Here is a 415,000-nt window from a genome sequence, read left to right on the forward strand (position 1 = left end):
GATGCCCCCGGTCTCTCCCGAGCGTCTCAACCGTCTTTCCGATCCGTCAGCACCGTCCATCCGATGCAAACCCAGCGCCTCAGCAGCGCCGGTGAAGGGGGTTCTAAGTATAACCAACACTAGCCGCAAGTGGAAAATTCAGGAAACTTGCAAAAAACCAAACAACTTCAAAAAACTTATAATTTCAAAGCCTTAAAAGACAGAAGGGAGTGAAGAGGCCGAACGCGCCGGCTTGGATGCATGCGAATCCCGGGTTTTGCACAGGCTTACTCACAGACTCAGTCGCGAGTCAGGCGGAATCGGCCTGACGCAGCCGAGTCAGCAGGCTCGGGAACGGAACCCGCAGCAGAAGCAGGCCGATGATCAGCGACAGGTAGATCAGAGGTTCGAGCTGAAACCCCTTGGCCAGCATGACATAGTGCAACCCGCCGAGAACTGCCGCCGGATAAGCCAGGTGCTGCAGCCTGCGCCAGAATGGGCCCAACCGCCGGACCGACAGGTTGTTCGATGTCACAGCCAGCGGCAGCAACAGGACAAACGCCGCCATGCCTACAGTAATATAGGGACGTTTGACGATATCGGCCCAGATCTGCCCCGGTACCTGCACGTCCAGAACCAGCCAGACCAGCAGATGCAGGCTGACATAGGTAAAGGTGAGCACCCCAAGGGCGCGGCGGAACTTCATCAGGTTCAGACCCAGAAACCGCCGCAGGGGCGAGATGGCCAGCACGAAGATCAAAAGCTGCAACGCCAGCTCTCCGTACCGGTGCTCCAAGGCTTCGATCGGGTCGACGCCCAGACCGCCGGTCAGGCCCTGATAGAACAACCACGGGGCCGGCAGCGCGCCCAGCACATACACGGCCCAAACCGGAATGCGGCGCAATATCTGATTCAGCGACTGCATGGGGTCAGTAGTCTTTCGACAGGTCCATGCCTTCGTAAAGGCCCGCGACCTCGGCTTCATAGCCGTTATACATCAGGGTCGGGATACGCTTGGCAAACAGACCACCGCCGATCTGACGTTCTGATGCCTGAGACCAGCGGGGATGATCCACATTCGGGTTCACATTACTATAGAACCCGTATTCACGCGGGTTCGCCATGTTCCAGCTGGTCGGAGGTTCGACATCCGTCAGGGTGATACGGACGATCGACTTGATGGATTTGAATCCGTATTTCCATGGCACCACCAGTCGCAGCGGCGCACCGTTCTGATTTGGGATCGGGCGACCGTATATTCCCGTCGCCATGATCGTCAGCGGATGCATCGCCTCATCCAGCCGCAGCCCTTCGCGATAGGGCCAGTCCAGCACCGGAAACTGAACACCGGGCATTTCATCCGGACGATAGGCCGTCTCAAAGGCCACATATCTGGCCCCATCCTGCACTCCGGCCATGTTCAGAAGATCTGCCAGTTCGAACCCGTTCCACGGGATCACCATCGACCAGGCCTCGACACAGCGGAAACGATATATGCGCTCTTCCACCGTCATCTCGGACATGATGTCCCTGAAGTCATACGCGCCGGGCCTGTCGACCATGCCGTCGATGCTGACACTCCAGGGTTCGGTTACCAGCCGATGGGCGTATTTCGCCGGATCGTCCTTTCGCGTGCCGAACTCGTAATAGTTGTTGTATGAGGTGATCGCCTCCCAACTGTTCGGCTCCAGAGCCTGCTGGGCCGAAGCCCCCGGCGCCATTCCCGCCAGCCCGACACCTGCCAGCCCGGCCATAACCTGCCGCCGGTTTAAAAACGCCGCCCTAGGGGTGACGTCGGCATGTGTAAGTGTGTTGGTCCAGCGATGCGCCATTTAGAACTCCGTATTTCGCACTTCAGTCTCAGTTAGTCCGCTCTTAGCACAGGTCCAAGGCAACATGCGTCACGATTGGGCGACCGGATTGTAATGTATGCAGCCCGTTGCCCGCCCCGGACCGGACATGCCGGGGCATCCGATCTTTACAACTGCATGTTCCAAAATGCAGTCTTTCCTGGGCGGTCCGGGGCACAGACCCCGGTCTTTCCGCCCGCCCGATTGCCGGGACAGCCAGAAGGGAGAAGACGAATGTGTGACATCTGTGTGATGAACGCGGTCAAGGACCGTATGCTGTCGAGACGAGGGTTTTTCAAAGCTGCAGCCGCCTCGGGCGTGGCAGTAGCGGCATCCGGTGCCAGTGCCCCGGCAGCCCTTGCGGCGGGCCACGGTCAGGTCGAGGATATGACCCACACGCTGAGCGCCGATTTCCCGACCTGGGGCGGCGAACCCGGCTTTGCCGCGGAACAGGCGTTCCGCTTTGCCGATCACGGCTTCAACCTGTTCAACCTGTCGATCAATGAACATACCGGCACACATATCGACGCGCCGCTGCACTTTTCCGCGGATGGTGCATCGGTCGACGAAATCCCGGTCGGGGACCTTGTCGCCCCCCTGTGCGTCGTGGATATCGCCGCACGTGCTGCCGAAGACGCCGACACCCGGGTCACACCCGACGATCTGAAGGCATGGATCGCCGCCAACGGCGACATCCTGGACGGTGCCTGCGTGGCGATGCATTCCGGCTGGGCGGGTAAAACCGCCACGGATGAGTTCCGCAATTTCGACGGCGAGGCCCAGCACTATCCCGGTTTCCATGTCGAGGCCGCGCAGATGCTGATGGAGGAGACCGGCGCGCGGTCGATCGGGGTGGATACGCTGTCGCTGGATCACGGCATGTCGGCCGATTTCGCCACCCATTACGCCTGGCTGCCAACCGGCCGGTTCGGGATCGAATGTCTGGCCGGTTTGGACCGGGTGCCCGCCGCAGGCGCGACGCTGGTCATCGGGGCCCCGAAACATGCGGGCGGCACCGGCGGACCAGCACGGATTTTCGCTCTGGTATAGGGGGCATCAGGTGGCAGGCGCGTTCCGGCCTGCCGGGACGCTGCCGCAACTGCGCAGAACATGGCCAAATCGACCGCTGATATCACGTTTCGCTATGACACGGTCGCCCCCCGGTGGCGGGACAAGATGCGCGTGCTTGGCTATTACGATGGCTATTTGGGTTTTCTCTCGGCCGACAGGCGGGACGCCGATGCCGAACGGGTGCTGGATATCGGGGCCGGTACGGCCTCATTCGCCGAAGCCTGGGTGGCCATCCACGGACCACCGCAAGAGCTGACCTTGCTGGAGCCCAGCGGCGATATGCTCAAACAGGGTCAGGCGGCGTTGCGCGCTAGGCAGGTCGAACCGAACCTCTCGCAAGGTCTGCTGGGGGAAGTTCAGCTTGCGCCGGTTGACGTGGCGCTTGCGGCCCATGTGATCGAGCATTGCCCGGATCCCGTACAGGCGCTTCGGGACATTCACGACCTGATGCGCCCCGGCGGTCGTCTGTACCTTGTGGTGTCCAAGCCGCATTGGTGCAACGCGATCATCTGGTTCCAATGGCGTCACCGCACGTTTCGGCGGAACGAGATACTGGAACTGCTGGACGCCGCAGGGTTCGTCAGCGAAAGCGTCTATGCGTTTCCCTCCGGTCCACCATCCCGCACAAGCCGGGGCATCGTGGCGGTTCGAAAGCCCTGAGCGTTCTGCGAAAGGTCAGATGTGAACAAAAAAGACCCGCCCGTGGGGCGGGTCTTTCCATCTGCGATCAATGCACCACCGCATCATCGGGGCGCGGCCGGTCTGACGTGCCCAGCCGGTCACCGATGATCAGCCCGTCAGACCCGGCGGTCACCGGAACGGTTTCGCCATCCTTGATCTCACCGGCCAGCAGTGCCTCGGCCAGCGGGTTCTGCAAGGCACGTTGGATCACGCGTTTCAGCGGACGCGCGCCAAAGACCGGGTCATAGCCTTCGTTGGCCAGCCATTCCTTGGCACCATCGTCGAGGACCAGCTCGATCTTGCGGGCAGCCAGACGTTTCTGCAGACGCGCCATCTGAATATCGACGATGCCATCCATATCGGCCCGCTTGAGGCGGTCAAAGATGATGGTCTCGTCCAGACGGTTCAGGAATTCCGGCCGGAAATGCGCCCGGACCGCATCCATCACATCACGCCGCGCCTGCGCACTGTCGGCGCCTTCGGGCAACTGGCTGAGCGCTTGCGAGCCGAGGTTCGACGTCAGGATGATCAGCGTCTGCTTGAAATCCACGGTGCGGCCCTGACCATCGGTCAGCACGCCGTCATCGAGAACCTGTAACAGCACGTTGAACACATCCGGGTGCGCCTTTTCGACCTCGTCAAACAGCACGACCTGATAGGGCCTGCGCCGCACGGCTTCGGTCAGCACACCGCCTTCGTCATAGCCGACGTAACCCGGAGGGGCACCAATCAGACGGGCAACCGCGTGTTTCTCCATGAACTCGGACATGTCGATGCGCACCATCGCGTTGTCGTCATCGAACAGGAAGTTCGCCACGGCCTTGGTCAGCTCGGTCTTACCCACACCGGTTGGCCCGAGGAACAGGAACGAGCCCAGCGGGCGGCCTTCGTCGTTCAGGCCCGCACGCGCACGGCGCACCGCGTTGGCGACGGCGGTCACCGCCGCGTCCTGCCCGATCACGCGGGAATGCAGATCGTCCTCCATCCGCAGCAGCTTCTCGCGCTCGCCCTCCAGCATCTTGGCGGTCGGGATACCGGTCCAGCGTTCGACCACCGACGCGATCTGTTCCGGGCGCACGGTTTCCTCGGCCATCATGGCGTTGCTTTCGGCGTTTTCGGCCTCGGTTAGCTGTTTCTCAAGCTCGGGGATGATGCCGTAGGACAGTTCCCCCGCCTTGGCCAGATTGCCTTCGCGCTTTGCAATCTCCAGATCAGCGCGCGCCTTGTCGAGCTGTTCTTTCAGATCTCGCGCACCCGCGAGTTTGTCGCGTTCAGCCTGCCACTGTGCGGTCATCTCGGCCGATTTCTCCTGCAGATCGGCCAGGTCCTTTTGCAAGGTTTCCAGACGATCCTTGGAGGCCGCGTCGTCCTCAAGCTTCAGTGCCTCTTCCTCGATCTGCATCTGCAGGATCTGGCGATCCAACTGATCGAGTTCCTCGGGCTTGGAATCCACCTCCATCCGCAGGCGCGACGCCGCCTCATCGACAAGGTCGATGGCTTTGTCAGGCAGGAACCGGTCGGTGATATAGCGATGCGACAGGGTCGCCGCCGAGACCAGCGCCGAGTCCGAGATGCGCACGCCATGGTGCAACTCGTATTTTTCCTTGATGCCACGCAGGATGCTGATCGTGTCCTCGACCGTCGGTTCGGTGACCATCACGGGTTGGAACCGGCGCGCAAGGGCCGCGTCTTTTTCGACGTATTTGCGATACTCATCCAGTGTGGTCGCACCGATACAGTGCAGCTCACCCCGGGCAAGCGCAGGCTTGATCAGGTTGGCCGCATCCATCGCGCCGTCAGATTTGCCCGCGCCGACCAGCGTGTGCATCTCGTCAATGAACAGAATGATCTCACCAGCGGCCTCGGTGACCTCGGTCAGAACGGCCTTGAGGCGCTCTTCAAACTCACCACGGTATTTCGCGCCGGCGATCAGCGCACCCATGTCGAGCGCCAGCAGCTTCTTGTCTTTCAGCGATTCCGGCACGTCTCCGTTGATGATGCGCAGGGCCATACCCTCGGCAATCGCGGTTTTACCAACGCCGGGTTCGCCGATCAGAACCGGGTTGTTCTTGGTGCGGCGCGACAGAACCTGCATCGAGCGGCGGATTTCCTCATCCCGCCCGATGATCGGGTCAATCTTGCCCTCAGCCGCGGCCTCGGTCAGATCGCGCGCGTATTTCTTAAGCGCGTCATAGCCCTCTTCTGCCGACGCAGTGTCAGCGGTGCGGCCTTTACGGATATCGTTGATCGCTTCGTTCAGTTTCTGCGCGGAAACGGCTCCGGCCTCCAACGCGTCTTTGGCTTTGGATTTCACCATGCACAGCGCCATCAACACGCGTTCGACCGGCACAAAGCTGTCGCCCGCCTTGGTGGCGATCTTTTCGGCCTCGTCCAGAACTTTGGCGGTCTGGCCATCCATATAGATTTGGCTCGCGTCGCCGCTGACCTTCGGGATCTTGCCCATCGCGGCGTCCAATGCCTCAACCACGCGGTTGGGCGCCCCGCCTGCGCGTGTGATCAGATTGCTTGCCAGCCCCTGATCGTCATCCATCAATGCTTTCAGAATATGTGTGGGCTCCAGCCTCTGGTGCCCTTCGCGCAGCGCAATGGTCTGCGCCGCCTGCACGAAACCCCGTGCCCGCTCGGTGAACTTGTTCAAGTCCATATTATTCTCCTTTCATAAGCGCCCTAATTTCGCTGCGCCCGCTTGGCGGCACGCTTCGGTCTGGGCCTCACATTCAATCTGGGAAATATCTTTACCTGTTCAAGAGGCTACACCGCAGATTCCCGACCTATCGTCGGGGCACGGAATAGACTGCGTAACCTCCGGTTTCCGCCATCTGCCGCGCGTCATACATGTCGACCAGAGATTGCGCCGCGCCACTGCCTGTCGGACAGGACACAAGATCAGCCGCGTCATCCAGAAACTCGATCGTAAAAGCCGTCTCACCGGTCAGCTGGCAATCGTCATCGGTCGACCGATACCCGCCCACCAGCCTCAGATCGTCATTTGTCGGCGATGTTATGACGGTATCGGCCGCTTCCGTCTCAAGCGGCATGTCCTGACATCCGGCAAGCGTCAGCGCCAGCCCCGCGATAACCCATTTGTTCATGGTTTCCCCTTTCAAATTCCGAAGGCAATGGCCGGCACCTTAGCACAGACCTGCTTTGGCTGCGTGAATTCGACAACCCGAAGCTGCCGCATGGACACACGCGTCCGAAACCGCTAGGACGCAGACGTTTGCCAAGCAGGAGCACCCCCCATGTCCGATGACCGCCTGATCGTTGCCCTCGATGTCCCGAACGCCCTGCAAGGTCTGGCCATGGCCGAGCGGCTGGGGGATGCCGTGTCGTTCTACAAGATCGGTCTGGGCATGCTGACCGGCGGCGGGCTGGCGCTGGCCAATGAGCTGAAACAGGATCATGGCAAGCGCATCTTTCTGGATATGAAGCTGTTCGATATCGGCAACACGGTGGAAAACGCGGTGCGCGGACTGGCGCAGTTCGATCTGGATTTCCTGACCGTTCATGGCGACCCGCATGTGGTGCGCGCCGCCAAGGAAGGGGCGTCCGGCAAGGACCTCAGGATTCTGGCCGTGACCATCCTGACCTCGCTGAACCGCGACGATCTGGATGCCAGCCTGCTAAAGGAAGGCGACGTGCAGGAACTGGTCGTCGAACGCGCGGCCAGGGCGCTGGAGGCCGGGGCCGATGGTGTTATCGCCAGCCCGCAAGAGGCAGCCCTGATCCGCGCCCTGCCCCAGGCCGAGGGCCGCCTGATCGTGACCCCTGGCGTGCGTCCCGCAGGTGCGGCACTGGGCGATCAGAAACGGGTTGCGACGCCGGCAAGTGCCATTGGCGACGGCGCCGACCACATCGTGGTGGGTCGCCCGATCTATCAGGCCGACAACCCGAAGGCGGCTGCCGAGGCGGTTCTGGCCGAGTTAAATTCCTTGACACATCACTAGACGAACCCGCGAAACCCGCTGAAACCGGTTCGGAAAACCCGCCAACCAGTTGACCTAGCGTCACTTTTCACCGGGTCCGCGCCAAATCGTCTCTGTGCCCCAAAACACACATGAAAAACACGAGTTTTGGCTATGTGGCCAAGGTCCTATCGAATTATCGGAATTTGAGCGATTCTAGACCCGTGATACTCCCCGCGGACCATATCTTCCTGAGGTCCGTCACCTCCCCCCGCCCAATTGCGGGGGGTCTTCTTCCGGAACAGATCAGTCGTTCACCCCTTCTCGGGGCTTTGCCCGGCAGCAGGGACTGATATAAGTAGGCCGCTGAACGGATCGCATTTAGGACGGAAAGATTTGGATGCCCGGTCTTTGCCGAGACTGCCTGACCACATTGAAGGACGAACCCCGGTGCCCGTCCTGCGGCAGCCCGCGGGTCACGGCGCATCCGGAATTGTTCGAGCTGTCCATCGCACATATGGATTGCGATGCGTTCTATGCGTCGGTCGAAAAGCGCGACAATCCGGAACTGGCCGATAAGGCGGTTATCATCGGCGGCGGTAAGCGCGGCGTTGTGTCGACCGCTTGTTATGTGGCGCGCATTCGCGGCGTGCGGTCGGCCATGCCGATGTTCAAGGCATTGCAGCTTTGCCCCGATGCGGTGGTGATCAAGCCGCGCATGTCTGTCTATGCCGAGGTGTCGCGTGAGATCCGCAAGATGATGGACGAACTGACGCCGGTGGTCGAACCGCTGTCGCTGGACGAGGCCTTCATGGACCTGTCCGGAACGCAGCGCCTGCACGGGGCGCCCCCTGCTGTCATGCTGGCGCGGCTGGTGAAGCGGATGAAGGACGAGCTGGGCGTGACCGGCTCGATCGGTCTGTCGCATAACAAGTTTCTGGCCAAGGTCGCATCGGATCTGGACAAGCCGCGCGGGTTTTCGGTGATCGGAAAAGCTGAAACCGCCGAATTCCTGCATGACAAGCCGGTGCGCCTGATCTGGGGCATTGGTCCGGCGGCGCAGGAATCACTGGACCGGGCGGGCATCCGCAGTTTTTCAGACCTGCTGCGCTGGGATCAGGAGGCGCTGACGGCGCGCTTTGGCTCGATGGGCTACCGGCTCTGGCATCTGGCGCGGGGGCAGGACAAGCGGCGCGTATCGGCGCATGAACCGATGAAGTCCATCAGCAACGAGACGACCTTTTTTGAGGACACGGCCAATCCGGACATCCTGGACGGGCATTTATGGCGCATGGCCGAAAAGGTCGCCGACCGCGCCAAGGCCAAACGGCTGGCCGGTCGGGTCGTCACGCTGAAGCTGAAAAAGGCCAACCACAAGACCATCACGCGCCGTGTGTCCCTGCGGGATGCCACCCAGATTGCGGACCGGATTTATCGCACCGCGCGGGGTCTGTTCGATCAGGTCGGGGATCAGGGACCCTACCGGCTGCTGGGATGCGGCCTGTCTGATCTGTGCCCCGAGGCGCAGGCCGATATCTCTGGCGATCTGCTGGACCCCGGTGCCACCCGGCGGTCACAGGCGGAACGGGCCACCGACGAGATTCGGCGCCGGTTCGGGACCGATGCGATCGTGAAGGGCCGCGCTTTGCGGTGACGCTATTCCGCTGCCAGACGCAGCGGCTCATCCCCGATGCCGGCAATATCGCGGATGACCTCGCGCAGAATCTCCTGAAACGCGGCGAAATTGTCATTCGGCAGAATGGTCGTCTCGTCCATATAAAGCGACCGGTCGATCTCGATTTGAACGGCGTGCTGATGGCGGCCCGGGCGGCCATAGGTCTGGGTCACATAAGCACCGGCAAAGGGTGCGTTTCGGGCCACGTTCAGGCCGGCCGACGCGAAGGCCGATTCGATCCGGTCCACGATCTCGGCCGAGGCCGATGCGCCGAACCGGTCACCCAGAACCACCTCGGGCCGTCTGGAATTTGTTCCGCTGGCCATGGCAACGGCCTCATGCGGCATCGAATGGCAGTCGATCAGGATCGCCTGTCCGAACGCGTCGTGCGATTCGGTCAGCAGAGACTTGATACGCGCGTGATAGGGGCGCCAACAGGTGTCGATACGCAGGCGCGCCTCGTCCATCGTCAGTTTGCCGCGATAGATCGCCCGCCCGTTGGCCACGACCCGGGGAATCACCCCAAGGCCCGAGGCGACCCGCGGGTTGTGCCCGTGGCGGCGCGCGCCCTGAATCAGCGCCGGGTCCAGTTCATCGGCACTGCGGTTGAGGTCCAGATAGGCCCGGGGCTTTGTCGCGGAAATCATCGGCGCGCCATAGTCGGCCGCCGCTGAAAACAGCTGATCGACAAAGGCATCTTCCGAGGATCGAATCACATTCTGGCTGAGAACTGTCCGCTTCAGCATGGCGTCGGGATAGTCCCGACCGCTATGCGGAGAAGAAAATACCACGCAAGACGTGCGCTTGGCGGGCATATCCAATACATAAGCAGCGTTCTGCATGGTGACTCCTTGTTCGGTTCGAACATAGACCGGAAAATAGTTCTGCCAAACCCCTTGAACCCCTTTGCGACTCCTTTTATAGACCCCGCTACCGGCGCGGGGATCCGCGCCCCATTTCGTTATGGGGCAGGGCACGCAAAGGTTCGTGGGCGGTTAGCTCAGCGGTAGAGCACTTCGTTGACATCGAAGGGGTCACAAGTTCGATCCTTGTACCGCCCACCATCGTTTCACTGTTTCGGGTCTGACCCGGGGCACCCGCTAACCCAGGCGCTGGCCACGTCCTTGATGAAGGCGCCGCAGATTGGAGACAGACCATGAAGGTCAAGAACTCGCTCCGCTCGCTCAAGAACCGGCACCGTGACTGCCGTGTTGTGCGTCGCAAAGGCCGCGTCTACGTGATCAACAAGACGCAGCGCAAGTTCAAAGCTCGCCAGGGCTGAGAACGGCATATAGCAATTCGAAAGAACCGCGCCCTTGAGCGCGGTTTTTTTTGTTTTCTGCGCCCCGGGACGTAACGTGTTACTCTGGCCTCCAAATTACGGAGCGCGGATTCCATGCAAGAACACGGCGTCGACGTACTGGTCGGAACAACCAAGGGCACCTTCATCATCTCTGGCGGCCAAGACAGGTCGGGCTGGCACGTGTCGGGCCCGCATTGCGACGGCTGGCCGATCAACCACGTCATCGGCGACGCGGAAACCGGTACGCTTTGGGCCGGTGGCGGCAGCGACTGGCACGGCGCCGGTGTCTGGCGATCCGATGACGGCGGCGAAACATGGGACGTGACAAAGCTCACCGCTGGTCAGGTGGACGAATGGGCCGCTAATGACGCGGATTTCGCGCAGATGATCGGATGGACGGATGAGCCTGCGCCTTTTTCCGATGCGTTTTCGCAAATCTGGTCGCTGAACTACCGGCACGGAACGCTCTATGCCGGCACCAAGCCGGCGCGCTTGCTGGCCAGCACGGACAGCGGGCGCACATGGGAGACGGTCGAGGGCCTGACCAACCACCCATCCGCGCCGGACTGGAATCCGGGCGGCGCAGGTCTGGTCCTGCACACCATTCTGAGCGATCCGGATGACGCGCAAAAGCTGTGGGTCGGCATCTCGGCCGCAGGTGTTTTTGCGTCCGAAGACGGTGGCGCAAGCTGGCAACGGCGGAACAGATTGTCCAATGCAGAAAGCTGTGGACATCATGATCACCCCGCAGCGCCAAAAGACGGCGAGACCGGCCATTGTGTTCACAACATGGTTCAGGCCCCCGGAACCACCGACCTGCTGTATCAGCAAAACCATCACGGGGTCTGGCGTTCGCCCGATGGTGGGCGCAGCTGGGAGGATATCACCCAGGGGCTGCCGTCGACCTTCGGGTTTCCGATCCACGTTCACCCGCGCGACCCGGCCACGATCTGGACCCTGCCCCTGAATGGCGACAGCATCGGGCGTTATCCCCCGGACGCGGCGGCCGCGGTGTGGAAATCCACCAACAGCGGCGCATCCTGGAAGGATCAGCGCCGCGGGTTGCCGCAGGAAGGCTGTTTTTTCACCGTGTTGCGCCAGGCGATGGCCGGAGACCGCCGCGACCCCGCCGGGATCTATTTCGGAACCAACAGCGGGTCTGTTTTTGCCAGCGTCGACGAAGGGGACAGCTGGACCGAAGTCGCCCGCCACCTGCCGACAATTCTTGCGGTTGAGGTTCTGGATCGCGGATAGCTCCGCTCCCGCCGGCGCCACGATAATCCTTGTTCCGCGCCGCTAAAGGCGCTGGCCGCGTCCATTTGACCAAGTAATTTTGTCGGATTTCCTTGCATCCCTCCCAGAATCGTATAATTGACCAAATCAGTCGGATAACGACCCGCTACAATTTTCATCGTTGGGAAACATGATGCTGAAATCCTCTACCTGCGTTGCCGCCGCCCTGACGGCCCTGATTGCAACCTCCGCCGCTGCCGAAGGCGAGCTGAACCTCTATTCCTCGCGCCATTATGACACCGACGAGCGCCTCTATTCCGATTTCGAAGAGGCCACCGGCATCACCATCAACCGCATCGAAGGCAAGGCTGATGAACTGATCGCCCGGATGGAAGCCGAAGGCGCGAACTCGCCCGCCGATATCCTGCTGACCGTCGACACGTCGCGCCTGGCCCGCGCCAAGAATGCCGGCATCCTGCAGCCCATCGAAAGCGCCGTTCTGGAAGAGCGCATCCCGGCCAACCTGCAGGACGAAGACAACCAGTGGTACGGGTTCTCGCAACGCGCCCGGATCATCTTTTTCGACAAGGCTGACGTAGCCAACCCGCCGGCAACCTATCTGGATCTGGCCAAGCCGGAATACAAAGGTCTGGTCTGCATCCGCTCCTCCAGCAACACCTACAACCAGACCCTGCTGGCCTCGATCATCACCAACCACGGCGCAGAGGCCGCAAAGACCTGGGCCGAGGGCGTGGTTGCCAATATGGCGCGCGAACCGCAGGGCGGCGATACTGACCAGTTGCGCGGGATCGCCTCGGGTGAGTGTGAGATTGCCGTATCGAACTCTTACTATTTTGCCCGCGCGCTGCGCAAAGACGTCAAGGGCCTGAGCGCCGATATCGACATGATCGGCGTGCAGTTTCCGGCGCAGGACGCCGAAGGCGCGCATATGAACCTGTCGGGTGCCGGTGTTGCCGCGAACGCGCCCAACAAGGAAAACGCCATCAAGTTCCTGGAGTATCTGGCGGGCGATCAGGCGCAGGTCTATTTCTCGAACGGCAATGATGAATTCCCGGCCGTAACCGGTGTGGCGCTGGCCGAGAATGTCGCCTCTCTGGGTGAATTCAAGGCGGATGAGGTCAACCTGTCCGAGGTTGCCAAGAACATCCCCGAGGCACAGAAGATCTTTAACGAGGTTGGTTGGAAGTAACCCGCGACAGAGCCAGAGATTCCAAAGGGCGCAGCGTTTTCTGCGCCCTTTCCTGTTGCATTATATTATTTTCTATTTAATACTCTCATATACGGAAATGATTCTCATATCAGAACGATGCTGGAAAACCTCTCAGACCGCCTTGCCACCCGCCTGAACGAATTGCGTCTGGGGCGTGGATGGTCGCTGGACCAGTTGGCGGAGTTCAGCGGTGTCAGCCGGGCAACCCTGTCCCGGATGGAAAAGGGGGATGTCAGCCCGACCGCCGAAACGCTGGGCCGTTTATGCGCCGCCTACGGGCTGCCCATGTCGCGCCTTCTGATGATGGTCGAAGACAGCTTTGATCCGCGGGTGCCATTTGAACGGCAGCCGGAATGGCGCGATCCGGAAACCGGATTTACCCGCCGGTCGGTCTCGCCACCGGCGACAGGGCTGAACGGCGAAGTGATGGAAGGGCATCTGCCGCCCGGAACGGTCATCGCCTATGACACACCGCCGAAACCCGGGCAGGAACATCACCTGATTGTGCTGGACGGGGCATTGACCCTGACCGTGGATGGGGTTGCGCATCAACTGAACGGCGGGGATTGCCTGCGCTATCACCTGTCGGGGCCCACCCGTTTTGAAACAGCTGCCACGCGCGGCGCGCGCTACTTGTTGGTGCTGATATGATCTCACGCCTGACCGAGACCGATTTTGACAGGGTGGCAGAGGATCTGGCCGGTATTTTGCACGCCTGCGTCCACGCCGGGGCCAGCGTCGGGTTCATTCTGCCTTTTTCCATGGATCAGGCCCGCGCCTATTGGCGCGACCACGTATTCGCCAACCTGCGGTCCGGCGCGCTGGACTTGTTTGTTTCCGGTGACGGCGCGCGCGTATTGGGAACGGTTCAGCTGATCCCCGCCGCCATGCCGAACCAGCCGCACCGCGCAGATGTGGCAAAACTGCTGGTCCATCCAGACGCCCGACGTCAGGGGCTGGGCCGGGCCTTGATGAAGGCGCTGGAGCAACGCGCCGCTGGGCTGAACCGGACGATGTTGGTGCTGGATACGCGGAGCTCTGATCCGTCCCGCATTCTGTATCAGAGCCTTGGGTATCAGGTTGCCGGAGAGATCCCCGACTATTGCCGCAACCCGTTCGAGGACCGGCTTGAACCTACGACCTATATGTTCAAGAGCCTGAACTGACACTGCCGACATCCGACCAGACCGGCGACAGCACGCCTCTGGCAAAGGATTGACCCTGTCCGAAGCAAAAGTGCGAGACCCGGCAGAAACCGGTGGGTCTCGCAGCAGCCGGGGCCTATTCAGACCGGCAGAGCATCGGTAGCGTATTGGTCAGCAAAGTCGCCGACAGGCGGAATGGGTTTGATCACGTCTATCAACACTCCATTCGGGTCGCGGGTGATAAAGTGCCGCTGGCCAAAGGCTTCGTCTGTCAATGTCTTGAGGATGGGCAGACCGGCCCCCTGCATGCGCTGAAACTCGGCATCCACATCCTCGACCTCGAAATTCAGGATCAGGCCGCCGACGGTTCCCTGCCCTTCTGCCGGGATGGTTTCATGGTCACCCTTCAGGATCGCCAGGTTGACCTTCGGGTCTTCGCTCGATTGCAGATGACAGTACCAGTCCGCGTCAAAGCTCACGTTGAAACGGAAGTGATCGACATAGAAGGCTTTTGTCGCCACGACGTCGCTGGTCTGGATCACCGGGTAATATTGCGTGCATTTCATATTGTGTCTCCCTTCAAAAATACATACAGTATGTATGTGAATATCTATAAACATACAGGCTGTATGTATGCAACAGAAAAACGAACCCCGATCGAATAAATCCCGCACCGAAGCCACCCGTGCTGCGCTTGTGACCGCAGCGCGGCGTCTGTTTGCCGAGAAGGGTTATGCCGAAACCTCGACCCCCGAAATTGCGAAAGCGGCAGAGGTGACGCGCGGCGCGCTGTATCATCATTTCGAAGACAAAGAGGCCCTTTTCCGCGCGGTCATCCTGGCGGAATACAATGCCGTCGCCGAAGACATAACCACCGCGGCAAAAACCGCACCGGGATCGGCCATCGATGCCCTTAAACAGGGCAGTCGCGGCTATCTGAGTGCGATGCAGGACAAGGGGCGCGTGCGGATTATGCTTCTGGACGGGCCTGCGGTTTTGGGGCAAGGCGAGCTCGACCGGATTGATCGCGAGACCTCGGCGGACGCCCTGCGCCTGGGTCTGACCGAAGCCATGCAATCCAGTCAGATCAGGGACCTTCCGGTGGATGCCCTGACCACACAGCTATCGGCCCTGTTTGATCGCGCCGCACTGGCGGTATCAGAAGGGGATGACCCCGAAGATCACCTGAAGGTACTGGACACGCTGTTTACAACGCTGGCGCGCTGAGGCACCGGCCTGCGTACCTGACGCGCATCCCTTTGGTGTGGTTTGCGCTGCGTAGGCATAAGCAGACATCGCGCTGGGCCTTGCGCGGTCCGCCCACAGGTTGCGCGGCAACAGCTAAACCTCTCTCGCGGCTCGCTACTGGAAACCCCGGAATTTTCGAATGACCGTGCCCCTTCGGCCTGACCGTCAACCAATCCTAGCTCATATCCGGCATTTGAGGCGATTGCACGTGCCATCCCGAACTCACATCGACATGGCGAATGGAGCAACTGACGATGAATTCCTCGTAACCTTCTGGCAGGTATGACGCCTGCCAGCTTTCTCCGAACCGCGACTTCACGGCATTCAGATCGTCCCAGACGGATACAAACATCACCACGTTTTCACCGCCCTGAACACACCGACCAAAGAAATACCCCCGGTTGCCATGATGCCCCTTCACTACCTGAGCGGAGGTGGTCGCGAAATTTTGCAGAAGCTCCTCGGCACGGCCTTCTTTGACCGTGACTTCGAAAATCCTAAGAACCGGTCCTTCGGAAGTCATTGCTGTCTCCTGTATCGAGTGAACGCCCATCCAGGTGCCACTGGTGATCATTGGCCAGATTGGCGGATTTGGAAAGCTGGTTCCGTATCTCGATTGGTCGGTGCAGGCCATGCACCAGGCCGGGGAATTCGTCACCGTGCGCAGCCGGGCAACCGGCAAACCGGCCGGACCCATGTTCGGTGTCGATGGGCAGGGCTGCGGCTTCGACATCAGGACAATCGACATCCACGCATTGGAGGGCGCTAAAATCGTCCGCTCCTACCACGTCGAAGATTGGGCAGGCGCGCTGCAACAGCTTGCGGGTCGGTAAACTGTCAAGAACATCGGCGGGTATTCATTCGCGTTTCGTGTAAGGGTACAGGATGATCTGGTTGTCCTGTGGCATTGGCTCCGAAACAATTATGCGGCTTACCGGGCCCATATTGGGTAGAGTCCGGCAAAGGGAGATCAGGAGATGAAGGCAACCCAACCTCTGCGCACGGCATCGCTGGTTTGCGTCTTCGTGGCGTCCGGCGCTTTGGCTGACATCGCCAATCTGCCGATGCGTGAAACGCCAATTCCGCGCACGACAAATGGCGTGCCGCATGTGCAGATTGACGTGGAACCCGTCCCGGAAATCTCAGAGGCTCTGCTGAAACGCGTTTCTGAGCTGCCCGGCGTCGAGATCAGGCAAACCGTTGTGTCCCTGCCCGGTGCCCTTGGCTTCTGGATCAGCGAAGATACCGCGCTGACCCGGCCGGAGGTAATTGTGGGTGGCCGGGAATTCGCCCACATTCACCCCGACGGCAGCCTGCACGCATCGCTTTCGCCGGAATTGGCCATGATCGCGGCGGAAAAAGGCTGGGCCGTCAGTCACCCGTGGGCGGATCAAAGACCTGGCTGGGGCGGATTCGTGATGATCTTCACGCCGGTTAACACCGACGAGCTGGACGTTGTTTTCGATCTGGTCGAGGCATCATACAAGTTTGTGACAGGTGTGGGTTCTTCACCAAACTGAATCACCCTCACACTTCTCATTCAGAGCTGAATTAAGACCGTGAAGTTTTGACGGAACGGTGTTGCTGGCAAGTTCCAAAAGAAGCTGACCCCTCCGACAACGAAGATCTCGGCAAACCTACTCCCGCTCAGAAGTCCAGATTCTCAACACTCAGCGCGTTCTGCTGGATGAATTCGCGGCGCGGTTCGACCACGTCGCCCATCAGCTTGGTGAACAGATCATCCGCCTCGACCATGTCGTCGACGCGCACCTGCAAGAGCGTTCGGGCGTCCGGGTCCAGTGTGGTTTCCCATAGCTGATCGGGGTTCATTTCACCCAGGCCCTTATAGCGTTGCAGGGACAGGCCCTTTTCGCCCTCTTCCAGAATGGCGCGCAACAGGTCGAGCGGGCCGTGGATCACCTGGCTGCGGTCCCGTCGGATCAGGGTTGCAGGTGAGTTGTACACTTCCTGCAGGCTTTGGGTGAAGCTGCCGGTCTTGCGCGCCTCGCCCGAGCGCAGCATGGGGCCGTCCAGCGTGCGGACTTCTTCGACGCCCCGCAGGATGCGGGCCAGGCGAATGCCGTGGTCCTGTGTGATGCGTCCTTGCCAGCCACGCTCGTATTCCAGCGCGATCAGGTCCAGACGGGCCGCCACCTTGTCGGCCACGCCCTGTAGGTCGGCATCGACCGCGCCCGGGACAAAGGCGCCTGCGACGGCGGCCTGTTCCAGAATGTGGCGCGGGTAATGCGTCGGGAAGGCGTCCAGCACGCGTTTCAGCTGCCGGGCTTCATCGACCACGCGGGTCAGGTCCTGACCGATTATCTCTTCACCCGAGCCAAGTCTCAGCACCGCGCCTTCAACGCCCTGGTTGATCAGGTAATCGTCCAGCGCCGCCTGATCCTTCAGATAAACCTCGGATTTACCACGCGAAACCTTATAGAGCGGCGGCTGCGCGATATAGAGGTATCCGCCTTCGATCAATTCCGGCATTTGCCGATAGAAGAAGGTCAGAAGCAGCGTGCGGATATGCGCACCGTCCACGTCCGCATCGGTCATGATGACGATCTTGTGGTAGCGCAGCTTTTCGATATTGAACTCGTCCCGGCCAATGCCGGTGCCCAGCGCCATCACTAGGTTGCCGATTTCCTGAGACGACAGCATCCGGTCGAATCGCGCCCGTTCCACGTTCAGGATTTTACCACGCAGGGGCAGCACGGCCTGAGTCAGCCGGTCCCGGCCCGTCTGCGCTGATCCACCGGCCGAGTCCCCCTCGACCAGAAACACTTCGGTCTTGGACGGGTCTTTCTCGGAACAGTCTTTCAGTTTGCCGGCCAGATAGTTCACATCCATCGCCGTCTTGCGGCGGGTCAGTTCGCGCGCCTTACGGGCGGCCTCGCGCGCCAGAGCGGCTTCGATGATCTTGCCAACGATGGTCTTGGCCTCGTTGGGGTTCTCTTCGAACCACTCGGCCAGCTTTTCGTTCATCAGGCCTTCGACCGCCGGGCGAACTTCCGACGACACCAGTTTGTCCTTGGTCTGGGACGAGAATTTCGGGTCGGGCACTTTCACCGACAACACACAGGTCAGCCCTTCGCGCGCGTCGTCACCGGTAAAGCTGACCTTTTCTTTCTTCGCGATGCCGCTGGACTGCGCATAGTTGTTGATCGTCCGGGTCAAGGCCCCCCGGAAGCCCGCCACATGGGTGCCGCCATCGCGCTGCGGGATGTTGTTGGTGAAGGGCAGAACCGTCTCGTGATAGCTGTCATTCCACCACATGGCGATTTCAACGCCGATATCGTCGCGTTCGCCCTTGATATAGATCGGCTCCGGCATGGCCGCGGTCTTGGACCGGTCCAGGTATTTGACAAATTCCTTGACGCCGCCTTCATAGAACAGCTCGGTTTCCAGCCGCTCTGCCGGGCGCTCGTCAATCAGGATGATCCGCACGCCCGAGTTCAGGAATGCCAGTTCACGCAGGCGTTTTTCCAGAGTCTCGAAGGAGTATTCCAGGTTGGAAAATGTATTGGTCGAGGCCAGAAACCGCACCTCGGTTCCGGTCCGGTCGCCGCATTCACTGACCACTTTCAGATGTTCGGATGTCTCGCCGCCTTCGAACCGGGCCACATGCTCTTTCCCGTCGCGCCAGACGCGCAGTTCCAGCCAGTCCGACAGGGCGTTCACTACCGAAACGCCAACACCATGCAGACCGCCCGACACTTTGTACGAGTTGCTGTCGAACTTCCCGCCCGCGTGAAGCTGGGTCATGATGACCTCGGCGGCCGAGACGCCCTCTTCAGGGTGGATATCTACCGGAATTCCGCGGCCGTTGTCGCTGACGGAAACGCTGGAATCGGCGTGGATTTTTACCGTGACATGGTCGGCATGACCGGCCAGAGCCTCGTCAATTCCGTTGTCGACAACCTCATAGACCATATGGTGCAGGCCCGAGCCGTCGTCTGTGTCACCGATATACATACCGGGACGCTTGCGAACGGCCTCTAACCCTTTGAGAACTTTGATGGAATCTGCGCCGTATTCCTGCGGTGCCTGTGCGTCTTCGGACATGCCGTTAGTACCTATATTATTTTGGTAACTTATACGTTTTCTGGTGGGGATTGTCACGCGCTCCCCCAATATTTTGTGGTTGGGATCGGCTTTCCCTGCAGGTCAAAGCCGATCGAGGTCCGCCGCGATATCCGCGGCGATTTCTGCCGCGTTCACGTCACTGCGGTCGGCGGACAACCGTAGCCCCAAAAGGTCGGATTGATACCGCGCCGCAAGGCGGTCCGGATCGTGACCGGGCGCGATTTCCCCGGCCTCCTGCGCGCGCCGGAACAGGTCGGCAAAGCAGCGCTTCATCTCGACCATATGCCCGCTTGCCCTGTCGGCCAGATCGTGCCCCTTTGCCTGCAACTCGGCATAGGTTTTCGCCAGCATGCAGGCCCGCACGGGCATCTGAGTTGAATCGATCACCACCTGCGGCTGCGCCTTGAGGGCATTGAGCGGCCCCAGTTCCTGCGCCAGTTTCATCAGACGCGCGACCCCGTCTTTTGCATAACGCTCCAGCGTCAGCGCATACAGCGCATCCTTGGACCCGAAAGCGGCATAGAAACTGCCCGGCTTCAGCTTCAGTTCACGCTCCAGATCCTTCAGCGAAGTGCCCGCCCAGCCCTGCCGCCAGAAGATATCGCGGGCTTTTGCGATCAACGCGTCTCGGTCATAGGCAGGTTTGCGGGGCATTGTCTTCACCAATTCTTGAACGTTCGCTCAAATATATACTTGAGCGATCACTCAATAAAGACTATTTCCGACTCAGCCGCCAGAAAAGGAGTTCCGACATGGCCAATTTCCCGTCCCACGACCTCGATTCCGCCCCCGAAGCATCAAAACCTTTGCTGGAGAAATCCCAGGCCGCCTTTGGCCGCCTGCCCGGCCTGCACAAGGTGATGGCCGAAAGCCCGCAGCATCTGGAAGGCTATCAGGTCTTGCACCAGCTGTTTCTGCAGACCGACTTCGACAATGATGAGAAAACCGTCGTCTGGCAGACCATCAACGTGGAAAACGAATGCCATTACTGCGTGCCCGCCCATACCGGCATCGCCAAGATGATGAAGGTGTCCGACGACATCACCGAGGCACTTCGCAACGAAACGCCGCTGCCTTCGGCCCGGCTTGAGGCGCTGCGCACCTTCACTCTGCAAGTGATGCAAAGCCGTGGCAACCCAACCGAAGACCAGCTGAAAGCCTTCTTTGATGCGGGCTATTCGCATCGCGCGGTGCTGGATGTGGTCTTGGGTCTGGCGCAGAAAACCATGTCGAACTACGTCAACCACATGGCGCAAACGCCGGTGGACGAAGTGTTCCACCCGCTGCTCTGGAAACGCAAAGTCGCCGAACCGGCCTAGGACGACACGACCGAGCCCCCGCCGCTGTCGTTGACAACCAGCGTCTGGGCCCGGTCACCCAGTTCCGCAAACAGTTCAGGCCCGGTGCCCGTCATCCAGGCCTGAGCCCCCAGCGCGCAGATCTCATCATAGAGCGCGGCCCGTCGCCCTGCATCCAGATGCGCGGCGACCTCATCCAACAGTACAATCGGCGGTGCACCCACCATCCCGGCCAGCGCCCGCGCGTTCGACAGGATCAGCGACACCAGCAGCGCTTTCTGCTCTCCGGTCGAACAATCCCTGGCCGGTACGCCCTTGGCCGCGAATACGCCATACAGGTCCGACCGATGCGGACCCACCAGCGTTCGCCCGGCCGCCAGATCGCGGAACCGGCTTTCGCTCAGCGCCTCGCGCAGGTCATCTTCCGTACCCGGCATCGCGCCTTCGGTTTGGATCAGGTCCAGATCCGCCGCAGGAAAGGCGGTTTCGGCCGCGTCCTGCGCCTTTCGCAGATGATCTAGCGCCGACAGGCGTGCCAGATGAATCCGATGCCCCATCTCGGCCATCTGCCCCTCCAGCGCGGCATACCAATGGGCGTCCCGCACCTGCTCTTTCAACAGGCGGTTGCGTTCGCGCATGGATTTTTCATAGGTCAGCGAAGCCTCGGCGTGGGTTGGGTCAAAGCTCAGCGCGATCCGATCCAGAAACCGCCGCCGCCCCTCGGCCCCTTCGATCCACAACCGGTCCATCGACGGGATCAGCCAGACCACCCGCGCCAGCTTGCCCAGATCAATCTGGCTGGAGGTCTTGTCGTCAATCCGGACCTGCCGCGCCGCGCCGCCTTCGGACCATGTCTCGACCTCATAGCGCCGCCCCTGCGCCTGCAACAGCCCGGACAGCTTCCAGCCCAGCGCTTCGGGCCGTCTTGTCATCTCGGCCGCGCTGGCCCGCCGCATGCCGCGACCGGGTGAAAACAAGGACACCGCTTCAAGGATATTGGTCTTACCGGCCCCGTTCGGCCCGTGGATGGCCACCGGCCGCCCGTCCAGCGACAGACGCGCCAGCTTGTGAGACCGGAAATGCGAGACCGTAAGATCGGTCAGGGCCAAACTCATGACCCCTCCGTTTCGTTGGTGACCACCCTGCGGGGCGGTCAGACGCGCATCGGCATGACCACATAGACCGCGCTCTGGTCAGAACCTTCGCGCATCAGGGTCGGGTCGCCGGCCGAGTTGAACAGAAAGACCGCGTTTTCGCGATCGACCTGCGAGGCAATCTCCAGCAGGTATTTAGCGTTGAAACCGATCTCCAGCCGCTCGTCGCCATAGGCGACGGCCAGTTCTTCCTCGGCCGCGCCGCTGTCCGGCGCATTGACCGACAAAACCAGCTTGTCGGCATCCAGTTGCAGCTTCACCGCGCGGGACCGTTCCGACGAAACCGTCGCCACGCGGTCCACGGCCTGCGCGAATTCAGCGGCATCCACTTCCAACTGACGCGTATTGCCCTGCGGAATTACGCGGGTGTAATCGGGGAAGGTGCCGTCGATCACTTTTGAGGTCAGCGTGATATCGGGCGTCGCAAAACGCACTTTGGTCTCACTGACGGATACCGCGATGTCCATCTCATCATCGTCCAGCAGCTTGCGCAGCTCACCCACGGTTTTGCGCGGTACGATCACGCCCGGCATGTCGGCTGCGCCATCCGGCAAATCGGCGTCAATGCGGGCCAAACGGTGGCCATCGGTGGCCACGCAGCGCAGCACCTTGCCGCCTTCGGACCCGTCTGCCACATGCATGTAGACGCCGTTCAGGTAATACCGGGTCTCTTCCGTCGAGATGGCAAATTTCGATTTGTCGAACAACCGCCGCAGCAGCGCCGCCGAAGCGGTGAAGTTCGACTGGTATTCCGAGGATGCCATCACCGGGAAATCCTCTTTCGGCAGTGTCGCCAGCGAGAAATTCGACCGGCCGGCCTCAACCGTCAGACGGCCCGCTGCGCTGTCAGCTGTCAGGGTCACCAGCGCTCCGTCCGGCAGTTTGCGCACGATCTCATGCAGCGTCGTTGCGGCCACGGTCGTCGCGCCCGCTTTTTCGACCTGCGCCGGGGCCTTGTCGACCACTTCGATATCCAGATCGGTGGCACGGAACATCGCCTGGTCGCCTTCGGCCTCGATCAGCACGTTGGCAAGTATGGGAATAGTGTTGCGACGTTCGACAACAGATTGGGCCTGCGAAACGGCCTTGAGAAGGGTGCCGCGTTCGATGCTGATCTTCATACCCTCAATTCCTCTGACTTGCGTGCCGAAATGGGCGGGACTGGCACGTTAGCGGTTCCGCCCTGAGGCACAAGGATTTTTTATGGTTTTCTGGGTCGGAATGCCCAACGCGTCAAGGGGCGCGTGGCCCCGTGGGCACAGTTCCTGCCCGACAGTGGAGAATTGCGCACAAGAAAACGCCCCGGGCACAAGGCACCGGGGCGTTTCCTGAGCGGTAGGGGATAAAACTCAGGCTTCCAGCGCGCGGCGCAGCATTTCCACGTCTTCCGCGATCTGACCGTCCGTGGTTTTCAGCTCTTCGATGCGCTTGACGCCATGCATGACAGTGGTGTGGTCGCGCCCACCAAAACGGCGGCCAATCTCGGGCAGCGAGCGGCTGGTGAGCTGTTTGCACAGATACATCGCCACCTGACGCGGACGGGCATAGGACCGCAGGCGCTTGGGGCCGATAATGTCGGACAAGCGGATGTTGTAGTATTCGGATACCTTGCGCTGAATCTCTTCGACAGTGATCTTGCGCTCGGATGCGCGCAGCACGTCGGCCAGACAATCCTGCGTCAGTTCCATGTCGATCTCGCGGCCCACCAGCGAGGCAAAGGCGAACAGGCGGGTCAGCGCGCCTTCCAGCACACGGACATTGGTCGAGATACGATGGGCCAGAAACTCCAGCACGCCATCGGCAATGGTCAGATCGGGATAGGTGCTGCTGTATTGCTGAACCTTGTTCTGCAGAATACCAAGACGCAGTTCGTAATCGGTCGGGTGCAGGTCCACGACCAGCCCGCATTGCAGGCGCGATTTCACGCGGTCCTCAAGATCCTTGATCTCTCCCGGTGCACGATCTGCCGAGATGATGATCTGCTTGTTCTGATCCACCAGCGCGTTGAATGTGTGGAAGAATTCTTCCTGTGTCGAATCCTTGCCGGCGATGAATTGCACGTCATCGACCATCAGCACGTCGACCGACCGGAACAGATGTTTGAAATCCATCATCCGGCGCTCGCGCAGGGCCTGAACAAAGCGATACATGAACTGTTCCGCCGACAGGTAAAGCACGTTCAGATCGGGGCGCTTGGTTTTCAGCTCCCACGCGATGGCGTGCATCAGGTGCGTTTTACCAAGACCCACCCCACCGTACAGAACCAGCGGGTTAAAGGTGACGGGACCGCCTTCGGACACGCGGCGCGCTGCGGCATGGGCCAGTTCGTTGGGCTTGCCGACCACGAAACTATCAAAGGTGAAACGGGCATCCAGGGGCGCGGCTTGCAGGGCCTCAAGCGGATCATTCCCCGATTCCGCCTGCCGTGACAGGGGCGCATCCTGCGTTACAGCGGAACGCTGCGTGGCGTCGGTGGTGGCTTCGGCCTCGCCGGACGGGCGGACCGGAGAATTCGCCGCGACGCGAAACGCCAGACGTTGCACGGATTCACCGGCCGTATTCATCTCATACAGGATGAGATCCGCAAAGTTCTGGCTAACATAATTGCCCATGAAGTTGGTCGGAACCGAGAACACCGCCACGCCGTCCTGCAGCTCTTGGAATTCAAGAGGCTCGATCCAGGTGGTGTAGTTGTTCTTGCCGATCGCCTTGAGCAGTTTGTTACGCAGTTGTCCCCATTTCTCTTGTGTCATTAAGCGCCTCACGCATCCCATTCTTTATTGGCCTGTCGGCCTTATTACTAAGTTCCGGTCACCCGGTTTAAGCCGCCACCCGCAAAGGGATACCCATGCGCCGAACCACGTGGATCCGGCGGGACCGTCCCTGAAAGTCAGCACAAACCGGCAAGTCGACATCCAAAAAAAGGACATCCCAGAAACCGGGTTGCGCTTCGCAATCAATATTTTTCGACAGGGCTCGGATCTTCGGTTTCCCCAAGATCCACAGCAGATCAGCAAATCGGCTTGCGCCTCATGCCGACATTCGTTTCCCGATCATCCTGATGCCCGTCAGTCAGATCAATGAAACAGCCTGTCCCCCCAAGCGAGTGAATCGCTGAATCAGTGGTAACAAGAGGCCAGCGCTCACGGCAACGAAACTCTGATATTGACTCGGGTTCTTGGCCGAAAGAATCTCTCGGTTTCGTGAAGGCGCGGTATTCTGGCAACATAAGAAAAGGCGCCGCAGGGTGCGACGCCTTCAAAATAGTTCAGCCTTACTTACATGACCATAGGTCAAGTAAAAGCTTAGCCCAGCGCCTTCACGCGGGACGACAGGCGCGACATCTTACGCGCTGCTGTGTTCTTGTGGAAAACACCTTTGGTGACACCGCGCATCAGCTCGGGCTGAGCGGCGCGCAGGGCTGCGGTTGCGGCCTCTTTGTCACCGGATGCGATCGCTTCTTCGACTTTGCGCAGGTAGGTGCGGATGCGCGAACGGCGCGCTTTGTTGATTGCAAAACGCTTGTCGTTCTGACGAGCGCGTTTCTTTGCCTGGGGCGAATTTGCCATGTGTGTCTCTGACCTTTGTTCGGTACGGTTATCTAAGGTTGCGCGCCACGGACTATCCGCACCGGATCAGAAATCACGAGTGTGAGTCGGGCCAGGCGGGCCGCACGCGCATGTATAGCGGCGCTAGTTATCCAAGTTTGTGGGGTTTGCCAAGCCAATTCTTCCGCCACGCATGGCTGATATGAAAAAGGCGGGCCGCTGCCCGCCTGTCCCCCTGCTTAAAGTCCAACCGGACTATTTGTCCCGGAATTGCGCGGCACGCTTTTCAAGGAAGGCTGCCATGCCTTCTTTCTGATCTTCGGTGGCAAACATCGAATGGAACACGCGCCGTTCGAACAGCATCCCTTCGCTCAGCGGCAATTCATAGCTGCGGTTCACTGCCTCTTTTGCGGAAATCGTGCTCAGCTGCGATTTCTCGGCGATTTTCTGAGCGGCCCCGACGGCCTCTTCCATCAGCTTCTTGGCGGGAACAACGCGGCTGACCAGCCCGGCGCGCTCGGCCTCTTCCGCATCCATGAAACGGCCCGTCAGGTTCATGTCCATAGATTTGGACTTGCCGACAAAACGGGTCAGGCGCTGCGTGCCTCCCAGCCCCGCGATAACGCCCAGATTGATCTCGGGCTGTCCGAACTTGGCCGTGTCCGCCGCAATGATGAAATCGCACATCATCGCCAACTCGCAGCCGCCACCAAGAGCATACCCGGCCACCGCCGCGACCACCGGCTTGCGGATGGCCGTGAAGCGATCGTTGACGTCCCCAAAGAAGTTCCGACCGAACACATCCACAAAGCTGAGTTCCGACATCTCCTTGATGTCGGCACCGGCGGCAAAGGCCTTGTCCGATCCGGTGATGACGATGCAACGCACCTTGTCATTCGCGTCCGCGTCTTCCAGCGCCGTGCACAGTTCCGAGATCAGTTGCGAGTTCAGCGCATTCAGCGCGTCCGGCCTGTCGAGCCTGATAAGGGCGACGTGGTCTTCGATGTCGACGATGATCGTCTCAAATGCCATGAGGTGCGAACTTTCGTTTATTCCGTTCAGGTATGATTCCTTATCACGCGAAAACGCTGGATCAAGCTATCTTTGGCATTGCGCGCAATAGAAGGATGAGCGACCGGACTGGGTGATTCTTTTGACGGTCCCATCGCAACCGTCGGTCCGGCAGGGGTCGCCTTCGCGGCCGTAGACGTCAAAGCTGTGCTGAAAATATCCAAGTTCTCCATCAGCTTGCCGGAAATCGCGCAGTGACGAGCCCCCCGCCTCGATGGCGTCCGCCAGGACCTGCCGTATTATCGGAACCAGCGCCGCGACGCGCGCGGCAGAAATTTGTCCGGCCTTGCGACGTGGCGACACTCCGGCGCGATAAAGCGCCTCGCAAACGTAGATATTGCCCAATCCGGCAACGATTCCCTGATCCAGCAGGGCAGACTTGACCGGGGTGTTCCTGCCCCGGAACGCGTCGATCAGATGCTGCTCGTGAAAGTCATTGCCCAGCGGTTCGGGTCCCAAAACCGCAAGCAGCTTGTGTTCCTCTGCGGTGGCTGTCCGGAACAGATCCATCGCCCCGAACCGACGCGGATCGTTGAAGGTCACGCGCGCGCCATTGGCCATGTGGAAGACGACGTGGTCGTGTTTTTCCGGCATCGGGTGATCGCGAAGGAATTGTCCCAGCGGATCACCCGAAACCGTCATGCGCCCTGACATGCCCAGATGGATCAGCAATGTCTCACCACCGCTGAGATCGGCAAGGATGTATTTCGACCGCCGCCGCAACCGTTCTACCCGCTGACCGGTCAGCCGTTCGGACATCCGGTCGGGAAACGGCCAGCGCAAATCCGGGCGTTTCACATCCGCGCGCGCAATCACCACGCCTTCCATCGCGGGGCACAGGCCGCGTCTTACGGTTTCGACCTCGGGCAATTCCGGCATTTCAGTCCGCCTTTTCCGTCTTGGGCACCATGCGCAGCAGCAACGCCAGCTTCGGGTCGTTCCGCGCCAGCTTCTCCAACAATTGCCCATAGCCGGACATCCGCGGGATCACACGCATCCGCTCGCCGTTCTGGAACTCAAGATAAACACCGCCGGCGATCGTTTTGTTGATCGGACGAACCCTGCTCAGTTGGGCCAAAGGCACCGAGACGGGTTTTCGAAACAGGGCAAAGCGTTCGATGGTCTGGCCATCATAGACAATGCGCGTAAAGGAAAATGCGATCAGCCAGAGACTCATGAGGCTGAAGCCCGCGCCTGCGATCACCGTAAACCACGCTCTTGGACTCTGAGAGCCGCCAGATGCCACAAAAGCCGCGCCGCCTCCGAAAAAAACAAGACAGAACAGCGCGATCGGCAGAACCTTGATCGGGCGCATGACCAGAACGTCGCTGTGCCCGATACCGGTCGGATGCGCCCTCTTTGCGTGTTTTGCCCCGACGTTCCAGCCGGCATAGTTCTGCTTTTTCGACCGGATCGCGGCCTGCCGGATCAGCCGGTACTTGAGCCAGACAAGGAACAGTCCAACGGACATAATGCCCAGAAACACCCCCGGATTGGATTGAAAGGCGTCTGAAATGGCTGTGACATTTTGCTGGATGGCTTCAAACATGGACCCGCGATGATTTGTGCGTTTGTGTATCGGGATTGGACGCTATATCTCGGGCATACGTGAATCAAGGTGCCCGATATGACAGAAGACAAGACCACCCATTTCGGGTTTGAAACCGTCCGTGAGGCCGACAAGGCCGGACGTGTGCAGGGCGTGTTCAACTCGGTCGCTTCGAAATACGACGTGATGAACGATGTCATGTCGATGGGCATTCACCGGGTCTGGAAAGACGCGATGATGGACTGGCTGGCGCCGCGCCCCGGTCAGCGGCTGCTGGACGTGGCCGGTGGCACGGGCGATATCTCATTCCGCTTTCTCAGGCGCGCGGGCCACGGCCACGCCACGGTTCTGGACCTGACCGAGCCGATGCTGGTCGAAGGCCGACAGCGCGCCGAAGCCGGTCAGATGTCGGACAGCCTGAACTGGGTGGTGGGCGACGCCATGGCCCTGCCGTTCGAGGACAACACCTTCGACGTCTACACCATCTCTTTCGGCATCCGGAACGTGACCCGCCCGCAAGAGGCGTTGAACGAGGCGTTCCGGGTGCTGAAACCCGGTGGCCGCCTGATGGTGCTGGAATTCAGCCAATTGCCCAATGACGGGCTGCAAAAGCTCTACGACCTGTACAGTTTCAATGTCATCCCCCGGATGGGCAAGCTGATCGCAAATGACTATGACAGCTATCAGTATCTGGTGGAATCGATCCGCAAATTCCCGGATCAGGAGACCTTCCTGAACATGGTCCGCGCGGCTGGGTTCGAAATCGCGAAATACCGCAACCTCAGCCTGGGTATCGCCGCGCTGCATTCCGGCTGGAAGATCTGATATATGCGTGGACCCCACAACATCATCCGCCTGATCCGCACAGGCGCCACGCTAGAACGTACGGGCGCCATGAATGTGGTCCTGGACGCTTTCGAAGCCCCTCGTGCCTTGCGGATCGTGGCCCATACGCTGGGCAAACCCTTCCAATGGCTGGGCTACAAGGGCGACCCTGACATGCCGCCCGCGACCAGGGCGCTGACCGCGCTGGGTCCGGCCTATATCAAATTCGGTCAGGTGCTTTCGACCCGCCCGGATGTCGTTGGCGAGGAACTGGCCGAGCAGCTGCGCGTATTGCAGGACAAGCTTCCCCCGTTTCCGCGTAGCGAAGCGCTGGCCGAGGTCGAAAAGGAACTGGGGCAGCCGGTGGCCCAGATGTTTTCGGATTTCAGCGAACCGATAGCCGCCGCCTCGATCGCGCAGGTTCACAAGGCCAAGCTGACAAGCACCGGCGAAGACGTCGCCGTCAAGGTCCTGCGTCCCGGAATCGAGCGCGCCTTTCGCAAGGATGTGGATGCGTTCTACTTCGCCGCCCGGATCGTCCAGCTCTGCGCCCCGGGCGCCCGCCGTCTGCGCCCGATGGAGGTGATTGAACATTTCGACGGTGTCGTGCGGGGCGAGCTGGATCTGCGCCTCGAAAGCGCGGCCGCGTCCGAATATGCCGCGAATACCAAAGACGACGCCGGATTCTGGCTGCCGCCGGTGGTCTGGTCACTGTCGGCGCGTCGGGTGATGACGCTCAGCTGGGCCGACGGGATCGCGCTGGGTGAAAACCAGGCGCTGGACGCCGCTGGCCATAACCGCCACGATCTGGCCGAACGCGTCCTGCGGATGTTTCTGCTGCATGCGCTGCGTGACGGCTATTTCCACGCCGACATGCATCAGGGCAATCTGAAGGTCGCGGCCAACGGCGATATCATCGCCTATGATTTCGGCATCATGGGCCATATCGACGAATACACCCGCCGGGTCTATGCCGAAATCCTCTTTGGCTTCATTCGCCGCGACTACAAGCGCGTGGCCGAAGTTCACTTCGAGGCCGGGTATGTGCCCGCCGACCGGGATGTCGACGAATTCGCCCGCGCCCTGCGCGCGGTCGGCGAACCGATCTTTGGCATGGATGCCACCTATATCTCGATGGGGCGCCTCCTGAATTACCTGTTCGAGGTCACGGAACGGTTCGGCATGGAAACCCGGACCGAGCTGATCCTGCTGCAACGGACCATGGTGGTGGTCGAAGGCGTCGCGCGGTCACTGGACCCGCGCATCAATATCTGGGAAGTCGCCCGCCCGGTGGTCGAGGATTACATCAAGCAATCCATCGGTCCCCGCGCCGCGCTCCGGGATTTCGGCAAAACCGCAATGGTGCTGGCGCGTTTTGGACCCCGTCTGCCCGCGCTGGTGGAAAACGCGCTGATCGCGCAAACCCATAAGGATGAACCTTCCCCTTCGGGCCTGTGGGCTGCGCTCCTGCCCGCGGCAATCGGGGCCGCCGCAGGCGCTGCCGTCGTTCTTCTGCTGACCGCGTTCGGCTAAAAATCCGCCCGCTTCATCTGGCCAAAAATACCTTCGGGGGGAATCGCGCCAAAGGCGCGATGGGGGGCAGACAGCCCCCCTGCCCGGCCCGGGATCAGAGCCGCTCGAAGGCTATGGCGATCCCCTGACCGCCACCGATGCACATGGTCACCAGCCCCTTGGACCCGCCAACGCGTTCCAGCTCGTACAGCGCCTTCAGCGTGATGATTGCCCCGGTTGCGCCCACCGGATGGCCCAGTGCAATCGCGCCACCGTTGGGGTTTACCCTGGCCGCATCCAGACCCAGTTCCTTGTTCACGGCAAGCGCCTGTGCGGCGAATGCCTCGTTGCTTTCGATCACGTCGAAATCATCGACCGACAACCCGGTGCGGGCCATCAGGTTCTGCACCGCCGGAACCGGACCAATGCCCATGACCTCGGGGCGAACACCGGCGTGACCATATCCCAGAATGCGCGCTTTCGGCTTCAGCCCGGCATTCTCAGCCGCCTCTGCCGTCGCCAGAACCATTGCTGCCGCACCGTCATTGATGCCCGAGGCGTTCCCCGCCGTCACCCGCCCGTCTTTCCGGAAGGCCGGGCGCAACCCCGCCAATGCCTCGGCGGACGTTGTCTTGGGGTGCTCGTCGACCATGAAATCGACCATGTCGCGCTTGACCCTGACCTGAACCGGCGCGATCTGGCTCTGGAAATACCCTGCCTCCAGCGCCGTCGCCGCGCGGGTCTGGCTGGTCAGCGCAAACTCATCCATCTGCTCGCGGGTGATCTGGTGTTCATCGGCCACGTTTTCCGCCGTGATGCCCATATGACCCGTCCCAAAGGGGCAGTTCAGCGCGCCCAGCATCATGTCCAGCGAGGTTACATCGCCCATCTTTGCGCCCCAGCGGGCCTGCGGCACGATATACGGGCTGCGGGACATGCTTTCCGCGCCGCCGGCCACCGCAAAGTCCGCGTCGCCCAGCATCAGAGACTGCACCGCCGACACGATCGCCTGCGCCCCGGATCCGCACAGACGGTTCACGTTCATTGCCGGCGTCTCAACTGGGATGCCGGCCTGTTTGGCGGCGGCCCGCGACAGGTACATGTCGCGCGGCTCGGTATTGATGACATGACCAAAGACCACATTGCCGATCTGCGCCGCCTCGACACCGGATTTCTCCAGCGCCGCTTCGGTCACCACCGTTGCCAGATCAATGGGCGCGGTCGAGGCCAGCGCCCCGCCAAAAGTGCCGATTGCCGTGCGGGCCCCATCAAGAATGACGATATCTTTCATGTCTCTTCTCCTCCTGGATTTGGCGGCACTATGCATCCGTCGTATCAGGCTGTCCCATGGGACGTTCCGTCACAAGCGGAATTGACATCGGCCGGGCAAAGGCGCATGAGATTCCGTCATGACGGAAAATTCAGACGATATCCTGACACGCCTGCCCGCCCGCCTGAAAGAAGCCCGCCGGGCCAAGGGGCTGTCGCTTGAGGCGGTGGCCAACCTCAGCGGGGTGTCCCGCTCGATGGTCAGCCAAATCGAACGGGGCGAAAGCAGCCCGACCATTTCGACCCTTTGGAACCTGACCCGCGCCTTGCAGGTGGATTTCGCGGGCCTGCTTGAGGATGCAAAGACCACTGACCAGATCGAAGTGCTCAGATCCTCCGAAGTGCCCAGCATCGACAACATGGGTACGCATTGCCGGATACGCATCCTGTCCCCCCCGGAAGAGGCCGGCGGGCACGAGGTCTATGACATCCGGTTCGACAAGGGCGGAGCCCTGAACAGCCAGCCTCATGCCAGGGGCGCGCGTGAACAACTGACCGTATTGGAAGGCGCGGTGCGCGTCACATCGGGCACGGCGGTTTCCGAACTGCGGGAAGGTGACACCGCCCGGTATGCTGCCGATATCGCGCATTCCATTACCGCTAATGGCGCGGCCCGGGTGTTCCTGATCGTCAAGAACGCCTGATTGCCGGCCGATTTCCGCCTTCACGGAATATTTTCCTTCATACTGTAATTCTCCTATTTGGGAATTTCATCCGCTATGTTAGACACGCGACTCAGAGCAAGGAGATCGCCATGGCAGATGCATTCCTGTCCCACATCACGGACACCCTCGCGCAGATCGAATCGGAAGGTCTGTACAAACGCGAACGAATGATCACCTCGCCTCAGGGCGGCGAGATTACCGTGGGCGGCAAACAGGTCATCAACCTGTGCGCCAACAACTATCTGGGTCTGGCGGATCACCCGGCGTTGATTGACGCGGCCAAATCCGCGATGGAGCCAAAAGGGTTTGGCATGGCCTCGGTCCGGTTCATCTGCGGCACGCAGGATATTCACCGCGAGCTGGAGCAGAAGCTGGCCCAATTCCTGAACAAGGACGACGCAATCCTGTTCGCCGCCTGTTTCGATGCCAATGGCGGGCTGTTCGAGCCGCTTCTGGGCCCCGAGGATGCCATCATCTCGGACAGTCTGAACCACGCCTCGATCATTGACGGCGTGCGGCTGTGCAAGGCCAAGCGCTATCGCTACATGAACAACGACATGAACGACCTCGAAGCCTGGCTGAAACAGGCGCGCGAGGATGGGGCGCGGCATATCATGATCGCGACCGATGGCGTGTTCTCGATGGATGGCTATCTGGCCAACCTGCCGAAAATCCGCGAGCTGGCCGACACATACGACGCCATCGTCATGGTCGATGACTGCCATGCCACTGGCTTCATGGGGCCGAACGGGGCGGGAACGCCGGATCATTTCGGCGTCGACGTAGATATTCTGACGGGAACCTTGGGCAAGGCACTTGGGGGGGCAATTGGCGGCTATATCGCCGGGCCGCAGCCAGTGATCGACCTGCTGCGGCAGCGGGCGCGGCCCTATCTGTTCTCAAACTCGCTGCCGCCTTCCATTGTCGCCGCCGGGCTTGAGGCGATCCGTCTGGTCGAAGACGGTGAGATGTTGCGCGCCCAACTGTTCGGCAATGCCAAATATTGGCGCGCCGGGTTGGAAAAGCTGGGATTCGACCTGCTGCCCGGTGAACATCCGATCATCCCGGTCATGCTGGGCGAGGCGACGCTGGCGCAAGACATGGCCTCGCGGTTGTTTGACGAAGGTGTCTATGTCTCGGGCTTTTTCTTTCCGGTCGTTCCACGCGGTCAGGCGCGGATCAGGACGCAGATGAATGCGGCTCTGACCAGGGACGAACTGGATCGCGCGCTGACCGCCTTTGGCAAGGTCGGCAAGGACTTGGGAGTGATCTGATGCGACCCAACACAATGAAGGCACTGGAAAAATCCAGACCGGAAGAGGGTCTTTGGATGGTTCAGGCCCCGGTGCCTGAGATCGGCCCGGACGAGGTTCTGATCCGCGTCAACAAGACCGGTATCTGTGGCACGGATATCCATATCTGGAACTGGGATGACTGGGCCTCGGCCACCGTGCCGGTGCCGATGATCACCGGCCATGAATTTGCCGGTGAGATCGTCGAGACGGGGCGCAACGTGACCGGGCTGGAGGTCGGCCAGCGCTGTTCCGGCGAAGGGCACCTGATCACGACCGACAGCCGGCAGAGCCGGGCAGGCAAATTCCACCTCGACCCCGGCACGCGCGGGATCGGCGTGAATGAACAGGGGGCCTTTGCGCAATACCTGAAACTGCCCGCCTTCAACGTTGTCCCCCTGCCGGATGACGTGCCCGATGAGATCGGCGCCATCCTCGACCCGCTGGGCAACGCCGTGCACACGGCGCTGAGTTTCGACCTGCTGGGCGAAGATGTTCTGATCACCGGTGCGGGTCCCATCGGGATCATGGCCGCCGCCGTCGCCCGCCATGCCGGCGCACGGCATGTTGTGATCACCGATATCAACCCCGACCGCCTGAAACTGGCCGAACATGTGGTGCCAACCGTGCGCACCGTCGACGTGTCCAAGGCGGAGTTGCAGGACGTCATCGCAGAGCTGGGCATGAAGGAAGGCTTCGATGTGGGGCTTGAGATGTCCGGCTCGCAAATCGCACTGGACCAGATGGTCGAGGCGCTGGTGATGGGTGGCAAGATCGCCCTGCTGGGCATTCCGCCCGGAAAATCCCCGGTCGACTGGTCCCGCATCGTGTTCAAGGCCATCACCATCAAGGGCGTCTACGGGCGCGAGATGTTCGAAACCTGGTACAAGATGATTGCCATGTTGCAGAACGGTCTGGATGTGAGCCGCGTCATCACGCACCGGTTCGGCGTCGACGACTTTGCGGACGGCTTTGCCGCGATGAAGTCCGGCCGGTCGGGCAAAGTTGTGCTGGACTGGACCTAACGCTCTGGAACTGCGCGGGTTTAGCCCCTAAACAGGGGCGAACTCAGGCGTTGGAGGAGCAAATGGGTGACAACAAGGACGACAGGTTTCTGGAACGCGGGATCGAGGACACGCTGGTCACCGATTTCGCCGAAACCCATCGCAAGAGCTATGGAGATTTCCTGCAGCTCAAGACCCTGCTGAACCTGCAAAAGACCTTTCAGGACCCCGCGCAACCCGATGAGATGCTGTTCATCATCATCCATCAGGTCAGCGAGTTGTGGCTGAAACTGATGCACCACCAGTTGGTCGAAGTGCGCCATTTTCTGCAACAGGATGATTTCGGCCCGGCAATGAAGAATCTCGACCGGGTCAAGGCGATCCAGCGGCAGCTGATTTCGGCCTGGGAAACCTTGCTGACCATGACGCCTGCGGATTACATGACGTTTCGTCATGCTTTAGGCAATTCCTCGGGCTTTCAAAGCTATGGCTATCGCCAGATCGAGTTCATTCTGGGCAACAAGGACGCCTCGACCCTGAAGGTGCACGAACATGACGCCGAGGTCATGGACATACTGAACGCCGCGCTGAGTAAGCCGTCGCTTTACGACGAGGTGCTGTTTATGCTGGCCCGCCAGGGGTTTGACGTGCCGCGCGACCTGCTGGACCGGGATTATGCGTTGCCCTATTCCGGCGATCCGCGCGTGGTGAAAATCTGGGTGCAGGTGTTCCGCGATACGGACAAGTATTGGGACCTCTACGCGCTCGCCGAGAAACTGATGGACGTGGAATCCCTGTTTCAGCGCTGGCGCTTTGACCATGTTACCGCAGTCGAACGTGTCATCGGAATGCAACCGGGAACCGGCGGGTCCAGTGGCGTCGCCTTCCTGCGCAAAGCGCTGGATTTACGGTTCTTTCACGACCTTTACGACATGCGCACCGAACTGATGTATACCGAGCAGGAGTAAGCGATGCTGTATCGCGGATTCACTCAGGACGAACTGGATCAGCAATATTCGCCCCGATCCATGATCGGCGGCGATCTGACGCCCTATATCGACAGCTACGCCGCGCTGAGCGCACATCACAGGGCACAAATGCAGGTGAAAGAGAACCTCGCCTATGGAGACAGCCCGGCGCAGGTTCTGGATTTCTTTCCCGCCAAAGGCACGGGCGCACCGCTGCACATCTTTGTTCACGGCGGGTATTGGCAGGCGCTCAGCCAGCGCGATTCGGCAATGATGGCCCCGGCACTTGTCGAAGCCGAACAGTCATTTGCGACGCTGAACTATACGATCGCCCCGGACGCGCGCATCGGAGACATGATTGACGAGTGCCGCAGCGCCCTGCTCTGGCTTGCGGCCAACGCACCTGAACTGGGGTTCGATCCGTCGCGGATCACCCTGTCCGGCCACAGCGCCGGGGCGCAGTTGGCCAGTATGGTGATGGCGACCTCGGCCGATGCGCTGGCCCGCGCGGGGTTGCGGGTCAGGGATGTGATTTTGATCAGCGGCGTATACGATCTTGAACCGATCAGCCTGACACCGGTGAACGATCCGCTGCAACTGTCCCCGGTCGAAATACATGACCTGTCCCCCATCCTGCACCTGCCCGCCCCCGGCCCGCGCTATCGGGTAACGGTGGCAGAACGCGACACGCCAGAATTCATCCGTCAGAGCCGGGATTATGCCGAATTGCTGCGCAAGGGCGGGCATTCGGTCAGTTTCGATCTGAAAAAGGGGATGCAGCACTTCGACATCATCATGCATCCCGGGACGTTCCTGCCAAAAGCCTAGACTGCGGTCGGCTTTTACCCCACAAACCTCGTGCCTTCAGATCAAAAAATTAGTTGGCATTTCAGAGAACCAAGATCTTCACGAAACCATTTTTTGCGAGCAAGCCGTGACACATAAGAAAGTTTGGGAATCCCTTTTATTGTACAGTACTCGCAACATGCAGCCAGTCGGTGTGCACTTGGACGCTCCGCGTCCTGAAGGCTATGTAGCTTTTCAGGACCGATACGAGGATGCTCAGGAGATAGCGCCAACAGAATATCCCGAATACGTTTATTTTAAGTACTACGATTGGCCGAAGAAAAAGAAGGAAAGTCTGCCGGATATTTTTACCGGTGAACTTGCTTTGATTTTTGTCTCAGAAGCTATGCATGACTTGTTGATCCAGTTTAATCTGGGTCGAACACGATTTCATGAAGTTGAATTGCGCGAATACGACCAGAAGACAACCTATCCCGGCAAGCGCTGGTTCTTAATGCACATACTGGAAGATCGAAAGACACTGGTCCCAGAACAATCGACTGGACTTACCCCAGTAGGGACAGCTGGAAAGGCGTGGAGATCAATTCCAGAAGGGAAAAACAAGCTGGCGGTCGATCCGGAATTGAGCGCTGATCTTGACTTCTGGATGGATCGAAGTATCCGCAGCCGCGTGTTTTTCTCGGACAGGCTAAAAACCGCGATAAAGGATTCCGGCCTGAACGCACGATGGCTTGGATTCCGCCCCTGCAAAGTCATTTCAATGTGAAACCAGATCAGGTTCTCACCAAGCCTGTTTCTTATAAGTGTGCGCCACTCCCGAATGAGCATTGTGCCAAAAGGCTGACCAAAATGGAAAACGGCGACCAAAAAGGCCGCCGTTTTCAATTTTCATTGCAATTCCAAATCAGTCGAGCGTCCGGGTGACTTCTTCGCGCTCAAAAATCTCGATCACATCATCCGTACGGATATCGTCGTAGTTCTCGAATGCCATACCGCATTCCTGACCCGACTGAACCTCGGATACTTCGTCCTTGAAGCGTTTCAGCGTCTTCAGCGTGCCTTCGTGGATCACCACGTTGTCGCGCAGCAGGCGGACGCCTGCGGAACGACGCGCCACGCCTTCGGTGACCAGACAGCCGGCAACTTTGCCAACGCCAGTGACCTTGAAGACTTCGCGGATCTCGGCATACCCGATGAACTTTTCGCGAATCTCGGCGCTCAGCAGGCCGGATGCGGCCGCTTTCACGTCATCCACGAGGTCATAGATCACTGAGTAATAGCGGATTTCCACGCCCTTCTGGTTCGCGGTGTTCCGCGCCGAGGCGTTGGCACGGACGTTGAAGCCAAAGACCGGTGCGCCCGAGGCTTCGGCCAGACCGATATCCGTCTCAGTAATCGCACCCACGCCCGAATGCAGTACGCGCACGCGGACCTCATCGTTGCCGATCTTCTCCATCGCCTGAACGATGGCTTCGGCCGAGCCCTGCACGTCGGCTTTGACGAGGATCGGCAACTCGGCCACGTTCTCGTCTTCTTTGGCCTTCTGCATCAGCTGCTCAAGGGTGGTCGCGGCACCGGCGGCGGCGCGTTTGTCCTTGGCGGCCTGTTCGCGGTATTCGGCAATCTCACGGGCCTGCGCTTCGGTCTCGGTCACGTTCAGCACGTCACCAGCCTCGGGCGTGCCGTTGAGACCCAGAACCTCGACCGGAACCGAGGGACCGGCTTCCTGAACACGCTCGCCCTTGTCGTTGATCAGCGCACGGACCTTACCGTATTGCTCACCCACAACGAAGATATCGCCCTGACGCAGCGTGCCGTTCTGAACCAGAACAGTCGCAACGGGACCGCGGCCCACATCCAGCTGCGCCTCGATCACGGCACCCTGGGCGGCGCGGTCGGGGTTGGCCTTCAGTTCCAGAATCTCGGCCTGTAGCGCAATGGCTTCCAGCAGTTCATCAAGACCCTGACCGGTGATGGCGGACACTTCGACGTCCTGAACCTCACCCGACATTTTCTCAACGATCACTTCGTGTTGCAGCAGATCGGTGCGGACCTTGTCCGGGTTTGCGTCCGGCTTGTCGACCTTGTTGATCGCCACGATCATCGGCACTTCGGCCGCTTTCGCGTGGTTGATCGCCTCGATCGTCTGCGGCATCACCGCGTCATCAGCGGCCACAACCAGAACCACGATATCCGTGACCTGAGCCCCGCGCGAGCGCATCGAGGTAAAGGCGGCGTGGCCCGGCGTATCCAGGAAGGTCAGCGTGGTGCCGCCATCGGTTTTCACCTGATAGGCGCCGATATGCTGGGTGATCCCCCCGGCCTCACCGGCCACAACCCGCGCGTCGCGGATCGCATCCAGCAACGAGGTTTTGCCGTGGTCGACGTGACCCATGATGGTGATGACTGGCGGACGCGCCTGCAGATCGTCTTCGCTGTCTTCGACCTCTTTGATGACGTCCTCGACATCCGAATCGGATACGCGGGTGACCTTGTGACCGAATTCCTCAATGATCAGTTCAGCCGTATCAGCGTCGATGGTCTGGTTCTGCGTGACCATCATGCCCATCTGCATCAGCGATTTGACCACATCTGCCACACGCTCGGCCATACGGTTGGCCAGTTCCGAGACCATGATCGCCTCGGGCAGCTGCACGTCGCGGATCACCTTTTCCCGCTCGACCGTGCCGCCCATGGCTTTCTGGCGCGCCCGCTCCTGCTTGCGCTTCATGGCGGCCATCGAACGCTGGCGGTTGCCTTCGCCACCGGTGGCCTGACCCAGTGTCAGCTTGCCCGAACGGCGGTTGTCATCGCGACCTTTGCCGCGACCGCGCTGTTCGCGCTCGCGTTCCTGCTTGCGCGGGGTCGCAGCGGGTGCCGGTTTGCTGGCCGGGGCGCGGGCGGCTTTGGGTTCTTCGGGGGCCGGGGCGGCGGCGGCGCGTTTGGCGGCTTCTTCTGCCTCCTTGCGCTTTTGCTCTTCCTCTTCGGCCTTCTGGCGGGCGCGTTCCTCGGCCTCACGCTGTTCGCGTTCCTTGGCCTCTTGCTCGGCACGCCGGCGGGCGCGCTCTTCTTCGCGCGCCTTTTCGGCGGCCTCACGCTGGGCGGCCTCTTCGGCCTCGCGTGCCTTGGCCGCCTGCAACGCCTTCATGCGGCGCGCCATTTCGGCGTCGGAAATTCCCGCAGGACGACGCGAAGGATCACCCGAGGGCGTCGCTCCGCCACCCGGCTTGCTGGCACCCGGCTTGGGGACCACCACGCGTTTGCGTTTGGTTTCCACCACGACATTCTTGGTGCGTCCGTGGCTGAAACTCTGTTTCACATTTCCGGGGCGTGCCCCGCCACGAAGACCCAATGTCTTTTTGCCGTCACTATCGCTCATAAAGCTTCTTACCCTTCCGCGCGGCCCTTGCCGCCGTCATCCGTTTCGCGCAAGCCACGCAGGCGCTGCGCTTCCTCTACAACACGTTTGGCGAGTCCGCCAGAGGCCAGCGCCGCATGAATCACGGTTTGGCGCCCAAATGCCTGTCCCAGCTCGTCCGCGGTCAGCCAGCCGATGTATTTGCCGAAATGCGGCGTGCTGAGTTTCGACTTGCCGCGCCCCGATCCGTCGATGGCCTGAATCAGCACACTCGCCTCTTCCCGGTCCAGCCACGTCTTGACCTTTTCATAGCCCGCGACCGCATCGCCGGACTTGCGCGCCAGGCTCAGCAGTTCGATCACGCGGCGCGCGACCTGCTTTTCGACCTCGGCCGTCAGATCCCCGGGCACGCTCACCTGTGCCTTGAACCCGCGTGCGAACAGTTTCTTGCCAACGGCCTTGTCCAGCGCGGCGCGATCCGCCGCCACATAGACACCACGCCCCGGCAATTTTGCCGCAACATCCGGGAAGACCTGACCGTCCGGCCCCGTCACAAAGCGTATCAACCCATATTTAGGCTGAATTTCGCCCGTGGCGATGCACTTGCGTTCAGGTCCTTCGGACCGATCCTTATGGACGCCACCGCGACCCATGTCAGCCACCCGAGGCCTGAGATCAGGCCTCGGCCTCCTCTTCAACGGCTTCGCCGTCTTCTTCCGCTTGTTCCAGCTCAGCCGGATCAACCCAGCCCAGCATGATACGCGCGGTCATGACCAGATCCTGTGCTTCTTCCAGCGTGACGCCGAAAGGCTCCAGAACACCGTCATCCTTGATGCGCTCACCATCGACCGTGGTCCAGCCACCGGCCAGTTCCCAGTCGGCACAGGTGGCGAAGTCTTCCAGAGTCTTCACGTCATCCTTGGCCAGCGCTTCTACCATCTGGGGGGTCAGGCCTTCGAATTCAATAAGGCTGTCCTCCGCGCCCAAGCTGCGGGCGCTGTCCAGCGCCGCCTTGGCCTGCGCTTCCAGGAATTCCCGGGCGCGGGTCTGCAGCTCCTGCGCGGTGCCTTCGTCGACGCCGTCGATCACCAGCAATTCCTCGATCTCGACATAAGCGACTTCTTCGAGGTTGGTGAAGCCTTCCGACACCAGCAGCTGAGCAAAGAATTCGTCCAGATCGAGGCTTTCCATGAACAGCTGCGTGCGGGCTTCGAATTCCTTCTGACGGCGGGCCGATTCTTCGGCTTCGGTCATGATGTCGATGTCCAGATTGGTCAGCTGGCTGGCGAGGCGCACGTTCTGACCACGGCGACCGATGGCAAGGCTCAGTTGCTCCTCAGGCACCACAACTTCGATCTTGCCGGCTTCTTCGTCCAGAACCACCTTGGAGACCTCAGCAGGCTGCAACGCGTTCACCAGGAAGGTCGGCTGATCTTCGTTCCACGGGATGATGTCGATCTTCTCACCCTGCAACTCGTTCACAACGGCCTGCACGCGGCTGCCGCGCATACCAACGCAGGCACCAACCGGGTCAATCGAGCCGTCATAGGAAATCACGGCAATCTTGGCGCGCGAACCGGGGTCACGAGCCACGGCCTTGACCTCGATGATGCCGTCATAGATTTCGGGCACTTCCATCTTGAAGAGTTCTGCCATGAATTCCGGCGCGGTGCGCGACAGGAAGATCTGGTGGCCACGAACCTCGCGGCGGACTTCCTTGATGTAGGCACGCACACGGTCATTCGGGCGATAGCTTTCGCGGCCGATCTTGTCGTTGCGGCGCAGAACGGCCTCGGCCCCGCCCAGATCGACGATGACATTGCCAAACTCTTCGCGCTTGACGGCACCGTTGATGATGGTGCCCGCACGATCCTTAAATTCTTCGTACTGACGATCCCGCTCGGCTTCGCGCACTTTCTGCAGAATGACCTGCTTGGCGGATTGCGCAGCAATACGGCCCATTTCGACCGGCGGAACTTCTTCGACGAAAACGTCACCGACCTCGGGCGCTTCCATGTACTGGCGCGCCTGCTCGACGGTCATCTCGGCCTGATAGTTCTCAAGCTCCTCATCCTCGACCACAGTGCGGACGCGGGTGAAGGTCGCCTTGCCAGTCTTGCGGTCGATGGAGACACGAATGTCCATCTCAGCGCCGTAGCGGCTCTTGGCGGCACGGGCGAGCGATTCTTCCATCGCTTCGACAACCAGACCGGGGTCGATCATCTTTTCGCGGGCCACGGCCTCGGCGGTCTGCAGCAGCTCCAGCTGGTTGGCTGAGGTGATTGCCATCAGTTCGTCTCCTCTTCGGACCCTTCGGTCTCAATCTCGTCGAAAGCGTTTTCGTTCAGGGCACCGGCGTCCTTGCGCTGGCGCAGCATTTCCTTGATCAGGTCATCGGTCAGGACCAGCTTGGCGTCGCTCAACCAGTCGAATTGCAGACCGATAGTGATCGTCTCTGAGCCTTCGGGGATGTTGATCAGAACTTCATCCCCTTCGATCCCGGCCAGTTCGCCCTTGAAACGGCGGCGGCCGTCGATCAGTTCGGCGGTCTCGATCTTGGCCTCATACCCTTCAAACATCTCAAAATCCTTGAGACGGGTCAGGGGACGGTCGATGCCGGGGCTGGACACTTCCAGCGTATAGGCGTCGAGGATCGGATCCTCGACGTCCAGCGTGGCGCTGACCGCGTTGGATATCTCGGCGCAGTCATCCACTTCGATCCCGCCATCGGGCTTGTCGGCCATGATCTGCAGCGTGGTCTGCTTGCCGCTCATCAGGCGGATGCGGACCAGTTCATACCCCAGATCCTCGATCACGGGGGTGATAATTTCGGCCAGTCGCCGGTCAATCGCCGCTTTGGCTATCAGGTCGTTCGTCATAAGGTTCTCTACCCTGTCATCCGGGCACAAAAAAACGGGCGCGCGGCCCGTCGAAATTCCCGGTGGAGCCCCGGACCAGAAGTCCAACGCGCCGCTGTTGAAACTGCATATACGCAGGAGTTGTTGAGTCTGCAACCCCCGGCGGGATTCGTGATCGGATTTAAGCCAGCCACCACCGTTCGGCGATCCGGCCGTCATCCAGCGCGCGACCCGCGCCGATCTGGCGCGGCATGCCCACATGGGCGGCTGCGGCCAGCGCCATATCGGTTTCGCCGGGGTAAAAACGCAGACCGCGCTGCGCGCCCAGATCCTCCATCGCGGGTTGCACCGCGACATCCACGAACCCATCCCGCAGCGCCTCGGCCCGCACATGGGCGTCGGGGATGACGATGATTTCCACAGCATCGGCCCAGCCCGCCAGACCGTCCTTATAATGGCCGGTCACTTTACGGCCAAGGAAATGGCGGCCATCCTCAGCCCGCTCGACGCGATAGCATCCGGTGCCGTTTGCCGCCCGCAATGGCGTGACGCCCTGCCCGTTCCGGGTGATGACAAAACGGCTGTCGGCCAACAGAAACGGCAGACCGGGATTGGCGTCCGGCAATTCGATTTGCACGCGATGCGCGGCCAGCGCCTCAACACGGCCCATGCCGTCCAGCGTCCCGACAATATCCTCGACGGTCAGGGGTGCGGCGTCGTGAAACAGAACATCCTCGCGCAGGTCGAAACTCCAGACGCGGGCGTCGGCATCGGTCTGCCATCCGGTCGCCAGTTCAGGCCGCAGCGTGCCGTCGGGCGCGATCTCGGTCAGATTGTCGAACACGGCACCCCGCGCCACCTGTTCCAGGCTGTCATCGCGCGGCACTGCAAGGCGAAGTGTTCCGCCCGTTTTGGGCGCATCCGCCAGCGAGGCCCCCGTGGCCGCCAGCAACGCGGCGGCGGCACCCGAGGCAAACAATGCGCGGCGGTCGATCCGGGTCATGCCACACCCTCCGCCAGACGATCCATGATGCGCACCAGTTCGGCGCTGATGCCCGGTTCGGACAGGGCGTGACCTGCCTGACGCACCATCTTCAACTCGACCCCCGGCCAGCGTTCGGCCAGATTCCACGCGGCCTGAGGCGGGCAGATCATGTCATAGCGCCCCTGCACGATGTGGCCGGGAATATGTGCGATCCGGTCCATGTGATCCAGAATCTGCCCGTCGGTTTCAAGAAACGCGCCATTGATGAAATAGTGGTTTTCCAGCCGCGCAAAGGCCCGGGCGTATTCGCCGGGGCTTTCTCCAACCGCGCCCTGCGAATGGATCGAGGCCAGCGCATTTTCCCAGGCCGACCAGGCCCGGGCATAGAGAATCTCTGTCGCGCGGTCGCCTGAAAACAGGCGTTTGTTATAGGCACCGATCGTGTCCGACAGTTCGGCCTCGGTCAGAAGGGCCGTGAACTTGGCCCATTGTTCCGGCCAGAATCTGCCGGCGCCGCCGCCGTAGAACCACTGCAACTCGGCCTGCGTCGCCAGAAACACGCCGCGCAGCACCAGCCGGTTCACCCGGTCGGGGTGGGTTTGCGCGTAGATCAACGCCAGGGTCGCACCCCAGCTGCCGCCGAACACGGTCCAGTCGTCGATATCCAGCAAGGTCCGCAGCCGTTCGATATCGGCAACCAGATGCCAAGTGGTGTTGTCGGTGACGGAGGCATGAGGCCGCGACCGCCCGCAACCGCGCTGATCGAACAGAATCACCCGATAAACATCGGGATCGAAATAGCGCCGCATCGCCGGGCTGCATCCGCCGCCGGGCCCGCCATGCAGCACCACAATCGGTATCCCATTGGGATTGCCGCATTGTTCCATGTATATTCGATGGCCCTCGCCCACATCCACCATGCGCTGATCGAAGGGATCGATCGGCGGGTACAGATATTGAACTGCGCGCTTTTGGTCCGGGTACTTGTCCATTATGGCCCTATATAGTCCTTAAACGTAAAAGAGCATACGGAGACAGGAATGCAAGCGCATCCGAACACGGTGGACCCGTCCGAGATCGCAAAATTCGAGGCGATGGCCGCCGAATGGTGGGACCCGCATGGGAAATTCAAGCCCCTGCACATGCTGAACCCCTGCCGTCTGGATTACATCACCGGGCAGATCGCCGGTGAGTTTGACCGTGACCTGAAAGCGGCGAAGCCCTTCGACGGCCTGCGCCTGCTGGATATCGGCTGCGGCGGTGGATTGCTGAGCGAACCGATGGCCCGTCTGGGGGCCGAGGTCGTCGGCGCAGATGCCGCCGAAGGCAACCTGCCCGTCGCCCGCATTCACGCGGAACAATCGGGGCTGCAGATCGACTATCGCCACAGCACGGCCGAGGCGATGGCCGCCGCAGGCGAGCAGTTTGACGTGGTGCTGAACATGGAAGTGGTTGAGCATGTGGCCGACCCGCTCAGCTTTCTGACCGCCACGCAAGCCCTGCTGAAACCCGGCGGGCTGGAGATCTGTTCGACCATCAACCGCAACCCGAAATCTTATGCGATGGCCATCTTCGGAGCAGAAGTCGTCATGCGGTGGCTGCCGCGCGGCACGCATGAATGGAACAATTTCATCACACCGGATGAACTGTTCGACCTGCTGCGCCAGTCCGGGCTGGACCCGGTGGACCGCAAAGGGTTCGTGTTCAACCCGATCCTGTGGAGCTGGTCGATCTCGGACCGGGATCTGAGCGTGAATTATGTGACGGCGAGTGTGAAACCGGGATGAGTCATTCTTCTTCCAGCCGAATTCTCAGATCCCGCAGCACTGGCAGTGTGCTCCGCACCCGCTCCAGCCCCAGCTCTCCGACCACGCGGTTGATCAGCGGGGCAATCGAGGAAATCGCCTGATCGCGCGCGCGGCGACCGGCGGGGCTGATCGCGACCATCTTGCGGCGGGCGTCGTCCCAGTCGGGGCGGATGTGGATGTATCCGGCCCATTCCAGCTTGGCCAAGGTGTTGGTCATCGCCCCACGCGTGACGTGGAATGTGTTGGCCAGCTGCGCCGGGCTGCGTTCGTCGCCCACAAAGACCAGATGATTCAAAACCGAGAAATGCGAGATTTCCATGCCCTTGGGTAGCACCCGGCTCAGCCGGTTGCGCAGCAGTTGATCTGCGGTCAGGATCTCGCTGAACAGCGTGACCGCTAGGGCGTTGTGTTCGTCAGCCATGGTCCGGTTCTGGGTCAGGGCCCGTCAAAGGGACGGGTATGCGTCAGTGAAGGCACACGGCGGCGCGCCTCTGCCACAGAACTATCATCCAAATCGAAAAAGTGAATGCCCGGATCAATTCCTGCGTCGATGACGACCTCTCCCCACGGGGCCACAACCATGCTGTGACCATGCGTGTATCGCGTCTTTCCTCGGGATTTCGGGTGTTCTCCGGTCTGCGCCGGGGCGAGCACCCAACAGGTGTTCTCAATCGCCCGCGCGCGCAGCAGCGATTCCCAATGCGCGGCACCCGTGACCGGTGAAAAGGCCGCCGGCACTGTGAGAATGCACGCACCCGCCTGCGCCAGTGCTGCATACAGCGCCGGAAACCGGACGTCATAGCAGATGGTCATCCCGACCGTGCCGAAACCGGTCTCGGCAATCACCGCGCGGTCGCCGGGGCGGTAGTTTCTGGATTCCCGGAAAGTCTCCAATTCGGTGACCTGCACGTCAAACATGTGAATCTTGTCATATCGCGCGACAATCTGCCCCTTTGGTCCGATCATGAAGGACCGGTTGGCAAACCGTCCGTCCGCATCATGGGTTTTGATCGCCAGCGACCCGATCAGCAGCCAGATACCCAGCGCGGCGGCCTGCTCGCGCAGGCCCGCCAGTGTCTGGTCGTCTTCCTCGTGCTGCAGAACTTCGCGCTGCCGCGTCGTACTGGTCGAGACGCAGTTGGTCACTTCGGGCGTCAGGACGAACCGCGCGCCCTGATCCGCCGCCTCAGCCAGCATGGTCCGCACCGCGTCCAGATTTTCGGCCGGATCATCCGACGCGGTGATCTGCAGCAGCGCGGTTTTCATCAGGCCGCCAGCAGGCGATCCAGCTTGCCCTGACGCTCAAGCTCATAGAGATCGTCACAACCGCCGACATGCTGCGCGCCGATGAATATCTGCGGCACGGTGCGTTTGCCGCCCGCGCGCTGGATCATCTCGGGCTTGCGTTTGGGGTGCAAAAACACGTCCACCTCTTTGAATTCGACGCCTTTCTGTTTCAACAGGCGTTTGGCCGCGTGGCAAAAGCCGCACAGCGGCGAGGTGTAGATTTCAACCGGTTTCATATTCCGCCCCTTTGGGTTTCGCGTGATCTTGGGCGAATTAGGCATCCTTGGCAACGCGCGCCAGTGCCAACACGAAAATATGATTTGCGCCGGATGCAAGGCAGACACGCGCACAGGCCGCCAGGGTCGCGCCCGACGTCATGACGTCATCGACCAACAGCACATCGCGCCCCTGCATCCTGTTGCGCCTGTTGGGGTGAGCGGCGATGGCGTCGGTCAGGGTTTCGGCCCGCTCCGCCGCGGTTTTCCCGTCCAATACCGGGGTCCGCACGGGTCGAACCAGAAGGTCCGGACAGACCTCCAGCCCGGTCAGCCGCCCCAGATGTTGCGCCAGCAGCGCTGACTGGTTGTACCGGCGCCGCAGCAACCGGGACCAGTGCAGCGGGACAGGCGCGATCAACATGGTGTCGCGAAACAGCTCTTGTCCCGCCTGCGCCATCCAGCGGGCCGCCGGACGCGCCAGTTCCGGCCTGTCCCCGTGTTTCAGAGCCAGGATCAACGACCGTGCCTTGCCCTGATACACCAGCGCCGCGCGCCCGTCCTGCCAGGGGCGCGGCGCACGCATGCAATCGTCACATTCGATCCGGTGACCATCCGCCTGACCCGGCAAAGGCACACCGCAGCATTCGCATACGACGCCACCGATAAAGGGCGTGTCCCGCCAACAGGGGCCGCACAGACCGAAATCGGACTCGGTCAGGTCACCGCAGCCCAGACAGCGCGGCGGGTAGATCAGTTCGACAGCGGTTTGAATCCGCTGCCACATGCGATAGTTGCGCCTTATGAAACTGCCCGAGTCCAACGCACCCTCACTGTTTGACCGCCCGGCCCTGGCCCGGCATCGCACCCGCGCCCGCGACGAAGCCCTGTTCCTGCACCACGCCGCCGTGGATGAGGTTCAGGATCGGCTTTCCATGGTTAACAAAGCCTTTACGGCGCCGGCGATTGTGACGCCGTTTGCGCATATCTGGCAGGAGGTGCTGCCGGGGGCTGAAATCGTCGCGGATGACGAAATGCTGGCGCTGACGTCCGGCGCGCATGATCTGGTGATCCATGCCATGGCGCTGCACTGGGCCAACGATCCGGTAGGGCAGCTGATCCAATGCCATCGCGCCCTGAAACCCGACGGGTTGCTGCTGGTCGTGTGTCTGGGCGGCGAAACCCTGCACGAACTGCGCGCGGCCCTCGGGCAGGCCGAGGTTGAGGCGACCGGCGGCCTCAGCCCCCGCGTCGCGCCCATGGCCGAGCTGCGCGATCTGGGCGGATTGCTGCAACGGGCGGGTCTGGCCCTGCCGGTGGCTGACTCCGCGCGCCTGACGGCGGAATACCGCGACCTGACTCACCTGATGCATGATCTGCGCGCGATGGGAGAGGTCAACTGCCTTTCCGGCCGTGTGAAACACCCGACCCGGCGGCAGGTCTTCGCCCGCGCCCAGCAAATCTATGCGGACCACTTCGCCACGCCCCGGGGGCGTCTGGCCGCCACCTTCGAACTGATCTGCCTGACCGGCTGGTCGCCGGATGACAGCCAGCAGAAACCGCTGCGTCCGGGATCGGCGCAGACGCGCCTTGCCGATGCGCTGGGCACCAAGGAAGGCAAACTGTCCAATTGACGACCGGACAATTCCGGTTATCTCAGCCCGGAACAGAGAACTCTCAGGAAACGAACCATGTTTGACGCCACCCGCCCATCAAATGCGCCCGCCGACCACCCCAAGGTCAAAATGGGTCGCGTCGGCATCCTGCTGGCCAATCTGGGCACGCCGGACGATTACAGCTATTGGCCGATGCGCCGGTATCTGAACGAGTTTCTGTCGGACCAGCGCGTGATCGACTATCCCAAGTGGAAATGGCAACCGATCCTGCAGGGCATCATCCTGACCAAGCGCCCGTTCAGCTCGGGCGCGGCGTACAAGTCGATCTGGAACCACGACAAGGGCGAAAGCCCGCTGATGACAATCACCAAGGATCAGACCGCCAAGCTGCGCGATGCGATGCAGGACCGGTTTGGCGATCAGGTGATGGTCGATTTCTGTATGCGCTATGGCAACCCGTCCACCAAATCCAAAGTGCGTGAGATGGTGGCTGCGGGCTGCGACCGTATCCTGTTTTTCCCGCTCTATCCGCAATATGCGGGCGCCACGACCGCCACGGCAAATGATCAGTTCTTCCGCGCGCTGATGGCGGAACCCTGGCAGCCGGCCACACGCACAGTACCGGCGTATTTCGATCAACCTGCCTATATCGACGCCTTGGCGGGATCGGTGGAAAACGCCTATTCGGCGCTGGAGACCAAGCCGGACATTCTGGTCTGTTCGTATCACGGTATGCCTGAGCGCTATTTGCAGCAGGGGGACCCCTATCACTGCCAATGCGCAAAAACGTCCCGCTTGCTGAAGGAACGGCTGGGCTGGTCGGGCGATCAGCTGGTGTCGACCTTCCAGTCGCGATTCGGACCCGAGGAATGGCTAAAGCCCTACACGGTAGAACACGTGGCCGAATTGGCGCGGCAGGGCAAAAAGAACATCGCCGTCATCGCACCGGCATTTTCCGCCGATTGCATCGAAACGCTGGAAGAGATCAACGAAGAGATCAAGGAAAGCTTCGAAGAAGCGGGCGGTGAGACCTTCACCTATATCCCCTGCCTCAACGCCGATGATTCGCACATCGCGGCTTTGGGCAAGGTGATCGAAGACAATCTGAAAGGCTGGCTGGATTAACCAGCCCTACCCGTCAGGCATGAAAAAAGGCGGTGGATCGCTCCACCGCCTTTTCTCTAAACAATGCTCGTCGACTTAGCTTGCTGCAACAGCTGCGGCAACAACGACCAGCAGGATCAGCGGCAGGATGATGCCCTGCGACGAACCCTGGGTTTCTTCAACAACAACCGGTGCTTCAACAACCGGCTCTTCCAGGTTGCCGGCATATGCGGTCGAAGCAGCAGCGGTCAGTGCAGCGGCGAGAACGAGTTTCTTCATATTAACCTCCAGAATTTGCACGGTTCCAAATAGTGAAACCATACACCCAAGACTTACCTCGTGTTTTTTTCTAATCAGCTATCCGACTGGAATGCAATTGGAACTTACGGCGCAAGCGGGTTCGTGCGCGAAAATGTCGTCAAATAAGCAACACTTGCGTGCCAACCTGCGCCATTGAAAACAATTCCTGAATGTCTTCGTTGAACAGGCCGATGCAGCCATTCGACGACCGGCGGCCGATTTTGCGTGTGTCATGGGTTCCGTGGATGCGGTAATATTTCCAACTCAAATATAAAGCGTGTGTTCCCAATGGGTTATCGGGACCCGGAGGGATATAATCCGGCCATTCGGGGTTTCGCTTTTTCATTGATGGGGTCGGCGACCAGCTGGGCCCTTCGACCTTGCGGATCACGCTGGTGCGGCCGCGGCGCGTCAGCTCCTCGGTCAGCGGCACCGAGGACGGGTACAGCCTGTACACCCGCTGATCTTCGGACCAGTAGTGCAATGCCCGCGAAACCGTATCGACCAGAATGGCTCCGTTATTGGTGTTTGAGAAGTAGGGCTGCCAGTCCAGCGCACGGAACCCCGATATGTTGCGGCGCACCTGTGGTTCCGCCTCGGGTGCCGGGCGCAACGGATCACCGGGGATGTACTGGGCGATTGCCGGCGAAGCCACAAGGGCCGAAGCACCTGCCAGGAATCCACGGCGGGTGGATGAGTGAATGCGTTTCTTGACCATGACGGGCGGTCCTTTGCTAAGGCCATCTGAAATTCTGGCACATTTTATTGCCAGAATGCTTCAGTCGCAAATCAAACCGGCAGAATCACGCGAAACAGCGTCAAAGCAGGTTTGCTCAGGGCGGTCTGTCGCGTTATGCCGTAGGACAACACAATTATCAGGTCGATCATGACGCGTATCTTATCCTTACTGTCCGTTTGCCTTTTCGCACTGGCCGCATGTACCACCGGCAGCACGCCGACCTACGGGACCGATGGCCGTCCTTTGCCGACGGTCTACAAGATTCGGGGCAACCCGGAAAAACTGCAGTTCCGCATGCTTGATTCGGTCAATGCGCTGCGCCAGGCGCAGGGGTTGCAGTCGGTTCAGCTGAACGCGCAGCTGAATGCCGCGGCGGCCACGCATTCCAAGGATATGGCGCGGCAGAACCGCCCCTGGCACTTTGGCTCTGACGGATCGTCGCCGCTGGATCGTGCCCAGCGCGTGGGTTACTACGGCACCTTCCTGGGCGAAGCCATTTCCGAAACCTACGAGACAGAGACCGAAACGCTGGCCGCCTGGATGCAGGAGCCCGGACCGCGCGCGGTGATCATGGACCCCAAAGCCTCGCAGATGGGCTTTGCCTGGCATCAGGAAGGCGGCGGCAAAATCTGGTGGACGCTGGAAATGGGAACCGGCGGCTGACCCAGACCGCAGCCCCGGAATCAAAAAGCCCCCGCAAATCCGGGGGCTTTTTTGTATCTTCCGAAAGTCAGGCTGCCTGCATCGACTGGGCTTCGGTCAGGATGGCGTAAAGCTTGACCGGGTCCGGGTTCGCCCTGAGCTTTGCGCAAACAGATGTGTCGCGCAGGGTCCGGGACACCAGCGCCAGTGCCTTCAGGTGATCCACACCGGCCTCTTCAGGTGCAAAAAGGGCAAAAGCGATATCGACCGGCTGCCGATCAACCGATCCGAAATCAATCGGCTTTTCCAGCATCACGAACACCCCGGAAACGACCTCAAGCTCGGACATGCGCGCATGCGGCAACGCCACGCCATGGCCCACGCCGGTCGGCCCCAAGCTTTCCCGTTCCAGCAACCCGTCGACAACAATCTGGGCCTCAAGACCCAGCGCCGCCTCTGCAACATCGGCGACTTCCTGAAACAGCCGCTTCTTGCTGGAAGCGGCGGACAATACACGTACTGCTTCGGGCTTCAGTATGCTCGAAAGCTCCATGATCACGCTCCGTGGCGGGGCCCCCGCTTGCGCAGGGGCTTACCTTGCTATTCTTGCCTGTTACGGATCGATCCAGCCGATATTACCGTCATCCCGACGATACACGACATTCAATCCATCCTTGTTTTCATTCCGGAACACCAGCACCGGAGCGCCAGCCAGTTCCATCTGCATAACGGCTTCACCAACACTCAGCGATGGGATTTTGGTTTCCATCTCAGCCACAATCATCGGCTGCAGAGAGTCAGGCTCGTCAGCCGTCTCCGATTCGTCAGAGGCGAGGATATAAGAGGAAGCACCAAAGAGTTCAACCGGCTCAGCCCGATCCTTGTGGTGGTCCTTGAGACGGCGCTTGTAGCGGCGCAACTGGGTTTCCATCTTGTCGCAGCATGCCTCAAATGCCGCGTAGATTTCAGTTGCATGCGCTTTGGCCTGCGCCGTCAGGCCGGTGGAAAGATGCACAGTGGTTTCGCACACATATTCATGCGCGGAACGGGAAAAGACGACATTGGCGTCAGTCGGCCGCTGGGCATATTTGCCCACGACATCGCCCAGTTCGGTCTGCACATGAGTTTGAAGTGCTACACCGATGTCGATCTGTTTTCCGCTGATTTGGTAACGCATGTGATCTCCTTCACAATTCACACCCATTTTGACGTCACGTTACGGGACGCACTTGTTTTTATCGGGTGGGGGATATCGGCGTTTCCTGCGGTAGCCGAACCGCTCGCCCTTCGACGAAGGGGCATCGTGATCCAGACGGGAACCGAAGAAATGCCATAACCCAATTGAGGCAAGAGACGGGGGAAGAGTCAATCAAAACAGGCGTGTATATACGTGATTTCCGCCATGCGCTTGGCGCATTACCGCGCAACCTCATGAAATGCGGAAGTTTTCGCCCAGATAGACCCGCCGCACGTTTTCGTTTTCGACGACTTCGTCCGGGGTGCCGGACATCAGAACCTGACCGTCATGCAGGATATAGGCGCGGTCCACGATTTCGAGCGTTTCACGCACGTTGTGGTCGGTGATCAGCACGCCGATCCCGCGTTTTTTCAGATCGGCGACAAGATGGCGGATATCGCCGACGCTGATCGGATCGACGCCGGCAAAGGGTTCATCCAGCAACAGATATTTCGGATCGGCCGCCAGACAACGGGCGATCTCGACCCGGCGGCGCTCGCCCCCCGACAAGGCCAGCGCAGGGGCGCGGCGCAGGTGTTCGATCGAGAAATCCGACAACAGTTCTTCCAGCCGCTCCTTGCGGCGATGCGCGTGACTGACCGTGATATCCAGAACCGACGCGATGTTGTCCTCGACGCTCATGCCGCGAAAGATCGACATCTCCTGCGGCAGATAACCGATACCCAGACGGGCGCGGCGATACATCGGCAGGGTCGTGACAGTCTGGCCGTCAATCGTGACCGTTCCGGCCTCGGGGAAAACCAGCCCGGCCACGGAATAAAACGTCGTGGTCTTGCCCGACCCGTTCGGGCCCAGCAGCGCCACCACTTCGGACCGGTCCAACGTCATCGAGACATCCCGGATCACGGTCTTTTTGCGGTAGGATTTCCGCAGCTTTTCGATCCTGAGGCCGGAATTTCCCTCGGCGACGGACAGATGTGGTCGCGCCATTACTCTTTACCCGATTGCAAAATGGTTTTGACGTTGCCCGTGACAGTCGCCTTGCCGGTGGTCAGATTGGCATTCATCTGATCGCCGCTGATCGTGCTGGGCCCCTGCGTCAGCAGCACATTGCCCTTCATCACGATCTCACCCGAGTCGATGGTGTATTCTGCCCAGTCGCCTTCGGCCGCGTCAGGCGGGCTGACCAGAACCACATCCTCTGTCGCCTCCATGCGTTCGATGCCCGAGCGTTCCTGATTGTAGATGACAAGAACGCGTTCGGCCGTCAGGCGCATTTCCCCCTGGATGACGATCACATTTCCCAGAAATTCCGCCGATCCGTCCTCCTGATTGACGTTCAGCGTTTCCGACGTGACCTCGACCGGCAGAGTCGGGTCGTTGTTCACCGCTCCGAACCCGACCTGGGTCTCTTGCGCTGTCGCGGGGAAGGCACCGGTTACCAGGGCACTGCAAACTAGGGCTACACGAAAATGAAACACAGGTTATCTTTCTGCTTTTTGAGGCTCATATATCAACTTCACCCCGTCTGTAAAAATAATATGGACCGGACCGTCCTCTTTTTTTGTTCCGAAGGTCATCCGACCGGCTGAAAAATCTCCAATAATCCCAGTGCCATTGACCTGCCCGGGCGTATCTCCGCGGATTTCGTCCAGGGCGGTGTTCAGCAAATCCGTGGTAACTTCGATACCGTCCGTTGTGGTGATGACCACGTCGCCGACGAAGGTGGCGGTATTCTTGTCGGGCCTGATCATCCCGGAATTTGAATCTAGAGTGATGACCCCGCCGTTCAACAAGCCCAGACGGCCGCGGAACTCGGCTGCGGTCGGGGTCGCATTCTCGGTGCCCTGAGTCGCCCTGTTCGCCTCGATCTGGACCTGTTCGCCCTTGCGGGTGGTGCCGCGATAGTTTGGCTGCGTCACGACCTGATCGGCCAGCCGCTGATCAATGTCGTTCTGCGCAAAAGGCACGGTCACGTTGGTTTCGATGCTCCGAGACAGCAGAAAAACGGTCGACAGAATCACGATGGCGGCCAGCGGCAGCACCACCTTGAAGAACTGCACCATACGGGAATGACCATCCACGGCTGTGCCCTCCGCCTAGCCCAGACCGACCCGCAGGCAGTCATGGATGTGCAAAAGACCTTCGGCCGGGGCATTCTGTTCCGGCGCCACGACGAACAGCGAAGTGATCTTGCGGTCATTCATGATCGCCACAGCCTCTTCCGCCAAAGCGTCCGGGCCGATTGTGGTCGGATTTTCCGTCATCACCTGCCGGGTTGTCTTATCCAGCAGACCGTCCATATGGCGGCGCAGGTCGCCGTCGGTGATGATCCCGGCCAGCTGCCCCTGCGCATCCGTCACACCGGCGACGCCAAAGCCTTTCTGGCTGATTTCGATCAGCGCATCGCTCATTGGGGTATCGGCATTTACCAGGGGCAGCGCTGCGCCGGTATGCATCAGGTCGCGCACTGTGCTGAGCCGCGCCCCCAGCTTGCCGCCGGGGTGATAGGCGCGGAAATCCTCGGGCTTGAAATCGCGGTACTTCATCAGCGCGATCGCCAGCGCATCGCCCATCGCCAGCGTCAGCGTGGTCGAGATCGAGGGCACCATGCCGAAACCGCAGGCCTCGCCCATCGACGGGATCAGCAGATGCACATCCGCCTGTTTCATCAACGTGCTTTCGGGCTTGCTGGACAAGCCGATCAGCGGAATGCCAAAGCGGCGGGTGAAGGCCAGCAAATTGGCCAGTTCCGGCGCTTCGCCCGAGTTTGAGATCGCCAGCACCACATCGCCTTTGGATACCATGCCCAGATCGCCATGGCTGGCCTCGGCCGGGTGCACGAAATAGGCGGGCGTACCGGTACTGGCCAGCGTCGCCGCAATCTTGTGGCCGATATGACCTGACTTGCCGATGCCGCTGACGATGATGCGGCCGGTGGCCTGCAGGATCAGTTGCACCGCTTCGGCGAAATGTTCGTCCAGCGCTCCGGCCAGCACGTCCAGCGCGCGGGCTTCGTCGGTGACAACCTGTCGGGCGGTTCTGAGGAAGGCTTCGGTGTCGGTCATGAGTGCGCAAAAATATCCGTTTCGGGCCAACCGGCGAGGTCCAGCTTCGCACGCATCGGCAGGAAGTCAAAACAGGCCTGCGCCATCTCGGTCCGGCCTTCGCGCGCCAGACGCGCGTCCAGCGCATCGCGCAGCTGGTGCAGGTACAGAACGTCCGAGGCGGCATAGTCCAGCTGCGCTTCGGTCAGTGTTTCGGCGCCCCAGTCGCTCATTTGCTGCTGTTTCGAGATATCGACGCCGATCAGTTCCTGACACAGGTTCTTCAGCCCGTGCCGGTCGGTATAGGTGCGGACCAGTCGGCTGGCGATCTTGGTGCAATAGACCGGCGCGGCCAGCGCGCCAAAACTGTGGTACATCGCGGCAATATCGAACCGGCCGAAATGGAACAGTTTCAGCACATCCGGGTTTTCCAACATGGCGCAAAGGTTCGGTGCCTCGGTCTGGTCTTTCCCGACCTGAACGATATGGCTGTTGCCGTCACCGCCCGACATCTGGATCACACAGAGCCGGTCACGGTGCGGGTTCAACCCCATGGTTTCACAATCTATGGCCACAACAGGGCCCAGATTCAGCCCGTCCGGCAGGTCGTTTTTGTAAAGATGGTTCGCCACGGGGTCTTCCTTTATGCGCTGTCGCCCCCGAGATAGGGGGTTTGACCTATAAACTCAACGCCATAGGCATGATCCCACTGTTCGGGTGGTCCGAGTTTGACTTTATCCCTATGGGGGGGATAAGGATAATCCATGACTCAGCACATCCACGACTCGCACCCTCAGATCAAGGCGCGCCTGAAACGGGCGCATGGTCATCTGGCGAAAGTGATCGAAATGATGGACGATCAGGCCCCCTGTACGGACATAGCCCAGCAGCTTTTTGCAGTGGAAAAGGCGATCACCAATGCCAAACGCGTTCTGATACACGATCACATCGATCATTGCCTATCTCCCGGGGCTCAGGGCGACCGGAACGATGTCGAGGATTTCAAAGCCATCACCAAGTATCTGTAGGCCATGCTGCGGGTCCTGCAAAACCGGGTGTATCGCCATTTGCTGGCCGCTCAGGTCGTGGCGCTGACCGGCACCGGGCTGGCGACCGTTGCACTGGGCTTGCTGGCCTATGATCTGGCCGGGGACGCTGCGGGGCTGGTTCTGGGAACCGCGCTGACGATCAAGATGGTCGCCTATGTGGTCATCGCCCCTGTTGCCGCCGCGTTTGCCGAGCGCATGGACCGACGGCGCATGCTGGTGGTGCTGGATCTGGTTCGGGCGCTTGTGGCCGTGTGCCTGCCCTTCGTGACCGAGGTCTGGCAGGTTTACGTTCTGATCTTCCTGCTCCAATCGGCCTCAGCCGGATTCACTCCGGCCTTTCAGGCCACCATTCCGGACGTTTTGACGGACGAACAGGATTACACGCGGGCCCTGTCCCTGTCGCGGCTGGCCTATGACATGGAAAGCCTGGTCAGCCCGATGCTGGCTGCCGCGTTGCTGCTGGTTGTGAGTTTCGACAGCCTGTTCTGGGGTACTGGTCTGGGCTTTGTCGCCTCGGCCCTGCTGGTGATTTCGGTTGCCCTGCCCTCGCCCAGACCCACTCGGCGTCGCGGAATTTACGATCGGACGACGCGCGGTCTTCGGATGTATCTGAACACCCCCCGCCTGCGTGGCCTGCTCGCGCTGACATGGGCGGCCGCAGCGCTGAGCGCGACGGTCATCGTCAACACCGTTGTCATCGTACGCGCCGATCTGGGGCTGTCCGAAAGCGCCGTTGCCGTTGCGCTGGCCGGGTATGGCGGCGGCTCCATGCTGGCGGCCGTGGTGCTTCCGGGCCTGCTGGACAGGCACAAGGACCGCACCGTCATGCGAGCCGGTGCGGTGTTCGGCACCCTCTCGCTCGGCCTGTCCGCGGGTCTGTTTGCGGTTGTGCCGATGTCACTGGCCGGTCTTGCAGCTTTGTGGGCCTGTGTTGGCTTCGGATACTCGGCAACGCTGACGCCATCGGGTCGCCTGCTGACCCGTTCCGCCCGCCCCGAGGATCGCCCGGCGGTTTTTGCGGCCCAGTTCACCCTGTCGCATGCCTGCTGGCTGGTGCTGTATCCGCTGGCGGGCTGGCTCATGACGACCCAAAGCACGGCCGAAGCGCTTGCATGGATGACGCTGGCCGCGGTCCCCGGGCTGATTGCGGCCACACTCATCCGGCCGGATGCCGATCAGAAAGCCGTTTCAAAAGAACACCCTGACATGTCTTGAGCATCCCTGCCACTCTGCACTACACCTTGGCTACCATGGATCAGCTTGACCGCCGCATAATCTCAGCCCTGCAACACAATGCCCGCGAGTCCACCACCAAGATCGCCGCGAAACTGGGCGTGGCCCGGACAACCGTGATCGAGCGCATCAAACGGATGGAGGAACGCGGCGTGATCGCCGGGTATTCGGTGGTCCTGAACAGCCCCGACGACGCCCCGCGCGTGCAGGTCGTCGTGCTGCTGGAAGTGCAGCAAAAGGAAACCACGCGCATCATCAAGCGGCTCGAAGCTTATCCCGAGGTAAAGCTTTGCCTGTCGATCAATGGTGAGTTCGACCTGCTATTGTCGGCCGAGGCCCCGAGGATCGAGGACCTGGACATTCTGGTCGACGATCTGGCCAAAATCCCCGGTGTTCTGCGCACCAATACCAGCGTCGTGTTCGGCCGGCGGATCGATCGAATCTGAGCGGCTGATAACCCTCTGTAAACCCTGGCGCGACTAGCCTGAACCGGACTGATCAGAATCCCGGACCGGCAGAATGCCAAATCGCACGATATTCCTGGCGGCAATTGTCGCCCTGCTGGTGGCACAACAGGGTCTGGCCCTGCCCGCCACCCGCATCGCAGGCATCTGCGACACTGCCGCACACCGCGCCGCCCTGTCCGAAGGGGTACCGCCGGACGTTATGCGCGCAATCGCCCGGGTGGAAACCGGACGCGTCCGGGACGGACGTCTGGAACCCTGGCCCTGGACCATCAACGTCGAAGGTCAGGGATATTGGTTCACCTCCGAATTTGAGGCGAAAACCTATGTTTTCAATATCTTCAAAGCGGGCAAGCGCAGCTTTGACATCGGCTGCTTTCAGATCAACTACCGCTGGCACGGCAAGGCATTCCGGTCCATCGATGCCATGTTCGATCCGGATGAAAACGCGGCCTATGCGGCAAGATTCCTGAAAGACCTTCATGCCGAACTTGGGTCCTGGCCTGCTGCCGTCGGCGCTTTCCATTCCCGCACCCCATCGCTGGCCAATGCATATTCTGACCGGTTTCAGACCGTTCTGGCCCGGCTGGATCGGGACCTGCCCGCGCCAGGGCCGGCAGCGCGCGATCCGTTCGCCACCGCCGCCGCGCCCCTGATCCCGGATCAGGCACCGCCTTCTGGTGCAGGTACACTTGGGTCGCTGGTCCCGTCCGCGACCGCGACTGCCGCCTTTATCCCCTTCAACTAGGAGCCCTGCGTGCCCAATATCGACGCCCGTTCCCTGTTTTCCCCGACCGTGTTGCTGGCGCTGGCGCTGATGACGGTCATCGTGATGATGATCCTGCCGATGCCCGCCTGGGTGCTGGATGTGGGACTGGCGGCGTCCTTTGCACTGGCGATCCTGATCTTCACCCTGACGCTGTTTATCGAACGGCCGCTGGATTTCTCGTCCTTCCCGACGATCCTGCTGGCGTCACTGATGCTGCGGCTGTCGCTGAACGTATCCTCGACCAAGCTGATCATCGGTCAGGGGCACACCGGGCCCGGCGCCGCCGGGGACGTGATCGAGGGCTTTGCCAATTTCGTCATGGGCGGCAGCATTTTCCTGGGTCTGGTGGTGTTCGGGGTTCTGCTGATCGTGAATTTCATGGTCATCACCAAAGGCGCCGCCCGCATGGCCGAGGTCGGTGCCCGTTTCGCGCTGGATGGGATGCCGGGCAAGCAGCTTGCCATCGACAGCGACATGTCCGCCGGGGCCATCGACCATCAGCAGGCCAAGGAACGGCGCGAGCGCGAACAGCAGGAGACGACCTTTTTCGGTTCGCTCGACGGTGCCTCGAAATTCGTCAAGGGCGACGCGATTGCCGGGCTGTTGATCACGCTGCTGAACCTTGTGATGGGTCTGATCATGGGCGTGATCGTGCACGGGATGCCTGTATCCTCGGCGTTTGAGACCTATGCCATCCTGACCGTCGGCGACGGGCTGGTGTCGCAGATTCCCGCGGTGATCATTTCGATCGCCTCCGCGCTGCTGCTGGCGCGGGGCGGGACGCAGGGTGCGACCGACAGCGCGATATTCTCGCAGTTGGGGCGGCACCCCGCCGCGTTGGCGACGGTTGCGGTTCTGATGGTCCTGTTCGCGCTGGTGCCCGGCCTGCCGTTTCTGCCCTTTATTCTGGGTGCGGGCGTGCTGGGTTACGCGGCTTATAACGTGCAGCGCAAGCAAAAGGCCGAGGCGGCCGAGGCCCTGACCACAGCGCCGCAGGATGAGGCCCCGATCTCTCAGGCCATCGGAGACATTCTGGATCTGGACGATGTACATCTGGAGTTCGCCCCCGATCTGGTCAGCATGGTGCTGAACCCCGGCACCGGTCTGGACGCACGGATCGCCAATATGCGGACCTATGTCGCCTCCAGCTTTGGGTTGATCCTGCCGGATATCCGGCTGACCGACCGGGCTGACCTGCCCATGGGCACCTATGTCGTCAAGGTACAGGGGGTCGAGCAGGCCCGCGGCGTTCTGAACCCCGATCTGGTTCTGGCGCTGGTGCAGGACGGCCATGACCTGCTGCCCGAGGGCAATGATGTGACGGAACCGGTCTACGGCGCCCCCGCCCGCTGGATCCTGCCCAAGGATCAGGAAGCCGCAGCGATGAGCGGCGCGACGATTGTCTCGCCGCCCGAAATCCTGGCCACTCATCTGCTGGAAATCATCAAACAGAATTTCTCGCGCCTGCTGACCCTGAAATCCCTGCGCCGCCTGCTGTCCGAGATGGCGCGGCTCAGCGATCCGGTTCGGGCCGAAGCAAACCGCAAGCTGCTGGATGAGTTGATCCCCGACAAAGTACCGATCGACACGCTGCACGCGGTGCTGCGGCTGCTGCTGGATGAAAGGGTGTCGATCCGAAATATGGCCCTGATCCTGGAAAGCGTGGCCGAGGCCCGTCTGACCACCACCCAGCCTGAAGGTATATGCGAACTGGTCCGGCAGCGGCTGGGGTTCCAGCTGGTCGCTGACATGAAGCGCGAGGATGGCTCGATCCCCCTGATCCAGCTGGCCCCGGAATGGGAAGACACATTCGCCACCTATCAGATCGACGCGCCCAATGCCGGGCTGGACGTTGCGTTGCCGCCGAACCTGTTCAACAAGCTGGCGGATGGGGTGGTCGATAGTGTCGCGCAATCGGCTGACAGCGGGCTGTTTCCCGCCTTGGTGACCTCGACCCGCCGCCGCAGGTTGCTGCGCACCATCCTGCACGCGCGTGGCGTGTCCAATCCGGTCCTGTCCTTCGAGGAAATCGGGCTTGAGGCGCGGCCCGCGCTGGTCGGAACGGTGCCCGCGTGATCGCGCTGCCACCGGACCTGCTGTCCCATCTGGGCGACGGGATCTGGCACCTCTTTGCGGTGTTCTTGCGGGTCGCGGCTCTGGTATCCCTGCTGCCCGCCTTTGGCGAACGCAGCGTTCCGGCTCGTGTCAAGCTCGGGGTCGCTGTGGCCTTCACGCTGATCGTCACCCCTGCGGTGCCGACGCCCGCCGCCGGGTCGGGCTTGCTGCCGGTGACGCGCCTGGTCCTGACCGAGGTCCTGATCGGAATGGCTTTGGGGATGGCCCTGCGGCTGTTCGTTCTGGCCCTGCAAACGGCCGGGTCGATCGCGGCGCAGGCCACCTCTCTGTCGCAGATTCTGGGCGGAGCGGCAGCTGACCCGGTTCCCGCCATGGGGTATCTGCTGACGCTTGCAGGTCTGGCTTTGGCGGTGTTGCTGGGTCTGCATATCCGGGCGGCCCAGTTTCTGATCCACAGCTATACCCTGTTTCCCACGGGCGCGGCCCCGCTTGCGCCGGACTTGTCGCAATGGGGGGTGCAGCAGATCGCGCGCAGCTTTGGCCTTGCCTTTGCTCTGGCCATGCCCTTTGTCATTGCGTCGCTGATCTACAACCTGGCGCTTGGGGTCATCAACCGGGCCATGCCGCAACTGATGGTGGCCTTTGTCGGTGCCCCGGCCATCACATTTGCCGGGTTGTTTCTGCTGTTTGCAGGTGCCCCCATGATCCTGTCCGTCTGGTCCGACGCGCTGTTTGCTTTCATGGTCAACCCGCTTGAGGGCGCACGATGAGCGGAGCGGAGGATGACAGCGACAAGTCGTATGAACCGACACCGCAAAAACTCCGGAAGGCGCGGGAAAAGGGAGAGGTCGCCAAATCCAACGACCTGTCCGTTGTTGCGGCGTATTCCGGTTTTCTTATCGCCTTGCTGGCCGCCGGGCAGATGGGTGTTCAACACATCGGATCGCTGTTTGTTGTCCTGATCGAGCAGTCCGGCGAAATCGGGCCTTTGCTGACGGAGGGCCCGGCCGTCAACCCGATCGGCGGGATGCTGAAAGCGGCGCTGTATTCCGTTTCCATTCTGTTCGCTCTGCCTGCCACCGCCGTATTGCTGAGCCTGATTGCCCAGCGCGCACTGGTATTTGCGCCCGGCAAGCTGAAGCCAAAGCTGTCGCGCATCTCGATCCCGTCAAACGCGAAAAACAAGTTCGGGCGGGGCGGCCTGTTCGAATTCGCCAAAAGCTTCGTGAAGCTTGCGATCTACTGTACCTGCCTGACGCTTTTCCTGCGCGCCAACCTCAGCGACATCCTGTCAGCCAGCGCCGCGCCGGCGCGGTCGTCGGTGACGCTGATGATGAACCTGTTGTTTCGCTTCCTGTTCATCGTCATCGCCGTGGCGCTGGTGATCGGCGCGGTCGATTATGTGTGGCAGTACTCGGAACACATGCGCAAGAACCGGATGTCCCGCAAGGAAATTCAGGACGAGACCAAGGATGCCGAAGGCGACCCGCATGTCAAACAGCAACGCCGGCAGCGCGCGCAGGACATCGCAACGAACCAGATGATGTCGGATGTGCCGAAGGCCGATGTCGTGATCGTCAATCCGACCCATTTCGCGGTGGCGTTGAAATGGTCCCGGGCCGCGGGCTCTGCCCCGGTCTGTGTGGCCAAGGGTGTCGATGAGGTCGCCGCCGCCATCCGCACGGCTGCCGCGCAGGCAGGGGTCCCGATCCACTCGGACCCGCCGACCGCACGCGCCCTGCATGCCACCCTCGAGATCGGACAGGAAATCGCGGAAGACTATTACCGCCCGGTTGCGGCGGCGATCAGATTTGCCGAGGCGATGCGCAAACGAGCGAAGGGACAAATCAGATGACACCTGCAGAATTGTCCGATCTGGAACACGTGACCGAGGCAGGGTTCCAAAAGGAATACAACATATTGCGCCCCCTGATCGAGGCGGAGGCCCGGGTTCAGACCCAATTGGCCCGGCTGGATGCACAGGCCCGGCAATGTCGCCGGGAAAGCGCGTTGACGGATGGGTACCGCATCACCGGCACGGATGTTCTGTGGCAGGGATGGGAATCGTCCACCCGCCGACAGCTGAACACCGAACTGACCCGGCTGCGGGCGCAAAAGCTCACGGCTTTGGACGCGCTGCGCGCGGCCTTTGGCCGGAAACAGGCGGTCGCAAACCTGGCGGCGGCCAGAGAGGCGGACCGCCGTCGTGCGCAAAGCAAGAAATCTTGGTGATCCGGGGCGCAATGCGCGCCGATGCGGTCAGGCGTCTTGGCGACTGACGCTCAGAATCAAGACCTGTGATACGTCGTCGCCCAGATCCTTGCGCGCCGTTTCCAGCAGTGCCTTGCGCAACACTTTCAGATTGTCGGACTCGGTAAAGGCGCCGTCGAAACCGCCCGTGTTTGCGTGATCAAACATCACCTGCAGAAACCCGTCGCGCAGTTTGGGTTCGATCGCATAAAATGCCTCGGTCATGCCGGGCTTGATCTCAAGACTCAGCGACATGGTGACCAGAGCCGCAATACGATCCGAGTCGACCACCGGAACGACGAATTGTTTGGTCAGCTTCAGGTATTCAAACTCACCCTTGCTGTTCTCCTTGCCCGACTTCCCCGTCTTGGATTTGACCGGTTTGTCCTTCGTCGATTTGGGTTCCGAGCCAGCCTTCGCTTCTTTCGAGTCCGTCGCCGCCTGCCCGGACGGGGTCAGAAAGACGCCGGCACCTATGCCACTGCCCAGCCCGGCCAGCAGGAATAATACGGGTACAAGTTTCTTCATCATATCCAAACCTCAATAGGGCAGCACGGCATCCAGAATCTGCTGACCGATACGCGGCTGCTGCACATCGGTGATCTGCCCACGCCCGCCATAGGACACGCGGGCAGAGGCGATCTTGTCATAGGTGATCTCGTTCTTGCGAGAGATATCCTGCGGTCGCACATAGCCGGCCACCAACAGCTCGCGCAGTTCGAAATTGACCCGCAGCTCTTGCGAGCCCGAGATCGACAGGACACCGTTTGGCAATACGTCGATCACTGTGGCGGCAACCCGGAGGGTCAGTTTTTCCTTGCGTTTCACCGATCCTTCGCCGCTGCTTTTCGAGGACGAGTCGATCGAAACCGCTTCTTCCAGCGTGGCTCCGTCCGGCAAATGCTCGGCCGCGCGCTGGGGCAACCCGAACAGGCCGACGATCCCAAGGGCTTCGGACCCCGAACGGGACCGTTCCGTGTCATTCGAGAATTCGGCCTTCTCGTCCAGCTCGATCACCACTGTCAGGATGTCGCCTTTCTTGATCGCCCGCTGATCGCCCAGCAGCGACTGCTGACCGCCACTCCAGAGCGAGGATCTGTCGACATTGCGCTGCGGCTGTGTGTGCAGGGGCAGACCGGGCCACAACATCGCGACATGTTCCGGCAAATCTTCATTGGGTGTGAAACTGGGAGGCTTTCCCAGATGATCCACGCGCCCGCAGGCCGACACCGCAATCACGGCTATCCACAGCGCTTTCGATAATCCTGACATCATTTCACCTCGATTAGGCCGTCCGGCCGGATAACGCCTGTGACGGTCGACCGCGACGACAGGTTCATGACCCGGATCCGGTCACCCGCCGCGCCGCGGCCCAGCGCGCGGCCTTCGGCCGTGATCGACAGGGGGCGGCGGTCGAACACCAGGACCACCAGATCGTTGCGGTCGACAAGCGCTGGCGGTCCGAAATCGCTGTCGTGAATGGGGCGCCCGGGATACAGGGCCTTGCGGGCCTCTTGCCCGATCAGCGTTTCGGGCTCGGTCACTGCACCCGGCACCTGCCGGGCGCTGACTTCCAGATCGCCTGCCGTTATGATTTCCTTTGCACGAATGGTGCGCGTCGGAACGACAATGTCGGCGCAGAGAAGAGCCGGCCAAACAAGCGACACAAACAGGGCCAGAACCCGCATCACCGCACCTGCGTGGTTGCGCCCATCATCTGATCGACCGCGGAAATGACCTTGGCGTTCATTTCATATCCCCGCTGAGCCTCAATCAACTCGGTCACCTCGCGCACCGCATCAACCGAGCTGTCTTCGAGATATCCCTGACGCAAGGTGCCCAGACCGTCTTCACCCGGGGTGCCGACCACCGGCGCACCCGAGGCTTCGGTCTCCTTGAACAGGTTGCTGCCGATCGCTTCGAGCCCCTTGGCGTTCGAGAAGCTGGCCAAGGTGAACTCGCCCAATAGCTGCCCCTCCGGCGCATCATCGAAATAGGCATAGACCTCGCCCGAAGCATTGATCGAGATCGACCGGGCGTCGTCGGGTACGGTGATTTCCGGAGCCACGGCATAGCCGTCCGACGTGACGATCAGCCCCTCGGCCGAGCGTTTCAGACTGCCATCCCGTGTATAACCAGATTGCCCGTTGGCCAGTGTCACCTCCAGGTAACCGCGCCCCTCGATGGCGACATCCAGATCGCTGCCGGTTGCAGACAGCGCGCCCTGCGCCAGATGCACCGTCACCGCCGCGGGGCGCACCCCCAGCCCCAGCTGAACACCGGTTGGCAGGACCGTCCCGTCATTGGCGTTCACCGTCCCGGCCCGCGCCATCTGCTGGTAATGCAGATCCGCAAATTCCGCCCGCCGCGCGTTGTAGCCGGTGGTGTTCATGTTCGCCAAATTGTTCGAGATCGTTTCGACCCGCATCTGCTGCGCGGTCATGCCTGTTGCCGCGATCTTCAATGCCCGCATGTCGTGCCCTCCTGTTTACAAATCACCGCATCATCGCCTTGAGCGCGCCGCGAACTCGTTCGTCCTCGGTTTCCAGAAAACTCTGCCCCAGTTCATAGGCGCGCTGGATTTCCACCAGACGGGTCACCTGTTCGATGGCATTAACGTTGGAGCCTTCAAGGAAGCGGTGCAGCACCACCGGCGCGTCGACGGGATCTATGTCACCCTCTGCCCGGAATTGCGTGCTGCCCTCGCGCACCAGCGTTGTTGGATCGGCCACGCGGTAGACACCGATCTGCCCCAGCAACTGGCCCTCGACGCTCAGCGTGCCGTCGCTGCCTACATCGACCGAGGCCGCGTCGGGCGGAATGAACACGGGGGCGCCGTTCGCGTCCAGCACCCGGTGCCCGTCCATCGTGACCAGATCACCCTCGGCGCTTGGTGAAAACGCCCCCGCACGCGTCAGCCGGTTTCCAGCAGGTGTTTCGACCATAAAGAACCCATCGCCTTCGATGGCAAAGTCGAATTGACCGCCGGTTTCGGTCAGCAAGCCCTGCTGCAATGAGGTGTTGCGCACTTCGGCCCGGCTCATCGACAGCGACGGGTTCCCCGGCATGTCGCGCACAAACTCCGAGAACACGAGCCCCTGTGCGCGGTAACCGGTGGTGTTGGCATTGGCGATGTTGTTCGCCACCAGCCGCATTTCATTCATCAATCCGCTTTGACGGGACAGGGTGACATAGGCGGTATCCATCAGCGACCTCCGGCGATTAGTGGGATGAGTGTTCCTGTGAAAAACGTCACCAGCGTCTGGGTCATGAATCCCATGGAAATCCAGAACACGACGACGATGGCGATCAGCTTGGGGACGAAGGTCAGCGTCATCTCCTGCACCGAGGTCAGCGCCTGGAACAGGCCCACGACAAGGCCCGAGATCAGCGCCACCGCCAGGATCGGAACCGAGGTGATCACCGCGACCCACAGCGCCTGACGCACGATGTCATAGAAAAGACCTTCGCTAAGCATCAGGTCAGACCGGCATCCGCAGGATTTCCTGATAAGCCTCAACCACCTTGTTGCGGACTATGACGGCGGTTTCCACGGCCAGCTCGGTCTGCGCCAGTGCCTGAACCAGCGCGTGCGGATCGGCTTCACCCATCATGGACGATTGCGCCATCTGTTCACTGTGTTTCAGCGTCGCGGCAAAGTCCTGAAAACCGGACCGCACCCCCTGAGACAGGCTGGCGTGATCGGGGTCGGCCTGCGTGGCCGGGCGGGCAACGGCATAGTTCTGCGCCGCGGTCAGGGATCGGATATCCATTCTGGCGTCCTTTATTTTCTGAGGAGTTCCATCAGGCTCGACGACATCTGGCGTGTCTGGTCGAACATCTTGAGATTGGCTTCGTAGCTGCGCTGCGCTTCACGCGCATCGGCGATCTCGATCATCAGATCGACATTCGAGCCGTGGTAGTGGCCGGTGTCATCCGCCATCGGGTGGCCGGGGTCATAAATGCGCGCGCCGTCGCGGCGGTCCAGCGTCACCCGCCCGGCCTGCACAATCTCCTGGCCGCCCTTTTCGGCGGCCTCAAACGGAACCGTCTTGCGCCGGTAGCCCGGCGTATCGGCGTTCGAGATATTCTCGGACACATGGCGCAGCCGCGCTGCCTGCGCGCGCAGGGCGCTGGCAGAAGCGGTCAGGGAGTGGGAAAAGTCGCTCATCTCTCTGCCCCTTACGCCCGGCCAAGACTGCTGCGCAGGATGTTCAGGGATGACTTGTAGATGGTCAGCGCCCGGTCGTGCTGGCGCCGGACCTCCACCGCCTTCAGCATTTCTTCCTCGATGGAAACACCGTTTCCGTTGGGATCGCCCGCGGGCGCGGCCACGAATTCGGGCCAGGTCCGCGCGGCCGTGCCGCCATGCAGGTGACCCTGCCGCGTGGCGGTCATGGCATCCGCGCCACCTGTGTTTTCGAATGTTTTCTGAAAAGCCTCGATATCGCGGGGCTGGTAGCCCGGCGTATCCGCGTTGGCCATGTTGCGCGCGATGACGGCCTGCCGTTGCCCGGCATGGGTTGCCATTGCGTACGCGGTCTTAAAGACGTTCAGGTCATAGAACATCGGGGCTTCTCCCTCGATCAATTTCAATCAAGGCTTAACCCCGATTCCTTTAGAAAGCGTTTTCAGAAACCCGTTGGAGACCCCATGATGTCCGATCTCGACCCGATGCTTCTGAAATGCGAATTCGACCGGCTGTCTGCCGTGCGCCATATGGGCCGCGTTGCAGGCGTGGCGCGCGGCGTCATTGAAATACAGGGGTTGGAGGCACAGGCGCGGGTTGGTGATCACCTAACCCTGCAGCGGCGCAGCGGACCGGATTTGCCGGGTGAGGTGCTGCATGTCGAACCGGACCGGATCCATATGATACCCGCTGCCGCGCCCGATGGGGTCAGCCTAGGGGATCGTGTGATTCTCGATCAGACACCGGCCTTCGCGCCCGGGATGCACTGGCTGGGGCGGGTGGTTGATCCTTTTGGCAAGCCGCTTGACGGCAAACCTCTGCTGGCGGGCGCACAGGAGCGGGACATAATGCAATCCCCGCCCCCGGCCGTTGCGCGCAAACCGCTGGGGGTCCGGATGGAAACAGGGCTGGCCATGCTGAATACCCTGCTGCCTGTGGTGCAGGGGCAGCGGATCGGCCTGTTCGCCGGGTCCGGGGTCGGGAAATCCACCCTGCTGGCGACCCTGGCGCGATCCATGCAGGCGGATGCCGTGGTCGTGGCGCTGGTGGGCGAGCGCGGGCGCGAAGTGAATGAGTTTGTCGGTCACGCGCTGGGGGCCGAGGGGATGAAGCGCTCGGTCGTGGTGGCGGCAACATCCGACCAGTCGGCCCTGGCGCGCAGGCGGTGCGCGTGGTCGGCCATGTCAGTGGCGGAATATCTGCGCGATCAGGGGCTGAACGTCCTGTTTCTGGCCGATTCCGTCGCGCGGTTTGCCGAGGCGCACCGGGAAATCGCCGTCGCGATGGGCGAGCAAGCGTCGCTGCGGGGGTTTCCGCCATCCGTCACCCCTCTGATCGCAGGGCTGTGCGAACGGGCGGGGCCAGGTACGGCGGATCAGGGCGATATCACCGCTGTGTTCAGCGTTCTGGTTGCCGGGTCGGATATGGACGAACCGGTGGCCGATATCCTGCGCGGTGTACTGGACGGGCATATCGTGCTGAGCCGCGAGATAGCGGAGCGCGGGCGCTTTCCCGCCATCGACCTCAGCCGTTCGGTCTCGCGCAGCCTGCCGGGCGCCGCGACGGAAGAGGAAAACCGGATGATCGCGGACACCCGCAGGCTGGTCGGCAGCTACGAACAATCCGAGGTGATGATCAAGGCCGGCCTTTATGCCGAAGGCGCGGACCCGCTGCTGGATCAGGCGGTGCGTGTCCATGATGATCTGGATGCGTTCTTCGGCAAACCCGAAACGGATGGGATCCAAAACAGTTTCAACCATTTGCAACTGATCCTGCGCCGCGCCAACACCGGATTTCCACGCTAGAGAATCAAGACAATTTTAAGTGTTAAGCCCGCCTTAAGACCTGCGCTGCTACCCCGGTAGCCGGGTGATAATAAGGTGGTGGAGATGGGTGCGCACACAAACGCGGCGCCGATCATCATCAAGAAGAAACGTGTGTCAGGTGGCGATGGTCACCACGGCGGTGCGTGGAAAGTCGCGTATGCAGACTTTGTCACGGCCATGATGGCGTTCTTCATGTTGATGTGGCTGCTGAACGCAACGACCGAAAAGCAACGCAAGGGGCTGGCAGATTACTTCTCGCCGACGATTCCGGTCAACCCGGTGTCGGGCGGCGGCGACGGGGCCTTTGGCGGCAACAATATGTTTTCTGAACAGACTATGGTGATGGATGGATCCGGCGCCGCAAAACGCCACCCCACCGTGGCCAGACAGGCGCGCGGGTCAATCGGCGTGACCCCGGAGGGCGGTCAGGAGATGTCCGAGGATTTTTCCACGCTTGAGGCCCAGCTTCTGGGCCGGACCGGGGAAAGCATGGTGTCGGACAAGGTGTTCAAACACATCATCACGCGTGTCACCGACGAGGGGCTGGTGGTCGAACTGTTCGACACCGACGATCAGCCGCTGTTCGAATCGGGAACCGACAAGCCCACGGCGATGATGCGTGCACTGGCACTGCTGGTGGCGCGGTCCTCGGATCTGGTGACCAATGATGTGGCCGTCGAAGGGCATGTCAGTGCCTCGCCGGTGGTTCTGGCCTACGACCCGTCCTGGGATACATCGACCGCGCGCGCGCAGGCGGTGCGCCGGATGCTGCAGGACAAGGGCGTTGCACCGCCAAGGCTGGATCGCGTCACCGGGCATGCTGACCGGGAGTTGTCGGACGAAAACCCGATGGCCGCCCGCAACAACAGGATCGAGATCATCTTCCTGCGCAATTCCTGAGTGCAAAAGGATAGGCGGCATTTTACCTGTTAGCCCGCTGTTAAGGCGCAACGCGTTACCTGTTGCATCAAGGATTGACGCAACAGAAGGGCGTGCAAATGACAATTTCCTCTTCGCTGAATGCCGGTGTGGCCGCGTTGAAGGCCAATGCCAACCGACTGGCCACTATTTCGGACAATATCGCGAACTCCTCGACATTTGGATACAAGCGGGTTGAAACGGATTTTCATTCGATGGTGACGTCCGGCCAGGGCGGAAGCTATTCGGCGGGCGGTGTCAGAACCACCAGCCAGCGCCTGATCGACCAACGCGGGCCGCTGGTCACGACCAACAACTCGACCGATCTGGCGGTACGCGGGCGTGGCATGCTGCCGGTGCGCCCCAGCTCGCAGATCGCCGGCGGGTCCAACGAAATGCTGCTGACCACGACCGGATCGTTCCGCACCAATGAGGAAGGGTATCTGGTGACGGAATCTGGCCTTGTCCTGCTGGGCTGGCGGGCAAATGCCGATGGCACGATTCCCTCGGTCCCGCGCGATACGCCGGCGGCGCTGGAACCCGTCCAGCTGAGCGTCAATCAACTGTCCGGCTCACCGACCACCCAGATGAACCTGCGCATGAACCTGCCGGCAACAGCCACTGATGCCGGGGCCGCAGGGGACACTCAGCCCTTGTCGGTCGAATATTTTGACAATCTGGGCAAATCCGAAAGCGTGGATATCGAGCTTGTGCCGACTGTGCCCGCAGCGGGAACCAGCAATGAATGGACCATGATCCTGCGCGATTCGGCCTCGGGCGGTGCGGTCATCGGCGAATACACCCTGACCTTTACCGACAGCCGGACGGCAGGCGGCACCCTGGCCAGTGTCGCGGCGGTATCGGGTGGTGCCTACGACCCGGCAACCGGCAGCGTTCTGGTCAACGTCGCGGGCGGCCCGATGGAGATCAATATCGGTCAGATCGGGGATGCGGATGGGATCACACAGCTATCCGATACATTTGCACCGGTTTCGATTACGCGCGACGGTTCGGCCGTGGGAACGATGACCAGCGTGCAGGTCGACGAAAACGGCTATGTCTACGCGTTCTACGATACCGGTGTCAGCCGCCGGATGTATCAGATTCCGCTGGCGGATGTGCCCAATCCGAACGGATTGACCGCGCTGGACAGTCAGACATACGCGCCGTCGCGGGAAAGCGGGACATTCTTTCTGTGGAACGCGGGCGAGGGTCCGACCGGCGATCTTGTTTCCTTCGCGCGCGAGGAATCCACCACCGACGTCGCGACCGAGCTGACCTCGATGATCCAGACCCAGCGCGCCTATTCCTCCAGCGCCAAGGTTATTCAGACGGTGGATGAGATGCTGCAGGAAACCACAAACATCAAACGCTGATCTGAGTTTTGACCCGGAAAGGGGGCCTGCCTCATGAACATGTCGACAGCACTCAGCAACGCTTTGGGCGGGCTGACGGCCGCCAGCCGCGGTGCCTCGGTCGTATCGGGAAATATCGCAAACGCTCTGACGCCCGGCTACGCCCGCAGGTCGCTGGAGCTGGCAACAAACACGATTTCGGGCCATGGGGTGCGCACGGTCGGAGTGGTTCGGCATCAGGACCCGGTCCTGACCGCCAATCGCCGCGCAACCGATGCGGATCTGGCGCAGCAGACCGCCCTGGCCGATTTTCACAGCCGGTTGGAAAGCCTGGTGGGGTCCGCGGATGACGCAACATCGCTTGCGGCACGGCTGGCGGAATTCGACAGCAGCCTGATCACCGCGGCCAGCCTGCCCGACTCGGCCGAGCGGCTGGATCAGGTCGCCCGCACCGGGCGCGACCTGGCCACAAGCCTCAACGCCGCGTCCGAAGGGGTGCGGCAGATGCGATCCGACGCCGATCGCATGATTGGCAAGCAGGTCGACAGGCTGAACCAGACGCTCAGCGACATCGAGGAGCTGAACGCCAAGATCCCGGCAATCAAATACGCGGGCGGTGACATCGGTGCCCTTCTGGATCAACGGCAGGTACTGATTGATCAGGTCAACGAACTGGTGGCTGTGAATGTGGTGCCCCGGGCCAACGATCAGGTCTCGCTATATTCGGATGGCGGTTTGATCCTGCTGGAATCCACGGCGGCGGAGTTCTCATTTGCGACGACCGGTGACACCAAACCCCACATGACGATGGCCAACGGCCTGCTGTCCGGGTTGGAGATGAACGGAAACCCCGTGCGCGTCAGCGGAGAGTCAGCGCAAATTCGCGGCGGGGCACTGATGGCGCAGTTTCAGGTGCGCGACGAGCTGGCCGTCGAAGCACAGGGTCATCTGGACATTCTTGCCCGCGACCTGATCGAGCGGTTCGAAACCCCCGGTCTGGACCCGACAGCGATGCCCACGGATCCGGGTCTGTTCACCGATGATGGCAACCGGTTCGACGTGACTGCCCCGGCCGGGCTGGCGGGGCGTATCAGCCTGAACGCGATCGTCGATCCTGACAGCGGCGGCGACAGCTGGCGATTGCGTGCCGGGCTGGGTTCGGCGGTTCCCGGCAACCCGGGTGATGCCACGCAATTGCGGGCCTTCAGTGCCATTCTGGGCGATGCAAGGCCGGTGGCTGGGTCGGTTTTTGGCACCGGTGACATGCGCGCCGGCGATGTTGCCGAAGCGCTGCTGTCCCGAACCGGCGCGGCGGCCCATACCGCCCGCCAACGTCTGACTTTTGCCAACAGCGCCCAGCTGGAAATGGCTCAGATCGAAGCCGAACGGGGTGTGGACACGGATCAGGAATTGCAGCGCCTGATGCAGATCGAACAGACCTATGCCGCAAATGCTCGGATCATCTCGGTGGTGGATGAGCTGATGGATACATTGTTGAGGTTGTGATGATAAACATGACGTCTATCGGTGACCTTGCCAGGGGCATGACCCTGCGAACCCGATCAACGGAAATCAAAACTCAGATCGAAACCCTGTCCTACGAACTGTCTTCGGGGAAGGTGCAGGATGTGTCTGGCCGTCTGGATGGCGACTATTCGCACCTTCTGGATCTGGAACGCAGCTTGTCCAGGCTGGACGCCTTCAAGGTCTCGACGGCCGAGGCTGGCCGGTTCACCGACGCCATGCAGCTGAGCCTGACCACCGTGAACGACTCGGTAACCGAGTTCGCCGCTTCGTTGTTGTCTTTTGGAACATCGAATCAGGCTGTTTCGCATGAAAACGCGTCTGTGCAGGCCCGGAATGAGCTGGATACGATCATGTCCGCGCTGAACACGCGCTCGGGCGGGCGCAGCCTGTTTTCGGGTGTGGCCACGGACGTGTCGCCGCTGCCATCGGCAGGCACGCTAATGACTGCATTAGAGGCTGAGCTGACCGGTCTGACGACAGCGTCTGATATCCGCCAGACCGCCGAGGACTGGTTCAACGACCCGGCGGGTTTTGATGCGGTGATCTATCAGGGTTCGGGCACATCGCTGGCACCGATGCAGATTTCCGAACATGAATCGGTCTCTCTGCCTCTCACCGCAACCGATCCCGCGATCAAGGACGTTCTGCGGGACATTGCCGTCGCCGCCGTGGTATCTGACAACGCCCTTGCGTTACCGCCGGACCAGCGCACCGCCCTGTTCACACAGCTGGGCGTCGATCTGGCCAATACCCAGAACGAGGTCGTGAACCTGCGCGCGCAGGTCGGCGCGGCTGAGGCAAGGATCGAGCAGGCCGCCTCGCGCAACAGCGCGGCCCGAACAAGCCTGGAATACAGCCGGAACGAACTGATCGCCGCCGATCCGTATGACACGGCTGCGCAGCTTCAGACTGTCCAGTTTCAGTTAGAGAGCCTGTATTCCGTCACCGTTCGCAACGCGAACCTGTCGCTGGTGAATTTCCTGAGATGAGGGTTCTGGTTTTCCTTTTGGTGCTACTGCCATCCATGCTGTCCGCCGGCACGATCCGGCTAAAGGATCTTGTGGATTTCGACGGGGTGCGGGGCAATGATCTGGTGGGATACGGTCTGGTTGTCGGGCTGAACGGTACCGGCGACGGGCTGAGAAACGCGCCTTTTACCGAAGAGATCATGTCGAACATCCTTGAACGGCTGGGCGTGAATGTCACGGGGGAGGATTTTCGCCCCAAGAATGTCGCCGCCGTTCTGGTGACGGCCAGCCTGCCGCCCTTTGCGCGCGTTGGCGGGCAGATCGACGTGACCGTCTCTGCCATCGGGGATTCCAAAAGCCTGCTGGGCGGGACCCTGATCATGACGCCACTCAATGCGGCGGACGGCCAGATCTACGCGGTTGCGCAGGGCACGGTTCTGGCCGGTGGCGCGGTCGCCGGAGGTGAGGCCGCCTCGGTCGTGCGGGGCGTGCCCACATCGGGGGTGATCCCGTCCGGCGCGCGGGTCGAGCGCGAAATCGATTTTGACCTGTCTGCCCTGACGCAGATGCGGCTGGCCCTGCGGGAGCCGGATTTTACCACCGCAAGCCGTATCGAGGCCGCGATCAACACCGAGTTCAACCGGGCCGTCGCCATCATGCGGGATTCCGGCACTGTCGAGCTGAACATCGCAGCAACTCAGTCGATTTCCACGGCCCATGCGCTAGGGCGGATCGAGAATATTCTGGTCGAACCCGAAACCAAGGCCCGGGTTGTTGTCGATCAGCGCTCGGGCACGATCGTCATGGGGCAGGAGGTGCGCATCTCACGCGTGGCCGTGTCACAGGGCAACCTGACCCTGACGGTGGAAGAAGCGCCCATTGCCGTGCAGCCCAATCCGTTTGCACGCGGCGAAACCGTCATTGTCCCCCGCACCATCGCCGGGATCGAGGAAGAGGAAGGCACTGGTCTGGCCGAGATACCCGAAGCCACCACATTGTCCGAGGTCGTGGCCGGGTTGAACGCGCTAGGCGTGTCCCCCCGCGATATGATCGACATTCTGAAAACCATCAAGGCCGCGGGTGCCCTGCATGCCGAGTTCGTCGTGCGATAGCCCGCCTGACACCAAGGGAATCTCGGGATCAGATAACCTGTGCCGTCACTTGGCCTTCCAACTGTCCAGCCAGCGCCTGAACCTGCTGCCCCGTTCCTCGATCGCGTCACCGGCGGCGTACAGCCCGTCTTCGACGCTTTCCAGCATCGGGTCGATGCGACGTTGCCGAAACCGGCGCCAACGCACCCAGATCGCCCAGACAATGGCAAAGAACACGGTCAGGAAAATGATGTTGAACCACGGGATCAGCCGCACATCCGGCCCCTCCACATGTTTGATCGAGACCGCGTTGGGAAAGATCGACATGAACTCATTTCGCCACCCGTAATGTGTGACAACCACCCAGTCCGGGTCATCCTTGTCCGAGATCGCGTCATTGGCTTCGGTATACAGGTTCGCGGTGTCGAATTTGAAATAGGGCGGCCACCCCCAGCTTGTGTCCTCATTCCGGTAGACGATCGGCTTGCCGTTTGCGCGCACGGCCTGAATGAATTGCACGTCGCGGTTTGACAGGCTGGTGGATTGATCATCAGGCTCGGACCAGAAGATCCGGGTCCAGTCATTCAGGTCCTGCCGTTCCTCATAGGTGTTCACGATCCGCACGACATCGCGCTGCGGCAGCGAATATTGCAGGATCACGGCGATCGTGCCCCAGAAAACGATGATGAACGCCCATTTCAGAAAGGCCATGCCGTAACCCTCACATGTAATTCACAATATAGATCAGCGCGCCAATCGCCACCCAAGGCACAATATAGACGCCCAGGATCAGTTTGCGCCGAAACGAATTGTCATAAACGTGCAGACCACGTTCGACAAATGCCTGTTTATTGCCCTGTTTGCCTTTCTCGTCCCACCAGGTCTCCAGCTTGCGGCGGCGCACGTTGCGCGAATAGAGAGACAGCGCAAAATATGCAATCGTCTGGATCACCAGCAGGATCAGAAACAGGCGTAACGCTCCGAACATCTTACCCTTTCCTCACCGCGCCCCAGGGCCCGACACGGGCAATCACCGCATCGCTGACCCGGTCTTCACCGCTCATGTCCGGCTCATGGCCGAATAAAGCCGCGCGGGCGCCAGCCTTGTCCACCTGATACTCGCGCGCGAGGAAGTCGGCAACATAGGCTTTCTTCGCCTCCGTCCAGGTCGCATAGGTCCGATAGAACAATTCCTTATGGCAGATGAACATCTGGCGCGGGTCCAGCGGGGCGAGCTCGGCCAGCAGCATGTTCACCAGATCGCGATGCGGCGTATCGGCGGCGCGCAGCGTGTAGAAATAAGCCGGATGATCCGAGGTGATACGCGGCCACGGACCGCCATCCCTGGCCCAGCGCAGCAATTGAGCCAGCCCGTGATAGGCTTCGGGCAGTCGATCTGCATGATTGCGGGCTAGCCGCCGCATGTCGCCCCGGTCCAGCCCGGTCAAGTCGACGCCCGCATCCGCCGCGGCGTCGACGGTCAGGAAATCCATCTTCTGTTGCAGGATCGCGGCGGCATCCACACCACGCGCTTCAATGATCGTTTCGACCAGATCATTGTAACCTAGGAACTTGGCGATCTGGTTCCGCTGCGACGGGTCGAATGTGTATTTTATCGGCAGATCGTCGGGCTTGTCGCCCATGCAGATCGCCGCCGGATGGTCGAGATCGGGAAACAGATACAGCCCGCCGTAATGCGCCGTCCAGAAATTGCGCTGCTCAAACGCGGTATGGTGCAGGCGAACGGGGTTGCGGGTGACGTCGCCGGTTTCCTTGGCCGTCTCGATCATTTTTGCGATCAGCACATCGTCGAACCAGGCATCCTCTTCGGTTTTGAACTGCTCGACCATGCCCGCCAATTGCTGGGCCTTGCGCAGCGTTCCGCCGGCAGTGTCGGCCTCGATCTCGATCTTGCGCAGGTTCAGCAGGTCGCGCGGGGTGGTGAGTTTGATGACCGAGTTCACCAGCTCTCCGGCCACCGCATCGGTGGCGGTCAGGGCGAACAGCTGCGCCTCGTTCATGTCGATGAATTCGCGCAGGATATCGCGCGAGGTCGAGAATTTTACGTTCAGCAAAGGCGCGCGTTTCTGCTCGGTCGTCAGCAGAATGAACTGCCGGTTGACCCCGTTGGGGTTGAGGTAGAGCTCTTCCTCCAGCTCAATCCCCACCTCGGGCGAATAGCCCGAAATATCGACATGAAAATCCGTCAGCGCTGTGGTCTTGCCCGCCAGTTGCTGCAACGCGCGGTTATACCGCTCGACCAGAGCCGGGCTGGAGATGTGGACGAGGTTGCCGAACATCAGGCCTTTTTTGATGAGGCGGATCACTAAGCGGATCTTCCTTCTTTTGGTTTAATACTAAACGCTGGCAAAGAACTTCTCATCGATTGTGACCGCCTCAATCATTTCTGTCGCAACACCGAGTTCATTTTCTTTGAGCAAATCACACAGTCGATCTCCGTCAATTAGGTCAATCGCGGTAGCCCCATCTCTCGTGGCTTCATCAGATGCTTGCGCGGTGAAAGTTCCAGTCGTTATGAAAAGTCCTTTGTCTGCTCGTCCCATCATCGCGCCTCTAAAGTCGCGAATTTCCGATGATCCAACGCTTCCTTTGTAACGTTTGCACTGAAAGAACACCTGAAATGAAACGAGGTTCACGCGAAGTACGCCAACACCATCGATACCACCATCACCGGATTTTCCTCGAACCTCGACTTTGGTAAAACCTGCTTCCCGAAGCAAACGCTGTGCTAAACGCTCAAAGGCGTAAGGATCCATTTGCTTCAAAGTAGAGAGCAACCTGGATTTCCAGGTCTCTGTGTCGGGCGTCTCTTCGGTTTTTCCAGTATGATCAGTAGGTGAAAACAATTCGGGCTCGTCACCGTTTTGTTGTTTTTTCTTCCGTCGCTCGCGAGCTCTAGCTTTTTCTTCCTCGTTCACTTGGTCGATTATTTTCTGAGTATCGCCAATCGTTTCAATCGTACTTCCGAACTCAGTTAACGCCCAAATACCACGAGCGGAATTCTCGAGGGCACCACCCTTCTTCAAAAAGGTTCGAGCCCAAGCCAGATAATAGTTCAATCTTGGCTGACCCTGATTGGTTCCAGTCATCATAAAGGATTGTTCTTCCTCAGAAACACCTTCGATTTCGGCGACCTTCTCGTCCAGTTCATAAATACTCGCTGAGCCACCTATCTGCTTCATAGCTTCGACGGTTACCAACATCATCCCGGACATTTCCGGGTAACCTTCGGCCTCAATAACAAATTTTCTATCCAATGTTCTTTCCTTCAATATACCGCCGCTTTGCCTCTTCCATCCGGCCCATCTCGCGGACGGCGTTCTCGATGGCGACTTCGTCGCTCTTGTCGGCATAGCGGAACTCGCTGTCGGCGTAGCGGTTGATCTCCTGGATCACCATCTCGACCGTGATCGGCCGGCGCAGGTCCTCGATCATGGTCTTCTTGGTGTCGTAGTCTCGGAATAGGAACAGGTCGGGGTTCTCCATCCACTCGTCGGGCAGTTCGAAATCCATCGCGCGGACCTTGACCGCGTCGGTGATGTTCTTGATTGCGCGGCCGGTGAAGCGCTCATCCGCCTGCTGGATCGCCTTGAGGTAGGTGCCTAACTTGGCGATCGTGTCCATCTGGCCGATATCGCCGGACACCCGGTCATAGACCTGCAACAAGGCGTCCTCATGCGGGCGGGAATGGCTTTCGAAACTGGCGGCGACGGCCTTTTTGATTTCCTGCGCGGCATAAGCTTCGTGTTCGCCCAGCGGGATGTCGTGGTTGCGACCCATCAGCAGGTGCAGGATGTCGATATAATCCTCGCGCGTCTGCGGGCCGTCCACCAGGAACCGCGCGCCCGCCCGCTGGCGCAGGGCGTCGTCCACATTCTCGGGGTAGTTCGAGAACATGCCAAAGGTGCAGTTGCCACGCACGACGGTGTTGGCGCCCGCAAAGCTCTCCATCAGCACGGCGGTGATTTCCAACTGCCCGGCGGACGATTGCCGGTCGCCGCGTTTGCCCGCCAGCTGGTCGATATCGTCGATGGTGCCAAAGCCGATGACCGAGGGGTCGATGATCGTGTTGATAAACGCCTTGGCGTTCTGGCCGGATTTGCCCTGATAGCTGTCGATATTGTCGGTGCTCAGGTTCTGATAGCGGAACGGATAGCCCGCATTCTGGCAATAGTCGTTGATCAGCCCGGCCATCATCTGGATCAGGGTGGTCTTGCCGGTGCCTGGCTTGCCGTCACCCATGAAGGTAAAGATGAACCCGCCAAGCTCGGCGAACGGGTTCAGGCGGCGGTCGAAATCATAAGCCATCACCATCTTGGCCAGCTTCATCGCCTGATATTTCGCGATATGGTTGCCGACCACCTCGTTCGGCTTCTTGAACGTCATGGTCAGGGTGGTGGATTTGGCTTTTGAGGCCGGCTCAAAACCCCGGATGGTCAGATCGTCGGCCTCGATATGCCAGGCGGCGTTCTGGAACGGGGCCAGTTGGCCTGCGGACTGGGCGCGCAGGGAGGCTTTTTCCATCAGTTGCTCGGCATAGGCGCTGGTGGTCGCGATCAGATGGGCGTCATCTGGGGCGTGTTTGGCAAGGGTTTGGTCCAACTCCCACAGCGCGCCGTGCAGGGCAAGCTGGCCATTGTCGGTCAGGACCTCTTCGATCTCACCGATATCAACGGTGGTTTCGCCCAGATGCGAGGACATCAGATAGGCCAGCGCATTGCCAAACACATGCGTAGTGATCAGAGCTTCAGCCGTCAGAAGTTCCGAGAACTCGGTCTTGCGGGCGGCGGGCAAATCCCCGGCCAGATTCGCCCGCTTCAGATCCGCCAGAGGGGTCTGTTCCGCATAGGCCTCGGCCACGGCCAGAGCAATGGCGATGGCACGGCGGATGGCCTGCTGCGTGGTGGCCTGAGGCGGCGAGACCAGCGTATCGCCATCATCCGAGGCCTCGATCCGTTCGACCAGATGCACCCCGTCAGCACGCACGGTTCGGCGCGTCACCAACCCCGGCGTCGTGGAACGGAAACGCCGGCCGGTGGACACACCCGGGGATCGTTCGACCGCCGCCTCAACCGCCTTGGCAATGCGCGGCGCGTGCTCGAACCCGTTCAGCAAGGCGGTCGCTGCGGGATAATGCTTGCGAATGTCGGCTTCGCGCAATTCCATCAGATCTGACGTCAAACTCATCTCAAAATCGCCTTTGCTGTCTTCAATATCTCAACACCTGCCCGGACTTGCTGACCACGAACTTGCGCACATCACCAAAGCCTGGCGGGTTGCGTTCGGCCAAAACCTGAAACGGACGTTGCGGCAGGATGATAGACCGTTGGGTGCGGGTGGCCCCGGTTTCGGCCCCTTGCCCGCCAAACGGGTCGAGCGTAAAGACCTCGCGCTCAACGGTCGAGAACCACCCGGCGCGCTCTTCGATGACCTCTTCGCTTTCCAGTTCCTCGGTGGTCCAGGCCAGCGCCCAGTCCTGCCCCTCGGGCGACTGCGCGTCCTCCAGCACCTGCCGCAGCGGGCCAGATTGTTCGGTATAGGCCGAGGAATACATCGGCCCCACATGGATGCGCCGCAGGTGTTTGGGATGCAGGTCGTCGAAATCCTGATCGAACCCTTTGGCGATGGTCACCAGTTTCAACCCGCCCAGAGACTGCGCCATCAGATGCGCCTGCACTTCGGGCCAGCGGCGTTGGTCCTTGGGCAGGGCGGTTTTGCCGCTGTCCTCAAGTTGCATCAGGTAGATGACCGGCAGGTTGATCTGGCTATCATAGACGGCCCAGTGGATCAAAAACTTGCGCCGTTCGCCCTCATTCCCGATCCAGTGGCATTCGGGATCGTTACGGGCCCAGAACAGCTGACCTTTCAGCAATTCCTCGTAGTAGAGCCTTTGGGACAGCGCGAATTGCAGCTTGGTGGGGATTTCCCGGTCGCCGATGATGGTGCGGACCATGTCGGTTTTCAGGTCGTCTTCCGTGGGCATATTCGCCAGATGCACCTGCGCCTGCTGCGCGTCATTGGCCATGGTCAGCAGCTCGGCGGCCACCGGAAATCCGCTGTCGCGCTTATCCATGGCGAGGCTGCCAAAGAACCGCCCCGTATCACGCCCGACCAGCAGGTACTTCATGCTAAGCGCACGGAAGGTGTAGAGCAGACCCGAGAGGTAGCGCGACACGATCCGCACCTCTTGTTTCGAGATCGCGCCCTCCGCCTCCATCGTTGCGGCCACGCGCAGGAGGTGGACGGTGATCACCTCGAATTTGCGGAAATAGCGGCGCGAGGCGAAGGTGTCGGTTAGTCCCACATGGTCTTTTGTGGGGTCAGTCATGCATCACCGCCACCAATATCGGTCAGGTTTAGATTGGGAGGCTGAACGTAATCGCCGTCGGCACTTGTGGGTACGCTGTTGATGCCTTGCGACCTACGGAACATTTCCAATCGATAGGCCGACCACAAAGCGCCGATAACGCCAACGCCGCACAACAGATAAAACCCATTCACCATCATCGTCAGAAAGAATGCGAGGAATACGAGACCAATTGCGCCCCAAACAAGCTCACCGTTTCGCTCAACCCAAGTCTTGTTGCTATCTTGCTCTAAGAAAAATGGCATTCGTTGTGATCACTCTCGAGTTCATCCGCCATACAAGTTCTTATCATGCTTCTCGACGATCGAGGCGAACCGGCGGGCAAAGCGTTCATCCGCCTTGGCCTTTTTCTCCAGCACGTCGCGGGCAAAGACCATGTGGTCCTCATGCGCCTCAAGCATGTCGGCCATTTTCTGGTTGGTCGCGGTGCCGATGGCGGCCATCGCCGTCTGCGCCTCTTGGTCGGTCTGCACACCGATCTCGTTGATGCGGTGGGCCACGTCCTGCTGCTGCGCCGTTTTCAGCGATTTGGTCAGGGCGTCATACAGCACCACGCGCTGTTGCGTGTCTGTCTGCAGCTTGTTGATCAGCACCATCTGCGTCGCCGCCTGATTTTGCAATGAATCGACCCAGGTTTTGCCCTTTTCGATATAGCGCTCCAGCGTTTGGGACTTGGCCAGTTTGACCTGCTCTTCCTGAACCTTGGCGTTGTATTGCTTGTTCAACTCGGCCAGTTCGGTTTCCAACTGGGTCCGTGCAGCGGCGTCCTGTTCGACGCTGATCTTGTTTTCCAGCGTGATAATGGCCGGGTCCATGCCCTGAATTTCAGCGCGCAGCGCCTCAAGCTCGGCCACGGTCGCCTCCCGGTCGTCCAGCGTGCCGGTCAGGTTGTCCTCTACCTTCACGCGCTGTTCTTCCAGCACGGACAGCTGCCCTTCCAGCAGCTTCACGATCACGTCGGACTTGGCGATCAGGTCCTGTAGCTTGTCGTCGATATTGGCGGTGCGCATCCGCTCCTGCCGCATCGACTCGGATTTGGCCTTGGCGAAGATGCCGACAAAGCTCTCCCACCCGGTTTTTGAGCGCATTTCGTCGAAATCCTTGGAGAACGCGTTGGTGACGTCGTCCAGACCCATGATCAGCTCGGCGATATTGGCGTTCATCACCTCGGTATGGGCGTGAACGTCCTCAAGCGTGGCATTTTCGATGTCGATATCCGCCTCAGTGGTGCCGATCTTGGCCCGCGCGGCCTCGATCCGCGAGGTCAGCCCCTCGATCTGCGACTGGCTTTCACGCACTTTCGCCTGAGTCTCTTCGATCAAGGCTTCAAATTGCTGGTTCGACATCTCTGCTATCCCCTTTTTCCTTAATTACCCAATTAGATAGGGAATGTTACGGCCATTTACATCCCCTCGGGCCCGAAAATCATTCAGACTTTGGCAAACTCGCACTGAAAAAGATAGGCGCGATGCGGGACCTGATCCGGGAAGTGTTGACGGATTGCACAAAGGCCATCCGCCTCAGGTCTGGCTTGATCTGCCGCCGATAGTGGACATAGACAATTCCAGCGCCACCTGCTTGTGTGCGCGGGACACAATTCCTGCCGGAGGCCGACCCATGCTGGACGCAACAACCGACCTGAAATCCATCCTGAAGAATCCCGGCTTGCTGGTGACCAGGGCCTATATCGGCGGCCAGTGGGTGGATGGGGATAACGGCACTTTTGCCGTCACCAATCCGGCACGCGGCGATGTGGTGGCCGAGGTGGCGGATGTCAGCCGCGCGCAGGTCGCCGGGGCGATCGCACAGGCGGAGGCTGCACAAAAGGAATGGGCCAAGCTGACCGGCAAGGAACGCGCGGCAATCTTGCGGCGCTGGTACGATCTGATGATGGAAAACGCCGAGGATCTGGGCAAGATCCTGACCGCCGAACAGGGCAAGCCACTGGCCGAAGCCGTGGGTGAGATCGGTTATGGCGCATCCTTCATCGAATTCTTCGGAGAAGAGGCCAAGCGGGTCTATGGCGAGACGATCCCCGGCCACCAGCGCGACAAACGGATCATGGTAATGAAGCAGCCCATTGGCGTTGCGGCCTCGATCACGCCCTGGAACTTTCCCAACGCGATGATCACCCGTAAGGCCGGGCCGGCGCTGGCCGCAGGTTGTGCCTTTGTTGCGCGCCCGGCGACGGAAACCCCGCTGTCGGCGCTGGTGCTGGCCGCGCTGGCGGAACAGGCTGGCATTCCTGCTGGCGTGTTCAACGTGGTGCCTTCGTCCCGGGCCAGCGAGATCGGCAAGGAGTTCTGCGAGAACCCGGGCGTGCGCAAGCTGACCTTTACCGGCTCGACCGAAGTGGGGCGCATTCTGCTGCGCCAGGCGGCGGATCAGGTTATGAAATGCTCGATGGAGCTGGGCGGCAACGCACCGTTCATCGTGTTCGACGATGCCGATCTGGATGCCGCCGTCGAAGGCGCGATGCTGTGCAAGTTCCGCAACAACGGTCAGACCTGCGTCTGCGCCAACCGTATCTATGTGCAGGCCGGGGTATACGACGCATTCGCCGCCAAACTGAAAGCTGCGGTCGAGGCGCTGAAAGTGGGCGATGGTCTGAGCGACGGCACCACGACCGGTCCGCTGATCAACGATGACGCGGTCGCCAAGGTCGAAGAACACATCAAGGACGTGACCGACAAGGGCGGCGCGGTTCTGACCGGCGGCCTGCCCCACGATCTGGGCGGCACCTTCTTTCAGCCCACCATCGTCACCGGGGTCACGCAGGACATGCTGGTGGCGCAGGACGAGACCTTCGGGCCGCTGGCCCCGCTGTTCCGGTTCGAAGACGAAGACAACGTGATCGCCATGGCCAATGACACGATCTTTGGTCTGGCGTCGTATTTCTATGCCAATGACCTCAGCCGCGTCTACAAAGTGGCCGAGGCGCTGGAATACGGCATCGTCGGCGTGAATACCGGCATCATCTCGACCGAGCTGGGCCCGTTCGGCGGCGTCAAGCAATCCGGTCTGGGCCGCGAAGGCAGCCACCACGGCATGGCAGACTATCTGGAAATGAAATACGTCTGCCTGTCGGTCTGATCTGATCCGGCCATCGCCTTTAGGCGGTGGCCATTCTTTTTGCGCTTGTCATCAAACTGAATCGCAACCGTCACAAAACCGCAATGAACGGCGGCCATCCCTCTTGCGTCCAACCCAGAGAGGATAAACACCGATGTCATTGCGCTTTGTCTGCCTGACATCTGCCCTTGCCCTGACCGCCGGTCAGGCTGTGGCAGAGATGAATTTCAACCGGATTGCGTCTTTCCCCGTCGTCAAGAACATGGCTGAGGGGGCCGATACCAACCGCGAAACCTCGCCTGAGATCATCGCGGCCACCGCCGATGGCATGACGCTGGTCTATACCGACAGCCCGCTGGGTGTGATCGGCATGGTCGATATCACCGACCCTGCGAACCCCGCGCCGCTGGGTGCGATGGATGTGGGGGGTGAGCCGACTTCGGTTGGGATCATTGGTGAGACGGCCTATGTCGGCATCAACACGTCGGAAAGCTACACCGCGCCATCTGGCAAGCTGATTTCTGTCGACATCGCGAGCAAGGCGGAAACCGCCGCCTGCGATCTGGGCGGTCAGCCCGACAGCGTTGCCATCGCCCCCGATGGCAGCTTTGTTGCCGTCGCGATCGAGAATGAGCGTGACGAAGACCTGAACGATGGTGTTATCCCGCAGCTGCCCGCCGGTTCGCTAGCACTGGTGCCGCTGAAAGCTGGCACGTTGAATTGCGCGGGCATGAAGATGGCCTCGCTGACCGGTCTGGCCGAGGTTGCGCCGACCGACCCCGAGCCGGAGTTCGTGGATATCAACGGCCTTGGTGAAACCGTCGTCACCCTGCAGGAAAACAACCACATCGCGGTTGTCGACAAGGACGGCAATGTGGTCAGCCATTTCTCGGCCGGTAGCGTCGATCTGGAAGGCATCGACGCCACCGATGAACGCGGCGCGCTGATCTTCACCGAAAGCCAGCCGGGCCGCCTGCGCGAACCGGACGCGGTGAAATGGATCGACGACACCCACTTCGCCACCGCCAATGAAGGCGACTATGAAGGCGGCTCGCGCGGCTGGACGATCTTCCACAAGGACGGCACGGTTGTTTACGAAAACGGCACCGAGTTCGAAAAGGCGATCATTCAGATCGGCCACTACCCCGACAAACGCTCGGACAGCAAAGGGGTCGAGCCCGAAAGCGTGACCGCAGCGACCTTTGGCGGTACGCCGATGATCTTTGTAGGGGCCGAGCGCGCATCGGTCGTGGGTGTCTATGATGCCACCGATCCAGCAAACCCGGTTCTGAAACAGCTGCTGCCTTCTGGCGTCGGTCCCGAAGGCTATGTGGCGATCCCAGAGCGCAACCTGCTGATCTCGGCCAACGAAAAGGACCTGATTGAAGATGGCGGCCCCCGCGCGCATGTGTCGATCTTTGAATATCAGGATGCGCCCGCTGCTTACCCGCATCTGACCTCGGAAGGCGCGGACGAACTGATCGGTTGGGGCGCCCTCTCTGGTCTGGTCGCGGATGAGGACGGCATGATCTATGCGGTCAATGACAGCTTCTACGGTTTCCAGCCGTCGATCTTCAAGATCGACCCCAGCCAGACCCCGGCCCGCATCGTAGACGTGATCCGCATCCACCGGCAGGATGGCAACCCGGCGCAGAAGCTGGATCTGGAAGGTATCACGCTGGACGGCAAGGGTGGCTTCTACGTCGCCTCCGAGGGCCGTACCGACCGCGTCATCCCGCATGCGATCTATCATGTGTCTGCCGATGGTCTGATCAAGGACCGCAAGGGCGAGATCGGCCTGCCAGCGGAACTGATGGCGGTCGAGAAACGCTTTGGCTTTGAGGGTATCACCAAGGTTGGCGACACCCTGTGGTTGGCCGTTCAGCGTGAGTGGAAGGACGATCCCGAGAATCACGTAAAACTGGTTGCCTACAATCTGGACACCAAAGAATGGGGCGCTGTGCACTATCCCAAGGCGGACCCGGAAACAGGCTGGGTTGGCCTGTCGGAAATCGTGGCCTTCGGCGACCATGTCTACGTGATCGAACGCGACAATCAGCATGACCACCGCGCCGTGACCAAAAAGATTTACCGCATCCCTCTGTCCGAGATGACCCCGGCCCCGCTGGGTGGCCCTCTGCCCGTGGTCAGCAAGGAAGAGGTCCGCGATCTGCTGCCCGACCTGACCTCGACCGGCGGTTACGTTCTGGACAAGATCGAAGGTCTGGCCATTCTGCCCTCGGGCGAGGCGTTTGTAATGACCGACAATGACGGCGTCGACGATGCCTCGGGCGAGACGATGTTCTGGTCGATCGGGTCGGTAACGGCCGGGAATTGATCTTCATCCCACCTTGCTGATGGGCTCCGCGCGAACCGCGCGGGGCATTTTCTTTTGTTGGCGGGTTTGCGCCCTTTTCAGCATTTGCCGAGTGAGGGGTCACATGTATTGTCTTTTTAGGCTTAATGGGAGTTGAGATGAATGCGACTAAAGTTGCTCCTGAGCATTTCGCTTGTTCTCTGCCCTGTGCACTTGCAGGCAGCCGGATTTGAGCGAAAGTCGATCCCAACCACACCGCCAATCGACATCGGAATCTGGTATCCGTCCTCCTCTCCTATTCCGCAGTCACCAAACACGCCTTTCCGTCAGGCGTTGGCGCTTGGTGGCCAAGTCGAGGGGAATGGCCTACCCTTGGTTCTGCTGTCGCACGGGAATAACGGCTGGATGGGAGGGCACGCGGACACCGCTCTTGCGTTGGCCGAAGCCGGGTATATCGCAGTTGCTCCGACGCATCGTGGTGACAATAGCAAGTCTGGCAATGCGTCTCCTGCTGAATGGCTGGTATCTCGTCCGGCGGATATCTCGGACGCAATCAAATACATGCTGTCCGACTGGACACATGCGGATCGCATCAATCCAGACAGGATCGGCGTTTTCGGCTTTTCGGCGGGCGGTTACACTGCGCTCGTCGCCGCCGGCGCCATTCCCGATTTTTCTTTGGCGGCCAAACATTGCGCCTATGTACCAAACGAATACACGTGCCGAATGGGATTTCTGAATGAAGTCAATCCCTCAGAAATCGGACCGCAAATACGTGCTGTCGCCGGCAATGTACGAATTTCTGCGGTGAGTATTTCGGCACCGGGGTTCGGCTACAGCTTTGACAAAGCAGCTTTGTCCAACGTCACTATGCCTGTCCAGATTTGGTCCGGCGCTATTGATGACAGCGTTCCCCATGATACAAACGGGGCGAACATTGCTGCTAATCTACCGAATGCACCGGAAGTTCATATTGTCGAAAACGCCGGGCACTTTGCCTTTCTAGTCGAATGCGATTCACGTCTTAGGGACATTAAGCCCAAACTGTGGAACAGACTGTGTGTGGACGCCGATGGCTTTGATCGGGGTGCCTTTCACAAGATTTTCAATAAAAAAATCATCGCGTTCTTTGACACGGCACTAGCCCTTCAGGCCAATTAATAAGCGCTTGCTTTGCCCTGCAAATTGGGCATTCCACGCCCCAATCCACGCCCAAAACACAACGCCCCGCGTCTGGAGGAACGCGGGGCGCATGGTGCGATGACCCAGAGAGGAGAAGATCATCGCGGCGTGGTGATCGACCGCCTTAGTTCACGGCCTTGGCGTCGACCACATCCTTTTCGATGGCATTGGCCGAAGAAATCTCGATCCGGCGCGGTTTCAGCGCTTCGGGCACTTCGCGCTTGAGGTCGATGTTCAGCATGCCGTTTTCATGGCTCGCGCCGGTGACGCGCACGTGGTCAGCCAGAGCAAAGCGGCGCTCGAACGCGCGGGTGGCGATGCCACGGTGCAGATAGCTGCGCTCTTTATCCTCGGCGGCCTTCTTGCCGGCGACGATCAGCGCGTTTTCCTTCACTTCAACCGACAGATCGGCTTCGGCGAAACCGGCGACAGCAACCGAGATACGATAGGTGTCGGCATCGGTTTTTTCGATGTTGTAGGGCGGATAGCTGGGCTGGGCCACGTCGTTGGTCAGAACGCGGTCCATCATGTCGGCGATCTGGTCAAAGCCAATGGTGGCGCGGTGCAGCGGTGCAAAATCAAATGTACGCATGTGTCATATCCTCATGTCAGAGCGATCTACGTTTGCCCTCCGATCGGACGGGCGGTGAAGTATCCCGGGCCCCGTTTGCGGCAACCCGATACAGTTCACATGGGTAGCGGTTTGACCGAGTTCAACCCCCGCCGGAGCTGATGAATTTGGCGCCTGAATCCGATTTGCCCGACCCGACCTGCAGACGACGGATCGCGGCCTTGGGCTGCGGCGCATCCCGACGCAGGATCGCCTTGAGTTCGGCAACGATGCCAGACAGTTCCATGCCGAATCCCACCTTCTGACGGCCATCGGATCCGACGGCAGACACAACCGACAGAATCTGCCAGCGCGGGCCGTTTCGCGCCAGCAGGGCAGAACCGGACGAGCCAAAGGTAATGTCGCAGTTGAACGTGATCAGACCCTGCCGCCGTTGCAGAATACGGCAGGACCGTTCGCGGGTGATCGCCTCGGACCGGCCGCGCCCGTATGAGGCGATGCTGACCTCATTTCCCGCGACATTCCCGCTGTGCAGGGCAAAGGGGTCGGCGACGGAATAGGGGATCGGCTGTTCCAGCCGCATCAGGGCGACATCCGATCTGACGGTGTCTGCCGACAGCACCGGGCCGTTCACATAACCCGGATGTATCGCGATCTGCACCACCTTGCGGTCGGCCAGGGCCTTGCCGTCGCTGAGCCCGGCGCGAAAGGTCACCTTGCCGGGGGCATAGGGCGTACCGGTGCTCCGTTCGATTGCGCAATGGGCTGCGGTCAGGACCAGATCGCGCGCGATCAATGTCCCCGTGCAAAACCCCTGACTGCCGATATCCAGACGTCCGACAGCCTCCCACCCGTATAGGTCGTCACGGTCGGTCAGCTTACGCTTGCCGCTTTGCGCCTGCGCCATCGTCGATGCGATCGCAAGGCTGAACAGAAGGCTGATCAGGAGCCGCGTCATGGCTTGATGAACCGGGCACCGATATTGCGGTTTGCCCCGCCCTGCGACGAAGAGGCAGCGTAACCCCGCCCCGCGGTAAGTTCGGCCTGCAACAGTTGAACAGAGCCTTCGACCGCGGTGGCAACAGAGACGCGCTGCCCGTTGAACTCGGCCTTGGCGGCCACCACGGACACCACGCGCGGGCGGTCGCCGTCAAAGGAAAAGACCGGCGCGCCCGAGGACCCGAATTCCACATCGCAGGACATCACCAGAACTTCGGACCGGCGGGTCATCACGGAACACACCTCTTGCAGCGCCGGGGCTTCGGCCCGGTTCTGGGCGTAAGAGACCACGCCCACCTCGGCCCCCCGGCGCGGCCGGTCGCCGGTTTCAAACGGGATGACGGTGGTGTTCCGAATGGGTTGCCAAAGCTCGATCAGCGCGATGTCACTGCCCAGCCGCGCCGCAGAGCCCTGGTCGCTGTACCGGTAATCGGGGTGAATGACTGCCTGACGCGCTGCCCGATAAGCCGAAGCCCGGCCCAGACGCCACGCGGCCAGAAACTCGACCTGAGACAGATCGATCCGTTGCCCGGTCGCCTTGTCATACAGGCAATGCGCAGCGGTCAGAACCAGCGTCGGAGAGATCAGCGTGCCGGTACAGAAACCCGCGCCATTGATGTTCAGACGGCCAACGGCCATCCACGCCCGCCCGGAATCGGTGGTTTCCAGGCTTTTGAGCCCGCTGTCCTGCGCCATGGCGGCCATTGGCATCATTGCCAGCGCAATAGCCCTGATCCAGTTTCGCAATCGGTTCTCCGGCGTTGCTGTCAGGTAATCTTCCTATGCGCCGTGTGAGGCGAAAATAGGGCGGATACGCAACGCCGGGTTTCACCCGACACCTGATGCACCCCTGCATCAGCCGCGCCTATCTGAGAACCGGAACCGCCGGTCTGGTCGCTTGGCCAGGCTGCAACGCAGGGGGCATGGGACCGCCTGTGGCCCAATCCAGCAATTCGACCGTGTGCAAAACGGGGATGTCGGTGCCGGAACCAATCTGCATCATGCAACCGATATTGCCTGCCGCAATGACATCGGGTTTTTTCGCCTCGATCGTTTTGATCTTGCGTTGCTTCAGCTTGCCCGAGATTTCGGGCTGCATCAGATTATACGTGCCGGCGCTGCCACAGCACAGATGGCTGTCAGCAGGCTCTAACACAGGAAATCCGGCCGTTTTCAGCAGGTTCTTGGGATGCGATTTGATCCCCTGACCGTGTTGCAGGGAACAGGCCGCGTGATAGGCCACGGTCAGGCTCTTGGGTTCCCCTTCGGGCAGGTCCAGTTGCACCAGCAACTCGCTGACATCCATTGCGATTGCCGATACCCGCGCCGCATCTGCCGCCAACGGATCGTTGCGGAACATATGCCCGTAATCCTTGACCGTCGTGCCGCAGCCTGACGTGTTGATGACGATGGCGTCCAGCCCCTTGTCGTCCATTTCCGCGGTCCAGGCCCTGATATTGGCCTCGGCGGCTTTGTGGCTGTCGCGGGTTTTGCCCATGTGATGGGTCAGCGCGCCGCAACAACCGGCGCCCCGGGCCACCACGACCTCGCAGCCCAGCCGTGTCAGCAGGCGGATCGTGGCGTCGTTGATATCGGTGTTCAGCGCCTTTTGCGCACAGCCCGTCATCAGCGCCACCCGTTTCAGACGCGGGCCTTCGGCGGCAAAACTCTGCGGGTCGTCGTTGCGGCTGACCGGAGGGATTTGTTTCGGCGCCATATCCAGCATCGCCCGCAGGCGCGCATCGGGCATCAGGAAGCGGAACGGACGGCCCAGCTTGGCCCCGATCAGCGCCCAGCGAAACCGCGTCGGATAGGGCAGGATCTGCGCCAGCACCCAGCGCAGCGCGCGATCCGTGAAAGGCCGTTTGTAATTCCGTTCGATATAGTCCCGCGCGTGGTCGACCAGATGCATGTAATGCACGCCTGACGGGCAGGTGGTCATGCAGGCCAGACAGGACAGGCAGCGGTCGATATGTTTGACCGTCTTCTCGTCCGGCACCCGGTCATTTTCCAGCATGTCCTTGATCAGGTAGATGCGCCCGCGCGGGCTGTCCAGTTCATCGCCCAACACCTGATACGTCGGGCAGGTGGCGGTGCAGAACCCGCAATGGACGCAACTGCGCAGGATGTCATTCGAGCGCCGGATCGCCGGGTCCTGCAGTTGTGTCTCGGTGAAGGTCGTCTGCATCGGATTATCCCATCAGTCCCGGGTTGAACACGCCGCGCGGGTCGAATTTCTGCCGAATTCCCTTTGTCAGAGCCGCAATTTGGGCCGGTTCGGGCTGAAAACGGCCCAGCGCCTCGGCGGTCGCGGCGTTGGCCCGCACCAGCGTCGCGTGGCCATCGAACGCACCCAAACGGGCGCGCAGATCGGTATCAGCGGGCATCAGCGCCCAGATCAGGCCGCCGCCCCAGTCGAACAAAGTCCGCTCCGCATCGAGACGTGCGGCCACGGCAGGCGCATCCGTCGGTTTGACCGAGATGCGCCAGACATCGCCGCCCTGCCCATGAAAAGCGCTGACGTCGCGCGCCGCACGCCACGGATCAGGTTGGTCGTCCGTCCGGGCCGTATCGCCGAAGCCGGACAGGGCGACCTGCAACTGCCCGGCCCGGTAGGTGACCGAATCTGCAAACCCCTCAACCCGCAGCAGGGCGCATCCCTGGTCGGGATCATAGGCCACACCGCTGACCTCGTACGGCGACTTCAGCGCGGCGGACAGGGCCTGAACGGCAGTCTCGGCGTTTGGAACCTGAACAGCAAGAGTGGCGGTTGCCTCGGGCTTCGGCAGCACTTTCAGCGACACTTCGGTCAGCACACCCAGCGTGCCCCAGGACCCGGCCATCAGCTTGACCAGATCATAGCCGGTCACGTTTTTCATCACCCGGCCGCCGTTCTTGACCACCTGCCCTGTGCCGTCGACAAAGCGCACACCCAGCAGAAAGTCGCGGCAGGCCCCGGCCTGAATGCGGCGCGGGCCCGAGACATTGGCGGCTACCACACCACCGATGGTCGGCTCCCCGTTGGTGCCCAGCAGGTCACGGTGATCCATCGGCTCAAACGCCAGTTGCTGGCCTTCGGCCTCCAACGCGGCTTCGATCTCGGCCACGGGCGTTCCGGCCTGCGCCACAAGAGTCAGCGCACCGGGTTCATAAAGAGTGATGCCGCTCAGACCAGCGGTTTCAAGGCACGGTCCCGGCCCGGCAATGCCGCGGGTGCCGCCACCCGTGATGCGCACCGGATCTGTCAGCCCGGCCACGATATCGGCCAGTTCGGCCTCTGTCTCTGGTCTCATCGCGTTTCTTCTGTGTTAGAGCCTGTTATTCGGCCGCAATCCGGGCCGCACGACGTGCATCGGATGCCTCCAGCGGGAATACTTTGGCGGGGTTCAGCAGCCAATTCGGGTCGAACACGTCCTTGATTGCCATTTGCGCCTCAAGATCGGCGGGCGCGTATTGATGCGTCATCAGATCCCGCTTTTCGATGCCCACCCCATGTTCACCGGTCAGACAGCCGCCCACATCCACGCAGAGTTTCAGGATGTCGGCGCCAAACGCCTCGCATTTCTCAAGATCCCCGGGTTTGTTGGCGTCGAACAGGATCAGCGGGTGCATGTTGCCGTCGCCCGCATGAAACACGTTGCCCACCGGCAGACCGTACTCGGCGCTCAACTCGCCGATCCGGCGCAGCACTTCGGGCAGCGACGAGACCGGGATCGTGCCGTCCAGACACATATAGTCGTTCAACTGGCCCATCGCCCCAAACGCTGACTTGCGCCCCAGCCAGATTTTCGCGCTTTCCTCATCTGACTGGCTTTCGCGCAGCTCGACCGGGTTATGGCGTTTGGCAATCTCGATGATCTTCGACAGTTGATAATCGATCTCGGCCTCGGACCCCTCCACCTCGACAATCAGCAGCGCGGCGCAGTCGGGATAGCCCGCATGGGCGAAGTTTTCACAGGCTTTGATGCACAGCGTATCCATGAATTCGATGGCCACCGGCAGGATGCCCGATTTGATGATATCCGACACGCATCGCCCGGCGACCTCATTGTCATCAAAGCCCATCAGAACGGGCCGCGCCCCTTCGGGCTTGCGCAGGATGCGCAACGTCGCCTCGGTCACGACGCCCAGCTGCCCTTCGGACCCGCAGATGACGCCCAGCAGATCCAGCCCGCCGGCATCCAGATGCGCGCCGCCGATTTCGACCACGCTGCCATCCATCATCACCATGGTCACGCCCAGCAGGTTGTTGGTGGTCACGCCGTATTTCAGGCAATGCGCCCCGCCCGAGTTCATCGCAATATTGCCGGCAATCGCACAGGCCAGCTGCGACGAGGGATCGGGTGCGTAAAAGAAATCTTCTTCCTCGACCGCGCCGGTCACGCTCAGGTTGGTGCGGCCGGCCTGCACGCGGATGACGCGGTTGTCGTAATCTGTTTCAAGCACGTCGTTCATCCGTGCAATACCCAGAATGACGCAATCTGCGGTCGGCAGCGCCCCGCCCGCCAGCGACGTGCCCGAGCCGCGCGGCACCACTGGCACGCCTTCCTCGTTACAGATGCGCAGCACGTCAGACACCTCTTGCGTCGTGGACGGCAGCACCGCCAGCATCGGCGGGCATCTGTAGGCGGTCAGCGCATCACATTCATAGGCGCGCGTTTCCGACGGATCGTGGATCACCGCATCTTCGGGCAGCACCGTCAGCAGCCGTTGCAAAACCGTGGTTTTGCGGCGCAGCACGTCGGGGTTTGGCGGTGGCATTTCCATGGCGGCTCCTCGCGTTTGGTAAAATAATATTACCAATTTTCTGTTCTGGCAAGTTGAGATGCGCCGCCGTAGTGTCGCGCCCATGTCCTGGATCGACCGAACTCTTCTGTTTTCTCCGCTGGATTACGGCGGCACCGCTCTGTTGATCACCGCCTGGCTGTGGATCGGCTGGCGGATCGAAAACCCGTCGCCGCGCAAGCCCTCGGTCGGGATGATCATGGATGCCTATCGGCGTGACTGGATGAAGGAAATGGTGACCCGCCAGCCGCGCATGTTCGACGCGCAGGTGGTCGGCACGATGCGGCAGGGCAGCACGTTTTTCGCCTCGACCACCATGATCGCCATCGGCGGCGGGCTGGCATTGCTGGGCAATACCGAGCGTCTGGCGGGCGTTGCCAAGGACCTTGCCCTGGGCAGCGCGCCCGCGTTGGTGTGGGAGGTCAAGATCCTGATCATCCTGCTGTTTTTGTCCAACGCGTTTCTGAAATACGTTTGGGCGCATCGTCTGTTCGGCTATTGCGCGGTCCTGATGGCTGCGGTTCCGAACGACCCCGACGACCCCAGCGCCTATCCCCGCGCGGCACAGGCTGCGGAAATCTGCGTCACCGCGGCGCGCAGCTTCAATCGCGGTTTGCGGGCAACTTATTTCGCGCTGGCCGCAGTGGCGTGGATATTGGGCCCGGTTGCCCTGATCCTGGGCACGCTGATCACCCTTGCGATGCTGTACCGCCGGGAATTTGCATCCCATTCGCGCACGGTATTGCTCAACACCGGATCGTGATCGCCATTCGTCCGGTCGCGCGCTAGGGTGCGTGCATGAGGTTCCTTGTCCTGTCCGCCCTGATCGCGTCACCGGCCCTTGCTGACGATCCGGTGATTGAAAATGCAACCGCCCAGCGCAGCGGCGACAGCTGGCGATTCGACGTGACCGTCTCGCATCCCGACACAGGCTGGGACCATTACGCCGATGGCTGGCGGGTTCTGGACATGGACGGTGCGGAACTGGGCATGCGCGTGCTGCACCACCCGCATGAACAGGAACAGCCCTTCACTCGGTCGCTAAGTGGCGTGGTGATCCCGGACGGAACCCAAAAGGTGCAGATACAGGCGCGGTGCAATGTGGATGGCTGGGCCGATCAGACCTTTGTCATCACCCTGCCCTGAAGTCAGAACAGACCCATTTCCAACCCGGCAGCCAGGGCCAGGCCAATCTCGCGGCATTTCTCAAGCTGGTCCCCGGGAATGGTCTTCTCGGCCAGAATGGCCTCGGGCGTTTGCGCATGGGTGCAGATGATCAGCGGCGGCTGCACCTGTTTCAGCCGCCAGCCGGTGGCGATCCGCGCGGTCTGCCGGGCCGCGTTTTCACCGTCAGACCCGGCGCAGATCATCTGGGCATAGGGGCGCCCTTCGATGCGGCCCAGAACCGGATAGTAGCAGCGGTCAAAGAATTCCTTCATCTGACCCGAAATCGCCGCCAGATTCTCGGGCGCACAGAAGATATAGCCATCAGCGCGCAGCAAATCCCCGGGTCCGGCCTGTTCGGCGGGTTTCAGGAAGACGACCGCCTCATCCCGCCCGGCGTCAGCCGCCGCTTCGGCCATCTGCCGGCTGCCACCGGTGCGCGAATGGTAAACGATCAACAGATGCGCCATGTCAGACCCGGTGATAAGGACCGCCCGACAGGATGGTTGCGGCCCGATAGATTTGCTCGGCCAGCATCACACGGACCAGCATATGGGGCCAGACCATCGAGCCGAAGGAAATGGAAAAATCGGTCTCGGCCCGCAGATCAGGGTCTATACCGTCGGCTCCGCCGATGATCAGCGCCAGATCCTGCCGCCCGGCATCTCGCCAGCCGCCCAGTTTCTGCGCGAAATCGGGTGAGGATAACACCCGCCCCCGTTCGTCCAGCGTGCAGATCACCGCGCCCCTGGGCAGCGCCTTGCGCAGCAGCACGGCCTCGGCGCCCATACCGGCGTTTTTCTTGTCCTCGACCTCGATCACGCGTGCGGGGCCAAGGCCCAGGCTGCGGCCGGTCCGGTCAAATCGGGTCAGATAGTCATCAAGCAGGGTCTTTTCCGGTCCGGCACGCAATCGCCCGACCGCAACTATGCTGATACGCATGTCTCTCTCGCCTCCGGCCCCTCAATACAGGCCGGGATGGCGCCTCAGTTGGCCGAGGCGCTGCCGCCCTGAGGCAGCCACATCTTTTCCAGCTGGTAGAATTCACGCACTTCGGGGCGGAAGATATGAACGACCACGTCGCCCGTATCGATCAGCACCCAGTCGCCGGCATCCTTGCCTTCAACCTTCGAGGTGAAGCCGAATTCCTGCTTGATGCGATCCGTCAGCTTTTCCGCCATGGCCGAGACCTGTCGGGTCGACCGACCCGAAGCAATCACCATGTGATCCGCGACAGAAGACTTACCTTGCAGGTTGATCTGCACGACGTCTTCGGCCTTGTCATCGGAAAGTGAGGAAAGGATGCGTTCAAGCAGCTTGTCGCTGATTGACTGAGAGTGGGCCATTACACTGGCACCGTCATCGGCGGGCAAACCCGCCTGAGTATGTAGAGACAGGACATAGTCCTCCTTTGCTGCGCGCCGCTCATCCCCGGCGCCGGGGTACTAATAAGGTAACAAGCGGATTGCAACATTTCAATGAAGGGCCGCCCGGATGCGCGCACGGCGGGTCACTCTTTGGCGACCTGTTGCGGGTCCGCGCCGCCTGACAGCAGCCGAACCTCGCGCTGGGGGAAAGGGATCGAGATGCCTTCTTCGGCAAAGGCGTCCCACAACGCCAGATAGACATTGCCGCGGATATTCGTCAGCCCCTTGGTCGGGTCGCTGATCCAGAAGCGCAGCACATAATCCACGCTGCTGTCGCCGAAGCCGGTGATATGGCAGACGGGTTCGTGCGAACCGCCGCTCAGCACCCGCGGAACCGTTTTCACCGACCGGATCGCCGTTGCCCGTACCTTGTGCGGATCATCCGCATAGCTGGTGCCGAATTCCAGATCCAGCCGCACGAACCGGTCCGAATGCGACCAGTTCACCACCTGATTGGTGATCAGGTCCTCGTTCGGGATCAGATATTCGCGGCCATCCCGGGTGACGACCGAGACATAACGCGCGCCCAGCGCGTTGATCCAGCCAAACGTATCACCCAGCGAGATCACGTCGCCCGGCTTGATCGAACGGTCCATCAGGATGATGATGCCCGAGATCAGGTTCGACACCACCTTCTGCAGCCCGAATCCGATGCCGACGCCGATTGCGCCGGACAGCAACGCGATGCCGGTCAGGTCAAACCCGAGGGTTCGGATCGCGGCCAGAAACACCGCCCCGTAGAGCAGAACCTGAATTCCCTTGGCCAGCAGAACCTGCATCGAGGGCGTGATGTCGTCATTGCCTTTCAGCCCCCGCTCGGCCGCGCGGGTGCCGATACGGGCCAGCGTCAGCAGAATACCGATCAGCAGAACCGCCTTGAGGATCCCCAGCGCCGAGATGTGCAGGTCGCCGATGGAAATCGCCACCCCGTCCAGAAACCCGGCCACGTCATCGGTCAGGTTCAGGGCAATCAGCGTTGCATAGATCCACATGGCCCATTTGAAGATCCGCCGCAGGGTCCGGTTGCGCACCAGCCGCGCCACCAGCGCAATGGCCAGCCAGGCGGCCGCCAGCGTGGCGATCACACCGATGATATAGCTGCGCGAGGGCCAGGTGACATGCTGCATCACCAGATACAGCCCCCAGGACATCAGCACGAAATAGACCAGCGTCAGGCGCTGCATCACTTGCACCAGCATGCGCAGCCGCCATTTCGGCCAGCCGGTGCGGGCACGGGCCCAGGCTTCCCAGCGGGATTGCGTCATGAACCGCAGGCAAAAGGACAACGCCCAGAGCAACAGGATGATGACCAGTTGGTATTGCCGCCAGCCCGGCGTCACGATCAGATCAATCAGATTCTCGAACTGAGAGGAGAAAGCCGCCGTCATGTTGGCATAAAGCTCGGACAGCGTTTCCGGTAACAGGTCCTGGTTCATGACCGCCAGATTGACCATCCGCGTTGGGTGATGCAAGCCCGCACCCGGATTGAACCTTGATTGCCGTCCATACGCGATATATCTCAGGCGCATGAGACTCACCATGGCCCCTGCCCCCACGTTGCAAGACCGCACGCGCCTGCGTGAACGGTTCTTTGGGGCCGCCCGCACGGTTCTGGCCCGCCTATAAGCGGCGTCCAGCCACTCGCCAGCATATCTCAATACATACGGGAGAGGACCGATGTCCCCCAAAACACTCTATGACAAGATCTGGGATGCCCATGTCGCCCACGAGGCCGATGATGGCACCTGCCTGCTCTATATCGATCGCCATCTGGTGCACGAAGTGACCAGCCCGCAGGCGTTCGAAGGCCTGCGCATGGCGGGCCGCAAGGTGCGCGCGCCGGAAAAGACCATCGCCGTGCCGGATCACAATGTACCGACTACACCCGACCGCGTGAACGGGATCGAAAACCCCGAATCGCGCATTCAGGTCGAGGCACTGGACAAGAACGCCAAAGATTTCGGCATTCACTACTATCCGGTGAATGACGTGCGTCAGGGCATCGTGCATATTGTCGGCCCGGAACAGGGCTGGACCCTGCCCGGCATGACCGTTGTCTGCGGCGACAGCCACACCGCCACCCACGGCGCGTTTGGCGCTCTGGCCCACGGCATAGGCACGTCCGAGGTCGAACACGTTCTGGCCACGCAGACTCTGATCCAGAAGAAATCCAAGAACATGAAGGTCGAGATCACCGGCAAATTGCAGCCGGGCGTGACCGCCAAGGACATCACTCTGGCCGTAATCGGTGAGACCGGCACCGCCGGCGGCACCGGCTATGTCATCGAATATTGCGGCGAGGCGATCCGTGACCTGTCGATGGAAGGCCGCATGACCGTCTGCAACATGGCTATCGAAGGTGGTGCCCGCGCCGGTCTGATCGCGCCGGACGAGACCACGTTCGAATATGTCAAAGGCCGCCCGCACGCGCCGAAAGGCGCGCAGTGGGAAGCCGCGATGGACTGGTGGAAGACGCTCTACACCGACGAAGGCGCGCATTTCGACAAGGTCGTCACTATCCGTGGTGAGGACATCGCTCCGGTCGTGACCTGGGGCACCAGCCCCGAAGACGTGCTGCCGATCACAGCATCGGTTCCTCACCCCGAGGATTTCGAAGGCGGCAAGGTCGACGCGGCCCGCAGGTCCATCGAGTACATGGGGCTGGAAGCCGGTCAGAAGCTGAGCGATGTTGAAATCGACACCGTTTTCATCGGGTCCTGCACCAACGGCCGGATCGAAGACCTGCGCGCTGCGGCGGAAATCCTGAAAGGCAAAAAGATCAAGGATGGCATGCGCGCCATGGTCGTGCCCGGTTCGGGACTGGTCCGTGCGCAGGCCGAGGAGGAAGGTCTGGCCGACATCTTCAAAGAGGCCGGGTTCGAATGGCGTCTGGCGGGATGTTCGATGTGTCTGGCGATGAATCCCGACCAGTTGCAACCGGGCGAGCGCTGTGCCGCCACCTCGAACCGCAACTTCGAAGGCCGTCAGGGTCGCGGCGGGCGTACCCACCTGCTGAGCCCCGCCATGGCTGCCGCAGCGGCAATCACGGGACGGCTGACAGACGTTCGTGAGCTGATGTAAGCTGCCCTCATATCTAGATATTTGAGGGAGAGACGGAAATGAGTGATTGGATCAAATGGTTCCTGCTGGGGCTGCTGTCCATCGTGTTCGGCATCTTTGTGCTGGGCGCGCCGGGGGTGGCATCCATAGCCGTGACAGTGGTGACCGGCGTGTTGCTGCTGATCTCGGGCGCATTGCAGGTGGTCGGCGGCTTTACGGTCGAAGGCACCGGTAACAAGGTCCTGTCGCTCGTCATGGGTGTTGTGATGCTGTTTCTGGGCTGGTCCTTTCTGGGCCACCCGCTACAGGGAACGGTCACACTGGCGACGGTCTGCCTGATCCTGTTCATGGCCGGCGGCATCGCCCGGGTGATCCTGTCGATCCAGATGCGCGGCACGCAGTATTTCTGGGCCACGCTGATCTCGGGCATCATGTCGATCGTTCTGGCAATCATCATCTGGCGCTTTGCCGCGGCCGATCCGACCGTGCTGCTGCAATTGCTGGGGATCCTGCTGGGCATCGAGATGCTGTTCAACGGGCTCGGACTGGTCTTCATGGCGTTCTACGTCCGGGACGCACCCAAAACCGAAACGACACAAGCGAAAGAAGCTTAAACGCGGGGCACGGGCGCGGCCCTCTCCCGCAGGAGTGTAGACATGGAAAAGTTTGACAAAGTCCACGGGGTGGCCGCCCCGATGCCGCTGATCAATATCGACACCGATATGATCATCCCGAAAGTGCATCTGAAGACCATCAAGCGGTCCGGCCTTGGCGTCGTGCTGTTCGACGAGATGCGCTATCACGATGACGGCAGCGAAAACGACGAATTCGTTCTCAACAAGCCGGCCTATCGCGAGGCCGAGATTCTGGTTGCGGGCGACAATTTCGGCTGCGGCTCATCGCGGGAACACGCGCCCTGGGCGATCAAGGATTTCGGTATCAAGGTTGTGATCTCGACCAGCTTTGCCGACATCTTCTTCAACAACTGCTTCAAGAACGGCATCCTACCCATCGTGGTCGAGGAAGAGCATCACGCGATCCTGATGGAAGACGCGCATAAAGGTGAAAACGCCCGCATGACCGTGCATCTGGAAGATCAGCAGATCACCACATCGGATGGCGTCGTCATCGCGTTCGAGATCGACGCGCACCGCAAGCATTGCCTGCTGAACGGTCTGGACGATATCGGCCAGACGATGGAGAAAGACCACCATATCGACAAATTCGAGGACCACGCCAGCCAGGCCCGTCCCTGGGTGTGATTCTGGGGGCGAATCTGTGGACACTCAACTTAATGGGGTCGCTGTGGCGGCCCCATTCGCATTCTTGGGGTTGAAATTTTTTTAACCACAACATCTAGGTATCATTTCGATACACACGTCGGATTTGCGTCGAAAATGATGCAATCGCGCACCAGTTGCGCCATCATTTTGCCCAAAACTGCGTGTTAGCTGCGCCTTGGCTTGAGCGAAAAGCCGCTTATCGGCAATGTTGACGTGAACAGGCACCCGTCAACGAAAACGTCGGTGAGAAATGGCTTCTGTCGCAGTGAAATGCGATAGGCACAAGTTGGAACGAAGTCGGCGAAGAATCGACTAATCCAGTTTGAAAGGGTTCGGATAGTGATTGCGCGCACAACAGGGGCGGCAATTCGGGGAATATTGGTCGCATTAATGGTGCTGACGCCCGCATTGTATTTGCCCGTATCGTCAACGAATGGCACCGAGATTGTCGTCTTTCTCGCCATTCTCGCATTCTTTCTGACCTTTGCCGAATACAACTCGGCCTTTCCCAGCTTTATCGAATTCCGCGACGCGCCGCCGGTGAACCGCCTGCGCTTTGTCGGGCTGGTGACGATGGTCACTTTCCTGACGCTGATCTGCAAAAACGCCTATTCGCCCACCGATCTGACCGCCACCTTCTATGCGATCGGTCTGGGCGTCGCCAATGTGGTCGACTTCCCCTATTCGCCGGTGCGCCTGATCGTTCTGATGCTGCCCGCTGATGCCAGCCCGCCGCTGATCGAACTGGTCCGCATCTCTGCCAGCGTGGCTTATGTGGCGGCGTTGGTCACCATCGGCAGCTTTGCCTATGCCGTGAAAATGCGCGGCTGGCCGACGGGCAATGGTGCATTCAACGTCTGGACCAACCTGCCGCTGTTCGACCCCACCAAGGGCGGCGATGTCGTCACCCGCCTGCAGCGCGACGGTCGGCTGAACATCTCGATCGGGGTGCTGCTGCCATTCCTGATCCCAGCGCTGATCAAAATGCTGACCGATTACGCCAACCCGATTTCGCTGAGCAATCCTCAGACCCTGATCTGGACGATGAGCGCCTGGGCCTTCCTGCCGGCCAGCATGATCATGCGCGGCATGGCCACCTTGCGCATCGCGAACCTGATCGTCGAAAAGCGCCGCGCCTATTCCACTGCCGAGTCCACGCAGGCTGCATGATCCGCATTCTGCTTCTGCTGCTGTTGCCGGTACTGGCGCAGGCAGAGACGGTGCGCGTTGCAACCTTCAACACCGAACTCAGCCGCGACGGGCCGGGCCTGCTGCTGCGCGATATCCGGCGCGGTGAGGCGCAGGTGCAGGCCGTGGTCGAGGTTCTGGCCGCGGTCCGGCCCGATATCGTCGCCCTGCAGGGGCTGGACTGGGATCTTGAAGACCAGGCTGTGACAGCGCTGATCGGACGGTTGCGCGATGTCGGTCTTGATTACCCCCATTACTACGCGGCCCAGCCGAATTCGGGGCTTGAGACGGCGCTGGATCTGAACGGTGACGGGCGCACGCATGGCCCGGCGGATGCACAGGGCTGGGGCCGGTTCACCGGTCAGGGCGGGCTTGCCGTCCTGTCGCGCTATGCGATCCGGGGGGATGCCGCACAGAACTTCTCGGACCTGTTGTGGCGGGACCTGCCGGGTGCAACGCTGCCGGTCACCGAACAGGGCCCGTTTCCGTCCGAGGATGCCCAGCGTGTGCAGCGGTTGTCATCCGTGGCGCATTGGGTCCTGCCGGTCGAAACCCCAATCGGGCCGCTGGACCTGATGACCTTTCACGCCGCCCCGCCCGTCTTTGACGGACCCGAGGACCGCAACGGGCTGCGCAACCGCGATGAAATCCGCCTCTGGTCCCTGTATCTGGACGGGCAGCTGGGGCGGGGACCAACAACCCCGTTTGTGATTGCAGGGGACGCCAATCTCGACCCTGCGCACGGCGACGGGCGCAAACAGGCGATCCGGGATCTTTTAGCCGATCCGCGCATCCAGGACCCGCAGCCCGGCGATCCGTCGGGCGTGCCGACCACCGTGGTCTGGAAGGCCGTGGGCGAGATGCGGGTGGATTACGTGCTGCCTTCTGCCGATTTGCAGGTTACGGATTCGGGCGTGTTCTGGCCCAAACCTGGCACACCGCTGCGCGGCGCGGCGGAACGCGCCAGTCGGCACCGCCTGATCTGGGTGGACCTGACGCTGCCCTAGCGGTCCTCAGACGCGCGCGGGATCGACCGAAGGCTGGTGAACTCCCACCTGCGTTCGGATAGCGGCGGCCAGCGCATCCTGAATCTCGGTTTGCCGGAAATCACCAACCAGCTCGTTGAACAGGGTGCAGTCCAGGCGGTGCGGCAGGTCCCACAGATACCGCATTTCGATCAGATGCGGGGCCAGACGCCAGAAGGGCCGGGCAAGCTGCAGGGGCCACCAGCGCATCTGCCTGAGCCGCAGCGCTTCCCCCGTCACCTGCGACAGGGCATGCGTCAGTTCCGCACCTGTCAGCGTGTATCCCGCATAGGGCACCTGACAAAACCGGGGCAGACGGTCGCGCATTTCCGCCAGCGCAACCGCCGCGCGAGCCAGATCAGGCAGGTAAGCCCAGGCATGCGGCGCGTCCGACCGCCCGGGATAGGTCACCTGCCCCTGCGCGAGCCGGTTGGTAATGATCTGATCAAACCAGTTGCCCGAAGCCCGTGTGTCGATGAAATCACCTGCCCGCAGGATGATCGTCCTGACCGGGGCATCGCGGTATGCCGCTTCCATCTCCACCCTGATCCGCCCCAACGGGTTTTGCGCCCTGTGTAGTGTCGAGGCTGACCACGGGCCAGGCGTATCCGCCCCGTAGACATAAACGTTGCCCGGTATGATCACCGTCGCCCCGGCGTCCGACGCCGCCGCAATCACCTGTTGGTTCAGTTTCGGCACAAGGCGCGCCCAGTCGGGATATAGCGGGTTCCAGCCGTTCACGATCACATCGGCGCCCTGCGCGGATTCGTTCAGATCCTGCGTTTTGCGATCGAAAGCCCGCACCGTCCACCCGGCGTTCCAAAACGCCATCGCTGCATTGCGGCCAAACCGGCCCGTTGCACCCAGTATGAGAACCGTTTGCGTCATCGCCACCTCCTGTTTCTGCAAGAATGAGCTATTCAGCGAAAACTTGGAATTGCCGGCAGGCGCAGAACGTGTATTCATTTTTGAATGGACAAATCACTCTCAAGTTCTGACTGGTCCCTGATCCAAAGCTTTCTGGCGGTGGCCGAAACCGGGTCGCTATCCGCGGCGGCACGCCGGCTGGATCGCAGCCAGCCGACTCTGGGCCGCCAGATTCACGCGCTGGAAGATGAACTGGGCGTGTCCCTGTTCGACCGGCATGCGCGCGGGCTCAGGCTCAGCGATGTGGGGGCGCAGTTGCTGCCGATGGCGCAGCAGATGCATTCGGCCATGAACACTTTCCGCCTGACGGCGGCGGGTCAGTCTCAGCAACTGGAGGGATCGGTGCGCATCACCGCGTCGGTCTTTGCCGCGCACCATTTGCTGCCGCCCATCCTGGCGCAGATCCGCGCGCAGGAACCGGCGATTCAGCTTGAGCTTGTGGCGACGGACGCGACCGAAAACCTGCTCTACCGCGAGGCCGATATCGCCGTGCGCATGTACCGTCCGGAACAGATGGACATCATCTCGCGCTATCTGGGGGACGTGCCGCTGTGCTTTTGCGCCGCTACGTCCTACCTGAACCGCGCCGGGCGGCCGGTCAGGCCAGAGGATCTGTTTGATCACGATCTGGTCGGGTTTGACGCCAATGAACAGATCATCACCAAGATGCGGGAAAAGGGCTGGCCGGCCAGCAAGGACAGTTTCGCCACCCGCTGCGATCTGCAAAGCGCCTATTGGGAGCTGATACGGGCCGGCTGTGGAATCGGGTTCAGTCAAGTGCAGGTGGCCGAGGCCGACCCAAATGTCGAAGTGCTGCCGCTGGACGTGGACATTCCGGTTCTTCCGGTGTGGCTGGCCGCGCCGCAGGCGATGCGCCAGACACCGCGAATCCGCCGTGTCTGGGACCTGCTGGCTGAGGGGCTGAAGACCCGGCTTTAGGCGATACCCGGGCACCAGATGCCTGTTTCTGCGGGGAAACCGGAATTCACGCCATGAACCAGCGATTTGGGTGGTTCGTCTCATTGACCCGATGCGGTACAGGCGCTAGGGCCATTGCGACGAAACGCAAGGAGATCCTTCATGTCCAACCCCTCGCTCCTCATCCTGCCCGGAGATGGAATTGGCCCCGAAGTCATGGCCGAAGTGCGCCGCGTAATCGACTGGTTCGGCGCGAACCGCGGTCTGAAATTCGACGTGAGCGAGGATCTGGTGGGCGGTGCGGCCTATGACGCCCATGGCAAGCCTTTGTCGGATGAGACCATGGCCAAGGCGCAAGAGGTGGACGCGGTTCTGCTGGGTGCCGTGGGTGGCCCGAAATACGACGATCTGGATTTCAGCCTCAAGCCCGAGCGCGGCCTGCTACGCCTGCGCAAGGAAATGGATCTCTATTCCAACCTGCGCCCGGCCCAGTGCTTTGACGCGCTGGCCGATTTCTCGTCGCTGAAAAAGGACATCGTGGCCGGTCTGGACATCATGATCGTGCGCGAGCTGACCTCGGGCGTCTATTTCGGCGAGCCGCGCGGCATTTTCGAAGAAGGCAACGAACGCGTCGGCGTCAACACCCAGCGCTATTCCGAATCCGAAATCGAACGCGCCGCGCGTTCGGCCTTTGAACTGGCGATGCGCCGGAACAAGAAGGTCTGTTCGATGGAAAAGGCCAACGTGATGGAATCAGGCATCCTGTGGCGCGAGGTCATGGACCGCGTGGCGCAGGATTATCCCGAGGTCGAGCTGATCCACATGTATGCCGACAACGGCGCGATGCAGCTGGTTCGCGCGCCCAAGCAGTTCGACGTGATCGTCACCGACAACCTGTTCGGCGATATCCTGTCCGACTGCGCCGCGATGCTGACCGGCTCGCTGGGCATGCTGCCGTCGGCCAGCCTGGGCGCGCCGATGGCCAATGGCCGCCCCAAGGCGATGTATGAACCGGTCCACGGCTCGGCACCCGACATCGCCGGTCAGGGCAAAGCCAACCCGATCGCCTGTATCCTCAGCTTTGCCATGGCGCTGCGTTACAGCTTCGATCAGGGGGCCGAGGCCGACCGCCTGGAGGCCGCCATTGAAAAGGTTCTGGCCGATGGCGTCCGAACCGGCGACCTGCTGGCAGATGAAGGGGTTCAGCCGGTTTCGACCACGGAAATGGGCGACGCCATTCTGGCGGCGCTGGACGAAAGCCTCTGATCAGGCGTCACGTCTGGTCAGGAAAGGCGGTGCCCGGTGCACCGCCTTTTTCTTTGGCGCATCAGTTGCCGAAGATATTGTTCAGCAGGTTGTTGATGGCCCTGTCCAGACCAGTCTGTTGTTTGCGGCGCTGTTGCCGGGGCTGCGCCGTCTGCACCGGCGGTTCCGGCGCGATCATCGGCAGCGGTGTCGGTGTCATCCCGTCGGTCACGCGAAGCATGGTTTCTTTCCAGATCTCTGCCGGCAGACCACCGCCGGTCACGCCGGACAGCGGTGTGTTGTCGTCATAGCCCATCCAGACACCGGCCACGTAATCCGCCGTAAAGCCGATGAACCACGCATCCCGTGCGGCCTGGGTCGTGCCGGTCTTGCCCGCCACCTGCCAGCCAGGCAGTTTGGCCCGCCCGCCTGTGCCTTCGGAGACCACGCGCTGCATCATCCAGGTGAGCTGCTTGGCAGCGGCATCGTTGATCACCCGCTCACCAATGCCCGAGCTGGTCACCATCATTGGCGTGTCATCGCCCAGCAGTTTCAGTTCGGACAGGCCATAAGGTTCCACGGATGATCCGCCGTTCAGGATTCCGGCGTATGCCCCCGTCATCTCGATCAGCGTGCTTTCAGACGCGCCCAGTGCCAGCGCCGGCCCTTCGGCCAGATCGCTTTCGATACCGAATTCGCTGGCCACCGTACGCACATTGTCCAGACCGGCCACCTCGGCCACTTTGACCGCGGGGATATTCAGCGAGTTCTTCAGCGCATCCGCCAGCGTCACCCGGCCATAGAACTTGTTGGTATAGTTCTTGGGGCACCACTGGCCCGATCCGGGGATGTTGACGCAATAGGGTTCATCCACAACGATATCCAGCGGGGAATAGCCCAGCTCCAGCGCGGTGGCATAGACGAAGGGCTTGAACGAGGACCCGGTCTGCCGCAGCGCCTGCGTGGCGCGGTTGAACGCGCCCGATACGCGGGTCTTGCGCCCGCCGACCATCGCCCGCACCGCGCCGTCCGCTGACATCACCACAATCGCCGCCTGCGCTTTGGAGCCTTCGCGCACCTTTTCTTCAAAGATATACCGCAGCGCGTCTTCGGCGGATTTTTGGATGCGCTGATCCAGCGTCGTGCGGATCACCACGTCATCCGTGGTGTCCGTCCCAAAGAAACTGGGCAGTTCGGTTATGACCCAATCGGCGAAATACCCCCCAGCCCGCGCCGCCGCGGCCTCGGACAGCTGCGCCGGGTTGCTGCGGGCGCTGCTGGCCTGCGAGGCGGTCAGGTAATCCTGCGCCTCCATCAAACCGATCACCAGCCGCGCGCGGTCCTGCGAGCGTTGCAGGTTGTTCGTGGGCGCATACCGTGTGGGCGCCACCAGCAGACCGGCCAGCATCGCGGCCTGCGCCGGGTTCACCTCGGCGGCCGAAATTCCAAAGTAACGCTGGCTTGCGGCTTCGAACCCGCGCGCACCCGCGCCCAGGAACGCGCGGTTCAGATAGATGGTCAGGATCTCGTCCTTGGAGTATTTGACCTCCATCGCCATCGCATAGACCGCCTCGCGGGCCTTGCGCCACAGCGACCCCTGCCGGCAATCAGCCTCATAGGCGGCCTCGGACTCCCACTCACCGGGCACGTATGGCACGCCAAGGCACAACAGCTTGGCTGTCTGCTGGGTAATGGTTGACCCGCCATGGCCTGACAGGGGGCCGCGCCCCTCGCTCAGGTTGATGCGCACAGCGCTGGCGACCCCCCGGGGACTGACGCCGAAATGGCGGTAGAACCGCTTGTCCTCGGTGGCGACCACGGCGTTTTTCAGATGCGGTGAGACGGTATCGGCGGTGATCACGCCGCCAAACTGATCGCCGCGCCAGGCAAAGACCTTGCCATCCCGGTCCAGCAACGTGACCGACCCGCGCGCGCGCCCATCCAGCAGGGCATCGACATCGGGCAGCGTGGTATAGACAACCCCCACCGCCAGCGCGAGCAACATGGCAACCACAGCGCCCACGCGCCAGGTCACACCCCAGACCAATCGCCAGACCCAGCGGAACAGCCGACGGAAAAACCCGCCGCCACCGCCAGAGGATTTGCGCCGTGTCTTGCGTGTGGTTTTGCGCGTCGTCGTTTTGCGCGCCGCGGCCTTTTTGCCGGCGGGTTTTGCCGAACGCTTGTTCGCCGTGGGTTTGCGCCCCTTCGACGGGTATCTTTTGTCCGCGACAAGCGGTGTCTTGCGGCGCCTGGACTCAGTCATGCTCAAACTCTGCCCGGTTGTCATTTTCAGGCACCATACCCTGCCACACCAGTGAAGTAGAGGTATGAAATTCCGGAAACCCACCTCTTCAAAGCGCCCAAAATTTAATCAACTGCTGCAATCTGTGCAAAAATTGTGCACCCGACCCCGGATTTCCCCAAAGTTTCCCTGCGACAGCCGTTCCTTACTACGGTCAGGCGCGCTCTTTTTCTGCAAGTGCAAACAAGCCGGGCAGACCGGAGTAGCAGAGGGGACCAACGTGAAACTGATCATTGCGACAATCAAGCCGTACAAGCTCGAGGAGGTGCGCCAGGCACTGACCGAAGCGGGCGTGCGCGGCATGATGGTGACCGAAATCAAGGGCTTCGGCTCGCAATCGGGTCACACGGAAATCTATCGCGGCGCCGAATATGCCGTGAATTTCGTGCCCAAGATCAAACTGGAAATCGTGGTGCCTGCCGCGATGGCCGACCAGATCGTCGAGACCATCACCAAAACAGCCAAAACCGGCAAGATCGGCGACGGCAAGATTTTCGTCCTCGATGTCGAGCAGGCTCTGCGCGTGCGGACCGGGGAAACGAACGAAGAGGCGCTGTAAGCGCCGTCACTCACAATCATTCGAGGAAGTCACATGAACCTGATGAAATCTCTCATCCCTGCCGCCGCGATCGTCGCGCTGCCGCAGATGGGCCTGGCGCAAGAGGCCGCTGCCGGCGAAACCGCGCAGCACACGCAATATATCCTGACCTCGCTGCTGTTTCTGGTCGGCGGTTTTCTGGTGTTCTGGATGGCCGCCGGCTTTGCCATGCTCGAAGCCGGGCTGGTGCGGTCGAAGAACGTGGCCATGCAGCTGATCAAGAATATGGGCCTGTTTTCCTTTGCCGCCATTATGTACTGGCTGGTCGGCTTTAACCTGATGTATCCCGGCGATGGCTGGACCATCACCGGCATCCTTGGCGCCTTCTCGCCCACGTCGCTGGAACCGGTCGGTCTGGACGGGGTCGAAACTGATCTGTCCTACGCCTCTGTCGGGTCGGACTTTTTCTTTCAGCTGATGTTCTGCGCCACCACCGCCTCGATCGTGTCGGGCACCGTTGCCGAGCGGATCAAACTGTGGCCCTTCTTCATCTTCGTGATCGTCCTGACCGGCGTCATCTATCCGATTGAAGCGTCCTGGCAGTGGGGCGGCGGTTGGCTGTCCGAGATGGGCTTCAGCGATTTCGCAGGCTCGACCCTGGTGCATGCCGCAGGCGGCTTCGCAGCGCTGGCAGGTGCCATCGTGCTGGGTCCGCGGATCGGCAAGTACAACAAGGACGGCAAGGTTGTTCCGATCCCCGGTTCGAACCTGGCGCTGGCCACTCTGGGTACATTCATCCTGTGGCTGGGCTGGTTCGGTTTCAACGGCGGCTCGCAGCTGGCTATGGGCACCATCGGCGATGTGGCCGATATCAGCCGCATCTTCGCCAACACCAACATGGCCGCAGCCGCCGGTGCCGTCGCCGCCCTGATCCTGACGCAGGTGATGTTCGGCAAGGTGGACCTGACCATGGTTCTGAACGGCGCGCTGGCCGGTCTGGTGTCAATCACCGCAGAACCGCTGGCCCCGTCGCTGTTTCAGGCGCTGATCATTGGTGCCATCGGCGGCGTGATCGTGGTGCTGACCGTGCCGATGCTGGACCGGATGAAGATCGACGACGTGGTCGGTGCCATCCCGGTTCACCTGATTGCGGGGTTCTGGGGCACCTTCATCGTCGCCTGGACCAATGGCGATGCGTCCTTCGTGACCCAGATCATCGGCTTCGCGGCCATCGGTATCTTCGTCTTCGTGGTCAGCTTCATCCTCTTCTCGATCCTCAAGGCCACCGTTGGCCTGCGGGTTGGCGAGGAAGAAGAGATCAACGGCCTGGATATGGGTGAGTTGGGGATGGAAGCCTATCCCGAGTTCTCGAAGGGCTGATCCGAGACCCTTGAAAATGAAAACCCGGGCAAAACTGCCCGGGTTTTTTTGTTGTCAAGTGGATCACACGCCGACGTCGATTATCGCCTTCGCCAGAATCGGTACTGTGGCCGCATTCAAACCGGCGATGTTCAGGCGGCTGTCGCCGACCATGTAGATACCGTGATCGGCGCGCAGCTTCTCAACCAGTTCCGGTGCCGCTCCCAGACGCGAGAACATGCCGCGGTGTTGCGCGATGAAACCAAATCGGTCCGATCCGCTCAGGCGCTGCAACTCGTCGGCCAGTTGCTGACGCAGGCCCAGCATGGACAGGCGGACCTCTTCCAGTTCGGCGGCCCAGTCAGCGCGCAGCGCGTCGTCATTCAGGATTGTGGTCACAACCCGTGCGCCGTGATCGGGCGGGAAGGAATAGTTCTGGCGGTTCAGGAAAGCCAGCGTCGCCTGATTCAGCGCCGTTTGCGCGGCGTCGTCGCTGACCGCCATCAACAGGCCCGTGCGTTCGCGATACACCCCGAAATTCTTCGAACACGATGCCGCGATCAGGCAACGCTTGACGGACGAGGCGACCAGACGGACCGCCTGCGCGTCTTCTTCCAGACCGTCGCCAAAGCCCTGATAGGCGATGTCGATCATCGCCACGAGGCCACGGCTGTTGATCAGATTCACGACCTCCTGCCATTGCACCATGTTCAGGTTGGCGCCGGTCGGGTTGTGACAGCAACCATGCAGCAGAACCACGTCGCCCGGATTGGCGGTCTTGAGGTCCTCGACCATGCCGTCGAAATCGACGCCACGGGTTTCGCCGTCGAAATAACGGTACTGGACCGTCTCCATCCCCAGATAGTTCAGGATCGACAGGTGGTTCGGCCAGGTCGGGTTCGATACGAAAACACGCGCCGAAGGGTTGGCCATGCGGATCATCTCGAACGCCTGACGGCAGGCACCGGTGCCGCCCGGCGTGGCCACGGCGGCGATGTTGCCGCGCGGCACAGCATTGCCAAGGATCAGCCCGATCATCGCGTCGGCATAGGCCGGATCACCGGCCAGGCCGGTATACGCCTTGCTGTCCTGTTCTTCCCAGATACGCTGTTCGGCGGCCTTGACGGCGCGCATCACCGGGGTGATGCCCTCGGCGTTCTTATAGACGCCCACGCCCAGATCGATCTTCTGATCGCGCGGGTCTTCGCGGTACATCTGCATCAGCGCCAGTATCTTGTCGGCGGGCTGCGGTTTGAGATTTTCGAACATCAGGTCTCTCCGGTTGCGACGGGCAGGGTCGGGAAGGCACCCCATTCGGCCCAGGAGCCGTCATAAAGCGAGTGGTCTTTCTTGCCCATGCGTTCAAGCGCAAGGCTGAGGATCGCGGCGGTCACGCCCGACCCACAGGATGTGATCGCGGGTTTCGACAGGTCGACACCGGCAGCCTCAAACACGGCGCGGCATTCGTCGGGGGATTTCATCGTCCCGTTCTTGTTCAGCAGAGTCCCGAAGGGCACATTGCGCGAGCCCGGAATGCGGCCGGAACGCAACCCTTCGCGTGGTTCGGCCTCGGTTCCAGCGAACCGGGCGGCGGACCGCGCATCGATGATTTCGTGATCGGCCAGCTTGGCGGCGGCCGAGACCTGCGTGACATCGCGAACCAGATGGTTCTGGACCCGCACGGTCATGTGGCGATCGCGGATAACCGGGGGCAGATCCTCGGTCTCGCGCCCTTCGGCCTGCCATTTCGGCAAGCCGCCATCCAGAACGGCGATGTTGTCCTGCCCCATCAGCCGGAACAGCCACCAGACGCGCGCCGCCGACATCAGCCCGGCACCGTCATAGACCACCACCTGATGGCCGTCCCCCACGCCCATCGCCCGCAGCCGCGACATAAATTTCTCGACCGGGGGTGCCATGTGCGGCAGGTCCGAACGGTGATCCGAGATCTCGTCGATATCAAAGAACCGCGCGCCGGGGATATGGCCCGCGTCATACTCGGCCCTGGCGTCGCGCCGCTGTTGCGGCAGGTACCAGGACCCGTCCAGTATCCGCAGGTCCGGGTCATTGAGATGGGCCGCAAGCCATTCGGTTGAAACGAGGGTTTTCGGATCGTCCTGCATCAAAGCCTCCCCAAAGCGAGCTTGGTTTGTCCCTATACGCGCGTGCATTGGGGTTCAAGGCTGGATGGGGCGTTGCCCGCCTAACGCGCGCGCCTGAGCCGGAAAAACTGAACAATCCCGATCACACTGATCAATATCCAGAAGGATTCGATCAGCATCGACGCCAGATTGAAGTTCTGAAGCAGCGAATAGACGATCAGCACCGACCCGGCCAGATTCAGCACCGGAAAGGCCAGATCCTCGGAATTCATCATCCGCATCTGCGTCGCGAAATAGGCGGCCACGACGACCATGGCCCCAAAGGACCCGATGCCATCCGCCAGAGTCAGGCTACCCAGAAAAGCGGTCATGGCGTGTCCCTTTCGTTCAAATTCCGGCCTCAGCCAATCGCGGCCAGCGCATCAAGCTGTGCGTAATGATGCATGTTCAGGAACGCCGCGCCCTGATCGCCTGCGCGGTAGCCATGCGGCAGGTCCGCCGCAAACCGCAGCCCCTGCCCGGCCTGCAACGGCACCCATTCCCCATCCCGTAAGATCTCAAGCGATCCGTGCAGGACAAAGACCTCTTCCGTCACGCCAGCGGCATGTGCGGCGGATTCGTGGCTCTGGTTCGGGGCAAGATCGACGTGAAAGGTTTCGGCCCGCAATGCCGGGTCGAAGGGAAAGACGATCTTGACCTCGATACTGCCAGGAAAAGTCACCGTTCGGAACACGTCGGGCGTGGCAGCATCGCGCAGCGAGGCAGGCCCGATCAGAGCGCTCAGCGGCAGTTGGAATCCCTTGGCGATCTTCCACAGGGTCGCGATGGTCGGACTGGATTCACCACGTTCGATCTGGCCCAGCATGGCTTTGCTGACGCCGGTCATTTCGGCCACTTTGGACAGGCTCAGCCCCGCGGCCGCCCGCACATCCCGTAGTTTCAGCGTAATTTCATCCGGTGCCATCGTATTGCCCTGCGAATCCTCTTGTGCGTTATAGCGCACATGTGATACGTGCGCTATAACGTACGCAACCCGCATATCGCAACCGCGGCAATAGGGAAACAGCATCATGCCAATGTACCGATCCAGAACCTCCACCCATGGCCGCAACATGGCCGGTGCCCGCGGCCTGTGGCGCGCCACCGGCATGACCGAGAGCGATTTCGGCAAGCCGATCATCGCCATCGTCAACTCGTTCACCCAGTTCGTGCCCGGGCACGTGCACCTGAAGGATCTGGGCCAGATGGTCGCGCGCGAGGTCGAGGCTGCGGGCGGCGTTGCGAAAGAGTTCAACACCATCGCGGTGGATGACGGCATCGCCATGGGGCATGACGGGATGCTGTATTCGCTGCCGTCGCGCGAGGTGATCGCGGATTCGGTGGAATATATGGTTAACGCCCATTGCGCCGATGCGATGGTCTGTATCTCGAACTGCGACAAGATCACCCCCGGGATGCTGATGGCGGCGATGCGCCTGAACATCCCGGCGATCTTTGTCTCGGGCGGTCCGATGGAAGCGGGCAAGATCGACATTGCCGATCTGGACGTCAAGAAAATCGACCTGGTCGACGCGATGGTCGCTGCCGCCGATGATCACTATACCGATGAGCAGGTGAAACACATCGAGGAAAACGCCTGTCCCACCTGCGGGTCGTGTTCGGGCATGTTCACCGCCAACTCGATGAACTGTCTGGCCGAGGCGCTGGGCCTGGCGCTGCCGGGCAATGGGTCTACGCTGGCAACACATGCGGACCGCAAAGAACTGTTCCTTGAAGCCGGTCGTCGGATCGTCGAAATCACCAAACGCCATTACGATTTGAACGAAAAAGGATTTCTGCCGCGCGAGATCGCGACGTTCGAAGCCTTTGAAAACGCCATGAGTCTGGATATCGCGATGGGCGGGTCGACCAATACGGTTCTGCACCTGCTGGCCATCGCGCATGAGGGCGAGGTGCATTTCACCATGACCGACATGGATCGCCTCAGCCGCAAGGTTCCGTGCCTGTGTAAGGTCGCGCCCAACACCGAAAACGTGCATATGGAGGACGTCCACCGCGCCGGAGGCATTTTCTCGATTCTGGGTGAACTCAGCCGCGCCGGGCTTCTGCACGATGATTGCAGCACCGTGCACTCGGCCACCATGGGCGAGGCGATTGCCAACTGGGACATCAAGGTGGCCAACAATCCAAAGGCGCAGGACCTCTTCAAGGCCGCCCCCGGCGGCGTGCGCACGACACAGGCGTTCAGCCAGTCGAACCGGTACAAGGAACTGGATATCGACCGGGAAGGCGGCGTGATCCGGTCGAAAGAGCATGCCTTCAGCCAGGATGGCGGTCTGGCGGTGCTGTTCGGCAACATCGCGCGCGACGGTTGCATCGTGAAAACGGCCGGTGTGGATGAGAACATCCTGACATTCACCGGGACGGCCTATGTCTGCGAAAGCCAGGATCAGGCGGTCAACGACATCCTGACCGGCAAGGTTGCTGCGGGTGACGTGGTGGTGATCCGTTACGAAGGTCCGCGCGGCGGGCCGGGCATGCAGGAGATGCTGTATCCGACCTCGTATCTGAAATCGAAAGGTCTGGGCAAAGCCTGTGCGCTGCTGACCGATGGGCGTTTCTCGGGCGGCACCTCTGGCCTGTCAATCGGCCACGTATCGCCAGAGGCCGCCGAAGGCGGTGAGATTGGTCTGGTGCGTCAGGGCGACAGGATCGAGATCGATATTCCCAACCGCTCCATCCATCTGGCCGTCTCCGACGAGGAACTGGCGGCGCGGCGCGAGGAGCAGGACGAAAAGGGCTGGGAACCGGTCCTGCCGCGCAAGCGCAAAGTGTCTACCGCGCTCAGGGCCTATGCCAAGCTGACCACAAGCGCGGCGAAAGGGGCCGTGCGTCAGGTCTGAGCCAACAGGTAAGGCGCGCCCGGATGTAAGGCGGCTTTGTCCGGCACCGGAACGCTCCCGCGCCCGAAACGCACCATCGGCTGCGCCGATGCCACGTTCGGTCTTGGGCCCGGCGCCGCGCGCAGCGCGGCGCCGGGCCCAACCAGAGGAGATGTCTCGTCAGAGACATTGACGATGGGCGGGAGGATCCGGCTTGTGCCTCAGTCGCCCAGTTTGGCGTGAACCTCGTCCAGATCAATTTCACCAACCGGCATCTTGTTGGCCGGGTTCTCGAAATCATATCTGAACAGTTCGAAATCCTGTTTGTAGATCTCGTAGATCAGGTGCATCGACAGGTCGTCGAAATAATCCTCGACCGGATGCGCACGTTTGGGGCCGTGACCCTCGGATTCGTTGAACCTGGGTATCCCGGTCAGGTCCACGGCATGCGGCGGGTTCAGATTGTCCAGAACGCCCTGCATCCCGTCATTGAACTTCTCTGTCCAGAAAATCCGGTCATAGCGACCGCCATTAACGATGAAAGTGGACACATGCCCTGACATGGCCGACCAGTGAATATCGGGGTCCATCGGTCTGCGCCAGCGGATCGTGTCGCGCGCAAACAGCAGGAACCGGCGGAAACTGGCGATCTGGTCGAACTCGCCCTTGCCGTCCTCGCCGCCCACTTCGATCCCGTAATTGTAAATCAGCGTTGGCACCAGGTTGCCGCGATATCGCTTGCCGTTGCGCTGAATGCCGCAGATCTTGTCAAAGAACGAGCTGAGCACCCGGGTGTAGGGGTTGCGCACGCAGGTAAAGGAATAGGATGCGTGATTGCGCACGTTGGCGGAAATCCGCGACTGGCTGGCGTCAAACGCCCATTTGTGCATCCCGTCCGTGGCGTCGTGAATGTCACCGTCAAAAAATCGGCCGTGATCCGAGAAATACATGATCTGACCGATGGTCGAGCAGGCGCATTTCGGCACGACACGGTAAACCATGCTTTCACTTTCGGTCATCCAAGTCCCTGGAAAACCCATCTGCTGTGCCTCCTCAACAGGTCAGAACCTGCCACGCTCGCCCGCTTTTGTTGCTAAAGAACCAAAAATATTCTGTTTATTCAATCGCTCATCCTCAGTATCACGGAAGGAAGCAGGCAGAAACGGGTATCATAACGACACTATGGCAAGGATTGCCTACATTCTTCTGTGCCATAAGGACCCTGACGCGATCATCGCGCAGGCCGAGCAGCTGACCGCCGCCGGGGACTGCATGGCCATCCATTTCGACGCACGCGCCAGCGCGGTGGCCTTTGATCGTATCCGGTCCGCCCTGAAGGACAATCCGAACGTGACCTTTGCCGCGCAGCGCATCAAATGCGGCTGGGGCGAATGGTCACTGGTTCAGGCGACCCTCTATGCCCTGCAGGCGGCTGTCGACGCGTTTCCCCGCGCCACGCATTTCTACATGCTGTCGGGCGATTGCATGGCCATCAAAACCGCCGAATACGCCCATTGGTTTCTGGACGAGAACGACAAGGATTTTGTCGAAAGCCACGACTTTTTCGCCAGCAACTGGATCAAGACCGGCATGAAGGAAGACCGGCTGATCTATCGCCACTATTTCAACGAACGCACGCAGGGCAGGCTGTTCTATGCCTCCTATGAGATGCAGAAGCGCTTTGGCCTGAAACGCGACATCCCGGCGGATCTTCAGATTATGATCGGCAGCCAGTGGTGGTGTCTGCGCCGCCGCACGGTTGAGATGATCCTGGAGCTTTTGCAGCAACGCCCGGATGTGATCCGGTTCTTCTCGACCACCTGGATCCCGGATGAGACCTTCTTTCAGACGCTCGTGCGCCACCTGATCCCGAAACAAGAGATCGAAAACCGGACCCCCACTTTCCTGATGTTCTCGGATTACGGGATGCCGGTGACGTTCTACAACGACCATTACGACATGCTTCTGGGTCAGGATTACCTGTTTGCCCGCAAGATCAGCCCCGAGGCGCATGAGCTGAAGGACCGGCTGGGCAGGCTTTACGCCAGCGAGGGGGTCGAGTTTCAGATCTCGGACGAAGGGCGGAACCTTTATAGTTTTCTGGCCGGGCGCGGGCGTGTCGGGCGCCGCTTTGGGCAAAGGTTTTGGGAGGCCGGCAACACCCTGGGCCCCGAGCGCGAGATTTTCCTGATCGCCTGCAAAAAATGGCACGTTGCCAAACGTCTGGTCGATCAGATCGTATCCGAGACCGACATTCCCTGCGTCGAATACCTGTTCAACGAAGAGGAAACCGCCCTGCCCGATCTCGGCGGGATCGAGACGACGCTGATCAAGCGCTCGCGTCACCGGCGCGCCGTGGTGCGCATGTTGTTCGACAGTTTCGAAACCGACCAGCTGGTGATCTGCGTTGACCCGGCCAATCTGGATATCATTCAGGATTTCTGTGCCGATCAGGCCAGGACCCATGTTCTGGAAATCGAATGCGAATATTCCGACGATTACCTGATCGGACACGCGCGCCGGGTCGGTCTGGCGGGTGAGCACAGCCCGACGGAAACCGTGGCACGTCTGGTGCCGACGCTGCGCAATTCGCTGGCGCATGAATCCGAGCTGATCCGGGGGGCCGGTTTTGACGGGTATCTGCGAATTCGGGAATCCAACCCGCGCGCGGAAAACGAAGCGGCGGTGGCCGCGTTTCTGGGCGTTTCGCAAGACAAGGCTCAGGCCGTCATGCGGCTGGACTACCTGTTCGCGGACTGACCCGGCGACCCCGTTCAGGGCCGCCGGATCACATGATCAGATGTCGAATTTGACGCCCTGCGCCAAAGGCAGTTCGGCCGAGTAATTCACCGTGTTCGTCTGACGGCGCATATAAGCCTTCCACGCGTCCGAGCCGCTTTCGCGCCCGCCGCCGGTTTCCTTCTCACCGCCGAACGCACCGCCGATCTCGGCCCCCGAGGGTCCGATATTGACGTTGGCGATACCGCAATCCGACCCGGCTGCGGTCAGGAACTGTTCGGCCTCGCGCATGTTCAGGGTGAACACGCAGGAGGACAGACCCTGCGGCACGTCGTTCTGGATATCCAGCGCATCGTCGAAATCGTCGTACCCCATGACATAGAGGATCGGCGCAAAGGTTTCGGTTTTCACCACGGCGGTCTGACCGGGCATTTCGACAATGGCAGGCTCCATATAGACGCCGGCGGGCACGTTTTCGGTTACACGATTGCCGCCATGCACGGTGCCGCCTTCGGCCTTGGCGGCCGCCAGCGCGGCCGTCATCGCCGCGCCCGAGGCTTCGTCCACCAGCGGGCCGACCAATGTGCCATCGGCCAGCGGGTTGCCGATGGGCAGACCGGCATAGGCTTTCCTGAGGCGGCCCACCAGTTCCTCGCGGATCGAATTGTGCACGATCAGGCGGCGCAGCGTGGTGCAGCGCTGACCGGCGGTGCCGACCGCGGAAAACACGATGGCGCGCACCGCCATTTCCAGGTCCGCCGAGGGACCGACGATCATCGCGTTATTGCCGCCCAGTTCCAGAATGCACTTGCCGAACCGCTGCGCCACGATGGGGGCAACGGCGCGCCCCATGCGGGTGGACCCGGTGGCGGAAATCACCGGGACATCCTCGCTCGCGACCAGCGCCTGACCCAGCGCCGCGTCCCCGATCAGGGTCTGCAACAGCCCGTCGGGCGCGTCACCGAACCGCGCCAGCGCACGTTCAAAGATTTTCTGGCAGGCCATCGCCGTCAGCGGCGTCTTTTCGGACGGTTTCCAGATCACCGGATCGCCGCAGACCAACGCCAGCGCCGCATTCCACGACCAGACAGCGACGGGGAAGTTGAAGGCCGAGATCACGCCGACCGGACCTGCCGGATGCCAGGTTTCCATCATCCGGTGACCGGGACGTTCAGACGCGATGGTCAGGCCATAAAGCTGGCGCGACAGGCCCACGGCAAAGTCGCAGATGTCGATCATCTCCTGCACTTCGCCTAGACCTTCGGAGGTGATCTTGCCAGCCTCCCAACTGACCAGAGCGCCCAGATCGTCCTTGGCGGCGCGCAGTTCCTCGCCCAGCAGGCGGATCAACTCGCCCCGGCGCGGCGCCGGCACCACGCGCCACGCCTTGAACGCGGCCCTGGCGCGGGCAAAGACGGCGTCCATTTCTGCCAGCGGCGTTTCATGCACCTCGGCCAGCAGGCTGCCGTCGATCGGAGAGGTCACCCTGAGCGTGCCGCCGGTCAGATCGGCAGCCTCAAGATCCAGATTTGCCAGGGTTGTTTGCGCAGTCATAACGATGTCTTTCATATCTCAGGCCGCCTTGTTCTGTTCGGTTACGTCACCGGCGCGATAGAGCCGGCCAAATTCGGTGTTGAGGAAATCGGCAAGCTTCACCTGCTCCTGCCGCACGAACCCTGTGGTGGGCAGCGCCCCCGTCCGCATCAGGTCCACCACGCCCAGAACGCCCGCAGCGGTGGTGACCTGAATGGCGCTCCAGACCTGTCCGTTGAGGGTGCGGGCAAAGCTCTTGTTGATCAGGGATTTCTCGCGCAGTGTGCCGTCGATCATGCCCTTGGCGGTGCAATAGACCAGCACAACGTCCTGATCGGTGCGCGGCAGCGCGGTTTCAAAGATGTCCTTCAACAGATCGCGGCGATGTTCCAGCCCCAGGTCCTTGAGCAGCAGTTTCAGGATATCGCAATGGCCGGGATAGCGGATCGAGCGATAAGACACCGCCCGCGCCTTGCCGTCCAGCGTTTCAGGCAAGGTGCCCAACCCGCCCGAGGTGTTGAAACATTCATATTCCACCCCGTCATGGCCCAGCAGCTCGTAATCCTCCAGCGGCGCGGTCTTGACGCGCTCGCCGTTCACGATGGCGTCGCAGGGGTTGCAGTATTCGTTGATCAGCCCGTCGGTGGACCAGGTCAGGTTGTATTTCAGCGCGTTGGTCGGATAGAGCGGCAGCGCCCCCACCCGCATATGCAGGCTGTCCAGCTCATCAAACTCCGCCGCCAGCGACGCGCCGGCGATGCCGACAAAACCCGGTGCCAGACCGCATTGCGGCATGAATGCCGTTCCGCTGTCCTGCGCCAGATCGCGTACGGCGTTGGTGGCCGCGACATCTTCGGTCAGATCGAAATAATGGGCACCTGCCGTCTTGGCGGCTCTGGCAATCTTCGGCGTCAGAAAGAACGGTGCCGCCGAGATGACCGCATCGAATCCAGTCAGCGCCTGGGTCAGATCCGCCGCGTCATCCACATCAATTTGCCGGGTTGCAATTCCCTGCCGGTTCAGCACCGACAGCGCCGCCAGATCCCGATCGGCCACAGTGACCGAATAGTTGGACGATGATTGCAGCAGGGTGGCGATCATCTGACCGATCTTGCCTGCTCCGATAACACATATATTCCAGCTCAAAACGCGCCTCCTCTTTCGTTTCACGCGTCTCGGGGCCTTGCTGAGTCGGGTTTTCCACCGAAGCCGCCGACGTATTGTTGGGGATCGACGGCCAGAATGCTCCTGAAACGCTTTCCTGAAAGTATGAAGCCGCGGCTGTACAAATCGCAGGGGCTTTCTTGACGAAAACGCCGAAACTTACGTCATTTTGACGTCAGTTTCGGCGATATGTCTTCAGCGCAACTGTTTCCGTATCAGGCGATCTGGGCCATGCGCGACGCAAGGGCTTCGAACGGCGGCGCGGCGTTGGTGACCTGCATCTCGTCCAGCGCGTGTTTCGCGGCGTCGACCACCGCCTGCATGACCTTGGTATCCATGTGGCCGATGCAGCCGATGCGAAAGCTTTCCACCTCGGTCAGTTTGCCCGGATAGATGATAAACCCTTGATCCTTCATGACATCGTAGAACCGGCCAAAGTTGAAATTGGGGTCTGCCGGGCAGAAAAAGGTAACGATGATCGGCGACAGCCACTCATCCGACAGCAGGGTTTCGAAACCCAGCGCGCGCATGCCGGCGACCATGACATCCCGGTTTCCGGCGTAGCGAGCCCCACGACCGGCGACACCGCCTTCGGCCTCATGTTCGCGAAGCGCCTGCAGGAAGGCGGCCACGACATGGGTGGGCGGGGTGAAACGCCACTGACCGGTTTTCTCCATCGTGTCCCATTGGGCATGCAGATCCAGGCTGAGCGAGTTGCAGTTGCCCCTGGCCGCGATCAGGGCCGTTTTGCGCGCCAGCACGAAACCAAACCCCGGTACGCCTTCGATGCATTTATTGGCCGATGAGACCATCGCCTCGAACGTATACTCACTGGGTTGCAACGGGATCGCGCCAAAGGCCGACATGCTGTCGATCAGCAGTTTCCGCCCGGCCGCGGCGGTGGCGTCGGATATCTCGGCCAGCGGGTTCAGTATGCCCGAGCTTGTTTCACAGTGAATGGCGACGACATGGGTGATCGCCGGGTCCTCGGCCAAAATCTGCGCCACTTCGGACCCGCGCGGCGGCAGATAGTCGCCCTTGTCCAGAACCACATGCGCGCGCCCGGCATATTCCAGCGTCTGCGCCGCGCGTTTGCCATAGGCGCCATTGGCCAGCACCAGCGCCTTGCCCGATGGCGGGATCATCGACGTCAGCATTGCCTCGACCGCAAAGCTGCCCGACCCCTGCATGGGAACGCAGTCATAAGCCTGTTTTCCCTCACCCAGCAGGTCCAGCAACCGGGTGCGCAATTCGGCGGTCATGGCGCGAAAATCACCGTCCCAACTGCCCCAGTCGCGCAGCATGGCCTGTTTTACGGTGTGCGAAGTCGTCAGCGGCCCCGGCGTCAGCAGATAAGGTTCGCCGAGGTTCGGGCGGGGAAAGGATGGCATGGTGCGTTGCCCTTTTTGATGCTTCCTTTCCCTTCTATTCAGGCACCGTCACATCCTCCATCCGTCATAGCTTTTTTCTATGACTATTGGTCTGTCAGAAAACCGACATCAAATCCGACCCTGCCCCAAGGTGGGTCGATCATAACGGCGGGTGGCGCTGAGCCGCGGTTCAGACCTCTGCGCTCAACCCTTCGGTCGAAAGATCGTCGAGCTTGGGCATCAGCCGCAGCAGTTCCCGGGCATAATCCGTGTGGGGGTTGGCAAACAGCTCGTTGGTTTCCTGCAGCTCGACCACCTTGCCCTGTTTCATCACCGCCACCCGGTCGCACATCTGGCGCACCACGGGCAGGTCATGGCTGATGAACAGAAGGGTCAGGCCCAGATGTTCCTGCAGGTCCTTCAGGATGTTCAGAATCTGCGCCTGGATCGAGACGTCCAACGCGCTTGTCGGCTCATCACAGATCAGAAAGCGCGGCTGGGTGGCCAGCGCCCGTGCAATCGAAATCCGCTGCCGTTGCCCGCCCGAAAATTCATGCGGGTATTTCATCCCGGCCTCATGGCCCAGACCGACCTGATCCAGCAGCTCATCGACGCGGCGCTTGACATCGGCACCGTCCATCAGCCGGTGGTGGCGGATCGGTTCGGCAACGATATCATCCACGCGCATACGCGGGTTGAGCGACGAATAGGGATCCTGAAAGATCATCTGGATGTTCTTGCGGTACGCGTCCAGAGCCGCCTTGTTGGTCAGATCGCTGACCACCTGCCCCTCGAACGTGATCGTGCCGCCATCGACGGGGTAAAGCCCCGCGATCATCCGCGCGACGGTGGATTTGCCCGACCCGGATTCCCCCACAACGCCGAACACCTCGCCCGCGCGGATATCGAAACTGACCTCGTCCACAGCGGTGAAATAGGTCCGATCCCACGGCAGCAGGCCCCTGCGCTGAAGGAATTTCTTGGTCAGGTCGCGGATTTCGAACACCGGTTTGGTGGTGTCATTGTCGACCTTGGGCCAGTGGCGGGCCATGTCCTCGATCGCAAAGCGGGTTTCGCGCCCGCCATAGCTGATCTGCGGAAAGCGGTGCAGCTTGAGTGTCGGGCGCGGCACGGCGGCAATCAGCGACTTGGTATATTCGTGGCTGGGCTGGCCCATAACTTGCGCGGTGGGGCCGGTTTCAACCACCTTGCCCGCATACATCACCGTCACCTTGTCGGTGGTGTCGGCAATCACGCCCATATCATGGGTGATCAGGATAACACCGACCTGACGCTCCTGCGCCAGCTCCTTGATTAGGTCCAGAATCTGCGCCTGCACCGACACGTCCAGCGCCGTGGTCGGCTCATCCGCGATGATCACGTCCGGCTCGGTGCACAAGGCCAGCGCGATGACCACGCGCTGCCGCATCCCGCCCGAGAACTGGTGCGGATACTGGTCCAGCCGCGTGTCGGGATCGGGGATACCGACCCGGTCGATCAGATCGCGGGCGCGTTTATTGGCTTCGGCGTCCGAGCCGCCCAGATGGGCCTGAATCGTCTCTACCAACTGCTCGCGCACTGTGAACAGCGGGTTCAGCGAAGTCAGCGGGTCCTGAAAGATCATCGAAATTTTCTTGCCGCGCAGCCCGCGCATCGCCTCGGCGTCCAGACCGCTGATCTGGTCGCCGCTCAGCCGGATGATGCCGCTGGCAATCCGGCCGGGACGGTCCAGCAGACCCATGATCGCCGCGCCGATGGTGGATTTTCCGGCACCGGATTCCCCCACCAGACCGTGGATTTCACCAGGCTCGACCGACAGGTCCACATGGTCCACCGCAGTGAATAGTTGGCGGCGCGTCGGGAATTCGACCGTCAGGTCGTTGATCGTCAGTAGGCTCATGAAATCACCGCAGCTTGGGGTTCAGCGCATCGCGCAGCCAGTCGCCCAGCAGGTTGACCGAAAGGGCCAGCGCCAGAAGGGTGCAGGCCGGGAAGAACAGGATCCACCACTCACCCGAGAACAGGAAGCCCTGCCCGATGCGGATCAGTGTGCCCAGCGACGGCTGGGTCGGCGGTGCACCCACGCCAAGGAAACTCAGCGTCGCCTCGGCAATGATCGCCAGCGCCAGCGAGATCGTGGCAATGACCAGAACCGGGCTGAGCACGTTGGGCAGAATATGGCGGAACATGATCGGCACCGAACCGCGCCCGATCAGGCGCGCGGCCTGCACATATTCCTTGTTCTTTTCCACCAGCGCCGCGCCGCGCACGACGCGGGCGAACTGCACCCAGTCGGACAGGGCGATGGCGATGATCAGCACGTAGATCGCCATTTCATCGCGGTACTCCGGCGGGGTTACGCCCTTGGCGATGCCAAAGATCAGCATGGCCACCAGAATGGCCGGGAAGGTCAGCTGCACATCCGCGATCCGCATGATCAGGGTCTCGACCCAGCCGCCGAAATAGGCGGCCACCAGCCCCAGGATCACGCCGATGATCATCGCCAGCAGCACCGCCGCCGCGCCCACGAAAAGCGAAATGCGCATGCCATAAAGGATGGTCGAGAACACATCGCGGCCCTGATCGTCGGTGCCCAGCAGGAATGTATCCTGAGTGAAGGCATTGGGCGTGCCCGGCGGAGTAAATCCGTTCATCAGGTTCAGCGAGGCCGGGTCGAACGGGTTATACGGTGCGATCAGCGGCGCAAATACCGCCGCCAGCACCAGGATCACCACCACGATCGAGGCGACGATGGCCACGGGCGAATGGCGGAACGACCACGCAAAATCACTGTCCCAGAACTTGGCAAAGCGCGTTTTGGCGGGGACTTTCGAGGTTTCGATGGTATCGGTCATGTGGCCCTCGCGTCGACACGCAGGCGCGGGTCAATGGCATAGTAAAGAAGATCGACGATCAGGTTGATCGAAACGAACATGACCGAGATCAGCATCAGATAAGCGGCCATGACGGGGATATCGACGAACTGGATCGCGTTGATGAACAGCAGGCCGACGCCCGGCCACTGAAACACCGTCTCGGTGATGATGGCGAAAGCGATGATCGAGCCGAGTTGCAGGCCCGTGATGGTGATCACCGGCACCAGCGTGTTCTTCAGCGCGTGGCGGAAGTTGATCACCCGGTCCGACAGGCCGCGCGCCCGGGCAAAGCGGACATAGTCGGCGCGCATCACCTCAAGCATTTCCGACCGGACCAGCCGCATGATCAGCGTCATCTGATAGAGACCCAGCGTGATCGCCGGCAGGATCAGCGCCTTGAGCCCCGAAGCGGTCAGGAACCCCGTGGACCAGTTGCCGATCATCACGGTTTCCCCCCTGCCAAAGCTTGGTAACAGGTCCAGTTCCACCGAGAATATATAGATCAGCAAGATCCCGATCAGGAAGGTCGGCAGAGAGACCCCGATCAGGGACACGGTCATGATGATATTCGCGGCGACCCCTTGTCGTCGGATGGCGGTGAATACGCCCAGCGCGATGCCCATGGTGATCGCCAGAAAGCCCGACACAAAGGCCAGTTCCAGCGTTGCGGGCGCGCGTTCGGCGATGATGGTCGAAACCGGACGCCCCTGCCGGTACGAGACACCGAAGTTGCCCTGTACAGCGCCCTGCAGGAACTTGAAATATTGGACCGGAAAGGGCTGATCCAGCCCAAGCTCGGTGCGCAGCCGGTCGATATCGGCTTGCGTACGCTCCTGCCCCAGCATGTTGTCGATCGGATCGCCGACAAAGCGGAACATCGAAAACGCGACCAGACCCACGACCAGCAAAACGATCACGGATTGGAACATCCTTCGGACGATATATGCGAACATTCATTTTCCCCGTTGATCTGTCTCTCTATGCCGCCCGTGACCGGATGGTCAAGCCGGTGCCGGTGGCGGAACGTCGCGTTCCGGTCCGGATCAGGGTCCGGCCCGTCAATTCACCGTCACCCAGCGCAACAGAAAGAAGTTGTCCGGACGCTGGGTCAGCGCGACATTGCTGCGCGTGCCCCAGACCAGCGGCTGCACATACATCGGCACATAGACCTGTTCATCCTGAATGATCCCGGTCACCTCGTCCAGCATGGCCTGCCGTTTGACCGCGTCCAGCTCCGACTGGATCATCGGCAGCAATTCATCCACCCGCGCGTTCGAGAAGCCGCCGAAATTCCAGCTGCCCAGCTTCTTTTCCTCGTTCGGGGTGGCAACAAGGAACCGGACCGGATGTTCGGCATCAAAGGTGCCGGGGCTCCAGCCCAGCAGATACATGTCGTAATTGTCCTCGCGCAGCTCGGGCCAGTAGTTGCGCACGGGCATTGCGTCCAGCTCTGCGGTAATCCCGATCTGGGCCAGCATGGACACTACAGCCTGACACACGGCCTCATCGTTCAGATAGCGGTCATTTGGGCATTTCAGCCCGAACGAAAAGCCATCCGCGAACCCCGCCTCGGCCAGCAGCGCCCTGGCGGCTTCGACGTCAAAGGCCGGGCGGCCGGCATTGGCTTCGGAAAAGCCGCTCATGGCCGGGCTAACCAGTTGCGAGGCGGCCTCGGCATTGCCGCGCATGATGGTGGCCAGAATGGCATCGACATTCACCGCCTGCGCCACCGCTTTGCGGACCCGCGGATCGCGGAACGGGTTCGGCTTGCCCGCATCGTCGGTGTATTTCAGCGTTTCGGCTTCATGCCCGAATCCCAGCATGATGACCCGCGCCTCGATACCCTGAATAACCTCGACATCGCCGCTTTCCTTCAGCCGCGCCACATCCTGAATGGGCACCGGGTTGATCATATCCACATCGCCCGCCAACAGCGCCGCCACGGCGGTGGCCGGGTTCTGAATCGGAGTGAACTCGGCACGGGTGATATTGTGCTCCGCCTCGCCCCACCAGCCATCGAAGGGTTCCAGCACGGTGCGCAGACCCGGCTCGCGCGTGGTGACCTCGAACGCGCCGGTGCCGTTGGCGTTCAGGGTGGCGTAATTGCCGGTTTCCTTGTCCGGAACGACGGCGTCATTGGCCTCGGTCCAGCCCTGATCCATGATCATCCAGTTGGCGATCGACGAGGGGAACAGAGGGTTCGGCGCGGTCGTCATGAAATCGATCGTGTAGTCGTCGACAACCTTCACCTCGCTGATCGGCGCGAACCAGCTGCGGGTATCCGCCGCCTCGCCCGAGGCGCGCTGATAGCTGAACAGCACGTCCTGCGCGTCAAAGCTGCTGCCGTCATGAAAGGTCACGCCCTCACGCAGTTTGAACCGCCAGCCTGCACCGTCGCCGATGGGCTCCCAGCTGACCGCCAGCGCGGGCTCGACGCTCATGTCCTTGTCGCGGCGGACGAGACCTTCGTAGACGTTGTTCAGAAAGCCCAGAACCGGTGCCGAATTGACCGCATGCGGGTCCATCGTCTGGGGGTCGGTGGTCGAGGCCCATTTGAAATCGGCGGCCTGAACGCTGGTTGCGGCCAGCAAGGCCAGACCGATGGCGCTGTTCCTGAGGATCATGACGAAATCTCCCTGTTTGTCCCGCGACGGGGCGTTGCATTGAAGACTAACGCAAAAAACAGCAGGGCGCGACATTCGCGCCCTGCCAGATCACAGACGTGATCGCCTTAGTTCAGCGTGAAATACTTGAACTTGGCTGTGTCATCCGGTGCAACGCCGGTGCCGACATTCGACTTCATGCCCCAGTTCAGCACCTGGTGGTGGATCGGGATATAAAGCTGTTCGTCCTGCACCACCTGCCAGATTTCGGCGATCTGCTTGTCACGCTCGGGCAGGTTGGTTTCCGAAGCCAGCGCCACGATCTTGGCGTCCAGATCCGGGTTGGAATAGCGCGTGCCGTTCCAGGAACCGTACTTTTCACCTTTGGTGTGGGCGAGGAAGTTGAAGATGTATTCCGAATCATAGGTCGGAACACCCCAGCCCAGCATGTAGAAGTCGGTTTCCAGGTTGTTGATCAGCGGGAAGTGCTGCGCCTTGGGTTTGGCATCCAGGTTTACCGTCACGCCGATCTGCGCCAGCATGCCGACGGCCGCCTGACAGATCGCCTCATCATTGATGTAGCGGTCGTTCGGGCAGTTCAGCGTCAGCGAGAACCCATCCGGATACCCGGCTTCGGCCATCAGCGCCTTGGCCTTTTCCACATCGGTCGAGGACGAGCTGTCCATGGCTTCGTTCCAGCCGTTCACGAAGGGCGGGGCAATCATGCCCGCGGGGGCCGACTGGCCGCGCATCACCACCTGCTTGATCGCATCGCGGTTGATCGCCATCGACATGGCCTTACGGACACGCACATCGGACAGCGGGTTCTTGCCGTCGACATTGTCCGAGGTCAGATCCGCGTCACCCATGTTCATGCCGAAAAAGATGACCCGGTTCTGCGGCGCGGTGCGCACGTCCAGACCATCGGTGCCGGACACGCGTTCGAGGTCTTGCACAGGCACATCCTGGATAAAGTCCACCTCACCCGACAGCAGCGCGGCAACCCGGGTCGCAGCGTTCTGGATCGGGGTATAGACGATCTCGGTCACCTGCATCGGGAACTCGCCTTGGCCCCAGTAGTTCTCGTTGGCGGTCAGAACCGTTTTGACGTCGGGCTCGCGGCTGACCAGCTTGTAGGGGCCGGTGCCGTTGGCGTTCTTGGCGGCATAGGTATCTTCGCCACCTTCATAGTCCTGAACCTTGACGGCGTTGTTCGCCTCGGCCCAGGTCTTGTCCATCATGAACATGTTGGTCAGGTTGTTGGGCATGATCGGGTTCGGACCATCGGTTTCGATTTCAACCGTGTACTTGTCCGGCGCGCGCACCTCTTTGACCGAGGCCAGCAGTTCCTTGTAATCGGAATCCGGTGTCATCGCGCGGTTCAGCGAGAACACGACGTCTTCGCTGTCGAACTCGGCGCCGTCATGGAAGGTGACGCCTTCACGCAGCTTGAATACCCAGATATTCGGGTTGTCTTCGGACGGGCCCCATTCGGTGGCCAGCGCCGGAACCATCGCACCGGTCATGTCGCGCATCACCAGCGGCTCCATGATCTGGTGCGCCAGCGCCGAGGTCGGGCCCTCGTTCTGAGCATGCGGGTCCAGCGTCAGGGCATCGCCCGCACGCGCCCAGCGCAGGGTTTCGGCCGAAGCACCGGCCGCCATCAGCGCGGTGGCGCTGGCGGCAATCATCAGGTTTCTTAGGATCATTATAGTCTCCCCGGTTTTTGTTCGCGCCGTTTCAGCAAACGACGGGCCGCTTTCCGCGGCCATGGTGACCCTGATCATCCAGATCATTCTGGCAGTTGCAACAATTGATTGTGAATAACCGCGACGACCCTGGGGAAAGTCCGGCCAAACCGCCACAATTTCGACGGCCTTCACCGCAACCCGAACGGAAATCGCGGCGGTTTCAGCCCGGTCTGACCGAATTGAACCGCGATCTGGCGGGCGCCCGGGGAACAACCCGCATCAGATCCGTCAGCCGTCAGCGGGTGAAAGGCACGCGCGCCTCATCCAGCGGTGCTTGCCCGGTGGGCAGGCTCATCTCATGAATCACCGGGTTTGACCGCGCCACGACCCTGCCTTTGCGGATCACGGCCAGACGGTGGGCGCGCAGCCGGATCGCCTCGATCGGGTCGGTGGCCTGCAACAGGACGAAATTCGCGGCGCAGCCCTTGGCGACGCCGTAGCCCTGCAGCCCCATGATCCGGGCCGAGTTCTCGGTGACCGCATCGAAACACCACGCCATGTCCGCGCGGCTGGATAGCTGACCCACATGCAGGCCCATGAAGGCCACGTCCAGCATGTCGGCCTTACCCAGCGAATACCACGGGTCCATCATGCAGTCCGAACCAAAGCCCACGGTGACCCCGGCATCGCGCAGTTCGCGCACGCGAGTCTGGCCCCGGCGTTTCGGATAGGTGTCGTGCCTGCCCTGCAACATGATGTTGATCAACGGGTTCGGGATGGCGTGGACCCCGGCTTCGACCATCAGCGGGATCAGTTTCGAGACATAATAGTTGTCCATCGAATGCATCGAGGTCAGATGCGAGCCCGTCACCCGGCCATTCAGACCCAAACGTTGGGTTTCAAAGGCCAGTGTTTCGATATGGCGGCTCTGCGGGTCGTCGCTTTCGTCGCAATGCATATCGACCATCAAACCGCGCTCGGCCGCGATTTCACACAGCAGGCGGACAGATTCAGCCCCGTCCGCCATGCTGCGTTCGAAATGAGGGATGCCCCCCACCACATCGACGCCCATGTCCAGCGCCCGGATCGTGTTCTGCATCGCCGTCTGGTCGCGCAGGACACCGTCCTGCGGGAAAGCCACCAGTTGCAGGTCAAGGTAATCCTTCACCTGTTCGCGCACCTGCAACAGGGCCTGCACACCTTTGAGTTCGTCATCGCACGTGTCCACATGACTGCGGATTGCGCCAATGCCCTTGGCCACGGCCAGTTCGCAATAGCGCAGGGCGCGGGCAACGATATCCTCAACCGACTGGATCGGCTTCAACTCACCCCAAAGCGCAATCCCTTCCAGCAACGTGCCCGAGACGTTCAACCGCGGCGTGCCCAGCGACAGGGTCGCATCCATATGGAAATGCGGGTCGACAAAAGGTGGTGAGACCAGTTGCCCGTCGGCGTCGATCACCTCGCCCGCTTCGGCGGTGATCCCGGGTTCGATGGCGGCGATCCTGCCGTCCGCACAGGCGATATCCACCCCGGTCCGGCCATCGGTCAGGGTGGCATTCTTGACGATCAGATCGAACATGGCGGCTCCTATCGTTGGCCCTTGAACCAGGGGGTAAGCAATGCACGCGGATAATCCGCTGACCGCGCCGCAACCACAAGCGCGATGATCGACAGGATATAGGGCGCCATCAGAAACACCTGTCCGGGCACCAGCGCGCCGATCTCGGTCTGCAACCGGACCTGCAACGCGTCGAAGGCACCGAACAGAAGCGCACCCAGCAGCGCCTTGCCGGGCCGCCAGCTGGCAAAGATCACCAGCGCAATGCAGACCCAGCCGCGCCCGTTGACCATACCGAAGAAGAAAGCGTCAAAGGCGCTCATGGTCAGGAATGCCCCGCCCAGCGCCATCAGGGCCGAGCCCGCGACAATCGCTCCGATCCGCAATCCGTAGACCGACAGGCCCTGCGCGTCGACGCTGTCCGGATTGTCACCCACAGCCTGTATCGCCACGCCCAGCGCGGTGCGATTCATCACGTACCAGACAACCGCCACCATCAGCAGTGCCAGCCAGGTCAGCGCCGTCTGCTGAAACAAAACAGAGCCTAAAAAGGGTAAATCGGACAGAACCGGCAGATCCAGCGGCTGAAACGGTTCGATCCGGGGCGGCGATGAGACGTTCGGCAGCGCCGTGCGATAGGTGTAATAGCTGACCGAGGTGGCAAACAACGTGATCCCCAGCCCCGAGACATGCTGTGACAGGCCCAGAGGCACCGTCAGGATTGCGTGCAGCAGGCCGAACAAAGCTCCGGCCAGCGCCGCGACCAGCACGCCGCCCCACAGCCCGGCCCCCAGCCAGACGGCCATCCAGCCGCACATGGCGCCAACGACGAAGATCCCTTCGATCCCGAGATTCAGCACCCCGGCGCGCTCGCAGATCAGCGCACCCAGCACGCCGAAGATCAGCGGCGTCGCGATGCGCAGCGATGCGGCCCAGAAGCTTTCGGACAGCAGGATGGTGAGGATATCCATCACGGGGCCGCTCCTGCTGTGCCGACCCGCACGATCCGGTATCTGGCAAAGAACCCGCCAACCAGCACGCAGAGCAGCGAGACCGACACCACCAGGTCGGCCAGAAAGGACGACACGCCCATAGCGCGGCTCATGCTGTCGGCCCCCACAAAGACCGAGGCGATGAAGAGTGCCGCAATCACCACGCCCAGCGGGGAAAGACCCGCCAGCATGGCGACCACGATGCCGGTATAGCCGAAACCGGGCGAGAGGTCGGCGGTCAGGTAGCCCTTAAGCCCCGCCACCTCGCTGACACCCGCCAAACCGGCCAGACCACCCGACATTATGGCGACGCCGAACAGTGAACGTTTCACGTTGATCCCGGCATGGCGCGCGGCGGCCGCATTCTCTCCGACCGCGCGCAGACGGAAACCCAAGACCGACCGTGCCAGCATGAATTGCGCCAATCCCGCCAGTATCAGAGCCACAATCAGTCCCGAATGCACCCGCATCCGGTCCATCAGCGGTGGCAGCATGCCCTGATCCAGCACCGGGGCCGATTGCGGCCAGCCCAGACCCATCGGGTCCTGCAATGGCCCCTCCAGCATCATCTGCACGAAGATCAGGATGATGAAGTTCAGCAGCAGCGTGGTCACCACCTCATCCGCTCCGAACCGGGTTTTCAGATAGGTGGGGGCGACCATCCCCGCCGCCCCCGCCGCCGCGCCCAGCAGGACGATCAGCGGCAATAGCAGGACGCCCGATACCTCCAGCACCCCGGACCCGATGGCCACAGCGGCCATCGCCCCCAGATACAGCTGCCCTTCGGCTCCGATGTTCCAAAGCCTGGCCCGAAAGGCCAGAGCCGCGGCCAGCCCGGTAAAGATCAGCGGCGTGGCGCGGGTCAGCACCTCGGAAAAGGCAAAAACAGAGCCAAACACGCCGCGAAACATCTCAGCATAAGCGGCCATGGGGTCGGCGCCCGCGGCCAGCAGGGGAATGGCCGCAAATCCCAGCGCGATGACGGCGGACAGGACGGGGACACCCAGCGTTACGGTGCGCGGCTGGCTTTCGCGGGGTTCGATACGGATCATGCCGGCTCTCCTGCCATCATCAGCCCGATCCTTTCGCGATCCCGGCCGGGGGCCTCGTGCAATTCACCGTCCCGGATCACCATGATCCGGTCGGCAAGGCCCAGAATCTCGTCCAGATCTTCCGAGATCAGCACCACACCCGCCCCGCGTGCACGGGCCTCCAGCAGGCGTTGCCCGACCTCGGCCGCAGCCCCCATATCCAGACCGCGCGTGGGCTGGTTGGCCAGGATCAGACGCGGCGCGCGCTCGAAAACACGCGCCAGGATGAGTTTCTGGATATTTCCCCCCGACAGCAGCCGTGCCGGGGCCTGGACACCCGGCCCGCGCACATCATAGGCCGCAGCCAGACGTTCGGCATTTGCCTGAATGGCTTCGCGCCGCAACAGGCCGCGGGATTGCACGTCGGGATCATCCAGCCGTTCGATAATCATGTTCTCGGCCACGCTCATCGCGCCGACGATGCCCTCATGGTGGCGGTCTTCGGGGATGCGACCGACGCCCGCACGCACCATCGCCGAGGGGCTGGGGGCGTCGATGTCGGCCCCGTCAACGCGGACCAGGCCCTGTTCCGGCGGCAAAAGGCCCGAGATCACGTTTGCCAGCCCGTTTTGCCCGTTGCCCGAGACCCCGGCGATGCCCAGAATTTCATGCGCATGTACGGTCAGGTCTATACCCCGGAGCGTATCGCGCTGGGACCGGCCCGGCACGGCCACGCCCGACAGCGTCAGAACCGGCGCGCCGGGTGCCATATGTGATCCCACCAGTTCGGGTGTCTCGGCCCCGACCATCATTCGCGCAATGGATGTCTCATCCGCCTCAGAGGTCGCCATCTCACCCACCTTGCGTCCGTGGCGCAGCACCGCGATCCGATCGGAAAAAGCCAGAACTTCGCGCAGCTTGTGGCTGATGAAGATCACCGACAGCCCCTCATTCGTCATCATGCGGATGTTTTCGAACAGCGCGTCGGCCTCTTGCGGGGTCAGCACCGCGGTGGGTTCGTCCAGCACCAGAATCCGCGCCTGCCGGTACAGCGCCTTCAGAATCTCGACCCGCTGCCTTTCCCCAACCGACAAACGCCCGACCGGCGTATCCAGCGGCGCGGTCAGCCCGCTTTGGGCGATGATCGCCTCGATCCTGCGCCGCGCTGCACGTCGGTTGCGGCGCAGCGCGAACAGCGGCTCGGACCCGAGCATGATATTGTCCAGGGCCGAGATGTTCTCGGCCAGCGTGAAATGCTGATGCACCATACCCACGCCGGCCGCCAGCGCCAGCTGCGGATGGCCCAGCGGCAAAGGCCGCAGGACCCCCGCCGCATCCGCCACCTCGATCGAACCCGCATCGGGCAGGTAATGCCCGAACAGCATGTTCATCAGCGTGGTCTTGCCCGCGCCGTTTTCGCCCAGCAGCGCCAGCACCTCGCCCCGGTTCAGGGTCAGGCTGACATCGTCATTGGCGACAACCGGGCCGAACCGCTTGCTCAGCCCGTTGAGCTTGAGAACCGTGGAATCTGTCATCGGAAACACGGGCCGGTGCCCAGACCGGCCCGCCTGCGATCAATTGTCGGAAACCGGGCGGTCATCGTTCACATTGACGCGGAACAACCCGTCCAGAATCTCGCCCTGCCGGGCATTGACCGCCTCGACCACATCCGCCGGAACCAGTGCCTCGTCCAGAACCATCGAACCGCCGCCATAACCCATAAAGCTGTACTGGCCGTAATCCGCGGCCTCGAACGACCCGTTGGCGACATTGGCGATGGCCTTGTTGATGGTCGGCTCCATATGCCAGAGCGCCGAGGCCATGATCGTGCCCGGATAATCGCCCGAGGTGTCGATCACGTTGCCCACCGCCTTCACGCCACGTTCCACGGCCGCATCCGATACACCAAAGCGTTCCGCATACATGATGTCCGCGCCCGCATCCATCATCGCAATGGCGCTTTCCTTGGCCTTGGGCGGGTCATACCAGCTATCGATGAAGGTCACGAGGAACGTGACGTCGGGGTTCACCTCACGCGCACCGTCCATGAAGGCGTTCATCAGCCGGTTGACCTCGGGGATGGCATAGCCGCCGACCATACCGATCACGTTCGATTCCGTCGCCGCGCCGGCCACCATGCCGGTCAGGTAAGAGGGTTCGTGAATCCAGTTGTCGAAGACCGAGAAATTGGGTCCGACCGGACCAAAGGACGACCCCATCAGAAAGGCGGTATCCGGGTAATCCTTGGCCACCTTACGCGCCGCGCGCTCCAGGCCGAAAACCTCGCCCACAATCAGTTGCGAGCCCTGCTCGGCATATTCGCGCATCACCCGTTCGTAATCGGTGTTGGCGACATTCTCGGAAAAGACATATTCGATGTCTCCGCGCTCGGCTGCGGCATTCAGCGCCTTGTGGATGCGGCTGATCCATTGCTGTTCGACCGGCAGCGTGTAAATCGCCGCGACCTTGACGGTCTCTGCCGCCGCCACGCTGACGGAATACAGGGTCGACGCCGCCGCAACCGCGGCCAGCAAAACTCTGCGGGTCATATTGTGTTTGGCCATCACTCTCTCCTGTTTTCCGGGATGCGAGCATCTTTTTACTGTTCAGTCAATTTTTTCGACAACGGTGCCGGTTGATCCGCCGCGACGGTGACCGAGTATCAGGACGAAACTTGCGGGCCCGGCTCACGTCTCAAAAAGAAACATAACTCTACTTTAGAATGTAAAATGACTTAAGGTTAGTTTCGTATTTCGCGATCGTTTCACAGCGTTTGCCCAGAAATTCAGCGGCGCAGAAAATAAATTGTGGAAAATTGATTTTCGATCTTAATTTTTTATTCGCTTAAGTTTAACACCCAAAAAAACAATCAGCTTAACGCTGTAATAACAATTGCACTTGGGTATCGGAAGTTCGGGCTATGCTGGATTTTGTTTCGTCAACACATTCTCACAGCACGGCACAAGGGCACCCCGCACCGCACAGCGCGCCGTCCGGACTTTACGCCGGTCCGGGCAAACGTGTTTTCGATGTTCTGTTCGCTTTGCTGCTGTTGCCTGCCGTAACGCCGGTCATTCTTGTCCTGTGGTGTCTTGTCCGCCTTGATGGCGGGCCGGGTTTTTTCGGTCATACCCGCATCGGTCAGAATGGTAAACCCTTCAAATGCTGGAAAATTCGCAGCATGGTCGTTGACGCAGAGGCACGGCTTCAGGCGCATCTGGACGCTGATTCCGCAGCCGCGGCCGAATGGGAACGCGACCACAAACTGACCGATGATCCCCGGATCAACCAGCTTGGGCACCTGCTGAGGAAGACCAGTCTGGACGAGCTTCCACAAATCTGGAACGTGCTGAAAGGCGAGATGAGCTTTGTCGGACCGCGCCCCGTGGTGGCCATCGAACTGGTGAAATACGGCAGTTCGGCCTCGGCCTATCTGGCCCAGAAACCCGGCATTACCGGGCTGTGGCAGGTGTCGGGCCGCAACGATATCAGCTATGGCGAGCGGGTTGAGATGGATGTCACCTACCTGACCCGGCGCAGCTTTCTTTGGGACATCAAGATCATAACTCAGACGGCATCCGCCGTGTTCCTGCGCACAGGCCGTTAATACGCCTGAGGGCCTTTATTATTGGTTCAGAGCCATGTAATGAGCGGCTGCGCACGCGTTCTGCGTGCGTTTTGCAATCAGGAATCCGGGCTGAAAATGAAGCAATCCCCCATACAGCAGGCGCAGCTTGCGCCGGGCCGGCCATCAATGATGGACACGTCCGAAGAGGCCGTCCTTGACCTGAGCGCCCTGATGGGAACGCTGTGGCGCGGCAAGTGGATCGTGGCGCTGACCACGGTTCTGGCCCTGTTGCTGGGCGGCTATTACGCCTTTGTTGCCGCAACCCCGCAGTTCCGTTCAAGCGCCGTGGTCATGCTGGAGACCAATCAGGAAAGCGTGGTCGATCTGCAAAGCGTGGTCGGCGGGCTTGCCGGCGATACGGCTGAGATCAATTCAGAGCTGGAGGTGCTCAGGTCCCGCGGGCTGATGGGCAAGGTGGTGGACAAGCTGGATCTGGTGTCGGACCCGGAGTTTAACACCAAGCTGGCTGCGCCGTCGCTGCTCGGCTCGGCCAGGACCGGGTTGAAATCCCTTCTGGGCCTGTCGCCGGATGCCACAGCCCTGCCCGATGACATCCATGACCAGATCACCCGCGATGGGGTGATCACCGCGCTGCTGGAAAAAGTCTCGGTCCGGAATGTTCCGCAGAGCTTTGTTTTCCGGGTCACCGCCGAAACCGAAACCGCGCGCAAATCGGCACTGATCGCGGATACTATCGTCGATCTGTATATTCTCGACCAGATCGAGGTCAAATTCGCCGCGACCGAACAGGCCACCATCTGGCTTTCGGATCGTGTGGCCGAGTTGCAGCTGGAGCTTGAAACCGCCGAGAGCAAGCTGAGCGAATTCAACGCCTCGACAGCGTTGATCTCGCCCGAGGCGCTACAGCTGCAGGAAGTTCAGCTGAAGGATCTGCGAGAGCGCAGCGCCACCGCCAGCGCAACGCAGGAGGCAGCGCAGGCCCGTTTCGAGCGCCTGCAGGCGGCCGATGGCCCCGCGGCGCAGGCCGAGGCCAGCGAGGACCCGCAGATTCAGCGCCTCTATGCGCAGATCGCCGGATCCGAATCCAACCGGCAGGCTTTCGAAACCGCGTTTCAGCGGTTGCTGGCGCGCACCGCCCTGGAAGCGCGCCGCGCCACTCAGCAGGTTCAGGCGTTGACCCGATCCGCCGAAGATCTGGGACAGCAGATCGCGCGGCAGAACGCCGACCTCATTACATTGCAACAGCTGACCCGCGAGGCAGAAGCCATCCGGTTGCTGTATGAATATTTCCTGACCCGCCTCAAGGAAACCTCGGCCCAGGAGGGGATTCAGAAAGCCGACAGCCGGCAGATTTCCCGCGCGGTGATCCCGACAGACCCGTCGGAACCCCGGAAGTCGCTGATCATGGTCGCATCCGCCCTGCTGGGTCTTGTGCTGGGCATGGCCGTGGTGTTCCTGCTGGAAGCCCGGCGCAAGGGCTACCGGTCCGCGCAGGAGCTGGAGCGCAAGACCGGATACAGCGTTCTGGGTCAGGTCCCGATGTTCCCCGCGCGCGGGCGGCGCAAGGTTCTGGAATACCTCGCCTTGAAACCGTCTTCGGCCGCGGCCGAGGCGGTGCGCAACCTGCGCACCTCACTGATGCTGTCCAATGTGGACCATCCGCCCCAGGTCGTGGTGATGACATCCTCGCTGCCAGGTGAGGGCAAGACGACGAACTCGCTGGCGCTGGCGCAGAACTTTGTCGGGATCGGCAAAAAGGTCCTGCTGGTCGAAGGTGATATCCGGCGGAGGACGATGACGGCGCAGTTGAACGACGTTCCGAATATGGGAATCGTCTCGGTCCTGTCCGGCGATGCGACACCGCAAGCGGCGATTTTCCAGGATCCGCTTTTGGGCTGTGACATTCTGGCGGGCGAAGAAACCTCGGCCAACGCCGCCGACTTGCTGGCTTCGGAACGGTTCAAGCAGTTCCTGGACGACATGCGCAAGATTTACGACGTCATTCTGATTGACACGCCGCCGACGCTGCTGGTGTCGGACGCGCGCCTGATCGCCCGCAACGCGGATGCGGTTCTGCTGACGGTGAAATGGAATGACACAACTGAACAGGACGTTACCGAAGCGCTGCGCCTGTTCCACATCGACAACCAGCGTCTGACCGGAATTGTGCTGGGCCAGATCAACGTCCGCAGCGCCAGACACTATGGTTATTCCTACGGCAGCTACGCGACGAAATACTACAGCAACTGAGATCGCGAACTCCGGAACGCTACATGAAAACAGCGCGCCGCAAGGACGCGCTGTTTTGCATTGATCCCGGTTCTGATCAGTTGGTGCTTACGGTGCTGGTCGTGTTGGTGGTCGAACCGCCACCACCGGCCGCCGCCAGCCCGACCGCGGCTGCCACAGCGCCCAGCGCCGGTGCAACCAGCGGTACGAAACCGGTAACGCCCTGCTGCGCCGCGGCCACGGCCGCCTCACCTGCCGGCGCGGCGGTTCCGGGCACGTTCTGGCCCGTTGCCGCATCGGCGGGCACGTCCTGCGCATAAACGCCTGTGGTTGAGAGGGCAAAAACCAGAACAGCGTTTCTGATCATCGTATGTCTCCTGAAACAAGTCTTGGCCGGACGCTAGCACACCCGTTCAGGGCAGAAAATGCCAGTTTGAGCAAAATAAAAGATTACCTTGGGAAAGTGATGTTTTTCAGCGACTTGTTGATGAAACACCCGACGACGACGCGGTTTGACAGACATCTGACGCAATGTGCCTTCTTTAAAGCGCCCGAAATCTGCGCTAACGGGCCACGTAATCATGCGGATTCGCCAAAAAGATGAATGAAACCGTCGGGCGTTGACGTGAAGGAAGACCCCGTTCGGAAAAGCGGCTAAGCAGGCGCCAAGAAAAAAAGCGACGACAAAAGTGAAGATTCGAGCGGTATCAAAAGGGCGATTCAGCCTGCTGGCGGCGCTGTGCGCCATGGTTTCCGGCATGGCCTCCGCGCAGTCCGTTTCGACATATGGCACCCCCGGCCTGCTGGAGCTTCCGAGCGCGGAAATGTTTGATGACGGAACCCTGGCCTTCACCGCCGCCGGCCTGCGGGACACCGGGCGCGCGACGATGACCTTCCAGATGCTGCCCTGGGTGCATGGCAGTTTCCGCTATGCGTATATCAAGGATTTCGACGGCGATGTCGGCGACCGGTATGACCGCAGTTTCGACATTCACTTTCGGCTGCGCGAAGAAAGCCGGAACGCACCAGCCGTGGTGCTTGGGCTGCGCGATTTCGGCGGCACCGGGCTGTATGCCGCCGAATATATCGTCGCGACAAAGACGTTTCGCGACCGGTTCAAGCTGACCGGCGGTATCGGCTGGGGGCGTCTGGCCGGAAGGGGGGCGTTTTCCAATCCGCTGGGCCTGATCAGCAGCCGGTTCGACGTCCGAGAAGACGAGAACGCAGGCGACATTTCCGAAACCGGGCAGCTTGATTTCGGCAACTGGTTCCAGGGCGATGCGGCGCTGTTTGGCGGTGCAAGCTGGAAGTATAGTGACCGGCTGACCTTTCTGGCCGAATATTCGCCGGACCTGTACACGGCAGAGCGTGAGAATATCGGCTTCGATGTCCGGTCGCCGATCAATGTCGGGGTCCAGTACCGGTTCCGGAACGGGTCGCAACTGACGACCTCTTTCCTGTATGGCACCACGCTGGGAATGACCTACAGCTATTTCATTGATCCGCGCAAAACCGTCGCCCCGGGGGGACAGGGAGCAGCGCCGCCGCCTTTGTTGCCGCCGGAGCGGGTCGCCGCGCACGCGCTGGGCCAAACTGCCGATCCCCGCGACCGGTTGCAAAAGGCGCTGAAACAGGAGGGGCTGCGGCTGGTCTATCTGTCCCGTGACGAAGACACGGTTCGGGTCGGGGTCGAGAACAACACCTTTGGCCAGGCCGCGCAGGCGCTTGGGCGCACGGCGCGGGTGCTGGCCAACGAACAGCCGCCGCAGTCTGAACATTTCGACATCGCGCTGATGTCCAACGGCGTGCCGCTCAGCGCGGTTCGGGTCAACCGGAACGACCTGTACGAGCTGGAGCATGATCCCGACAACGCCTGGCGCAGTTTTGCCCGGGCGCGGATTTCCGACACGATCCCGGTGCTTCAGGGCGGGTATCTCAGCGATGCCTACCCGCATTTCTCGTACCGGTTCGGGCCTTATCTAAATTTTTCGTTCTTCGATCCCGACGACCCGTTGCGGTACGAAATCGGGGCCGCACTTGGGCTGGATTATACCCTGTCGCCCGGGCTGACCCTGTCGACGGGGCTGCGCCAGCCGATCCTCAGCACGCTGGACGACAGCACCCGGGTGTCGGATTCGCCGCTGCCGCATGTGCGGTCCGACTGGGCGATCTATGCGCGGGAATCCAACCTGCGTATCGAGCATCTGACCGCCGAATACATGTGGCGGCCGGCGGAAAACCTGTATGCCCGCACCACGCTGGGCTATCTGGAAACCATGTTCGGCGGGCTCTCGACCGAGCTGCTCTGGTATCCGACGGACAGCCGCCTCGCGCTTGGGGTCGAGGTCAATTATGTCGCCCAGCGCGATTTTGACGTGTTGTTCGGCTTTCAGGACTATTCCGTCGCCACCGGCCATGTCTCGGCCTATTACGACCTGCCCGGCGATTACCACGCACAGATAGATGCGGGCCGCTATCTGGCGGGCGATTATGGGGCAACGTTTTCGCTGGATCGTGAATTCAACAACGGCTTCACGGTTGGTGCCTTCTTTACCCTGACCGATGTCAGCTTTGAGGATTTCGGCGAGGGATCGTTCGACAAGGGCATCCGGCTGGAAATCCCCGTCTCCTGGCTGACCGGGCGGCCGTCCCGCAACAAGGTGCGGCAGACGATCCGCCCGGTTCTGCGCGATGGCGGCGCGCGCCTGAACGTGCGCAACCGCCTGTATGAAGTGACGCGCGAGGCCCGCGCGCCGCAACTGTCCCGCGGCTGGGGGAGGTTCTGGCGATGAAGACCCTGCGATCTGCCATTCTCGCCCTGATGCTGGTTTCCTGTGGTGAGGCGCGGCAGGATTTCGATCTGCTGAAGGGCGCGCTGCAACCCGACGCCCCCCGGTTCCACCCGCGCGCCGAAACACTTGCTGCGCGCCGCCCGATCCCGCCCCGGCTTGAGGTCGGCTTTCCGTCGCGCGGTCTGGGCGGTGTGATGCTGCTGGAGGTGGAACGCAACGGCGTTCAGACCTGGCTGACGGCGGACGGTGCCACAATTACGCTGGACCAGGGGATGCTGACCTCGACCAAGGGGTTCGGCGGCGGCATGGCCGGGTCGGATGTCAGCCAGAGCACGCACCTGATTCTGTCCGGCGGCGACGGTCAGGCCGAACGGTTCCACACTTTCCTCAACGGCAATGATGAGATCGAGCTGCATGCCTACAGATGCCGGATCACGACCGTCGGAACCGAGACTGTTTTGTTGCGCGGCAATCCTGTCGCGACGGAAAAACGGCAGGAACGCTGCTATGGGCTGGCCGAAAGCTTTATCAACATTTACTGGGTGCAGAACAGCACCGGCCGGATCGTCCAGTCCTCGCAATGGACCGGCGATTTCCTTGGCAACATGACCATGAAGGTTGTGCCGGATGAAACTTGAGATTGTGACCAGCGGAGGATCCCTCGTGCGCCAAATTCCACTCTTGCTCAGTGTGATGATCCTGGGCGGATTGATCACCGGATGCTCGACCATTTATCGCAGCCCGTCGGTGACCGCGGGCGTGTCGGACAGCGGCAAGGTACGCGTGGTGCCGGTGACGCCGGAAACCGTGCTTGTGGCCAATCGCTCGACTTACGCGCCGAAAACCCTGCCATCGGTCTTTCAGCTTTCGGCCGGATCGGGATCCGGCACCAGCCAGCGCGGCCTTGGCCCCCTGCCCGACGCGCCGTCGACGCAGGACGGATCGCGCGCGGGGCTGCAACTGGACCCGCCGCCCAACGTGGACCCCGGGCCCTACACCATCGGCATCGGCGATGTTGTGGTGCTGTCCACTCCGTCCACCCAGGGCACGGCCGGCGAATTGTCGGGCCTGCTGGCGGCCCAGAACAGCCGCAACGGGTATACTGTGCAGGATGACGGATCGATCAACATCCCCGATGTGGGCCGGGTCCGGCTGGCGGGGCTGACGGTGGACGAGGCCGAGGCCCTGCTGTTCCAGCGGCTGGTGGAAAACCAGATCGACCCGACCTTCAGCCTTGAGATCGCCGAGTTCAACTCCCGCCGCGTCTCGGTCGGCGGCGCCGTTGGTCAACCCGGCGTTCAGCCGATCACCCTGACCCAACTGACACTGGGCGAGGCTCTGTCGGCCGCCGGGTCGGTTTCGGTCCGCGATATCGACAACAGCTCGGTGCGGATTTACCGCAACGGGCAGATGTACCAGATCCCGCTCGAAGACCTTTACGCGCGGTCCGATCTGCAAAACCTGAATCTGGCCGCCGACGACTCGGTCTTTGTCGATACCGATTACGATCTGGATCGCGCCGAACGCTTTTTCGCGCAGCAGATCCAGTTGCGCGAAACCGTTCTGCAGGGCCGCCAGACCGCCTTGCAGGAATTGTCGACTGCTGTCGACCTGCGCCGTGATGACCTGAATGAACGCCGTGACACCTTTGTTCAGGCGGTGGAACTGGATGCAGTCGACCGGGATTTCGTTTACCTCAGCGGCGAGGTCCGCACCCAGGGCCGCTATGCGTTGCCCTTTGGCCGCCGCGCCTCGCTGGCGGATGCGCTGTTCGACACCGGTGGCGGCATCGCCAAGGAAACCGGCGACGCCTCAGAGGTCTATGTTCTGCGCGCCTCGCAGGATGCCCGTGAGTTTGGTGCGGTCACGGCCTGGCACCTGGATACCCGCAACGCGGCGCATCTGACGCTGGCGGCGCAGTTCGAACTGCGCAGCAACGACATCATTTTCATTGCCGAAAACCCGGTCACGCGCTGGGGCCGCACGATCAGCCAGATCACTCCGTCGCTGATCACCACACCCATCGTCGCGGCGGTGAACTGACACCCCGTGCCCTTCGGGCGGGTCGTGCGAAGGACAGTCGCAGGGCCCAACATGCCCCTAATTCTGCCAAGTCCCTTGGGAAGTTTCTTTTGAGCGCACCACGCCTGCATATCCCAAACCACGTCCTTTTCGGCCGGAGCGCCTGATGGTCAAAGCTGCGCTCACAGCGGTGATGTTGCGCATTTGCGGCACGGTTCTGTGGCTGGGCTTCACAATGCTTTGCGCGCGGGTTCTGACGGTCGAGGATTTCGGGCTGGTGTTTTTCACCGTGAACGTGATCATCACCGGCGGCGTCATCGCGGCGCTGGGATATGACGTCGCGGTTCTGCGCTACGGGTCCCAATATGCGAAGGCCGGGCAGGGTGCGGCGATGCGCAAATTGCTGAGCGAAGCCCGGCTGGTGGTATTTGCCGGCGGGCTGGTGGTTCTGGGTGGGTTCGTGATGGCCGCGATTTTTCGGGTCGACACGCCGGTGACAAGCGACACGGATATCGCCATCGTGGCCGGGCTGGCGATTGCCGCCACCGCCCTGATGGCGGTGCATCGCGACATGCTGCGTGCAGGCGGCAAGCTGTCACAGGCGCTGTTGGGCCAGTCCGTGCTGCGGACAAGCGTGCCGCTGATCCTGACCACAGGCGCGCTTTTGGTGGCGCAGGTCACGCCGATGGCGGTTTTGCTGTTTTATCTGGCCGGATTGCTGGTCTCGCTGGTCTGGGAACAGGCCTGCATCACCCGCCTTGAGCTTGGAACCGACGGTGGCGCCGGGCTGAAACACCATGCCAACACGGCCTTTTCCGTCTGGCCGGGCGAAGCTGCGCTGATCGTATTTCACCGGGCCTGCGGCATCGTCATCGGGTTGACCGCGGGGCTGGAGGCGGCGGCACTTTTCATCGCGGCCGAGCGCGTATCGCAGCTTGGCGTCTTTCTGACCGATGCGGCGCGCACGGCCATCGCGCCGATGATCGCACAGGCGCGCAACACGGCCGAGATTCAGGCCGCCGTCACCCGCGCCAGCGTCCTGATGCTGATCAGCGGCGGTATCGGCTGCGCGCTGCTGCTGGCGGGCGGCTGGGTGCTGCTATGGGGTTTCGGGTCCGAATACCTGCACGCTTTCCCCATCCTCTGCGCCCTGCTGGCGGGTCAGCTCAGCTGGACCATCCTGGGTCCGACCGCGCTGATCATGAACATGCAGGGTCAGGAACGCGCGCGCAGCCTGGTCACTATGCTGGCCACAGGCGCACTGCTGATCTGTCTGGTCTTCACCCGCTCACCCCTGTTTGCCACGCTGGTATTCGCGCTGGTGTCCTGGGTCATGAACGGGGTGCTTTGGGCTATTATTCGGTCGCGGCTGGGTGCCAAATCGGGCGTTTTCGGCATCACCCGCCACGATGTCCGGGCCTTGTTCCATGACGAGGGCGACATCGCCGCAAGCCTGCGCAAGCGCCTGAATTTCATCAAGTTGCGATCCTGAACGACCATGAATTTTGTAACGCCCCGCACCGCCCTACCCAACCTGTTTCTGATCGGCGCCCCCAAAAGCGCGACCACGTTTCTTTATGATGTTCTGCGCCGCACCCCCGGCGTTTACACCGCAGAAAACAAGGAACCCGCCTTCTTTCATTTCGACGGGCAGGTTCCCCGGCACCGGGATGCGCCGCTCAGGCCGCTTTATGCCTGCCTGACGCCCGAGGAATACGGGGCACTGTATGCCGGGGCAAAGGACGCCCGTTACATCGTGGATGCCAGCACGCATTACCTGTCGACCCCGCAATGCGCGGCAAGGATCAGGGATATGCAGCCCGATGCCCGCGTCATCGCCGTGCTGCGGGAACCGGTCGCGCGGGCCTATTCCCATTACCTGATGGGGGTGCGCGACGGCTTTGTTACCGAAGACCTGATGGCGGCGCTGGATCGGGAAGAACGTGAGATGAAACAGCCTGCGGTGTTGTGGGGGGAACATTACCGCATGATCCGCCGCTCTCAGTATCTGGCGGGGGTCAGGGCGTTCCATGCCGCATTTGGCGATCGGTTTCGCCTGTATCTGTTCGAGGACATCCAACAGAGCCCGCAGGCCGTTTTCGCGGATCTGCAACGGTTTCTCGATCTCGAAATCCCGGACCCTGCCGAAGACGAAAACCAGACCGCGCGCAATGCCTATGCCGTGGATCGGCTGCGGATGATCACGCGGTTGCTGAATGCCTACCGGGCATCCCGGTTGCGGCAGCTGGTGAACCGTCTGACCCCCGCCGGGCTGCGCAGGAAGCTGCGCGAAAGCTACGAGAACATGCGCCTGACCGAGGCCCAAAAGCCCGAGATTCCGCCAGCAGCCCGGCAGCGCCTGAGCGCCTGGCTGGACGAAGATTTTGCGGAAACCCTGCGCTATGCCGACCAGCACGGGTTGCTGGCCCGCCCGGACCGAAAGGACACCACGCATGGCTGAGCCGGATATCAGGTCGTCAGGCGCGGCACGTCTGACAGTTTCCGCGGTAATCGCCACCCTTGGCCGGTCCGACGAGCTGATCAGGCTGTTCGAGACCTTCCGTCAGCAAAGCCGCCAACTGGACGAAATCGTGGTCGTGGACCAGAACGCCGATGATCGCCTGACCCCCGTTCTCGCCAAGTTCCGGGACCTGCCGGTCATGCATATCCGGGACGACGGGCTGCGCGGCGTCAACCGCAGCCGAAACCACGGGTGGCGGCAATCCGGCGGCGATGTGGTGTTCTTCCCGGATGACGATTGCTGGTATCCCCGGGATTTCGTCGAAAAAGCGCTGTCGGCGCTGGAACGCAGCGGGGCGGATATCGTCTCGGGCCGGGCCGCGGCCGAGGACGGGCGCTCGATCAACGGAAAATTCCTGAACCACGCGGTTTGGGTCGATCGCCGCTCGGCGTGGTTCACGCAGATCGAATGGGTCATGTTTCTGCGCCGTGATGTCCTTGAGGCCACCGGCGGATTCGACGAAGGGATCGGCCCCGGATCGGGCACCCGCTGGGGCGCGAACGAAGTGCAGGACCTGTCCCTGACCGCGCTGTCCGGGAATTACCGGCAGTTTTACGACCCTGCCCTGTTTGGCCATCACGCTGAAATGCAAATAGACACCGCCGACGAAAACAGCCTTGCCAAAGGACGGACCTATGCCCTTGGCTTTGGCTATGTGCTGGCGAAACACGGGTACGGCTGGGGTGCGCTGGCCTATTGGGTGGCCCGTTCGGCGGCCGGAGCGCTGATTTCGGCACTCAGGGGCAATCCGGGTCTGGCCAGATACCGAATGAATGTTGCGCAGGGCCGCCTGACCGGCTATCGCGAGCGCCGCGCCCTCGACCTGCACAAGAAGAAGCACACCGATAGATGAAAACCGTTTACTGGATGAACCCTCTGGTGATCATGCTGGCCTGGGCTTGCATCGCGGTTTTCTCCTATGCCATGTCGGCTGACCTGTATTACCTGTTCATGCGCACGACCAAAACGATCGAGCCGTACCATGTCGGGATCGCGTTGGCCGGGATCGGAGTTTTCAGTGCCGCGGCGGTTCTGGGCATGTATTCCGTGTCCGCGCGCAAACCGTCGCGCGATCAGGTGATCGACGATCTGACCTTTGTTCTGCAATCGGTGCGGTTCCGGCGCGTCTGCCTGATCTATGCCACGCTGATGGCGGCGGCCTATGTGATCTGGCTGGGACCCACGCTGAACCCGTCGGTCATCATCGCGTTTGTCACCGGCAAGGGTTTTGTTGGCCGCGAGGCGGGAAACCAGATCGGTGGGCTGACCACGATGACGCAGTTCGGCGTCGCGCTGGCCGTGGTCTGCGGCTATGGCGTCGCGCTGAGCACCAGGAAACACTGCCGGGCGTTTTACAAACGCCTGCTGATCATCATTCTGTTTCTGGCGCTGTACCGGTCGTTTATCTGGAGCGAGCGCCTGGCCCTGGTCGAATGCGTGATCCCGGCGGCAACCGCCTGGGTCATCGCCCGCAATACGGGCCAGTCTTCCTTTCGCATCCTGCCAGTGCTGGCGGTGTTTTTCGTCGTCTTCTTCTTTGGCGTGACCGAATATTTCCGCTCGTGGAATTTCTACAGCCAGTTCGACATCAACATCGCGTATTTCTCAGCCTCGCGGTTCTTGTCCTACTATGTTTCGTCGTTCAACAACCTTGCGGTTTCGATCGAGTATTTCGAACCCAGCGGGTTGCCACTGAACTCTCTGAACTTCCTGTTCAAACTGCCCTTGCCGGGGTTTGAAGCCCTGAACCAGGTTCAGGCCAATCTATGGGAGCAGACCTTCATGGGCGGGCTTGAGCGGTTCGGAAACCCCGAGTTCAACCTGTTCACCGGCGTTGGCATGATGATCAGCGATTTCGGCCTGTTCTGGGGCGTCGCCCTGTTGTCGGTGCCCGGCTTCATCTCGGGCCGCCTGTATCGGCTGGTGCAGATCGGCCGGTTTTCCGGGCTGTTCCTGTTTCCCGTCTGGATGATCGGTCTGCTGGAGTTTGGCCGTTTTCTGTATTGGGGCACGTCGCGCACCCTGTTGATCTGGGTTCTGGCCTTCGTGCTGTTGTGGATCGCGAACGCGATAATCAATGCGGTGCGTGCATCCCGGGCGCACCCGACTCCGGTGCAGGTCTAGGCGGCGGCGTCCAACGCGGCCAAAAGCTGCTCTGCGGCCCGTTTCCAGGTGAACATCGCCGCCCGTTCGCGCCCTTTGGCGGCCAGTTCTGCACGCAGGGCGGGCTCAGCCTCGATCCGCAGCATCGCGGCGGTCCAGTCCTGCTGACGGCGCGGATCCGCATACAGGGCTGCGTCACCGCATATTTCCGGCACCGCGCCCCCGGTTGTCGCCACCACCGGACAGCCGCAAAACATCGCCTCAAGCGGGGGCAGCCCGAACCCTTCGGTCAGGGATGGAAACACCAGTGCAGAGGCGTTGGCGTACAGGGCCTTAAGCTCGGCATCCGACACCCGGCCCAGGAACCGCAGGCCGTCATCTTCGGACAACCCTTCATCCCGGAACACCGCGCTGTTGCCGCCGCCAGCCACGATCAGCGGCAACGCCCCTGCGCCGCGCGCTTTCGCTGCTGCCGCCAGAAGCTTTAGGTTCTTGTGCGGTGCAAGCGAGCCGATTGCCAGGAAATACCCGCCCCGCTCCAGCCGGTGACGGGTAAGAGTCTGGTCATCCGGTGGTATCGCCGAAAGGTGATCCACCCCATTATGGATGACGCGCGCTTTTCCTTTCGGGAAGACACCGAACCTCTCAAGCTCTTGGCGGGAAAAATCTGAAACTGTCAGCAACACGCGGGCCCGCCGTGCGAGGATCGGCAAATACAGTCGATACAGGTTGCGAAACGCCCGCGAGTAAGAGTCGGGCTGGGTAAAGACCTGTGCATCGTGGATCATCACCGCCTGCCGCGACCGGATCAGCGGCCCGGTATTGCACAGGCTCAGCAACCAGTCCTGATGCTGCAACAGACCGGGCAGTTCGGTTTGCTCCCACATATGGCCGGATCGGCGGGAATGCCCCAGGCGGGCGAGGTTCAGAACAGACGCGGGGCGGGTCTCCGGGTTCTGTACCGGCGCACCGGGCACGGCCAGCTGCATGTTTGCCCCTGCGGGCAGGGTCGCCAGCGCACCCGCTAGTTCGCTGGCGACCCGGTCAACGCCGGTCAGCGACCGGGTCAGAAAGCGACCGTTCAACACGAGGGATTTCGGGGGGGTCATGATGCGGTTCCGCCTGTCGTTTCCGGCCCTGCCTTTGGGCCTGTCAGGCGTTTTCCAGCGACGCGGATACAAAGGCGGATATCTTGTCCTTGAACACAGAGGTGTCAAAGCCCCGCGCCAGCGCCTGAATCTGCTGCGGTGCGGCCACCAGATCCGGCTGGCTTTCGAACCGATCGATGGCGGCGTTCAGGGCATCAACCGTCTGTTCATGGAACAACAACCCGCTGACCCCTTCGACGACCGTGTCCAGCGCCCCGCCGCGCCCATAGGCAATCACCGGACGGCCGCTGGCCATGACCTCGACCGGGACGATGCCAAAATCCTCTTCGCCCGGAAAGATCAGAGCCCGGCAGGCGGCGAATTGTTGCTTCAGCTCGGCAAACGGCACCCGTCCAAGAAAGGTGATATTGGGTCCGGACTTGCGTTCGAGCGTTTCACGCATCTCGCCATCCCCGACGACGACCAGTTTGCGCCCGGACGCGTTGAACGCGTCAACCGCAAGGTCCGCCCGTTTATAAGACACCATCTCACCCGCCAGCAGGTAGTGATCGCCGATCGTGTCGGAGATCCGGAATTCCCCTGTATCGACCGGCGGGAAAATCACCTCGGCGTCGCGGCGGTAGAACTTTTGAATGCGTTGTTTGATGAACGAGGAATTGGCGATGAACCGGTCAACGCGGGCCGACGTCGTGACATCCCATTTCCGCAACCTGTGCGCCATGAAGGGCATGCCCAGACGGGCAACCCCACCCGCCTGCGCGCGGTATACATGGTAATGATCCCAGATATACCGCATCGGCGAATGGCAATAGCTGATATGGGTCGCGTCGGGGCGCGGAATGATCCCCTTGGCCGGTCCGGACTCGCTGGACAGGATCAGATCGAATTCCTGCATGTCCATTTGTTCCAGCGCCAGCGGCATCAGCGGCAGGTATTTCTGGTAATGCCGCTTCGCGCCGGGAAGACGGCCGATAAAGGTTTGCCGAACCTCGTGCCGCCGAATCTTCTCGCTGACGTTTTCGGGGTCATAGACATGGGTGATGATCACGGCATTGGGATACAGGTCGAGGAACGCTTCCAGCACCTTTTCCCCGCCGCGCATCCCGACAAGCCAATAGTGAACGATGGCAACTTTCACGGGGTTCAGCCCTTGGCCCCCTGACCACGTGCGTAGATATCTTCGTATCGGACGATATCGTCCTCACCCAGATAGGTGCCGGTCTGCACTTCGATCAGAACCATCGGCACCTTGCCCGGATTTTCCATCCGGTGAACCGCGCCCAGCGGGATATAGACGGACTGGTTTTCGGTCACCAGCTGCTGATGGTCGTCAATGGTCACGCGGGCGGTGCCCTCAACCACGATCCAATGTTCCGAACGGTGGAAGTGGCTTTGCAGGCTGAGCGAAGCGCCGGGGTGAACGTGGATGCGTTTCACCTGGAACCGGTCGCCGACCACAAGGCTTTCGAACCATCCCCAGGGGCGATGATCCTTGGGAAAGGCGGTGGCCTGCGGCGCGCCTTTCTTCTTCAGTTCGGAAACGGCTTTCTTGACGTCCTGCGCGCGGGAGGTATCGGCCACCAGAACCGCATCGTTCATCGCCACAGCGATGATGTTTTCCAGACCGATGCCGACGATTTCCAGCTGATCGCTGTCCGAACGCAACAGCGTGTCCTGACAGTCGATCGCCGTGGCACCGCCGCTGGTCACAACGCCCTGCGCATCCGGACCGCTTTCGCGCCAGACCGCATCCCAACCACCCAGATCGGACCAGGACGCGTCAAACGGAACGACGGACAGGTTCGTCGCCTTCTCCATCACCGCATAGTCGATCGAGATGTCCTCGACCTGGCCCCAGTGTTCGGGATCGAGGCGCAAGAACCCAAGATCCGCCGCCGCCGCTTTGACCGCAGCTTCGACCGGTGCCATCAGCGCCGGAGCGTGGGCGCGGAATGCCGCAAGGATGTCGGCCGCGCGGAACAGGAAAATACCGGCGTTCCATTTGAAATTGCCGGCAGCCAGCATCTCGGTCGCGCGGGCCAGATCCGGTTTCTCGACAAATTGCTTCAACGGAACCGGCGCGCCGTCGCTGTCCGGCGTGGCCGCCAGTTCAAGGTAACCATAGGCGGTTTCCGCATGCGTCGGCGTGATCCCGAAAGTGACAAGCTGCCCCTGTGCCACGGCCTGCAATCCGCGCGCGACGGCGGCCCGGAAGGCGGCAGCGTCAGGCACGACATGGTCGGACGGGGCGACCAGCAGCACCGCGTTTTCATCCTCGGCATGGGCACGCAGCGCGGCGGCCAGAACGGCGGGCGCGGTATTGCGGCCCTCGGGTTCGATCAGAATGGCGCCCGGGTCGATCCCGACCGCCTGCAACTGTTCCGCCACGATGAAACGGAAATCCGAGTTTGTCAGAACCACGGGTGCCGCAAAGTCCAGATCCGGTCCCATTCCGGACAGCCGGCGCGCAGAGGCCTGAAAAAGCGTTTCCTCACCGACAAGCGGAACGAATTGCTTGGGGTAACTTTTTCGGGACAACGGCCAAAGGCGCGTTCCGGAGCCTCCGCACAGAAGGACTGGTGTAATCAACATGAAAAACTCTGGCTCTGATCTACTTTGGCACGGTCCTATTAAATGTGATTTGCCGTGACAAGGCCAAGCTGGGATTGCGCCCGAAAAGATAACGCGGGGTCCTGTTTCGCGGCCACACCGGTTTTTGCGCTCAACCCCTATACGCCCGCGTAGATAAAACGCGGCTCGGTCCCGTCAAGGCACACAGCGGTCAGGATCCCTGTCGCAAAGGCGCCGGTGTCGATGGATATGCGTCCGCGATGCACCATGGGCGCGTCGACGATCGTGTGACCATGCACAACCCAAATGCCGTCCTGCCGGTCCGTGGTCAGAAATCCCGGATGCCCCCATAGCAGCGTCTTTTCCGCTTGCTGACCGGGCGGTGCGCCGGGATCAGCCCCGGCATGGGTGATCAGGACATTGCCCGACATCACCCAGGTCCTCAGCCCCGACAGCCAATTGCACAGGCGCTCGCCCATCGCATCTTTCAGCTTGTCGCGGCAGGTCTGCAACTCCTCGGCGTTCATCTCTGAGCGGACCCCGCTCACCCCAAATGACGCCAGAGTCTGCAACCCGCCATTGCGCAACCAGAGATGCCCGTGACCCGCCGGGTTCTTCAGAAACCGCAGCAGCATATCCTCGTGATTGCCCTTCAGGCAGGTGAAATCATCACGCTCACTGATCAGACGCAGCACATCGGCACTGCGCTCGCCCCGGTCAACGTAATCCCCGACCAGAATGATCCTGTAGCCCTGCGGCACCTCTGACAGAAGATTTTCAAGCCGGGTGAAACACCCATGAACATCGCCAATGACACAAAGGGGTTCTTCTGGTGCGGGCATGGAAAACTCCCCGCGCCGTCCGAACCTTTGAATGAGCGATGACAAAACGATGGGCGGGTCTCCTGCCTGGTTTCAGGCGAATGATTGCGGCTTTGGACGCTGTTGCGACGTTCAGGGCATGTCTGTGATAGCCCCCAGCCCGATCCGGGGCAAGCCTCGGGTCAGGCGGTTCGGCAGGCCGGAACGCCCATTTTGATGATCTCGGTACCCTTGATCCTGTGGACCCCGGCAATGCGGTTGCGCCCCTCGCTCATGAACCATGATCTCAGGGGTTCGGGGTAATAATCTGCCATCACCCGGCTGAAGTAATCGAAATCCTCTTTCGGCAACCGCCGGCCACTGCGCGAGGGGCCGTGAAACCCAAAGGTCGTATCCGGGTCAACACAGGTTCCGGGCAGCCCCAGGAACATAGTGCAAGTGGAAAAACAGACCCGTCCCCGAATTTCGACCCGAACGCCGTTTCGCCGCAAATTCTCAAGCTCGATCAGCCGGTCATGCAAGTATCCGCCGCGATCACTGCCCACCACATGCGGTTGCTGAGAATTTGCGGGCACGGGCAAGAAAACGGCGAACATCAAAAGCCCCAGAACCGAAACGACAAACGGTTCCCGCGATCTGCCCGACGTGACCAGAAAACCGGCAATCCGTTGCAGCAATCCCGAAAGCGCAGGTGAAATTCGCATTGTCCAATCTCCAAAACCGGTGGTGGTCGGGATCAGGACTAATGCTGCGCCTTGCCGTCTCTGCGTGCTTCACATGTCAAAAACATGTTTTAAAACAACAGTTTGTATCAATGTTTATTCAAACATCACGCATTTGGACCGGTCCGTTCATGTGGGCAAACCAAAGTTCCTGCCCCAATGGGATGCCAATCCATCCCCGGACCCGGCCCCGGCATTTCAGACGACGCTCTGCGCCCGACCGGAATAATCCGCTCGCTCTGGGCTCCGCGCTGCTGACCTGACTCAATGCGATTTCGACCAAGTTTACATAATCACACAGCTTGCCGTCAAAAACGCCCTGCGATCTCGTGCTATTCCAGGTTGGAATGGCCGGATGTTCAGAGCCCGCAGACCACCTTGACCCGACCGACACGGCCCGCCACGCAATTAACGTGTCAGGACGGTTGTGTGCCCCGAAGCCATGTTTCACATTTCCGAAGCCCGTCCGGGTCAACGGAACGCAGAACGATCATCCCATAGAACCTCAGATGCGCCGCATCCGAGATCAGCGACCCGTGCCCGAACAGGGCGGCCTGCTGGGCGTTGTTCACCGGCAGAAATGCCCCGTTTGCCGACGAAGACACCGCGATTTGTGTGCCGTCCAGACGCAGGGCGCTGTCTGCATAGGTACTGCTTTCGGGGCGCGTCCACGTCGCGACGATATCCTGCCCAACCTGAGCGGAGACATATTTGGTATTCCCGTTGTTGAACCTCCAGGAATACCCGTCTCCGCCTAGGGCACAGCCCAGTGATCCGGCCTCGTTATCGCCACCCAGATGAAAAACGCGCTGAACCGGCGCGCTCAGCGACAAGGGTTGAATTGCGGCGATCACCGAAATTCCGGGATTGGCGGACAACCCCATGCGGGACGGCAGCTGATAACTGTCATCGGTGCCATCCGTTTCCAGCCAGCAAACACCGTTTTCCTCGCGAAATACCGCCCGGCGTGTCCCGTCCGGCTGGATCATATGATGACCGAGCCCTGACTTGTCGCGGATCTGAGCGACAGGATCAAAATCGGATGTCACCGGTACCGTTCCGTCGACATCCTGAAACAGGGTCGACCGATCCGAGGGATCGTACCACGCCAGCGGCCGCAGACTGATCGGACTGAACCCGCGCGCCCGGTTCACGGACAGTTCGGAAATCCCGAAACCCAGCATCGTTCAGGACACCACGAATGCATGAATACCGTCGGCATCTGTGCCCGTCGCGTAAACGCGGACGACCCCGACCGGAAGGATCGCGTTATCCGCAACCTGAACGCTGCGCTGTTTGCCCGCGACGGTCTGAATGGACAGCGTGCCGCCGGTGGTCACATAAAGCGCAACCGCAATTTGCGGCAGATCCTGGTTGTCGTTCGGGGTGACCGGGCAAATATCCGGTGTCGGTCCGTTCAGGGACATCGTTCGGCCAGCGAAAGGGTTCTTCATTTCTGATCTCCAGAGCATGAGTGGCGGGTTCTCCCTGATCATCTCAGGGTACATGCGAGGAGTTCTACGTTCGCAGCAAAAACGTTCCGTTATTTGGCCGTGCGGGCGCGCATCCGAATCCGCAACGGCCCGCGGCATTTATCAACCGTCGGCACGTATACTGATTGCGCGCTGCCTTCGCCTGAAAGCGCCGCGACATCGCAAAAAACCCATAGGTCGGCGTCAATTGATTGAGCGCTTCGAAAAGGGAGACCTGAACCGAAAGAACGCAGGTCACCCAAACATATTGATCCACCGGATCAGCATAGGCGCCAGGCAAATCAGCAACAGAACAGGCATCATGCACATGGCCATCACGGCCGACATCTGCACGGGCAGGCGGTTGGCTTTTTCCTGAGCCCGAAGCTCACGATCCAGTCTCATGTCAGTCGCGAACCTGCGCAGTGACGCGGAAATGCTGGTCCCGTATTGATTGGACTGCAAAAACGCATTCGCGAAGGAGTTCACTTCGTCAATGCCGACCCGCTCTGCCATATCCAAAAAGGCGGCCTGGCGTTCCTTGCCGGCCTGCAACTCCAGTTGGAGGATTGAAAACTCCTGCGAAATCTCCGGGGCGGCATGGGCCATTTCATGCGACACACGGATCATCGCCGCATCAAAGCCCAGCCCGGCCTCAATCGCGACTTGCAGCAGGTCCAGCGCGTTCGGCAGGCTGTGTTCGATTGCCCGGCGGCGTTTCTTTATCCGGTAACGCAACCACAGCGCAGGGCCATAAAACCCGGCAACCATCAATGCCGTCACAATCTGCAGCGCGTTCAGCCATGTGATGCTCTGCGTGATACCGGCGATGCCAATCTGAACCTGCATTTCTATGGGCAACGCAATTGCAATCACGAAAACCGCCGGCAGGACAAAACCCATGACCACCCGGAAGATATAAAACGTCCGGATGGCGTGCCTGCGCTGTATTCCCGCCTGTTTCAGAAGCTTGCCGATCTTCGAGCGTTCTCGTTTCGATGACGGAACAAAGGCTTTCAGCAACCCGTGCGGATCGCTGTTGTCACCCTGGATGAGGTCAAAGTCCTCTCCATGCGCGTGCGAAAGCGATCCCACGTGCATACGGCGCGCAGCAACGTTGTCGCCGGCGGTCAGGCCGGACAGGCCCAGGACAACAAAGAAAATGCTGACAGCCATGCCAGCCAGCAAAAGAAACTGAGGCGGCAGGTTCTGGTCGTTCAGAAAATCTTAAATCATCTCCATTTCCACGCTCCCGATTAAAACTTGAACTTGACGAGACGATGCAGGATCAGACCCTGGGCAACCGTCAGGCCAATGATCACGTAGGCAAAGAACGGAAACCACGGGTCGCTGCGAACGTCGCCATAGAAGGATGGTGTGGACAGTTAGATCGACAGGTAGATCACGATCGGCAGGATCGTAAGAATAAGGCCGCTCAGCCGACCCTCGGCAGAGATGGCCTTGATTTTCTTCTGCATCGTGTGACGGTCCCGGATGACCTGAGACAGAATGCCCAGAATGCGGGCAAGATTGCCGCCGGTGCCGTGCTAAATCCCGATGCTGACCGCAAGATAGTTCGCATCCTCGGTACCGACACGTTTGGCAAAGTCATGAAACGCTGTTGCAACATCATCGCCATAGTTGATCTGATCCTGAATAAGACCGAATTCCGAGCCAATCGGATCCGGCAGATCGGTGGCCACATTCCCAACTGTGACCGCCACGGGATGACCAACCTTCAGACCGCGCGCCATCAGATCCAGAGCGTCCGGCAGTTGTTTCGTCAGCTTTTTCGACCGAGCTTCTTTCATGGCGACCAACACCATCAAGGGCAAAACCACAGCGAAAACCGCGCTCAGAGCGATGGCAAGTTCCGACACCAGGAACCGGGACCCGACGGCAAAGATCACCGCTGCCAGCAGAAGCGCAATGAAAACCACCCAACCCGGATGGATCGTCAGCCCAGCCTGAACGATCAGACGGCGTAACCGGGAAACCGGTCCGAGTTTCTCGCCGGATTCCATCATCGCAGGATCGCGCAGCAGCTGCAAAACCTCGTCAGTTGACGCGCCCTCCTGAATCATTTTCATCCGGCGGTTTCGCGCTTCGCCGAAGGTCTCCTTGCGTTGCAGAAGCTGGTTCAACCCCTCATACGCCAGCAAAACGCCCAGGAAAATCATAATATAAATCAATATGTTCAATGTGTTTGGCTGAAGGTCGATCATGATGACATAGCCCCGCGAACAAACATGTTGGTGTCGACATCAATTCCAGACGCGACCAGTTGGTCGAAACATTTCGGCCGGATGCCCGTTGGCAGGAACTCTCCCAGAACGTCCCCGTTTTCGGACTTGCCGCGGCGCTTGAAGACAAAGATGTCCTGCATGGTGATGGTGTCGTCTTCCATGCCGGTAATTTCCGAAATGCTGACGACTTTTCGGGTACCGTCGCTGAGACGGCTGAGCTGAAGCACGATGTGGATGGCCGAGGCGATCTGGGACCGGATGGTTCTGATCGGCAGGTCCGCACCCAGCATTGTCACCATCTGTTCCACACGGCTCAGCGCGTCACGGGCCGAGTTTGCGTGAACGGTGGTCATCGATCCGTCATGCCCCGTGTTCATTGCCTGAAGCATGTCAAAGCATTCCGAGCCCCGAACCTCGCCGACGATGATGCGGTCCGGCCGCATCCGCAGCGCGTTGCGGACCAGAACGCGCTGAGTGATCACGCCCTGCCCTTCCGAATTGGGCGGCCGGGTTTCAAGCCGGACCACATGGCTTTGCTGAAGCTGCAGTTCGGCGGCATCCTCGATTGTCACGATACGCTGCTTGCCGTCGATATAGGACGACACCGCGTTCAGCATGGTTGTCTTACCGGTGCCGGTGCTCCCCGAAATAAGGATATTGAGCCTTGCTTCGACCAGCGCCTCAAGAAGCATCGCAGCCTGTTCGTTCATGCTGTCCTGCTGCACGAGCTTTTCGATGGTCAACGGATTGCGCGAAAACTTCCGGATCGACAGGGCCGGTCCGTCGACCGAACATGGCCGAATGATCGCATTGACGCGGCTGCCGTCTTCCAGACGCGCATCGACCCAGGGCTGCGATTCATCGATGCGCCGGCCCACCTTGCTGACGATCTTGTCAATTATCCGCAGCAGATGCCGCTCGTCGCGAAACCGCACGGTTGACTGCTCCAGCAGGCCGAAGCGTTCGACATAGACCTTGTCGTATGAGTTGACGAGGATGTCGTTGATGGTCGGATCTTCCAGTAACGGCTCCAGCGGCCCAAGACCCATGACTTCGTGGATAAGCTCGTCGACCAGAGCGGTGAAAGCCTCGGACCGCATATGCAGGCGTTCCGCCTCGATCATGCCGGTCACCAGTGACGCGATCTGGCGTTTCAGTTCCGACCGTTCCACCTTGTCGATAACGGACAGGTTCAGCCTGTCCAGAAGTTCGCTGTGCAGGCGGCTCTTGAGTTCCAGATGAGCCTGCAGATCGGCGTCCACGGGATCAGGGGTCACCTTGGATTTGGGCGGTACTTCAATCGGCCGGTCCAGCATCAGCACATTCGATTTCGACGCTGCCCTGCGTGATCTATATTCATTGAACACGGTGATCTCCCTTTATTTATTCAAAGATGCCGCGGGCTGAATGTCAGCAGACACAGCAGCAGCCAGTTTTGCCAAAGCCTTGCCCAGATCCGATTGCGGCTTCATCTCCACGACTGGGCATCCAAGATCCACTGCGTTGCGGGCCACTTTCGGGTTGTCCGGCAACCAGTGTTTCAGCTTTGTTTCCAGAACCTTCTCGGCCTCGCGGACATGCGCCGGCCGGATCAGAGAATTACGTTCCCGGTTGACGATGACCTCGACAGGCAGGCCGACATTTGCCTCGCGGTACAGGTCGATCAGGCGCCGCGCCTGGCGAACGCAGGGCACCGTGGTGTCGGTGACAAGCGCTAGCTGGGTCGCGCGTTTGAAAATGGGTTCGACCCCCTCCACGACAGCGCAGGGAAGATCGATCACGATATAGTCGTAGCGGCGCTGAAGCAGGTCCAGCATCCCTTCGATCAGATCGGCGCGCAGCGACTGAAGCGGCACCATCGGAACAGGTGCGCACAACACATCGACGCCCAGGGTATGGTTCTGAAGGATCGACGACAGAAAGTGGTCGTCGGGTTCTTCGGCGTTTTCTATGAATTGCAGGCAGCCGCCGTTGTCTTCGAGGTCCAGGAACACATTTGCGTTCCCGAATTGCAGATCGAAATCCAAAAGGGCGACGCGGCTTTTCGCGGTTTTGCGGAAGAACGACCCTTTGCCGCCAACCAATGCGCAGGCAAGGTTCACCGCCACGGTCGATGCACCCGCTCCGCCGCGGGACTTTGCCACCGGGATCACTTTGCCCAGCGCAGTGGACCCATCCAGCACCAAAGGCTGCGGAACGGGCCTTGCTGTGAATTTCTCGCTGACAACCGCCCTCAACTCATCACCGTCAACCGACATGGGAAGGACTTCGTCGATGCCGATCTTCCGCAGCTCGCGCGCCTTGGTGATCGACAGATCATTCTGCGTCAGGGCGACAAACAGGGTGTCGTCATCGCGATGCGCCAACAGATCCCTGACCGCCTGAACTTCGCCCGCGTCATCGGGATCGATCTCGAAGACCACCAGATCGTGCTTGAACGCCAGTTTCAGGGCTGTCCCGTTTAGAGCCTGAAACGAGCCTGCATTCCGAGTGACCTTGTTGTCCTCGTTCGCAGGAAAGACGTCGGCGACGACCTGTGCGATGGCCTCTTTTTCGGACACAAGCATGACCGAGTGCGACTTCAGATTGGAAACATTGTGATCCATTATCCTGACTCTCCTAGTGCTAGGTCTTCAGCAGGCAGCGAAACGCTGAAATTCGAGTAACCGGCTGTCGAAGACAGGGTGCTGTTTGTTGCGCCAGCGGCGTTTGCCAGCGCCGCCAGCGGTGACACGAACTGAAAATCGTTCAGGTTCAATTCGACGGTGACCATGGGTGTATACGGGCCACCCAGGAAGCCCAGATTCTGGTCAAAGGCATACGAAAACTGCATCATGTCGATTGTGCTGCCGGGCGGCAAAAGGGGGCTGATGCGACCCCAGATTTCCGACGCCGTCGGATTGGTGGCCACGCCGGCACAAGACAGCGTACCGACATCGGCGCACACCCCGGCCGAGGCGCTGCAGGACGTGCCGTAACGCGGTGCAAGGGCCGATGGGCCGCGCTGATGGGTCTGCGGAACCCCGGCGCAAACCGCCGTTCGAACCACAGCAATGCGGGTGGCCAGCTGCGCGGCTTTCTGCGCATTCACGCCGCTGTAAGACAGCCGGCCGAAATCCAGCAACGCCAGAAACAGGAAGAAGAACAGCGAAACGACCAGCGCGAACTCGACCAGAACCCCGCCATGCTGATCGCGCAGGAACGCTTGGCCGGCCTGACGCAACAACGCGCGGATATGCAGCAGGGTCTTCATTGGCCAAAGATCCGCGACGTGTCGGCGACGTCCGTCGTGACCGACGATGCGCCGCTGCCGAACAGCGACAGAACACTGCCCATCGGGAACTGAATGGTGATATTGGCACTCACCTGTCCTACTGGGGCCGGATTCATACGATAGGTTCCGGAAACACAGGACAGGCTGGGTGTGACCGAGTTAACGGAAATTCCGGCCGGGAAAAGCGAATTGCCGTTGATGTCCTCTTCCACGATGGTTTTCAACGTTGTGGCAAGACCCGCGACAGACCCGCCAGAGGTACAGATATCCGCAGGTGTGACCCTGGACAGATAGCGGCTGGCGTCCCGGACACCCGCGATGACCGACTGGTAGGACCACATCAGACGCGCGGATTCCAGGGTCACCACCAACAGCAACAGCATCACCGGCATGACAAGGCCGAATTCCACGATGATCGCGCCTTCGTCGGCTTTGGCAAAGCGTTTGATGCGGGCGGCAAGGCGCTTTTTCATGACTCTGCCCCTTACCGATACAGCTGAACGACGTCGCGAAAGATGCCGCTGAACCCGTTGCCGCCGCTTCCGGTGCCCACCACATCCGGAAAGCCCACGATCTCGCCATGGATATCGAAGCTGGGCGGCGAGTCGCCGTCATCGCCCACCGGTTCGGTCAGGAACACGGCGACGAATTTCGTGACGGGAACGCCGGTCGTCGAACCGGACACGGGGTTTTGCGCGCAATCAATGCCAGCGGCTGTCACAACACGCCGCGCCGGGTTGGTTGACATATGGCTCGAACACATCGGGCGGCCGGTTTCGGCCAGCAAGGGATCCAGAATGGCATTTGCGTTCGGCGCTGTGTACGGGCTTGAGTCTCCGTACGCGATTTCCCTCAGATACATCCCGTAACGCGTGCCCCCGAACACGGTATCCGCTCCGGTCAGCGCCGGCAGATGCGCATCGCTGCCGATCCCATCGGCGACACCATCTGCCAGGTCGTGGTTCTGGTTCAGGTAACCCGCGCGATCCCAGTTTCCGTCGCCGAAGCGGTTGTTGCCGCCGCAGGTGCCCGCGGTCATGCAAAGGTCGCGACCCAGAGCCGTGGTATCAGGCGTCTGTTGTTCGCTGCCCTGGATGCAGGCACCGCCGCCGTTCTTTTCAATGCCCTTGATGACGTTTGGCGCCGGGGCGAAATCGACATTGTTCTTCTCGCCGTTGAGAACGGCGCGATAGATGTCAAAGCGGACGTTGAATGCGGCATTGGTGATGCCGACCTTCTGGCCCGGTTCAGTGTTCAGACCATTGGTCAGAACGCATTGGGTGATCTGGTCCTGCGCCGCGATGAGGCAGGCCAGTTTGTTGCCACCCTCATCCGCGCACACACCTGACGTGTCCTGGAAACTCGCCAGATCAATAAAGCCGAAGTTACCCGGCCCCCAAGCAGAACCATTGCCACCACTGCGCAGCAGGATCTGATCGCCCACGGTCAGCGTGGATTCCCAGTTGGGCGGCAGGCAAAACATCAGCGGCGAGATATCGCACGCGGCCTTCGAATACCCGGCCACCGCCTCGGCCGACACGCTGGCCGCCGAAAAGCCGCCCCCGCCAAGCATCTTGTCCAGCGCCGAGGCAAGGCTCATGCTCAGCGATTTTGGTGTCAGGACGACCTGCGCGAATTTGGCTTTCCGCGGGTCCGTGGTGAGGTCCGCGCCGAGCGGCGTCAGATCCGATGCAGGAAGGGCGGAGTGAAAGGAAAGCGTGTAGTCCGACGACCCCGAAAGCGCGGTGGCCCCGGTTGCAAATGTCTGGCTGTCACTGATCAGATTGGCCGCAGCATTCGTGGCGCGGGTGATCGCGTCAGGCTGGCCGTCCAGCTCACCAGCCGCAGCCAGTGCAACGTTATCCGCGAAAGACTGAAGTTCCGCATGGGTCGAGTTCAGCCGGCCGACATCCAGAGTGATTGCAAAAAAGCCCAGGAACGCGACCAGCGCAGTGCCCCAAAGGATCGCAACCGTTCCATGCTCGTCCCCGGCGAAATGGGATATGTTCGCTTTCAGTTGCATGGCTCAGGCTTACTGTCCGGAGTTCTGGCTGATTGCGATCGGGCGAATCTGAGGCCGGGCATCGGGCGTCGCGACCGCCGGAGCAAGCTGCGCATCCGTCTGGGTGTTCACTTCGGATTCAGTGCCCGGCTCGGTTTCTGTCGCGCGACGCTTTCGCTGGATCGGCACAACCTCGGATTCCGTGCCTCGGTTCAGCCTGACGGTCGGCTGGACTTCGGCGTTTTCCACCGGACCTTCCTCCTGAAGCAGGTCGCGCAGGCGGACCATCTCCATCGGCTCGTCCACGACGCCGTCCAGGGTTCTCAGGGTCAGGCTCAGGGTGCCGGCCTTTTGCGCCAGAGCAAGGCGCTGACCTTCCTGAGGGGTGACTTCAACTGTAATCGTCCGGGCCACCTCGGGCTGATCGCTCAGCTCTTCGGATTGCTGATCCACGCCGATCACGCGGATGTCCTGCAGGATCGTGACTGCGCGCAATTCCAGTTTTGCGCCCTGCGTCAGAACGATGTCCACCCGGTCGCCCGGTGTCACAAACCCGCCCACGGCGGTTGCGGCATCGACCTCAATGGCCATGGCGCGCGTGTTTTCACCCAGTTTCTGGACCAGAGTTACCTTTTCACCAAAGTTCGAAACTTTGGATAGGATCATCACTTCGCCCGGGTAAAAGCGACCCTTGGCGCGGCGCAGCTGCCGGCGGTTATCGGGCACAAGAACGTCGATCTGGGTGAACACACCTGCCGGCAGCGCCTCGCGCGGCCAGGGATGCGTGGTAACGTGGTGCTTTTCGATCATCTGACCGAAAGCAATTTCGGATCTGGCGACATAGATTTCCACCAGATCGGCACCGGACGACGCAGTTGCGGCGCTGGTCCGGAGCTGAATATGATCTTTCGCCAGGTAAACGGAACCGGACGCGATCGCAATTCCAAAGAGTGTGGTAATAATTGGTCTGATACGCATCTCTGTCTCCAAAAGTTACGCTTTCAAAATTCGAAACTTCGGTATTCCCGGTGTCGCGAAAATCCCGGCGGTAATTTCTGCGCCGCTACAATGTTGCGACGGCGCAGAATGATGTCGTGGTAAGTAATACTTTGCGCGAACCTGAATCAGCAGGTTGCGCTGCCCAGAGCCGCGCAGGCACCGGTCACGTTGGTGTTGGTGGTGGTGCCAAGATACGAGAACGCACCCACCGCAATCGACGCGACGACCAACAAGGCCAGGCCGTATTCCACAATGGCCGCACCACTTTCGTTCTGAACAAACTTTTTGATGAATTTCGTCATTTTTCCCCCGAAAAGGTTAGATTGATATCGACGCTGCAAAGTGCTGCAGCGCAAGCCAGGCAAAATCTGCGGAAGCTCACCAATCAGGTTAAATGTCTGGAAAAAACTTGCCTTCCGACTTTCGTGGAGAAAATACACGCTATAGGTGATTTTTTGGAGAGGATTGCATTTTAACGACGAGTTTTGTTAACCGCGCATTAACGGGTCATTAACGTTCAGACGAATCACTTTCCTGGGAAACAATGAAGTGAAATAGCGTCAAATTGTGGCGTAAATGAGGGCGCTTTATCGGATGATCCCACCAAGACGGAAATCATGACAGCGCGGTGCCCGAATATCATTGGTTTAAAATTTTTTTGTTATTAAACAGAATTTTACAAGTAATTCGCAATAAGCATTTTGAATCTCAACCTTCGACTCTGGCCACATAACCGGTTGCTGGCCCGACATAATCCGAACAAGTTTGAAAGAGAGATGAGGACCTAATGGTTTCGACCGCGTTGTTTTGGTTGGGATGGTTAAAGAGTAATGAGTGTACGTTTTTCAAAACGCGTTCCGACGCAGGACAGCCTGAGCTTCGTTTTGGACTGGGCACAGGCATTGAATGGAAATAAACCCCTTTCAGATGTCCTTTTGCAATTAATGAAATTGTCAAATGCAGACGCTGCATTAATTGCGCGGACTTCAATGGCGAACGGCAGAATCCGACATATTGCCCGGTGCAATTCCCAAGAAGGGAAAGTCTGGCCTTCGCAACCGCAAACCCAGGCCGAACTGGTTATGGGCGACTGCATTTCATCTGCAAAAGCCGGGTCAGTCTGGAAACAGTCCGAGATGATGACTTCTGAGGCCGTGGCAGTGTCCCGTTACAAGGACCGGAAGCCCGGCGGGCTGCTGGAGGTGATAGTCGTGCCGCTTGAGGCAAATAAGGGGCACGTCGATCATCTGGAACTGCATTACAATCGGCACCCGAACGATCACGACTTGGACCTGCTGGTCGTATTGGCGCCGACGCTTGCGTCCGGCTGGGGCAAACGCACGCCCGGCTCGATCTCTGCGCGCTTTGAACAGGCCGGAAGACACCTTCTCAGAGAGGTGCGGGAGGAACGTCGCATTCCGATCTTGGACCCGAAAAACCCCGCGAACCTCAGCCGGTGCGAATTCAGGGTTTGCGCAATGATGAAGGAAGGCATGACCGTCAAACTGATCTCGGATACTTTGTCCGTCTGCCCGGCAACGATCCGGTCTCATCTCAGCTCGATTTTCTCCAAGACGGGGGCTTCAAATCAGGTTGAGTTGCTGCACCTGCTTAACCGCAAGACAGAACCCGCCTGCGAAATCCCTGCAAGGGCGAGGGCCTAGCCAAAATTTACCTGCGATATAGATCGGTGCCTGGCACAAACGTTTTGCAGAAGCCCGACATCGACGAACGCCCGCTGCTTAATCCAGCAACAGAACTGAGTGCCTGAACGGCCAACCTTTCGGTTTCCTCAACGATGCGTCACGCAGCAAGTCGCCCGGTGGCGAATTGCGGCAGGGCCTGCACCTGTTAACAAAAACTGGGCTTAAGAGGGAAAATTCAGTATCGTCCAGAGCCAACCATCGGCCGAGTGATCATTTGGCTCAGCATCGCCGTGAACGGGTATCAGTTCTTGATGGATGACGAGGAAACGAATTTGGGACCGCAAGCCGATCCTGCAAGTCAGGCCCGGGCGCTTGCGCAGGAACTGGCAAAGGAAAAGGCGCGGTTTGCTGCCACGTCCGAGATACTCAAGGTCATTGGACGGTCAAAAAACGACGTACAGCCGGTTTTCGATACCATCGTAACCAGCGCGACAGAACTCTGCGGCGCACGGTTTTCCATGCTGTGGCGATACGAAAACGGGATGGTCCACTATTGTGCCAGCCATGGGTTCCCGTCCTCGTACATGGCGGAATACCTCACAAATTTTCCGGCACCGCCGCATGAAAGTTCGGTCACCGTCCCGGCGATCCGCGATCGCCGGACGTTTCGCATGACGAATGCCCAATCCACCGATTATTGGGATCACCAGACAGCGCGCCGGTTCGGCTATGACGAATTGGTCGCGGTTCCGATTTTCAGCAATGATGAGGTCTGGGGCGTTCTGGCTCTGGGCTGGGCAAAAGGAAGCACAGCGCATCAAAGCGACATTGACCTGCTGGAGGCATTTGCCGATCAGGCGCGCATAGCGATTGAAAACGCCCGCCTGTTCGCAGACACGCAGGAGGCGTTGCAACACCAGACGGCGACGTCCGAAGTGCTTGGTGTCATCTCGCGCTCTCCCGACGAACTGACGCCGGTTCTGAAATCAATCCTCGAAGTCGCGTCGGACATCTGCCAGCCGCAAACCGCATATGCGACACTTTTGGACCCCACGGACAACACGTTCCGCGTTGCGGCAACGCATGGCATGACGGCAGAGTTTCGGACCTTCCTGTCGGACATCGCTTTTGAGGCGGAGGTCGGCAGTTGCACCGGCCGCACTGCGCTGTTGAAGAAGACGGTCTATATCGAAGACACCGAACTCGACGCGGAATTCGAATGGAGAGAGGCGGCCAAGCAAGGGAATTTCCGCTCGGCGCTTGGCGTGCCGCTGATAAACAAGGGAGTCGTCGTTGGTGTTATCACGCTGGGGCATACGAAGCCTGCGGCCTTTACCGAAAAACAGATTGCGCTGCTGGAAACCTTCGCGTCGCAAGCTGTCATAGCGATCAACAACACGCAGCTTTTCGAAGACGTGCAGACACGCACGGCAGAACTGGCCGAGGCGCTGGAATACCAGACCGCGACATCCGACGTGCTGAGCGTGATTTCCCGGTCGCCAAACGAAGTGCAGCCGGTGCTTGAGGAAATACTGAAGGTCTCGGTCCGGATCTGCCAACCCGAAGTTGCCTATGTTGCACTGCTGAACGAACAGACCGGCGTCTATGACATCGTGGCCACGCATAACGTCAACGAGATGTTCGAAGAGATACTGGCGCAGCAGGTGTTTTCCCCGGGACGCGAAACCGTGACCGGGCGTGTGGGTCTGACGGGGAAAACCACATATATCCCTGATATCGAGGCAGATCCCGATTACGGCTGGCACGAACAGGCCCGCAAAGGCGGGTTCCTTTCGGGTTTGGGGGTGCCGCTGAACAAGGACGGCAAAACCGTCGGTGTCATCACGCTGGCGCATGTCAAAAAGAATGCATTCAACGCAAAACAGATTGCTCTGTTCGAAACCTTTGCCGCGCAGGCGATGATCGCGCTCAGCAATGCGCGGCTGTTCACCGCGCTGCAGGATCGAACCGCAGAAGTGACGCAGGCGTTGGAATACCAAACCGCCACATCCGAAGTGCTGGGCGTAATCTCAAGCTCTCCCAATGAGGTGCATCCGGTTCTGCGGATCATCCTTGAAGTGGCCGAACAGCTCTGTTCGCCGCAATACGGCTATATCGCCCTGTTGGATCGCGATATCGGCGCTTACCGGGTTGTCGAGTTTGTTGGCGTCGAAAGCGAATTCCGTACTTTCATGACCGACCATCCGGTGCGGCCGGTCAGCGGCAGCAGCACGGGGCGCGCCGCGCTGCTCAAGCAGACGGTCTACATTGAAGACACCGAAACAGACGACACCTATACGTGGAAAGAGGCCTCGCGGCGCGGCGGGTACCGTTCAACGCTGGCCGTTCCGCTGATCAAGGATGATGAGGCGGTCGGCGTCATCGCACTCGCGGACGAAAAGGTTTCGGCGTTCTCGCCCAGACAGGTTTCACTGCTTGAGACATTTGCCTCGCAGGCGGTGATCGCGTTGAACAATGCGCAGCTGTTTTCAGACCTGCAGACCTCGCTCGTGCGACAGACCGCCAGCGCAGATATATTGCGGGTCATCAGCAGCGCGCAGGAGGATGCGAAACCGGTTTTCATGGCCATTGCCGGGGCGGGCATGAACCTTCTCGATTGCGATGGGGCCGCGGTTCTGATCCGCGACGGCGAGTATTTTTCGCCCGCCGCGGGAATGACGAAAGACGGCCCGATGGACACCCTGGATGCCCGGGCAGTACGTATCGACCCCACCCTGAACTATCCCAGTCAGGTCTTTGAAAGTGGCGAACTGGTTCACATCAAGGACTTTTCCAAAGAAGACCTGCCTTTGCACGAGGTTGAAACGGTCAGAAAATTCGGCGTCAATGAATGCCTCTACCTGCCGCTGATGCGGGAAAGATCGTGCATCGGCGTTTTGATTTTTGCGCGTAAGACCTCCCGGCGGGCCTTTGGTCCGGCGCAGATTGAACTGGGCGAAAGTTTTGCCGATCAGGCTGTCATCGCCATCCTGAACACCCGCATGTTCAATGACACGCAGGCGGCGCTGGCCCGACAGACCGCAAGCGCCAGCGTTCTTCGGGTCATCAGTGAATCCCCGACCGATACCAAACCCGTTTTCGACGAAATCGTGCGCCTCGCCACCTCTCTCATCTCATGTGATCTGTCGGTTATCATTGAAAGTGACGGAGATTGTTTCTGGCAGGTCGCCGTTGCAACGCCGGATGGGGTAGAAAAGGAAATCACGCAAACCCGGTATCCGATTGACCCGGACATGAACCTTCCGTCCCGTTCTTTCGTCGAAAAGTCTATTCTGCACATCCCGGACTGGTCGGCGGCCGACCTGCCGCCGCGAGACAGCGAAATACACACACGCCAGGGATTTCAGTCGTCGCTGATGGTGCCGTTATTGCGTGGCGATGAAGCCATCGGCGGTCTGGCCTTCATCCGAAAGGTTCAGCGTGCGTTTTCAGATGACGAAATCGCGGTGGCCGAGTCCTTTGCCGATCAGGCCGTGATCGCCATCGAAAACGTGCGCCTGTTTCAGGAAGCACAGGACGCCCGTGCCGCGGCAGAAAAAGCCAACGAAGCCAAAAGCGCCTTTCTGGCAACGATGAGCCACGAGATCCGCACCCCGATGAACGCGGTGATCGGGATGAGCGGTCTGTTGATGGACACCGAACTGGACGCTGAACAAGCCGATTACACCCGCACCATACGGGACAGCGGCGATGCGCTGTTGGCGATCATCAACGAAATCCTCGATTTCTCGAAAATCGAAGCGGGTCAGATGGATATCGAAGAACATCCCTTCGACCTGCGTGAATGTGTTGAATCCGCGCTGGAACTGATCAGCGCGCGTGCCGCGGAAAAGCAGTTGGATATCGCCTATGTCATGGAAGATGACGTACCGCCTGCAATCAGCGCCGATCTGACGCGGCTGCGTCAGATTCTGCTGAACCTGCTTTCAAACGCCGTCAAGTTCACGGATACCGGCGAGGTGGTCTTGTCAGTTGCGGCCACCCAGGCGCCGGAAGGCGAAACCGATCTTCGGTTTGATGTGCGCGACACCGGGATCGGCCTGACGGATCAAGGCATGAGCCGCCTGTTTCAATCCTTCAGCCAGGCCGATTCCTCGACCACGCGGAAATATGGCGGCACCGGGCTGGGGCTGGCGATTTCGAAACGGCTGGCCGAGTTGATGGGCGGAACGATGTGGGCCACCAGCGCGGGCACCGGACAGGGGTCGGTCTTTCATTTCACTATCCGCACCAAAGCCGCCGAGATACCCAAATCCGACGCGCGCAGTCTGCTGGGCGAACAATCGGAGCTGTCGGGCAAGCGCATTCTGATGGTGGACGACAACGACACCAACCGGAAAATTCTGTCGCTGCAAACGGAAAAATGGGGGACCCGAACGACTGCGGTCGCCTCGGCCGCCGAAGCGCTGAAAGTGCTGACGCCAGATGCGCCCTTCGACCTTGCCATTCTGGACATGCACATGCCCGAAATGGATGGCATCGCGCTGGCCGGCAAAATCAGAAAATCGCATCCAAAGCTGCCGCTGGTCCTGTTCAGCAGTCTCGGCGTTCGGGATATCGCGGCCGAGCGCGGGATGTTTGACGCCTTCCTCGCCAAACCGTTGCGCCAATCGAACCTGTTTGACACGCTGGTTTCGCTTCTTGCGCCCCAGGTTGAGCCTGAGCCGGGGATAAAGGAGGCGGCCAAACCGCAATCCGATCCCGAACTGGCCAGGCGGCATCCGCTGCGGATATTGCTGGCCGAGGACAATCTGGTGAATCAGAAACTGGCCATACGCCTGCTGGAGCAAATGGGGTATCGCGCCGATCTGGCAAGCAACGGCATCGAGGCGTTGGAAAGCGTGGCGCGACAGACTTATGACGTGGTATTGATGGACGTTCAGATGCCCGAAATGGACGGGCTGGAGGCGTCGCGGCGGATCAACAGCGATTACCCGGAAGGCGACCGGCCACAGATCGTAGCAATGACCGCCAACGCCATGCAGGGCGACCGCGAGATGTGCCTTGAGGCTGGCATGGACGACTATATCGCCAAGCCGATCCGGGTTGCGGAACTGGTGGCGGCGCTGACTCGGGTCACACAACGCGGCAGGGAAATCTCATGAGCGACAGTGCAATCGACCGTCAGGTACTTGACGAGTTGCGGGAAACGACGGGCGCCGAATTCACCACGGAACTGGTCAATACGTTTCTCGACGAAGCGCCCGGTATGATCGCCTCTCTCAAACAGGCCGCGGCGGCGGTGGATGCCGACGGGTTTCGCCGCGCGGCGCATTCGATCAAATCCAACGCGAATATCTTTGGCGCAACCGGTCTGGCCAGCCTGTCCCGGCAGATGGAACTGATGGATATCGGCCGTACCGAACCGGATTTCACCACGCTGGACGCGGAATTTGCGCGGGCGGCAACGGCTTTGCGGGACGCTCTGGATGGCTGACCAGCAGGGGCATTTGCTGATTGTGGACGACAACAAGGTCAACCGCCTGTTGCTGGCCCGCAATATCGAGCTGTTGGGCCACAGGGCATCCGCGGCCGAGAATGGCCGCATCGCGATGGACATGCTGACCGCCGACAGCTTTGATCTGGTCCTTCTGGATATCGAGATGCCCGAAATGGACGGGTTCGAAGTGCTGGAGGCGATCAAGGCCAATTCCGATCTGCGCGACGTGCCGGTCATCGTCACCTCGTCCGTAGAAGGTCTGGACAACGTTGTGCGCTGTATCGAACTGGGCGCCGAGGACTATCTGCCCAAGCCGGTCAACAAAGTGCTGCTGGGCGCGCGCCTGTCGTCGAGCCTTGAAAAAAAGCGATTACGGGACGAACAAAAGCGCCTGCTGGAAAGGTTTGCGACCAACGAGGTTGCGCAGGACCTGCAGGAATCCGGTTTCGCGATCGGCGGGCGGCGGGTTTCAGCGTCGGTTTTGTTCTGCGATATCCGCGACTTCACGGCCCTGTCCGAAGACCTGCCGCCCGAAGCAACCATCGAGTTGCTGAACACCTATTACGCCCTGATGTTCGAGGCTGTCACCAGCAATGGCGGGATTGTCAGCCTGATGATCGGCGATGGGCTGATGGCATTGTTCGGTGCGCCGCAACCTCTTGAGAATTCGGCGAAATCTGCGGTTTCTGCGGCGCAGGAGATGCTGAGCATGATGGATGTTCTGAACGCGGACCGGGCGGCCGAGGGCGCACCAGAGATACGGCTGGGCATCGGTATCGCCACCGGGGATGTTGTCGCCGGATATGCCGGAACGGATGAACGCGCAACCTATACCTGCATCGGCAACACAGTGAACCTGGCCGCCCGGCTTGAGGCGCACACTCGTGTTTCGGCGCGGCAAATTCTGTTCGACGACCGGACCAGAGCCTGTCTGGGCGATGTTTCCAATGTGGAACGGATACCGCAGGTGGAATTCAAGGGGTTCTCCGAGGCGCTGGATATCTATGCTTTGTGAGCGATCCGCCGGAGCCTGCAGGTCTGACCTGACCGATCGCACGGTACAGCCTGCGTGCGGTCCGGATTGCTGGTTTGAAGTGGCGAGGACTACGCCGCGTCAGATGCAGCCCCTGCCAGACACCGCCGCGCGTCCGCCATCAGGCGATCCAGGATTACGCCCGCAGGCGGTATCGAATTGATCAGCCCGATGCCTTCGCCGGCAAATGCGGTTGCAATTTCCGGGTCGCCCCTGTCCTGAGCCGCCATCCATTTCGCGGCTTCCGCATTCGCCGTCAGCTTCAAAGCCTCTTCCGATCCGTGCCATTTCCGAACAAACGGATTGCGCAAAACGCGGCCGTTGTACCGGTCTGGCCAGTCAAATCCCCGAACCACATCCACCACCCGCGTGCGGACCGTGTCGTCCCCCGTCGCTGCCAGCGCGCGATCAAGCATGCGCGGATGCACCAGCGCCTCGCGGGATGCCCAGAACCGCGTACCGATCACCGCACCATCGGCCCCAAGCATCAGGGCCGCCGCCAGACCGCGCCCGTCGGTGATGCCACCGGCGGCACAAAGCAAGGCGGCGCTGTTCTGGCGCGCGATCTCGTCCGCGGTCTCGGGCACCAGTGCAAAGGTGCCCCGCGCCTCGCCATGGCCGCCGGCGTCCGCGCCCTGGGCGACAATGATATCGGCACCGCAGTCCAGCGCATGCCGCGAATCGCGCAGGGTCTGGATCTGGCAGATCAGCAACACACCGGCCTTGCGGATCGCCGGCGCAAATGGCGCTGGGTCGCCAAAGGACAGGAACACCGCCACGGGATCGCGGGCCAGTACCTGATCAAGAAGATGCGGCTGTTCGGCCAGTTTCCAGGTGATCAGCCCACAGCCCACGCGCGCGCCACCCGCAATCCGGAACTGCCGATCAATCCACGGAGCATCGCCATAAGCCCCTCCGATCATGCCCAGCCCGCCAGCACCCGAGACGGCGCTGGCAAGCGCGCCGCCCGCGGCAAAGGCCATCGGTGCCTGGATCACCGGACAGGTGATCCCCAGCGCCTCGGTCAGCCGGGTCTTCATCGGACCTGCTTCCGGTACTCCTGCACCGGCAGCCCGCCAACACCCCAGTCCTCAAGCGCGACCTCGTTGATCACCACAAAGGTCGTCGCCGGATTCTTGCCCAGCACGTCTTGCAACAGCTCGGTGACCCCGGTGATCAGCTGTGCCTTCTGATCCGCGCTCGGGCCGGTGCCATCGGGACCGCCTTCGCGGGTTACTTTGATATTCACATACGGCATCGGTCAGTCCTTTCGCGGAACATAGGAAAACACTTTCGCAACGATGCGCCATTCGGCACCGTGTCGGACAAGGGTCAGCAGGTCATGGAAGTCGCGCCCCATCATGGTCATCCGGGCACTGACCCGGGCCAGCCGGTCGCTGACAAAGGCAATCTCCAGAACCTCTTCCTCGCGCGGGTCACCACGTCTGGCCGGGGGCTCTCGCCTGTCCACGCGGCCCATATAGGTTTCAAGGTCCAGGTACAGTTCATCGCCTTCAGTGGCGCAGACATAGGCCAGATTCGGGTGAAAGACGCGGCGCAGCATGGCGCTGTCGGCCTGATGGAGGCCCTCGAAATAGGCCTCCATCAGTTCACCGACCTTTTTGTGGTCGGCGGGCGTCATTGGATCAGCCCCTCGGCGCGCATCGCGGCCTGTGCAGACGGACGGCCGGCGCAGCGGCTTACAAATGCCGCCAGACGGGGCCAGCGGGTCAGGTCGATGCCGGTGAAATTCGCCCAGTTCGAAACCACGAACAGATAGGCATCCGCCACCGAAAACCGGTCGGCAACCAGCCATTCGCGGCCGTCTTCAAGCTGCGCCTCGATCAGGTCGAACTTGCCGGCAACCGCCGTCCGCGCATCCTGTTTCCCGGTCTCGGTCGTGCCCTCGCGGAACAGCGGGCCAAAAGCTTTGTGCAACTCGGTTCCGATCCAGTTGAGCTGTTCCTGCATCCGGGCCCGGGCCAAGGTACCGGTGGCGGGGGCAAGCCCCGCTTCGGGATGGCTGTCGGCAATAAACTGAAGAACGGCGGCCCCTTCGGTCAGAACGCCCCCGTCGTCCAACTGCAGGGCCGGGACATACCCTTTGGGGTTGATCGCGCGGAAGTCCGCGCCGCTTTCGGTCCGGCCGGCGGCGGTGTCAACCGCTTCGATTTCAAACGGATAGCCGGTTTCCTGCAGGGCAATATGGCTGGCCAACGGGCAGGCGCCGGGTTTGTAGTAGAGTTTCATGACAGTCTCCTGTGTTGAGCTACACCCCCTGACTAGCCGTAGATTTGATTGATTGATAATATTGAGTTGTCACGATTATGATTAGAAAAACTAATCATGTGGTGAATCATGAAACACGATCAGCTTGTTGCCCTTGAGGCGATCGTTTCAACCGGAACCTTCCGCGGTGCGGCGGAACGGCTGCATAAATCCCAATCGGCCATCAGCCACACGATCCGCCAGTTGGAAGAAGAGCTGGACCTGGAACTGCTCAGCCGCGAGGCATACCGCCCCGCGCTCACCCCGGCTGGTGAAATCTTCTATCGCGAGGCCTCGCGGGTGCTGCGGCAAATGCAGGGGCTGCGCACCACCGCGGCCCGCCTGCGCGCCCGGGAAGAGCCCGAGTTGAACATTGCCGTCAGCGCAACGCTGGATCTGGACAATCTGCTGCCTGCGCTGGCTGAGACCGGCCGCCGCCACCCGGCCACCCATCTTCGGCTGCGGATGGAAATGATGGGCGGCCCGATTGCCCGGCTGATGGAGGGTAAGGCCGATATCGCGCTGGCCTCGCTGGACGGGGTGCCCCTGGACGAGGTCGAGGCCGAACCGGTTGCCGAGGTGACGATCCGGCCCGTGGCCAGCCCCGACCTGAACCTGCCATCCGGTGCCCGGGCGCTGTCGGCAACCGAAATGCAAAGCCATGTGCAGGTGGTGACCGCTGGCACCGGCGGGTCTGCCCACGAACAGAGCCGCGACCTGTTGCCCGGTGGCCTGAAATGGACCGTCTCCGACTTCTCGGCCAAGAAAAAGGTGATCCTGGCCGGTCTCGGCTGGGGCGGCCTGCCCGACCACATGACAGCCGAGGAGCGGCAGGTTGGTGACCTGCTTTCACTGAACCTGGAAAGATTCCCGATCCGCCGAACGGTGATCTTCAAAATAAGGCGCAGAGACCAGCCGGCCGGCGTGGTTGCCAGCGAGTTGTGGGACAGGATCGGCACCACCGAACTGGCTTAACGCCGGGCAATTCCCGCTGGGCTTACTTGGTGGTTCGGTCCCCGCTGAACCCCTGCGGGTCGATGACAATAACGATGCTGAAGTTGCTTGGTCTCAGCCCAAGCGAGGCGCACAGCCTGTCCGATGGTATGTTTCCCTTGCGAATACCCGTGGAAAACACGCGCGTGCCCAGCGCGTCAGCGGCATGAACGATCGAATGCGCCGCCATCATTCGGGCTATGCCCTGCCCTTTCCGGTCATCGCGTGTCGCAAGCTGCCCCCATTGCGCCATGGCATGGTCCGGATGATCCCTGTGACGGGCCAGCGCTGCGCAGGCCGAGGCTGCCGGGCGGCCATCGCGATCCAGCGCGACCATGCCAAATCCCGGACGGCTGATCCCGCGTAGAACCGGCCCCGCCGACGGCAACACCCCTTGCGACAACGCGACCTCGGCCAACGCATCAACCCAGCCCTTCGGCGCATCTTCGTCAATGACGCAGAGTTCCAGATCGTCCGGCAGTCGCCGCGCCGCCAGCAGCGCACGCGCGCCTTCGATCACCGCCTCATCACCCATGTAATTCGCATAAAGATCGGTTTTGAACCCGAGGGCCTCAACCGCATCGACAAACTCCTGCACATTGTCATTGGGGATCATTTCGCACCCGCTTGCGCCAATGATGCGGGCAATTGCCGTCGTCAATTCGACCATTTCCGATCCGGCCCTGTAGTCGGCAAGCTGAACCCCGCGACCATGAGAGCAAAACCGAGGGTCGTCGCCCAGCAAGGACATCAGCGCTTCGCCCCGCATCTGCATGGATTTCTGATCGGGAGTGCCAAAAACCTCGATCGTCATAAGTTATCACCTCAAAAAAACACGGCGATACACTACCAATTCTCAGCAAATTGTCAGCATCGGCCTTGTGCGCCCGGCCGGGGTCCCTTGGCGGCTGGATCAGGCTGTGGCTGATCTTTGGTGCAGAAGAAACGACCGGAAATTTCGCTGTTCGGTCTTCACGGGTCAAACCGAAATCTTCGCTGCGGAAATTCAACCTGAGCATGTGATCCCAGTGGTTGTCTTTTGAAGAGGTATAAGCCAATTCCAACAGCCCGATTAAATATTCGAAAAATTGAAAGTGAAATAAATACTGTCCAAACAAATTCGACAAAACGCCTCATGCGCCCTATTTAACAAATTTAAGAAACAATTAACTGGGTTTGGCTTGGGATGTTTTACACTCTTTCAGGGATTCGCATACTCGTTGCTTTGACTATGCGGGCAATAAACGCCCGGATTTAAAGAAGAAGATTTTCATTGATGAATCGATAATCTGTATGGAAAAAACCGAAATCAGCCGGACAGAGATCTTTGTCGTTGTCAGCGCCATGCTTGCAATGGTCGCGGCCCGGTTGATCATGGTCGCAACGGGCTTTGATCCCGCATACGATCAATCGATGCTCTTGTCGAATTTTCCGTTGGATCACCCGTCTGAAATACTCCAACCGCTGCCCTATTTCGAACAGGCGACAACGCTCGGGCACGGCCTCATTATGGACTTGCTGTCTCGGCATTTTGGGCCTCATGGAATGGAGCGTATCTACGCAATTCGAACCGTCTCGGCCCTTGTTTTCAGCGCTTCGCTCTTTTGGCTGTATTTTCTGCTGCGCACCCGGTTTTCATCGTCAGAGGCCCTGCTTTCGGTTGCATTGATCGGCTGCTCGCCCACAGCGCTGACATTTGCCGTGAATTCCAAGCATTATTCGTTTGAGTTTGCTGCAACCGTTTTGCTGCTTGGCGCAACGCTGCACTATCTCAACCACCCCGGTTTTTGGCGGGCTGTTCTGGTCGTGATCGCGGGCGCGATTGCCGCGCTGTTTGCCTTTGTCGCGCCGGTCATTTTTGCCACTGTTGGAATTGCAACCCTGATCGCCCAGGTCGTCGAAGCACGGCAGCGGCAAGTTCCAACGGCGCATTTCCGGCGCGGTATTGCGGTGACGATTGCCATGGGTGTGGCGCTGGTTCTGATCGCGTCAGGGTTTTATTTCGGTTACTCGAATATCGTTGCCACTTTTGACAGAACAGCATTTGCCTATCGAGATGCCGAGAAGTTCATTGAAATTAATGACCTGCTGTCGCATCAATCGCTTCGAAACGCATTAAACTATTCTACCTATTTCTATAAACTGACCGAAGTTGGATTCCAGGAATACGAAACGAAGCTGCGCCTGTCCCGTATGTTAATGGGCGCCAGCGCGCTGCTGTTCTTCCTGATCGGAGCGGTTTCTCTCTGGCAACGATCGCCCTTTTGGGTAAGCGCAGCATTGGCGGTGCCCGTCATTACAATCGCACTTAATCTTGCGCAAATTTTTCCGTTTTCCGGCGTCCGCCAGCACTTGTTTGCGGCACCATTGATTGTTCCTTTGATTGCCGTTGGAATTGTCCGTTCCGCCCGAATGATCGCGGGCTGGCTCGGGACCCCGCGTTTTGCAAGCGGCGTTGCTTACCTGCTTGTCGCAGCGACCATCACGCTGTCCGGCGTTGGCGCGTTACGGTCAAACAACACCATCTCGGGTCTTATGGGTGACATGGAGGCCTCCGGCGCCCCCGTTTGGGCCTATTACGGCGCTCAGCCAATACTTCGCACCCTCCAAAGCGGATGGATGGAAGACGAGGGACCGCAAGTCGAGGGCTTGCTGTCCCATCATTCCAGTAACAATCGGTGGGTGTCCCAGGCCCGTCTTGGTGATGATACGAGCATTTTGATGGACTACTACATCGAATCCGCAAAAAGCATCTCGCGCCAGGACAGCTTATGGCTTGTGTTCGCGGGCTGGTTTTTTGACGTTGTCGAAACCGAGGGGCTTGAGATGTTTTTGCATCATGCCCGCGGTTCGGATCGCGATTGCGCCATATGGCGAAACCGAAGACCGATGCTCGTCGCGTTTTGCGGACCGGTTGACAAGGTGGATTCTGCACGTGACAGAATTCCCGGCGATCTAAGCGCCGAATGGGCGGTGTCGATAGAGTCAGGTGAGTGGCTTGAATACGTGAAAGGCGAAACCGGCAAGGCGTTGCGCGACGGCGGCCAGACACCAAGAATTGCCACCGATTTCCTCTTGGAACACTGAAACCATTTCCGCTTTTCCAACTCTTCGGCTCCGGGGAATTGCGATCACCGATGCGCCCTGTTGTTCATAGTATGCCGGAAGGTTTCGGCAGGCCGGTTGATTTTCCTTGCCGGGCTATTTTACCTTGTTGCGGCAGACGGCCGTTCCCGCGCCGTGTTCCTGATCCAGATTGCGAAGAAGGTTGTGGAACCCACGTTCGCCACCACGATTATTGCCGATATTTCGGACAGCACTCCGTTCTATGAGGAAATGGGGGACGATCAGGCACAAAAGCTGGTGCAGTTTGAAATCGACCGGTTGAGGGAAGTTCTGCTCAGGTTCGGCGGTATCCCCGTGGGGCAAAAGGGCGACGACGTCCTGAGCTATTTCAACGATCAGGAAGCCGCAATTCAAGCGGCACTGGAAATGGTCAGCAAACCTCCGGGTACGTTGTTGTCGGTTCATGCCGGGGTGCATCATGGGCCGATTGTCGTGGCCGATACTGGCATCTTCGGCGAAACGGTCAATCTGACTGCCCGGTTGGCCGCTGCCGCCAACCCGGGCGAGGCCTGCATCAGTGACAGTGTCGCGACACGGCTGAGCAGCGCGACCAGACAGTTGCTGACACCGATTGGACCGCTGCGCCTGAAAGGGGTCAGCGACCCTGTGATGGTGCATTCGCTTGTGGCCCCCTCGGACGGTCTGAGCACCGTGATGCATGTGCCCGTCTACCCAGTCGGCGGTGACGGTCAGGCGCCGCAGAACGAGTGTTTTGCGCTTATCCTCTACCACGACGACCGGTCCTGGCGGTGTCGCGAAGGTGACGAATTAAAGATCGGCCGGTCCAGCCAGTGCGACGTGGTTCTGCCACAGCCTTGGGTCTCGCGCCTGCACGCGGTTCTCAGCCTGAAGAACGGAAAACTCATGCTGGCTGACCGAAGTTCATCCGGGACCTACGTACAGTTTGAAAATGCACGGGAAATTCAGTTGAAACGCGAAGCGGTCATGTTGGCGGACAGCGGTCTGATTTCCCTGGCGCTTCCGGTTCTGCACGCCGATGCCCGCCCGTTGGAATTCGAAGTCGTCCGGCGATAACCTCTTTCCGGCGTGAATTTCGGCGATCTGTGGCGAAAGTCTCAGAACGGCACCTGCAATTCGTGCTAGAATCAGCCCGACATGCGGTTTTCAACTACCTTCAGGAGGGAAAGATGTCATCGAATTCTTCTGGAAACCCGGTGCGCCGGGGCGGTTTCGTCCTTGCCGTCGCGGCCTTGCTGGGCGGGGCGCAGGCTGCGGCCCAGTCAACCATGCCCAACGCCTGCCCGGTGGATGGATGCGAGGTGCGCATCGCGTCGGTCGAAAAAAACGGCGATGAGCTGACCATCACCTACGAAGCGAACTTCACGCCCGATGTGTCAAAGAACCATTTTCATGCCTGGTGGGGCGAAAGCTATTCGGTCGAACAGGTCGGCAGGAATGCCCAGAGCGAGTTCAACGTCGAGCAGGGCCGCTGGCACCGGCACGACGAATTCCCCACCTATGTCACGAAAGAGGCCGCTTCGACCTCGGCACGGGATGGCGCGACGACGATGTGCGTCACGGCCGCAGACCGGGATCACAACATTCTGGATGCAACCAAGTACCATTGCGTGGACGTGCAGGAGCTTTTTTAAAGTAGCGGATGCGTCATGAGTTTCCCCGCTTTTATAGGCCGGTACGCCGTAGAAAGGGAAATCGCGAGTGGCGGCTTTGCCGCCGTGGTCCTTGCGCGGGATGAAGAACTGGACGTACCCGTAACGCTCAAGATCCTGCACGCCAATCTGGCCGCCAACGATAAGGTCATCACGCATTTCCTTGACGAAGCGCGCCTGCTGCGGCGCATCCGGTCGCCGCGGGTGGTGTCCGTGCATGATGTGGGACGTCTGGAAGACGGGCGGCCCTATTTCGTGATGGATTATGCCGACCGGGGCACGCTGGCCGAACGCCTCAAACTTCTTGAACCGGCAGCGCTGGCGCGCCGCGACGGCGTGGGCACTCTGATCGACGCGCTGTCGGACGGGCTGGCTGCGGTGCATGAGGCAAATGTCGTCCATCGCGACGTCAAGCCCGCAAATGTTCTGTTGCAACGTATCAAGCGCAAGGGCAGCGGGGAATCCTCGGCGCCCTTTGGCGCGCTGATCGAAGCGGATGAACGGGTCTTTCTGGCGGATCTGGGGATCGCCAAGGATCTGGCGATTGGTGTGACCGGAGCGACCATGATGGCGGGAACACCGCTGTATCAGGCACCGGAACAGGTCGAAAACGGCCACCCGGTCACCCCGACGACCGACATCTACTCGGCTACCGCGTTGATGTGGCACGTATTGACCGGCAAGGCACCGCCGCCGTTTCACCGCGTGTCCGAATTTCTGCCCGGCCTGCCCGAGATGTGGCGAGACTGTATCGAGCACGGCATGGCGATGGACCCCGACGCCCGGTTTCCGGATATGGTGTCCTGGCGCGGCGCGATGAACGAAGCGCTGGACCGCGACCAGCGCGAAGCCGCGTCCGAAGCCGCAACGCAGATTTCCGAAGGCCGTGTGGAATGCCCCTACAAGGGGCTGGCCGCCTTTCAGTCCGAAGACGCAAGCTATTTCTTCGGTCGTGAAGACCTGATCGAAGAGCTTGTCCACCGGCTTCATCAAAGCCGCATTCTGGTTCTGGGCGGCTCCTCGGGCAGCGGAAAATCGTCCGTTCTGCGCGCCGGATTGCTGCCCGCGGTGGCGGCAAACGCAATTGCCGGCAGCGAAAACTGGCGGGCCTGTGTTTTCACACCCGGCCGCGATCCGATGACGGATCTGTATTTCCAGCTGATCGGGGACAATTCAAACCTTACGGCTCAGATTTCGCTTGATGACTTCATCGCGTATCCAAGTGCGGCGCGCCGGCTTGCCGCCGCCAATGAAGGCGAGCTGCTGATTTGCATCGACCAGTTTGAAGAGCTGTTCACCCTTGTCACGCAAGAACGCCGGACCAAGTTCATCGAGGCCCTGTCGTCGATGACCGACCCTGCGGATAGCCGCGTTCGGATCGTCCTGACGATCCGGGCCGATTTCTACGCATCCTGCGCCGAGATCCCGTGGCTGGCGGACCGGATTTCCGAAAACCAGTTGCTGGTCGGGCCGATGACGCGCCCCGAACTTCGCCGCGCAATCAGCGAACCTGCGCGGGCCGCAGGGCTGCATATGGACAGGTCGCTGATCGACGCCATCGTCGACGAAGCCGGAAAAGAGGCGGGTTCGCTGCCTTTGGTCGCGCATTCGCTGTACGAAACCTGGATCCGGCGCAAGGGCGCCGTGATGTCGCTGGACGGATACCGGCAGGCCGGCGGCGTGGCCGGGGCTATAAGCCAGACGGCGGAAACGCTGTTTTCGAACAGTTTTGATGACAAGCAGCAGGAGGCAACCCGGCGCCTTTTTCTGCGGCTGGTCACTCCCGGTGAGGGCACGCCGGATACCCGCCGGTTGCTACCCATTGATGAGGTTGAACAGGACGCCGACCCGGACACCACACGGCGCGTTGTCGAGGCGCTGACGGATGCGCGGCTTTTGACCCTGGACGAGAAAACCGTGCAGATCGCACATGAGGCCCTGCTGCGCACCTGGCCAAGGCTGAATTCCTGGATCGAAGACAGCCGCGACGATCTGCGCATGCGTCAGCGAATTCAGCATGACGCCGCCGAATGGGAAAGCGACAACCGCGAAAACGACCTGCTGTATCGCGGCACACGGTTGCTGACCGCTCAGGAATGGGCGGCGAAACACCAAAATGTATTGGGTCGGCTGGAACGGGAGTTTCTGGAAACGGCGCGCGAGGCGCGCGAACGGGCGCTGAAGGCATCTGTTTTGCGCAAGCGGCGGCTGCGGCGCTATTATCAGGTTGCCGCCGGGGCGCTGGCCGCTCTGGCCATTGGGGCGACAGTGGCCTCAGTTCTGGCGATCCGGGCCTTTAACCTGGCCGAGAGCAATCGCAGGATCGCCGATGCCGCCACCGCCGAAGCGAATGAGAGGTTCGCCCGCGCGCTCGGGGCCGCGGCAAATGGCCTGTCCCAGTCTGACCCCCTGCTTGCCTTGTCGCTAAGCGCCGAGGCGATCACCCGCGCCACTTCGGCCGGTTCCACATCCGAGGCGCGCTCCGCAATGCTCATGGCGCGTCAGCAACTCAACAAGCCTGGACTGATCCCGCTGGGCAGTCCGCTGACGGTCGGAGACGCGCAGGCGATGGCAATCGACGCGCCGGGGCTGCGGGTCGCCACCGGGCTGCGCGACGGCCGGATTGTGATCCACAGCACCAAACCGGATGAGGGCGTGCTGGCCGAACTGGTCGGACATTCCGGCGGGATACGGGACCTTGCATTCTCGCCCGACGGTGACCTGCTGGCCTCGGCCGCAACGGATGGCGACGTCCGGTTGTGGGATGTTGGCCCCGCGCGAACCGGTCCGATCACCACGTTGTTTTCCGGCGATGACGTGGCGTTTGGCGTCGCGTTCGATTCCACCGGCCAACGTGTCGCATCGGCCACCGGGGACGGGACGGTGCGCCTCTGGGATGTGTCAAACGGACGGCAGATCGGCGATGCGCTGGCGGAAATGCCACTTGGCTTCAAGCGGGTGGCGTTTTCCCCAATTCTGGAAGGTCTGGTGGCCGGAAATGTCGACGGCACCATCTTTGGCTGGCTGGACAGCAACGCGAAACCGGCATTCCCGGCAATTCCCGGCGGACCCCTGGGTCCGGACCCGGACCACCTGTCGTTCAGCAGCGACGGCAGTTCCTTTGCGGTGTCTCATACCAATGGCAAGGTCACGACCATTGGATTTCCGGAAGGCACCCCGATCGTAGACCGCTTTGCCAGTTCCGGCGCCGTTCTGGCCGCCACGTTTGCCGGGCCCGACAACGTGCTTGTCGGGGCAACGGCCGACGGAACCCTTGTTCTGGAAGACGCCAACCTGTCGCCGGTCGGTACGGTGGTGCAGGCCCACAGTCAAAGCATCCTGGATATCGGCGCTGCCAGCGAAGTACCCGTATTGGCGACGCTTGGCCGCGATCAGCAAGTCCGTCTCTGGCAACTCGCGACCGCCACCCGCCCCGGTGAATCGCTGAACCTTGAGGACGGCGTAAAGGCGTTGGGGGTCGCCTACAGCCCGGACGGAGAGACAATTGCCATTGGCGACAGCGACGGCAATGTCTGGATCTGGGATGTGGATTCGGCCATGAAACCGATGTTGTTGCGCGGGCACCAAAGTCAGGTCTGGGCTGTCGCGTTTTCGCAGGACGGTCGCCTTCTTGTGACCGGTGACCGGGAAGGCAACGTCCGGATCTGGGACGCGTCTTCGATGCAGGTGAAAGACCAGTTGAGCGTGGGTCAGACACCGGTCTGGCATGTTGTGCCCACAACCTCATCCGTGTTTTTCGTGGCCACCGGGAACGGGGTCCACCGGATCGATTCCGATGATACCGCCGTCGTTCAGACCTTTGAGCCGAACGGCGCGGCCATGAACCGCGCGGCGGTTTCTCCGGACGGAACAAGGCTTGCGGCGGCCTCGGCCGATGGGAAGGTCTATGTCTGGACCATCGCGGAAGGCCAGCTTGAGACGGTAATCGAAGCTGACGACAATACCCTGTGGAGCGTGGCGTTTTCCACCGACAATATGCGCCTTGCATCCGCGTCGAGCGATGAGGTGGTGAAGATCTGGAACCTGGAAAACGGCGAGGAACTGGCCTCCTATGGCGGTCACAGGGGCGGTGCCACCGATCTTGCCTTTCTGGCGGATGAGGCGACGCTGATCGCCATCGACCGGCTGGGGGAACTGCATTGGTGGGACATCGCTGCAAACCGCAGGCTCATGCCGGTTCAAAGGGTGCATACGGCCCCAAGCTGGCGCATTGCGCTTGCCCCGGACGGTCAGTCTTTTGCGACGACAAGCGAAGAGGGTGTCACGCGGATTTGGAACGGTCTCAGCCTGGACATCGCATGTTCTTTGGGCGGTCCAACTTTTGATGAAGGTCGCAGGATTCAGTATCTGGGCAGCGAAGAAGCCACAACCAGCTGCAGCGTGATGGGAAACTGAGGAATCTGGCCCGATACCAGTTTCAAATGGGCTGGCCGGGCCCAAACCCGGAATCGTTCGTTTGCCATCCAGGACCGCCCTTTCAGCCCGTGGCTTATGCTATGATACGCAGGCGGAGTTGATCGCCCAGTAAGGAATGCGTTCTATGCGACACCCAAATGCCATTGTCTCTGTGATGACGTTTTGCGCTCTGTTCCACACCGCATCAAACGCCGGAGAAGTGTCCGACGCTGCGCGCGCCGGAGATATCGAGACACTGGTCGCGCTGCTGGACAACGGCGCCCCCGTTGACGAACCCGGTGTCGCCCATCCGCTTCACTTTGCAATCATGTCAAGGGCACACGGATGCCGCGGGTCTGCTGCTTGACCGCGGCGCGGATCCAAACGCGGATTCTGCGCTTGGTACACCCATGATGGTGGCGGCAAGTCGAAATCGGGCAGAGTTGATAACGATGCTGCTTGCGCATGGCGCAGACCCAAACCTTCCGGGCGGGCGCGAAAAACGCACCCCGCTGCATTCGGCGGCATTTTCCGGAGCGGTGGATGCGATCCGGATCCTTCTTGATAGTGGCGCAGATCCGCTGGCCCGCACGAAATTCAACGATCCGCCCCTGCATCTGGCCCTTCAAAAGAACCAAAACGAAGCCGCAGACGTGTTGAAGCCCGTTACTGTCTGGACACCGCCGCAACCGCCAACCGATGCTGACATTTCCGCGGCGGATATAGAAGCTGGACGGGCCGCCGCCGAAATTTGCACCATCTGCCATCCCGTCACGGTCGGCGAGACGGCCAAGGGGCCTTCGTTATGGCAGATCGTGGGAAGACCCGTGGCGGCAATCGAAGGATTTCCCTACTCCATAGCAATGCGCGCGGAAGGCGGCAATTGGGATATCCCCAGGCTGGATGCGTTTCTTGCAGACCCAAAGATGGCAATGCCAGGCAATATGATGGCGGCCACGAATGATCGGATTGATGTGGCGGATCGGGATACACGCTGGGCCCTGATTTCCTACCTGACGACGCTCAGGTGACGGCTGGCTGGCTCCTGTCCAGCCGGAAACGAGATCCCCATCAGCTCGTCGCGCTGGACGGTCAGGTACGGGCGCGAGCAACCGCCTCTTGAACCTCTGAAGTACCTTTGAGCGTTTCGGCCAGACACGGCAGACGTGTGTGAGAAGAGATCCGGGGGATCAACTGTTGGGATATGGATGCAGGTCGTGGCGTCATAGGCCCTAGCTGGGCGCTGCAAAGCTGCTATATTTCCTCAATCCAAAAGGGAAAGCTGCTATACAATCCAAAAAACCAAAAAGGGGAGGCAGCTAAAAAATCCCCCGAAGCAACAGGGACAGAACCACATGAATAATCGTTTGCGCCAAATCACCATCGTCGGCGGCGGCACGGCGGGTTGGATGACCGCGCTGATCCTGGACACCGTGTTTTCCCGCACGTCAGCGCCCAAGGATAGCCCCCGCATCTGCCTGATCGAAAGTCCCAATATCGCCACTGTGGGCGTGGGCGAGGCCACGGTGCCGCGCATGCCAAGCACGATCCGTCAGGCGGGCATTTCTGAACGGGATTTTTTTCGCGAAACCAACGCGTCTTTCAAGCTGGGTGTTAAGTTCTGCAACTGGAACAAGGACGCCAAGGGTAATCGCATCGACTATGTGAACCCCTTTGCGCATGGTCAGATGATCTATGGGTTGGAGGCTGCCGAGTATTTCCTGCGCTTTGGCAATGGGGATCGGGATTTTACGCAATCCATCTCGCCGCATGATGATCTGGGCCGCCTGTGCAAAGGCGCGCGACAGCTGGGTCAGCCCGAATTCGAGCAGCGGTTTGGCTATGCCTATCATCTGGACGCCGTGAAGTTCGCAGGCATGCTCACCAAGGTCTGCACCAAGCGCGGAGTGGAGCATATCCAGGATGAGGTGCAAGCGGTTGAGCTGGATGAACAGGGCAACGTCAGCCATCTGATGCTGGAGCGCAAGGGTCGTCATGACGTCGAAATGGTCGTCGATTGCACCGGGTTTCGAGGATTGATCATCAATCAGGCCCTTGGCGAGCCGTTTATGGATTATTCGGACTATCTGCCCAACGACCGCGCCATGGCCTTGCAGATCGAACATCCTAACCCGGAAAAGATCGAAAGCCTCACACGGTCGACCGCGCTTGGTGCCGGTTGGACATGGCGGGTGCCGCTCTACAACCGTGTTGGCACGGGCTATGTGTATTCGTCGGCGCATCGTACGGATGATCAGGCGGCGGATGAATATCTCGAATGGCTGGGTGACAGCGGCAAAGGCGCGACGCCGCGCGTAATCCCGATGCGCATCGGGCGCGTCCGAAATGCCTGGGTCAAGAATTGCTTGGCGATCGGCCTGTCGGGCGGGTTCATTGAACCATTGGAGAGCACCGCGATCCATATGGTCGATCACGCGGTGCGGTGGTTCGCGGAACATTTGCCGACGCGGGACATCGAGCCGGCGCTGCGGACAAGATATAACCGGCAGATGAACAAACTCTATGACGAGGTGCTGGAATTCATCTGCCTGCACTATCGGTTGGGCAACCGAACCGATGACCAGTATTGGATCGACGCGCGCACCGAGATGAAGTTGCCGGACAGGCTGGCCGAGAACCTGGAATTGTGGCAGCACCGCCTGCCGATGGACCACGATGTCGAGTTTGCCACGCTATTTGACAGCCGGGTTTACCAGACGGTGCTTTTGGGCAAACAGGTCTATGATACGGGCTACGGCACAGGCATCCGCGATCGCCTGCGACCGCTGAAGAAACCGATCTGGTTCCAGGGTATGAAACGCGCCAAGGCAGACCTTGCGCAAATAATCAAAACGATGCCGGACCACAAAACCCTGCTGCGCGATATCCGGGGTGAACTGGAGAAACCGGCCTTTGGCATGGCAGCGGCGATGAAGCCGACAGTGTCCATGCCGGGCGAGGCTCCGGCACCGGTTGCAATCCAAAACATGCCAAACTTCGCCGAAATCCAAAGCGGCGCGAAAGATTTGCAGCTGTTCTAGAAGTTCTTTGCACCCGGCGCGGAGTGTCCTTCCCTGACAGGATAAGGCGCAGAACGCAACATCTCTGCGTTCTGCGCCACTGTCAGGGTGCCGAGGTGGGTTCGGCAATTAAAGATGATCTCAAAAAGAGAGTGGCTTGCCGTGCCAAGCACAGCTTCGCCGCATTTGCAGCACCAGACACTATAAATGGCAGCTGCGCGCAGAAAGCTGACTATTAATAAGAGATGCAGTGGTTTGGAGCCTTGAACAGCAGCTATGCGGGACGAAGCTGCCGTTGAGGGCAATAGAATTTGCCCAATGCCCTACGACATGGTGGTTCGACCAAGCATTCAATTTGCCAATGCCGCAATTGACAGCATATCGGATTGCAGGGGCAGCAAATGAAAACCCTTCTAAATATCCGTAGTGGGCCGTGGCAGTCTAGATAGTCGCTGAAGGTTTGCAACTTGGCAACGTCTGCTTCCTGCGCCTTGCTGCCGTTCGTCCTGCTCCGTGCTGCAAGCGCAGCGAACGGCAGCTCGGTGGCCCTTTGATTTGTCCCGGATTTTATGTCCCCGCGTCCTAAGGGTCGCGTCAACTGCCGATTACCGTGCCGGTGTCTGTCAATAGCCGCTCTGCGCGATAGTGATCCAATGGGCACACTTCAATCTTTGTCATAGTGCTTCCGTATTGCTTCCGGCAAGCTGCGCGTCATGAAGCGCGTCCTACACGGCTGCGCGTAACTTTTTGTTATTATTGAAAAAAGTGGTGAGCCGTGCAGGATTCGAACCTGCGACCCACTGATTAAAAGTCAGTTGCTCTACCAACTGAGCTAACGGCCCACTCTTTTGTTGGATCTGGTCGATCCGTGGCGCTCTCTAAGGTATTTTCCCGACCGGGTTCAAGCCCTTATTTTGCACCTCGTTTCGCCGGTTTTCCTTCAGGTTCCGGCGTCCCGATAGGCGGCCTACTTAGGCAGGTGGCGCGGGGGGGTCAACCCCTTTTTTCAGGAATCTGCGCCGCAGGGTGGATTCCTCTGCAACGCGGCGCTATATGCCCGCCATGCAACGAATACTGACCACCGGTTTGCCCTTCATGAAGATGCACGGGCTGGGCAATGACTTTGTCATTGTGGATGCGCGCGCGCAGCCTGTCCCGGTTACGCCCGCCCTGGCGCGGGGAATCGGTCACCGGCAGTTCGGTGTCGGGTTTGACCAGTTGGCGGTGATCGAAAACGGCGATTCGGATGCGCATCTGGTGTTTTACAATGCGGACGGGTCGACCTCGGCCGCTTGTGGCAATGCAACGCGCTGCATCGCCCGGTTTCTGATGACCGAAACGGGTAATTCCGATCTGACGCTCACCACCGAACGCGGCACGCTGTTTGCGCGCGACGCCGGGGGCGGCCTGACCTCGGTGAACATGGGGCCGCCACAACTGGACTGGCACGAGATTCCGCTGGCCGAAGAGGTGGACACGCTGGAATTGCCGATCGAGGGCGCACCGACCGCGACGGGCATGGGCAACCCGCACTGCACCTTTTTCGTCGACAATGCCGAGGCGATCCCGCTGGAGGAATTCGGCGCGCGGTATGAATATCACCCGCTGTATCCCGAGCGCACGAATGTGCAGGTGGCGCAGATCCTTGGCCCCGACCATATCCGCATGCGCGTCTGGGAGCGCGGTGTGGGCATCACGCTGGCTTCGGGGTCTTCATCCTGCGCGACGGCGGTTGCGGCCGCTCGGCGCGGCCTGACCGGGCGCGAGGTGCAGATTGACCTGGATGGCGGCACCATCCGGATCGACTGGCGCGAGGACGGTGTGTGGATGACCGGGCCGACATGCCATGTCTTCTCGGGTACCCTGACCCCGGAATTCCTGGAGACGCTGACATGAGCGCCCCCAAATTCACCACGCTGGGCTGCCGCCTGAACGCCTATGAAACCGAGGCGATGAAAGAGCTGTCGCAGCAGGCGGGTCTGACCGATGCCGTCGTGGTCAATACCTGCGCAGTGACGGCCGAGGCGGTGCGCAAGGCCCGGCAGGAGATCCGCAAGCTGCGCCGGGAAAACCCGGACGCGCGCCTGATCGTGACCGGATGCGCCGCGCAGACTGAACCCCAGACCTTTGCCGCCATGGATGAGGTCGATGCCGTCATCGGCAACACTGAAAAGATGCAGCCCGACACCTGGAAAGGCATGGCGGCGGATTTCATCGGCCAGACCGAGGCGGTGCAGGTCGACGACATCATGTCGGTCACGGAAACCGCGGGTCACCTGATCGACGGGTTCGGAACGCGATCCCGCGCCTATGTGCAGGTCCAGAACGGCTGTGACCATCGTTGCACTTTCTGCATCATCCCCTATGGCCGTGGCAACTCGCGCAGCGTCCCTGCGGGTGTGGTGGTGGATCAGATCAAGCGGCTGGTGGACCGGGGTTATAACGAGGTGGTGCTGACCGGGGTCGACCTGACCTCATGGGGGGCCGATCTGCCGGCGCAGCCCAGGCTGGGCGATCTGGTGATGCGCATCCTCAAATTGGTGCCCGACCTGCCGCGCCTGCGGATCAGCTCGATTGATTCAATCGAGGTGGATGAGAACCTGATGCAGGCCATCGCCTCTGAACCCCGCCTGATGCCGCATCTGCATTTGTCGCTGCAACACGGGGATGACCTGATCCTGAAACGGATGAAACGTCGCCACCTGCGCGACGACGCCATCCGTTTTACCGAAGAGGCCCGCAAGCTGCGCCCTGAAATGACTTTTGGGGCCGACATCATCGCAGGTTTCCCGACCGAGACCGAGGCGCATTTCGAGAACTCGCTGAAGCTGGTCACCGATTGCGACCTGACCTGGTTGCACGTCTTCCCCTATTCCAAGCGCGAAGGAACGCCTGCGGCCCGTATCCCGCAGCAGATCAACGGCAACATCATCAAGGACCGCGCCGCCCGTCTGCGCGCCGCGGGCGAGGCGCAGGTCACCAGACATCTGGCCGCCCAGATCGGCAAAACCCATCACATCCTGATGGAAAACCCGCATATGGGCCGAACCGAACAATTCACCGAGGTCGCGTTCAATTCTGCGCAGGCCGAAGGTCAGATCGTGACGGCCAGAATATCCGGTCGCACCGATACCCAGCTGACGGCCTGAGACGGGCTGCGGTCAACTGGTAACGGCCGACACAGCGGCGGTATCGTAGAATTCTTCATACTCGCAGACCAGCCCGTCCCGGAACCGGCAGACGATGACGACCGGTGTCTCTACGGTTTTACCGGTGGCCTTATGGGTCCAGGCCGTCACGCCGAGGCCGACAACGCGGTCTCCTTCGGCGATGGTGTCCTGCAGGGTCCAGTGCTGCATGTCGAAGGCACCGGTAAGGTCTTCCAGATAGGCGCGCATTTCCGCGCGGCCATTGCGCGAACAGCTGAAATCCAGCCCGTATTGGCCGCGACCCAGCGAACGCAGGCACAGATCCTCGGTCGTGTATTTCTCCCACATGGCGATGTCCGACGCCTTGCTGTCATTCCATTCCGCATATGCCGTCCGAAGCGTTTCCACATTGGCCCGGGTGTCCATAATCAATGCTCCCAAATGACTTCACAAAAATCGCGCACTTCAGAATCCCGAAGTGACCGGCGGAGTATATCAGCAATGAGCGACCCAACAAAAAAGGCCCGGTGACACGCACCGGGCCTTTTGGATTTCAGCGGATAAGCCGTCGGGCTCAGTCTTTCTTCTTGCCCTTCACACCGGCCCAAAGGCGCTTGTTCACAAGGTACAGCAGAACCGACAGCAGGGTCAGGAAGATCACCCCGACAAAGCCGGAGTACTTACGCTCCATCATCTTCGGCTCGGCCGTCCACATCAGGAAGGCCGCGACATCCTCGGACATGGCCTCAACCGTAGCCGGGTGGCCATCGGCAAATTCCACCTGATCTTCGGACAGCGGCGGCGCCATCGAGATCCAGCCGCCCGGGAAGGCTTTGTTCTCATACAGGATGGTGCCGGCCTCTTCCTTTTCCTCGCCAGTATAACCATCCAGCAGCGAAGCGATGTATTCCGCACCGCCCATGCCTTTGAACAGCTGGTTGATCCCCAGACCATAGGGGCCGTGGAACCCGGCGCGGGCCTTGGCCATCAGGCTCAGGTCCGGTGCGCCGACTCCGTCATTGACGGGGAAGTGGTCGGTCGGGATCGCCGGGCGGAAATCGTCCAGCTCGGGGTCGAACACTTCGAAATTGGCCGCCGAATAGGCAATCACTTCTTCTTCGGAATAGCCCAGCGCTTCGAGATCGCGCAGCGGCACATATCTCAGGCCGTGGCAAGCCGCGCAGACCTCGGTGTAGATTTGAAGGCCACGTTGAAGCTGGTTTTGGTCCCAGGTGCCAAACGGCCCCTCGAAGGAAAAGTGGAAGTCCTCGATATGCTGCTCGCCGCCGCCTGCTGCGAAAGACGCAGCAGGAGTCAGAGCCAGAGCAAACGCGGCACCGATTGCAAGTTTCTTGAACATGATTCCGGTCCCTCTTCTTACTCGGCCGGCGTGGCGTCAGCGTCAGCCTTGCCATAATGCGCGTTGAAGTCTTCTTCGATGGTTTCCGGCTGGGCATCGGGCTTTTCGATGACACCCAGGATCGGCAGGATCACGAAGAAATAGGCGAACCAGTAGGCCGACGCGATCAGCGAGAAGGTCGCATAGGGTTCTTCCGCGGGCATCGCACCCAGCCACATCAGGGCGAAGAAGTCGATGACCAGCAGGTAGAACCACCATTTGAACATTGGACGGTACTTGCCCGAACGCACGGTCGAGGTGTCCAGCCAGGGTGCCAGCGCCATCGCCAGGATCGCACCGAACATCGCCAGAACCCCAAAGAACTTGGCGTCGATGATGCCGCCGGTGATGAAGCTGGCGAACTGCACAACCCAGACCTCACCGGTGAAGGCCCGCAGGATCGCGTAGAACGGCAGGAAGTACCATTCAGGAACGATGTGTGCAGGCGTGACCAGCGGGTTGGCCTCGATGTAGTTGTCCGGGTGGCCCAGATAGTTCGGCATGAAGCCGACAATCGCCCAGAACACGACCAGAATGACCGCCAGCGCGAACACGTCCTTGATCACGAAATAGGGCCAGAAGGGCAGCGTGTCTTTCTCGGCCTCGGCCTTCGAACCGCGACGCACCTCAACACCCGTGGGGTTGTTGTTGCCGGTGGTGTGGAAGGCCCAGATATGCACGATGACCAGCGCCGCGATCACGAACGGCAGCAGGTAGTGCAGCGAGAAGAAGCGGTTCAGCGTGGCGTTGTCCACCGCCGGTCCGCCCAGTAGCCAGGTCTGGATCGCGTCGCCCACGAAGGGGATCGCGCCGAACAGGCCGGTGATCACGGTTGCACCCCAGAAGGACATCTGGCCCCAGGGCAGAACGTAACCCATGAAGGCGGTGCCCATCATGCAGAGATAGATCAGCATGCCGATGATCCACGTGATTTCGCGCGGGGCCTTGTACGAGCCGTAGAACAGGCCGCGGAAGATGTGGATATAGACCGCCACAAAGAACAGCGATGCACCGTTCATGTGCAGGTAGCGCAGCATATAGCCGCCATTCACGTTGCGCATGATGTGTTCGATGCTGGCAAAGGCCAGATCGACATGCGGGGTGTAATGCATCACCAGAACGATACCGGTGACGATTTGCAGCGCCAGGCAGAACGCCAGGACGATGCCCCAGATCCACCACCAGTTCAGGTTCTTGGGGGTGGGAATCATCAGGGTGTCATACAGCAGGCCGACGATGGGCAGGCGGCTGTTCAGCCACTTCTCGCCGTTTGTCTTCGGCTCGTAATGATCGTGGGGAATTCCGGACATCTGGGTCTCCCTTAGCCGAGTTTGATGGTGGTGGCGTCCACCCATTCGACAGGCGGAATGGGCAGGTTCTCAGGCGCGGGGCCTTTGCGGATACGGCCGGCAAGGTCGTAATGCGAGCCGTGGCAGGGGCAGAACCAGCCGCCAAAATCGCCGGCATCACCCAGCGGCACGCAACCCAGATGGGTGCAGACGCCCATCTGGACGATCCACGCGCCGGGCGCTTCGCCTTCGGGCGACGGCATCACACGGTTTGCATCGGTGGCCGGAGCGTCGGCGTTCAGGTTCGCGTTGCGCGCCAGCGGATCGGGCAGCTCCGCCAGACCTTCTTCGTCCTGCTGCTGCGCTTCGGCGATCTCGGCACCGGTGCGGTGGCGGATGAATACGGGCTTACCCAACCATTTCACGGTCAGCTGCGTGCCCGGCTCAACCCCGCTGACATCCTGACGGATCGAGGACAGCGCCTGAACGTCTGCCGAGGGATTCATTTGGTTGATCAGGGGCCATACGGCTGCACCCGTCGCAACGACACCTGCGCCGCCAGCGACGTAGTAGAGGAAATCTCTGCGGGTGCCTTCGTGGTCTTCTGCGTGGGACACGAGGTTTTCTCCGATTCCGGCGCCCGGGGGTGACCCGAGCAAACATGCATCAGCACCGCATCAAAGCGGCGTCTCATCGCGGCTATCTAGCCGGGAGAAATCGGTTCGTCCAGCGGTCATAGGCGCGCACTACGCCGCATCTGGGCATTCATGTCACAACGAAAGGCTGATTTTTCAAGATATGGACCGGGTTAGGCGGTGAAATCCGCCGATCGCCACGCGTCAGGACGGATGTGATTCGGATGGCCGGGTCAGGGCGAAAAACCAGCCCCGATTTTGGTGCCGACCCCAACCACCGGGCGCCAATCTGCAAAATCCTGACCAGATTTTGCCACGCTAATTTCTACTTTCACGGGAATCGGCGGCGGATAAATATTGAGGTGAAAATAGATATTTTTCAAGGGCCTGGCCATGTCTGATTTCGATTGCACTTTCTACGGGAATGTCTGATGGGCCGGGGAAAACCCACCCTCAGCAGGACGTTCCCCATGTCAAAGCTAATTGCCCCCGTACTGACCTTCTCGCTGGCCTTTGCGTCGCAGGCCGTGGCCGCCGGCGATCCGGCGAAAGGCGAAAAACTCTATAACCGCTGTTCCTCGTGCCACGCGATCATCAAGGATGGCGAAGTTCTGGTCAAAGGCGGCATCACCGGGCCGAATCTCTATGGGGTAGTCGGGCGCCCGGCCGGGTCCGAGACCGATTACCTGAACGGAAGCGAGCGTTTGCCGGTCGGAATGTTCACCGACGACATGATCCGCGCCGGTCAGGAAGGTCTGGTCTGGACGCAGGACAACATCGCCGCCTATTCGCAGGACCCGATTGGTTTCATTCAGGACTATCTGGATGACGACACCGCCCGCCCGAACATGAGCGTCAAGCTGAAGAAGGGCGCCGAGGATATCGCCGCTTATCTGGCGACCTTCAGCGACTAACCGGGTTGCGGGTCACGTTGTCCGCATCAACGCGGCCAATTGCCCGATCTCACTGCCAAAGCCGTTTTCGTCAACGTGATCCGCCGCGGCCAGACGCACCTCGTCCGGTTTGTTCTGATTCAGCTTCCAGGTGCCCTGAATATCCTCCACCTGCAATCTGCAGGGAACGATCATGCGCATCATCCGGCTCAGCGCGTCGCCGGTCATCTTGGCCGCGCTCCAGGGCGGTTTGGGCCGCAGCCTGTCTTCGTAGAACGCGGATTGGCGATCCAGCAGATCCCGCAATTCACCCTGCGGGCGCAGTTCAAGCCGGCCAGTCAGGTGCACCGCCACATAATTCCACGTCGGCACCTGATCCGCGATCCCGTACCAGTCGGGCGAGACATAGCCGTCCGCCCCGGTCACCGCGATCCGTGCAGCGCGCGGTTCCTTCAGCGCCCGCACAATGGGATTGGAGCGCACCAGATGCAGCTCGGCCACATCGCCGTCCATGTGCAGCAGAAAGGGAACATGGCTGAGCAACGGCGCAGCATCTGTCGACAGCGCCAGCATCCCAAATGCGCGGTCCCGCGCAAAAGCGATGTGGCGCGCGATGTCTTCGGCGCGAAAGGCGGGGTTGGGATGCATCTCGGTCCTCCTGCCAAATCTCTTGCAGAACCGCGCCGTCCTTGGCAAGGTCCGCCCTGTTCTCAGGGCGGGGCGAAATTCCCCACCGGTGGTATGCGGGCACGGACCCGCCAGCCCACGAGCGGCCCCGTTGACCGGGGTGTCAGCAGATCTGGTGAGAGGCCAGAGCCGACGGTTAAAGTCCGGATGAAAGAGAACGTGCAAGCCACGCCGTGATGCGGCGTGTCTGCTCGTGATCGCCTTGGGTGACGTGTCTGTTTTACGAAGGAGGTCATGATGACACACACCCGCTATGCTTTCATAAAGGCCAACTGGCATTCCTATATCGTTGACCGCGCGCTTGAGGGGTTTCTAGAGCTGATCCCCGCCGAACAGGTTGATGTGTTCGACGTGCCGGGCGCGTTCGAGATGCCCCTGCTGGCCCGCGATCTGGCCCAAACCGGGCGCTATGCCGCCGTGGCCTGCGCCGCTTTTGTCGTCGATGGCGGCATCTATCGGCACGATTTCGTGGCACAGGCCGTTGTCGACGGGCTGATGCGCGCCGGGATGGATACCGGCGTTCCGGTCCTGTCGGTCTCGCTGACCCCGCATCAGTATCAGGAGACCGAACACCACAACGCCATCTACCGCGCGCATTTCGTGGAAAAAGGGCGCGAAGCCGCGCAGGCAGCCCTGAAAATCACCGCGACCCGGGCGCAACTGGCCCCGGCGGCGTGACAAACACGGGTTGGGGCGCCCTTGCCCCAACCGCAAATCCGCTTGAGGCCAGGGCCCTTGCCCGCTAATCACGACGCGCAAAGGAGCACGCCCCATGTCGATGAACAGCTTTGGACACCTCTTCCGCGTCACCACCTGGGGCGAAAGCCACGGGCCCGCCTTGGGTGCCACCGTCGATGGCTGCCCGCCGGGCGTGGCGATTGACGAGGGCATGATCCAGCACTGGCTGGACAGACGCAAACCGGGGCAGAGCAAGTTCACCACCCAGCGGCGCGAAGCGGATCAGGTGAAAATCCTGTCGGGCGTGTTCGAGGGCCAGACCACCGGAACGCCCGTGCAGTTGATGATCGAAAACACCGATCAGCGCTCGAAAGACTATGGTGACATCAAGGACAAGTTCCGCCCCGGCCATGCCGATATCACCTATTGGCAGAAATACGGCATCCGCGATTATCGCGGGGGCGGGCGCAGTTCGGCCCGGGAAACCGCGTCGCGGGTGGCCGCAGGCGGGCTGGCGCGCGAGGCGATCAGGCAGATTGCGCCGAATGTTCAGATCACCGGTTACATGACCCAGATCGGCCCGCATAAGATTGACCGGGCCAATTTCGACTGGTCGCAGATCGAACAGAACCCGTTCTGGACCCCCGATGCGCAAGCCGCCGAGGACTGGGCCGCCTATCTCGACGGTCTGCGCAAGTCCGGCAACTCGGTCGGTGCTGTGGTCGAGGTTGTGGCGCGCGGCGTTCCCGCCGGGATCGGAGCGCCCGTTTATGCCAAGTTAGACACGGATCTGGCCGCGGCGATGATGTCGATCAACGCTGTCAAGGGCGTTGAAATCGGCGAGGGCATGGCCGCCGCAGAACTGACCGGCGAGGCCAATGCGGATGAGATCTTCATGGGCCAGAACGGCCCGCAATACAGTTCCAACCATTCGGGCGGCATTCTGGGCGGTATTTCGACCGGGCAGGATGTCGTGGTGCGCTTTGCGGTCAAGCCGACCTCGTCGATCCTGACCACCCGCCGGACCATCACCAAATCCGGTGAGGAAACCGAAATCATCACCAAGGGCCGTCACGACCCCTGCGTCGGCATCCGTGCCGTACCGGTGGGCGAGGCGATGATGGCCTGCGTAATCCTCGACCACCTGCTGCTGCACCGTGGCCAGATCGGAGAGAACCGTGGACGGATCGGCTGATCTGCGTAGCCAACTGCGCGGCATCGTCGCGCAGCGGATGGAAACCGATCCGGCCCATGACCTGGCCCATCTGGACCGGGTCTGGGTGAACGCGCAGGCCATTGCCGACGAACGAACCGACATGCCCGTGCTGCTGGCGGCCTGTTATCTGCACGATCTTGTGAACCTGCCGAAAGACGCCCCCGACCGGCATCTTGCGTCGCGCCGGTCCGCCGCGGAATCAGAGCCTGTTCTGCGGGAACTGGGCTATTTGCCGGATCAGATCAAAGCCATCCGGCACGCGATCGAGGCGCATAGTTTCTCGGCCAACATCCCGCCGGAAACCGATGAGGCCCGCATCCTGCGCGATGCCGACCGGCTGGACGCGCTGGGAGCCATTGGCGTGGCGCGCAATTTCTCGGTGTCCGGCGCGCTGGGGCGCGCGCTGTATGACCCGGCGGACCCGTTCTCGGAAAGCCGGCCGCTGGACGACCTGCATTTCTCGCTGGATCACTGGAAGGTCAAACTGCTCAGCCTGCCGGATGACATGCTGACCGGGACCGGACAGAAGCTGGCCCGGCAGCGAACCGCCCGCATGATCCGGTTTCTTGAGGAATTTGCCGAAGAGATCGGCAGCCCGCTGCCGCAAAGCTGGGTGGCCCGGTGACACGGGAGCGTTGATCTTTTTGCCGCAAAGGCGCAGGTTCGCGCCGATGGCAAAACCCTTAACATCGCATCGACCTGTATTGGCCGTCGTGTTGAAACTCAGCGCGCTGGTTCTTTTCACGTCGATGTCGGCGCTGGTCAAAGCCCTCTCGGAGGATTTCCCACCCGGCGAGATGGTGTTTTTCCGCTCGCTCTTTGCCATCCCGGTGATCATTGTCTGGCTGATCTCGCGCGGAGAGCTGGCGCAGGGATTTGTCGTCAGAAAACCCATGGGCCATTTCTGGCGCGGGGTTTTGGGCACCAGCGCCATGGGTCTGACCTTCACCGGGCTCAGCCTGCTGCCGCTGCCCGAGGTTACGGCGATCGGCTATGCCACCCCGATCTTTACGCTGATTCTGGCGGCCATCATGCTGGGCGAACGGATCCGCATGATCCGCATCGGTGCCGTCGCCATCGGCCTGCTGGGGGTTCTGATCATGATCTGGCCGCGCCTGGGCGGCAACAACATGGATACCGCGGCCACCATCGGCGCATTCTGCGTGCTGGCCGCCACGATTGCGCGGGGGTTTGTGCAGATACATATCCGGCAACTGGTGCAGGTCGACCATCCCGCTGCCATCGTGTTCTATTTCTCGATGACGGCCACGTTGCTGTCCGCCCTCACCGCGTTCTGGGGCTGGACCATGCCGACCTGGGAGCAGGCCGCGATTCTGATCGGCATGGGGCTGATCGGCGGGGTGGCGCAGATTCTCGTGACCTCGTCCTATCGCTATGGGCAGGCCTCGATGCTGGCGCCCTATGACTATACGACGATGCTGTTCGCTATTGTCATCGGCTATGTCTGGTTTGACGAATTGCCGACGCTGGTGATGCTGGGCGGGGCGGCCCTGGTCATCGCGGGCAACGTGCTGGTGATCCTGCGCGAACGGCAACTGGGGCTGGAACGCGGCAAGGCGCGGGCGGTTACTGACCCGAAAGCCTGACCTTTACCTTTGCCGAACTTCGCTTAGGTTGACCCCGGTATCAGAAAAGGTTTCCAAGATGAGCGACGCACAAGACCACAAGGAAAAGATGCAGAAGGTGCAGGCCCGGCACCGCAAGAAAGTGTCCGAGGCCGTCGATCCCGAACGCGGGCTGGTGCTGATCAATACCGGTAAGGGCAAAGGCAAATCCTCGGCCGCCTTCGGTGTGGTTATCCGTGCGCTGGGCTGGGGCCAGAAAGTTGCCGTGGTGCAGTTCATCAAGGGCAAATGGAAGACGGGCGAGCGGCGGTTTTTCGAAGACCGCGATCTGGTCACCTGGCACACGATGGGCGAGGGCTTTACCTGGGACACGCAGGACCGCGAGCGTGACATAGCCGCCGCAAATGCCGCCTTCGACAAGGCGCGCGCCCTGATGTCCAGCGGCGAGTATGATCTGGTGGTACTGGATGAGATCAATATCGCCCTGCGCTATGAATACCTGTCGGTCGATCAGGTGATCGAAGGGCTGAACGCGAGGTCAAAGAAGACCAGTGTGTTTCTGACGGGCCGTGACGCGCCGCAAGCGCTGCGTGATTATGCCGATCTGGTCACGGAAATGACCGAAGAAAAGCACCCGTTTCAGACCGGGATCAAGGCCCAGCGCGGCGTGGATTTCTGAAGTCAGGGTCTAAACCGCCCTTTTTTCCGGGGCGGTTACGCCTGTGGATTTTCGTAGAGGTACCGAACCGATCCGCGTTGGCTGGCGGCGCTGGTCGGCAGCGGGTTTGCGGCGGCGCCTTGGTCTTTCTTCTTGTCGACATAGGCGCAAAAGTCATCGTCGCAGCAACACCCGCAGGCGGTGGCTGCCTCGTGCCGTGCCAGAATTTCGTCAAGCGAGTCGCCCATCTTCAACCCCTGTCGCCGGCGTCGTTTCCGAGGCGGTGGCGCGCCCTCACCCTATTATGCGCTAGGCCCGCAGACCGCCTCGAAATCTCATGCTGCACGCTATCGCATCTGGCCTTGCCTGTAATCTGACTATTTTTGTCGAATTAATCAAGGGCAAAACGCGCTCCAAACCGTCATCGGGACGCGCAGGAGGATCGGCAATCAGATCGCCTGCGGCTGCGGGTCCAGTGTGACGGACCACAGCTCGGTATCCGCCCGGTCCATCAGGCGCACGGTCATTTGCTGGCTGGCCCCGTCGATATCGACCAGACCAAAGAACTGCAGCCCCGCGCTGGGAGGCAGATTGACGCCCTGCCCCTCAGCCGGGGCTTTGACGAATTTCACCTCGGGTCCAAACGTGCCATCCAGCGCGTTCGGACCAAAGGTGCCTGCATGCAGCGGACCCGAAACAAACTCCCAGAACGGCTCAAAATCCTGAAATTGCGCTTTGTCAGGGTCATAGTAGTGCGCGGCGGTATAGTGGACGTCGGCGGTGAACCAGACCGTGTTTTTGATGCCCGCCGTCTGGATGAACCGCAACAGATCAGCGATCTCAAGCTCACGCCCTTTGGCAGGGCCACCGTCGCCATTGGATATCGCCTCGGCTCCGGCTTTTTCCCGCCAGTTGTCCCAGACGATCAGGCCGATCGGCATATCCGAAGCGATCACTTTCCAGGTCGCCCGCGACGCGGCCAGTTGCTGTTTCAGCCAGGCCAGCTGTGCGGCCCCCAGAATGCGGGACTGGTCGGTGATCTCATCCTCCATCGACGGGCCGTTCGGCCCGCGATAGCTGCGCAGGTCCAGGAAAAAGACATCCAGCATCGGACCGTAGGAAATCTTGCGATAGACACGCCCCAGCTCGGCAGGTGTCATCCGCAGCGGCGTCATTTCATGAAAAGCGCGCGCGGCGCGGGATTGCAGCACATTCACAGATTTCTCGGTATAGCGATCATCCGAGATCAGGTCCTTGGCATCCGACCAGTTATTGACCACCTCATGGTCGTCCCACTGGAAAAAGGTCGGACAAACAGCATTCATCGCGCGCACATGCGCGTCCATCATGTTGTATTTCCACTGGGCGCGAAACTCGTCCAGCGTTTCGGCCACCTTGCGCTTTTCGTCGATCAGGGTGGTGTTCTTCCAGATCACCTGCCCGTCTTTTTCCACCGCGTCCTGCATCGGACCATCGGCATAGACCGTGTCGCCTGAATGGATGAAGAAATCCGGCCGGTGCTGCGCCATGGTGGCGTAGGTGCGCATGCCCACGTCGTCGATACCCCAGCCCTGACCGGCTGTATCGCCCGACCAGGCGAAACGGATATCGCGGCGCGCGGTCGGGGCGGTGCGGAATTGGCCCACAACAGGCTCTGATGTGATGTTGATGTCGCTCAGATCGGCGGCCACGAAACGATAAAAGATCTCCTGATCCGAAGGCAGATTTTCGACCAGCCGCTTGACCGCGAAATCGCTGTTTGGGATCGCGTCCATCGGGGTCAGCTTGCGGGCGTCGGCAAAGCTCTCGGTGGTCGAAACTTCCATCATCACCCGCGCCGGACGGTCTGTGCGGGTCCAGATCATGCCCGAACCGGTGTCGACATCACCGGACTGGACGCCATGCGTGAACACTGGGCGCGACCCGGCGCGGCTGAGTGCGGGCAGGGACAGCGATGCGGCAAATGCGGTGCTGCCAGCCAGAAAGGCGCGGCGGTTTGGGCGAAGGATCTTGGTCATCGGGGCTCTCCTGTCTGGTGGCCCGCGGAACGGCCACGCGATTGGTGAGCGGCAGTGAGCCGCCGGTTTGTAAAACAGGCGGCTCAGATTCTTGAAAGTATCACGATGATATTGTGACACCTGTGGATATGTCGCTCAGGCGGCCATCCCGTGTTCCGGCGCGCTGAGCGAGATGACGGCGACCACCGCCGCGCCGTTCAGCCAGTAATATATCGCATCCAGGCCCGAGAACCCAAACAGGCTGGGCGCGGCCAGAAAGGCAATCCCGACCAGCAAGTCAACTGTCAGGTGGAACTTGTAAGGCAGCACCCGCCAGATCCCCAGATGGTGGTCGGTCAGAACGGTCAGCACAAAGGCCGCCACCCCGGTAGCAACCGAAAGCCACAAAGCCATCGGGTTAGACTGGCCCAGCCCCAGAACAAATGGCAACACCATCAGCGCCAGCGCGACCGGGTAATCGAGATAGGCGTGAACGGTGCGGGTAACGAAACGAACAGACATTGGAATCTCCTTTCCTTGCTTGGCATGGCCTCAAGCTAGGTCAGGCGGTTCGAACGTATTAGCCCGGATCGTTCGCGAAACATTGCAGATCGTCCGAAAATCCGTCGGATCAATGCATGGCGCGATAGGCGGCCGGGGACAGGCCGATCTGTTTCTTGAACACGCGGGAAAAGGCCGCCTCGGACGCGTAGCCCACTTCGGCCGCGGCATCCGCGACGTTCCAGCGGCTTTCCGTAAGACCGTGGCAGGCAATCTGCATCCGCCAGTCGGTCAGGTACTGCATCGGCGTCGTTCCCATCTTTTCCGTGAACAGCTGCGCGAATGCGGTGCGTGACATCCCTGCCTCTCGCGCCAGGGACTCGACGCTCCATTCCCGCGCCGGGGCCTGATGAAAAGCGGTCAGCGCACGCGAGACGCGCGGATCGGCAAACCCGGCAAGGGCGGTGTCGCTGGGGCTTTGATGTTCCAGATGGGCTCGGACAGCCTGTGCAAACAGCACCTCGGACAGTTTCATGGCGATCAGATCGCCGCCGATGCGGGCGCCGTTGATCTCGGACCCGATCATGCGCAGGGTGGCTTCGATCCAGGCGCCGGCCTCTTCCCCGTAATTCTCGATCAGGATGTAGGGCGGCAAACGGTCGATCAGCATATGGCCGGTGCCCTGCCGCCCCGGTGGGCCGGTAAACGAGAAATGGCCGCAGATCAACTGCGTATCGCGGCTTTGGTCCTCACCACCATAGATCAGGACGCCGTCACCTTGATACCCAGCCTCCTCCAGCACCTGTTCCAGCGGTAGGGCGTCCGGCGGCCGGACCTCATTGCACAGCAGCGCATGGGCGGCCCCGTGCGGGATCAGGATCAGATCGCCCTGCTTCAGACGCAGGGTTTCGCCCGTGTTAGAGACAAAAACCTTCAACTCGCCCCGCTGAACAAAATGAAACCGGGCGACGTTCTGAAAGGCCGGGACCTGAACGCCAAAAGGCGGTGTAAAAGAGGTGCGGAAATAGAATGTCCCGCGCAGGGACAGGCGGGTGAGGATATCGCTGAGCAGGTCCAACATGCAGGTAACCTATACCCGTTTGCGCGCCCGTCCAGCCTTCTGAACGATCTGCACAAAAGCTTGAACGGCCGGCAAAGAGAAACCCCCGCCAGACGCGGGGGTTTTCGAAACCGGTATCCATGCAGATCAGGCGCGGACCAGCGCCTCGTAATCCGATGCAATCTCGCGGGTGATGTCGCCGACCTCAAAGGTGTAGTCGCCGATCTGACCCACCGGTGTGACCTCGGCCGCCGTGCCGGTCAGCCAGCACTGTTCAAAACCGGCCATTTCCTCGGGCAGGATGTGGCGTTCGATCACATTGATGCCCTTGTCCTTCAGCATCCGGATCACGGTCTGGCGGGTGATGCCGTTCAGGAAGCAATCGGCCAGAGGGGTGTGCACCTCGCCGTCTTTCACGAAGAACACGTTGGCCCCGGTCGCCTCGGCCACGTAGCCGCGGTAATCCATGAACAGCGCGTCCGAGCAGCCTTTGGCCTCGGCCTTGTGCTTCGAGATGGTGCAGATCATGTAGAGCCCTGCCGCCTTGGCGTGAACCGGGATGGTTTCCGGGCTGGGGCGTTTCCATTCGGCGATGTCCAGCTTGGCGCCCTGCATCTTGGCGTCGCCGTAATAGGCACCCCAGGGCCAGACCGCGACGGCCATGCGCACCGGGTTACGCGCCGACGCCACACCCATATCCTCGCCCGACCCGCGCCAGACCAGCGCGCGGATATAGGCATCCTGCAACCCGCTGGCTTTCAGCGCCTCATGCTTGGCGGCCTCGATCTGATCGACCGTGAAGGGCATCGGGATATCCAGCGCCTCGGCCGAGGCGATCAGGCGTTCGGAATGTTCGCGGCTTTTGAAGATCTTGCCGTTATAGGCGCGCTCGCCCTCAAAGACCGAGGACGCGTAGTGCATCGCGTGGGACAGGATGTGCACATTGGCTTCGCGCCAGGGCACCAGTTCTCCATCCATCCAGATCACACCGTCACGATCATCATACCCCGCCATGCGAAACCTCCTGACCTGGGTTGAAATTTCCGATTGTTGCGCCAATTAAGTCCGAACCGGACATAAAGTTGCGCAAAAACTGCGACTCGATACCTGTCCACTCTTGGAATGTCAATAACGCTGACATAAAGTCGGCCCGGTGTAACGAATGAGGCATGATATGTCGGATACCCGCCCCGCCCAGGTCTTTGGCGGTGAGAGCCTGTTGTTTTTGACCGATGAGCAGTTGCGGCAGGGGATCGAAGCGATGTTTTTCGCCTATCGCGGCTTTACCGCCGACCCCGACCGCATCCTGGCCCAGATGGCCTATGGGCGGGCGCATCATCGGGCCATCCACTTCATCAATCGCGCGCCGGGCACCACCGTCAACAATCTGCTGGCCATTCTCGGGGTGACGAAACAGTCGCTGAACCGGGTCCTGCGGACGCTGATCGACGACGGGCTGGTCGAAAGCCGGGTCGGCACCGTGGACAAGCGCGAACGGCACCTGTTTCTGACCGAACAGGGCCGGGCGCTGGAGGCCAGGCTGTCCGAAGCCCAGCGCGTGCGCATGCGGGCGGCTTATAAAGAGGCCGGCCCCGAGGCGGTGTCAGGGTTTCGTAAAGTGCTTGAAGCGATGATGGATGCTGATATGCGTCATGCCTACACGAAACTGCGGGATACCACCTCATGAGCGAAATGGACGCCCATCTGCTGATCGTCGACGATGACGAGCGCATTCGTGATCTGCTGAAGAAGTTTCTGATGCGGAACGGGTTTCTGGTCACCGCCGCCCGCGATGCCGCACACGCGCGGCGGGTGTTGTCAGGGCTGGATTTCGACATGATCGTTCTGGACGTGATGATGCCCGGCGAGGATGGTGTCAGCCTGACCCGGGCGCTGCGGGACACGCATACCACGCCGATCCTGCTGTTGACGGCCCGGGGGGAAACCGAACATCGCATCGCCGGGCTTGAGGCAGGCGCGGATGATTACCTTGCCAAACCGTTCGAGCCGAAAGAGCTGTTGCTGCGGATCAATGCCATTTTGCGCCGCATGCCGGAAACACCGGCGCAGGACACGGCGACCAAGATTCTGAACCTCGGCCCGATCCGCTATGACGTCGAACGTGGTGAGATGTGGCACGGCGAAGACCCGGTGCGCCTGACCGCGACGGAAAGCCAGCTGATGAAAATCTTCTCGGCCCAGCCCGGCGAGCCGATCAGCCGCGCCAAACTGGTCGAGGATCTGGGCCGCGACAAGGGTCAGGCCCAGGAGCGCGCGGTGGATGTCCAGATCACCCGCCTGCGCCGGAAAATCGAACAGGATCCGAAGCAACCCCGCTATCTGCAGACGGTGCGCGGGGCCGGGTATATGCTGGCACCGGATTGATTTTGCCGCTGCGCGGCGGTTTTATGCCTTCGGCGAAGGTATTTTTAGCCAGATGAACAGGGGATCCCGATGAAGACCGCCCTTTTGACCCATGCGGATTGTCTTGGCCATGTGACGCCGGACGGGCACCCCGAACGGGTGGCCCGGCTGGAGCATATTCTGCATGCGCTGGAGGCGTTGGACGTGAACCGGGTGACGGCCCCTCTGGCGGCGGATGACGATTTGTTGCGGGTACACCCCGAGAGCTACATCCGGGATATTCGCAAGATGCGTCCGGCGGACGGGTTTGCCCAGATCGACGGCGATACCTTCATGTCTCCGGGGTCGGTTGATGCGGCCTATCGCGCCGCCGGGACCGTGGTGCGCGCGGTGGATATGGTGCTGGGTGGCGAGGCGCCGAATGCGTTTTGTGCGATCCGTCCGCCGGGGCATCACGCGGAAACAGAAACGGCAATGGGGTTCTGCCTGTTCGGCAACGCAGCGCTGGCCGCGAAACACGCGCTGGATCATCACGGGTTGAGCCGCGTCGCAGTGGTGGATTTCGATGTGCATCACGGCAACGGCACGCAGGACCTGCTGTGGGACGAGAAGCGCGCGCTGGTGATCACCAGCCAGCAGATGCCGCTTTGGCCCGGATCGGGGCGACCCGATGAGACCGGCGCGTATGAGACCATCCTGAACATCCCCCTGGCCCCCGGCACCGGCGGGGCCGAGATGCGCGCGGCGTATGAGGCGCAGGCATTCCCCAGCCTGCGTGCCTTCAGGCCCGAACTGATCATCATCTCGGCCGGGTTTGACGCCCATCAGGATGATCCGCTGGCCAATCTGAACTGGTCGACCGGCGATTTCGCCTGGGTCACCGCCGGGTTGTGCGGGATTGCGCGGGATCTGTGCGATGGCCGTATCGTCTCGACTCTGGAAGGCGGGTATGATCTGAACGCACTGGCCGAGGCCACACGCGCCCATGTGGAAGAACTGATAAAGGCAGCCCGATGACCGATATTCCTGTAGACCAGATGACCTTCGAACAGGCGATGAAAGAGCTTGAGGCCGTGGTTGGCCAGCTGGAGCGCGGCGATGTCGCGCTGGACCAGTCCATCGCGCTGTATGAGCGCGGCGCGGCACTTAAGAAGCGCTGCGAGGATGAACTGAAGCGGGCCGAGGAAAAAGTCGCCGCGATCACGCTGGACGCCGAAGGCCAGCCAACCGGGACGACCCCTGTCGAAGGTCAGTAAATGTTTCGGGACATACTGGCGCAGGATGCCGCCCGGATTCAGCAGCACTTTGATCTGGTGCTGGGGGTGCTGGACAAACTGGATGTAACCCGGGCGATGGCCTATGCCACCGAAGGCGGCAAACGGTTGCGGGGATTTCTGGTGTTGGAAAGCGCACGCCTGCACGGCATCGGGCCCGCGCAGGCGATCTGGCCCGCCACTGCGATCGAAGCGTTACATGCCTATTCTCTGGTACATGATGACCTGCCCAGCATGGATGATGACGATCTGCGGCGCGGACGCCCGACGGCCCACGTGAAATGGGACGAGGGCACCGCCGTTCTGGCCGGAGATGCGCTGCAAGCACTGGCATTCGAACTCTGCACCCGGCCCGAAGCCGGAAATGCCGAGATTCGTGCGGAACTGGCACTGACGCTGGCGCAATCCAGCGGCGCGCAGGGCATGGTTCTGGGGCAGGCACTGGACATCGCCGCGGAAACCGCGGCCACACCGCTGACACTGGCCGAAATCACGCGCCTTCAGGCGGGCAAGACCGGTGCGTTGATTGAATGGTCAGCCTGCGCAGGCGCGCGCTTGGCGCAGACCGATCCGGAACCGTTGCGCCAATATGCCCAAGCCCTTGGGCTTGCTTTTCAAATTGCCGATGACATCTTGGATGTCGAGGGCGATACCGAAAAGGCCGGGAAACGGCTGCAGAAGGACGCGAAGGCCGGCAAGGCGACCTTTGTGTCATTGCTGGGGCCGGATGCGGCCCGGACCCAGGCGTCGGAACTGGTGGATCAGGCCTGTGCCGCGCTGGATGGCTATGGCGCGTCGGCAGAAACCTTGAAGGACGCCGCCCGCTTCGTTATTGCCCGGGACAGCTAAGCCAGGAACGCCAAATGTCTGACCGCCCGAATACGCCCCTGTTGGATCATGTGAACCGCCCTGCGGATCTCAGGCAGTTTTCGGATGCGCAGCTGCGGCAGGTCGCTCAGGAATTGCGGGCCGAGACGATCTCGGCCGTGTCCGTCACCGGCGGCCATCTGGGCGCGGGGCTGGGTGTGGTCGAGCTGACCACGGCGCTGCACGCCGTGTTCGAAACACCGCGCGACAAGATCATCTGGGATGTGGGGCATCAATGCTATCCGCACAAGATTCTGACGGAACGGCGCGACCGGATCCGCACCCTGCGGATGAAGGACGGGCTGAGCGGATTTACCAAACGCAGTGAAAGCCCCTATGACCCGTTTGGCGCGGCGCACAGTTCAACCTCGATCAGTGCGGCCCTTGGATTCGCGGTCGCCCGCGATCTGGGCGGTGTGACGCCCGAGGGGCTGGGTGACGCAATCGCTGTGATCGGCGACGGGTCGATGTCGGCCGGCATGGCCTTTGAGGCGATGAACAATGCAGGCCATCTGAAGAAACGCCTGATCGTGATCCTCAACGACAATGAGATGAGCATCGCACCCCCGGTCGGCGCCCTGTCCAGCTACCTGTCGCGGATCTATACCGAGGCTCCGTTCCACGATCTGAAAGCCGCCGCCAAGGGCGCGGTATCGCTGCTGCCCGAACCTTTCCGCGAAGGGGCCAAGCGGGCAAAGGAAATGCTGAAAGGCATGGCCATGGGCGGCACTTTTTTCGAAGAGCTCGGGTTTTCCTATATCGGCCCCATAGACGGCCATGACATGGACCAGCTGCTGCCGGTCTTGCGCACCGTCAAGGCGCGGGCGACCGGACCGATCCTGATCCATGTGCTGACCAAAAAGGGCAAGGGATATGCCCCGGCCGAGCAGGCCCGCGACAAAGGCCATGCTACTGCGAAATTCGACGTGGTGACCGGAGAACAGAAGAAAGCGCCTTCAAACGCGCCCTCCTATACGTCGGTATTTGGCAAAACGCTGGTGGACGAAGCCGCACGGGACGACAAGATCGTCGCGGTGACCGCCGCGATGCCCGACGGCACCGGTCTGAACCTGTTTGCGGAACGCTACCCGTCGCGCTGCTTCGACGTGGCGATTGCCGAACAGCACGGCGTGACCTTTTCCGCCGCTCTGGCCGCCGGCGGGATGAAGCCGTTCTGTGCGATGTATTCCACCTTCCTGCAGCGGGGTTACGATCAGGTCGTGCATGACGTGGCGATTCAGCGCCTGCCGGTGCGTTTTGCCATCGACCGCGCCGGTCTGGTGGGCGCGGATGGCGCGACCCATGCGGGGTCCTTCGATATTGCCTATCTGTCCAACCTGCCCGGCATGACCGTCATGGCCGCTGCGGACGAGGCGGAACTGATGCATATGGTGGCCACCGCGGCGGCCCACAATGACGGCCCCATTGCCTTCCGCTATCCGCGCGGTGAAGGCGCGGGAGTCGACCTGCCCGAACGCGGCGAAGTGCTGGAGATCGGCAAGGGCCGTATGATCCAGAACGGTGCGCGTGTGGCGCTGCTGTCCTTTGGCACCCGGCTGGCCGAAGTGCAAAAGGCGTCCGAGGCGCTGTCGGCCCGCGGCATCACCCCTACTATAGCCGACGCCCGTTTTGCCAAGCCACTGGATCGCGAGCTGATTCTGGATCTGGCCGCCAACCACGAGGCGCTGATCACCATCGAGGAAGGCGCGGTGGGCGGCTTCGGCAGCCACGTGGCCCATCTTCTGGCGGAAGAAGGCGTGTTTGATCAGGGGCTGAAGTACCGCTCGATGGTGCTGCCGGATATCTTTATCGATCAGGCCAGCCCGGCGGATATGTATGCCGTCGCCGGTATGAACGCCGAACAGATCGAGGCCAGAGTGCTATCTGTTCTGGGCGTCACCACCATCGGCGAAAAACGCGCCTAGTTTACGAGCGGCATCAAAATTTTCGGATATTGCGTGGTGCCTCAAGAGGGACTCGAACCCCCGACCTTGTCCTTACGAATTTTGGCGTCGTATCGTTGCATGGAGCTGGACCGTATCGCCTCCAGCCGCATAACCCCCTACGATTGCTTGACTATCTCAGGGCAAAGCTTTGGACGCGACCGTATGCCGTTTTCGATTGTTTGATGCAGGCACCCTACTAATCCACTACTAGAGTCCAAATCAGTGCCCTACTAGTGGCCCGACGACATCGACGGGTCTCCGAGCAGTCCTCCCTTCAAATATCCGGTCAAACGGAAGTCGTAGTGCTTCGATGGTGGTTCAGAACCAAGCCATCGAATACCGGTTGATGCACGTGGCGTCGGTAGAAGCTTAGGTTCGTTGCTTCTAAGTCCAACGCCGCAGATGCTTTCCAACCAGATATTTACGCCTAGAATGAAGTTCTCTTACATTGCACGATGGGCTCCATTCCTATTAACCGCGAAAAATCTAACAGTTACCAATTCTTCCCAATCTCATTCCAAAGAAAATTCCAATGCACAGGCTAGATGATGAACGATAACGCAAGCAACAGACCATTTTGGAAACGATGGTTCAGCAATGATCATTCAGCTATCAAGGATGCAAGTGCCATTAAGACAACAGTCTCCATGAAGGCGCGGAGCCAGTTCGACGACAAACCGATCGAAAATCCAGAGGAAGACAAATTCGGCTTCGACACTTTTGCTTCCGCGATTGCCACATCCATCGCTGGAAATACGCAACCAGAAGGCACTGTTGTCGCGATCCACGGACCCTGGGGAACTGGCAAAAGCAGTATCGTCAATTTAGTCAAACATCACCTTGCAGACCAAGTTGAAGCAAAAGATATCGAGATACTCGATTTCAATTGTTGGTGGTTCAAAGGCGAAGAGGCGCTAGCGCTCGAATTCTTTCGCCAACTATACGGCGTTATGGACCAAACTGACGTGGAAAGGGCGAAGGAGGCAGTTTCAAAACTCGGCTCACGCGTCCTTAGCGGCTCAAGTTCTTTCGTTGGAGCCGCTCTGAACTTCGCCGCTCCCGGTGCAGGTGGAGCAGCATCCAGCGGCATGAATTTGGTGGCAGACCTAATCAAGCAAGATAAGACAGTGGAGTCGTTCCATTCTGAGGTATCTGAAGCACTCGCAGAATGTGACAAGCGTTATTTGATTGTCATAGACGACATTGACCGACTTTCGCCCGAAGAAGCTCTGCTTATCTTCCGGCTCGTCAAGTCCGTCGGACGCCTGCCGAAAGTGATGTATCTTCTGGCGTACGACCGCGAGATAGCTGACAATATCGTTTCCCAAAGATACCCTTCTGAGGGGCCTCAGTATCTGGAAAAAATTGTTCAGGCAGGATTTGATATCCCGCTTCCACCACACTCCAGCTTAACCAATAGTCTTTTGGAGTTTCTGAATGACCTTTGGAAGGATGAGGAAACGCCTGAGACCACGCATTTCTGGAACTTGTTCCACGACGCAGTTTCACCCCAAATCAAGTCTCCTAGAGATCTTATTCGTATCACCAATACTCTAAGGATCTCGTGGCAGGCTGTGGCGGGAGAAGTCGATCCAGTCGATTTCCTTGTTTTGGAGGCGCTTAGAGTACAACAGCCAAAGGTCTACACGGCGTTGAAGTCTAACAAACACAGGCTGACGAATGGTGGGCAAGACCACCAGTACCAACAACATGAAGCAGTGGCGTCATCTTATGACGATTTGTTTGTTGCAGAGTTTGATGGGGAAGAACGTGAGGAAATGAAGCGAGCCCTTCGCCGATTGTTCCCCGCGCTCGACGGCGTATGGGGCAATATGAGCTATGATTCGTCTTTCTTCCAGGATTGGGAAAGGCAACGGCGGGCGTGTTCTCGGAAGCACTTTGATACCTACTTCCGTTTTTCTCTTTCGGATGAAACCATAAGCGCCGCGGAAGTGCGTGCAGTCGTTCAAAACAGCGGCGACGCAGAGTACATTTCATCAGTGCTAGTCGAAGCCAGCAAAACACCGAAACCTAGCGGTCAAGGAACACGTGCCAGCGTTTTACTTGATGAGATTAGTGCTCACGCCAAAGGCATCCCGCTTGAAAATGCAGAGGCTTTTTTGTCCGGCTTGTTTGCGGTGCACGACGAGATTGACACCGAGATTGATCAAGATCGCGGCGGATTTGCGATTGCCAACAATAACCTGCGGACGCACTGGATTTTGAGGGCTTTGCTTTGGAGCCGGACATCACTTACCGAAAGATCGACCATCATACTCAAAGCTGCTGAGTCGAGCAGCGTTGGTTGGTTAGTCGACCTTTGTGAGTCAGCGTATCGCGATCACCATCCACGTGAGGGAAAGTCGCCCGAACCCGAAGATAGATGCCTCACAACCGAAGCTGACGCCAATAGTTTACGCCAAATGGCATTGGAAAAAATAGCTATTGCAGCCGCTGATGGATCTCTGCTCAGCTATGAATATTTCCCAAGAGCGCTAATTAGATGGGACGAACTGGCGGGTAATGATGATCACAAGCGTGCAAAAGCTTGGTGCATGGAGCGGTTGGCAGAGGATGAAGCTGTTGAGGCCTTTTGTAAGGCATTCTTGTCTGAGAGTTGGGTAACTGGCATGGGTGGTTTTGGCGGAGGCCTCGGAGATACTGTTAGCGTGAGGCGTGACCGAGTTTCTGTTGAGTCGCTCCAGCGCTTCTTTGACGTTGATGCGCTCCGGGTACGCGTTGATGCTTTGCTGGTCGCGAGCGCAGAGGGGAGCCCACGAAAGGCAATTTTGCAACGTTTTGTGGACGCATGGGATGCCGTGGAAGAGGACTAGACGAACTGGCTCGAATTGCGTTTGCGGCAAATTGGTCCCGTTACCTAGGGTGTCTAAGTATCGCCTCTAGAATAGTAACAAACGAGATTTAAACGGTCCTGTTTCAAGGCGTTAGGTCTTACGAAGTGGAAACGTCTGTACTCCTCACCGGCCATCATCGCGCCGCCAACTCGACGATTTTTAGATACATTTCAGATAGTTATGCTATTTCATGAGTGACATCTACACGAGGACACCCATGAGAAAACGCGCTTGGCTTGTTGCAGACACCGTAAGAACGGACCGAAAAGACATTTTTTGCTTTGTGGAAGGCAACCAACATCACATCGGTACGATTATCTCAGGAAGCAGAAAATATCTTGAGCGGTTTGAAACAGAAGTCTCACTGATCCGCAGGAGCCCAGAAATGAAAAGCATCCTCCAGTCTTTGGTTGATGAAGGACGCTCCAATAGTATTTGTCCCCATAGGGTTCAGAGGCTTGCTCAAACGGCCAGTGTAATTTTGGACGAGATAGGACAACCTTACGAGGAAGGCTAATTGGTCATTCTTGCCTTATTTCACCAAATTTCTCTGAACGCGACTTTAGTTCTTCAGAAACGTGAATGGGTTCAAAGCTTGCAAGCTCACTCAACACCCGCTCATTTTTTAACCGAGGTAGTAACCAACGACTCGCCCAGCCTTTGGCTATCGCTGAAACTGAATTTGATTTTGTGTCGTTGAGCCCGGCATCTTCGAAGCCAAGCAATTGATCTTTCGCGCCCGGATACAACTCGCAGCCATAGACTTTCTTTTTGTTGGGTTGTTCGAGAAGTTCGCTGTTATTGATACCTAACAGATTTAATCCCTCGCGGATTTGGCGTGTTCTAGGACTGCTACCCTCTCCAAAGACGCTGTTTATTCTTCGGCGGCCGTACTCGCGGATCCCTAGTTTGCGCATAAGCTGCACTGTTTCGTCACTGATGTGCGTGACGGTGAAACCGGTGCTACTATCAATCTTCTTCCAAACTAAATCGCTTGCCAGCTCTGAATGCTTAGCTGCCCGCAAGGTTAGGCTGCTGTATTGGTTGCTGCCTACCCCATACAAGGCTGTTGTCGTCAACAGTTTCAGGTCCGATGATCGTTGGACCCGCTGACCTTTGATCTGAGAGGAAATTTCGCTGACCTGTTTTCCGTAACGCTGCTTATAGATTTCACGCACTTCTTCCGAGGCCATCACAGCAGTAACCAGCTTTCCACCAATAAGCATGTTGTATGGTGCGACAGCGCCACAAACAGAAAGATCGGCGACTTCCGAGGCCAGATGCACTTTCTTAATTTCGTTCAAAGCAGTTTGTACGGCTTGCTTTCCGTCTTTTTCTACAAGGGCTTCGTACAACGCGGTGCCAGGATGCTTATCGAACCCATACCCTTTCATGGTTCCAAGAGCTTTCAAGAGCGGAATAAGCTGCTCAGCTCGTTTCTTTTTGAACAACGAAGTCTCGGAAAGCTCCTTCCACTGTTTGTTTGTGATTTTCGATTTGTCGAGCCCACGGATGTCAACGAGGTAGTCGGTGGATTCGGACTCCAAGTCTCGGGCGCGGTCCTGCAATGCCTTATGAACTGCTTGATCAAGCGCAAAGAAATGCTCGGGCTTTGGATGGTTTAGGGCGCTCCGAGGAACCAAATCATCTGTTCGTATCTGTTTGATCGCAGTTTTGATGGCCTCATAGAGCTTGCGCCCGACATCGTCGGCACTCCACTTCCGTGCCAGAAGGCCGGATACAATTTCTTCAAATGTCCACCCAATCCACTTGTCCCGGCTTTGGAGGTTCGCAGTTGGGCTTGCTATTAGCACAATGCCGATGATCGGCTTGTTTGGGCGTGCAGCATTACGAACCAGCAGCCGCATCGTTCTGCCCGGCAACAGCTTGTATTCGAGGGACCAAGTATGTCGGAAGTACCTCCAAATGTCCTGTAGTCGATAACCAGTGTATGGGCATTTCTCATCCCCCCGACACTCAACCAACTCGGGACATATTACCGCCGGGATTTCTTCCAGTGCCTTGTACGAAGGTTCGGTAGCGAGCAGCTTTAGTTCCTTAGCAAGTTCTGCTCCGTCATCGACAACATCAAGCACCGATACCATCTTGCCTTCGAAATCTCTTGGAGTTTCCATCCGGCGGATAAATTCTCTGTTGGTGGGGTCGGTCAATTGGCGGTTGCTGACCGCTTCAAATCCTTTACGAATTCGTTGTTTGATTTGTGCCTCCGTTTCGTCTTCCATCCAGTCGATGGAAGGTTGTTCGACGACAATGTCATGGCCCTGAACAGCGATTCCCCACCCCTGTTCGGTGAAGTCAGCCAACATCGAATAGCAAACGGCAAGGCGAATTTTATCAGAGTCCGCGTCGTTGTCGGTCCCGTCAGTAGCGTATTTACGCGCTAGGTTACGGTAACAGACTGCTACATCGTATGAGTCTTCTTGAGCTTGAGATTTGATCGTTTTTTCGAGTGCATCATGTAACTGTGTAGGCAACCTATTGGGGGCGAACGCTTTCTTATGATTTTTGTTTTTCATAGTTCATAATAGCAGAAAGAGCCCACCGCAGTGGGCTCCTTTGCATTCCCTTTGTCCGCTTAGGCTGCTTCGTCGTCCACGACTTCTGCGTATTCACTCAGCACGCCAAGCATGACGTTTAGCTTCTTGGACCATTCGAGTTTTTCGACGTGGTAAAAGCTTTCCTTGCTGACGTTGCCAATCGCATCCAACTCGCCCTCCCCGATTGAAATCAGGAGAACCTCCAAAGCATGGCGTACAAATGCTCCAGCGGAGCTGCTGGCATATATGTCCTTATAGAACCTATGCGCCATGTTGATTTTCAGAACCTTCATCGCCCCCCGCTGCTCCATTCGATAGAATGGCGCATCCTGTAGACTTTCGAACTCTACCTTGTAGGGACGTTCCTCGATCTCTTTTTCAAGCTGCTCCTTTGCGGATGTTTCGGGGATTTTCCGCTCTTTGGCGTCCTTTTTGAAGAACTCTTCAAAGTTCTTCTTTGCCTGTTCCTCCCGCTCTTCTGACATCGGGTGAACACGTCCTGGACGAGCTTGTTCCGCACCCTCTTTGGCCGCCACCTCGGATGGGCGAGGTTTGTCCTCTCCGGTTTCTGGCTCAGCCACCTTTGCGGCCTTGCCGTCTGCGTACATCTTTTTAAGAGACTTAAGGCCGGTCAGCACGCCGCCTTCCTTGAGAAGCTGCCAGATACGGTCAGACATGACGACATCTTGTTTGGAGTTGGAGATCGTAAACTCCTCATCCAAATCGGCTGGGAAGTCGATTTCCAATCCCCAGTAACGATCATCGTTGTTAGAAAGGCGACCAACCCCGGCCCAACCCTGTGCACCGTCATGGGCGGTGATTTTGTCCACGACGTGAATTTGTCGACCCATACGACAGACTACAATGCCAAGGTTATCGTTTTTCACGCGAAAACGAGCGTTGCTGTTCTTCCCGCCCGCGACTTTATTCTTATCGATCGCATAAAAACCCACAGGCATCGAAGCGTAGCGAACTTTGATTTTGCACGGCTTTCCCGTCCGTTCAGATCGAACGGTGATTTCGCCTGGCTCCAATGCTACCGCGCGCTGCGAGTCTTCGTCAAAGAAGCGCGCACCGGGCGTGATAAAAAGCGGATCAACGGCTCCAATAACTGTATTGTCAAAAACGATTTGGGTCTGGGAAAGGTAGTTCCGGTAGATCGTACCGAAGTGCGAAAGCAAGTTGTTCCGCAACCCATTTACGGTGGACCACGTCAGCCGATCCAACTTTTCCCAAACGACAACCGTGCCGTGCTTTAGCTCCTTTTCCGGCAAGTTTTTCTTAACGTTTTCCAGCACCCAGTCAGGCGGAGACGCCTTCTGATAACCGGGTACCTCCACCTTGCCGGGAACAGACGAATATTTCAGGTCGGCGACATCGTCCAGATCGACGGTAACCGCGCACCAGTCTTTGCCGCTCAGCTTAGAATAAATCGTAAACCGCTTACCTTGATTGACAGACGCACTGGGAAGTCCAAACCCAAAACGCCCCATACCTTCACGGGTTTCATTTTGGTGGCGGTGTGTCCCGCCCCAAGAAGCAGCTCGGCGAACCATGTTGGGCGGCATACCGTGCCCATTGTCGATAATCGCGATCGCGCTGGGTTTTTTATCGCCTTTCTTCTTAAAGCCGAGCGCAACACTTACAGTATTGGCTCCGGCCTCAATAGAGTTGTCGATCAACTCATCAATGGCGGTGCCAGTGTGCTTGTAGTGCGTAGACCGCATGCTTTCGACAAATGCTTCGCCAATTGCAAAGGTGTAGTCGACGTTGTTTTCGTCGAGGGCGTTCGCATATTCGATTTGGAGTTCAAGTTGAGTAGCCATGATACTTTCCTTCTTAATGCAGCCATTTTCGACCGCGTAGACTGAGGGGGTGGCCCCGGAGGGCCACCGCATTGATTTACTGGGCGAGCACAGGCGCCAAATCACGCTTGCCCAAGCGCACCACACGCGCCAGTGCGTCGTAGATCGCGGGGCGGCGGCGACCGAGGTCATCAGCGATTTTCTGGGGGGAATAATTCATCCAAAAACGGCGGATGACAACACATTGAAGATACGGGGTTAGACCCTCGACGAACGTACGGACATCTCCGCGCATGTCTTCGAGTATCATTTGCTCTTCGACTGTCGGCTTTGGGTCTGCGATAGTATCGCCTACCTCGACGATAGAACCGTCTTCGAATTGAACGATCTCATTGGTCGAACCAACGTTCGCGAGACTGTGCAGGCTTTCAAGGCCTGCATTACACATAGGGTAGAAATGGGGATCCATAACGGGAACCTCCTTGCTTGGTAGACAGCATTTTGGAGGTTCACAAAATCAGTGTACTCAGTTCTTTTTCATACATGCAGCCATTTTCGACCGCGTCGATCCGAAGAACCTCCGACGTATTCTTAATATAACAGCAATCCCGGCAGATTCGAGCTGTTGTTTCAGATTTTTTGTTCCTTGGTTGGCTTGCCGGACTTAGACGCGCTTTCATTCTCTCGCAACACACCCGACAAACCCTCATAACTCGATGAAAAGTCGAGCTTTTCCTCTGGATGTGCATATAATGATTTGTGGCCGGAAGGAGGGTCACAATGCCAAGTCTACGTCTTACGCGCCGCGCGGTCGATGAAGTTCCGTATCCCAAAAGCGGTCAGGTTTTCTACCGCGACACCATGCTCTCCGGCTTTGGTTTGCGGGTCGGTGCCAACTCCAAAGTGTTCTTTGCCGAAGGGCAAGTGAACCGGCGGACGCGGCGGGTTACAATAGGCCGGGCCGACGTGTTCGCCCCGGAGATTGCTCGCAAGAAGGCGCTTGTCATTCTGGGCGAGATGGCGGAAGGGCGTGACCCCAATGCCGAAAAACGCAAAGAGAAGCAGCAACGTGTCACCGTGGAAATGGCTTTCAACCGTTTCTTCGAAGCCCGTAAGACGCTGTCCACCAACACGGTCAGCAACTACCGCCGGTCGGAGCAACTCTACCTCAAGGCGTGGCGCAAGAAGGAGGTGAAGGAAATCACCCGCCAGATGATTCTTAAGAAGCATCAGGAAATTGGCAAGAAACACGGCGAAACTACTGCCAACAACGTGATGCGTCACTTCCGGTCGGTGTTCAATTTCATCTCCGCCACGCAGGACAATTACCCGCCCAATCCGGTGCAAATCCTGACCCAAGCGCGTGCGTGGTTCAAAGAGCGCCGCCGCCAGACCGTTGTGACCGCTGTCGATCTGCCCGCATGGTGGAAAGCGGTTATGGCGGAGCCAGATTATTCCCGGGATTTCCTGCTGACCGTGCTGTTCACAGGCATGCGCCGCAGCGAGGTGATGCAACTGCGCTGGGAGAATGTGGACCTCGCCGCCAAGACCCTTCACCTGCCGACCACCAAGAACGGTGACCCGCTGTCCCTCCCTCTGTCCGAGTTTCTCACCGACCTACTGGCCCAACGTCGCGAGGCGAACCAAGGCTCTCCTTGGGTGTTCCCCGGGCCGGGGCGCACCGGCCATCTGGTCGAAACCAAAAAATTCCTCATGCGCGTATCGGCTGGTTCTGGCGTCAGCTTCACCTTGCACGACCTGCGGCGCACCTTCATCACCATCGCCGAAAGCCTCGACGTACCTTACTACGCGCTCAAGCGCCTGCTGAACCACCGAACAAATGGCGACGTGACCGGCGGCTATATCGTAGTGAACGTTGAGCGTCTGCGTGAGCCGGTCGAACTGGTAGCCAAGCGCATTCTGGAACTGAAAGAGCCGCGCGACTGATTCATAGGTGACCCCACCCCATCGACGGCACTCAGAGCCATGGGTGCGTTAGCCAATCCCGCTCCGAAGGAATCCGGGAACATCCCTGAACATAGAAAAGACGAGATTCATGTGTTTAACAGGCGATCATCCGGTTGCGCCTTCGCGCAGGCGCGCGCGAGATTTCAAGAATTTGGTCAACAGTTCATAGATTGAGTGGGAGAATTACGATGTCCGACGAAAGTACCGAACAGACCGAAGACAACTACGAAGATTATGCGGTTGGCACATTGTTTGGGCGTACCTACTTGGAAAAACTGCTTCTAACCATTATCGAGGCGCACCCACATGGACACGATACCCCAGAATCCCGCCTTAGCGTTGCTGTCCGCGCATTGACTGGCGAAAACTCAAGAGCGGAGACTGTGAAGCAGGACGGCGATTTGCCCGCGCTTCGACATATGGCCAGCGAGCATCATCGCGACAAAGGGAACAGATTCCTACTTTATATGAAGCATCGCAAAGACAAGACTCCGCAAGAGCTTCCAAAGGTCCGCTCGGACTTGGCTCTCGCCAAAGAGGCCACTGACATGTTCTTTGACCCTTCCAACGAACAAGCTCGAAAATCTATATACGACCGTCTACGCGAGAAATTCAGCGGTGCTTATTACCGAAAACAAGGCAAAGGCCACGGAGTCAATTTTCGAGAGTACTTCGTATACATGGCCGTCGAGCATGATGATGTCGCAGAAACACTTGAGGCTCAGAGCCTTGATATTATTCGCGAAGAGCTTCGCAAAAACGGTGTAAAAACTGCACGCTAATCGAATCCCCCATGTTGCGAAATAGTTCGTATTTGTTTCGCAACATGGATCGTTGTGTCGTTGGCAAGGTCCTCGTCATCACAAGATGACAAAGGAGGGCACAATGTCCGCGCAATCAGAATTCCTAACCACAAAAGAGCTGCCGGCGATCACCGGTTTCAGCGCAAGTTACTTCGAGAAAGGTCGCCATCTTGGTTATGGCCCACGCTTTCTCCGCTCCAAGTCCGGTAGCCGCACTGGCAAGATTCTATATCGACGGATCGACGTCGAAAACTGGATGGCCAACTTGGTCTGTGACCCAAAAGGGGGTGCTAATGCCCTCTAAGCTTGCACCAGACGCCAAAAGGGCAATCGAATTCCTGGCGTGGCTGACTCAAGGTCAGCCACTCTACCTCGAACACATGAACAGTGAAGGAGCCAAAAAACCGCAGTCAAAAGTATACGCTGCAAATGAAGCTGCGTCGGCCATTCGGTTTGTTGCTGGAAACAACAATGACACATACAGGCGTAACTTGTATTTTCTTGCAAATGCCGAATTCCTTGAAGGCAAGCGGAGCAAGGCCAACCTGATAGCTGTGCGGTTTCTGCATGTCGATCTCGACAACAAAGACTATGCAGGTACCGAGCGGCAACAAGAAGAACGCATAATGTCGCTTCTGCTTGACGAAAAAAGTCGCCCAAAGGGTGTACCCCATCCGTCAGCGATATGGTTCACCGGTGGTGGGTTTCAGGCGATGTGGCGTCTAGCCGAGCCGATCAGTGTTGAAGAAGCCGGCGAACTGAATCACGCGTTGTTGAAGGCACTACAAGGCGAAGGTGGGACGCACGACGCCAGTCGTCTTACACGCTTGCCGTGGACGATGAACTGGTTGGACAATGTAAAGCGCGAGGCTGGTCGGGAACCTAAACTGGCGTTTCATATACACCCAATGGACTTCAACGCACCGCCGGTGTCATTCACTGTGGATGAATTCCAGATGCGCCGTCCGAAACCTGAGCCAAAGCTTCCGGTGGTTGGCGCGGCGACGGCAATAGAGTTCGAAGCTCTGCCGTTGCCGGATGATCTGAGCGCCATCATTCCGCTTGATCAGAAGTGGGCCGAGGTGATTATGACCGGGCAGAATCCACCTGACAAAACCTATGGCTCACGCTCTGAACTGGTGTTCGCGGCGACGCTATGGATGTTGGGAAAGGGAATGGAGCCGGGTCACGTTCTGTCCATCATAACCGACCCTGATCTTGGTATCAGCGCGCATGTCCGCGATAACCCAAACCCTTTGAAGTACGGGCGTCGACAAGTCGTGCGGGCTCACGAGTTATTGGAAATGAAACAAGGCGGGTGGCCCGTCGTCACCGACGAGGGAAAACCGGTGCCTCGTGTGCCGGAGAATATCCGTTACGCCGTCGCGCTATTGGGTGTGGACGCGCGACGCAATTTGTTTACCCAAACAAACGAAGTGACCGGGCACCAACTGGACGGGCGCGATCTGAACGATATAGGTGATATCCTATGGAGCGTGTTCAGTCGCAAATTCAGTTTCAGCGCGAGTTCGGACACTATCAAACGCGAGTTGATCGCTATCGCTCATGAAAACCCGTACCACCCGGTCATCGACTACCTCGATGGGTTGGAGTGGGATGGCGTTCCGCGTATCGAGCAGTGGTTGACCACCTACTGTGGGGCTGAGCAATCGGAACTGAACGGCGAGTTCGGGAGCAAGTTCCTTGTGGCAGCAGTGCGCAGGATCAAACAACCGGGCATCAAATTCGACACGATGTTGGTGTTGGAAGGGGATCAAGGCGTCGGAAAGTCCCAATTGGCGGCGAAGTTGGCGGTAAGGGATGAATGGTTCTGCGGTAGCTTAAACTTGAAGAGTGACGACAAAGCCAAAGCGGAGCTTCTGTCACGCGCGTGGATTGTCGAGTGCCAGGAACTAGAAGGTATCAAACTCTCAACTGATCAGCGCTTGAAGAAGTTTCTTAGCACGGCTGTGGATCTGTTTCGGCCTGCCTATGGGCGGAACGTGCTGTCGTTCAAACGGCATTGCGTAATTCTCGGAACCACTAACGAGGACCAGTATCTCGGAGACCTGACCGGCAATCGCCGGATATGGCCCGTTGCTGTTGGAAGCATCGATATTGATGCGTTGGCAAAAGACGTTGATCAGATATGGGCGGAGGCAGTTGTACGTGAACGCGAAGGCGGCTCTATCGTGCTATCCAAACATCTGTGGTCCGTAGCTAAACGGATACAGGGAAATCGGATGATCGAAGACGATTTCGCGAATGTCTTGGAAGATAATATTGCAGGTCGCACCGGTAAGATATCCATGGACAGCGTAAAGCTTCTTTTGAGCCTTGAGACGTCGCGTATGTCGACAACCGACTCGCGTCGGATCAAGGCCGCGATGTCCAATCTGGGATGGGAATACGGAACCTACCGCTTGCATGATCTTGCGGGTACCGAAAGGCGACCAAGAAAAGGGTTTGCCAGAGGTTCTGAGGCTGAGCGCGGTCATGAAATTTTCGCCATCAGAGGAGAAAACGGCGCTGTCGGGTTAGGCAACTACAGAGAGGTCGCCGACTCACCTTTCTAAGCCCCAAGGTGCGGGTGGCGTAACCTGTTACCCGTACCTTGCGCCCTAAACTTTTGGCGCAGCCAAGGGGGGTGGTGCACTACCCCCTGTTGCCAATTTTTGTTGTTCGACCAAAGTTACAGTTACAAGTTACACACCAGCACATCGGCCAGCAGATGTAGGCTGAGCGCTGGGCCTCCTTTGGGTTTGGCTAGGCCGCTAACCAGCAAACGCAGCTACGAGCTTCGACGGACGCCTACGGACGTGTGCTGGCCGTTAGCTGGGTACGGCTACCCTTTTCCGGGCTTCCATGCGTGGCCGCAGCGCAGGCAGGTTACTTTGATTTTGCCGCTTCCGACAAAACCGGCCAATAGGCCAACCCCGCCCGCTGCGACGCCACCCGCAACAGCTTTACCCAGACCAAATCCTTGCTTCTGAGCAGTCACTTGATCGGACGTGCATTTTGGGCAAAGGACCTTTCTGGGCTTCGGTTGGTGCCGGGACATATCCAGAATACACTTGCTACCATAGGTCAGAACGTATTCCTCGGATGTGCCGCAATGAACGCACTTCCCCTCGGTGAAATTATGCTGTTTGCGTGGCTCAGGGTCAGCTTCGGTGGAAAGGTTGTTTCCGCAAAATCGGCAAATGACAGCTTCGGCTTTAATATCTTCCGCGCAATGCGGGCAAAGCTTTGTCGCGCGGTTGGAAATCTCACTGTTCATAACGGCTCCTCTACTAACGAAATCGGCCACCAGAGTTTCCTCTGGCAGCCGGGGAGTTAGTAAGCCGCCGTCAGACGACCGCGCTGGCCTTTAGGCCGGAGCCCTGGACATACGCCAGTGCCTCCCCGACCATAGGGTTCGAGGAGGTATCGTTGCGGTCGATACCGACCGCTGACGGCGGGGTTACTACGCCCCAAGACTGGCCGTTTTCGCCAATCCTGCGGCCAGCCTAGCCCGGATGTCTGAAAATCGAAAGCGCAAACGTCACCTTGCGGACTTGCCGAAGATGTTGATTCCAGTGCTTAATTTGGAGGGTTATCGGAGAAGGGTGGTGCCGCTGATAGGACTCGAACCTACGACCCCATCATTACGAATGACGTGCTCTACCAGCTGAGCTACAGCGGCATCCTTCTCTTTCCGTGGCCCTACTATGGCCCTACTAGTTACTGCATGCCTTCTCTAACTCATTGGCATCAAACGTCAATCACGAGCGGACCCGCTACTTACGAAGGACCTGCTCTACCAGCTGAGCTATTGAGGCAAGCGAGGGTCCGTTTAAACGGTCATGTTGCGGCGTGCAAGCCTCGAAATTGCGGTGGATGCCCGGCAAGCCCGGCGGTGATTCCCCCGCGTTCTGGGGGTGCAAGGCGTCTTTGGTTTGGGGCTCTGCGACCGGAAATCAAACTGATTCAGCGATTTACATGGGCGCGACGGGCGCGATGGAATCAAATTGACTGCTGTTCCATATTTCGATAATTCATGAAATATGATAGAACAGATTACGGATCAGCTGGCCATCCTGGGCCATCCACAGCGCATCTCGGTGTTTCGCATTCTTATGCGACGGTTTCCTGACAGGGTTCCCGCCGGAGAGCTGGCGGCAGAGCTTGGCATCAAGGCAAGCACGCTTTCGAACTACCTGAACGCGCTGCAACGGTCGGGGCTGGTCAGACAGGAACGGTCCGGCACCTCTCTGCTCTATTCGATTGAAATGAAGAACGTGCAGCGGATGTTCGACTATCTGATTGTCGATTGCTGCCGTGGTCGCCCTGAAATCTGCATGCCCTTTACACAAGGAACAGGCACAATGACTGACCGGAAGTTCAACGTATTGTTCATTTGCGTGGGCAACTCAGCCCGTTCAATCTTTGCGGAATCCCTGCTGCGCGAAATCGCCGGAGAGAAATTCAACGCATTTTCCGCCGGCACCAAACCGTTTTCCGAACTGAACCCGTTTGCGCTGCAGGTGCTGAAGGACAAGGGGCATGACACATCGGTCCTGCGGTCCAAGAACCTGTCCGAATTCATCGGCCAGGACGCACCGGAGTTGGATTTTGTCTTTACTGTCTGCAATCAGGCCGCGAACGAAGAATGCCCGCCCTGGGACGGGCAGTCGATCAGCGGCCATTGGGGCATGATCGACCCGGTCAAGGCTGAAGGCACGGATGCCGAAAAAAGCCTTGCCTTTCAGAATGCCTATGGTGCGCTCAAGCGCCGGATCGAAGCCTTCACCTCGCTCCCGGTCGAAAGCCTCGACCGGATCGCACTGCAATCGGCCGTCGATGAAATTGGCCGCAGCGCGTCAGAGGATGTACAATGACAACCTTTGCTGTGAACGGGCTGGGCCGGATCGGAAAACTGGCCCTGAAACCGTTGCTGGACAAGAGTGCCGATATCGCCTGGATCAACGATGCGGTCGGAGATCCCGCGATGCACGCGCATCTGCTGGAGTTCGACACGGTGCATGGGCGCTGGGACGCCCGATTTGAACATGACGCCGACAGTGTCACCATCGACGGCACCCGCCTGCCCTTTATCGGCACCGGGGATCTGAACGCCCTGCCGCTGGACGGTGTCGATGTGGTGATCGATTGTACCGGCGTGTTCAAGACCGAGGCGAAGCTGGCCCCTTATTTCGCGGCTGGTGTGAAGAAGGTCGTGGTCTCGGCCCCGGTCAAGGACGGCCCAACCGCCAATATCGTGTTCGGCGTCAATGAAGGCACCTATGATCCTGCGCAGCACCGGATCATCACGGCGGCGTCCTGCACCACCAATTGTCTGGCCCCTGTGGTCAAGGTTATCCACGAAAATCTTGGAATCCGGCACGGCTCGATGACCACCATCCACGACGTGACCAACACCCAGACCATCGTTGACCGCCCTGCCAAGGACCTGCGCCGCGCGCGCTCGGCGCTGAATTCGCTGATCCCGACCACTACGGGCTCGGCCACGGCGATCACGCTGATCTATCCCGAACTGAAAGGCCGGCTGAACGGCCACGCGGTACGGGTTCCCCTGCTGAACGCTTCGCTGACCGATTGCGTGTTCGAGGTTGAACGCGAAACCACCGCCGAAGAGGTCAATGAATACTTCAAAGCCGCAGCCGAGGGCGAGTTGAAAGGCATCCTTGGCTATGAAACGCGGCCTCTGGTCTCGACCGACTATACCAATGACGAACGGTCCTCGATCGTCGATGCGCCCTCGACCATGGTGGTGAACGGGACACAGGTGAAAATCTATGCGTGGTACGATAATGAAATGGGCTATGCGCACCGTCTGGTCGACGTGGCGCTGATGGTTGGACAGTCGCTGTGACTGACCGGCCCGAGGGACTGTCGGCTTATATCGCGGTCACGGCGGCCTATTGGGCATTCATGCTGACCGACGGGGCCCTGCGGATGCTGGTGCTGCTGCACTTTCACACGATGGGGTTCTCGCCGGTTCAGTTGGCCTATCTGTTCGTTCTCTATGAAATCGCGGGCATGGGCACCAATCTGGCCGCGGGCTGGATTGCGGCCCGGTTCGGGCTGACCTCGACGCTTTATGCCGGGCTCGGGCTGCAGGTTATGGCATTGCTTGTCCTCACTCAACTGGACCCTAACTGGGCGATTCCGGCAAAAGTGGCCTTTGTGATGATCGTTCAGGGGGCAAGCGGCGTGGCCAAGGATCTGGCCAAGATGTCTTCGAAATCCGCTGTCAAAATTCTGGCGCCCAGTGCGGGTGGCGGGCTGTTCCGCTGGGTCGCCATCCTGACCGGTTCGAAAAACGCGGTGAAGGGGTTGGGCTTTCTTCTGGGCGCTGCCCTGCTGGCCACGCTGGGCTTCATGTGGGCGACACTGGCCATGGCGATTGTGCTGGCGGTTATTCTGGTCGCGGTCTTTGCACTCATGCCTCCCGGCCTGCCCAAAGGCCGCAAGGGCGCAAAGTTTTCAGAGGTGTTCTCGAAATCCGCTAATGTGAACTGGCTGTCCGCGGCGCGGGTCTTTCTGTTCGGCGCGCGGGATGTGTGGTTCGTGGTGGGCATCCCGATCTATTTCTACGCCGTGCTGTCCGACGGCACCGAAGACGGCAACCGCGCCGCGTTCTTCATGATCGGCACCTTCATGGCCGTCTGGGTGATCCTATACGGTGCCGTTCAGGCCAGCGCGCCTAAAATTCTGCGTGCCGCAAGTCGCCCCGAGGGCGATCTGATCCGCGCGGCGCGCAGCTGGGCGGCGGCGCTGTTCTGCGTGCCGGCCGCGCTGACTGTCGCGGTGCTGATCTCCGCAGGGCCTCAGACATGGCTGACCGTCACCCTTGTCCTTGGCCTGCTGGCCTTTGGGGCGATCTTCGCGGTCAACTCCTCACTGCATTCCTATCTGATCCTGGCCTTTACCAGATCGGAGCGGGTGACGATGGATGTGGGCTTTTACTACATGGCCAACGCAACCGGGCGGCTTGTGGGCACGGTCCTGTCCGGCCTCACATATCAGGTCGGCGGGCTGGCACTGGTTCTGGGCACCGCTGCCGTGATGGTGGCGCTGGCGGCGCTGACCTCGGGCAAACTGACCGATCAGACGCATGAGGCATATACATGAGCATCTTCGAACGCTACCTGACCGTCTGGATCGCCCTTGCGATGATCGGCGGCGTGCTGATCGGACAGGCCATTCCCGGGCTGGTGCAGCTGATCGCCTCGGCCGAACTGGCCAGTGTCAACCTGGTGGTGGCCCTGCTGATCTGGGCGATGGTCTATCCGATGATGGTCAGTGTCGATTTCGGCGCGGTCGCCGGCGTTGCCCGTCAGCCGCGAGGGCTGATCGTGACGCTGGTGGTCAACTGGCTGATCAAGCCCTTCACCATGGCCTTTCTGGCCGTGCTGTTCTTTGACCATGTCTTTGCCCCCTGGATTCAGCCCGAAGACGCCGCGCAATACACCGCCGGTCTGATCCTGCTGGGTGCGGCCCCTTGTACCGCTATGGTCTTTGTCTGGTCGCAACTGACCCGGGGCGACGCGACTTATACGCTGGTGCAGGTTTCGGTGAATGACCTGATCATGGTGGTCGCCTTCGCGCCGATCGTGGCGTTTCTGCTGGGTGTCACAGATATTTCGGTGCCGTGGCAGACACTGGTGCTGGCCACGGTTCTCTATGTAGTTCTGCCCTTGATCGCGGGGTTGGTCACCCGCCGGAGGCTGGGATCGCAATCGGCTATCGACGCCTTTTCAGCCCGCGTCAAACCGTGGTCGATCATGGGGCTGATCGCCACGGTGGTCATCCTGTTCGGCCTTCAGGGGCAAACCATTCTGTCCAAACCGATGGTGATCGTACTGATCGCAGTGCCGATCCTGATCCAGAGCTACGGAATTTTTGCCCTGGCTTACGGAGCGGCCTACGCGCTGAAAGTGCCCCACCGCATCGCCGCCCCCTGTGCGATGATCGGCACCTCTAACTTCTTCGAACTGGCCGTCGCCGTGGCCATAAGCCTGTTCGGCCTGAACTCGGGCGCTGCCCTGGCCACCGTGGTCGGAGTGCTGGTCGAGGTGCCGGTGATGCTGTCGCTGGTGGCCTTCGCCAACCGCACCCGCGCCCGGTTTGCGGAACCTGCACTGCACCCAGAGCTTCATAGTGGCAATTAGGAAAATCCAGAGCGTTCGTGCTATGATGGGTCGATTTTGAACCCACTTATGAAATTATCCTACCCCGGAGGACATAACCACCGTGGACTATAGCGTCGCTCTGCTCATTTTTGGTATTCTGCTCCTTCTGGTAGGCCTTGCTGGCAAGGTTAAGGCGAAGGAGCTTGAAGTCGGTACTAGCAGCCCCTTTGTGCGTGTAATTGTCGGGTCCATAGGCGTACTGTTCGTGGGCCTTTCGTTGTTCATTTCTCCGGCAAAAGATTATTTGCCCGATCTTTCCAACATGCTTGCCGTAGACAAATCCACACCTGTCCCTTTGGACACTGAGCAAGACAGTCAGACAGCGGATAATGAACCAGCCCCACCTGTTCCGGTACAGCCGACTCCGGTAGCAGACACGCCTTGGTTTGTCTTCCTCGGGGCCTTCCCACACGCGGACTATGCCAGCGTACAGGATCTCAAATCAAAACTGGACTCCAGCTTGAGCCAAGAGATGGTTATTTTGAACACCGATGACTATTCGAATCTCAAAGACGGGCTCTACGCCCTTGCCATTTCTTCGGGAACGCGGGCGGAGGCCGAAGCAATAAGGGAAAGTGTCCTGCAGCTGGTCCCTGAAGCCTACGTAAAATCCGGTGGAGATGTTAAGACAAACTAACCAGGCATCTTTGCTTTCAAAACATGGCAATGAGGTGAAACGCGAGTGGCGTCCAAACTGCAACGGCGATGGCTCTTGGCCATTATCTCCATTTTTGCCCTGATGGGAAAAAAGCTGTGGGCTTTTGATTTTGTGAACAGGGAAAGTTGGGGGGCTAGAAATCCCAGCCGCCCAATGCTTCGTCATTCCCCTTCACGCATAACCATTCACCACACTGCAACTGCCGCCCGTCCAGCGGTTTCAATTGGCGAAAAGATGAAATCGCTTCAGAGGTTTTCTCAGAGCGCAACGATTTTGGCTGACGGCAGGTCAAAGATTGCCTGGGGCGACGTTCCGTATCACTTCTACATAGACACGAATGGCACCATCGCAGAGGGACGCCCTGTGGAATATGCCGGCGACACAAACACGAACTACGACCCTATGGGTCACATTGGTATCGCGCTAGAGGGGAATTTTGACAACGAGATGCCTTCACAATCCCAATTGATGTCTCTTGTCGACCTGCTGAAAAACCTGACGCTCCAATACAGCATTTCGCCCGATAACATTGATCATCACGGAGCTTTCGCCGCCACCCAATGCCCCGGGCGGCATCTGAAAGCGGAACTAGAGAACATCGTCGCGAACCTGGCAAAAACCGGCGTCGAGACCCCCAAAAATTAGACATTGAAACGACACGCAACTTTGCCGCTTCGCCTCTCAGCCTGGTAGTCATACTGGCGACCCCGGCAGGATTCGAACCTGCAACCTGCCCCTTAGGAGGGGGCTGCTCTATCCAGTTGAGCCACGGGGCCGCGCAAGGCTCTCTGTACCTGTGTTTTTTCGGCTTGTCATGACCTTTGCGTAACAGTTGTAAATCGCGCCCTGTTCACGCTACCATCCGGCAAAACAACAACGCAGGTGCCTTCCGTGACCACAGAAACAAAACGCCCGCTTACCCTTCGTGATGTCTCGGAAGCGTCCGGAGTGTCGGAAATGACGGTCAGCCGGGTTCTGAGGAACAGGGGCGATGTTTCGGACGCCACTCGCACCCGCGTTCTGGCTGCCGCGAAAGAGCTGGGATATGTGCCCAACAAGATCGCGGGCGCGCTGGCCTCAAGCCGGGTGAACCTGGTGGCCGTGATCATCCCCTCGCTGTCGAACATGGTGTTTCCCGAGGTGCTGACCGGTGTCAATCAGGTGCTGGAAGACACCGAATTGCAGCCGGTGGTTGGCGTCACCGATTATATGCCGGAAAAAGAGGAAAAAGTGCTGTACGAGATGCTCTCGTGGCGACCCTCGGGCGTGATCATCGCGGGGCTGGAGCATACGGATGCGGCGCGGGCGATGCTGGATTCGGCCGGCATACCGGTGGTCGAGATCATGGATACCGACGGCAAGCCGGTGGACGCGATGGTCGGGATTTCGCACCGCCGCGCCGGGCGCGAGATGGCGCAGGCGATCCTTAAGGCGGGGTATGAACATATCGGCTTTATGGGCACCAAGATGCCGCTGGATCACCGCGCCCGCAAACGGTTCGAAGGCTTCACCGAAGTTCTGGGCAAACACGGGGTCGAGATCGAAGACCGAGAATTCTATTCCGGCGGTTCCGCTCTGGCCAAGGGGCGCGAGATGACGCAAACCATGCTGGAGCGCTCTCCCGAACTGGATTTCCTGTATTATTCCAACGATATGATCGGTGCCGGCGGGTTGCTGTACCTGTTGGATCAGGGGATCGAGGTTCCGGGCCAGATCGGCCTGGCCGGGTTCAACAATGTCGAACTGCTGCAGGGCCTGCCCCGCAAGCTGGCCACGATGGATGCTTGCCGGCTTGAGATCGGGCGCAAGGCGGCCGAGATTATCGCAACACAGCTGGCCGACCCCAATGCCGAGGTCGACACCCGCGTGACCCTGACCCCCAAGATCAGCTATGGCGACACGCTGAAACGGCGCTGATCCGGTGGCTTTACAGCGACTGGACAACAAGACCGCGCGCGCCATTTTCATGGAGCGCCATGCGCTGGCGGAACCGCCTGCGGGCGGGGCGAAAGGCGCGGACCTGCTGGATCTGATCCGGCGTCTGGGTTTTGTTCAGCTCGACAGCATCAACACCGTCGCCCGCGCCCATGACATGATCCTGTTTTCGCGCCGGCCTTCATACCGTTCCGGCAACCTTAAACGCCTCTACGAGCGCGACCGGGCTCTGTTTGAACACTGGACCCATGACGCCGCGGTCATTCCGATGGACTTCTACCCCCACTGGCATCTGCGGTTTCAGCGCGATGCGGCCCTGCTGAAATCGCGCTGGAAGAACTGGCGCCGCGACGGGTTCGACCAGCAATTTGCAACCGTTCTGCGCCATATTCGCGATCACGGTCCGGTGTCGTCATCGGATGTCGGCAAGGATGAAAAGAAAGGCTCGGGCGGCTGGTGGGACTGGCACCCGTCCAAAACCGCCTTGGAGTTTCTGTGGCGGTCCGGCGCGCTGACGGTCATTGGTCGCAGCGGGTTTCAGAAACGCTATGACCTGACCGAGCGGGTGATCGACACGCATCTGTGCCCGGGCAACATGCCGTGTGATGCGGATCAAACCATTGATTGGCTGTGTAACGCGGCGCTTGACCGGCTGGGCTTTGCCACGCCCGGAGAGCTGGCCGCGTTCTGGGATACCGTCAGCGTCGCCGAGGCCAAAAGCTGGTGCGAGCAGGGCCTGACACACGAGACTCTGGAAGAGATCGAGATTACCTGCGCGGATGGGCGTGTCCGCAAACTGCTGGCCCGTCCGGGGCTGGCCGCAGAGGTTGATGCCCTGCCATCACAGTCCGGCCGCATCCGGGTCCTCAGCCCGTTTGACCCCATGCTGCGCGACCGCAACCGTGCCGAGCGCCTGTTCGGGTTCCATTATCGGATCGAGGTGTTTGTTCCCGCTGCCAAGCGGACCTATGGGTATTATGTGTTTCCGTTGTTGGAAGGTGACCGGTTGATCGGCCGCATCGACATGAAGGCGCATCGGGACCGGGGGGGTCTTCAGGTCCGCGCAATGTGGCCCGAACGCAACCTGCGCTGGTCCGACGCGCGCACCCGGCGGCTGCGGTCAGAGCTGGACCGGGTTCGCAGATTTGCTGGGCTTGACGATGTGGAGTTTGCCGGGGATTGGCTGAAAGCCCCTAAATAGGGTCTATTTCGCCGCCGACAGAGTCAGGCGAACCGGGGCCAGCCCGTCAATTCCACCCTCTATCACGTCGCCGGCCTGCACCGGCCCGACCCCGGCCGGGGTTCCGGTCAGGATCAGATCACCGGGCCGCAGGTGGTAATACCCGGACAGGTGGCTGAGGATCTCGTCGATCTTCCAGATCAGTTCCTCCAGAGTCGCGTCCTGACGCAGTTGCCCGTTGACGCTGAGGTGGATGCGGGTGCTGTCCATGGGCGACCAGTCGCTGGCGGGGGTCAGGGGCGCAAACACCGCGCCATTCTCGACATCCTTGCCCAGATCCCAGGGGCGCTGCTTGTTGCGTTCGCGGATTTGCAGATCGCGGCGGGTCATGTCCAGCGCACAGCCATAGGCAAAAACGGCATCCCGGGCCTCGGCCCGTGCGGCCTGGAACAGCGGTCGCCCGACCGCAACGGCCAGTTCCATTTCGTGATGGTAGTTTTCCGTGCCCGGCGGATAGGGCACCGTTGCCCCGGACAGAACCGCGTTGGGCGCGGATTTCGTGAAGTAGAACGGCGCCTCGCGATCGACCTCATGGCCCATTTCGGCCGCATGGGCCGCATAATTGCGGCCAACGCAAAAGATCCGTCCCACCGGGTAAGCCGATTGCTGCCCCTGCACCGGAATCGCAAGCGGATCGGGAAGAGTAAACAAGCTGTCCGGCATCCGGGCTCCCTTTCGCGTCAAACGAGGCGCATCTTAGTGAAGATCATTGCCCGGGCAAGCCTTCTCAACCGCTTCCCGCTTGACCGGGCCGGTGCAGGCCCTTAGCGCGGCGCGCAAGCCCGCCATCCGTACCTGCGAGGACGTGATCAGGACGTGTTCACAATTGGATGGCCGTGTCTTGAAAAACCCCCATCTGCTCTAGCTTCTTGTGGTACGGGACGGTTTGCCCCGCGTAAACCGGGGCCTGGCGCGCCTCGGACACCACTCACTTGTTCGGTGGGCACACCATGTCCGCCGTAACCTGAAGACACTCACCACCGCTGAATTGTGGCGGAAACGGGTGCAAATGTTTCGGAGAACTAAGGCCAAAGATGCTGCCCCCAATAAGTCTTTGTGCCAATAGCGGGCCTAATTTTCAGGCTGGCACGTTCTCTGAACACAGGTCGGATCGCCGACAACATCCGGCGTAACCGGCCTCTGGCCAGGCGAATAATCCAGTGCAGGTCTGGCCGCCCCGCCGGGGAATGCCTGTTGTCTCTCCGGCGGGGTTTGATCCTGCACTCAGGGCTTCAAGTCACGCAAATCGTTCAGCAGGTCCAGCAGCGCCTCATGGCGGTCCGGTCCCAGCTGAGAGCGAATGTCCTCGGCCAGACGGATCGTTACCTGGATATTGTCGCGGATGATCTGTTCACCTTTTGCGGTGATATCGACAATCTGGCGGCGCTTGTCGCAGGGGTGCACGCGCCGCTGGATCAGTCCCTTGATCTCAAGCTTTTGCAGGATACGGGTCAGGCTGGGCAGCAAAAGACAGGCCCGGTCGGCAAGGTGTGTCGGCTCTTGCGGGCCTTCTTCGTTGAGAACACGCAAAACGCGCCATTGCTGTTCGGTCACCCCCGCATCTGCAAGCATCCTGCGGATGGGACCCATGACCCGTTCCCGTGCCCGCAACAACGCTATGGGCAACGAGCGTGACGTCATCGGTAAATCACTGGTCATATTAAATATTGTACGAAATCCGGCGGTTGTGCAACTGGCCAATCCTTTTCCGCCCTTCAAATCGCCCGTTTTCCCTTTGTTAGTGTCTATGTCATCAATCAGACGTGATGCGACCGGTCCGGCCTGAACATGGCTGCCTGCAAATGTCGTTGACCTTCACCGGCGAATGCCCATCACTGGCAGAAGCAGATTATCTGCGCCGGGCGCAGTCCCGGCCAAAATACCGAGGGTCATGATGAAGTGGGACGAATTCGCCGACTGGGGCAAGATGGTTGCCGAGTGGACGCAGGATTATCACCTGACCGTTGGGGACAGACCGGTGCGCGCCCGGTCGCAGCCGGGGGATATTCTGAACGCCCTGCCCGCTGAACCGCCCGAGCAGGCGCAGGCGATCGAGGATATCTTTCGCGATTTCGAACAGATCGTGATGCCCGGGATCACCCATTGGCAACACCCCCGTTTCTTCGCCTATTTCAACTCGAACGCATCCGCGCCCTCGGTGCTGGCCGAGTTTCTGGCCAGCGCCATCGCACCGCAATGCATGCTGTGGCAGACCTCACCCGCCGCGACCGAGATGGAAACGCGGATGATGGACTGGTTGCGCCATGCGCTGGACCTGCCGCCGGGGTTTTCCGGCGTCATTCAGGATTCGGCCTCGTCTGCCACTCTGGCCGCCGTGCTGACCATGCGGGAAAAGGCGCTTGCATGGCAGGGCAATCAGCAGGGGTTGTTCGGCCGGAAACCGCTGCGCATCTATTGCTCGGCCGAGGTTCACACCTCGGTGGACCGCGCCATCTGGATTGCTGGGATCGGGCAGGACAACCTGGTGCGCATCCCATCGAAAGGACCCTGGCGCGGGATGGACCCCGCAGCGCTGGAAGCGGCGATTCAATCTGATTTAGAGTCTGGTTTTCAGCCAGCGGGCATCATTCCCTGCGTCGGCGGAACCAGTATCGGCGCAACGGATCCGGTGGCCGAGTGCCTGCAGATCGCGGCCCAGTACGGGCTGTATTCCCATGTTGACGCGGCCTGGGCCGGATCGGCGATGATCTGCCCCGAGTACCGGCATTACTGGGCCGGGATCGAGCAGGCGGACAGCATCGTCTTCAACCCGCATAAATGGCTGGGCGTGCAGTTCGATTGCTGCGCTCATTTCCTGAAAGACCCCGATGATCTGGTACGGACACTGGCAATCAGCCCGGAATTCCTGAAAACCCATGGCAAGGACGGGATCATCAACTATTCAGAATGGTCCGTCCCGCTGGGCCGCAGGTTCCGGGCACTGAAACTGTGGTTCGTGATACGGGCCTACGGGCTGGAAGACTTGCGCGCGCGCCTGCGCAATCACGTGAACTGGTCGGTTGACCTGCATGACCGGCTGGGCGCCGAGCCGGATTTCGAAATCATCACCCCGCCCATGTGGTCCCTGTGGACCTTCCGTTACGCCCCTGCCGGGGTCCCCGATCTGGACGATCTGAACCTGCGGCTGGTAAACGCCATCAATGACGATGGCCGCATCTACCTGACCCAGACCCGCGTTGACGGCAACCTTGTGATCCGTTTTCAGGCCGGTCAGTTCGAAACGACCGAGGATGACGTCCGGATGGCCTATGATGTAATCACAGACATCGCCCGCTCATTACCCCAGAGGTCCTGACATGCCTGCACCCATCAATGAATTCAAACGCTCTTTGCTGAACGGCGACCGGCTGATCGGCTGCTGGTCCAGCTTTGCCGAGGCGGTCACCGCCGAGATCATGGGCACCGCCGGGTTCGACTGGCTGGTGATTGATGGCGAGCACGCGCCGAACGATATCCGCTCGGTCCGCGATCAGCTGATGGCGCTGTCGCACAGCCCGTCCCATCCGGTGGTGCGGGTGCCGGTGGGGGACACGGCCCTGATCAAGATGGTGCTGGATGCGGGTGCGCAAACGATCCTGGTGCCGATGGTGGACAGTGCCGAACAGGCACGCGGGCTGGTACGCGCCTGCCGCTATCCGCCCGACGGCGTGCGCGGGGTGGGCGCGATGGCTTCGCGCGCGACGCAGTACGGAACCACTGCGGAATATATTCAGACCGCGGACGCGCAGATCTGCCTGCTGGTGCAGGTGGAAAACCGTGCCGGCATGGCCGCGCTGGACGATATTCTGAAGGTCGAGGGCGTCGACGGGGTGTTCATCGGTCCGGCGGACCTGTCCACCGATATGGGCTTTCAGGGCAACAGCGCCGCGCCCGAAGTCCGCGCCGCCATTGCCGACGCGATGGTGCGGATCAGGGCCGCAGGCAAGGCACCCGGCATTCTGGGCACCAATGATGAGGCGATCCAGGCCCATCTGGGCATGGGCGCGCAGTTTCTGGCAGTGGGGATCGACGTGATGCTGCTGGCCCAGGCGGCGCGGGCGCTGGCCGCAAAGTGGAAGGCGAAATAGCGGGTCAGCCCTGCATGGCGGCAGCGGCCTGCGCGTAACCGCCCGAGGCCCCGTCGACGAAATGCACATGATCGTCGCGTGTGGCCGATGGCACAAAACAGGTCATCATCGCCTCATCCTGCGCATGCAGGCCGTACCGGATCTTGCCCTGCCCACGGGCCCGTTCCAGCACCATCCGGATCTGCGCCAGCGTCTCCGGGTCGCAGTCCAGCGTCATTTTCAGCCCGTCATCGAATTTGCGGAAGTCGGCATTGCGGCTGACCATGCGCTTGTAATGCTCGGGCTCGAAACTGCCCAGCCGTTTGCCCGTCTGGAACAGCAACGCAATCAGCAGGTTCTGGCCCAGCAGCAAGAGCTTCTGCAACAGCAGATTGCGACTGCCGCGCGAGACGTGGGCGTCGATGTCGATGCCCGGCGGCGGCCAGCCCATTGGCGGACCGTTTTCCGCAACCGGGTGTCCGGCGCGCTCCAGCCCTTCGGAAGCAGCCAGAACCAGATGCGCCAGGTCGGCAAAATCTGCCTCGGTCGCCTGCGGCGTCGGCTGCACCACGACCGAAACGATCCGGCCATGCCGTGCCGGGCTGTTCGACCAGCGGCAGGACAGGCCGGTCAGGTCCGGCAACGCGCCCGGTTCGGCCGCCGGCACCATGAAGTCTCCGGCCTTCATCCGCGCCTCGGCCCAGGCCAGCCCCCCGCCCGAGAACATGGCGTAATCCACCCCGTTCGAGGGCGCGTACCGGGCCACGCGCAGGTCCTTGCCGGCCAGGCGCAGTTCAGCCACGGGCACAATCGCCCCGCGCAGCGCGATGGCAAACTCCTCTTCGGCCCAGCGCCGCAGGTCGGCCAGAACGGTGCGCGCGGCGTCGGCGGCGCCTGCGGGCACCGCAAAGGCCGCGCCGTCGCCGCCAAAGACGTAAGGAAATTCTTTGCCCTCCAGCGCGTTGATCATGGCCGATATCACCGCAGCTCCGACCGTGTTCACCGTCTTGTATCGACCCTTGGCAATTTCACCGGTGGAATCGACGATATCAGCGACGCCCAGCACCCAGTCGTCAGGCACCGCCGTAAACCGCGCAGGTTCCGCAAGACGGGTGAAATCCCGCTGCAACGGAAGGCTGTCGTAAAAATCGGCCTGGGCGTCTTTCATCGGCACCTCGGGTTGATGGTTAAGATCAAAGATAGCCCGAATGTGATGGCTGTCTGTGGAAATCATCACAGCACACGCGCTTGTGCGAAACTCTGCCACGTGCCAAGCATTGCCCGCAGGTCGCGGAAGAGGGACGGTTCATGAAGGCAGGTTTGGTGGTCTTGTGTCTGGGCTATGTGCTCAGCCAGTTTTTCCGCGCCTTTCTGGCGGTGCTGAGCGTTGATCTGGGTCGGGACATCGGCGCCACGCCCGAGGATCTGGCCTTTGCCTCGGGCCTCTGGTTTCTGGTCTTTGCGGCGATGCAACTGCCGGTGGGCTGGGCGCTGGACCGGGTCGGGCCACGCCTGACGGCGTCGGTTCTGCTGCTGGTCGGCGGCGCAGGTGGCGCGGCGCTGTTTGCCGTGGCGGGCACACCGTTTCACATCGCCATCGCTATGGGGCTGATCGGGGTCGGGTGCTCTCCGGTTTTGATGGCGTCCTATTACATCTTCGCGCGCGAATACCCGCCTGCGCGCTTTGCCACGCTGGCGGCGGTGATGCTGGGCGTCGGATCGGTCGGCAATCTGGTGGCCTCATACCCCACGGCACTGGCGGTTGAGCTGATGGGCTGGCGGGCCACGATGGGAACGCTGGCAGTGGTCTCGGCGGCGATTGCGCTGGGCATCTGGATCACCGTGCACGATCCCGAAAAGGTCAAGACCGAATACAGGGGATCCGTGCTGGACCTGCTGAGGGAACCCGCCCTGTGGGCGATCCTGCCGCTGATGCTGGTCGCCTATGCCCCATCGGCCGCCACACGCGGGCTGTGGGCCGGGCCCTATCTGAGCGATATCTTCGCGCTCAGCACCACCCAGATCGGAACCGCAACGCTGATCATGGGGGCGGCGATGATTGCCGGGACGTTTGCGTATGGGCCGCTGGACCGCCTGATGGGTACGCGGAAATGGGTGATCTTCGGCGGCAACGCGCTGGGCACGGCGGCATTGGTTCTGTTGTGTCTGTGGATCGACAGCGCGGTCTGGCTGGCGGTGCTGCTGATGGCGGTGATCGGGTTCATGGGGGCCAGCTTTCCAGTCATCATGGCACATGGCCGCGCCTTCGTGCCGCCGCATCTGGTCGGGCGCGGCATGACCCTGCTGAACCTCTTTGGCATCGGCGGCGTGGGCCTTGCCCAGTTTGTCACCGGTCGCATCCATGCCGCCACGGTGGACATCAGCCCGACCGCGCCCTACACAGCGATATTCGGCTTTTTCGCGGTCACGCTTGCCATCGGCTGCGTAATCTACCTTTTCAGCCGCGACAGCGTCGACTGACGCTGCAACCGTCAGGAGCGTCCATGTCCGACCCGCGCGTCATTGCCCCCAATCTCAAACGCAGGCTTTCGGGCGTGACGGCGACGATTGCGCGGCTGGTGCCGCTGCAGGTGCGATGGATCGATATCGCCGCCACCGGGCCGGGCTTGCCTGCGGACATCCCGCATATCCCGCTGGGCCGCCTGCCGTTCCTGTCGCGCAAAACCCTGCGCGTCTGGCACGCACGGCGAAACACCGAGATGCTGCTGGGTCTGATCCTGCGCAACATCTTCCGATTGCGGCTGAAACTGCTGTTCACCAGCGCCTCGCAACGGGCCCATACCGGTTATACCAAATGGCTGATCGACAGGATGGATGCGGTGGTGGCGACCTCGCGCAAGACCGCCGGCTATCTTGAGCGCGATGCGCAGGTGATCATGCACGGCATCAACCTGCAGGATTTCACGCCACCCGAGGACAAAGCCGCCGTTCGCGCCCGTCTGGGGCTGCCTGACGGTCTGCTGCTGGGCTGCTATGGCCGCATCCGCCACCAAAAAGGCACCGACGCTTTTGTCGACGCGATGATCGACCTGTGCGGGCGCTTCGATGACGTCCACGGTATCGTGATGGGCCGCGCGACCGAGAAACACACAGCCTTTCTGGCCGAGCTGAAAGACAAGGTCGCCAGGGCGGGTCTGTCCGACCGCATCCTGTTCATGCCCGAGGTCACCGTGGATCAGATCGCCGAATGGTATCAGGTGCTGGATCTCTTCATCGCCCCGCAACGCTGGGAAGGCTTCGGCCTGACCCCGTTGGAAGCGATGGCCTGCGGTGTGCCGGTCGTGGCCACCGATGTTGGTGCGTTTTCCGAGATCGTCACCGACCCGTCGCTGGGCCGCGTGGTGGAACCTGGCGATATCCCTGCGCTGGCTGACGCCGCTGCCGACATGCTGTCCGACCGCGATTCCCTGTCGCACTCGGGCACCGCCGCCCGCAGCCATGTCGAGCAGAATTTCGATATCAACGGCGAGGCCAAGACCCTGGTCGCCCTGTATGAATGGCTTCTGGCGGATTGATCCGCTTCAATTCGCCGTCAATCGCGGAATTCGGTGCCGAAAACCCTTTTTTCTTCGCTGCAACGCGGCTATGAACGCGCGTCCTTAACTTTGGAGACATGAAATGGGCTATCGCGTCGTCGTCGTCGGCGCCACGGGTAACGTGGGCCGCGAAATGCTGAACATCCTGGCGGAACGCCAGTTCCCGGTCGATGAACTTGCCGCTCTGGCAAGCCGTCGTTCGCTGGGCACCGAGGTAAGCTTTGGCGACAAGACACTCACGACCAAGGACCTGGACACGTTCGATTTCACCGGCTGGGACATGGCGCTGTTTGCCGTGGGGTCCGAGGCGACCAAGGTTTACGCCCCCAAGGCGGCCGCGGCCGGATGTGTGGTGATCGACAACTCGTCGCTCTATCGCTATGACCCGGACATTCCGCTGATCGTGCCGGAATGTAACCCGCAGGCGATTCACGACTACAAGAACAAGAACATCATCGCCAACCCCAACTGCTCGACCGCGCAGATGGTTGTCGCGCTGAAGCCGTTGCACGACCGCGCCAGGATCAAGCGCGTTGTCGTATCGACCTACCAGTCGGTTTCGGGCGCGGGCAAAGAGGGCATGGATGAGCTTTGGGATCAGACCAAAGCCATCTACAACCCGACCACTGAGGTTGAGCCGAAGAAGTTCCAGAAACAGATCGCCTTCAACGTCATTCCGCAGATCGACGTCTTCATGGAAGACGGCTCGACCAAGGAAGAATGGAAGATGGTTGTCGAGACCAAGAAGATCGTCGATCCGTCGATCAAGGTTACGGCCACCTGCGTCCGCGTGCCGGTCTTCGTCGGCCATTCCGAGGCCGTGAATATCGAGTTCGAGGAATTCCTGGACGAAGACGAAGCCCGCGACATCCTGCGCGAGGCACCGGGCATCATGGTGATCGACAAGCGCGAAGAGGGTGGCTACGTCTCACCAATCGAATGCGCGGGTGATTTCGCCACCTTCATCAGCCGTATCCGTCAGGATTCGACCGTCGAAAATGGTATCAACCTGTGGTGCGTCTCGGACAACCTGCGCAAGGGCGCGGCCCTGAACGCCGTGCAGATCGCCGAGCTGCTGGGCCGTGAGGTTCTGAAAAAGGGCTGAGACAAATCCCCGAAGACCAACGAAACCCCGCCAGACCAATAGCGGGGTTTTTTTGTTTTGTGGCCGCGCCGGCCGTTCGGTTCGCTCGCCTTCGTCCATAGCCATAGTGCCGGATCGCCACATCCCGGAACTATTTTGAACGTCGCTTAACTGTCTGTCCTTTCCGGATTCTACACTCAGCTCAATTACTTAGGTCGGGTGACTTTCAGGAAGTGATGTCATGAGCGTTTCTGCGCGTGTATTTTCAACATGTCTTTGCCTGGTCGCGGGCATTGCAAACGCCCAAAGCAATGACGAGGCCGCTGAGATCGCCAAGGACCTTGCCAACCCGTTTGCCGATCTGATTGCCCTGCCTCTGGTCGTGGAACATACGCGCAATATCGGGTCCGCTGACGGGCACAACACCTCGCTCAGCTTTCAGCCGATCTATCCGTTTACCCTGAATGCCAACTATACGCTAACGACCCGAACGATCATTCCGCTGGAATGGCAAAATGACATCGCCGGGAATTCCGGCTCTCAATTCGGGCTGGGGGATATCGAACAAGGGTTCTTCATCGCCCCCAATGCACGGGAAACACGGCTTGGCGATTACTCGGTTGGCGCGGGTCTGCAGGTGACCTGGCCGACCAGTACGGATCGCCTGCTCGGGTTGGGAACGCTGGCCGTGGGCCCGACCGCAGCGGCGCTGATCCAGAAAAACGGCTGGACCTATGGCGGGCTGGTCACCCAGCAATGGGGCGTGCTGGAAACCCGGAACAACGTGCCGGAGGTGAATACGACGTTTCTGGAACCGTTTCTGTCTTACACCAACGCCAGCCAGTGGACGTTTTCCACGTTTTCGGAAAGCGAATATGACTGGACGGCAAGCGAATGGTGGGTTCCGGTCACCGTCGAAGCCGGCAAGCTGGTGCAGTTCGGACAGGTCCCGATCCAGATCCTTGGCGGAGTGACCTATTGGGCCGACAGCCCGCCGGGCGGCCCGGACGGTGTCGCGTTTCGTCTGGAAACGACGCTTGTTATGCCAAAGGACTGGCGCAAGTTCAGCGGGAAGAATTAAGGCGCCTATCCTGCACAATTTTTGCGGTGACTGACAAGGCCAGTTGGGTGTGGTGCAGGCAGATCCGGCACCACCCCGAACCGCTTTACAACGCCTGCCCTTCTGCATCGAAGAATTGCAGTTTCTCCGGCGCGAAATGCAGGCCGATTTTGGTGCCGGGCTTCAGGTCGGTGTCGCCGCCAAGGCGGACGGTGACCATTTCCCCGGTGCCACAATCGACGATAACGAACATATCGGCGCCCAGATATTCGACCACCTCGACCATACCGTCGCTGTGTCCCGCGCCGGGTTCGACGACACTGATATGTTCCGGGCGAATGCCCAGTTTAGTGGCCGCGCCCGCCCGGTCAAATGGACCGCTGCCGCCGTTTTCCAGCTGGAACCGGTCCCCGGACACGGTACAGGGCAGGACGTTCATCTTCGGGCTGCCGATGAACTGCGCCACGAACAGATTGGCCGGGCGTTCATACAGTTCGCGCGGGGTGCCAACCTGGGCGATCTTGCCGAATTCCAGTACCACGATGCGGTCGGCCAGTGTCATCGCCTCGACCTGATCGTGGGTCACGTAGATCATCGTGCGGTTCAGGCTCTGGTGCAGCTTGGCGATCTCATAGCGCATTTCGACCCGCAGGGCGGCGTCGAGATTCGACAGCGGCTCGTCGAACAGGAACGCGGTGGGGTCGCGCACGATAGACCGGCCGATCGCCACCCGCTGCCGCTGACCGCCGGACAGATCCTTGGGGCGGCGTTCCAGATAGGGGTCGAGTTTCAGGACCTCGGCCGCCTTGCCCACACGTTCGGCGATCTCGGTTTTGGCGACGCCCGCCACCTTCAGCGAAAAGCCCATATTCTCGGCCACGGTCAGGTGGGGATAAAGCGCGTAGGACTGGAACACCATGGTCAGACCGCGTTTTGACGGCGGGTGATCGGTGACATCCTGACCGTTGATCAGAAGCGACCCGCGCGAGATATCCTCAAGCCCGCCGATCATCCGCAGCAGGGTGGATTTGCCACAGCCCGACGGGCCCACAAAGACGACAAACTCGCCTTCTTCGATCTGCAGGTCGATGCCTTTGATCACCTGCGCGACGCCGAACCATTTTTCGACGGCTTTGAGTTCGATACTGCCCATCAGTTCCTCCCTGCCCAGTGGAGCCACACTGCGGCCGTCCACGTAAACGAATTGCCACCGGCGGGGCCGCCGGTCATCGGGTCGTAATATTCGGCGAAACCGTTGCCCGCGATCAGGCGCGCGGTTTTCAGGCGCAGGGCTTCGGCTTCGACACCGTGGCCCATTTCATCCAGGCCTATGCCGGCCATCATGTTCATGAACGCCCAGGTCGGCCCGCGCCAATACCGGCGCGCGTCAAATTTGGGCATGTCCGGATCATAGCTGGGGATCGGATGCGGAACCGTGGTCAGAATCGTCTTGAGACGTTCCAGCATCCGTTCGGATTCCAGCCCCGCGTACCAGCACAGGTAGCTTGCGTTAGAGACGCTTTCGGCCCATGCCCCGGTATGTGCATCGCGCGCGTCAAAGGCGCCCAGCGCGTCGTTCCACAGCGACCCGGCCCCGGCTTCGAGCCGGGCAATGTCGCGGCGCAGATCAGCGGCCTCAAGCCCAAGTTCCGTGCTGATGACCAACAGGTCGCGGGCGGCGCGCAGGGTGGTGAAACTCATCGTCGGGTCAGCGACGCGAAACGGGTTGAGGTCCAGCAATTTCTGCTGATCCCAGCCGGCCCGCTGCCCGATCTGAACCAGTTTGATATAGCGGTCATAGTCATATTTGGTCGGCCGGTCGGCACTGTTGACATGGCCGGTGTCGCGGCGCTGATATTCGCCCACATCCGAGGCGTCGATGCCCGCCATTGCCCCGTCCCAATCGGGGGCATTGTCGCGCCCGGCCTCCCACGGATGGGTGGTGCAGACCGCGCCCTGATCATCCAGACGCCATTTCATGATCCAGCGGTGCCAGGCCAGCATGGCGGGAAACAGCGCCCGCAAACGCGCGGTGCCGGCGTCCCGATCCGTGTCCCAGATCCGCCGCGCCATGGTGGCGGCGATCGGCGGCTGGGTCACGCCAGAGGACGGAATCGGCCCGGTGCCGCCCCAGACATCGGGGCCGGGAAAGTACCCCGGATCGGGCTTGTGGAACAGGATGTGAGGGACCATGCCGTCCTCCCACTGGCCCGAGAACAGTGTCTCAAGCTCGGTCCAGGCACGGTCGATGTCGAATTCGGCAAAGCCCAGCGCCGCGACCGCGCTGTCCCAGTTCCACTGATAGGGGTACAGGCCGCTGGTCGGGATCGTATAGCCGCCCCGATCATTGGCAATCAGGATGTTGCGGGCCGATTCACTCGGCGTTGTATGGTGGTTCATATCAGTCATCCTTTGACCGACCCTGCCGTCAGGCCTTTGGTCATGAAACGTTCAAGCCCCAGGAACAGGGCCATGATCGGCACGGTGGCGATCACTGCCCCGGCCATCAGGTGCTGGCGGGGAATTTCCGAGGAGTTCAGCATCGTGACCCCACGGGTCAGGGTGAATTTCGACGGGTCGTCCAGCAGCATGAACGCCAGCAGGAATTCATTCCAGGCGATCATGAAGACATAGAGCGACACCGACGCCAGCGCCGGCAGGCTGAGTGGCAGCGTGATCTTCCAGATCACCGAGATACGCGAGAGGCCATCCATCAGACCAGCCTCTTCCACCTCGGTCGGCAGACCGCGGAAATAGCCCTGCAGCATATAAAGCGCGACCGGGATCGTCGTGACCGGGTAGATCATCACGATCCCCAGGATCGAGTTGCGCAGCCCGGTCAGCGAGAAGGCGATATAGATCGGCAGCGCCAGCACGATCATCGGCACCATGTAGATCAGCAGGATCGAGCGCGAGAACACCTTTTGCCCCTGAAACCGGAACCGGGCCACCGCGTAGGCGCCGGGCACGCTGAAGGCCAGCGTGATGAACACGGTCAGGCACGAGACATAGAACGACGTCCACAGATAGGTGCCGAAATTGAAATCCCGGAACAGTTCCGTGTAGCTGCGGAACAGCGCCCAGCCCTGGGTCAAGTCGACCGAGAAATCCAGCGGGTTCTGCAACAGCGCCTGCTGCGATTTCAGGCTGGTCATCACCATCACGTAGAACGGAATGATGACGATGGCGGTGAAGAAGATATAGCCGAATCCGGTGCAGAACCGGATCACCGCGTCCTCGTATTCGTGGCGGGTGAGCTCGCCAAAAGGCAGTTCCTTCAGGATCTCGGCCATGGACACATGCATCACGGCCACCACTGCGACCACAGTGATCAGCGTCGCCTGCAGCGTGGTGTCCGACCCGATCAGGACCGGGCCAAAGCCGGTCAGGCAGGACAGGCCCAGCAGGGCCGACACCCCCAGACGGGCCGGGGCGTGGCGGGCCGGAAAGCGGACATAGACCAGACCGGCGACCGCCCCCCAGATCAGGCTCAGCAGCACTTGCGGACGAAACGCCGCGCCGGTGGCGAAGGACATGGTGACCGCGACGGTGGTGGCGATGACCACCAGCCAGAGCGCGCCCAGAACCGGGCCGGTTATAAACCCTTTGCGCATCACAATCCCTCCTCTCGGCTGATGAAGCGGAAAAAGAAGAAGCTGAAGGCAATCAGGCACATCAGGATCACCACGGCCACAGCCGCGCCCGCCCCGATGTTCGAGATCGCAAAGGCCTGTTCATAGACATTCACGGTCAGCGTGCGGGTGCCTGCATTGCCGCCGGTCAGCAGGAAAATGTCGTCGAACTTGTTGAAGGTCCAGATGAACCGCAACAGGAACAGCACCGACAGGATGCCCAGCAATTGGGGGATGCTCAGCAGCCAGAACTTCTGGAACGGCGATGCGCCATCCATATCCGCTGCTTCGTACATGCTGGAGTCGATGGACTGCATCCGCGCCAGAATGAACAGGAACGACAGTGGGAAATAGCGCCAGATCTCGAACACCGTGACCATGATCAGGGCCAGCGGGCGTTCGCCAAAGAAATTGATCGGGTCATTGCTCAGCCCCATCTGCACCAGCAGCGCGTTGGCGGATCCCGAAAACGGGTCGAACAGGGTGACCCAGGTAAAGGCCACGGCGATCACCGGCGCCACATAGGGAAACAGATACAGGCCCCGGATGATGCCCTGCCCGCGGAAGCTTTTGTTCAGCAGCAGGGCGGCAAACAGCCCCATGACCAGTGCACCGATCGTGCCGAACACGGTGTAAAACAGCGTCACCCAGAGAACGCCCCAGAACTCTGACCCGTCAAAGACGCGGGCAAAGTTTTCAAAGCTGAACTCAAAATTGGTCAGCACGTTCGGCCCGCTGCCGGTCACGTTGGGCTCGGAATCCTCGACCAGTTCCTCGATCACGTCCGGATCACCGTCGAGCGTGACCGGAATGCGGATGCGTTCGCGCTGACCGCCTTCCAGCGTGCCGAAGTCGCAAAACAGGTTCCGGCCGTCCAGAACACAGGGTGCAACGACGTCGCCCGTGGCCGTCACCTCATCGGGCAGCACATCGCTGAGGGTGACGCCGCCGATGGCGATTTCCTGGCTGGAGTTGCGCAGCCGGTACTCGATCCGAAGATCGTCGCCCGATCCACGCAGGCTTTCACGGACAACCGGCGCAGGCGGGCGCAGGTCGGACAGGGTAAAGGGCTTGAAGCTGATCCAGATGATCGCCAGCAGGGGCAGGATCACCACAAGCGAGACGCTGATCACGGTCGGAGCCAGCAGCGCCCAGGCCAGACGCGCCTCGCGTTTGGCTAGCGCCCCGGTTCCTGTCGGTGGGGTGGCCGAAGACATGGGGTACCTCAAAGGGTTGAGTGCAGCGGCGCAAACGCCGCTGCGAGTGCCGGTCGAGCGGGATTACTGGACCTTGGCGAGCTCTTCGTTCATGGCCGCAACGGCGGCGGCAGCATCGACTTCCTCGTCGATATACTGGCGGACGATCCGGTTGATGGCCTGGCTGTTGATCATTTTAGAAGCCAGCGACAGCTGTCCTTCAGACACGCCCCAGCGTTGCGCCACGTCCAGGCCGCCGACGATCTCGTCGATCATCGCCTGATCGTAAAGCTCGCCCAGCGGGGCCTTGCGGTCGACGCCGACGGGCAATTCGGCCCAGGCTTCGGCAAAGGCGGTGGGATTGTCAGCCGTACCGCGCCGGACCGGGAACTTGCCTTCCGGCGCAATTGCCAGCGTCTGGGTATAGCCGTCATCCATCGCGAATTTCACGAACTCCATGGCGGCGTCTGTATCGGCGTCACTGGTGATCCCGAAATACCGTACGTCACCCCAGGCCGCGCCATCCGGATTGGACGGGCCGGAAAAGTTGGTCACGATACCGGTCATCGAGGCCAGATCGCGCGATGTGGGATCGTCGTTGATGGTTGGCGGGGCACTGTCACGCAGGCCGGCCAGTTCGTCCAGAATGAAAGGCGACCAGATGATCATCGCCGCCTTGCCGTCAAAATACAGCTCGCGCGACTGTTTCCAGTACAGTTCTCCCGGAGGCGAAGCCTTGGCGATCGCCTTGTAGAAATCCAGAACTTCGGTGGTTTTGGCCTCGTCCAGCGGCTGGAAGCCGTCGGCGCTTACCGGGCTGACCCCGTTGGCCAGGAACACATGTTCCAGAACCTGGCTCATGAAGTTCTCGTCAACCTTGGTGGCGGCGACAAAGCCGTACATCTCGGGCGGGTTGTGCAGCGATTCCAGCGCCGCCAGAACGTTGCCAAAGGAATTGGGCGCCTCAAGCCCGGCGGCATCGAACAGGTCCTTGCGGTAGACCACCAACTGGGTCCAGCCATCGACTGGAACCGAGGCGGTTTCGCCGTTGAAGGCCGCCATCGCCAGCGCGCCGGGGGCAAATGTGTCCGTGCCCAGTTCCTCGATCACTTCGGTTGCGGCTTCGGTATCCAGAATGCCCGCCTCGGCCCAGGGCAGGGCGTATTGCAGCGTGTGATAGACCACATCCGGCAGGTCGCCGGCCGCAAAAGCCGCCGTGGCGCGGGTGCCCAGATCGCTTTCGGTGACGGGTATCACTTCGACCGTGGTGCCGGATTCCTCTTTGAACCTGTCCGCCATCTCCTGTTGCTTGGCCAGACGCTCGGGCTGTTCCTCGGTCGTCCAGAAGCGGATCGTATCCGCCTGAGCCGACAGCGCAGTCAGCGCCAGTGCCAGCGATGAACCCAGCATCAGCCGGGACGCTTTGGGTGTCAGTTTCATGGTCGGTCTCCTCCCCGATTATGATCGTTGACGTGTTGTATCTTTTGCGCCAGTTCCGCTGACGCGAGGCCGGGCGGCCCGTCCGAATCCCCTTCGATCAGGGTGGCTTCGGTCAGCTCGCGCAGGCTTGCGGGGTCCTCGCCCCGGATCTGCCGGATCAGCAAGGTCGCCAGCCGCTGCCCGGCCATGCGGGAATCAACGGCAAAGGTGGTCAGCGCCGGGCGCGCATAGCGACATTCCGGAATGCCGTCATAGCCGATGACCGACACATCGCGGCCGATCACCAGCCCCTGATCCCCGGCCGCGGAAAAGAAACCCAGCGCCGCCAGGTCCGTGGCAAAGACGATGGCCGTGGGCGGCTGTTCCAACTGCATAAGGGCCGTGGCCTGCGCGGCACCCTCGTCCCGCGTTCTGGCGCCATCCCGGATCAGATCCGGGTCGAATGGCAGGCCCGCCGCGCTCAGTCCGTCGGTATATCCGTCGCGGCGCAGGTGGCTGTAGTTGAACTTCAGATCGCTGCCGACATAGCCGATCCGTGTATGCCCGAACCCGGCCAGCCGCAGAACCGCCTTGCGCATCGCCAGCTCGCCCAAGATATCGAACCAAGATGTACCCTCATAGCTGTTCGGCTGCCCGTACCCCGTCCGCCCGTACAGGATATGCGGCACGTCCAGGTTGCGCAAAAGATCCGCGCGGGAATCCTTGACCAGCGTCCGTGGCAGGATGAAGCCGTCCGCCTTGCGTTCCTGATACAGCCGGCTGAGGACTTTCAGCGTATCGCGCTCAGATGTTGCCGTGGAAATCGTCATGGTCCAGTCTAACCCGCTGGCCGCCTCGCACGCGCCGGCCAGAAAGTCCTGCAGGAAGGGATTGTGCTGATCCGGCTCGTCGCTGTTCAGCACCATCGCAATTGCACGTACCTGTCCGGTTCGGATCGCCTGCGCGTGGCTCAACGGCCGATATCCCAGCTTGCGCGCTGCCGCCTTGACCCGGTTTCGCGTGACCTCGGAAATGTCCGGATAATCGTTCAGGGCGCGCGATACGGTGCTTTTTGAAAGGCCCAGATGCGCGGCCAATTCGTCCAGTTTGACCCGTCCGGATGCCCCCGGACGATTCGCCGAAGCGCGTGGCTGATATGAGAGATTCGCGGTCATTTGTTCCAATTGTTGTTGCCGAAACCGGTTTCGGCAACGAATAAGTTTAAAAAAGAGCAAGGGAGCCTCTATTTCGCTCTTTCAGGGTCCGTGGCAGCCCGCCCGCCTGCGCGGGTACGGCGGCCGTGCGGGACGGTGGGCAGGCGCGGTGGCTAGCCCTGTCTTTCGACCAGTGTTTTCAGATTGGACAGGCCGCGTTCATAGTCGCCGCCAACCCAGTTATCCATCATCAGGCCCATCCAGCGAGACATCGGGTTCATGCCCAATTGGGTCTCAAACCCCCATGTCACCTGCGTCTGGTCGCCCTGTTGCGCCAGATCGAAGGACGCCTCTGCGGTGCCCATCTGCCCGAAATCCAGCGCGGTCCTGACCACTTGATCGGGGATGCTTTCGATGATTTCCTGCGTGCCCGAGCCAACCTGCGGGTGATCCGAAGTCCAGTTCAGGGTATTGCCCACTCCGGTCTCGGGGCCGCTGTAGGACAGTTTCGTTTCCGGGTCGCGCGACAACCAGGGAGACCACTCCTCGGTCGCCTGCATGGAATTCACATAGGGAAAGACCGCGCTGGCGGGCGCGTCGATGGTAATACTGCGCGAGACTTCGGCCTTGCCGGGCAAAAGGTAGGACACCCCGACCAGAACCAGAATAAGGACAACAAGGGTGACAAAAACACGTTTGATGAATCGCATGGCGCGCTCCTGATCCAAAAGGAATGACGCCATATTAGCAAAAAATGGCGCGAAATCAGAGACCTGATCCGCGCCACATGTTCGAACCGGAAACCGCGTGGCTCAGACGACCACGAATTTCTTTTCGGACGGGTCGTAGCATTGCAGCCCGCCTTCGCCGATATCGGTCCACAACCCATGCAGGCTGAGCGATCCATCCTCGACTGCCGAAGACACAAACGGGAAAGTCATCAGGTTTTCGAGCGAGGCGACCACCGCCTGCCGCTCGAACTGACGCGCCTGTTCGACGCTGTCCTCGATATCCGCGACCAGATCGTATTTGGGCTTGAGAATATCCATCCAGCGGCCGACAAAGCTGTCTTTCGCTTCCAGTTGCGGGGCCTGGCCCTTGCACATGTCGATACAGCCCTGGACGCCGCCGCATTGCGAATGGCCCAGAATGATCAGATGCGCGACCTTCAGCGCGGTGACCGCATATTCGATGGCGGCGCTGGTGCCGTGGTGGTCGCCATCGGGCGCAAAGGGGGGCACAAGGTTGGCAATGTTGCGGTGGATGAAGAAGTCGCCCTGATCCGCACCGAACATCGATGTCACATGCACCCGGCTGTCGCAGCAGGAAATCACCATCGCGCGCGGGCGCTGACCCTCGGTCGCAAGGCGGCGGTACCAGACCTGATTTTCGGAATAGGTGGTGGCTTTCCAGCCGTGATACCGTTTGACCAGATAACCCGGCAGAGGTTTCGCTAAGTCCATACTTGTGTCCATTCTCGTGTTTCCGAGGTCGCTGTAACCCGAATTCAAGGAAAATTCGAGCAATTATCCGAAACCATCGCAAGGTTTTGCAAAGGAATTCACCGTCAGTGTCGGCAACGCTGTGGGGGCGATTAGAACTGGGGTGAATGTGGTGGATAAGATTGTCTCGCTTGAACACAAGGAATCCGTGCGGCTGGATCAGGACCGGCTGAACGGGTTGTACCGTCAACTGGGCGACAAGAACGCGCTGGACGTGCTGTGCCGAACGGTCGAGGAACTGGCCGTGCGACTGTCGAACTGCGAACGGTTCTGGCGTCAGCGCGACGGGGCGGGTTTGCGCAAATGCGCCCGCTCGCTGGTGGCCATATCCGAGCAGATCGGGATGGTGGCGCTGGCGCGGGTGGCCGGGGACGTGGCGCAGTGTGTCGATGCCGGTGACGCGGTGGCGACCGGCGCCACCCTGTCGCGCCTGATCCGCGTCGGTGAAAAATCGCTGACCGTGATCTGGGATCAGCAGGATCTTTCGGTCTGACGGGGCTTGCGGACGGATCGTGGACGGCTAGGCTGGTCGCACGTCTAACCAACCGAGAATTCCATGCCCCTGTCATTTGCTTCCCCGTCCGAGACGTCGCTGTCGCTGCATGTCATCGCGCAACCTGATCTGGACGATTGGCTGAACGATCAGTCGGATGCCGTGGCCGCCTGGGTGCGCGCCAGCGGGTTTACCGGTGCCCTGGGTCAGACCGTGCTGATCCCCGGTCCGGACGGCATGCCGGAACATGCGCTTGCGGGCTATGGCAAAAGCAGCGGCCGCGCGCGCAAGCGGTTTCCGCTGGCCGCAGCGGCTCAGGCCCTGCCCGAAGGCACCTATCACATCGCCTCGGGCCTGCCCCGGGATGCTCTGGAGACCGAATGCCTGGGCTGGTTGCTGACCGGGTATTCCTTTGATCGCTATGCCTCGCAGACGCCGGCCAAGGCCCGCCTGGTGGCGCCCGACGGTGTCGATGCGACCCGGATCGAGGTTCTGGCCAATGCCGAGGCCCTGACCCGTGATCTGGTCAACACCCCCGCATCGGATATGGGGCCGGATCAGTTGCAGGCCGCAGCCGAGGCGCTGGCGCAGGAATTCGGCGCATCCTGCGACGTGATCCGAGGGCAGGCTCTGCTGGATCAGAATTTCCCGCTGATCCATAACGTGGGCCGTGCCGCCGCGCAGGAACCGCGGCTGATACAGATGAGCTGGGGCCATTCCGGTCCGCGGCTGACGCTGGTTGGCAAGGGTGTGTGTTTCGACACTGGCGGGCTGAACCTGAAGCCCGGCAATTCGATGTCCCTGATGAAAAAGGACATGGGCGGTGCAGCCAATGTGCTGGGTCTGGCGCGGATGATCATGGCGCTGAAGCTGCCGGTGCAGCTGAGCGTGCTGATCCCGGCGGTCGAGAATTCGGTGTCCGGCAACGCGTTCCGGCCCGGCGACATCTTGACCTCGCGCAAGGGCCTGACGGTCGAGATCAACAACACCGACGCCGAAGGGCGGCTGGTGCTGGCCGATGCGCTGGCACTGGCGGATGAGGGAAATCCGGATCTGGTGATCTCGATGGCGACGCTGACCGGCGCGGCGCGGGTGGCGCTGGGCCCCGATCTGGCCCCGTTCTATACCGATGATGACGGCGCGGCTGCGGCCTTGGCGCAGGCCGGCGAACAGGCCGCCGATCCGGTCTGGCGGATGCCCTTCCACGAGCCGTACGAGGCGATGATCGAACCCGGCATCGCCGATCTGGACAACGCGCCGTCGGGCGGGTTTGCCGGATCCATCACCGCAGCGCTGTTCCTGCGCCGCTTTGTCGGCGACAGCGCCTATATGCATTTCGATATCTATTCCTGGCAGCCCGGCAAGGCCCCCGGGCGCAGCAATGGCGGTCTGGGTCAGGGGCCGCGCGCCCTTTTGACCGCCCTGCCCGGGATACTGGGCCTGTGACCCGCCAGCGCATCATAAAGCCGGTCGTTGACCTGCTGCGCAGCCCGGATGGCCCGCGCGAGCGGCAACTGCTGTTCGGCGACACGGTTCGCGTCGACGACACGCAGAACGGCTGGGCCCATGTCACCGCGGACAAGGATGGCTATAGCGGCTGGGTCGCGTCCGTCCTGCTGGGGCCGGACAAGCCGGAAACCCATTGGATCGCCGCGCCGGCCACCCATGCCTATGCGCAACCGGATATGAAAAGCCCCGATCTGCTGTCGCTGAGTTTCGGAAGCCGGATACAGGTGCTGTCGGAACAGAACGGGTTTCTGGAAACGGAGCTGGGTTTCATTCCTGCCGTGCACGCCAAGCTCAGCGCCACCCGGCTGACCGATCCGGTAGCCGTGGCCGAGCTGTTTCTGGGCACGCCCTACCTGTGGGGCGGCAACACCCGGTTCGGTCTGGACTGTTCAGGGCTGGTTCAGGCCGGGCTGCTGGCCTGCGGTCTGCCCTGCCCCGGGGACAGCGGCGATCAGGAGCGTGAGCTGGGTCAGGCCCTGCCTGCGGACACAGCGCCGAAACGCGGCGATCTGCTGTTCTGGAATGGCCATGTGGCCTGGGTCTACGGCGACAACATGCTGCTGCACGCCAATGCCTATCACATGGATGTGACCTTCGAGCCTATGGATCAGGCGATTTCACGGATATTGCGTCAGGGCGACGGGCCGGTGACGGCGCATAAACGGCTCTAATCCGGGTTGACGGCCCGGATCAGCTTGCGTTCCAGCACCCGCAGCACGATGCGCAGATCATGCCCCCGTTTCAGAATGCGCCCATCCATGCCGACCACCGAATACATCCCCTGCTTCTGCCGCAGGCGCGGGTGTTTTTCGACCCGATAGATCGGGTGTTCCGCAGTTCGTCGAAAAATGGAAAACACCGCCACGTCGCGCAGATTGGAAATTCCGTAATCGCGCCATTCTCCGGTGGCGACCATCCGGCCATAGACGGACAGGATATGGGACATCTCGCGCCGGTTGAACGCGACGGGCATCTGGGCCGAGTTTGCAGTAAACCGGCTGGGAGGCTGCATGTTCATGGAACAAACCTTGCCGGAAAATGCGTTTGAATCAAGCCCGCTGCAAACGGGTGTGGCATTTTTGAATCGCCGCGCGCTAGCGCCGACCGACCTGACGGCAGATCAGAATCACCGGCAACAGCCCGACGGCAAGGATCACCAGCGATGGAACCGCGGCCCCTTCCAGCCGCTCGTCCGAGGCCAGGCGATAGGCCTGAATCGCCAGCGTATCAAAGTTGAACGGGCGCATGATCAGGGTGGCGGGCAGCTCTTTCATCACGTCGACAAAAACGATCAGCAACGCGGTCAGCAGCGACGGCGTCAGAATCGGCAGATGCACCCGGCGCAGGGTGCCCAGCGGCGTCTGGCCCAAGGATCGCGACGCCGCGTCCATATTGGCGTGCACCGTGCTCTGTCCGCCTTCATAAGCGCTGAGCGCGGCGGCCAGAAAGCGCACCATATAGGCCGCCACCAGCAGCCAGATCGAACCTGTGACCAGCAAACCGGTCGAGATATCGAACGTGTCCCGCATCCAGGCGTCCAGCGCGTTGTCAAAGCTGGCAAAGGGCACCATCAGACCCACGGCAATCACCCCGCCCGGCACTGCATAGCCCAGCCGCGCCAGATATCCCGTGGCCGCCGATCCGCGCCCCGGGCGGAGGCGCTGAAAGAACCCGACGCAGATCGCGGCGCAAACGGTCACAACCGCGGCCACTCCCGCCAGTGTCAGCGAGTTTCGGATGAACCCGATATAGCGCCGCGAAAGCAGGTTCTGTTCTGATTCCATGCCCATCTGAACCAGAATGAAGACCGGCAACAAAAACCCCAGCAGCACCGGCACCGCGCAAAGCGTAAAGGCCATCACCGATTGCCAGCCGGTCAGTTGCGCGGCTGGCAGGGACGCATGGCTTTTCCCCGACTGGTAATATTTCGCCTTGCCCCGCCGCATCCGCTCGGCCACCGCCATGAGCAGCGCAAAGCCCAGCAGGCACAGGGCCAGCTGCGCAGCGGCCGCGCGGTCTCCGATCGAAAACCAGCTGGTGTAGATGCCGGTGGCAAATGTCTGCACGCCGAAATAGGCCACGGTGCCGAAATCGGCGATGGTTTCCATGATCGCCAGCAGAACACCGCCCGCAATGGCCGGACGCGCCATCGGCAGCGAAACGTGCCAGAAGGCCAGCCACGGGCTTTTGCCCAGCGCGCGCGCAGCCAGAAAAGCGGTGGCGCTTTGCTGAAGAAACGCGGCGCGGGCCAGCAGGTAGACATAAGGGTAAAGGACCAGGATCAACATCACCGCCGCCCCCTCGGTCGAGCGGATTTCGGGGAACCAGTAATCGCGCGGGCCCCAGCCGGTCACCTCGCGCAGGGTGGTCTGAACGATGCCGGGGTGATCCAGGATGAACGTGTAGGCATAGGCCAGCACATAGGCGGGAAAGGCCAGCGGCAGCACCAGCGCAATCTCAAGAAAGCGCACGCCGGGGAACCGGGTCATCGTCACCAGCCATGCGGCGCCAACACCGATGGAAAACGTGCCGGCCGCCACCAGCACCACCAGGATCACGGTCGTCACCGCATAGCCGGGCAAAACCGTTTGCAGCAGATGCGTGATCGTATCCGTCCCGCCGGTCACCGCCGCAAGAACAACCGCGACCATCGGCAACAGGCAGGCGGCCGCCACCAGATAGGCCACCGTGCCCACCAGCCGGGTTCCCAACACGCCCCGATTGCGCGTTCCGTGTTCTGAAAATTCGATGTCGGCCATGTTTCCGGTTTGTGGCTGGCAAAGGCACAGGGTTCGCCTTTAATCGACCAAAACGCTAAGAAACACCAGTGGGCAGGGGTACAAATCTGCGGCACATACTGCCGCAGATTTGGTTCAGGATCATTCGTAGACGCGCTGATCCTCGATCACCAGCCCGTCCTTGGGCAGCGATCCGGGGGCGACAACTTCGATCGCGCCTTTCAGTTTCAGCACTTCGACCACGGATCTGGCATAAGCCATGTCATCGCCACCCGGGCTTTCGATCTGAACGGTCATGGTGTCCATTTCGCCCTGCCGGGCGGCAATGACACGAGCTTTGACGATCTCGTCATGTTTGTCGACCAGCGCCGCCACCTGTTCGGGGCGCACGAACATGCCCTTGATCTTGGTGGTCTGGTCGGCCCGGCCCATCCAGCCCTTGATGCGCGCATTGGTGCGGCCACAGGGAGATTGGCCCGGCAGGATGGCCGACAGATCGCCGGTGGCGAACCGGATCAGCGGGTAATCGGGGTTGAGCGTGGTCACCACGACCTCGCCCACTTCGCCGGCGGCAACCGGGGTGCCGGTTCCGGGGGTGACGATCTCGACGATTACATGCTCGTCGATAATCATCCCTTCCATTGCCGGGCTTTCATAAGCGATATTGCCCAGATCCGCAGTGGCATAGCATTGCAGACAGGAAATGCCCCGGTCCGCGTAATCCTGGCGCAGCGACGGGAACAGGGCGCCGCCGCCGACAACCGCGGTTGAGAAATTCAGGGCCACGCCCATCTCGTCGGCCTTGTCCAGGATCACCTTCAGATAATCCGGCGTCCCGGCGTATGAGGTACAGCCCACATCGCGTGCTGCGGTGACCTGCAATTCGGTCTGGCCGGTTCCGGCGGGAAGGACCGCAGCCCCGACGGCGCGCGCGCCACTTTCAAAGATCATGCCCGCCGGGGTCAGGTGATAGCCGAAACAATTGTGCACGATATCGCCCGCTCCGACGCCTGCGGCATGCAGAAACCGCCCCATGCGCCACCAGTCGTGATCGGTGCTGCCGGGTTCGTAAATCGGGCCCGGCGACTGGAACACGTGATGGAACTGGTGCGCCGGTTTGACCGTGAAGCCACCAAACGGCGCACTGGCCGCCTGCGCCTTGGCCAGATCGGACTTGCGCAGAACCGGCAGTTTCGCAAGGTCCGCGGCCGAGGCAATGGTCGCGGTGTCGACATCCGCCAAGTGTCTGGCAAACCCCGGCGCGGTCCTGGCCCGCTCGATCTGAGTGCGCAGGGCTTTGGCCTGATCAGCGGTGCGCTGATCGGCGGAACGGGTTTCGAGCGTATCGTAGAATTTCGTCATCACCAGATCCTCCATCCGCTTACAGCCACCTCTTGCGGCGGCGGTACGAGCGCACATCGCGAAAGTTTTTGCGGCCTTCGTCGGACATGCCCAGATAGAACTCCTTCACGTCGGGATTTTCCCGCAGATCGGCTGCCGGGCCGTCCATCACCACGCGGCCCGATTCCAGAATATAGCCGTAATGTGCGAACCTTAGAGCCACATTAGTGTTTTGCTCTGCCAGCAGGAAAGACACGCCCTCTTTCTCGTTGAGGTCCTTCACGATGCCGAAAATCTCTTCGACCAGCTGCGGTGCCAGCCCCATCGAGGGTTCGTCCAGCAGGATGGTTTCGGGTCGCGACATCAGCGCCCGGCCCATCGCAACCATCTGCTGCTCACCACCCGAAGTATAGCCTGCCTGCGACCGGCGGCGTTCCTTGAGACGGGGGAAATAGGTATAGACCAGGTCCAAGTCCTGCTGGATCGCCGCCTTGCCGTCTTTGCGGGTATAGGCCCCGGTCAGCAGGTTTTCCTCGACGGTCAGATGTTCGAAACAGTGGCGGCCCTCCATCACCTGGATAACGCCTTTTTCCACCAGATCGGCCGGGTCGCTTTCATGCACGCTGGTCCCGCGATATTCGATCGTCCCTTTGGTGACCTCGCCCCGTTCGGAATGCAGCAGGTTCGACACGGCCTTGAGGGTCGTGGTCTTGCCCGCGCCATTGCCGCCAAGCAAAGCGGTGATACCGCCCTTGGGTACAGTCAGGCTGACACCTTTCAGAACAAGGATCACGTGGTTGTAGATCACCTCGATATTGTTGACCTCAAGCAGGGTTTCGGCCTGTACATCTGTGGTCTGTGCCGCATCCAGCATTGTCAGCTCCCGTAGATTTCGTTGATCTTTTGCTCCAGCTCATCCGCGCGCAGCCACGGGATGGGTTGGGAGCTGGTCATCTTCTGCCCCGCGTCGAACAGCGCCCGGGTAATGCAGGCGTCAAACAACGGTTCGGGGGATTTGCAGGTCCCCGGATCAAGTTCCGGCGCGACCAGTGCCCTGAACGTCCAGGACTGGTTCCGGCGCACAACGCGGAGGGTCCGGTCAATCGACTCGCGGAATCCCTGATCCGTGACCAGTTGGAAGTTTCGCCCGGCCAGCGGGATGATCCCGGTTTTCTGTTTCTGCTCCGCAACGACAAGGTCGCCATTGACCAGCAGGGTCACGCGGACGTCAAACCGCTGACCTGTGCGCCGGGTGGCCAGCCGCTGACCTTCGGCCAGCCCTTCCAGAAACACGTGCTGGCGCACGCCCGCATCCGCGTAAAGCGCGCCATTGATGCGCCGGGGCGGAAACAGAACGGGGATTGCCGAACTGGCCAGAACCGCCTCGGCCATACAATCTTTCCGGGTGGCATCGTCATCCGGGGTGGTGGCCAGGTAGTGGCCGATATCCATGATGTCGAACCGCCCGGTATCCAGGTTTACCGCGCCGACAACGACGCTGTTGACTGCTTGCCCGGTCTGGGCAGGGTCCGCCCGTTGCGCGATGCGCTCCAGCAGGGGTTTGTCGATCTCACCCGCGACCAGCTTCTTCAGCTTCTTCGTATCGTAGACTGAGCTGGAAAACGGAACCGCCAGCAGCGGGTTCTGGGTAAGGATGTCATCCGAATTGATGTCAGTATTGGATTGCAGGCGTTCGTCAAACTCCGATCCGGCAAAGGCCAGCGGCGTGATCAGCGCGCCCGCGCTGGCGCCGGTCACGATGTTGAACGCGGGCCGCCCGTTTCCCGTCCAGCCGTCCAGCGCGCCGGACGAAAAAGCGCCGTACTGACCGCCGGTTGTCATCGCCAGAATTTCAACCGGGATACCGCGCCCGTCGTGGGCCAGATTGGCCCGCTGACCGGCCTGTCCCTCGAACAGGCGCGAGAATAATTCCGTGGTTGCATCCACATCGGATGCAGAACCGCTGCGGGTGACGGATTTCGCCGGATCAAAGTCGCGGACCAGACCGGTACAGACCGGGCCGTCGATCCTTGGCTCGCCACAAGCGGCGAGGCCCAGGAAGGCGCCCAGCAGTATCCCTGTCTTTGTCCGGAACAAGTCCAGCATCAACGCGTCCTTTCCTCAGCGTCAGGGTCGGGGCGGCGGTCGGCCGCCGCCCCGGTGGTTCACATGCGCCGGATCAGCAGCGCGACTCGATGTTGTTTTCCGCGGCATAAGCGGCGGAGTCTTCGTTGATCAGCGCCCCGATCACGTCGCCATCGGTCGGTTTGAAGTCCGAGATCAGCGACCATGTCTTGTTCGCGGCATCCCACTGGGTCACACCGACCAGCGCGTCACCGCCGTGGTTGGCGCATGAAACCGAGAAGGTCGGGCCAAAGTTCGGCAGACCCAGATCAGCCATCTTCGCCTCGGTCATTTCCAGTGCTTCCATGCCGTTGCGCATGTCTGCGGGGGTAATTTCGGCATTGCCGGAAATTTCCTGCGCTTTCTTGATCGCTTCGGCGGCCAGCACCGCGGCATACAGCCCGCGGTTATACAGAACCGTACCGACCTGATCCCCTGCGCCGGCGGCCTTGCCCGCATCGACAACATGCGTTTGCAGATCGTCGAAGACCGGGAAATCCGTGCCCACATTGTGGAAGGTCAGCGCCTTGTAGCCATTTGCGGCCTCACCCGCCGGCAGCACGTCGTTTTCCGAGCCCGACCACCAGATGCCGATGAAGTTTTCCATCGGGAAGCGGATGTTGGCGGCTTCCTGTACGGCGACCTGGTTCATCACGCCCCAGCCCCACATCAGCACATAGTCGGGACGGTCCCGGCGGATCTGCAGCCATTGCGATTTCTGCTCTTGTCCGGGGTGATCAACCGGCAGCGCGACCAGTTCGAAACCGTGCTTCTTGGACAGTTCTTCAAGCGTCCGGATCGGTTCCTTGCCATAGGCCGAGTTGTGATAGACCAGCGCAATCTTCTTGCCGCTCAGATCGCCGCCGTTTTCCTCAAGCAGATAGTTGACCGCGCCCGAGGCCCCGTCCCAGTAGTTGGCCGGATAGTTGAAGGTATGGCTGAACACATCGCCGTTCTTGGCCGAGGTGCGGCCGTAACCCATCGTGTGCAGCGGAATGTCGTCCGCGGTCACTTTCGGGATCAGCTGATAGGTGATTCCGGTCGACAGCGGCTGATACACCAGCGCGCCTTCGCCCTTGGTGGATTCATAACATTCCACACCTTTCTCGGTGTTATAGCCCGTTTCGCATTCGACCACGCGAATAGGAACACCGCCGATGCCGCCGTCGCGCTCGTTCAGCAGGGTGAAATAGTCGTTATACCCGTCCGAGAACGGAATGCCGCCCGCCGCATAGGGTCCGGTGCGATAGCTCAGATCGGGGATCACAAGATCCGCCAGCGCCGGCCCTGCGGCCATCAGGGCGCTCAGCGCCACGGTTGCCAGTCTAAATTTCATCGGGTGTCTCCTCCCTTGGTTAGTCCGATGTTGCATTCGGGCTTTGCACCCGTTTTGTGATTGGGCCGGTCGCTTAGTGCGGGAACGGCCAGAGTTTGAGTTTCTCCTTGGCCACGCGCCACAGCTGCGCCAGCCCGTGCGGTTCAAGGACAAGGAACAGGATGATCAGCGCGCCGACGATCACCAGCTGCAGATGCGCCACAATATCGGTGGGCCAGCCCAGCATGTCGGCGCCGACCACCTTCAGAACGACAGGCAGCAGCACCAGAAAGGCCGCGCCCGCGAAAGATCCGAATATGGACCCCAGCCCGCCGATGATGATCATGAACAGCACCAGGAACGATTTCTGGATGCCGAACACTTCGCCAACCTCGACCGCGCCCAGATAGACCGCGAAGAACAGCGCGCCCGATATGCCGACAAAGAAGGAACTGACGGCAAAGGCGGTCAGTTTCGCCTTCAGCGGGTTCACCCCGATGATCTCGGCGGCGATATCCATGTCGCGGATCGCCATCCAGGTCCGACCGGTGGTGCCGCGCGTCAGATTGCGCGCGACGATGGCGCAGATGGTCAGGAAGATCAGGCAGAACAGATAGGTGGCCCAGGCCGGTGCATTCGGGCCGGTGATGATGATGCCGAACACGTCGCGTTCGGGCGCGTTGATCTGGCCCGAGGCCGAATAGTTGTAAAACCACGGCACCCGGTTGAACAGCCACACAAGGAAGAACTGCGCCGCCAGTGTTGCCACCGCCAGATAGAATCCCTTGATCCGCAGGCTGGGCAGGCCGAACAAAACACCCACAATGGCGGTGATTCCGCCCGCCAGGATGACGTGGACGAACATGCTGACATCCGGAAAAGCGGTCATCAGCTTGTAACAGGCATAAGCCCCCACCGCCATGAACCCGCCGGTGCCCAGCGAAACCTGCCCGCAATAGCCCACCAGAATGTTCAGCCCGATCGCCGCGATGGCATAGATCAGGAACGGCAGCAGCAGCGCATTGGCCCAGTAATCATTGATGATGAACGGGATGATCCCGAACGCCACCGCCAGCACGACATAATACCGGTACCGGTCGAATTTGATCGGGAAGGTCTGGCTGTCATCCACGTAGGAGACTTTGAAATCTCCGGCCTCACGATAGAACATGTCTTACTTTCCCCATTCTTCCTGCGCCCGGTTCCGGGCCTCGGCGTCCAGTTGGTTTGAGCCTTTGGCGTACCCGCTCGCCTCAGAGGAGCGCACCAGTTTCATGTAGGCCAGAATGCCCATGACCAGCCCGGCAAAGGCCAGGATCGCAGCAATGACCAGCTGGCCGCTGGTCAGATCGTCCGACGTCAGGGCGATATAGCCAAAAGCCCAGAACCCGGCCCATGCGATCACGTTGATGATGGCGAGCAGCTTGGTCATGCCTAAACCCTCTCGATGATCTTCTCGCCGAACAGGCCTTGCGGACGGAACACCAGGAAAATCAAGGCCAGCACATAGGCGAACCAGTTCTCGGTCGCGCCGCCGACCAGCGGGCCAATGGCGAACTCAAACAGTTTCTCACCCACACCGATGATCAGCCCGCCAACGATGGCGCCGGGGATCGAGGTAAACCCGCCCAGCATCAGCACCGGCAGCGCCTTGAGCGCGATCAGCGACAGCGAGAACTGCACGCCCGATTTGGTGCCCCACATGATGCCCGCAACCAGCGCCACGAACCCGGCCACCGACCAGACCATGATCCAGATGAAGTTCAGCGAAATCCCCACCGACAGCGCCGCCTGATGGTCATCCGCCACCGCACGCATAGCGCGGCCCTGCTTGGTGTACTGGCTGAACGCCACCAGCGCCGCCACCAGCAGCGCCGCAATCACGGTCGCCACGATATCCAGATTGTCGATGAAGAAGCCGTAGCCGAAGATGTTGAACGTGCTCTCGTCAATCCACAGGTTGATGCCCTGCGGCAGACCCACATCCAGCGTCTTGATCTCGGACCCCCACATCAGGTCAGCCACGCCCTCAAGGAAATAGGCCAGACCGATGGTCGCCATGAAAAGAATGATCGGCTCCTGCCCGACCAGATGGCGCATGACAAAGCGCTGCACCGCCCAGGCCAGCAGAACCATCACTCCCATGGTCAGGACAATTGCCAGCAGCGCGGGCACGTTCCAGCCGAAATAGTGGATATGCGTCCCGAATGTCGCGTTGATCACATGCGCAAACGGCACCTGACCGTTCATGATCCCAACCAGCGTCATGGCGGCAAACAGGGCCATAACCCCTTGCGCATAATTGAAAATCCCCGACGCCTTGTAGATCAGCACAAAGCCCAGAGCGACCAGAGCGTAAAGCACCCCGGCCATCAGGCCGTTAAGGATGACCTCCATCGCGAAAATCAACTGATCAGGCATGTGCGCCCCCTCTCATGTCCGTCAGATGGTCAGTCATGGCTGACCCCCAGATAGGCGTCGATGACTTCCTGATTGCTGCGCACCTCATCGGGCGTGCCGTCACCGATCTTCTTGCCGTAATCCATCACCACCACGCGGTCGCTCAGGTCCATCACCACGCCCATATCGTGTTCGATCAGCGCGATGGTGGTGCCAAACTCGTCATTCACATCGAGGATAAAGCGGCTCATGTCCTCTTTCTCTTCGACATTCATTCCGGCCATCGGCTCGTCCAGCAGCAGGAGTTTGGGTTCCGCCGCCAGCGCACGCGCCAGTTCCACGCGCTTTTTCAGCCCGTAGGGCAGGCGGGACACCGGCGTCTTGCGGATGTGCTGGATTTCCAGAAAGTCGATGATCTTTTCCACCGCTTCGCGGTTCTTGACTTCTTCGGCCTCGGCCTTGCCCTTCCACAGCGCCTGCTGAAAGATGTTGGTCTGCATGAAATTCAGCCGACCGGTCATCACGTTGTCGAGCACGCTCATACCTTCGAACAGGGCGATGTTCTGGAAGGTCCGCGCGATTCCCTGCTGCGCCACCTCAAAGGGGCGCATGGGCGGGCGCTTTGACCCATGAAACCAGACCTCGCCCTCTTGCGGCACATAAAAGCCCGAGATCACGTTCAGCATCGAGGATTTGCCCGCCCCGTTCGGCCCGATGATCGCCCGAATCTCACCCTCGCGAATGTCGAACGAGATATCCTTGATCGCCACCACACCGCCAAAGCGCAGGGTGATGTTCTTCATCTCCATCACCACGCCGCCGATCTTGCGGCCATCTTCGGTGACATATCCTTCGGAATTATCCAGCATCAGTCGCTCCCTGACTTTCGCAAAAACGGGACGGCGGGCGGGGCGACGACCGCAGGTCGAGTGGCGCTCGAACGGCCCTCATTCCGCCGCAACCTTGTGCTGGGCCGCGGCCACAACCGGCGCATCCACAATCTCCAGTGTCGCGCTGATCGAACCCTTGCGGCCGTCCTCATAGGTCACTTCGGTGGTGGTCGACACACTCTCGGACCCGTCGTAAAGCGCGGCGATGATGTCGTGGAATTTCTCTTCGACAAACCCGCGCCGCACCTTGCGTGTACGGGTCATCTCACCGTCATCCGCGTCCAGCTCCTTGTGCAGGACCACAAAGCGGTGCACCTGACAGCCCGACAGCATCTCGTCGGCAGCGACCGACTTGTTCACCGCTTCCACATGGCCACGAATCGTCTCTAACACACGCGGATGGCCCGCCAGTTCCTGGTAGGATGCGTAGGCTACATTGTTACGTTCGGCCCAGTTTCCGACTGCCGTCAGGTCGATATTGATGAAAGCGACACAGCGGTCCTTGCCGTTTCCGAACAGCACGACCTCAAGGATGTCGGGGTAGAACTTCAGCTTGTTTTCGACATATTTCGGCGCGAACATCGAACCGTCGGCCATTTTGCCCACGTCCTTGGCGCGGTCGATGATCCGCAGATGGCCCGAGCTTTCCTCGATGAACCCGGCGTCACCAGTGGCCACCCAGCCCTCGGCATCCTTGGTCGAGGCGGTGGAGTCCGGGTTGTTGTAATATTCGACGAACACACCGGGCGAGCGATAGTGGATCTCACCCTTGTCGTCGATCTTCAGCTCGACATCCGGGGCGGGCACGCCAACCGTATCGGCGCGCACCTCGCCATCCGGCTGCACGGTGATGAACACGGTTGCTTCAGTCTGGCCGTAAAGCTGCTTCAGATTGATGCCCAGCGAGCGATAGAAGTCGAAAATCTCCGGCCCGATCGCCTCACCCGCCGTATAACCGACGCGGAAGCGGCCGTAGCCCAGCGTATCCTTGAGCGGCCCGTAGACGAGCAGATTGCCCAGCGCGTATTTCAGGCGGTCGCCAAAGCCCACCGGCTTGCCGTCCAGCAGCAGGCCGCCGACCTTTTTCGCATGCGCCATGAAATGGTGGAACATGCGCTGCTTCAGCTTGCCCGCATCCTCCATCCGGATCATCACGTTGGTCAGCTGGGTTTCGAACACGCGCGGCGGGGCGAAGAAATAGGTCGGCCCGATCTCACGCAGGTCAGTCATCATCGTGTCGGCGCTTTCGGGGCAGTTCACGCAGAAGCCGCACCAATAGGCCTGACCGATGGAAAAGATGAAATCGCCCACCCAGGCCATCGGCAGGTAAGACAGAATGTCTTCGTTCTGGCTCAGATGATCGAACTCGGCCGAGTTCTTGGCGCTTTCGATCACGTTGCGGTTCGACAGCACCACGCCTTTGGGCTTTCCGGTCGTGCCCGAGGTATAGAGCATCACGCAGGTATCGTCATAGGTGATCGCCGCGATGCGTTTATCCAGCTCCGCATCGAACCGCGCGTGACCGGCGCTGCCTTCCGCCATGAGGTCTTCCAGCGCGTTCATCTGGCTGTGGTCGTATTTCCGCATCCCGCGCTTGTCGGTATAGAGAATGTGCTTGACCTGATGCAGGTTTTCCTGAATCTCGATGACCTTATCGACCTGCTCCTGATCGCCGCAGACGACGTATTTCGCGCCGCAATGCTCCAGCACATAGGCCATCTCTTCGGCCACCGAATCCTGATAGAGTGGCACGGGCACCGCGCCCACCATCTGGGCGGCCACCATCGACCAGTAATGCGCCGGGCGGTTGCGGCCTATGACGGCGACATGATCGCCCTTTTCCACCCCAAGCTCCAGAAACCCCAGCGCAATAGCGCGGACTTCGCGGGCGGTTTCCGCCCAGCTCCAGCACTGCCAGATTCCGAATTCCTTTTCCCGGTAGGCCGGGGCATTCCCGAACTGCGTCGCATTACGGTTTAGAAGCGCCGGAAGGGAGTGCATCCCCGCCGCGCCCGACTGCGTCTGAGCCAATCTCTTTCTCCTCCCCACCCGGCCCCTCCTCCGGGCCGGAAATGGCGGGTTCGGGATCGCCCCCGAACGCCAATGCCCCGATAGGGACAGGCGGAAAGATCAACGTCAAGTTTTGCCTGATGTTTTCTCAATTCTTACGAATTGTAACAGCCTCTGGTGCGTGGAAATCTGTACCCTGGCTTGATCACCTGTTTCGGCAACAGGAACGGCAGAAAGGGCATTAGAAAATCAGGTACAGATGGAAGTCGCCCGCGACAAATGCCGCCAATGCAACCACAAATGCTGAAGCGTAATGAGTAAGGTTCCTTTGTGGCTTTTTGGGCTTCATGCTCCACGTAGACCACTTTTCATGCATGTCCTTGTCAGCCGAGCTTACATCGCCATTCATCATAGTAACCCCATTTGGATTGCAGCCGTTCAGCTGAGTAAAATGTACCCGGCCCGATCCCCTGAAGGACGAAAGTGACAGCTACAGGTCGAAACATTTACGTTTTCCGCTCTGCCAGAGCAGAAAAGAGTTTGCACAATTGGTATTGAACGAAAGGAAAATGGCTTGTTCACTTGCTGTTCACAATTGCCAGCCAAGGGGCAACAATAGCTACAGGTACGGTTTGTGATCACCTTAGACAGCGCCCTGGTCGATGATCAGGGCCCGCAAACACACGCACCGCGCCTTCAGGTTCAGAATTAGTTTCTACAACCAATCCCGCAGGATCGGGATCAGCGGCATATCTGCCGCAGGCATCGGATAGTTGCGCAGTTCGTTCGCGCGGGCCCATTTCAGGGCCTGCCCTTCTTTCGACTGCGGGATGCCCTCCCATTTGCGGCAGGCAAAGAGCGGCATCAGCAAGTGGAAATCGTCATAGCTGTGGCTGGCAAAGGTCAGCGGCGCAAGGCACGAGGCCCAGGTGTCGATGCCCAACTCCTCATGCAATTCGCGGATCAGCGCCGCCTCGGGCGTTTCGCCGGGCTCGATCTTGCCGCCGGGAAACTCCCACAGACCGGCCATGGATTTACCCTCCGGGCGTTGCGCCAGCAGCACCCGGCCCTCGATGTCGATCAGGGCAACGGCAGAGACAAGTACAGTCTTCACGAGCGATAATCCGCATTGATCTCGATATAGCCGTGGGTCAGATCACAGGTCCAGACGGTGGACTGCCCCGCACCCAGCCCCAGATCAACGGTGATCACCAGATCCTGACCTTTCATGTAGGCGGCGGCGTCTTCTTCGCGGTACTCGGGACTGACCCAGCCTTTCTCGGCCACCAGAATATCGCCGAACGAAATGCTCAGCAGATCACGGTCCGCAGCTGCGCCCGATTTGCCGATGGCCATGACAACGCGGCCCCAGTTCGGGTCCTCGCCCGCGATGGCGGTTTTCACCAGCGGAGAGTTCGCAATGGCCAGACCATGCACCTTGGCGTCGGCGTCCGAGGCGGCCCCGGTCACGCGGATTTCCACAAATTTCGTCGCCCCCTCGCCGTCGCGCACCACCTGTTGCGCAAGGTCCAGCATCACCGATTCCAGCGCCTTGGCAAAAGCCGCGTTGCCCGTGGCATCAACGCCCGAGGCCCCGGTTGCACACAGCAGCAGGCTGTCCGAGGTCGAGGTGTCGCTGTCCACGGTGATGCAGTTAAACGTCCGGTCGGTCTGCGCGCTTAACATGGATTGCAGCGCCGATTGCTCGACCTGCGCGTCGGTGAAGATGTAAACCAACATCGTCGCCATATCGGGCGCGATCATGCCGGACCCTTTCGCAATCCCCGCAACAGAGACTGTTTTGCCGTCAATCTCGACCTGTGTGCCGGCACCTTTCGGGAAGGTATCTGTGGTCATGATCGCCCGCGCCGCGTCCTCGACCGCGTGTCGGCTGAGCCCGGATTTCAGCGTTTCAAGCTGCGTCACGATACGGTCATGGGGCAGCGGCTCACCGATCACGCCGGTCGATGAGGTAAAGACCCGCTCGACCGGAACGCCGGTGGCGTTCGACACGGCCTGCGTCACCTCCGCCACCGAGGTCTGACCGTAATGCCCGGTAAACGCATTGGCGTTGCCGGAATTCACCAGGATTGCCGCCGGCCCATCCGAAGGCCCGCCGATCTTGTCCTGACAGTCCAGAACCGGGGCCGCGCGGGTGGCGGACCGGGTGAACACACCGGCCACCGAGGTGCCCGGATCGAGCACCGCCAGCATGACATCCGTCCGGTCCTGATAGCGCACGCCCGCCGCGACGGTGGCGAAGCGCACCCCGTCGATTGCAGGAAGATCGGGAAACGCCGCCGGGGCCAGCGGGGATACCTTGGTGATCGTGGCCACGGGGTTTACTCCTGAATCAGATCCAGCTGACGGATGATATCCGGTGTGACACCTTCAAGCGCCGGGCGGTCGATCTGCGCCTGCTGCGTCAGCGCGTCGATCCGGGCCTGAACGGCCTCTTGCTGCAACGTCTGGGCCAGTTCGCCGCGCACCACATCCAGCGCCGGCGCTTCGCTTTTGCGCTTGTCGTTCAACAGGATGACATGCCAGCCAAACTGCGTCTGCACCGGGTCCGAGACCTGATCCTTTTCCAGCCCGACAACGGCGGCCTCGAACTCGGGCACCATGCGGCCCGGACCGAACCAGCCCAGCGAACCGCCATTGGGACCGGACGGGCCGGTGGATTTCTCGCGGGCCAGTTCCGCGAAATCGGCACCATCGTCCAGTTGCGCCTTGATCGCCTGCGCCTCGTCCTCGGTCTCGACCAGGATATGGCTGGCGTTGAACTCATCCTCACCCTGAAAATCGCTGAACTGCGCGTCATAGGCGGCCTGGATCGCCTCGTCGGTGACGTTCTCCTCAACCAGCGCATTCACTGTCTGAACCGCCCGCAGCGAGCGTGTCTCGTTTTCCAGTGCCAGCGTATTCAGAGTGCTCAGCGCCTCCTGCTCCTGGCTCAGAAGCTGTTGCTGGATCAGCTGATCGACGATCAGCCCGTACAGAACGTCATCTTCGATCTGCTGAAACTGCTGCGGCAGCGTTGCCGTGGTGGCGATAACGTGACCCAGTGTGATCTCATCACCGTTGACGCGGGCGACCACGGTGCCGGCGTCGGGTTTGGTTTCGGCGGCCAGCGGCAGAGCCATCACGGCAGCAAGCGCCAGCGATGGCAGAAAAGTGAGGCCTTTGGGCATGGAATCATCCTATTTCTTTGCCGCGACGGGGCGTGGCGTTGACACTCTGGAACCTGCCGCTTACATCGCTTTGAAGCCTTGGACAGGGCCGCCTTTCACCCCCCGTATCTATGGGTTGCGCGCAAGGTGGGCAAGCCTGTCGCAACCAAGACAAGAACAGATCCGCTGGAGTGAACATGCTGGGACTCGGAACGCTCGCCAAAAAGGTGTTCGGAACACCGAACGACCGCAAGATCAAGGCGACCCGCCCGCTGGTCGAAAAGATCAATGCGCTGGAACCCGAGTTCGAAAAACTGTCGGATGAGGGTCTGATCGAAAAGACCGAAGAATTGCGCAAACGGGCGCTGGACGGCGAGAATCTGGACGATCTGCTGCCCGAGGCTTTTGCCAATGTCCGCGAGGGTGCCAAGCGCGCGCTGGGTCTGCGCGCCTTTGATGTGCAGCTGATGGGTGGGGCGTTCCTGCATCAGGGCAATATCTCGGAGATGAAAACCGGTGAGGGCAAGACGCTGGTCGCCACCTTCCCCGCCTATCTGAACGCGCTGACCGGCAAGGGCGTGCACGTGGTCACGGTCAACGAATATCTGGCCAAGCGTGACGCCGAATGGATGGGCAAGGTGTTTGGCGCGCTCGGCATGACCACCGGCGTGATTTGGTCGGGCCAGCCCGATGCTGAAAAAAAAGCCGCCTATGCCTGTGACATCACCTATGCCACCAACAATGAGCTGGGCTTTGATTATCTGCGCGACAATATGAAGGCCGATCTGGCCGAAATTTACCAAAAACACCACAATTTCGCGATTGTGGACGAGGTGGACTCGATCCTGATCGACGAAGCGCGGACACCGCTGATCATCTCGGGCCCGTCGCAGGACCGGTCCGATCTGTATACCGCCATCGACGGCCTGATCCCGTCGCTGCAGGACGACCACTATACGCTGGACGAAAAGTCGCGCAACGTGACCTTCACCGACGAAGGCAACGAGTTTCTGGAACAGCAGCTGATCGCGGCGGGCCTGATCCCCGAGGGGCATTCCCTGTACGATCCCGAAAGCACTACGGTCGTGCACCACGTCAATCAGGGCCTGCGCGCGCACAAGCTGTTCACGCGCGACAAGGATTATATCGTCCGGGACGGCAACGTGGTTCTGATCGACGAATTCACCGGCCGGATGATGCCGGGTCGTCGCCTGTCCGAAGGTCTGCACCAGGCCATCGAAGCCAAAGAAGGCGTGCAGATTCAGCCCGAGAACGTGACGCTGGCCAGCGTGACCTTCCAGAACTATTTCCGCCTCTATGACAAGCTGGGCGGCATGACCGGTACCGCGCTGACCGAGGCCGAGGAATTTGCCGAGATCTACGGTCTGGGTGTGGTTGAGGTTCCGACCAACAAGCCGATTGCCCGCCTGGACGAGGATGATCAGGTCTATCGCACCGCCGGCGAAAAATACGGCGCGATGATCGAACAGACCAAGGAGGCACAGGAAAAGGGCCAGCCGGTCCTGCTGGGCACCACCTCGATCGAGAAATCCGAACTTCTGAGTCAATTGCTGCAGAAAGAAGGCATCGAACACAACGTTCTGAACGCCCGCCAGCACGAGCAGGAGGCGCAGATCGTCGCCGATGCCGGCCGACTGGGCGCGGTGACCATCGCCACCAACATGGCCGGGCGCGGCACCGACATTCAGCTGGGCGGCAATGTCGAGATGAAGGTGTTGCAGGCGCTGGCCGAAAACCCCGAGGCCGACCCGTCGGACCTGCGCGCCGCGGAAGAGGCGCGCCATGCCGAGGAAAAGGAAAAAGTGCTGGCCGCTGGTGGCCTCTACGTGATGGCGTCCGAACGCCATGAAAGCCGCCGCATCGACAACCAGCTGCGCGGCCGTTCGGGCCGTCAGGGCGACCCGGGCCGCACCGTGTTCTACCTGAGCCTCGAAGACGACCTGATGCGTATTTTCGGCTCGGAACGGCTCGACAAGGTTCTGACCACGCTGGGCATGAAAGAGGGCGAGGCGATCGTCCACCCCTGGGTGAACAAGTCGCTGGAACGGGCGCAATCCAAGGTCGAAGGCCGCAACTTTGACATGCGCAAGAACGTTCTGAAATTCGACGATGTGATGAACGATCAGCGCAAGGTGGTGTTCAGCCAGCGGCGCGAGATCATGTCTTCGGACGACCTGTCCGAGATTGTCTCGGACATGCGCGAGCAGGTGATCGACGATCTGATCGACGAATACATGCCGCCGAAATCCTACGCCGATCAGTGGGACACGGATGGCCTGCATGAAGCGATCAAAGACAAGCTGACCATCGACGCCCCGGTTCAGGACTGGGCCGCCGAGGAAGGCGTGGATGACGAACAGGTACGCGAGCGTCTGGTCAAGGCCGCAGACGAAATGATGGCGCAGAAGGCGGTCGCGTTTGGCCCCGAAAACATGCGCAATATCGAAAAGCAGGTGCTGCTGCAGACCATCGACGCCAAATGGCGCGAGCATCTGCTGACGCTGGAACATCTGCGCTCGGTCGTGGGGTTCCGAGGCTACGCCCAGCGCGATCCGCTGAACGAATACAAGAACGAAAGCTTCCAGCTGTTCGAAGGCATGTTGGATAGCCTGCGCGAGACTGTGACCCAGCAATTGTCACGTGTGCGCCCTCTGACCGAAGAGGAACAGAAAGAAATGCTGGCCCAGATGGCGGCCCAGCAGGCGCAGGCGCAAAGAGCCGTGGATCAGGCCGCAGATCAGGCCGAAGCGGTGGCCGAGGCCGAAGCCTCGGGCGATCCGCGCCCGGGCTTTGTCGAGGATGATCCGGAAACCTGGGGCAACCCGTCGCGCAACGACCGGTGCCCCTGTGGCTCTGGCAAGAAGTTCAAACACTGCCACGGCCGTCTGACCTGACGTCACGCAATTCAGACACAATGAGTCCGCCCCACGGCCACATATTGGCCGTGATTCAGGATCAGTGTGCGACTCGCTCCTTCAACTGGGGAGGGTGTCTTGTTTGTAATAAAGAACTACGTGACTACCGGAGGCACGGTCGCCTGTGCCCTGGCCATCGGTTACCTGATGCAGAACGGAACCCCCGCGCAACGGGATAATGCGCGGGTCGCCGAAGCTGTGACCACGGAACAGGCTCCGGCCATTTCCGGGCTCGAAGGAATTGTTCTGACCTCCTCGCCTTCGGCCACCGATGCAATTCCGGAAACCGATGTTGCGCGCCGGACGCTGCGGCCCACCCGGTCAGCCCCTTCTGACCGTGCCGATTGCAGCCTGAGCGCCCGCGCCCGCGCCGTGCCCGGTGCCGCCGCGCGGCTGACGATCAAGGCGCCCTGTCACGGCAATGAACGGGTCGAGGTGCATCACAGCGGCCTGACCGTGACCCAGCAAACAGATGCAAAGGGCAAGCTGGATTTGACGATACCGGCCCTGTCGGAATACGCGATTTTCCTGATCTCGATGGATGACGAGCAGGGAACCGTGGCCACCACTCACATTCCCGACATGGCCCATTATACCCGCGTCGCGCTGCAATGGCAGGGCGAGACCGAGCTGCAGATTCACGCGCTGGAATTTGGCGCGAATTACGGCGGCAAGGGCCATGTATCGGCTGATCCTGAAACCCGTGGCACCGGCCATGTGGTGCATCTGGGCCAGTCCGGGATTGGAGACGGGCGGAATGTCGAAGTCTATTCCTTCCCCGCCGGTCAGGCCCATCAGTCGGGCTCGATCGCGCTGACGGTCGAAGCCGAAGTGACACCGCAGAACTGTGGCCGCGACCTGAGCGTGCAATCGCTGGAACTGCGCGCTGACCGGCAATTGCGGTCGCGCGATTTCACGCTGGCCCTGCCCGACTGTTCGCAGACGGGTGAGTTTCTGGTGTTGAATAATCTGCTCCAAGACCTGACAATCGCGGCAAAGTAAACCGCAGGCAGGCTCAACTCTCTGATGACATTCTTTCGTGCGGCGGCGGCTGCACTGTTTTCGGCAACCCTCGCATCGGGGGCGTATGCGCAGGACATCACCCTGACGTCTCATGACGGCAAGGTTGAGGTCACCGGCACTCTTCTGGGCTTCGATGGCGAGTTTTACCGGCTTGATACCCAGTTCGGCGAGCTGACGGTCGATGGCTCGGGCGTGAGCTGTGACGGCCCCGCCTGCCCCAGCCTGACCGATTTCGTGGCCGAGGTCCGGTTTTCCGGCTCTTCCGTGATGGCCGCCAAGGTCGTGCCCACCCTGCTTTGGGGTTTTGCCCGGCAGGAGGGGCTGTCGGTGACATCGCAGCGCCTGACCCCGGGCGGGATGGAATACGAGCTGCATCAGACCGGGCGCGCGGCCCCGTTGGGCCGGTTCATTTTCAGCGCCGCAAATACCGGGCGGGGATTCACGGATCTGATTGAGGATCAAACCGACGTCGTCATGGCCCTGCGCGAAATCCGACCGGCCGAGCGTAAGGCGGCGCAAGGTGCGGGGTTGGGCGACCTGACCCATGCGCGCCGGTCGCGGGTGGTGGCGCTGGACGCTCTGGTGCCCATCGTGGCCCGGGACAACCCGGTGCGGCAAATCTCGCCCAATGATCTGGTGCGGGTTTTTACCGGAGAAATCGCGAACTGGTCCGATCTGGGCGGGCCGGACGCGCCAATCGCGCTGCACCTGCCCGATGCGGGATCGGGTCTGGCGCAGGGGTTCGAAGATCGGTTGCTGAACCCGGCCGGTGCTGCGCTGTCGGATCAGGTCACGCGGCATGAAAGCAGCGGCGATCTGGTGCAGGTCGTGGCGGATGATCCCTTTGCCCTGGGCATCGCCAGTCAGGCCGAAACCGAACCGGTGCGGGCTCTGCCGCTGGCCGGGGGCTGCGGTCACGCGCTGGTTGCCACGCGGCAATCCATCAAGACCGAGGATTATCCTCTGACCTCACCCATGTTCCTGTATCTGCCAGAACGCCGCCTGCCGCGGATCGCGCGGCAGTTTTTGGCCTATACCCAAAGCGCCGACGCGCAGATGGCGATCCGCAAGGCGGGTTTTGTCGATCAGGCCCCCGAAACGATGCGCATCGGCCTGCAGGGGGATCGCCTGGCCAATGCGATCGCCAGCGGTGCGTCCGAGGTCGGGCTGGACGAAGTACAGCGCATGGTCCGAACCCTGCGGCCGATGTCCCGACTGTCCCTGTCTTTCCGGTTCGAAGCGGGCTCGTCCCGGCCAGACGCGCAATCCCGGTCGAATATTCGGCAACTGGCGCAGCAGCTTGAGGCAGGAACGCTGGACGCGCGCAAGCTGGTCTTTGTCGGCTTCAGCGACGGGGACGGTGCCGCCGCGGCAAATGCCCGGATCGCGCGATTGCGCGCGCAAACGGTGCGCAACGCCGTTCTGGCAGCCGTCGAAACCGCGATCCCCGACAGCGTCACGCTGGAGGTTGAAGCCTTTGGCGAGGCGATGCCGATGGCCTGTGATGACACCGACTGGGGCCGGAAGGTCAACCGCCGGGTCGAGGTCTGGGTGCAGTGACGCCTAAAGATAGCCTTCGGACCGAAAGCTGAGTTCGGTCGATTTGCCGATAATCAGGTGGTCGTGCAATGTCAGGCCCAGCGCCACACAGGCATCCTGAATCCGGTTAGTCATGTCGATATCCGATTGCGACGGCGTCGGATCACCGGACGGGTGATTGTGCACCAGGATCAGGGCCGAGGCGTTCAGCTCCAACGCGCGTTTGGCGACCTCGCGCGGGTAGACGGGGACGTGATCGACCGTGCCCTTGGCCTGTTCCTCATCCGCGATCAGCACATTCTTGCGGTCCAGATAGAACACCCGGAACTGCTCGGTCTCGCGATGGGCCATGGTCGTATGACAATAATCCAGCAGCGCATCCCAGCCCGAAATCACATGTCGCTGCATCACCCGCGCGCGGGCCATCCGATGGGCGCAGGCTTCGAGGATTTTCAGGTCGGTGATGACGGTATCGCCCACGCCCTTGATCTGACGCAGCCGTTCCTCGGGCGCGGTCAGCACCCGGTTGAAATCGCCGAACGTATCCATCAGCGCCCGCGCCAGCGGCTTTACATCCTGCCGCGGGATCGAGCGGAACAGAACCAGCTCCAACAGTTCGTAATCCGGCATCGCGGCCGAGCCACCGGACATGAACCGGTCCCGCAACCGTTTGCGGTGATCCTTGATATAGGACGGCAACCGCCCGGAGGGCAGCGGCTGCACCGGGGCTTCGTCACTTTCAAACAGCATCGGGGCTTCGGCAAAGGCGTCCTGGGTCATGCCCCAAGTCTGAGGCAGAATCGGTTTCCGAATGGTTAACGCATCTCACCTGCCATGCGCGCGGTGGCGCGGCGGATGATCAGATGCAGCAGGATCGAAAACACCCCCAGCGTCAGCATCGCCGCAAACATCAGATCGGTCTTGGCGCGGCCATTGGCCAGCAGCATCAGATAGCCCAGCCCCTGCGACGACCCCACCCATTCGCCGATCACCGCCCCGATGGGCGCGTAGACGGCGGCCAGCCGCATCCCCGAGGCCAGCGAAGGCAAGGCTGCCGGGATACGAATATGCCACAGAACGCTGCGCGGGCTGGCCTGCATCGTCCGGGCCAGATCCAGATAGCCGGGCGGGGTTCGCATCAGCCCGTCGAAAAAGGACGATGTGATCGGAAAATAGATGATCAGAACCGCCATCGCCACCTTGGACCAGAGACCATAGCCCAGCCAAAGCGTCAGCAGCGGCGCCAGAGCAAAGACCGGCAGCGCCTGCGTGAAGACCAGCATTGGCTGCACCAGCACCCGGGCCGCGCGCGAATTGGCCAGTTGCAACGCGGTGACGACGCCCAGAACCGTGCCGCAGGCAAGGCCGATCACCACCTCGACCGCCGTGATCCACGTGTGTTCCGCGATCACCCAGCGGTTCTGCCACCAGGTCTCGGCCACCAGGGCCGGGCCGGGCAGGATGAATTTGGGCAGGCCCGTCAGGGTGACGATCGCCTGCCAGATCGCCAGCGCAAACAGGGTCGCGGCAAGGGCCGAAAGCGCCTTCATCCCGCCGCCTCCCGCAGCAGCCGCAACAATGCGCCCTGCGTTTCCAGCGTTTCAAGATCGTCTACCTTTCGCGGCGCGGGGGCGTGCGGCGGCGCACAGGGTGTTAACCCGTGCTGGGTCATCACCGTGATCGACTGACCCAGCCGCGCGGCTTCGCCCGGATCATGCGTCACCAACAGGACGGTGCGGCCCTCCAGCGCTTCGGCGGCCAGATCCTGCATATCGGCGCGTGTCCGGGCATCCAGCGCCGAAAACGGCTCATCCAGCAGAACGATCGGCCGGTCCTCCATCAAGGTACGGGCCAGGGCGACCCGCTGCCGTTGCCCGCCGGACAATGCGTCGGGCTTCTTGCCCATGTGATCCTGCAACCGCATCCGTTCGATCAGCCGGTCGCGGCGTGCCAGGTCCGGCTTTTCACCCCGCAGCCGCGCGCCCAGCGAGACATTCTGCGCCACCGTCGCCCACGGCATCAGCAAATCGTCCTGCGCCATATAAGCGACCCGCTGCTGCACCGGCAGGCCGTCCCCGGCGGTGATTTCACCGGTAAACTCCGCCCCAGTCTCCAGCCCGGCAATCAGGCGCAGAACAGTGGTTTTGCCAACGCCCGAGCCGCCCAGCAGACAGGTCCACTGCCCCGCCCCAAGGGTCAGGGTCAGCGGCGCGAACAGGGTCGCGCCGTCGATGGTGGCCGTGCCGCTGATGGTCAGGTCGGGCGCCGGGGTCATGGGGTCAGGCCCATTTGCCAGAAATTGACCTCAAGCTCGGTGGCGGTGCGGAAGGTCCGGCACAGGCGCTCCCACCGCGGGGCGGTCTGGAAATCCGCGCCGATCCGCCGGGTCAGAGCCTGATCGAGAAGATCCCCCACCGCCTTGCACGCGCCCTGATAATCCGGGCCTGCATAGGTGTCGATCCAGCCGCGATAGGTGTCGGATGTCGCCTCGGCGGCCAGACGCGCGCCGATCTCGCCATAACCCATCACACAAGGGGCCAGCGCCGCCAACAGGTCCAGCAGATCGCCGCTGTACCCGGCTTCGAGAACAAAGCGCGTATAGGCCAGATTTTCGGCACGTTCCGGGGTTGCGAACAATTCCTCGCTGGAAATGCCTTCCGCCTCGCAGATCCCGATATGAAGCTGCATTTCCTCGGCCACCAGCGCGTTGACGGTTGCCACGGCAGTCAGCATTTCCGCATGGGTTTCCGATTTTACCACCGCCAACGCCCAGGCCCGGGAGAAGTGGATCAGGAACACGTAATCCTGCCGCAGATAGTGCAGGAATGCGGCGCGCGGCAGGGTGCCGTCCTTCATCCCCTCGACAAAGGCGTGGCGGGTATAGTCCCGCCACGGCCCCTGCGCCGAGTCGCGCATCAGTGCGAAGGCCCGGCCATACGCGCTCATTGCGCGGTCACGTCAATGGTGATGTCGCTGACCGGGTTGATGCTGTCGATCATGCCGCTGTCTTTCAGGAACGCTTCGAACCGGGCATAGCGGCCCGCGTCAAAGCCCGCCGGGCGCAACGCGAAACGCGGCAGCGTATCGACCCAGGCGCGGGCGTTCAGCTCATCCTGCAGCTCAGGCGAGGTGGCGGCAAAAATTTCCCAACTTTCTTCCGGGTTGTTGACGATAAACTGCGTGGCCTTTTCGGTGGCGGCCAGGAACCGCGCGACCTTGTCGGCGTCCATCGTGTCGGGGTTGGCGACATAGATCAGCTCGTCATATGGTGGTACGCCTTCTTCCTCGATGTAAAAGCAGCGACCCGCGACGCCTTCGATGTCCATCTGGTTCAGCTCAAAGTTCCGGAACGCCCCGATCACCGCATCCACCTGACCGGTCATCAGCGAGGGTGACAGTGAAAAGTTGACGTTGATCATCTCGATATCATCCAGCGCCACGCCATGCGCGTTCAGCATCGCGGTCAGGATCGCCTCTTCAACACCGGCAACCGAAAACCCGACCTTTCGACCTTTCAGGTCGGCAAGCGTTTCGATCGGGCCGTCTTTCAGCACCAGCAGGCAGTTCAGCGGCGTCGCAACCAGCGTGCCAACGCGTTTCAGGGGCAGGCCCTCGTGGATCTGCAGGTGCAGCTGCGGCTGATAGGACACGGCCAGATCGGCCTGACCGGCAGCCACCAGACGCGGCGGCGCAGACGGGTCGGCGGGCGGGACAATCTCAACCTCCAGCCCTTCATCGGCGAAATAGCCGTTTTCCTGTGCCACGATGATGGGGCCGTGATCGGGGTTGATGAACCAATCCAGAAGCACCGTCATCTTGTCCTCGGCCCAGGCCGGCGCGGCGGCCAGCAGGGCGATGGCTATGATCAGCTTTTTCATGTCTCGCGTTTCCTTTTCGTTCACGAGGTTGCGGCCGCGACAAGGACGATCTCGCCCGGCCAATCCGGTTGCAATTCTTCTGCCACACGCCAGGCACGCAGACCCGTGGCGCAGCACAGCGCCAGTCTTTGGCCCGTGTTAGGCTTTGATTTCAGGTGTTCCGGCGCGATGCGCCGGGCCTGCGGGTGTATGGGCTCGGGGGCTTCATCCACACTGCGCAGCTCGACAATCAGATCGTCGGGCGTTAGCTGGCCGGGTGAGACGAAGGCAAAACGCCGCGCGGGTTCCGGGGCGCTGTCGAACCGAAATGTCGTGCAACGCAGCGTTTGCGCGTCGACCTGAACCACCTGCCCCAGCGGCGAGGGGTCAAGGCCCAGAATCAAGTTCATCGCCATCTGCGCCTGCATCGCGCCGATCATGCCGACAACGGGGCCCAGAACACCGGCCGTGGCACAGCTTGCACCGCTGTCCGGCGCATCTGGAAAGACGGCCCGCAAACTGGGCGCCCCGCCGCAGAAGCCGCCGACATATCCCGACAGCCCCAGCACCGATGCGCTGATCAGCGGCTTGCGCATTTCATGGCACAGGTCGGACAGCATATAGCTGGCCGCGTAACTGTCGGCGCAATCCAGAATGATATCCGCCTGCGCCACGAATTCACCTGCGTTCTCCCCGGTCAGCGCCTGCATTTCCTGGCAAACCGTGATGTCGCTGTTCAGCGCCCGGCACCGTGCCGCCGCAACCTTGGCCTTGGGGTGCCCGCAATCCTGTTCGGTGAACAGCGTCTGGCGGTGCAGGTTCGACAGGGCAACATGATCGCGGTCCAGGATCGTCAGATGCCCCACGCCTGCCCCGGCCAGCAACGGCAATACGGGCGCGGCCAGCCCGCCAGCGCCGACCACCAGAACCCGCGCCGCGGACAGTCGGGCCTGACCGGCGGTGCCGATACCAGGCAGGATCGTCTGGCGGGCATAACGGTTCATCGCGTAACCTCGATCCATTGGCGGACCCGGGTTTCGGGGTCGGCGTTCAGGGTGATGTCGGTAACGACCGAGACGATGTCCGCCCCCGCCCGCAACACACCCGGAGCGCGTTCGACGCTCATCCCACCAATGCCGACCAGAGGGGTCTTGCCCACGCGGGCCTTCCATTCGGTGACGCGCGGCAGGCCCTGCTGTACCCATTTCATCTTTTTCAGGATCGTCGGATAGACCGGGCCCAGCGCTACATAATCGGGGTCCATGGCCAGTACGCGCTCAAGCTCGTCATCGTCATGGGTGGACACACCCAGTTTCAGCCCCGCCTTGCGGATCGCCTTAAGATCGGCATCGTCCAGATCCTCCTGCCCCAGATGTATCCAGTCACAACCCGCGTCGATGGCCGCCTGCCAATAGTCATTCACCACCAGCACCGCGCCGTGATCCCGGCACAGATGATCCGAGATCGCGATTTGCGTGCGCACCACGTCGTCGGGCTGGTCCTTGATGCGTAGCTGGACAAGTTTGACACCCAGCGGCAGCATCCGGCGCAGCCAGTCGGAATGGTCGAAAATCGGATAGAACCGGTCCAGCATCATGACAGAAACGCCTTTCCGATCACCGGCGTCGACGGCTCGGCCATATCGCGCGGCTCGATCGGGTCGGCCTGATGGGCCAGTTGGCCGGCCTCGATGGCCAGCATCATCGCCCGCGCCATTGCGGCCGGATCACCGGCCCGCGCGACCGCCGTGTTCAGCAGAACCGCGTCAAAGCCCAGTTCCATCGCGCGCGCGGCGTGGCTGGGCAGGCCAATGCCGGCGTCGATCACCAGCGGCACATCGGGAAACGCAGCCCGCATCGCGCGCAGGGCGTATTCGTTGCTCAGCCCCCGGCCCGAGCCAATCGGCGCACCCCAGGGCATCAGCACTTCGCACCCGGCCCCAAGCAACCTTTCCCCCACGATCAGATCGTCGGTTGTGTAGGGGAACACCTGAAACCCATCCTCGGTCAGGATGCGCGCCGCTTCGACCAGCTGGAACACATCCGGTTGCAGGCTGTCGGTGTGGCCGATCAGCTCCAGCTTGATCCAGGGGGTGTCGAATACCTCGCGCGCCATATGGGCCGTGGTCACCGCCTCTTTGACCGTATGACAACCGGCCGTGTTGGGCAGGACCCGCACCCCCAGGTCGCGGATCATGGACCAAAAGGTCTGCCCGGCCCCGGATTCGCGGCGCAGCGACACGGTGGCCACCCCGGCCCCGCTGGCGCGAAATGCCCGTTCCAGAATGGCCGGGCTTGGATATTGCGCAGTGCCCAGCATCAGCGGGTTCGGCAGTTCAGTGCCGTAGAACGTCTTCATCCTCAGCCCCCCTGCATCGGTGCGACGACCTCGACCCGGTCGCCCTCGGACAGTTTGTGGGCGACCCGCAGGCTGGACGGCACAAAACCCTCGTTCACCGCAGTGGCGACACGGCCCGAATAACCGCATTCCGTCAGCAATTCCGAAAGGGTCCCGGCAAGCACCTCGCGCGCCTCTCCGTTAAGCACGATCTTCATCGACCATCTCCGAATGTTTGTTTTCCAGCGCCAGATCCGCCACGCCCTGCGCCAACGCAGGTGCCAGCAGATATCCGTGACGATACAGCCCGTTGGCATAGATCGTCCGCCCCAGCCGGCGGATGCGGGGCAGGTTGTCGGGAAAAGCCGGGCGCAGATCGACGCCGATTTCCAGCACCTCCGCCTCACCAAAAGCAGGGTTCAGCGCATATGCCGCGCTGAGCAGTTCCAGCATCGACCGCGCGGTGATGCGGCTGCTGTCTTCGCTTTCGATCATCGTCGCGCCCAGCATGTAGATGCCGTCGCCACGCGGCACGATGTAAAGCGGCATGCGCGGATGCAGCAGGCGCACCGGGCGGGTCAGGGTCACATCGGGGCAGCGGATCACCAGCATCTCACCCTTGACCCCGCGCAGATCATGCAGCACCTCGCGCGCGTGCAAACCGCGACAGTCGATGGCGTTTTCCAGCCGTGCAGGCGCGAGTTTGTGATGAAACGCAACGCCCCGATCCTGAAGCTGCCGGTACAGATCACCCAGCGCCTGCCGCGGGTTCAGATGCGCCTCTTCCGCAAAATGCAGGCCATTGGCGAACCCGCCCAGATCAGGCTCTAATGCGGCGATATCCGCCCGACCGACTTGTTCAAACCCTTCGGTTCTGCGGGCAAACCGACGCAAATCCGGCAGATCGCGCGGACCTGCCACAACCAGCGTGCCGCGCCGGTGCAGCCGCGTGCGCGCGGCCCACCAGTCCAGCGCGGCGCGCCCCAGTCGCAGAACCGGTTCCTCGGCATTTTCATATTCACACCAGGGGGCCAGCATGCCACCGGCCCACCACGAACACCCATGCGCACCGGGCGGGCCGCCGGGGTCGAACACCTGCACGCTGGCGCCACGCGACGTCAGTTCGCTGGCCACGGCCAACCCGGCCACGCCTGCACCTATGACGGACCAGACCGTCACGCCGTCCACACCCGGTGAAAGTGGTGCACCGGCCCATGCCCCCGACCGATATTCAACTCATCCGCCCGGGCGATGGCCCCTTGCAGATACTCATGCGCCTGGGCGACGGCGTCGGTCAGACCCAGCCCCTTTGCTAGCCCGGCGGCAATCGAAGACGACAGGGTGCACCCCGTCCCGTGCGTATTGCGCGTGTCCAGACGCGGCGCTGTGAACTCGGCAACCCTGCCGGATGCATCTATCAGCAGATCGTGGCAGTTTTCACCGCGCCCATGCCCGCCTTTCATCAAAACCGAACCCGCGCCCAGCCCGCACAGGCCAAGCCCCTGATCGATCATCTGATCCGGTGTCGCTGCCTCATCGCTGCCCAGCAAGCAGGCCGCCTCCGGCAGGTTCGGGGTCAGCACCGAGGCGCGCGGCAGCAGAACGTCGCGCAATGTCTGCACCGCGTCCTGCGCCAGCAGCGCATCGCCGGATTTGGCGATCATCACCGGATCAAGCACGACCGGACCGGTAAACCGGGCGATGCCCTCCGCCACAGTATAGATGATTTCAGGCGTCGCCAGCATGCCGATCTTGATCGCACCCACGTCCAGATCGGTCAGAACCGCGTCGATCTGGGCCGAAATGACGTCCAGCGGAATGCCATGCACCGCGGTCACGGCCTGCGTGTTCTGCGCCGTCACGGCGGTGATCACGCTGGCGCCATAAACGCCCAGCGCCGACATCGCCTTGAGGTCAGCCTGAATGCCAGCCCCGCCGCCGCTGTCGGATCCGGCGATTGTCAAAGCGATAGGCGCCATGTCGTTGCTCCAACTCTTATTGGGCAACGGGGCGTGGAAAACGTCTGTGCAGTGTTAAGACCGTTCCCTCCGCCGGTATTGCCCGGATCAGGTTCGATGGGTTAGCGCATCTGCGCCTCTCAGCCCCCAATTCAGGGCACCCCAACGGTTGGTGCGGACAATCTCAGGAGCGGCGCAGAAAATCAAGCATCAATCTGCGGATCATATGGCCACATCCGGCAACAAAATAAGGCCAATTCGCAAGGTTGACCGCTGGCGGAAAATTGCAAGGCCCTGCCTCGCCCCCCTGTATATTTGCAGCCGGATGAAAGCAGGATCCCGTGCTTCATCTGGCTAAAAATACCTCGGGGGAGTCGCCCGCAGGGCGGCGGGGGCAGAGCCCCCGAATAGGCCGGGTCAGCCTTTCATGCCGTCCCAAAAGGACTTGACGGAAGAGAAAAAGCTTTTTGATTCCGGATGGTTATCTTCACCCAGATCGTCGAATTCCCGCAGCAGCTCTTTCTGGCGGCTGGTCAGGTTCACAGGCGTTTCGACGGCCAGTTCGATGAACATGTCGCCAACGCCGCCGCCCCGCAGAGCGGGCATGCCCTTGCCGCGCAGGCGCATCTGGCGGCCCGACTGGCTGCCTGCGGGTATCTGCACGCGGCCACGACCACCATCGATGGTGGGCACTTCGATCGACCCGCCCAACGCCGCTTTGGCCATACTGACTGGCACCCGGCAATAGAGGTTCACGCTGTCGCGTTCGAACAGCTTGTGATCCGACACTTCGACGAAGATATACAAATCACCCGGAGGGCCACCGCGCATTCCGGCCTCCCCCTCGCCGGCCAGACGGATTTGGGTGCCGGTTTCGACACCGGCGGGAATGTTGACGGACAAGGCGCGTTCTTTTTCGACGCGGCCTGCACCGCCACATGATTTACAGGGGTTCTTGATAATCTGACCCAGGCCCGAGCAGGTCGGGCAGGTACGTTCAACGGTGAAAAAACCCTGCTGCGCGCGCACCTTGCCCATGCCGGAACAGGTCGGGCAGGTGGTCGGCTCGACACCGCCCTCGGCCCCTGATCCGTCACAGGCGGAACAGGCCACAGCAGCGGGCACGGTGATGGTCTTTTGCAGACCGGAAAACGCCTCTTCCAGCGACACCCGCAGGTTATAGCGCAGGTCCGAACCGCGCGCTGCGCGGCGTCCGCCACCGGCACCGCCGCGCTGGCCGCCCATGAAGTCACCGAACAGGTCGTCGAACACATCCGAGAACGCGCTGGAGAAATCGCCCTGACCGCCAAAACCGCCACCCGGGCGGCCACCGCCTCCCATGCCGTTTTCAAATGCGGCGTGTCCAAAGCGGTCATAGGCGGCCTTTTTGTCGGCATCACGCAGAACGTCATAGGCCTCGTTGGCTTCTTTGAACTGCGCCTCGGCATCCGGGTTGTCCTTGTTGCGATCCGGATGCAATTCCTTGGCTTTCCTGCGAAAACCCTTTTTGATTTCATCCGCCGATGCGCCCTTGGACACGCCGAGCACATCGTAGTAGTCGCGTTTTGACATCCGTGTTTCCTTCTGCCTCAACGTAATCGGGCCGGCCCGGCAACCGGACCGGCCCGAATTGGCCCGGTTTCCCGTTAGTTACGCTTGTCGTCGTCCAGATCTTCGAACTCGGCGTCGACAATATCGTCTTCAGCAGGCGCCGCGTCAGCCGCTGCCGGCTCATCCTCTGCCTCTTCCGACTGCGCCTTGTAGATGGCCTCGCCCAGCTTCATCGCCGCTTCGGTGACGTTCTGGATGCCAGACTTGATCTTGTCGGCATTTTCCGATTCCAGCTCGTCCTTCAGCGCAGCGATGGCCAGTTCGATGGCTTCGATGGTGGTCGGGTCGACCTTGTCGGCATGCTCTTCCATCGACTTTTCGGTCGAATGAATCAGGCTTTCCGCCTGGTTCTTGGCGTCGACCAGCTCGCGGCGTTCCTTGTCGGCTTCCGCGTTCTCTTCGGCGTCCTTGACCATCTTTTCGATATCGTCATCCGACAGACCGCCCGAGGCCTGAATGGTGATCTTCTGCTCTTTGCCGGTGCCTTTGTCCTTGGCCGAAACCGAGACAATGCCGTTGGCATCGATGTCAAAAGTCACCTCGATCTGAGGCATACCGCGCGGTGCGGGCGGGATGTCTTCAAGGTTGAACTGACCCAGGATCTTGTTGTCCGAGGCCATTTCACGCTCACCCTGGAACACACGGATGGTTACGGCGTTCTGGTTGTCCTCGGCGGTCGAGAAGACCTGAGATTTCTTGGTCGGGATCGTGGTATTGCGGTCGATCAGGCGGGTGAACACGCCACCCAGCGTTTCGATACCCAGCGACAGCGGGGTCACGTCCAGCAGAACCACGTCTTTGACGTCGCCCTGCAGAACACCGGCCTGAATGGCGGCGCCCATGGCAACAACTTCGTCCGGGTTCACGCCCTTGTGCGGCTCTTTGCCGAAGAATTTGGTGACCTCTTCGATCACTTTCGGCATCCGGGTCATACCACCGACCAGAACAACTTCGTCCACGTCGCCCGCCGACAGGCCCGCGTCTTTCAGAGCAGCGGCGCAAGGCTTCATCGACTTCTTGATCAGATCGCCGACCAGCGATTCCAGCTTGGCACGGGTCAGCTTCATGACCATGTGCAGCGGCTGGCCGTTTGATCCCATCGAGATGAACGGCTGGTTGATTTCGGTCTGCGAAGTCGAGGACAGCTCGATCTTGGCTTTCTCAGCAGCTTCTTTCAGACGCTGCAGGGCCATCTTATCCTTGGACAGGTCGACACCGTGTTCCTTTTTGAACTCATCCGCCAGGTAGTTGACGATGCGCATGTCAAAGTCTTCACCACCCAGGAAGGTGTCGCCGTTGGTCGATTTGACCTCGAACAGGCCGTCGTCGATTTCCAGAATGGTCACGTCGAAGGTACCGCCACCCAGGTCATAGACCGCGATGGTCTGGGTGTCTTCCTTGTCCAGACCATAGGCCAGCGCAGCCGCTGTCGGTTCGTTGATGATCCGCAGCACTTCCAGACCGGCGATTTTACCTGCGTCCTTGGTGGCCTGACGCTGGGCGTCGTTGAAATAGGCCGGAACGGTGATGACCGCTTGTGTGACTTCCTCACCCAGATAGCTCTCGGCCGTTTCCTTCATCTTGCCCAGAGTGAAGGCCGAAATCTGGCTTGGGGAGTACTTTTCACCGCGGGCTTCGACCCACGCGTCGCCGTTGCCGCCATTGACGATGGCATACGGCACCATTTTCTTGTCTTTTTCGACTTCGGCATCATCCACGCGACGACCGATCAGACGCTTGACGCCAAAGATCGTGTTGTCGGGGTTGGTGACCGCCTGACGTTTCGCAGGCTGACCGACCAGTCGCTCATCTTCGGTGAAGGCGACGATCGAGGGCGTGGTCCGCGCCCCTTCAGCGTTTTCGATGACCTTCGGCTGCGAGCCGTCCATGATGGCCACGCACGAGTTGGTGGTCCCGAGGTCAATCCCGATTACTTTTCCCATATGTTCAATCCCTTTCTCTTCAAGGCGATGTCCGGGGTGCGGACCCGTTATGGCACCCGGCCCCGATCTGATATGCGCAACGGCCCTACACCATCGCGCGTCCCGGCGTATATAAGGGCGACGGGAAAGGCCTGCAAGCGGTGTAAAAGGCAGGTTTTCGGGAATCTACGGCCTTTTTGGCAAGCTTTTGGCAAGGATTGGGGAATCTTTAATGGCGCGGCTGCTTTTGCGCGGATTTGATATCAGAAAAGGATATCTGGACGGGAATGCGCAGGCGCAGCTGATCGGGCTGTTGCGGCCGATTCTGAAATCGGCGCCGTTGTTCCGTCCGGTGACACCGTCCGGCAAGGAAATGTCGGTGCGCATGACCTCGGCCGGAGCGCTGGGCTGGGTCACCGACAAGGCGGGCTACAGGTATCAGCCCGAACATCCCAAAGGCGGTCTCTGGCCCGCGATCCCCGACACAATCCTCGACATCTGGCGCGAGCTGGCCAGCCCGGACCGGGACCCGGATTGCTGTCTGATCAACTATTACGGTGAAGGCGCCCGGATGGGGCTGCATCAGGATAAGGACGAGGCGGATTTCTCGTGGCCGGTCCTGTCGATCTCGCTGGGGGATGACGCGCTGTTCCGGATCGGGAACACGACGCGCGGCGGCAAGACGGAATCAATCTGGCTGGGCTCGGGCGATGTCGTGATCATGGGGGGACCGGCGCGCCTGACCTATCACGGGATCGACCGGATCCGGTTCGGATCGTCAAAACTGCTGCCGAAAGGCGGGCGGATCAACCTGACCCTGCGGGTCGCCGCCTAACGGCGCGCGCCCCAGCTTTGCGAGACATGCTGGCGGGTGAAGAAGATCCCGAGCAGCCCGATCAGCAGCAGTGCCAACCCGACCCAAAGCGCGTATTCCCAATTGGTGTTGCGCGGGAAATAGTTGCGGAAGACAAAGCCGCGGCACTGATCAATGATGTGAAACAGCGGATTCCACGTGAACATGGCCAGGGTTACCCCGCCCAGCGCGTTCGCCACGAACATCTTGCCCGAAAAGATCATGTTCAGCCGCCGGTAGATATTCTTGAGGATCTCGGACGTTGCGGGCATCCACGGTTTCAGCGCCATCAGCACCACGCCAACGGCGCAGCCGGTGAACCAGGCCAGCATCAGCATCGCAAATGCGCCGCCGGGGTCCTGCATCTCGATCGGGGATACCGCGACGCTGTAAAGAAACAGGATCACAATGATAGAGATCATCTGCGTGTACAGCGATCCGCAGGCGCTGGCCAGCAACATCACCATCATGTTCATCGGCGAATGAAGCATCATCGGGTTGTTGCCAGTACTGACACCGGCAACCGCGCTGACCGCCTTGATATGGGTCAGAAACAGAAACACGCCGGACAGCAGGTATAGTATGAATTCGCCGCGGATTTTGGCGACGCGCGCGCCCATAAAGGACATGATCAGGTAGAACACCAGCACCAGCACCAGAACCTGCAGGATGTTGATGACGATCGCCAGAACCGCGTTCGAATGCTGCGACCGGACATTGCGCACAACCGCGTGGAACACCAGCTCCGCCGTTGTGAACGCGCCGCCCAGCAGCGTCTGATTTCGTCTGAAATAAAACACCCGAAGCGTCTTTCCCGTTTTATTGCCTGCAATCTGCCACGATTTTCTTGCCGTTCCGTAACCGGCACATCATAAGGCCGTCAGGATTTCCGATCAACAAATCACAGGAACGGAGCTTTTTTGTGACCTATGACGCCCTCATCCCCGTCATCCGACGTCTGGCCCTGCAGGCCGGGGACAAGATCATGCAGATTTACGAAGCGGATGATTTCGACGTGAAGGTCAAGTCCGACGCCAGCCCGGTGACCGAGGCGGATGAGGCCGCGGATGCGCTGATCTCGGCGGGTCTGCGGGACGCGTTCCCCGATATCCTGCTGGTGACCGAGGAACAGGCCGCCTCGCATTCGGAAAAGGGCGACACGTTCCTGATCGTCGACCCGCTGGATGGCACCAAGGAATTCATAAACCGGCGTGGCGATTTCACGGTTAACATCGCGCTGGTCGAAAACGGCGTGCCCACCCGGGGCGTGGTCTATGCCCCGGCGCGTGGCCGTATGTTCTATACGCTGGCTGACGGCAATTCGGTCGAGGAAACCGGCGCGCTGGACAGGGAACAGCCGGGTGACGTATCGCCGATTTCCGTGTCTGATCCGGACAATTCAGCGCTTTTGGTGGTTGCGTCCAAGTCGCACCGCGATCAGGCCACTGACGATTACATCAACAAGTATCAAGTGCAGGACAGCAAGAGCGCGGGCTCGTCGCTGAAGTTCTGTCTGGTCGCCACCGGCGAGGCCGACATCTATCCGCGCGTCGGGCGCACGATGGAATGGGACACCGCCGCCGGCCACGCGGTTCTGGCCGGTGCGGGCGGCAAGGTCGTGCGGTTTGACGACCACACCCCGCTGACCTACGGCAAGGACGGCTATGCAAACCCGTTCTTCATCGCCTACGCTCCGGGTGTTGACCTGAAGGAGGCCTGATGTCCGTTCTGATCGCCATCCCCGCCCGTTACGCCTCGACCCGCTATCCGGGCAAGCCGCTGGTGCCGCTGACCGGGGCCAGCGGTGTGTCGATGACGCTGGTCGAACGGTCCTGGCGCGCCGCCTGTTCGGTCTCGGGCGTGGACAAGGTGGTGGTCGCCACCGATGACGACCGCATCCGCGAAGTGGCCGAAGGGTTCGGGGCCGAGGTGGTGATGACATCCGAAACCTGCGGCAATGGCACCGAACGCTGCGCCGAAGCACATGCCGTGCTGGGCGCGGGTTATGAGATCGTAGTGAACCTGCAGGGCGACGCACCGCTGACCCCGCACTGGTTCGTCGAAGACCTGATCGCCGGATTGCGCGCCGCACCCGGGGCCGGAGTGGCCACACCGGTTCTGCGCTGTGACGGCGACGCGCTGAACAGCCTGCTGAATGACCGCAAACACGGGCGAGTCGGCGGCACCACTGCCGTTTTCGCCGCCGATCACAGCGCGATGTATTTCTCGAAAGAGGTGGTTCCCTATACCGCGCAGACCTATTGCGGCGAGGACCCGACACCGGTGTTCCACCATGTCGGCGTCTACGCCTATCGCCCCGACGCGCTGGCGGCGTATCCCGCCTGGCCCGTTGGCCCGCTGGAACAACTGGAAGGGCTGGAGCAGCTACGGTTCATGGAAAACGGCCGTCAGGTTCTGTGCGTCGAGGTCGAGGCCAGGGGCCGCCAGTTCTGGGAGCTCAACAACCCCCAGGATGTGCCCAAGCTTGAAGAGATGATGGCCGCGATGGGGTTGGATTGATCTTTCGCCGCGACAACATTCCGACGCGCCGCCGGGCGGCGCGTCACATGACAAACTGGATGTTCCAATGACGCATATCCTTGTGACCGGCGGGGCCGGGTATATCGGGTCGCACGCCTGCAAGGCGCTGGCCCGGGCCGGGTACACGCCCGTCACCTATGACAACCTGATCACCGGCTGGCAGGACGCGGTGAAATTCGGACCTTTTGAACGGGGCGATCTGCTGGACCGGGCGCGGCTGGATGAGGTGTTTGCCAAATATCGACCCGCCGCGGTGATGCATTTCGCCGCCCTCAGCCAGGTGGGCGAGGCGATGTCGGAGCCCGGCAGGTACTGGTCCAACAATGTCACCGGGTCGCTGACCCTGATTGAGGCCGCCATGAATGCCGGGTGCCTGAACTTCGTGTTCTCGTCGACCTGCGCCACCTATGGCGATCACGACAATGTGGTGCTGGACGAAAACACCCCCCAAGAGCCGCTGAACGCCTATGGCGCCTCGAAACGCGCCATCGAGGAAATCCTGCGCGATTTCGAGGCTGCGCATGGGCTGAACCATGTGATCTTCCGCTATTTCAACGTCGCGGGCGCCGATCCCGATGGCGACGTGGGTGAGTTCCACCGCCCCGAGACGCATCTGGTGCCGCTGATGCTGGACGCGATCGACGGCAAGCGCGACGGGCTGACCGTGTTCGGCACCGACTACGACACGCCCGACGGCACCTGCATCCGGGACTATGTCCATGTCTGCGATCTGGTCGACGCGCATGTGCTGGGGCTGAACTGGCTGGAACAGGGCAAGGGCAGCCGGGTGTTCAACCTGGGCACCGGATCCGGGTTTTCGGTGATGGAGGTGATCCGCCATTCCAAGGCCGTCACCAACCGCGAGGTGCCCTATACCGTCGGCCAGCGCCGCGCCGGGGATTGCACCAAGCTGGTCTCGGGCTCGGTCCGCGCCGTTGAGGAACTGGGCTGGGCGCCAAAAAGGTCCACGTTAGAAACGATGATCGCCGATGCCTGGCGCTGGCACCAGAACGGCCACTATCACAAATGAGGCACGGATGACGGGCACAGCAACCGATACCCTGCCCCGCATCGGATGGGTGCAAATGTACCGGTTGCGCCTGAAACGGCGGCGGCTGCTGTGGCGGTCCTTTCGCAGCCGCCGCCAGTTAACCTGCGAAAAGGACCGGACCGCCGGGATCAGGCCGGGCGACATTCTGGCTTTCACCACCCTGCGCAACGAAATCACCCGCCTGCCCTGGTTCCTGCATCATTATCGCCAACTGGGCGTCGATCACTTTCTGATCGTCGACAATGACAGCGACGACGGCTCGGCCACATATCTGCTGGATCAACCCGACGTGTCGCTGTGGCGCACCAGCGCCGGCTATCGCGCCTCGCGCTACGGGCTGGACTGGCTGACCTGGTTGCAGATGCGGTATGGCCACCGCCACTGGATCCTGATGGCGGATGCGGATGAGTTGCTGATCTACCCTGACCATGACAGCAAATCCCTGCATGATTTGACGGCCATGCTGGACCTTCAGGGCCGGGTGGCGTTTGGCGCGCTGATGCTGGATCTGTACCCCAAGGGTCCGCTGGGTACCCGGACTTACGACCCGCAAACCGACCCGGCGCAATTTCTGGGCTGGTTCGATGCAGGCCCCTACCGGGCGCAGCGGCAGTCGCCGCTGGGCAATCTGTGGGTTCAGGGCGGTGTGCGCGAACGGATGTTCTTTGCCGACCGGCCGCGCCACTCTCCGACACTGAACAAGATCCCGCTGGTGAAATGGGACCGGCGCTATGCCTTTGTGAATTCTTGTCACTCAGCCCTGCCCCGGCATCTGAACGCAGCTTATGACGGTCCGGGCGACACCGCACCATCCGGCGTGTTGCTGCACACCAAGTTCTTGCCGGATGTGGTGAACAGATCCGTCGTTGAAAAACAGCGCCGCCAGCATTTTCATGATCCCGACGAATTTGCGACATACTATGATGCTATCGTCGGGGGCCCGGACATGTGGGTGCCGGACTCGGTGCGGTATACCGGTTGGGCGCAGCTGCAGCGGCTGGGGTTGATGGGCGACATTGCCTGGGACCAGCGCGAAAGCAACGGAACGGGCTAACGGATTTTAAATCCGTTGCCTTGAAAGATGTAATGATGGCATAACACGGCAATTGCCCGGCACCACTCTGGATTGTCCAGCCCCGGGCATGCTCGCGTAACGGAAAAGGTTGAGCAGACGTGAGCCTGTTGGATTCATACCGGATGAGGTTGCGGCGCAAGCGCCGTCTGATCCGTTGTCTGCGCAAACGGCGGGAATTGCAGCCGGTCGCCGACAACACCGGCGACATCCGGCGCGACGATGTGCTGTTGATGAGCGTCGTTCGGAACGAAAAGATCCGCCTGCCCTGGTTTCTGGACTACTACCGCAGGCTGGGCATCGGCCATTTCCTGTTCGTCGATAATGACAGCGATGACGGCACCCGTGAATTTCTGGCCAGCCAGCCGGACGTTTCGGTCTGGCGGGCCAGCGCCAGTTACAAGCGCGCCACCTTCGGCATCGACTGGTCGAATTACCTGCTGCGCAAATACGCCCATGATCATTGGGTTCTGACCGTCGATCCGGATGAGTTTTTCATCTACCCCTTCTGCGACACCCGGCCCATCAGCGCCCTGACCGACTGGCTGGACGGGTGCGCCGTGCGCAGCTTTGGCACCATGCTGATCGACATGTACCCGCAGGGCGCGGTGGATGCCGACCCTTATCGCGAAGGGCAGGATCCGTTTCAGATCGCCCGCTGGTTCGATGCCGGGAATTACATGATCACCCGGAACCCCGATTATGGAAACCTGTGGATCCAGGGCGGGCCGCGGGCACGGGTCTTCTTTCGGGACAACCCCGCCAAGGCCCCGGCGCTGAACAAGATCCCGCTGGTGAAATGGGACCGGCGCTATGTCTATGTCAGCTCGACCCATTCGCTGCTGCCGCGCGGGCTGAATCAGGTTTATGACGAATGGGGCGGCGAAAAAACCAGCGGAGCGTTGCTGCATGCCAAGCTGATCGACACGCTGGGCGACAAGGCCCGGGAAGAGATGCGGCGCGGCCAGCATTACCGCAAATCCGGCGAATACCGCGCCTATGCCGAACAGCTGGAAGACAAGCCGGTATTCTGGTGCGACCGGTCGGAAAAATACATCAACTGGCGGCAGCTTGAGATTCTGGGCCTCATGTCGAAAGGCAACTGGGCATGAGCGGCCTGGGCATCGTCATGCTGGTTCACACCGCCCTGCACCGGGCCGGGCAGGTCGCGCGCCACTGGACCGCCGCGGGCTGTCCCGTGGTGATCCATGTGGACCGCAAGGTGCCGGATCCCGTCTATGTCCATTTCGTTGCCGCCTGTGCCGACGAGCCGATGATCCGGTTCTCACCTCGGCACCAGTGCGAATGGGGCGGCTGGGGCATTGTCGCGGCGTCGCAGGCGGCCTCGGAACTGATGCTGGACGCCTTCCCCGACGTGCATCACGTCTATCTGTCCTCAGGCGCGTGCCTGCCGCTGCGGCCGGTGGCCGAGCTGATCGACTACCTCGCCGACCGGCCCCGCGTCGACTTCATCGAAAGCGCCACCACCGCCGAAGTCAGCTGGACCATTGGCGGGCTGGATCAGGAACGTTTCACCCTGCGGTTCCCGTTTTCCTGGCGCAGGAACCGCAAACTGTTTGATACCTATGTCAAGCTGCAGCGCGCGACCGGGCTGCGCCGCCGTATCCCCGACGGGCTGGTGCCGCATATGGGCAGCCAATGGTGGTGCCTGACGCGCCAGACCTTGTCCGCGATCCTGCAGGACCCAAGGCGCCGGGCCTATGACCGCTATTTCCGGCGCGTCTGGATTCCGGATGAAAGCTATTTCCAGACCCTTGCACGGCTTTATTCCACGCATATCGAAAGCCGGTCCCTGACCCTGTCCAAATTCGATTATCAGGGTCGCCCGCATATCTTCTATGACGACCATTTGCAGCTGTTGCGGCGGTCCGATTGCTTCGTGGCGCGGAAAATCTGGCCCCGGGCGGATCGGCTGTATCAGTCCTTTCTGACCGACCGGGACAGCGCCATGCGGCCCGCCGAACCCAACCCCGGCAAGATCGACCGGGTGTTTTCCAAGGCGGTGGAACGGCGCACAAGGGGCCGCGACGGGCTGTATATGCAAAGCCGCTTTCCTCGCCACGGCAGCGAAAATGGTCTGACCTCCTTCCCCTATTCGGTGTTTCAGGGTTTTGCCGAACTGTTCGAGGATTTTGAGCCCTGGCTGGCCGAAACCACCGGCACGCGGGTTCACGGGCATTTGTTCGGCCCCGGCCGGGCCGCTTTTGCCGGCGGTGAGACGATCATCAACGGCGCGCTCAGCGATTGCGCGGTTCTGCGCGATTACAACCCCACCGCCTTTGTGTCGAACCTGATCTGGAACACCCGGGGCGAGCGGCAGTGTTTTCAGTTCGGCCCCGGCGACACTCAGGAAATCAACTGGTTTCTGGCTCGCGACCGCAACGCGCAAATCTCGGTCATCACCGGGGCCTGGGCCATTCCGCTGTTCCGGTCGAACCTGAATTTCGCCGATATCCGAAACAAGGCCGCGTGCCTGCAACAGATCGAAACCAAACAGCTTGAGGTTCTGAGGTCGGTTTGGACCAAGGCCCGGGTGCGCAGCTGGACTTTGGCGGATTTCGTGGAATTGCCGATGGAGCCGCTGCAAACCGTGATCGAAGAGATCGGAACAACGCAGGCCAGCCATCTGATCGAAGCGCCGAAGATGGTGGATCTGTCGGGGTTTGGACAATTCCTGCAAAACCTGAAGAACCAGGGCATGCACCCCTATCTGATGGGCGATTTTCCCGCCGACGACGTGTTCGGCGCGCAGGTCCGGCCATTCAGAAAACCCTATCTGGTGCAATAGCCGGTCATGACAGCCAAGTTCGATTATTTCATCGTCCTCGCGGCCATGCGGACCGGCTCGAACCTGCTTGAGGCCAATCTGAACGCGTTGGAGGGGGTGACCTGCCACGGCGAGGCGTTCAACCCGCATTTCATCGGGCGGCTCAAATCCGACAACCTGCTGGACATCACACTGGACATGCGCGACAGCGATCCGATGCGGCTGGTTCAGGCGATCCGGTCCGCACCGGGCGCGATCAACGGGTTTCGCTTTTTTCAGGGCCACGATCCCCGCGTATTAGAGCCCGCCCTCAGCGATCCGCGCTGCGCCAAGATCATTCTGACCCGCAATCCGCTGGACAGCTACCTGTCCCTGAAAATCGCGCGCGAGACCAGGCAATGGCAGCTCAAGAACATCAAGCGCCGCCGCGACGCGCAGGTCGAATTCGACACGCCGGAATTTGAATCATATCTGGATCAGCAACAGGCGTTTCAGCTGATGCTGCTGCACCATCTTCAGGACACAGGTCAGACAGCATTTTTCGTCGGTTATGACGACCTGACCCGCCTGAACACGCTGAACGGTCTGGCCGCGTGGCTGGGTGTTTCGGCGCGGTTGTCGGCAATCGACGACACGCTGAAACCCCAGAACCCCGAACCTGCCCTGTCCAAAGTGACAAACCCGGCAGAAATGGAACAGGGCCTGGCCCGGATCGACAGTTTCAACCTGCACCGCACACCGAATTTCGAACCCCGGCGCGGCCCGGCTGTGGGCAGCTATGTGACCGCTGCGAAAACGGCGCTGTTATATCTGCCCGTACGCGGCGGGGCCGAGGGCCCGGTGACACGATGGCTGGCCGACCTTGATGCCGTCCCCCCGGATGCGCTGATCACCAGACAGAACCGGAAACACATGCGGCAGTGGATGCAGTCCCATCCCGGGCACCGGAAATTCACTGTCCTGCGCCACCCGCTGGCGCGCGCGCATTCGGCCTTCTGCGCCTATATCCTCAGCACCGAGCCCGGCGCTTATCTGAAAATCCGCAACATGCTGCGCAACCGGTTCAAACTGCCGATCCCCGGCCAGTTGCGACGGGACAACTACCCTGTGGAACAGCATTATGAGGCGTTTTCGGCCTTTTTGTCCTTTTTGCGCCAGAACCTGGCGGGACAGACCCCTGTGCGTGTCGACGGGGTTTGGGCCAGCCAGTCGCAGGTTCTTGAAGGGATGGCGTCCTTTGCGCTGCCCGATCTGATCCTGCGCGAAGACGAGATCGCGACGGCACTGCCCGATCTGGCGCGCCGGATGGGGCACGACGCCCCGCCCTCACCCGGGCACAGCGCGCCCGACGCGCCATTTGCGCTGGGCGACATTTACGACGACAGGCTTGAGGCGCTGGCGATCGACACCTACCAGCGCGATTACATGCAATTCGGGTTCGGGGATTGGAAACCGCTTAGGGGCGCAGAGTGATCAGCGTGCCCCGGTTCACCATCGCATAGATCTCTTCGATCTCTTCATTCTTGACGGCGATGCAGCCTGCGGTCCAGTCCGGCGTCTTTTTGGCGCGTTTCAGTTCGGACCGTCGCTTGGGCTGACCGTGGATGAAGATATCGCCCCCCGGGTCCACACCGGCCGCCTTGGCCTGCGCGATATCGCTGGAGTTCGGGTAGGAGATCCCCAGCGACAGGTGATAGCGGCTGTTGGGATTGCGGCGGTCGATCAGATAGGTGCCCTCGGGCGTGCGGCCATCGCCGCGCTTGGTCTTGGTGCCCGTCGGGGCAAACCCAAGATCGACCTCGTATTCCTTGAGGATGTGTTGGTTGTGCAAAAGATAAAGCTTGCGCGCGCCCTTGTTAATGACCAGTGAGGTCACCTCGGGCCCATCATAAGTCAGAAATCTGGGACTGGCCGAAGCACAGGCCGAAAGGCCCAGCGTTGCCATAGCGCCCAATCCGAATGCTCGACGATCCATATTTCACTGCCTGCTGCTTTTTTCCGAGCATTATGCCAGAAAACCAGAAAACGGAAATCACTTTTTGATGTGTTGCTGATCCATCAGCCGGCGTTCGATGCTTTCCAGCCGTTCCAGCACTTCGTCCCGGTACGCGTCCGTCCTGACCTCATCCTCGGCATGGTGCGCATCCTGCATCGAGTTCACGATCAGACCCACCAGCAGGTTCACCACCGCAAAGGTGGTGACCATGATAAAGGGCACAAAGAACAGCCATGCGTAGGGGTAGATTTCCATCACCGGGCGCACGATGCCCATCGACCAGCTTTCCAGCGTCATGATCTGGAACAGCGTATAGGCCGACAGGCCCAGATCGCCGAACCAGCCGGGAAAGGACTGCGAGAACAGCTTGGTCGAGATCACCGCGCCGATATAGAACAGGATCGCCATCAGCAGGAACACGCTGGCCATGCCCGGCAGGGCCGAGATGAAGCCCTCGACCACCCGCCGCAGACGCGGCGCAACCGAGATGACACGCAGCACCCGCAAAATCCGCAGCGCCCGCAGCACCGACAGCCCGCCTGCGCTGGGAACCAGGGCGATGCCGACGACGATAAAGTCGAACACGTTCCAGCCGCTGGTAAAGAACCGCCGCCCGGTCGCCAGCAGCTTCATGGCAATCTCGGCCACGAAAATCGCCAGACAGATGCGATCCAGAGCCACGATCAGCGGACCGGCAGCCCCCATCAGGGTGGGCGATGTTTCCATCCCCAGCAGCACCGCGTTGAATATGATGACGCCCGTGATGAACCGGCCAAAAGCCGGGCTTTCGATGACGCTCAGCAGGCGCTGGTTGAACCCCATTGCGAAACTCTCCTGTCTGCTCATGATGCCGGGCTCCGGGTGAACCGCGCGGCAAGTTCCGTGTGTGACGACCATCGAAACTGGTCAACCACCTGAACCCATTCAAGGGTGTATCCGCTATCAACCAGTGTTTTTGCGTCCCGCGCGAAGGTGACCGGGTTGCACGACACATAGGCGACCACGGGCCGCGCCGCCTGTGCCAGCTCGGCCACCTGCGCCTCGGCCCCGGCGCGGGGCGGGTCGATGACCACCGCATCAAAGGATTTCAACTCATCGGGCATCAACGGTCGGCGGAACAGATCGCGCGCTTCGGTCGTGACGCGTTTGAGACCCTGCGCCCGACGCCAGCCCTGATCGAGCGCGTCCGTCATCGCCGCATCCCCTTCGACCGCATGAACCTCGGCCAGCTGGGCCAGCGGCAACGAGAAGGTGCCGCTGCCAGCAAACAGGTCAACGATGCGTTTCGCCCCCTGCGTGGCCTGCAAAACCGCCTGTAACAGAGCCTGTTCTCCGTCCTTCGTTGCCTGCAGGAACGCGCCGGGCGGCGGGATGACTGCGGCCGTGCCAAAACGCTGAACCGGGGGGTGACGCATGGCGATCACCTCGCCCTCCCAGCTGAGCCGCGCCAGCCCGTGTTTTTCGGTTGCCTGCGCCAGGGACAGTTCCAGCGGACCGTCCAACGGCTTGCCACCGGTGACCGCAACATCCAGGCCCGCGTCTGACAGGGTCAGGGTCACCGCCAGCACACCCTTGCGGCTGCCGCCCAGAACGGCCAGCGCTTCGGCCACAGGAATGGCGGCGATCAGGGCCGGGTCCAGCAGATGGCAATCGGGGATTTCGGTAATGGTATCCGAGGCGCGGCCGTGGAACCCGGCCAAAGTGCCTTTCTTCGTTCGCCGCACGGCGATCGTGGCGCGGCGGCGGGATCTTTCCGGCGAGGTGTGGATCGGCCGCATCTGCGCCGCCAGCCCTTGCGCGGCCAGCGCTGTTCGCACGACATCCACCTTCCAGTCGGCGACAAACTCATCCGCGGCATGCTGCAACTGGCACCCGCCGCACGCCTTGTAATGGCGGCACGGTGCTTTGACCCTGTGTTCCGAAGGTGTTTCGACCCGGATATCGGTCAGAACCTGACCCGCCAGCGTGCCGCTGACTACTTCACCCGGCAGGGTGCGCGGCGCATAGACCGGGCCATCGGCTATGCCATCGCCCTGATGGCCAAGGCGGGTTATGGTGAACTGCTGCGTCATGAGGGGCCTGATACCGGGGCTTTGCGCGCAACAAAACCCTTTTGCGCGCTTTGATCTTTATTCGGCGGCTTCGGCCTGAATAAAGCCGCCGGACTGGCGGTGCCAAAACCGGGCATACAGCCCACCCTGTTCCAGCAACGCGTCATGGGTGCCGGTTTCAACCACGCGCCCCTGATCCAGCACGACGATCCTGTCCATCTCGCTCAGCGTGGACAGGCGATGCGCGATCGCCAGCACGGTCTTGCCCTGCATTACCCGATGCAGCGCGGCCTGGATCGAGGCTTCGACCTCGGAATCCAGCGCCGAGGTCGCCTCATCCAGCACCAGAACCGGCGCGTCCTTGAGGATGGCACGGGCCAGCGCGATCCGCTGCCGCTGCCCACCGCTGAGCTTTACGCCGCGTTCGCCAAGGTGCGCGTCATAGCCTTTTCGGCCATGAGCGTCCTGCAGGCTGAGGATAAACTCATGCGCCTCGGCCTTACGCGCCGCCGCGATCATGTCCTCCTCAGAGGCGTCGGGGCGGCCATACAGGATGTTTTCACGCGCCGAGCGGTTGAACATCGCGGTTTCCTGCATGACCATGCCAATCTGGCGGCGCAGACTGTCCTGCGTCACCTGCGCCACATCCTGCCCGTCGATGCAAATGGCACCGTTTTCCCCGTCATAGAGCCTGAGCAGCAACGACACCAAGGTCGACTTTCCGGCACCAGAGGCCCCGACGATGCCCAGCTTTTCGCCGGGGTGCACTGTCATGCTGACGTCGGACACACCGCCGACATCGCGACCATAGGCAAAGCTGACATGGTCGAAGTCAATCCGTCCTTCGGTCACGGTCAGCTCGCGCGCGCGGGCGGCGTCTTCCACCCGGTCGCGCTTGGCCAGCGTCTTCATGCCGTTCTCGATCTCACCCACATTGGCATACAGACCCATCAGCGTGAAACTGACCCAGCCGGTCATCTGCGCGATGCGGATCGAAATCGCACCCGCCGCCACGATGTCGCCTGCCGTTGCCGCGCCCGCTTGCCACAGCAGCAAGGTCGCGCCCAGCAGCAGAACCGGCAGAATCCCGGCCAGCACCATCAGAATGAATCGGAAACTGGCCGAGAGCTTGCCGAATGCCAGCATCTTTTCCCGCAGGTCGACCATCGAGTTTCGGGCCGCCTGATCTTCGAACTCGGAATGGGCGAACAGCTTGACGGTTTTGATATTGGTGATCGTGTCGACCACCTGCCCAGACACCATCGCCCGCGCCCCGGCGCGCGCGGCAGAGCGCACCCGGATGCGCGGCAGGTACCAGCGGATCAGCAGGAAATACACCGCCAGCCAACCGGCAAAGGGCAGCATCACCAGCGGGTGAATCGACCCTAACAAAAGCAAAGATCCCACAAGGGACGCCAGCGCAAAGACAATCGCGCTGATGGTTTCCGAGACTACCGAGGCCATCGCATTGGAGGTCTGCATCTGTTTCTGCGCAATCCGCCCGGCGAAATCATCGTCGAAATACGTCACCGACTGGCCCAGCGTCCAGCGGTTCAGCTTGGCCAGAACCAGCGGCGGGATATTGGGCATGACGACGTAGTTGTTCGAAAACGCCGACAGGCCGAAGAACACCGGGCGCAGCAGCATGAAGAACGCCGCCACGCCAAGGATCATCCAAAGATTATCGCCCGACAGAAAACCCTGCGGCCCGCTTTCGGTCGCAATGTCGATCACCAGCCCCAGCATCCAGGCGGTGCCCGCCTCCATCGCGCCCGCGGTGGCCGAGAAAGTGGCGGCCACGAAAATCATCGGCCACGCGCCCGACAGGCACCATCGAATGAACGCCCCCAGCCGTTGCGGCGGGGGCGTTTCGGTGCTCTTGAACGGGTCTATGAGGTCGGCAAGCTTCATTCCGCGGCCTCTGTGTTCAGGAAGCCCCCAGATTGCCGCGCCCAGAACTGGGCGTAAAGCCCGCCCTGCGCCAGCAGTTCGGAATGCCGGCCCTGTTCGACGATCCGGCCGCCATCCATCACCAGAATACGATCCATCTGCGCAATGGTGCTGAGCCGGTGCGCAATGGCGATCACGCTCTTGCCCTGCATCATGCCGTAAAGCGTTTCCTGAATCGACGCCTCGACCTCGGAATCGAGCGCGGATGTCGCCTCGTCCAGCAGCAGGATCGGCGCGTCCTTCAGGATCACCCGCGCCAGCGTCACCCGCTGCCGCTGCCCACCGCTGAGCTTCACACCGCGTTCACCGACATGGGCGTTATAGCCGGTGCGCCCCTGCGGATCCTGCAGGTCAAGGATGAACTCATGCGCCTCGGCCTGTTTGGCGGCGGCGATCATCTGCGCCTCGGTGGCATCGGGGCGGCCATAAAGGATGTTGTCGCGCACCGAACGGTGCAGCAGCGCACTGTCCTGCTGCACCATGCCGATATGTCTGCGCAAACTGTCCTGGGTCACATCGGCGATGTTCTGGCCGTCGATCAGGATGGCGCCCTGTTCCACGTCGTAGAACCGCAACAACAGCTTGACCAGGGTCGACTTTCCCGCGCCGGACCGCCCGATCAACCCGATCTTTTCGCCGGGATGAATGGTCAGGTTGATATGATCCAGACCGCCGGTCCTGCGCCCGTAATGGTGCGACAGGTTGCGGATTTCGATCTGACCATCGGTCAGGTGCAACGGTCTGGCATCGGACACGTCCAGCAGATCGATGGGCTGGGCAATCGTCTCCATCCCCTCGGCCACAACGCCGAGCTGGCGGAAAAAGCTGGTCAGCGCCCACATGATCCAGCCGGTCATCGCGTTCAGCCGAAGGGTCAGCGCAGTGGCGGCCGCGACCACGCCGACTGAGGCGCTGCCCTGCATCCACAGGGCAATGGCCCAGCCGACAACGCCAACGATCAGCAGACCGTTCAGCGAGACCAGAACCGCATCCATGATGGTGAAGATCCGCATCTCGACCTGGAAGGTCCGGCGGGTTTCCTCGATGGCTTCGCGGGCATAGTCCAGCTCCTGCGCATCGTGGGCGAACATCTTGACCGAATGGATGTTGGTATAGCTGTCCACAACCCGCCCCGTCACCGCCGAGCGCGCATCGGACGCCGCCTGCGAGGCCGGGCCCACCCGCCGCACCGTCCAGCGCACCAGCAGCGCATAGAGCGCGAACCAGATCAGCAGCGGCAGCAACAGCCGCGGATCGGCCGCCATCAGCAGCACCGCCGCCCCGATCAGATAGGCCAGCGAGAAGGAAATTGCGTCAAACACCTGAAACACCGCCTCTCCCGCCGCGGGTGGTGTCTGCATGATCCGGTTGGCGATGCGCCCGGCAAAGTCGTTCTCGAACCACCCCACCGACTGGCGCAGCACGTGTTTATGCGCGCGCCAGCGGATCAGAGTTCCAAAGTTCGGCAGAATGGTGTTGTTCAGCAGCAGTACGTCGAACACATGCAGCATCGGGCGCAGCAGCAGAACAAAAACCGCCACCAGAATCAGTTCGGTCCCGTGCGCCCGCCACATTTCGGCCGGCGAGCCGGACAGCAAATCCACCACCCGGCCCATGTAATAGATCAGCCCCACCTCGACCGCCGCAACGACGACCGAGATCAGCGCCGCCCAGACGAAGACGTGGTAAAACGGCTTGGAATACTCCAGCATGAACGGCCACAACCGTGTCGGCGGGACATCGGATTCCTTATAGGCAACAAATGGGTCTACGAGGTTTTCGAAATAGCGAAACATGGAGGTTGCTCCGATTGAGCAGGAAAATCAGGACGTGCGAAGAATGATGGCGCCGGAACACCACCCTTACGGGTCAAAGCGTTCCGGCTTTAGCCGAACCAAATCCCGTAATACATTCGCATGCCTCCCTCCAGGTCAGGTAACAGGCGCACGTAAACACAAACTGATTTAATTGTCATCCCCTTTTGAGACTTCACCCGCGTCACGCAGAAGCGCGCCACGCGACAGCGCAAAGCCCGACGCGATCCAGCGGGCTTCCAGCTCGGCCAGTTTTCGGCCCAGCGCCGGCCCGGTAAAGGACGGGATCAGGTCGGCGGCCCTGACCGGGAACTCAGCGGCGGCGCCTGTGCGCAGCGCCTGGTGCAGGTCATCGGACCAGGGCTGTTCCAGAAACGCACAGCGCAACAGGGTTTCATGCAGCCCGCCTTTTTCGCCATATCTAAACCCAAGCTCGGCCACGCTGGCGGTGCCGGATGCCTCATCCCGCATGCGGGTCAGCCGCTGAAGCTGGGCTTTGCTGAGGCGCAGGGTCTTGGCGATCTCGGGTGTTGCGATTGCGGCCAGCCTGCGGATCGGCTCGGGGTCTGCCCCGGCCTGCCGTTCCAGCGCGATCAGCGGGGCCAGCGCGCGGTCCTCGGCCCCCGGCAGCAGCTGCGCCAGAACACCCGCCTGGCGCATCGCCGCAACGGACAGCGCCGGGTCCGGCGCACCCAGCAATTTAAGCAACTCGGCCCCCACCCGTTCGCGCGACAGACCGGCCAGCCCGTCCAGAGTGGCGGCTATCGCGGCCAGAGCGTCCGGGTCGAACCCGGCCTCGGCATCGCCATACCAGGCATGGAACCGGAAATAGCGCAGCGAGCGCAGGTAATCCTCGCGAATGCGGTTTTCAGCGGTGCCGATAAACCGCACCCGGCGCGCCTGCAGGTCAGGCAGACCGTTCAACGGATCCAGGATGGTGCCATCGGGCCGCGCATATATGGCGTTCATGGTAAAATCGCGGCGGGCGGCGTCTTCCTCGACCCGGTCGGAAAACGCCACCACGGCCCGGCGGCCATCGGTTTCCACGTCTCGGCGAAAGGTGGTGATTTCGTGCGGGGCGCCGCCGCTGACAACCGTGATGGTGCCATGTTCGATCCCGGTGGGAATGGCCTTGAGCCCCGCCGACTGAGCCAGTTCGACCACACGTTCCGGGCGCGCATCAGTGGCAATGTCGATATCTGATACCGGCGCGCCCAGCAGCGCGTTGCGCACGCAGCCGCCGACAAACAGCGCCTGCGCCCCGGCATCGGTCAGCGCGGCACAGACCTTTTGCGTTGCCGGGTCTGAAACCCAGCCTTCCGTGATTTGCGTCATTCACCCATCCGTGCCGCCAGCCCCCGCAACATCCGCGCCGTCGCGCCCCAGATATAATAGGGGCCATAGGGCACCGTGTAATAATACCGTTTCTGACCGCGCCACCGGCGCGATTCAACGATATAATTCGCGGGGTTGAGCACATGTGCAAGCGGAACCGAGAATACCTCGTCCACTTCGCCGGGTTCGGGCACGGGCCGGAACGCGGTGCGCAGGATCGCCACCACCGGCGTCACCGAAAAGGACGTTACCGTTTCATGGGTGGGCAAATGCCCCAGAATCTCGGGCAGGCTGGGGGGCAGGCCGATCTCTTCCCGCGCCTCGCGCAGCGCGGTTTCCGACACATCGGCATCGCCCTCATCCTGCTTGCCGCCCGGAAAGGCGATCTGGCCGGGATGGTGGTTCAGGGCCGAGGACCGTTTCGTCAGGATCAGGCGCGCCGCGCCATCCGCAACCGAGATCGGCACCAGCACACCGGCCGGGCGCAGCCTGCGCCCCTCGGGCAGAACGGTTTCGGGATTCAGGTCGAAATCGCTTGACCCCGGGCCGGGGCGGCGCAGGGCCGCCCGCAGGCTTTCGGTCGGATCAGGCGCCATCCGCATCAAAGCCGACCGTTGCCGGGTCCAGCACGTAATGGGCACCGCAGAACTGGCAATCCGCCGTGACCTCGCCTTCGGGCGTGGTCATCTTTTCGATGTCCCGGGCCGAATAGATCGACAGGCTCTGGCGGACCCGGTCTTCGGAACAGGTACAGCCGAACTGCACCGACTGGGCGTCGTAAACCCGCGGCTGTTCCTCGTGAAACAGCCGGACCAGCAGGTCGGTCGGCGCGATGGACGGGCCGATCAGTTCCAGATCCTCGACTGTGTCCAACAGGATGTTGACGCGGCTCCAGTTCTCACCTTCTTCGCCATCGACCAGGTCTTCGGCGGTCAGGATTTCACCGTCGCCGTCGCCGGTGGCGACAAAGGGCGAGGCTTTGGGCATGTGCTGCAACATGATCCCGCCCGCGCGCCAGTGTTCCCCGACGCCCGGCTCGGTCGATTTGCCGAAGCTCAGCGAAAACCGGGTCGGCAGCTGTTCGGACTGCGCGAAATACGCCTCGGCGCAGGCGCTGAGCGAACCACCCGCCAGCGGTGTAATCCCCTGATAGGGCTGCGTGCCTTCGCCCTGATCGATCATGATGGCGAAATACCCTTCGCCCACCTGATCGAACGGTGCACTTTCGGTCAGACGATCGCGGTCGAAACTGGCATAGGCACGGATCCGCGCCGGTTCGCCTTCTTGCCGCGGCGCATAGTAATCGGTCGCGATCATCCGCACCGCGCCCTTGGACTGCACCTGCAGCGACAGTTTCCAGCGCAGCGCGACGGTCTGGCCGATCAGCGCGGTCAGCAGGGCCATCTCGGCCACCAGCGCCTCGACCTTTTCCGGATAGTCGTGCTGTTTCAGGATGCCGTCCAGCACGCCGTCCAGCCGGGCCACCCGGCCGCGCATATCCGATACATCGAGTTGAAAGGGCAGGACGGTATCGTCCCACGCGATTTTCGTTCCAAGAGACATGGGGTTTCCTTACACGCCACAGGTTGGCATACCGCCAGCATATAGGTCGAACAATTTGGGTTGTAAGGGGCCATACATGATCAGACGGTTCGGTGAAACCCCACAAGCGGGGCGGAAATACACGCGGCGGGTCGGTGTTTACGCCCTGTTGCCCCGCGGCAGGCACCTGCTGCTGACCTGCCAGACCGAACCCGGCCCCGACCTGCAACTGCCCGGCGGCGGGATAGATCCGGGCGAATCGCCCACCACCGCCCTGCACCGCGAAGTCTTCGAGGAAACCGGCTGGCTGGTGGCCGCCCCGCGCCGCGTCGGGGCCTTTCGGCGGTTCACCTATATGCCCGAATACGACCTGTGGGCCGAAAAGATCTGCCTGATCTATCGCGCCCGACCGGTGCGCCGCATCAGCCCGCCGACCGAAGCCTTTCACGAAGCGCTGTGGCTGGATACTGCGGATGCCGTTCAGATGCTGGGCAATGACGGTGACCGCCATTTCGCCGGCCTGCATCTGCAGGGGCTCTAGGACCCGTTATATTCAAAGAACACGGCCGACACGTCATCGTCCATGCCGCTGCCCGGGGCCATGGCCTGAGTCAGACGCCAGAACATGTCGTCCAGAAATTCGGAACCGCTGCGCCCTGACACGCAATCCTGCGCCATCCGGCGCAGACCCTCCTCCTCAAGCAAGCCGCCGCCGGCAATGCTGCATTCGGTGAATCCGTCGGAATAGAGCAACAGCTTGTCGCCTGGTTTCATATAGGTTTCGGTCTGCTGAAACGTGACATCGGGCAGCAACCCGATGGGCAGGCCGCCATCGCCCAGAAATTCGGTCTCACCCTCGCGGCGCAGCAGAAGCGGATGCGGATGCCCGGCCTGCACCATCTTCAGGTGACCGTTGCGCAGGTCGATAATGGCGTAGACCATGGTGAAATACTCTTCGACCCCCGCATCCGCCATCAGCCGGCAATTGAGCAGTTCCGCCACCTGTTCAGGCGGCAGCAGGGCGTAGAATTTGTCGAACCGTTTTTCCATCGCCACGTTCTGCTCGAAATGGCTGCTGGAGAGATACCCGCCCAGCCGCGCCGTCATCATCGCCGAGGTTATGCCATGCCCGGACACGTCGATGCTGTAGAACCCGACGCGGTTGACCCCGGGCGAAAACATCCCCACTAGATCGCCGCCGATATGACCGCAGGGTTTCAGCAGCATGCTGACCCGGGACTTGCCGAAATCCCGCGTCAGTTCGGGCACCAGTGATTCCTGGATCTTGCGGGCCTGAATCAAATCCTTGTCGATCGCGTCATGGGCCAGCTTCAGCTCTTCCAGCGCGGTTTCGATCATCCGGTTCTTTTCCGACAATTCACGCTGCATATCCAGAATGCGCGCGCCGGCCGAGATCCGCGCGCGCAGCTCGTCCGCCTCAAGCGGTTTGATCAGGAAATCATCGGCCCCGGCGTCCAGACCGCGCGCCACCTCCTGCTTTTCGCTTTTTGAGGTCAGCAGGATGAAATAGCTGTACTGGTCCTTGTCCAGCGCCCGGAACGCGCGGCAAAACTCCAGCCCGCTCATCCCCGGCATGACCCAGTCGCTGAGCACAAGATCCGGCGGATCGGTTGCACAGAGGTCCAGCGCCAGATCACCGCTGTCGGCCTCAAGAACGTGGAAACCCCATTTCTTCAGCGATGCCACCAGAATCCGCCGTTGCAGACGGCTGTCATCGACAACCAGCACTTTTTGGATTGCCCCAAAATCCAGTTCCGCCCTGGCGATTTCCTGACTGACCTCTGCCACCTGCACCCTATGCCCCGCGACGTTACACCGAACAGGACAAGCCTAGCGTGGCAGGATTTAACATCCGGTGAAGGCCGGGACGGCAGCCGGTTTAACCTGCCCTTTACCGCACCCGCGCTATCACGACCGGGTCACCATCACATGCGGGGGGGAAGGGCCGTGATCAACTGGGCCAGAGTCAGACAGCTGCGGGATGAGGTCGGGGTTGGTGAGTTCGACGAGGTCGTGCAGATTTTTCTGGACGAGGTTCAGCAAACCATCGAACGCCTGCACCGCGACACCGCCCGGCGCGAGCTTGAACAGAACCTGCACTTTCTGAAAGGCAGCGCGCTCAGCCTGGGCTTCGACCGGTTTTCCTGCCTGTGCCAGGACGGAGAGCGCACCGCGGCAGGTGGCAAGGCCGGTGACGTCGACCTGCCCGCCCTGCTGTCGGCCTATGACGAATCCCGCGCCAAGTTCCTGAGCGAAAAGGCGGAAAGACTGGCCTAGATCACAAACTGCGCCAGCGTCTCGTCTTCGGTGATGTCGGTATAGGTGAACCCGGCCTCGTCCAGATGCGCAAACAGGCGGGCGAAGTTTTCGGGCTTTCGGGTTTCGATCCCGATCAGAACCGAGCCGAAATTGCGGGCCGATTTCTTCATATATTCGAACCGGGCGATATCATCCTCGGGGCCCAGGATGCCCAGAAACTCTTTCAGCGCGCCGGGCCGCTGCGGCAGGCGCAGGATGAAATATTTCTTGACCCCGGAATAGCGCTGCGCCCGTTCCTTGACTTCCGGCAGCCGTTCGAAATCGAAGTTCCCGCCCGAGGTGACGCAAACCACGGTCTTGCCACGGATGAAACTTTGCACGTCTGCCACTGCTTCGATCGCCAAGGCTCCGGCGGGTTCCAACACGATGCCTTCGACATTCAGCATTTCGATCATGGTGGTGCAGATACGGTCCTCGGACAGGACCAGCACGTCAGACAGGTGGCGGTCTTTCAACAGCTCAAACGGTTTCGATCCTATGCGCCCCACCGCCGCGCCATCGACGAAATTGTCGATCCGCTCCAATGACACCGGATGCCCCGCCGCCATCGCCGCATGCAGGCAGGCCCCGCCCCGGGGTTCGACAAACAGGCAATGGGTCCGGTCCCCGAACCACGTCGCCACGCCCGAGGACATGCCGCCGCCGCCCACAGGCAGAATGACGTGATCCGGCAGGCCGCCCAATTGCGCCTCGATCTCTACCGCCAGCGAGGCCTGACCCTCGATCACATCCGCATCGTCAAAAGGTGACAGGAAATGCCCGCCCTGCCGGGTGCACCAGGCTTGTGCCGCCGCCAGGGTGTCGTCGAAATAGTCGCCGGTCAGGTGAACCTCGATATTGTCGCCGCCGAAAATGCGGGTCTTCTGGATCTTCTGCTGAGGCGTTGTCACCGGCATGAAAATTACACCCTTCACGCCCAGATGCTTGCACATAAAGGCTACGCCCTGCGCGTGATTGCCCGCGCTGGCGCAAACGAACAGGTCCTGCCCCTGCTGCTTGCGCATCGCGTTGAACGCCCCGCGGATTTTATACGACCGCACCGGGCTCAGGTCTTCGCGCTTGAGCCAGATATCGGCACCAAACCGGTCGGACAGATGCGCATTCCGTTGCAGAGGCGTCGGCGGAAACACGGTGCGCATCGCCTGTTCGGCGGCGCGGGCGCGGGTCATGAATTCACTCATGACCGTTTCAGTGCCGCATCAATGCGAGAAGGGCAAGGAATACATATGTGTACGGGTTCAAATGAGATCGCGTTTTTCCACAACGTAGCCATACACCGTTGTTAGGATACTGATGTTCAGAATCGCGATGAAGACCTGAAAGGCAAATGACAGAATACCGTGAATGGGCGGAATAAACTGAAGCAAGTTGATTGCAATACTCACAATCAGCTGAAACATGACGTAGAAGAAAATCAGGCCCAACGCGGTCTTCCCCGGGTTCCGGATTCGGGTCCAAGCGTCCCACCCATCTGACAGGCCCATCGTTTTACCGACAGCAAATGCTGGCAAAATAAGCGACCATCTCAGGAAAGCCACACCAATCAAAACCAACACTAAAACCAAGCCCGCTAACGCGACAGGCCAAATGACTTGGAAGACGTTCATAAGCACAAAGCCGGCCGGAACGGCAATTGCCAAGAAAAGGATTCCCAAAAGAAACAGCCTCAGGGCGTAACCAACTGCCAGCTTGATGTCGAACCGGGGAATGAGGCCCGACGTAAACTCTTCTAGTAAGATATATCGGTGCCAAGTGGTAACGCCCCAAGCCCCTATGATGGCTGTCATAATCCAGATCAAACAGAACCATGCAAAAATGAAATTTGGAGTGCTTTCTTGAGGAACAGTTACGGTCTCGCCCCAAACCAAGTAATCGCTCATACCGGACAAATAGAGAAACGATCCTATCACCACGATGCTAAGCGCCGTGGGAGCCCAAAATATCCGAATGGTGGCTGGCACATTTGCGAATACCATTGCCACTGCGTGTGCAAAAATCTTCCAACCCAAGTCCAAAACTCTGCCCTCTCAACCAATCCTTGTTCTCTTTCCACCCGTTTCACCCCAATTCCTACACGGGGTCAACGCACATAACTTGCCCCCGCGTTCAAAACCCGCTAGGGGCCAAGCGTTCTACGCATAAAGGGAAGTCAGATGTCCGCGCCCAAGAAAGTTGTTCTGGCCTATTCCGGTGGCCTTGATACCTCGATCATTCTGAAATGGCTGCAGACCGAGTATGGCTGTGAGGTCGTGACCTTCACCGCCGATCTGGGTCAGGGCGAGGAACTTGAGCCCGCCCGCCAGAAGGCCGAGCTGCTGGGGATCAAGCCCGAAAACATCTATATCGAAGACATCCGCGAGGAATTCGTCCGCGATTTCGTCTTCCCGATGTTCCGCGCCAATGCCCAGTATGAAGGGCTGTATCTGCTGGGCACGTCGATCGCGCGGCCTCTGATCTCGAAACGTCTGGTCGAGATTGCCGAGGCGACCGGTGCTGACGCCGTCGCCCACGGCGCAACCGGCAAGGGCAACGATCAGGTGCGGTTCGAACTGGCCGCCTACGCGCTGAACCCCGATATCAAGGTGATCGCGCCCTGGCGCGAGTGGGACCTGACCAGCCGCACCAAGCTGCTGGAGTTTGCCGAGGCGAACCAGATCCCGATTGCCAAGGACAAACGTGGTGAGGCTCCGTTCTCGGTCGATGCGAACCTGCTGCACACCTCGTCCGAGGGCAAGGTTCTGGAAGACCCCGCCGATATGGCACCGGATTATGTTTATCAGCGCACCGTCCACCCCGAGGACGCGCCGAATGAGCCGGAATTCATCGAGATCGGCTTTGAAAAAGGCGACGCGGTCAGCATCAATGGCGAGGCTATGAGCCCGGCCACCATCCTGACCAAGCTGAACGAGTATGGTGGCAAGAACGGCATTGGCCGTCTCGATCTGGTCGAAGGCCGCTTCGTCGGTATGAAATCGCGCGGCATCTATGAAACACCAGGCGGCACCATCCTGTTGGAAGCCCATCGCGGGATCGAGTCCATCACCATGGACCGCGGCGCGATGCACCTGAAAGACCAGCTGATGCCGCAATATGCCGAGCTGATCTATAACGGTTTCTGGTACTCGCCCGAACGCGAGATGTTGCAGGCCGCCATCGACAAATCTCAGGAACATGTCACCGGCACGGTTCGTGTGAAACTGTATAAAGGTCTGGCTTCGACCGTGGGCCGCTGGTCGGATCATTCGCTCTATTCCGAAGCACATGTGACCTTTGAGGAAGACGCCGGTGCCTATGATCAGAAAGATGCGGCTGGTTTCATCCAGCTCAACGCGCTGCGCCTGAAACTGCTGGCGGCACGGGACAAGCGCCTCAAATAAAGGCGACGCCACACGAAAAAGTTGAATGGGTCGAACAAGCCGCAACTTTGCCGCAGAAATGCCCAGTTGATTGAACAGAGAAAACGGGCCGGTCCTGCAGGGGATCGGCCCGAATTTCGTTCAATTCAATTGAGGCAATCATGCAAGCAGATCAATCCTACGACACGCCGGCCGAATTCGAGTTTCGCGGCTCGGCCACCGAGTTTTTCGGCATCTGGATCGTCAACCTGCTGCTGTCGATGCTGACCTTCGGGATCTACAGCGCCTGGGCCAAGGTTCGGACAAAGAAGTATTTCTATCAGAACACCTATGTCGCAGGGCGCAGCTTTGATTACCATGCCACAGGCGGGCAAATCCTGATCGGGCGTCTGATCGTGATCGCGGGGATTGTGATCTATACGATTCTGGCGGCCATTCCGCTGGTGAATATCGTCATGCTGCTCGGTCTGCTGTTCCTGGTCCCCTACCTGCTGGTGCGTTCGCTGCGGTTCAATGCCCGCGTGTCCAGCTGGTCGAATGTCCGGTTCGATTTTCAGGGCACCACCGGATCGGCGGCGGCGAACTACTTTCTGTATCCGATCATCGCAGCGCTGACGCTGTATACGACCTGGCCTTTCGTCACGCGGTCGATTCAACGCTTTCACGTGAACGGTCACAGTTTTGGCACCACGCCGATGTATTTCGACAGCCCGATTGCGCCGTTTTACCGGGCCTTTCTGTTCACCGCCCTCTGGGTCATTGCCGGTATGGTCGTGGTCGGCATGCTGCTTGGGGTCAACCTGTCGACATTCGAGGCGTTCCGCACGCTGGAAGACGACCCGGAAAACATCGCAGCCATCCTCTCCGTCCTGAGCATCTATGCCTTCCTGCTGCTGGTGCTGGTTCCGGCCACGATCATCTATCGCGCCATGGTCCGCAACACGGTCTATAACTATACGGTTCTGGGTGACGGACATCGGTTCCATTCCAATGTGTCGCCTTTGCGCCTGCTGTGGATTTCGGTTTCGAACCTTGTGGTGGTCGGCCTGACGCTGGGCCTGATGTTGCCCTGGGCGCATGTGCGCCGGGTGCGGTATCTGGCCAATCACACCACTTTCCTGCCCGCCGGTTCGCTGGACGAGTTTGTCGGCGGCGTCACCGCCAATGTCAGCGCCATCGGCGACGCCTATGGTGACATCGAGGGGTTCGACATCGGCATCGCGGTCTGATCCTTGGAAGAGTTCCCCGAAGATATCGGTGCGCCCGTCAGCGGGCGCGCCTATCCACCCCGCAGCTCACGCGAGATCCGGGCGCGGCTGGCTGTGGGAACCAACACCGTCTGGCTGATCGACGCGCAGGGCGAGGTCCAGGCGCGGTGCGCTCCGCAGGAACTGGATATCGAATCCCGTGTGGGCGCAACCGAACGGCGGGTGACCTTTCCCGACGGTACCCTGTTTCTGACAGACCATCACGCGGCGCTGGAACATCTGACGGCCGACAGCAGCGGATCGCACCTGCACCGGGCCGAAAAGTTCCACCCGCGCCTGATCCTTATCGCAGTCGCCTGCCTGATCGGCGCCTGGGGGTTGTGGAAATACGGGCTGGCCGTTCTGGTGACGCTGGCCGTCTGGATGACGCCGCCACCCTTGGTTGCCGCCATCGACACCGGAGTGATGCAGGCCGTTGACCGGGTGCTGGCCGAGCCCACCAGGCTGAGCGCCGCCAGACAGTCCGAAGTTCAGGACAGTTTCGACCGGGTTCTGGCGGCGCTGGGTCCCGCCGCTGAAAATCACAACTACCAGCTGGAATTCCGACGCTTTCCCGGCATGGGACCCAACGCCTTTGCGTTGCCCAACGGGACGATTGTGGTGACCGACGATCTGGTAAACCTGATCTCGACCGATGCCATGGCGGGGGTGATCGGGCATGAAATCGGGCATGTGGCCGAGCAGCACGGTCTGACGCAGATTTACCGGTCCCTGGGCACCTTTGTGCTGATCGGCATGATGGCCGGCGACACCGGGCCGGTGCTGGAACAGGTGCTGCTTGAGGGCAATCTGATCCTGTCCCTGTCCTATTCCCGACAGCACGAACTGGCCGCTGACCGGTTTGGCGTTGATCTGGCGACCCGGGCCGGGTTCGACCCGAACGGCTTGTCGGAATTCTTCGACCTTCTGGCGGCTGAATATGGCGAGGAAGGCCTGGACTGGCTCAGCACGCATCCCGGCTTTGACGACCGTCAGAAAAACCTGGAATCCCTGACCCAAGGTCACTAGACCGCGCCCCTTGTCTGCCATTCCGCAGCCCCCTAACCCTGTGCCCAATCAGGAGAGGCCACATGACACTCAGCACCATTGCCGAAGGCATTCAGAAAAACCTTGTCGGACGCAGCTTCGACGGCTCGCTCAAATTCGACTGCGGTGACGACGGCGTCATCGTTCTGGCCGATAATCAGGCGACCACACAGGATCGCGACACCGACTGCACCATCCGGATCTCGCGCGACAACCTGACCAAGCTGCTGACCGGCAAACTGAACCCTATGACCGGTGTGGCGCTGGGGAAACTCAAGATCTCGGGCAATATGGGCGTGGCGATGAAGCTGGGGCAGCTGCTGGGCTGAGCGCCGATAAACTCGTCTCACCACCCCGTGACATAAGATGTCAGCGGATTGCCTAAGCGAGAAAGGCGGGGCAGCCTGATCGCGGAAGGAGATCCGCCATGACCCGCATCGCTTACCTCGACCAAGTCAAACCGACGCTTCTGTTTGCTCTGATTGCATTGGCCGCCCTGTTGCGCGCCGTTCCCGCCCCCGCGGCCGGAGCCGAAACGCTGACCGTGGCGGGGGGCTGTTTCTGGTGCGTCGAATCCGATTTCGAATCCGTACCCGGCGTGATCGGCGCGGTGTCGGGATATACCGGCGGCAACTCCGCCAACCCGACCTATGATCAGGTCACTAAGGGCGGGACCGGCCATTACGAGGCGGTCCAGATCACCTTTGACCCGGCCCGCGTGTCGCGTGAAACCTTGCTGAGCCTGTTCTTCCGCTCGGTCGATCCCACCGATGCGGGCGGCCAGTTCTGCGACCGGGGCAACAGTTATCGCACGGCGATTTTCGTCTCTAACACTGGGGAAAAGACGCTTGCGCAGCAGGCAAAAGCCGATGCGCAGCGGGCGCTGGGGCAGGCGGTTGTCACACCGATCCTGCAGCAGGGCGTTTTCTATCCGGCCGAGGCGTATCATCAGGACTATTACAAGGGGAACAAGCTGGTCCTGACCCGCTTTGGCCCCAAGCGACAGCACAGCGCCTACAAGGCCTATCGCAAGGCCTGCGGGCGCGACGCCCGCGTCAAACAGCTGTGGGGCAACGACGCGCCTTTCGCCGGGTCTTAATCGAACTGCGCCTCGCGGACCTCTTTGAGGTCAGGAATGACATCCGCCGTCCCGTGCCGCGTGACCATCAGGGCCGCGGCACGATTGGCCTGTGACACGGCCTGAGCCATTGGCATCCCGCGATCCATCCCGGCCAGCACATAGCCCGTGAACGTGTCGCCTGCGCCGGTGGTATCCACGGCCTGAACCTTGTGGGCTGGAAACTCGGTCATTTCAGCGCCGCGCGGGTGATACCGCGCGCCCTTTGAGCCCAGGGTGACGATCACATGCGCAACATCCAGGTCGCCAACCTCCTGCCCGGTGGCCTGCCGCAACTGCTCCGCCTCGATCTCGTTCAGGATCAGGAAATCCAGATAGGGCAGCACCGCCTGCACCGCATCGGCCTGAAACGGGGCCGCCGCATAACAGACCGTCAGGCCCAGCTTGCGCCCCATCTGTGCGGCCTCGACCTGCTGGTTGGTTTCGTTCTGCATCACCAGAAGATCACCCGGAGACGCCGAGGACAGCGCCTGCCCCAACTGATCCTGCGAAATCGCGTGGTTCGAGCCGGGGAACAGGATGATGTTATTTTCGCCCGCCGCATCCACCGCGATGATGGCGTGGCCGGTGGGCACTTCGACTCCGGCGATATGGCGGGTATCGACACCATATTCGGTCAGGCGATCCCGTGCCCAGTGCCCGTCCGGGCCGACCGCGCCGATATGCGCCACCTGCGCACCGGCACGGGCAGCCGCCACCGACATATTCGCGCCCTTGCCGCCCAGAAACCGGTCAAGCCGGTTGGCCGAAAGGGTTTCCCCGGGGCCGGGGAGATGCGGAACGTCATAGATCATGTCCGCGTTGATCGAGCCGAGGTTCCAAATGGTCATGGCTTACCCGAAATGTCGCAAGAGGCCAGAATGGCCATGTTGAGGATATCGTTGGCCGTCGAAACGGTGGAGCAGATCTGAATCGGCTTGTCGATACCCGACAGGATCGGGCCGATCACCGTGGCCCCGCCCATTTCCTGCATCAGCTTGGTCGAGATGCTGGCCGAATGCCGGGCGGGGACGATCAGGATGTTTGCCGGACCGGTCAGGCGCTGGAACGGATAGCTGGCCTGCTGGTCCACATTCAGCGCCACATCAACGGTCATTTCACCTTCGTATTCAAAGTCGACGCCGCGCTGATCCAGAACCGCAGGCGCGCGGTGCATCTTTTCGGCCCGCTCGGACACCGGATAGCCAAAGGTCGAAAAGCTGACGAAAGCCACGCGTGGCTCCAGCCCCATGTGCCGGGCCACGGCGGCGGCGCGCTCAGCGATATTCGCCAGATCGTTTTCATCCGGCCATTCATGCACCAGCGTATCGCCGATCAGCACGATCCGCCCTTTGTGCAGCAGCGCGGTCACACCCGCCGCCCCATGGGTCGCATCGGCGTCAAACACATGGTTGATCCGGTCCAGCACATGCGCCGATTTGCGCGTGGCCCCTGTCACCAGCCCGTCGCCATGCCCATGCGCCAGCATCAGGGATGAAAACACATGCCGGTCGCGCGCCGCCAGCCGGTGGATATCCTTGCGGTCAAATCCCCGGCGCTGAAGGCGGTCATAAAGGAAATCCTTATAGGTTTCCAAATGCGTTGTGTTGGCGGCGTTGACAACTTCGATCTCGCGCACCGCGTCGCCCAGCCCGGCCTCTTCCAGCTTTTGTTTGACGTCATCCGGGCGGCCCACAACCAGCGCCTTGCCAAAGCCCGAGCGCTGATACATCACCGCCGCGCGCAGCACGCGGGGATCGTCGCCCTCGGCAAAGATCATCCGGCTCTGCGCGGCGCGGGCCCGGGCGTTCAGGCCGCGCAGGATGCTGGCGGTCGGATCCATCCGGGATTTCAGGTTCAGCTCATAGGCGTCCATGTCGATGATCGGACGCCGCGCCGCGCCGGTATCCATCCCGGCCCTGGCAACCGCCGGTGGAATGCGGTGGATCAGGCGCGGGTCGAACGGCGTGGGGATGATATAGTCGCGCCCGAAGGTCAGCGACCGGCCATAGGCCATGGCAACCTCGTCCGGCACATCCTCGCGCGCCAGCCGTGCCAGCGCATGGGCGCAGGCGATCTTCATCTCGTCATTGATGGCGCGTGCGTGGATGTCGAGCGCACCGCGGAACAGGTAGGGGAAGCCCAGAACGTTGTTCACCTGATTAGGATAATCGCTGCGCCCGGTGGCGACGATGGCATCGACGCGGACCTCATGCGCCTCTTCCGGCGTAATCTCGGGATCCGGGTTGGCCATGGCGAAGATCACCGGGTTGTCGGCCATGCTGGCGACCATATCCTGCGTCACCGCACCCTTGACCGACACGCCCAGGAACACATCCGCGCCTTTCATCGCCTCTTCCAGCGTGCGCAGTTCGGTGGTGATTGCGTGGGCCGATTTCCACTGGTTCATGCCCTCGGTACGGCCCTGATAGATCACGCCCTTGGTGTCGCAGACGATGCAGTTCTCGTGCCGCGCGCCCATCGACTTGAGCAGTTCGATACAGGCAATCCCCGCTGCGCCGGCTCCGTTCAGCACGATCTTCACATCTTCGATCTTCTTGCCCGAGATGTGCAGCGCGTTGATCAGACCCGCTGCGCAGATCACCGCTGTGCCGTGCTGATCGTCGTGGAAGACGGGGATATCCATTTCTTCCTTCAGACGCTGTTCGATGATGAAACACTCGGGCGCCTTGATGTCTTCGAGGTTGATGCCGCCGAATGTCGGACCCATCAGCCGCACGGCACGGCAGAACTCGTCCGGGTCTTCAGTGTCCAGTTCGATATCGATCGAGTTCACATCGGCGAACCGCTTGAACAGAACAGATTTCCCCTCCATCACCGGTTTCGAGCCCAGCGCGCCAAGATTGCCCAGACCCAGCACAGCCGTCCCGTTCGAGATCACGGCGACCAGATTACCCTTGTTGGTATAGTCATAGGCGGTCTCGGGCGCTTCGGCGATGGCTTCACAGGGAACCGCCACGCCGGGGCTGTAGGCCAGCGACAGATCGCGTTGCGTGGTCATGGGGACGGTGGCCTGCACCTCCCACTTGCCGGGGGTCGGGTCCAGGTGAAAGGCCAGCGCCTCTTCTTTGGTGATCTTCGTTTTGGGCATCTTAACGGTCGTTTCCATGGCTTCGGGGCATTTGCCTCATAGCGCAGGCAGGGCCGCGCCTCAACGAGAATGAGTTTTCGCCTTTTACAGAAGATGCGGGATTTGTAAGGTCGCGCCCGGAATACGCCAAAAGGGGGCCGCTTTTGTCCACAGTCACGCCGATGATGGCGCAATATCTTGAGATCAAAGAGGCCCATGCAGACGCCCTGCTGTTCTATCGCATGGGCGATTTCTACGAGATGTTTTTCGAGGACGCGGTCAACGCCGCCGAAGCGCTGGACATCGCCCTGACCAAACGCGGCAAACACAACGGCACCGACATTCCGATGTGCGGCGTACCGGTTCACGCCGCCGAGGGCTATCTGCTGACGCTGATCCGCAAGGGGTTTCGCGTGGCCGTCTGCGAGCAAATGGAAAGCCCTGCTGAGGCAAAGAAAAGAGGCTCTAAATCGGTGGTAAAGCGCGATGTTGTGCGTCTGGTGACGCCCGGCACCCTGACCGAAGATGCCCTGCTGGAGGCGCGGCGGCACAACTTTCTGGCCGCCTATGCCGAGGTCCGCGATGAGGCCGCCCTGGCCTGGGCCGATATCTCAACCGGCGCGTTTCACGTGATGCCGCTGACCTCGGTGCGGCTCAGCCCGGAACTGGCGCGGCTGGCCCCGTCCGAGTTGATCGTGGCGGATGGGTCGGAACACGCCCTGCAGGAGCCTGTCCGCGATCTGGGTATTTCCCTCACCCCCATCGGTCGCGCCAGTTTCGACAGCACGGCGGCGGAAAAACGCATCTGTGGGCTGTTTCACGTGGGCGCGCTGGATGCGTTCGGCAGTTTTGGACGGGCCGAGATTTCTGCCATGGGCGCGCTGATCGACTATCTGGAGATCACACAAAAGGGCAAACTGCCCCTGCTGCAGACGCCACTGAAGGAATCCGAGGACCGCGTGGTACAGATCGACGCCGCCACCCGTCGCAATCTGGAACTGACCCGATCATTGTCAGGTGGACGCGCCGGATCGCTGTTGTCAGTGGTCGATCGCACCGTCACGCCGGGCGGTGCGCGACTGCTGGAGCAACGTCTGTCCAGCCCCTCCCGCAATCTGGACGTCATTCATGGGCGGTTGGATGCGGTGAGTTTCGCGGCGGAGGACAGCCTGACCACCTCGGACCTGCGCGAGGCGCTGCGCAAGACCCCCGATCTGGACCGGGCTTTGTCGCGCCTGTCACTTGACCGCGGCGGCCCCCGCGATCTGGCCGCCATCCGCAACGGGTTATCGCAGGCGGCGGCGATTGCCGAACTCTGCGCCGGTCACGACCTGCCGGTCCTGCTGGCCACTGCCGTGCAGAACCTTGTCGGATTTGATGATCTGCTGAGCCTGCTGGATGAGGTCTTGGTCGCCGAACCGCCCCTTCTGGCCCGTGACGGTGGCTTCATCGCTCCCGGCTATGACACCGAACTGGACGAAGCCCGCACCCTGCGCGACGAAGGCCGCTCGGTCATCGCCGGGTTCCAGCAGAAATACGCGGAACATACCGGCATCACCTCGTTGAAGATCAAGCACAACAACGTGCTGGGCTATTTCATCGAAACCACGGCCACCCATGCCGAGAAGATGCTGAACCTGCCGTTTTCCGAGACCTATATTCACCGCCAGACCACCGCCAATCAGGTGCGGTTCACGACTGTGGAACTGTCCGAGATCGAAACCCGTATCCTGAACGCCGGAAATCTGGCGCTGGAGATCGAAAAACGGCTCTATCAAAGGCTATCTGAGGAAATTCTGACACTGGCCGCCCGTCTCAATCAGGCTGCCCGAGGATTGGCGGAGCTGGACCTGACCACCGCGCTTGCCGATCTGGCGCGGGGCGAGAACTGGTGCCGCCCGCAGGTGGACACCTCCCGCGCCTTCAATGTGCAAGGTGGCCGTCATCCGGTGGTCGAACATGCGCTGCGCCAACAGAGTGGCGATGCCTTCATCGCCAATGACTGTGACCTGAGCGCCGAGGATGGCGCCGCGATCTGGTTGCTGACCGGTCCGAACATGGCCGGTAAATCAACCTTCCTGCGCCAGAACGCCCTGATCGCGCTGCTGGCGCAGATGGGCAGTTTTGTCCCGGCAGAACAGGCGCATATCGGCGTCGTCAGCCAGCTGTTCAGCCGCGTCGGGGCCTCGGACGATCTGGCCCGGGGACGTTCGACCTTCATGGTGGAAATGGTGGAAACCGCAGCCATCCTGAATCAGGCCGACGACCGCGCGCTGGTCATTCTGGATGAAATCGGACGTGGCACCGCCACGTATGACGGCCTGTCGATCGCCTGGGCCACATTGGAACATCTGCATGCCGCCAACAAGTGCCGCGCGCTGTTTGCCACCCATTACCATGAACTCACCGCCCTGGCCGGAAAACTCGAAGGTGTCGACAACGCAACCGTCGCCGTCAAGGAATGGGAAGGTGAGGTCATCTTCCTGCACGAGGTTCACAAAGGCGCCGCCGACCGGTCTTATGGCGTGCAGGTTGCGCAACTGGCCGGGCTGCCGGCTTCGGTCGTTGAACGGGCTCGCGTTGTGCTGGACCAGTTGGAGAAAACCGAACGCGAAGGCGGCAAGCAAAAGGCGCTGATCGACGATCTGCCGCTGTTTTCAGCCGCGCCCCCGCCTCCGCCGCCCGCACCAAAGGCTTCGCCTGTCACCGATCTGCTGAACGACGTGCTTCCGGATGAACTGACCCCGCGCGAGGCGCTGGACCTGATCTACAAACTGAAAGAGGCGGCCAGAACCTAACCGCCTCAACATTCGATTGATCTGAAATCACTCAGCTTGCGGGTGTCGAGGACACCCCTACCTGCGCCGGGCGGAGCAGGCGGTCATGCAGCATGAAGCCTTCGGCCGAGACCTGAATGATATCGCCCGCGCGGGTGCCGGGCACCGGAGCCTCAAACATCGCTTCATGCACGTTGGGGTCGAATCGGTCGCCCACTTCCGGCGTGATCACCTCGATCCCGTGTTTCAGGAACACGTCCTTCAGCGCCCGCATGGTCAGTTCGACGCCCTCGATCAGACCGGCGGCAACCTCTTTCTGCTCATCCGTTGCGGCCTCAAGCGCGCGTTTCATGTTGTCGTAGACCGGCAGCATGTCGCGGGCCAGTTTCGATCCGCCATACTGCTCCGCATCGCGGCGCGCCTTGTCGCCACGTTTGCGCGCGTTCTCGGCATCCGCCAGCGCCCGCATGAATTTGTCTTTGTAGTCGTCCCGCTCGGCCCGCAGCTCATCCAGCTCCAGCGCCTCATCGCTGATCTCAGCAAATTCCTCGGCCAGTTCTTCCGCCTCGGCGGTTGCGATATCGTCCAGAAAATCTTCGTTCTTGGGCTCTGCCATCTCTTACCCTCTAGCTCCGGTCGGATATCAGCTTGCCGACCAGTTGCGCCGTATAATCCACGATCGGCACGATCCGTCCATAATTCAGACGTGTGGGTCCGATGACCCCGACCGCACCGATTATCTTTCGATCAGCGTTCATATATGGAGACACCACCAAAGAGGAACCCGAAAGTGAGAAAAGTTTGTTCTCTGACCCGATAAAAATGCGCACGCCCTCGCCTCCTTCGGTCAATTCCAGAAATTCAGCGATATCCCGCTTGCGTTCTAGGTCGTCAAACAGGGTCCGGATTCGGTCCAGCTCCTCGGCCTCGCCCGGATCGCCCAGCAGATTCGACCGTCCGCGCACGATCAGACGCGCCGAATCCGAGCCGTCCCCGTCCCAGGCCGCCATGCCGCTTTCGACCATCTCGCGCGCCAGCACGTCGATTTCCTGTTTGCGCGCGTCGATCTGACTTTGCATCTGGCGGCGCACTTCACCAAGCGTGCGCCCCTCGATCAAAGCGTTGAGGAAATTCGCCGCCTCGCGCATCGAACTGGGCGTCTGTCCGGGTGGCGGCGTGAACAGGCGGTTTTCCACATGCCCGTCCGAAAACACCAGAACCACCAGCGCGCGGTCATGGCCCAGCGAGACGAACTCGATATGTTTGATCTCGGCCTCGTGCTTGGGTGTCAGAACCAATGACGCGCCCTGAGTCACGTGTGACAAAGCGGCCCCGACCCGGTCCAGCATCCCGCTGACATCCCCCGCATTAGAGCCTAATGTCGCATCCAGCTTTTTGCGGTCATCGGCGCCCAGATCGCCCATTTCAAGCAGACCATCCACGAACATCCGCAACCCCATCTGGGTCGGCACCCGCCCGGCGCTGACATGAGGGCTGTCGAGCAGGCCCAGAAACTCCAGATCCTGCATTACGTTGCGCACGGTCGCCGCACTGACTTTTTCCGACAGGGTGCGGGTCAGGGTGCGGCTGCCGACGGGGTCGCCACTGTCCAGATAACTCTCGACGATCAGGCGGAACACTTCGCGAGAGCGTTCGTTCATTTCGTCAAGAATTCTGCTTGCTTCGCTCATCGGCATTCCCCTGCTGAGCCGCCATTAAATCGCAGGCAAATGAAAGGTCAATCGGGGTTGCATCGTAACGCTGCGGGGCGGTATCCCCAAGCCAGCAAACAAAGGATTTCCAATGCGACCCTCTGGACGAGATTTAAGCGAAATGCGCGCCGTTTCAATCGAAACGGGGTTCACCAAACATGCCGAAGGTTCCTGCCTGATCAAGATGGGTGATACCCATGTGCTGTGCACCGCCACGATCGAAGATCGCGTGCCGCCGTTTATCAAGGGGTCCGGGCTGGGCTGGGTCACCGCTGAATACGGCATGCTGCCCCGCGCAACCAACACGCGGATGCGGCGAGAGGCCGCCAGCGGCAAACAAGGCGGCCGCACGGTCGAAATCCAGCGCCTGATCGGCCGCGCCTTGCGGGCCGGCGTCGACCGGGTTGCGCTGGGTGAGCGTCAGATCACCGTGGATTGCGATGTGATTCAGGCCGATGGCGGCACACGCTGTGCTTCGATCACCGGCGGTTGGGTGGCGCTACGTCTGGCGGTGAACAAGCTGATGAAGGCGGGCGACGTGATTTCCGACCCGCTGGTCGATCCGGTTGCTGCCGTATCCTGCGGCATCTATGCAGGTCAGCCGGTCCTGGATCTGGACTATCCCGAAGACAGCGAAGCGGGCGTTGATGGCAATTTCATCATGACCGGTTCCGGAAAACTGATCGAAGTGCAGATGAGCGCCGAAGGCTCGGTCTTTAGCCGCGCCCAGATGGATCAACTGATGGATCTGGCTGAAAAAGGCGTGGCTGAACTGGCCGCCGCACAAAAGGCCGCCACCGCATGACCCGCAAGTTCGACGGGGACAGGCTGCTGGTGGCCACCCACAACAAAGGCAAGCTTGAGGAGATGGCGCATCTGCTCGAACCTTTTGGTGTGACGGTCGTGGGCGCGGGCGAGATGGACCTGCCGGAACCGGAAGAGACCGAGGATACCTTCGTCGGCAACGCCCGGATCAAGGCCCATGCCGCGGCACAGGCCACCGGCCTGCCTGCCCTGTCGGACGATTCCGGGATCACCATCGACGCGCTGGACGGCGCGCCGGGGGTTTACACCGCCGATTGGGCTGAAACCGGCAATGGCCGCGACTTCCTGATGGCGATGACCCGCGCGCATACTGAGCTTGAAGCCAGGAACGCCCCCCATCCCCGCACCGCGCAGTTCCGCAGCACGCTGGTGTTGGCCTGGCCTGACGGCCATGATGAGGTGTTCGAAGGCATCGCTCCCGGCCATCTGGTCTGGCCGATCCGCGGCGCAGGCGGATTTGGCTATGACCCGATGTTTGTCCCTGACGGTTATGACATTACCTTTGCGGAAATGGATCGCTGGGAAAAGAACAAGATCAGCCATCGCGGCCGCGCGGTTGAGATGTTCGTGAAGGGCTGTTTTGGCGGATGATTGGCGCAACGGGGGCTTTGGCCTGTACGTGCATTGGCCCTTTTGCGAGGCCAAATGCCCCTATTGCGATTTCAACAGCCACGTCTCACGTAGTATTGATCAAAAACAATGGCTTACCGCGTATCTGAGCGAGCTGCGCCGTTCGGGCATCGAAACGCCTGACCGTATTCTGAACACAATCTTCTTTGGCGGCGGTACTCCGTCCCTAATGGCCCCGGAAACCGTTGCCGCCGTGATCGACGAGGCCCGCGCGCTGTGGCGTCCTGCCAATGACATGGAAATCACGCTTGAGGCCAATCCCGGCTCGGTCGAGGCCGGTCGGTTCGCGGCGTATCGCGACGCCGGGGTCAATCGCATCTCGATGGGCATTCAGGCGTTGAACGACGACGATCTGCGGCGGCTGGGCCGTATCCATACCGTGGTCGAAGCCCGTGCCGCGTTTGACATCGCGCGGGATTGTTTTGACCGCGTCAGCTTTGACCTGATCTACGCCCGCCAACACCAGACTCCGGAAGACTGGCGCGCGGAACTGACCGAAGCCCTGTCCATGGCCGTTGATCACCTGTCGCTGTACCAGCTGACCATCGAGGACGGCACCGCCTTTGGCGACCGTTATGCCGTGGGCAAATTGCGCGGCCTGCCCGAAGACGACAGCGCCGCCGATATGTACCTGATCACGCAGGAGATTTGCGAGGCGCATGGCCTACCGGCGTATGAGGTATCCAACCATGCGCGTCCGGGAGCGGAATCCCAGCATAACCTGATCTACTGGCGGTATGGCGATTACGTCGGCATCGGTCCCGGCGCGCATGGGCGCCTTACGCTGGGCGGACAAAAACAGGCGACCGAAACCTTTCTGTCCCCAAACGCATGGCTCAACGCCGTCGAAACGGGCTCTGGTGAAAAGGAACGAACGCGGCTTTCCCAACAGGATCAGGCGAGTGAATACCTTATGATGGGTATGCGGATCACTGAAGGACTAGATATAGACAGATTTGCCGCCCTGTCAGGCCATCCGTTGCCTCAGGACAAACTGTCTGACCTGAGCGAGCTTGGCATGATAGAGCAGACACAGGGCCGCCTGGTCGCCACCAAAGACGGGCGCGCGGTGCTGAATGCGGTAATCCGGGAATTGTTGGGATAGGCGATGCAATACATCTGGGCCGCGTTGGGGCTGATCAGTGTTGGACTTGCGGTGGTGGGCGTTGCCCTTCCCTTATTGCCGACCGTTCCGTTCCTGCTTTTGGCGGCGTTCTTTTTCGCCCGCTCGTCATCCCGCCTGCATACCTGGCTCGTCACCCATCGCACATTCGGGCCGATGATCCTGGACTGGCAGAACTCCGGCGCCATTCGACCGGCCGCAAAAAAAGCGGCCACCTTGTCGGTCGCCGCTGTCTTCGCCCTGTCCGTCGCCTTGTCCTTGCCGACGCATGTTCTGATCATTCAGGCCGTGGTTCTGGGCGGCGTGATGATTTTTATCTGGACCCGCCCTAACGGCTGAGCTTGGCGCAGAGATCGTCGAGCTGATCCAGGTTTTCATAGGTCAGAACCACCTGCCCGGTTTCCGTTCCGGCCTTGTGGTTGATGGCCACCTTCATCGCCAGAATCGCCGAGAGGTCTTTTTCCAGCGCGCGCGTATCCGCATCCTTGCCCGCATCCAGATTGCGCGCGCGCGGTGCAGCATCCGCCGGTCCGGCCTGTTGCTTCCTGACCAGAGCCTCCGTCGCGCGCACTGACAAACCGTCGCGCACAACAATTTTCGCCAGTTCCGACGGGTCTTCCGCTGTAATCAGCGCCCGCGCGTGGCCGGCAGACAGTTTACCTTCGATCACCAGTTTCTGAACGTCCATCGGCAGGGACAGCAATCGCAGCAGGTTCGCTATGTGGCTGCGGCTTTTACCAAGCGCCTCGGCCAGCTTTTCCTGCGTATGGCCAAACCGGTCCATCAGTTGCTTGTAACCGGCGGCCTCTTCGACCGCATTCAGATCCGCCCGCTGAATGTTCTCGATAATGGCCACTTCCAGCACTTCGGTATCGTCGAAATCGCGCACGATTACCGGAATATCGTGCAGCTGCGCCATCTGCGCTGCGCGCCAGCGACGCTCACCTGCGACAATTTCGTAGGAACCGCCACCTGTTTCCCGCACGATCAGCGGCTGGATAATGCCCTTTTCCTTGACCGAGGCCGCAAGCTCATCCAGTTGCTCCGGCGAAAAGGTCCGGCGCGGCTGGTTCGGGTTCGCGCGCAGCTTTTCGATCGGCACTTTTAGGTCGGGCCGGCGGGGCTCTGCGGGGGCCAGCCCCTCGGTCTCCTGTGTCACATCGGCCATCAGGGCGGACAGGCCGCGACCCAACCCCCGGGGTTTTGATTTCTTGGCCACCACGGTGCCCTCCTCACTGTCGCTCAGGCGGCGACATTCTTGTTCTTGTGGATGACTTCGCGCGCCAGATGCCGATACGCCATCGCCCCCAGCGAGCCCGAGTCATATTGCAGGACCGGCAAAGCATAGGACGGAGCCTCGCTGACCCGCACATTTCTGGGTATTTTGGTTTTAAATACCATCTGACCCAGATTGTCACGCGCGTCTTTTTCCACCTGACGGGACAAGTTGTTGCGGTTGTCATACATGGTCAACACAACACCTTCGATTCTGAGGTCGGGATTTGCGGTTTGGCGAACCTCCCGGATCGTCAGCATCAATTGCGATAACCCTTCCAGCGCAAAGAACTCGCTTTGCAGTGGAACCAGAACCGAATGGGCCGCCACCATGGCATTGACAGTCAGCAGGTTGAGCGATGGCGGGCAGTCGATCAGAACATAATCCAGTTCGAACTTGTCGATTGCCGTCTGTCGCAGGGCGTCATGCAGCAGATAGCTGCGTTTTTCGTTGGAAATCAGCTCAATATCCGCTGAACTCAGATCAACGGTCGCGGGAACGACATACAACCCCTGAATCTCGGTTTCCTGCACCACCGCCTCCAGCGGTGCGTCATCCAGGATCAGGTCATAAGTTGTCCAGTCGCGGTCTTCCACCCCCAACCCGGTCGAGGCGTTGCCCTGCGGGTCCAAATCGACAACCAAAACCCGACAGCCGGCCTCGGCCATACCCGCAGCAAGGTTGATCGCCGTCGTTGTCTTTCCCACCCCGCCCTTTTGATTGGCAACCGCTATTATCCGAGGCCCTGAGGGACGAGACAGATCAACCACGTGACACTCCTTTGATCCTGAGGATAACGGCCTGGGGTTCAGTTAAACTTGTAATCGGCTCGGAATCGAAATTCCATTCCTCACGCGCCTCATCCAGTTCTTTTTTCCAGCTTGCGCCTTTCGGCAACAGCGCGACCCCAGATGGGCTTAAATGCCTGTCACAAAAGGACAAAAGTAGCCGTAAATCCGCCAATGCGCGGGCTGACAGGATATCCGCGTTCAACGGGTCCACAGCTTCGATCCGGCGGGAGACAATGGAACAGTTGGCACCGCATTCGCGGGCGACGTTCCGCAGAAAGGCCGATTTCCTCTGATCGCTTTCCACCAGGGTAAACTGTGCGTTCGGGGCTTCTTCTATCGCCATGATCGCGCAAACCATGCCGGGAAAACCGCCACCGCTGCCCAGATCCACCCAGCGGTCAAATTGGTCCGCGCATCGGTAAACCTGCACGGAATCAAGGATGTGGCGGGTCCAGATGTCCTGCAGGCTGCCCTTCGATACCAGGTTGATCTTTGGGTTCCAGCGGCGCACCAACTCGACATAGGTCGCCAGCCGATCAAATGTTTCACGTGAAACACTCAGACCTTCAAAGATCTCGTGACTCATGCTTTGCGGACCTTTTGCTCACGCCGCAATTTGGCCAGCACAAGGGTCAGCGCCGCTGGTGTCACCCCTTCCACCCGGCTGGCCTGCGCGATATTTGCCGGGAGCGCCTGCGAAAGTTTTTGCTTCATCTCCGAGGACAGGCCCTCAAGCGAGAAATAGTCAAAGTCGCGCGGAATCTCATAAGATTCATCGCGTTTCATGGCTTCAACGTCTTTTTGCTGGCGTGCGATATAGTTGGCGTATAGGGCGTCGCGCTCGACCTGCAGCCGGATATCCTGTTCCACATCATCCAATGCCGGAATAAGTGGAACAAGGTCATCAAAGGTGACGTCCGGAAAGGCCAGAATCGCCATCCCGTCGCGGCGGTTTCCGTCCTGATTGACGTTGATTCCAACCGCGCGCACCTCTTTCGGGGTGTAAGTCCGCTCGGTCAGCTTGGATTTCGCCGCCGTCAGTTTGTCTATTTTCTGGCCGAACCTGGCTTTGCGGCTTTCGCTGACACATCCCAACTGAATTCCCATCGGGGTCAATCGCTGATCGGCATTATCCGCCCGCAGCGACAGACGGAACTCGGCCCGCGAGGTGAACATCCGATAGGGTTCAGCGACCCCCCGGGTTGTCAGATCGTCGATCATCACGCCGATATAGCTGTCTGCCCGGGTGAAATGGACCGGTTCACGCCCGGAAACTTCCAGTGCTGCGTTCAGACCTGCAACCAATCCCTGGGCCGCGGCCTCCTCATATCCTGTGGTTCCGTTGATCTGCCCCGCAAGATACAGGCCCGGAGCGTCCGGCAACGCCAATGAAGACGTCAGAACCCGGGGGTCGACATAATCATATTCGATCGCATAGCCGGGCTGTAGAATCTCAGCGTTCTCAAGGCCCTTGATCGAGTGGACATAGTCTTGCTGAACGTCCTGCGGCAATGAGGTCGAAATCCCATTGGGATAGATCGTGTGATCATTGGCGCCTTCGGGCTCCAGAAAGATCTGGTGCGATTCCTTATCGGCAAAGCGGACGATCTTGTCTTCGATGGAGGGGCAATATCTGGGGCCAACGCCGTCGATATGCCCGCCATACATGGCCGAGCGGGACAGGTTTTCCCCAATGATGTCATGCGTCTGGGCATTGGTATGCGTGATCCCACAGGAAATCTGCGGTGCAACCACCGAAGTAGACAGAAACGAAAACAAGGTCGGCTCGTCATCGCCATCCTGCCGTTCCAGCCCGGACCAGTCGATCGTGCGACCATCAAGTCTCGGCGGGGTTCCCGTCTTCAATCGCCCTAGCGGCAAGTCAAAGCTGTCCAACCGTTCCGCAAGCCTGACCGAGGGCCGGTCACCCATGCGCCCTCCCGGCCGGGACACGTCACCGATATGAATGACACCGCGCAGGAATGTGCCAGAGGTCAGGATCACCGCGCGGGCATGCAGTTCCACGCCATCCGCCAGTTTGATCCCGGCCACCCTGTGCCCCTGCATCAGAAAATCGACGACCTCTCCCACAACCACGATCAGGTTCTGTTGGGCTTGTGTTTCTTTTTGCATCGCCGCGCGATACAGCGCCCGATCCGCCTGGGTTCGCGGGCCCTGCACAGCGGGCCCCTTGCGGCGATTCAACAGGCGGAACTGAATACCAGCCTGATCTGCGACCCGACCCATGACCCCGTCCAGCGCATCGATTTCGCGAACCAGATGTCCCTTCCCCAGCCCACCAATCGCCGGATTGCAGGACATGACGCCGATATCTGAAGCCGCCAGCGTCACCAGCGCCGTCCGCACACCCATACGCGCCGCGGCATGGGCCGCCTCGGTTCCGGCGTGTCCGGCACCTATGACTAAGACCTCAAAATCTGAATGTTTCACGTGAAACACTCCTTACTTACCCAAGCAAAAGCTCGAAAATATTTCGTCCAGAAGGTCTTCGACCCCAATCCGGCCAACCAGAGTTTCCAGAGCGCGGATGGCGGTTCGCATCTCTTCGGCTGCGATATCATACAAGTCCGGGCCTGATTCCAGAACTGCCATTGCAGCAGTTAAGGCTGACTTGGCATTGTTCAGCGCAACCCGGTGCCGTTCGCGCGTCGCAATACCATTACTTGTGGTTCTGGCCGATAACTCATACGAAATATGGGAAATCAACCGATCAATCCCCTGCCCGGTTTTCCCGGAAATACCACCATCACCGGACCCGCGGAGGTCAGATTTCGGCAAAAGCTGAATATCGCCGTCCATCATCGCCACGCCCAGCTCTGCCGGATCATCCGTCAGGAAAACACGCAGGTCCGCCGCCTCTGCCCGCGACCTGGCAAGTTCGATCCCAAGGTTTTCGACATAATCCTCCGTGTCACGCAGCCCCGCCGTGTCCAGCAGCGTCACCGGAAGCCCGGCCAGATCCATGCGCACTTCGATCACGTCGCGCGTTGTTCCGGCATATTCCGAGGTGATCGCCGCATCGCGACCCGCCAAAGCGTTCAGCAAGGTCGACTTGCCGGCATTGGGAAGCCCGACGATGGCCACTTCGAACCCGGTCCGGATGCGCTCGGCGATCTTCACGCCGTCCGCTTCGCGCTGCAGATCGGCGATGACGCCCGAGACCAGCGTCCGCACTTCGGGCGTGACATCCGTGGGCACCTCTTCATCGGCAAAGTCTATGACGGCCTCCAGCAAAGACGCCGCACGGATCAGGTCGCGCCGCCAGCGTTCGGCAAGCGCACCCAGATCACCGGCCAGAATGGTTTGGGCCTGTTTGCGTTGCGCTTCGGTTTCCGCGTCGATCAGATCAGCCAGCCCTTCGACCTGCGTCAGATCCATCTTGCCGTTTTCAAGCGCGCGGCGGGTGAACTCTCCGGGCTCAGCCAGACGCAGCCCGTCCTGATCAGACAGGCACCGCATCACCGCATTGACCGAAGCGGTACTGCCGTGAATCTGCAACTCGGCCACATCTTCGCCGGTAAAGCTGGCCGGCGCCTGGAAGGTCAGGACCAGCCCATCGTCCAGCCGCGATCCGTCCGTGTCATACAGTGCACGTACCCGCATGCCGCGGGACGGCAATGCCCCTTTGGACAATTCGGCCGCAGCGGCATGTGCCAAAGGGCCGGAAAGGCGGATGACCGCCACCCCGGCTTTGCCCTGCGCGCTGGCCAAGGCGAATATCGTATCCATTCGAAGGCCTCGCGTCGGTTAAGACCTGAGTCAGGTATTCATCGAGTCGAAGAACTCACCATTTGTCTTGGTCTGTTTCAGTTTCGACAGCAGGAACTCGATGGCGTCGGTCGTGCCCATCGGGTTGAGGATGCGGCGCAGAACGAAAGTCTTGGCCAGATCGCCTTTATCGACCAGCAGGTCCTCTTTTCGGGTACCGGATTTGAGGATGTCGATCGCCGGGAATACGCGCTTGTCTGCGATCTTGCGATCCAGGACGATTTCCGAGTTACCGGTGCCTTTGAATTCTTCAAAGATCACTTCGTCCATCCGGCTGCCGGTATCGATCAGCGCGGTGGCGATGATGGTCAAAGAACCACCCTCTTCGATATTCCGCGCGGCACCAAAGAAGCGCTTGGGTCGTTGCAGGGCGTTGGCGTCCACACCACCGGTCAGAACCTTGCCCGAAGAAGGTACCACAGTATTGAATGCCCTACCAAGTCTTGTGATCGAATCAAGAAGGATAACAACATCTCGTTTATGCTCGACCAAGCGCTTGGCTTTTTCGATGACCATTTCCGACACTGCAACGTGGCGCGTTGCCGGCTCGTCGAAGGTCGAGGACACAACCTCCCCCTTCACCGAGCGCTGCATGTCGGTCACCTCTTCCGGGCGTTCGTCGATCAGCAGGACGATCAGGTAACACTCCGGGTGGTTCTGTTCGATCGAATGCGCGATGTTCTGCAGGATGACGGTTTTACCGGTCCGCGGCGGCGCCACGATCAGCGATCGCTGGCCTTTACCGATGGGTGAAACCAGGTCGATCACCCGGGCCGATTTGTCCTTGATGGTGGGATCTTCGATTTCCATCTTCAGACGCTCATCAGGATACAGAGGCGTCAGGTTGTCGAACAGGATCTTGTGTTTGGCTTTCTCGGGCTCTTCAAAGTTGATCTTGGTAACTTTGATCAGTGCGAAATAACGTTCGTTCTCATCCGGCGCTTTGATGTCACCTTCAACCGTGTCGCCGGTGCGCAACGAATGCTGGCGGATCATGTCAGGCGAGACGTAGATATCATCCGGACCCGGCAGATAGTTCGCCTCGGGCGAACGCAGGAAGCCAAAGCCGTCCTGCAGCACCTCAAGCACGCCGTCGCCGCCGACGGTCCAGCCCTCATCCGCGCGTTCACGCAGAATCTGGAACATCATCTCGCCCTTGCGCATGGTCGAGGCGTTTTCGATCTCCAGCTCTTCGGCCATGGCCAGAAGGTCTTTGGGGCTTTTGGCCTTCAGATCGGCCAGATTCAGGGATTCAGTTGTCATGATGATACGAACCTTGGCCGCATGGATGGCGGCACGACAGTGGAATTTCAGTACGGAAGATACGCCGCCCGGACGGGCGTGTTGACCTCTACATAGATGTCTGCGCCATCGGAGTCAAATAGGCGCTCAGAACTTCAGAACGACCGCCAGAACGATGATAACCATCAGGACGGTCGGAACCTCGTTCATCATGCGATACTGCCGCCCTGTGAGCGTATTTCGGCCCTCAAGGAAATCCTTGCGCCGGGCCATCAGCCAGTGATGGAACCAGGTCATGCCGATCACCGCTGCCCCCTTGACCCAGGGCCAGGCCCAGTCCCAACCGACAATGCCCGGCGTAAAGACCATGATCAGCCCACAGACCCAGGCCACGATCATCGCGGGCCGCATGATCACGCGCAGCAGCTTTTCTTCCATTTCAAAGAAGATCTCCTGCGCACCGCTGACCGCTTGCGCCTTTTCCACGTGATAGACGAACAATCGGGGCAGATAGAACAGCCCTGCCATCCACGATATCACGGCCATGATATGCAAGGACTTCACCCACGGGTAAATCGTGAAAAGAAGATCGGTCATTCTGGCTCCGGGCGTTGCTCGGAACTCTCCCTAATAAAAAAATAAGAAAAGAAAAAGGAAGATGGTTTTGTAGGGTGAGCAAAATCCGTGGATAATTTTTTTGCCCATGTGTTTTCCCCAGGTGGACAGGTCAGTGCGGCGATTGCGTGATTCTGTGAATTCTTAAAAAAACTGTTTAATTACATAAACTTAACACATGCCTCGGCAGCAACCTCTGGGGATAACTCACTGGGTAATCCGGGAAAGACGGGTTATCCCGCTGACAGCAATTATCCTTGTCCCGATTGGACAGAGTTCGAGCGACTCAGGGGAGATTTCGGCGATATTCCCGGGGTTGCGTGTCAACCGGAAAACCATACAAACCATCCCAGAACACTCAACGATTTGCTCAGGGGGTTTTCCACATGTCTGTCCCCATCATCCTGGCCTCGGGGTCATTCATCCGCGCCCGGCTGCTGGAAAACGCGCGCATACAGTTCACCGTGCAAACCGCGCGGGTGGATGAAGAAAGCGCAAAACGCGCATTGCTGGCCGAAGACGCCGCGCCCCGCGATATCGCGGATACGCTGGCCGAGATGAAGGCCCGCAAAGTCAGCGACAAGAACCCCGGCGCGATGGTTCTGGGCTGTGATCAGGTGCTGGACTTTGAAGGCCAGCTTCTGTCCAAGCCGGAAACCCCAGAAGACGCGCTGGCGCAGCTCAGGGTGATGCGGGGCAAGCGGCATATGTTGTTGTCCGCGGCGGTGATCTATCAGGATGGCGAACCGGTCTGGCGGCATGTCGGGCAGGTGCGCCTGCGGATGCGGATGAGCTCGGACGCCTATCTGCGCAGCTATGTGGACCGCAACTGGGACAGCATCCGGCACGCGGTGGGGGCCTATAAGCTGGAAAAGGAAGGCGTGCGCCTGTTCGCCAGTATTGACGGCGACTATTTTAATGTCTTGGGTATGCCCCTGTTGGAGTTGCTGAATTATCTGGCGGTCAAAGGGGTGATTGATCAATGACACAGAACCGTATTCCGCTGGCCGGGGTGATCGGGCACCCGATTGCGCATTCCAAATCACCCCGGCTGCATGGTCACTGGCTGAAAACTTACGGGCTGGCTGGGCATTACATCCCGATGGATGTGGCCCCCGGCGATTTGGAAACCGTGTTGCGCACCTTGCCCAAAGCCGGGTTTGTCGGGGTGAACGTGACCGTCCCCCACAAAGAAGCCGCCTTGCGTCTGGCCGATCACGTGACCGATCAGGCGGCGCTGATCGGTGCGGCGAATACGCTTGTATTTCAGGAAGATGGCACAATCCGGGCGGATAATACGGACGGCTACGGTTTCATGCAGAACCTGCGCAGCGGCGCACCCGACTGGATCCCGTCGGACGGTCCGGCCGTTGTCTTTGGTGCCGGTGGTGCGGCGCGTGCCGTGCTGCAGGCTCTGGCCGAGGCCGGCGTGCCCGAGATTCTGCTGACCAACCGCACCCGCACCCGGGCCGATCACCTGAAGGCGGAATTTGGCCAGCGCATCACTGTCGTCGACTGGGTACAGGCCGGCAATGTCATCGAAAATGCCGAGCTTGTGGTCAACACCACCTCGCTGGGCATGGAAGGGCAGCCTGAGTTGCGGGTGCCGCTGGACGGGTTGCAGCCCGGTGCTGTGGTCACCGATCTGGTCTATGCACCGCTCAGAACCCGTCTGCTGCAGCAGGCGGAAGAGGCCGGATGCACCACGGTCGACGGTCTGGGCATGTTGCTGCATCAGGCGGTGCCGGGGTTTGAACGCTGGTTCGGAACCCGCCCCGAGGTGACCGCAGAGCTGCGCGCGGCGGTATTGGGATGAGCTTTGCCCTTGGCCTGACCGGATCGATCGGAATGGGCAAAAGCACCACCGCGCAGATGTTCGTGGATGAAGGCTGTGCGCTGTGGGATGCGGATGCGGCTGTCCATCGGTTGTATTCGCCGGGCGGCGCTGCGGTTGCCCCGATGAGGGCGACCTTTCCCGCTGCGGTGATCGGCGGTTCGGTCAGCCGGGATGCGTTGAAACGGATCATTTCCGCCGATGCCACCGCGCTGAAAGTGATCGAAGGCATCGTTCACCCTCTTGTCGCGGCGGACCGGGCCGCGTTTCGGGAAACCGCCGGGGCGGACATTCTGGTCTTCGACATCCCGCTGTTGTTCGAAACCGGGGGCGACGCGACGATGGACGCGGTGGTCTGCGTTACGATCCCGGCAGATGAGCAAAAGCGCCGCGTGATGGCGCGCGGCACCATGACCGAGGCGCAGTTCGAACAGATCCTCGCAAAGCAGATGCCGAATGACGAAAAATGTGCGCGGTCGGATTATGTGATCGAAACCGACACTCTGGACCACGCCCGCGCGCAGGTGCAGGATGTGGTCAGGCAGATACGGGCGGGGCTGGCAGATGCGTGAGATTGTACTGGATACCGAAACCACCGGGTTCGACCCCGAAAGCGGCGACCGGATTGTCGAGATCGGCGCGGTTGAACTGTGGAACCACGTGGCCACGGGTGAGACTTATCACGTCTATATCAACCCCGAACGGTCGATGCCCGAAGAGGCGTTTGGCGTGCACGGCATCGGCCCCGACCTTCTGGAAACCCCGCGCCCGCCCGAAAAGGGTGAAGTGACACTGAAAGACAAACCGGTTTTCGCCAAGGTTGCTCAGGGGTTCCGGGATTTTGTCGGCGACGCGCGGCTGGTGATCCACAACGCGTCCTTCGACATGAAATTCCTCAATGCCGAACTCAAATGGATGGGATTGCCGCCGATCCCGATGGATCAGGCGCTGGACACGCTGGCGATTGCCCGCAAGCGGTTTCCGGGCTCGCCCGCCTCGCTGGACGCGCTGTGCCGGCGGTTCAACATCGACAACTCGAACCGGGTGCTGCACGGGGCGCTGCTCGACTCCGAAATCCTGGCCGAGGTGTATCTGGAGCTGATCGGCGGACGGCAGCCGGATTTCGGCCTGTCCGCCACCGCGGCCTCGGCATCCGGTGGTGGCGACGATTGGCGCCCGGGCGCGCGCCCGACGCCGTTGGCGTCCAAAATCACCGCAGAAGAACGCGCGGCGCATGAGGCTTTTGTCGAAAAACTGGGCGAAAACGCCCTGTGGACCCGCGCCTGAGACTGTGCCCGGCGCGGGTCAGACCGATCAGGCTTCGGTTTTTTGCGCTTCGGCCTGACGACGCATCAACTCGTTGCGGTACAGGCTGACAAAGTCGATATTGTCCAGGTTCACCGGCGGATAGCCGCCGTCACGGGTGATGTCGCTGACGATGCGGCGCAGGAAAGGGAACAGCATGCGCGGGCATTCGATCATCAGGAACGGGTGCAGTTGATCCTCGGCCACACCTTCGATGTGGAACAGGCCGCAATAGTCCAGCTCGCACAGGAACAGGATGTCTTCCAGACCCTTGGCCTTGGACTTAAGGTTCAGCTTGACCGAAACTTCGTACTGATGTTCCGCCTGACGCTTTTTTGCATCCAGGTTCACCTGAACGGCGATTTCCGGCTGAACGTCACCGGACACGCCTTTTTGCGCCATCACGTTTTCAAAGGACAGATCGCGAATGAACTGTCCCAGAACGCGCATCTGGATTTGCGGGGCGGCCTGTGCCGCGGTCTTTTCTGCAGGGCTTTCGTCAGCCATGAAACTACTCCGAAAATGAAATTCGCCACTGCTTAGCAAGTTGGGCGCGGCACCTCAATGCTGGTGCGGCCCTTCGACCCATTTCGAGGGTTTTGAGGGGTTCTGACGGGGGCGCACCTCGGTGAATTCGCCGTCGATCACGTCTTCGCCGTCAAAAGGCGCGGGGCCTGCGCGGAATTGCGCCCCGGTGCCCATCTGAAACCGGGTGATCGTCGCCTTGGATTTCAGATAGCGGAATACCGCCACCCGAATGCCGGGGACAAGCAGGGCGAACCCGACGGCATCGGTGAAAAATCCCGGCGTCAGCAGCAACACACCGGACAGCAGGATCATCGCACCATGGGCCAGCGGCTCGGTCGGGTCGTCCAGTTCGGCAAAGGATCGCTGCAGGTTGGCCAGCGCCATGCGACCTTGTGTCCGGACCAGAACGGTGCCCAGAACAGCCGTCAGGACCACAATCGCAAGCGTTGGCCACAGGCCGATCAGGCCGCCCACCTGAATGAACAGGGCGATCTCGATGATCGGGACCAATAAAAATGCCAAGAACAGATACATTTGCGTTATCCTTTACCATAGGCCGGGCTGTGGACTTGCCCCGAACTGTCACCTACATAGTGGCAAGAGGCTGCGTATACAAAGTCGCTGTCCGAAAATGAGGATGAAATGAACGAACCGATGATCCAGTTGCTGGTCCTGGCCGGAATTGCCGTTTTCCTGATCCTGCGCCTGAAAAGCGTTTTGGGCACGCGCGAGGGTTTTGAAAAACCGCCGCTGCAACAGCAGTCCGACGCCGACAGGTCGCGCCGCGATTTCGAAGTGATTGAAGGCGGGCCGGACCACGACATCACGGACCATGTCGCCGAAGACAGCGAAGAGGCACAAACGCTGGCCGCGATGAAGCGGATCGAGCCCAGCTTTTCGGTCACCGAATTTGTGCAGGGTGCGCGCGGCGCCTATGAGATGATCGTGATGGGGTTCGAAAAGGGCAATCTGGATGAAATCCAGCCCTTCCTGTCCGAAGAGGTGTTTGACACGTTCGTATCCGTGGTTGCGGATCGCGAAGACAAGGGTCTGACCATCGAAGCCGAGTTCATTGGCGTGCGCGAAACCACGCTGGCTGACGCCAAGTTCGACAAGGACAGCAACCAGGCTGAGATCACCATGAAATTCGTGGGTGAGCTGACCTCGGTGGTGCGCGATCGCGGTGGTGATATCATCGAAGGCAGCCCGAATACCGTCAAACGCCAAAAGGACAGCTGGACCTTTGCCCGCGTCATGGGCTCTGACGATCCGAACTGGTTGCTTGTTGCCACGGACGCATGATTGCCGCGCTCCGGTCGCTTGTTCTGGTGGGCGTCATGACCGCCGCCAGCGCCGCCGGAGCCGAGGCGACGCGATCCATTCTGTCGTTTGACGACCTTGAAGGCTGGGCCGCCGACGATCACGGGGCGGCCCTGTCGGTTTTTCTGAACACCTGCGGCGATCTGGATGATCCGGACTGGCGTGCCCTGTGCGGCGTGGCCCGGACCTATGAGGCGGATGCGGCGCGGTCCTTCTTTGAGCTGTTCTTTCGCCCGGTTCTGGTCGAAGACGGCAAGGATGCGTTGTTCACCGGCTATTTCGAACCCGAACTGGATGGCTCGCGCAACCGGACCGATCGCTTCAAATACCCGATCTACAAAATGCCGCCCGAAGCGCGCGATGCCAAACCGTGGCTGAGCCGCCGCGAGATCCTGACCGGCGATGCGATGCCGGGCCGTGGGTTGGAGATTGCCTGGGTCGACGATCCGGTCGAGCTGTTTTTTCTGCAAATCCAGGGTTCGGGTCGCGTCCGCCTGCCCGATGGCTCTGCCCTGCGGGTGGGGTATGGCGGCGCGAATGGGCATCCCTATCGCTCGATCGGTGCCGAGCTGATCCGGCGCGGTGCTCTGGGCGCGCATGAGGTCAGCGCCCAGATGATCCGCGCCTGGGTGCGCAAGAACCCCGAGGCCGGGGCTGACTTGTTGTTTCACAACCCGTCCTACGTGTTCTTTCGTGAGGTGACGCGTGTGGCGCCCGAGCTTGGGCCGCTGGGCGCGATGAACCGGTCCGTGACCACGATGCGCAGCATCGCGGCCGACCCGGCCTTTACGCCGCTGGGCGCCCCGGTCTGGGTCGAGAAGGACGGCAAGACCCCGCTGCGCCGCCTGATGATTGCGCAGGATACCGGTGCGGCCATCAAGGGCGCGCAGCGTGCGGATATCTTCTTTGGCACCGGGGATGAAGCAGGCCAGGCCGCCGGACGTTTGAAAGACCCGGGCCGGATGATCCTGCTGCTGCCGATCCAGCGCGCCTATGCCCTGTTGCCGGATGAATTCTGATGTCCCGGCGCAAACTGACCGCGGAAGAGATCGAACTGTGGCGCAAGGTCACCAAACAGGCCGAACGCCTGCACCCCGAACTGCCTCAGACGGTGCATCCGACCACCCTGCCCAAACCCAAGCCGACAAAATCGCCCAGGCTGCGGCTTGACGGGTTTGCGGTTGGCCAGAACGCGCCCGGAAAACCGGGGCGCGATGCGCTGAAACCGTCGGTAGCAGACAGCCTGCGGGCGAAGCCGGTACAGATGGACACCAAGGCCTTTGGCCGGATGAAACGGGGCAAGCTGAAACCCGAGGGCAAGCTGGACCTGCACGGCATGCGCATCGACACGGCGCATCCCGCGCTGGTGCGGTTCATCCTGACGGCGCAGGCGTCGGGCAAACGTCTGGTTCTGGTGGTCACCGGTAAGGGCAAGGACGGGGATGAACCCGGCCCCATTCCAACCCCGCGCGGCGTGTTGCGCAATCAGGTGCCGCAATGGCTGTCACTGCCGCCGCTGGCGCAGGCAGTATTGCAGGTGACGCCCGCCCATATCAGCCATGGCGGCGACGGGGCGTATTACGTCTATCTGCGCCGCACACGCTAGCGGGCCGGCGCAGCGCGGGAAATTCCGGTCCAGGCCATTGCGCAGACCAGAACGAAAAACCCGCCGATCCACAGGAACTGCGTGTTCAGGGAAATACCCCGGTCGATCAACAACCCGGTCAGACCCGGCCCGATCGCCGACCCCAGAACCATGACCGCGGTTGCCATCGCCTTGATCGCGCCGATATGCCGGGTTCCGTAGAACTCAGCCCAGAAGGCGCTGGGCAGGGTGCTGTTTGCCCCGACCGTCAGGCCCAGGAAAATCAGCGCAATCGCAGCACCGCCGATCGAGGAAGCGGCCGAAACGATGACGAACCCAAGCGCCATAGGCAGTTGGTAAAAGGGCATGATGCGCGCCGTGCCCCATTTATCCAGCGCCCAGCCCGCCGCAAACATCGACAACAGCGATATGCCGGTAAAAAGCGGAAACAGCGCCACCAGTTCGATATGAAGCCAGCCCTTGATTTCGGCTAGATGGACCTGATGGAAGAAAAACGCGGTAATAAAGGCGGAGGGTCCCAGCAGGGCCGGTGCCATGAACCAGAACAACGGATGGCGCAGGGCGTCTGTCCGGGTCCAGTGGCGGCCCTGCATTCCGGTGGCCGAGAATTCGTCGGACAGGCTTTGCGGCGTTCTTTCCTGCACCAGCAGGCGCAGCAGCACAGGGATACCCATCACGGTGATGCCGGCGGCGATCACCCATAACCAGCGCCAGTCCAGAACCGCCATCGCCGCAACAAAGATCAGTGGCAGCAGCGCTTCGCCCAGCGCGTATCCGGCTGACGCGATCGACAGCGCCTTGCCGCGTGTGGCGGTGAACCAGCGCGCCATAGCGACCAACGCCAGATGAACGCTCATCCCCTGACCAAAAAGACGCAGCAGAAAGATCACCACCGGCAACAGGATCAACCAGCTGTTGGCTGCCATGCCCAGTGCCGCCAGCGCCAGCCCGGCCAGAACCGCCGGACCCAGAACCCGGACGCGGAAGATATCCGTCAGCCCCCCGGCCCAGATCATCACCACCGCCGCTGCGGTCGTGCCCAGTGAATAAAGCCCGCCCCAGGCCCCATGGCTGAGGCCGAAAGCGGCGCGGATTTCACCGGAAAAGATCGAAATAAAGAAGGTCTGGCCAAAGCTGGACACAAAGGTCAGCAGAATACCCGCGCTCAGCCAGGTGGCGTTGGTCCGAAGATAGTGACGCAGGTCGAAGCGCCTCACGGCGCGCTGACCTGCGCCTGCCCCGTTTCAGTCAGAACAATTTCGGTGGCACCCTGCGGGTTGCGCTGTTCTTCCGGCACCAGAACGTCCAGCCCGCGCCGGTCATTGCCAAAGGTGCGTCCGACGCGCCGCGCCGAATTCAGGATCGCCAGCAAGGCGGGGGACGTGGCGGCGACAAAATGAGAGGATTGCGCATCGGCGTCAAAGGCGGTCGTATCCAGAATGCTGATCTTGTACTCGGCCAGCGTTTCGGCGGAGCTAATATTGCCCAGCCGCTCGCTTTTGGCGGTCCCGCGCAGCCGGGCCGAGATGTTCAGCAGCTTGTCCTTTTGGGACACCATGACGACAAAGGGTTCGGGCAGGGTGCCGATACTGTCCATTTGCGAACGAAACAGATCGACGTCCAGATCGGGTGAGATCAGGACAACCCCTTCGATGTTCCGGCTGGCCCAGCCGGGTTCGCGCAGTTCGGCCTGTCGCATCATCTCCATCGTCAGGGCGCTGCCCATCGAATGCGCCACAATGATCACACGGCGGACACCCATGGATTTCAGTTGTCGCACGGTCTGTTCCAGCCCGTCGCGCGCAAACAGCATGCTGTCCAGATCATAGGCATACCCGTATCCTGTGGCCTGGCTGGGCCAGGAATAGACCATGGTTGCCCCCGGAATACCGATATCTCGGCTCAGCTGCGCCGCCCGGAACGCGGTTTCCGACTGGGTGGTGTTGTAGCCGTGGACAAAAATCGAAACCTCATCCGTTCCCGCCAGCCGCGACCCAAGTGCCTGTGGTCCCGGCAGCTCGTCCAGACCCGCCATAACGAACTGCGTTTCGGGATCGGGGTTGGCGTAGGAAAAATCCAGCGTTCCGGGCGTGTGGTTCGGCGGGATCGAAACCGTCATTTCCAGATATTTCAATCCATCCCCGCGGCGAAACCCATAAGCGCCGTCAGGCTCGCGTGCGCGGGTCGTGGTGGCATAGACGGTTTGGGGCGTGCCCACATTCAGGGCCGCCGGCACGGTTTCGGATATCGTGCGGTCCACGCACGCGCTCAGCGTGACCGAGATCAGGAACAAGACAGTATAACGCAGCACAACCGACCCCCGGGATGTTTTGCAACCACGCTATCGAATTCTGGCCTCAGGTCCAGCGGTGCCTTGAGTAGCCGCCGGCAAGAACCGGCTGGCCATGTTACAAAACGTAACGGCTGAGGTCGGTGGATTTGGTCAGCTCACCCAGATTGTCATTCACGAACTGCGCATCGACCGTGATTTCGGTTCCGGCCTTGTCGGGTGCGGCAAAGGACAGATCCTCGAACACCCGCTCCATCACCGTGTAAAGGCGGCGGGCACCGATGTTTTCCACGCTTTGATTGACGTCTGCGGCAATGCGGGCCAGAGCGGCGATACCATCTTCGGTGAAACCGACGGTGACCTCTTCGGTTTCCATCAGCGCGGTATACTGGCGGGTCAGCGCATTGTCCGTTTCGGTCAGGATGCGCACGAAGTCCTCTTCGGTCAGGGCGCGCAGTTCCACGCGGATCGGCAGGCGGCCCTGAAGCTCGGGCAACAGGTCCGACGGCTTGGCGATGTGGAACGCGCCGGATGCGATGAACAGGATGTGGTCGGTTTTCACCGGGCCGTGCTTGGTGGATACGGTTGTACCTTCGATCAGAGGCAGCAGGTCGCGCTGCACCCCTTCACGGCTGACATCGCCGCCGCGCGCTTCCTGACGGGCGCAGACCTTGTCGATCTCATCCAGGAAAACGATGCCGTTCTGTTCGACCGACTCCAGCGCCACGCGGCTGACGGTTTCGTCGTCCAACAGCTTGTCCGCCTCTTCCCCGATCAGCGCATCATAGCTTTCGGCGACGGTCATTTTGCGTTTCACCGTGCGTCCGCCAAAGGCCTTGCCGAAGATATCACCCAGATTCATCATCCCCATCTGGCTGCCGGGCTGGCCCGGAATGTCGAACATCGGCATCGGGTTCGAGGTGTCGGACAGCTCCAGCTCGATCACGGTGTCGTCCAGTTCACCGGCCTTCAACTTGTTGCGGAACATCTCACGCGTGCCTTCGCGGGCGTCGGTGCCGGCGATGGCTTCGACCACCCGGTCCTCGGCTGCCTGATGGGCCTTGGCCTTGACGTCTTCGCGCATGTATTCGCGGGTCTGGATGATCGCCGCATCGGCCAGATCGCGCACGATCTGTTCGACGTCGCGGCCGACATAGCCGACCTCGGTGAACTTGGTCGCCTCAACCTTGATGAACGGCGCGCGGGCCAGCTTGGCCAGACGGCGGCTGATCTCGGTCTTGCCGACACCGGTGGGGCCGATCATCAGGATGTTCTTCGGATAGACCTCGTCCCGGATGTCATCAGCCAGCTGCTTGCGCCGCCAGCGATTGCGCAACGCCACGGCGACGGCGCGCTTGGCGTCCTTCTGCCCGATGATAAAGCGATCCAGTTCCGAGACGATCTCGCGCGGGGTCAGGTCGGTCACAGGGCAGTCCTTTCGGTCGGCAGGGGTCAGATGCGGATTAGGTAATCACCGCGCAGGTGAAAACAACCAAACCTCTCTCATTGGCTGCGCTGGTTAGCAATGCCGCATCCGGTTTGCAAATGCTTTCCATAGGTGAAACCGGCACCCTCTGATACAGTGATATCAAGACGTTGAGGGTCGGGAGCGCGAAATGTCGAAAATTGCCAAGATCACCCTGCTGTTTGTGGTGTTTGTGGATCTGATTGGTCAGGGGCTGGTCTTTCCCATCATCAACTCTTTGATCATGGAGACGAAATCCGGGTTTCTGCCCGAAAACACGCCCATTGGACGCCGCCATCTGTATTACGGGCTGGTGATCGGCTGTTTCTTTCTGTCCTGGTTTCTGGGGGTGGTCTATGTGTCCAAGGTCTCGGACTCGATCGGGCGCAAAAACGCGCTGTTGGTCTGTCTGAGCGGAGCGCTGGCGGGCTATGCGCTGACCATTGCGGCGCTCTATATGAACAGCCTGCTGTTGCTGATCATAGGCCGTTCGATCACCGGATTTACGGCCGGGAACCAGCCCATCGCACAGGCGGCGATGATTGATGGCAGCACCGATGCGGCGGATCGCGATCGGAACATGGGATATATCATCACCGGCGTAAGCTTTGGTCTGGTGGGCGGGCCGATCATCGGCGCGGTCTTGTCCGACGCGACCCTGCTGGGCAGCTACGCCACGCTGAAAACCCCATTTTATGGCGCGTTTGTACTGGTGATGATCGCCATTTTCCTGGTGGTGACCTTCTTCAAGGACACCCGCACCGAGCGCACGGCCTTCGTGTTTCGCCCGCGCGACGTGACCGACAGCCTGATTGCTGTACGGGAACACCCGATGGTTCTGAAAATCCTGCCAGTCTATGCGCTGTTCATGATCGCCAATGTCACTTTCTATGTGTTCGTCGACAACTTCCTGACCAGCGCGTGGGGCTATGGTGTCATCGGGGGCAGCATGGCGATGGTGGTGATTGGCTTCGCGCTGGCATTCTCAAGCACCTTCCTGGTGAAACCCGCGCAGGAAAGGTTCAGCAAGCACCAGATCATCTATACCTCGCTGGTGGTGATGGTGATCTGCGGTTTCGGCTTTGCGTTCAGCCCCAGCGGGGTGTTGAGCTATGTGCCGGTCTTCTTCTTCTACTTCTTCTTCGGCGTTTCATACCCGACCTTGCTGGGCCTGTTTTCCTCGGCCGTTGCCGAATCCGATCAGGGTTGGGTCATGGGTGTGACCACCGCAGTCTTCTGTCTGGCGGGCGGGGTCATGTCGCTGATCGGCGGCGGATTGATGAGCTTTGACATCCGCCTGCCCTATTACATCGTGATCGCGACGGCGCTGATGGGTCTGATCGGGATGCACATGCGCTGGAAAGGGAAAGAGATCAAAGCCCTGTTAGCCTGAGATCGTTTCCACTGTCAGATTGCCGTTGGTATAGACGCAGATATCGGCGGCAATCGCCATCGCCTCACGCGCCACCTGTTCCGCCGTTTTGTCGCCATCCATCATCGCGCGCGCCGCGGCCAGGGCGAAATTGCCGCCCGATCCGATGGCGGCCACATTGTGTTCCGGCTCCAGCACGTCGCCTGCCCCGGTGATTACGAACAGGTCCTTGCCGTCGGTGACGATCAGCATCGCTTCGAGCTTTTGCAGGTATTTGTCGGTACGCCAGTCCTTGGCCAGCTCGACCGAGGCGCGGGCCAGTTGGCCGGGCGTCGCCTCAAGCTTGGCCTCCAGCCGTTCCAGCAGGGTAAAGGCATCGGCCGTGGAACCGGCGAACCCCGCGACGATCTCGAACCCGCCGGGCGACAGGCGGCGTACTTTGCGCGCGGTACCCTTGATCACGGTCTGGCCCAGGCTGACCTGCCCGTCCCCGGCAATCACCACATGGCCGCCTTTCTTGACGCCAATGATCGTTGTGCCGTGCCAACCGGGAAAATCGCTGTCTGCCATGAGAACCTCCGCTATCACAGCGCCCTATATGGGCCGGGCGGGCGATGGGCGCAACCCGTTGCAAAACTGCCCAAAAGATATGCACAAAATGCAAATCGGGGCTGTTGAACCAGCAATTGTAGGACTCGGAGGAACATCATACATGAGGCTCACAACCGACGAAGGGTCGGCTGTTTCAGTTAAAAGGAATGCGCAAATGGCAACCACCGCAAACATCCATGCGCCGCTCGGAGCAGCTACCATCCTGCATGTAGTGGACGCGTTTATCGGCACTTATGAAAAAGCTGTCGCATGGAACGAAGCCCGTAAGACTCGGAACATCCTGGCGGACCTGAGCGACGCTCAGCTCGACGATATCGGCCTGTGCCGCGCGGATATCAACAACGTCTGATCGGCCCCGATCTTGAAGAATTTGCAAGCCGCCCACGTATTTGGGGCGGCTTTTCTTTTTCCTGTGACCCATGCGCGCCCGGCCACTGCTTGAAAGCGCAATCATGGCGTGACAAGACAAGGTGACCTGCAGACTTCAGCCTCAGCGGAGTGTCGATGCCACCGAACCCGGACCCAGACATGACGAACGCCGCCCGGCGGGCCTTTTTTGCCGAAGTGGTCAGACCTCACGATCTGGGGCACAGGCTGATCCGGGTCGGGGATTTCGGCGATGGCGGCTATCTGCTGCCCAACGATCTGGACGGCATCGCCGCCTGTTTCTCGCCGGGTGTGTCGCGGCAATCCAGTTTCGAGATGGATCTGGCAAAACACGGGATTCCGTCTTTCATGGCCGATGGCTCGGTCGATGAACCGCAACTGAACGTCCCGAACGCAGTTTTTATCAAAAAGCACCTGGCCGCAAAGACGGGCGAGGATGTCATGTCGCTGGCGGACTGGATGGCGCAATGCGCCCCGCCTGACGGGGATCTGATCCTGCAGATGGACATCGAGGGTGCCGAATACGGTGTTCTGTCCACCTTGCCGGCCGATCTGCTGGCCCGGTTTCGCATCATCGTGCTGGAGCTTCACCGGATTCCTTCGATCCTGATCAAACCTGGCGCGTTCCGGCGCGCGCACCCTGCCCTGACCGCCCTGAAGGACGGACATGTCTGCGCCCATCTTCACCCCAACAACGCGTCCGGCACGGTCGAGATCGATGACGAGACATTCCCGCGCGTGATCGAGGCCACTTTCGTGCGGCGGGACCGGGTGAAACAGGCCGTGCCGGTGGTGGATCTGCCGCATCCCTTGGACCGGCGCCACCGGCCGAACGGGCCGGCCCTGTCATTGCCAAGGGAATGGATCGGCCCTGCGCCCGACGCGGATTGACCAACGAAAAACGGGCACCGCATGGCGATGCCCGTTCCTCGGAATTCGTCGGGATCAGATCGACTCGTCGATCCAGCTTTGCAGCGCGGCCTTGGGCGCGGCACCTGCTCGGTTCGAAACGACCTGACCGTCCTTGAAGATGAACAGCGCCGGGATACCGCGCACGCCCATTGCGGCAGCGGCATTCGGGTTGCTATCAACATCGACCTTGGCGATTTTCACCTTGCCACCATATTCGTTGGCCAGCTCTTCCAGGGCCGGACCGATCTGCTTACAGGGCCCGCACCATTCGGCCCAGAAATCGACAACCACGGGGATGTCGGAATTCTTGACTTCGGCGTCAAAGGTTTCGTCGGTAACGGCTACGGTCGACATCTTCTGTCTCCTGAATGGGGTAAACTTGGGATCAGAACGTAGGGTCGGGACATTCCAAGGTCAAGATATCTGGGCCCTGGCCAGTGCATCCGTCACAAGATCGTGTGGCAGCCACATCAGGTCCGCCGTGCGGGTCCACAGGATCGCGGTGCGAATCCCGCGACCCGGATAGATCTGCGCCAGAGCCGCGGCATAGGCACCCATCTGCCGCAACAGCCCTTCGGGGCAGCGGGCCGGGTCGTCCGGCACCGTGGTATTCGATTTGAAATCAATCACCTGGACTTCGGTGTCGGTCACGACAAGCCGGTCGATCACACCGTGCAAACGCCGCCCGTTCAGCACAGCGGTCACCGGAACCTCGGCCAGCGTGTCCGGGGCAAAAACCGATTGCAAATGGGGGGCCGTCAGAACCCCCTGCGCCTCGTGCAACAACTCCTGCCGTTCCGCGTCCTGCATACCGGGCAGAACCCGGGCGCAAAGCTCGGGCCAGAAATCAGGCGCGACGCCGGGCAGATGTTCCAGCAACAGATGCAGCCGTGTGCCGCGCAGTTTTGCGGCCTCTTCATCCTGCCCGGTGTCGCCCGGCAGGGCCTTGGCCCCACCCAGATCAGACGGGCTGAGCGTGTCCGGCGCGGGTTCGGGCGTGGTTACAGGGGACCGGAAGTGATCCGGCAGGTCGATCCCCTCCACCACATCGGACGCCTGTTCGACAAGCGGCAACGCGTCCCAGTCGCCATGCGCCAGCCGCAGGGTGTCCGAGCCCGGCAACCGCGTGGCCCCTGCCCGCCCCACCGCCGCCTCGACCATCTGATACCAGCTGGTGCCATCCTTGCCGACATCTCCGGCCGCGCCGACGATCAACCACTTTTCGGCCCGAGTCAGAGCCACATATAACAGCCGAAGCCGCTCGTTCTCTTCCCGCGCGCGTGCCTCGGCCCGGGCTTTGGCGATCAGGGCCGGAGACGCATCCGCCGGCACTTTCCACAGCGGCGTGCCCTCGCCCACCATGATCTCGGCATCGCGGGGTGCTTGCCTCTTCCCGGTGTCCGGCAGAATTACAATCGGGGCTTCCAGCCCTTTGGAGCCATGCACCGTCATCACCCGGATCATGTTGCCGACACCGCTCATCTGGCGCTTGATCTCCAGATCGTCGGTCTGCATCCAGACCAGAAACCCGGTCAGGCTGGGGATATCGGTACGCTCATACGCCAGCGCCTGAGACAGCAGCGCGTTGATCCCGTCCTCGGCCTCGGCCCCCAGACGGCCCAGCAGTTTGCGTCGCCCGTCATGGCGGGTCAGGATGCGCTCGATCAGGTCATAAGGGCGCAAAAAGTCGATCTGGCCGCGCAGATCGTTGAGGATGTCCAGCGTTTCAGGAAATTCCTCAGCCCGCTGGCGCAGCGCGGCCCACAGGAATTGTTCCTGCCGCCGATGCGCCAGATCGAACAATTGCTGTTCGGTCCAGCCAAACAAGGGTGATTTCAGCACGGTGGCCAGCGACAGGCTGTCCTCGGGCGTGGCCAGAAAGCTCAGCAGCGCGGCCAGATCCTTGACGGCCAGTTCCGCCCCCACCTTCAGCCGGTCCGCTCCGGCGATGGGCAGGCCCTGTGCCTTGCAGGCGCGGATGATCTCGGCAAACAGGTCCGACCGGCGCTGCACGAGGATCAGAAAATCCCCCGGCTGCACCTGACGGCGCACGAAAGTGCCGGGTGTTTCACCATCCTCGGGGATCGTTTCACCGTTGTCGATCATGTCCTTGATCGACTGGGCCACCTGCTCGGCCAGAATGACAGTGTGGTGCCGCGCGCCGGGTCGGTCCACCGGGTCAGTCCAGTCGCCGTCATCGTCATCCTCGACCTTTTCCACCACCGGCCATAGATCGACCCGACCGGGCAGATCAGCCTTGAATGCGCGGTGCAAACTGTCCTTGTGAAACCCGGCATCCGCGCGGTTTTCGAACAGAATATCGACCAGAGACAGGATCGCGCTGGAGGATCGGAACGAGTATTCCAACGTCGAATCCCACAGTTTAGAGCCTGATTCCGTCAGTTTCCGACCAAACTCGGCCTGCATCCGGTCAAAGGCCTGCGGGTCGGCACCCTGAAAGGAATAGATCGACTGCTTCTTGTCGCCGACGACAAAGATGGTGCGTTCCACCCCGGACCGGGCGCCTTCCCCGCTGGTGAATTCCTGCGCCAGCTTTTCGACCACATCCCATTGGTCCGGGCTGGTGTCCTGCGCTTCGTCCACCAGAATGTGGTCGATGCCGCCGTCGAGCCGATACAGCACCCATTCCGCCACGGCCGGGTCGTTCAGCACCTGCCGGGCGCGCAGGATCAGGTCGTCGAAATCCAGCCAGCCGCGCAACTGCTTGCGCCGTTCATATTCCGGCAGGAAGGCGGCGGCAAAACGATGCAGGACATGCGCCTTACGGGCGGCAACCAGCGCCAAACGCCGCTCGCGCGCGGCCTCGACGCGCAGCATGAACGCCTCAAGCTGCAGCATCTGACCGGCCAGAGCACCTTCGCGTAGCGCTTTGGTCGGAAAGCTGTTGATCTTGGCGGTAAAGGGTTCTTTGGCGGATTTTCCGGTCAGAAAAACACTTTCCAACACGGGCAATACGCTGATCCGTGCCCCGGAAAACGCCGCGAGTTTCTCGGCTGCCTTGGCGTTGTTCCCGCCGCTTTCGGCCAATGCGGGACGGATCGAGCGGATCAGGTCAACTTCACCACCCAAAAACACGCGACCCAAAAGCGTATCTTCGTCAAACCTGTCAGGCAGATCGAAACGACGCAGCAGATCGGACCAATCCAGAGGGTCCGCAAAGAGGCCGCGTTTCTGCGTGATCGCCGCGGTCAACTTGTCGAACCCGGTATCGGTGACAAACCGCGCAACATCTTCGATCAGCGCGGCCTGTGGGCCTTCAGCAAAATCCTCGACAATTTCCTCTCGCAGCAGGGCAGCGGCGCGATCTTCCATCTCGGAAAACTGCGGGCTGACCCCCGCCTCCAGCGGGAAGCGGCGCAAAAGCGAGGAGCAGAAGGAGTGGATCGTCTGGATCTTCAACCCGCCCGGCGTTTCGATGGCGCGGGCAAACAGGGTGCGGGCCTTGGCCAGACGATCCGTGTCGATGAGGCCCTGCACACCAAGATCGGTGAGCTGCTCCAGCAGGGGTTCGTCGCCCAGCATGGCCCACTGACCCAGCCGCTTGAACAACCGGTTCTGCATCTCGCTGGCTGCAGCCTTGGTATAGGTCAGGCAGAGGATGTGCTGTGGCTGCACCCCGCCCAGCAGCAGTCGCGCCACCCGGTCGGTCAGAACCCGTGTCTTGCCCGATCCCGCATTGGCCGCCAGCCAGGTCGAGGCATCCGGGCGCGCGGCCTGCACCTGCCGCTCGGTCGCATCGTTGCGGGGGCTCATGTCAGATCCTCGGGGCTGGTGTCATCGGTGCGGTCCCATTCACCGAACCGGGCCAGATGATCATAGTCGCCCACGTCACTGTCCTTGTGCAGCATCCGGCGGGCAGTGAAGCCCTGATCAGGCTCTAAATAGGCCGAAATCAGTTGTTTCAACTCAGCCAGTACCTTGTCGGGCGGCTCTTTCGTCAGGGGCGCGGGCACCTCTTTATAGGTGCCGCCCATACCAATGAACACGGCCTCGGCTACGGCCGAAGGGTCCATCCCTTCGATCCCGCCCTGCTCGGCCATCGCCGCCTCGATCAAAAGCTGTTTGTCGAATTTGGCCTGCTGGCTTTCGGTGGGCGGTGTCCCGGTTTTGTAATCCACGATCCGCAGCGCGCCACGGCTGTTGCGATCAATCCGGTCGGCCCGGCCCGCGATGGTGAAATCCAGCGGGGCCAGCACCAGTTTCATGGCCGCCTCAAAGGCCACCGGCCCGCCGTCACCCCGCCGCGCGGTCTCGGCGCTCAGGAAATCATCTGCGATCCGCTCCAGCCGGGCCAGCCACAATTTGCGGGCGGTGGGCCAGGCCACGTGCTGGTCCAACAGCAATTCGGCCCGTTTCAGGAAATTTTCACGGGTCAGCAAGGCGGTATCCAGCACGCTGTCCTTAACGAAATGTTCTAGAATTTCGTGAATGACGATGCCGCGCAACAGGGCATCCGGCGCCTGCACCAACGGATCAAGGGGTTTCAGACGCAGCACATGCTTGGCGTAGATCGCGTATGGGTCGCGGATCAGCCGCTTGATCTCGGTGACGCTCAGGCGACGTGGGCGCGCGGCGACCGGTGGCCGCGGAGACGGGCGCGGGGCCGGGTCGATGCGCGGCGCGGCCTCCAGTTCCTCGGACCAGCGCAACCATTGCTGCCCGCGCGACCGCATACCGGACAACGCCACGGGGCCGCCCTGCTCCGGCAAGCCCTGCAGCAAGTTGGTCAGACGGTTCAGCCAGCGCGACGGCACGGTTTCCGCGTCATCCGAGCGGGTGGCGCGGGTCAGCCAGACTTCGGGCGCGCCAACGGCCTGCTGAAAGTCATGCGCGGACAGGCCGATCCGGCGTTCCGGCAGCAACAGCCCGGCCTTGTCTCGCATTTGTCGGTTCAGCCACGGGTCCGGCGCGGCGGCTTCGGGCCAGGAACCTTCGTTCAACCCGCCCAAAATCAGCAGATCAGCCCCCTGCACCCGGGCTTCGAGCGTTCCCCAGATCATGATATGCGGATGCGGCGCGTCCCGGTCGCGGACCTCTTCCCCCGCCAGAAGCGCACCCAGAAGATCCGCGAAATCATGGGCGGTCATCGGGCCGCCATGCCGGGCCTCAACCTCAAGCGCGGTCAGTACCGCCAGCGCTTTCTGGCCTGCATTCTTATCCCAGAGCGTCCCGGTTTCACCGGTGCTGCCCGCCGAGATCGCCTGAGCCAATTCGCGCAGCCGCACCACCCAGTTGGACAACGGTTGTTCGCCCGAAACCTGCTGATCGCAAAAGTGGCGGATCAGCCATTGAATCCAGCCGTCCGGCATCTCTTTGCGGATGGCGCAGGCGGTCAGGCTGACACTGTCGGGGAAGGGTGGCCCGTGACGCCGCAAATCCAGCTCCAGATCACGTGTGTGCAGCAGATGCGCGCCCCGGTCGCCCCCGTCATGGCAGAGCGGATGTTTGAGAAGGGTCAGCAGTGCTTCGGAATCCAGCCGCCGCGCAAACAGCCCGGCCACGTGACGCAGAAACCGGCCGGGCGGCGACAAATGTAACGGCAGACCAGCGCTGTCATCAGGCAGGATATTCCACCGATCCAGCGCGGCGCTGACCTGACGGGTCAGCATCCGGTCTGGCGTGATCAGGGCAGCGGTCTGCCCGGTTTCGGCCGCTTGTCGCAGGCGCAGCGCAATGGCCAGCGCTTCGGCGCGGGGGGATTGCGCCTCGACCAATGTAAGGGCCTGCGTGGCTGCGTCCAGATCGGTTAGACGCGGACCTTCGGACATCCAGGCATCGGTGATCGGCGCGGGGCGTAAAGCCAGTGAAATCAGCCGGTTGCGCGCGGGCGAGGGGGGCAGATCGTCGGTCCAGCGCGCGACCTGACCCGGTTGCATCCCAAGTTGCGTCAACAGCTTGCGGAACCGGTATTGCGGGTGATCTTCCGAGGTCAGCGCCTCATCCAGCCTGTCCCAGACATGGTCGGGCTGGTCAAAGTCGAACCCCGGCAGGATCAGCGCCCCCTGCGGCAGACGGGCCACCGCCTGCATCAGCATCAGGGTGGTCCCGCGCGAACCGGTGGACCCGGCCAGTAGGACGGTGTGCTGCGGCGGCGTGATCTGCCAGCGCGCGATCAGGTTTTCCACAACCCGCCTTTGCCGCGCCTGTGCATCCAGCGCGTCGGGGCCTGCGTCGATAAAGTGATCGGCGATCCCGATGAAAGCCTGCGCGCGGGCCCAGTGGCCGGACATGTCGCTTACATCCAGGTTTCGGATGGCGTCCGGCCGGACGCCTTCGCCCTGCATTTCGTCCATCAGGGCAGCCAGACTGTCGGACAGGTCAAACAGGGAGGCGCGCGCGGCCAGATCGGGCTGTTGCTCCAGCAGCTTGGCAATCAGCTGCGTCAGTTCCAACCGGCGCCGCAGCGGAGGGATGGCGGGTGGGACCTGTGCCAGATCGACGCTCTCGCCCAGATCGGTCACCAGCGACAGGCGTGGCAACAGACAGGCCGGGCCCTGATCGAAAAGCTCGCGCACCCTGCGAGCCATGCGGCGGGTGTTGACGACCAGTTGAACCCGGGCCAGCGCCTCGGGCGGGTGGTCCGCGCTGCGGGCCATCAACCCTTCGACCAGCGCCTTGGGGAAATCCGCGCCGGGCGGAACCGCAAAGATGCGGGGCACGGGGCCGGGCTCAAACATCGGCGATCAGCCCTTCGGCCAGAGCAATGCCTTCGGGGCGTCCGACATCGCACCAGCGGCCGGGATAGGTCAGCGCGAAAAGGCGACCGCTCTTTTGCATCCGGTCCCATAACAGGTTCAGCGAGAACGCGGTTTCGGTAAACGCCATCAGCCCCTCGGTCTTCGTGATCTGCGCGCCACCATAGATCAGGCCGGGGCCGCGGGTGATCCGGCCGTCTGCGTCTGCGGTGAAATCGCCGGCCCCCGTATGTCCGATGGTCCGGGCCACCGGAACACACATCAACAGTGCGTCCATCCGGTCCGGGTCCCAGGCCCGGGCCAGCATCTGCAACGGGTTCGGCCCGGACCAGATCGCGTCCGTGTTCAGGGTAAAGACAGGCCCGGGCCCCAGCAGCGGCATAGCTGCCCGCAGCCCGCCGCCGGTTTCCAGAATCTCGGGCTCTTCCCGCGACACGAGTACGCCCCTGGGCGCGAGATGCGCCGCCAGAGCTTCGGGCCGATAGTGCAGATTGGCGACCACGCGGGCAGGGCGCACCCCGTCCACCAGATCCAGCGCGTGGTCGATCAGGGGCCGGCCCGCAACCTCGATCAGCGGCTTGGGCCGATCCCGGGTCAGCGCGCCCATGCGGGTGCCGAACCCGGCGGCGAACAGCATGATGGCGTCGGGGTTTCGGGTCATGTCCGTCTGAGCCTGTCGAGGTTTTCCGGCGTCGGTTCGGGCAGGGCCTCGCGTACCAGATCGGCGACCGAAACCAGCGCGGAATGCTCCAGATCGCGCATCAAGTGGGCCCAGGTGGCGGGGATCAGATCGACGTAGCCGGGTTTGCCGAAATCCGTCGCCAGACGAGCGAAGACGCCCAGAATCCTCAGGTTTCGCTGTACGCCCAGAACCGCGTAGGCCGTGCGGAAATCATGGTCATTGATGCCGGTCGCGGCGATATACTGATTGACCATCCGCATTTCCGTTCCCGGCGATACGTCGCGGCGGACATCCTGCAGCATCGACACAAGGTCATAGGCCGGGTGCCCCAGCATGGCGGTCTGGAAATCCAGCAACCCGACCCGTTTGACGCCGGTACGTCCGGGCAGCCAGATCATGTTTTCCGCATGGTAGTCGCGCTGGATCACCACTTTGATGCCCGAGGTTTCCTGATGCAAAATGTCCGAAAACCGATGTTCGAACCGCTCGCACGCGTCGCTATCGTGCTGGCCCAGAACACCCTGCGCGTATTTGGTAAAGGCCAGCGCGGACAGTTCGGTCATCAGGGCCGGGCCATAGGATTGCAGCGACAGGGTCGGCGCCCGGTAGAGTTCGATCAGCACATCGGTGGCGGCTTCGTAAAGCTCACGCTCCATCTGCGGGTGCCGTTCCAGAACGCGGGCGAACAGGTCATCGCCCAGATCCTCAAGCAGCAAGAAGCCGTATTGCGTATCTTCGGCATAGATCTCAGGCGCGCTCAGCCCGACCGAGCGCAGGTATTCAGCCATGCGCACAAAGGCTTCGACGGGTTCCGCCTTGCCCGGAGGGGAATCCATCAGGATGGCCGTGCGGCCTGTGTCCGGATCGGTCAGACGTTCATAACGGCGGTTCGAGGCATCCCCGGCCAGCGGCGCGCGGGACGCGCCGGACCACAGGGTTTGCGCAATCAGCGCTTCGGCCAGCACGGCCCGGTTGGTCATGCGGCCGCCTCCAGTTTCCGGGGCCATTTCGGATCGGACCAGCTGAGGGTCAGGTGGCGTGTTTCCATCGCATCCGGATCTGTTTCAAAGTTGAGGTTAAGGGCCGTGTCAGGTGTCAGCGACCCCAGTTTGCCCGGCCATTCGATCAGGCATATTGCAGCGTCAAAGGCTTCGGTCAGGCCCAGTTCCTCGACCTCTTCCTCGGCGCTCAGACGATAGAGGTCGCAGTGCCAGATTTCGCCGCCGGTCGTGTCATAAGCCTGCACCAAAGTGAATGTGGGCGAGGGGACATCTTCGGGCACCGTCATCAGCGACTGAATCAGACTGCGCGCGAAATGAGTCTTGCCGCTGCCGATCTCGCCCTCAAGCAGCACGATGTCGCCGGGGCGCAAACGCGCGCCAAGCCGCGCGGCCAGCGCGGCGGTGTCTTCCGGCGATTTGAGAATAAGCGAAAGGGCGTGCAACGTCATGGCGCCACAATGACCGCGCGCCCGGCTGGCCGCAACCCGGTTCAGGCGCTGATTTTCGGGATCGGCTGCGACGTCTGAGCGCCCCCTTTTGCCGAAAACCGGACGATGGTCGCGCCATTCTGCATCGGGCTGACGAAACAGGTCAGTGCGGGGCCTGTGCGCAGGCGAATTTCACCGGACCATTCCGCGCGGTTGTCGCGCATTTCGACAAAGTCGCGGATGTCACCCAGAATGGGCGTGGCGGCACAATGCGCCTGCCAGGATCGCGTCACCTCAAGCACCGAATCCGGTTCGAACCCGGCTTCGCCGGTATCGCCCCAAAGCTCCTGATAGGCGCGGTTGGTGAAAGCCAGCGTGCCGTCATCACCAAATACGGCGACGGCATCCGCCAGTTTGTCGAGAACGGATTGCATCAGATCCATTTCCGAACGGAACCGCCGGGTCAGTGTAATCTCGGCCGTGATATCTTCGAACAGGAAGGCAACAGCGCCGTCGGGATGCGGGCGGCCGCTGACCGAATAGACCGACCCGGAGGGCAGCGACCAGGTTTCTTGGTAATTGCCGTCTTCTGCCGCCTCCAGCAGGTCGTTCATCCGACTTCGCCAGCTGCGGTAATTCTTGGGTTCAGGCATCATGTGCTGATCGCGCAAACGGTCGAAAAAGCTGGACAGGCTGGGGCGGCAGCTCAGGAAATCTGGGGGCAGGGTCGTCAGGTCGATCAGCGCGGGGTTGAACAGCGCCAGCTGGCGGTTCCGGTCGAAAATGGCCAGCCCGATGGACAGCTGGGCGAAGGTCTTCGTCATGGTCTGAACAAATTTGCGCTGTGCCGTTTCGGCCGCGACGATGGCATGGATATCCACCGCATAGCACAGCAGTCCTTCGGGATGATCGACCAGCGTCAGGTCGAACCACAGCTTGCTGTCGCTGTCCTCGGAAGAAATCGCGACGCGGGTCTTGGCGCTGAGGCGCGTGTCATCTTCGGCGCCCGGAAACAGCGGCGCGGTCAGGTCGGTGTCATGGCCGCGAACCTTGCGGACCAGCGTTACATAGGCGGCATTGCACCAGCGGACATTGCTTTGATGGTCCAGCAGCCACACCGGGTAGGGCGCGCGTTCCATCGCCAGCCGGATCGGGTCATTCGCGTCGCGCTGAACCGCCGGCCTGTGTTCGACGCTGTCGCGCAGCTGCACCCGGACAATCCCGTCGATCCATTCGCAAAGAACGTCGCGCTCGACCGTACAGTCTATGGCCGGGATGACCAGAGTCCCCTCGCGACGCACGCGTTCCGGCGTTTCGGGAAAGGTCGGAAAGTCCCGTTGCAACAGCCGTCGCAGGTCGGGCCAGTCGCGGACCGCCTCGAACCCTTCCAGCGCGATATCGGAATGGCTGATCAGACGGTTGCCGTCGAACAGGAACACCGCATCGAACAATGACGCCGGCGCGGACAGTCCGAAATTATCGCCCCTTTGGCGGCGGCGCGGCAACAGCCATTGAACCGCCAGGCTGGCGGAAACCAGGCTGATTGCGGCCAGAATGATCCAGTCGACCATGCGCCCTCCGGTGCTGAAATCCCAAAGACGAACTATGCGGCTTATTGGTTAACAGGGTCTTAACTCAGACCCGGATCTGCTGGTTTGCGCCGGACGGAACCGGGGTGTCGCCGATCTGCGCATCAACCAGATTGCGCGGCCACGAGACCCGGACGATCGCCCCCCGTCGTTCGGGATTGTCGGTCATCGTCTGGTACGGGTCCGAGCCGTTGGCAAAGTCCAGTTCGGCGCCGCTGCGCTCCAGCAGGGTCTTGGCGATGAACAGGCCCAGTCCCATGCCCTCATATTCCGGCCGGGGGCGTTGTTCGGGGTCCGCCCGCCGCCGCCGCATGAAAGGGTCTCCGATCCGGCCGATCATCTGGGACGGATAGCCGCGCCCGTCATCCATGATGTTCACGGTGATTGCCTCTGCTGTCCATTCCGCCTCGACCCAGACATTGGCGCGCGAGAAATCCACCGCATTCTGGATCAGGTTGCGCAGCCCGTGGATGATCTCGGGCTTGCGCAGGATCGAGGGCTGCTGAACGTCGCCGTCGTCGGCCGGACCTTCGGCGAAATGCACGGCCTTGCCCCGGTTGATATGCGGCTCGGCAGCTTCGTGAATCACGGTGGACAGGGGGGCCTGGCGCAGATGCAGGTCGTCTTTGCCCGCCCGGCCCATATCGCGCAGGATGTCGCGGCAGCGGTTGGCCTGTTCGCGGATCAGCGCGGCGTCTTCCTTCAGGTCGGGGCGGTCATCCAGCTCCTCGATCAGTTCGGAACTGGTCAGCTTGATCGTGGCCAGCGGCGTGCCCAGCTCATGCGCGGCGGCGGCGACCACGCCCCCCAGATCGGTCAGCTTCTGTTCCCGGGCCAGCGCCATATGCGTGGCCGAGAGCGCATCGGACATCGACTGCACCTCAGAGCTGACACGGTGCGAATAAGCCCCAAGAAAGACGATGGCGATGACGATGGCGGCCCAGTTGCCGAACAGCAGGATATCGGGGATCTCAAGATCAACGCCCAGATCGGTGCGCAACGGCACGTGAAACTCGGCCAGCAGGGTGGTCAGGGCGATGGCAACCCCGCCGATGATCAGCGTCGACCGGGTGCTCATGACGCTGGCCGAGATCGTTACCGGCCCGACCAGCAACAGCGCAAACGGGTTGTTCAGCCCACCGGTCAGGTAAAGCAGGATGGTCAGTTGCAGCAGATCGAACAGCACCATCAGGAAGTTCTCGAACTCCGACAGGCGTTTGTTGCGGGGAAACAGCAGGATCGCGGTCAGGTTGCCCATGACCGAAACGCCGATCGCCAGATAGCACAGCGTGACGTCCAGCTGCACGCCATAGGTGTGCTGCGCGACAGTGATGGCGGTGATCTGGCCGAAAATGGCCACCCAGCGCAACAGGATCAGCGTGCGCAGCCGGATCCAGCTGCTGCGTTCCTGGCCGCGCCAAAATGTGATGTTGGAATTTGCCATCGGTCCATTATGTCCTGTTGCATCGGCTGTCCATCTTGATAGGTGTCCCGGCCGAAACGTTCAACAACCCCTCTCATGTCAGGATAGATGTCATGATCCGCCTTTACGCCGCCCTTGCAACCGTTGTTCTGGCCGTGGGGCTGGGTGCCATGTGGCTGCTGACGCGCGGCGCCGGATCGGATGACCGGTTCGCCCAATGCCGGTCCAGCCAGATCGCAGGCGGCACTGCGGCCATCGGCGGCCCCTTCGAACTGGTCAATGGCAAGGGCGAGGCGGTCACCGACAAGGACGTGATCACCGAACCGACGCTGGTCTATTTCGGCTATACGTTCTGCCCCGATGTCTGCCCGTTCGACATGTCGCGCAACGCCGAAACCGTGGACATTCTGGCCGGGCGCGGCCAGTCGGTGACGCCGCTGTTCATCTCGATCGACCCGGACCGCGACACGCCCGAGGTGGTGGGCGACTATGCCTTCAACCTGCATGAGAGGATGATCGCGCTGACCGGCTCGCCCGAACAGGTCAAGGCTGCCAGCCAGGCCTATAAGACCTATTACAAGGCCCATGACAAAAGCGACGAATACTATCTGGTCGACCATTCGACCTTTACCTATCTGGTGACGCCCGAAGACGGATTCCTGGAATTCTTCAACCGCAATGACACGGCCGAGCAGATGGCCGACAAGGTTGGCTGCTTTCTGGATCGGCTCTAGCGCGCAACAGTCGGTTTGACCTTTGGCATGGCGCTGCTATTACTCAGGTCTGAGCCAAAGGCGTGAATTAGCGGAAAGAATAGAATATGGCAGACAGCTCTGACCTCGACATCGGCCCCGATAAATCACTGCTGTTGGTGGATGATGACGAACCGTTCCTGAGACGTCTGGCCAAAGCCATGGAAAAACGCGGGTTCGAGGTTGAAACCGCAGGCTCCGTTGCCGCTGGCCGCGCCATTTCCACCGCCCGCCCGCCCGCTTATGCGGTGGTTGACCTGCGGCTTGAGGATGGCAACGGTCTGGATGTGGTTGAAGTTCTTCGCGAAAAACGCCCCGACAGCCGGGTTGTGGTTCTGACCGGATATGGCGCGATTGCCACCGCGGTGGCCGCTGTCAAGATCGGCGCAACCGACTACCTGTCGAAACCCGCCGACGCCACTGACATCACCAACGCGCTGCTGGCCAAGGGCGACGAACTGCCACCGCCGCCGGAAAACCCCATGAGCGCGGACCGCGTGCGCTGGGAGCATATCCAGCGCGTCTATGAGCTGTGTGACCGGAATGTCTCCGAGACCGCCCGCCGCCTGAACATGCACCGCCGGACGTTGCAGCGGATATTGGCGAAGCGTAGCCCGCGATAGGGAACTGACTGAGCCCAGAAAGTGTTGCAACTCCTAGCTAAAACCGCGCCTGAAACTTGGGTGCAACGTCTGGGTGCATTTGTTTTTGGCACCATCTCGCTATTGTCCTTGCTTGTTGTGGGTGGTGTCGTTTTTCATGCATGGTCTGAGCCATGGACCATCGCAGGCGTATGGGCGAGCGCCTTTGGTTTGGTGCTTTGTACTTTGCTAACTCTGATTGGCATCGTGCATGCTGTGACGGCAGTTTTTCCCAATCTTCTCGGAAGCAGGCAAACGCGATCATCTCAACCGCACATTGATGTAAGCGAGTTAAATGCCGAGAAGCTGAGGTTTCTCTATCAGATTATCGGCTGGCTTTCTCTGATCGGTTTGTCGGCTATAGGGTATTTCTACATTTCCAATTGATTGGCCTCGCCAATCCGAGACGATTTCAACTGTTCTTAAGTCTTTTGGATTAACGCCTCATGCCTTTCCGTATACGCCTCCCGAACCTGAACCGGTGGCCTTAGCCTGATCTCCAATCCCTCCATCACCGCCCTATCGGGCCGACCAAAGAACTTCGTCGCTTCGGCCTCGGAAAACCCCGCGATCTGCGTTGCCTCCATCCAGGCGCTGATCTTGTCGGCTTTTTTAATCTGGCGTTTCACCGTTTTCGGAATCTCCGCAGGCAGCCCAAACCGGATATGGATCGCGGCTGCCAAACGGTCGTCCAGCGCGCCGTAATCCGGGCCTACGGCGGATTTGACGGGTGAGATCATATCTCCGATCACATATTCGGGTGCATCGTGTAACAAAGCCGCGAGGCGCCACTTTATCGGCGCTTTCGGGGCAATCCGGCCGAAAAGTTGCTCAACCAGAAGGGAATGTTCCGCCACCGAATAGGCGAAATCGCCCGCCGTTTGGCCGTTCCAACGCGCCACAAAAGCAAGCCCGTGCGCAATATCTTCGATTTCAATGTCCACGGGGGTCGGGTCCAGCAGATCCAGCCTGCGACCTGACAGCATCCGTTGCCATGCTCTGGGTTGTGTTGCCATTCTGCCATGCCTTGTGAAGTTGAACACGCAAGTTTCGCGTTTTTGTGGTATGGTGTATCTGTCGAGATCACTGGCTGCCAACTTTTTCTTGAGCATTCGTGCTTTGAATCGACACCTGGTGATACCGACATTTGTGCTGAGGGGGGCGCATGCTCCTCCCGGTGTGCCCCTCTCGGAACGTAACTCGTATCGAAAGGAGCTAGCTATGTTTAAGCGTCTGTTTGGAATAACCCTGGCCTTTGGAATGGCCGCCACAGCACCCCCTGCCTTTGCACAAAATTGCGCCGAGCGTGAGCATGTCATCGCCAAGTTGCAAAACAGCTATTCAGAAGAGCTGGCCTTTGGCGGATTGCAGAAAACGCGCGGGGCGCAATCGGTCATGGAGGTCTGGACCTCGGAGGAAACCGGAAGCTACACGGTTCTGGTGACCCAGGCGAACGGCATTAGTTGTATTGTCGCCGTTGGCACCGATTTTTTTGAAGCGGCCCCAAAGATTAAACTCAAGGGTCAACCCAGCTGATTTAAGCGGCGGAACATCCCGTTTCCGGCCATCCTCGTTGCCACCTGCCCCAAGGAGTGCTAGGGGCAGCCCCGGACTGTGAATTACCGGAGTGGAGCACCTGATGGCCGGGGACTATATCGTCAAAGACATTTCGCTGGCCGGGTTCGGCCGCAAGGAACTGGATATCGCTGAAACCGAGATGCCGGGCCTGATGGCGTTGCGCGCCGAATATGGCGACGCGAAGCCGTTGAACGGCGCGCGGATCGTCGGTTCGCTGCACATGACCATCCAGACGGCCGTTCTGATCGAAACGCTGGTGGCGCTGGGCGCGGATGTACGCTGGGCGTCGTGCAACATCTTCTCGACACAGGACCATGCGGCGGCGGCGATTGCCGAAGCAGGTATTCCCGTCTTCGCCATCAAGGGCCAGACGCTGGAAGAGCATTGGGATTATCTGGACAAATCCTTCCTGTTCGACGACGGCCCGAACATGATCCTCGACGATGGCGGTGACGCGACGCTGTACATCCTGCTGGGCGCGCGCGCCGAAGCGGGTGAGGACATCATCCCGGTTCCGGGTTCGGAAGAGGAAGAGGTGATCAAGAAACAGATTGCCAAGCGTATGGCCGCATCCCCGGGCTGGTTCACCAAGATGCGCGACCAGATTCAGGGCGTGTCCGAGGAAACCACCACCGGCGTGAACCGCCTGTATCAGCTGGTGAAAGACGGCCACCTGCCGTTTCCGGCGATCAACGTGAACGACTCGGTCACCAAATCGAAATTCGACAACAAATACGGCTGCAAGGAATCGCTGGTAGACGGTATCCGCCGCGCCACCGACACCATGATGGCCGGTAAGGTTGCTGTGGTCTGCGGTTATGGTGACGTGGGCAAGGGCTCGGCTGCCTCGCTGCGCGGTGCTGGTGCCCGCGTGAAAGTGACCGAAGTTGACCCGATCTGCGCGCTGCAAGCCGCGATGGACGGGTTTGAAGTCACCCTGCTGGAAGACGAAGTTGCAAGCGCGGATATCTTCATTACCACCACTGGCAACAAGGACGTGATCCGCATCGAGCATATGCGCGAGATGAAGGACATGGCTATCGTTGGCAATATCGGCCATTTCGACAACGAGATTCAGGTCGCCAATCTGCGCAACCACAAGTGGACCAACGTCAAGGAACAGGTGGACATGATCGAGATGCCCTCGGGCAACCGCATCATCCTGCTGTCCGAAGGCCGCCTGCTGAACCTCGGCAACGCCACCGGGCACCCGTCCTTTGTGATGTCGGCCTCGTTCACCAACCAGGTTCTGGCGCAGATCGAGCTGTTCACCAAAGGTGATCAGTACAACAACGAGGTCTACATCCTGCCCAAGCATCTGGATGAGAAAGTGGCCCGCCTGCATCTGGACCGCATAGGAGTGAAACTGACCCGGATGGACAGCGAACAGGCCGCCTATATCGGGGTGAAACCGGAAGGTCCGTACAAGCCCGAACATTATCGCTACTGAGTGACGGCGAAGCAGAATTCAGACGGCGGCCCATGTGGCCGCCGTTTTTCGTTGGATGACCTCTGTTTCAGCGCAGGGGCGGGATGAAATCCCCGCGCCCGCCGGGTGTCAGATCCAGAATATTCCAAAGCGGCCAGGCCGCATCCACATGACGCGGATGCCAGTCGCTGGGTTCAAAGAACATCTCGGAACTCCAGAAATGGTGGATGCCATCAGCATCCCGCTGAAAGACATTCAGAATCGGCAACTGGTTGCCGTCACCCGTCTCTGCCAGGTAATCGCGCTGATAGGTCGTGCCCAGCGCGGAATAGAGCGGAAGATTGTCCCAGCCCATCCGCGTGCTGAGGTCGCGCAGCTTTTCAGGCGAATTCTGCGCCACAATCGCGATCGAAACGGTTTTGGACAGATGGGCGATCTGCCCGTTGAGCCCGTCCAGAAAGGCCGAACACATCGGGCAGGCCGAGGTGGCATCCGGGCCATACATCAGCGAATACACGACCAGCGTATCCTGCGCGCCGAACAGCGACGACAGGGGCGCCGGGTCACCGGACAGTGTGTGAAAGACATAATCATCCGGCAACGCGCCCCCTTTTGGCAGGGTTCGGCGCAGGGCGGCGACGTCCTCGACCTTTTGACGCAGTTCGACCTCGGCCGCCAGCAGGGCGGCGCGGGCGGTTCTGTATTCGGCGGATTCGTTCGGGAAACTCACGGGCATGGGGCTCTCCTGCTTTCTATTTAACAAAAATGTTAAATTAAAATTTCCCCAAATGCAATCCACAGCCGACCGCCTGAAAGGGTTGCAATCCGCTCAGGGGGAAAGTGCGGAAATTTTCCCTTTGTTCGAAAATCGCAAATGTCTAACCTGCCTGCACTTGTTTCAAGGACGTGAGCAATCGCGGCAAAAGCTGCATTAAGGGAGAGTAATTCATGGGAAAACGCGACGAGTTGATCGCCAAATACGCAGAAGATCTGAAATCCAAATGCGGTGTGGATCCGGATATGGACCTTCTCACCAAAGTCACCATCGGCTGTGGCCCGTCCATTTATGACGCGGACGCCGCAACGGTGGCAGCCAGTCAGGACGCTGAGCTTGAGACGGTCAAGAACAACTTCCTGATCAAGAAGCTGGGCCTTTCGGACGGTCCCGAGCTGATGGAAGCGATCAACAAGGTATTGCAAACCTACGGCATGTCCGAGCGCAACAAATACCGCGCCGTCGTCTATTACATGCTGACCAAACATTTCGGCAAAGAGTTGGTCTACGGCTAACATTGCCCCGGGCAAAGCCACAATCGCGGGCGGTTTAAATTTTAAGCACTTGGCGTTTGTGCCCGCCGCATGAAATCGACTAGGATCAGGTTGTGACCAGGACGGTCAGAGCCAAAGATTTCCATACGCGTGTGGTGAGTAGGGAGCACGCGGGGGTAGGGAAGGCTCTGCGATCGTCAGGGCCTTCCCTTATTTGCAGTTCCGTTATTTTCCAGCCGGTACCTTAATCCGCCTGTGTCTGCCCAAGATCACAGATCACCTGCCATTCGGCATCGCTGACCGGTTGCACCGACAGGCGCGAGTTCTTGACCAGAACCATCTCGGCCAGGCGGTCATCGGCCTTGATCTGATCCAGGGTCACCGGTGTTGCAAAGGGGCGCACCGCCTTGATATCCACGCATTCCCAGCGGTCGTCATCTGTGGTGCTGTCGGGATGCGCTTCGGCACAGACTTCGACGATACCGACAATCGCCTTGTCCTTTTGCGAATGATAGAAAAACCCCCGGTCGCCAACTTCCATCTGACGCATGAAATTGCGCGCCTGATAATTGCGCACGCCATCCCATTCCTCGCCCGCTGCGCCTTTGGCCACCTGCTGATCCCAGCTCCAGGTCGAGGGTTCGGATTTGAACAGCCAGAACGCCATCAGCCCACCACCTTCTTCCAGACGATCAGGTCGACCGACTTGAACAACCCGGCCTGCGCATAGGGGTCGTTGTCGGCCCAATTCTGCGCGGCGGCCATGTCTTCGACCTCAAGGATAATGAGCGAACCGATCATCGCCTCGCCATTCAGCAGCGGCCCCGCCTGCGCGACGACTCCGGTTTCCTCGATATAGGCAAGATGGGCGGCGCGGTTGTCCAGCCGGGTTTGCAGGGCACCGTCCTTGTCCCGGGCGATAAGGGCGATCAGCATGTTATTCCTCCTTCAGGGGGCGGTTGAGCAGGGTTTGGATGGCTTGCGCCACACTGTAGGCGCCGTGGCTCAGATCCGCCACCGTAGCACTGATGGGCATGTCGAGCCCTTCCTTGGTGGCGATCGCGGTCATGGCGCGCGCGGTGGCGACACCTTCGACCGTGGTGCCGGTGTCAAAGGGACGATTCAGACCCAAAGACAGGCCAAAACGGTAATTTCTGGACAATTCGGACGAACAGGTCAGCACCAGATCCCCCAGCCCGGACAACCCCATCAGCGTGTCCGGACGCGCGCCGCGCATCAGCGCGAACCGCTGCATTTCGGCGAAACCGCGGGTCATCAGGGCAGCGCGGGCGCTGTCGCCCAACCCGGCGCCGATCGCCGCGCCGCAGCCGATGGCCATCACGTTTTTCAGGGCACCGCCCAGTTCGGCGCCGATCACGTCGGTGGTCCGGTAAAGGCGCAAACTGGCCGTGGTCAGTACATTCTGCAAGGTTTCGCCCAGATCGGGCGCGGCGCAGGCCAGGGTCAGCGCAGTGGGCAACCCGCGCGCGATGTCGTCGGCAAAGCTGGGGCCGGTCAGCAGGGCAGGGCGCGCGTCCGGTACGGTCTGCCGGATCACCGAGATCGGACCCAGACCTGAGGACAGCTCGATCCCTTTGCAGCAGGCCACCAGCGTCTTTCCTGCAAGTAGCGGGGCGTGGGCCTGTAGCGCGCTGCGCAGTTGTTGCATCGGCACCGACAGCAGAAGGATTTCGCTTTCGGTGGCCCGGGCAACCTCGGACGTGACGGTGATTTCAGTGGGCAAAGGCACCCCAGGCAGGCGCGCTGCATTCTCGCGCGTGTCCCGCATCTGACGGGCTTGATCCGCGTCCCGCGACCACAGGGTCACCGGCCCGGTCCCGGCCAGCGATATTGCCAGCGCCGTGCCGAACGCACCGGAGCCCAACACCGCAACGCTCATGCCTTGGCGCCTTTCCGGCCGCCGCCCAGCATGGCGGGGCTGGTCTGGTCCAGCGGCCAGCGCGGCCGCGCGGTCAGGTCCAGCCCGTCGCGCGCGCCGGTGCGGAACCGCTCCAGCCCGGCATAGGCGATCATAGCCGCATTATCGGTGCACAGGTTCAGCGGAGGGGCGGTGAAACGGGTGCCCTTTTCGGTACAAACAGACTCTAACGCGAGGCGAATTGCAGAGTTCGCCGCCACGCCGCCCGCTACTGCGATCACCGGGTCTGCGGGGTTCTCCTGCAGATACCGGTCGATGGAGCGCCGGGTTTTCTCGGCCAAAGTGTCGACAATGGCCTGTTGAAATCCGGCGCAAAGGTCGGCGCGATCCTGACGGGTCAGACCGCCTTTTTCGGCCACGATCTGATCCCGCATCCGCATCAAGGCGGTTTTGAGCCCGGAAAAGGACAGGTCACATCCGGGCCGGTCCAGCAATGGCCGGGGAAAGCGGAAACGACTGGCATCACCGGACCGCGCCTCGGCCTCGACCGAGGGGCCGCCGGGTTGCGGCAGACCCAGCAGGCGGGCGGTCTTGTCAAAAGCCTCGCCCGGCGCGTCGTCGATGGTGCCGCCCAGGCGGGTAAAGCGCTCGGGCCCATGGGCGATCAGGTACTGGCAATGCCCGCCCGACACCAACAGCATCAGGTATGGAAAGGGGATCCCGTCGGTCAGGCGCGGCGTCAGCGCATGCCCGGCCAGATGGTTTACCCCGATCAGCGGCAGACCGGTTGCGGCGCTCAGCCCCTTGGCGCACATGACACCCGACATCACGCCGCCAATCAGGCCGGGCCCGGCGGTTACCGCCACCGCGTCCATGTCGGAAAGGGTCAAACCGGCCGCCTCCAGCGCCTGACGGACACAGATATCCAGCTTTTCGGCATGCGCCCGCGCGGCGATTTCCGGCACCACGCCGCCGAAGGCGCTGTGCAGGTCGGTCTGGCCATGCACGATGGACGACAGCACCTCGGCCCCGGCGCCATCGGTCTGGCGCACGACCGCCGCGGCAGTATCGTCGCAGCTGCTTTCCAGCCCCAGAACGGTAAGTGTTTGCACCATTGGTCTGATCCGTTGCATCATGACTGCCAAGCGGGGTATCACCCTGCGCGGACGCAAACAATCCCAAGGCCGAAGGCGCCGCCTGTTGAATTTGTTGATGACCCGCCCTCGCGCCGCCTCTGAGAGGTTTGTTGCGCAGTTGCCGACCCGCGTCAGGTCTCGGGTTGCGGTTATTTATTCCCCGTTATTGGAAATCCGGCCCCTGCCGGTGCAGGTGGAGACCGCCGGCATGCGCGGGTTGATCTTTACCTCGGCCAATGCGGTCAATGCTGCCGTGTCTCTGGGTTTGACGCGCGATGTGCCTGCGTTTTGTGTCGGTCCAGCCACCACGGGAACCGCCAAGGGCGCCGGCTGGAACGCGCATATGGTGGGTGCCACGGCCGAGGAACTGGTGGGGTATCTGCTGAAACACCGGCCCGACAGCCCCCTGCTGCATCTGCGGGGGGAACATAGCCGCGGCAATATCGCCGAACGGCTGACCGAGTCGGGGCTGACCGTACAGGAACAGCCGGTCTATCAGCAGCGGCTGTTACCGCTGACATCCGAAGCCGCCGCCGCAGCAGATGGCATTTCCCCGGTGATTGTGCCGCTGTTTTCGCCCCGAACGGCGCGACATTTTGCCGACATCTGGACCGGCGCGGCGCCCCTTTGGCTGGCCGCGATCAGCGACGCCACTGCCGAATCCCTTTATTCATTGGATTATGCGCGGCTCAAGATTGCCAAAGAGCCGACACCGAAGAAAATGCGGAAAGCCGTTAAAAAACTTGTCAAACATGCGATGCGGGTTGAGAGCGACGAGACCTCCGATTAACTTGGTCTGGTCTGTTATTGCTGTGATTTTGGATTCGATAAGGGGATTGTGCGGTGGCTGGTAAGAAGAAAACCGATCAAAAGCCTGTGGATGAACCCAAGTCGCAGGACGTCGTCGACTCCGTGCCCGAACAGGATGACGCGCCCCTTGACGTCTCCGAACCGGTAGAAGAGGCCCTTTCCGAAGCCGAAGCCGAAGCCGAAGCCGAAGCCGAAGCCGAAGCCGAAGCCGAAGCCGAAGCCGAAGCCGAAGCCGAAGCCGAAGCCGAAGCCGAAGCCGAAGCCGAAGCCGAAGCCGAAGCCGAAGCCGAAGCCGAAGCCGAAGCCGAAGCCGAAGCCGAAGCCGAAGCCGAAGCCGAAGCCGAAGCCGAAGCCGAAGCCGAAGCCGAAGCCGAAGCCGAAGCCGAAGCCGAAGCCGAAGCCGAAGCCGAAGCCGAAGCCGAAGCCGAAGCCGAAGCCGAAGCCGAAGCCGAAGCCGAAGCCGAAGCCGAAGCCGAAGCCGAAGCCGAAGCCGAAGCCGAAGCCGAAGCCGAAGCCGAAGCCGAAGCCGAAGCCGAAGCCGAAGCCGAAGCCGAAGCCGAAGCCGAAGCCGAAGCCGAAGCCGAAGCCGAAGCCGAAGCGGTTCCGGAAAAAATCGTTGAACGGACGGTCGAAAAGCGGGGCGGCTTCGTTCCGGCGCTGATCGGCGGCGCGATTGCGGCGGCGCTCGGGTTTGCGGTGGGCAATGCCGGGCTGTTCGGTTCAGGCGATACCGATGCGATTGCAGCGCTGGAATCCAAACTTTCGGATCAGTCGGACCGGATCGAGTCGCTGTCGAATTCGCTGACCGACAGCGCCGATCTGAATGAAAAGATCAGCGCCCTGACGGATCAGATTACCCCGATTACTTCGGATCTGGACGCGCTGAAATCCGCTATTGACGGTCTGGCGGGCAAGATTGGCCCACTGGCCAGCCGTCTGAGCGATCTGGAAAACGAGGCATTGACGCAGGGCGCCTCGCCCGAAGTGTCGGCCGCTTTTGAGGCTGAGTTGAAGAAACTGCAGGATTCGCTGGCCGCGCAGCGGGCGGAGGTCGAGAAAATGGTCTCGGACGCGCAGGCGCTTGAGACTGAGGCTGCTGCCAAGGCGCAGGCAGCGACAAACGCGGCAATCCTGTCGCAGGTTCACGGACAGCTGGATGCGGGCCAGCCTTATGCTGATCTGATTTCGGAACTGACTGCCGCAGGCGTGGATGTGCCCGCAGCGTTGTCCGACCCGGCCGAAAAGGGTGTGCCGACCCTTGCGTCGCTGCGCGCGACCTTTACGCCGGCGGCCCGCGCCGCCCTGTCGGATGCGCGCGATGCCGACAAGGGCACCGGTCTGGTCGCCTTTCTGCAACGTCAGACCGGGGCGCGTTCGGTGACACCGCAAGAGGGCGACGGCCCCGATGCGGTTCTGTCGCGGGCGCAGGCGGCCCTGTCCAACGGTGACATCCCGGCCGCCCTGAGCGAAATTCAATCCCTGCCCGATGCGGCGCAGGCGGCGCTGGCGGACTGGCAACAGGCCGCTCAGACACGTGTCGCCGCTGTGGACGCCGCGAATACGCTTCAATCCGGCGTGAACTCGAACTGAAGGACCTGCCATGCTGTGGTCACTGTTTAAGATCCTAGTTTTTGTAGCGATTATCGGGCTGCTGGCCGTGGGTGCCATGTTCCTGATGGAAACCAGCGGCGGGGTTCAGATCACCGCCGGGGGTACGGAATACACGCTGGGGCCGCTGCAATCGGTGATCGCGCTGGGCGTTCTGGTCTTTGCGATCTGGCTGTTCTTCAAGCTGCTGACCCTGCTGATCGCGACGCTTCATTTTCTCAATGGCGACGAAACCGCCCTGTCGCGCTATTTCGACCGTAGCCGGGAACAGCGCGGCTATAAGGCGCTGGCCGACGGGATCATGGCGCTGGCTTCGGGCGAAGGGCGCGTGGCGATGACCAAGGCGAACAAGGCCGAGAAGTTGCTGAACAAGCCCGAACTGACCAATCTGCTGGTGGCACAGGCCGCCGAGATGAACGGTGACACCAAAAAGGCGTCGGATACGTACAAGAAGCTGGTCACCAACAACGCCACCCGCTTTGTGGGCGTGCGTGGCATCATGAAACAGAAGCTGGCCGAGGGGGATGACGACACCGCCCGCAAACTGGCCGAAAAGGCGCTGGCGATCAAACCCCGCCACCAGGAGACGCAGGATATCCTGCTGGGCCTGCAAACCAAGGCGCAGGACTGGGCCGGGGCGCGGTCGACATTGACCGCCAAGCTGAAATCCGGACACCTGCCGCGCGATGTGTTCAAACGCCGCGATGCGGTTCTGGCCCTGTCCGAGGCCAAGGATATTCTGGACGAAACCGCAACCGTCGAACAGCAGGAGCACGCGATCGAGGCCAACCGCCTGTCGCCCGATCTGGTTCCGGCGGCGGCAATGGCTGCGCGGGCCTATATCGAAAAAGGCAAGCCGCGCGCCGCAACCAAGATCCTGAAAAAGGCGTGGGAAGTTCAGCCGCATCCCGATCTGGCCCATGCCTTTGCCGAGATTGCGCCGGATGAAACCCCGGTCGACCGGATCAAGCGGTTTACCGCACTGACCCGTATCCATCCCGAAAACCCGGAAACCCGCCTGATCCTTGCCGAACTGAACATCGTGGCCGAGGATTTCCCCGAAGCCCGCAGGGCGCTGGGCGATGTGGTCGAGAAACAGGCCGATGCCCGCGCCTACACGCTGATGGCGGCCATCGAGCGGGGCGAGGGATCGTCAGACGCGGTGGTACAGGGCTGGCTGGCCAAGGCGCTGAACGCACCGCGCGGGCCGCAATGGGTGTGCGACAATTGCCATGATATTCAGGCCGAATGGGCTCCGGTCTGCCAAAACTGCCACAGCTTTGACACACTCAGCTGGCAGACTCCGCAGACCCCGGAAATCGCCACCGCGACCGGCGTCCACATGCTGCCCCTGATCGTCGGCGCGCTTGAGGACCAATCTGACCCCGAGCCCGAAATCGAAGAGATCGAGGACCCTGCCGGCCCCGAGGTGATTGACATGGAGGTCGAACCCGTGCGGCCCGATGTTGAACCTGCGGTCGAAAAACCGGCCTAGTGTGCCGTTTCCACGTTGAACGCGTCGTTCCACAGCTTGAACAGCCCGGCCCGCCGGTTCTGATCCCGCGCCACCAAAAGCGCCGGGGACAGGGCGATGAAACGGCGGGCGCTGGGGGTCAGCCCGGTCTCGGTTTCGTCCATCCGGGCGACCAGCCCCGAAGCCGCCAGCAGGCTTTGGCCGTCGGGTGACAGCAGGAAATCCAGAAACCCGGTCGCCGCTGCCTTGTTGCGGGCGTGGTCCGGAATCATGAGGGCGCGGGACAGCACCAGCGTATAATCCTCGGGCAGGATCACACCCACACCGGGCGCCTCGGCATTTGCCACATAAGACCCAAGCACATTGTAAGCGATCAGGAATCGCCCGTCGCCCACCGCGCGGATGATTTCGGCCGAACAGCAGGTTGCGACGGCATCCACCCGGGCAAACCCTTCGATCAGCGAACCGAACGTCGTCGCCTCAAGACTGTCGCCATAGGCAAACAGATAGCCCAGACCCGAGGCCGCAATGTCATAGGTCGCCACGCGCCCGCGCAGCAGGTCGGGCTGCGTGCGCATCGCATCCAGCAGCGCAAAACGGCTGCGCGGAACCTCGTCATCCCGCAGATAGGTCTTGTTATAGACAATGACCGCGGGTTCGGTGGTGATGCCCCACAGCTCATCGCGCCAGCGCCGGGCAGAAGGCAGCGCATCGGTCAGGTCCGAACTGTAGCGAGAGGCGCAGGCCGAATTGACCAGCCAGACCATCTGCTGAATGGCCGAGGAAAACACCACATCGGCGGGGTTTTCACCCGTTTTGCAGACCGTGCGGCTGTGCTGGAACAGTGCATTCGATCCCCATTGTTCATAGGTGATCTCAAGATCGGGGTTTTGCTCGGCGAAACGCGCAACCACAGGAGCAATGATTGCGATGTCGGTGGTGGAACGGATCAGCATCGGGGTCTGGCCGGCGCCGAACCGGGCCGTTGCCTCCTGCGCCGACACTACGCCCGAGATTGCAGACAGAAGCGCGCTGAACAGAAGAACCCGGATCATGACATGCCCCCGTCCCGTGCGGCCGGAAACCGCAGTGCTGCGCGAAAGCCGCTGTTGTCGCGCGCCATTTCCACCTTGCCGTCAAACGCCTCGGCGGTGGATTTCACGATTGACAGGCCCAGACCGGCGCTGTCCTCGCCCGAGCCCGTGTTGCGGTTGAACCGGTCTCCCAGATTTTCCGCGACGGGCGTGGCGGGGCCCGGGCCCTGATCCCGGACCCACAGCACCGCCTGCCCGGCCTCTTGCGCAGCGCCGATGCTGACAGGGGGGCGACCGTGGCGCAGCGCGTTGCCCAGCAAGTTCTTGGCGGCCTCGCCGATTGAAAATGCGTCCGCATGTACCAGAACAGGGGTTTCGCCGATGTCCAGCCGCACCTCGACCCCCGGGGCGATTAGCTCGTGATCGCTGTGTTCCAGCACGTCCAGCGCCACCTCGCGCAGGTCAACGGGGCGGCGGGGCGCGCTGTCGATGCGGTGGATGACCATGGCCCGCGACAGCAGTTGATCCAGCAGCGTGCCAAGGGACCGAGTGCGGCCAAGCAGCCGGGCCAGGGCGCGTTGCCTTGCCGGCGGGTCGGGGTCGTCCTGCGCGATCTCGGCCTGGACCCGGATCGCCGCAACCGGCGTGCGCAGCTGGTGCGCGGTGTCGGCAATCAGGTTGCGCATTGTGTCCACCTGCCGGTCCAGCCGCCCCATGAAGCGGTTCATCGCGTGCAGCATGACCTGCAACTCGCGCGGCAGCCCGTCGCTGGCCATCGGCGTCAGGTCATAAGGGTCGCGGCGGGTCAAATCCTCGGACAACGCCTCAAGCGGGCGCAGGGCAGAGCGGGTCACAAACCAGGACATGATCAGCAGCAGCATACCAGCCACCGCCATCGGCAGCAGCGCGTCCCGCATCAGCCCCGCTGTCATCGACTGCCGGGCGCGCAGGGTCTGACCGACCAGAATTTCGACCTCGCCGGAAAAGTCGCGCTCGGCAAACAGGCGGGTCACGCGGACGAAGCGGGCCGGTTCACCGTTCAGCCCGGCGGCAAAATAGAAGGGCGCGGTCCCGGTGTTCTGCGGAACCTCGATCACGGTGTCGCGGTCCAGCCCGGTGATGAACGGGCCGCCCGGGATCTGCACCGCATAGAAAATCCGGTCATCCGGGGCTTGCGCCAGCAGCTCAAACGCCGAAACCGGAAGATCGACGATGGGCGCGCCGTCCTGAATGCGCACCGACTCGGCGATATCGCTTGCCGCCCCCAGCAGCAGCCGGTCATAGGCCTGCCGGGCCGCCAGCCGGCCATTCGCCCAGATCGACAGGCCCACCAGGAAACCGCCCAGTATCAGGATCAGGACCACGGCGCTGAGAACGCGGGCGGTCAGGCTGTGGGGCAGGCGCAGGCTAGCCATCCAGACCGATCCGATACCCCACGCCGCGCCGGGTGCTGATGCTGACTGTGCTGCCGGTGAATTTCTTGCGCAGGCGGGCGATATAAAGCTCGATCGCGTTTTCGCCGACATCCGCATCCTCGAAGCCATAGAGCGAGTCGTAAAGCCGCGCTTTCGACAGGTACTGCCCCTCGTGCCGGATCAGTTCGTCCAGCACCGCAGCCTCGCGCGCGGTCAGGTTCACGCGCTTGCCGTCCAGCGTGGCGCTGCGGTCCTTGGGGGCGTAGATCAGCGGGCCCAGCGCGATCTGTTCGCTTTTGCGGTCCGCATCGCGGCGCACCAGCGCGCGCAACCGGGCCTCAAGCTCGCGCTGATCGAAGGGCTTGCCCAGATAGTCGTCGGCCCCCTTGTCCAGCGCGGCCACGCGATCCTCGACCGAGGTCAGCGCCGTCAGCATCAGAACCGGAATACGATCGCCCGAGGCACGGATCCTGCCCAGGAAATTCAGCCCGGACCCGTCGGGCAGGTTGATGTCCAGCAGCATCGCGTCATAGCTCTGTACGGCGCGGAAATCATGGGCTGATTCCACGGTGGTCGCCAGATCGCACACCACGCCCGAGCGGGCCAGATGGGCCACGACGCCTTCGGCCAGATCCTCGGCATCCTCGATCATCAATACGCGCATGGTTCCCCCAAAAACCGCCCACCCGGAACGTGACAGGTTCGTGACAGCATTATTCGGTAAACAGGTTCAACCTGCAAGGAAAGGTCATGCGCCCATTCCATGCGGGGACCGGTTTCGGCTGCGGGACAGCAGCCCAAAAAGACCTGAGGAGGAGACACGAATGAAACTGTTTGGAACCAGCGGCGCGATTGCGGCTGCTGTCTTTGCCCTGTCCGGCGTTGCTGCCAGCGCACAGGAATGTATCGCCCCCGCCAACCCCGGCGGCGGTTGGGATTTCACCTGCCGTCAGGTGGGTAAGTCGCTGCAGGATCTTGGTCTGATAGACCAGACCATGCAGGTCGTGAACCTTGCCGGCGGTGGTGGCGGCGTGGCCTTTGCCGAAGTGGTGAACAAGCGCGGCGAAGACAGTGAACTGATCGTTGCCGCCAGCGCCGCCACCGCCACCCGGCTGGCGCAGGGGGCCTATCCGGGCAATTCGATGGATCAGGTGCGCTGGCTGGCTGCGATTGGCGCGGATTACGGCGTGATCGCCGTTGCGGCGGACAGCCCGGTCAACACGCTGCCCGAACTGCTGGACCAGATCAAAGCCGATCCGACGGCCGTGTCGGTCGCGGGCGGATCAGCCGTGGGCGGCTGGGACCACCTGAAGGTTCTGATCGCCGCAAATGCCTATGGCATCGACGATGTGCGTTCGGTCAAATACATCGCCTTTGACGGCGGTGGCGAGGCGGTGACGCAGTTGCTGGCCGGTTCGGTTCAGGCCTTCACCGGCGATATCTCGGAAGCCAAGGGATTTGTGGACTCCGGCGACATCAAGGTGGTCGCGGTGCTGGCCCCCGAACGTCTGCCCGGCGAGTTCGCTGAATTCCCGACCGCGAAAGAGCAGGGCGTGGACGCCATCGGCGCCAACTGGCGCGGCTTCTACGCTCCGGGCGGCATGACCGATGAGGCTTATGGCGACTGGGTTGGCAAGATCGGCGATCTTTATGCCTCGGACGAATGGAAAGGCGTGATGGCCGCCAACGGTCTGGCCCCGCTGGACCTCCAGGGCGCTGCCTTCCAGGACTTCGTCGCTGAATCCGTCGGGCAGATTCAGACCATCTCGAAAGAGATCGGGATCATCAAATAGCACCACCCACCCACAGGTATCCGGGCGCTGCGTTTGCCGCGGCGCCCGGATCAACAGATTTACCCGAACCAAAGGAGACACCGATGAGTGACCGCATCTTCGGGGTTGTCGGACTGCTTCTCGCCATCGGCTTCGCCATATCCGCGCTGGCGATCGAAGAAAGCTTTTTGTCCGACGCCGTTGGACCCAAAGCCTTCCCGCTGATCATCGCCGCCATTCTGGGCCTGTCCAGCATCGTGATCGCCCTGCGCCCCGACGCCGAACCGGAATGGCCCGCGCTGGGCCGTCTGGTCGAGGTCGGCGCGGCCGTGGTCATGATGATCCTTTACGCCGAATTCCTGCCGGTGGTGGGTTTCGTCATCGCCACCGCCTTTGCCGCCACCTATCTGGCCTGGCGCCTGGGGTCCGGCCCGATTGAAAGCGTGGTGGTGGGCGTCGGCACGTCTTTGGGCATTTACGTCATCTTCCATCTGGTTCTGGGCCTGTCGCTGGCCCGCGGCCCGTTGGGTTTCTGAGGAGGGGATCATGGAAACGCTTGCATCCCTGGGCGACGGCTTTGCCATCGCGCTGACATGGCAGAACCTGATGCTGGCCCTGCTGGGCTGTTTTCTGGGCACGATCATGGGCGCGTTGCCCGGTCTGGGCCCGTCAAATGGTGTCGCCATTCTGATCCCGCTGGCCTTCACGCTGGGTCTGGGCGCGACACCGTCGCTGATCCTGCTGACCAGTGTCTATTACGGGGCAATGTACGGCGGGCGGATCTCATCCATCCTGCTGAACATCCCCGGTGACGAGCCTGCGATGATGACCTGTCTCGACGGGCATCCCATGGCGAAAAAGGGTTTTGCCGGCGAGGCTCTGTCGCTGTCCGGCATCGCCTCATTCGTGGGCGCGTTTCTGGCCACATGGGGGCTGATCTTCCTGGCACCACAGCTGGTGAAGATCGCACTGCTGTTCGGACCGGCCGAGTATTTCGCGCTGTTCGCGCTGGCCTTCATGACGCTGGGCGGCGTGTCCTCGACCAATCAGGCGAAATCCGCCTTTGCCGCAGCGCTGGGCCTTGGACTGGCCACCATCGGTGTCGATACCCAGACCGGCGTGCCGCGTTTCACCTTTGGCGAGGTGCATCTGTATGACGGGCTGGATTTCCTTGTGGCCATCGTTGGCCTGTTCGCCCTGTCTGAAGTGTTCATCTTCCTCGAACGCCGCCACGGCGGCTCGGATGCGGAGGGGCGCAAGCTGAATATCGGCCGCCTCTACCCGCCGATGTCGATGATCCGAAACTGCACGCCAACCATGCTGCGCACCTCGTTCCTTGGCTTCATCGCGGGCGTCCTGCCGGGAGCTGGGGCGTCACTGGGCTCGTTCATTTCCTATTCGATGGAGAAGCGGCTGGTCGACAAGGAAAACACCTTCGGCACCGGCGATCCCCGTGGCGTGGCCGCGCCCGAGGCCGGCAACAACGCCGCCGCCGGAGGGGCCCTGGTGCCGATGCTGGCGCTGGGCGTGCCGGGGTCCGGGACCACGGCCGTCCTGCTGGCGGTTTTGCTGGCGCTGAACATCACGCCCGGGCCATTGCTGTTCACCCAGAACCCGGATGTGGTCTGGGGTCTGATCGCGGCGCTGTTCATCGCCAATTTCATGCTGCTGGCGATGAACATCCCGATGGTCGGCCTGTTCACCCGCGTCCTGATGATCCCGTCGCGTATCCTGATGCCGATTGTGGCCATGGTCAGCTTTGTCGGCATCTATGGCATTTCGGGGTCCAGCTTTGATCTGCTGGTGATGATCGGGTTCGGCGTCATGGGCTGGGTTCTGCGCAAGCTGGACGTGCCGCTGGTGCCGATCATTTTGGGCACGCTTCTGGGCAACTCGATGGAGAACAACCTGCGCCGCGCGGTCACCATCGACAACGGCAACTGGTGGACCCTGATCGACAGCCCGCTGTCCATCGCCCTCTGGGCCATTGCCATCATCGGCTTTGTCCTGCCGCTGATCGTGGGTGCGCGGCTCAAGGCTAAGATGCACCAGCGCCGGGACGAGGAAGGCGCGATCAGCGACTGAGGCAAACGGGGACCGCCCTTGCGCAGGGGCGGCCCCGGCATTTCGTGGCCATCAGCCAATTGTCGCAATCAAATCCGTTTGCTAACGTCGCCCTCGCGTCGGGGAGGGCGCGCAAACCCAAATGCTGGATTATTCCCATAACGCCTGGCTTGTGGCGGCGTCGCTGGCCGTGGCGCTGATGGCCGGATTTACCGGCCTCTATCTGACCCATGGCGCGTCCAGGCTGGACGATCAGCGGCGCAAGCTGGTCGTTGCGCTTGCTGCGGTCATTCTGGGCGGCGGTATCTGGTCCATGCATTTTGTGGCGATGCTGGGTCTGCAACTGCCGATCCTGTTCTACTACGATGCTCTGATCACGTTGATCTCTGCGCTGGTGGCCATCCTGATGGTGGGTCTGGCGCTGCTGCTGCTGCATTTCCGCCCCCGCAGCGTGCAAACGATGATCGGGGCCGGGGTTATCGTCGGTCTGGGCATTGTGGTGATGCATTATGTCGGCATGGCCGGGATGCAGCTGTGCCGCCCGGTCTACACCGTCTGGGACGTGGCGATTGCCACGCTGGCCTCGGTCGTACTGTCGGTCATGGCGATCTGGGTGGCCTATGACAACCGCACCCAGCGCAACATCCTGCTGGGAACCGTGTGCTTTGGGCTGGCGGTGTTCACCATGCATTTCGTGGCCACCGGTCTGACCGATTTTGTCGCCAGCGACAGCGCGGGCGGGGCCGGGCCGGCGCTGAACAATCAGGTGCTGGCGATGGGGGTCACGGTGGCGGTGTTCCTGATCTGCGGGGCGTTCCTGCTGACCGGGATCAGCTTCATCGGGCCGGAACCCGGGGCAGGCACCGAACCTGGGCCCGAACCCGAGCCCGCCACCCTGCGCGCAGGCGTCCCGTTCGAGCGCGAAGGCCAGACCTTTTTCGCAACGCCCGCCCGGATTGCCGCCATCCGGGCCGAGGGGCACTATACCGTGCTCTATATGGGTGCGGAAAAGCTGTTCTGCCCCTGGTCGATCACCGAGGCCGAAGCGCGGCTGAAACCGGATGGCTTTCTGCGCGCCCATCGCAGCTATCTTGTGAACCCCAGCCATGTCTCGGGCTTTGAGCGGCACAAGGATAACGGCACCTGTTATTTCGACAGTGTTGACGCATTGGCCAAAGTGCCTGTCAGCCGATCCCGCCTGCCGGACATTCGCGACGCGCTGGGGCTTTGATCGCAGCTCGTGCGCCCTATTCGCAACTGGTGAAACAAGCGGCGCGCCCCGTTGCCTGTGACTGGAAGACATAAGGCGGCAGCCGTTTTTCTGATCTCAGGTCCCCCAAGGCAGATCGCCCGGACCCAGGGAGGAAAAACATGATACCAGCCGGTTTTGAGTATCACCGGCCAGGCGATATCGCCTCGGCCATTGGCATCTTGCAGGAACACGGAGACGAGGCGCGCGTGCTTGCGGGCGGGCACAGCCTGATCCCGATGATGAAACTGCGCATGGCCGAGATGAACCATCTGGTGGACCTGCAGGCCATAGACGAATTGAAGGGGATCGAGATCGGGTCTGACAAAGTGACCCTGGGCGCGATGGTCACGCAGCACGAATTGATCACTCATGACGGTCTGGCCGCCGCGATCCCGTTGATCCGCGAGGCGGCGTTGCAGATCGCCGACCCGCAAGTGCGCTACATGGGCACCGTGGGCGGCAACGTCGCCAATGGCGATCCGGGTAATGACATGCCGGGGTTGATGCAGTGCCTGAACGCGACGTTTGAACTCTCTGGCCCTGATGGCGACCGCAGCGTCGCTGCACGTGACTTCTATGAGGCCGCCTATTTCACCGCCCGCGAAGATGAGGAAATCCTGACCCGCATTTCTATCCCGGTTCCGGGCGCAGGCGTCGGTCAGGCGTACGAAAAGCAAAAGCGCAAGATCGGCGATTATGCGACCGCAGCCGCAGCCGTGATGGTGGGCAACGGAACGGCCTCGGTCGCGATGACCAATCTGGCCGACACGCCCATCTGGTCCGAAAGCGCCAGCAGCGCCTTGGCGGGCAGGGATGTCGAGGGCTGCGTCGCGGCGATGCTCGACGCGATCGACCCGGTGGTCGACAACCGCGGCCCCGTCGAATTCAAGAAACACGTGGCCGCCGTGATGCTGCGCCGCGCCATCGACCGCGCGCAAAGCCGCGCGGGTTGAGGGAGGGGAACCCATGTCGAAAATGCACGTCAAACTCACCGTGAACGGCAAACCGGTCGAAGGACTGGCCGAGCCGCGCACGCTTCTGATCCACTTCCTGCGGGAAGACCTGAAAATCACCGGGCCTCATATTGGCTGCGAGACCAGCCATTGCGGGGCCTGCACCGTGGATATCGACGGTAAGTCCGTCAAATCCTGCACCACCTTCGTCGCGCAGGTGAACGGCGCGGATATCACCACAGTCGAGGGGCTGACCAATGACGATGGCAGCCTTGGTGTGTTGCAGGAAATGTTCCGTGAACATCACGGGCTGCAATGCGGTTTCTGCACGCCGGGTATGATCACCCGCGCGCATCGCTTGCTGCAGGAGAACCCCAACCCGACTGAAGAAGATATCCGCTTTGGCATGGCCGGCAACCTGTGCCGCTGCACCGGCTACCAGAACATCGTCAAGGCGATCTCGGCCTCTGCCGACATGCTCAATGCACAGAAGGAGGCCGCGGAATGAACGACCAAACTCTGACCCCCGAAGAACGCGCCGCCAACCTCAAAGGCATGGGCTGTGCCCGCAAACGCGTCGAAGATGTGCGCTTTACCCAAGGCAAGGGCAACTATGTCGATGACATCAAGCTGGACGGGATGCTGTTCGGCGACTTTGTGCGCTCCCCCTACGCACATGCCCGTGTTGTCAGCGTCAACAAAGAGGCAGCCTTGGCTCTGCCCGGTGTGATTGCTGTTTTGACGGCCGAAGACCTGTCGCCTTTGGGTCTGCACTGGATGCCGACGCTGGCGGGTGACAAGCAAATGGTGCTGGCCGATGGCAAAGTGCTGTTCCAGGGCCAGGAGGTGGCTTATGTGGTCGCCGAAGACCGGTACATCGCGGCGGATGCCGTGGAACTGGTCGAGGTTGAGTATGAAGAACTGCCCGTCCTCACCGATCCGTTTGAGGCGCTGAAATCGGACGTTGTCCTGCGCGAAGACCTCGAAGGTCAGACGGAGGGCGCGCATGGCCCCCGAAAACACCACAACCATATCTTCACCTGGGAGCAGGGCGACAAAGACGCGACCGAATCGGTTCTGGCCGAGGCTGACGTGGTGGCCGAAGAAATGGTCTATTACCACCGCACCCATCCCTGTCCGCTGGAAACTTGTGGCTGCGTGGCCTCGATGGACAAGGTGACCGGCAAGCTAACGCTCTATGGCACGTTTCAGGCCCCGCACGCGATCCGGACGGTTGTGTCGCTGATCTCGGGTCTGGCCGAGCATAATATCCGCGTGATCAGCCCCGATATCGGTGGCGGTTTCGGCAACAAGGTCGGGGCTTATGCGGGCTATGTCTGTTCGGTTGTGGCGTCCATCGTGACCGGCAAGCCGGTGAAATGGGTCGAGGACCGGATGGAGAACCTGATGACCACTGCCTTTGCCCGCGATTACTGGATGCAGGGCAAGATCGCTGCCACCAAGGATGGCAAGATCACCGGTCTGTGGTGTCATACCACGGCGGATCATGGCGGGTTCGACGCCTGCGCTGATCCCACCAAATTCCCCGCCGGGTTCATGAACATCTGCACCGGGTCTTATGACATCCCCACCGCCTATCTGGCCGTGGATGGTGTCTATACCAATAAGGCTCCGGGAGGAGTGGCGTATCGCTGTTCCTTCCGCGTGACCGAAGCCGCCTATTTCATTGAGCGGATGATCGAGGTTCTGGCCATCAAGCTGAACATGGACGCAGCTGAACTGCGGCGGATCAACTTCATCAAGGCCGATCAGTTTCCGTATCAATCGGCGCTGGGCTGGGAATATGACTCGGGCGACTATCACACCGCCTGGGATAAGGCGTTGAAAGCTGTGGACTATGACAGTCTGCGCGCGGAACAGGCGCAGCGGATCGAGGACTTCAAAGCCGGGAAAACCCGTAAACTGCTGGGGATTGGTCTGACGCATTTCACAGAAATTGTGGGTGCAGGGCCGGTGAAGAACTGCGACATCCTCGGGCTGGGCATGTTCAACTCGTGCGAAATCCGTATCCACCCGACCGGGTCCGCCATCGCGCGGCTGGGGACAATCTCTCAGGGTCAGGGCCATGCCACGACCTTTGCCCAGATCATCGCCAGCGAGATCGGCCTGCCTGCGGATGATATTACGCTGGAGGAAGGTGACACCGATACCGCGCCTTACGGGCTGGGCACCTATGGGTCACGTTCTACTCCGGTTGCGGGGGCGGCAACGGCAATGGCTGCGCGTAAGATCCGCGCCAAGGCGCAGATGATCGCGGCCTATCTGTTGGAAGTCCACGACGACGATGTTGAATGGGATGTGGATCGGTTCGCCGTCAAAGGCGCGCCCGAGCGGTTCAAGACCATGAAGGAAGTCGCCTTTGCAGCCTATAATCAGGCGATTCCGGGGTTGGAGCCGGGTTTGGAGGCGGTCAGCTATTACGACCCGCCGAACATGACCTATCCGTTCGGGGCCTATATCTGTGTCATGGAGATCGACGTGGATACCGGCGAATGGGAGGTGCGGCAGTTCTATGCGCTGGACGACTGCGGCACGCGAATCAACCCGATGATTATCGAGGGGCAAGTCCACGGTGGCGTGACCGAGGCACTGGCCATCGCGATGGGCCAGGAAATTGCTTATGATGAGATGGGCAACGTGAAAACTGGCACGCTTATGGACTTCTTCCTGCCGACCGCATGGGAGACGCCCAACTACACCACCGATCACACGGTGACCCCGTCACCGCACCACCCGATTGGCGCCAAGGGTGTAGGTGAAAGCCCGAATGTAGGCGGCGTGCCGGCGTTCTCGAACGCGGTGCATGATGCGTTCCGGCCCTTTGGCTTGGTGCAGAGCCATATGCCGCATGACCATTGGCGCATCTGGAAGATAGCGAACGGTCTGGGGCTGCACGGGTAATCGGTCTCGGACCGGCTTGCGCCGGTCAGACCGAACGGAGGGGGTTCTACCCCCTTCGAACCTCCCCCGAGGTATTTATAGCCAGATGAAGATTGGATCCTGGTTTTGACTTTGAGTGATGTACAAAACGGATTGTCCGCGCAGGGTTATGTCGCAGATGACCGGTTGGCGATGGCGCTGCATCTGGCGCAGGAGCTGGGGCGGCCTTTGTTGCTGGAAGGGCCGGCAGGCGTGGGCAAAACCGAAGTGGCCAAGGCGCTGGCGGCGTGGCGGGATGCGCGCCTGATCCGGCTGCAATGCTATGAGGGGCTGGATGCCAGCCATGCGATTTATGAGTGGAATTATCAGCGCCAATTGTTGGCCATTCGCGCCGGTGAAGCGCAGGGAGGGATTGCTGAGGCGCAGTTGTTTTCGGACGACTACCTGCTGAAACGGCCTTTGTTAGAGGCTATTTCGGAAGAGAAGCCTCCGGTTCTTCTGATTGATGAGATTGACCGGGCGGATGAGGAATTCGAAGCGTATCTGTTGGAGATCTTGTCGGATTTCCAGATCACGATCCCTGAACTTGGAACCGTAAAGGCGCGAGTGCGACCCATCGTGATCCTGACTGCCAACGGAACGCGCGATTTGTCGGACGCGCTGCGGCGGCGGTGTTTGTACGGCTTCCTCGATTACCCGTCGCGCGAAACGGAACTGGCGATCCTGCAGGCGCGCATGCCGCAGATCGAAGCGGTGCTGGCGCGACAGATCGTCGGTGTCGTGCAGGCGCTGCGCAAGGAAGAGCTTGAGAAAAGGCCGGGCATTGCCGAGATGCTGGATTGGGCGGCGGCGCTGTCGGGTTTGGGCGTCAACGATCTGGCCAGATCGCGGGATGAGGTGCAGGCGACCCTTGTCTGTCTGCTGAAGACCGCCGCGGATTACGACGCCGCGCCGCCAGAGGTGATGGATCGTCTGATCGGGAAGGTGGCGTGATGCGGGTCACCCGGTTTCCGTCGCGTGCTGCGGGACTGGCAGACCGCATGTCCGGCTTTATCGCGCATCTGCGCATGAACGGTATGCCGGTGGGACCGCGGGAAACCGGCGATGCGCTTGCGGCGCTGGCGGCGGTTGAAGCTACCGATGCGCATCAGGCGCGGCAGGCGCTGTGCGCCGTTCTGGCAGGCGATGCGGATGACTGGCGCCGCTTTGACGACCTGTTTGACGCCTATTGGTTCAACTCCGGCAGGCACCGGCAGGGATCGGCGCAAACCGCGCATGTCCGGGTGCAGGCTGCGAAGCCGATGATCTGGCAACAGCCGGACAGTGACGCGGAAGAGGAGCAGAACGGATCGGATCAGGCCACCGCTCCTGATCCGGGCGACAGGGAGGCTGTGGGGAGAGACGGGAAGCTGATCGCGACCCGTACGGCCAACCTGTCGCGCCGGGATCTGCGGGAATTGATGGATGAACAGGCTCTGAAACAGGCCGAAACGGTTGCATTGAACCTGGCGCGTGCAATTCGCGACCGCCGATCGCGCTGGCGCAGGCAATCCCTGCGCGGCCCGGCGCTGGACATGCGGCGGATACAGCGGGCCAGTCTTGCGCGTGGCGGAGAGCCGATGGACCTGTTCCGCCGCGCCCGGCCTCCGCGCCCGATGCGGATCGTCGCGCTGTGCGACGTCAGCGGGTCGATGACCGTCTATGCGCGCGTCTTTCTGGCCTTTCTCAAAGGTCTGATCGGCAGTGACGCACAGGCGGATGCCTATCTGTTTCACACCCGCCTGATGCGCGTGACCGATGCGCTGCGCGACCATGACACGTTGCGCGCGGCCGGGCGGCTGTCGCTGATGGCCGAGGGGTTCGGGGGCGGCACGGATATCTCGGGCAGTCTGGAGCGCTTTCTGGCCGGGTATGGCGCCCGGGCGCTGAACGGGCGGACCATCGTACTGATCCTGTCCGACGGTTATTGCAGCTCGGACCCGCAGGCGCTGGGCGAGGTGCTGGCGCGCATCCGGCGCAAGGCGCGGCGGATCGTCTGGCTGAACCCGCTGAAGGGCTGGCAGAACTACCAGCCCGTCGCGGCAGCGATGCAGGCGGCTGAACCGCATCTGGACGCGCATTTGCCCGCCAATACGCTGGACGCGCTTGCGGCGCTGGAACCGCAGTTCCGAAGGTTGTGAAAGGACCCCGTATGGCAAGTTTCGACATATTCGACACAATCGAAGACCTGCGCCAATCCGGCGAGGGGTTTTGCATCGCCACGGTGTTGCGCACGGCGGATGCAACCTCGGCCAAGGCCGGAGGCAAGGCTGCGATCACGAAGGACGGACGCATTCTGGGCCATCTCGGCGGGGCTTGCGTTCAGCGCTCGGTGCAAAGCTCGGCACGAGTGGCGCTGGTCAGCGGTACGCCGCAGATGATCCGGGTGAAACCTTCGGAAAAGGTGGTGAACATGTCCGATCCTGACGGTGTGCAGACCTACAAAAGCGGATGCCCGTCCGGCGGCACCGTCGATCTGCTGGTGGAACCCTATCAGCCTGCGCCGCGTCTGGTGATCTTTGGAGACTCGCCCATCGCGGTTGCACTGGCGGCGCATGGGGCGCTGGCGGGGTTTCGCGTCAGCGAGACGGACGAGGTCGAGACGGAAGGCGACTACGCGCGGTTCACGCCGGAGACCATCGGGCAACTGCGCATCTCGGCGCGGGATTTCGTTGTTGTGGCCACGCAGGGGCAAGGCGATGCGGCGGCGTTGATGGCCGCGCTGCAAACGGATGCGGCGCGTGTTTCCATGGTGGCCAGCCGCAAAAAGGCTGATACGCTGGTCGCAAAGCTAATCGCGCAAGGGATGGATCCGGTGCGGGCGGCGCAGCTCAAATCTCCGGCGGGTCTGGATATTCACGCGATCGACCCGCATGAGATCGCCCTTTCGATTCTGGCCGAGGTTGTGCTGTGGCGAAACACCGACAAATCCACGGAGGCGTCCGATGATGAAAAATTTGCTTGATCGCCTGCGGTCCCTGTGGCCGGCCGGCCCCGAGCAATCTGCGGAACAGGCGGCCGAAACCGCGCTTTTGGTTTATCCGAGATGTTGTTGAACGAAGGAAACATGAATGGAACTCAGTGACGAAATCCGTATCGCGGCACCTCGGGATGTCGTGTATCAGGCTCTGAACAACCCCGACATTCTGCAGGAATGCATCCCCGGCTGCGAGGAACTGATCCAGAACTCACCGCAAGAGCTTGAGGCGAAGGTTGTCCTGAAGATCGGCCCGGTCAAGGCGCGGTTTGCCGGCGAGGTGACACTGGACAATTCCAACGCGCCGGACGGGTTTTCCCTGACCGGCGAGGGCAAGGGCGGCGCGGCCGGGTTCGCCAAGGGCGGGGCCGAGGTGACCCTGACAGAAGACGGCGCCGAGACGATTCTGGGCTACACGGCCAAAGTGGATGTGGGCGGAAAAATCGCGCAGCTCGGTAGCCGGCTGATCGCAGGGACGGCCAAGAAACTGTCAGGCAAATTCTTCACCCGGTTTGGCGAGATAGTCTCGGAACAATCGGTGTCCTGATTTAGGGCAACCGTTCAGGCCCGGCCCACAGGGGCCGCGCCAACAAGGCGCAATTCGGTTGACGGCAGCACCAATCGGCGCGATCACCTTGGCAGCAGGCGGATGATCCGGCAACAGGAGGCCAGGGTGCAAAACCTAGCACAGTTGCAACAGTTGGAAGAGTGGCTGACGATTAAGCCCGGCGATCTGCAAATGATCCGGCGGCTTGTCACGCTACTGGATTTTTCCGGATCCCGGACCGCTCCGACCGGTGCCTTTGGCAAGGCGCAGGCCCGTATCGCCAAATCTCTGAAACCGGGCTGGCGGTCGTCTTTTCTGAACCCCGCCGGAAACGCTGCCGCCTATGCGCAATGGCTGGCCATTCTGCAATCCGCCCGGATCCGTCAGGCTGTACCGTTCGGTCAGGTCTTTTCCGGCCGGGTGATGACCATTCGCGGGCAGGACGTGCATTGCGGCGAAAAGCTGAAATTCTTCAAGGAAGCCAGTGTGATCCCCGGCCTGTGCCATGATTGCTACAAGGTTCAGATATTGCCCGAAAACCTTGAGGCGATGTTTCAGACCTATTTCCTACTGCTCAACCTCGACCTGCCCGGCGACAACGCCCGGAAATGCATGATCGAGCTGCGCGACGGCATCAAGTTTCCCTACAAGGCTTATATCTACTGCGAAAGCGTCGCCGAGGCGCAGGCCTGCCGGACGGCGCTGTGCGATTTGCAGGCCCGGTTCGGAATTACCGGTGTGCACGCAAAGATATCGCATGGCTGTTCCGAATACGGACAGGAATACCCGGAGTTCAAATATTCGGATTCACCGGATCAGAAACCTTTCGAAACTCCGGCCGGGTGGCAGAAGATCGAAGACAGCTATTTCAGCGGGTTGAATCTTGCGGCCCCGCAGAGAAGAAGCAACACCAAGCCCCTGATCAGCCTGCGCGACGTTTTCGCGTTCCGGACATGGATCAAATATGCCGAGCTTATCGGCGATGAGAGCTGTCGCGCTTACATGGCCGCGAAGGGCCCCGATCTGCCCGCCCCGTTTGTGAATCGCGTCAAGGCGCAGGCCGCCATGCGGCATCGCGAAATGGCTGAGCTTGCCGCCCGCACGGATTGAAAGGTGACAGGACGCGAGCGAAGGTCGAAAGTGGGGACATGCGTGCGTTTGAAATTCTCTGGATCGTTCTCTTTCGGTTCGCGCCCCTGCCGAGGGTCTGGGCGATCTGCCTGATACTGGTAAATCTGGGATCTCTGTTCTTTCTCGATACGTTTTACGCACAGATGAACCTTATAGCGATCGGCGCGGGCATCGCCGTGATGATCGCCATCTATCTCAGGCTGGGCTTCGTCAGGCTGCTGGGCATCGGTCATGTCCTCTGGATTCCGATGATCGGGTATTTTCTGATGAACCTGCCGGACAGTATTTCCCAGCCGGGTCTTTACACCTGGGTTGTCATACTGATCGCCTGCAACTCCGTTTCCTTGATCATCGACGCCATCGACGTCTCACGCTTTCTCAGAGGTGAGCGCGAGCCACATTACAGATGGTAGGACCAAAGCCCGCAACTGGCCTGATGCGCAGGCTGCGAGTACCGGAAATCGACCCGAAAGCTGGGCCAAGGCGTCGTTTTTCTGTATCGTGTCGGGGATTTGGTGCCCAGGAGAGGACTCGAACCTCCACGTCCATACGGACACTAGCACCTGAAGCTAGCGCGTCTACCAATTCCGCCACCTGGGCAGGTGTCGTGGAGGGGCGTTTAAGCCTACTGGCGGGGGGCGTCAACCGGATTCGGGAAGTTTTTTGAAAGTTTTTTGACCCATGTCCGAATGCGTCCTGATCGGGCAGGATTTTCGGCCCCGCGCGGCGTTATTGCGCCTTGTTTGCCGGGGCTTTGGGCGGTAGATCGGATCAGGACCCATCAGCAGGAGCCCACTCATGTCCAAACTGGTCACGATTTATGGCGGATCGGGATTTGTCGGTCGGTATATCGCGCGGCGCATGGCGAATGAAGGGTGGCGCGTGCGGGTTGCGGTACGGCGTCCGAATGAGGCGATGTTCGTCAAACCCTATGGCGTGGTCGGTCAGGTCGAGCCCATCCTGTGCAATATTCGCGACGATGCGTCGGTAGCGGCAGCGATGCATGGGGCGGATGCGGTGGTGAACTGCGTGGGCGTGCTGAACGAGCTGGGCAAGAACGCGTTTGACGCGGTTCAGGCCGAAGGGGCCGAGCGGATCGCGCGCCTGGCTGCCGAACAGGGCGTTGCGCGGATGGTGCATATCTCGGCCATCGGGGCGGATGCGGAGTCCGACAGCGAATATTCCCGCACCAAGGCGCAGGGTGAGGCCGGCGTGCTGGCCCATATGCCGGATGCGGTGATCCTGCGGCCGTCGGTCATTTTCGGAACCGAGGATCAGTTCTTTAACCGCTTTGCCGGGATGACCCGTATGGGGCCGTTCCTGCCTCTGGTCGGTTCGGAAACCAAATTCCAGCCGGTCTATGTGGATGACGTGGCCAAGGCCGCGGTTCGGGGCGTTGTGGGTCAGGCGGAGGCCGGCACCTATGAGCTGGGCGGACCCGAGGTGAAAACCTTCCGCGCCCTGATGCAGCAGATGCTTGCGGTCATCCATCGCCGCCGTGTCGTCATCGGTGTGCCTTTCTTTGCGGCGCGGATTATGGCGGGCCTGCTGGATATTGCGAAATTCGTCAGTTTTCAGCTGTTCCCGAACCATATCCTGACCCGGGATCAGCTGAAGAACCTGCGCCGCGACAATGTGGTGTCTGACGGGGCCAAGGGGTTTGCGGATCTGGGGATCGAGCCTGCCACGCTGGAATCGGTACTGCCCGATTACCTGTGGAAATTCCGCCCCTCGGGCCAGTATGACGAAATTCAGAAGTCGGCCGACAACCTGCGGACCTGATCAGCTATAGGCGATGACCAGCAGGATCGCGCCCAGAACCACGCGATAGATGACATAGGGCGTAAAACTGATGCTGCGCAGCAGACGCATCATCAGAGCCAAAGCCAGCAGCGCCGAGACAAAGGCGAAAAAGGCGGCGATTGCGCCGTCTTTGGCCAATTGGGCGTCCGCCTCGCGGATTACATCGGCAGAGAGCAGAACACCGGATGCCAGAATGGTCGGAATCGACATCAGCATGGCGATGCGCGCGCCGTCTTCCCGCGTATACCCAAGCTGCCGCGCCCCGGTGATCGTAATGCCCGAGCGCGAGGTGCCGGGGATCAGCGCCAGTGCCTGCCACAACCCCAGTATCACCGCGTCCCGCAGGCTCCAGTCGCCGCTGCGTTTGGTTTGCGGGCCTTTCTGATCCATCCAGTACAGCAACAGACCGAACCCAAGCATGGTCCAGCCGATCACTGCCATCGAACGCAGCGATTGGCTGAACCCCGTTTTGAACAGGATGGCGCCGATCACGACCGTCGGAATGGTTGCGATGATCAGGCACATGGCCAGGCGCGCCTGTGCCGTGTCGGTCCGCCCGGTCAGGGCGCGCGGCAGGCCCGCGATTGCCTGTTTCACGTCCGACCAGAAATACAGAATCACCGCGCCCAGCGTGCCGACATGCACGGCGACATCGATGGCCAGCCCCTGGTCGTCCATCCCGGTCAGGCTGGGCAGCAGGATCAGATGGCCCGAGGAAGAGACCGGCAGAAATTCAGTGATGCCCTGAATAATCGCCGCGAGAATCAACTGAAAAAGACTCATTCTACTGCCCGTGCTGCCGTCACGTGTTGTTTGTGATCAATGGGTATAAGTGTGGTGCGGAAAAGGAAAGCGCACATATAGGTCCGATTCGGAACTAAAAACATGGAATTTTTCCGCCGAGTTGACCGGGTTGTCGAAATTTTTTCAAACTAGGTCAGTATGATTGACTTTTCATCCGACTGTGCATCTCTTAAAGAAACCCGACCAAGCCAATTCATGGAGTCTGACCTGTGGCCAAGCAACCGATGCTGAAATTTGTGCAGATCGACCGCGTCATGCCGGAAAAGCGTGCCGCAGATGACCGCAAGGACGACTTTGCCGAAATCTATGCTGAATTCGCGGCGGACAAGGCGGCAGAGCAGGCCAGCCGGTGCAGTCAGTGCGGTGTGCCCTATTGCCAGTCGCACTGCCCGTTGCACAACAATATCCCGGATTGGCTGAACCTGACCGCAACGGGGCGTCTGGAAGAGGCTTATCAGACCAGTCAGGCCACCAACACCTTCCCCGAGATTTGCGGCCGCATTTGCCCGCAGGACCGCCTGTGTGAAGGCAATTGCGTGATCGAACAATCGGGCCACGGCACCGTCACCATCGGCACGATCGAGAAATACATCACCGACACCGCCTGGGACAAAGGCTGGGTCAAGCCCGTCGTGCCTGCCGCTGAACGTGGCGAAAGCGTTGGTATCATCGGCGGCGGTCCCGGTGGTCTGGCGGCGGCGGATATGCTGCGCCGCGCCGGAATTCAGGTCACCGTCTATGACCGCTATGACCGCGCCGGCGGGTTGCTGATGTACGGTATTCCGGGCTTCAAGCTGGAAAAAGACGTCGTGCAGCGCCGCAATGACCTGCTGGCAGACGGCGGGGTCGAGTTCGTTCTGAACTGCGACGTGGATGCGGGCAAATTCGAAGAAATTCGCGCCAGCCACAACGCGGTGATCATTGCGACGGGTGTCTATAAATCCCGCGACCTGTCCATGCCCGGCAGCGGGCTGGCCGGGATCGAGAAAGCCATCGACTTTCTGACCGCCTCGAACCGCAAGAGCTTTGGTGACGCTGTCGAAGATTTCGACAATGGCCGCCTGAATGCTGATGGCAAGAAAGTTGTGGTGATCGGCGGCGGCGACACTGCGATGGACTGTGTGCGCACCTCGATCCGTCAGGGCGCCACCTCGGTCAAATGTCTGTATCGCCGCGACCGCGCGAACATGCCCGGCTCGCAGCGGGAAACCCAGAATGCCGAGGAAGAGGGCGTGATCTTTGAATGGCTGAGCGCCCCCAAAGGGTTCACCGGGGATGACAATGTGTCCGGCGTGATGGTGCAGAAGATGCGCCTGGGTCAGCCGGACGCAACCGGCCGTCAGGCGCCCGAAGTGATCGAAGGCGCGGATTATGTCGAAGAGGCCGATCTGGTGATCAAGGCGTTGGGGTTCGAGCCCGAAGACCTGCCCACCCTGTTCGGCCAGCCCGATCTGCCCGTGACCCGCTGGGGCACCGTCAAGGCGGCGTTCCAGACCGGTGAGACCGAGATGGACGGCGTTTATGCCATCGGTGACATCGTGCGCGGTGCGTCGCTGGTTGTCTGGGCGATCCGCGACGGGCGCGACTGCGCTGACGCGATCATCGACCGGTTCAACAGCAAGGCTGCCGTCGCGGCCGAATAAGTCCAAGCCCAGCGACAGGAGGGTCGGGAATGCCCGAATTGCAAGGCCAATGTATGTGCGGCGCGGTCACGGTGACCGCAACCCCGGCGCGGGATGCGCTGGGTGCCTGCCATTGCGATCAATGCCGCCGCTGGACCAGTTCCATGCTGGTCACGTTTCAGGCCGAGCCGGGCTATGCCGCGCTGGGTCCGGTGAAAACCTTTACCTCGTCCGATTGGGCCGAGCGTGCGTTCTGCGCCGAATGCGGCTCGGCGCTGTGGTACCGGATCACCTTGCAGGGCGAGATGCATGGACACACGCAAATGGCCGCCGGGCTGTTCGACAACGGCGCCGGCAGCCCCCTGAAACTTGAACTCTATATCGATAAGAAGCCCGAGGGGTACGCCTTCGAAGGCGAACGCAAGCAGATGACCAAGGCGCAGGTCGAAGCCATGTATGCCCTGCCGGAAGAAGGAGACAGCCAATGACCAGATACGATGCCGATTGGGTGCGGGCCGAGGAAGCCAAGCGCAAATGGATGGCGAAAAACGGTCTCTATTCCGAGGAAGAAGAGCATTCCTCCTGCGGTGTGGGCCTGGTTGTTTCGGTCGACGGCAAGCCCTCGCGCAAGGTTGTCGACGCAGGCATCGACGCGCTGAAAGCGATCTGGCACCGCGGCGCTGTGGACGCCGATGGCAAGACCGGCGATGGCGCGGGGATCCATGTGCAGATCCCGGTACCGTTCTTCTATGACCAGATCCGCCGCACCGGGCATGAGCCGAACCTGGACGAACTGATCGCGGTCGGTCAGGTGTTCCTGCCCCGCACGGATTTTGGCGCGCAAGAAAGCTGTCGGACCATCGTGGAAACCGAAGTTCTGCGGATGGGCTATTACATCTATGGCTGGCGCCACGTGCCGGTCGATGTCACCTGTCTGGGTGAAAAGGCCAACGCGACCCGGCCCGAGATCGAGCAGATCCTGATCTCGAACTCCAAGGGCGTGGACGAAGAAACCTTCGAGCGTGAGCTTTACGTTATCCGCCGTCGTATCGAAAAGGCTGCCGCTGCAGCAGGCATCTCCGGCCTGTATCTGGCGTCGCTCTCCTGCCGTTCGATCATCTACAAGGGCATGATGCTGGCCGAGCAGGTCGCGGTGTTCTACCCGGACCTGATGGATGAGCGGTTCGAATCCGCATTCGCCATCTATCACCAGCGTTATTCCACCAACACCTTCCCGCAATGGTGGCTGGCGCAACCTTTCCGTATGCTGGCCCATAACGGCGAGATCAACACGCTGAAGGGCAACATCAACTGGATGAAAAGCCATGAGATCCGCATGGCCAGTGGCACCTTTGGCGATTATGCCGAAGACATCAAGCCGATCATCGCGGGCGGATCGTCGGATTCGGCTGCATTAGACTCGGTTTTTGAGGTTCTGGTGCGCGCCGGTCGCTCGGCCCCGATGGCAAAAACCATGCTGGTGCCGGAAAGCTGGTCCAAGCAGGCAGTGGAACTGCCGCAGGGGTGGCGCGACATGTATTCCTACTGCAATTCGGTGATGGAACCGTGGGACGGCCCCGCCGCGCTGGCGATGACCGATGGTCGCTGGGTCTGCGCCGGTCTGGACCGCAACGGCTTGCGCCCGATGCGCTATGTGGTGACGGGCGATGGTCTGGTCATTGCGGGCTCCGAAGCGGGCATGGTGCCAATCGATGAGGCATCGGTGACCGAAAAAGGCGCGCTGGGCCCGGGTCAGATGCTGGCCGTGGACATGAAGAAGGGCAAGCTGTACCGCGACACGCAGATCAAGAACAAGCTGGCAAGCGCGCTGCCGTTTGGCGAGTGGGTCGGCAAGATCAACGATCTGGATGACGCCCTTGCCGGGGTCACCGAAACCGCACTGTTTTCGGGTGAGGAGCTGCGCAATCGCCAGATCGCGGCGGGCTATTCGGTCGAGGAACTGGAGCAAATCCTTGCCCCGATGGCCGAAGACGGCAAAGAGGCGCTGGCTTCGATGGGTGATGACACGCCGTCGGCGGTGCTGTCGAAACAATACCGCCCACTGAGTCATTTCTTCCGGCAGAATTTCAGCCAGGTGACCAACCCGCCCATCGACAGCCTGCGCGAATACCGTGTGATGTCGCTGAAAACGCGGTTCGGAAACCTGAAAAACGTGCTGGATGAGGACAGCAGCCAAACCGAGATCGTTGTGCTGGGCAGCCCCTTTGTGGGCAATGCGCAATGGGACAAGCTGGTGGAAACCTTTGGCTCTCCGCTGGCCGAGATCGACTGTAGCTTTGAACCCGGCCGAGGCGCGCTGAGCGCCGCTTTAGCCCGTGTCAGAGCCGAAGCAGAAGAGGCCGTGCGGTCCGGCGCCGGGCATCTGGTGCTGTCGGACATGAACTCGGGTCCGGGGCGCGTGGCGATGCCGATGATACTGGCCACCAGCGCGGTGCACTCGCATCTGACCCGTCAGGGCTTGCGGACCTTCTGTTCGCTGAACGTGCGGTCCGCCGAATGTGTCGACCCGCATTATTTTGCCGTTCTGATCGGCTGCGGTGCGACCGTGGTGAACGCCTATCTGGCCGAGGATTCGCTGGCCGACCGCATTGATCGCGGGCTGCTGGACGGTTCCCTGACCGAAAACGTCGCCCGCTATCGCGAGGCGATCGATCAGGGTCTGCTGAAGATCATGGCCAAGATGGGGATTTCGGTGATCTCGTCCTATCGCGGCGGTCTGAACTTTGAGGCCGTGGGCCTCAGCCGCGCCATGGTGGCCGAGTATTTCCCCGGCATGACCAGCCGGATTTCGGGTATCGGGGTGACCGGTATCCAGACCAAGGTCGAGGAAATTCACGCCAAGGGCTGGGACAGCGGTCTGGACGTGCTGCCCATCGGCGGGTTCTACAAGGCGCGCAAGTCGGGTGAAACCCACGCGTGGGAAGCGACCTCGATGCACATGATGCAGATGGCCTGCAACCGTGCGTCCTATGAGCTGTGGAAGCAGTTTTCTGCCAAGATGCAGTCGAATCCGCCCATCCACCTGCGCGACCTGATGGATTTCAAACCGTTGGGCAATCCGATCCCGATTGAAGAGGTGGAATCGATCACCTCGATCCGCAAGCGCTTTGTCACGCCGGGCATGAGCTTGGGCGCGCTGAGCCCCGAGGCACACAAGACGCTGAACGTCGCAATGAATCGGATCGGGGCCAAGTCGGATTCGGGCGAGGGCGGTGAAGACCCGGCGCATTTCGTGCCCGAGCCCAACGGCGACAACCCGTCGGCCAAGATCAAGCAGGTGGCATCTGGCCGGTTCGGCGTGACCGCCGAATACCTGAACCAGTGTGAAGAGCTGGAAATCAAGGTCGCCCAGGGTGCGAAGCCCGGTGAGGGTGGGCAGCTGCCGGGCATGAAGGTCACCGACCTGATCGCGCGTCTGCGGCATTCGACAAAGGGCGTCACGTTGATCTCGCCGCCACCGCACCACGACATCTATTCGATCGAGGATCTGGCGCAGCTGATCTATGACCTCAAGCAGATCAACCCGCGCTGCAAGGTGACGGTGAAACTGGTGGCATCCTCGGGCGTAGGCACGATTGCTGCCGGTGTGGCCAAGGCGAAAGCGGATATCATACTGATTTCGGGTCACAATGGCGGTACGGGTGCATCGCCCGCGACCTCGATCAAATATGCCGGTCTTCCGTGGGAGATGGGCCTGACCGAGGCGCATCAGGTTCTGGCGATGAACAACCTGCGCGACCGCGTAACCTTGCGGACCGATGGTGGCCTGCGCACGGGGCGGGACATTGTCATGGCGGCGATGATGGGGGCCGAAGAATACGGCATCGGCACCGCTGCCCTGATAGCGATGGGTTGTATCATGGTGCGTCAGTGCCAGTCGAACACCTGCCCGGTTGGCGTCTGCACGCAGGACGAGTCCCTGCGTGCCAAGTTCACCGGCAATGCGGACAAGGTGGTCAACCTGATCACTTTCTACGCGCAGGAAGTGCGGGAAATCCTTGCCAGCCTGGGTGCACGTTCGGTCGATGAGATCATCGGGCGGGCCGATCTTCTGGCTCAGGTCAGTCGTGGCTCGGCGCATCTGGATGATCTGGACCTCAACCCGCTGCTGATCACCGTCGATGGCGCGCATGACATCGTGTACAACCGCGACAAGGACCGTAACGCTGTGCCGGATACGCTGGACGCCGAGATCGTGCGCGATGCGGCGCGGTTCCTGAAGGACGGCGAAAAGATGCAGCTGTCCTACGCGATCCAGAACACGCACCGGACCGTGGGCACGCGGGTGTCCAGCCATATCGTGCAGAATTTCGGGATGCAGAACACGTTCCAGTCGGACCACCTGCACGTCAAACTTCAGGGCTCGGCCGGCCAGTCACTGGGGGCCTTTGCCGCTCCGGGGCTGAAGCTGGAAGTATCCGGGGACGCCAACGACTATGTCGGCAAGGGTCTGTCGGGCGGCACCATCGTGGTGCGGCCGCCGCAGGTCAGCCCGTTGAAGGCGGATGACAACACCATCATCGGCAACACGGTGCTTTATGGGGCCACCGATGGCCACCTGTTCGCTGCCGGGCGCGCCGGTGAGCGGTTCGCGGTGCGGAACTCGGGCGCGACAGTGGTGATCGAGGGCTGTGGCTCCAACGGGTGCGAATACATGACCGGTGGCGTCGCGGTGATCCTGGGCGATATCGGGGCCAACTTTGGCGCAGGTATGACCGGTGGCATGGCCTACCTGTACGACCCTGAAGGCAAGGCCGAGCAGCTGATGAACATGGAAACGCTGGTGACCTGTCCGGTGACAGTCGACCATTGGGAGGATCAGCTGAAATCGCTGATCGAAACCCATCAGGCCGAAACCTACAGCCGCAAGGCCGCCGATATCCTGCAGCATTGGGAGGTTGAAAGAACCAACTTCCTGCAGGTCTGCCCGAAAGAGATGCTGAACAAGCTCAGCCATCCGCTGTCCGCCGAAGTGGCTGCTGTTCCGGCCGAATAAGGGCGCAACGCAACCTGATCCAGAAACCCGCGTGTCACAAGAAACACGCGGGTTTTATCTATTTTTGGCTGCGCGAATCGCATTTATTGCGTTTTTGCTCGGATCGCGCCTAGCTATGGCCACAGTTTCTTCGGGATTTGCGGTCATGCTGTATCCCGGTTTTGCGAGTTTGCAGGAGCAGTTGAATGCCGACGACCTACATAGATCAGTTTTTTGTGCTCGACCCGGCCAATCCGGGCGCGAACGGTACGGTGGTCGGAACACCGCTGACCGTGCAGAAGTTCGACATCGTGGATCAGAACGATGACGACCTGATCAACCGGCTGAACGACGATTCGGTGGACGGGTCCGATATTACAGCGTCGTATTTCGATGACACGGTGACGATCGAACTGTCCGATGGATCGCAGGTCACCTATACCGGTGTGACCTTTTATCTGGCCGACGGGCGCGAGGTGTTCACCCCCACTGACGGGCAGGTCCTGCAGAACGGAACCTTTGTCAGCTCAACCGCCACGGATTTCAGCGATACCGGCGGGTCGTTCGGTTCGGTCGATATCAACAATGACGAACTGGGCCCGCCCTGTTTCACACCCGGAACCCTGATCGAAACGCCGGATGGTCCGCGCCCGGTCGAGGATTTGAAGCCCGGGGATCTGATCACCACCGTGGATAATGGCCCGCAACCCCTGTTGTGGGTCGGGCGCACCCGCGTCAAGGCGGAAGGCAAGCTTGCGCCGATCCGGTTCGAGGCGGGCGTTTTGGGTCTGGAACACCCTCTGACAGTGTCACCGCAGCACCGGATGCTGGTCGAAGACTGGCGCGCGCCTTACCTGTTCGGCCATTCCGAAGTTCTGATCGCTGCGCATTCGCTGGTCAACGGCGACAGCGTAACCCGGGTCGAAGGCGGCAAGGCCGACTATATCCACCTGCTGTTTTCCCGGCATGAGATCGTGATCGCCAACGGGGCGAAAAGCGAAAGCTATTACCCCGGCCACGCGGTCACCCAATCCGACCGCGAAACGCAGGCCGAGGTTTTGCGCCTGTTCCCGGAACTGCGCGCCCGAAACCCGGTTTTGCCGGAAACCGCGCGCCCGGTCGTGCGCCCGCGCGAGGCGCGCGCGCTGGCGATTTAAACCGTTCCAAACGGTCGCGGCGCGTCGTATAGCAACAGCATGGCAAAAAAAGCAGCGCGCAAGTCGAGCAGTAAGAAAAGCAAAGCGTCAAAGACAAAGAGGATCAGCACCCGGTGGATTCGCCGCTGGGTGACGCGCGCCGGGTTGGGCGTGGTTGTTCTGATCGTGGGTCTGGTGGCGCTGTTTTCGGTCGTGAACCCACCGGTGACCCACACGATCTGGTCCGAATGGCGCCGGCTGGGCAGGGTGCAGCGCGACTGGGTGCCGATCGAGGACATGACGCCGGTCATGGCCCGCGCCGTGGTTGCGGCCGAGGATGCGAATTTCTGTCTCCACTGGGGTTTCGACGTCGAAGCGATCCGGGACGCGCTGGAGGATGGCGGCACGCGCGGGGCGTCGACCATTACCCAGCAGGTGGTGAAGAACGTGTTTCTGTGGCAGGGCCGCAGCTGGGTGCGCAAGGCGCTGGAAACCTCGATCACGCCGGTTGTTGAAATCTTCTGGAGCAAGCAGCGTATTCTGGAGGTTTATCTGAACGTGGCCGAGACCGGGGAAGGGGTGTTTGGCATCGAAGCCGCGGCGCGGCGCAACTTCGGCGTATCCGCCGCGCAGCTTTCACCGGTACAGGCCGCCCGCATTGCGGCGATCCTGCCTTCGCCCCGCAACAGGTCGGTCACCGACCCTTCGGTTCGGACGCGCAGGCGGGCGGCGTCGATCCTGGACGGGGCGGCCACCATCCGCGCAGATGGTCGCGCGGATTGTTTCGAGGATTGAAACCCCTGGTCCCTCGGCGCTAAAGCTGGGGGGTATTCACTGGTTCGATTGGAAGCCCATGGCGCGTCTGTTTCACGTTCCCCTGTCCCCCTATTGCCGCAAGGTGCGCCTGTCGCTGGCGGAAAAGAAGATCGAAGTTGAACTGGTCGAAGAGCGATACTGGGAAAAAGACCCGGATTTTCTGCGCCGCAACCCGGCCGGAAAAGTACCGGTGCTGCGGCTGGACGGTCAGGTCATGTCGGAAAGCGCCGCCATTTGCGAATATATCGAAGAGACCCGGCCCGAGCCGCCGCTGATGCCCAAAGCCACCGAGGCGCGATACGAGGTGCGCCGACTGGTCGGCTGGTTCGATGACAAGTTTCACCACGAGGTCACATCGAAGCTGCTGTATGAGCGGGTGAACAAGAAAGTAACGGGCGAGGGTTACCCCGACAGCAAAAACGTCAAGCAGGGCGCGCGCGCCATCAAATACCATCTGGATTACATGGCCTGGCTGCTGGATCACCGCCGCTGGCTGGCCGGGGATCAGATGACGTTGGCCGATTTTGCGGCCGCGGCGCATCTTTCGGCGCTGGACTATATTTCGGATGTGGACTGGAACCGCAGTTCGGCGGTCAAGGACTGGTATGCCAAGATCAAGTCGCGCCCCGCGTTCCGGTCGATTCTGGCGGATCAGGTGCCGGGGTTCCGGCCACCGCCTCATTACGCCGATCTGGATTTCTGATAGGGTCGCTGGGGGGCTGTCTGCCCCCCATCGCGCTGGGGCGCGATTCCCCCCGAAGGTATTTGTGGCCAGATGAAGAGCGGATCGGGTTTAAAGGACAAGCTGGTAGCGCAGGCGCTGAGCGAGGGGTTTGTGTCCTGTCGTGTGTGCCGCCCGTGGGATGTGCCTGAGGTTCCAGCGCGGTTGGCGGCGTTCTTGCAGGCCGGGTATCACGGGCAAATGGGCTGGATGGCCGAGCGGACCCATTGGCGCGGCGATCCGGCGGCGTTGTGGCCCGAGGCGCGGTCGGTGATCATGCTGGCCGAGAGCTATGCACCCGATCATGACCCGACCGAGGTACTGGGGCACCCGGACAGGGCCGCGATTTCCGTCTATGCGCAGAACAAGGATTATCATGATCTGGTCAAGAAACGGCTGAAGAGGCTGGCGCGCTGGCTGATTGCCGAGGCTGGCGGCGAGGTGAAGGTCTTTGTCGATACCGCGCCAGTGCCCGAGAAAGCGCTGGGGCAGGCCGCCGGGTTGGGGTGGCAGGGGAAACACACCAATCTGTTGAGCCGCGATTGGGGCAATTGGGCCTTTATAGGCTCTGTTTTCACCACACTTGACCTGCCGGCGGACATGGCTGAGACGGATCATTGTGGGTCTTGCCGGGCCTGTCTGGATGTATGCCCGACAGATGCCTTTCCTGCGCCGTACCGGTTGGATGCGCGACGGTGCATCTCTTATCTGACGATCGAACACAAAGGACCGGTCGCCGAAGAATTACGCAGCAAGCTGGGCAACCGGATCTACGGGTGCGACGACTGCCTTGCGGCCTGTCCGTGGAACAAATTTGCGGTTGCCGCGAGCGATGTCCGTTATGCCGCGCGGGATGATCTGCGGGCGCAGCCCCTGGCGGAGCTGGCAATGCTGGACGATGCGGCGTTCCGTGCAAAGTTTTCCGGTTCACCGATCAAGCGGATCGGGCGCGACCGGTTCGTGCGCAACGTGCTTTATGCCATTGGAAATTCGCGATCGGCGGCGTTGCGTCCCGTCGCGCAGGGCCTGGTGGATGATCCCGATCCTGCGGTGGCCGACGCGGCGCGCTGGGCGGTAAAACGATTGTCCTGAGTGCCGCAAACAGGCTGGACGTGTCGGTCCAAACCGCTACACCCATCTGCAGCGAACAGGAAGGAGATCCCGATGGCGTTGGCTTTGGGGGTGGATACGGGCGGAACCTATACGGATGCGGTTCTGATCCGGGATGAGGAAGAGGTGATCGCCTCGGCCAAGTCGCTGACCACGCGGGCCGATCTGGCGATTGGCGTCGGAAAGGCGATTCAGGCAGTGCTGGATCAGGCGCAGGTCGCGCCGGACCGGATTTCGATGGCGTCGCTGTCGACTACGCTGGCCACCAATGCGCTGGTCGAGGGGCAGGGCGGGCGCGTCGCGCTTGTCTATATCGGGTTTCGGGACAGCGATCTGGAAAAGCACGGGTTGAAGGACGCGCTGAAGGGGGATCCGGCGCTGGTGATCTCGGGCGGTCACAGCCATGCGGGCGGTGAGGCCGCGGCTCTGGATGTCGCTGCGCTTGAGGCTTTCCTGGACTCTCATAAGGGCATATCCGGGTTTGCCGTCGCTGCCCGGTTTGCCACGCGAAACCCGGCACATGAGTTGGAGGCGGCGCGGATCATCACCGAGAAAACCGGCGCACCGGTCACCTGCTCGCACCATCTGTCAGCCCGGTTGAACGGACCAAAGCGCGCGGTGACCGCCGTGCTGAATGCCCGTCTGATCGGGATGATCGACCGGCTGATCGGGCGCGCGCAGGATCGGTTGCTGGAGCTTGGGATCACTGCACCGATGATGGTTGTGCGTGGTGACGGTGCGTTGATGAGCGCGGAACAGGCGCGGGCGCGGCCGATTGAGACGATTCTGAGCGGACCGGCGGCCTCGATCGTGGGGGCGGGCTGGCTGACCGGTGCCAGGGATGCGCTGGTGTCGGATATCGGCGGTACCACCACGGATGTGGCACTGATCCGCGGCGGAAAGCCCACCATCGATCCGGAAGGTGCACGGGTGGGCGGGTTCCGGACTATGGTCGAGGCCGTGGCGATGCGGACCCACGGTTTGGGCGGCGACAGTCAGGTGCATGTGATCACCGAAGGGCTGCGCGGCGGTGTGTTCTTGGGGCCAAGGCGGGTGCTGCCGGTGTCTTTGACGGCGGCCGAAGCACCTGACATCGTTCACCCGGTTCTGGATGCGCAGCTGCGCGCCACGACCGTTGGTGAACACGACACGCGGTTTGCCCGGCGCGTGCCTGGCATCCACGCCGGAGGGCTGGGCGCGCGGGAAGCGGCCCTGCTGAACCGGTTGGGTGACGGCGTGCTGCCGCTGAGCGATCTGTTGCGTTCACGTATGGAAAACGGCGCTTTGACGCGGCTGGTGGATCGCGGGATCGTGCAGGTGTCGGGGGTGACACCGTCGGATGCGAGCCATGTTCTGGGCCGGTTGGACGCCTGGGATGCAGAGGCCGCGCGCAAGGCGCTGGAACTGGTGGCCCGCAAACGTGTGGGAACGGGCGACAGGCTGGCCGCAGGACCAGCGGCGCTGGCGCAACTGATCGTGGATCAGCTGACGGAACAGACCACATTGACCTTGTTAGAGACTGCATTTGCCGAAGAAGCAGAGGGTTTCGGTGTTCCCGCCGCCGATCTTGCCCGGCATGTTCTGACGCAGAAAGGGTTGGCGGGGCATCGGGGCTTGCTGGCGCTGGATGCGGCGCTGAACGTGGATGTGGTGGGGCTTGGGGCTTCGGCCCCCAGCTATTACCCGGCGGTGGGAGAGCGGGTGCGATGTCGCATGATCCTGCCGGACCATGCCGGCGTGGCCAATGCCATCGGTGCGGTGGTGGGGCGTTTGACCCTGCGCCGGTCGGGTACGGTGACGTCCCCGTCCGAGGGCCGGTACCGGGTGCATCTTGACGACGGTCCGCAGGATTTCGACGAGACCGAGAAAGCGCTGGCCAAGCTGGAATCGGTTCTGCGCAACGCGGCCGAAGATGCTGTGCGTGAGGCCGGGGCCGAAGATATCCGTGTGATTGTCGACCGCGACATCCGCACCGCCCGGGTTGAGGCGCAGGACGTGTTTGTCGAGGCGATGATTACTGTAGAGGCCAGCGGCCGGCCCCGGGTTGCATCGGGCTAGCCCCCGGTTTTCCCGGGGGCGGTCGTTTCATTCCGCGGCGTCGCGCTTGGGCAGAACCCAGTCCGGGCGCGGGAAATGGCAGGTATAGCCGTTCGGGATACGCTCCAGATAATCCTGATGTTCTGGCTCGGCCTCCCAGAAATCGCCGACGGGTTCAAGCTCGGTCACCACTTTGCCGGGCCAGATGCCGCTGGCGTTCACATCGGCGATTGTGTCCGCTGCCACCTGTTTCTGCGCGTCATCCGCATAGTAGATGGCGGACCGATAGCTCATCCCGCGGTCATTGCCCTGACGGTTCAGTGTGGTCGGATCGTGGATCTGGAAAAAGAACTCCAGCAGGTCACGATAGCTGATCTGCGCGGGGTCAAAGAAAATCTCGATCCCTTCGGCATGGGTGCCATGGTTGCGATAGGTGGCGTTGGGGACATCGCCGCCGGTATAGCCGACGCGGGTGCGGGACACGCCCGGCAGTTTGCGGATCAGGTCCTGCATGCCCCAGAAACAGCCCCCGGCAAGAACAGCGCGTTGTTCGGTCATTGGATTTCCTCCACATGGATCAGGTATTCGCCATAGCCTTCGGCCTCCATCTCGTCACGATGGATGAACCGCAGCGCGGCAGAGTTGATGCAATAGCGCAGCCCGCCCTGTTCGCGCGGGCCGTCGGGGAACACATGGCCCAGATGGCTGTCCCCGTGTTTGGACCGCACCTCGGTTCGGATCATGCCATGGGTGGTGTCGCGAAACTCTTCCACATGCTCATGCATGATCGGCTTGGTGAAGCTGGGCCAGCCGCAGCCGGATTCGTATTTGTGGGTCGAGGCGAACAATGGCTCGCCCGAGACGATATCGACATAGATCCCCGGTTCCTTGTTGCCCAGGTATTTGCCGGTACCCGGACGTTCGGTTCCACTGCGTTGGGTGACGTGAAATTCTTCGGGTGAGAGGGCGGCAATGGCCTCGGGGTCTTTGGTGTAACGGGTCATGGCTCCTCCGGAGGTTTGGCTCTGGACCAATAATTGGGGTTTGCGCGGCGAAAGCAAAGGGGTGTTACACCCGCCTCGCGCGGTCGTGCGGGGATCAGCCGGGTTTTGCCACCGGTTGCCGGGCCAGCTGAACCGCCAGAATGCCCAGCGTGGTGATACCGACCCCCACCGCATCCAGCGGCCCCAGCTTTTCACCCAGCAGGATGGCGGCGATGGTGACTCCGAAAACCGGGTTCAGGAAATGGAAGGTCGCCGCCCGGGTGGCGCCGATCCTGTCCAGCAGCAGGAACCAGATCAACGTCGCCAGCAGGCCGGGGAACAGGGTCGTGTAGGTAAAGGCCAGCGCCAGCGGCACGGTCGGGTGGATATAGATCGTCTCGAACAGCGGGGCGGCGACAAACAGAACCGCCGATCCCACCAGCATCTGCAAGCCGACCACCATCATGAAGTTCCCGCCCGAAGTGGCCCCGCGCACGGCCAGTGTGGCGAAGGTCAGGGCCAGTGCGCCGATACCGCAAAGCGCCACGCCAAACAGGTCGATGCCCGCGTCGATCCGGCTGTTCATGATCAGCGCCACACCGGTGAACCCGGCCAGCAGGCCAACGACCCCGACGGGGCGCAACCGCTCGCCCAGAAACAGCCACCCGGCCAATGCGACCAACAGCGGCATGGTCGAGGCGATGATGGCGGCGACAGAGGCCTCGACCGTTTGCATCGCATAGAAATTCAGACCCAAATAAAGGGCATTCTGGCAAACTCCGAACAGGATGGTGGCGTACCACTGGGATCGGGTCAGGCGCCAGCTTTGCCCCATGGCACGGGCAATGGCTACGCCGATCAGCCCCGAGATCAGAAACCGCAGGGCCAGTGAGAACAGAGGCGAGGCATCCGCCACGATGATCCGCGCCGAGGTAAAGGCCGAGGACCAGATGAACGCAAATATCAGCCCCATCGCTATGGCGCGCAGATCCATCATGACCCCCTGTTCGAACTGTCGCGCACTGTTCCCGAATTTCCCATCAGCCGCAAGCAGCGCCGGTGCTTGCGTCAAAAAAGGCACATCCCGGGGGCAGCATTTCAATTCAGTTCGTTTTTATTGATTGACCAGCCAATAAAGTATAGCAACGCCCCCATCCAAAATATCATGGGAGGCGTTTTGGTGCTTCTGGAATACATCCTGTCATTTGGCGTTTTGCTGGCCCTCGGGCTGGTCGCCTTTTTCGTGGTGAAATGGTGGAACCTGCGCTGTGTCGGCGTCACCCCCGTCCACCTGTTCACCTTCATCGCGATCCTGTTCACGTCCGGTCTGGACGTTGGCCTGATCATGTTCCCGCTGACCGAGTTCGGCGGCTATGCCGAAGACCCGGCCTATGCTTTTGCCAATCCGCTGGCCATCGAGTTCGGGTTCTGGGGTTTTCTGATCTGGGCGTTCTATTTCCTGACCGCGTTCTACTTCTGCGTTATCGAACCGCGCGTGAAGTTCTTTGAGATCCCGTTGGTCAAGCTGATCAACAACGTGGTGATCATCGGCACCTGTGCCTTCACCGCCAGCCTGTTCCTGATCTACCTGCCGGGCTATCTGCCCGAGGTCGGAGACGGTGAATCCGTGGTGACCACCTTCTACATCATCGTCTTCGTGGTCATTCTGGCGGCGGCCTATTCCTCGACCGATCTGAAATACGTGCGCATTCTGTCGGTGGGCTCGACCTTCCTGTTCCTGGCCCTGATCATCGGCATGTGGGTCGCGGCCGGCATGGGCCTGACCGGATTTGCACAAACCGGCAGCAATATCGGGGCGTATTTCGCCAATATCCACAAATTCGTCCTGCCGCTGACCGACTATCACGCCTTCTACCTGTTCTGGTGGTTCGCGTGGTCGATCATGATCGGCCAGTTCACCTCGCGCTTTGTGGGTGGGTTGAAAACATGGCAACTGCTGGCGGCGCTGCTGATCTTCCCGTCAATCCCGCTGGGGATTTGGTTCACCGTTCTCTACTATTACCACCTGAACGGCATCAGCACCGCAGGTATCACCAACATCGCCATGGTTATCGTGGGCGTGACCTTCGTAATCAACTCGCTGGACTCGCTGATCCGCCTGTATACCGACAACCTGAACATGACGGTTGAGCGGTTCGGCAAGGCGATCTATGTAGCGGGCAACGTCGCCCTGCTGTTTGTCCTGACCCTGCTGTTCCAGAGCCAGTGGCTGCAGATCCAGTGGATCGGCGCTGTGGTCGTCGGCCTCTATCTGGCCTGCGTGGTCTATATCCTGATCACCAAGCGCCAAGAGGTTCTGAGCATCGATTCAATGCCCGAAGACCGCGATCTGGACTTCCACAAGGTTGAGACGGTTCACTGATTAGCCTTAGTGATGAAACAGAAACGGGCGCTAATGGCGCCCGCTTTCTTTTGGATCAATCTATATGATCTGTTTCAGCGTAACCGCGAAACATTGCGACTTTCCTACCAAAATTCTATGGTGACGGACGTTGTCCGCAAAATTTTTTTGACAGTAACTGGCTAAGTATCGCTGCAATCGACCATTAGTTGTTTGAAAGCCTCCACCAAGTCATCCACAGTTTCACCCTGAAGCTGTATCGGCTTGAGAAATGGACGTTGTGATTGACCCATTGGGCAATATTCGACAGTACTCAGCGAATGAAAACTGTCCACGTCATTCTTCAAAAGAAATTCTTTATTCGCAGCAATTGCCGCATCTTGGCCCCAGCCCAGCTTTGCCCGCGCAGAACTTAGAAATTTTTCTTTTTCGTAGTTAATTTCTCCAGACCTTGTCTTCCACTTACCTTTTGGTTCCAGTTCAATGCGGAACCGCCACTCACCGTTGACCTCACGAGCATGATTATCAAGATATGTCGCAGTGTGATGTCGCAGATCAACGAAGTAACTGTTCGCCTGAATTGTTCTACCTTGGGAACACCCTTCGCTATCTCTCCTGTGGAACCTTACGATGCATTGATCAATAGATGCATCAAGTTGATCAAAGCAGGAACCTTCATAAGCCCGTTCTAGCGCGCTTGAAATTCGGCTATTGGCCTCATCAGACAAGACGGCCTGCGGAACAAGAAGCAACAAGCTTGCGTTGACCGTTGTGGCAAAAAATATCGTCAAAGGAGGCTTCACGGAATCTCTCCTGCTTTGAAAATACTCTTTTTGCTACATGTTAGGGTTGTATGGATCAAGTTCCAATTTTGGCTGATGGCGCTCAAATGTTCGACGAAGCACCAAAGCAGCTATCTATACTGACCGCAGCATAGGCCACAAAGGACTCAAAGCAGACAAGCACAAAAATCCTATTTCAATAGGGTCAAAAAGAAAAAGGGCCCCCAACCGGCGGCCCTTGATCGTATCGCGATAAAGACTGAAATCAGCCGTTCACGCTGTCCTTCAGCGCCTTGGCGATGGTCATCTTGACCACCTTGTCGGCCTCTTTCTTGAACTGCTCGCCGGTGGCGGGGTTGCGCACCATGCGCTCGGGGCGTTCGCGGCAGTAGATTTTGCCAACGCCGGGCAGGGTGACAGCACCGCCAGCGGAAACTTCGCGGGTGATCAGGCCGGTCACGGCCTCCAGCGCAGCGTTTGCGGCTTTCTTGTCGGTTCCCATTTCCTCAGCGAGAGCAGCAACCAGCTGAGTCTTTGTCATAGGCTTTGCCATTTCTTGGTCTCCTTAACGTGCCCGATAGATAGGGCCTCACCGCGTAACTGTAACGGGATATTGTGGGCGAACACAACGAATAGTAGCGCTGAAAACCCTAAAAATAGGGGGAATTCGTTGCTTTTTTGCGTCAGAGAAAGGCCGTTTCGTCGAATGAACGCAATTTCCGGCTGTGCAGACGCTCCAGCGGCATGCCGCGCAGATGCTCCATCGCGCGAATTCCGATCGCCAGATGGCGGCTGACCTGCGTGGTATAGAACGCCGAGGCCATGCCGGGAAGCTTTAATTCCCCGTGCAACGGCTTGTCGGAGACACATAGCAGGGTGCCGTAAGGTACCCGGAACCGATAGCCGTTGGCGGCGATAGTGGCGCTTTCCATGTCCAGCGCAATTGCGCGTGACTGGCTGAGCCGCTGCACCGGGCCAGACTGGTCGCGCAACTCCCAGTTGCGGTTGTCGACCGAGGCAACCGTGCCGGTGCGCATGATCCGTTTCAGCTCATACCCCTCAAGCTCGGTGACCTCGGCCACCGCCTGTTCCAGTGCCACCTGAACTTCGGCCAATGGCGGGATCGGCACCCAGACCGGCAGGTCGTCATCCAGCACCTTGTCCTCGCGCAAATAGGCGTGGGCCAGCACGAAATCCCCCAGCGCCTGGGTGTTCCGCAACCCGGCGCAATGGCCGACCATCAGCCAGGCATGCGGGCGCAGGACGGCAATATGGTCAGTGGCGGTTTTGGCATTGGACGGGCCCACACCGATATTGACCAGCGTGATCCCCGAACCGTCTTCGCGCTTGAGGTGATAGGTCGGCATCTGCGGCAGTTTCAGCGGCTGTTCCAGCGCCGCCTCCGGGTCCGTGATCTCGGCGTTTCCGGTTGAGACAAAGCTGGTATAGCCGCTGTCGGGATCGGCCAGTTGCGCGCGGGCGTAGTTTTCGAACTCGGACACGTAGAACTGGTAGTTGGTGAACAGGACGTGGTTCTGGAAATGGCTGGGATCGGTCGCGGTGTAATGCGCCAGACGGGCCAGCGAGTAATCGACGCGCTGAGCGGTGAACAGCGACAGCGGCCCGGATTCGTCGGCTTCCTGGTCATAGACGCCATTGACGATGTCGTCATTGGTCGTAGTCAGATCCGGAACATCAAACACATCGCGCAGGGTAAACCCGGCCGCGCCCTGATGCGGGACCACCAGATCGGGGTTGTTGGCCACTGCGAAATGCACCGGGATAGGGGTTTCGGACGCGCCGATCGTGACCGGCTGATCGTGGTTCTTGATCAGCAGGGCGATTTGTTGCGTCAGGTAGTTCCGGAACAGATCGGGCCGCGTCACATTGGTCGCGTGGGTGCCGGGCTCGGACACGTGACCAAAACTCAGCCGGCTGTCGACCTGCGCGTAGGACGCGGTTTTGATGCGGATTTCGGGGTAATAGGCTCTGTACCGTTCGGTTGGCGCCCCCTGTTCCATCGCCTTGGCAAAGCTGTCGCACAGAAACGCGGTTGCCTGTTCATAGAGTGTCTCAAGCCGCGCAACAGCGGCGGCGGGGTCGGTGAATTTCTCGGGGCCTGGGACGTCAGGCGTTTTTATTATTGTCATGCAAGAGGTTCCAGAAGATCGATCTTTTCAAAGGTGCGCACATCGACAAGCCCAAGGTCGGAAATGCGAAGTTCCGGGATCACGACCAGCGCCAGCAGCGAATGCTGCATATAGGCGTTGTTCAGCTGACAGCCGCAGGCCTGCATCGCCGCGACCATCTGTTCCGCTTTGGCCGCAACCTGTGCGGCCGGGCTGTCGGACATCAGACCTGCGATGGGCAGTTCGACCAGCGCCAGCTCCTCACCCTCGCGGAAGATGGTGATGCCACCGCCCACTTCGGCCAGCCGGTTCGCTGCCAGCGCCATTTGGTCCCGGTCGGTGCCGACGACGATCATGTGGTGGCTGTCATGCGCCACGGTCGAGGCCATTGCCATCCTGCCCTGATAACCAAAGCCCGAGACGAAGGCGTTTGTCACCCCTCCGGTCGCGCGATGCCGTTCGACAAGTGCGATCTGGCAGACCTCGCCTTCGCCTTCGACCAGCCCCTCGATGATCGGCAATTCTGCCTTCAGCGCCTTGGTGGGGGCCTGATTTTCCACAACGCCGATCACGTTGGCCTGCACCCGGTTGGCGCCGGCCGGGGCGGCGATTTCGAAATCGCCACCGGTCAGCGTATGGCCCAGACGTACTGTCTGGCGGGCGGTGTCCGGCCAGTTCAGGTGCGGGCAGTCCACCGTAATCCGACCCTCTTCCGCCACGACCTGACCGCGTGCGATGACCATTTCGATGGGCAGGTCCGTCAGGTCTGAGCTGAGAATGACATCCGCGCGCCGCCCCGGCGTGATCGAGCCGATCTCGCGCTCCAGCCCGAAATGGGTTGCGGTGTTGATCGTGGCCATCTGCAGCGCGATCAGCGGGTCGCAGCCACAGGCGATTGCGTGCCGCACCACTCGGTTCATGTGCCCGTCATTGACCAGAGTGCCTGAGTGGCAGTCATCCGTGCAGAGGATAAAATTGCGCGGGTCCAGCCCCTTTTCCGTCACCGCCGTGATCTGGCTTTCCACATCAAACCAGGCCGAGCCCAGCCGCATCATCGACCGCATCCCCTGCCGGACGCGGGCAATCGCGTCGGCCTCGCAGGTGCCTTCATGGTCATCCGCCGGGCCGCCCGCGACATAGGCCGCAAATTCGGGCCCCAAATCGGGCGAAGCATAATGTCCGCCGACGGTTTTGCCGGCCCGCTGAGTCGCCGCGATTTCAGCCAGCATTTTGGGGTCGCCATGAATCACGCCCGGGAAATTCATCATCTCGCCCAGGCCGATAATGCCCGGCCACGCCATCGCCTCGGCCACGTCCTCCGGCGTGATTTCATAGCCGGTGGTCTCCAACCCCGGCGCGGACGGTGCGCAGGATGGCATCTGGGTATAGATATTGACCGGCTGCATCAGCGCCTCGTCATGCATCATGCGCACGCCATCCAGCCCCAGAACATTGGCAATCTCGTGCGGGTCGGTGAACATCGAGGTGGTGCCGTGCGGAATGACCGCGCGGGCGAACTCGGCAGGGGTCAGCATGCCCGACTCGATATGCATATGCGCGTCGCACAGTCCCGGCAGCATGTAACGGCCTCGGGCCTCGATAATTCTTGTGTCGGGGCCAATGCAATGCGCCGCGTCCGGGCCGACATAGGCCACGCGTCCGGCGGCGATCGCAATGTCATGATCGGGCAGGGTTTCGCGGCTGTGCACATTCACCCAGATGCCGCCGCGAATGACCGTATCCGCGGCTTCGCGCCCGGCAGCTACGGCAATCAGACGAGGGGCGGCATCGGGCCAGTCAGGGAGGGGTGTGTATTCCATGGCTCAACTTTCCCGAATGCGGGGAAAGGTGCAACCCCCGCCGTACAGGTATCATGATTCCGTCACGCAGCGCGTCAGCGCTGCCCGGCCCAACCAGAGGAGACGCCCCGCAGGGGCGTTGACGATGGGCGGGAGCGCGCCGGATCACGCCCTGCGATCCGCTGCCATTTCCCGGCGCAGCCAGTCGGCAAAGGCCACCGCCCCCGGTGTTTCCTCGGCCTGCGGTGACAGCAACAGGTAATAGGCTTCGGGCATTGCCGCGCGATGGGGAAAGGGTGCCACCAGCCTGCCCTGTTCAATCAGCCCGCGCGCGATGGTGTCATGGGTCAGGCAGAGGCCACCGCCGGCCATGGCCACGGACAGGCTGACCAGATAGGTGGTGGAATAGGTGATCGGCGGGTTTCCCCAGTTCAGACCCTGATCTTCGGCCCAGCTTTGCCAGTTGGACAGCAGGTTCGAGCAATCGAACAGCGGGTGATCCTGCACGGTGTCAAGCGTCACCCGATAGCCGGGCGCGCAGACCGGGTAGAAATGGTCGGTACGCAGCAACTCGGTCCGCACGGTATCGGACGGTCGCAGGGAGTAGCGGATTTCGACCGCGGCTCCTTCGGCCATTTCCCGGGGCTCCCACAATTCCGTGAAGATATTCAGCTGAACATCCGGGTGTGTGGCCCGGAACTGCGGCAGGCGCGGGGCCAGCCAGTTGACCGCAAAGGTGATGTTGCTTTGCACCTGAACCGCGTTCTGCTGTGCCCCGGTGACCGCCTGCGTGCCGCGTACCAATGTGCGAAATGCCTCGCGCACCACCGGCAGATAGGTGATGCCGGCCTCGGTCAGTTCCAGGGCGCGCGGGCGGCGCAGGAACAGCGGCTGGCCCAGATACCCTTCCAGCGACTTGATCTGCTGGCTGACCGCGCTTTGGGTCATGTTCAGATCCCGGGCAGCACCGGTAAACGACAGGTGGCGGGCCGCCGCCTCGAAGGTGCGCAGCCAGCCCAGCGGCGGAAGCGGTTTCTGCATGAGTATAACCTTGGCATTAGCTCAGCTAATGGAATAGGTGCGTTTTTTTCGTTGGTCAAATTTTCGCGCCGCGGGCACGCTTTTTCCAAGCACCAGCCAGCCGCGAAGGAGCCCGGAATGCAAGTCACGTCTCTGCGCCCCAATATCGACCACTGGTCCGAACGCGTGGACCTTGCCGCCACATTCCGCTGGACCGCGCGGCTGAACATGCATGAAGGCGTGGCCAACCACTTCAGCCTGGCGGTAAATGAGGACGGCACGCAATTCCTGATGAATGCAAACCAGATGCATTTCGTGCGGATCAAAGCGTCGAACCTGCTGTTTCTGGATGCAAATGACGCGGATGTCATGAACCAGCCCGGCGCGCCCGATCCCACCGCCTGGGGGTTGCACGGGTCAATCCACCGCCATTGCCGCCACGCGCGCTGTGTGATGCATGTGCATTCGATCTTCGCCACCGTTCTGGCATCGCTGGCCGACAGCACTCTGCCGCCGATCGACCAGAACACGGCCACCTTTTACAACCGCTACGTGGTGGATAACGAATTCGGCGGTCTGGCCTTTGAAAGCGAAGGTGAACGCTGTGCCGCGATGCTGTCGGACCCGAAAAAGAAGGTCATGATCATGGGCAATCATGGCGTGCTGGTCATCGGCAGCGATCCGGCGGACACATTCAACAGGCTCTACTATTTCGAACGCGCCGCCGAGACCTATATCCGCGCGCTGCAAACCGGTCAGCCGCTGCGCGTGCTGTCGGACGAAATAGCGGAAAAGACCGCGCAGGAACTGGACGACTATCCCGATCAGGCCGCTGCGCATCTGCGTGAGATCAAGGCGTTGCTGGATGCCGAAGGCTCTGATTACGCCACCTGACCATTGCAACAGGGTAATTGCCATGACCGATACCGCTCTGGACCCCGAATCCGCCCGCTGGCACTATCACCCCGAGGGGCCGGTGGGACTGAACCCACTGTTCAACTGGCCGCCGCGCCCGGCCGCCGTGTTGAAATGGTATAGCGGCGCGTGGCTGCAGATCACGGCGCTGACGCTGTGCCTGGCGCTGACCGTGATTGCCTATGCGTATTTCTTCCCGTCGCTTGAGACGATGCAGCGTTTTGCGCCGGGCTGGATGTTCCGCATCTGGTTGCTGAACATGGTGCCCCAGATCCTGATCGCGGGCGGCCTGCACTGGTGGCTGTACATGCGCAAGGGGCAGGGCATGTACAAGAAGTTTGACCGACGCGATCTGACCCGCGACAACGGCAACTTCACCTTTCGCAATCAGGTCCTGGATAATATTTGGTGGACGCTGGGCAGCGCCATGACCGTGGCGACTGTCTACCAGTGGATCATCTACTGGGCGATGGCCAACGGTTATGTCCCCACCGTGACATGGGCCGGTGCGCCGGTCTGGTTCGTGATCTGGATGATGTTCATTCCCATGTGGTCGGGGCTGCATTTCTATTGGGTGCACCGGCTGGAGCATCATCCAAAGCTCTATAAACACGTCCACGCCGTGCATCACCGCAACGTCAATACCGGTCCCTGGTCGGGAATATCGAACCACTGGTTTGAAAACCTGCTGTATTTCACCACCTACTTCATCCACCTGATCGTGCCTTCGCATCCGATGCACCTGCTGTTTCACAGCTATTTTCAGCAGATCAGCCCGGTACTGTCGCATTCCGGGTTCGAAAAGCTCAGGGCCGGGGAAAGGGATGCCGCCCGCGCCGGGGATTTCTTTCATCAACTGCACCACCGGTATTTCGAATGCAATTACGGCACGTCCGAGATTCCGTTCGACAAGTGGTTCGGCACCTATCACGACGGCTCGGCCGAGGCGACGACGCGGACCCGGGCGTTCAAAAAGCAGATGTATACCTGACTTTGGCGGGTCAGGTCCGCTCGAACAGCGCGATCAGCGCGGTATCGTCACGGTTCGGGCCGGCAGCCAGATCGCCGTAGATCCGCACCTCGGGCAGGGACAGGTTCCGTATCCGGTCCTGCGCCAGCACATGAAGAGCCTCGGCGAACCCTAGTTTTTCGTAATGCTTGGCGTTGATCGACAGGGCGAATTGCGCACCGGGCCGGGCCACGCGCAGCAAGGCGGTCAGGGCCTCGGGGCCAAGATGTCCATGGGTGAACGTCCCCGAAGAAACGATGCCGGAATAGCTTTGACGCGGAACCGGGATACCCTGGTTCAGATCGGCCTCGATCGCGTCGCGGTAGATATCCTTGCGCATCGCCTGATCCAGCATCTCGGCGCTGATATCGGTGGCGTCGATCGGCCCGACGCCCAGCCCGGCCAGAACAGCGCCGCACAGACCGGTGCCTGCGCCGACATCCAGAACCGGACCCTGCCCGCCCGCCGCAACAAAGGCGCGGGCCGTATGGATGTGCAGTTGATAATCCTCGCGCGCTGCGAAAGTCTCGTCATAATCCCCGGCCCATTCCGCATAGAGCCGCCGGTGATCCTCGGGCGAATCCAGCGCATAGGCGGCGTTCAAGTCGGGTGTCTTGTCACTCATACTGAAAGAAAGGCGCATTGCGGGATTCGAATCAAGTATTCCGGCGCGGGTGCTTGCATCCGTCGAAATTGCGGATCATCAAAGGTGCCATGACAGGTAGTTTGTTTTCCTTCGGCCACGGGTATTCGGCGCAAGCCTTGTCCCGGCTTCTGAAACCGCAAGGCTGGCGCATTTGCGGCACCACGCGGGACCCGGCGCAATCCGACACCATCCGTGCTGCGGGCGCCGAACCTCTGATCTGGCCGGGGCAGGTGCCGGATTTGGATGGCGTGACGCATATGCTGATCTCGACCGCGCCAAACGCGCAGGGCGATCCGGTTCTGGCCCAGATGTGGGATGAAATATCGGAACGTGCCGGTCAGTTTCAGTGGGTCGGATATCTGTCGACAACGGCGGTATATGGCGACCATCAGGGCGATTGGGTGGATGAATCGACACCACCCGCGCCCTCCGCCGAACGCGGCAGGTGGCGAGTGACAGCCGAACAGCAATGGCAGGGTATCCCCGGGCTGCCGACGCATATCTTTCGGCTTGCGGGCATTTACGGCCCCGGTCGCGGCCCGTTTTCGAAACTCAAGCGGGCTGGCATGCGGCGCATTATCAAGCCGGGGCAGGTGTTTTCCCGGATCCACGTCGCCGACATCGCGCAGGTTCTCGCGGCGTCGATGGCCACGCCAAATCCCGGTGCGATCTATAACGTATGCGACGACGAACCGGTCCCGCCACAGGATGTCATCGCATATGCCGCACGGCTTCAGGGCTTGCCACTACCCCCTGCCGTGCCTTTCGATGAGGCCGACCTGAGCCCGATGGCCCGCAGCTTTTACAATGAAAACAAGCGCGTCAGAAATGACAGGATCAAAGATGAGCTTGGGGTAAAGCTGCTGTATCCGGATTACCGCGTTGGTCTGGACGCACTGATGCGAGGCGGCTGAGCGCGGACCCGGTTGATTGATAGGTTTTGTTTATGGCTATCATCCATAAACAAAACTTTTTTGCATGGTTTGGATTTGCTACCTGTAGCGGTGACAAGACAAATAGAGTCGCCGATATCCCGGACCGCCCGCGAACCATACCGGATGCGCTGGCAGGCCGGGTAAAAGTGTCATCTGCATGTGTTCTTGATCGCCCGAGTATTCACCGCGCGAAACCGCCGGAATCTAGCCAGGATTGGAGATCGATATGGACGGAAGTGACAACCCCAACATGGGCGGATGCCCTGTCATGCATGGCAACGGAACCCGGTCGAACCGGGACTGGTGGCCCAATCAGCTGAATCTGTCGATCCTTCACCAGAACGCCCCCGCGTCAAACCCGCTGGGCGCGGAATTCAGCTATGCCGACGAATTCAACAAGCTGGACCTGAAGGCGCTGAAACAGGACCTTTACGCGCTGATGACGGAATCGCAGGATTGGTGGCCTGCCGATTACGGGCATTATGGCGGTCTGTTCATCCGTATGGCGTGGCACAGCGCCGGCACCTACCGGACTGCGGACGGGCGCGGCGGGGCCTCGACCGGGAACCAGCGGTTTGCGCCGCTGAACAGCTGGCCGGATAACGGCAATCTGGACAAAGCACGCCGCCTGCTATGGCCAATCAAGCAGAAATACGGCAACCGGATTTCCTGGGCCGACCTGATCATTCTGGCCGGCAATTGCGCCATTGAATCGATGGGGGGAGAAACCTTTGGATTCGCCGGCGGTCGCGAGGACATCTGGGCCCCCGAAGAAGACATCTATTGGGGAACCGAAACCGAATGGCTGGCAACCAGCGATCAGCCGAACAGCCGCTATTCCGGCGACCGCGAGTTGGAAAACCCTCTGGCCGCGGTGCAGATGGGCCTGATCTATGTGAACCCCGAAGGCCCGGACGGACAGCCCGACGCCCTGGCCTCTGGCCGGGACATCCGCGAAACCTTTGCCCGGATGGCCATGAATGATGAGGAAACCGTCGCCCTGGTCGCGGGGGGCCACACTTTTGGTAAGGCGCACGGCGCCGGCGATCCCGATCTGGTCGGCCCCGAACCCGAGGCGGCCCCGATCGAAGAGATGGGTCTGGGCTGGATCAACAAGTTCGGCAGCGGCAAGGGGGACGACACCACCACCAGCGGCATCGAAGGGGCCTGGACCGCGAACCCGACCAAATGGGACAACGGCTATTTCGATCTGCTGTTCGGATATGACTGGAACTTGACCAAAAGCCCCTCGGGCGCGTGGATCTGGGAACCGGTCAATGTCCGCGAAGAGGATATGGCCCCTGCGGCACACGACCCGTCGAAAAAGGTCAAGACCATGATGACCACCGCCGACATGGCGATGCGCATGGATCCGATCTATGGGCCGATCTCGAAACGCTTCCACGAAAACCCGGAAGAATTCGCCGACGCCTTTGCGCGCGCCTGGTTCAAGCTGACCCACCGCGACATGGGTCCGCGGACGAACTATATCGGCGATGAAGCCCCGGCTGAGGAACTGCTGTGG

At 60.9% G+C, this 415,000-nt stretch carries 398 protein-coding genes, 5 tRNA genes and 2 riboswitches (1 of these 405 cut by a window edge); of the genes, 184 read left to right on the forward strand and 219 right to left on the reverse strand.

Features of this window, described 5'->3' with window-relative positions:
* Positions 1-289 precede the first annotated feature (289 nt).
* Positions 290-904, reverse strand: a complete 615-nt coding sequence (msrQ, locus tag ACXAC3_RS01675) for a protein-methionine-sulfoxide reductase heme-binding subunit MsrQ (protein ID WP_475155061.1) — start codon at positions 902-904, stop codon at positions 290-292.
* A 4-nt stretch (positions 905-908) separates the two neighbouring features.
* Positions 909-1,811, reverse strand: coding sequence for a protein-methionine-sulfoxide reductase catalytic subunit MsrP (msrP, locus tag ACXAC3_RS01680; RefSeq protein ID WP_475155063.1), 903 nt, complete (start codon positions 1,809-1,811; stop codon positions 909-911).
* Between the two features lie 252 nt (positions 1,812-2,063).
* Between msrP and ACXAC3_RS01685 the strand changes: the two genes are divergently transcribed.
* Entirely contained in the window at positions 2,064-2,879 is an 816-nt protein-coding gene (locus ACXAC3_RS01685; protein WP_475155066.1) for a cyclase family protein, read from the forward strand.
* A gap of 60 nt (positions 2,880-2,939) precedes the next feature.
* The gene (locus ACXAC3_RS01690; protein ID WP_475155069.1) at positions 2,940-3,560 is read left to right on the forward strand and encodes a class I SAM-dependent methyltransferase; all 621 of its coding nucleotides are present in this window, start codon (positions 2,940-2,942) and stop codon (positions 3,558-3,560) included.
* Between the two features lie 67 nt (positions 3,561-3,627).
* Here ACXAC3_RS01690 and clpB read toward each other — a convergent pair whose 3' ends face one another.
* Both clpB and ACXAC3_RS01700 read right to left on the reverse strand, forming a co-directional pair.
* Complete coding sequence (gene clpB, locus ACXAC3_RS01695; RefSeq protein ID WP_475155071.1) at positions 3,628-6,246, reverse strand: ATP-dependent chaperone ClpB; 2,619 nt, start codon at positions 6,244-6,246, stop codon at positions 3,628-3,630.
* Positions 6,247-6,373: 127 nt separating this feature from the next.
* Positions 6,374-6,694 carry a hypothetical protein gene (locus ACXAC3_RS01700; RefSeq protein WP_475155073.1) on the reverse strand — a complete coding sequence of 107 codons (321 nt, stop codon included), beginning with the start codon at positions 6,692-6,694 and terminating at the stop codon, positions 6,374-6,376.
* Between the two features lie 150 nt (positions 6,695-6,844).
* Between ACXAC3_RS01700 and pyrF the strand changes: the two genes are divergently transcribed.
* Both pyrF and ACXAC3_RS01710 read left to right on the forward strand, forming a co-directional pair.
* Positions 6,845-7,549, forward strand: coding sequence for an orotidine-5'-phosphate decarboxylase (gene pyrF, locus ACXAC3_RS01705; protein WP_475155075.1), 705 nt, complete (start codon positions 6,845-6,847; stop codon positions 7,547-7,549).
* 358 nt (positions 7,550-7,907) lie between these two features.
* Positions 7,908-9,161, forward strand: coding sequence for a DNA polymerase IV (locus ACXAC3_RS01710; RefSeq protein ID WP_475155077.1), 1,254 nt, complete (start codon positions 7,908-7,910; stop codon positions 9,159-9,161).
* Between the two features lie 2 nt (positions 9,162-9,163).
* On the opposite strand, the gene ACXAC3_RS01715 is transcribed toward ACXAC3_RS01710, so the two are convergent.
* Positions 9,164-10,024 carry an N-formylglutamate amidohydrolase gene (locus tag ACXAC3_RS01715; RefSeq protein ID WP_475155079.1) on the reverse strand — a complete coding sequence of 287 codons (861 nt, stop codon included), beginning with the start codon at positions 10,022-10,024 and terminating at the stop codon, positions 9,164-9,166.
* Positions 10,025-10,171: 147 nt separating this feature from the next.
* On the opposite strand from ACXAC3_RS01715, the gene ACXAC3_RS01720 reads away from it, so the two are divergent.
* From ACXAC3_RS01720 to ACXAC3_RS01745, 6 genes are all read left to right on the forward strand, one after another.
* A tRNA-Val gene (locus ACXAC3_RS01720) sits at positions 10,172-10,246 on the forward strand.
* Between the two features lie 92 nt (positions 10,247-10,338).
* The gene (ykgO, locus tag ACXAC3_RS01725) at positions 10,339-10,464 is read left to right on the forward strand and encodes a type B 50S ribosomal protein L36 (protein WP_005648635.1); all 126 of its coding nucleotides are present in this window, start codon (positions 10,339-10,341) and stop codon (positions 10,462-10,464) included.
* Positions 10,465-10,578: 114 nt separating this feature from the next.
* Positions 10,579-11,739, forward strand: coding sequence for a WD40/YVTN/BNR-like repeat-containing protein (locus ACXAC3_RS01730; protein ID WP_475155081.1), 1,161 nt, complete (start codon positions 10,579-10,581; stop codon positions 11,737-11,739).
* Between the two features lie 172 nt (positions 11,740-11,911).
* Positions 11,912-12,928 (forward strand): Fe(3+) ABC transporter substrate-binding protein, encoded by a 1,017-nt coding sequence (locus ACXAC3_RS01735; RefSeq protein ID WP_475155083.1) that lies wholly within the window; start codon positions 11,912-11,914, stop codon positions 12,926-12,928.
* A gap of 117 nt (positions 12,929-13,045) precedes the next feature.
* On the forward strand, positions 13,046-13,600 hold the full coding sequence (locus tag ACXAC3_RS01740) for a helix-turn-helix domain-containing protein (protein ID WP_475155086.1): 555 nt from the start codon (positions 13,046-13,048) through the stop codon (positions 13,598-13,600).
* Positions 13,597-14,115, forward strand: coding sequence for an N-acetyltransferase family protein (locus tag ACXAC3_RS01745; protein ID WP_475155088.1), 519 nt, complete (start codon positions 13,597-13,599; stop codon positions 14,113-14,115). Before ACXAC3_RS01740 ends, ACXAC3_RS01745 begins: the two co-directional genes overlap by 4 nt.
* A 119-nt stretch (positions 14,116-14,234) precedes the next feature.
* On the opposite strand, the gene ACXAC3_RS01750 is transcribed toward ACXAC3_RS01745, so the two are convergent.
* Entirely contained in the window at positions 14,235-14,660 is a 426-nt protein-coding gene (locus ACXAC3_RS01750; RefSeq protein WP_475155090.1) for a VOC family protein, read from the reverse strand.
* A gap of 67 nt (positions 14,661-14,727) precedes the next feature.
* Between ACXAC3_RS01750 and ACXAC3_RS01755 the strand changes: the two genes are divergently transcribed.
* On the forward strand, positions 14,728-15,321 hold the full coding sequence (locus ACXAC3_RS01755) for a TetR/AcrR family transcriptional regulator (RefSeq protein WP_475155093.1): 594 nt from the start codon (positions 14,728-14,730) through the stop codon (positions 15,319-15,321).
* Positions 15,322-15,517: 196 nt separating this feature from the next.
* On the opposite strand, the gene ACXAC3_RS01760 is transcribed toward ACXAC3_RS01755, so the two are convergent.
* The gene (locus tag ACXAC3_RS01760; RefSeq protein WP_475155095.1) at positions 15,518-15,865 is read right to left on the reverse strand and encodes an antibiotic biosynthesis monooxygenase; all 348 of its coding nucleotides are present in this window, start codon (positions 15,863-15,865) and stop codon (positions 15,518-15,520) included.
* Between the two features lie 43 nt (positions 15,866-15,908).
* Here ACXAC3_RS01760 and ACXAC3_RS01765 point away from each other — a divergent pair, with 43 nt between their 5' ends.
* Entirely contained in the window at positions 15,909-16,175 is a 267-nt protein-coding gene (locus ACXAC3_RS01765) for an ester cyclase (protein ID WP_475155097.1), read from the forward strand.
* A 144-nt stretch (positions 16,176-16,319) separates the two neighbouring features.
* Positions 16,320-16,862 carry a luciferase domain-containing protein gene (locus ACXAC3_RS01770; protein WP_475155100.1) on the forward strand — a complete coding sequence of 181 codons (543 nt, stop codon included), beginning with the start codon at positions 16,320-16,322 and terminating at the stop codon, positions 16,860-16,862.
* A gap of 127 nt (positions 16,863-16,989) precedes the next feature.
* Here ACXAC3_RS01770 and gyrB read toward each other — a convergent pair whose 3' ends face one another.
* Both gyrB and ACXAC3_RS01780 read right to left on the reverse strand, forming a co-directional pair.
* Entirely contained in the window at positions 16,990-19,407 is a 2,418-nt protein-coding gene (gene gyrB, locus ACXAC3_RS01775; protein ID WP_475155103.1) for a DNA topoisomerase (ATP-hydrolyzing) subunit B, read from the reverse strand.
* 102 nt (positions 19,408-19,509) lie between these two features.
* The gene (locus ACXAC3_RS01780; protein ID WP_475155105.1) at positions 19,510-20,082 is read right to left on the reverse strand and encodes a TetR/AcrR family transcriptional regulator; all 573 of its coding nucleotides are present in this window, start codon (positions 20,080-20,082) and stop codon (positions 19,510-19,512) included.
* Positions 20,083-20,180: 98 nt separating this feature from the next.
* Here ACXAC3_RS01780 and ACXAC3_RS01785 point away from each other — a divergent pair, with 98 nt between their 5' ends.
* Positions 20,181-20,747: a carboxymuconolactone decarboxylase family protein gene (locus ACXAC3_RS01785; protein ID WP_475155108.1), complete on the forward strand. Its 567-nt coding sequence runs from the start codon at positions 20,181-20,183 to the stop codon at positions 20,745-20,747.
* Here ACXAC3_RS01785 and recF read toward each other — a convergent pair.
* From recF to ACXAC3_RS01820, 7 genes are all read right to left on the reverse strand, one after another.
* Positions 20,744-21,841, reverse strand: coding sequence for a DNA replication/repair protein RecF (recF, locus tag ACXAC3_RS01790; RefSeq protein WP_475155111.1), 1,098 nt, complete (start codon positions 21,839-21,841; stop codon positions 20,744-20,746). The two genes, ACXAC3_RS01785 and recF, sit on opposite strands and share 4 nt — an antisense overlap.
* A gap of 38 nt (positions 21,842-21,879) precedes the next feature.
* Positions 21,880-23,001: a DNA polymerase III subunit beta gene (dnaN, locus tag ACXAC3_RS01795; protein ID WP_475155113.1), complete on the reverse strand. Its 1,122-nt coding sequence runs from the start codon at positions 22,999-23,001 to the stop codon at positions 21,880-21,882.
* Positions 23,002-23,229: 228 nt separating this feature from the next.
* Entirely contained in the window at positions 23,230-24,633 is a 1,404-nt protein-coding gene (dnaA, locus tag ACXAC3_RS01800; protein WP_475155116.1) for a chromosomal replication initiator protein DnaA, read from the reverse strand.
* Positions 24,634-25,185: 552 nt separating this feature from the next.
* Positions 25,186-25,449 carry a 30S ribosomal protein S20 gene (gene rpsT, locus ACXAC3_RS01805; RefSeq protein ID WP_475155119.1) on the reverse strand — a complete coding sequence of 88 codons (264 nt, stop codon included), beginning with the start codon at positions 25,447-25,449 and terminating at the stop codon, positions 25,186-25,188.
* A gap of 234 nt (positions 25,450-25,683) precedes the next feature.
* Positions 25,684-26,460, reverse strand: coding sequence for an enoyl-CoA hydratase (locus tag ACXAC3_RS01810; protein ID WP_475155121.1), 777 nt, complete (start codon positions 26,458-26,460; stop codon positions 25,684-25,686).
* A gap of 66 nt (positions 26,461-26,526) precedes the next feature.
* A complete protein-coding gene (mutM, locus tag ACXAC3_RS01815; protein ID WP_475155127.1) occupies positions 26,527-27,378 on the reverse strand; it encodes a bifunctional DNA-formamidopyrimidine glycosylase/DNA-(apurinic or apyrimidinic site) lyase in 852 nt (283 codons plus the stop codon).
* Between the two features lies 1 nt (position 27,379).
* Positions 27,380-28,048 (reverse strand): hypothetical protein, encoded by a 669-nt coding sequence (locus ACXAC3_RS01820; RefSeq protein WP_475155131.1) that lies wholly within the window; start codon positions 28,046-28,048, stop codon positions 27,380-27,382.
* A gap of 78 nt (positions 28,049-28,126) precedes the next feature.
* On the opposite strand from ACXAC3_RS01820, the gene ubiE reads away from it, so the two are divergent.
* Positions 28,127-28,873: a bifunctional demethylmenaquinone methyltransferase/2-methoxy-6-polyprenyl-1,4-benzoquinol methylase UbiE gene (gene ubiE / locus ACXAC3_RS01825; protein WP_475155138.1), complete on the forward strand. Its 747-nt coding sequence runs from the start codon at positions 28,127-28,129 to the stop codon at positions 28,871-28,873.
* Between the two features lie 3 nt (positions 28,874-28,876).
* On the forward strand, positions 28,877-30,406 hold the full coding sequence (gene ubiB / locus ACXAC3_RS01830) for a 2-polyprenylphenol 6-hydroxylase (RefSeq protein WP_475155141.1): 1,530 nt from the start codon (positions 28,877-28,879) through the stop codon (positions 30,404-30,406).
* Between the two features lie 94 nt (positions 30,407-30,500).
* Here ubiB and ACXAC3_RS01835 read toward each other — a convergent pair whose 3' ends face one another.
* The gene (locus ACXAC3_RS01835; protein WP_475155146.1) at positions 30,501-31,676 is read right to left on the reverse strand and encodes an acetyl-CoA C-acyltransferase family protein; all 1,176 of its coding nucleotides are present in this window, start codon (positions 31,674-31,676) and stop codon (positions 30,501-30,503) included.
* A gap of 118 nt (positions 31,677-31,794) precedes the next feature.
* Here ACXAC3_RS01835 and ACXAC3_RS01840 point away from each other — a divergent pair, with 118 nt between their 5' ends.
* The 6 genes from ACXAC3_RS01840 to ACXAC3_RS01865 all read left to right on the forward strand — a co-directional run bounded on the left by ACXAC3_RS01840 (position 31,795) and on the right by ACXAC3_RS01865 (position 37,216).
* Positions 31,795-32,358: a helix-turn-helix domain-containing protein gene (locus ACXAC3_RS01840; protein WP_475155151.1), complete on the forward strand. Its 564-nt coding sequence runs from the start codon at positions 31,795-31,797 to the stop codon at positions 32,356-32,358.
* A gap of 110 nt (positions 32,359-32,468) precedes the next feature.
* Complete coding sequence (locus tag ACXAC3_RS01845; protein WP_475155156.1) at positions 32,469-33,653, forward strand: glycine C-acetyltransferase; 1,185 nt, start codon at positions 32,469-32,471, stop codon at positions 33,651-33,653.
* Between the two features lie 14 nt (positions 33,654-33,667).
* A complete protein-coding gene (gene tdh, locus ACXAC3_RS01850) occupies positions 33,668-34,696 on the forward strand; it encodes an L-threonine 3-dehydrogenase (protein ID WP_475163321.1) in 1,029 nt (342 codons plus the stop codon).
* Positions 34,697-34,758: 62 nt separating this feature from the next.
* The gene (locus tag ACXAC3_RS01855) at positions 34,759-35,643 is read left to right on the forward strand and encodes a tryptophan 2,3-dioxygenase (RefSeq protein WP_475155162.1); all 885 of its coding nucleotides are present in this window, start codon (positions 34,759-34,761) and stop codon (positions 35,641-35,643) included.
* Positions 35,644-35,646: 3 nt separating this feature from the next.
* Positions 35,647-36,471 carry an alpha/beta hydrolase gene (locus tag ACXAC3_RS01860; protein ID WP_475155169.1) on the forward strand — a complete coding sequence of 275 codons (825 nt, stop codon included), beginning with the start codon at positions 35,647-35,649 and terminating at the stop codon, positions 36,469-36,471.
* Positions 36,472-36,577: 106 nt separating this feature from the next.
* Positions 36,578-37,216, forward strand: a complete 639-nt coding sequence (locus ACXAC3_RS01865) for an imm11 family protein (protein ID WP_475155176.1) — start codon at positions 36,578-36,580, stop codon at positions 37,214-37,216.
* Between the two features lie 138 nt (positions 37,217-37,354).
* On the opposite strand, the gene infB is transcribed toward ACXAC3_RS01865, so the two are convergent.
* From infB to pip, 6 genes are all read right to left on the reverse strand, one after another.
* Positions 37,355-39,829 carry a translation initiation factor IF-2 gene (gene infB / locus ACXAC3_RS01870; protein WP_475155181.1) on the reverse strand — a complete coding sequence of 825 codons (2,475 nt, stop codon included), beginning with the start codon at positions 39,827-39,829 and terminating at the stop codon, positions 37,355-37,357.
* An 8-nt stretch (positions 39,830-39,837) separates the two neighbouring features.
* Positions 39,838-40,461: an RNA-binding protein gene (locus ACXAC3_RS01875; protein WP_475155186.1), complete on the reverse strand. Its 624-nt coding sequence runs from the start codon at positions 40,459-40,461 to the stop codon at positions 39,838-39,840.
* Positions 40,462-40,483: 22 nt separating this feature from the next.
* Positions 40,484-42,097: a transcription termination factor NusA gene (nusA, locus tag ACXAC3_RS01880; protein ID WP_475155190.1), complete on the reverse strand. Its 1,614-nt coding sequence runs from the start codon at positions 42,095-42,097 to the stop codon at positions 40,484-40,486.
* Entirely contained in the window at positions 42,097-42,687 is a 591-nt protein-coding gene (rimP, locus tag ACXAC3_RS01885; RefSeq protein WP_475155194.1) for a ribosome maturation factor RimP, read from the reverse strand. Before rimP ends, nusA begins: the two co-directional genes overlap by 1 nt.
* Before the next feature lie 160 nt (positions 42,688-42,847).
* The gene (locus ACXAC3_RS01890) at positions 42,848-43,669 is read right to left on the reverse strand and encodes an ABC transporter substrate-binding protein (RefSeq protein WP_475155198.1); all 822 of its coding nucleotides are present in this window, start codon (positions 43,667-43,669) and stop codon (positions 42,848-42,850) included.
* Positions 43,666-44,643, reverse strand: coding sequence for a prolyl aminopeptidase (pip, locus tag ACXAC3_RS01895; RefSeq protein WP_475155204.1), 978 nt, complete (start codon positions 44,641-44,643; stop codon positions 43,666-43,668). The genes ACXAC3_RS01890 and pip overlap by 4 nt, the downstream gene beginning before the upstream one ends.
* Before the next feature lie 48 nt (positions 44,644-44,691).
* Here pip and ubiG point away from each other — a divergent pair, with 48 nt between their 5' ends.
* Positions 44,692-45,438 carry a bifunctional 2-polyprenyl-6-hydroxyphenol methylase/3-demethylubiquinol 3-O-methyltransferase UbiG gene (gene ubiG / locus ACXAC3_RS01900; protein ID WP_475155208.1) on the forward strand — a complete coding sequence of 249 codons (747 nt, stop codon included), beginning with the start codon at positions 44,692-44,694 and terminating at the stop codon, positions 45,436-45,438.
* A gap of 1 nt (position 45,439) precedes the next feature.
* Here ubiG and ACXAC3_RS01905 read toward each other — a convergent pair whose 3' ends face one another.
* Genes ACXAC3_RS01905 through ACXAC3_RS01920 form a run of 4 tightly spaced genes read right to left on the reverse strand, consistent with a single transcriptional unit; the run spans position 45,440 to position 47,748 of the window.
* Complete coding sequence (locus ACXAC3_RS01905; RefSeq protein WP_475155214.1) at positions 45,440-45,880, reverse strand: MarR family winged helix-turn-helix transcriptional regulator; 441 nt, start codon at positions 45,878-45,880, stop codon at positions 45,440-45,442.
* Between the two features lie 14 nt (positions 45,881-45,894).
* Positions 45,895-46,725, reverse strand: coding sequence for a carbon-nitrogen hydrolase family protein (locus ACXAC3_RS01910; RefSeq protein ID WP_475155220.1), 831 nt, complete (start codon positions 46,723-46,725; stop codon positions 45,895-45,897).
* Complete coding sequence (gene grxC / locus ACXAC3_RS01915; RefSeq protein ID WP_475155227.1) at positions 46,725-46,982, reverse strand: glutaredoxin 3; 258 nt, start codon at positions 46,980-46,982, stop codon at positions 46,725-46,727. The genes ACXAC3_RS01910 and grxC overlap by 1 nt, the downstream gene beginning before the upstream one ends.
* Positions 46,983-47,019: 37 nt before the next feature.
* A complete protein-coding gene (locus ACXAC3_RS01920) occupies positions 47,020-47,748 on the reverse strand; it encodes a double zinc ribbon domain-containing protein (RefSeq protein ID WP_475155232.1) in 729 nt (242 codons plus the stop codon).
* Between the two features lie 16 nt (positions 47,749-47,764).
* Between ACXAC3_RS01920 and ACXAC3_RS01925 the strand changes: the two genes are divergently transcribed.
* Together ACXAC3_RS01925 and hemH are read left to right on the forward strand one after the other, a co-directional pair.
* The gene (locus ACXAC3_RS01925; protein ID WP_475155234.1) at positions 47,765-48,595 is read left to right on the forward strand and encodes a methyltransferase domain-containing protein; all 831 of its coding nucleotides are present in this window, start codon (positions 47,765-47,767) and stop codon (positions 48,593-48,595) included.
* A gap of 57 nt (positions 48,596-48,652) precedes the next feature.
* The gene (gene hemH, locus ACXAC3_RS01930; RefSeq protein WP_475155236.1) at positions 48,653-49,702 is read left to right on the forward strand and encodes a ferrochelatase; all 1,050 of its coding nucleotides are present in this window, start codon (positions 48,653-48,655) and stop codon (positions 49,700-49,702) included.
* Positions 49,703-49,777: 75 nt separating this feature from the next.
* On the opposite strand, the gene ACXAC3_RS01935 is transcribed toward hemH, so the two are convergent.
* Together ACXAC3_RS01935 and ACXAC3_RS01940 are read right to left on the reverse strand one after the other, a co-directional pair.
* Complete coding sequence (locus ACXAC3_RS01935) at positions 49,778-49,960, reverse strand: hypothetical protein (protein WP_010442520.1); 183 nt, start codon at positions 49,958-49,960, stop codon at positions 49,778-49,780.
* A 139-nt stretch (positions 49,961-50,099) separates the two neighbouring features.
* A complete protein-coding gene (locus ACXAC3_RS01940; RefSeq protein ID WP_475155244.1) occupies positions 50,100-50,699 on the reverse strand; it encodes a L,D-transpeptidase in 600 nt (199 codons plus the stop codon).
* A 168-nt stretch (positions 50,700-50,867) separates the two neighbouring features.
* On the opposite strand from ACXAC3_RS01940, the gene dalA reads away from it, so the two are divergent.
* Positions 50,868-51,383, forward strand: a complete 516-nt coding sequence (dalA, locus tag ACXAC3_RS01945) for a divisome-associated lipoprotein DalA (RefSeq protein ID WP_475155248.1) — start codon at positions 50,868-50,870, stop codon at positions 51,381-51,383.
* A 67-nt stretch (positions 51,384-51,450) separates the two neighbouring features.
* On the opposite strand, the gene ACXAC3_RS01950 is transcribed toward dalA, so the two are convergent.
* From ACXAC3_RS01950 to ACXAC3_RS01980, 7 genes are all read right to left on the reverse strand, one after another.
* Positions 51,451-51,915 (reverse strand): PTS sugar transporter subunit IIA, encoded by a 465-nt coding sequence (locus ACXAC3_RS01950; RefSeq protein WP_475155252.1) that lies wholly within the window; start codon positions 51,913-51,915, stop codon positions 51,451-51,453.
* Between the two features lie 60 nt (positions 51,916-51,975).
* The gene (gene hpf, locus ACXAC3_RS01955; RefSeq protein WP_475155257.1) at positions 51,976-52,539 is read right to left on the reverse strand and encodes a ribosome hibernation-promoting factor, HPF/YfiA family; all 564 of its coding nucleotides are present in this window, start codon (positions 52,537-52,539) and stop codon (positions 51,976-51,978) included.
* A 252-nt stretch (positions 52,540-52,791) separates the two neighbouring features.
* The gene (lptB, locus tag ACXAC3_RS01960) at positions 52,792-53,550 is read right to left on the reverse strand and encodes an LPS export ABC transporter ATP-binding protein (protein WP_475155262.1); all 759 of its coding nucleotides are present in this window, start codon (positions 53,548-53,550) and stop codon (positions 52,792-52,794) included.
* The gene (locus ACXAC3_RS01965; RefSeq protein ID WP_475155268.1) at positions 53,550-54,041 is read right to left on the reverse strand and encodes an LptA/OstA family protein; all 492 of its coding nucleotides are present in this window, start codon (positions 54,039-54,041) and stop codon (positions 53,550-53,552) included. The genes lptB and ACXAC3_RS01965 overlap by 1 nt, the downstream gene beginning before the upstream one ends.
* Positions 54,042-54,044: 3 nt before the next feature.
* Positions 54,045-54,644, reverse strand: a complete 600-nt coding sequence (gene lptC, locus ACXAC3_RS01970) for an LPS export ABC transporter periplasmic protein LptC (protein WP_475155270.1) — start codon at positions 54,642-54,644, stop codon at positions 54,045-54,047.
* A 15-nt stretch (positions 54,645-54,659) separates the two neighbouring features.
* Positions 54,660-55,628 (reverse strand): KpsF/GutQ family sugar-phosphate isomerase, encoded by a 969-nt coding sequence (locus ACXAC3_RS01975; RefSeq protein ID WP_475155273.1) that lies wholly within the window; start codon positions 55,626-55,628, stop codon positions 54,660-54,662.
* Entirely contained in the window at positions 55,625-56,239 is a 615-nt protein-coding gene (locus ACXAC3_RS01980) for a ribonuclease D (protein WP_475155276.1), read from the reverse strand. The genes ACXAC3_RS01975 and ACXAC3_RS01980 overlap by 4 nt, the downstream gene beginning before the upstream one ends.
* 132 nt (positions 56,240-56,371) lie before the next feature.
* Between ACXAC3_RS01980 and ACXAC3_RS01985 the strand changes: the two genes are divergently transcribed.
* The 8 genes from ACXAC3_RS01985 to ACXAC3_RS02020 all read left to right on the forward strand — a co-directional run bounded on the left by ACXAC3_RS01985 (position 56,372) and on the right by ACXAC3_RS02020 (position 63,430).
* Positions 56,372-56,635, forward strand: coding sequence for a metal-sensing transcriptional repressor (locus tag ACXAC3_RS01985; RefSeq protein ID WP_475155279.1), 264 nt, complete (start codon positions 56,372-56,374; stop codon positions 56,633-56,635).
* Between the two features lie 3 nt (positions 56,636-56,638).
* A complete protein-coding gene (locus ACXAC3_RS01990) occupies positions 56,639-57,871 on the forward strand; it encodes an MFS transporter (protein WP_475155284.1) in 1,233 nt (410 codons plus the stop codon).
* Complete coding sequence (locus tag ACXAC3_RS01995; protein ID WP_475155286.1) at positions 57,868-58,335, forward strand: Lrp/AsnC family transcriptional regulator; 468 nt, start codon at positions 57,868-57,870, stop codon at positions 58,333-58,335. The genes ACXAC3_RS01990 and ACXAC3_RS01995 overlap by 4 nt, the downstream gene beginning before the upstream one ends.
* Positions 58,336-58,408: 73 nt before the next feature.
* Entirely contained in the window at positions 58,409-59,101 is a 693-nt protein-coding gene (locus tag ACXAC3_RS02000; RefSeq protein WP_475155288.1) for a lytic transglycosylase domain-containing protein, read from the forward strand.
* A gap of 69 nt (positions 59,102-59,170) precedes the next feature.
* A complete protein-coding gene (flhA, locus tag ACXAC3_RS02005; RefSeq protein ID WP_475163323.1) occupies positions 59,171-61,198 on the forward strand; it encodes a flagellar biosynthesis protein FlhA in 2,028 nt (675 codons plus the stop codon).
* Positions 61,195-61,968 (forward strand): flagellar biosynthetic protein FliR, encoded by a 774-nt coding sequence (locus ACXAC3_RS02010; protein ID WP_475155291.1) that lies wholly within the window; start codon positions 61,195-61,197, stop codon positions 61,966-61,968. Before flhA ends, ACXAC3_RS02010 begins: the two co-directional genes overlap by 4 nt.
* The gene (gene flhB / locus ACXAC3_RS02015) at positions 61,965-63,053 is read left to right on the forward strand and encodes a flagellar type III secretion system protein FlhB (RefSeq protein ID WP_475155296.1); all 1,089 of its coding nucleotides are present in this window, start codon (positions 61,965-61,967) and stop codon (positions 63,051-63,053) included. The genes ACXAC3_RS02010 and flhB overlap by 4 nt, the downstream gene beginning before the upstream one ends.
* On the forward strand, positions 63,050-63,430 hold the full coding sequence (locus tag ACXAC3_RS02020) for a hypothetical protein (RefSeq protein WP_475155297.1): 381 nt from the start codon (positions 63,050-63,052) through the stop codon (positions 63,428-63,430). Before flhB ends, ACXAC3_RS02020 begins: the two co-directional genes overlap by 4 nt.
* Positions 63,431-63,457: 27 nt before the next feature.
* Here the strand turns inward: ACXAC3_RS02020 and ACXAC3_RS02025 are convergent, their stop codons facing one another.
* From ACXAC3_RS02025 to ACXAC3_RS02065, 9 genes are read right to left on the reverse strand one after another with little or no spacing between them, the layout of a single operon-like run.
* Complete coding sequence (locus tag ACXAC3_RS02025; RefSeq protein WP_475155299.1) at positions 63,458-63,979, reverse strand: flagellar basal body-associated protein FliL; 522 nt, start codon at positions 63,977-63,979, stop codon at positions 63,458-63,460.
* Positions 63,980-63,988: 9 nt separating this feature from the next.
* A complete protein-coding gene (gene flgH / locus ACXAC3_RS02030; protein ID WP_475155302.1) occupies positions 63,989-64,720 on the reverse strand; it encodes a flagellar basal body L-ring protein FlgH in 732 nt (243 codons plus the stop codon).
* Positions 64,720-65,136, reverse strand: a complete 417-nt coding sequence (flgA, locus tag ACXAC3_RS02035; protein WP_475155307.1) for a flagellar basal body P-ring formation chaperone FlgA — start codon at positions 65,134-65,136, stop codon at positions 64,720-64,722. Before flgA ends, flgH begins: the two co-directional genes overlap by 1 nt.
* Positions 65,136-65,921, reverse strand: a complete 786-nt coding sequence (gene flgG / locus ACXAC3_RS02040) for a flagellar basal-body rod protein FlgG (protein ID WP_475155311.1) — start codon at positions 65,919-65,921, stop codon at positions 65,136-65,138. The genes flgA and flgG overlap by 1 nt, the downstream gene beginning before the upstream one ends.
* A 22-nt stretch (positions 65,922-65,943) precedes the next feature.
* Complete coding sequence (locus ACXAC3_RS02045) at positions 65,944-66,654, reverse strand: flagellar hook-basal body complex protein (RefSeq protein ID WP_475155316.1); 711 nt, start codon at positions 66,652-66,654, stop codon at positions 65,944-65,946.
* Positions 66,654-66,926 (reverse strand): flagellar biosynthetic protein FliQ, encoded by a 273-nt coding sequence (locus ACXAC3_RS02050; protein WP_475155322.1) that lies wholly within the window; start codon positions 66,924-66,926, stop codon positions 66,654-66,656. The genes ACXAC3_RS02045 and ACXAC3_RS02050 overlap by 1 nt, the downstream gene beginning before the upstream one ends.
* A gap of 4 nt (positions 66,927-66,930) precedes the next feature.
* On the reverse strand, positions 66,931-67,221 hold the full coding sequence (gene fliE, locus ACXAC3_RS02055; RefSeq protein ID WP_475155328.1) for a flagellar hook-basal body complex protein FliE: 291 nt from the start codon (positions 67,219-67,221) through the stop codon (positions 66,931-66,933).
* An 11-nt stretch (positions 67,222-67,232) separates the two neighbouring features.
* Positions 67,233-67,619 carry a flagellar basal body rod protein FlgC gene (flgC, locus tag ACXAC3_RS02060; RefSeq protein WP_475155334.1) on the reverse strand — a complete coding sequence of 129 codons (387 nt, stop codon included), beginning with the start codon at positions 67,617-67,619 and terminating at the stop codon, positions 67,233-67,235.
* Between the two features lie 11 nt (positions 67,620-67,630).
* Positions 67,631-68,017 carry a FlgB family protein gene (locus tag ACXAC3_RS02065; RefSeq protein ID WP_475155339.1) on the reverse strand — a complete coding sequence of 129 codons (387 nt, stop codon included), beginning with the start codon at positions 68,015-68,017 and terminating at the stop codon, positions 67,631-67,633.
* 87 nt (positions 68,018-68,104) lie between these two features.
* Between ACXAC3_RS02065 and ACXAC3_RS02070 the strand changes: the two genes are divergently transcribed.
* The 6 genes from ACXAC3_RS02070 (at position 68,105) to ACXAC3_RS02095 (ending at position 75,343) form a co-directional block, all read left to right on the forward strand.
* Entirely contained in the window at positions 68,105-69,442 is a 1,338-nt protein-coding gene (locus ACXAC3_RS02070; RefSeq protein WP_475155344.1) for a FliI/YscN family ATPase, read from the forward strand.
* 84 nt (positions 69,443-69,526) lie between these two features.
* Positions 69,527-70,363, forward strand: coding sequence for a flagellar motor protein MotB (locus tag ACXAC3_RS02075; RefSeq protein WP_475155347.1), 837 nt, complete (start codon positions 69,527-69,529; stop codon positions 70,361-70,363).
* Positions 70,364-70,461: 98 nt separating this feature from the next.
* Positions 70,462-71,757 carry a flagellar hook protein FlgE gene (locus ACXAC3_RS02080; RefSeq protein WP_475155349.1) on the forward strand — a complete coding sequence of 432 codons (1,296 nt, stop codon included), beginning with the start codon at positions 70,462-70,464 and terminating at the stop codon, positions 71,755-71,757.
* A gap of 33 nt (positions 71,758-71,790) precedes the next feature.
* Entirely contained in the window at positions 71,791-73,242 is a 1,452-nt protein-coding gene (flgK, locus tag ACXAC3_RS02085) for a flagellar hook-associated protein FlgK (RefSeq protein ID WP_475155351.1), read from the forward strand.
* 8 nt (positions 73,243-73,250) lie between these two features.
* Positions 73,251-74,252, forward strand: a complete 1,002-nt coding sequence (locus ACXAC3_RS02090) for a flagellin (protein WP_475155355.1) — start codon at positions 73,251-73,253, stop codon at positions 74,250-74,252.
* On the forward strand, positions 74,249-75,343 hold the full coding sequence (locus tag ACXAC3_RS02095) for a flagellar basal body P-ring protein FlgI (RefSeq protein ID WP_475155358.1): 1,095 nt from the start codon (positions 74,249-74,251) through the stop codon (positions 75,341-75,343). The genes ACXAC3_RS02090 and ACXAC3_RS02095 overlap by 4 nt, the downstream gene beginning before the upstream one ends.
* Before the next feature lie 45 nt (positions 75,344-75,388).
* Here the strand turns inward: ACXAC3_RS02095 and ACXAC3_RS02100 are convergent, their stop codons facing one another.
* The 8 genes from ACXAC3_RS02100 to ACXAC3_RS02135 are packed head-to-tail and all read right to left on the reverse strand — an operon-like array spanning position 75,389 to position 83,056.
* Positions 75,389-76,033 (reverse strand): DUF1523 family protein, encoded by a 645-nt coding sequence (locus tag ACXAC3_RS02100; protein ID WP_475155362.1) that lies wholly within the window; start codon positions 76,031-76,033, stop codon positions 75,389-75,391.
* Positions 76,034-76,043: 10 nt separating this feature from the next.
* Positions 76,044-76,310: a hypothetical protein gene (locus tag ACXAC3_RS02105; protein WP_475155364.1), complete on the reverse strand. Its 267-nt coding sequence runs from the start codon at positions 76,308-76,310 to the stop codon at positions 76,044-76,046.
* 1 nt (position 76,311) lies between these two features.
* A complete protein-coding gene (locus ACXAC3_RS02110) occupies positions 76,312-77,649 on the reverse strand; it encodes a DUF6638 family protein (RefSeq protein ID WP_475155367.1) in 1,338 nt (445 codons plus the stop codon).
* A 30-nt stretch (positions 77,650-77,679) separates the two neighbouring features.
* Positions 77,680-78,600: a restriction endonuclease gene (locus ACXAC3_RS02115; protein ID WP_475155371.1), complete on the reverse strand. Its 921-nt coding sequence runs from the start codon at positions 78,598-78,600 to the stop codon at positions 77,680-77,682.
* Positions 78,593-80,530, reverse strand: a complete 1,938-nt coding sequence (locus ACXAC3_RS02120; RefSeq protein WP_475155376.1) for an AAA family ATPase — start codon at positions 80,528-80,530, stop codon at positions 78,593-78,595. Before ACXAC3_RS02120 ends, ACXAC3_RS02115 begins: the two co-directional genes overlap by 8 nt.
* 22 nt (positions 80,531-80,552) lie before the next feature.
* Positions 80,553-81,671: a hypothetical protein gene (locus tag ACXAC3_RS02125; protein ID WP_475155381.1), complete on the reverse strand. Its 1,119-nt coding sequence runs from the start codon at positions 81,669-81,671 to the stop codon at positions 80,553-80,555.
* Positions 81,668-81,955 (reverse strand): hypothetical protein, encoded by a 288-nt coding sequence (locus tag ACXAC3_RS02130; protein ID WP_475155383.1) that lies wholly within the window; start codon positions 81,953-81,955, stop codon positions 81,668-81,670. Before ACXAC3_RS02130 ends, ACXAC3_RS02125 begins: the two co-directional genes overlap by 4 nt.
* Before the next feature lie 21 nt (positions 81,956-81,976).
* Positions 81,977-83,056, reverse strand: a complete 1,080-nt coding sequence (locus tag ACXAC3_RS02135) for a hypothetical protein (RefSeq protein WP_475155387.1) — start codon at positions 83,054-83,056, stop codon at positions 81,977-81,979.
* A gap of 271 nt (positions 83,057-83,327) precedes the next feature.
* On the opposite strand from ACXAC3_RS02135, the gene ACXAC3_RS02140 reads away from it, so the two are divergent.
* The 3 genes from ACXAC3_RS02140 to ACXAC3_RS02150 all read left to right on the forward strand — a co-directional run bounded on the left by ACXAC3_RS02140 (position 83,328) and on the right by ACXAC3_RS02150 (position 88,260).
* Entirely contained in the window at positions 83,328-84,803 is a 1,476-nt protein-coding gene (locus tag ACXAC3_RS02140) for an NAD-dependent succinate-semialdehyde dehydrogenase (RefSeq protein WP_475155391.1), read from the forward strand.
* 133 nt (positions 84,804-84,936) lie between these two features.
* The gene (locus ACXAC3_RS02145; protein ID WP_475155394.1) at positions 84,937-87,120 is read left to right on the forward strand and encodes an esterase-like activity of phytase family protein; all 2,184 of its coding nucleotides are present in this window, start codon (positions 84,937-84,939) and stop codon (positions 87,118-87,120) included.
* Positions 87,121-87,261: 141 nt separating this feature from the next.
* Entirely contained in the window at positions 87,262-88,260 is a 999-nt protein-coding gene (locus tag ACXAC3_RS02150) for an alpha/beta hydrolase family protein (RefSeq protein WP_475155397.1), read from the forward strand.
* A gap of 145 nt (positions 88,261-88,405) precedes the next feature.
* Here ACXAC3_RS02150 and ACXAC3_RS02155 read toward each other — a convergent pair whose 3' ends face one another.
* From ACXAC3_RS02155 to ACXAC3_RS02180, 6 genes are all read right to left on the reverse strand, one after another.
* A complete protein-coding gene (locus ACXAC3_RS02155; RefSeq protein ID WP_475155402.1) occupies positions 88,406-88,873 on the reverse strand; it encodes an Hsp20 family protein in 468 nt (155 codons plus the stop codon).
* A 121-nt stretch (positions 88,874-88,994) separates the two neighbouring features.
* On the reverse strand, positions 88,995-89,810 hold the full coding sequence (locus tag ACXAC3_RS02160; RefSeq protein WP_475155405.1) for a trypsin-like serine peptidase: 816 nt from the start codon (positions 89,808-89,810) through the stop codon (positions 88,995-88,997).
* On the reverse strand, positions 89,807-90,598 hold the full coding sequence (locus ACXAC3_RS02165; RefSeq protein WP_475155409.1) for a trypsin-like serine peptidase: 792 nt from the start codon (positions 90,596-90,598) through the stop codon (positions 89,807-89,809). The genes ACXAC3_RS02160 and ACXAC3_RS02165 overlap by 4 nt, the downstream gene beginning before the upstream one ends.
* A gap of 118 nt (positions 90,599-90,716) precedes the next feature.
* Positions 90,717-92,039 carry a glycolate oxidase subunit GlcF gene (gene glcF / locus ACXAC3_RS02170; protein ID WP_475155410.1) on the reverse strand — a complete coding sequence of 441 codons (1,323 nt, stop codon included), beginning with the start codon at positions 92,037-92,039 and terminating at the stop codon, positions 90,717-90,719.
* Positions 92,040-92,043: 4 nt separating this feature from the next.
* A complete protein-coding gene (locus ACXAC3_RS02175; protein ID WP_475155414.1) occupies positions 92,044-93,144 on the reverse strand; it encodes an FAD-binding protein in 1,101 nt (366 codons plus the stop codon).
* A 25-nt stretch (positions 93,145-93,169) separates the two neighbouring features.
* Positions 93,170-94,618, reverse strand: coding sequence for an FAD-linked oxidase C-terminal domain-containing protein (locus ACXAC3_RS02180; RefSeq protein WP_475155417.1), 1,449 nt, complete (start codon positions 94,616-94,618; stop codon positions 93,170-93,172).
* 82 nt (positions 94,619-94,700) lie between these two features.
* Here ACXAC3_RS02180 and ACXAC3_RS02185 point away from each other — a divergent pair, with 82 nt between their 5' ends.
* Positions 94,701-95,399, forward strand: coding sequence for a DUF599 domain-containing protein (locus ACXAC3_RS02185; protein ID WP_475163324.1), 699 nt, complete (start codon positions 94,701-94,703; stop codon positions 95,397-95,399).
* 35 nt (positions 95,400-95,434) lie between these two features.
* Positions 95,435-95,782, forward strand: coding sequence for a hypothetical protein (locus ACXAC3_RS02190; RefSeq protein ID WP_475155419.1), 348 nt, complete (start codon positions 95,435-95,437; stop codon positions 95,780-95,782).
* A 2-nt stretch (positions 95,783-95,784) separates the two neighbouring features.
* Here the strand turns inward: ACXAC3_RS02190 and ACXAC3_RS02195 are convergent, their stop codons facing one another.
* The 4 genes from ACXAC3_RS02195 to ACXAC3_RS02210 all read right to left on the reverse strand — a co-directional run bounded on the left by ACXAC3_RS02195 (position 95,785) and on the right by ACXAC3_RS02210 (position 98,681).
* On the reverse strand, positions 95,785-96,270 hold the full coding sequence (locus ACXAC3_RS02195; protein ID WP_475155423.1) for a flavodoxin family protein: 486 nt from the start codon (positions 96,268-96,270) through the stop codon (positions 95,785-95,787).
* Position 96,271: 1 nt separating this feature from the next.
* Positions 96,272-96,742 carry a 23S rRNA (pseudouridine(1915)-N(3))-methyltransferase RlmH gene (rlmH, locus tag ACXAC3_RS02200; RefSeq protein WP_475155428.1) on the reverse strand — a complete coding sequence of 157 codons (471 nt, stop codon included), beginning with the start codon at positions 96,740-96,742 and terminating at the stop codon, positions 96,272-96,274.
* A gap of 44 nt (positions 96,743-96,786) precedes the next feature.
* Entirely contained in the window at positions 96,787-97,146 is a 360-nt protein-coding gene (gene rsfS / locus ACXAC3_RS02205; protein WP_039541351.1) for a ribosome silencing factor, read from the reverse strand.
* A gap of 164 nt (positions 97,147-97,310) precedes the next feature.
* Positions 97,311-98,681 (reverse strand): mechanosensitive ion channel family protein, encoded by a 1,371-nt coding sequence (locus ACXAC3_RS02210; RefSeq protein WP_475163328.1) that lies wholly within the window; start codon positions 98,679-98,681, stop codon positions 97,311-97,313.
* A gap of 223 nt (positions 98,682-98,904) precedes the next feature.
* Here ACXAC3_RS02210 and leuC point away from each other — a divergent pair, with 223 nt between their 5' ends.
* From leuC to ACXAC3_RS02235, 5 genes are all read left to right on the forward strand, one after another.
* The gene (leuC, locus tag ACXAC3_RS02215; protein ID WP_475155432.1) at positions 98,905-100,308 is read left to right on the forward strand and encodes a 3-isopropylmalate dehydratase large subunit; all 1,404 of its coding nucleotides are present in this window, start codon (positions 98,905-98,907) and stop codon (positions 100,306-100,308) included.
* Between the two features lie 38 nt (positions 100,309-100,346).
* On the forward strand, positions 100,347-100,901 hold the full coding sequence (locus tag ACXAC3_RS02220) for an HdeD family acid-resistance protein (protein ID WP_475155435.1): 555 nt from the start codon (positions 100,347-100,349) through the stop codon (positions 100,899-100,901).
* 42 nt (positions 100,902-100,943) lie between these two features.
* On the forward strand, positions 100,944-101,549 hold the full coding sequence (leuD, locus tag ACXAC3_RS02225) for a 3-isopropylmalate dehydratase small subunit (RefSeq protein ID WP_475155437.1): 606 nt from the start codon (positions 100,944-100,946) through the stop codon (positions 101,547-101,549).
* Positions 101,550-101,909: 360 nt separating this feature from the next.
* Positions 101,910-102,740: a hypothetical protein gene (locus tag ACXAC3_RS02230; RefSeq protein WP_475155443.1), complete on the forward strand. Its 831-nt coding sequence runs from the start codon at positions 101,910-101,912 to the stop codon at positions 102,738-102,740.
* Complete coding sequence (locus ACXAC3_RS02235) at positions 102,737-103,765, forward strand: endonuclease/exonuclease/phosphatase family protein (RefSeq protein WP_475155450.1); 1,029 nt, start codon at positions 102,737-102,739, stop codon at positions 103,763-103,765. The genes ACXAC3_RS02230 and ACXAC3_RS02235 overlap by 4 nt, the downstream gene beginning before the upstream one ends.
* A gap of 6 nt (positions 103,766-103,771) precedes the next feature.
* Here the strand turns inward: ACXAC3_RS02235 and ACXAC3_RS02240 are convergent, their stop codons facing one another.
* Positions 103,772-104,671, reverse strand: a complete 900-nt coding sequence (locus ACXAC3_RS02240) for a Rossmann-fold NAD(P)-binding domain-containing protein (RefSeq protein WP_475155457.1) — start codon at positions 104,669-104,671, stop codon at positions 103,772-103,774.
* A gap of 84 nt (positions 104,672-104,755) precedes the next feature.
* Here ACXAC3_RS02240 and ACXAC3_RS02245 point away from each other — a divergent pair, with 84 nt between their 5' ends.
* Entirely contained in the window at positions 104,756-105,649 is an 894-nt protein-coding gene (locus ACXAC3_RS02245) for a LysR family transcriptional regulator (protein WP_475155463.1), read from the forward strand.
* A 141-nt stretch (positions 105,650-105,790) separates the two neighbouring features.
* Positions 105,791-106,894: a 3-isopropylmalate dehydrogenase gene (gene leuB, locus ACXAC3_RS02250; protein ID WP_475155469.1), complete on the forward strand. Its 1,104-nt coding sequence runs from the start codon at positions 105,791-105,793 to the stop codon at positions 106,892-106,894.
* 61 nt (positions 106,895-106,955) lie between these two features.
* Here leuB and ACXAC3_RS02255 read toward each other — a convergent pair whose 3' ends face one another.
* Positions 106,956-109,139, reverse strand: a complete 2,184-nt coding sequence (locus tag ACXAC3_RS02255; protein ID WP_475155474.1) for a transglycosylase domain-containing protein — start codon at positions 109,137-109,139, stop codon at positions 106,956-106,958.
* Between the two features lie 259 nt (positions 109,140-109,398).
* Here ACXAC3_RS02255 and ACXAC3_RS02260 point away from each other — a divergent pair, with 259 nt between their 5' ends.
* Together ACXAC3_RS02260 and ACXAC3_RS02265 are read left to right on the forward strand one after the other, a co-directional pair.
* Positions 109,399-109,737: a P-II family nitrogen regulator gene (locus ACXAC3_RS02260; protein ID WP_475155480.1), complete on the forward strand. Its 339-nt coding sequence runs from the start codon at positions 109,399-109,401 to the stop codon at positions 109,735-109,737.
* A gap of 33 nt (positions 109,738-109,770) precedes the next feature.
* Entirely contained in the window at positions 109,771-111,096 is a 1,326-nt protein-coding gene (locus ACXAC3_RS02265; RefSeq protein ID WP_475155484.1) for an ammonium transporter, read from the forward strand.
* A 63-nt stretch (positions 111,097-111,159) separates the two neighbouring features.
* Here the strand turns inward: ACXAC3_RS02265 and ACXAC3_RS02270 are convergent, their stop codons facing one another.
* The 4 genes from ACXAC3_RS02270 to ACXAC3_RS02285 all read right to left on the reverse strand — a co-directional run bounded on the left by ACXAC3_RS02270 (position 111,160) and on the right by ACXAC3_RS02285 (position 114,141).
* Entirely contained in the window at positions 111,160-112,344 is a 1,185-nt protein-coding gene (locus tag ACXAC3_RS02270; protein ID WP_475155488.1) for an amino acid aminotransferase, read from the reverse strand.
* The gene (gene sseA / locus ACXAC3_RS02275; protein ID WP_475155492.1) at positions 112,344-113,198 is read right to left on the reverse strand and encodes a 3-mercaptopyruvate sulfurtransferase; all 855 of its coding nucleotides are present in this window, start codon (positions 113,196-113,198) and stop codon (positions 112,344-112,346) included. The genes ACXAC3_RS02270 and sseA overlap by 1 nt, the downstream gene beginning before the upstream one ends.
* A gap of 80 nt (positions 113,199-113,278) precedes the next feature.
* On the reverse strand, positions 113,279-113,548 hold the full coding sequence (locus ACXAC3_RS02280; protein WP_475155498.1) for a CBU_0592 family membrane protein: 270 nt from the start codon (positions 113,546-113,548) through the stop codon (positions 113,279-113,281).
* 29 nt (positions 113,549-113,577) lie between these two features.
* Positions 113,578-114,141, reverse strand: a complete 564-nt coding sequence (locus ACXAC3_RS02285) for a helix-turn-helix domain-containing protein (protein WP_475155503.1) — start codon at positions 114,139-114,141, stop codon at positions 113,578-113,580.
* Between the two features lie 106 nt (positions 114,142-114,247).
* Between ACXAC3_RS02285 and ilvD the strand changes: the two genes are divergently transcribed.
* Positions 114,248-116,080: a dihydroxy-acid dehydratase gene (gene ilvD, locus ACXAC3_RS02290; RefSeq protein ID WP_475155508.1), complete on the forward strand. Its 1,833-nt coding sequence runs from the start codon at positions 114,248-114,250 to the stop codon at positions 116,078-116,080.
* A 200-nt stretch (positions 116,081-116,280) separates the two neighbouring features.
* Here ilvD and ACXAC3_RS02295 read toward each other — a convergent pair whose 3' ends face one another.
* The gene (locus ACXAC3_RS02295; RefSeq protein WP_475155514.1) at positions 116,281-117,099 is read right to left on the reverse strand and encodes a sulfotransferase family protein; all 819 of its coding nucleotides are present in this window, start codon (positions 117,097-117,099) and stop codon (positions 116,281-116,283) included.
* 142 nt (positions 117,100-117,241) lie between these two features.
* On the opposite strand from ACXAC3_RS02295, the gene ACXAC3_RS02300 reads away from it, so the two are divergent.
* A complete protein-coding gene (locus ACXAC3_RS02300) occupies positions 117,242-118,819 on the forward strand; it encodes a DUF5928 domain-containing protein (RefSeq protein ID WP_475155520.1) in 1,578 nt (525 codons plus the stop codon).
* A 36-nt stretch (positions 118,820-118,855) separates the two neighbouring features.
* On the opposite strand, the gene amaB is transcribed toward ACXAC3_RS02300, so the two are convergent.
* From amaB to ACXAC3_RS02365, 13 genes are all read right to left on the reverse strand, one after another.
* On the reverse strand, positions 118,856-120,352 hold the full coding sequence (amaB, locus tag ACXAC3_RS02305; protein WP_475155525.1) for an L-piperidine-6-carboxylate dehydrogenase: 1,497 nt from the start codon (positions 120,350-120,352) through the stop codon (positions 118,856-118,858).
* Between the two features lie 18 nt (positions 120,353-120,370).
* Positions 120,371-121,477, reverse strand: coding sequence for a saccharopine dehydrogenase family protein (locus tag ACXAC3_RS02310; RefSeq protein WP_475155531.1), 1,107 nt, complete (start codon positions 121,475-121,477; stop codon positions 120,371-120,373).
* Positions 121,478-121,710: 233 nt separating this feature from the next.
* Entirely contained in the window at positions 121,711-122,886 is a 1,176-nt protein-coding gene (locus ACXAC3_RS02315; protein ID WP_475155535.1) for a 2-aminoethylphosphonate--pyruvate transaminase, read from the reverse strand.
* Positions 122,887-123,055: 169 nt separating this feature from the next.
* A complete protein-coding gene (locus ACXAC3_RS02320; RefSeq protein ID WP_475155540.1) occupies positions 123,056-124,765 on the reverse strand; it encodes an ABC transporter ATP-binding protein in 1,710 nt (569 codons plus the stop codon).
* Between the two features lie 4 nt (positions 124,766-124,769).
* The gene (locus ACXAC3_RS02325; RefSeq protein WP_475155545.1) at positions 124,770-125,720 is read right to left on the reverse strand and encodes an ABC transporter permease; all 951 of its coding nucleotides are present in this window, start codon (positions 125,718-125,720) and stop codon (positions 124,770-124,772) included.
* The gene (locus ACXAC3_RS02330) at positions 125,717-126,694 is read right to left on the reverse strand and encodes an ABC transporter permease (RefSeq protein WP_475155549.1); all 978 of its coding nucleotides are present in this window, start codon (positions 126,692-126,694) and stop codon (positions 125,717-125,719) included. Before ACXAC3_RS02330 ends, ACXAC3_RS02325 begins: the two co-directional genes overlap by 4 nt.
* 105 nt (positions 126,695-126,799) lie before the next feature.
* Positions 126,800-128,365, reverse strand: a complete 1,566-nt coding sequence (locus ACXAC3_RS02335) for an ABC transporter substrate-binding protein (protein ID WP_475155554.1) — start codon at positions 128,363-128,365, stop codon at positions 126,800-126,802.
* A 107-nt stretch (positions 128,366-128,472) separates the two neighbouring features.
* Positions 128,473-130,053, reverse strand: coding sequence for an ABC transporter substrate-binding protein (locus ACXAC3_RS02340; RefSeq protein WP_475155558.1), 1,581 nt, complete (start codon positions 130,051-130,053; stop codon positions 128,473-128,475).
* Positions 130,054-130,330: 277 nt separating this feature from the next.
* Positions 130,331-131,617 carry an amidohydrolase family protein gene (locus ACXAC3_RS02345; RefSeq protein WP_475155563.1) on the reverse strand — a complete coding sequence of 429 codons (1,287 nt, stop codon included), beginning with the start codon at positions 131,615-131,617 and terminating at the stop codon, positions 130,331-130,333.
* 8 nt (positions 131,618-131,625) lie between these two features.
* Positions 131,626-132,567: an ABC transporter permease gene (locus ACXAC3_RS02350; protein ID WP_475163329.1), complete on the reverse strand. Its 942-nt coding sequence runs from the start codon at positions 132,565-132,567 to the stop codon at positions 131,626-131,628.
* Entirely contained in the window at positions 132,567-133,637 is a 1,071-nt protein-coding gene (locus tag ACXAC3_RS02355; protein ID WP_475163332.1) for an ABC transporter permease, read from the reverse strand. Before ACXAC3_RS02355 ends, ACXAC3_RS02350 begins: the two co-directional genes overlap by 1 nt.
* Positions 133,637-135,154 carry an ABC transporter ATP-binding protein gene (locus ACXAC3_RS02360; RefSeq protein WP_475155568.1) on the reverse strand — a complete coding sequence of 506 codons (1,518 nt, stop codon included), beginning with the start codon at positions 135,152-135,154 and terminating at the stop codon, positions 133,637-133,639. Before ACXAC3_RS02360 ends, ACXAC3_RS02355 begins: the two co-directional genes overlap by 1 nt.
* 39 nt (positions 135,155-135,193) lie before the next feature.
* A complete protein-coding gene (locus ACXAC3_RS02365; RefSeq protein ID WP_475155574.1) occupies positions 135,194-136,183 on the reverse strand; it encodes a BMP family protein in 990 nt (329 codons plus the stop codon).
* A 356-nt stretch (positions 136,184-136,539) separates the two neighbouring features.
* Between ACXAC3_RS02365 and ACXAC3_RS02370 the strand changes: the two genes are divergently transcribed.
* Positions 136,540-137,226: a sugar transferase gene (locus ACXAC3_RS02370; RefSeq protein WP_475155578.1), complete on the forward strand. Its 687-nt coding sequence runs from the start codon at positions 136,540-136,542 to the stop codon at positions 137,224-137,226.
* 39 nt (positions 137,227-137,265) lie between these two features.
* Positions 137,266-139,458: a GumC family protein gene (locus ACXAC3_RS02375; protein WP_475155582.1), complete on the forward strand. Its 2,193-nt coding sequence runs from the start codon at positions 137,266-137,268 to the stop codon at positions 139,456-139,458.
* A 76-nt stretch (positions 139,459-139,534) separates the two neighbouring features.
* Here the strand turns inward: ACXAC3_RS02375 and ACXAC3_RS02380 are convergent, their stop codons facing one another.
* Together ACXAC3_RS02380 and ACXAC3_RS02385 are read right to left on the reverse strand one after the other, a co-directional pair.
* Positions 139,535-139,804, reverse strand: a complete 270-nt coding sequence (locus tag ACXAC3_RS02380; protein WP_475155584.1) for a hypothetical protein — start codon at positions 139,802-139,804, stop codon at positions 139,535-139,537.
* Between the two features lie 33 nt (positions 139,805-139,837).
* A complete protein-coding gene (locus tag ACXAC3_RS02385) occupies positions 139,838-140,197 on the reverse strand; it encodes a hypothetical protein (RefSeq protein WP_475155587.1) in 360 nt (119 codons plus the stop codon).
* Here ACXAC3_RS02385 and ACXAC3_RS02390 point away from each other — a divergent pair.
* From ACXAC3_RS02390 to ACXAC3_RS02420, 7 genes are all read left to right on the forward strand, one after another.
* On the forward strand, positions 140,196-142,229 hold the full coding sequence (locus ACXAC3_RS02390; RefSeq protein WP_475155590.1) for a YjbH domain-containing protein: 2,034 nt from the start codon (positions 140,196-140,198) through the stop codon (positions 142,227-142,229). The genes ACXAC3_RS02385 and ACXAC3_RS02390 overlap by 2 nt on opposite strands.
* Positions 142,226-142,867: a YjbF family lipoprotein gene (locus ACXAC3_RS02395; RefSeq protein ID WP_475155594.1), complete on the forward strand. Its 642-nt coding sequence runs from the start codon at positions 142,226-142,228 to the stop codon at positions 142,865-142,867. Before ACXAC3_RS02390 ends, ACXAC3_RS02395 begins: the two co-directional genes overlap by 4 nt.
* Positions 142,857-144,272, forward strand: a complete 1,416-nt coding sequence (locus tag ACXAC3_RS02400; RefSeq protein WP_475155600.1) for a polysaccharide biosynthesis/export family protein — start codon at positions 142,857-142,859, stop codon at positions 144,270-144,272. The genes ACXAC3_RS02395 and ACXAC3_RS02400 overlap by 11 nt, the downstream gene beginning before the upstream one ends.
* A 145-nt stretch (positions 144,273-144,417) precedes the next feature.
* Positions 144,418-145,743, forward strand: a complete 1,326-nt coding sequence (locus ACXAC3_RS02405; protein ID WP_475155605.1) for a lipopolysaccharide biosynthesis protein — start codon at positions 144,418-144,420, stop codon at positions 145,741-145,743.
* A gap of 6 nt (positions 145,744-145,749) precedes the next feature.
* Positions 145,750-146,712, forward strand: a complete 963-nt coding sequence (locus ACXAC3_RS02410) for a sulfotransferase family protein (protein WP_475155611.1) — start codon at positions 145,750-145,752, stop codon at positions 146,710-146,712.
* Positions 146,705-147,625 carry a glycosyltransferase family 2 protein gene (locus ACXAC3_RS02415; RefSeq protein WP_475155616.1) on the forward strand — a complete coding sequence of 307 codons (921 nt, stop codon included), beginning with the start codon at positions 146,705-146,707 and terminating at the stop codon, positions 147,623-147,625. Before ACXAC3_RS02410 ends, ACXAC3_RS02415 begins: the two co-directional genes overlap by 8 nt.
* Positions 147,622-148,896, forward strand: coding sequence for an oligosaccharide repeat unit polymerase (locus tag ACXAC3_RS02420; protein ID WP_475155619.1), 1,275 nt, complete (start codon positions 147,622-147,624; stop codon positions 148,894-148,896). Before ACXAC3_RS02415 ends, ACXAC3_RS02420 begins: the two co-directional genes overlap by 4 nt.
* On the opposite strand, the gene ACXAC3_RS02425 is transcribed toward ACXAC3_RS02420, so the two are convergent.
* The 16 genes from ACXAC3_RS02425 to ACXAC3_RS02500 all read right to left on the reverse strand — a co-directional run bounded on the left by ACXAC3_RS02425 (position 148,893) and on the right by ACXAC3_RS02500 (position 164,393).
* The gene (locus ACXAC3_RS02425) at positions 148,893-149,984 is read right to left on the reverse strand and encodes a glycosyltransferase family 4 protein (protein WP_475155625.1); all 1,092 of its coding nucleotides are present in this window, start codon (positions 149,982-149,984) and stop codon (positions 148,893-148,895) included. The two genes, ACXAC3_RS02420 and ACXAC3_RS02425, sit on opposite strands and share 4 nt — an antisense overlap.
* A gap of 43 nt (positions 149,985-150,027) precedes the next feature.
* The gene (locus ACXAC3_RS02430; protein ID WP_475155630.1) at positions 150,028-151,122 is read right to left on the reverse strand and encodes a glycosyltransferase; all 1,095 of its coding nucleotides are present in this window, start codon (positions 151,120-151,122) and stop codon (positions 150,028-150,030) included.
* Positions 151,123-151,127: 5 nt separating this feature from the next.
* Entirely contained in the window at positions 151,128-152,576 is a 1,449-nt protein-coding gene (locus ACXAC3_RS02435) for a mannose-1-phosphate guanylyltransferase/mannose-6-phosphate isomerase (protein ID WP_475155634.1), read from the reverse strand.
* Positions 152,577-152,713: 137 nt separating this feature from the next.
* Positions 152,714-153,397: a metallophosphoesterase family protein gene (locus tag ACXAC3_RS02440; protein ID WP_475155638.1), complete on the reverse strand. Its 684-nt coding sequence runs from the start codon at positions 153,395-153,397 to the stop codon at positions 152,714-152,716.
* Positions 153,398-153,558: 161 nt separating this feature from the next.
* Positions 153,559-154,080, reverse strand: coding sequence for a hypothetical protein (locus ACXAC3_RS02445; protein ID WP_475155641.1), 522 nt, complete (start codon positions 154,078-154,080; stop codon positions 153,559-153,561).
* Between the two features lie 434 nt (positions 154,081-154,514).
* Entirely contained in the window at positions 154,515-155,282 is a 768-nt protein-coding gene (locus ACXAC3_RS02450; RefSeq protein ID WP_475155643.1) for a hypothetical protein, read from the reverse strand.
* 3 nt (positions 155,283-155,285) lie between these two features.
* A complete protein-coding gene (locus tag ACXAC3_RS02455) occupies positions 155,286-155,552 on the reverse strand; it encodes a spike base protein, RCAP_Rcc01079 family (RefSeq protein WP_475155646.1) in 267 nt (88 codons plus the stop codon).
* A 273-nt stretch (positions 155,553-155,825) separates the two neighbouring features.
* Positions 155,826-156,746: a type II secretion system F family protein gene (locus tag ACXAC3_RS02460; RefSeq protein ID WP_475155650.1), complete on the reverse strand. Its 921-nt coding sequence runs from the start codon at positions 156,744-156,746 to the stop codon at positions 155,826-155,828.
* A 371-nt stretch (positions 156,747-157,117) separates the two neighbouring features.
* On the reverse strand, positions 157,118-157,795 hold the full coding sequence (locus tag ACXAC3_RS02465; RefSeq protein ID WP_475155656.1) for a hypothetical protein: 678 nt from the start codon (positions 157,793-157,795) through the stop codon (positions 157,118-157,120).
* Positions 157,792-159,183 carry a CpaF family protein gene (locus tag ACXAC3_RS02470; RefSeq protein WP_475155660.1) on the reverse strand — a complete coding sequence of 464 codons (1,392 nt, stop codon included), beginning with the start codon at positions 159,181-159,183 and terminating at the stop codon, positions 157,792-157,794. The genes ACXAC3_RS02465 and ACXAC3_RS02470 overlap by 4 nt, the downstream gene beginning before the upstream one ends.
* Positions 159,184-159,195: 12 nt before the next feature.
* Positions 159,196-160,422, reverse strand: coding sequence for a CpaE/TadZ family protein (locus tag ACXAC3_RS02475; protein ID WP_475155666.1), 1,227 nt, complete (start codon positions 160,420-160,422; stop codon positions 159,196-159,198).
* Complete coding sequence (locus ACXAC3_RS02480; RefSeq protein WP_475155672.1) at positions 160,422-161,069, reverse strand: TadE/TadG family type IV pilus assembly protein; 648 nt, start codon at positions 161,067-161,069, stop codon at positions 160,422-160,424. Before ACXAC3_RS02480 ends, ACXAC3_RS02475 begins: the two co-directional genes overlap by 1 nt.
* Positions 161,066-161,563: a TadE/TadG family type IV pilus assembly protein gene (locus tag ACXAC3_RS02485; protein WP_475155677.1), complete on the reverse strand. Its 498-nt coding sequence runs from the start codon at positions 161,561-161,563 to the stop codon at positions 161,066-161,068. The genes ACXAC3_RS02480 and ACXAC3_RS02485 overlap by 4 nt, the downstream gene beginning before the upstream one ends.
* 11 nt (positions 161,564-161,574) lie before the next feature.
* Positions 161,575-163,113, reverse strand: a complete 1,539-nt coding sequence (locus ACXAC3_RS02490) for a pilus assembly protein TadG-related protein (protein ID WP_475155680.1) — start codon at positions 163,111-163,113, stop codon at positions 161,575-161,577.
* A gap of 9 nt (positions 163,114-163,122) precedes the next feature.
* Entirely contained in the window at positions 163,123-164,070 is a 948-nt protein-coding gene (gene cpaB, locus ACXAC3_RS02495; RefSeq protein WP_475155684.1) for a Flp pilus assembly protein CpaB, read from the reverse strand.
* Positions 164,071-164,216: 146 nt separating this feature from the next.
* Positions 164,217-164,393, reverse strand: a complete 177-nt coding sequence (locus ACXAC3_RS02500) for a Flp family type IVb pilin (protein WP_475155690.1) — start codon at positions 164,391-164,393, stop codon at positions 164,217-164,219.
* 582 nt (positions 164,394-164,975) lie between these two features.
* Here ACXAC3_RS02500 and ACXAC3_RS02505 point away from each other — a divergent pair.
* The 4 genes from ACXAC3_RS02505 to ACXAC3_RS02520 all read left to right on the forward strand — a co-directional run bounded on the left by ACXAC3_RS02505 (position 164,976) and on the right by ACXAC3_RS02520 (position 172,213).
* Entirely contained in the window at positions 164,976-165,755 is a 780-nt protein-coding gene (locus tag ACXAC3_RS02505; protein ID WP_475155695.1) for a helix-turn-helix transcriptional regulator, read from the forward strand.
* A 248-nt stretch (positions 165,756-166,003) separates the two neighbouring features.
* A complete protein-coding gene (locus tag ACXAC3_RS02510) occupies positions 166,004-170,863 on the forward strand; it encodes a GAF domain-containing protein (RefSeq protein WP_475155700.1) in 4,860 nt (1,619 codons plus the stop codon).
* Complete coding sequence (locus ACXAC3_RS02515) at positions 170,860-171,195, forward strand: Hpt domain-containing protein (protein WP_475155705.1); 336 nt, start codon at positions 170,860-170,862, stop codon at positions 171,193-171,195. The genes ACXAC3_RS02510 and ACXAC3_RS02515 overlap by 4 nt, the downstream gene beginning before the upstream one ends.
* On the forward strand, positions 171,188-172,213 hold the full coding sequence (locus ACXAC3_RS02520) for an adenylate/guanylate cyclase domain-containing protein (RefSeq protein WP_475155711.1): 1,026 nt from the start codon (positions 171,188-171,190) through the stop codon (positions 172,211-172,213). The genes ACXAC3_RS02515 and ACXAC3_RS02520 overlap by 8 nt, the downstream gene beginning before the upstream one ends.
* Positions 172,214-172,302: 89 nt before the next feature.
* Here the strand turns inward: ACXAC3_RS02520 and ACXAC3_RS02525 are convergent, their stop codons facing one another.
* The 4 genes from ACXAC3_RS02525 to gstA are packed head-to-tail and all read right to left on the reverse strand — an operon-like array spanning position 172,303 to position 174,481.
* A complete protein-coding gene (locus tag ACXAC3_RS02525) occupies positions 172,303-173,271 on the reverse strand; it encodes an NAD(P)H-dependent flavin oxidoreductase (protein WP_475155716.1) in 969 nt (322 codons plus the stop codon).
* Complete coding sequence (locus ACXAC3_RS02530; RefSeq protein ID WP_475155719.1) at positions 173,268-173,489, reverse strand: tautomerase family protein; 222 nt, start codon at positions 173,487-173,489, stop codon at positions 173,268-173,270. The genes ACXAC3_RS02525 and ACXAC3_RS02530 overlap by 4 nt, the downstream gene beginning before the upstream one ends.
* A gap of 3 nt (positions 173,490-173,492) precedes the next feature.
* Complete coding sequence (locus tag ACXAC3_RS02535) at positions 173,493-173,873, reverse strand: nuclear transport factor 2 family protein (RefSeq protein ID WP_475155722.1); 381 nt, start codon at positions 173,871-173,873, stop codon at positions 173,493-173,495.
* Positions 173,870-174,481, reverse strand: coding sequence for a glutathione transferase GstA (gstA, locus tag ACXAC3_RS02540; protein ID WP_475155726.1), 612 nt, complete (start codon positions 174,479-174,481; stop codon positions 173,870-173,872). The genes ACXAC3_RS02535 and gstA overlap by 4 nt, the downstream gene beginning before the upstream one ends.
* 108 nt (positions 174,482-174,589) lie before the next feature.
* On the opposite strand from gstA, the gene ACXAC3_RS02545 reads away from it, so the two are divergent.
* Positions 174,590-175,474: a LysR family transcriptional regulator gene (locus ACXAC3_RS02545; protein WP_475155731.1), complete on the forward strand. Its 885-nt coding sequence runs from the start codon at positions 174,590-174,592 to the stop codon at positions 175,472-175,474.
* A gap of 22 nt (positions 175,475-175,496) precedes the next feature.
* Here the strand turns inward: ACXAC3_RS02545 and ACXAC3_RS02550 are convergent, their stop codons facing one another.
* Entirely contained in the window at positions 175,497-176,306 is an 810-nt protein-coding gene (locus tag ACXAC3_RS02550) for a GNAT family N-acetyltransferase (protein WP_475155736.1), read from the reverse strand.
* Positions 176,307-176,668: 362 nt separating this feature from the next.
* On the opposite strand from ACXAC3_RS02550, the gene ACXAC3_RS02555 reads away from it, so the two are divergent.
* The 7 genes from ACXAC3_RS02555 (at position 176,669) to ACXAC3_RS02585 (ending at position 187,706) form a co-directional block, all read left to right on the forward strand.
* Positions 176,669-178,579, forward strand: a complete 1,911-nt coding sequence (locus ACXAC3_RS02555; protein ID WP_475155742.1) for a hypothetical protein — start codon at positions 176,669-176,671, stop codon at positions 178,577-178,579.
* Positions 178,580-178,675: 96 nt separating this feature from the next.
* Positions 178,676-179,653, forward strand: coding sequence for an FHA domain-containing protein (locus tag ACXAC3_RS02560; RefSeq protein WP_475155746.1), 978 nt, complete (start codon positions 178,676-178,678; stop codon positions 179,651-179,653).
* Positions 179,654-179,766: 113 nt separating this feature from the next.
* Positions 179,767-180,231, forward strand: coding sequence for a hypothetical protein (locus ACXAC3_RS02565; protein WP_475155751.1), 465 nt, complete (start codon positions 179,767-179,769; stop codon positions 180,229-180,231).
* Between the two features lie 15 nt (positions 180,232-180,246).
* Positions 180,247-184,665, forward strand: coding sequence for a serine/threonine-protein kinase (locus ACXAC3_RS02570; protein WP_475155755.1), 4,419 nt, complete (start codon positions 180,247-180,249; stop codon positions 184,663-184,665).
* A 145-nt stretch (positions 184,666-184,810) separates the two neighbouring features.
* On the forward strand, positions 184,811-185,032 hold the full coding sequence (locus ACXAC3_RS02575) for a hypothetical protein (RefSeq protein WP_475163488.1): 222 nt from the start codon (positions 184,811-184,813) through the stop codon (positions 185,030-185,032).
* Positions 184,965-185,696, forward strand: coding sequence for an ankyrin repeat domain-containing protein (locus ACXAC3_RS02580; protein ID WP_475163334.1), 732 nt, complete (start codon positions 184,965-184,967; stop codon positions 185,694-185,696). Before ACXAC3_RS02575 ends, ACXAC3_RS02580 begins: the two co-directional genes overlap by 68 nt.
* Before the next feature lie 324 nt (positions 185,697-186,020).
* Entirely contained in the window at positions 186,021-187,706 is a 1,686-nt protein-coding gene (locus ACXAC3_RS02585; protein WP_475155758.1) for a tryptophan halogenase family protein, read from the forward strand.
* Between the two features lie 745 nt (positions 187,707-188,451).
* Here ACXAC3_RS02585 and ACXAC3_RS02590 read toward each other — a convergent pair.
* A tRNA-Lys gene (locus ACXAC3_RS02590) sits at positions 188,452-188,527 on the reverse strand.
* Between the two features lie 211 nt (positions 188,528-188,738).
* On the opposite strand from ACXAC3_RS02590, the gene dapF reads away from it, so the two are divergent.
* A complete protein-coding gene (dapF, locus tag ACXAC3_RS02595; protein ID WP_475163335.1) occupies positions 188,739-189,581 on the forward strand; it encodes a diaminopimelate epimerase in 843 nt (280 codons plus the stop codon).
* Positions 189,578-190,834 (forward strand): tRNA (N(6)-L-threonylcarbamoyladenosine(37)-C(2))-methylthiotransferase MtaB, encoded by a 1,257-nt coding sequence (gene mtaB, locus ACXAC3_RS02600; RefSeq protein WP_475155762.1) that lies wholly within the window; start codon positions 189,578-189,580, stop codon positions 190,832-190,834. Before dapF ends, mtaB begins: the two co-directional genes overlap by 4 nt.
* A 12-nt stretch (positions 190,835-190,846) precedes the next feature.
* On the opposite strand, the gene ACXAC3_RS02605 is transcribed toward mtaB, so the two are convergent.
* The 5 genes from ACXAC3_RS02605 to ACXAC3_RS02625 form a co-directional block, all read right to left on the reverse strand.
* Positions 190,847-191,260 carry a nuclear transport factor 2 family protein gene (locus ACXAC3_RS02605; protein WP_475155766.1) on the reverse strand — a complete coding sequence of 138 codons (414 nt, stop codon included), beginning with the start codon at positions 191,258-191,260 and terminating at the stop codon, positions 190,847-190,849.
* Between the two features lie 148 nt (positions 191,261-191,408).
* Entirely contained in the window at positions 191,409-192,194 is a 786-nt protein-coding gene (locus tag ACXAC3_RS02610; protein WP_475155770.1) for a cytochrome c1, read from the reverse strand.
* 17 nt (positions 192,195-192,211) lie between these two features.
* Positions 192,212-193,543 carry a cytochrome b gene (petB, locus tag ACXAC3_RS02615; RefSeq protein WP_475155774.1) on the reverse strand — a complete coding sequence of 444 codons (1,332 nt, stop codon included), beginning with the start codon at positions 193,541-193,543 and terminating at the stop codon, positions 192,212-192,214.
* An 11-nt stretch (positions 193,544-193,554) separates the two neighbouring features.
* A complete protein-coding gene (petA, locus tag ACXAC3_RS02620) occupies positions 193,555-194,139 on the reverse strand; it encodes a ubiquinol-cytochrome c reductase iron-sulfur subunit (RefSeq protein WP_475155777.1) in 585 nt (194 codons plus the stop codon).
* Positions 194,140-194,390: 251 nt separating this feature from the next.
* Complete coding sequence (locus ACXAC3_RS02625; protein ID WP_475155783.1) at positions 194,391-194,540, reverse strand: hypothetical protein; 150 nt, start codon at positions 194,538-194,540, stop codon at positions 194,391-194,393.
* Positions 194,541-194,627: 87 nt separating this feature from the next.
* On the opposite strand from ACXAC3_RS02625, the gene ACXAC3_RS02630 reads away from it, so the two are divergent.
* On the forward strand, positions 194,628-195,071 hold the full coding sequence (locus tag ACXAC3_RS02630) for a c-type cytochrome (protein ID WP_475155788.1): 444 nt from the start codon (positions 194,628-194,630) through the stop codon (positions 195,069-195,071).
* 12 nt (positions 195,072-195,083) lie between these two features.
* Here the strand turns inward: ACXAC3_RS02630 and ACXAC3_RS02635 are convergent, their stop codons facing one another.
* Positions 195,084-195,698 carry an FMN-binding negative transcriptional regulator gene (locus tag ACXAC3_RS02635; RefSeq protein WP_475155792.1) on the reverse strand — a complete coding sequence of 205 codons (615 nt, stop codon included), beginning with the start codon at positions 195,696-195,698 and terminating at the stop codon, positions 195,084-195,086.
* 54 nt (positions 195,699-195,752) lie between these two features.
* Positions 195,753-195,900: riboswitch (FMN riboswitch) on the forward strand.
* A 74-nt stretch (positions 195,901-195,974) separates the two neighbouring features.
* On the opposite strand from ACXAC3_RS02635, the gene ACXAC3_RS02640 reads away from it, so the two are divergent.
* The 5 genes from ACXAC3_RS02640 (at position 195,975) to cobO (ending at position 199,896) form a co-directional block, all read left to right on the forward strand.
* Positions 195,975-196,415: a 6,7-dimethyl-8-ribityllumazine synthase gene (locus tag ACXAC3_RS02640; RefSeq protein ID WP_475155796.1), complete on the forward strand. Its 441-nt coding sequence runs from the start codon at positions 195,975-195,977 to the stop codon at positions 196,413-196,415.
* A gap of 94 nt (positions 196,416-196,509) precedes the next feature.
* Entirely contained in the window at positions 196,510-197,610 is a 1,101-nt protein-coding gene (gene aroC / locus ACXAC3_RS02645) for a chorismate synthase (RefSeq protein WP_475155799.1), read from the forward strand.
* Positions 197,594-198,256, forward strand: a complete 663-nt coding sequence (locus ACXAC3_RS02650) for an HD domain-containing protein (RefSeq protein WP_475155802.1) — start codon at positions 197,594-197,596, stop codon at positions 198,254-198,256. The genes aroC and ACXAC3_RS02650 overlap by 17 nt, the downstream gene beginning before the upstream one ends.
* Before the next feature lie 46 nt (positions 198,257-198,302).
* Positions 198,303-199,238, forward strand: a complete 936-nt coding sequence (locus tag ACXAC3_RS02655; protein WP_475155806.1) for a DMT family transporter — start codon at positions 198,303-198,305, stop codon at positions 199,236-199,238.
* Positions 199,239-199,296: 58 nt separating this feature from the next.
* A complete protein-coding gene (gene cobO / locus ACXAC3_RS02660; RefSeq protein ID WP_475155810.1) occupies positions 199,297-199,896 on the forward strand; it encodes a cob(I)yrinic acid a,c-diamide adenosyltransferase in 600 nt (199 codons plus the stop codon).
* 35 nt (positions 199,897-199,931) lie between these two features.
* On the opposite strand, the gene ACXAC3_RS02665 is transcribed toward cobO, so the two are convergent.
* The 5 genes from ACXAC3_RS02665 to ACXAC3_RS02685 form a co-directional block, all read right to left on the reverse strand.
* A complete protein-coding gene (locus ACXAC3_RS02665) occupies positions 199,932-200,123 on the reverse strand; it encodes a hypothetical protein (RefSeq protein WP_475155814.1) in 192 nt (63 codons plus the stop codon).
* A gap of 201 nt (positions 200,124-200,324) precedes the next feature.
* Positions 200,325-201,893 (reverse strand): alkaline phosphatase D family protein, encoded by a 1,569-nt coding sequence (locus ACXAC3_RS02670; RefSeq protein ID WP_475155817.1) that lies wholly within the window; start codon positions 201,891-201,893, stop codon positions 200,325-200,327.
* A gap of 135 nt (positions 201,894-202,028) precedes the next feature.
* Entirely contained in the window at positions 202,029-202,394 is a 366-nt protein-coding gene (locus tag ACXAC3_RS02675; protein WP_475155821.1) for an SPW repeat domain-containing protein, read from the reverse strand.
* 109 nt (positions 202,395-202,503) lie between these two features.
* Positions 202,504-203,454 carry an AraC family transcriptional regulator gene (locus ACXAC3_RS02680; RefSeq protein WP_475155824.1) on the reverse strand — a complete coding sequence of 317 codons (951 nt, stop codon included), beginning with the start codon at positions 203,452-203,454 and terminating at the stop codon, positions 202,504-202,506.
* Positions 203,455-203,580: 126 nt separating this feature from the next.
* Entirely contained in the window at positions 203,581-204,447 is an 867-nt protein-coding gene (locus ACXAC3_RS02685; RefSeq protein ID WP_475155830.1) for a branched-chain amino acid aminotransferase, read from the reverse strand.
* Between the two features lie 160 nt (positions 204,448-204,607).
* Here ACXAC3_RS02685 and ACXAC3_RS02690 point away from each other — a divergent pair, with 160 nt between their 5' ends.
* The 8 genes from ACXAC3_RS02690 (at position 204,608) to ACXAC3_RS02725 (ending at position 213,256) form a co-directional block, all read left to right on the forward strand.
* The gene (locus ACXAC3_RS02690) at positions 204,608-205,120 is read left to right on the forward strand and encodes a MarR family winged helix-turn-helix transcriptional regulator (protein WP_475155834.1); all 513 of its coding nucleotides are present in this window, start codon (positions 204,608-204,610) and stop codon (positions 205,118-205,120) included.
* Positions 205,117-205,818 carry a response regulator gene (locus tag ACXAC3_RS02695; RefSeq protein WP_475155836.1) on the forward strand — a complete coding sequence of 234 codons (702 nt, stop codon included), beginning with the start codon at positions 205,117-205,119 and terminating at the stop codon, positions 205,816-205,818. Before ACXAC3_RS02690 ends, ACXAC3_RS02695 begins: the two co-directional genes overlap by 4 nt.
* Before the next feature lie 69 nt (positions 205,819-205,887).
* Positions 205,888-206,814, forward strand: coding sequence for a histone deacetylase family protein (locus ACXAC3_RS02700; protein ID WP_475155840.1), 927 nt, complete (start codon positions 205,888-205,890; stop codon positions 206,812-206,814).
* Positions 206,811-207,053: an exodeoxyribonuclease VII small subunit gene (locus ACXAC3_RS02705; RefSeq protein ID WP_475155842.1), complete on the forward strand. Its 243-nt coding sequence runs from the start codon at positions 206,811-206,813 to the stop codon at positions 207,051-207,053. Before ACXAC3_RS02700 ends, ACXAC3_RS02705 begins: the two co-directional genes overlap by 4 nt.
* On the forward strand, positions 207,054-207,920 hold the full coding sequence (locus ACXAC3_RS02710) for a polyprenyl synthetase family protein (protein ID WP_475155845.1): 867 nt from the start codon (positions 207,054-207,056) through the stop codon (positions 207,918-207,920). It begins immediately after the preceding gene.
* 14 nt (positions 207,921-207,934) lie between these two features.
* Positions 207,935-209,863, forward strand: coding sequence for a 1-deoxy-D-xylulose-5-phosphate synthase (gene dxs, locus ACXAC3_RS02715; RefSeq protein ID WP_475155850.1), 1,929 nt, complete (start codon positions 207,935-207,937; stop codon positions 209,861-209,863).
* 569 nt (positions 209,864-210,432) lie between these two features.
* Positions 210,433-212,718, forward strand: a complete 2,286-nt coding sequence (locus ACXAC3_RS02720; RefSeq protein WP_475155855.1) for a KAP family P-loop NTPase fold protein — start codon at positions 210,433-210,435, stop codon at positions 212,716-212,718.
* Between the two features lie 238 nt (positions 212,719-212,956).
* Positions 212,957-213,256, forward strand: coding sequence for a hypothetical protein (locus ACXAC3_RS02725; protein ID WP_475155859.1), 300 nt, complete (start codon positions 212,957-212,959; stop codon positions 213,254-213,256).
* A 4-nt stretch (positions 213,257-213,260) separates the two neighbouring features.
* On the opposite strand, the gene ACXAC3_RS02730 is transcribed toward ACXAC3_RS02725, so the two are convergent.
* From ACXAC3_RS02730 to ACXAC3_RS02740, 3 genes are all read right to left on the reverse strand, one after another.
* The gene (locus tag ACXAC3_RS02730; RefSeq protein WP_475155864.1) at positions 213,261-215,276 is read right to left on the reverse strand and encodes a Druantia anti-phage system protein DruA; all 2,016 of its coding nucleotides are present in this window, start codon (positions 215,274-215,276) and stop codon (positions 213,261-213,263) included.
* 59 nt (positions 215,277-215,335) lie between these two features.
* Positions 215,336-217,123, reverse strand: coding sequence for an ATP-binding protein (locus ACXAC3_RS02735; protein WP_475155868.1), 1,788 nt, complete (start codon positions 217,121-217,123; stop codon positions 215,336-215,338).
* 76 nt (positions 217,124-217,199) lie between these two features.
* On the reverse strand, positions 217,200-217,571 hold the full coding sequence (locus ACXAC3_RS02740) for a sigma-70 RNA polymerase sigma factor region 4 domain-containing protein (RefSeq protein ID WP_475155871.1): 372 nt from the start codon (positions 217,569-217,571) through the stop codon (positions 217,200-217,202).
* A 311-nt stretch (positions 217,572-217,882) separates the two neighbouring features.
* On the opposite strand from ACXAC3_RS02740, the gene ACXAC3_RS02745 reads away from it, so the two are divergent.
* The 4 genes from ACXAC3_RS02745 to ACXAC3_RS02760 all read left to right on the forward strand — a co-directional run bounded on the left by ACXAC3_RS02745 (position 217,883) and on the right by ACXAC3_RS02760 (position 222,449).
* Positions 217,883-219,049 (forward strand): tyrosine-type recombinase/integrase, encoded by a 1,167-nt coding sequence (locus tag ACXAC3_RS02745; protein ID WP_475155875.1) that lies wholly within the window; start codon positions 217,883-217,885, stop codon positions 219,047-219,049.
* A gap of 209 nt (positions 219,050-219,258) precedes the next feature.
* Entirely contained in the window at positions 219,259-219,852 is a 594-nt protein-coding gene (locus ACXAC3_RS02750) for a hypothetical protein (protein ID WP_475155881.1), read from the forward strand.
* 103 nt (positions 219,853-219,955) lie between these two features.
* The gene (locus ACXAC3_RS02755) at positions 219,956-220,177 is read left to right on the forward strand and encodes a helix-turn-helix transcriptional regulator (protein ID WP_475155886.1); all 222 of its coding nucleotides are present in this window, start codon (positions 219,956-219,958) and stop codon (positions 220,175-220,177) included.
* Positions 220,167-222,449: a virulence-associated E family protein gene (locus ACXAC3_RS02760; protein ID WP_475155891.1), complete on the forward strand. Its 2,283-nt coding sequence runs from the start codon at positions 220,167-220,169 to the stop codon at positions 222,447-222,449. Before ACXAC3_RS02755 ends, ACXAC3_RS02760 begins: the two co-directional genes overlap by 11 nt.
* A gap of 269 nt (positions 222,450-222,718) precedes the next feature.
* On the opposite strand, the gene ACXAC3_RS02765 is transcribed toward ACXAC3_RS02760, so the two are convergent.
* Both ACXAC3_RS02765 and ACXAC3_RS02770 read right to left on the reverse strand, forming a co-directional pair.
* On the reverse strand, positions 222,719-223,153 hold the full coding sequence (locus ACXAC3_RS02765; protein ID WP_475155897.1) for a hypothetical protein: 435 nt from the start codon (positions 223,151-223,153) through the stop codon (positions 222,719-222,721).
* A gap of 329 nt (positions 223,154-223,482) precedes the next feature.
* Positions 223,483-223,558 (reverse strand) — tRNA-Thr (locus tag ACXAC3_RS02770).
* 361 nt (positions 223,559-223,919) lie between these two features.
* Here ACXAC3_RS02770 and ACXAC3_RS02775 point away from each other — a divergent pair.
* The 6 genes from ACXAC3_RS02775 to ACXAC3_RS02800 all read left to right on the forward strand — a co-directional run bounded on the left by ACXAC3_RS02775 (position 223,920) and on the right by ACXAC3_RS02800 (position 229,374).
* Complete coding sequence (locus tag ACXAC3_RS02775; RefSeq protein ID WP_475155901.1) at positions 223,920-224,753, forward strand: arsenate reductase/protein-tyrosine-phosphatase family protein; 834 nt, start codon at positions 223,920-223,922, stop codon at positions 224,751-224,753.
* Positions 224,750-225,748 carry an ArsJ-associated glyceraldehyde-3-phosphate dehydrogenase gene (locus ACXAC3_RS02780; protein WP_475155906.1) on the forward strand — a complete coding sequence of 333 codons (999 nt, stop codon included), beginning with the start codon at positions 224,750-224,752 and terminating at the stop codon, positions 225,746-225,748. The genes ACXAC3_RS02775 and ACXAC3_RS02780 overlap by 4 nt, the downstream gene beginning before the upstream one ends.
* Complete coding sequence (arsJ, locus tag ACXAC3_RS02785) at positions 225,745-227,010, forward strand: organoarsenical effux MFS transporter ArsJ (RefSeq protein ID WP_475155912.1); 1,266 nt, start codon at positions 225,745-225,747, stop codon at positions 227,008-227,010. Before ACXAC3_RS02780 ends, arsJ begins: the two co-directional genes overlap by 4 nt.
* Complete coding sequence (gene arsB / locus ACXAC3_RS02790; RefSeq protein WP_475155916.1) at positions 227,007-228,050, forward strand: ACR3 family arsenite efflux transporter; 1,044 nt, start codon at positions 227,007-227,009, stop codon at positions 228,048-228,050. Before arsJ ends, arsB begins: the two co-directional genes overlap by 4 nt.
* Positions 228,051-228,132: 82 nt before the next feature.
* Positions 228,133-228,708, forward strand: coding sequence for a hypothetical protein (locus tag ACXAC3_RS02795; RefSeq protein WP_475155920.1), 576 nt, complete (start codon positions 228,133-228,135; stop codon positions 228,706-228,708).
* Positions 228,709-228,753: 45 nt separating this feature from the next.
* Positions 228,754-229,374 (forward strand): peptidoglycan recognition protein family protein, encoded by a 621-nt coding sequence (locus tag ACXAC3_RS02800; RefSeq protein WP_475155926.1) that lies wholly within the window; start codon positions 228,754-228,756, stop codon positions 229,372-229,374.
* A gap of 54 nt (positions 229,375-229,428) precedes the next feature.
* On the opposite strand, the gene ACXAC3_RS02805 is transcribed toward ACXAC3_RS02800, so the two are convergent.
* Positions 229,429-229,505 (reverse strand) — tRNA-Arg (locus ACXAC3_RS02805).
* 115 nt (positions 229,506-229,620) lie between these two features.
* Between ACXAC3_RS02805 and ACXAC3_RS02810 the strand changes: the two genes are divergently transcribed.
* Together ACXAC3_RS02810 and ACXAC3_RS02815 are read left to right on the forward strand one after the other, a co-directional pair.
* Positions 229,621-230,646, forward strand: a complete 1,026-nt coding sequence (locus ACXAC3_RS02810; protein WP_475155930.1) for a LacI family DNA-binding transcriptional regulator — start codon at positions 229,621-229,623, stop codon at positions 230,644-230,646.
* 4 nt (positions 230,647-230,650) lie between these two features.
* Positions 230,651-231,865: a winged helix-turn-helix domain-containing protein gene (locus ACXAC3_RS02815; protein ID WP_475155933.1), complete on the forward strand. Its 1,215-nt coding sequence runs from the start codon at positions 230,651-230,653 to the stop codon at positions 231,863-231,865.
* A gap of 3 nt (positions 231,866-231,868) precedes the next feature.
* Here ACXAC3_RS02815 and ACXAC3_RS02820 read toward each other — a convergent pair whose 3' ends face one another.
* Both ACXAC3_RS02820 and hpaR read right to left on the reverse strand, forming a co-directional pair.
* A complete protein-coding gene (locus ACXAC3_RS02820; protein WP_475155938.1) occupies positions 231,869-232,567 on the reverse strand; it encodes a fumarylacetoacetate hydrolase family protein in 699 nt (232 codons plus the stop codon).
* A 561-nt stretch (positions 232,568-233,128) separates the two neighbouring features.
* Positions 233,129-233,563, reverse strand: a complete 435-nt coding sequence (gene hpaR, locus ACXAC3_RS02825; RefSeq protein ID WP_475155942.1) for a homoprotocatechuate degradation operon regulator HpaR — start codon at positions 233,561-233,563, stop codon at positions 233,129-233,131.
* On the opposite strand from hpaR, the gene ACXAC3_RS02830 reads away from it, so the two are divergent.
* From ACXAC3_RS02830 to ACXAC3_RS02840, 3 genes are all read left to right on the forward strand, one after another.
* The gene (locus ACXAC3_RS02830; RefSeq protein ID WP_475163490.1) at positions 233,493-233,690 is read left to right on the forward strand and encodes a hypothetical protein; all 198 of its coding nucleotides are present in this window, start codon (positions 233,493-233,495) and stop codon (positions 233,688-233,690) included. The genes hpaR and ACXAC3_RS02830 overlap by 71 nt on opposite strands.
* Positions 233,691-233,798: 108 nt before the next feature.
* Complete coding sequence (locus ACXAC3_RS02835; protein WP_475155946.1) at positions 233,799-235,220, forward strand: pyridoxal phosphate-dependent decarboxylase family protein; 1,422 nt, start codon at positions 233,799-233,801, stop codon at positions 235,218-235,220.
* Between the two features lies 1 nt (position 235,221).
* Positions 235,222-235,992, forward strand: coding sequence for an HpcH/HpaI aldolase family protein (locus tag ACXAC3_RS02840; protein WP_475155950.1), 771 nt, complete (start codon positions 235,222-235,224; stop codon positions 235,990-235,992).
* A gap of 4 nt (positions 235,993-235,996) precedes the next feature.
* Here ACXAC3_RS02840 and ACXAC3_RS02845 read toward each other — a convergent pair whose 3' ends face one another.
* Positions 235,997-237,139 (reverse strand): DUF3095 domain-containing protein, encoded by a 1,143-nt coding sequence (locus ACXAC3_RS02845; protein ID WP_475155954.1) that lies wholly within the window; start codon positions 237,137-237,139, stop codon positions 235,997-235,999.
* 140 nt (positions 237,140-237,279) lie between these two features.
* Here ACXAC3_RS02845 and ACXAC3_RS02850 point away from each other — a divergent pair, with 140 nt between their 5' ends.
* The 4 genes from ACXAC3_RS02850 to ACXAC3_RS02865 all read left to right on the forward strand — a co-directional run bounded on the left by ACXAC3_RS02850 (position 237,280) and on the right by ACXAC3_RS02865 (position 241,693).
* Positions 237,280-238,452, forward strand: a complete 1,173-nt coding sequence (locus tag ACXAC3_RS02850) for an MFS transporter (RefSeq protein ID WP_475155957.1) — start codon at positions 237,280-237,282, stop codon at positions 238,450-238,452.
* A gap of 23 nt (positions 238,453-238,475) precedes the next feature.
* On the forward strand, positions 238,476-239,507 hold the full coding sequence (locus ACXAC3_RS02855) for a glycosyltransferase family 4 protein (RefSeq protein WP_475155961.1): 1,032 nt from the start codon (positions 238,476-238,478) through the stop codon (positions 239,505-239,507).
* Between the two features lie 103 nt (positions 239,508-239,610).
* Positions 239,611-240,633 (forward strand): aspartate-semialdehyde dehydrogenase, encoded by a 1,023-nt coding sequence (locus ACXAC3_RS02860; protein WP_475155964.1) that lies wholly within the window; start codon positions 239,611-239,613, stop codon positions 240,631-240,633.
* A 220-nt stretch (positions 240,634-240,853) separates the two neighbouring features.
* Entirely contained in the window at positions 240,854-241,693 is an 840-nt protein-coding gene (locus ACXAC3_RS02865; protein ID WP_475155969.1) for a transporter family protein, read from the forward strand.
* Between the two features lie 85 nt (positions 241,694-241,778).
* On the opposite strand, the gene ACXAC3_RS02870 is transcribed toward ACXAC3_RS02865, so the two are convergent.
* The 8 genes from ACXAC3_RS02870 to ACXAC3_RS02905 all read right to left on the reverse strand — a co-directional run bounded on the left by ACXAC3_RS02870 (position 241,779) and on the right by ACXAC3_RS02905 (position 250,536).
* Complete coding sequence (locus ACXAC3_RS02870) at positions 241,779-242,825, reverse strand: ABC transporter ATP-binding protein (protein ID WP_475155973.1); 1,047 nt, start codon at positions 242,823-242,825, stop codon at positions 241,779-241,781.
* A complete protein-coding gene (locus ACXAC3_RS02875; protein WP_475155977.1) occupies positions 242,825-244,072 on the reverse strand; it encodes an MGH1-like glycoside hydrolase domain-containing protein in 1,248 nt (415 codons plus the stop codon). The genes ACXAC3_RS02870 and ACXAC3_RS02875 overlap by 1 nt, the downstream gene beginning before the upstream one ends.
* Positions 244,073-244,077: 5 nt before the next feature.
* Entirely contained in the window at positions 244,078-245,286 is a 1,209-nt protein-coding gene (locus ACXAC3_RS02880; RefSeq protein WP_475155979.1) for a carbohydrate ABC transporter permease, read from the reverse strand.
* The gene (locus ACXAC3_RS02885; RefSeq protein WP_475155982.1) at positions 245,286-246,521 is read right to left on the reverse strand and encodes a carbohydrate ABC transporter permease; all 1,236 of its coding nucleotides are present in this window, start codon (positions 246,519-246,521) and stop codon (positions 245,286-245,288) included. Before ACXAC3_RS02885 ends, ACXAC3_RS02880 begins: the two co-directional genes overlap by 1 nt.
* A gap of 63 nt (positions 246,522-246,584) precedes the next feature.
* Positions 246,585-247,940: an ABC transporter substrate-binding protein gene (locus ACXAC3_RS02890; RefSeq protein ID WP_475155984.1), complete on the reverse strand. Its 1,356-nt coding sequence runs from the start codon at positions 247,938-247,940 to the stop codon at positions 246,585-246,587.
* Entirely contained in the window at positions 247,937-249,094 is a 1,158-nt protein-coding gene (locus tag ACXAC3_RS02895) for a LacI family DNA-binding transcriptional regulator (protein WP_475155986.1), read from the reverse strand. The genes ACXAC3_RS02890 and ACXAC3_RS02895 overlap by 4 nt, the downstream gene beginning before the upstream one ends.
* 152 nt (positions 249,095-249,246) lie before the next feature.
* A complete protein-coding gene (locus tag ACXAC3_RS02900; protein WP_475155988.1) occupies positions 249,247-249,783 on the reverse strand; it encodes an SRPBCC family protein in 537 nt (178 codons plus the stop codon).
* Positions 249,784-249,885: 102 nt separating this feature from the next.
* Positions 249,886-250,536, reverse strand: coding sequence for a carbonic anhydrase (locus ACXAC3_RS02905; protein ID WP_475155994.1), 651 nt, complete (start codon positions 250,534-250,536; stop codon positions 249,886-249,888).
* 142 nt (positions 250,537-250,678) lie between these two features.
* Here ACXAC3_RS02905 and ACXAC3_RS02910 point away from each other — a divergent pair, with 142 nt between their 5' ends.
* The 3 genes from ACXAC3_RS02910 to ACXAC3_RS02920 all read left to right on the forward strand — a co-directional run bounded on the left by ACXAC3_RS02910 (position 250,679) and on the right by ACXAC3_RS02920 (position 253,248).
* Positions 250,679-251,068: a hypothetical protein gene (locus ACXAC3_RS02910; protein WP_475155999.1), complete on the forward strand. Its 390-nt coding sequence runs from the start codon at positions 250,679-250,681 to the stop codon at positions 251,066-251,068.
* A 63-nt stretch (positions 251,069-251,131) separates the two neighbouring features.
* Complete coding sequence (locus tag ACXAC3_RS02915) at positions 251,132-252,514, forward strand: leucyl aminopeptidase family protein (RefSeq protein WP_475156004.1); 1,383 nt, start codon at positions 251,132-251,134, stop codon at positions 252,512-252,514.
* Positions 252,511-253,248: an NlpC/P60 family protein gene (locus ACXAC3_RS02920; protein ID WP_475156008.1), complete on the forward strand. Its 738-nt coding sequence runs from the start codon at positions 252,511-252,513 to the stop codon at positions 253,246-253,248. The genes ACXAC3_RS02915 and ACXAC3_RS02920 overlap by 4 nt, the downstream gene beginning before the upstream one ends.
* Here the strand turns inward: ACXAC3_RS02920 and ACXAC3_RS02925 are convergent.
* The 14 genes from ACXAC3_RS02925 to ACXAC3_RS02990 form a co-directional block, all read right to left on the reverse strand.
* Positions 253,245-253,595 (reverse strand): DUF2794 domain-containing protein, encoded by a 351-nt coding sequence (locus tag ACXAC3_RS02925; RefSeq protein ID WP_475156015.1) that lies wholly within the window; start codon positions 253,593-253,595, stop codon positions 253,245-253,247. The two genes, ACXAC3_RS02920 and ACXAC3_RS02925, sit on opposite strands and share 4 nt — an antisense overlap.
* A gap of 76 nt (positions 253,596-253,671) precedes the next feature.
* Positions 253,672-255,336, reverse strand: coding sequence for an ABC transporter permease (locus tag ACXAC3_RS02930; RefSeq protein ID WP_475156019.1), 1,665 nt, complete (start codon positions 255,334-255,336; stop codon positions 253,672-253,674).
* A 120-nt stretch (positions 255,337-255,456) separates the two neighbouring features.
* Positions 255,457-256,677, reverse strand: a complete 1,221-nt coding sequence (locus ACXAC3_RS02935) for a phenylacetate--CoA ligase family protein (RefSeq protein ID WP_475156023.1) — start codon at positions 256,675-256,677, stop codon at positions 255,457-255,459.
* A gap of 19 nt (positions 256,678-256,696) precedes the next feature.
* The gene (locus ACXAC3_RS02940) at positions 256,697-257,530 is read right to left on the reverse strand and encodes an ABC transporter ATP-binding protein (protein WP_475156028.1); all 834 of its coding nucleotides are present in this window, start codon (positions 257,528-257,530) and stop codon (positions 256,697-256,699) included.
* A 2-nt stretch (positions 257,531-257,532) separates the two neighbouring features.
* Positions 257,533-258,762, reverse strand: coding sequence for a patatin-like phospholipase family protein (locus ACXAC3_RS02945; protein WP_475156032.1), 1,230 nt, complete (start codon positions 258,760-258,762; stop codon positions 257,533-257,535).
* Between the two features lie 73 nt (positions 258,763-258,835).
* Complete coding sequence (locus ACXAC3_RS02950) at positions 258,836-260,116, reverse strand: ABC transporter substrate-binding protein (protein ID WP_475156035.1); 1,281 nt, start codon at positions 260,114-260,116, stop codon at positions 258,836-258,838.
* A 73-nt stretch (positions 260,117-260,189) separates the two neighbouring features.
* The gene (locus ACXAC3_RS02955) at positions 260,190-261,266 is read right to left on the reverse strand and encodes a branched-chain amino acid ABC transporter permease (RefSeq protein WP_475156039.1); all 1,077 of its coding nucleotides are present in this window, start codon (positions 261,264-261,266) and stop codon (positions 260,190-260,192) included.
* Positions 261,267-261,269: 3 nt separating this feature from the next.
* A complete protein-coding gene (locus ACXAC3_RS02960) occupies positions 261,270-261,527 on the reverse strand; it encodes a hypothetical protein (RefSeq protein WP_475156043.1) in 258 nt (85 codons plus the stop codon).
* Positions 261,528-261,529: 2 nt separating this feature from the next.
* Positions 261,530-262,516 (reverse strand): branched-chain amino acid ABC transporter permease, encoded by a 987-nt coding sequence (locus ACXAC3_RS02965; RefSeq protein WP_475156046.1) that lies wholly within the window; start codon positions 262,514-262,516, stop codon positions 261,530-261,532.
* Positions 262,517-262,545: 29 nt separating this feature from the next.
* Complete coding sequence (locus ACXAC3_RS02970; RefSeq protein ID WP_475156049.1) at positions 262,546-263,364, reverse strand: ABC transporter ATP-binding protein; 819 nt, start codon at positions 263,362-263,364, stop codon at positions 262,546-262,548.
* 78 nt (positions 263,365-263,442) lie between these two features.
* Positions 263,443-265,386: an AMP-binding protein gene (locus tag ACXAC3_RS02975; RefSeq protein ID WP_475163339.1), complete on the reverse strand. Its 1,944-nt coding sequence runs from the start codon at positions 265,384-265,386 to the stop codon at positions 263,443-263,445.
* Between the two features lie 724 nt (positions 265,387-266,110).
* Positions 266,111-266,509, reverse strand: coding sequence for an 8-oxo-dGTP diphosphatase MutT (mutT, locus tag ACXAC3_RS02980; protein WP_475156051.1), 399 nt, complete (start codon positions 266,507-266,509; stop codon positions 266,111-266,113).
* Entirely contained in the window at positions 266,506-267,732 is a 1,227-nt protein-coding gene (argJ, locus tag ACXAC3_RS02985; protein WP_475156055.1) for a bifunctional glutamate N-acetyltransferase/amino-acid acetyltransferase ArgJ, read from the reverse strand. The genes mutT and argJ overlap by 4 nt, the downstream gene beginning before the upstream one ends.
* 5 nt (positions 267,733-267,737) lie before the next feature.
* The gene (locus ACXAC3_RS02990) at positions 267,738-268,586 is read right to left on the reverse strand and encodes a peptidylprolyl isomerase (protein ID WP_475156058.1); all 849 of its coding nucleotides are present in this window, start codon (positions 268,584-268,586) and stop codon (positions 267,738-267,740) included.
* A gap of 176 nt (positions 268,587-268,762) precedes the next feature.
* Here ACXAC3_RS02990 and secA point away from each other — a divergent pair, with 176 nt between their 5' ends.
* From secA to ACXAC3_RS03005, 3 genes are all read left to right on the forward strand, one after another.
* Positions 268,763-271,480: a preprotein translocase subunit SecA gene (secA, locus tag ACXAC3_RS02995; RefSeq protein ID WP_475156063.1), complete on the forward strand. Its 2,718-nt coding sequence runs from the start codon at positions 268,763-268,765 to the stop codon at positions 271,478-271,480.
* Positions 271,481-271,579: 99 nt separating this feature from the next.
* Positions 271,580-272,503, forward strand: coding sequence for a hypothetical protein (locus tag ACXAC3_RS03000; RefSeq protein WP_475156068.1), 924 nt, complete (start codon positions 271,580-271,582; stop codon positions 272,501-272,503).
* Positions 272,504-272,527: 24 nt separating this feature from the next.
* Entirely contained in the window at positions 272,528-274,084 is a 1,557-nt protein-coding gene (locus ACXAC3_RS03005; RefSeq protein WP_475156070.1) for a substrate-binding domain-containing protein, read from the forward strand.
* Between the two features lie 3 nt (positions 274,085-274,087).
* Here ACXAC3_RS03005 and radC read toward each other — a convergent pair whose 3' ends face one another.
* From radC to dnaK, 13 genes are all read right to left on the reverse strand, one after another.
* Positions 274,088-274,843: a RadC family protein gene (gene radC, locus ACXAC3_RS03010; RefSeq protein WP_475156072.1), complete on the reverse strand. Its 756-nt coding sequence runs from the start codon at positions 274,841-274,843 to the stop codon at positions 274,088-274,090.
* Between the two features lie 35 nt (positions 274,844-274,878).
* Positions 274,879-275,613 (reverse strand): ABC transporter permease, encoded by a 735-nt coding sequence (locus tag ACXAC3_RS03015; RefSeq protein WP_475156074.1) that lies wholly within the window; start codon positions 275,611-275,613, stop codon positions 274,879-274,881.
* Positions 275,610-276,338: an ABC transporter ATP-binding protein gene (locus ACXAC3_RS03020; protein WP_475156076.1), complete on the reverse strand. Its 729-nt coding sequence runs from the start codon at positions 276,336-276,338 to the stop codon at positions 275,610-275,612. The genes ACXAC3_RS03015 and ACXAC3_RS03020 overlap by 4 nt, the downstream gene beginning before the upstream one ends.
* The gene (tenA, locus tag ACXAC3_RS03025) at positions 276,335-277,009 is read right to left on the reverse strand and encodes a thiaminase II (protein ID WP_475156081.1); all 675 of its coding nucleotides are present in this window, start codon (positions 277,007-277,009) and stop codon (positions 276,335-276,337) included. Before tenA ends, ACXAC3_RS03020 begins: the two co-directional genes overlap by 4 nt.
* A complete protein-coding gene (locus tag ACXAC3_RS03030) occupies positions 277,006-277,941 on the reverse strand; it encodes an ABC transporter substrate-binding protein (protein WP_475156085.1) in 936 nt (311 codons plus the stop codon). The genes tenA and ACXAC3_RS03030 overlap by 4 nt, the downstream gene beginning before the upstream one ends.
* Before the next feature lie 20 nt (positions 277,942-277,961).
* Positions 277,962-278,924, reverse strand: a complete 963-nt coding sequence (locus tag ACXAC3_RS03035) for a HesA/MoeB/ThiF family protein (protein ID WP_475163342.1) — start codon at positions 278,922-278,924, stop codon at positions 277,962-277,964.
* Positions 278,921-279,517, reverse strand: a complete 597-nt coding sequence (locus ACXAC3_RS03040) for a thiamine phosphate synthase (protein ID WP_475156088.1) — start codon at positions 279,515-279,517, stop codon at positions 278,921-278,923. Before ACXAC3_RS03040 ends, ACXAC3_RS03035 begins: the two co-directional genes overlap by 4 nt.
* Positions 279,514-280,278: a thiazole synthase gene (locus ACXAC3_RS03045; protein WP_475156091.1), complete on the reverse strand. Its 765-nt coding sequence runs from the start codon at positions 280,276-280,278 to the stop codon at positions 279,514-279,516. Before ACXAC3_RS03045 ends, ACXAC3_RS03040 begins: the two co-directional genes overlap by 4 nt.
* Before the next feature lie 2 nt (positions 280,279-280,280).
* Entirely contained in the window at positions 280,281-280,475 is a 195-nt protein-coding gene (gene thiS, locus ACXAC3_RS03050) for a sulfur carrier protein ThiS (RefSeq protein ID WP_475156096.1), read from the reverse strand.
* Positions 280,459-281,436 (reverse strand): FAD-dependent oxidoreductase, encoded by a 978-nt coding sequence (locus ACXAC3_RS03055; RefSeq protein WP_475156101.1) that lies wholly within the window; start codon positions 281,434-281,436, stop codon positions 280,459-280,461. The genes thiS and ACXAC3_RS03055 overlap by 17 nt, the downstream gene beginning before the upstream one ends.
* Positions 281,433-282,236 (reverse strand): bifunctional hydroxymethylpyrimidine kinase/phosphomethylpyrimidine kinase, encoded by an 804-nt coding sequence (gene thiD / locus ACXAC3_RS03060; RefSeq protein WP_475156107.1) that lies wholly within the window; start codon positions 282,234-282,236, stop codon positions 281,433-281,435. The genes ACXAC3_RS03055 and thiD overlap by 4 nt, the downstream gene beginning before the upstream one ends.
* A gap of 47 nt (positions 282,237-282,283) precedes the next feature.
* Positions 282,284-282,390, reverse strand: a riboswitch (TPP riboswitch).
* A 242-nt stretch (positions 282,391-282,632) separates the two neighbouring features.
* The gene (gene dnaJ, locus ACXAC3_RS03065) at positions 282,633-283,787 is read right to left on the reverse strand and encodes a molecular chaperone DnaJ (protein ID WP_475156110.1); all 1,155 of its coding nucleotides are present in this window, start codon (positions 283,785-283,787) and stop codon (positions 282,633-282,635) included.
* 74 nt (positions 283,788-283,861) lie between these two features.
* On the reverse strand, positions 283,862-285,769 hold the full coding sequence (gene dnaK, locus ACXAC3_RS03070; protein ID WP_475156114.1) for a molecular chaperone DnaK: 1,908 nt from the start codon (positions 285,767-285,769) through the stop codon (positions 283,862-283,864).
* A 211-nt stretch (positions 285,770-285,980) separates the two neighbouring features.
* Here dnaK and ACXAC3_RS03075 point away from each other — a divergent pair, with 211 nt between their 5' ends.
* Positions 285,981-286,583, forward strand: coding sequence for an alpha-ketoglutarate-dependent dioxygenase AlkB family protein (locus tag ACXAC3_RS03075; protein WP_475156119.1), 603 nt, complete (start codon positions 285,981-285,983; stop codon positions 286,581-286,583).
* Here ACXAC3_RS03075 and ACXAC3_RS03080 read toward each other — a convergent pair.
* Positions 286,580-287,401: an ABC transporter permease gene (locus ACXAC3_RS03080; protein ID WP_475156124.1), complete on the reverse strand. Its 822-nt coding sequence runs from the start codon at positions 287,399-287,401 to the stop codon at positions 286,580-286,582. The two genes, ACXAC3_RS03075 and ACXAC3_RS03080, sit on opposite strands and share 4 nt — an antisense overlap.
* Positions 287,402-287,523: 122 nt before the next feature.
* On the opposite strand from ACXAC3_RS03080, the gene cysQ reads away from it, so the two are divergent.
* The 7 genes from cysQ to ACXAC3_RS03115 all read left to right on the forward strand — a co-directional run bounded on the left by cysQ (position 287,524) and on the right by ACXAC3_RS03115 (position 295,526).
* On the forward strand, positions 287,524-288,321 hold the full coding sequence (gene cysQ / locus ACXAC3_RS03085) for a 3'(2'),5'-bisphosphate nucleotidase CysQ (protein ID WP_475156128.1): 798 nt from the start codon (positions 287,524-287,526) through the stop codon (positions 288,319-288,321).
* Positions 288,321-289,121, forward strand: a complete 801-nt coding sequence (locus ACXAC3_RS03090; RefSeq protein WP_475156130.1) for a 3-deoxy-manno-octulosonate cytidylyltransferase — start codon at positions 288,321-288,323, stop codon at positions 289,119-289,121. Before cysQ ends, ACXAC3_RS03090 begins: the two co-directional genes overlap by 1 nt.
* A gap of 67 nt (positions 289,122-289,188) precedes the next feature.
* Positions 289,189-290,172: a UDP-glucose 4-epimerase GalE gene (gene galE / locus ACXAC3_RS03095; RefSeq protein WP_475156132.1), complete on the forward strand. Its 984-nt coding sequence runs from the start codon at positions 289,189-289,191 to the stop codon at positions 290,170-290,172.
* A 7-nt stretch (positions 290,173-290,179) separates the two neighbouring features.
* A complete protein-coding gene (locus ACXAC3_RS03100) occupies positions 290,180-291,247 on the forward strand; it encodes a glycosyltransferase family 2 protein (protein WP_475156138.1) in 1,068 nt (355 codons plus the stop codon).
* Positions 291,248-291,390: 143 nt separating this feature from the next.
* Positions 291,391-292,377, forward strand: coding sequence for a glycosyltransferase family 2 protein (locus ACXAC3_RS03105; protein WP_475163344.1), 987 nt, complete (start codon positions 291,391-291,393; stop codon positions 292,375-292,377).
* Positions 292,374-294,074: a DUF5927 domain-containing protein gene (locus ACXAC3_RS03110; RefSeq protein WP_475156144.1), complete on the forward strand. Its 1,701-nt coding sequence runs from the start codon at positions 292,374-292,376 to the stop codon at positions 294,072-294,074. Before ACXAC3_RS03105 ends, ACXAC3_RS03110 begins: the two co-directional genes overlap by 4 nt.
* Positions 294,075-294,080: 6 nt before the next feature.
* The gene (locus tag ACXAC3_RS03115) at positions 294,081-295,526 is read left to right on the forward strand and encodes a nodulation protein NodH (protein WP_475156149.1); all 1,446 of its coding nucleotides are present in this window, start codon (positions 294,081-294,083) and stop codon (positions 295,524-295,526) included.
* On the opposite strand, the gene ACXAC3_RS03120 is transcribed toward ACXAC3_RS03115, so the two are convergent.
* The 8 genes from ACXAC3_RS03120 to hslO all read right to left on the reverse strand — a co-directional run bounded on the left by ACXAC3_RS03120 (position 295,510) and on the right by hslO (position 304,762).
* Positions 295,510-296,028 (reverse strand): L,D-transpeptidase family protein, encoded by a 519-nt coding sequence (locus ACXAC3_RS03120; RefSeq protein ID WP_475156151.1) that lies wholly within the window; start codon positions 296,026-296,028, stop codon positions 295,510-295,512. The genes ACXAC3_RS03115 and ACXAC3_RS03120 overlap by 17 nt on opposite strands.
* A gap of 57 nt (positions 296,029-296,085) precedes the next feature.
* A complete protein-coding gene (locus ACXAC3_RS03125) occupies positions 296,086-296,871 on the reverse strand; it encodes an ion transporter (RefSeq protein ID WP_475163345.1) in 786 nt (261 codons plus the stop codon).
* A 20-nt stretch (positions 296,872-296,891) separates the two neighbouring features.
* Positions 296,892-298,121, reverse strand: coding sequence for a class I SAM-dependent RNA methyltransferase (locus ACXAC3_RS03130; protein ID WP_475156153.1), 1,230 nt, complete (start codon positions 298,119-298,121; stop codon positions 296,892-296,894).
* A 57-nt stretch (positions 298,122-298,178) separates the two neighbouring features.
* A complete protein-coding gene (locus ACXAC3_RS03135) occupies positions 298,179-300,011 on the reverse strand; it encodes an ABC transporter ATP-binding protein (RefSeq protein ID WP_475156158.1) in 1,833 nt (610 codons plus the stop codon).
* The gene (locus tag ACXAC3_RS03140) at positions 300,008-301,846 is read right to left on the reverse strand and encodes an ABC transporter ATP-binding protein (protein ID WP_475156163.1); all 1,839 of its coding nucleotides are present in this window, start codon (positions 301,844-301,846) and stop codon (positions 300,008-300,010) included. The genes ACXAC3_RS03135 and ACXAC3_RS03140 overlap by 4 nt, the downstream gene beginning before the upstream one ends.
* 168 nt (positions 301,847-302,014) lie before the next feature.
* Positions 302,015-303,199 carry a CCA tRNA nucleotidyltransferase gene (locus ACXAC3_RS03145; RefSeq protein ID WP_475156166.1) on the reverse strand — a complete coding sequence of 395 codons (1,185 nt, stop codon included), beginning with the start codon at positions 303,197-303,199 and terminating at the stop codon, positions 302,015-302,017.
* Positions 303,196-303,795 carry a CoA pyrophosphatase gene (locus ACXAC3_RS03150; RefSeq protein WP_475163346.1) on the reverse strand — a complete coding sequence of 200 codons (600 nt, stop codon included), beginning with the start codon at positions 303,793-303,795 and terminating at the stop codon, positions 303,196-303,198. Before ACXAC3_RS03150 ends, ACXAC3_RS03145 begins: the two co-directional genes overlap by 4 nt.
* The gene (gene hslO / locus ACXAC3_RS03155; protein ID WP_475156171.1) at positions 303,785-304,762 is read right to left on the reverse strand and encodes an Hsp33 family molecular chaperone HslO; all 978 of its coding nucleotides are present in this window, start codon (positions 304,760-304,762) and stop codon (positions 303,785-303,787) included. The genes ACXAC3_RS03150 and hslO overlap by 11 nt, the downstream gene beginning before the upstream one ends.
* Before the next feature lie 76 nt (positions 304,763-304,838).
* Between hslO and ACXAC3_RS03160 the strand changes: the two genes are divergently transcribed.
* A complete protein-coding gene (locus ACXAC3_RS03160; RefSeq protein ID WP_475156173.1) occupies positions 304,839-305,282 on the forward strand; it encodes an NUDIX hydrolase in 444 nt (147 codons plus the stop codon).
* Here the strand turns inward: ACXAC3_RS03160 and ACXAC3_RS03165 are convergent.
* Positions 305,279-306,550 (reverse strand): PP2C family protein-serine/threonine phosphatase, encoded by a 1,272-nt coding sequence (locus tag ACXAC3_RS03165; RefSeq protein ID WP_475163348.1) that lies wholly within the window; start codon positions 306,548-306,550, stop codon positions 305,279-305,281. The two genes, ACXAC3_RS03160 and ACXAC3_RS03165, sit on opposite strands and share 4 nt — an antisense overlap.
* A gap of 159 nt (positions 306,551-306,709) precedes the next feature.
* Here ACXAC3_RS03165 and ACXAC3_RS03170 point away from each other — a divergent pair, with 159 nt between their 5' ends.
* The gene (locus ACXAC3_RS03170; RefSeq protein ID WP_475156175.1) at positions 306,710-307,039 is read left to right on the forward strand and encodes an Hpt domain-containing protein; all 330 of its coding nucleotides are present in this window, start codon (positions 306,710-306,712) and stop codon (positions 307,037-307,039) included.
* Here the strand turns inward: ACXAC3_RS03170 and ilvA are convergent.
* Positions 307,036-308,262 carry a threonine ammonia-lyase IlvA gene (gene ilvA, locus ACXAC3_RS03175; RefSeq protein ID WP_475156178.1) on the reverse strand — a complete coding sequence of 409 codons (1,227 nt, stop codon included), beginning with the start codon at positions 308,260-308,262 and terminating at the stop codon, positions 307,036-307,038. The two genes, ACXAC3_RS03170 and ilvA, sit on opposite strands and share 4 nt — an antisense overlap.
* A gap of 57 nt (positions 308,263-308,319) precedes the next feature.
* Positions 308,320-309,090 carry a hypothetical protein gene (locus ACXAC3_RS03180; RefSeq protein ID WP_475156180.1) on the reverse strand — a complete coding sequence of 257 codons (771 nt, stop codon included), beginning with the start codon at positions 309,088-309,090 and terminating at the stop codon, positions 308,320-308,322.
* Positions 309,091-309,234: 144 nt separating this feature from the next.
* Here ACXAC3_RS03180 and ACXAC3_RS03185 point away from each other — a divergent pair, with 144 nt between their 5' ends.
* The 5 genes from ACXAC3_RS03185 (at position 309,235) to msrA (ACXAC3_RS03205) (ending at position 313,830) form a co-directional block, all read left to right on the forward strand.
* Complete coding sequence (locus ACXAC3_RS03185; RefSeq protein WP_475156183.1) at positions 309,235-310,458, forward strand: argininosuccinate synthase; 1,224 nt, start codon at positions 309,235-309,237, stop codon at positions 310,456-310,458.
* A 140-nt stretch (positions 310,459-310,598) separates the two neighbouring features.
* Entirely contained in the window at positions 310,599-311,666 is a 1,068-nt protein-coding gene (locus tag ACXAC3_RS03190) for a YjgN family protein (RefSeq protein WP_475156188.1), read from the forward strand.
* A gap of 3 nt (positions 311,667-311,669) precedes the next feature.
* Positions 311,670-312,713 carry a M48 family metallopeptidase gene (locus ACXAC3_RS03195; RefSeq protein WP_475156193.1) on the forward strand — a complete coding sequence of 348 codons (1,044 nt, stop codon included), beginning with the start codon at positions 311,670-311,672 and terminating at the stop codon, positions 312,711-312,713.
* A gap of 62 nt (positions 312,714-312,775) precedes the next feature.
* The gene (locus ACXAC3_RS03200) at positions 312,776-313,060 is read left to right on the forward strand and encodes an SCP2 sterol-binding domain-containing protein (RefSeq protein ID WP_475156196.1); all 285 of its coding nucleotides are present in this window, start codon (positions 312,776-312,778) and stop codon (positions 313,058-313,060) included.
* A gap of 98 nt (positions 313,061-313,158) precedes the next feature.
* On the forward strand, positions 313,159-313,830 hold the full coding sequence (gene msrA / locus ACXAC3_RS03205) for a peptide-methionine (S)-S-oxide reductase MsrA (protein WP_475156199.1): 672 nt from the start codon (positions 313,159-313,161) through the stop codon (positions 313,828-313,830).
* Here the strand turns inward: msrA (ACXAC3_RS03205) and ACXAC3_RS03210 are convergent.
* Both ACXAC3_RS03210 and ACXAC3_RS03215 read right to left on the reverse strand, forming a co-directional pair.
* Complete coding sequence (locus tag ACXAC3_RS03210; RefSeq protein WP_475156201.1) at positions 313,827-314,699, reverse strand: ribokinase; 873 nt, start codon at positions 314,697-314,699, stop codon at positions 313,827-313,829. The two genes, msrA (ACXAC3_RS03205) and ACXAC3_RS03210, sit on opposite strands and share 4 nt — an antisense overlap.
* Entirely contained in the window at positions 314,696-316,960 is a 2,265-nt protein-coding gene (locus ACXAC3_RS03215; protein ID WP_475156204.1) for an NADP-dependent malic enzyme, read from the reverse strand. The genes ACXAC3_RS03210 and ACXAC3_RS03215 overlap by 4 nt, the downstream gene beginning before the upstream one ends.
* Positions 316,961-317,121: 161 nt before the next feature.
* On the opposite strand from ACXAC3_RS03215, the gene mutS reads away from it, so the two are divergent.
* Positions 317,122-319,737, forward strand: a complete 2,616-nt coding sequence (gene mutS / locus ACXAC3_RS03220) for a DNA mismatch repair protein MutS (RefSeq protein WP_475163351.1) — start codon at positions 317,122-317,124, stop codon at positions 319,735-319,737.
* A 31-nt stretch (positions 319,738-319,768) separates the two neighbouring features.
* Here the strand turns inward: mutS and ACXAC3_RS03225 are convergent, their stop codons facing one another.
* Both ACXAC3_RS03225 and hrcA read right to left on the reverse strand, forming a co-directional pair.
* Entirely contained in the window at positions 319,769-320,332 is a 564-nt protein-coding gene (locus tag ACXAC3_RS03225; RefSeq protein WP_475156210.1) for a nucleotide exchange factor GrpE, read from the reverse strand.
* Between the two features lie 10 nt (positions 320,333-320,342).
* On the reverse strand, positions 320,343-321,407 hold the full coding sequence (gene hrcA, locus ACXAC3_RS03230; RefSeq protein WP_475156215.1) for a heat-inducible transcriptional repressor HrcA: 1,065 nt from the start codon (positions 321,405-321,407) through the stop codon (positions 320,343-320,345).
* A 112-nt stretch (positions 321,408-321,519) separates the two neighbouring features.
* Here hrcA and rph point away from each other — a divergent pair, with 112 nt between their 5' ends.
* From rph to ACXAC3_RS03250, 4 genes are read left to right on the forward strand one after another with little or no spacing between them, the layout of a single operon-like run.
* Positions 321,520-322,233 (forward strand): ribonuclease PH, encoded by a 714-nt coding sequence (gene rph / locus ACXAC3_RS03235; protein ID WP_170326129.1) that lies wholly within the window; start codon positions 321,520-321,522, stop codon positions 322,231-322,233.
* Complete coding sequence (rdgB, locus tag ACXAC3_RS03240; protein ID WP_475156228.1) at positions 322,230-322,844, forward strand: RdgB/HAM1 family non-canonical purine NTP pyrophosphatase; 615 nt, start codon at positions 322,230-322,232, stop codon at positions 322,842-322,844. The genes rph and rdgB overlap by 4 nt, the downstream gene beginning before the upstream one ends.
* Positions 322,834-323,988 carry a radical SAM family heme chaperone HemW gene (hemW, locus tag ACXAC3_RS03245; RefSeq protein ID WP_475156234.1) on the forward strand — a complete coding sequence of 385 codons (1,155 nt, stop codon included), beginning with the start codon at positions 322,834-322,836 and terminating at the stop codon, positions 323,986-323,988. Before rdgB ends, hemW begins: the two co-directional genes overlap by 11 nt.
* 3 nt (positions 323,989-323,991) lie before the next feature.
* Positions 323,992-324,345: a YbaN family protein gene (locus tag ACXAC3_RS03250; protein WP_475156239.1), complete on the forward strand. Its 354-nt coding sequence runs from the start codon at positions 323,992-323,994 to the stop codon at positions 324,343-324,345.
* Here ACXAC3_RS03250 and ACXAC3_RS03255 read toward each other — a convergent pair.
* The 7 genes from ACXAC3_RS03255 to ACXAC3_RS03285 form a co-directional block, all read right to left on the reverse strand.
* Complete coding sequence (locus ACXAC3_RS03255) at positions 324,335-325,228, reverse strand: ParB/RepB/Spo0J family partition protein (protein WP_475156245.1); 894 nt, start codon at positions 325,226-325,228, stop codon at positions 324,335-324,337. The genes ACXAC3_RS03250 and ACXAC3_RS03255 overlap by 11 nt on opposite strands.
* A gap of 20 nt (positions 325,229-325,248) precedes the next feature.
* The gene (locus ACXAC3_RS03260) at positions 325,249-326,052 is read right to left on the reverse strand and encodes a ParA family protein (RefSeq protein WP_475156248.1); all 804 of its coding nucleotides are present in this window, start codon (positions 326,050-326,052) and stop codon (positions 325,249-325,251) included.
* Positions 326,045-326,659, reverse strand: coding sequence for a 16S rRNA (guanine(527)-N(7))-methyltransferase RsmG (gene rsmG, locus ACXAC3_RS03265; RefSeq protein WP_475156251.1), 615 nt, complete (start codon positions 326,657-326,659; stop codon positions 326,045-326,047). Before rsmG ends, ACXAC3_RS03260 begins: the two co-directional genes overlap by 8 nt.
* Positions 326,656-328,524, reverse strand: coding sequence for a tRNA uridine-5-carboxymethylaminomethyl(34) synthesis enzyme MnmG (gene mnmG / locus ACXAC3_RS03270; RefSeq protein ID WP_475156253.1), 1,869 nt, complete (start codon positions 328,522-328,524; stop codon positions 326,656-326,658). Before mnmG ends, rsmG begins: the two co-directional genes overlap by 4 nt.
* A gap of 12 nt (positions 328,525-328,536) precedes the next feature.
* Positions 328,537-329,823, reverse strand: a complete 1,287-nt coding sequence (gene mnmE, locus ACXAC3_RS03275) for a tRNA uridine-5-carboxymethylaminomethyl(34) synthesis GTPase MnmE (protein WP_475156259.1) — start codon at positions 329,821-329,823, stop codon at positions 328,537-328,539.
* Between the two features lie 30 nt (positions 329,824-329,853).
* On the reverse strand, positions 329,854-331,125 hold the full coding sequence (gene rho / locus ACXAC3_RS03280) for a transcription termination factor Rho (RefSeq protein ID WP_475156265.1): 1,272 nt from the start codon (positions 331,123-331,125) through the stop codon (positions 329,854-329,856).
* A 126-nt stretch (positions 331,126-331,251) separates the two neighbouring features.
* Positions 331,252-331,701, reverse strand: a complete 450-nt coding sequence (locus tag ACXAC3_RS03285; RefSeq protein WP_475156270.1) for a CopD family protein — start codon at positions 331,699-331,701, stop codon at positions 331,252-331,254.
* A 404-nt stretch (positions 331,702-332,105) separates the two neighbouring features.
* On the opposite strand from ACXAC3_RS03285, the gene ACXAC3_RS03290 reads away from it, so the two are divergent.
* From ACXAC3_RS03290 to dnaQ, 4 genes are read left to right on the forward strand one after another with little or no spacing between them, the layout of a single operon-like run.
* The gene (locus tag ACXAC3_RS03290) at positions 332,106-332,705 is read left to right on the forward strand and encodes a Maf family protein (RefSeq protein ID WP_475156276.1); all 600 of its coding nucleotides are present in this window, start codon (positions 332,106-332,108) and stop codon (positions 332,703-332,705) included.
* Positions 332,702-333,535, forward strand: a complete 834-nt coding sequence (locus ACXAC3_RS03295; protein WP_475156280.1) for a shikimate dehydrogenase — start codon at positions 332,702-332,704, stop codon at positions 333,533-333,535. Before ACXAC3_RS03290 ends, ACXAC3_RS03295 begins: the two co-directional genes overlap by 4 nt.
* A complete protein-coding gene (gene coaE, locus ACXAC3_RS03300; RefSeq protein ID WP_475156284.1) occupies positions 333,532-334,125 on the forward strand; it encodes a dephospho-CoA kinase in 594 nt (197 codons plus the stop codon). Before ACXAC3_RS03295 ends, coaE begins: the two co-directional genes overlap by 4 nt.
* A complete protein-coding gene (dnaQ, locus tag ACXAC3_RS03305; RefSeq protein ID WP_475156287.1) occupies positions 334,118-334,840 on the forward strand; it encodes a DNA polymerase III subunit epsilon in 723 nt (240 codons plus the stop codon). Before coaE ends, dnaQ begins: the two co-directional genes overlap by 8 nt.
* Positions 334,841-334,867: 27 nt before the next feature.
* Here dnaQ and secB read toward each other — a convergent pair whose 3' ends face one another.
* The gene (gene secB, locus ACXAC3_RS03310) at positions 334,868-335,365 is read right to left on the reverse strand and encodes a protein-export chaperone SecB (protein ID WP_475156289.1); all 498 of its coding nucleotides are present in this window, start codon (positions 335,363-335,365) and stop codon (positions 334,868-334,870) included.
* Positions 335,366-335,419: 54 nt separating this feature from the next.
* Positions 335,420-335,920 (reverse strand): FxsA family protein, encoded by a 501-nt coding sequence (locus ACXAC3_RS03315; RefSeq protein WP_475156292.1) that lies wholly within the window; start codon positions 335,918-335,920, stop codon positions 335,420-335,422.
* Positions 335,921-336,028: 108 nt separating this feature from the next.
* Here ACXAC3_RS03315 and ACXAC3_RS03320 point away from each other — a divergent pair, with 108 nt between their 5' ends.
* Genes ACXAC3_RS03320 through ACXAC3_RS03330 form a run of 3 tightly spaced genes read left to right on the forward strand, consistent with a single transcriptional unit; the run spans position 336,029 to position 338,312 of the window.
* Entirely contained in the window at positions 336,029-336,688 is a 660-nt protein-coding gene (locus ACXAC3_RS03320; RefSeq protein WP_475156295.1) for a Tim44/TimA family putative adaptor protein, read from the forward strand.
* Positions 336,685-337,725 (forward strand): murein transglycosylase A, encoded by a 1,041-nt coding sequence (mltA, locus tag ACXAC3_RS03325; protein ID WP_475156298.1) that lies wholly within the window; start codon positions 336,685-336,687, stop codon positions 337,723-337,725. The genes ACXAC3_RS03320 and mltA overlap by 4 nt, the downstream gene beginning before the upstream one ends.
* Complete coding sequence (locus ACXAC3_RS03330; protein ID WP_475156303.1) at positions 337,725-338,312, forward strand: Smr/MutS family protein; 588 nt, start codon at positions 337,725-337,727, stop codon at positions 338,310-338,312. Before mltA ends, ACXAC3_RS03330 begins: the two co-directional genes overlap by 1 nt.
* On the opposite strand, the gene ACXAC3_RS03335 is transcribed toward ACXAC3_RS03330, so the two are convergent.
* The 3 genes from ACXAC3_RS03335 to hslU form a co-directional block, all read right to left on the reverse strand.
* Positions 338,309-339,529 (reverse strand): MFS transporter, encoded by a 1,221-nt coding sequence (locus ACXAC3_RS03335; RefSeq protein ID WP_475156309.1) that lies wholly within the window; start codon positions 339,527-339,529, stop codon positions 338,309-338,311. The two genes, ACXAC3_RS03330 and ACXAC3_RS03335, sit on opposite strands and share 4 nt — an antisense overlap.
* Complete coding sequence (locus ACXAC3_RS03340) at positions 339,526-340,620, reverse strand: alpha/beta hydrolase (RefSeq protein WP_475163353.1); 1,095 nt, start codon at positions 340,618-340,620, stop codon at positions 339,526-339,528. Before ACXAC3_RS03340 ends, ACXAC3_RS03335 begins: the two co-directional genes overlap by 4 nt.
* 100 nt (positions 340,621-340,720) lie before the next feature.
* Positions 340,721-342,028 carry an ATP-dependent protease ATPase subunit HslU gene (gene hslU, locus ACXAC3_RS03345; protein WP_475156314.1) on the reverse strand — a complete coding sequence of 436 codons (1,308 nt, stop codon included), beginning with the start codon at positions 342,026-342,028 and terminating at the stop codon, positions 340,721-340,723.
* Between the two features lie 190 nt (positions 342,029-342,218).
* Between hslU and ACXAC3_RS03350 the strand changes: the two genes are divergently transcribed.
* Complete coding sequence (locus ACXAC3_RS03350) at positions 342,219-343,460, forward strand: MFS transporter (RefSeq protein WP_475156318.1); 1,242 nt, start codon at positions 342,219-342,221, stop codon at positions 343,458-343,460.
* Here ACXAC3_RS03350 and hslV read toward each other — a convergent pair.
* Positions 343,452-344,009, reverse strand: a complete 558-nt coding sequence (gene hslV / locus ACXAC3_RS03355) for an ATP-dependent protease subunit HslV (protein WP_475156323.1) — start codon at positions 344,007-344,009, stop codon at positions 343,452-343,454. The genes ACXAC3_RS03350 and hslV overlap by 9 nt on opposite strands.
* Before the next feature lie 196 nt (positions 344,010-344,205).
* On the opposite strand from hslV, the gene ACXAC3_RS03360 reads away from it, so the two are divergent.
* Positions 344,206-344,400 (forward strand): DUF1127 domain-containing protein, encoded by a 195-nt coding sequence (locus ACXAC3_RS03360; protein WP_475156328.1) that lies wholly within the window; start codon positions 344,206-344,208, stop codon positions 344,398-344,400.
* A gap of 179 nt (positions 344,401-344,579) precedes the next feature.
* Positions 344,580-345,329 carry an FkbM family methyltransferase gene (locus ACXAC3_RS03365; protein ID WP_475156330.1) on the forward strand — a complete coding sequence of 250 codons (750 nt, stop codon included), beginning with the start codon at positions 344,580-344,582 and terminating at the stop codon, positions 345,327-345,329.
* Between the two features lie 54 nt (positions 345,330-345,383).
* Here ACXAC3_RS03365 and trxA read toward each other — a convergent pair whose 3' ends face one another.
* The 8 genes from trxA to regB all read right to left on the reverse strand — a co-directional run bounded on the left by trxA (position 345,384) and on the right by regB (position 357,210).
* A complete protein-coding gene (trxA, locus tag ACXAC3_RS03370; RefSeq protein ID WP_170760960.1) occupies positions 345,384-345,704 on the reverse strand; it encodes a thioredoxin in 321 nt (106 codons plus the stop codon).
* A 60-nt stretch (positions 345,705-345,764) separates the two neighbouring features.
* Positions 345,765-349,124 carry a double-strand break repair helicase AddA gene (gene addA, locus ACXAC3_RS03375; protein WP_475156337.1) on the reverse strand — a complete coding sequence of 1,120 codons (3,360 nt, stop codon included), beginning with the start codon at positions 349,122-349,124 and terminating at the stop codon, positions 345,765-345,767.
* Positions 349,121-352,048 carry a double-strand break repair protein AddB gene (addB, locus tag ACXAC3_RS03380; protein ID WP_475156343.1) on the reverse strand — a complete coding sequence of 976 codons (2,928 nt, stop codon included), beginning with the start codon at positions 352,046-352,048 and terminating at the stop codon, positions 349,121-349,123. Before addB ends, addA begins: the two co-directional genes overlap by 4 nt.
* Positions 352,041-352,727 (reverse strand): nucleotidyltransferase family protein, encoded by a 687-nt coding sequence (locus tag ACXAC3_RS03385; protein ID WP_475156350.1) that lies wholly within the window; start codon positions 352,725-352,727, stop codon positions 352,041-352,043. Before ACXAC3_RS03385 ends, addB begins: the two co-directional genes overlap by 8 nt.
* Positions 352,724-353,728 (reverse strand): aminoglycoside phosphotransferase family protein, encoded by a 1,005-nt coding sequence (locus ACXAC3_RS03390; protein WP_475156354.1) that lies wholly within the window; start codon positions 353,726-353,728, stop codon positions 352,724-352,726. Before ACXAC3_RS03390 ends, ACXAC3_RS03385 begins: the two co-directional genes overlap by 4 nt.
* Positions 353,725-354,198, reverse strand: coding sequence for a tRNA (adenosine(37)-N6)-threonylcarbamoyltransferase complex ATPase subunit type 1 TsaE (gene tsaE, locus ACXAC3_RS03395; protein WP_475156356.1), 474 nt, complete (start codon positions 354,196-354,198; stop codon positions 353,725-353,727). The genes ACXAC3_RS03390 and tsaE overlap by 4 nt, the downstream gene beginning before the upstream one ends.
* Positions 354,199-354,239: 41 nt before the next feature.
* On the reverse strand, positions 354,240-355,748 hold the full coding sequence (locus tag ACXAC3_RS03400; RefSeq protein WP_475156358.1) for a PAS-domain containing protein: 1,509 nt from the start codon (positions 355,746-355,748) through the stop codon (positions 354,240-354,242).
* A gap of 64 nt (positions 355,749-355,812) precedes the next feature.
* Positions 355,813-357,210, reverse strand: a complete 1,398-nt coding sequence (gene regB, locus ACXAC3_RS03405; protein ID WP_475156364.1) for a sensor histidine kinase RegB — start codon at positions 357,208-357,210, stop codon at positions 355,813-355,815.
* 92 nt (positions 357,211-357,302) lie between these two features.
* Here regB and ACXAC3_RS03410 point away from each other — a divergent pair, with 92 nt between their 5' ends.
* From ACXAC3_RS03410 to ACXAC3_RS03420, 3 genes are all read left to right on the forward strand, one after another.
* On the forward strand, positions 357,303-357,923 hold the full coding sequence (locus ACXAC3_RS03410; RefSeq protein ID WP_475156370.1) for an SCO family protein: 621 nt from the start codon (positions 357,303-357,305) through the stop codon (positions 357,921-357,923).
* Between the two features lie 86 nt (positions 357,924-358,009).
* Positions 358,010-358,564 (forward strand): ActR/PrrA/RegA family redox response regulator transcription factor, encoded by a 555-nt coding sequence (locus ACXAC3_RS03415; protein ID WP_142637470.1) that lies wholly within the window; start codon positions 358,010-358,012, stop codon positions 358,562-358,564.
* 21 nt (positions 358,565-358,585) lie between these two features.
* Positions 358,586-358,969: a hypothetical protein gene (locus ACXAC3_RS03420; RefSeq protein ID WP_475156379.1), complete on the forward strand. Its 384-nt coding sequence runs from the start codon at positions 358,586-358,588 to the stop codon at positions 358,967-358,969.
* A 35-nt stretch (positions 358,970-359,004) separates the two neighbouring features.
* Here ACXAC3_RS03420 and ACXAC3_RS03425 read toward each other — a convergent pair whose 3' ends face one another.
* Complete coding sequence (locus tag ACXAC3_RS03425; protein ID WP_475156384.1) at positions 359,005-359,598, reverse strand: HD domain-containing protein; 594 nt, start codon at positions 359,596-359,598, stop codon at positions 359,005-359,007.
* 205 nt (positions 359,599-359,803) lie between these two features.
* Here ACXAC3_RS03425 and ACXAC3_RS03430 point away from each other — a divergent pair, with 205 nt between their 5' ends.
* Positions 359,804-360,118 (forward strand): hypothetical protein, encoded by a 315-nt coding sequence (locus ACXAC3_RS03430; protein WP_475156389.1) that lies wholly within the window; start codon positions 359,804-359,806, stop codon positions 360,116-360,118.
* A 103-nt stretch (positions 360,119-360,221) separates the two neighbouring features.
* Positions 360,222-361,610, forward strand: coding sequence for an adenosylhomocysteinase (ahcY, locus tag ACXAC3_RS03435; RefSeq protein WP_475156392.1), 1,389 nt, complete (start codon positions 360,222-360,224; stop codon positions 361,608-361,610).
* A 67-nt stretch (positions 361,611-361,677) separates the two neighbouring features.
* Here ahcY and ACXAC3_RS03440 read toward each other — a convergent pair whose 3' ends face one another.
* A complete protein-coding gene (locus tag ACXAC3_RS03440; protein WP_475156394.1) occupies positions 361,678-362,325 on the reverse strand; it encodes a DUF899 family protein in 648 nt (215 codons plus the stop codon).
* 212 nt (positions 362,326-362,537) lie between these two features.
* Here ACXAC3_RS03440 and ACXAC3_RS03445 point away from each other — a divergent pair, with 212 nt between their 5' ends.
* Positions 362,538-362,879: a DUF2853 family protein gene (locus ACXAC3_RS03445; protein WP_475156402.1), complete on the forward strand. Its 342-nt coding sequence runs from the start codon at positions 362,538-362,540 to the stop codon at positions 362,877-362,879.
* A gap of 223 nt (positions 362,880-363,102) precedes the next feature.
* On the opposite strand, the gene ACXAC3_RS03450 is transcribed toward ACXAC3_RS03445, so the two are convergent.
* The 4 genes from ACXAC3_RS03450 to tsaD are packed head-to-tail and all read right to left on the reverse strand — an operon-like array spanning position 363,103 to position 365,852.
* Positions 363,103-363,525: an EVE domain-containing protein gene (locus tag ACXAC3_RS03450; protein WP_475156406.1), complete on the reverse strand. Its 423-nt coding sequence runs from the start codon at positions 363,523-363,525 to the stop codon at positions 363,103-363,105.
* Entirely contained in the window at positions 363,525-363,794 is a 270-nt protein-coding gene (locus ACXAC3_RS03455) for a YciI family protein (protein ID WP_475156409.1), read from the reverse strand. The genes ACXAC3_RS03450 and ACXAC3_RS03455 overlap by 1 nt, the downstream gene beginning before the upstream one ends.
* A gap of 1 nt (position 363,795) precedes the next feature.
* Complete coding sequence (locus tag ACXAC3_RS03460; RefSeq protein WP_475156411.1) at positions 363,796-364,758, reverse strand: NAD(P)H-dependent glycerol-3-phosphate dehydrogenase; 963 nt, start codon at positions 364,756-364,758, stop codon at positions 363,796-363,798.
* Complete coding sequence (tsaD, locus tag ACXAC3_RS03465) at positions 364,755-365,852, reverse strand: tRNA (adenosine(37)-N6)-threonylcarbamoyltransferase complex transferase subunit TsaD (RefSeq protein WP_475156414.1); 1,098 nt, start codon at positions 365,850-365,852, stop codon at positions 364,755-364,757. The genes ACXAC3_RS03460 and tsaD overlap by 4 nt, the downstream gene beginning before the upstream one ends.
* Positions 365,853-365,949: 97 nt before the next feature.
* On the opposite strand from tsaD, the gene ACXAC3_RS03470 reads away from it, so the two are divergent.
* The 3 genes from ACXAC3_RS03470 to ACXAC3_RS03480 are packed head-to-tail and all read left to right on the forward strand — an operon-like array spanning position 365,950 to position 369,786.
* The gene (locus ACXAC3_RS03470) at positions 365,950-366,663 is read left to right on the forward strand and encodes a uroporphyrinogen-III synthase (protein ID WP_475156418.1); all 714 of its coding nucleotides are present in this window, start codon (positions 365,950-365,952) and stop codon (positions 366,661-366,663) included.
* A gap of 53 nt (positions 366,664-366,716) precedes the next feature.
* A complete protein-coding gene (locus ACXAC3_RS03475) occupies positions 366,717-368,273 on the forward strand; it encodes a COG4223 family protein (protein WP_475156424.1) in 1,557 nt (518 codons plus the stop codon).
* Between the two features lie 10 nt (positions 368,274-368,283).
* The gene (locus ACXAC3_RS03480) at positions 368,284-369,786 is read left to right on the forward strand and encodes a heme biosynthesis HemY N-terminal domain-containing protein (protein ID WP_475156430.1); all 1,503 of its coding nucleotides are present in this window, start codon (positions 368,284-368,286) and stop codon (positions 369,784-369,786) included.
* Here the strand turns inward: ACXAC3_RS03480 and ACXAC3_RS03485 are convergent.
* Genes ACXAC3_RS03485 through ACXAC3_RS03495 form a run of 3 tightly spaced genes read right to left on the reverse strand, consistent with a single transcriptional unit; the run spans position 369,783 to position 372,878 of the window.
* A complete protein-coding gene (locus ACXAC3_RS03485; RefSeq protein ID WP_475156434.1) occupies positions 369,783-370,820 on the reverse strand; it encodes an ABC transporter substrate-binding protein in 1,038 nt (345 codons plus the stop codon). The two genes, ACXAC3_RS03480 and ACXAC3_RS03485, sit on opposite strands and share 4 nt — an antisense overlap.
* On the reverse strand, positions 370,817-372,214 hold the full coding sequence (locus tag ACXAC3_RS03490; protein ID WP_475156439.1) for a sensor histidine kinase N-terminal domain-containing protein: 1,398 nt from the start codon (positions 372,212-372,214) through the stop codon (positions 370,817-370,819). Before ACXAC3_RS03490 ends, ACXAC3_RS03485 begins: the two co-directional genes overlap by 4 nt.
* The gene (locus tag ACXAC3_RS03495) at positions 372,207-372,878 is read right to left on the reverse strand and encodes a response regulator transcription factor (RefSeq protein ID WP_475156445.1); all 672 of its coding nucleotides are present in this window, start codon (positions 372,876-372,878) and stop codon (positions 372,207-372,209) included. Before ACXAC3_RS03495 ends, ACXAC3_RS03490 begins: the two co-directional genes overlap by 8 nt.
* Positions 372,879-373,038: 160 nt before the next feature.
* Here ACXAC3_RS03495 and ACXAC3_RS03500 point away from each other — a divergent pair, with 160 nt between their 5' ends.
* The 13 genes from ACXAC3_RS03500 (at position 373,039) to ACXAC3_RS03560 (ending at position 386,263) form a co-directional block, all read left to right on the forward strand.
* A complete protein-coding gene (locus ACXAC3_RS03500; RefSeq protein ID WP_475156449.1) occupies positions 373,039-374,007 on the forward strand; it encodes a Bug family tripartite tricarboxylate transporter substrate binding protein in 969 nt (322 codons plus the stop codon).
* A gap of 83 nt (positions 374,008-374,090) precedes the next feature.
* Positions 374,091-374,522 carry a tripartite tricarboxylate transporter TctB family protein gene (locus ACXAC3_RS03505; protein WP_475156453.1) on the forward strand — a complete coding sequence of 144 codons (432 nt, stop codon included), beginning with the start codon at positions 374,091-374,093 and terminating at the stop codon, positions 374,520-374,522.
* 10 nt (positions 374,523-374,532) lie between these two features.
* A complete protein-coding gene (locus tag ACXAC3_RS03510; RefSeq protein WP_475156457.1) occupies positions 374,533-376,071 on the forward strand; it encodes a tripartite tricarboxylate transporter permease in 1,539 nt (512 codons plus the stop codon).
* A gap of 121 nt (positions 376,072-376,192) precedes the next feature.
* On the forward strand, positions 376,193-377,281 hold the full coding sequence (locus ACXAC3_RS03515; RefSeq protein ID WP_475156461.1) for an MHYT domain-containing protein: 1,089 nt from the start codon (positions 376,193-376,195) through the stop codon (positions 377,279-377,281).
* A 140-nt stretch (positions 377,282-377,421) separates the two neighbouring features.
* Positions 377,422-378,255, forward strand: a complete 834-nt coding sequence (locus ACXAC3_RS03520) for an FAD binding domain-containing protein (protein ID WP_475156467.1) — start codon at positions 377,422-377,424, stop codon at positions 378,253-378,255.
* 13 nt (positions 378,256-378,268) lie between these two features.
* Positions 378,269-378,763, forward strand: coding sequence for a (2Fe-2S)-binding protein (locus ACXAC3_RS03525; protein ID WP_475156470.1), 495 nt, complete (start codon positions 378,269-378,271; stop codon positions 378,761-378,763).
* Positions 378,760-381,177: an aerobic carbon-monoxide dehydrogenase large subunit gene (locus tag ACXAC3_RS03530; protein ID WP_475156473.1), complete on the forward strand. Its 2,418-nt coding sequence runs from the start codon at positions 378,760-378,762 to the stop codon at positions 381,175-381,177. Before ACXAC3_RS03525 ends, ACXAC3_RS03530 begins: the two co-directional genes overlap by 4 nt.
* Before the next feature lie 105 nt (positions 381,178-381,282).
* Positions 381,283-382,149 carry an AAA family ATPase gene (locus ACXAC3_RS03535; RefSeq protein ID WP_475156475.1) on the forward strand — a complete coding sequence of 289 codons (867 nt, stop codon included), beginning with the start codon at positions 381,283-381,285 and terminating at the stop codon, positions 382,147-382,149.
* Positions 382,149-383,336 carry a vWA domain-containing protein gene (locus tag ACXAC3_RS03540; RefSeq protein WP_475163355.1) on the forward strand — a complete coding sequence of 396 codons (1,188 nt, stop codon included), beginning with the start codon at positions 382,149-382,151 and terminating at the stop codon, positions 383,334-383,336. Before ACXAC3_RS03535 ends, ACXAC3_RS03540 begins: the two co-directional genes overlap by 1 nt.
* An 11-nt stretch (positions 383,337-383,347) precedes the next feature.
* Positions 383,348-384,160: an XdhC family protein gene (locus tag ACXAC3_RS03545; RefSeq protein WP_475156480.1), complete on the forward strand. Its 813-nt coding sequence runs from the start codon at positions 383,348-383,350 to the stop codon at positions 384,158-384,160.
* 106 nt (positions 384,161-384,266) lie between these two features.
* Complete coding sequence (locus tag ACXAC3_RS03550; RefSeq protein ID WP_475156484.1) at positions 384,267-384,719, forward strand: SRPBCC family protein; 453 nt, start codon at positions 384,267-384,269, stop codon at positions 384,717-384,719.
* Between the two features lie 126 nt (positions 384,720-384,845).
* Positions 384,846-385,829 (forward strand): hypothetical protein, encoded by a 984-nt coding sequence (locus ACXAC3_RS03555; RefSeq protein WP_475156487.1) that lies wholly within the window; start codon positions 384,846-384,848, stop codon positions 385,827-385,829.
* A 38-nt stretch (positions 385,830-385,867) separates the two neighbouring features.
* Positions 385,868-386,263 (forward strand): hypothetical protein, encoded by a 396-nt coding sequence (locus tag ACXAC3_RS03560; RefSeq protein WP_475156492.1) that lies wholly within the window; start codon positions 385,868-385,870, stop codon positions 386,261-386,263.
* Between the two features lie 100 nt (positions 386,264-386,363).
* On the opposite strand, the gene ACXAC3_RS03565 is transcribed toward ACXAC3_RS03560, so the two are convergent.
* Positions 386,364-386,450 (reverse strand) — tRNA-Leu (locus tag ACXAC3_RS03565).
* Between the two features lie 198 nt (positions 386,451-386,648).
* Between ACXAC3_RS03565 and ACXAC3_RS03570 the strand changes: the two genes are divergently transcribed.
* Positions 386,649-387,632: a complex I NDUFA9 subunit family protein gene (locus ACXAC3_RS03570; RefSeq protein WP_475156496.1), complete on the forward strand. Its 984-nt coding sequence runs from the start codon at positions 386,649-386,651 to the stop codon at positions 387,630-387,632.
* On the opposite strand, the gene ACXAC3_RS03575 is transcribed toward ACXAC3_RS03570, so the two are convergent.
* The gene (locus tag ACXAC3_RS03575) at positions 387,633-388,436 is read right to left on the reverse strand and encodes an undecaprenyl-diphosphate phosphatase (RefSeq protein ID WP_475156499.1); all 804 of its coding nucleotides are present in this window, start codon (positions 388,434-388,436) and stop codon (positions 387,633-387,635) included.
* 230 nt (positions 388,437-388,666) lie between these two features.
* On the opposite strand from ACXAC3_RS03575, the gene ACXAC3_RS03580 reads away from it, so the two are divergent.
* The 8 genes from ACXAC3_RS03580 (at position 388,667) to ACXAC3_RS03615 (ending at position 400,916) form a co-directional block, all read left to right on the forward strand.
* A complete protein-coding gene (locus tag ACXAC3_RS03580; protein ID WP_475156504.1) occupies positions 388,667-390,100 on the forward strand; it encodes an NAD(P)-dependent oxidoreductase in 1,434 nt (477 codons plus the stop codon).
* 29 nt (positions 390,101-390,129) lie between these two features.
* Positions 390,130-390,567 (forward strand): GFA family protein, encoded by a 438-nt coding sequence (locus tag ACXAC3_RS03585; protein WP_475156506.1) that lies wholly within the window; start codon positions 390,130-390,132, stop codon positions 390,565-390,567.
* Positions 390,564-395,096, forward strand: coding sequence for a glutamate synthase large subunit (gene gltB / locus ACXAC3_RS03590; RefSeq protein WP_475156510.1), 4,533 nt, complete (start codon positions 390,564-390,566; stop codon positions 395,094-395,096). The genes ACXAC3_RS03585 and gltB overlap by 4 nt, the downstream gene beginning before the upstream one ends.
* A gap of 185 nt (positions 395,097-395,281) precedes the next feature.
* Positions 395,282-396,232, forward strand: coding sequence for a Hint domain-containing protein (locus tag ACXAC3_RS03595; RefSeq protein WP_475156512.1), 951 nt, complete (start codon positions 395,282-395,284; stop codon positions 396,230-396,232).
* A 39-nt stretch (positions 396,233-396,271) separates the two neighbouring features.
* Positions 396,272-397,006 (forward strand): monofunctional biosynthetic peptidoglycan transglycosylase, encoded by a 735-nt coding sequence (mtgA, locus tag ACXAC3_RS03600; protein WP_475156515.1) that lies wholly within the window; start codon positions 396,272-396,274, stop codon positions 397,004-397,006.
* A gap of 58 nt (positions 397,007-397,064) precedes the next feature.
* Entirely contained in the window at positions 397,065-397,730 is a 666-nt protein-coding gene (fzlA, locus tag ACXAC3_RS03605) for an FtsZ-binding protein FzlA (protein WP_475156518.1), read from the forward strand.
* A gap of 72 nt (positions 397,731-397,802) precedes the next feature.
* Positions 397,803-398,840, forward strand: coding sequence for a tRNA epoxyqueuosine(34) reductase QueG (gene queG / locus ACXAC3_RS03610; protein ID WP_475156522.1), 1,038 nt, complete (start codon positions 397,803-397,805; stop codon positions 398,838-398,840).
* Positions 398,841-398,912: 72 nt separating this feature from the next.
* Positions 398,913-400,916 carry a hydantoinase/oxoprolinase N-terminal domain-containing protein gene (locus ACXAC3_RS03615; protein WP_475156525.1) on the forward strand — a complete coding sequence of 668 codons (2,004 nt, stop codon included), beginning with the start codon at positions 398,913-398,915 and terminating at the stop codon, positions 400,914-400,916.
* 27 nt (positions 400,917-400,943) lie between these two features.
* Here the strand turns inward: ACXAC3_RS03615 and msrA (ACXAC3_RS03620) are convergent, their stop codons facing one another.
* From msrA (ACXAC3_RS03620) to ACXAC3_RS03630, 3 genes are all read right to left on the reverse strand, one after another.
* Positions 400,944-401,453 carry a peptide-methionine (S)-S-oxide reductase MsrA gene (gene msrA, locus ACXAC3_RS03620; protein ID WP_475156527.1) on the reverse strand — a complete coding sequence of 170 codons (510 nt, stop codon included), beginning with the start codon at positions 401,451-401,453 and terminating at the stop codon, positions 400,944-400,946.
* Positions 401,450-401,899: a peptide-methionine (R)-S-oxide reductase MsrB gene (gene msrB / locus ACXAC3_RS03625; protein WP_475156529.1), complete on the reverse strand. Its 450-nt coding sequence runs from the start codon at positions 401,897-401,899 to the stop codon at positions 401,450-401,452. The genes msrA (ACXAC3_RS03620) and msrB overlap by 4 nt, the downstream gene beginning before the upstream one ends.
* A gap of 94 nt (positions 401,900-401,993) precedes the next feature.
* On the reverse strand, positions 401,994-402,872 hold the full coding sequence (locus ACXAC3_RS03630; RefSeq protein WP_475163358.1) for a DMT family transporter: 879 nt from the start codon (positions 402,870-402,872) through the stop codon (positions 401,994-401,996).
* A 192-nt stretch (positions 402,873-403,064) separates the two neighbouring features.
* On the opposite strand from ACXAC3_RS03630, the gene ACXAC3_RS03635 reads away from it, so the two are divergent.
* Complete coding sequence (locus tag ACXAC3_RS03635; RefSeq protein WP_475163360.1) at positions 403,065-404,261, forward strand: BCCT family transporter; 1,197 nt, start codon at positions 403,065-403,067, stop codon at positions 404,259-404,261.
* A gap of 161 nt (positions 404,262-404,422) precedes the next feature.
* Here the strand turns inward: ACXAC3_RS03635 and ACXAC3_RS03640 are convergent, their stop codons facing one another.
* The 5 genes from ACXAC3_RS03640 to ACXAC3_RS03660 form a co-directional block, all read right to left on the reverse strand.
* The gene (locus ACXAC3_RS03640; RefSeq protein ID WP_475156535.1) at positions 404,423-405,043 is read right to left on the reverse strand and encodes a hypothetical protein; all 621 of its coding nucleotides are present in this window, start codon (positions 405,041-405,043) and stop codon (positions 404,423-404,425) included.
* Between the two features lie 244 nt (positions 405,044-405,287).
* Positions 405,288-405,575: an HU family DNA-binding protein gene (locus ACXAC3_RS03645; RefSeq protein WP_170349467.1), complete on the reverse strand. Its 288-nt coding sequence runs from the start codon at positions 405,573-405,575 to the stop codon at positions 405,288-405,290.
* A 130-nt stretch (positions 405,576-405,705) separates the two neighbouring features.
* The gene (locus tag ACXAC3_RS03650) at positions 405,706-407,172 is read right to left on the reverse strand and encodes an AMP nucleosidase (RefSeq protein ID WP_475156544.1); all 1,467 of its coding nucleotides are present in this window, start codon (positions 407,170-407,172) and stop codon (positions 405,706-405,708) included.
* Positions 407,169-408,971: an adenine deaminase gene (gene ade, locus ACXAC3_RS03655; RefSeq protein ID WP_475156548.1), complete on the reverse strand. Its 1,803-nt coding sequence runs from the start codon at positions 408,969-408,971 to the stop codon at positions 407,169-407,171. The genes ACXAC3_RS03650 and ade overlap by 4 nt, the downstream gene beginning before the upstream one ends.
* Positions 408,972-409,115: 144 nt before the next feature.
* Positions 409,116-409,991 (reverse strand): LysR substrate-binding domain-containing protein, encoded by an 876-nt coding sequence (locus ACXAC3_RS03660; protein ID WP_475156553.1) that lies wholly within the window; start codon positions 409,989-409,991, stop codon positions 409,116-409,118.
* Positions 409,992-410,108: 117 nt separating this feature from the next.
* Here ACXAC3_RS03660 and ACXAC3_RS03665 point away from each other — a divergent pair, with 117 nt between their 5' ends.
* Together ACXAC3_RS03665 and ACXAC3_RS03670 are read left to right on the forward strand one after the other, a co-directional pair.
* Positions 410,109-410,864, forward strand: a complete 756-nt coding sequence (locus ACXAC3_RS03665; protein ID WP_475156557.1) for a class II aldolase and adducin N-terminal domain-containing protein — start codon at positions 410,109-410,111, stop codon at positions 410,862-410,864.
* A 22-nt stretch (positions 410,865-410,886) separates the two neighbouring features.
* Positions 410,887-411,876 carry a sterol desaturase family protein gene (locus ACXAC3_RS03670; protein ID WP_475156559.1) on the forward strand — a complete coding sequence of 330 codons (990 nt, stop codon included), beginning with the start codon at positions 410,887-410,889 and terminating at the stop codon, positions 411,874-411,876.
* A gap of 10 nt (positions 411,877-411,886) precedes the next feature.
* Here the strand turns inward: ACXAC3_RS03670 and ACXAC3_RS03675 are convergent, their stop codons facing one another.
* Positions 411,887-412,519, reverse strand: coding sequence for a class I SAM-dependent DNA methyltransferase (locus ACXAC3_RS03675; RefSeq protein ID WP_475156563.1), 633 nt, complete (start codon positions 412,517-412,519; stop codon positions 411,887-411,889).
* An 89-nt stretch (positions 412,520-412,608) separates the two neighbouring features.
* On the opposite strand from ACXAC3_RS03675, the gene ACXAC3_RS03680 reads away from it, so the two are divergent.
* Entirely contained in the window at positions 412,609-413,454 is an 846-nt protein-coding gene (locus tag ACXAC3_RS03680; RefSeq protein WP_475156566.1) for an SDR family oxidoreductase, read from the forward strand.
* Positions 413,455-413,701: 247 nt separating this feature from the next.
* A protein-coding gene (katG, locus tag ACXAC3_RS03685; protein ID WP_475156568.1) for a catalase/peroxidase HPI crosses the window boundary here: on the forward strand, positions 413,702-415,000 show its 5' portion. Its footprint extends 906 nt past the window's final position; 1,299 of the gene's 2,205 nt are visible here — the first part of the coding sequence; it begins with the start codon at positions 413,702-413,704; the stop codon falls past the right edge of the window.

Source organism: Ruegeria sp. ABV4_181 (genome assembly GCF_056158465.1).

Bases quoted from the DNA above. Each gene is read 5' to 3' on its own strand.
- ACXAC3_RS02975 (WP_475163339.1), bottom strand. From the start codon at position 265,386: ATGCACTCCCTTCCGGCGCTTCTAAACCGTAATGCGACGCAGTTCGGG.
- ACXAC3_RS02370 (WP_475155578.1), top strand. From the start codon at position 136,540: ATGCTGGATTTTGTTTCGTCAACACATTCTCACAGCACGGCACAAGGG.
- ACXAC3_RS02890 (WP_475155984.1), bottom strand. From the start codon at position 247,940: ATGAAACTGACACCCAAAGCGTCCCGGCTGATGCTGGGTTCATCGCTG.
- dnaQ (WP_475156287.1), top strand. From the start codon at position 334,118: ATGCGTGAGATTGTACTGGATACCGAAACCACCGGGTTCGACCCCGAA.
- ACXAC3_RS02265 (WP_475155484.1), top strand. From the start codon at position 109,771: ATGAACCTGATGAAATCTCTCATCCCTGCCGCCGCGATCGTCGCGCTG.
- clpB (WP_475155071.1), bottom strand. From the start codon at position 6,246: ATGGACTTGAACAAGTTCACCGAGCGGGCACGGGGTTTCGTGCAGGCG.
- ACXAC3_RS03430 (WP_475156389.1), top strand. From the start codon at position 359,804: ATGTTTAAGCGTCTGTTTGGAATAACCCTGGCCTTTGGAATGGCCGCC.
- ACXAC3_RS01940 (WP_475155244.1), bottom strand. From the start codon at position 50,699: ATGGTCAAGAAACGCATTCACTCATCCACCCGCCGTGGATTCCTGGCA.
- ACXAC3_RS03680 (WP_475156566.1), top strand. From the start codon at position 412,609: ATGACAGGTAGTTTGTTTTCCTTCGGCCACGGGTATTCGGCGCAAGCC.
- ACXAC3_RS01875 (WP_475155186.1), bottom strand. From the start codon at position 40,461: ATGGGTCGCGGTGGCGTCCATAAGGATCGGTCCGAAGGACCTGAACGC.
- ACXAC3_RS02435 (WP_475155634.1), bottom strand. From the start codon at position 152,576: ATGTTGATTACACCAGTCCTTCTGTGCGGAGGCTCCGGAACGCGCCTT.
- ACXAC3_RS03505 (WP_475156453.1), top strand. From the start codon at position 374,091: ATGAGTGACCGCATCTTCGGGGTTGTCGGACTGCTTCTCGCCATCGGC.
- ACXAC3_RS02630 (WP_475155788.1), top strand. From the start codon at position 194,628: ATGTCAAAGCTAATTGCCCCCGTACTGACCTTCTCGCTGGCCTTTGCG.
- ACXAC3_RS02925 (WP_475156015.1), bottom strand. From the start codon at position 253,595: ATGAACATGCAGCCTCCCAGCCGGTTTACTGCAAACTCGGCCCAGATG.
- ACXAC3_RS02400 (WP_475155600.1), top strand. From the start codon at position 142,857: ATGAAACTTGAGATTGTGACCAGCGGAGGATCCCTCGTGCGCCAAATT.
- ACXAC3_RS02830 (WP_475163490.1), top strand. From the start codon at position 233,493: ATGACCCGTTCCCGTGCCCGCAACAACGCTATGGGCAACGAGCGTGAC.
- ACXAC3_RS02320 (WP_475155540.1), bottom strand. From the start codon at position 124,765: ATGAGCCTACTGACGATCAACGACCTGACGGTCGAATTCCCGACGCGC.
- hemH (WP_475155236.1), top strand. From the start codon at position 48,653: ATGTTTGACGCCACCCGCCCATCAAATGCGCCCGCCGACCACCCCAAG.
- hslV (WP_475156323.1), bottom strand. From the start codon at position 344,009: ATGGCAGACAGCGATTTTCCCGGTTGGCACGGCACAACGATCATTGGC.
- ACXAC3_RS02340 (WP_475155558.1), bottom strand. From the start codon at position 130,053: ATGATCCTAAGAAACCTGATGATTGCCGCCAGCGCCACCGCGCTGATG.
- rlmH (WP_475155428.1), bottom strand. From the start codon at position 96,742: ATGCGTATCAGCATAGTTGCGGTCGGGCGATTGCGTGCCGGACCGGAA.
- ACXAC3_RS01700 (WP_475155073.1), bottom strand. From the start codon at position 6,694: ATGAACAAATGGGTTATCGCGGGGCTGGCGCTGACGCTTGCCGGATGT.
- ACXAC3_RS03515 (WP_475156461.1), top strand. From the start codon at position 376,193: ATGCTGGATTATTCCCATAACGCCTGGCTTGTGGCGGCGTCGCTGGCC.
- amaB (WP_475155525.1), bottom strand. From the start codon at position 120,352: ATGACTGCGCAAACAACCCTGGCAAATCTGGATCTTGAGGCTGCCGAT.
- petB (WP_475155774.1), bottom strand. From the start codon at position 193,543: ATGTCCGGAATTCCCCACGATCATTACGAGCCGAAGACAAACGGCGAG.
- ACXAC3_RS02860 (WP_475155964.1), top strand. From the start codon at position 239,611: ATGGGCTATCGCGTCGTCGTCGTCGGCGCCACGGGTAACGTGGGCCGC.
- ilvA (WP_475156178.1), bottom strand. From the start codon at position 308,262: ATGAGTGAATTCATGACCCGCGCCCGCGCCGCCGAACAGGCGATGCGC.
- ACXAC3_RS02740 (WP_475155871.1), bottom strand. From the start codon at position 217,571: ATGGATCCCCATTTCTACCCTATGTGTAATGCAGGCCTTGAAAGCCTG.
- ACXAC3_RS03350 (WP_475156318.1), top strand. From the start codon at position 342,219: ATGTCGAAAATTGCCAAGATCACCCTGCTGTTTGTGGTGTTTGTGGAT.
- ACXAC3_RS02570 (WP_475155755.1), top strand. From the start codon at position 180,247: ATGAGTTTCCCCGCTTTTATAGGCCGGTACGCCGTAGAAAGGGAAATC.
- ACXAC3_RS02700 (WP_475155840.1), top strand. From the start codon at position 205,888: ATGAAGACCGCCCTTTTGACCCATGCGGATTGTCTTGGCCATGTGACG.
- ACXAC3_RS03445 (WP_475156402.1), top strand. From the start codon at position 362,538: ATGGGAAAACGCGACGAGTTGATCGCCAAATACGCAGAAGATCTGAAA.
- ACXAC3_RS03670 (WP_475156559.1), top strand. From the start codon at position 410,887: ATGACCGATACCGCTCTGGACCCCGAATCCGCCCGCTGGCACTATCAC.
- ACXAC3_RS02235 (WP_475155450.1), top strand. From the start codon at position 102,737: ATGATCCGCATTCTGCTTCTGCTGCTGTTGCCGGTACTGGCGCAGGCA.
- infB (WP_475155181.1), bottom strand. From the start codon at position 39,829: ATGAGCGATAGTGACGGCAAAAAGACATTGGGTCTTCGTGGCGGGGCA.
- galE (WP_475156132.1), top strand. From the start codon at position 289,189: ATGACGCATATCCTTGTGACCGGCGGGGCCGGGTATATCGGGTCGCAC.
- ACXAC3_RS02450 (WP_475155643.1), bottom strand. From the start codon at position 155,282: ATGCTGGGTTTCGGGATTTCCGAACTGTCCGTGAACCGGGCGCGCGGG.
- flgH (WP_475155302.1), bottom strand. From the start codon at position 64,720: ATGTCAGGATTATCGAAAGCGCTGTGGATAGCCGTGATTGCGGTGTCG.
- ACXAC3_RS03125 (WP_475163345.1), bottom strand. From the start codon at position 296,871: ATGGGGTTCAACCAGCGCCTGCTGAGCGTCATCGAAAGCCCGGCTTTT.
- ACXAC3_RS02420 (WP_475155619.1), top strand. From the start codon at position 147,622: ATGAAAACCGTTTACTGGATGAACCCTCTGGTGATCATGCTGGCCTGG.
- ACXAC3_RS02950 (WP_475156035.1), bottom strand. From the start codon at position 260,116: ATGAAATTTAGACTGGCAACCGTGGCGCTGAGCGCCCTGATGGCCGCA.
- ACXAC3_RS01750 (WP_475155090.1), bottom strand. From the start codon at position 14,660: ATGAAATGCACGCAATATTACCCGGTGATCCAGACCAGCGACGTCGTG.
- ACXAC3_RS01910 (WP_475155220.1), bottom strand. From the start codon at position 46,725: ATGAAAACCGCGCTGCTGCAGATCACCGCGTCGGATGATCCGGCCGAA.
- rsfS (WP_039541351.1), bottom strand. From the start codon at position 97,146: ATGGCCCACTCTCAGTCAATCAGCGACAAGCTGCTTGAACGCATCCTT.
- ACXAC3_RS03045 (WP_475156091.1), bottom strand. From the start codon at position 280,278: ATGAAGACGTTCTACGGCACTGAACTGCCGAACCCGCTGATGCTGGGC.
- rpsT (WP_475155119.1), bottom strand. From the start codon at position 25,449: ATGGCAAATTCGCCCCAGGCAAAGAAACGCGCTCGTCAGAACGACAAG.
- ACXAC3_RS02710 (WP_475155845.1), top strand. From the start codon at position 207,054: ATGTTTCGGGACATACTGGCGCAGGATGCCGCCCGGATTCAGCAGCAC.
- mltA (WP_475156298.1), top strand. From the start codon at position 336,685: ATGATTGCCGCGCTCCGGTCGCTTGTTCTGGTGGGCGTCATGACCGCC.
- ACXAC3_RS02415 (WP_475155616.1), top strand. From the start codon at position 146,705: ATGGCTGAGCCGGATATCAGGTCGTCAGGCGCGGCACGTCTGACAGTT.
- ACXAC3_RS02835 (WP_475155946.1), top strand. From the start codon at position 233,799: ATGAAGTGGGACGAATTCGCCGACTGGGGCAAGATGGTTGCCGAGTGG.
- ACXAC3_RS02965 (WP_475156046.1), bottom strand. From the start codon at position 262,516: ATGCCTGATCAGTTGATTTTCGCGATGGAGGTCATCCTTAACGGCCTG.
- ACXAC3_RS01740 (WP_475155086.1), top strand. From the start codon at position 13,046: ATGCTGGAAAACCTCTCAGACCGCCTTGCCACCCGCCTGAACGAATTG.
- ilvD (WP_475155508.1), top strand. From the start codon at position 114,248: ATGCCAATGTACCGATCCAGAACCTCCACCCATGGCCGCAACATGGCC.
- ACXAC3_RS02350 (WP_475163329.1), bottom strand. From the start codon at position 132,567: ATGGATATCCTCACCATCCTGCTGTCCGAAAGCTTCTGGGCCGCATCG.
- ACXAC3_RS02575 (WP_475163488.1), top strand. From the start codon at position 184,811: ATGCGACACCCAAATGCCATTGTCTCTGTGATGACGTTTTGCGCTCTG.
- ACXAC3_RS03315 (WP_475156292.1), bottom strand. From the start codon at position 335,920: ATGTATCTGTTCTTGGCATTTTTATTGGTCCCGATCATCGAGATCGCC.
- lptB (WP_475155262.1), bottom strand. From the start codon at position 53,550: ATGGCGCGACCACATCTGTCCGTCGCCGAGGGAAATTCCGGCCTCAGG.
- ACXAC3_RS03150 (WP_475163346.1), bottom strand. From the start codon at position 303,795: ATGGCGCCTGATCCGACCGAAAGCCTGCGGGCGGCCCTGCGCCGCCCC.
- ACXAC3_RS01990 (WP_475155284.1), top strand. From the start codon at position 56,639: ATGCTGCGGGTCCTGCAAAACCGGGTGTATCGCCATTTGCTGGCCGCT.
- ACXAC3_RS03320 (WP_475156295.1), top strand. From the start codon at position 336,029: ATGAACGAACCGATGATCCAGTTGCTGGTCCTGGCCGGAATTGCCGTT.
- ACXAC3_RS02840 (WP_475155950.1), top strand. From the start codon at position 235,222: ATGCCTGCACCCATCAATGAATTCAAACGCTCTTTGCTGAACGGCGAC.
- ACXAC3_RS02745 (WP_475155875.1), top strand. From the start codon at position 217,883: ATGCCAAGTCTACGTCTTACGCGCCGCGCGGTCGATGAAGTTCCGTAT.
- dalA (WP_475155248.1), top strand. From the start codon at position 50,868: ATGACGCGTATCTTATCCTTACTGTCCGTTTGCCTTTTCGCACTGGCC.
- tdh (WP_475163321.1), top strand. From the start codon at position 33,668: ATGAAGGCACTGGAAAAATCCAGACCGGAAGAGGGTCTTTGGATGGTT.
- ACXAC3_RS02655 (WP_475155806.1), top strand. From the start codon at position 198,303: ATGGCAAAACCCTTAACATCGCATCGACCTGTATTGGCCGTCGTGTTG.
- mtaB (WP_475155762.1), top strand. From the start codon at position 189,578: ATGAGCGCCCCCAAATTCACCACGCTGGGCTGCCGCCTGAACGCCTAT.
- gstA (WP_475155726.1), bottom strand. From the start codon at position 174,481: ATGAAACTCTACTACAAACCCGGCGCCTGCCCGTTGGCCAGCCATATT.
- ACXAC3_RS02160 (WP_475155405.1), bottom strand. From the start codon at position 89,810: ATGACGCGGCTCCTGATCAGCCTTCTGTTCAGCCTTGCGATCGCATCG.
- secA (WP_475156063.1), top strand. From the start codon at position 268,763: ATGCTGGGACTCGGAACGCTCGCCAAAAAGGTGTTCGGAACACCGAAC.
- ACXAC3_RS02405 (WP_475155605.1), top strand. From the start codon at position 144,418: ATGGTCAAAGCTGCGCTCACAGCGGTGATGTTGCGCATTTGCGGCACG.
- ACXAC3_RS02695 (WP_475155836.1), top strand. From the start codon at position 205,117: ATGAGCGAAATGGACGCCCATCTGCTGATCGTCGACGATGACGAGCGC.
- mutS (WP_475163351.1), top strand. From the start codon at position 317,122: ATGATGGCGCAATATCTTGAGATCAAAGAGGCCCATGCAGACGCCCTG.
- msrQ (WP_475155061.1), bottom strand. From the start codon at position 904: ATGCAGTCGCTGAATCAGATATTGCGCCGCATTCCGGTTTGGGCCGTG.
- ACXAC3_RS03090 (WP_475156130.1), top strand. From the start codon at position 288,321: ATGTCCGTTCTGATCGCCATCCCCGCCCGTTACGCCTCGACCCGCTAT.
- ACXAC3_RS02255 (WP_475155474.1), bottom strand. From the start codon at position 109,139: ATGACTGAGTCCAGGCGCCGCAAGACACCGCTTGTCGCGGACAAAAGA.
- ACXAC3_RS02850 (WP_475155957.1), top strand. From the start codon at position 237,280: ATGAAGGCAGGTTTGGTGGTCTTGTGTCTGGGCTATGTGCTCAGCCAG.
- ACXAC3_RS01845 (WP_475155156.1), top strand. From the start codon at position 32,469: ATGGCAGATGCATTCCTGTCCCACATCACGGACACCCTCGCGCAGATC.
- ACXAC3_RS02865 (WP_475155969.1), top strand. From the start codon at position 240,854: ATGAGCGTTTCTGCGCGTGTATTTTCAACATGTCTTTGCCTGGTCGCG.
- ACXAC3_RS03425 (WP_475156384.1), bottom strand. From the start codon at position 359,598: ATGGCAACACAACCCAGAGCATGGCAACGGATGCTGTCAGGTCGCAGG.
- ACXAC3_RS03330 (WP_475156303.1), top strand. From the start codon at position 337,725: ATGTCCCGGCGCAAACTGACCGCGGAAGAGATCGAACTGTGGCGCAAG.
- ACXAC3_RS02755 (WP_475155886.1), top strand. From the start codon at position 219,956: ATGTCCGCGCAATCAGAATTCCTAACCACAAAAGAGCTGCCGGCGATC.
- ACXAC3_RS02870 (WP_475155973.1), bottom strand. From the start codon at position 242,825: ATGGGCAGTATCGAACTCAAAGCCGTCGAAAAATGGTTCGGCGTCGCG.
- ACXAC3_RS02515 (WP_475155705.1), top strand. From the start codon at position 170,860: ATGAGCGACAGTGCAATCGACCGTCAGGTACTTGACGAGTTGCGGGAA.
- msrP (WP_475155063.1), bottom strand. From the start codon at position 1,811: ATGGCGCATCGCTGGACCAACACACTTACACATGCCGACGTCACCCCT.
- ACXAC3_RS01935 (WP_010442520.1), bottom strand. From the start codon at position 49,960: ATGAAGAAACTCGTTCTCGCCGCTGCACTGACCGCTGCTGCTTCGACC.
- ACXAC3_RS02045 (WP_475155316.1), bottom strand. From the start codon at position 66,654: ATGGATACCGCCTATGTCACCCTGTCCCGTCAAAGCGGATTGATGAAT.
- cpaB (WP_475155684.1), bottom strand. From the start codon at position 164,070: ATGCGTATCAGACCAATTATTACCACACTCTTTGGAATTGCGATCGCG.
- ACXAC3_RS02705 (WP_475155842.1), top strand. From the start codon at position 206,811: ATGACCGATATTCCTGTAGACCAGATGACCTTCGAACAGGCGATGAAA.
- ACXAC3_RS03160 (WP_475156173.1), top strand. From the start codon at position 304,839: ATGATCAGACGGTTCGGTGAAACCCCACAAGCGGGGCGGAAATACACG.
- ACXAC3_RS01925 (WP_475155234.1), top strand. From the start codon at position 47,765: ATGAAACTGCCCGAGTCCAACGCACCCTCACTGTTTGACCGCCCGGCC.
- gltB (WP_475156510.1), top strand. From the start codon at position 390,564: ATGACCAGATACGATGCCGATTGGGTGCGGGCCGAGGAAGCCAAGCGC.
- ACXAC3_RS03365 (WP_475156330.1), top strand. From the start codon at position 344,580: ATGACGAACGCCGCCCGGCGGGCCTTTTTTGCCGAAGTGGTCAGACCT.
- ahcY (WP_475156392.1), top strand. From the start codon at position 360,222: ATGGCCGGGGACTATATCGTCAAAGACATTTCGCTGGCCGGGTTCGGC.
- ACXAC3_RS02955 (WP_475156039.1), bottom strand. From the start codon at position 261,266: ATGTTCTATCGTGAGGCCGGAGATTTCAAAGTCTCCTACGTGGATGAC.
- cobO (WP_475155810.1), top strand. From the start codon at position 199,297: ATGAGCGACGCACAAGACCACAAGGAAAAGATGCAGAAGGTGCAGGCC.
- ACXAC3_RS02585 (WP_475155758.1), top strand. From the start codon at position 186,021: ATGAATAATCGTTTGCGCCAAATCACCATCGTCGGCGGCGGCACGGCG.
- ACXAC3_RS02410 (WP_475155611.1), top strand. From the start codon at position 145,750: ATGAATTTTGTAACGCCCCGCACCGCCCTACCCAACCTGTTTCTGATC.
- mtgA (WP_475156515.1), top strand. From the start codon at position 396,272: ATGGCAAAAAAAGCAGCGCGCAAGTCGAGCAGTAAGAAAAGCAAAGCG.
- ACXAC3_RS02130 (WP_475155383.1), bottom strand. From the start codon at position 81,955: ATGCCATTTTTCTTAGAGCAAGATAGCAACAAGACTTGGGTTGAGCGA.
- ACXAC3_RS03545 (WP_475156480.1), top strand. From the start codon at position 383,348: ATGGCAAGTTTCGACATATTCGACACAATCGAAGACCTGCGCCAATCC.
- ACXAC3_RS02845 (WP_475155954.1), bottom strand. From the start codon at position 237,139: ATGAAAGACGCCCAGGCCGATTTTTACGACAGCCTTCCGTTGCAGCGG.
- ACXAC3_RS02945 (WP_475156032.1), bottom strand. From the start codon at position 258,762: ATGCTGGACTTGTTCCGGACAAAGACAGGGATACTGCTGGGCGCCTTC.
- ACXAC3_RS02765 (WP_475155897.1), bottom strand. From the start codon at position 223,153: ATGAACAGTGAGATTTCCAACCGCGCGACAAAGCTTTGCCCGCATTGC.
- ACXAC3_RS02070 (WP_475155344.1), top strand. From the start codon at position 68,105: ATGTCCGATCTCGACCCGATGCTTCTGAAATGCGAATTCGACCGGCTG.
- ACXAC3_RS03410 (WP_475156370.1), top strand. From the start codon at position 357,303: ATGATCCGCCTTTACGCCGCCCTTGCAACCGTTGTTCTGGCCGTGGGG.
- ACXAC3_RS02500 (WP_475155690.1), bottom strand. From the start codon at position 164,393: ATGACGAAATTCATCAAAAAGTTTGTTCAGAACGAAAGTGGTGCGGCC.
- ACXAC3_RS02880 (WP_475155979.1), bottom strand. From the start codon at position 245,286: ATGCGCAAAGGGTTTATAACCGGCCCGGTTCTGGGCGCGCTCTGGCTG.
- ACXAC3_RS02545 (WP_475155731.1), top strand. From the start codon at position 174,590: ATGAAACACGATCAGCTTGTTGCCCTTGAGGCGATCGTTTCAACCGGA.
- ACXAC3_RS01780 (WP_475155105.1), bottom strand. From the start codon at position 20,082: ATGCCCCGCAAACCTGCCTATGACCGAGACGCGTTGATCGCAAAAGCC.
- pyrF (WP_475155075.1), top strand. From the start codon at position 6,845: ATGTCCGATGACCGCCTGATCGTTGCCCTCGATGTCCCGAACGCCCTG.
- ubiB (WP_475155141.1), top strand. From the start codon at position 28,877: ATGCGTGGACCCCACAACATCATCCGCCTGATCCGCACAGGCGCCACG.
- ACXAC3_RS02530 (WP_475155719.1), bottom strand. From the start codon at position 173,489: ATGCCGTATGTGAATATCAAAGTAACCCGCGAAGGCGGTCCCGATGGC.
- ACXAC3_RS01835 (WP_475155146.1), bottom strand. From the start codon at position 31,676: ATGAAAGATATCGTCATTCTTGATGGGGCCCGCACGGCAATCGGCACT.
- ACXAC3_RS03570 (WP_475156496.1), top strand. From the start codon at position 386,649: ATGTCCAAACTGGTCACGATTTATGGCGGATCGGGATTTGTCGGTCGG.
- rsmG (WP_475156251.1), bottom strand. From the start codon at position 326,659: ATGAGTCACGAGATCTTTGAAGGTCTGAGTGTTTCACGTGAAACATTT.
- ubiG (WP_475155208.1), top strand. From the start codon at position 44,692: ATGCAAGCGCATCCGAACACGGTGGACCCGTCCGAGATCGCAAAATTC.
- ACXAC3_RS03020 (WP_475156076.1), bottom strand. From the start codon at position 276,338: ATGACCCCGGCGCCCGACCTGACCATCAGCGGCACGGCCACCATCGAC.
- ACXAC3_RS01820 (WP_475155131.1), bottom strand. From the start codon at position 28,048: ATGTTTGAAGCCATCCAGCAAAATGTCACAGCCATTTCAGACGCCTTT.
- ACXAC3_RS03415 (WP_142637470.1), top strand. From the start codon at position 358,010: ATGGCAGACAGCTCTGACCTCGACATCGGCCCCGATAAATCACTGCTG.
- rdgB (WP_475156228.1), top strand. From the start codon at position 322,230: ATGACCCGCAAGTTCGACGGGGACAGGCTGCTGGTGGCCACCCACAAC.
- ACXAC3_RS02120 (WP_475155376.1), bottom strand. From the start codon at position 80,530: ATGAGTTTGACGTCAGATCTGATGGAATTGCGCGAAGCCGACATTCGC.
- ACXAC3_RS03210 (WP_475156201.1), bottom strand. From the start codon at position 314,699: ATGACCATTTGGAACCTCGGCTCGATCAACGCGGACATGATCTATGAC.
- ACXAC3_RS01855 (WP_475155162.1), top strand. From the start codon at position 34,759: ATGGGTGACAACAAGGACGACAGGTTTCTGGAACGCGGGATCGAGGAC.
- msrA (WP_475156199.1), top strand. From the start codon at position 313,159: ATGACCCGCATCGCTTACCTCGACCAAGTCAAACCGACGCTTCTGTTT.
- ACXAC3_RS03530 (WP_475156473.1), top strand. From the start codon at position 378,760: ATGAACGACCAAACTCTGACCCCCGAAGAACGCGCCGCCAACCTCAAA.
- flgK (WP_475155351.1), top strand. From the start codon at position 71,791: ATGAACATGTCGACAGCACTCAGCAACGCTTTGGGCGGGCTGACGGCC.
- ACXAC3_RS01730 (WP_475155081.1), top strand. From the start codon at position 10,579: ATGCAAGAACACGGCGTCGACGTACTGGTCGGAACAACCAAGGGCACC.
- ACXAC3_RS02775 (WP_475155901.1), top strand. From the start codon at position 223,920: ATGATAGAACAGATTACGGATCAGCTGGCCATCCTGGGCCATCCACAG.
- thiS (WP_475156096.1), bottom strand. From the start codon at position 280,475: ATGAAGATCGTGCTTAACGGAGAGGCGCGCGAGGTGCTTGCCGGGACC.
- rph (WP_170326129.1), top strand. From the start codon at position 321,520: ATGCGACCCTCTGGACGAGATTTAAGCGAAATGCGCGCCGTTTCAATC.
- ACXAC3_RS02900 (WP_475155988.1), bottom strand. From the start codon at position 249,783: ATGCGATTCATCAAACGTGTTTTTGTCACCCTTGTTGTCCTTATTCTG.
- ACXAC3_RS03140 (WP_475156163.1), bottom strand. From the start codon at position 301,846: ATGTTTCGCTATTTCGAAAACCTCGTAGACCCATTTGTTGCCTATAAG.
- ACXAC3_RS02425 (WP_475155625.1), bottom strand. From the start codon at position 149,984: ATGACCCCCCCGAAATCCCTCGTGTTGAACGGTCGCTTTCTGACCCGG.
- ACXAC3_RS02190 (WP_475155419.1), top strand. From the start codon at position 95,435: ATGAGGTTCCTTGTCCTGTCCGCCCTGATCGCGTCACCGGCCCTTGCT.
- ade (WP_475156548.1), bottom strand. From the start codon at position 408,971: ATGGAATACACACCCCTCCCTGACTGGCCCGATGCCGCCCCTCGTCTG.
- ACXAC3_RS03130 (WP_475156153.1), bottom strand. From the start codon at position 298,121: ATGACGCAGCAGTTCACCATAACCCGCCTTGGCCATCAGGGCGATGGC.
- ACXAC3_RS02990 (WP_475156058.1), bottom strand. From the start codon at position 268,586: ATGCCCAAAGGCCTCACTTTTCTGCCATCGCTGGCGCTTGCTGCCGTG.
- ACXAC3_RS03290 (WP_475156276.1), top strand. From the start codon at position 332,106: ATGTCTGTCCCCATCATCCTGGCCTCGGGGTCATTCATCCGCGCCCGG.
- ACXAC3_RS02720 (WP_475155855.1), top strand. From the start codon at position 210,433: ATGAACGATAACGCAAGCAACAGACCATTTTGGAAACGATGGTTCAGC.
- ACXAC3_RS01785 (WP_475155108.1), top strand. From the start codon at position 20,181: ATGGCCAATTTCCCGTCCCACGACCTCGATTCCGCCCCCGAAGCATCA.
- dnaK (WP_475156114.1), bottom strand. From the start codon at position 285,769: ATGGGAAAAGTAATCGGGATTGACCTCGGGACCACCAACTCGTGCGTG.
- ACXAC3_RS03100 (WP_475156138.1), top strand. From the start codon at position 290,180: ATGACGGGCACAGCAACCGATACCCTGCCCCGCATCGGATGGGTGCAA.
- ACXAC3_RS03675 (WP_475156563.1), bottom strand. From the start codon at position 412,519: ATGAGTGACAAGACACCCGACTTGAACGCCGCCTATGCGCTGGATTCG.
- ACXAC3_RS03030 (WP_475156085.1), bottom strand. From the start codon at position 277,941: ATGAAAAAGCTGATCATAGCCATCGCCCTGCTGGCCGCCGCGCCGGCC.
- ACXAC3_RS02285 (WP_475155503.1), bottom strand. From the start codon at position 114,141: ATGGCACCGGATGAAATTACGCTGAAACTACGGGATGTGCGGGCGGCC.
- fzlA (WP_475156518.1), top strand. From the start codon at position 397,065: ATGGCGCGTCTGTTTCACGTTCCCCTGTCCCCCTATTGCCGCAAGGTG.
- ACXAC3_RS02180 (WP_475155417.1), bottom strand. From the start codon at position 94,618: ATGGAAATGCCACCGCCAAACCCCGACGTGCTGCGCCGCAAAACCACG.
- ACXAC3_RS03595 (WP_475156512.1), top strand. From the start codon at position 395,282: ATGCCGACGACCTACATAGATCAGTTTTTTGTGCTCGACCCGGCCAAT.
- ACXAC3_RS02020 (WP_475155297.1), top strand. From the start codon at position 63,050: ATGACACCTGCAGAATTGTCCGATCTGGAACACGTGACCGAGGCAGGG.
- ACXAC3_RS01755 (WP_475155093.1), top strand. From the start codon at position 14,728: ATGCAACAGAAAAACGAACCCCGATCGAATAAATCCCGCACCGAAGCC.
- ACXAC3_RS03500 (WP_475156449.1), top strand. From the start codon at position 373,039: ATGAAACTGTTTGGAACCAGCGGCGCGATTGCGGCTGCTGTCTTTGCC.
- leuD (WP_475155437.1), top strand. From the start codon at position 100,944: ATGGAAAAGTTTGACAAAGTCCACGGGGTGGCCGCCCCGATGCCGCTG.
- ACXAC3_RS02155 (WP_475155402.1), bottom strand. From the start codon at position 88,873: ATGCGTACATTTGATTTTGCACCGCTGCACCGCGCCACCATTGGCTTT.
- grxC (WP_475155227.1), bottom strand. From the start codon at position 46,982: ATGAAACCGGTTGAAATCTACACCTCGCCGCTGTGCGGCTTTTGCCAC.
- msrA (WP_475156527.1), bottom strand. From the start codon at position 401,453: ATGACCGAACAACGCGCTGTTCTTGCCGGGGGCTGTTTCTGGGGCATG.
- msrB (WP_475156529.1), bottom strand. From the start codon at position 401,899: ATGACCCGTTACACCAAAGACCCCGAGGCCATTGCCGCCCTCTCACCC.
- ACXAC3_RS03510 (WP_475156457.1), top strand. From the start codon at position 374,533: ATGGAAACGCTTGCATCCCTGGGCGACGGCTTTGCCATCGCGCTGACA.
- flgG (WP_475155311.1), bottom strand. From the start codon at position 65,921: ATGCGGGCATTGAAGATCGCGGCAACAGGCATGACCGCGCAGCAGATG.
- flhB (WP_475155296.1), top strand. From the start codon at position 61,965: ATGAGCGGAGCGGAGGATGACAGCGACAAGTCGTATGAACCGACACCG.
- ACXAC3_RS02140 (WP_475155391.1), top strand. From the start codon at position 83,328: ATGCTGGACGCAACAACCGACCTGAAATCCATCCTGAAGAATCCCGGC.
- ykgO (WP_005648635.1), top strand. From the start codon at position 10,339: ATGAAGGTCAAGAACTCGCTCCGCTCGCTCAAGAACCGGCACCGTGAC.
- ACXAC3_RS02000 (WP_475155288.1), top strand. From the start codon at position 58,409: ATGCCAAATCGCACGATATTCCTGGCGGCAATTGTCGCCCTGCTGGTG.
- ACXAC3_RS03120 (WP_475156151.1), bottom strand. From the start codon at position 296,028: ATGGATCGTCGAGCATTCGGATTGGGCGCTATGGCAACGCTGGGCCTT.
- ACXAC3_RS01890 (WP_475155198.1), bottom strand. From the start codon at position 43,669: ATGACCCGGATCGACCGCCGCGCATTGTTTGCCTCGGGTGCCGCCGCC.
- ACXAC3_RS03225 (WP_475156210.1), bottom strand. From the start codon at position 320,332: ATGGCAGAGCCCAAGAACGAAGATTTTCTGGACGATATCGCAACCGCC.
- ACXAC3_RS02760 (WP_475155891.1), top strand. From the start codon at position 220,167: ATGCCCTCTAAGCTTGCACCAGACGCCAAAAGGGCAATCGAATTCCTG.
- ACXAC3_RS01690 (WP_475155069.1), top strand. From the start codon at position 2,940: ATGGCCAAATCGACCGCTGATATCACGTTTCGCTATGACACGGTCGCC.
- ACXAC3_RS03250 (WP_475156239.1), top strand. From the start codon at position 323,992: ATGCAATACATCTGGGCCGCGTTGGGGCTGATCAGTGTTGGACTTGCG.
- ACXAC3_RS02440 (WP_475155638.1), bottom strand. From the start codon at position 153,397: ATGCCCGCACCAGAAGAACCCCTTTGTGTCATTGGCGATGTTCATGGG.
- ACXAC3_RS02270 (WP_475155488.1), bottom strand. From the start codon at position 112,344: ATGTTCGAAAATCTCAAACCGCAGCCCGCCGACAAGATACTGGCGCTG.
- ACXAC3_RS01860 (WP_475155169.1), top strand. From the start codon at position 35,647: ATGCTGTATCGCGGATTCACTCAGGACGAACTGGATCAGCAATATTCG.
- ACXAC3_RS01760 (WP_475155095.1), bottom strand. From the start codon at position 15,865: ATGACTTCCGAAGGACCGGTTCTTAGGATTTTCGAAGTCACGGTCAAA.
- ACXAC3_RS02125 (WP_475155381.1), bottom strand. From the start codon at position 81,671: ATGACTGACCCCACAAAAGACCATGTGGGACTAACCGACACCTTCGCC.
- ACXAC3_RS02345 (WP_475155563.1), bottom strand. From the start codon at position 131,617: ATGTTCGATCTGATCGTCAAGAATGCCACCCTGACCGATGGCCGGACC.
- ACXAC3_RS03115 (WP_475156149.1), top strand. From the start codon at position 294,081: ATGACAGCCAAGTTCGATTATTTCATCGTCCTCGCGGCCATGCGGACC.
- ACXAC3_RS02665 (WP_475155814.1), bottom strand. From the start codon at position 200,123: ATGGGCGACTCGCTTGACGAAATTCTGGCACGGCACGAGGCAGCCACC.
- thiD (WP_475156107.1), bottom strand. From the start codon at position 282,236: ATGGCGCCTATCGCTTTGACAATCGCCGGATCCGACAGCGGCGGCGGG.
- ACXAC3_RS01920 (WP_475155232.1), bottom strand. From the start codon at position 47,748: ATGTGGCAGCGGATTCAAACCGCTGTCGAACTGATCTACCCGCCGCGC.
- ACXAC3_RS02820 (WP_475155938.1), bottom strand. From the start codon at position 232,567: ATGCCGGACAGCTTGTTTACTCTTCCCGATCCGCTTGCGATTCCGGTG.
- nusA (WP_475155190.1), bottom strand. From the start codon at position 42,097: ATGGCAATCACCTCAGCCAACCAGCTGGAGCTGCTGCAGACCGCCGAG.
- ACXAC3_RS03200 (WP_475156196.1), top strand. From the start codon at position 312,776: ATGACACTCAGCACCATTGCCGAAGGCATTCAGAAAAACCTTGTCGGA.
- ACXAC3_RS02455 (WP_475155646.1), bottom strand. From the start codon at position 155,552: ATGAAGAACCCTTTCGCTGGCCGAACGATGTCCCTGAACGGACCGACA.
- ACXAC3_RS02915 (WP_475156004.1), top strand. From the start codon at position 251,132: ATGCCCCTGTCATTTGCTTCCCCGTCCGAGACGTCGCTGTCGCTGCAT.
- ACXAC3_RS02210 (WP_475163328.1), bottom strand. From the start codon at position 98,681: ATGGTCAATCTGGCGGTCATGAACCAGGACCTGTTACCGGAAACGCTG.
- gyrB (WP_475155103.1), bottom strand. From the start codon at position 19,407: ATGTCCGAAGACGCACAGGCACCGCAGGAATACGGCGCAGATTCCATC.
- ACXAC3_RS02930 (WP_475156019.1), bottom strand. From the start codon at position 255,336: ATGGCCGACATCGAATTTTCAGAACACGGAACGCGCAATCGGGGCGTG.
- ACXAC3_RS02295 (WP_475155514.1), bottom strand. From the start codon at position 117,099: ATGGGTTTTCCAGGGACTTGGATGACCGAAAGTGAAAGCATGGTTTAC.
- ACXAC3_RS02885 (WP_475155982.1), bottom strand. From the start codon at position 246,521: ATGTCTTCGGCCACCCCACCGACAGGAACCGGGGCGCTAGCCAAACGC.
- ACXAC3_RS03550 (WP_475156484.1), top strand. From the start codon at position 384,267: ATGGAACTCAGTGACGAAATCCGTATCGCGGCACCTCGGGATGTCGTG.
- ACXAC3_RS02875 (WP_475155977.1), bottom strand. From the start codon at position 244,072: ATGAACCACCATACAACGCCGAGTGAATCGGCCCGCAACATCCTGATT.
- ACXAC3_RS02445 (WP_475155641.1), bottom strand. From the start codon at position 154,080: ATGCGAATTTCACCTGCGCTTTCGGGATTGCTGCAACGGATTGCCGGT.
- ACXAC3_RS03040 (WP_475156088.1), bottom strand. From the start codon at position 279,517: ATGATGCTGGACCGGTTCTATCCGATTTTCGACCATTCCGACTGGCTG.
- ACXAC3_RS02300 (WP_475155520.1), top strand. From the start codon at position 117,242: ATGGCAAGGATTGCCTACATTCTTCTGTGCCATAAGGACCCTGACGCG.
- ACXAC3_RS01685 (WP_475155066.1), top strand. From the start codon at position 2,064: ATGTGTGACATCTGTGTGATGAACGCGGTCAAGGACCGTATGCTGTCG.
- ACXAC3_RS03480 (WP_475156430.1), top strand. From the start codon at position 368,284: ATGCTGTGGTCACTGTTTAAGATCCTAGTTTTTGTAGCGATTATCGGG.
- ACXAC3_RS03525 (WP_475156470.1), top strand. From the start codon at position 378,269: ATGTCGAAAATGCACGTCAAACTCACCGTGAACGGCAAACCGGTCGAA.
- tsaD (WP_475156414.1), bottom strand. From the start codon at position 365,852: ATGGTGCAAACACTTACCGTTCTGGGGCTGGAAAGCAGCTGCGACGAT.
- ACXAC3_RS02385 (WP_475155587.1), bottom strand. From the start codon at position 140,197: ATGCCGGAAACCATGGCGCACAGCGCCGCCAGCAGGCTGAATCGCCCT.
- ACXAC3_RS03630 (WP_475163358.1), bottom strand. From the start codon at position 402,872: ATGGATCTGCGCGCCATAGCGATGGGGCTGATATTTGCGTTCATCTGG.
- ACXAC3_RS02095 (WP_475155358.1), top strand. From the start codon at position 74,249: ATGAGGGTTCTGGTTTTCCTTTTGGTGCTACTGCCATCCATGCTGTCC.
- ACXAC3_RS02375 (WP_475155582.1), top strand. From the start codon at position 137,266: ATGAGCGGCTGCGCACGCGTTCTGCGTGCGTTTTGCAATCAGGAATCC.
- ACXAC3_RS02380 (WP_475155584.1), bottom strand. From the start codon at position 139,804: ATGATCAGAAACGCTGTTCTGGTTTTTGCCCTCTCAACCACAGGCGTT.
- ACXAC3_RS02315 (WP_475155535.1), bottom strand. From the start codon at position 122,886: ATGCCATCCTTTCCCCGCCCGAACCTCGGCGAACCTTATCTGCTGACG.
- flhA (WP_475163323.1), top strand. From the start codon at position 59,171: ATGACGGTCATCGTGATGATGATCCTGCCGATGCCCGCCTGGGTGCTG.
- pip (WP_475155204.1), bottom strand. From the start codon at position 44,643: ATGGACAAGTACCCGGACCAAAAGCGCGCAGTTCAATATCTGTACCCG.
- ACXAC3_RS03215 (WP_475156204.1), bottom strand. From the start codon at position 316,960: ATGCCCAAAACGAAGATCACCAAAGAAGAGGCGCTGGCCTTTCACCTG.
- trxA (WP_170760960.1), bottom strand. From the start codon at position 345,704: ATGTCGACCGTAGCCGTTACCGACGAAACCTTTGACGCCGAAGTCAAG.
- ACXAC3_RS02780 (WP_475155906.1), top strand. From the start codon at position 224,750: ATGACAACCTTTGCTGTGAACGGGCTGGGCCGGATCGGAAAACTGGCC.
- ACXAC3_RS02335 (WP_475155554.1), bottom strand. From the start codon at position 128,365: ATGATCCTCAGGAACAGCGCCATCGGTCTGGCCTTGCTGGCCGCAACC.
- ACXAC3_RS03075 (WP_475156119.1), top strand. From the start codon at position 285,981: ATGGCGCGGCTGCTTTTGCGCGGATTTGATATCAGAAAAGGATATCTG.
- ACXAC3_RS02895 (WP_475155986.1), bottom strand. From the start codon at position 249,094: ATGACCGCGAATCTCTCATATCAGCCACGCGCTTCGGCGAATCGTCCG.
- ACXAC3_RS02940 (WP_475156028.1), bottom strand. From the start codon at position 257,530: ATGCTGGATGCGGCACAGACCACAGATGTACAGGCCGAAACCCTGCTT.
- ACXAC3_RS02240 (WP_475155457.1), bottom strand. From the start codon at position 104,671: ATGACGCAAACGGTTCTCATACTGGGTGCAACGGGCCGGTTTGGCCGC.
- ACXAC3_RS03190 (WP_475156188.1), top strand. From the start codon at position 310,599: ATGCAAGCAGATCAATCCTACGACACGCCGGCCGAATTCGAGTTTCGC.
- ACXAC3_RS03645 (WP_170349467.1), bottom strand. From the start codon at position 405,575: ATGGCAAAGCCTATGACAAAGACTCAGCTGGTTGCTGCTCTCGCTGAG.
- ACXAC3_RS03455 (WP_475156409.1), bottom strand. From the start codon at position 363,794: ATGCTGATCGCCCTTATCGCCCGGGACAAGGACGGTGCCCTGCAAACC.
- ACXAC3_RS02145 (WP_475155394.1), top strand. From the start codon at position 84,937: ATGTCATTGCGCTTTGTCTGCCTGACATCTGCCCTTGCCCTGACCGCC.
- ACXAC3_RS02565 (WP_475155751.1), top strand. From the start codon at position 179,767: ATGTCATCGAATTCTTCTGGAAACCCGGTGCGCCGGGGCGGTTTCGTC.
- ACXAC3_RS01710 (WP_475155077.1), top strand. From the start codon at position 7,908: ATGCCCGGTCTTTGCCGAGACTGCCTGACCACATTGAAGGACGAACCC.
- secB (WP_475156289.1), bottom strand. From the start codon at position 335,365: ATGGCTGACGAAAGCCCTGCAGAAAAGACCGCGGCACAGGCCGCCCCG.
- ACXAC3_RS03660 (WP_475156553.1), bottom strand. From the start codon at position 409,991: ATGCAGAAACCGCTTCCGCCGCTGGGCTGGCTGCGCACCTTCGAGGCG.
- tsaE (WP_475156356.1), bottom strand. From the start codon at position 354,198: ATGACGTTGCACGCCCTTTCGCTTATTCTCAAATCGCCGGAAGACACC.
- mnmE (WP_475156259.1), bottom strand. From the start codon at position 329,823: ATGGATACGATATTCGCCTTGGCCAGCGCGCAGGGCAAAGCCGGGGTG.
- ACXAC3_RS02245 (WP_475155463.1), top strand. From the start codon at position 104,756: ATGGACAAATCACTCTCAAGTTCTGACTGGTCCCTGATCCAAAGCTTT.
- ACXAC3_RS02390 (WP_475155590.1), top strand. From the start codon at position 140,196: ATGGCCTCCGCGCAGTCCGTTTCGACATATGGCACCCCCGGCCTGCTG.
- ACXAC3_RS03665 (WP_475156557.1), top strand. From the start codon at position 410,109: ATGCAAGTCACGTCTCTGCGCCCCAATATCGACCACTGGTCCGAACGC.
- ACXAC3_RS01770 (WP_475155100.1), top strand. From the start codon at position 16,320: ATGAAGGCAACCCAACCTCTGCGCACGGCATCGCTGGTTTGCGTCTTC.
- queG (WP_475156522.1), top strand. From the start codon at position 397,803: ATGAAGAGCGGATCGGGTTTAAAGGACAAGCTGGTAGCGCAGGCGCTG.
- ACXAC3_RS03490 (WP_475156439.1), bottom strand. From the start codon at position 372,214: ATGGCTAGCCTGCGCCTGCCCCACAGCCTGACCGCCCGCGTTCTCAGC.
- ACXAC3_RS03385 (WP_475156350.1), bottom strand. From the start codon at position 352,727: ATGACCCGAAACCCCGACGCCATCATGCTGTTCGCCGCCGGGTTCGGC.
- ACXAC3_RS03440 (WP_475156394.1), bottom strand. From the start codon at position 362,325: ATGCCCGTGAGTTTCCCGAACGAATCCGCCGAATACAGAACCGCCCGC.
- ACXAC3_RS03485 (WP_475156434.1), bottom strand. From the start codon at position 370,820: ATGATCCGGGTTCTTCTGTTCAGCGCGCTTCTGTCTGCAATCTCGGGC.
- ACXAC3_RS01950 (WP_475155252.1), bottom strand. From the start codon at position 51,915: ATGGAGCTTTCGAGCATACTGAAGCCCGAAGCAGTACGTGTATTGTCC.
- addA (WP_475156337.1), bottom strand. From the start codon at position 349,124: ATGAGCCCCCGCAACGATGCGACCGAGCGGCAGGTGCAGGCCGCGCGC.
- recF (WP_475155111.1), bottom strand. From the start codon at position 21,841: ATGAGTTTGGCCCTGACCGATCTTACGGTCTCGCATTTCCGGTCTCAC.
- ACXAC3_RS02730 (WP_475155864.1), bottom strand. From the start codon at position 215,276: ATGAAAAACAAAAATCATAAGAAAGCGTTCGCCCCCAATAGGTTGCCT.
- ACXAC3_RS02680 (WP_475155824.1), bottom strand. From the start codon at position 203,454: ATGTTGGACCTGCTCAGCGATATCCTCACCCGCCTGTCCCTGCGCGGG.
- mutM (WP_475155127.1), bottom strand. From the start codon at position 27,378: ATGCCGGAATTGCCCGAGGTCGAAACCGTAAGACGCGGCCTGTGCCCC.
- ACXAC3_RS02490 (WP_475155680.1), bottom strand. From the start codon at position 163,113: ATGCAACTGAAAGCGAACATATCCCATTTCGCCGGGGACGAGCATGGA.
- ACXAC3_RS02175 (WP_475155414.1), bottom strand. From the start codon at position 93,144: ATGAGACCAGAGACAGAGGCCGAACTGGCCGATATCGTGGCCGGGCTG.
- ACXAC3_RS03135 (WP_475156158.1), bottom strand. From the start codon at position 300,011: ATGAAGCTTGCCGACCTCATAGACCCGTTCAAGAGCACCGAAACGCCC.
- dxs (WP_475155850.1), top strand. From the start codon at position 207,935: ATGTCTGACCGCCCGAATACGCCCCTGTTGGATCATGTGAACCGCCCT.
- tenA (WP_475156081.1), bottom strand. From the start codon at position 277,009: ATGAGCGCGTATGGCCGGGCCTTCGCACTGATGCGCGACTCGGCGCAG.
- leuC (WP_475155432.1), top strand. From the start codon at position 98,905: ATGTCCCCCAAAACACTCTATGACAAGATCTGGGATGCCCATGTCGCC.
- ACXAC3_RS02460 (WP_475155650.1), bottom strand. From the start codon at position 156,746: ATGGCTGTCAGCATTTTCTTTGTTGTCCTGGGCCTGTCCGGCCTGACC.
- ACXAC3_RS02075 (WP_475155347.1), top strand. From the start codon at position 69,527: ATGGGTGCGCACACAAACGCGGCGCCGATCATCATCAAGAAGAAACGT.
- ACXAC3_RS03460 (WP_475156411.1), bottom strand. From the start codon at position 364,758: ATGAGCGTTGCGGTGTTGGGCTCCGGTGCGTTCGGCACGGCGCTGGCA.
- ACXAC3_RS01840 (WP_475155151.1), top strand. From the start codon at position 31,795: ATGACGGAAAATTCAGACGATATCCTGACACGCCTGCCCGCCCGCCTG.
- arsB (WP_475155916.1), top strand. From the start codon at position 227,007: ATGAGCATCTTCGAACGCTACCTGACCGTCTGGATCGCCCTTGCGATG.
- ACXAC3_RS02735 (WP_475155868.1), bottom strand. From the start codon at position 217,123: ATGGCTACTCAACTTGAACTCCAAATCGAATATGCGAACGCCCTCGAC.
- ACXAC3_RS02280 (WP_475155498.1), bottom strand. From the start codon at position 113,548: ATGACCGCTTTTCTGGGTAGCCTGACTCTGGCGGATGGCATCGGGTCC.
- ACXAC3_RS02395 (WP_475155594.1), top strand. From the start codon at position 142,226: ATGAAGACCCTGCGATCTGCCATTCTCGCCCTGATGCTGGTTTCCTGT.
- leuB (WP_475155469.1), top strand. From the start codon at position 105,791: ATGTCCAACCCCTCGCTCCTCATCCTGCCCGGAGATGGAATTGGCCCC.
- ACXAC3_RS03585 (WP_475156506.1), top strand. From the start codon at position 390,130: ATGCCCGAATTGCAAGGCCAATGTATGTGCGGCGCGGTCACGGTGACC.
- ACXAC3_RS02050 (WP_475155322.1), bottom strand. From the start codon at position 66,926: ATGCTTAGCGAAGGTCTTTTCTATGACATCGTGCGTCAGGCGCTGTGG.
- flgC (WP_475155334.1), bottom strand. From the start codon at position 67,619: ATGAGCGACTTTTCCCACTCCCTGACCGCTTCTGCCAGCGCCCTGCGC.
- ACXAC3_RS01810 (WP_475155121.1), bottom strand. From the start codon at position 26,460: ATGGCATTTGAGACGATCATCGTCGACATCGAAGACCACGTCGCCCTT.
- hpaR (WP_475155942.1), bottom strand. From the start codon at position 233,563: ATGACCAGTGATTTACCGATGACGTCACGCTCGTTGCCCATAGCGTTG.
- ACXAC3_RS01735 (WP_475155083.1), top strand. From the start codon at position 11,912: ATGCTGAAATCCTCTACCTGCGTTGCCGCCGCCCTGACGGCCCTGATT.
- ACXAC3_RS02360 (WP_475155568.1), bottom strand. From the start codon at position 135,154: ATGACAGATTCCACGGTTCTCAAGCTCAACGGGCTGAGCAAGCGGTTC.
- ACXAC3_RS02750 (WP_475155881.1), top strand. From the start codon at position 219,259: ATGTCCGACGAAAGTACCGAACAGACCGAAGACAACTACGAAGATTAT.
- ACXAC3_RS02105 (WP_475155364.1), bottom strand. From the start codon at position 76,310: ATGTTCGGAGCGTTACGCCTGTTTCTGATCCTGCTGGTGATCCAGACG.
- ACXAC3_RS02185 (WP_475163324.1), top strand. From the start codon at position 94,701: ATGTCCTGGATCGACCGAACTCTTCTGTTTTCTCCGCTGGATTACGGC.
- ACXAC3_RS03400 (WP_475156358.1), bottom strand. From the start codon at position 355,748: ATGGTCGACTGGATCATTCTGGCCGCAATCAGCCTGGTTTCCGCCAGC.
- ACXAC3_RS02935 (WP_475156023.1), bottom strand. From the start codon at position 256,677: ATGACGAAATTCTACGATACGCTCGAAACCCGTTCCGCCGATCAGCGC.
- ACXAC3_RS02135 (WP_475155387.1), bottom strand. From the start codon at position 83,056: ATGTCGAACCAGCAATTTGAAGCCTTGATCGAAGAGACTCAGGCGAAA.
- ACXAC3_RS02080 (WP_475155349.1), top strand. From the start codon at position 70,462: ATGACAATTTCCTCTTCGCTGAATGCCGGTGTGGCCGCGTTGAAGGCC.
- ACXAC3_RS02090 (WP_475155355.1), top strand. From the start codon at position 73,251: ATGACGTCTATCGGTGACCTTGCCAGGGGCATGACCCTGCGAACCCGA.
- rho (WP_475156265.1), bottom strand. From the start codon at position 331,125: ATGACAACTGAATCCCTGAATCTGGCCGATCTGAAGGCCAAAAGCCCC.
- ACXAC3_RS02970 (WP_475156049.1), bottom strand. From the start codon at position 263,364: ATGCTGGATAATTCCGAAGGATATGTCACCGAAGATGGCCGCAAGATC.
- ACXAC3_RS02550 (WP_475155736.1), bottom strand. From the start codon at position 176,306: ATGACGATCGAGGTTTTTGGCACTCCCGATCAGAAATCCATGCAGATG.
- ACXAC3_RS03035 (WP_475163342.1), bottom strand. From the start codon at position 278,924: ATGAACCGTTATGCCCGCCAGACGATCCTGCCTGGTATCGGCACCGCC.
- glcF (WP_475155410.1), bottom strand. From the start codon at position 92,039: ATGCAGACGACCTTCACCGAGACACAACTGCAGGACCCGGCGATCCGG.
- ACXAC3_RS02605 (WP_475155766.1), bottom strand. From the start codon at position 191,260: ATGGACACCCGGGCCAATGTGGAAACGCTTCGGACGGCATATGCGGAA.
- hpf (WP_475155257.1), bottom strand. From the start codon at position 52,539: ATGCGTTACCAAATCAGCGGAAAACAGATCGACATCGGTGTAGCACTT.
- ACXAC3_RS03575 (WP_475156499.1), bottom strand. From the start codon at position 388,436: ATGAGTCTTTTTCAGTTGATTCTCGCGGCGATTATTCAGGGCATCACT.
- ACXAC3_RS02475 (WP_475155666.1), bottom strand. From the start codon at position 160,422: ATGGATCACAATGTTTCCAATCTGAAGTCGCACTCGGTCATGCTTGTG.
- ACXAC3_RS03145 (WP_475156166.1), bottom strand. From the start codon at position 303,199: ATGACGCAAATCACGGAAGGCTGGGTTTCAGACCCGGCAACGCAAAAG.
- ACXAC3_RS02640 (WP_475155796.1), top strand. From the start codon at position 195,975: ATGACACACACCCGCTATGCTTTCATAAAGGCCAACTGGCATTCCTAT.
- ACXAC3_RS02670 (WP_475155817.1), bottom strand. From the start codon at position 201,893: ATGACCAAGATCCTTCGCCCAAACCGCCGCGCCTTTCTGGCTGGCAGC.
- ACXAC3_RS03520 (WP_475156467.1), top strand. From the start codon at position 377,422: ATGATACCAGCCGGTTTTGAGTATCACCGGCCAGGCGATATCGCCTCG.
- coaE (WP_475156284.1), top strand. From the start codon at position 333,532: ATGAGCTTTGCCCTTGGCCTGACCGGATCGATCGGAATGGGCAAAAGC.
- ACXAC3_RS02635 (WP_475155792.1), bottom strand. From the start codon at position 195,698: ATGCATCCCAACCCCGCCTTTCGCGCCGAAGACATCGCGCGCCACATC.
- ACXAC3_RS01985 (WP_475155279.1), top strand. From the start codon at position 56,372: ATGACTCAGCACATCCACGACTCGCACCCTCAGATCAAGGCGCGCCTG.
- ACXAC3_RS03015 (WP_475156074.1), bottom strand. From the start codon at position 275,613: ATGAAGGCGCTTTCGGCCCTTGCCGCGACCCTGTTTGCGCTGGCGATC.
- ACXAC3_RS02485 (WP_475155677.1), bottom strand. From the start codon at position 161,563: ATGAAAAAGCGCCTTGCCGCCCGCATCAAACGCTTTGCCAAAGCCGAC.
- ACXAC3_RS03560 (WP_475156492.1), top strand. From the start codon at position 385,868: ATGCGTGCGTTTGAAATTCTCTGGATCGTTCTCTTTCGGTTCGCGCCC.
- ACXAC3_RS02535 (WP_475155722.1), bottom strand. From the start codon at position 173,873: ATGACGCCCGCCGACCACAAAAAGGTCGGTGAACTGATGGAGGCCTAT.
- ACXAC3_RS01745 (WP_475155088.1), top strand. From the start codon at position 13,597: ATGATCTCACGCCTGACCGAGACCGATTTTGACAGGGTGGCAGAGGAT.
- ACXAC3_RS03540 (WP_475163355.1), top strand. From the start codon at position 382,149: ATGCGGGTCACCCGGTTTCCGTCGCGTGCTGCGGGACTGGCAGACCGC.
- flgA (WP_475155307.1), bottom strand. From the start codon at position 65,136: ATGCGGGTTCTGGCCCTGTTTGTGTCGCTTGTTTGGCCGGCTCTTCTC.
- ACXAC3_RS03360 (WP_475156328.1), top strand. From the start codon at position 344,206: ATGGCAACCACCGCAAACATCCATGCGCCGCTCGGAGCAGCTACCATC.
- ACXAC3_RS02465 (WP_475155656.1), bottom strand. From the start codon at position 157,795: ATGATCGACCTTCAGCCAAACACATTGAACATATTGATTTATATTATG.
- ACXAC3_RS02325 (WP_475155545.1), bottom strand. From the start codon at position 125,720: ATGACCGATACCATCGAAACCTCGAAAGTCCCCGCCAAAACGCGCTTT.
- ACXAC3_RS02195 (WP_475155423.1), bottom strand. From the start codon at position 96,270: ATGGCGCATCTGTTGATCGTTTACCATTCGCGCACCGGTGGCAGCCGG.
- ACXAC3_RS01715 (WP_475155079.1), bottom strand. From the start codon at position 10,024: ATGCAGAACGCTGCTTATGTATTGGATATGCCCGCCAAGCGCACGTCT.
- ACXAC3_RS02525 (WP_475155716.1), bottom strand. From the start codon at position 173,271: ATGAAGACCCGGCTGACCGAGGCGCTGGGGATCACCTGTCCGGTGATC.
- ACXAC3_RS02100 (WP_475155362.1), bottom strand. From the start codon at position 76,033: ATGGCCTTTCTGAAATGGGCGTTCATCATCGTTTTCTGGGGCACGATC.
- ACXAC3_RS02065 (WP_475155339.1), bottom strand. From the start codon at position 68,017: ATGTTCTATGACCTGAACGTCTTTAAGACCGCGTACGCAATGGCAACC.
- ACXAC3_RS02675 (WP_475155821.1), bottom strand. From the start codon at position 202,394: ATGTCTGTTCGTTTCGTTACCCGCACCGTTCACGCCTATCTCGATTAC.
- ACXAC3_RS02690 (WP_475155834.1), top strand. From the start codon at position 204,608: ATGTCGGATACCCGCCCCGCCCAGGTCTTTGGCGGTGAGAGCCTGTTG.
- sseA (WP_475155492.1), bottom strand. From the start codon at position 113,198: ATGCAGGACGATCCGAAAACCCTCGTTTCAACCGAATGGCTTGCGGCC.
- ACXAC3_RS03285 (WP_475156270.1), bottom strand. From the start codon at position 331,701: ATGACCGATCTTCTTTTCACGATTTACCCGTGGGTGAAGTCCTTGCAT.
- addB (WP_475156343.1), bottom strand. From the start codon at position 352,048: ATGTTTGAGCCCGGCCCCGTGCCCCGCATCTTTGCGGTTCCGCCCGGC.
- dnaA (WP_475155116.1), bottom strand. From the start codon at position 24,633: ATGACACAAGAGAAATGGGGACAACTGCGTAACAAACTGCTCAAGGCG.
- hrcA (WP_475156215.1), bottom strand. From the start codon at position 321,407: ATGAGCGAAGCAAGCAGAATTCTTGACGAAATGAACGAACGCTCTCGC.
- ACXAC3_RS01905 (WP_475155214.1), bottom strand. From the start codon at position 45,880: ATGGCTGACGAACACAACGCCCTAGCGGTCACGCTGTTCAGCGAGATC.
- ACXAC3_RS02520 (WP_475155711.1), top strand. From the start codon at position 171,188: ATGGCTGACCAGCAGGGGCATTTGCTGATTGTGGACGACAACAAGGTC.
- ACXAC3_RS03470 (WP_475156418.1), top strand. From the start codon at position 365,950: ATGACCCGCCCTCGCGCCGCCTCTGAGAGGTTTGTTGCGCAGTTGCCG.
- ACXAC3_RS03650 (WP_475156544.1), bottom strand. From the start codon at position 407,172: ATGACAATAATAAAAACGCCTGACGTCCCAGGCCCCGAGAAATTCACC.
- rimP (WP_475155194.1), bottom strand. From the start codon at position 42,687: ATGACGAACGACCTGATAGCCAAAGCGGCGATTGACCGGCGACTGGCC.
- ACXAC3_RS02150 (WP_475155397.1), top strand. From the start codon at position 87,262: ATGCGACTAAAGTTGCTCCTGAGCATTTCGCTTGTTCTCTGCCCTGTG.
- ACXAC3_RS03110 (WP_475156144.1), top strand. From the start codon at position 292,374: ATGAGCGGCCTGGGCATCGTCATGCTGGTTCACACCGCCCTGCACCGG.
- ACXAC3_RS03295 (WP_475156280.1), top strand. From the start codon at position 332,702: ATGACACAGAACCGTATTCCGCTGGCCGGGGTGATCGGGCACCCGATT.
- ACXAC3_RS02610 (WP_475155770.1), bottom strand. From the start codon at position 192,194: ATGTTCAAGAAACTTGCAATCGGTGCCGCGTTTGCTCTGGCTCTGACT.
- ACXAC3_RS02480 (WP_475155672.1), bottom strand. From the start codon at position 161,069: ATGAAGACCCTGCTGCATATCCGCGCGTTGTTGCGTCAGGCCGGCCAA.
- regB (WP_475156364.1), bottom strand. From the start codon at position 357,210: ATGGCAAATTCCAACATCACATTTTGGCGCGGCCAGGAACGCAGCAGC.
- ACXAC3_RS02330 (WP_475155549.1), bottom strand. From the start codon at position 126,694: ATGTTCGCATATATCGTCCGAAGGATGTTCCAATCCGTGATCGTTTTG.
- dnaJ (WP_475156110.1), bottom strand. From the start codon at position 283,787: ATGTCAAAACGCGACTACTACGATGTGCTCGGCGTGTCCAAGGGCGCA.
- aroC (WP_475155799.1), top strand. From the start codon at position 196,510: ATGTCGATGAACAGCTTTGGACACCTCTTCCGCGTCACCACCTGGGGC.
- hslO (WP_475156171.1), bottom strand. From the start codon at position 304,762: ATGTCTCTTGGAACGAAAATCGCGTGGGACGATACCGTCCTGCCCTTT.
- ACXAC3_RS02685 (WP_475155830.1), bottom strand. From the start codon at position 204,447: ATGGCGGGGTATGATGATCGTGACGGTGTGATCTGGATGGATGGAGAA.
- ACXAC3_RS02365 (WP_475155574.1), bottom strand. From the start codon at position 136,183: ATGGCCAAACACAATATGACCCGCAGAGTTTTGCTGGCCGCGGTTGCG.
- radC (WP_475156072.1), bottom strand. From the start codon at position 274,843: ATGACCCAGGACGCCTTTGCCGAAGCCCCGATGCTGTTTGAAAGTGAC.
- ACXAC3_RS02905 (WP_475155994.1), bottom strand. From the start codon at position 250,536: ATGGACTTAGCGAAACCTCTGCCGGGTTATCTGGTCAAACGGTATCAC.
- ACXAC3_RS01975 (WP_475155273.1), bottom strand. From the start codon at position 55,628: ATGACCGACACCGAAGCCTTCCTCAGAACCGCCCGACAGGTTGTCACC.
- ACXAC3_RS03390 (WP_475156354.1), bottom strand. From the start codon at position 353,728: ATGACCAACCGGGCCGTGCTGGCCGAAGCGCTGATTGCGCAAACCCTG.
- dapF (WP_475163335.1), top strand. From the start codon at position 188,739: ATGCCCGCCATGCAACGAATACTGACCACCGGTTTGCCCTTCATGAAG.
- dnaN (WP_475155113.1), bottom strand. From the start codon at position 23,001: ATGAAGATCAGCATCGAACGCGGCACCCTTCTCAAGGCCGTTTCGCAG.
- ubiE (WP_475155138.1), top strand. From the start codon at position 28,127: ATGACAGAAGACAAGACCACCCATTTCGGGTTTGAAACCGTCCGTGAG.
- ACXAC3_RS03005 (WP_475156070.1), top strand. From the start codon at position 272,528: ATGACATTCTTTCGTGCGGCGGCGGCTGCACTGTTTTCGGCAACCCTC.
- ACXAC3_RS02855 (WP_475155961.1), top strand. From the start codon at position 238,476: ATGTCCGACCCGCGCGTCATTGCCCCCAATCTCAAACGCAGGCTTTCG.
- ACXAC3_RS02960 (WP_475156043.1), bottom strand. From the start codon at position 261,527: ATGACCAAGCTGCTCGCCATCATCAACGTGATCGCATGGGCCGGGTTC.
- ACXAC3_RS03105 (WP_475163344.1), top strand. From the start codon at position 291,391: ATGAGGTTGCGGCGCAAGCGCCGTCTGATCCGTTGTCTGCGCAAACGG.
- ACXAC3_RS03185 (WP_475156183.1), top strand. From the start codon at position 309,235: ATGTCCGCGCCCAAGAAAGTTGTTCTGGCCTATTCCGGTGGCCTTGAT.
- ACXAC3_RS02220 (WP_475155435.1), top strand. From the start codon at position 100,347: ATGAGTGATTGGATCAAATGGTTCCTGCTGGGGCTGCTGTCCATCGTG.
- fliE (WP_475155328.1), bottom strand. From the start codon at position 67,221: ATGGATATCCGATCCCTGACCGCGGCGCAGAACTATGCCGTTGCCCGC.
- ACXAC3_RS03495 (WP_475156445.1), bottom strand. From the start codon at position 372,878: ATGCGCGTATTGATGATCGAGGATGCCGAGGATCTGGCCGAAGGCGTC.
- ACXAC3_RS03615 (WP_475156525.1), top strand. From the start codon at position 398,913: ATGGCGTTGGCTTTGGGGGTGGATACGGGCGGAACCTATACGGATGCG.
- ACXAC3_RS02725 (WP_475155859.1), top strand. From the start codon at position 212,957: ATGAGAAAACGCGCTTGGCTTGTTGCAGACACCGTAAGAACGGACCGA.
- ACXAC3_RS03450 (WP_475156406.1), bottom strand. From the start codon at position 363,525: ATGGCGTTCTGGCTGTTCAAATCCGAACCCTCGACCTGGAGCTGGGAT.
- ACXAC3_RS02025 (WP_475155299.1), bottom strand. From the start codon at position 63,979: ATGATGAAGAAACTTGTACCCGTATTATTCCTGCTGGCCGGGCTGGGC.